This is a genomic window from Arthrobacter sp. Alg241-R88, assembly GCF_900537115.1.
GTDB lineage: Bacteria > Actinomycetota > Actinomycetes > Actinomycetales > Micrococcaceae > Arthrobacter.
Genome location: NZ_UNRG01000001.1, coordinates 680,170 through 1,046,163, shown reverse-complemented (window position 1 = coordinate 1,046,163; position 365,994 = coordinate 680,170). Strand labels below are relative to the sequence as shown.

At 65.0% G+C, this 365,994-nt stretch carries 318 protein-coding genes, 9 tRNA genes, 2 other RNA genes, 1 pseudogene and 2 riboswitches (1 of these 332 only partly in view); of the genes and pseudogenes, 112 read left to right on the top strand and 218 right to left on the bottom strand.

Annotation, left to right across the window (positions count from 1 at the left end):
* Both G6R19_RS04820 and xylB read left to right on the top strand, forming a co-directional pair.
* Positions 1 to 747, top strand: a 747-nt coding sequence (locus G6R19_RS04820; RefSeq protein ID WP_163162769.1) for a TIM barrel protein, incomplete at its 5' end; no start/stop codon positions are given.
* A 2-nt stretch (positions 748 to 749) separates the two neighbouring features.
* Positions 750 to 2,168: a xylulokinase gene (gene xylB, locus G6R19_RS04815; RefSeq protein ID WP_163162767.1), complete on the top strand. Its 1,419-nt coding sequence runs from the start codon at positions 750 to 752 to the stop codon at positions 2,166 to 2,168.
* Between the two features lie 122 nt (positions 2,169 to 2,290).
* Here xylB and G6R19_RS04810 read toward each other — a convergent pair whose 3' ends face one another.
* Genes G6R19_RS04810 through G6R19_RS04800 form a run of 3 tightly spaced genes read right to left on the bottom strand, consistent with a single transcriptional unit; the run spans position 2,291 to position 5,510 of the window.
* Entirely contained in the window at positions 2,291 to 3,130 is an 840-nt protein-coding gene (locus G6R19_RS04810) for a sugar phosphate isomerase/epimerase family protein (RefSeq protein WP_163162765.1), read from the bottom strand.
* The gene (locus G6R19_RS04805) at positions 3,127 to 4,341 is read right to left on the bottom strand and encodes a dihydrodipicolinate synthase family protein (RefSeq protein ID WP_163162764.1); all 1,215 of its coding nucleotides are present in this window, start codon (positions 4,339 to 4,341) and stop codon (positions 3,127 to 3,129) included. The genes G6R19_RS04810 and G6R19_RS04805 overlap by 4 nt, the downstream gene beginning before the upstream one ends.
* Positions 4,341 to 5,510, bottom strand: a complete 1,170-nt coding sequence (locus tag G6R19_RS04800; RefSeq protein WP_163162762.1) for a Gfo/Idh/MocA family oxidoreductase — start codon at positions 5,508 to 5,510, stop codon at positions 4,341 to 4,343. The genes G6R19_RS04805 and G6R19_RS04800 overlap by 1 nt, the downstream gene beginning before the upstream one ends.
* A gap of 171 nt (positions 5,511 to 5,681) precedes the next feature.
* On the opposite strand from G6R19_RS04800, the gene G6R19_RS04795 reads away from it, so the two are divergent.
* The 3 genes from G6R19_RS04795 to G6R19_RS04785 are packed head-to-tail and all read left to right on the top strand — an operon-like array spanning position 5,682 to position 8,258.
* On the top strand, positions 5,682 to 6,827 hold the full coding sequence (locus G6R19_RS04795) for a LacI family DNA-binding transcriptional regulator (protein ID WP_163162760.1): 1,146 nt from the start codon (positions 5,682 to 5,684) through the stop codon (positions 6,825 to 6,827).
* Between the two features lie 2 nt (positions 6,828 to 6,829).
* Complete coding sequence (locus G6R19_RS04790; RefSeq protein ID WP_163162943.1) at positions 6,830 to 7,567, top strand: alpha/beta hydrolase; 738 nt, start codon at positions 6,830 to 6,832, stop codon at positions 7,565 to 7,567.
* Between the two features lie 7 nt (positions 7,568 to 7,574).
* A complete protein-coding gene (locus G6R19_RS04785) occupies positions 7,575 to 8,258 on the top strand; it encodes a DNA alkylation repair protein (RefSeq protein WP_163162758.1) in 684 nt (227 codons plus the stop codon).
* Here G6R19_RS04785 and mptB read toward each other — a convergent pair.
* Positions 8,251 to 9,804 (bottom strand): polyprenol phosphomannose-dependent alpha 1,6 mannosyltransferase MptB, encoded by a 1,554-nt coding sequence (gene mptB, locus G6R19_RS04780; RefSeq protein ID WP_163162756.1) that lies wholly within the window; start codon positions 9,802 to 9,804, stop codon positions 8,251 to 8,253. The two genes, G6R19_RS04785 and mptB, sit on opposite strands and share 8 nt — an antisense overlap.
* A gap of 168 nt (positions 9,805 to 9,972) precedes the next feature.
* Here mptB and orn point away from each other — a divergent pair, with 168 nt between their 5' ends.
* From orn to def, 3 genes are all read left to right on the top strand, one after another.
* A complete protein-coding gene (orn, locus tag G6R19_RS04775) occupies positions 9,973 to 10,602 on the top strand; it encodes an oligoribonuclease (RefSeq protein WP_163162754.1) in 630 nt (209 codons plus the stop codon).
* Between the two features lie 129 nt (positions 10,603 to 10,731).
* Positions 10,732 to 10,804: transfer RNA gene (locus G6R19_RS04770), tRNA-His, on the top strand.
* Positions 10,805 to 10,903: 99 nt separating this feature from the next.
* The gene (gene def / locus G6R19_RS04765) at positions 10,904 to 11,476 is read left to right on the top strand and encodes a peptide deformylase (protein ID WP_163162752.1); all 573 of its coding nucleotides are present in this window, start codon (positions 10,904 to 10,906) and stop codon (positions 11,474 to 11,476) included.
* Between the two features lie 49 nt (positions 11,477 to 11,525).
* Here def and G6R19_RS04760 read toward each other — a convergent pair whose 3' ends face one another.
* From G6R19_RS04760 to rnpB, 5 genes are all read right to left on the bottom strand, one after another.
* Positions 11,526 to 12,323: an HNH endonuclease family protein gene (locus tag G6R19_RS04760; RefSeq protein WP_163162750.1), complete on the bottom strand. Its 798-nt coding sequence runs from the start codon at positions 12,321 to 12,323 to the stop codon at positions 11,526 to 11,528.
* A 113-nt stretch (positions 12,324 to 12,436) separates the two neighbouring features.
* Positions 12,437 to 12,646: a hypothetical protein gene (locus tag G6R19_RS04755; RefSeq protein WP_163162748.1), complete on the bottom strand. Its 210-nt coding sequence runs from the start codon at positions 12,644 to 12,646 to the stop codon at positions 12,437 to 12,439.
* 75 nt (positions 12,647 to 12,721) lie between these two features.
* Positions 12,722 to 14,200 carry a glyceraldehyde-3-phosphate dehydrogenase gene (locus G6R19_RS04750; RefSeq protein WP_163162746.1) on the bottom strand — a complete coding sequence of 493 codons (1,479 nt, stop codon included), beginning with the start codon at positions 14,198 to 14,200 and terminating at the stop codon, positions 12,722 to 12,724.
* 260 nt (positions 14,201 to 14,460) lie between these two features.
* Positions 14,461 to 14,886 (bottom strand): TspO/MBR family protein, encoded by a 426-nt coding sequence (locus G6R19_RS04745; RefSeq protein WP_240341748.1) that lies wholly within the window; start codon positions 14,884 to 14,886, stop codon positions 14,461 to 14,463.
* Positions 14,887 to 15,047: 161 nt separating this feature from the next.
* Positions 15,048 to 15,439, bottom strand: an RNA gene (rnpB, locus tag G6R19_RS04740) — RNase P RNA component class A.
* A 56-nt stretch (positions 15,440 to 15,495) separates the two neighbouring features.
* On the opposite strand from rnpB, the gene G6R19_RS04735 reads away from it, so the two are divergent.
* On the top strand, positions 15,496 to 16,260 hold the full coding sequence (locus G6R19_RS04735) for a peroxide stress protein YaaA (protein WP_163162742.1): 765 nt from the start codon (positions 15,496 to 15,498) through the stop codon (positions 16,258 to 16,260).
* Between the two features lie 81 nt (positions 16,261 to 16,341).
* On the opposite strand, the gene G6R19_RS04730 is transcribed toward G6R19_RS04735, so the two are convergent.
* Together G6R19_RS04730 and G6R19_RS04725 are read right to left on the bottom strand one after the other, a co-directional pair.
* Positions 16,342 to 17,079, bottom strand: a complete 738-nt coding sequence (locus G6R19_RS04730) for a C4-type zinc ribbon domain-containing protein (RefSeq protein WP_163162740.1) — start codon at positions 17,077 to 17,079, stop codon at positions 16,342 to 16,344.
* Between the two features lie 110 nt (positions 17,080 to 17,189).
* Positions 17,190 to 18,113: a Nif3-like dinuclear metal center hexameric protein gene (locus tag G6R19_RS04725; RefSeq protein ID WP_205484229.1), complete on the bottom strand. Its 924-nt coding sequence runs from the start codon at positions 18,111 to 18,113 to the stop codon at positions 17,190 to 17,192.
* Positions 18,114 to 18,214: 101 nt separating this feature from the next.
* Between G6R19_RS04725 and msrA the strand changes: the two genes are divergently transcribed.
* The 3 genes from msrA (at position 18,215) to epsC (ending at position 20,365) form a co-directional block, all read left to right on the top strand.
* Positions 18,215 to 18,739: a peptide-methionine (S)-S-oxide reductase MsrA gene (gene msrA / locus G6R19_RS04720; RefSeq protein ID WP_163162738.1), complete on the top strand. Its 525-nt coding sequence runs from the start codon at positions 18,215 to 18,217 to the stop codon at positions 18,737 to 18,739.
* Between the two features lie 65 nt (positions 18,740 to 18,804).
* Positions 18,805 to 19,740 carry a cysteine synthase A gene (gene cysK / locus G6R19_RS04715; RefSeq protein WP_163162736.1) on the top strand — a complete coding sequence of 312 codons (936 nt, stop codon included), beginning with the start codon at positions 18,805 to 18,807 and terminating at the stop codon, positions 19,738 to 19,740.
* A gap of 40 nt (positions 19,741 to 19,780) precedes the next feature.
* The gene (epsC, locus tag G6R19_RS04710) at positions 19,781 to 20,365 is read left to right on the top strand and encodes a serine O-acetyltransferase EpsC (RefSeq protein WP_163162734.1); all 585 of its coding nucleotides are present in this window, start codon (positions 19,781 to 19,783) and stop codon (positions 20,363 to 20,365) included.
* 95 nt (positions 20,366 to 20,460) lie between these two features.
* Here epsC and gndA read toward each other — a convergent pair whose 3' ends face one another.
* Complete coding sequence (gene gndA, locus G6R19_RS04705; protein ID WP_163162732.1) at positions 20,461 to 21,897, bottom strand: NADP-dependent phosphogluconate dehydrogenase; 1,437 nt, start codon at positions 21,895 to 21,897, stop codon at positions 20,461 to 20,463.
* Between the two features lie 200 nt (positions 21,898 to 22,097).
* Here gndA and G6R19_RS04700 point away from each other — a divergent pair, with 200 nt between their 5' ends.
* The gene (locus G6R19_RS04700) at positions 22,098 to 22,823 is read left to right on the top strand and encodes an FCD domain-containing protein (protein WP_163162730.1); all 726 of its coding nucleotides are present in this window, start codon (positions 22,098 to 22,100) and stop codon (positions 22,821 to 22,823) included.
* 15 nt (positions 22,824 to 22,838) lie between these two features.
* On the opposite strand, the gene G6R19_RS04695 is transcribed toward G6R19_RS04700, so the two are convergent.
* From G6R19_RS04695 to G6R19_RS04685, 3 genes are read right to left on the bottom strand one after another with little or no spacing between them, the layout of a single operon-like run.
* Positions 22,839 to 23,909 (bottom strand): L-idonate 5-dehydrogenase, encoded by a 1,071-nt coding sequence (locus tag G6R19_RS04695; protein ID WP_163162728.1) that lies wholly within the window; start codon positions 23,907 to 23,909, stop codon positions 22,839 to 22,841.
* Entirely contained in the window at positions 23,909 to 24,679 is a 771-nt protein-coding gene (locus G6R19_RS04690) for an SDR family oxidoreductase (RefSeq protein ID WP_163162726.1), read from the bottom strand. Before G6R19_RS04690 ends, G6R19_RS04695 begins: the two co-directional genes overlap by 1 nt.
* Positions 24,676 to 25,605: an NAD(P)-dependent oxidoreductase gene (locus G6R19_RS04685; RefSeq protein ID WP_163162725.1), complete on the bottom strand. Its 930-nt coding sequence runs from the start codon at positions 25,603 to 25,605 to the stop codon at positions 24,676 to 24,678. Before G6R19_RS04685 ends, G6R19_RS04690 begins: the two co-directional genes overlap by 4 nt.
* 59 nt (positions 25,606 to 25,664) lie before the next feature.
* On the opposite strand from G6R19_RS04685, the gene G6R19_RS04680 reads away from it, so the two are divergent.
* Complete coding sequence (locus tag G6R19_RS04680) at positions 25,665 to 26,729, top strand: D-2-hydroxyacid dehydrogenase (RefSeq protein ID WP_163162723.1); 1,065 nt, start codon at positions 25,665 to 25,667, stop codon at positions 26,727 to 26,729.
* Between the two features lie 305 nt (positions 26,730 to 27,034).
* On the opposite strand, the gene G6R19_RS04675 is transcribed toward G6R19_RS04680, so the two are convergent.
* The 7 genes and pseudogenes from G6R19_RS04675 to G6R19_RS04645 all read right to left on the bottom strand — a co-directional run bounded on the left by G6R19_RS04675 (position 27,035) and on the right by G6R19_RS04645 (position 31,982).
* Positions 27,035 to 28,381, bottom strand: coding sequence for an MFS transporter (locus tag G6R19_RS04675; protein ID WP_163162721.1), 1,347 nt, complete (start codon positions 28,379 to 28,381; stop codon positions 27,035 to 27,037).
* Positions 28,382 to 28,539: 158 nt separating this feature from the next.
* Complete coding sequence (locus G6R19_RS04670) at positions 28,540 to 29,337, bottom strand: IclR family transcriptional regulator (RefSeq protein ID WP_163162719.1); 798 nt, start codon at positions 29,335 to 29,337, stop codon at positions 28,540 to 28,542.
* A 246-nt stretch (positions 29,338 to 29,583) separates the two neighbouring features.
* Positions 29,584 to 29,873, bottom strand: a pseudogene (locus G6R19_RS04665) (hypothetical protein).
* A gap of 93 nt (positions 29,874 to 29,966) precedes the next feature.
* Positions 29,967 to 30,039, bottom strand: a tRNA-Val gene (locus G6R19_RS04660).
* Positions 30,040 to 30,144: 105 nt separating this feature from the next.
* Positions 30,145 to 31,065: an NAD-dependent protein deacetylase gene (locus G6R19_RS04655; protein ID WP_163162717.1), complete on the bottom strand. Its 921-nt coding sequence runs from the start codon at positions 31,063 to 31,065 to the stop codon at positions 30,145 to 30,147.
* Positions 31,066 to 31,071: 6 nt separating this feature from the next.
* Complete coding sequence (locus G6R19_RS04650) at positions 31,072 to 31,566, bottom strand: peroxiredoxin (protein ID WP_163162715.1); 495 nt, start codon at positions 31,564 to 31,566, stop codon at positions 31,072 to 31,074.
* Positions 31,563 to 31,982, bottom strand: coding sequence for a DUF3052 domain-containing protein (locus G6R19_RS04645; RefSeq protein ID WP_163162713.1), 420 nt, complete (start codon positions 31,980 to 31,982; stop codon positions 31,563 to 31,565). Before G6R19_RS04645 ends, G6R19_RS04650 begins: the two co-directional genes overlap by 4 nt.
* Before the next feature lie 424 nt (positions 31,983 to 32,406).
* On the opposite strand from G6R19_RS04645, the gene aceE reads away from it, so the two are divergent.
* The 6 genes from aceE to G6R19_RS04615 all read left to right on the top strand — a co-directional run bounded on the left by aceE (position 32,407) and on the right by G6R19_RS04615 (position 40,373).
* Entirely contained in the window at positions 32,407 to 35,148 is a 2,742-nt protein-coding gene (gene aceE, locus G6R19_RS04640; protein WP_163162711.1) for a pyruvate dehydrogenase (acetyl-transferring), homodimeric type, read from the top strand.
* A gap of 174 nt (positions 35,149 to 35,322) precedes the next feature.
* Positions 35,323 to 36,567, top strand: coding sequence for a PucR family transcriptional regulator (locus G6R19_RS04635; RefSeq protein ID WP_163162709.1), 1,245 nt, complete (start codon positions 35,323 to 35,325; stop codon positions 36,565 to 36,567).
* 88 nt (positions 36,568 to 36,655) lie between these two features.
* Positions 36,656 to 37,585, top strand: coding sequence for an ACP S-malonyltransferase (locus G6R19_RS04630; protein WP_205484227.1), 930 nt, complete (start codon positions 36,656 to 36,658; stop codon positions 37,583 to 37,585).
* A complete protein-coding gene (locus tag G6R19_RS04625; protein ID WP_163162707.1) occupies positions 37,582 to 38,643 on the top strand; it encodes a beta-ketoacyl-ACP synthase III in 1,062 nt (353 codons plus the stop codon). Before G6R19_RS04630 ends, G6R19_RS04625 begins: the two co-directional genes overlap by 4 nt.
* A 79-nt stretch (positions 38,644 to 38,722) precedes the next feature.
* Positions 38,723 to 38,968 carry an acyl carrier protein gene (locus G6R19_RS04620; RefSeq protein WP_009359314.1) on the top strand — a complete coding sequence of 82 codons (246 nt, stop codon included), beginning with the start codon at positions 38,723 to 38,725 and terminating at the stop codon, positions 38,966 to 38,968.
* A gap of 169 nt (positions 38,969 to 39,137) precedes the next feature.
* The gene (locus tag G6R19_RS04615; protein WP_163162705.1) at positions 39,138 to 40,373 is read left to right on the top strand and encodes a beta-ketoacyl-[acyl-carrier-protein] synthase II; all 1,236 of its coding nucleotides are present in this window, start codon (positions 39,138 to 39,140) and stop codon (positions 40,371 to 40,373) included.
* Positions 40,374 to 40,509: 136 nt separating this feature from the next.
* On the opposite strand, the gene G6R19_RS04610 is transcribed toward G6R19_RS04615, so the two are convergent.
* The 17 genes from G6R19_RS04610 to G6R19_RS04530 form a co-directional block, all read right to left on the bottom strand.
* Positions 40,510 to 41,013 (bottom strand): DUF3145 domain-containing protein, encoded by a 504-nt coding sequence (locus tag G6R19_RS04610; RefSeq protein WP_163162703.1) that lies wholly within the window; start codon positions 41,011 to 41,013, stop codon positions 40,510 to 40,512.
* A 260-nt stretch (positions 41,014 to 41,273) separates the two neighbouring features.
* A complete protein-coding gene (locus tag G6R19_RS04605; protein WP_163162701.1) occupies positions 41,274 to 42,200 on the bottom strand; it encodes a tyrosine recombinase XerC in 927 nt (308 codons plus the stop codon).
* A gap of 95 nt (positions 42,201 to 42,295) precedes the next feature.
* Positions 42,296 to 43,495, bottom strand: a complete 1,200-nt coding sequence (gene dprA / locus G6R19_RS04600; protein WP_163162699.1) for a DNA-processing protein DprA — start codon at positions 43,493 to 43,495, stop codon at positions 42,296 to 42,298.
* Positions 43,492 to 45,036, bottom strand: coding sequence for a YifB family Mg chelatase-like AAA ATPase (locus tag G6R19_RS04595; protein WP_163162697.1), 1,545 nt, complete (start codon positions 45,034 to 45,036; stop codon positions 43,492 to 43,494). The genes dprA and G6R19_RS04595 overlap by 4 nt, the downstream gene beginning before the upstream one ends.
* The gene (locus G6R19_RS04590; RefSeq protein ID WP_163162695.1) at positions 45,037 to 45,393 is read right to left on the bottom strand and encodes a YraN family protein; all 357 of its coding nucleotides are present in this window, start codon (positions 45,391 to 45,393) and stop codon (positions 45,037 to 45,039) included.
* 141 nt (positions 45,394 to 45,534) lie between these two features.
* Positions 45,535 to 45,861, bottom strand: a complete 327-nt coding sequence (locus G6R19_RS04585; RefSeq protein WP_163162693.1) for a DUF2469 domain-containing protein — start codon at positions 45,859 to 45,861, stop codon at positions 45,535 to 45,537.
* Positions 45,862 to 45,913: 52 nt separating this feature from the next.
* On the bottom strand, positions 45,914 to 46,792 hold the full coding sequence (locus tag G6R19_RS04580) for a ribonuclease HII (RefSeq protein WP_163162691.1): 879 nt from the start codon (positions 46,790 to 46,792) through the stop codon (positions 45,914 to 45,916).
* A gap of 2 nt (positions 46,793 to 46,794) precedes the next feature.
* Entirely contained in the window at positions 46,795 to 47,604 is an 810-nt protein-coding gene (lepB, locus tag G6R19_RS04575) for a signal peptidase I (RefSeq protein WP_163162689.1), read from the bottom strand.
* Positions 47,605 to 48,282, bottom strand: coding sequence for a signal peptidase I (gene lepB, locus G6R19_RS04570; RefSeq protein WP_163162687.1), 678 nt, complete (start codon positions 48,280 to 48,282; stop codon positions 47,605 to 47,607).
* A gap of 84 nt (positions 48,283 to 48,366) precedes the next feature.
* On the bottom strand, positions 48,367 to 48,726 hold the full coding sequence (rplS, locus tag G6R19_RS04565; RefSeq protein WP_163162685.1) for a 50S ribosomal protein L19: 360 nt from the start codon (positions 48,724 to 48,726) through the stop codon (positions 48,367 to 48,369).
* Between the two features lie 258 nt (positions 48,727 to 48,984).
* On the bottom strand, positions 48,985 to 49,797 hold the full coding sequence (gene trmD / locus G6R19_RS04560) for a tRNA (guanosine(37)-N1)-methyltransferase TrmD (protein WP_163162683.1): 813 nt from the start codon (positions 49,795 to 49,797) through the stop codon (positions 48,985 to 48,987).
* A complete protein-coding gene (rimM, locus tag G6R19_RS04555; protein ID WP_163162681.1) occupies positions 49,798 to 50,343 on the bottom strand; it encodes a ribosome maturation factor RimM in 546 nt (181 codons plus the stop codon).
* Between the two features lie 104 nt (positions 50,344 to 50,447).
* Positions 50,448 to 50,690: an RNA-binding protein gene (locus G6R19_RS04550; protein ID WP_013601399.1), complete on the bottom strand. Its 243-nt coding sequence runs from the start codon at positions 50,688 to 50,690 to the stop codon at positions 50,448 to 50,450.
* 1 nt (position 50,691) lies between these two features.
* Positions 50,692 to 51,108 (bottom strand): 30S ribosomal protein S16, encoded by a 417-nt coding sequence (gene rpsP, locus G6R19_RS04545; protein ID WP_163162679.1) that lies wholly within the window; start codon positions 51,106 to 51,108, stop codon positions 50,692 to 50,694.
* Positions 51,109 to 51,309: 201 nt separating this feature from the next.
* The gene (locus G6R19_RS04540) at positions 51,310 to 51,750 is read right to left on the bottom strand and encodes a hypothetical protein (RefSeq protein WP_163162677.1); all 441 of its coding nucleotides are present in this window, start codon (positions 51,748 to 51,750) and stop codon (positions 51,310 to 51,312) included.
* 94 nt (positions 51,751 to 51,844) lie between these two features.
* A complete protein-coding gene (locus G6R19_RS04535; RefSeq protein WP_163162675.1) occupies positions 51,845 to 52,720 on the bottom strand; it encodes a VOC family protein in 876 nt (291 codons plus the stop codon).
* Between the two features lie 106 nt (positions 52,721 to 52,826).
* On the bottom strand, positions 52,827 to 53,909 hold the full coding sequence (locus G6R19_RS04530; RefSeq protein ID WP_163162673.1) for an amidohydrolase family protein: 1,083 nt from the start codon (positions 53,907 to 53,909) through the stop codon (positions 52,827 to 52,829).
* A gap of 76 nt (positions 53,910 to 53,985) precedes the next feature.
* Positions 53,986 to 54,093: riboswitch (TPP riboswitch) on the top strand.
* Between the two features lie 15 nt (positions 54,094 to 54,108).
* Between G6R19_RS04530 and thiC the strand changes: the two genes are divergently transcribed.
* On the top strand, positions 54,109 to 55,920 hold the full coding sequence (gene thiC, locus G6R19_RS04525; protein ID WP_163162931.1) for a phosphomethylpyrimidine synthase ThiC: 1,812 nt from the start codon (positions 54,109 to 54,111) through the stop codon (positions 55,918 to 55,920).
* Between the two features lie 69 nt (positions 55,921 to 55,989).
* Here thiC and G6R19_RS04520 read toward each other — a convergent pair whose 3' ends face one another.
* On the bottom strand, positions 55,990 to 56,724 hold the full coding sequence (locus G6R19_RS04520) for an alpha/beta hydrolase (protein ID WP_163162671.1): 735 nt from the start codon (positions 56,722 to 56,724) through the stop codon (positions 55,990 to 55,992).
* A 102-nt stretch (positions 56,725 to 56,826) separates the two neighbouring features.
* Complete coding sequence (gene ffh, locus G6R19_RS04515; protein ID WP_163162669.1) at positions 56,827 to 58,410, bottom strand: signal recognition particle protein; 1,584 nt, start codon at positions 58,408 to 58,410, stop codon at positions 56,827 to 56,829.
* Positions 58,411 to 58,494: 84 nt separating this feature from the next.
* Between ffh and G6R19_RS04510 the strand changes: the two genes are divergently transcribed.
* Positions 58,495 to 59,898: a glucose-6-phosphate dehydrogenase gene (locus tag G6R19_RS04510; RefSeq protein ID WP_163162667.1), complete on the top strand. Its 1,404-nt coding sequence runs from the start codon at positions 58,495 to 58,497 to the stop codon at positions 59,896 to 59,898.
* Positions 59,899 to 60,025: 127 nt separating this feature from the next.
* On the opposite strand, the gene G6R19_RS04505 is transcribed toward G6R19_RS04510, so the two are convergent.
* Both G6R19_RS04505 and G6R19_RS04500 read right to left on the bottom strand, forming a co-directional pair.
* Positions 60,026 to 60,364: a P-II family nitrogen regulator gene (locus tag G6R19_RS04505; RefSeq protein ID WP_015937412.1), complete on the bottom strand. Its 339-nt coding sequence runs from the start codon at positions 60,362 to 60,364 to the stop codon at positions 60,026 to 60,028.
* Positions 60,361 to 61,713 carry an ammonium transporter gene (locus tag G6R19_RS04500; RefSeq protein WP_163162665.1) on the bottom strand — a complete coding sequence of 451 codons (1,353 nt, stop codon included), beginning with the start codon at positions 61,711 to 61,713 and terminating at the stop codon, positions 60,361 to 60,363. The genes G6R19_RS04505 and G6R19_RS04500 overlap by 4 nt, the downstream gene beginning before the upstream one ends.
* Positions 61,714 to 61,938: 225 nt before the next feature.
* Here G6R19_RS04500 and G6R19_RS04495 point away from each other — a divergent pair, with 225 nt between their 5' ends.
* Positions 61,939 to 63,201, top strand: a complete 1,263-nt coding sequence (locus G6R19_RS04495; protein WP_163162663.1) for an MFS transporter — start codon at positions 61,939 to 61,941, stop codon at positions 63,199 to 63,201.
* Here the strand turns inward: G6R19_RS04495 and ftsY are convergent.
* The 7 genes from ftsY to coaD all read right to left on the bottom strand — a co-directional run bounded on the left by ftsY (position 63,198) and on the right by coaD (position 71,318).
* Positions 63,198 to 64,406, bottom strand: a complete 1,209-nt coding sequence (gene ftsY / locus G6R19_RS04490; RefSeq protein WP_163162661.1) for a signal recognition particle-docking protein FtsY — start codon at positions 64,404 to 64,406, stop codon at positions 63,198 to 63,200. The two genes, G6R19_RS04495 and ftsY, sit on opposite strands and share 4 nt — an antisense overlap.
* 74 nt (positions 64,407 to 64,480) lie before the next feature.
* Positions 64,481 to 68,068, bottom strand: a complete 3,588-nt coding sequence (smc, locus tag G6R19_RS04485) for a chromosome segregation protein SMC (RefSeq protein ID WP_205484225.1) — start codon at positions 68,066 to 68,068, stop codon at positions 64,481 to 64,483.
* Between the two features lie 132 nt (positions 68,069 to 68,200).
* The gene (gene mutM / locus G6R19_RS04480; protein ID WP_163162659.1) at positions 68,201 to 69,175 is read right to left on the bottom strand and encodes a bifunctional DNA-formamidopyrimidine glycosylase/DNA-(apurinic or apyrimidinic site) lyase; all 975 of its coding nucleotides are present in this window, start codon (positions 69,173 to 69,175) and stop codon (positions 68,201 to 68,203) included.
* 4 nt (positions 69,176 to 69,179) lie between these two features.
* Positions 69,180 to 69,908 carry a ribonuclease III gene (gene rnc, locus G6R19_RS04475; protein ID WP_163162657.1) on the bottom strand — a complete coding sequence of 243 codons (729 nt, stop codon included), beginning with the start codon at positions 69,906 to 69,908 and terminating at the stop codon, positions 69,180 to 69,182.
* A 21-nt stretch (positions 69,909 to 69,929) separates the two neighbouring features.
* Positions 69,930 to 70,133, bottom strand: a complete 204-nt coding sequence (gene rpmF / locus G6R19_RS04470; protein WP_009356569.1) for a 50S ribosomal protein L32 — start codon at positions 70,131 to 70,133, stop codon at positions 69,930 to 69,932.
* A 36-nt stretch (positions 70,134 to 70,169) separates the two neighbouring features.
* A complete protein-coding gene (locus G6R19_RS04465; RefSeq protein ID WP_163162927.1) occupies positions 70,170 to 70,694 on the bottom strand; it encodes a DUF177 domain-containing protein in 525 nt (174 codons plus the stop codon).
* A gap of 123 nt (positions 70,695 to 70,817) precedes the next feature.
* Positions 70,818 to 71,318: a pantetheine-phosphate adenylyltransferase gene (gene coaD / locus G6R19_RS04460; RefSeq protein WP_163162655.1), complete on the bottom strand. Its 501-nt coding sequence runs from the start codon at positions 71,316 to 71,318 to the stop codon at positions 70,818 to 70,820.
* A 43-nt stretch (positions 71,319 to 71,361) separates the two neighbouring features.
* Here coaD and G6R19_RS04455 point away from each other — a divergent pair, with 43 nt between their 5' ends.
* Positions 71,362 to 72,591, top strand: coding sequence for an aminotransferase class I/II-fold pyridoxal phosphate-dependent enzyme (locus G6R19_RS04455; protein WP_240341747.1), 1,230 nt, complete (start codon positions 71,362 to 71,364; stop codon positions 72,589 to 72,591).
* Positions 72,591 to 73,385, top strand: coding sequence for a fused MFS/spermidine synthase (locus G6R19_RS04450; RefSeq protein WP_205484223.1), 795 nt, complete (start codon positions 72,591 to 72,593; stop codon positions 73,383 to 73,385). The genes G6R19_RS04455 and G6R19_RS04450 overlap by 1 nt, the downstream gene beginning before the upstream one ends.
* Before the next feature lie 37 nt (positions 73,386 to 73,422).
* Here G6R19_RS04450 and rsmD read toward each other — a convergent pair whose 3' ends face one another.
* From rsmD to thiL, 4 genes are read right to left on the bottom strand one after another with little or no spacing between them, the layout of a single operon-like run.
* The gene (gene rsmD / locus G6R19_RS04445) at positions 73,423 to 74,058 is read right to left on the bottom strand and encodes a 16S rRNA (guanine(966)-N(2))-methyltransferase RsmD (RefSeq protein ID WP_163162652.1); all 636 of its coding nucleotides are present in this window, start codon (positions 74,056 to 74,058) and stop codon (positions 73,423 to 73,425) included.
* Between the two features lie 45 nt (positions 74,059 to 74,103).
* On the bottom strand, positions 74,104 to 76,368 hold the full coding sequence (locus G6R19_RS04440; protein ID WP_163162650.1) for an ATP-dependent DNA helicase RecG: 2,265 nt from the start codon (positions 76,366 to 76,368) through the stop codon (positions 74,104 to 74,106).
* Complete coding sequence (locus tag G6R19_RS04435) at positions 76,358 to 77,344, bottom strand: DAK2 domain-containing protein (protein WP_163162648.1); 987 nt, start codon at positions 77,342 to 77,344, stop codon at positions 76,358 to 76,360. The genes G6R19_RS04440 and G6R19_RS04435 overlap by 11 nt, the downstream gene beginning before the upstream one ends.
* A gap of 22 nt (positions 77,345 to 77,366) precedes the next feature.
* On the bottom strand, positions 77,367 to 78,317 hold the full coding sequence (gene thiL, locus G6R19_RS04430) for a thiamine-phosphate kinase (protein ID WP_240341766.1): 951 nt from the start codon (positions 78,315 to 78,317) through the stop codon (positions 77,367 to 77,369).
* Positions 78,318 to 78,504: 187 nt separating this feature from the next.
* Here thiL and G6R19_RS04425 point away from each other — a divergent pair, with 187 nt between their 5' ends.
* Entirely contained in the window at positions 78,505 to 79,008 is a 504-nt protein-coding gene (locus G6R19_RS04425; protein WP_163162644.1) for a DUF3515 domain-containing protein, read from the top strand.
* 28 nt (positions 79,009 to 79,036) lie between these two features.
* Here the strand turns inward: G6R19_RS04425 and G6R19_RS04420 are convergent, their stop codons facing one another.
* From G6R19_RS04420 to leuC, 6 genes are all read right to left on the bottom strand, one after another.
* Entirely contained in the window at positions 79,037 to 80,185 is a 1,149-nt protein-coding gene (locus tag G6R19_RS04420) for a D-alanine--D-alanine ligase family protein (RefSeq protein ID WP_163162642.1), read from the bottom strand.
* Between the two features lie 2 nt (positions 80,186 to 80,187).
* Positions 80,188 to 81,240 (bottom strand): NAD(P)H-dependent glycerol-3-phosphate dehydrogenase, encoded by a 1,053-nt coding sequence (locus tag G6R19_RS04415; protein WP_163162640.1) that lies wholly within the window; start codon positions 81,238 to 81,240, stop codon positions 80,188 to 80,190.
* Positions 81,230 to 82,006: a lysophospholipid acyltransferase family protein gene (locus G6R19_RS04410; protein ID WP_163162639.1), complete on the bottom strand. Its 777-nt coding sequence runs from the start codon at positions 82,004 to 82,006 to the stop codon at positions 81,230 to 81,232. Before G6R19_RS04410 ends, G6R19_RS04415 begins: the two co-directional genes overlap by 11 nt.
* Before the next feature lie 10 nt (positions 82,007 to 82,016).
* Complete coding sequence (gene murA / locus G6R19_RS04405; RefSeq protein WP_163162637.1) at positions 82,017 to 83,342, bottom strand: UDP-N-acetylglucosamine 1-carboxyvinyltransferase; 1,326 nt, start codon at positions 83,340 to 83,342, stop codon at positions 82,017 to 82,019.
* Between the two features lie 161 nt (positions 83,343 to 83,503).
* The gene (gene leuD, locus G6R19_RS04400; protein WP_163162635.1) at positions 83,504 to 84,106 is read right to left on the bottom strand and encodes a 3-isopropylmalate dehydratase small subunit; all 603 of its coding nucleotides are present in this window, start codon (positions 84,104 to 84,106) and stop codon (positions 83,504 to 83,506) included.
* An 8-nt stretch (positions 84,107 to 84,114) separates the two neighbouring features.
* Positions 84,115 to 85,581 (bottom strand): 3-isopropylmalate dehydratase large subunit, encoded by a 1,467-nt coding sequence (leuC, locus tag G6R19_RS04395; protein WP_163162633.1) that lies wholly within the window; start codon positions 85,579 to 85,581, stop codon positions 84,115 to 84,117.
* Positions 85,582 to 85,693: 112 nt separating this feature from the next.
* Here leuC and G6R19_RS04390 point away from each other — a divergent pair, with 112 nt between their 5' ends.
* Positions 85,694 to 86,413: an IclR family transcriptional regulator gene (locus G6R19_RS04390; RefSeq protein ID WP_009356552.1), complete on the top strand. Its 720-nt coding sequence runs from the start codon at positions 85,694 to 85,696 to the stop codon at positions 86,411 to 86,413.
* A gap of 54 nt (positions 86,414 to 86,467) precedes the next feature.
* Complete coding sequence (locus G6R19_RS04385; RefSeq protein WP_163162631.1) at positions 86,468 to 87,019, top strand: DUF1697 domain-containing protein; 552 nt, start codon at positions 86,468 to 86,470, stop codon at positions 87,017 to 87,019.
* Positions 87,020 to 87,076: 57 nt separating this feature from the next.
* Here G6R19_RS04385 and G6R19_RS04380 read toward each other — a convergent pair whose 3' ends face one another.
* The 8 genes from G6R19_RS04380 to G6R19_RS04345 all read right to left on the bottom strand — a co-directional run bounded on the left by G6R19_RS04380 (position 87,077) and on the right by G6R19_RS04345 (position 94,952).
* The gene (locus G6R19_RS04380; protein WP_163162629.1) at positions 87,077 to 88,693 is read right to left on the bottom strand and encodes a GTPase; all 1,617 of its coding nucleotides are present in this window, start codon (positions 88,691 to 88,693) and stop codon (positions 87,077 to 87,079) included.
* Positions 88,690 to 90,387 carry a dynamin family protein gene (locus G6R19_RS04375; protein ID WP_240341765.1) on the bottom strand — a complete coding sequence of 566 codons (1,698 nt, stop codon included), beginning with the start codon at positions 90,385 to 90,387 and terminating at the stop codon, positions 88,690 to 88,692. The genes G6R19_RS04380 and G6R19_RS04375 overlap by 4 nt, the downstream gene beginning before the upstream one ends.
* 250 nt (positions 90,388 to 90,637) lie before the next feature.
* Positions 90,638 to 90,713: transfer RNA gene (locus G6R19_RS04370), tRNA-Glu, on the bottom strand.
* Between the two features lie 135 nt (positions 90,714 to 90,848).
* A tRNA-Gln gene (locus tag G6R19_RS04365) sits at positions 90,849 to 90,920 on the bottom strand.
* Between the two features lie 109 nt (positions 90,921 to 91,029).
* Positions 91,030 to 91,767: an HAD family hydrolase gene (locus G6R19_RS04360; RefSeq protein WP_163162625.1), complete on the bottom strand. Its 738-nt coding sequence runs from the start codon at positions 91,765 to 91,767 to the stop codon at positions 91,030 to 91,032.
* On the bottom strand, positions 91,767 to 93,281 hold the full coding sequence (gene gltX, locus G6R19_RS04355; RefSeq protein WP_163162623.1) for a glutamate--tRNA ligase: 1,515 nt from the start codon (positions 93,279 to 93,281) through the stop codon (positions 91,767 to 91,769). The genes G6R19_RS04360 and gltX overlap by 1 nt, the downstream gene beginning before the upstream one ends.
* Before the next feature lie 52 nt (positions 93,282 to 93,333).
* Entirely contained in the window at positions 93,334 to 94,110 is a 777-nt protein-coding gene (locus G6R19_RS04350; protein WP_163162621.1) for a fumarylacetoacetate hydrolase family protein, read from the bottom strand.
* A gap of 41 nt (positions 94,111 to 94,151) precedes the next feature.
* Positions 94,152 to 94,952, bottom strand: a complete 801-nt coding sequence (locus tag G6R19_RS04345) for an MBL fold metallo-hydrolase (RefSeq protein ID WP_240341746.1) — start codon at positions 94,950 to 94,952, stop codon at positions 94,152 to 94,154.
* A gap of 135 nt (positions 94,953 to 95,087) precedes the next feature.
* Between G6R19_RS04345 and G6R19_RS04340 the strand changes: the two genes are divergently transcribed.
* Complete coding sequence (locus G6R19_RS04340; RefSeq protein ID WP_163162619.1) at positions 95,088 to 95,681, top strand: hypothetical protein; 594 nt, start codon at positions 95,088 to 95,090, stop codon at positions 95,679 to 95,681.
* Positions 95,682 to 95,766: 85 nt separating this feature from the next.
* Here G6R19_RS04340 and G6R19_RS04335 read toward each other — a convergent pair whose 3' ends face one another.
* The 10 genes from G6R19_RS04335 to ilvD form a co-directional block, all read right to left on the bottom strand.
* Positions 95,767 to 96,879: a branched-chain amino acid aminotransferase gene (locus G6R19_RS04335; protein WP_163162617.1), complete on the bottom strand. Its 1,113-nt coding sequence runs from the start codon at positions 96,877 to 96,879 to the stop codon at positions 95,767 to 95,769.
* Positions 96,880 to 96,993: 114 nt separating this feature from the next.
* Positions 96,994 to 98,046, bottom strand: a complete 1,053-nt coding sequence (locus tag G6R19_RS04330; protein ID WP_163162615.1) for a 3-isopropylmalate dehydrogenase — start codon at positions 98,044 to 98,046, stop codon at positions 96,994 to 96,996.
* A 166-nt stretch (positions 98,047 to 98,212) separates the two neighbouring features.
* Positions 98,213 to 99,772 carry a methionine--tRNA ligase gene (gene metG / locus G6R19_RS04325; RefSeq protein WP_163162613.1) on the bottom strand — a complete coding sequence of 520 codons (1,560 nt, stop codon included), beginning with the start codon at positions 99,770 to 99,772 and terminating at the stop codon, positions 98,213 to 98,215.
* Positions 99,773 to 99,805: 33 nt separating this feature from the next.
* Positions 99,806 to 100,561: an ATP-binding cassette domain-containing protein gene (locus G6R19_RS04320; RefSeq protein WP_163162611.1), complete on the bottom strand. Its 756-nt coding sequence runs from the start codon at positions 100,559 to 100,561 to the stop codon at positions 99,806 to 99,808.
* The gene (locus G6R19_RS04315; RefSeq protein WP_163162609.1) at positions 100,558 to 103,356 is read right to left on the bottom strand and encodes an FtsX-like permease family protein; all 2,799 of its coding nucleotides are present in this window, start codon (positions 103,354 to 103,356) and stop codon (positions 100,558 to 100,560) included. The genes G6R19_RS04320 and G6R19_RS04315 overlap by 4 nt, the downstream gene beginning before the upstream one ends.
* A gap of 215 nt (positions 103,357 to 103,571) precedes the next feature.
* Entirely contained in the window at positions 103,572 to 105,161 is a 1,590-nt protein-coding gene (serA, locus tag G6R19_RS04310) for a phosphoglycerate dehydrogenase (protein WP_163162607.1), read from the bottom strand.
* A gap of 126 nt (positions 105,162 to 105,287) precedes the next feature.
* Complete coding sequence (ilvC, locus tag G6R19_RS04305) at positions 105,288 to 106,313, bottom strand: ketol-acid reductoisomerase (RefSeq protein WP_163162605.1); 1,026 nt, start codon at positions 106,311 to 106,313, stop codon at positions 105,288 to 105,290.
* Positions 106,314 to 106,405: 92 nt separating this feature from the next.
* Positions 106,406 to 106,918 (bottom strand): acetolactate synthase small subunit, encoded by a 513-nt coding sequence (gene ilvN, locus G6R19_RS04300; protein ID WP_050054685.1) that lies wholly within the window; start codon positions 106,916 to 106,918, stop codon positions 106,406 to 106,408.
* 2 nt (positions 106,919 to 106,920) lie between these two features.
* The gene (locus G6R19_RS04295) at positions 106,921 to 108,828 is read right to left on the bottom strand and encodes an acetolactate synthase large subunit (RefSeq protein ID WP_163162603.1); all 1,908 of its coding nucleotides are present in this window, start codon (positions 108,826 to 108,828) and stop codon (positions 106,921 to 106,923) included.
* 343 nt (positions 108,829 to 109,171) lie between these two features.
* On the bottom strand, positions 109,172 to 110,893 hold the full coding sequence (gene ilvD, locus G6R19_RS04290) for a dihydroxy-acid dehydratase (RefSeq protein ID WP_163162601.1): 1,722 nt from the start codon (positions 110,891 to 110,893) through the stop codon (positions 109,172 to 109,174).
* A 322-nt stretch (positions 110,894 to 111,215) separates the two neighbouring features.
* Between ilvD and G6R19_RS04285 the strand changes: the two genes are divergently transcribed.
* Both G6R19_RS04285 and G6R19_RS04280 read left to right on the top strand, forming a co-directional pair.
* Positions 111,216 to 112,298 (top strand): hypothetical protein, encoded by a 1,083-nt coding sequence (locus G6R19_RS04285; RefSeq protein WP_163162599.1) that lies wholly within the window; start codon positions 111,216 to 111,218, stop codon positions 112,296 to 112,298.
* 319 nt (positions 112,299 to 112,617) lie between these two features.
* Positions 112,618 to 112,693, top strand: a tRNA-Lys gene (locus G6R19_RS04280).
* Between the two features lie 202 nt (positions 112,694 to 112,895).
* Here the strand turns inward: G6R19_RS04280 and G6R19_RS04275 are convergent.
* The gene (locus G6R19_RS04275; protein ID WP_163162921.1) at positions 112,896 to 113,354 is read right to left on the bottom strand and encodes a MarR family transcriptional regulator; all 459 of its coding nucleotides are present in this window, start codon (positions 113,352 to 113,354) and stop codon (positions 112,896 to 112,898) included.
* Between the two features lie 96 nt (positions 113,355 to 113,450).
* Here G6R19_RS04275 and bcp point away from each other — a divergent pair, with 96 nt between their 5' ends.
* The 8 genes from bcp (at position 113,451) to G6R19_RS04235 (ending at position 123,472) form a co-directional block, all read left to right on the top strand.
* Entirely contained in the window at positions 113,451 to 113,924 is a 474-nt protein-coding gene (gene bcp / locus G6R19_RS04270) for a thioredoxin-dependent thiol peroxidase (protein WP_163162597.1), read from the top strand.
* Between the two features lie 115 nt (positions 113,925 to 114,039).
* Positions 114,040 to 114,121 (top strand) — tRNA-Leu (locus tag G6R19_RS04265).
* Between the two features lie 273 nt (positions 114,122 to 114,394).
* The gene (locus G6R19_RS04260) at positions 114,395 to 115,069 is read left to right on the top strand and encodes a fasciclin domain-containing protein (protein WP_163162595.1); all 675 of its coding nucleotides are present in this window, start codon (positions 114,395 to 114,397) and stop codon (positions 115,067 to 115,069) included.
* A gap of 165 nt (positions 115,070 to 115,234) precedes the next feature.
* Entirely contained in the window at positions 115,235 to 116,905 is a 1,671-nt protein-coding gene (locus G6R19_RS04255) for an ABC transporter substrate-binding protein (protein WP_205484221.1), read from the top strand.
* A 79-nt stretch (positions 116,906 to 116,984) separates the two neighbouring features.
* Complete coding sequence (locus tag G6R19_RS04250; protein ID WP_163162593.1) at positions 116,985 to 118,487, top strand: malate:quinone oxidoreductase; 1,503 nt, start codon at positions 116,985 to 116,987, stop codon at positions 118,485 to 118,487.
* Between the two features lie 70 nt (positions 118,488 to 118,557).
* Positions 118,558 to 121,776 carry an efflux RND transporter permease subunit gene (locus tag G6R19_RS04245; RefSeq protein WP_163162591.1) on the top strand — a complete coding sequence of 1,073 codons (3,219 nt, stop codon included), beginning with the start codon at positions 118,558 to 118,560 and terminating at the stop codon, positions 121,774 to 121,776.
* Between the two features lie 116 nt (positions 121,777 to 121,892).
* Positions 121,893 to 123,002 carry an LLM class flavin-dependent oxidoreductase gene (locus tag G6R19_RS04240; protein ID WP_163162589.1) on the top strand — a complete coding sequence of 370 codons (1,110 nt, stop codon included), beginning with the start codon at positions 121,893 to 121,895 and terminating at the stop codon, positions 123,000 to 123,002.
* On the top strand, positions 123,002 to 123,472 hold the full coding sequence (locus G6R19_RS04235; protein ID WP_163162917.1) for a MarR family transcriptional regulator: 471 nt from the start codon (positions 123,002 to 123,004) through the stop codon (positions 123,470 to 123,472). Before G6R19_RS04240 ends, G6R19_RS04235 begins: the two co-directional genes overlap by 1 nt.
* 131 nt (positions 123,473 to 123,603) lie before the next feature.
* Here the strand turns inward: G6R19_RS04235 and G6R19_RS04230 are convergent, their stop codons facing one another.
* Entirely contained in the window at positions 123,604 to 124,410 is an 807-nt protein-coding gene (locus G6R19_RS04230; RefSeq protein ID WP_163162587.1) for a transglutaminase family protein, read from the bottom strand.
* Positions 124,411 to 124,485: 75 nt separating this feature from the next.
* Positions 124,486 to 125,295: a hypothetical protein gene (locus G6R19_RS04225; RefSeq protein WP_163162585.1), complete on the bottom strand. Its 810-nt coding sequence runs from the start codon at positions 125,293 to 125,295 to the stop codon at positions 124,486 to 124,488.
* Between the two features lie 131 nt (positions 125,296 to 125,426).
* Between G6R19_RS04225 and G6R19_RS04220 the strand changes: the two genes are divergently transcribed.
* Both G6R19_RS04220 and G6R19_RS04215 read left to right on the top strand, forming a co-directional pair.
* Positions 125,427 to 126,086, top strand: a complete 660-nt coding sequence (locus G6R19_RS04220) for a DUF1684 domain-containing protein (protein ID WP_163162583.1) — start codon at positions 125,427 to 125,429, stop codon at positions 126,084 to 126,086.
* Between the two features lie 70 nt (positions 126,087 to 126,156).
* Positions 126,157 to 127,017, top strand: a complete 861-nt coding sequence (locus G6R19_RS04215) for a fumarylacetoacetate hydrolase family protein (protein ID WP_163162581.1) — start codon at positions 126,157 to 126,159, stop codon at positions 127,015 to 127,017.
* Positions 127,018 to 127,037: 20 nt separating this feature from the next.
* Here G6R19_RS04215 and G6R19_RS04210 read toward each other — a convergent pair whose 3' ends face one another.
* From G6R19_RS04210 to G6R19_RS04190, 5 genes are read right to left on the bottom strand one after another with little or no spacing between them, the layout of a single operon-like run.
* Positions 127,038 to 128,192 carry a cysteine desulfurase family protein gene (locus tag G6R19_RS04210; protein ID WP_163162579.1) on the bottom strand — a complete coding sequence of 385 codons (1,155 nt, stop codon included), beginning with the start codon at positions 128,190 to 128,192 and terminating at the stop codon, positions 127,038 to 127,040.
* Positions 128,193 to 128,198: 6 nt separating this feature from the next.
* A complete protein-coding gene (gene nadC, locus G6R19_RS04205) occupies positions 128,199 to 129,116 on the bottom strand; it encodes a carboxylating nicotinate-nucleotide diphosphorylase (RefSeq protein ID WP_163162577.1) in 918 nt (305 codons plus the stop codon).
* Positions 129,109 to 130,932 (bottom strand): FAD-binding protein, encoded by a 1,824-nt coding sequence (locus G6R19_RS04200; protein ID WP_163162575.1) that lies wholly within the window; start codon positions 130,930 to 130,932, stop codon positions 129,109 to 129,111. The genes nadC and G6R19_RS04200 overlap by 8 nt, the downstream gene beginning before the upstream one ends.
* Positions 130,933 to 130,949: 17 nt before the next feature.
* Positions 130,950 to 132,254: a quinolinate synthase NadA gene (nadA, locus tag G6R19_RS04195; protein ID WP_163162573.1), complete on the bottom strand. Its 1,305-nt coding sequence runs from the start codon at positions 132,252 to 132,254 to the stop codon at positions 130,950 to 130,952.
* The gene (locus G6R19_RS04190) at positions 132,251 to 132,961 is read right to left on the bottom strand and encodes an NUDIX domain-containing protein (protein ID WP_163162571.1); all 711 of its coding nucleotides are present in this window, start codon (positions 132,959 to 132,961) and stop codon (positions 132,251 to 132,253) included. Before G6R19_RS04190 ends, nadA begins: the two co-directional genes overlap by 4 nt.
* Positions 132,962 to 133,202: 241 nt before the next feature.
* Between G6R19_RS04190 and G6R19_RS04185 the strand changes: the two genes are divergently transcribed.
* The 3 genes from G6R19_RS04185 (at position 133,203) to G6R19_RS04175 (ending at position 136,340) form a co-directional block, all read left to right on the top strand.
* Positions 133,203 to 134,582, top strand: a complete 1,380-nt coding sequence (locus G6R19_RS04185; RefSeq protein ID WP_163162569.1) for an amino acid permease — start codon at positions 133,203 to 133,205, stop codon at positions 134,580 to 134,582.
* A gap of 180 nt (positions 134,583 to 134,762) precedes the next feature.
* On the top strand, positions 134,763 to 135,590 hold the full coding sequence (locus G6R19_RS04180; protein ID WP_163162567.1) for an alpha/beta fold hydrolase: 828 nt from the start codon (positions 134,763 to 134,765) through the stop codon (positions 135,588 to 135,590).
* 102 nt (positions 135,591 to 135,692) lie between these two features.
* On the top strand, positions 135,693 to 136,340 hold the full coding sequence (locus G6R19_RS04175; protein WP_163162565.1) for a phosphoribosyltransferase family protein: 648 nt from the start codon (positions 135,693 to 135,695) through the stop codon (positions 136,338 to 136,340).
* Positions 136,341 to 136,598: 258 nt separating this feature from the next.
* Here G6R19_RS04175 and G6R19_RS04170 read toward each other — a convergent pair whose 3' ends face one another.
* On the bottom strand, positions 136,599 to 137,930 hold the full coding sequence (locus G6R19_RS04170; protein ID WP_163162563.1) for an MFS transporter: 1,332 nt from the start codon (positions 137,928 to 137,930) through the stop codon (positions 136,599 to 136,601).
* 249 nt (positions 137,931 to 138,179) lie between these two features.
* Here G6R19_RS04170 and G6R19_RS04165 point away from each other — a divergent pair, with 249 nt between their 5' ends.
* On the top strand, positions 138,180 to 138,914 hold the full coding sequence (locus G6R19_RS04165; RefSeq protein WP_163162561.1) for an IclR family transcriptional regulator: 735 nt from the start codon (positions 138,180 to 138,182) through the stop codon (positions 138,912 to 138,914).
* An 8-nt stretch (positions 138,915 to 138,922) separates the two neighbouring features.
* Here G6R19_RS04165 and G6R19_RS04160 read toward each other — a convergent pair whose 3' ends face one another.
* The 4 genes from G6R19_RS04160 to G6R19_RS04145 all read right to left on the bottom strand — a co-directional run bounded on the left by G6R19_RS04160 (position 138,923) and on the right by G6R19_RS04145 (position 145,567).
* Positions 138,923 to 140,248 carry an MFS transporter gene (locus G6R19_RS04160; protein WP_163162558.1) on the bottom strand — a complete coding sequence of 442 codons (1,326 nt, stop codon included), beginning with the start codon at positions 140,246 to 140,248 and terminating at the stop codon, positions 138,923 to 138,925.
* An 88-nt stretch (positions 140,249 to 140,336) separates the two neighbouring features.
* Entirely contained in the window at positions 140,337 to 143,411 is a 3,075-nt protein-coding gene (locus G6R19_RS04155) for an SMC family ATPase (RefSeq protein WP_163162556.1), read from the bottom strand.
* Positions 143,408 to 144,598 (bottom strand): exonuclease SbcCD subunit D, encoded by a 1,191-nt coding sequence (locus tag G6R19_RS04150; RefSeq protein WP_163162554.1) that lies wholly within the window; start codon positions 144,596 to 144,598, stop codon positions 143,408 to 143,410. Before G6R19_RS04150 ends, G6R19_RS04155 begins: the two co-directional genes overlap by 4 nt.
* Before the next feature lie 57 nt (positions 144,599 to 144,655).
* The gene (locus G6R19_RS04145; protein ID WP_163162552.1) at positions 144,656 to 145,567 is read right to left on the bottom strand and encodes an aquaporin; all 912 of its coding nucleotides are present in this window, start codon (positions 145,565 to 145,567) and stop codon (positions 144,656 to 144,658) included.
* Between the two features lie 158 nt (positions 145,568 to 145,725).
* On the opposite strand from G6R19_RS04145, the gene G6R19_RS04140 reads away from it, so the two are divergent.
* Positions 145,726 to 146,814 (top strand): ADP-ribosylglycohydrolase family protein, encoded by a 1,089-nt coding sequence (locus G6R19_RS04140; RefSeq protein WP_163162550.1) that lies wholly within the window; start codon positions 145,726 to 145,728, stop codon positions 146,812 to 146,814.
* Here the strand turns inward: G6R19_RS04140 and G6R19_RS04135 are convergent.
* Both G6R19_RS04135 and G6R19_RS04130 read right to left on the bottom strand, forming a co-directional pair.
* Positions 146,795 to 147,274: a DUF4395 domain-containing protein gene (locus tag G6R19_RS04135; RefSeq protein ID WP_163162548.1), complete on the bottom strand. Its 480-nt coding sequence runs from the start codon at positions 147,272 to 147,274 to the stop codon at positions 146,795 to 146,797. The two genes, G6R19_RS04140 and G6R19_RS04135, sit on opposite strands and share 20 nt — an antisense overlap.
* A gap of 72 nt (positions 147,275 to 147,346) precedes the next feature.
* Entirely contained in the window at positions 147,347 to 148,357 is a 1,011-nt protein-coding gene (locus G6R19_RS04130; RefSeq protein ID WP_163162546.1) for an exonuclease domain-containing protein, read from the bottom strand.
* Positions 148,358 to 148,505: 148 nt separating this feature from the next.
* Between G6R19_RS04130 and G6R19_RS04125 the strand changes: the two genes are divergently transcribed.
* Positions 148,506 to 149,366 (top strand): VTT domain-containing protein, encoded by an 861-nt coding sequence (locus tag G6R19_RS04125; protein ID WP_240341764.1) that lies wholly within the window; start codon positions 148,506 to 148,508, stop codon positions 149,364 to 149,366.
* A gap of 104 nt (positions 149,367 to 149,470) precedes the next feature.
* On the opposite strand, the gene rdgB is transcribed toward G6R19_RS04125, so the two are convergent.
* The 6 genes from rdgB to clpS all read right to left on the bottom strand — a co-directional run bounded on the left by rdgB (position 149,471) and on the right by clpS (position 153,807).
* Positions 149,471 to 150,121, bottom strand: coding sequence for an RdgB/HAM1 family non-canonical purine NTP pyrophosphatase (gene rdgB / locus G6R19_RS04120; protein ID WP_163162544.1), 651 nt, complete (start codon positions 150,119 to 150,121; stop codon positions 149,471 to 149,473).
* Positions 150,118 to 150,876 (bottom strand): ribonuclease PH, encoded by a 759-nt coding sequence (gene rph / locus G6R19_RS04115; RefSeq protein WP_163162542.1) that lies wholly within the window; start codon positions 150,874 to 150,876, stop codon positions 150,118 to 150,120. Before rph ends, rdgB begins: the two co-directional genes overlap by 4 nt.
* A gap of 75 nt (positions 150,877 to 150,951) precedes the next feature.
* The gene (locus G6R19_RS04110; protein ID WP_163162540.1) at positions 150,952 to 151,749 is read right to left on the bottom strand and encodes an MBL fold metallo-hydrolase; all 798 of its coding nucleotides are present in this window, start codon (positions 151,747 to 151,749) and stop codon (positions 150,952 to 150,954) included.
* Positions 151,746 to 152,744, bottom strand: coding sequence for a glutamate racemase (gene murI, locus G6R19_RS04105; protein WP_163162915.1), 999 nt, complete (start codon positions 152,742 to 152,744; stop codon positions 151,746 to 151,748). Before murI ends, G6R19_RS04110 begins: the two co-directional genes overlap by 4 nt.
* Before the next feature lie 120 nt (positions 152,745 to 152,864).
* Positions 152,865 to 153,431 (bottom strand): DUF2017 domain-containing protein, encoded by a 567-nt coding sequence (locus tag G6R19_RS04100; protein ID WP_163162538.1) that lies wholly within the window; start codon positions 153,429 to 153,431, stop codon positions 152,865 to 152,867.
* Positions 153,424 to 153,807 (bottom strand): ATP-dependent Clp protease adapter ClpS, encoded by a 384-nt coding sequence (gene clpS, locus G6R19_RS04095; RefSeq protein WP_163162536.1) that lies wholly within the window; start codon positions 153,805 to 153,807, stop codon positions 153,424 to 153,426. The genes G6R19_RS04100 and clpS overlap by 8 nt, the downstream gene beginning before the upstream one ends.
* Before the next feature lie 627 nt (positions 153,808 to 154,434).
* Between clpS and G6R19_RS04090 the strand changes: the two genes are divergently transcribed.
* Together G6R19_RS04090 and G6R19_RS04085 are read left to right on the top strand one after the other, a co-directional pair.
* Positions 154,435 to 155,763, top strand: a complete 1,329-nt coding sequence (locus G6R19_RS04090) for a nicotinate phosphoribosyltransferase (RefSeq protein ID WP_163162534.1) — start codon at positions 154,435 to 154,437, stop codon at positions 155,761 to 155,763.
* Between the two features lie 9 nt (positions 155,764 to 155,772).
* The gene (locus G6R19_RS04085; RefSeq protein WP_163162532.1) at positions 155,773 to 156,411 is read left to right on the top strand and encodes an isochorismatase family protein; all 639 of its coding nucleotides are present in this window, start codon (positions 155,773 to 155,775) and stop codon (positions 156,409 to 156,411) included.
* A 66-nt stretch (positions 156,412 to 156,477) separates the two neighbouring features.
* On the opposite strand, the gene G6R19_RS04080 is transcribed toward G6R19_RS04085, so the two are convergent.
* The 9 genes from G6R19_RS04080 to G6R19_RS04040 all read right to left on the bottom strand — a co-directional run bounded on the left by G6R19_RS04080 (position 156,478) and on the right by G6R19_RS04040 (position 166,212).
* Entirely contained in the window at positions 156,478 to 158,268 is a 1,791-nt protein-coding gene (locus tag G6R19_RS04080; RefSeq protein WP_163162530.1) for a DEAD/DEAH box helicase, read from the bottom strand.
* Positions 158,268 to 158,609, bottom strand: coding sequence for a DUF3039 domain-containing protein (locus tag G6R19_RS04075; protein ID WP_163162528.1), 342 nt, complete (start codon positions 158,607 to 158,609; stop codon positions 158,268 to 158,270). Before G6R19_RS04075 ends, G6R19_RS04080 begins: the two co-directional genes overlap by 1 nt.
* Positions 158,610 to 158,730: 121 nt before the next feature.
* Positions 158,731 to 159,513, bottom strand: a complete 783-nt coding sequence (gene nagB / locus G6R19_RS04070; RefSeq protein WP_163162526.1) for a glucosamine-6-phosphate deaminase — start codon at positions 159,511 to 159,513, stop codon at positions 158,731 to 158,733.
* Between the two features lie 63 nt (positions 159,514 to 159,576).
* Positions 159,577 to 161,148: a transporter gene (locus tag G6R19_RS04065; RefSeq protein WP_163162524.1), complete on the bottom strand. Its 1,572-nt coding sequence runs from the start codon at positions 161,146 to 161,148 to the stop codon at positions 159,577 to 159,579.
* A complete protein-coding gene (locus G6R19_RS04060; RefSeq protein ID WP_163162522.1) occupies positions 161,130 to 161,924 on the bottom strand; it encodes an ABC transporter ATP-binding protein in 795 nt (264 codons plus the stop codon). Before G6R19_RS04060 ends, G6R19_RS04065 begins: the two co-directional genes overlap by 19 nt.
* Before the next feature lie 136 nt (positions 161,925 to 162,060).
* Positions 162,061 to 162,360 carry a DUF3253 domain-containing protein gene (locus G6R19_RS04055; RefSeq protein ID WP_163162520.1) on the bottom strand — a complete coding sequence of 100 codons (300 nt, stop codon included), beginning with the start codon at positions 162,358 to 162,360 and terminating at the stop codon, positions 162,061 to 162,063.
* A gap of 14 nt (positions 162,361 to 162,374) precedes the next feature.
* Positions 162,375 to 163,472 (bottom strand): NADH:flavin oxidoreductase/NADH oxidase, encoded by a 1,098-nt coding sequence (locus G6R19_RS04050; RefSeq protein ID WP_163162518.1) that lies wholly within the window; start codon positions 163,470 to 163,472, stop codon positions 162,375 to 162,377.
* Positions 163,472 to 164,452 carry a tetratricopeptide repeat protein gene (locus tag G6R19_RS04045; protein ID WP_163162516.1) on the bottom strand — a complete coding sequence of 327 codons (981 nt, stop codon included), beginning with the start codon at positions 164,450 to 164,452 and terminating at the stop codon, positions 163,472 to 163,474. The genes G6R19_RS04050 and G6R19_RS04045 overlap by 1 nt, the downstream gene beginning before the upstream one ends.
* A gap of 53 nt (positions 164,453 to 164,505) precedes the next feature.
* The gene (locus G6R19_RS04040) at positions 164,506 to 166,212 is read right to left on the bottom strand and encodes a hypothetical protein (protein ID WP_205484219.1); all 1,707 of its coding nucleotides are present in this window, start codon (positions 166,210 to 166,212) and stop codon (positions 164,506 to 164,508) included.
* 191 nt (positions 166,213 to 166,403) lie between these two features.
* Between G6R19_RS04040 and G6R19_RS04035 the strand changes: the two genes are divergently transcribed.
* Positions 166,404 to 167,714 carry an AI-2E family transporter gene (locus tag G6R19_RS04035; protein ID WP_163162514.1) on the top strand — a complete coding sequence of 437 codons (1,311 nt, stop codon included), beginning with the start codon at positions 166,404 to 166,406 and terminating at the stop codon, positions 167,712 to 167,714.
* Positions 167,715 to 167,751: 37 nt separating this feature from the next.
* Here G6R19_RS04035 and G6R19_RS04030 read toward each other — a convergent pair whose 3' ends face one another.
* Both G6R19_RS04030 and G6R19_RS04025 read right to left on the bottom strand, forming a co-directional pair.
* The gene (locus tag G6R19_RS04030) at positions 167,752 to 168,552 is read right to left on the bottom strand and encodes an alpha/beta fold hydrolase (RefSeq protein WP_163162512.1); all 801 of its coding nucleotides are present in this window, start codon (positions 168,550 to 168,552) and stop codon (positions 167,752 to 167,754) included.
* 34 nt (positions 168,553 to 168,586) lie between these two features.
* A complete protein-coding gene (locus tag G6R19_RS04025; protein ID WP_163162510.1) occupies positions 168,587 to 168,943 on the bottom strand; it encodes an ATP/GTP-binding protein in 357 nt (118 codons plus the stop codon).
* 114 nt (positions 168,944 to 169,057) lie between these two features.
* On the opposite strand from G6R19_RS04025, the gene nucS reads away from it, so the two are divergent.
* Together nucS and G6R19_RS04015 are read left to right on the top strand one after the other, a co-directional pair.
* Positions 169,058 to 169,753, top strand: coding sequence for an endonuclease NucS (gene nucS, locus G6R19_RS04020; protein ID WP_163162508.1), 696 nt, complete (start codon positions 169,058 to 169,060; stop codon positions 169,751 to 169,753).
* Between the two features lie 325 nt (positions 169,754 to 170,078).
* A complete protein-coding gene (locus G6R19_RS04015) occupies positions 170,079 to 170,282 on the top strand; it encodes a cold-shock protein (protein WP_011692441.1) in 204 nt (67 codons plus the stop codon).
* A 160-nt stretch (positions 170,283 to 170,442) separates the two neighbouring features.
* Here G6R19_RS04015 and G6R19_RS04010 read toward each other — a convergent pair whose 3' ends face one another.
* From G6R19_RS04010 to G6R19_RS03945, 14 genes are all read right to left on the bottom strand, one after another.
* On the bottom strand, positions 170,443 to 172,986 hold the full coding sequence (locus tag G6R19_RS04010; protein ID WP_240341745.1) for a DUF2156 domain-containing protein: 2,544 nt from the start codon (positions 172,984 to 172,986) through the stop codon (positions 170,443 to 170,445).
* Positions 172,983 to 174,293 (bottom strand): alpha/beta hydrolase-fold protein, encoded by a 1,311-nt coding sequence (locus G6R19_RS04005; RefSeq protein WP_163162504.1) that lies wholly within the window; start codon positions 174,291 to 174,293, stop codon positions 172,983 to 172,985. The genes G6R19_RS04010 and G6R19_RS04005 overlap by 4 nt, the downstream gene beginning before the upstream one ends.
* A 5-nt stretch (positions 174,294 to 174,298) precedes the next feature.
* Positions 174,299 to 174,730, bottom strand: coding sequence for a DUF2550 domain-containing protein (locus G6R19_RS04000; protein WP_163162502.1), 432 nt, complete (start codon positions 174,728 to 174,730; stop codon positions 174,299 to 174,301).
* 10 nt (positions 174,731 to 174,740) lie between these two features.
* Positions 174,741 to 175,025, bottom strand: a complete 285-nt coding sequence (locus G6R19_RS03995) for a F0F1 ATP synthase subunit epsilon (protein WP_013601509.1) — start codon at positions 175,023 to 175,025, stop codon at positions 174,741 to 174,743.
* Position 175,026: 1 nt separating this feature from the next.
* A complete protein-coding gene (atpD, locus tag G6R19_RS03990) occupies positions 175,027 to 176,481 on the bottom strand; it encodes a F0F1 ATP synthase subunit beta (protein ID WP_163162500.1) in 1,455 nt (484 codons plus the stop codon).
* Between the two features lie 83 nt (positions 176,482 to 176,564).
* Positions 176,565 to 177,455, bottom strand: coding sequence for a F0F1 ATP synthase subunit gamma (locus tag G6R19_RS03985; protein WP_163162498.1), 891 nt, complete (start codon positions 177,453 to 177,455; stop codon positions 176,565 to 176,567).
* Between the two features lie 73 nt (positions 177,456 to 177,528).
* Positions 177,529 to 179,166: a F0F1 ATP synthase subunit alpha gene (gene atpA / locus G6R19_RS03980; protein ID WP_163162911.1), complete on the bottom strand. Its 1,638-nt coding sequence runs from the start codon at positions 179,164 to 179,166 to the stop codon at positions 177,529 to 177,531.
* Between the two features lie 82 nt (positions 179,167 to 179,248).
* Positions 179,249 to 180,076, bottom strand: coding sequence for a F0F1 ATP synthase subunit delta (locus G6R19_RS03975; RefSeq protein WP_163162496.1), 828 nt, complete (start codon positions 180,074 to 180,076; stop codon positions 179,249 to 179,251).
* Positions 180,076 to 180,627, bottom strand: coding sequence for a F0F1 ATP synthase subunit B (locus G6R19_RS03970; RefSeq protein ID WP_050054630.1), 552 nt, complete (start codon positions 180,625 to 180,627; stop codon positions 180,076 to 180,078). Before G6R19_RS03970 ends, G6R19_RS03975 begins: the two co-directional genes overlap by 1 nt.
* 53 nt (positions 180,628 to 180,680) lie before the next feature.
* Positions 180,681 to 180,899, bottom strand: a complete 219-nt coding sequence (gene atpE, locus G6R19_RS03965; protein ID WP_011775261.1) for an ATP synthase F0 subunit C — start codon at positions 180,897 to 180,899, stop codon at positions 180,681 to 180,683.
* 80 nt (positions 180,900 to 180,979) lie between these two features.
* Positions 180,980 to 181,780, bottom strand: a complete 801-nt coding sequence (gene atpB, locus G6R19_RS03960) for a F0F1 ATP synthase subunit A (protein ID WP_163162494.1) — start codon at positions 181,778 to 181,780, stop codon at positions 180,980 to 180,982.
* Between the two features lie 81 nt (positions 181,781 to 181,861).
* A complete protein-coding gene (locus tag G6R19_RS03955) occupies positions 181,862 to 182,200 on the bottom strand; it encodes a hypothetical protein (protein WP_163162492.1) in 339 nt (112 codons plus the stop codon).
* Positions 182,193 to 182,675 (bottom strand): hypothetical protein, encoded by a 483-nt coding sequence (locus tag G6R19_RS03950; protein WP_163162491.1) that lies wholly within the window; start codon positions 182,673 to 182,675, stop codon positions 182,193 to 182,195. Before G6R19_RS03950 ends, G6R19_RS03955 begins: the two co-directional genes overlap by 8 nt.
* Positions 182,676 to 182,784: 109 nt before the next feature.
* The gene (locus tag G6R19_RS03945; protein WP_163162489.1) at positions 182,785 to 183,897 is read right to left on the bottom strand and encodes an MraY family glycosyltransferase; all 1,113 of its coding nucleotides are present in this window, start codon (positions 183,895 to 183,897) and stop codon (positions 182,785 to 182,787) included.
* A 287-nt stretch (positions 183,898 to 184,184) separates the two neighbouring features.
* Between G6R19_RS03945 and G6R19_RS03940 the strand changes: the two genes are divergently transcribed.
* Entirely contained in the window at positions 184,185 to 185,081 is an 897-nt protein-coding gene (locus tag G6R19_RS03940; protein ID WP_163162487.1) for a glycosyltransferase, read from the top strand.
* A 40-nt stretch (positions 185,082 to 185,121) separates the two neighbouring features.
* Here the strand turns inward: G6R19_RS03940 and G6R19_RS03935 are convergent, their stop codons facing one another.
* The 10 genes from G6R19_RS03935 to argS form a co-directional block, all read right to left on the bottom strand.
* Positions 185,122 to 185,895 (bottom strand): WecB/TagA/CpsF family glycosyltransferase, encoded by a 774-nt coding sequence (locus G6R19_RS03935; protein WP_163162909.1) that lies wholly within the window; start codon positions 185,893 to 185,895, stop codon positions 185,122 to 185,124.
* Positions 185,895 to 186,755 (bottom strand): L-threonylcarbamoyladenylate synthase, encoded by an 861-nt coding sequence (locus G6R19_RS03930; RefSeq protein WP_163162485.1) that lies wholly within the window; start codon positions 186,753 to 186,755, stop codon positions 185,895 to 185,897. Before G6R19_RS03930 ends, G6R19_RS03935 begins: the two co-directional genes overlap by 1 nt.
* Positions 186,752 to 187,639 (bottom strand): peptide chain release factor N(5)-glutamine methyltransferase, encoded by an 888-nt coding sequence (gene prmC, locus G6R19_RS03925; RefSeq protein ID WP_163162483.1) that lies wholly within the window; start codon positions 187,637 to 187,639, stop codon positions 186,752 to 186,754. The genes G6R19_RS03930 and prmC overlap by 4 nt, the downstream gene beginning before the upstream one ends.
* A 12-nt stretch (positions 187,640 to 187,651) precedes the next feature.
* Positions 187,652 to 188,725, bottom strand: a complete 1,074-nt coding sequence (prfA, locus tag G6R19_RS03920; protein ID WP_163162481.1) for a peptide chain release factor 1 — start codon at positions 188,723 to 188,725, stop codon at positions 187,652 to 187,654.
* Between the two features lie 259 nt (positions 188,726 to 188,984).
* Positions 188,985 to 191,150: a transcription termination factor Rho gene (rho, locus tag G6R19_RS03915; protein WP_163162479.1), complete on the bottom strand. Its 2,166-nt coding sequence runs from the start codon at positions 191,148 to 191,150 to the stop codon at positions 188,985 to 188,987.
* A 295-nt stretch (positions 191,151 to 191,445) separates the two neighbouring features.
* The gene (gene thrB / locus G6R19_RS03910) at positions 191,446 to 192,420 is read right to left on the bottom strand and encodes a homoserine kinase (RefSeq protein WP_163162477.1); all 975 of its coding nucleotides are present in this window, start codon (positions 192,418 to 192,420) and stop codon (positions 191,446 to 191,448) included.
* 2 nt (positions 192,421 to 192,422) lie between these two features.
* Positions 192,423 to 193,529: a threonine synthase gene (thrC, locus tag G6R19_RS03905; protein WP_163162475.1), complete on the bottom strand. Its 1,107-nt coding sequence runs from the start codon at positions 193,527 to 193,529 to the stop codon at positions 192,423 to 192,425.
* The gene (locus tag G6R19_RS03900; protein WP_163162473.1) at positions 193,530 to 194,870 is read right to left on the bottom strand and encodes a homoserine dehydrogenase; all 1,341 of its coding nucleotides are present in this window, start codon (positions 194,868 to 194,870) and stop codon (positions 193,530 to 193,532) included.
* Positions 194,871 to 196,346, bottom strand: a complete 1,476-nt coding sequence (gene lysA / locus G6R19_RS03895) for a diaminopimelate decarboxylase (protein ID WP_163162471.1) — start codon at positions 196,344 to 196,346, stop codon at positions 194,871 to 194,873.
* Positions 196,347 to 196,351: 5 nt separating this feature from the next.
* On the bottom strand, positions 196,352 to 198,001 hold the full coding sequence (argS, locus tag G6R19_RS03890; protein WP_163162469.1) for an arginine--tRNA ligase: 1,650 nt from the start codon (positions 197,999 to 198,001) through the stop codon (positions 196,352 to 196,354).
* A 174-nt stretch (positions 198,002 to 198,175) separates the two neighbouring features.
* Here argS and G6R19_RS03885 point away from each other — a divergent pair, with 174 nt between their 5' ends.
* From G6R19_RS03885 to G6R19_RS03860, 6 genes are all read left to right on the top strand, one after another.
* A complete protein-coding gene (locus G6R19_RS03885) occupies positions 198,176 to 198,649 on the top strand; it encodes an FMN-binding protein (RefSeq protein ID WP_163162467.1) in 474 nt (157 codons plus the stop codon).
* Positions 198,650 to 198,652: 3 nt separating this feature from the next.
* Positions 198,653 to 199,525, top strand: coding sequence for an FAD:protein FMN transferase (locus G6R19_RS03880; protein WP_163162465.1), 873 nt, complete (start codon positions 198,653 to 198,655; stop codon positions 199,523 to 199,525).
* Positions 199,522 to 201,066 carry an oxidoreductase gene (locus G6R19_RS03875; RefSeq protein ID WP_163162463.1) on the top strand — a complete coding sequence of 515 codons (1,545 nt, stop codon included), beginning with the start codon at positions 199,522 to 199,524 and terminating at the stop codon, positions 201,064 to 201,066. Before G6R19_RS03880 ends, G6R19_RS03875 begins: the two co-directional genes overlap by 4 nt.
* A 113-nt stretch (positions 201,067 to 201,179) precedes the next feature.
* Positions 201,180 to 201,255: transfer RNA gene (locus G6R19_RS03870), tRNA-Arg, on the top strand.
* A gap of 171 nt (positions 201,256 to 201,426) precedes the next feature.
* Positions 201,427 to 202,479, top strand: a complete 1,053-nt coding sequence (locus tag G6R19_RS03865) for a M4 family metallopeptidase (RefSeq protein ID WP_163162461.1) — start codon at positions 201,427 to 201,429, stop codon at positions 202,477 to 202,479.
* Between the two features lie 59 nt (positions 202,480 to 202,538).
* A complete protein-coding gene (locus tag G6R19_RS03860) occupies positions 202,539 to 202,859 on the top strand; it encodes a protealysin inhibitor emfourin (RefSeq protein ID WP_163162459.1) in 321 nt (106 codons plus the stop codon).
* A 9-nt stretch (positions 202,860 to 202,868) separates the two neighbouring features.
* Here G6R19_RS03860 and G6R19_RS03855 read toward each other — a convergent pair whose 3' ends face one another.
* A complete protein-coding gene (locus G6R19_RS03855; RefSeq protein WP_163162456.1) occupies positions 202,869 to 203,837 on the bottom strand; it encodes a helix-turn-helix domain-containing protein in 969 nt (322 codons plus the stop codon).
* An 81-nt stretch (positions 203,838 to 203,918) separates the two neighbouring features.
* On the opposite strand from G6R19_RS03855, the gene G6R19_RS20190 reads away from it, so the two are divergent.
* Together G6R19_RS20190 and hrpA are read left to right on the top strand one after the other, a co-directional pair.
* A complete protein-coding gene (locus G6R19_RS20190; RefSeq protein WP_205484217.1) occupies positions 203,919 to 204,086 on the top strand; it encodes a hypothetical protein in 168 nt (55 codons plus the stop codon).
* Between the two features lie 95 nt (positions 204,087 to 204,181).
* Positions 204,182 to 208,147 carry an ATP-dependent RNA helicase HrpA gene (hrpA, locus tag G6R19_RS03850; RefSeq protein ID WP_163162454.1) on the top strand — a complete coding sequence of 1,322 codons (3,966 nt, stop codon included), beginning with the start codon at positions 204,182 to 204,184 and terminating at the stop codon, positions 208,145 to 208,147.
* Positions 208,148 to 208,199: 52 nt separating this feature from the next.
* On the opposite strand, the gene G6R19_RS03845 is transcribed toward hrpA, so the two are convergent.
* Genes G6R19_RS03845 through G6R19_RS03835 form a run of 3 tightly spaced genes read right to left on the bottom strand, consistent with a single transcriptional unit; the run spans position 208,200 to position 210,721 of the window.
* Entirely contained in the window at positions 208,200 to 208,625 is a 426-nt protein-coding gene (locus G6R19_RS03845) for an HIT family protein (protein WP_163162452.1), read from the bottom strand.
* Positions 208,622 to 209,800 (bottom strand): NAD(P)-dependent alcohol dehydrogenase, encoded by a 1,179-nt coding sequence (locus tag G6R19_RS03840; protein ID WP_163162450.1) that lies wholly within the window; start codon positions 209,798 to 209,800, stop codon positions 208,622 to 208,624. The genes G6R19_RS03845 and G6R19_RS03840 overlap by 4 nt, the downstream gene beginning before the upstream one ends.
* Positions 209,801 to 209,809: 9 nt before the next feature.
* Positions 209,810 to 210,721, bottom strand: a complete 912-nt coding sequence (locus G6R19_RS03835; protein WP_163162448.1) for a sulfurtransferase — start codon at positions 210,719 to 210,721, stop codon at positions 209,810 to 209,812.
* 73 nt (positions 210,722 to 210,794) lie between these two features.
* Here G6R19_RS03835 and G6R19_RS03830 point away from each other — a divergent pair, with 73 nt between their 5' ends.
* Positions 210,795 to 211,886 (top strand): PLP-dependent cysteine synthase family protein, encoded by a 1,092-nt coding sequence (locus G6R19_RS03830; RefSeq protein WP_163162446.1) that lies wholly within the window; start codon positions 210,795 to 210,797, stop codon positions 211,884 to 211,886.
* On the opposite strand, the gene G6R19_RS03825 is transcribed toward G6R19_RS03830, so the two are convergent.
* Complete coding sequence (locus G6R19_RS03825; RefSeq protein ID WP_163162444.1) at positions 211,883 to 212,539, bottom strand: MBL fold metallo-hydrolase; 657 nt, start codon at positions 212,537 to 212,539, stop codon at positions 211,883 to 211,885. The two genes, G6R19_RS03830 and G6R19_RS03825, sit on opposite strands and share 4 nt — an antisense overlap.
* A gap of 95 nt (positions 212,540 to 212,634) precedes the next feature.
* Between G6R19_RS03825 and G6R19_RS03820 the strand changes: the two genes are divergently transcribed.
* Complete coding sequence (locus tag G6R19_RS03820) at positions 212,635 to 213,153, top strand: Fur family transcriptional regulator (RefSeq protein WP_163162907.1); 519 nt, start codon at positions 212,635 to 212,637, stop codon at positions 213,151 to 213,153.
* A gap of 69 nt (positions 213,154 to 213,222) precedes the next feature.
* On the opposite strand, the gene G6R19_RS03815 is transcribed toward G6R19_RS03820, so the two are convergent.
* The 5 genes from G6R19_RS03815 to G6R19_RS03795 form a co-directional block, all read right to left on the bottom strand.
* Positions 213,223 to 214,098, bottom strand: coding sequence for a metal ABC transporter permease (locus G6R19_RS03815; protein ID WP_163162442.1), 876 nt, complete (start codon positions 214,096 to 214,098; stop codon positions 213,223 to 213,225).
* Positions 214,098 to 214,913: a metal ABC transporter ATP-binding protein gene (locus tag G6R19_RS03810; RefSeq protein WP_163162440.1), complete on the bottom strand. Its 816-nt coding sequence runs from the start codon at positions 214,911 to 214,913 to the stop codon at positions 214,098 to 214,100. Before G6R19_RS03810 ends, G6R19_RS03815 begins: the two co-directional genes overlap by 1 nt.
* On the bottom strand, positions 214,910 to 215,896 hold the full coding sequence (locus G6R19_RS03805; RefSeq protein WP_163162438.1) for a zinc ABC transporter substrate-binding protein: 987 nt from the start codon (positions 215,894 to 215,896) through the stop codon (positions 214,910 to 214,912). Before G6R19_RS03805 ends, G6R19_RS03810 begins: the two co-directional genes overlap by 4 nt.
* A gap of 121 nt (positions 215,897 to 216,017) precedes the next feature.
* A complete protein-coding gene (locus G6R19_RS03800; RefSeq protein ID WP_163162436.1) occupies positions 216,018 to 217,088 on the bottom strand; it encodes a hemolysin family protein in 1,071 nt (356 codons plus the stop codon).
* Positions 217,085 to 218,422 carry a hemolysin family protein gene (locus G6R19_RS03795; protein WP_163162434.1) on the bottom strand — a complete coding sequence of 446 codons (1,338 nt, stop codon included), beginning with the start codon at positions 218,420 to 218,422 and terminating at the stop codon, positions 217,085 to 217,087. The genes G6R19_RS03800 and G6R19_RS03795 overlap by 4 nt, the downstream gene beginning before the upstream one ends.
* A gap of 536 nt (positions 218,423 to 218,958) precedes the next feature.
* Between G6R19_RS03795 and G6R19_RS03790 the strand changes: the two genes are divergently transcribed.
* The 4 genes from G6R19_RS03790 to G6R19_RS03775 all read left to right on the top strand — a co-directional run bounded on the left by G6R19_RS03790 (position 218,959) and on the right by G6R19_RS03775 (position 225,043).
* Positions 218,959 to 222,774, top strand: a complete 3,816-nt coding sequence (locus G6R19_RS03790) for a multifunctional oxoglutarate decarboxylase/oxoglutarate dehydrogenase thiamine pyrophosphate-binding subunit/dihydrolipoyllysine-residue succinyltransferase subunit (protein WP_163162433.1) — start codon at positions 218,959 to 218,961, stop codon at positions 222,772 to 222,774.
* Between the two features lie 141 nt (positions 222,775 to 222,915).
* The gene (locus G6R19_RS03785; RefSeq protein ID WP_163162431.1) at positions 222,916 to 223,515 is read left to right on the top strand and encodes a GDSL-type esterase/lipase family protein; all 600 of its coding nucleotides are present in this window, start codon (positions 222,916 to 222,918) and stop codon (positions 223,513 to 223,515) included.
* Positions 223,516 to 223,598: 83 nt separating this feature from the next.
* Positions 223,599 to 224,426 carry a DUF4097 family beta strand repeat-containing protein gene (locus G6R19_RS03780; RefSeq protein ID WP_163162429.1) on the top strand — a complete coding sequence of 276 codons (828 nt, stop codon included), beginning with the start codon at positions 223,599 to 223,601 and terminating at the stop codon, positions 224,424 to 224,426.
* Complete coding sequence (locus tag G6R19_RS03775) at positions 224,426 to 225,043, top strand: PadR family transcriptional regulator (RefSeq protein ID WP_163162427.1); 618 nt, start codon at positions 224,426 to 224,428, stop codon at positions 225,041 to 225,043. Before G6R19_RS03780 ends, G6R19_RS03775 begins: the two co-directional genes overlap by 1 nt.
* Before the next feature lie 315 nt (positions 225,044 to 225,358).
* Here G6R19_RS03775 and rsrA read toward each other — a convergent pair whose 3' ends face one another.
* Together rsrA and G6R19_RS03765 are read right to left on the bottom strand one after the other, a co-directional pair.
* Positions 225,359 to 225,619: a mycothiol system anti-sigma-R factor gene (gene rsrA, locus G6R19_RS03770; protein ID WP_163162425.1), complete on the bottom strand. Its 261-nt coding sequence runs from the start codon at positions 225,617 to 225,619 to the stop codon at positions 225,359 to 225,361.
* Complete coding sequence (locus G6R19_RS03765; protein ID WP_205484215.1) at positions 225,616 to 226,386, bottom strand: sigma-70 family RNA polymerase sigma factor; 771 nt, start codon at positions 226,384 to 226,386, stop codon at positions 225,616 to 225,618. Before G6R19_RS03765 ends, rsrA begins: the two co-directional genes overlap by 4 nt.
* 282 nt (positions 226,387 to 226,668) lie before the next feature.
* Here G6R19_RS03765 and G6R19_RS03760 point away from each other — a divergent pair, with 282 nt between their 5' ends.
* From G6R19_RS03760 to G6R19_RS03715, 10 genes are all read left to right on the top strand, one after another.
* Entirely contained in the window at positions 226,669 to 227,217 is a 549-nt protein-coding gene (locus G6R19_RS03760; protein WP_163162423.1) for a DoxX family membrane protein, read from the top strand.
* 7 nt (positions 227,218 to 227,224) lie between these two features.
* Complete coding sequence (gene aroA / locus G6R19_RS03755; protein WP_163162421.1) at positions 227,225 to 228,616, top strand: 3-phosphoshikimate 1-carboxyvinyltransferase; 1,392 nt, start codon at positions 227,225 to 227,227, stop codon at positions 228,614 to 228,616.
* Positions 228,600 to 229,715 (top strand): ribosome small subunit-dependent GTPase A, encoded by a 1,116-nt coding sequence (locus G6R19_RS03750; RefSeq protein WP_163162419.1) that lies wholly within the window; start codon positions 228,600 to 228,602, stop codon positions 229,713 to 229,715. The genes aroA and G6R19_RS03750 overlap by 17 nt, the downstream gene beginning before the upstream one ends.
* Positions 229,716 to 229,763: 48 nt before the next feature.
* A complete protein-coding gene (gene hisN / locus G6R19_RS03745) occupies positions 229,764 to 230,576 on the top strand; it encodes a histidinol-phosphatase (protein WP_163162417.1) in 813 nt (270 codons plus the stop codon).
* A gap of 156 nt (positions 230,577 to 230,732) precedes the next feature.
* A riboswitch (SAM riboswitch) is annotated at positions 230,733 to 230,846 on the top strand.
* Between the two features lie 84 nt (positions 230,847 to 230,930).
* Positions 230,931 to 232,322: an aminotransferase class V-fold PLP-dependent enzyme gene (locus tag G6R19_RS03740; protein ID WP_240341763.1), complete on the top strand. Its 1,392-nt coding sequence runs from the start codon at positions 230,931 to 230,933 to the stop codon at positions 232,320 to 232,322.
* A gap of 109 nt (positions 232,323 to 232,431) precedes the next feature.
* Positions 232,432 to 233,190 carry a class I SAM-dependent methyltransferase gene (locus tag G6R19_RS03735; protein WP_163162413.1) on the top strand — a complete coding sequence of 253 codons (759 nt, stop codon included), beginning with the start codon at positions 232,432 to 232,434 and terminating at the stop codon, positions 233,188 to 233,190.
* Positions 233,191 to 233,221: 31 nt separating this feature from the next.
* Complete coding sequence (locus G6R19_RS03730; RefSeq protein ID WP_163162411.1) at positions 233,222 to 233,935, top strand: metal-dependent transcriptional regulator; 714 nt, start codon at positions 233,222 to 233,224, stop codon at positions 233,933 to 233,935.
* Positions 233,936 to 234,367: a CrcB family protein gene (locus tag G6R19_RS03725; protein WP_163162409.1), complete on the top strand. Its 432-nt coding sequence runs from the start codon at positions 233,936 to 233,938 to the stop codon at positions 234,365 to 234,367.
* Positions 234,367 to 234,786 carry a CrcB family protein gene (locus G6R19_RS03720; RefSeq protein ID WP_205484213.1) on the top strand — a complete coding sequence of 140 codons (420 nt, stop codon included), beginning with the start codon at positions 234,367 to 234,369 and terminating at the stop codon, positions 234,784 to 234,786. The genes G6R19_RS03725 and G6R19_RS03720 overlap by 1 nt, the downstream gene beginning before the upstream one ends.
* Positions 234,787 to 234,830: 44 nt before the next feature.
* Positions 234,831 to 235,199 (top strand): hypothetical protein, encoded by a 369-nt coding sequence (locus G6R19_RS03715; RefSeq protein WP_163162405.1) that lies wholly within the window; start codon positions 234,831 to 234,833, stop codon positions 235,197 to 235,199.
* Between the two features lie 38 nt (positions 235,200 to 235,237).
* On the opposite strand, the gene G6R19_RS03710 is transcribed toward G6R19_RS03715, so the two are convergent.
* The 14 genes from G6R19_RS03710 to G6R19_RS03645 form a co-directional block, all read right to left on the bottom strand.
* On the bottom strand, positions 235,238 to 236,221 hold the full coding sequence (locus G6R19_RS03710; protein ID WP_163162403.1) for a trypsin-like peptidase domain-containing protein: 984 nt from the start codon (positions 236,219 to 236,221) through the stop codon (positions 235,238 to 235,240).
* 297 nt (positions 236,222 to 236,518) lie between these two features.
* Positions 236,519 to 236,887, bottom strand: a transfer-messenger RNA (tmRNA) gene (gene ssrA / locus G6R19_RS03705).
* Positions 236,888 to 236,964: 77 nt separating this feature from the next.
* Positions 236,965 to 237,438 carry an SsrA-binding protein SmpB gene (gene smpB / locus G6R19_RS03700; protein ID WP_163162401.1) on the bottom strand — a complete coding sequence of 158 codons (474 nt, stop codon included), beginning with the start codon at positions 237,436 to 237,438 and terminating at the stop codon, positions 236,965 to 236,967.
* Positions 237,439 to 237,523: 85 nt separating this feature from the next.
* A complete protein-coding gene (locus G6R19_RS03695) occupies positions 237,524 to 238,972 on the bottom strand; it encodes a M23 family metallopeptidase (protein ID WP_205484211.1) in 1,449 nt (482 codons plus the stop codon).
* A 26-nt stretch (positions 238,973 to 238,998) separates the two neighbouring features.
* The gene (gene ftsX, locus G6R19_RS03690; protein WP_163162392.1) at positions 238,999 to 239,913 is read right to left on the bottom strand and encodes a permease-like cell division protein FtsX; all 915 of its coding nucleotides are present in this window, start codon (positions 239,911 to 239,913) and stop codon (positions 238,999 to 239,001) included.
* The gene (ftsE, locus tag G6R19_RS03685) at positions 239,910 to 240,689 is read right to left on the bottom strand and encodes a cell division ATP-binding protein FtsE (RefSeq protein WP_163162390.1); all 780 of its coding nucleotides are present in this window, start codon (positions 240,687 to 240,689) and stop codon (positions 239,910 to 239,912) included. Before ftsE ends, ftsX begins: the two co-directional genes overlap by 4 nt.
* Before the next feature lie 194 nt (positions 240,690 to 240,883).
* Positions 240,884 to 241,999, bottom strand: a complete 1,116-nt coding sequence (prfB, locus tag G6R19_RS03680) for a peptide chain release factor 2 (RefSeq protein WP_163162388.1) — start codon at positions 241,997 to 241,999, stop codon at positions 240,884 to 240,886.
* Between the two features lie 157 nt (positions 242,000 to 242,156).
* The gene (locus G6R19_RS03675) at positions 242,157 to 242,567 is read right to left on the bottom strand and encodes a pilus assembly protein TadG-related protein (protein WP_163162386.1); all 411 of its coding nucleotides are present in this window, start codon (positions 242,565 to 242,567) and stop codon (positions 242,157 to 242,159) included.
* A gap of 32 nt (positions 242,568 to 242,599) precedes the next feature.
* Positions 242,600 to 243,205, bottom strand: a complete 606-nt coding sequence (locus G6R19_RS03670) for a hypothetical protein (protein WP_163162384.1) — start codon at positions 243,203 to 243,205, stop codon at positions 242,600 to 242,602.
* Entirely contained in the window at positions 243,186 to 243,653 is a 468-nt protein-coding gene (locus G6R19_RS03665; RefSeq protein ID WP_163162383.1) for a TadE family protein, read from the bottom strand. The genes G6R19_RS03670 and G6R19_RS03665 overlap by 20 nt, the downstream gene beginning before the upstream one ends.
* A gap of 3 nt (positions 243,654 to 243,656) precedes the next feature.
* Positions 243,657 to 243,905: a hypothetical protein gene (locus G6R19_RS03660; RefSeq protein ID WP_163162381.1), complete on the bottom strand. Its 249-nt coding sequence runs from the start codon at positions 243,903 to 243,905 to the stop codon at positions 243,657 to 243,659.
* 61 nt (positions 243,906 to 243,966) lie between these two features.
* Positions 243,967 to 244,908, bottom strand: coding sequence for a type II secretion system F family protein (locus G6R19_RS03655; protein ID WP_163162379.1), 942 nt, complete (start codon positions 244,906 to 244,908; stop codon positions 243,967 to 243,969).
* Positions 244,905 to 245,762 (bottom strand): type II secretion system F family protein, encoded by an 858-nt coding sequence (locus tag G6R19_RS03650; RefSeq protein WP_205484209.1) that lies wholly within the window; start codon positions 245,760 to 245,762, stop codon positions 244,905 to 244,907. The genes G6R19_RS03655 and G6R19_RS03650 overlap by 4 nt, the downstream gene beginning before the upstream one ends.
* On the bottom strand, positions 245,759 to 246,982 hold the full coding sequence (locus G6R19_RS03645) for an ATPase, T2SS/T4P/T4SS family (protein ID WP_163162377.1): 1,224 nt from the start codon (positions 246,980 to 246,982) through the stop codon (positions 245,759 to 245,761). Before G6R19_RS03645 ends, G6R19_RS03650 begins: the two co-directional genes overlap by 4 nt.
* 325 nt (positions 246,983 to 247,307) lie before the next feature.
* On the opposite strand from G6R19_RS03645, the gene G6R19_RS03640 reads away from it, so the two are divergent.
* Positions 247,308 to 248,027, top strand: coding sequence for a hypothetical protein (locus G6R19_RS03640; RefSeq protein ID WP_163162375.1), 720 nt, complete (start codon positions 247,308 to 247,310; stop codon positions 248,025 to 248,027).
* A 394-nt stretch (positions 248,028 to 248,421) separates the two neighbouring features.
* The gene (locus tag G6R19_RS20350) at positions 248,422 to 250,323 is read left to right on the top strand and encodes a GH25 family lysozyme (RefSeq protein ID WP_163162373.1); all 1,902 of its coding nucleotides are present in this window, start codon (positions 248,422 to 248,424) and stop codon (positions 250,321 to 250,323) included.
* A 360-nt stretch (positions 250,324 to 250,683) separates the two neighbouring features.
* On the opposite strand, the gene G6R19_RS03630 is transcribed toward G6R19_RS20350, so the two are convergent.
* The 4 genes from G6R19_RS03630 to G6R19_RS03615 all read right to left on the bottom strand — a co-directional run bounded on the left by G6R19_RS03630 (position 250,684) and on the right by G6R19_RS03615 (position 256,636).
* Positions 250,684 to 252,222 (bottom strand): hypothetical protein, encoded by a 1,539-nt coding sequence (locus tag G6R19_RS03630; RefSeq protein WP_163162371.1) that lies wholly within the window; start codon positions 252,220 to 252,222, stop codon positions 250,684 to 250,686.
* Between the two features lie 608 nt (positions 252,223 to 252,830).
* Positions 252,831 to 254,261 (bottom strand): bifunctional dTDP-4-dehydrorhamnose 3,5-epimerase family protein/NAD(P)-dependent oxidoreductase, encoded by a 1,431-nt coding sequence (locus G6R19_RS03625; RefSeq protein WP_163162369.1) that lies wholly within the window; start codon positions 254,259 to 254,261, stop codon positions 252,831 to 252,833.
* Between the two features lie 3 nt (positions 254,262 to 254,264).
* Positions 254,265 to 255,263: a dTDP-glucose 4,6-dehydratase gene (rfbB, locus tag G6R19_RS03620; protein ID WP_163162367.1), complete on the bottom strand. Its 999-nt coding sequence runs from the start codon at positions 255,261 to 255,263 to the stop codon at positions 254,265 to 254,267.
* Positions 255,264 to 255,334: 71 nt separating this feature from the next.
* Positions 255,335 to 256,636, bottom strand: a complete 1,302-nt coding sequence (locus G6R19_RS03615) for a D-alanyl-D-alanine carboxypeptidase family protein (protein WP_240341760.1) — start codon at positions 256,634 to 256,636, stop codon at positions 255,335 to 255,337.
* A gap of 227 nt (positions 256,637 to 256,863) precedes the next feature.
* Here G6R19_RS03615 and G6R19_RS03610 point away from each other — a divergent pair, with 227 nt between their 5' ends.
* From G6R19_RS03610 to G6R19_RS03585, 6 genes are read left to right on the top strand one after another with little or no spacing between them, the layout of a single operon-like run.
* Positions 256,864 to 258,180 (top strand): hypothetical protein, encoded by a 1,317-nt coding sequence (locus G6R19_RS03610; RefSeq protein WP_163162363.1) that lies wholly within the window; start codon positions 256,864 to 256,866, stop codon positions 258,178 to 258,180.
* Between the two features lie 46 nt (positions 258,181 to 258,226).
* Positions 258,227 to 259,300 carry a glycosyltransferase family 2 protein gene (locus G6R19_RS03605; protein WP_163162361.1) on the top strand — a complete coding sequence of 358 codons (1,074 nt, stop codon included), beginning with the start codon at positions 258,227 to 258,229 and terminating at the stop codon, positions 259,298 to 259,300.
* A 5-nt stretch (positions 259,301 to 259,305) separates the two neighbouring features.
* The gene (locus G6R19_RS03600; protein WP_240341744.1) at positions 259,306 to 260,055 is read left to right on the top strand and encodes a glycosyltransferase family 2 protein; all 750 of its coding nucleotides are present in this window, start codon (positions 259,306 to 259,308) and stop codon (positions 260,053 to 260,055) included.
* A complete protein-coding gene (locus tag G6R19_RS03595; protein ID WP_205484205.1) occupies positions 260,052 to 260,468 on the top strand; it encodes a DUF2304 domain-containing protein in 417 nt (138 codons plus the stop codon). Before G6R19_RS03600 ends, G6R19_RS03595 begins: the two co-directional genes overlap by 4 nt.
* A gap of 32 nt (positions 260,469 to 260,500) precedes the next feature.
* Positions 260,501 to 261,388 carry a glycosyltransferase gene (locus G6R19_RS03590; protein ID WP_163162359.1) on the top strand — a complete coding sequence of 296 codons (888 nt, stop codon included), beginning with the start codon at positions 260,501 to 260,503 and terminating at the stop codon, positions 261,386 to 261,388.
* A gap of 24 nt (positions 261,389 to 261,412) precedes the next feature.
* Complete coding sequence (locus G6R19_RS03585; protein WP_163162351.1) at positions 261,413 to 262,507, top strand: NAD-dependent epimerase/dehydratase family protein; 1,095 nt, start codon at positions 261,413 to 261,415, stop codon at positions 262,505 to 262,507.
* Positions 262,508 to 262,613: 106 nt separating this feature from the next.
* On the opposite strand, the gene G6R19_RS03580 is transcribed toward G6R19_RS03585, so the two are convergent.
* Together G6R19_RS03580 and G6R19_RS03575 are read right to left on the bottom strand one after the other, a co-directional pair.
* A complete protein-coding gene (locus tag G6R19_RS03580; protein ID WP_163162349.1) occupies positions 262,614 to 264,626 on the bottom strand; it encodes a hypothetical protein in 2,013 nt (670 codons plus the stop codon).
* A 50-nt stretch (positions 264,627 to 264,676) separates the two neighbouring features.
* A complete protein-coding gene (locus G6R19_RS03575; RefSeq protein ID WP_275898053.1) occupies positions 264,677 to 265,840 on the bottom strand; it encodes an acyltransferase in 1,164 nt (387 codons plus the stop codon).
* 108 nt (positions 265,841 to 265,948) lie between these two features.
* On the opposite strand from G6R19_RS03575, the gene rfbA reads away from it, so the two are divergent.
* Positions 265,949 to 266,812, top strand: a complete 864-nt coding sequence (gene rfbA / locus G6R19_RS03570; protein WP_163162345.1) for a glucose-1-phosphate thymidylyltransferase RfbA — start codon at positions 265,949 to 265,951, stop codon at positions 266,810 to 266,812.
* Positions 266,813 to 267,148: 336 nt separating this feature from the next.
* Positions 267,149 to 267,466: a hypothetical protein gene (locus tag G6R19_RS03565; RefSeq protein ID WP_163162343.1), complete on the top strand. Its 318-nt coding sequence runs from the start codon at positions 267,149 to 267,151 to the stop codon at positions 267,464 to 267,466.
* Positions 267,467 to 267,578: 112 nt separating this feature from the next.
* On the opposite strand, the gene G6R19_RS03560 is transcribed toward G6R19_RS03565, so the two are convergent.
* The 5 genes from G6R19_RS03560 to glf all read right to left on the bottom strand — a co-directional run bounded on the left by G6R19_RS03560 (position 267,579) and on the right by glf (position 274,454).
* Complete coding sequence (locus tag G6R19_RS03560; RefSeq protein ID WP_346010073.1) at positions 267,579 to 269,522, bottom strand: DUF6541 family protein; 1,944 nt, start codon at positions 269,520 to 269,522, stop codon at positions 267,579 to 267,581.
* Positions 269,523 to 269,651: 129 nt separating this feature from the next.
* The gene (locus tag G6R19_RS03555; RefSeq protein WP_163162339.1) at positions 269,652 to 270,407 is read right to left on the bottom strand and encodes an ABC transporter ATP-binding protein; all 756 of its coding nucleotides are present in this window, start codon (positions 270,405 to 270,407) and stop codon (positions 269,652 to 269,654) included.
* A 1-nt stretch (position 270,408) separates the two neighbouring features.
* Positions 270,409 to 271,278, bottom strand: coding sequence for an ABC transporter permease (locus tag G6R19_RS03550; protein WP_163162331.1), 870 nt, complete (start codon positions 271,276 to 271,278; stop codon positions 270,409 to 270,411).
* Positions 271,279 to 273,270, bottom strand: coding sequence for a glycosyltransferase (locus G6R19_RS03545; protein ID WP_163162329.1), 1,992 nt, complete (start codon positions 273,268 to 273,270; stop codon positions 271,279 to 271,281).
* A complete protein-coding gene (glf, locus tag G6R19_RS03540; protein WP_163162327.1) occupies positions 273,267 to 274,454 on the bottom strand; it encodes a UDP-galactopyranose mutase in 1,188 nt (395 codons plus the stop codon). Before glf ends, G6R19_RS03545 begins: the two co-directional genes overlap by 4 nt.
* Before the next feature lie 262 nt (positions 274,455 to 274,716).
* On the opposite strand from glf, the gene G6R19_RS03535 reads away from it, so the two are divergent.
* The gene (locus G6R19_RS03535) at positions 274,717 to 278,838 is read left to right on the top strand and encodes an FtsK/SpoIIIE domain-containing protein (RefSeq protein ID WP_163162325.1); all 4,122 of its coding nucleotides are present in this window, start codon (positions 274,717 to 274,719) and stop codon (positions 278,836 to 278,838) included.
* A 98-nt stretch (positions 278,839 to 278,936) separates the two neighbouring features.
* On the opposite strand, the gene G6R19_RS03530 is transcribed toward G6R19_RS03535, so the two are convergent.
* On the bottom strand, positions 278,937 to 279,311 hold the full coding sequence (locus G6R19_RS03530) for a hypothetical protein (RefSeq protein WP_240341759.1): 375 nt from the start codon (positions 279,309 to 279,311) through the stop codon (positions 278,937 to 278,939).
* 338 nt (positions 279,312 to 279,649) lie between these two features.
* Between G6R19_RS03530 and G6R19_RS03525 the strand changes: the two genes are divergently transcribed.
* Entirely contained in the window at positions 279,650 to 279,898 is a 249-nt protein-coding gene (locus tag G6R19_RS03525; protein WP_015937605.1) for a WhiB family transcriptional regulator, read from the top strand.
* Positions 279,899 to 279,985: 87 nt separating this feature from the next.
* Here G6R19_RS03525 and G6R19_RS03520 read toward each other — a convergent pair whose 3' ends face one another.
* The 4 genes from G6R19_RS03520 to G6R19_RS03505 are packed head-to-tail and all read right to left on the bottom strand — an operon-like array spanning position 279,986 to position 288,340.
* Positions 279,986 to 281,452, bottom strand: coding sequence for a PAS domain-containing sensor histidine kinase (locus G6R19_RS03520; protein WP_163162323.1), 1,467 nt, complete (start codon positions 281,450 to 281,452; stop codon positions 279,986 to 279,988).
* A gap of 28 nt (positions 281,453 to 281,480) precedes the next feature.
* Complete coding sequence (locus G6R19_RS03515) at positions 281,481 to 286,334, bottom strand: NAD-glutamate dehydrogenase (protein ID WP_163162321.1); 4,854 nt, start codon at positions 286,332 to 286,334, stop codon at positions 281,481 to 281,483.
* A gap of 57 nt (positions 286,335 to 286,391) precedes the next feature.
* Positions 286,392 to 287,699 carry a P-loop NTPase gene (locus G6R19_RS03510; protein WP_163162319.1) on the bottom strand — a complete coding sequence of 436 codons (1,308 nt, stop codon included), beginning with the start codon at positions 287,697 to 287,699 and terminating at the stop codon, positions 286,392 to 286,394.
* On the bottom strand, positions 287,696 to 288,340 hold the full coding sequence (locus G6R19_RS03505; RefSeq protein ID WP_163162317.1) for a hypothetical protein: 645 nt from the start codon (positions 288,338 to 288,340) through the stop codon (positions 287,696 to 287,698). The genes G6R19_RS03510 and G6R19_RS03505 overlap by 4 nt, the downstream gene beginning before the upstream one ends.
* Before the next feature lie 157 nt (positions 288,341 to 288,497).
* Here G6R19_RS03505 and G6R19_RS03500 point away from each other — a divergent pair, with 157 nt between their 5' ends.
* Positions 288,498 to 288,713: a helix-turn-helix domain-containing protein gene (locus tag G6R19_RS03500; protein ID WP_163162315.1), complete on the top strand. Its 216-nt coding sequence runs from the start codon at positions 288,498 to 288,500 to the stop codon at positions 288,711 to 288,713.
* A gap of 55 nt (positions 288,714 to 288,768) precedes the next feature.
* Here G6R19_RS03500 and G6R19_RS03495 read toward each other — a convergent pair whose 3' ends face one another.
* Positions 288,769 to 289,338, bottom strand: coding sequence for a hypothetical protein (locus G6R19_RS03495; protein WP_163162313.1), 570 nt, complete (start codon positions 289,336 to 289,338; stop codon positions 288,769 to 288,771).
* Positions 289,339 to 289,476: 138 nt separating this feature from the next.
* On the opposite strand from G6R19_RS03495, the gene G6R19_RS03490 reads away from it, so the two are divergent.
* Entirely contained in the window at positions 289,477 to 290,244 is a 768-nt protein-coding gene (locus G6R19_RS03490; protein WP_163162311.1) for a hypothetical protein, read from the top strand.
* 210 nt (positions 290,245 to 290,454) lie between these two features.
* Entirely contained in the window at positions 290,455 to 290,793 is a 339-nt protein-coding gene (locus G6R19_RS03485; protein ID WP_240341743.1) for an Rv3235 family protein, read from the top strand.
* A 130-nt stretch (positions 290,794 to 290,923) separates the two neighbouring features.
* On the opposite strand, the gene secA is transcribed toward G6R19_RS03485, so the two are convergent.
* From secA to mtrA, 7 genes are all read right to left on the bottom strand, one after another.
* On the bottom strand, positions 290,924 to 293,662 hold the full coding sequence (gene secA, locus G6R19_RS03480) for a preprotein translocase subunit SecA (RefSeq protein WP_163162307.1): 2,739 nt from the start codon (positions 293,660 to 293,662) through the stop codon (positions 290,924 to 290,926).
* Positions 293,663 to 293,762: 100 nt separating this feature from the next.
* Entirely contained in the window at positions 293,763 to 294,977 is a 1,215-nt protein-coding gene (locus G6R19_RS03475) for a crosslink repair DNA glycosylase YcaQ family protein (RefSeq protein ID WP_163162305.1), read from the bottom strand.
* 32 nt (positions 294,978 to 295,009) lie between these two features.
* Complete coding sequence (raiA, locus tag G6R19_RS03470; RefSeq protein WP_163162303.1) at positions 295,010 to 295,735, bottom strand: ribosome-associated translation inhibitor RaiA; 726 nt, start codon at positions 295,733 to 295,735, stop codon at positions 295,010 to 295,012.
* A 144-nt stretch (positions 295,736 to 295,879) separates the two neighbouring features.
* A complete protein-coding gene (locus G6R19_RS03465) occupies positions 295,880 to 296,803 on the bottom strand; it encodes a phosphoribosyltransferase family protein (protein ID WP_163162301.1) in 924 nt (307 codons plus the stop codon).
* Positions 296,804 to 296,900: 97 nt separating this feature from the next.
* Positions 296,901 to 298,619, bottom strand: coding sequence for an LpqB family beta-propeller domain-containing protein (locus tag G6R19_RS03460; protein ID WP_163162299.1), 1,719 nt, complete (start codon positions 298,617 to 298,619; stop codon positions 296,901 to 296,903).
* On the bottom strand, positions 298,616 to 300,367 hold the full coding sequence (mtrB, locus tag G6R19_RS03455; protein WP_163162898.1) for an MtrAB system histidine kinase MtrB: 1,752 nt from the start codon (positions 300,365 to 300,367) through the stop codon (positions 298,616 to 298,618). Before mtrB ends, G6R19_RS03460 begins: the two co-directional genes overlap by 4 nt.
* Before the next feature lie 136 nt (positions 300,368 to 300,503).
* Positions 300,504 to 301,178 carry an MtrAB system response regulator MtrA gene (mtrA, locus tag G6R19_RS03450; RefSeq protein ID WP_163162297.1) on the bottom strand — a complete coding sequence of 225 codons (675 nt, stop codon included), beginning with the start codon at positions 301,176 to 301,178 and terminating at the stop codon, positions 300,504 to 300,506.
* 181 nt (positions 301,179 to 301,359) lie between these two features.
* On the opposite strand from mtrA, the gene G6R19_RS03445 reads away from it, so the two are divergent.
* From G6R19_RS03445 to G6R19_RS03420, 6 genes are read left to right on the top strand one after another with little or no spacing between them, the layout of a single operon-like run.
* Positions 301,360 to 302,832, top strand: coding sequence for a hypothetical protein (locus tag G6R19_RS03445; RefSeq protein WP_240341742.1), 1,473 nt, complete (start codon positions 301,360 to 301,362; stop codon positions 302,830 to 302,832).
* Positions 302,822 to 303,487, top strand: a complete 666-nt coding sequence (locus G6R19_RS03440) for a DUF4129 domain-containing protein (protein ID WP_163162295.1) — start codon at positions 302,822 to 302,824, stop codon at positions 303,485 to 303,487. The genes G6R19_RS03445 and G6R19_RS03440 overlap by 11 nt, the downstream gene beginning before the upstream one ends.
* Positions 303,484 to 304,683: a DUF4350 domain-containing protein gene (locus tag G6R19_RS03435; protein ID WP_163162293.1), complete on the top strand. Its 1,200-nt coding sequence runs from the start codon at positions 303,484 to 303,486 to the stop codon at positions 304,681 to 304,683. Before G6R19_RS03440 ends, G6R19_RS03435 begins: the two co-directional genes overlap by 4 nt.
* Positions 304,680 to 305,672: a MoxR family ATPase gene (locus G6R19_RS03430; RefSeq protein ID WP_163162291.1), complete on the top strand. Its 993-nt coding sequence runs from the start codon at positions 304,680 to 304,682 to the stop codon at positions 305,670 to 305,672. Before G6R19_RS03435 ends, G6R19_RS03430 begins: the two co-directional genes overlap by 4 nt.
* Positions 305,672 to 306,964: a DUF58 domain-containing protein gene (locus G6R19_RS03425; protein ID WP_163162289.1), complete on the top strand. Its 1,293-nt coding sequence runs from the start codon at positions 305,672 to 305,674 to the stop codon at positions 306,962 to 306,964. Before G6R19_RS03430 ends, G6R19_RS03425 begins: the two co-directional genes overlap by 1 nt.
* A gap of 35 nt (positions 306,965 to 306,999) precedes the next feature.
* Positions 307,000 to 307,713, top strand: a complete 714-nt coding sequence (locus G6R19_RS03420; protein ID WP_163162287.1) for a DUF4166 domain-containing protein — start codon at positions 307,000 to 307,002, stop codon at positions 307,711 to 307,713.
* Between the two features lie 5 nt (positions 307,714 to 307,718).
* Here G6R19_RS03420 and G6R19_RS03415 read toward each other — a convergent pair whose 3' ends face one another.
* From G6R19_RS03415 to G6R19_RS03375, 9 genes are all read right to left on the bottom strand, one after another.
* Positions 307,719 to 308,681, bottom strand: a complete 963-nt coding sequence (locus G6R19_RS03415) for a hypothetical protein (protein WP_240341758.1) — start codon at positions 308,679 to 308,681, stop codon at positions 307,719 to 307,721.
* 107 nt (positions 308,682 to 308,788) lie between these two features.
* Entirely contained in the window at positions 308,789 to 309,196 is a 408-nt protein-coding gene (locus tag G6R19_RS03410) for a chorismate mutase (RefSeq protein WP_163162283.1), read from the bottom strand.
* 91 nt (positions 309,197 to 309,287) lie between these two features.
* Positions 309,288 to 311,000 carry an ABC transporter ATP-binding protein gene (locus G6R19_RS03405; protein ID WP_163162281.1) on the bottom strand — a complete coding sequence of 571 codons (1,713 nt, stop codon included), beginning with the start codon at positions 310,998 to 311,000 and terminating at the stop codon, positions 309,288 to 309,290.
* A complete protein-coding gene (locus G6R19_RS03400) occupies positions 310,997 to 312,010 on the bottom strand; it encodes an ABC transporter permease (RefSeq protein ID WP_163162279.1) in 1,014 nt (337 codons plus the stop codon). Before G6R19_RS03400 ends, G6R19_RS03405 begins: the two co-directional genes overlap by 4 nt.
* Position 312,011: 1 nt before the next feature.
* Positions 312,012 to 313,103 (bottom strand): ABC transporter permease, encoded by a 1,092-nt coding sequence (locus tag G6R19_RS03395; protein ID WP_163162277.1) that lies wholly within the window; start codon positions 313,101 to 313,103, stop codon positions 312,012 to 312,014.
* A gap of 146 nt (positions 313,104 to 313,249) precedes the next feature.
* Positions 313,250 to 314,881 (bottom strand): ABC transporter substrate-binding protein, encoded by a 1,632-nt coding sequence (locus tag G6R19_RS03390; protein WP_163162275.1) that lies wholly within the window; start codon positions 314,879 to 314,881, stop codon positions 313,250 to 313,252.
* A 240-nt stretch (positions 314,882 to 315,121) separates the two neighbouring features.
* Positions 315,122 to 316,252, bottom strand: a complete 1,131-nt coding sequence (gene mnmA / locus G6R19_RS03385) for a tRNA 2-thiouridine(34) synthase MnmA (protein WP_163162273.1) — start codon at positions 316,250 to 316,252, stop codon at positions 315,122 to 315,124.
* Positions 316,253 to 316,395: 143 nt separating this feature from the next.
* Complete coding sequence (locus G6R19_RS03380) at positions 316,396 to 317,625, bottom strand: cysteine desulfurase family protein (RefSeq protein ID WP_163162271.1); 1,230 nt, start codon at positions 317,623 to 317,625, stop codon at positions 316,396 to 316,398.
* A 55-nt stretch (positions 317,626 to 317,680) separates the two neighbouring features.
* Positions 317,681 to 318,346 carry a helix-turn-helix domain-containing protein gene (locus G6R19_RS03375; RefSeq protein ID WP_163162269.1) on the bottom strand — a complete coding sequence of 222 codons (666 nt, stop codon included), beginning with the start codon at positions 318,344 to 318,346 and terminating at the stop codon, positions 317,681 to 317,683.
* A gap of 87 nt (positions 318,347 to 318,433) precedes the next feature.
* Between G6R19_RS03375 and G6R19_RS03370 the strand changes: the two genes are divergently transcribed.
* A complete protein-coding gene (locus tag G6R19_RS03370; RefSeq protein WP_163162267.1) occupies positions 318,434 to 318,856 on the top strand; it encodes a hypothetical protein in 423 nt (140 codons plus the stop codon).
* Here the strand turns inward: G6R19_RS03370 and G6R19_RS03365 are convergent.
* Entirely contained in the window at positions 318,853 to 319,500 is a 648-nt protein-coding gene (locus tag G6R19_RS03365; RefSeq protein ID WP_240341741.1) for a hypothetical protein, read from the bottom strand. The genes G6R19_RS03370 and G6R19_RS03365 overlap by 4 nt on opposite strands.
* 255 nt (positions 319,501 to 319,755) lie before the next feature.
* On the opposite strand from G6R19_RS03365, the gene G6R19_RS03360 reads away from it, so the two are divergent.
* From G6R19_RS03360 to G6R19_RS03345, 4 genes are all read left to right on the top strand, one after another.
* Positions 319,756 to 320,700: a J domain-containing protein gene (locus tag G6R19_RS03360; protein ID WP_163162263.1), complete on the top strand. Its 945-nt coding sequence runs from the start codon at positions 319,756 to 319,758 to the stop codon at positions 320,698 to 320,700.
* Positions 320,701 to 320,722: 22 nt separating this feature from the next.
* Entirely contained in the window at positions 320,723 to 321,190 is a 468-nt protein-coding gene (locus G6R19_RS03355; RefSeq protein ID WP_163162896.1) for a tRNA (cytidine(34)-2'-O)-methyltransferase, read from the top strand.
* A 241-nt stretch (positions 321,191 to 321,431) separates the two neighbouring features.
* Positions 321,432 to 322,040 (top strand): ECF RNA polymerase sigma factor SigK, encoded by a 609-nt coding sequence (gene sigK, locus G6R19_RS03350; protein ID WP_163162261.1) that lies wholly within the window; start codon positions 321,432 to 321,434, stop codon positions 322,038 to 322,040.
* Between the two features lies 1 nt (position 322,041).
* On the top strand, positions 322,042 to 322,929 hold the full coding sequence (locus G6R19_RS03345; RefSeq protein WP_163162259.1) for an anti-sigma factor: 888 nt from the start codon (positions 322,042 to 322,044) through the stop codon (positions 322,927 to 322,929).
* Between the two features lie 90 nt (positions 322,930 to 323,019).
* On the opposite strand, the gene G6R19_RS03340 is transcribed toward G6R19_RS03345, so the two are convergent.
* The 4 genes from G6R19_RS03340 to G6R19_RS03325 all read right to left on the bottom strand — a co-directional run bounded on the left by G6R19_RS03340 (position 323,020) and on the right by G6R19_RS03325 (position 327,499).
* The gene (locus tag G6R19_RS03340) at positions 323,020 to 323,799 is read right to left on the bottom strand and encodes a PIG-L deacetylase family protein (protein ID WP_163162257.1); all 780 of its coding nucleotides are present in this window, start codon (positions 323,797 to 323,799) and stop codon (positions 323,020 to 323,022) included.
* Positions 323,800 to 323,802: 3 nt separating this feature from the next.
* Positions 323,803 to 324,756 carry an electron transfer flavoprotein subunit alpha/FixB family protein gene (locus tag G6R19_RS03335; protein WP_163162255.1) on the bottom strand — a complete coding sequence of 318 codons (954 nt, stop codon included), beginning with the start codon at positions 324,754 to 324,756 and terminating at the stop codon, positions 323,803 to 323,805.
* Between the two features lie 14 nt (positions 324,757 to 324,770).
* Positions 324,771 to 325,571: an electron transfer flavoprotein subunit beta/FixA family protein gene (locus G6R19_RS03330; RefSeq protein WP_163162895.1), complete on the bottom strand. Its 801-nt coding sequence runs from the start codon at positions 325,569 to 325,571 to the stop codon at positions 324,771 to 324,773.
* A 275-nt stretch (positions 325,572 to 325,846) separates the two neighbouring features.
* The gene (locus G6R19_RS03325; RefSeq protein WP_163162253.1) at positions 325,847 to 327,499 is read right to left on the bottom strand and encodes a trypsin-like peptidase domain-containing protein; all 1,653 of its coding nucleotides are present in this window, start codon (positions 327,497 to 327,499) and stop codon (positions 325,847 to 325,849) included.
* Between the two features lie 286 nt (positions 327,500 to 327,785).
* Here G6R19_RS03325 and G6R19_RS03320 point away from each other — a divergent pair, with 286 nt between their 5' ends.
* The 3 genes from G6R19_RS03320 to G6R19_RS03310 all read left to right on the top strand — a co-directional run bounded on the left by G6R19_RS03320 (position 327,786) and on the right by G6R19_RS03310 (position 332,271).
* Positions 327,786 to 329,828, top strand: coding sequence for a TPM domain-containing protein (locus tag G6R19_RS03320; protein WP_163162251.1), 2,043 nt, complete (start codon positions 327,786 to 327,788; stop codon positions 329,826 to 329,828).
* 122 nt (positions 329,829 to 329,950) lie between these two features.
* Positions 329,951 to 330,745: a PspA/IM30 family protein gene (locus G6R19_RS03315; RefSeq protein WP_163162249.1), complete on the top strand. Its 795-nt coding sequence runs from the start codon at positions 329,951 to 329,953 to the stop codon at positions 330,743 to 330,745.
* Positions 330,746 to 330,840: 95 nt separating this feature from the next.
* Positions 330,841 to 332,271 (top strand): deoxyribodipyrimidine photo-lyase, encoded by a 1,431-nt coding sequence (locus tag G6R19_RS03310; RefSeq protein ID WP_163162247.1) that lies wholly within the window; start codon positions 330,841 to 330,843, stop codon positions 332,269 to 332,271.
* Positions 332,272 to 332,315: 44 nt separating this feature from the next.
* Here G6R19_RS03310 and G6R19_RS03305 read toward each other — a convergent pair whose 3' ends face one another.
* The 5 genes from G6R19_RS03305 to G6R19_RS03285 form a co-directional block, all read right to left on the bottom strand.
* Positions 332,316 to 333,248, bottom strand: coding sequence for a cytochrome b/b6 domain-containing protein (locus G6R19_RS03305; RefSeq protein ID WP_163162245.1), 933 nt, complete (start codon positions 333,246 to 333,248; stop codon positions 332,316 to 332,318).
* A gap of 139 nt (positions 333,249 to 333,387) precedes the next feature.
* A tRNA-Met gene (locus G6R19_RS03300) sits at positions 333,388 to 333,464 on the bottom strand.
* 139 nt (positions 333,465 to 333,603) lie between these two features.
* A tRNA-Met gene (locus tag G6R19_RS03295) sits at positions 333,604 to 333,677 on the bottom strand.
* 133 nt (positions 333,678 to 333,810) lie between these two features.
* Positions 333,811 to 336,786: a UPF0182 family protein gene (locus tag G6R19_RS03290; RefSeq protein WP_205484243.1), complete on the bottom strand. Its 2,976-nt coding sequence runs from the start codon at positions 336,784 to 336,786 to the stop codon at positions 333,811 to 333,813.
* A gap of 150 nt (positions 336,787 to 336,936) precedes the next feature.
* Positions 336,937 to 337,965 carry a S16 family serine protease gene (locus tag G6R19_RS03285; RefSeq protein WP_163162893.1) on the bottom strand — a complete coding sequence of 343 codons (1,029 nt, stop codon included), beginning with the start codon at positions 337,963 to 337,965 and terminating at the stop codon, positions 336,937 to 336,939.
* A 321-nt stretch (positions 337,966 to 338,286) separates the two neighbouring features.
* On the opposite strand from G6R19_RS03285, the gene G6R19_RS03280 reads away from it, so the two are divergent.
* Positions 338,287 to 339,738 carry a zinc-dependent metalloprotease gene (locus G6R19_RS03280; RefSeq protein WP_163162241.1) on the top strand — a complete coding sequence of 484 codons (1,452 nt, stop codon included), beginning with the start codon at positions 338,287 to 338,289 and terminating at the stop codon, positions 339,736 to 339,738.
* Between the two features lie 6 nt (positions 339,739 to 339,744).
* Here the strand turns inward: G6R19_RS03280 and G6R19_RS03275 are convergent, their stop codons facing one another.
* The 3 genes from G6R19_RS03275 to nudC are packed head-to-tail and all read right to left on the bottom strand — an operon-like array spanning position 339,745 to position 343,565.
* Positions 339,745 to 340,356: a M48 family metallopeptidase gene (locus G6R19_RS03275; RefSeq protein ID WP_163162239.1), complete on the bottom strand. Its 612-nt coding sequence runs from the start codon at positions 340,354 to 340,356 to the stop codon at positions 339,745 to 339,747.
* Complete coding sequence (locus G6R19_RS03270; RefSeq protein ID WP_163162237.1) at positions 340,353 to 342,485, bottom strand: ATP-dependent DNA helicase UvrD2; 2,133 nt, start codon at positions 342,483 to 342,485, stop codon at positions 340,353 to 340,355. Before G6R19_RS03270 ends, G6R19_RS03275 begins: the two co-directional genes overlap by 4 nt.
* A gap of 57 nt (positions 342,486 to 342,542) precedes the next feature.
* Positions 342,543 to 343,565, bottom strand: a complete 1,023-nt coding sequence (gene nudC / locus G6R19_RS03265; RefSeq protein WP_163162235.1) for an NAD(+) diphosphatase — start codon at positions 343,563 to 343,565, stop codon at positions 342,543 to 342,545.
* Between the two features lie 151 nt (positions 343,566 to 343,716).
* On the opposite strand from nudC, the gene G6R19_RS03260 reads away from it, so the two are divergent.
* Positions 343,717 to 345,015 (top strand): macrolide 2'-phosphotransferase, encoded by a 1,299-nt coding sequence (locus G6R19_RS03260; RefSeq protein ID WP_163162233.1) that lies wholly within the window; start codon positions 343,717 to 343,719, stop codon positions 345,013 to 345,015.
* On the opposite strand, the gene G6R19_RS03255 is transcribed toward G6R19_RS03260, so the two are convergent.
* The 3 genes from G6R19_RS03255 to G6R19_RS03245 all read right to left on the bottom strand — a co-directional run bounded on the left by G6R19_RS03255 (position 345,002) and on the right by G6R19_RS03245 (position 352,262).
* Positions 345,002 to 348,499, bottom strand: a complete 3,498-nt coding sequence (locus tag G6R19_RS03255) for an ATP-dependent DNA helicase (RefSeq protein ID WP_163162231.1) — start codon at positions 348,497 to 348,499, stop codon at positions 345,002 to 345,004. The two genes, G6R19_RS03260 and G6R19_RS03255, sit on opposite strands and share 14 nt — an antisense overlap.
* On the bottom strand, positions 348,496 to 351,753 hold the full coding sequence (locus G6R19_RS03250) for an ATP-dependent DNA helicase (protein WP_240341757.1): 3,258 nt from the start codon (positions 351,751 to 351,753) through the stop codon (positions 348,496 to 348,498). The genes G6R19_RS03255 and G6R19_RS03250 overlap by 4 nt, the downstream gene beginning before the upstream one ends.
* Before the next feature lie 92 nt (positions 351,754 to 351,845).
* Positions 351,846 to 352,262, bottom strand: coding sequence for an MGMT family protein (locus G6R19_RS03245; RefSeq protein WP_163162227.1), 417 nt, complete (start codon positions 352,260 to 352,262; stop codon positions 351,846 to 351,848).
* A gap of 63 nt (positions 352,263 to 352,325) precedes the next feature.
* Here G6R19_RS03245 and G6R19_RS03240 point away from each other — a divergent pair, with 63 nt between their 5' ends.
* From G6R19_RS03240 to G6R19_RS03225, 4 genes are all read left to right on the top strand, one after another.
* Entirely contained in the window at positions 352,326 to 353,036 is a 711-nt protein-coding gene (locus G6R19_RS03240) for a 3'-5' exonuclease (protein ID WP_163162225.1), read from the top strand.
* Positions 353,037 to 353,366: 330 nt separating this feature from the next.
* Positions 353,367 to 354,302, top strand: a complete 936-nt coding sequence (locus G6R19_RS03235; RefSeq protein WP_163162223.1) for an ABC transporter substrate-binding protein — start codon at positions 353,367 to 353,369, stop codon at positions 354,300 to 354,302.
* A 16-nt stretch (positions 354,303 to 354,318) separates the two neighbouring features.
* Positions 354,319 to 355,083 (top strand): amino acid ABC transporter permease, encoded by a 765-nt coding sequence (locus tag G6R19_RS03230; protein ID WP_163162221.1) that lies wholly within the window; start codon positions 354,319 to 354,321, stop codon positions 355,081 to 355,083.
* Positions 355,080 to 355,817, top strand: a complete 738-nt coding sequence (locus G6R19_RS03225; RefSeq protein WP_163162219.1) for an amino acid ABC transporter ATP-binding protein — start codon at positions 355,080 to 355,082, stop codon at positions 355,815 to 355,817. The genes G6R19_RS03230 and G6R19_RS03225 overlap by 4 nt, the downstream gene beginning before the upstream one ends.
* A gap of 113 nt (positions 355,818 to 355,930) precedes the next feature.
* Here the strand turns inward: G6R19_RS03225 and hemL are convergent, their stop codons facing one another.
* From hemL to hemG, 9 genes are all read right to left on the bottom strand, one after another.
* Positions 355,931 to 357,262, bottom strand: coding sequence for a glutamate-1-semialdehyde 2,1-aminomutase (gene hemL, locus G6R19_RS03220; RefSeq protein ID WP_163162217.1), 1,332 nt, complete (start codon positions 357,260 to 357,262; stop codon positions 355,931 to 355,933).
* 13 nt (positions 357,263 to 357,275) lie between these two features.
* A complete protein-coding gene (locus G6R19_RS03215; protein ID WP_163162215.1) occupies positions 357,276 to 358,364 on the bottom strand; it encodes an LLM class flavin-dependent oxidoreductase in 1,089 nt (362 codons plus the stop codon).
* Entirely contained in the window at positions 358,361 to 359,344 is a 984-nt protein-coding gene (hemB, locus tag G6R19_RS03210; RefSeq protein ID WP_163162214.1) for a porphobilinogen synthase, read from the bottom strand. The genes G6R19_RS03215 and hemB overlap by 4 nt, the downstream gene beginning before the upstream one ends.
* Positions 359,345 to 359,408: 64 nt before the next feature.
* Positions 359,409 to 360,314 (bottom strand): uroporphyrinogen-III synthase, encoded by a 906-nt coding sequence (locus tag G6R19_RS03205; protein WP_240341740.1) that lies wholly within the window; start codon positions 360,312 to 360,314, stop codon positions 359,409 to 359,411.
* 60 nt (positions 360,315 to 360,374) lie between these two features.
* The gene (gene hemC / locus G6R19_RS03200; RefSeq protein ID WP_163162212.1) at positions 360,375 to 361,373 is read right to left on the bottom strand and encodes a hydroxymethylbilane synthase; all 999 of its coding nucleotides are present in this window, start codon (positions 361,371 to 361,373) and stop codon (positions 360,375 to 360,377) included.
* On the bottom strand, positions 361,370 to 362,647 hold the full coding sequence (locus G6R19_RS03195; RefSeq protein WP_163162210.1) for a ferrochelatase: 1,278 nt from the start codon (positions 362,645 to 362,647) through the stop codon (positions 361,370 to 361,372). Before G6R19_RS03195 ends, hemC begins: the two co-directional genes overlap by 4 nt.
* Positions 362,644 to 363,345 (bottom strand): hydrogen peroxide-dependent heme synthase, encoded by a 702-nt coding sequence (gene hemQ, locus G6R19_RS03190; protein ID WP_163162208.1) that lies wholly within the window; start codon positions 363,343 to 363,345, stop codon positions 362,644 to 362,646. The genes G6R19_RS03195 and hemQ overlap by 4 nt, the downstream gene beginning before the upstream one ends.
* A 115-nt stretch (positions 363,346 to 363,460) precedes the next feature.
* Positions 363,461 to 364,474 (bottom strand): hypothetical protein, encoded by a 1,014-nt coding sequence (locus G6R19_RS20185; RefSeq protein WP_205484203.1) that lies wholly within the window; start codon positions 364,472 to 364,474, stop codon positions 363,461 to 363,463.
* Between the two features lie 106 nt (positions 364,475 to 364,580).
* Positions 364,581 to 365,994: the 3' portion of a protoporphyrinogen oxidase gene (gene hemG, locus G6R19_RS03180; protein WP_163162206.1), read on the bottom strand. It continues 8 nt past the right edge of the window; 1,414 of the gene's 1,422 nt are visible here — the last part of the coding sequence; the start codon falls outside the window, past its right edge; its stop codon occupies positions 364,581 to 364,583.

The window sequence follows — 365,994 nt, the reverse complement described above, 5'->3', positions numbered from 1 at the left end:
TCCAAGGACCTCTCCGCGGCCCTGGACCGGATGCGTGAGGGCGTGGACACCGYCGCCGCGTACATYAAGGACAAGGGCTACAACCTGCGGATCGCCCTGGAGCCCAAGCCCAACGAACCCCGCGGCGATATTTTCCTGCCCACCGTCGGGCACGGCCTGGCGTTCATCGCCCAGCTCGAACACGGCGACATCGTGGGCCTGAACCCCGAAACCGGGCACGAGCAGATGGCCGGGCTGAACTTCACCCACGGGATCGCCCAGGCCCTGTGGGCCGGCAAGCTGTTCCACATCGACCTCAACGGCCAGCGCGGCATCAAGTACGACCAGGACCTCGTCTTCGGCCACGGCGACCTCACCAGCGCGTTCTTCACCGTGGACCTGCTCGAAAACGGCATCCCCAACCGCGGCAGCCGCTACGAGGGCCCGCGGCACTTCGACCACAAGCCTTCCCGCACCGACGGCTACGACGGCGTCTGGGAATCGGCCAAAGCCAACATGGCCATGTACCTGCTCCTGAAAGAACGCGCCACCGCGTTCCGCGCCGACCCCCAGGTCCAGGAAGCCCTCGCCGCCTCCGGCGTCTTCGAACTCGGCGAAACCACCCTCACCGCCGGCGAAACCGCCACCGACCTGCTCAACGACACCACCGCGTTCGAAGACTTCGACGCCGACAAAGCAGCCGAACGCTCCTTCGCCTTCGTCCGCCTCAACCAGCTCGCCATCGAACACCTCCTCAACGCACGCTGACCATGGCACTCGTAGCAGGTATCGACAGCTCCACGCAGTCCTGCAAAGTGGTGATCCGTGATGCGGACACCGGAGCACTTGTCCGCGAAGGCAGGGCCAGCCACCCGGAGGGCACCGAAGTCCACCCGGACCACTGGTGGGCAGCCCTGCAGGAGGCGATCACGAAGGCCGGCGGACTGGACGACGTCGCAGCGGTTTCGGTCGGGGGCCAGCAGCACGGCATGGTGTGCCTGGACAGCGACGGCCGGGTGATCCGGCCTGCGCTCCTGTGGAACGACACGCGCAGTGCCGGTGCGGCGCTGGAGCTGATCCGCACCGCGGGTGACGGCGACCCTGCCGCTGGCGCCAGCTACTGGGCGGGTGCCACGGGTACTGTCCCGGTAGCGTCGCTGACGCTCACGAAGCTGCACTGGCTGGCCGAAAATGAGCCGGAGAACGCGGCGAAGGTTGCGGCGGTCTGCCTGCCGCACGACTGGCTGACCTGGCGGCTGCTGGGCTACGGCGAAGGCAGCGGACCGGGAAGCCTTGAGGCCTTGACCACGGACCGGTCCGACGCCTCCGGTACGGGCTATTATTCGACGGCGTCGGGCCGGTACCTTCCGGACGTCCTGGATTCGTCACTGGGGCACGTCCCGCTGCTGCCCGAAGTGCTGGGCCCGCTGGACGTCGCAGGCAAGACTCCCGCCGGCGCCCTCGTGGCCGCCGGCGCCGGGGACAACGCGGCAGCGGCGCTGGGTGTTGGTGCCGGCGTCGGCGATGTAGTGATGTCGCTGGGCACGTCCGGAACGGTCTTTGCCGTGTCCGGTACAGCCGCCGCCGACCCGTCCGGGCTGGTGGCAGGGTTTGCGGACGCGGCCGGGAATTACCTGCCGCTGGTGTGCACGCTCAACGCCACCCGGGTTTTTGATGCCACCGCAGCCCTGCTGGACGTCAGCCTGCCGGAGTTCACCGAGCTGGCGCTCTCCGCCGAAAGCGGTGCCGGGGGCTTGACCCTCGTGCCCTATTTCGACGGTGAGCGGACGCCAAACCTGCCCGACGCCACAGGATCCCTGCATGGGATTACCCGGCGCAACTACACCCCCGCCAATCTGGCACGCGCCGCCGTCGAAGGCGTGGTGTGTTCGCTGGCGGACGGGCTGGCGGCCCTCCAGCAGCAGGGAGTCGAGGCCGGGCGGATCATCCTGGTGGGCGGCGGGGCACAGTCCGCTGCCGTGCAGGAGGCGGCAGCGCAGCTGCTGGGAGTCGAGGTCACCGTGCCGCGTCCCGGGGAATACGTAGCCGACGGCGCCGCGCGCCAGGCCGCCGCGGCACTCACGGGGCAGTTTCCGCAGTGGGCGCTCGACGCCGTCGACGTCCCCGCAGGGCAGGACGACGGCGGGGTGCTGGCCCGCTACCGCAGGTGCGCCTCGCTGTACGCCTAGGTATTCTCACCAACAAAAGGACCCGGACCGCCGATGGCGGGCCGGGTCTTTTGAGGTGGGGCGCAGGCTCCTGCCGTGACGTAGCAGGAGCCCGCGGTCTGGATCAGGACATCCAGAGTGGGTCAGGCGTACGGGAGAACGAGCTCCGCGTAGCGCTCCTTCACTGTGGCCAGGACGGTGTTGCCGTCCGTGTCCCAGATGTCCTGATTGAAGATTTCCACTTCGATGTCACCGGTGTAGCCGGCATCCCGCACCCAAGTGCCGATGGTGGCAAAGTCCACTACGCCGTCGCCCATGTAACCACGGGACAGCAGCGGATCGGCGGCGATGGGCACGTTGAAATCGCACACCTGGTAGGAGGCAATGCGGTTCTCCCGGCCGGCACGTTCGATCTGGGCCTTGAGCTCGGGATCCCACCAGACATGGAAGGTATCAACCGCAACGCCCACCGTTGAGGCATCGAACGGCGCTGCAAGGTCCAGGGCCTGCCCCAGCGTGGAGATCAGGGCACGGTCCGCCGCATACATCGGGTGCAGCGGCTCGAGGACCAGGCGGACGCCGTTTTCCTCCGCAAAAGGAGCGAGGTCGGCGAGGCGGTCGGCTACGCGCCGGCGCGCCGCCACTACGTCCTTCTCCCCCGGCGCCAGTCCGCCGACAACAAGGAACAGTTCCTTGGTGCCCAGGGCCACAGCTTCCAGGATGGCGGCGCGGTTGTCGGCCAGCGCGGTGGCCTGCCCCTCGGGGTCGGCAGCGGTGAGGAATCCGCCACGGCACAGGGAGGAGACGCGCAGGCCGGCGTCCTTGATCAGGCGCGCCGCCTTGTCCAGGCCGGCTTCCTCAACCCGGTCCCGCCAGGGCCCGATGGACGGGATCCCGGCGTTGACGCAGCCCTCGACAACCTGGGCGAGGGTCCACTTCTTGGTGGTGGCGCTGTTGATGGCGAGGCGGGAGAAGTCGCTCATACCCCTACCCCGTTGATCCGCAGGTAGTCAGACATCCGGAAGGCGGCGAGTGCCGGATCCCGGAGCAGTCCGGCCTGGTCTGCCAGTTCAAACGTCTTGGCGAGGTGGCACACGGAGCGGCCGGAGTGCAGGCCGCCCACCATCTGGAAGCCCTGCTGTTTGCCGTTGAGCCACGACATAAACGCGATGCCGGTCTTGTAGTAGAACGTGGGGGCGCTGAAGATGTGCTTGCCCAGTTCCCGGGTGGAGTCCAGGATCTCCCGGGCCTTCACGGCGTTGCCGGCTTCGTAGTTCTGCAGGGCCACCGAAGCCGCCGGGTAGATGGCGGCGAAGATGCCCAACAGTGCGTCTGAGTGGTGGCTGCCGTCGCCGTCGATCAGCTCGGGGTAGTTGAAGTCGTCGCCGGTGTAGAGGCGGACGCCTTCGGGAAGCGCAGCGCGGAGGGCCACCTCGTGGCTGGCGTCGAGCAGGGAGACCTTGACCCCGTCCACCTTTGCCGCGTTGTCCTTGATGAGCCCGAGGAACGTGTCGGTGGCTGTCGCGACGTCGTCCGAACCCCAGTAGCCGGCGAGGGCGGGATCGAACATGGTGCCGAGCCAGTGCAGGATGACCGGCTGGTCCACTTCCTGCAGCAGGGTGGAGTACACCTTCAGGTAGTCCTCGGGACCGCTGGCCACCTTAGCGAGGGCCCGCGAGGCCATGATGATGACCTTGGGACCGGCCTCGGTGATGACGGCGATCTGCTCGCGGTACGCCTCGAGGACGGCCTTGAGTCCCGCTTCGCCGACCGGCAGGGAGTCGATGTCGAGCTGGTCCGTACCGGCGCCGCAGGAGACGAGGTCCCGGACCGACTTGCCGGCCGTGGCCGCGTTGCCGGACGAGACCACCGAGGCGGCCTCGACTCCGGTGCGCTTGATGAGCTGCTGCGTGGCGGCCCAGTCCAGGCCCATGCCGCGCTGGGCGGTATCCATGGCATCGGCAACGCCCAGGCCGTAGGACCACAGCTCGTGCCGGTATGCCATGGTGGCTTCCCAGTCGAGCCGGGCCGGGGCGCCGGGGGTGTTGTCTGCCAGTACCTCGGGGATGACGTGTGCTGCGGCGTAGGCACGGCGGGCTGTCAGCGGGGCAGCGGGACGGGCCCAGGACGTAGCGCCCTGCAGCCGGTATTCCCTGGTGCCGCCGTCGTGGGAGGGAAGGATGAGTGAGGTCATTAGAGCGTGATCTCCGGGATGTCGAGGGTGCGGCGTTCGTCGTTGGACTGCAGGCCGAGCTCTGCAAGCTGGACACCGCGGGCGGCGGACAGCAGGCCGAAGCGGTGTTCGCGGCCGGCAACGACGTCGCGGAGGAACTCTTCCCACTGCAGCTTGAAGCCGTTGTCCAGCTCAGCGTTGGCAGGCACTTCCTGCCACTGGTCGCGGAAGGATTCCGTGACGGGCAGGTCCGGGTTCCAGACCGGCTTCGGAGTGTGCGCACGCTGCTGGGCAACGCACTTGTTCAGGCCTGCCACGGCGGAACCATGGGTGCCGTCGATCTGGAATTCCACGAGCTCGTCCCGGTAGACGCGGACCGCCCAGGAGGAGTTGATCTGGCCGATGACCGGGTCGCCGGCCGGGGTCTCGAGTTCGAAGATGCCGTAGGATGCGTCGTCGGCGGTGGCCTTGTACTCCTTGCCGGCTTCGTCCCAGCGGGCGGGGATGTGGGTGGCGGTCTTGGCGTTGACGCTCTTGACCTTGCCGATGATGCCTTCGAGGACGTAGTTCCAGTGGCAGAACATGTCCGTGGTCATTCCGCCGCCGTCTTCCTTGCGGTAGTTCCAGGACGGGCGCTGCGCAGCCTGGACGTCGCCTTCGAAGACCCAGTAGCCGAATTCGCCGCGGATGGAAAGGATGCGGCCGAAGAAGCCTTCGTCCACCAGGCGGCGGAGCTTGACCAGGCCGGGCAGGTACAGCTTGTCGTGGACAACGCCCGCGGTCACGCCGGCTTCCTTGCCGATGCGGGCCAGTTCGATGGCTTCTTCGAGGGTCTCGGCCGTGGGCTTTTCCGTGAAGATGTGCTTGCCGGCGAGCATGGCCTTCTTCAGGGTGGCAGCACGAAGGCTGGTCATGGAGGCGTCAAAAACAATGTCGACGGTGGGATCGTTGATGACGGCGTCGAGGTCGGTGCTCCATTCGGAGACCTTGTGCTTTTCCGCGAGTTCGCGGATCTTGGCTTCGTTGCGGCCCACCAGGATGGGCTCAACCTGGATGCGGGTACCGTCCTCCAGGGTAAAGCCGCCGGCATCCCGGATGGGGAGGATGGAGCGCAGCAGGTGCTGGCGATAGCCCATCCGGCCGGTGATGCCGTTCATGGCGATGCGGATCGTCTTAGTTTCGAAGCCCATGTGTCCTCCACGGTGAGTGAGCAGTAGTACTCAAGCTGTTTGGGAAAGCGCATTCCCACTACATCCATGATGCACCGGGGCACACGTATTGGCAAGCGCTTTCCGGAAAAGGGTTGAAACTGCCATAATGTGAGCACGCTTACTGTCCCTTTAAAGCCTCCAGGAGTTGCTGTGGCTGCAAGTACCCTTACCGAGGTGGCGCGACTCGCCGGCGTGTCGCCGGCCACCGCCTCGCGTGTCCTCAACGGTTCCGCGCGCAAGCCCGGCCCGGACATCGCGGACCGGGTCCGGCAGGCCGCTGACTCCCTTGGCTACATTCCCAATGCGCAGGCACAGGGCCTGGCGAAGTCCAGCTCCGGCTTGATAGGCCTGATTGTCCACGACATCGCCGACCCCTACTTCGCCGCCATTGCCCGGGGCGTGCAGGAAGCAGCACGTGAGCAGCGCAAAATGGTCCTGCTGGCCACCACCGGCGGAGCTCCGGCAGAAGAGAAGGAAGCGGTAGCAGCGTTCGCAGCCCGCCGCGCCGACTCCATCGTGATCGCAGGCTCCCGCTCGTCCCGGCCGGAAAACCTGGAGGACAATGCGGAACTGGCTGCTGAACTGGACAGGTATTGCCGCAACGGCGGCCGGGTAGCGGTTGTGGGCCACCCGGTCGTTGGTGCGACGGCGGAGGAGGGCTACCACGTGGTGGCCGTGCCGAACCAGGAACTGGCCGCAGCGCTGGCGGGCAAACTTGCCTCCGGCTGGGACGGCGACTTTGTGATCATCGGCGGCCCGGAGGGGCTCTTCACCTCAGACGACCGGGTGCGCGGTTTCCAGGAGGGCCTCGCCGCGGCCGGGCGTCAACCTGCGGACATTCTGCGGACCGCCTTCAACCGGGCGGGCGGCTATGAAGCCGGCCTCAAGCTTGCCGGGCTGATCAAGGAACGCCAGGCGGAATCCGGAGATGCGGCCGGCGGCACGAGGTTGTGCATCTTCGCCGTCAATGACGTGATGGCCATCGGCGCCACGGCTGCACTCCGTTCACAGGGGCTCCGCATTCCGCGCGACGCCATCATCGCCGGCTTCGACGACATCGAGACACTCCGCGATTTCCGCCCTGCACTCTCCACGGTCCGCCTCCCGCTCGAAGAGATCGGGCGCCTTGCCACCCGTGCCACAGCTCCGGGAGCTCTTGCTGCCGGCGGAGGGCCGGAAGGGGAATCCAGGGACGCAGGAACCGGCGGTACAGAAAAGGGAGGCGCCGCCGTCGTGCAGCCGCATCCGATCACCGGCGAAGTGACGCTCCGCCGCAGCACCGAGACGGCGGCGTGACCGTGGCGCCCCGCCTGACAGCCGTCCCGTCCCGCAGCGGCGCGGCCGGTGACCGGCCCGCAGTCCTGGTCCTCCCGGGGGGCGGCTACGCCCGCCAGGCCGACCATGAAGCGGAGCCTGTTGCCGACTGGCTCGCCGGCCTGGGCATTCACGCTTTTGTCCTGCGGTACCGGGTTGCCCCTGACCGGCACCCGGCGCCGCTTGAGGATGCAAAGCAGGCAATGCTTCACATCCGCGGCGGAGCGCACGGCCTCGCTGTTGACCGGGAACGCGTGGGGGTACTCGGGTTTTCCGCCGGTGGACACCTCGCGGCGACGCTTTCCACAGCGGTGGCCACCGGCAGCGCTGACCTCGACGTTCCCGGGGCTGTCCCCGACCTCACCGTCCTGTGCTACCCGGTGGTGTCCTACACCCGGGAAGTGCACCAGGGTTCGGTGGACAACCTCCTTGGCGGGGCGCCGCCGTCGAACGTCCTGGCGGAGCTGTCAGCAGAACAGCAGGTAACTAGCGAAACGCCGCCCGCGTTCCTTTGGCACACGGCCGACGACGCCGCCGTACCGGTAAGCCACAGCCTCGGCTACGCAGGCGCGCTGCTGAGCGCCGGCGTGCCCGCTGAGCTGCACGTCTTTCCGCACGGACGCCATGGGTTGGGCCTCGCCGACGGCGAACCCGGGCCTGATCAATGGAGCTCGCTGTGTGCGGGCTGGCTGGGCCGGGCGGGCTGGACCGACCCCTCCTGATCCCCACATGGTCAACCGGGAAGTGCTCGAGGCCATCCGCGTCCGGCTCCAGCAAGCGGCGGATCCGGTGCGTGCTGCCGGTGCGCAGGCGTACATGAAATCTCCCATGCCGTTCCTGGGTGTACGGGTACCGGATGTGCGCCGGCTGACCGCGGCTGCTGTTGCCCGGTTTCCCTTCGAGTCAGCGGGCGGGCAGCGGGCCACCGTGCTGGAACTGTGGCGCAATGCGGAGTTCCGGGAGGAGCGGTATGCGGCCATCGACCTGACCCTCGGCAAGCTGGTGGCCAAGGACCTGACGATGCTTCCGGTCTACGAGGAGATCATCCGCCAGGGTGGCTGGTGGGACTTCGCCGACGGTGTGGCTGGCCGGATCTGCTTGCTTCTGCAGGCACACCGCACCGAGGTGTCGGCGGTGATTCTGGAGTGGAGCACCGACCCGGACCTCTGGATCAGGCGTGCATCGATCACCGCGCAATTGAAGGCCAAAGGGGACACCGATCCCCATCTCCTGCGCCGTGTTATCGAGGCGAACCTTTCCGATCCCGAGTTCTTCATCAGGAAAGCGATCGGCTGGGCCCTGCGGGAGTACGCCAAGACCGCGCCGGGCTGGGTGTCGGATTTCGTGGCTGAACACGGGGACAGGATGAGCCCGCTGTCACGCCGGGAAGCGTTGAAGCACCTGCCTAAATGACGGGGCGTTCAACCACAGGTTCGGGACTCTTCCGGAAGAGGCTTCGGGTGCGCGGATCCCAGAAGATCAGGTAGAGGCCGAACAGCAGGCCGGTCACGGCAGCGGCTACACGGGCCAAGGCCAGCGCCAGCCCAAGGTCCGCGGTCTGAAGGTAAGGGAAAACCTCCAGCTGGTCCGAAATGGCGTAAATCATAAAGAACGAGACCACAAAGTAGAGGGCCTTGACCTGCCAGTCGTTGCGGATGCCGGTCACGGCAAACAACGGAATCAGCCACACCACGTACCAGGACTGGATCATCGGTGCCAGCAGGACAATCGCCGCAAACGCAAGGGTCAGCCGGCGGATCAGGCGGTCGTGCTCACCCCTGAAGATCAGCCAGGCAACGATGCCCACCGCCAGCAGCTTCCCGGCGTCGAACACCCAGTCTGCTAGGAGCCATCCATCCATGCCGAATGAGTTGCCCAGTGAGGCGACCACCATGCCGATCAGCCCAACCGGCGCGTACCAGATGTAGATGCTGCCCGGAGCGGAAAGCCCGTTGATCCAGCCAAAGCCGAACCCGTTCACCAGGCTCATCAGCACCAGGATCCCCAGGCTCAATCCCGCGGTCAGCCCCCAGAAGGCAAACTTCCGGAGCCAGCCTGCGTTTTTCCCTGCCCACAGCAGACCGATGAAGGGCAGGAAAACGATGGTGATGGGTTTGACGGCGATCGAGAGTGTCACCAGGACGATGCCCCTGACCACGCGGCGGGTTGCCGAGTAGTAAAGGCCTGCCAGTGCCAGTCCGATCATGAGGGCGTCATTGTGGACACTGGCGATGAAGTTGGTGAGGAAGAGCGGGTTGGCGGCCGTGAGCCAGAGGGCCCGGTGGGGATTAACTCCATGGAGCTCGGCAAGCTTCGGCACATAGACCACGCAGAGGACGACGCCGGCCACGGCCACCAGCCGGAACAGCATCACGCTGGTTTCCGGCTGGACGTTTGTCACCCACACAATGAACTGCTCGATCCACAGGAACAACTGCCCGTAGGGAACCGGCGCCTCGGTCCACATCTTGTCCGCGCCCAGCTGGAAGTAGTTGGAGAGCGCCGAGATGCCGTTCTCGTACGGGTTGAAGCCCTCCACCATCAGGCGGCCCTGGCCGATATAGGCGTACACGTCGCGGCTGAACAGCGGCACGCTGAACATCATGGGCAGCCCCCAGGCAACCACTGCCATCAATGTCGACTTCCGGGCTTCTTCTCCCCAGACATGGACGCGCTGGCCCAACCGGAGCCAGGCGCGCACCAGAAGCATCCCGCCTACCGCCAGCAGAACGATGGACAGGGCCACGCCGCCCGCTTCTGCCCGCATCCAGATGAACAGGGGCATCCGGCGGAGTTCCGAGACGGGAGCCAGCCAGCCCACTCCCAGGGATCCGATCAGCATAAACATCGAGCCCACGAATCCGGCCAGAAGCGGTGAGCTGGGATTATCGACGTCGGCCACAGTTGCGGCAGTGTCAACGGCCGCAAGCTCCCCCGCTGCAGGCAAAGGCGCCGTCATCTCAGGATCGTCCAATCTCTTGCGTTTGCGCTCTTGGCTTGGCGCGGTTCTGCCCGGCGGGCTGCACGGCCGGCCGAGGCGGGTTACAACGACAGCAAGTGGTCCCGCCGCGTACCCGAAATCCTAGCACCGGCAGGCAGCCGGGAGGTGTAACGGTAGGCTGGTCCGGTGCCTATATCTAACGAACGAATCGTCTGGATCGACTGCGAAATGACCGGTCTGGACATCAAGAACGACGCCTTGATCGAGGTGGCAGCCCTGGTCACGGACTCCGAACTGAACATCCTCGGTGACGGGGTGGACGTAGTGATTAAACCTGATGATGCGGCCCTTGCCCAGATGAACGACTTCGTCCGGGACATGCACACCAAGTCCGGGCTGCTCAAGGAACTCCCCCACGGCACCACCATGGCTGCGGCGGAGGCGGCCGTTATGGAGTACATCGAAAAGTGGGTGCCTGACCCGCGCAAGGCGCCCCTGGGGGGCAACTCGGTAGGCACTGACCGCGTCTTCCTCTCCCGGGACATGCCCTCCGTGGTGGAGCACCTGCATTACCGCGTCATCGACGTCAGCACCATCAAGGAGCTCTCCCGCCGCTGGTTCGCCAGGGCCTACTTCCAGTCGCCGGCAAAGAAGGGCGGCCACCGCGCACTGGGGGACATCAAGGATTCGATCGATGAACTCCGCTACTACCGGGAAGCCGTGTTTGTGCCGCCGCCCGGACCCGACAGCGCTACGGCGCAGCAGATCGCGAAGCGCATCACGGCCGCCGGCGATTCCCAGCAGCCGGAAGCGTAATCTGCACCACGTTTGCGGGAAATTTCGCTGAAATCGGCAAAAGTGGACAAAGCACCCTTGAAGAGCAGGTAAGCTATTTGAGTTGCCTTTCAAGAGAGCCGGTTCTCCGGTAAATCTACAGGGCGCATGGTGGGCTTAGCTCAGTTGGCAGAGCGCCTGGTTGTGGTCCAGGAGGTCGCGGGTTCAACCCCCGTAGCTCACCCTCACGGGATGGTATTACAGCCGTCCACAAAGGAGGCTGCACCGGATATCCGGTGCGGCCTCCTTTCTTTTGCACAAGATACCGCCGAAGGACCGAGGGATGACTGTTCTGCCAATCACCATTTGGGGAGAGCCCGTGCTGCACCGCAGGGCAACCGAAGTGGAAGTTTTCGACGACGAACTGCGGTCCCTCATCGCGGACATGTTCGAAACGAACGATGCAGCCAACGGCGTGGGCCTTGCGGCCCCGCAGGTCGGGGTGGGCAAAAGGATCTTCGTCTACAAATTCGCCAATGACGACGGCGCTCCCCCCACCGGCGTGCTGGTCAATCCGGTCCTCACCCTGTCAAAAATTTCCGGGGCTGTCCCCGACCCCGACGAGGAAGAGGAAGGCTGCCTGTCCTTCCCCAGCGGCCAGTACCCGCTAAAGCGCGCCGAGTGGGCGCGCGTGGAGGGCCTTGACGGCTTTGGGCAGCCGGTCACGTTCGAGGCGACCGGCTGGTTCGCCCGCGTGATGCAGCATGAGTACGACCACCTTGACGGCAAGCTCTACGTCAACCGCCTGATGGACCGCTACGCCCGCAAGGCAATGAAGCAGGCCAAGAAAAACGGGTGGGGCGTTCCCGGACTGACCTGGATGCCGGGCGTGGACCCGGACCCCTTCGGCCATTAGGCCCGACGGCGGGCTGCCTCCGCGCGCCAGGAGCGCCCGGGCTCGGGGATCAGCGGGCTGAAACGGTCCGCTGGTCCGGGCAGGACCCGAGAACCCGCTTCATGGCGTCCTTTTCGGCCTCGGTGACCCAGAGGCGGTAAGCAGCCTTGACGGAGATCTGGCGGGCCACGTAGTGGCAGCGGATCGACTTGTTCCTGGGAAGCCAGGTGGCGGCATCGCCGGCACTCTTCTGCTGGTTGGCCGGTCCGTCGGCAGCGATAAGGTTCAGGGGATCGTTGGCGAGGCGTTGGCGTTCCCCTGCCGTCAGCCCTTGGGCGCCCTTCTGCCACGCGTCCCCCAGGGCAACGACATGGTCTATTTGGACTGCCCGGCTGCTTTCGGAGCCCCGGCGGAAGTCCACAAACTGTCCGAGGTAGGGTTCATGGAAGGTCCCGGCTGCCACGCGGCACGTGGACCCTTCCGTAAAGACCACGTCCGTAAGGTCCCGCCGCAGGATGTCGTTGCGGGTATCGCAGCCGTTGCGGTCAACATCCTGCCAGGCCTGGCCGAACGCCTCCCTGCTGTAGTTGTCCTTCCCCGCGCGTCCCTTCACGGCAAGTGTGTCCAGTGCCGAGAGGGCCGTTACCGGGGGCACCGGATGGACCGGCACAACCGGCTTCATCCAGTCGGGGTCGAAGACGGGAGCTTCTGTAGGCCCGGAAGCGGCGGGCTCCGCTACGGCAAACTGGCCGGCGGTGAAGAACCAGAACAAGGCCCCCAGCGCCGAGACGGCAGCAACTGCGAGCACTCCCCACGCCTGCCGTGAGCGGCGCCGGGCACGGCGGTAGGCGGACCAGCTCACGGTCATGGGGTTCCTGCCCTGCCGGTATGTTCCTGCACCAGAAGAGCCTAGGACAGCCGAACACCATCCCCGCCGATATCCACACTGTGGAGGGCGGGTGAAAGGTCAAGCCGGTGGAGCTACTGCTCCCGCATCACCCGTCGAAGGTCCTCCTCGGCGATGGCCAGGAGTCCCTCAAGCTGCCGCACCCGGTCCTCGCCGACGTCGCCCGCTGCGTGGCCGGCGCGGGCGCCTTCAAGCAGGCGGACGGCCTCTTTGTGATTGGCCTTTGCCACATCGAGTGCGTGTTCCAGGGTAGTTTCATGCTGGAGCGTTGAATCTTTATCCATGGCACAAGTGTGGTCCCGTTTCCCGGCTGATTCCAGCGAATCAGCCGGGAAATCGAGATTGGCCTGAGGGCTGGATTAGACGGAAATTGCGGCCAGGGCTGCGGCCGATTCCTTGGCGGGGAAGGATGGCGGGTTCACACCGGCCATCTCCTCCATCACGCGGACAACCTGGCAGCTGTAACCGAACTCGTTGTCGTACCAGACGTAGAGCACCAGGTTCTTTTCGTTCGAGATCGTGGCGAGGCCGTCAACGATTCCCGCACGGCGGGAACCTACGAAGTCCGTGGAAACCACCTCGGGTGAGTCGATGTAGTCGATCTGCTTGCGCAGGTCCGAGTGCAGGGACATCTCCCGCAGGTATTCGTTGACCTCATCCTTGGTGGTCCCGGTTTCCAGGCTCAGGTTCAGGATGGCCAGGGAAACGTCCGGGGTGGGGACGCGGATGGAGCTGCCGGTGAGCTTGCCCAGCAGTTCGGGCAGGGCCTTGGCCACTGCCTTGGCCGCTCCGGTTTCGGTGATGACCATGTTCAGTGCTGCCGAACGGCCACGGCGGTCGCCCTTGTGGAAGTTGTCAATCAGGTTCTGGTCGTTCGTGAACGAGTGGACCGTCTCGACATGGCCGTGGACTACCCCGAACTTGTCGTTGATGGCCTTCAGGACCGGCGTAATGGCATTGGTGGTGCAGGAAGCCGCGGACACGATCTGGTCGGTGTCCTCGATGCTGCGGTGGTTGATGCCATGGACGATGTTCTTCAGCTCGCCCTTGCCTGGGGCGGTCAGCAGCACCCTTGCCACGCCCTTGCTCTGCAGGTGCTGGGACAGGCCTTCGGCGTCGCGCCAGCGGCCGGTGTTGTCCACCACCAGCGCATTGTTGATGCCGTAGGCGGTGTAGTCAATGGTGGCGGGGTTGTCGGAGTAGATAACCTGCACCTGGACGCCGTTGGCGGTGATGGTGTTGGCTGCCTCGTCAACGCGGATGGTGCCCTCGAAGGAGCCGTGCACCGAGTCGCGGCGCAGCAGGCTGGCGCGCTTGGACAGGTCGTTATCGGAGCCCCTGCGGACAACGATGGCGCGCAGCCGCAGGCCGTGGCCGCCGCCTGCCTTTTCGATCAGGAGGCGGGCCAGGAGCCGTCCGATGCGGCCAAACCCGTACAGCACGACGTCGGTGCTGGTGCGGTCGTCGCCGCCGCGCTTGCCCACGATCTCGGCGAGTTCCTCGCGGAGGAACTCCTCCAGGGTGGCGTCGCCGCCCTCTTCCTTGAACTTCTGGTTCAGCCGGGCGATGTCGATCGCGGCCGCACCGAGCTCCAGCCCCGCCAGGGTGTTCAGGAGCGGAGCGGTCTCCTCCAGCAGCAGCTCATCCTTGCTCATCCTGCGCGCGAAGCGGTGCGCCTTGAGGATGTTCATGGTGGACTTGTTGATCAGGCTCCGGCCGTGGATGCTGGTCACCACGTTGTTTTCGCGGTACAGCCGGCCGATCACCGGAATCATGGCCTCGGCGAGGGCCTCCCGGCCCATCCACGTATCAAGACAAGAATCAGACGTCTGGCTCACAGAAATACCTTCCTCGGTTCAGCCGCGTACGTCCTCGTACACGGATGTCGGCCACCTGATGATGTCCAGGGGCACCGGCACCGCGGGGTTTGTCCCCCAGGTGCCTGGATCGGGTGCAAAAGAAAACCGCCGGGTGCGAACGCAATTCCGGCGGAAGAACTCCTGCGTCCGGTATCCATTCTAATTTGGCGGACTGCCCCGGGGTGGCCCGAGCCGCGTGAAATCACTCACACCAGGTTCCCCGCGGCCCTGGTACGGCCTTAGTTGTGGATGGCGGAGTAGAGGTTGAGGCTCGCGGAGAAAACCACCCAGGAGAAGTAGGGCAAAACCAGCAGCCCGGCCGCCGTGCTGACGGGCCCGAACCGCAGGATGAGGAGGACCAGGACAAAAGCCAATGCGCCGATCACCGCGAGGGCGATCCATAAAGCGGCGGCGCCGAGCATGGGGTACATGCCAAAGAACGTGATGGGCCAGGCCAGGTTGAGCAGCAGCTGCAGACCATACATGCGCGCAACCGGCCGGACCAGGGCTCCCCTCCGCCAGACCAGCCAGGCGGCCACGGCGATTCCGGCGTACAGCGAAAGCCAGGCGGCGCGGAACATCCATCCTGCCGGCATCCAGGGGGCCTTGACCGAGCCGGCGAACCAGCCGTTGGAATTAAGGATGATGGGGATGGAGGCGAGCATGCAGACTGCATACGAAAGGGCAAGGAGACCAAGCAGCGCAACAACTTGCCTGCCCGGGGAACGGACCGGCGGCGGGGCCGTTCCCGGCCCGGGTTGTCCATCAGTATTAGAGGGCACGGTTCAGCATCCCCAACAGAGCTTCCAAGGTCAAACCGGTTAGGTGGATGGGTTGACCGATACGCCGGGTTCTGTGCTCCCGCCCCGTTGCCGGTGCGGGAGTAGCGGCCATCCATCTACGAACGCCGTTGCCGGCGCCCTCCAGCGGCCTACCCGGACACTCGGGCGAGCAGCCCTCAAACGTGCCCTGTCTGGCCTTGCTCCGGGTGGGGTTTACCTAGCCTTCCCGGTCACCCGGGAAGCTGGTGGTCTCTTACACCACCGTTTCACCCTTACCTGTTTCGTGCCGCTTTCAAAACGGCGCGACCCAGGCGGTCTGTTTTCTGTGGCACTGGCCTGCGGGTTACCCCGAGTGGGCGTTACCCACCACCCTGCTCTGCGGAGCCCGGACGTTCCTCGAGCCACTTGCGTGACGCGCGGCCGCCTGGTCAACCCATCCGGATCCAGTCTACCGGCGCCGTGCCGCTTTGCCGCCGCCGGTAGGATCGGACGGTGCTGATTCTGCTTCCCCCCTCTGAAGGCAAGACACCCGCGGTCCGTGGATCCGCCGTCGACTGGCCAGCGCTGAGTTTCCCGCAGCTGAACTCCTACCGTGCCAAGGTGCTGGACGCGCTGGGTACGGTCAGCGCGCACGAGGACGCCCTCGCCTTGCTGGGGGTCGGGGCATCGCTGAAGGACGACGTCGAACGCAACACCCGGCTCCATGCTGAACCGGCGGCTCCGGCGCACCAAATATATTCAGGGGTGCTTTACGACGCCCTGGGCTACAAGACACTGACTGCCGGCCAACGCCGCAAGGCAGACGAGTCGGTCCTCGTCATTTCGGCGCTCTGGGGCGCCATCCGGTTCGGTGACAATGTGCCTGCCTACCGGCTGTCCATGGGAACGGCGCTGCCCGACGTCGGACGCCTGGCCTCTTTCTGGAAACCGCAGCTCGCCGATGCGCTGGCCGAAGCCGTTTCAGGCCACCTGCTGGTGGACTGCCGGTCCAGCACCTACGCGGCAGCGTGGGCTCCGCCGGCCACCCAAACAGTTACCGTCAACGTCTTTACCGAAGTCAACGGCGTCCGGAAGGTCGTCAGCCACTTTGCAAAGCACACCCGCGGTGAGCTGGCGCGGCATCTCCTGGCCCGGCGGGGCAAGGCACCGGAGTCGCCCGAGCAGCTGCTGAAGGCCAGCCGCGAAAAGTGGGAGGCTGAACTCGTGAAAGGGTTGGCACGGAAGCCACACGCGCTGAACATCATCCTGCCGGGCTGATTCGCCCCGCGCCTCCCCAACTAAGTAGCGCTAAGTGTCGTTATGACGCTCCAAAAAGACACTTAGCGCTACCTAGTTGGGTCAGGCCCACTCGTCCGAGCGGACCAGGATGGCGCCGGAGTCCGGGCAAAACACGATGTCGTCGGCGGCCGCAGCCTTGATCTCGGCGAGATCGCCGGGGCTCAACTTCATACCCGAGGCCTCGGACGTTCCGTGGAACAGCCTTGCGGCGCCCACCCCGCGCTTCGCCAGGGTCTTTTCGTACACGGCCAGCATTCCAGCGTCGAGGGCGGAGGCAAACTCTGAACGCTGGCTCCGGAGCCCACTGGCTTCTGCCTCAACTTCGGCGAGGGCTGCGTCCAGCTCGGCCCGTATGCTGCCGAAGGATCCCTGGATGTCGTCCACGATCCCCTGCTGCTTGGCCTGCCTGGCCCGGAGCGAATCGAGCCGTTCCATGACCTCGAGCTCCACGTCTTCCAGGTCCGAGCGCCGTTTGTTCAGGGAGGCGATGTCCTTCTGCAACGCGACCAGGTCCTTGGACAGCCCGGTTCCGCTGTTGAGCCTTGCCTCATCCCGTTCGATCCGGGAGGCAACCTGCTCCACGTCCGCCTCGGCGCGCTTCAACTCGGCCTCGGCATCGTGGACGGCCACCTTCGCGGCGCCCAGCTCACCGTTGGCGACGGACAGGGCGGCTTCTAGATCCTTGATCCTGGGATCGTTCTCCAGCGAGCGGCGGCGGTTGGCGAGCGACTTCAGCCTGGCGTCCAGCCCCTGCAGCTCAAGCAACTTCAACTGTTCCGCCGGTGCTGCCTTCGCCACTGTTACCTCCGCTTAATTACTTCCGGCCCGGGCCGGGCACCTGAACGGCGCTTCCTAGACTCTAGCGCCTGCCCTGCTCCCCTGCCTCGCAACAGAGTCGCACGCCAGGCTTAGCCCGGAGTCAGGATGAAGTCCCAGGGGTCGCTGTTGGTGGTGCTGACCTGGATTTCGACGTCGTGGCCCTGGTCGGCGAGGACGTTGCCCAACGCTGCGGCGGCTGCCGGCAGCCACAGCCACTCGCTGGCGAAGTGCGATACGTCCACCAGGTAAGGCCGGCCGTTCAGCGCCGCTTCCCGGGCCTCGGACGCCGGGTGGTGGCGAAGGTCGGCGGTGACATACACGTCCGCGTTGCTGGCGCGCACCTCATTAAACAGCGAATCCCCCGCGCCGCCGCAGACTGCAATCCGCCGCACCAGGCCGTCCTTGTCCCCTGAGACGCGCACTCCCCCCGCCACGGAGGGCAGTATGCCAAAGACACGTGCTGCGAAGTCACCCAGGGTCATGGCGTCCGCCAGGTCACCGACGCGCCCGATTCCCTCTTCCGGGAGGCCATTCGCCGCCACAGTGAGCGGCGCGACGTCCTGCAGGCCCAGGGCGTCGGCGAGTACGTCGGACACACCCCCGACGGCGGAATCACCGTTGGTGTGCACGGTCAGGAGCGCAGTGCCCGACTCGATGAGCCGGTGGACAGCCCGGCCCTTGGCGGTGGTGGCAGCGACTGTGGTGACGCCTTTGAGCAGCAGCGGATGATGGGTGATCAGGAGCTCCGCGCCCCATTCCACCGCCTCCTCAATCACCTCAAGCGTGGGGTCGACGGCAAACATCACCCGGGTCACCGCGGCCGAGGGATGCCCCGCCACCAGCCCAACCTCGTCCCAGTGCTCCGCCAAGGACTCAGGCCACAGCTCCTCCACAGCCAGGAGCAGCTCACCCAGGGTGGGAGCCTGGGGCTGGCCGTCCGCTTCCTCCGCGCCGGAGGGGGCGTCGGCGTCGTGATTCTCCTGGCCGGTAACGTCAGTGTCCACAGGTTCCATAGTCTTAGTTTTACCCCATCGCCCCGCCCGTACCGCATGTTTGAAGCGGCGCCGCACAAGGGCCAGGGAATCATCCGGTGCCGCGAACCATTGAAGAGGTCATGAAAACTTTTGTTTTAGGCGGAGGCTGCTTCTGGTGCCTCGACGCCGTCTACCAGAAGACCAAGGGCGTCACCTCAGTGGTGTCCGGCTACACGGGGGGCCACGATCCCCACCCGGACTACTACTCGGTCTGCAACGGCACCACCGGTCATGCCGAAGTGGTGGCCGTGACCTTCGACGAGGACGTGATTCCGGCGGAGGTCATCCTGGACATGTTTTTCGCCCTGCACGATCCCACAACGCTCAACCGGCAGGGGTACGACGTCGGCACCCAGTACCGCTCGTCCATGTTCTACGAGACCACCGAAGAGAAGATCCTCTTCGAGGAAGCCATCGAACGGAACCAGGCCCTGTGGGCGCACCCCATCGTCACGGAGGTCAGCAGGCTCCCCCGGTTCTACGTTGCCGAAGAGTTCCACCAGAACTACTACGCCAAGCATCCGGAGCAGGGGTACTGCCAGGTGAACATCAACCCCAAGCTCGCCAAGGCCAGGAAATATTACTCTGCATGGCTTAACGCTTAGCGGGTGTTACGCGGCCTCGTTAGGCTGACCTCAGTATTCACCCCTCACAAGATAGGCGTATCTACATGGCACGGATCTATGACGATGTAACACAGCTGGTCGGCGGCACGCCGCTGGTCAAGCTCAACCGCCTCAGCGAGGGGCTGGAAGCCACGGTCGCCGTCAAGCTCGAGTTCTACAACCCTGCCAACAGCGTCAAGGACCGCATTGGCGTGGCCATCGTTGACGCCGCGGAGAAGTCCGGGGCCCTGAAGCCCGGCGGAACCATCGTTGAAGGCACCTCCGGCAACACCGGCATCGCCCTGGCCATGGTGGGCGCGGCCCGCGGCTACAAAGTCATCCTGACCATGCCGGAGACCATGTCCACCGAGCGCCGCGTCATGCTGCGCGCCTTCGGTGCCGAGATTGTGCTGACGCCGGGCTCCGAGGGCATGCGCGGTGCCGTGGAAAAGGCCCAGGAAATTGTCGCCAACACCGAGAACTCCATCTGGGCCCAGCAGTTCGCCAACGAGGCGAATCCCGAAATCCACCGCAACACCACCGCTGAGGAAATCTGGGCTGACACTGACGGCGCCGTGGACATCTTCGTCGCGGGCGTGGGCACCGGCGGTACGGTCACCGGCGTCGGCCAGGTCCTGAAGGAACGCAAGCCCGGCGTCCAGATCGTGGCCGTGGAGCCCAAGGACTCGGCGATCCTAAATGGCGGCGCGCCCGGCCCGCACAAGATCCAGGGCATCGGCGCAAACTTTGTCCCCGAAATCCTGGACACCAACGTCTATGACGAAGTCCTGGACGCCACGCTCGAGGACTCTGTCCGCGTAGCCCGCGAGCTCGGCGTCAAGGAAGGCATCCTCGGCGGCATCTCCTCCGGTGCCATCGTGTGGGGCGCCCTGGAACTGGCCAAGCGCCCGGAGAACGCGGGCAAACTGATCGTGGCCGTGGTGTGCGACTTCGGTGAGCGTTACATCTCCACCGTGCTCTATGACGACATCCGCGGCTGATTAGAACCGCCATCCGCCCGTTTCCTGTAGAAAGAACTTTGTGGGCTTTTTCGCAAGACTAAAGGAAGACCTCGACGCCGCCCGGTCCCACGACCCGGCGGCTCGAGGTTCTTTCGAGAACTTTTTCGCCTATTCCGGCCTGCACGCCATCTGGATCCACCGTCTGACGCACCGTCTGTGGCAGAACCCGGCCCTGCGTTTCCCTGCGCGGCTGATCTCCCAGCTGGGCAGGTTCGTCACCGGCATCGAGATCCATCCCGGCGCCACGATCGGCCGCCGGTTCTTTATTGACCACGGCATGGGTGTGGTGATCGGTGAAACGGCGGAGATCGGCGAGGACGTGATGATGTACCACGGCGTCACGCTGGGCGGCCGCTCGCTGGCGAGGATTAAGCGGCACCCCACCATCGGTGACCGCGTAACCATTGGCGCCGGCGCGAAGATCCTGGGACCGATCACCATCGGCGAGGACAGTGCCGTGGGCGCCAACGCGGTGGTTGTAAAGGACGCGCCGCCGGAATCGATCGTTACCGGCGTTCCCGCAAAGTGGCGCCACCGGGATGCGCAGCGGGAGACCAAGCCGGCCGTGGACCCGGCTGAGTACGAGATCGAATACCACCTCTGACGCTCAGTGCGCGTTGACGCCCTGCTGACCTGAACAAATGGCCCGCAGCTCTTGTATTTCTCCAGGAGCTGCGGGCCATTCGGCGTTCTGCGGAACTAGTGGGTGTCCACTGCCTCGATTTCGGACTTGTCCTCGCCCCAGAGGGTGTGGAACGTGCCTTCTGCATCCACACGGCCGTAGGTGTGGGCACCGAAGAGGTCCCGCTGGCCCTGGATCAGGGCGGCAGCAACGCGCTTGCGGCGAAGGCCGTCGTAGTAGGCCAGCGAGGAGGAGAACACGGGAACCGGAATACCCAGCTGGACAGCCGTGGCAACAACGCGGCGCCAGGCCGGAACAGCCTCGGCGATGGCCTTCGTGAAGGCCGGAGCGAACAGCAAGTTGGCAGGCTTCTCGTCAGCTGCGTAAGCCTTGGTGATGTCCTTCAGCAGCTCGGCGCGGATGATGCAGCCGGCCCGCCACAGCGAAGCAATCTCGTCCAGCTTCAGGTCCCAGCCGTATTCCTTTGCTGCGGACGTGAGCATGTCCAGGCCCTGGGCGTAGGACACCAGCTTGGAGGCGTACAGGGCCTGGCGGACGTCCTCGACGAACGTCTCCGGAATTTCCACCGAAGCCTCGTTGCCGGCCAGGAGCTCCTGCCCCAGCTTGCGCTGGCCCGCCTGCGAAGACAGGGCGCGGGCGAACACGGATTCGGCGATGCCGGAGACCGGGGAGCCCAGCTCCAATGCGGAGATGACGGTCCAGCGGCCGGTGCCCTTCTGGCCGGCGGCATCCACAACAACGTCAACGAACGGCTTGCCGGTCTTGGCGTCCACGTGGCCCAGGACCTCTGCCGAGATTTCGATCAGGAAGGAGGAGAGCTCGCCCTTGTTCCACTCGGAGAAGATCTTGGCCTGCTCAGCCGGCTCGATGCCAGCACCGGAGCGCAGCAGGTCGAACGCTTCGCCAATGACCTGCATGTCGGCGTATTCGATGCCGTTGTGGACCATCTTGACGAAGTGGCCGGCGCCGTCGGTTCCCACCCAGGCGCAGCACGGTTCGCCGTCGACCTTGGCGGATATCTTTTCCAGGAGCGGACCGAGGGCCTTGTAGGACTCCTTGGAACCGCCGGGCATGATGGAGGGGCCGTTGAGGGCACCTTCTTCACCGCCCGAGACGCCTACGCCCACGAAGTGCAGGTCCTTCTTGGCCAGCGCGGCTTCGCGGCGGCGGGTGTCCTCGTAGTGGGAGTTGCCGGCGTCGATGATGATATCGCCGGCCTCCAGCAGCGGTTCGAGCTGCTCGATGACGGAGTCAACGGGCTTGCCGGCCTTCACCATGATCAGGACGCGGCGGGGCTTCTCCAGGGAGTCCACCAGCTCCTGCAGGGTTTCGGTGCGGATAAAGTCGCCGTCCGAGCCGTGCTTCTCCAGCAGGGCGTCAGTCTTTTCCACTGAACGGTTGTGCAGTGCGACCGTGAAGCCGTTCCGCGCGAGGTTGCGGGCCAGGTTGGCGCCCATCACCGCTAGGCCGGTGACACCGATGTGTGCAGACATCAAAACTCCAATTCATACGTGCGTTGGATGTGCAGTGGCTCCCTTTGCGCGGAAGCACGGTTGCAGACCATGGGTCTGAATAAAGCATATATATTCACCGGGTCACAGGAAAGTAACGCCCACCTATTGGAACCTTTTGTGTCGTTTGCCGTCCAGGGCCAAAGGCAGGCGGTGCAGTGGCTGCCACTAGGCTTAGCAGCATGACCACCAGCCTCCACCACCGTGCCATCGAGAATCTGGGCACCCGAATCGTCTCGGGCAACCTGCCCGCCGGCCACGTGATACTGGCGGAGCAGCTGGAGGACGAGCTCAAGGTGTCCCGGTCGGTCATCCGCGAGGCGGTCCGCGTACTGCAGTCCCTGGGCCTGGTGGAAACCACCAAGCGGGTGGGCATCCGGGTCCTGCCGCCGAGCCGCTGGAACCCGTTCGATCCCCAGGTCATCCGCTGGCGCCTGGCCAGTGACGCGCGGGGCGCCCAGCTGCGCTCCCTCGCCGAGCTGCGCGCCGCCGTCGAACCGGCCGCGGCGGAACTGGCCGCCGGAAACGCCCCGGCGCCGCTGCGCCTGGAACTCGTGGACGTCGCCTACGCCATGCGCGAGGCCGGACACAACGGTGACGTGCCCCGCTTCCTGGAGCTGGACATCCAGTTCCATTCCCTGCTGCTCTCCGGCTCGGGCAATGAGATGTTTGCCAACCTGATGGGGCAGGTGGCCGAGACCCTGACGGGGCGCACCGTCCATGGCCTTATGCCCGACCATCCGCACGAGGCCGCCCTGCAGTGGCACGTTGACGTTGCCGAGGCCATCGCCCGGGGCGATGCCGAGGCGGCCCGTGACGCCTCGGACCGGATCATGCGCCGGACCATGTCCCAAATGTCGGATACCTGGACCGAACAGCCGCGCGTTTTCATCCCCGTTCGCCGCTAGCCCCCACCCGTCCTGTCAGGAAGCAAAACTCAGCAGTACTTTGCCTGATTCGGCGGAGTTTCGTGCGACGTCGAAGGCTTCGAGTGCTTGCTCGACGGGGTATTCGTGTGTGATGACGGGGTCGATGTGCAGGGTGCCGTCGGCGAGGGCGGCGATGACGTCGTCGATCTCGTCGTTGAACCGGAAGGACCCCTTCAGCTCCAGTTCGCGGGTGATGGCCAGGGAGATCAGGACCGGCTGCGGGCCGGTGGGCAGCAAACCGACCATCACCACGGTGCCGCCGCGGGTTGCGCCCTGGATGGCGGAGGCGAGGCCGTGATGGTTGCCGGAGGATTCGATGACGACGTCGGCCTCGACGGCGGCGATCGCCGCAGCGTCCCCGGCCTGCAGCACCTGGTCCGCTCCCACGGCTGTCGCGATTTCCAGGGGCTTTTGGTGCATGTCGACGGCGGTGATCCGGGCCGCGCCGGCCCGCTTCAGGACCGCGACGGCCAGGGCGCCGATGGGGCCGCTGCCGATCACCAGCGCTGATTTACCTGCTACCTCCCCCGCCCGGGCCACTGCGTGCCAGGCCACGGAGGCCGGTTCGATCAGGGCCGCGGTGCGCAGGTTGATGCTGCCCGGCAGGGCCCGGAGCATCCGGGCCGGGAGGTTCACGTACCGGCTGAACGCGCCGTCCTTGTGCGGGAAACGGGCCGCGCTGCCCAGGTAGGTGCAGCCCGGGGACAGGTTGGGCCGGCCCGCCGGGTACCGGGCAGCGCCCGGACCGGGGGTGGCCGGATGGACCGCCACCGGAGTGCCGGCTACAGGCCCGGTTCCATCGGCAGCGGCGCGGACCACGGTTCCGGAGATCTCGTGGCCGAGCACCAGGGGGGCCTTCAGGATGGACTCGCCCGCGGCTCCGTGGAGCCAGTAGTGCAGGTCCGAACCGCAGATCCCGCCGTAGTGCACCTCGACCACCGCCTCATCCGGGGCCGGAGCGGCCAGGGTCAGTTCGTCGATCCGGAGGTCCCCGGCGGCGTGGGCCACCACGGCCGGACCGGTGGCGGGAAGGACCGGGGTGGAGAGCGCTGTATCCAGTGTCATCAGACCACCACCGTCATTCCGCCGTCGATAAAAATTGTCTGCCCGTTCACGAAGTCCGAACCGCTGGACGCCAGCCACACCGCCGGGCCGGCCAGGTCCTGCACGGTCCCCCACCGGTTCGCGGGGGTCCGGCTCAGGATCCAGGAGTTGAAGGCCTCATCGTCCACCAGATTCTGGGTCATCTCGGTGTGGATGTAGCCCGGCGCGATCCCGTTGATCTGCAGCCCGGACGCTGCCCACTCGGCCGTCATGGCCCGGGTCAGGTTCCGCAGCCCGCCTTTCGCCGCGACGTACGGGGCGATGGTGGGCCGGGCCAGGTCGGTCTGGACCGAGCAAATGTTGATGATCTTGCCGTGCCCGCGTGGAATCATAAAGCGGGCCGCTTCCCGCCCCACCAGGAAGGCGCTGGTCAGGTCAGTGGAGATGACCCGTTCCCAGTCCTTCACGTCCAGCTCCAGCATCGGCACCCGGTGCTGGATGCCCGCGTTGTTCACCAGGATCTCCAGCGGTCCCACGTGTTCTTCCACCCAGGCAATGCCGCGCGCGGCCTCGGCGTCGGACGTGACATCAAAGGCAACGCTGTGCACCCGGCCCGGCGCGAAGTCGGCAGCCATGGCGGCAGCGGCATCCTTGAGCCGCTCCCCGTTGATACCGTTCAGCACCACTGTTGCACCGGCGTCCGCCAATGCCCGGGCGAGAGCGTTGCCGATCCCCCGGCTCGAACCCGTCACCAGGGCAACCCGCCCCGTCAGGTCAAAAAGAGAGCTCATGACTTTACTGTTCCTTCCGCCACGGTTTCCGTGGCTCGTCCGCTGAGGTGTGAAATAGCCTGGCGCACCACGGCGAGGTCCTGGTCGCCGAGGCCCTGGCGCTTCAATTCCGCATAAAGTTCGACGCCGGCTGCCGCCATGGGCACTGCCGTTCCGGAAGCCCGCGCTGCCTCCACAACAAAGGAGAGGTCCTTGTGCATGAATTTAGCGGGCCCGGTGGGGGCATAGTCCCTACTGACCAGCCGCGGACCCACGATGTCCAGTACCTTGCTGCGGGCCAACCCTCCCGACAGCACCTCGAACAGCGCCGCGGGGTCCAGCCCGGAACGCTCGGCAAGCTCGGCAGCCTCGGCGAGCGCCGCCGTCGTGGTTCCCACAACCAGCTGATTGCATGCCTTCGCGAGGGATCCAGCCCCCAGCGGGCCCAGATGCCGCACCGTGGTACCCATGGACTGCAGCAGGGGCTCAACACTCCTAAAAGCCGCAGCATCGCCGCCGGCCATAATGGCGAGCGTTCCCTCCGCAGCGCCCTTTGTTCCTCCGCTGACCGGAGCGTCCACTACCTGCACGTGGCCGCGGCTTAGTGCCGCAACGCGTTCGCCAAAGGCCCTTACCGCAGCGGGCGAGACGCTGCTCATGACCAGCACGATAGTGCCCGGCGCCGGTGGCTGATTTTCCCAGCTCCCAAGCAGCCCGGCGGCCGCCTCCTCGATATGGGCAAGGTCCGGCAGCATAAACACGATCACCGGGAGCTCGCGCAGGTCCTCGATCCTCGCTGCGTTTGCGCCGCCGACCTTCTGCAGCTCGACGGCGGGACCGGGCGACCTGTTCCATCCCGTGATCTGCCACCCGTTACGGATGGCATTGGCAGCCATCGGGAAGCCCATCAGACCCAAGCCCACGAAGCCCGCTCTTCTACCTTGCATACGTCAGCCTCACGTCGTTGTGCTTCAAGATTTGTTCAGTATTCTAGCCGCTATTCAGTATGATGGACACCATGACCTCTCCCATTACCGTGGCCATTGCCGTCCCCCTCGAAGAGGAGCTCGTCGAGCGCATACGCGCTGTCGACCCGTCCGTCACCGTTCTTTACGACCCCCAGCTACTCCCTCCGGAGCGGTACCCGGCCGACCATGCCGGCGACCCCGCCTTCAAACGCTCCCCCCAGCAGGAGGAACGGTACTGGGACATGCTCAACAAAGCCCAGGTCCTGTACGGCATCCCCAACGAAGGCCCGGCCGGCCTCGCCCGCATCGCGGCAGACAACCCGCACCTCCAGTGGGTCCACGCCATGGCAGCCGGAGCCGGCGGAGCCGTAAAAGCCTCCGGGCTGGACCAGGAAACGCTGCAGAAGTTCAAGGTAACAACTTCCGCAGGAGTCCATGCCCTTCCCCTGGCCGAGTTCGCCACCCTGGGGATCCTTAACGGCTTCAAACGAACCGCCGAGCTCGTGAGGGACCAGGAGGCCAAAGTCTGGCCCGAGCTAAGGACCCCCACGCGGCTGGTCAGCGGTTCCCAACTGGTCATTTCCGGGCTGGGCGAAATCGGACTTGAGACGGCCCGCCTGGCCCGGGCCCTCGGCATGAAGGTCAGCGGGACCAAGCGCACGGTGGCACCGCTGGAGGGGATTGAACAGGTTTCGGACAATGACGGCCTCGCGGCCCTCCTTGCCACCGCAGACGCCGTGGTCAACACCTTGCCCGGCACCCCTTACACGGAACGGCTCTTCAACCGGGACGTCTTTTCGGCCATGAAGCCCGGCACTGTTTTCGTCAACGTGGGAAGGGGAACAGTGGTGGACGAGGAAGCGCTGCTCGAGGCCCTGGACAATGGCCAGGTCTCTTACGCCTGCCTTGACGTCTTTGCGGTCGAACCGCTCCCGCAGGACAGCCCGCTCTGGAGCCACCCCAAGGTGTTGGTGTCGCCGCACACCTCCGCCTTGAGTGCAGCAGAGAACCGCCTGATCACGGAACGGTTCTGCAGCAACCTCCGCATCTTCCTTGACGGCGGCGAGCTGCCCCACCTCGTGGACACCGTCCACTTCTACTAAACAGCCGCTCCCGCCCCGACAGCCTCCCCCGTTGGCGTCGGACACACAACGCAAGGCCCCGGCTGGCTCCTCTCCAGGAGGAACCAGCCGGGGCCTTTCGCATGCAGCACCAGGTTCGGGCCGCGCACCCACGGTATGCCCGGGTCTGCTGCTCTCTGCTGTTCGCAGCCCCTGCCGCTGCCCACTACACGATGCCCGCCGCCCTTTCGCCACCCTTTTCGCCGCCCCAGTGCATAGCCGCCCCAGTGCATAAGGGAGGGCCGCTTCCCCATCAGGGAAAGCGGCCCTCGCCTGGAGCTGTCGGGCTACCTTGCGTCCTCCACCAGGACCAGGTCCCTGCCCCGGGTTTCGGGAGTGAAGAAGGTGGTGAAGAAGGAGATGGATGCCAGGACCAGCGAATAGATGGCCGGAACGAGCCAGGAGTGGTTGGTGGCGGCGAGAAGGGCGACGCCGATCATCGGGGCAAAGCCACCGGCGAGGACTGCCGAGAGTTCGCGGCTCAGTGCAACGCCCGTGAACCGGTGCTGGGATCCGAAAAGTTCGGGCAGCATCGCGCACTGGGGGCCAAGCATCGACTGCACACCAAGGGCGATGCCCACCACCATGACCACCCACACCAGCGTGACGTTGCCAAGGGTCACCAGGTAGAACGCCGGAAGGGCGATGACAGCCTGGAACAGCGCGCCGTACCGGTAGACCGGGACGCGGCCAAACCGGTCAGACAGTGCACCGAAGGTGACCACCATGACTGCTGCGAATGCGGCGGCAATCAGCAGGCCGGTGGGGCCGATGAACTTGTCGCCGGCGAAGACGCCTGCAGGCATGCTGATGAAGGACACCAAAAGGGCTGAGTAGATGGAGGAATTGCCGTTTTCGCCCATCCGCAGGCCGATTCCCACCAGCACACTCTTTTTGGAGTGCTTCCAGATCTGGCCTACCGGGTTCTTCACGACAGCCTTGTGCTTCTCGAGCTCCTGGAAGACCGGAGTCTCTTTCAGCCGGAGCCGGATAAAGACGGCAACAACGATCAGGATAAAGCTGGCCAGGAACGGCACCCGCCACAGCCAGCCCTGCAGGACGGACTTATCGGCCAGCGCCATCAGCGCGAAGGTGCCGGCGCCGAGGAGGGTACCGAGCTGGATGCCGACGAACGGCAGGGAAGCAAAGAATCCACGACGGCGGCGCGGCGCGACTTCCGAGATGAGGGTGGTTGCACCCGCCTGCTCTGCACCGGCGCCCAGCCCCTGGATGATGCGCAGGGCCACCAGGAGGACGGCACCCAGCATACCGGCCTGCTCAAACGTGGGCAGCAGCCCGATCGCGAAGCTGGCCATGCCCATCAAGCCGATGGTGAGGATGAGGACCATCTTGCGTCCAAACCTGTCCCCGATGTAGCCGAAAACCACCCCGCCGAAGGGACGGGCGGCAAAGCCGACTCCGTACGTGGCAAAGGAAGCGATGACGGCACCGCTCTCACCCAGCGGGGCAAAGAACAGCGGCCCGAAGATCAGCGCTGAGGCGAGGCCATAAATGTAGAAGTCGTAGTATTCCAAGGCGGAACCTACGGAACTGGCAAGAGTTGCCCTTCGCAGCTGGTCCGGTTCAACGACGGCGCCGTCCTCGGCCTGCGGTGCATTAGTACGAGTTGTCACAAGAACTCCCTCATCACACGCCAGGCCCCCGTTGGCCTGGTGGGTCAGTGGCGGCACGAGCCGTGCTGGTCACTGTATTGAACAGCGTACAGCAAGTTGAACAGCCGGCAAGGGTGCCGAACATTTATTTTGTTGAGCCGGCCGCGGTTCCTGCCCTTTCACCCCATGGGGTTGCCAAGGGAACGCGCGAGCTCACGGAGTTCCTTGACCATCTGCGAACCCTGCTCCTCCGTGTAGGTGGCCTTCAGTGCAGTCACCGAAAGTCCCAGGCTGGGGCCGTGCGCACCCCGGGTAGGAACGGACACGGCAAGGCACACCACGCCGGTAGTGGATTCTTCGTCCTCGAACGCGTAGCCCTGCTCCCGGATCGTGTGGAGCTGGGCTTTCAGCTCTGCACCGGTGCGCAGCGACTTCGGCGTCAGGACGGGCAATTGCGCGTCGTCGGGGAACATGTCGTCGATGTCATGATCGTGCAGCCGGGCGATCAGCGCCTTTCCTACCGCGCACAGGGAAACCGGCATCTTGTCACCGATGTTGGAGGTCAGGCGGACGGCGGGATGCCCCTCATACCGCGCGAGGTAGATGACGTTGGTTCCATCCAGCATGGCGATCCGGACCGTCTCCCCGGACAGCGTGGGAGCCTGCTCGCAGTACCGGTAAAACTCCTGCACTTCGTCCAGGCGGCTGAGATAGGCGGCGCCGAGTTCCACCAGTTTGCGGCCGAGGGTGAATTCAGCTCCTTGCCTGCTGATGAGGCGTGCCTCTTCCAGCGCCAAAAGCAGGTTGGACGTGGATGACTTGGGAATGCCGAGTTCGCGGGCCAGGTCGCTTAGGGTCAGCCTTCCGGCTGCCGAGGCGGCAAGGGCATCCAATACAGCGGCTGCCCGGGTGACGGCGGGCGCCGGCGAAGCGCTTCCCAGGCCGTCGGCGGTTCGGGGGGTGCGGGAATCGGCCATGATTCTCCTTATGTAGGCGCCTGCGCTGGATTGTGCTGTTCATCCAGCTGAACACCAACCATTCTAATGGCTGGGGCCTCATTGAGTTCGGCACTGGAAAGCAACCCGAGTGAGCCGACACACAGTGCGGACAACTTCTTGTTTCGGGAAGTTCACGGTATATTCGTCACAGGCCCTCCACCGCGGCATCCCCCAATAGTCGCGGTGGAGGGTTTTCCAATGCCCTGATACACCCAAGAGCGCGCATCAGGCCGCGTCCGCGACTGCTTCGCGCAGGCGCCATCCACCGCCCATGCCGTCCCTCTCCAGCAGCATGGTGGTCAGCGCGGAGCCGCTGTTCCTCCGAGCCTCACCTGGACCTGCAGGACCTCGACGTCCACCCGGCTGAGGCCTTTGGGCATCCTGCGGTTGACTTCCCACCAGTTGACCCGCTCAAACCACCGGACTGGTTCCGCACCCACAGTCCATTCCCTGCCGTTGGTCACTACCGCCGTCGGCATTCCGTTGCTTCCCGTCCGCACCATCACGTGTTCCATGCCTGCAAACTACGGCGGGGCACTGACATTGGGCCGCAAACGAAAAAACCCTGCAGTTTCCGCCAATACGGCGAAAACTACAGGGTTTCCTTGTGGGTCCTACCGGGATCGAACCGATGACATCCACGGTGTAAACGTGGCGCTCTACCAGCTGAGCTAAAGACCCATGGTGCTGAATCCGGCGCTTCAGCGCCGCAACCAACGAACATAGACTCTACCCGACGCAGGCCGCGAAACGCGAATCGGTGCGGCCCGCGCCCCTGAACGCCCCCTACAGGGGCGGGAGCTCGGCGGCGAGCCAGGTCAGCGATTCGCTGACGCCCGCGTCCAGCTTTATGGTTGCCTTGTCATCGCCGCGGGTCTCCCCCCGGTTGATGATGATCACCGGCTTCCCGTCCTTGGCGGCGTGCCTTACGAAGCGCAAGCCACTCATCACTGTCAGTGATGATCCGGCCACTACCAGCGCACCGGCATCGTCAACCATCCGGTAGGAGCGTTCAACGCGCTCTTTGGGCACATTCTCGCCGAAGTACACAAAGTCGGGCTTCAGCGTTCCGCCGCATGCAGGGCAGACCGCCACCACGAAGCTGCTGATCAGCGCCTGGTCCTCGACGGTGGCGTCTGCATCCGGCGCTATCTCCACAAGACCCGATTCCGCGGCGCGTGACAGGAAGTCCGGATTCAGCTCCTCAAGCACTCCCGCAAGCAGGCGCCGGGAGTAGGTACGGCGGCACTGGAGGCAAACCACCTGGTCATACCTGCCATGCAGGTCAACCACATTGGTACTTCCGGCGTCTTCGTGGAGCCGGTCAACGTTTTGGGTAATCAAGCCGGTGAGGTAGCCGCGCCGCTCGAGTTCGGCGGCCGCGTGGTGGCCCTGGTTGGGATCAGCGTGCCGAAGATGTGACCAGCCGATATGGTTTCGTGCCCAGTAGCGCTGACGGTTGGCCTCGTCCTTGATGAACTCCTGGTATGTCATGGGGGAACGCGGCGGCGAACCCGGTCCGCGGTAGTCCGGAATGCCCGAATCGGTACTCAGCCCGGCGCCAGTCAGCAGGGCAAAGGGGTTGCCTGCGAGAACCGCGCGAATCCGCAGCAGGACCTCGAGCTCCTCAGCGGAAGGACGCGTTGCCTTGACGGGCGGCATGCTGGCGAAGCCTGTCAGGCCTACACCCGCCCCCCGCTGTTCCATGGCCGGTCAGGCCTGCCCCAGGCCGGCCAATGCGGCGCGGTATTCCTGAAGGTCCCGGGCCTGGCCGCGCGGGTTCACCACCGAATAGCGGACAGTTCCGGCGGCGTCGATGATGAATGTGCCGCGCTTCGCCATGCCGCTGTCCGCATCGAAGACGCCGTAGGCGCTGGCCACGCCACCGTGGGGCCAGAAGTCGGCCAGAAGGTCGAAGCTGTAGCCTTCCTGCGCGGCGTAGGCGCGCAGGCTGAACTTGCTGTCGACGGAGATCGCCAGGACCGTGGCATTCGCATCCTCGAACATCGCAAGGTTGTCGCGTATCTCGCAGAGTTCCCCGGTGCAAATGCCGGAAAAAGCGAACGGATAAAACACCAGGACTACGTTCTGGCCTCGAAGGGCTGACAACTGGACGGGTTCGCCGAACTGGTTGCTGAGTTCGAAGTCAGGTGCCGGCCCGCCAATCGCGGGCACAACTACGGAAGCAGCGTCAAGCGCTGCCGTCACTTGTTTTTCCTCATCACCAGGCGGGCTGCACTCCAGTCCTTGGACACGCCTGCCGAGGTTGTGACGTGCAGGCCGGCGGTCGGTGCAGCTTCCTGGATGTCAGCCGGCGAAACATATCCGGCCCTGCCGGACTTCGGAGTGAGGACCCAGACAACTCCGTTTTCGCTGAGGGTGGTCAACGAATCCATGAGGCTGTCCACCAGGTCGCCGTCGCCGTCGCGCCACCAGAAGATGACGGCATCCGCCACTTCGTGGTCGTCCTCATCCAACAGCTCAGAGCCCGTGAGGTCTTCAATATCGTCACGTAAGTCGAAATCGACGTCGTCGTCGTAACCGAACTCCTGAATCAGATCCCCGTTCTTGAAACCCAATTTTTCCGCCACATTTACCGAAGTGGCGGCGTCGGCCTCGCTCACGTGTTCCTCCAATGCCTCATATATGCAGTGCGCATAGTGATTTCCATTACTCCCAAGCCAACACCCTTTGTGCCTGCGCTTCAAGCTGGCGCCCCGGGATGGCGCATATTCTGCGTCACACCAGTGTGGCCAGCCCGCCCGCAGCGGCTTTTCGTCACACAACCAGTATGACGGCGAAATACAACAGAGCCGTCCAAGCCGCGGCTACGCATCGTGTTGCGGACAGAGTTAGAGTGGCAGGTGACAACTATGCCTGCGGGGCAACAACCCTGTAACTCCAATGCAGACGTAGGAATGCTAGGACCCTGCCCGGCACACATGACCGGGCTGTTGTAACCGATACGTCGCACACGGCGTATATACGCCGGGCGGTCACCCTGCCCGGCCTGAGTGCGCCATCAATGCGCGCAAAGAGAGGTTGGACGTGGCTGCAGGAGAAGATACCTCCCATATCCTCAGCGGGTTGACTAACCAGCTGCCTGATCGTGATCCGGAAGAGACCGCCGAGTGGGTTGAGTCCCTGGATTCTTTGATCAGGGAACAGGGTACCGAGCGTGCCCAATACATCATGCGGAGCCTGCTGCAGCGTGCCGGTGCGCAGAGCGTCGGGGTGCCGATGGTGACCACCACCGATTACGTGAACACCATCCCGGTGGACCAGGAAGCGCAGTTCCCGGGCAACGAGGAGTTCGAGCGCCGGTACCGGGCGTACATGCGGTGGAACGCCGCGGTGATGGTGCACCGGTCCCAGCGGCCCAACATCGGCGTGGGCGGGCACATCTCCACCTACGCCGGGGCTGCGACCCTGTACGAGGTGGGCTTCAACCACTTCTTCCGCGGCAAGGACCACCSCGGCGGCGGTGACCAGGTCTTCTTCCAGGGCCACGCCTCCCCCGGCATGTACGCGAGGGCGTTTATGGAAGGCCGGCTCTCCGAGGAGGACCTGGACGGGTTCCGGCAGGAAAAGTCCCGCGAGGGCCACGCCCTGTCTTCCTACCCGCACCCGCGGCTGATGCCGTCGTTCTGGGAATTCCCCACGGTCTCGATGGGCATCGGGCCGATGAACGCGATCTACCAGGCCCAGTCCAACCGCTACCTGCACAACCGGGGCCTGAAAGACACCTCGGACCAGCAGGTCTGGGCGTTCCTGGGCGACGGCGAAATGGACGAGCCGGAATCCCGCGGCCTGCTCCAGCTCGCCGCGAACGAGAACCTGGACAACCTGAACTTCGTGATCAACTGCAACCTCCAGCGCCTGGACGGCCCGGTCCGCGGCAACGGCAAGATCATGCAGGAACTCGAAGCGTTCTTCCGCGGCGCGGGCTGGAACGTGATCAAGGTCGTCTGGGGCCGGGAATGGGATGACCTGCTCACCCGCGACACCGACGGGTCGCTGGTGAAGATCATGAATGAAACCCCCGACGGGGACTACCAGACCTACAAGGCAGAATCCGGCGGGTTCGTCCGCGAACACTTCTTCGGCAAGGACCCCCGGACCAAGGACCTCGTCGCGGACCTGACCGATGACCAGATCTGGAACCTCAAACGCGGCGGCCACGATTACCGCAAGGTTTACGCCGCGTACAAGGCAGCCACCGAATTCAAGGGCAAACCCACCGTCATCCTCGCCAAAACCGTCAAGGGCTACGGACTCGGACCCCACTTCGAGGGCCGCAACGCGACCCACCAAATGAAGAAACTCACCCTTGACGACCTGAAGAAGTTCCGCGACCACCTGCGGATCCCCATCACGGACGAACAGCTCGAAAAAGACCCGTACCAGCCGCCGTACTACCACCCCGGCACGGACGCCCCGGAAATCCAGTACATGATGGAGCGCCGCGCTGCCCTGGGTGGTTCGGTTCCGGAACGCCGGTCCAAGCACGCCGAGATCACCTTGCCGGACGCGAAGTCCTACGAGGTGGCCAAGCGCGGTTCGGGCAAGCAGCAGGCCGCCACCACCATGGCCTTCGTGCGTTTGCTCAAGGACCTGATGCGGGACAAGGAGTTCGGCAAGCACATCGCCCCGATCATCCCGGATGAGGCGCGTACGTTCGGCATGGATGCGTTCTTCCCGACGGCGAAGATCTACAACCCCAAGGGCCAGAACTACCTGTCCGTGGACCGGGACCTGGTCCTGGCCTACAAGGAGTCCCCCGCAGGGCAGCTGATCCACCCCGGGATCAACGAAGCCGGCGCCGTGGCAGCGTTCACCGCCGCCGGAACCGCGTACGCCACCCACGGCGTGCCCCTGGTCCCGGTCTACGTGTTCTACTCCATGTTCGGCTTCCAGCGCACCGGCGACGCCTTCTGGGCCGCAGCAGACCAAATGACCCGCGGCTTCATCATCGGCGCCACCGCAGGACGGACCACCCTCACCGGCGAAGGCCTCCAGCACGCCGACGGCCACTCCCCSCTGCTCGCCTCCACCAACCCCGCAGTGGTCACCTACGACCCCGCCTACGGCTACGAAATGGGCCACATCATCCGCGACGGCCTCGAACGCATGTACGGGCCCAACTCGGAAGACCGGAACCTCATGTACTACCTCACGGTGTACAACGAGCCCATCACCCAGCCGGCCGAGCCGGAGGAACTGGACGTCGAGGGTGTCATCAAGGGCATCTACCTGCTCGCCCCGGCAAAGATCGACGGTCCCCGGACCCAGATCCTCGCCTCCGGCGTGTCGGTGCCGTGGGCGCTGGAGGCCCAGCAGCTCCTGGCCGATGACTGGGGCGTCTCCGCAGACGTCTGGTCCGTCACCTCCTGGAACGAACTGCGCCGTGACGGCCTCGCCGCCGAAGAGGAAGCCTTCCTCAACCCCGGCGAACCCGCCCGCGTCCCCTTCGTCACCCGGCAGCTCGAAGGAGCCACCGGCCCCGTCGTCGCAGTGTCCGACTACATGAAGGCCGTCCCGGACCAGATCCGCCAGTTCGTCCCGAACGAATTCGCCACCCTCGGCGCCGACGGCTTCGGCTTCTCCGACACCCGCGCAGCAGCCCGCCGCTTCTTCAAGATCGACGTCCACTCCATCGTGGTCCGGTCACTGGAGATGCTGGCCCGCCGCGGCGAGGTTGACCAGCAGGCGCCAGCCAAGGCAATCGACAAGTACCGGCTGCACAACGTCAACGCAGGCTCCACCGGCAACGCCGGAGGCGAGTCCTAGGACAGACAGGTAACCTGCGGCGATCCCGCGAAGTGCTGACGACGGCGGCTCCCACCGAAAGGCGGGGGCCGCCGTCCTCTGTTGTGCGGCGGGAGCCCCGTGTGACGCACAACCGACGGGATTGTAGCCTTTGCACAAATGGAGCTTGCCGGGCAGTGGCCGTATGCTCGAAGAATGCCAGCACCAGCCGCCCCGTCCGCGAAGCGCAAACCATCCACGCCGAGGGTCACGCCGGAGAAGTCCGAAACGCTCAAAAAGCTGCGGGCGAATGTGGGCCAGCTGTCCACCACCACAATGCGGGAGCTGGAAAAATCCCTGCCCTGGTACAGCCGGCTCAGCTCGGATGAACGCTCAGCCCTCGGCATGGTGGCGCAGAACGGCATCGCAGCGTTCGTGACTTGGTATGAACGCCCGAGCTCCCCGTCCTGGATCCTCACCGACGTCTTCGGGACAGCCCCTACGGAACTCACCCGGTCCATCAGCCTGCAAAAAGCGCTGCAGCTGATCCGGATCGTGGTGGAGGTGGTGGAGGACCAGGTACCGGTCATCGCCCCGGAGGCTGACCAGCCGTCCCTTCGCGAGGCCGTCCTACGCTACTCCCGCGAGGTGGCGTTCGCCGCCGCCGACGTCTATGCGCGGGCCGCCGAATCCCGGGGCTCCTGGGACACCCGCCTGGAGGCGTTGATCGTCGATGCCATCCTTCGCGGCGAAAACACTGACGCTTTGCGCTCCAGGATCGCAGCCCTGGGCTGGAAGGCGCAGGAACGGTTCACCGTGATGGTGGGCAACTCCCCCTCCGAACCCAGCGCCAGCTACGTCAGCGAACTCCGGCGGATGGCAGGCCGCTACGCGGAGGACGCCCTCGTGGGCATCCAGGGCGATCGCCTGATCCTGATCCTGGGCGGCGTTTCGGACCGGGAAACCGCCTACGTGAAGCTCAGCGACATGTTCGCTCCGGGCCCCGTGGTGTACGGGGCCGAAGCAGGCTCGCTGCTGGAGGCCAGCAGTTCGGCGCAATCCGCCTTCGCCGGCCTGACGGCGGCCAGGGCCTGGCCGTCCGCGCCCCGGCCTGTTGCCGCGGATGACCTGCTGCCTGAGCGCGTAATCTCGGGCGATGACGCCGCCCGCCGCTCGCTGATCAAGAACATTTACCGCCCGCTCCTCGCGGCGTCCAACGGGCTGGTGGAAACCCTTGGAACGTACCTGGAACTCGGCCATTCCCTTGAGGCAACGGCCCGCGAACTCTTTGTCCACGCCAACACCGTCAGGTATCGGCTAAAGCGGGTCTGCGACGTGACGGGCTGGGATCCGCTCCTCCCCAGAGAGGCTTTTGTCCTCCAGGCAGCGCTTGTGGTGGGCCGCCTTTCCGCCCCGCCCAAAGCCGCCGTCGAGCGTCACCCGGCGCGGAACCAGCCCTGAGGCGTTGTAGACTTCCTACAACCTGACCCCGTGAGCTTGGTGCGGACAAACACCGCTGGATCACACAGTAATTTGGAAAGCTGGTTACGTGCTTGCAATAGTCTGCCCTGGACAGGGCTCACAAACCCCGGGTTTTCTGGCCCCCTGGCTTGAACTGCCCCCGGTGGCAGGCCAACTGGCCTCCCTGAGCGACATCGCAGGCATTGACCTGATCGCCCATGGGACCACCTCCGACGAAGAAACCATCAAGGACACTGCCGTGGCGCAGCCCCTGATTGTTGCAGCCGGGCTGGTAGCCGCGGCTTCCCTCTTCGACGTCGAGCTCAGCTCCCTGCCGGTACTTCTCGCCGGCCATTCCGTAGGGGAAATCACTGCTTCCGCCCTTGCCGGCGTCCTGACGGAGCAGGAAGCCATGACCTTCGTCCGCGAGCGTGCCAACAGCATGGCTGCGGCCGCGTCCGTCACGCCTACCGGCATGAGCGCCGTCGTGGGCGGCGATCCGGCCGAGGTGCTGGCCGCCATCGAAGCAGCCGGCGCCACCCCTGCAAACGTCAACGGTGCAGGCCAGACCGTGGCTGCAGGAACCTTTGAACAGCTGAAGGCCCTTGCCGACAACCCGCCCGCGAAGGCGCGCGTCATCCCGCTGAAGGTGGCCGGCGCGTTCCACACCAGCCACATGTCACCCGCGGTCAGCGCCCTGAAGACGCTGGAGCCGGCGTTGAAGCCGCAGGCACCGAAGGTGCCCCTGCTGTCCAATTACGACGGCGGGGAAGTCACCGACGGCCCTGCCGCCGTCGACAGCCTGATCGCCCAGGTCTCGCGCCCGGTCCGCTGGGATCTGTGCATGGAAAACATGGTCCAGCGCGGTGTCACCGGCGTCATCGAACTTGCTCCTGCCGGGACCCTTGCAGGCCTCGCCAAGCGCGGCATGCCCGGCGTCAAGACCGTTGCGGTCAAGACCCCCGATGACCTTTCCGCCGCCCTGGCGCTCTTCGCAGAACTGGAGGGCAACGCATGAGCGTTCCCACGCTGAAACAGGCACCCATTCAGGAACACACGCGGATCCTCGGAATCGGCGCATACCGGCCGGACGTCATCGTCACCAACGAGGACGTCTGCCAGTGGATCGATTCCTCGGATGAATGGATCCGCCAGCGGACCGGAATCGTGACCCGCCACCGCGCCGCAGCTGATGTCAGCGTGATCGATATGGCCGAGGGTGCTGCCCGCGAAGCCATGGAAAAGGCCGGGATTGAAGCGTCGGACCTCGGTGCTGTCATTGTCTCCACGGTCACGCACCCCTACGCGACGCCGTCGGCCGCCGCCAGCCTGGCTGACCGCATCGGCGCCACGCCTGCACCTGCCTTTGACATCTCCGCAGCCTGCGCCGGCTACTGCTACGGGATCGCCCAGGGCGACGCCCTCGTCCGTTCAGGTACCGCTAAGTACGTCCTGGTGGTTGGCGCAGAGAAGCTCTCCGACGTCATCGACAACCGGGAACGCACCATCTCCTTCCTGCTCGGGGACGGCGCCGGCGCCGTCGTCATCGGCCCCTCCGAAACTCCCGGAATCGCACCCTCAGTCTGGGGATCCGACGGCAGCAAGTGGGATGCCATCGGGATGACCCGCTCCATGCTCGATGTCCGCGACCTTGGCATGGCCGCCCGGCAGTCAGACTCCACCGGGGACCTTGCCTTGCTCGAAGAAGCCCAGGAGCTCTACCCCACCCTGCGGCAGGACGGCCAGACAGTATTCCGCTGGGCCGTATGGGAAATGGCGAAGGTGGCCCAGCAGGCCCTCGAAGCCGCCGGCGTACAGGCCGAAGACCTCGTGGCTTTTATCCCCCACCAGGCAAACATGCGCATCATCGACGAGATGGTCAAGAAGCTCAAGCTGCCCGAGACGGTTACAGTGGCACGGGACATCGCCGATGCAGGGAACACCTCTGCAGCGTCCATCCCGTTGGCCACCCACCGCCTGCTGTCGGAAAAGCCGGAGCTCAGCGGCGGGCTGGCCCTCCAGATCGGCTTCGGCGCCGGGCTGGTCTTCGGCGCCCAGGTAGTTGTCCTTCCCTAGAAACGCCCCCAACAGGCCGCAACCGCGTCCTGAACCATTTCCGGCAGCCCTGCCGGCAATTCAAGAAAAGGAGCCATCAATGGCTAGCAACGAAGAGATCCTGGCCGGACTGGCTGAAATCGTCAACGAAGAAACCGGCCTGGCCCCCGAGGCCGTCGAGCTGGACAAGTCCTTCACCGAGGACCTGGACATCGACTCCATCTCCATGATGACCATCGTGGTCAACGCCGAAGAAAAGTTCGGCGTGCGCATCCCGGACGAAGAGGTCAAGAACCTCAAGACTGTCGGTGACGCCGTCAGCTTCATTGCCGGAGCACAGGCCTAGTCAACGCTTCGCCGTTTATCGGCATGGCGGGCTGCCGGTCCGGGACGACCGGACCGGCAGCCCGCCGCATTTTTCCGGCACCTTTCTCCTGATGAAGGATGCCGACCATCAATACGCGGGACCCTCCGGAAAAGCCGGGGCCGGATTCCCACCGACAGAGAGTGATCCCATGACACGCAAAGTAGTCATTACCGGTCTGGGTGCCACCACGCCCATTGGCGGCGATGTACCCACGATGTGGAACAACGCGCTCAAGGGGGTCTCCGGTGCCCGCACTTTGGAGGACGACTGGGTTGCCAAGTACGAGCTTCCCGTCCACTTCGCTGCCCGGTGCAGCACCCCCGCCGCTGACGTGCTCAGCCGCGTAGAGGCCAAGCGGATGGACCCTTCCACACAGTTCGGCGTCATCGCCGCCCGTGAGGCCTGGGCCGACTCCGGCATCACCGAGTTCGACAAGGACCGGCTGGCTGTTGCCTTCGCCACCGGCATCGGCGGAGTCTGGACCCTGCTGGATGCGTGGGACACGCTGAAGGAAAAGGGCCCACGCCGTGTCCTCCCCATGACCGTTCCCATGCTGATGCCCAACGGGGTTGCCGCGGCCGTGAGCCTGGACCTCGGCGCGCGCGCCGGTGCCCACACTCCGGTTTCCGCCTGCGCCTCCGGCACCGAAGCCCTGCACCTGGGCCTGGACCTGATCCGCTCGGGCAAGGCAGACGTTGTGATGTGCGGCGGCGCCGAAGCAGCCATCCACCCCATGCCCCTGGCGGCGTTCGCCTCCATGCAGGCCCTGTCGCGCCGCAATGACGACCCGCAGGGCGCCTCCCGCCCGTACGATCTCGGCCGCGACGGCTTTGTGATGGGTGAAGGAGCCGGTGCGCTGGTCCTCGAAGCCGAGGAACACGCCCTGGCCCGCGGTGCCCGGATTTACGGTGAACTGGCCGGCACCTCCGTGACGGCGGACGCCTACCACATCACTGCCCCGGACCCGGAAGGCCTGGGCGCTACCCGCGCACTGAAGGCGGCCATGTTCGACGGCCGCATCCAGGCCGAGGACGTGGTCCACGTCAACGCCCACGCCACGTCCACCCCCGTCGGAGACAAGCCTGAGTACACCGCACTCCGCGCCGCACTCGGCAACCACATCGACAACGTTGCGGTTTCCGCCACGAAGTCCCAGATGGGCCACCTCCTGGGCGCCTCCGGGGCCGTCGAGGCTGTGCTCACGGTGCTGGCCGTGTACGACCGGAAGGCGCCGGTCACGATCAACCTCGAGAACCAGGATCCGGAGATCCCGCTCGACGTGGTCACCTCCGCCCGGGACCTGCCGGCCGGCAACATCGTGGCCCTGAGCAACTCGTTCGGCTTCGGCGGACACAACGCCGTGGTGGCTGTGCGCAGCGTTTAGTTGTTTCCCGGGTTTTGCCACCCGCATACAAGAGGAGGCCCCGCCGGCTGGCGGGGCCTCCTCTTTTGCTATGGAGATTGGTTCCTGTGTCGCCCCTCCCCTGCAGGACGGACGACGACGGCAGTGGGCTAAGCGGTCAGCCCACCTGGTGCAGCCAGCGGACGGGAGCGCCCTCGGCAGCGTGACGGAAAGGTTCAAGCTCCTCGTCCCAGGCCTCGCCGAGCGCCAGGGACAACTCGTGGTACACGGCGGCGGGGTCGCCTGCGCCCGACTCGTACGCGTAACGGATTCTGTCTTCAGAGACCATGATGTTGCCGTGGACATCGGTGACGGCATGGAAGATCCCCAGTTCGGGCGTGTGCGACCAGCGACCGCCGTCAACACCCTGGCTGGGTTCCTCGGTGACCTCATAGCGGAGGTGGGCCCAGCCGCGCAGCGCGGACGCCAACTGGGCGCCCGTTCCAGGCGCACCCGTCCACGAAAGCTCGGCCCGGAACATTCCGGGTGCAGCAGGCTGAGGGGTCCACTCAAGATCCGTCCGCTTATCCACGACGGAGCCGATGGCCCACTCAACGTGAGGGCACAAAGCAGTTGGGGCTGAGTGAACAAACAGCACACCGCGGGTCATTGCAACAGACATTCCATCCTCCATAGCTCTAGGTACGTCTTCCCCAACGACCTCTGCCTGGATGGAACTGCTGTGCGCTGTTCTGCGGTGCAACTCCTTGCCACATATTCAGTTGTTCAGATTAAGCAGCGTCCGGACTTGCTGGTCCGCAGGAAGCAAGGAGCTTCAAGCGGGACTTGAAAGTTGCCGGACGTGACTCTTATTGTGCCGTACGCCGCGTAATTACGCCAGTGCGATTAGCGGTTGCGTTCGCGCCCTGCGGCTATTCGCGGTCACGCCCTGGGATGTGCCTGCTGGTAGCTTTTCCGCAGCCGGTCCACCGAGACATGCGTGTAGATCTGGGTGGTTGCGAGGCTGCTGTGGCCAAGGATTTCCTGTACGGCACGCAGATCTGCCCCGCCGTCCAAGAGATGTGTTGCTGCCGAGTGGCGGAGGGCGTGCGGGCCCGACGCGGAGGTGTCCCCCAGGGCCTCGAGGAGTCCGCTGACCACCTCCCGGACCCGCCGCTGGTCCACTCGGCCGCCCCGGGAGCCCAGAAAAAGGGCCGGACCGCTGTTGTCCCTGGCGAGCAGCGGCCGGCCGCGCCGCAGCCAGTCGTCCAGTGCCACGGCCGCCGGAACGCCGTAGGGGACCGTGCGTTCCTTATTGCCTTTTCCGATGACGCGCAGCGTGCGCCGGTCGGGATCAAGGTCATCGATGTCAAGCCCTGCCAGCTCGCCGACGCGGATTCCGGTGGCGTAGAGCAGTTCGACGACGGCCCGGTTCCGGACAGGCAGCGGTTCGCCGCCAGCAGCGGCTTCTTCGAGGCCGGCCAGCAGCCGCGTCAGTTGTTGTGCCTGCAGGACCCCCGGCAGGTGGCGTTCACGCTTGGGAGCCTTGAGCCGCAACGCCGGGTCCGAGGTGGTGCGCTCTTCCCTCAGGGCCCATGCAGTGAAGGCACGGACGGTGGCGGCCCGCCGGGCAAGGGTGGAGCGCGCGACACCGGCCTGGCTTTGCGTTCCCAACCAGCGCCGGAGGGTTCCCAGCTCAAGGTCCTCCAACCGGGCCGCACCTTCGGAAGCGGCGTGGGCCAGGAAGCTGCGCAAGTCCCCAAGGTATGCACGCAGAGTGTGCGCCGATACGGCGCGCTCCCCCGCCAGGTAGCCCGAGAAGGCCACTAATGCCTGGCTCAGCTGCTGCGGCAAATCCTTGTTTTCCACCCTCCTACTGTCTCAGGTGAGGCCGCTGTTCAACGGACTGACACGGCACGGCACACCTGCCAGTGTGAGTCCTGCTTCCGGTTATGCATCCCCTGTCAGGCGGTTGCCTTTCCCCTTTTCCAGCCGCCTCTTTCGGATACCGCCAGCCCGAGCAAGCCGAGCCGGCCGAGTCCCGCGCGGACGGATTCCTGGCTCAGGCCGGCGACGGAGCATAGTTTCTCGACCGAGGTGGTGGAGCGCAGCGGCAGTGCATCGAGGAGGATGAGGTCTTCGAGGGTCAGCCCGTCCTGGACTTCGGCTCCGGCCTGGCGGGGCTGCGGCAGCCCGGCTCCACTTGGTGCTGCGAGCTCCACAATCTCCGCGGCGTCGGTAACGCAGACAGCACCGCCGTCCCGGAGCAGGCGGTGGCATCCGGCCGAGTTGGCACTGTGCACGGAACCGGGAACAGCCCCGACAGCACGGCCGAGCGTTTCGGCGTGGTGGGCAGTGTTCAGCGCCCCGGACCGCCACCTGGCCTCCACCACCACCGTCACAGCGGACAGGGCTGCGATAAGGCGGTTTCGTTGAAGGAAGCGGTAACGGGTAGGTGCCGACCCGGGTGGAACCTCAGCGATCACCGCTCCCTGGTTACAGACAGCGCGGAGGAGATCCTCATTGCCGGATGGGTAGAAGCGGTCTACTCCGCCGGCCATCACAGCAATGGTGGGCACGGCGCTGGTCCCACCCGCCAGCGCGGCGCGGTGGGCGTGCGCGTCGATGCCGTAGGCACCGCCGGAGACAACGGTCAGGCCGCGCTGCGCCAACGAATATGCAATATCCCCGGTCACCGAGGCGCCATAGCTCGTGCTGTCCCGGGACCCGACCAGTGCGATGCATTTGTCTGCGCCGGGAAGTGGTTGCTCCTGTCCCCGCCACCACAGGCAGATCGGTTCCTGGATACCAAGGTCGGCCAGTTGCGCAGGCCACAGCTCGTCCGACGGGATAATCAGCCTGCCGCCGAGCCGCGCCATCGTGGCGAGGTCCCGCTCAGGAGCGAGGTCTGGAATACGGGGCTGCCACCGTTGTAGGGATGCCGTCATTCCGGCCCAGCTGGTGGCGGAACCATTGTCCGCGAGCAGTGCGGTGACCTCCTGCTCCAGCGCAGGCCCGGCAGCGGCCCGGCCGGTGGCTATCCGAAGGGCGTCCACTGCGCCACACACCTGCACGAGGGCCAGGCCTGCAGCATCCTGGGGCTCCATGAGCCGGGCAAGGGCGGCACGGGAAAGCCTTTCTTCGTCCACTGCCTTCCCATTCATGCCGCGACCGCCGCTGCCTGCCGCAGGCCCAATGCCTGCCCAATATCGTTCATGTCGGGTTTTTCCCGGTGCCCGAGGTCTGCCAACGTCCACGCCAAGCGCAGGACGCGGTCGTAGCCACGGGCCGTAAGGACACCCCGCTCCAGGGAATGGTCGAGGATGCGGGTGGCGACAGGAGGCAGCCGAAGCTCTCCGCGCAGCACGCGGCCCGGTACCTGCGAGTTCGTTTCCAGGCCCAAGGGCGCCAACCGTTCAAGCTGCCGCCCGCGTGCATTCCGGACCCGGGCGGCGACGGAAGCGGTGTCCTCCTCCGCACCCCCCTGACCAAACTCGGCCAGCGAAACCCGTTCCACCTGCAACTGGATATCCACGCGGTCCAGGAGCGGCCCGGACATTCTCGCCAGATAGCGTCTGCGCATCATGGGCGTGCAAGTACAGTCCAGCCCTTTGCCGGACGCCTTGCCGCACGGGCACGGGTTGGCCGCAAGGACGAGCTGGAAACGGGCAGGATAGGCAGCTGTCCCTGCAGAGCGGTGGATCACCAGCTCGCCGCTCTCCAACGGCTGGCGCAGGGCATCAAGCACCCGGCGCTCGTACTCCGGCGCCTCGTCCAGGAACAGGACGCCCCGGTGGGCACGGGACGCGGCGCCGGGCCGGGGAAGGCCCGAGCCGCCTCCGATGATGGCTGCCGCCGTCGCGGAGTGGTGCGGGCTTTCAAAGGGCGGCCGCCGCAGCAGTTGGACCGAAGACGAAGGCAGCCCGCAGAGCGAGTGGATGGCGGTGACTTCCATGGCCTCGTGGTCCGCGAGGTCCGGCAACAGCCCGGGAAGGCGCTCTGCGAGCATTGTTTTGCCTGCGCCCGGTGGACCCGTGAGGAGCAGGTGGTGGGCTCCGGCGGCGGCCACTTCGAGGGCCCGCCGGGCATCGCCCTGACCGGAGACATCCGCCATGTCCGGGTAGACCCCTGCGTCCTCCGGGCCATCGCACGGGTGTTCAGAGTCTTCCGGTTCGAAGTCCAGTGCCAGTTCCTGCGGGTCCGCCCCCGAGTCCAAAGCGAGCCGGGCAAGGGTGCGGTATCCCCTGACGTTCGCGCCGGGCACCAGCGCAGCTTCCGCCAGGTTCGCCTGCGCCACGACGATGTCCGGATAGCCGGCTTGTACAGACGCCATAACGGCCGGAAGAATGCCGCGGACCGGGCGCAGCCTGCCGTCCAGCCCCAGTTCGGCGATGAAGACCGTATTGCCGGTGGGTTTGATGTCGTTTGCGGCGCGGAGGACGGCCATGGTGACTGCCAGGTCGAAGCCTGACCCGCGCTTGGGGAGTGAGGCAGGAATGAGGTTTGCTGTGATCTTCCGGCGGCTGAGTGGGATTCCGGAATTCTTCGCGGCAGACCGGATGCGCTCCTTGGCTTCGTTCAAGGAGGCGTCCGGCAGTCCGAGGAGCACAAATGCGGGCAGGGTCTGGCCGATGTCGGCCTCAACCTCCACGATGTAGCCGTTCAGGCCCACCAAAGCGATGGAGTACGTTCTTCCGAGGGCCACTCATCCCACCCCCTTGAGGTGCTCCACCAGGGGTTCGCCGCCGCCGTCGTCCACGACGGCGATCACGTCCACCCGCCGCAGCGGCATCCGCAACTCCCGGTCGCGGCACCACGCGGAGCCCAGCCGGTGCAGGCGGGCGAGTTTCTCCGGGCCCACCGCTTCAAAAGGGTGGCCGTAATCGAGGGAACGGCGGGTCTTTACTTCGGCAATAACCAGGGCGTCGCCGTCGAGGGCCACAATGTCGATTTCGCCTTCGGCGCAGCGCCAGTTGCGCTCGACAACAAGCATGCCCAGGGACTCAAGAAAACCGACGGCGACGTCCTCACCGTGCCGGCCCAACAGGTCTTTTGATTTCATTTTCTACCTCCGCAACCAGCCTGTGGCAGCGTGGTTGCGGAGGTAAGGGAGCTCATCGCGTATGTGTACCAATGGCCCCTGTGGAGGAGAAGTCGGTTGTGCAGGAAGAGTCTGCCGGTGAATCCGGCGGCCTGCCAGGAGCTACTGGCCCAGGTCAACGTCCTTGGGCATGGCCAGTTCCTCGCTGCGCGGCAGTTCTTCCACGTTGACGTCCTTAAAGGTCAGGACACGGACGCTCTTAACGAACCGCGCGGAACGGTACACATCCCAGACCCAGGCGTCCTGCAGCGTCAGGTCGAAGTAGACCTCGCCGTCAGCGCTGCGGGCCTGCAGGTCTACGTGGTTGGCCAGGTAGAAGCGCCGTTCGGTCTCGACAACGTAGCTGAACAGTCCGACGACGTCGCGGTATTCACGATAAAGCTGCAGCTCCATGTCGGTCTCATAGTTTTCAAGATCCTCAGCACTCATGATTCCATCTTGCACCATGTCCGGCGCCGCTGGCGCCCGCGCCCGGCCCGAGTCAGTCTTCGATGCCGGCTTCGTCCTCGGCGGTTTCGTCCCCGCCGGACAGCCCGCCGTCCAGCAGGTCCCCGCCGAGGAGACGCCAGCTGACGCGGTGGTAGGGCGTAGGCCCTGCCGCGCGGAGCACATCACGGTGCAGCGCGGTGGCGTAGCCCTTGTTGATGTCCCATCCAAAGTCGGGGTACTCGCCATGCAGCTGCCGCATCATCTTGTCCCGCTCCACCTTGGCGATGACGCTGGCGGCGGCAACGCTCAGGCACTGCATGTCTGCCTTGATCTTGGTGTGCACCGGGGCGTCGCAACCCGCTTCGAGCACCGGCTCGTCGAAAAGCGACAGCTGGCCTGCGGGTGAAAGCCAGTTGTGGCTGCCGTCCAGGAGCACCAGGTCGGGAATGACTCCCGCGGCGAGAATGTCCTGCCAGGCCCGGGTTCCGGCAAGGCGCAGTGCAGCGATGATGCCGAGCGAATCAATTTCCTGCGCTGATGCGTGGCCCACCGCGGACGCTACGCTCCACCTACGGACCAGTGGATCAAGCCGTTCCCGTTCCGCAGGGCTCAGCAGCTTACTGTCCTTCACCCCGGCAAGGGGCTTCTGGCGCTCCAGGTCCACAACGGCGATGCCGACGCTCACAGGACCGGCAAGGGCGCCACGTCCCACCTCGTCGACGCCGGCCACCAGGCGCGCGCCCTGGGCCTTGAAGGTGCGTTCGTGCCTCAACGTGGGCGCCTTCGCCGGGCGGGCCGGCACCTTCGTGGAACCGGCGCGTCCCTTTGCGGCGCCCGCCTTCGCCGGGCCGGCTTTTCCGGTGCCGGTCTTCGCCGGGTTCGCCTTCCCAGTGCCGGCCTTTGCCGGGCTGGCATGAACTGCGGATGACATGGTCAGGGAGCCGCCGGTACGCTCCGGAACACGTCCGGATAGTTGCCAAGGGTCGTGATGCGGCTCAGCGGCCAGGCGATGACCGCGGCCTTGCCTTCGAGGTCGGCGATGTCGATGAACCCGCCGTCGGAATCCATGTGCGCCCTGGAGTCGGCGGAATGGTTCCGGTTATCGCCCATCACCCACACCTTGCCTTCGGGGACGGTTACATCGAAGTTGCGTATCTGCGGGGTCTCAGCCGGGTTGACGTAGCTTTCGTTGATGGCCTTCCCGTTAATGGTCAGTTTACCGCCGTCGTCACAGCAGACCACGTGGTCCCCCGGCAGCCCGATGACCCTCTTGACCAGGTGCTGCTCCGAGTTGTCCGGCAGAAGGCCAACAAAAGTCAGGCCGTCCTGGACCCAGCTGAATGGTCCTTCGGGTTTTTCCTCGGCAGGCGGCAGCCAACCCTTGGTGTCGCGGAAGACCACCACGTCGCCGCGGCTCAGCGAGAAGGGTTCGGGCACCAGGAGATTAACAAAGATCCTGTCATCGATGTCCAGGGTGCTGACCATGGACTCGGAGGGAATGAAGAACGCGCGGAACAGGAAGGTCTTGATGAGGAAGGAAAGCACGACGGCGATCACCACCACCGTGGCGATCTCCTTCAGCCAGGAGAGCAGTTGGCTCCCGCCGGAGCTCTGGCTGGCCTTTGCAGCGGCACGGCTGCCCGCGGATGCGGGAGCAGGTGCTGCCGAACCCGCGGCGTCGGCCCGGGAGTCCGAAGCGCCGTCGGGACGCGGTTCGGGTGTCCGCGCGTGGTTCTCGGGCATTTACTGTCCGTTCTCTGTTAAGGGCCCTGCCGCTGGCGGCCGAGGTACTTCAGCAAATCTATCAAGCGGCCAGATGATGTGGACCGGCCTGCCGATAACACGGTCCACCGGCACCATTCCCCCGCCGGGCGCACCCAGCAGGCTCCGGGAATCGGCAGACAACGACCGGTGGTCACCCAGCAGCCACAACCGCCCCTCCGGCACCTCTGCGGTGAACTTCTGGGTACTGGGGGCATCACCGGGAAAAACGTATGGCTCGTCCAGTGGCTGGCCGTTAACGGTGATCCTGCCGTCGGCGCCGCAGCAGGCCACGGTGTCCCCCGGTAAGCCGATGACGCGTTTTACATACGTGGTGTCGCTGCCGGTGAGGCCAAGCCATTGGGTTAGGGCAGACGCTGCGTCCACCACGGGGCCCTTGCCGCTGTTCAGCGGCGCGAAGGTTCCCCGGCCGTCGAAGACCACGATGTCGCCCCGCCGGATGGGTTCGGTCCGGAAATCCGTCCGGGACACCAGGATGCGGTCCCCGCCCTCGAGGACCGGTTCCATCGACTCGGACGGAATGAAGTAGACATCGAGCCACAGTGAGCGGACCAACCCGCTGACTGCAATGGCGAGGACGAGGGCAAGGAACACAAAACGCCAGCCCGTTTTTCCGGGCTGGCGTTTTGTCTGGTCCATAAGTCCGTATCCTGGGCGCTGGTGCATGGCTCCGGCGCTGGCCGGATACGGCTGCGGCCCTGCCTTTGTAGGTCTGTAAAGGACTTACTTGGCGGTGCTGAAGTCGCGCTTTTCCTTGATCTTGGCAGCCTTACCGCGCAGTGCACGCATGTAGTAAAGCTTGGCGCGGCGCACGTCACCCTTGGTGACGAGCTCGATCTTTTCGATGATCGGGGAGTGCACCGGGAAGGTACGCTCCACGCCGACGCCGAAGGAGACCTTGCGGACCGTGAAGGTCTCGCGGATGCCGTCACCCTGCCGGCCCAGGACGAATCCCTGGAAAACCTGGACACGGGTGTTCTTGCCTTCAATGATGTTCACGTGAACCTTGAGGGTGTCACCCGCGCGGAACTCGGGAACATCGGTGCGCAGCGAAGCTGCATCTACGGAATCGAGAATATGCATGATTGCACTCCTGGTGAACGCCACAGGTCATTCACTTTGGGTCACGGCAGCCAAGCCCGGACGCTTGCAGCGCTACCGGAAATTTCTGCCGAAAGGTAAGTGTCCGTCCTCTTTCACTGATTGAAGAGGCCGGTTGTCTTGGCTGTTGGTGGCGCTCCCCCTGTGGCAGGTGCGGACCCAGCAGACACAAGGACTAATTTTGCCATAGTCCGCCACGTACAGCCAATTAGCCACGATTACCACGGCGGAAGCGGCCGGTCAGTGCGGCTGTTCCCCCGGCGCGTCCGGGCGGCGCAGCAGCCGGCCATCAACGACGTCGTAGCCCAGCTCCTGCAGGGCGGCGCGCTCGGCACGGGGCAGCTTCCCGGCGTCGAACGTTGCGAGCAGGTCCGGGCGGCGCTCCGCCGTCCGGCGGAACTGTTCGCTGCGGCGCCACTGCGCAATTTTTCCGTGGTTGCCGCTGAGCAGCACGGCCGGCACTTCACGCTCCCGCCAGACGGAAGGCTTGGTGTAGACGGGGTACTCCAGCAGCCCGTCGGAATGGGACTCCTCCACCAGCGACTCGGGGTTGCCCACGACGCCGGGCAGGAGCCGGCCGATGGCCTCGACCATGGCCAGGACGGCGACTTCCCCGCCGTTCAGGACGTAGTCGCCCAGGCTCACGGGGCGGACGATGAAGTGCTCGCGGGACCACTCGATGACCCGCTCATCGATGCCCTCGTAACGTCCGCAGGCGAACGCGAGGTGCTCCTGTTCCGCCAACTCGTAGGCGAGGGCCTGGGTGAAGCGCTCCCCTGCCGGCGATGGAACGATCAGGACCGGCTTGCCCGCATCTTCCGGACGGTCGGCAGCGATGGATGAGAGCGCCTGCGCCCACGGCTCAGGCTTCATCACCATTCCGGCGCCGCCGCCGTAGGGCGTGTCATCCACTGTGCGGTGCTTGTCTGTGGTGAAGGTGCGGAGGTCGTGGATGCGCAGGTCCATTATCCCGTCCTGGCGGGCCTTGCCGATCAGCGACAGTTCCAGCGGCGCCAGGTACTCCGGGAAGATGCTGACGACGTCGATCCGCATTTACGCTTTGCCTTCAGTTTCCGGGGCGGCGTCCTGGTCCAAGTTGAGCTCGAACAGACCGTCCGGCGGGGTGAGGAGGATGAAGCCTTCCTCGACGTTGACCTCGGGCACGATCTGCTCGACGAAGGGAATGAGGATCTCTTCCCCCTCCGGGGTCTTGACCAGCAGCAGGTCCTGCACGGGCATGGTGTTAAGCGCGGCGACCTTTCCGACTACGCGGGAACCGACCCGTGCTTCCAGGCCAACCAGCTCGTGCTCGTACCAGCCTTCGTCGTCGTCCTCGTCCAGCTCTTCGGTTTCGATGAAGAGCTTGGCGCCGCGGAGGGTTTCCGCGTCATTGCGGGTGTCAATCCCGTCGAAGCCCAGCAGGAGGATGTCCTTGTTCCAGCGGGCGCTGTTGACAGTCAGCGGGCCGGCAGATGCCGGTTCAACCACAAATTCGGTGCCCGGCACAAACCGGTCCTCAGGGGCGTCGGTCAGGACCTGGACCGTAACTTCCCCGCGGATGCCGTGGGGTTTGCCGATTCGTGCCACCTGGAGCTGCATGTGTTCCTCTGTCTTGGATGTGGTTGGCGGTGTTCTGCTGAAAGCACTCCGGCCCCTCCACCATTGGTGGAGGGGCCGGAGCAAAAACTGATGTTGCTGAGCGCTCAGCGGCGGCGGTCGGTGTCGACGACGTCGACCCTTACCGGTTCGCCGCCGGCCAGGGCTGCCACAACGGTGCGCAGCGCGCGTGCCGTGCGGCCCTGGCGGCCGATCACCCGTCCGAGGTCGTCCTGGTGGACCCGCACCTCGAGGGTGTCCCCGCGGCGGTTGCTCTTCGAGCTGACCTTGACGTCATCCGGGGAATCGACGATTCCCCGGACCAGGTGTTCCAGCGCTTCTGCCAGCAATTTACTCAGCCTCGGTGGTCTCTGCTTCGGCCGGTGCCTCGGCTGCGTCAGACTTGGATGCCTTCTTGGTGATGGCTTCCGGGATGATCACGGAACCCTTTTCCGGGGCAACGAAGGCTTCCTTCTGGGTCTTGGTCCGCAGGGTGCCTTCCTGGCCCGGGAGGCCCTTGAACTTCTGCCAGTCGCCAGTGATCTTCAGGATCGCGGCAACCTGCTCGGACGGCTGGGCGCCGACGGACAGCCAGTACTGGGCACGCTCGGAGTTGACCTCGATGTATGAGGGCTCTTCGGTGGGGTGGTACTTGCCGATCTCCTCGATGGCGCGGCCGTCACGCTTGGTGCGTGAGTCTGCAACGACGATGCGGTAGTACGGTGCGCGCATTTTGCCAAAGCGCTTAAGGCGAATCTTTACGGCCACTTTTGTGGTCACTCCTGTTTCAGAAAAGGGGTGAACCCGGCGTTCTGCACCCGTGGGGCGGGCCGTACTTGCGGGTTCGAAGGACAGGATCCGGACGCGGAGAGAGGGGCCACGCAGATCGAGTACCTGTTTATTGTGCCAGATCGGCGCCGGGATTTCGACTTGACACAGCGGCGGCCGGAAGATGGCCGGCGCGGCCGCTCAGGCGGACCAGACGTAGAGCCCCGTCCGTTCCGAATCGTCGACGCTATTGGCCAGTTCAGCCAACTGCTGCACATAGGTCCGCGCGCGGACGGCATCGAAGGGCATGTCGTCCTGGGCTGCCCACTGCCCGGCAACGTCGTCCAGGATGTTGCCTTCGCCTTCGGTTTCGTACGAGAGCAGGTCCGCCAGGGCACGGACCATGGCCGGCGGGACGGCCAGCAGCGAATCGCTGGATACGTCCACCATGGTCAGTTCATAGTCGGCGCCGCCGGCGTGCACGGCAGTTCCGGCGAGGTCCCCGAGTTGTTCAACTTCGAAATCACTGATTCCCGCGATCCGGACAGCCTGGCCGGCGGGTGCACTGCCGCCTTCGTCCAGAAGGCCGGCACGCTTGAGTGCGGCGTCGTGGGTGGCAACAAAGATCTCGGTGAAGCCCATGGGAAGTACCCTTCTTCCGTTGATGGTGGTGCCGGCCGGGAGCAATGCCTGCCGCCCGGCCGTTCGGGTTCAGCCTAGTACGGGAACGCCCGGGTCAGCGGACCGCTACGCGGATCCGGTTGCGCCACGGATCCTCAAACCGCAGTTCCGCCCCGGTGTGGTGCGCCGGCAGGCCGGCGACCCTCAGCCGGTCCGCGAGCGCCCCGACGTCGTCTCCGGACGGCACCTCGATGAGCACCTCGCCGAGGCCGAGCGTGTCCTTGCGCGGACCGGCGCCGCGGCTGTTCCATACATTCATGGCCATGTGGTGGTGGTAGCCGCCGGCGGAGACAAACAAGGCCTGCCCGTGCCAGCCTGCGGTCTTTTCAAACCCGAGGATTCCCACATAGAAGTCGCGGGCCGACTGGACGTCGCCCACCTGGAGGTGGACGTGGCCCACTCCTGCCACGCTCCCGCGCTGGCGCTGAAGGGACTCTTCGGTGAGGTGCTGCTCAAGGTACCGCTGGGGCGGCAGGGCCAGGCTGTCCATCACCACGTCGGTGCCGTTCCAGGACCAGTTGCTGCGGGGCCGGTCCCAATAGAGCTCGATACCGTTGCCTTCAGGATCAGTGAAGTAGAAGGCCTCGCTGACGAGGTGGTCCGCGCTCCCTGTGAAGGAGCGGGGTTCAAACTGGGCTGCGGTGGCGATGGTGGCGGCGAGGTCCGCCTGGTTCTCGAACAGCAGCGCCGTGTGGAAGAGGCCGGCTTCTCCCCTGCCCGGGAGGTTCAGCCCCGGAGCGGGCGCGAGGTGCACGAGCGGTTTCTGCAGCCGGCCGAGGTAGAGCCCGCCGTCCTGCTCGGCGACAACCTCAAGACCGAGGGCACGCTGGTAGTAATCCGTCATCACCTTCATATCGCCCACCTTGAGCATCACGGTGCCCATGGCGAGATCGGCAGGAAGAAGATCCTGGCCGGCGGCTTCTGCAGTCATTAAAAACTCCCGATGCTTGGGCCCTTCGGGTTATGGGCCTATGACTATTAAAATTACTTGAAGCTTCAATTTATTCCAAGTGTCTTCAAAGTCAAGCCAGCCCGGTTCAACGAATGACGCGGCCTCCCAGCACAACGTGTGCCAGTTCGCCGACAGTTGCCGGAGCCTGCCGCGGGTCCTCCCGGCACAGCACGACGTCGGCGCGGGCACCCTCCTGAAGTCCGTCGGCTCCCAGCCACCTCCGGGCGCCCCAACAGGCAGCGTCGAGGGCAGCGGCCATTGGCAGGCCTGCGTGGTGAAGGGCAAGGATCTCATCGGCGATCCTGCCGTGCCTGATGACGCTCCCGGCATCGGTGCCTGCGTAGATCTGCACCCCTGCTTCATATGCCTCCAGCACCCGTTCCGCGCGGCGCTCCCACAGTGCCCGCATGTGTGCCGCGTACCGGGGGAACTTCGGCTCTGCCTGGGCGGCGATGTCCGGAAACGTGGCGATATTGATGAGGGTGGGCACGATGGGAACGCCCTGCTCGACGAACCTGGGGAGGTGCCGTGGCAGGAGCCCGGTGGCATGCTCGATGCAGTCGATCCCCGCGTCCAGCATCTGGTCGAGGGTCTCTTCGCCAAAGCAATGTGCGGTGATCCGGGCGCCTTCGTCGTGCACCGCCTCTACCGCGTCCCGGACGACGGCGGCGGGAAACGACGGCGCCAGGTCACCGGCGCCGCGGTCAATCCAGTCCCCGACGAGCTTGACCCAGCCGTCGCCGTCGCGGGCCTGTTTCCGGACAGCTTCCACCAGGCCGTCCGGTTCAACTTCCTCGGCGAAACCGCGAAGGTACCGGCGGGTCCGGGCAACGTGCCTGCCGGCGCGGATGAGTACAGGGGCGTTCCGACTGCCCTGAAGGAACCGCGTATCTGCAGGGGAACCTGCGTCCCGCACCAGCAGTGTTCCAGCATTGAGGTCGGTTCTGGCCTGTTCCTCCGCAACTGCTGCGTCCACTGGGCCGCCGGATCCAAGCCCGATGTGGCAGTGGGCATCCACGAACCCCGGCAGGACCCAGCCTTCCAGCACCTGGTCCGGCACCTGCTGCGGGCGCGTAAAGGTCAACACCCCGTCGACGGACCACAGGCCCCGCCGCTCGCTGTCCGGCCCGGCAAGCACGGGGCCGCTGAATTCGATGATCTCCGGCATTGGACTCCTTTTCCCGCCAGTCAGGCTAGCACCGGCCATGTGACAAGCCCCTCGCGAAAGGCTGTGGTAGCTTTCTTCCTGACCACACGGGTGCCCCTGCAGGGGCTGAGATCGGGCTGACGCAGCCTGCGACCGTTGAACCTGTCCGGGTAATGCCGGCGAAGGAAGTGAGTAATCCTTGAGTACACCTATTGCACCGTTGAACCCTGCCCACATTCCGTCAGGTGGGGCCGAAGGCGGCCAGGACCAGGCTCCTGTTACGCAGTCGCTGAAGTCCCATTCCCTGGCCTTTGTCCACGATGAAGCAGCCGGGATACAGGTGCCCGTTACGGAGATAGCCCTGGCACCGTCACCCAACGGCGACTCCAATGGTCCGTTCCGGATCTACCGAACTGCCGGCCCGGGGAGCGACCCCGTCCGCGGCCTGAACCCTTTCCGCTCGGCATGGATAGAAGCGCGCGGCGACACGGAAACCTATGGCGGCCGCGGACGGAACCTGCTCGACGACGGCCGCTCGGCTGTCCGCCGCGGTGCCGCCAGCGCGGAGTGGAAGGGCGCCCGCCCCGTGCCCCGCCGCGCCGTCGAAGGCCGGGCAGTGACACAAATGCACTACGCGCGGCAGGGCGTCATCACCCCCGAAATGCGCTTCGTGGCGCTGCGGGAGAACTGCGACGTGGAACTGGTCCGCAGCGAAGTGGCAGCCGGCCGGGCGATCATTCCGAACAACATCAATCATCCCGAGTCGGAACCCATGATCATCGGCAAGGCCTTCCTGGTGAAGATCAACGCCAACATCGGCAACTCGGCGGTCACCAGTTCCATCGCCGAAGAAGTGGACAAGCTGCAGTGGGCCACCCAGTGGGGCGCAGACACAGTGATGGACCTTTCCACCGGCGATGACATCCACACCACCAGGGAATGGATCATCCGCAACTCGCCCGTTCCGATCGGCACCGTCCCCATCTACCAGGCCCTGGAAAAGGTCAACGGCGAAGCAAACGCGCTGACCTGGGAGATCTTCCGCGACACCGTCATTGAACAGTGCGAACAGGGCGTGGACTACATGACCATCCACGCCGGCGTCCTGCTCCGGTACGTTCCCCTGACCGCCAACCGCGTGACCGGCATCGTGTCCCGCGGCGGATCAATCATGGCCGGCTGGTGCCTTGCCCATCACCAGGAAAACTTCCTCTACACGCACTTCGACGAGCTCTGCGAAATCTTCGCAAGGTACGACGTCGCGTTTTCATTGGGCGACGGGCTGCGGCCTGGAGCGACGGCCGATGCCAACGATGCCGCGCAATTCGCCGAACTGGACACCCTCGCTGAACTGACGCAGCGCGCCTGGGAATACGACGTGCAGGTGATGGTGGAGGGCCCCGGCCATATTCCGTTCCACCTGGTCCGGGAAAACGTCGAACGCCAGCAGGAGCTGTGCAAGGGTGCGCCCTTCTACACGCTGGGCCCGCTTGTTACCGACGTGGCACCCGGGTACGACCACATCACCTCGGCCATCGGCGCCACGGAAATCGCCCGGTACGGCACCGCAATGCTGTGCTACGTCACCCCGAAGGAACACCTGGGCCTGCCCAACAAGGATGACGTCAAAACAGGGGTGATCACGTACAAGATCGCAGCGCACGCCGCAGACCTCGCCAAGGGCCACCCGGGGGCGCAGGAACGTGATGACGCGCTGTCCAAGGCACGCTTCGAGTTCCGCTGGCGGGACCAGTTCGCGCTGTCCCTGGACCCGGTGACCGCCGAGGCATTCCACGACGAAACCCTCCCCGCGGAACCTGCCAAAACAGCGCATTTCTGTTCCATGTGCGGTCCCAAGTTCTGTTCCATGCGGATCAGCCAGGACATCCGGGACGAATACGGGTCAGCGGAGTCGCAGGCGGCGGTGGCGGACATGGCAGCGGGAATGCGCGCGAAAAGCGAGGAATTCCTTTCAACGGGCGGCAAGGTCTATCTCCCGGAACTGGCCGTTCCGGTCAACGGCCGCCCGTAACTGCTCCACATTTTCCGTCCGGCAGGCTATTGGGGGCCTGCCGGACGGAGAGGCTGCCCTCGGCAGGGTTCAGGAAGCCCTGGCAGGCTGGCTCCTGCTGACCTCGCTGATGAACGAGCGGATGATGCGGTCACCTTCCGGGGAGTCATGGGGCCGGTGCCCTCCCGCCGCCGTGCGGTGCAGGGCGCCGGTCTCACGCAGGTAGCGGGCAATCTCCTCGTAGAGCGGTTCCCATCCCCCAGTGAGGACCAGGGTGGGAACACCGGGAACAATGTGCAGCGGCGCCTCCCAGGAGGGGGCCTGCAGCCGCAGCCTCCTGGCGGACCGCTTCTCCTCCGCTGTGGCCGGCTGCTGCAGGTCCGTGGCATAGACCCGCCGGACAAACTCGCGCTGGAAGTCCTCGTCGTTCATCTGGTGCCGGACATCGAACAAGGGCTGCATCAGCCCGATATGGGCCGCCGTGGCCGGCAGTTCCGCGGTAAGCGACAAGCAGGCCGGCTCCACCAGCGTCAACGAAAAGACAAGGTCGGGACGCTCGACGGCGGCCATCATCGCTGCGATGGCTCCCTGGGAGTGCGCCACAACGTGTCCGCCCGCGGCACCCCTGCCGTCGTCGGCAAGGGACCGCAACACAATGGCGGCGTCCTCGTCGAAGGAGGATTCAACGGGTTCAGCCACAGGATGGTACCCGTGGCGGCGCAAGAACAGAGCGTCATAGGACAGCGCCATACCGTGCTGGCGCGGCCATGCAGCGGAGCCGAAGCTGCCGGCGCCGTGCACGAACACTACCCTCTGCTTGAACATGACCCAACCCTATTCGACGGCGCCGACATCCCAAGTGAGTAGCGCCAAGTGTCGTTTTGACGGGTCAAAACGACACTTGGCGCTACCTGGTTGCAGATGTGGCTACTGGCCGAGGAACTTGTCGAAGCCCTTGGGCAGGTTCAGCTGCGAGGGATCAAAGTCGCCCTGCTGCTGGCCGAAGGCGGCCCCGGTGGGCAAAGCCTTGGCGGCATTCGCACGGCGTGCCTCGGCCTCCTTGCGCTCCTGCGCGGCTTTGGCCGGGTTACCTGACTTGGCCTTTTTCTTGGGGGCGTTCTTGGCGTTCTTCCGCGCACCGCCGCCCGCACCGGGCATGCCGGGCATCCCAGGCATTCCGGGCATGCCGCCCTGGGCCATCTTCTTCATCATCTTCTGGGCCTGCGCGAAACGCTCCAGGAGGCCGTTGACCTCGGAGACGTGCACGCCGGAACCGCGGGCGATGCGGGCGCGGCGGGAGCCATTGATGATCTTGGGCGCCACACGCTCATGCGGTGTCATGGAGCGGACGATTGCTTCAACGCGGTCAATCTCGCGCTCGTCAAACTGCTCAAGCTGCTGGCGGATGTTCTGAGCGCCCGGCATCATCATGAGCATCTTCTTCATGGAGCCCATGTTGCGGATCTGCTGCATCTGCGCCAGGAAGTCATCCAGGGTGAAGTCTTCCTGGTCGGCGAACTTCTTCGCCATCCGGGCAGCTTCGTCCTTGTCCCAGGACTTCTCGGCCTGCTCGATGAGCGTGAGGACATCGCCCATATCCAGGATGCGGGACGCCATCCGGTCCGGGTGGAAGAGCTCGAAGTCGTCAAGACCTTCACCCGTCGAGGCGAACATCACCGGCTTGCCGGTGACGGACGCAACGGAAAGTGCGGCACCGCCGCGGGCGTCGCCGTCGAGTTTCGACAGGACGATGCCGGTGAAGTTGACGCCCTCATCGAAGGCATGCGCCGTGTTGACGGCGTCCTGGCCGATCATGGCGTCAAGGACGAACAGCACTTCGTTCGGCACAATGGCACGGCGGATCTGCCGTGCCTGCTCCATCATGTCGGCATCAACGCCGAGGCGGCCGGCGGTGTCCACGATGACAACGTCGTGGAGTTTCTGGCGGGCTTCCTCAACACCGGCGCGGGCAACCTCTACGGGGTCCCCGGCAGGGTGCTCAAGCTCGGTGGAGGTGGCGCCGGGGTGCGGCGCGAACACCGGCACCTTGGCGCGCTGGCCAACCACCTGCAGCTGGGTGACGGCGTTGGGGCGCTGCAGGTCACAGGCCACCAGCATCGGGCTGTGGCCCTGGGCCTTCAGCCATTTGGACAGCTTGCCGGCGAGGGTGGTCTTACCGGCACCCTGCAGGCCGGCCAGCATGATGATGGTGGGCCCGTTCTTGGCCAGGCGGATGCGGCGGGTTTCGCCGCCGAGGATCTCCACCAGCTCCTCATTAACGATCTTGACGATCTGCTGGCTTGGATTCAGGGCCCCGGAGACCTCGGCACCCAGGGCGCGTTCGCGCACCCGGCCGGTGAATTCACGGACAACGGGAACGGCAACGTCCGCGTCCAGGAGGGCGCGGCGGATCTCCCGGACTGTGGCGTCAACGTCCGCCTCCGTCAGGCGGCCTTTGCCGCGGAGATTCTTGAAGGTTGCTGTCAACCGGTCAGAGAGTGAATTGAACACGCGCCGTGCACTTCTTTCAGTGGATGATCGGGACTCGACTATCTAGGGTACCAAGTCGGGCCCGCAAGGTGGCATGCTGGCAAAATGACGAGCCAGACAACAGTGAAAACCCTGCTCATCCTCGGCGCTTCCGGCGACCTCACCGGGCGGCTGCTCCTGCCCGGCCTGGCGCGGCTTGTTGCTACGGGCCGCGCGGCAGGCCTCCGCCTGGTGGGCGCAGGCTCCGATCCCTGGACCCCGGAACAATGGCGGGACAGGGTCCGTACGTCCTTCGCGGCGTCCGCGGAGTCGGCTTCCCCGGGTGGCCTGCGGGCACTGGAGGACCTGGAAAAGGAGACCGTCTACCACCAGCTGGATGTCACGGCCGGCGGTGCGCTTGCGTCGCTGCTGACCAACCTTGAGGGGCCCACCGCCGTCTACTTTGCCCTGCCGCCCCGGATCAGCCAACTGGCCTGTGAAGCCCTCCGGCCGGACCAGGTACCGGCCGGCACGAGGCTGGTGATGGAAAAGCCCTTCGGTTCCAGCGAGGAGTCCGCCCGTTCGCTCAACCAGACCCTGGTGCGCCTGGTGCCGGAGGACCATATCCACAGAGTCGACCACTTCCTGGGCAAAGCCACGGTGCTGAATATCCTGGGCCTGCGCTTCGCCAACAACTTCCTGGAGCCCGTATGGAACCGCGAGCACGTGGAGAAGGTGGAGATCATCTTCGACGAGGACCTCGCGCTCGAGGGCAGGGCCCGCTACTACGACGGCGCCGGTGCACTCCGGGACATGATCCAAAGCCACCTGCTCCAAATCATGGCCCTGATGGCGATGGAGCCGCCGTCGAGCATCAGCGAACGGGACCTGCGCGACGCCGTTTCCACGGTCCTGCGGGCAAGCAGCGTCCCCGCTCCCTATGCAGCTTCCACCCGCAGGGCGCGATACACGTCCGGGACGGTGGCCGGGAAGGAAGTGCCCGACTACGCGAAGGAGGACGGCGTGGACGCTTCCCGGGGAACTGAAACGCTGGCGCAGATCCAGGTGGGGATTGATAACTGGCGCTGGAAGGGTGTCCCGTTCATCCTGCGCTCCGGGAAAGCCATGGGCGTGAAGCGCAAGGAGGCCGTGGTGACGTTCAGGCCGGTCCCCCACCTTCCCAAGGGATTTACGGGGGTGGACTCGCCGAACCAGCTCAGGATCGGCTTCGGGCCCGACACCCTCGAATTCGACGTCGATGTGAACGGGCCCGGCGAGATCCTCAGCCTCAGCCGGGTCACGCTAGAAGCTGAACTGAGCGCATCCGAACTCCTGCCCTACGGGGAAGTGCTGGAGGGCGTTCTCACCGGCGATCCGCTGCTCTCCGTCCGGGGTGATACGGCAGAAGACTGCTGGCGGATTGTGGAGCCGGTCCTGAAGGCCTGGCAACAGGACAGGGTCCCGCTGGAGGATTACGACGCCGGATCCTCGGGGCCGGGGGAACTGTCCAGGAGCGTGCGTGCTGAGTAAACCGCGAGGCGTCCCAGCGGACGCGGGCAAGGCGCAGGAAATATAGACGGGCACAACAGAAGAGCGGGCAGGAAACCTTCCAATTTCCTGCCCGCTCTTCTGGACTGTTTTCCTGGTTGCCGACCGCCTAGATGGCGGCGACTCCCCGTTCCCCGGTCCGGACCCGAACTGCCTCGAAGACGTCCATGGTCCAGACTTTGCCGTCCCCGGCCCGGCCGGTGTTGGAGCTGGCGATGATGACGTCCAGGATGTCGTCAGCCTGCTCATCGGTTGCCAGGACTTCCACCCGGATCTTGGGCAGGAGGTCCACGTTGTACTCGGCTCCGCGGTACACCTCGGTGTAGCCGCGCTGCCGGCCGTAGCCGCTTGCCGCGCTGACCGTCAGACCCTGTACGCCGTAGGCTTCCAGTCCTTCCCGGATGGCTTCGAGCTTTTCCGGCCTGACGATTGCGGTAATCAGTTTCATGCCCCCACGCTTTCCTTGCCTGTTGCTGAATCGGTCTTCCGGGCATCCGCCGTGGCCCCGGAGGCCTCCGGCTGGGTCTTGCCCGTAATCATGTCGTGCAGCGGCTGGAAGCTTCCGCCGTGTCCGCCAACACCGAACTCGTAGGCGGTTTCGGCGTGCAGGCTGAGGTCCACACCCACCGATTCCTGTTCCTGCGAAACCCGGAAGCCCATCGTCTTGTGGATGGCCAGGGCAATGATGGCCGTGAGGATCGCCGAGTAGGCGATGGCGATGCCGGCAGCTGCGAGCTGGGCCCACATCTGGGTCATGCCGCCGCCGTAGAAGAGGCCGCCGCCCACGCCGTCGGCGGGAAGTGCGATGAAGCCCAGGGCCACGGTGCCGATGATGCCGGAGACGAGGTGGACGCCCACGACGTCGAGTGAGTCATCGAAGCCCCAGCGGAACTTCAGTCCAACAGCGAGGGCTGAGGCCACACCGGCCACAACGCCGAGGCCGAGGGCACCGACGGGGCTGACGTTGGCGCAAGCGGGGGTGATGGCGACCAGGCCGGCAACCACGCCGGACGCTGCACCGAGGGAGGTGGGGTGGCCGTCGCGGATGCGTTCGGTGACAAGCCAGCCGAGCATGGCGGCAGCAGGAGCGGCGAGCGTGTTGACCCAGATGAGGCCGCCCTGTTCAGCAGTGGTGGCCGCGCCGCCATTGAAGCCGAACCAACCGAACCACAGGATGGCTGCGCCAAGCATCACGAACGGGATGTTGTGCGGGCGGTGGTTGGGATCCTTGCCGAAGCCCTTGCGGTTGCCGATGATGAGGACGAGTACCAGTGCGGCCACGCCTGCGTTGATGTGGACCACCGTGCCGCCGGCGAAGTCGATGGCCGGGCCGAGCGCCTGGCCCACAGCACCTTCGGGGCCGAAGAGGCCGCCGCCCCAGACCATGTAGGCCAGGGGGCAGTACACCAGTGTGACCCAGACGGGGACAAAGACGCTCCAGGCGCCGAACTTTGCCCGGTCTGCGATGGCGCCGCTGATCAGCGCGACGGTGATGATGGCGAAGGTGGCAGCGTAGCCCACCTTGATCAGCCCGTCAGGAGTGTCGATGCCCTCGAGTCCGAAGGTGGCGAACGGGTTGCCCACAATCTGCAGGAACCCTTCACCGGAACTCATGGAGGCGCCCCAGAGGACCCAGACCACGCCCACCATGCCGATGGAGATGAAGCTCATCATCATCATGTTCAGTGCGGCCTTGGCACGCGTCATGCCGCCGTAGAAAAATGCCAGACCCGGCGTCATCAGCAGCACGAGGGCTGCCGACACCATGATCCATACGTGACCTGCGGTAAGTTCCATGGTGCACGTCCTCTCTGGTCGAATATTGCGGAGTCCTCCGCCTGCCAACGCCTTTTGCGTCCTGTAACGAGTTTGTCCGCGCCGTGTTTCGCCCACGGAGGATTTAGATTGCCGGCCTGTTACAACAACCTCTAGGAAGTAAATGGTGCATATCGCGCTTGTTACGGTTGTGTTTCACCGTTTCCGCCGGCACCCGGCCCTCCAGACTGCAAGGATTTGTGCACCATGACGGCAGCACCCCGCGGAAGCGGCGCCACTTCAAGGATCCTGGCCCGCCTGCGGCCGCAACGGGACCGGCTTCCCCGCGATATTAAGGTGATGCTCGCGGCAGCGTTCCTGATTGCGTTGGGATTCGGGCTTGTTGCGCCCGTATTGCCGCAATTTGCGACCACGTTCGGGGTGGGAAACACCGAGGCGTCCGTGATTGTTGCCATCTTCGCTTTTATGCGGCTCGTGTTCGCCCCGGCGGGCGGCAGCCTGATCGGCCGGTTGGGTGAACGGCCCGTCTATGTGGCGGGGCTGCTGATTGTGGCTGTCTCCACGGCGGCCTGCGCGTTCGCCCAGGACTACTGGCAGTTGCTGCTCTTCCGCGGTCTCGGCGGCGCAGGTTCCGTGATGTTCACCGTGGCGTCCATGGCCCTGGTGATCCGGCTCGCGCCTCCGGAGAGCCGGGGCAGGGTGTCCGGCGCGTACGCGACGGCGTTCCTTATCGGCAATGTCTGCGGCCCGATTGTGGGCGGGCTGCTGGCCGGATTCGGCCTCCGGATACCGTTCCTGGCGTATGCCGCAGCCCTGATAGCCGCCGCCCTGGTGGTCCAGACACAACTCAGCCACGAGCGCCGCGGTTCTGCGGAGGCACAACAGCGGTCACCGGAGATGAAGCTCGGCGAGGCGCTGGCAACAGGACCGTACAGGGCTGCGCTGATGTCCAGCTTCGCCAACGGGTGGGCCACCTTTGGCGTACGCATGGCTACCGTTCCCCTGTTTGCCGCTGCTGCCTTCGGCGCCGGGCCCGAGGCGGCAGGGCTGGCTTTGGCGGTGTTCGCCGCGGGCAATGCCGTGGCGCTGACGTTCTCCGGTCGACTGGCGGACAGCATGGGGCGCAAGCCCATGATGATCGCGGGCCTGCTGGTGGCCGGTGCTGCAACGGCCGGGATCGGCGTCGCCGGTGACCTGGTGTGGTTCCTGGCAGCCTCGGCGTTGGCCGGCGTCGGCTCCGGGCTGTTCGGACCGGCCCAGCAGGCCGCCGTCGCCGATGTGATCGGCAACGGGCGGTCCGGCGGCAAGGTCCTGGCGGTGTACCAGATGACGTCCGACGTCGGCGCGATCGCCGGGCCCGTGCTGGCCGGCGTGCTGGCAGACCGCCTGGGCTATGGCTGGGCTTTCGGCGTCACGGGCGGCATCATGCTGGTTGCCGCCTGCAGCTGGATTACCACCCGTGAAACCCTTCGGGCCGCCAAAAGCGCGGGCAGTGCGGACGGCCGCTAGTTCAGCAGCGCGTCCACAAACGCTTCAGCCTCGAACGGGGCAAGGTCGTCAGCACCTTCGCCCAATCCAATGAGCTTGACCGGTACGCCAAGGGTCTTTTGGATGGCGACGACAATGCCGCCCTTGGCCGTGCCGTCCAGCTTCGTCAGGACGATGCCCGTGATGTTAACGACTTCGGAGAACACGCGCGCCTGGTTCAGGCCGTTCTGGCCCGTGGTTGCATCCAGCACCAGGAGGACCTCGTCCACCTCCGCAAGCTTCTCCACCACACGCTTGACCTTCCCCAGCTCGTCCATCAGGCCCACCTTGTTCTGAAGGCGGCCGGCCGTGTCAATCATCACCACGTCGACTTCCTGGTCGATGCCGGCCTTCACTGCTTCGTAGGCAACGGACGCCGGATCGGCACCCTCGATGTCCGACTTCACGGTGGGGACGCCTACGCGCTGGCCCCACGTGGCCAGCTGCTCCGCAGCCGCAGCACGGAACGTGTCCGCGGCGCCAAGGATGACGTCCTTGTCCTCGGCCACCAGCACGCGGGCAAGCTTGCCCACGGTGGTGGTCTTGCCCACGCCGTTTACGCCCACCACCATCATGACGGCCGGCTTGTCAGCGTGGCGCTGCACGTTCAGGGTGCGGTCCATGGTGGGGTCCACAATCTTGATGAGCTCCTCCCGGAGCAGCATCTTGACCTGCTCGGGGGTCCGGGTGCCCAACACCTTGACGCGCTCACGCAGGGCGTCCACAAGCTGCATGGTTGGTTCGGTGCCAAGGTCGGCCAGAAGGAGGGTTTCCTCGACTTCGTCCCAAACGTTCTCATCGATCTTGTCGCTGGACAGCAGTGCCAGCAGGCCCTTGCCCATGATGTTGTTGGAGCGGACCAGTCGTTCGCGAAGGCGCATGAGGCGGCCGGCCACGGGCAGCGGGGTCTCGACCTGGATGACTTCCAGGCCCGCTGCATCGTCCGGGACGGTGGTGGTGTCCAGCCCCTCCAGGTCCACGCCGTCGGGGGCCTTGCGGTCCGTCGCCGCGGCCGGACTGTCCTCGACGGCCGTGCTCCCGCTCCGTGGCAGGACGGGGTCGTTGGCATCCCGGGTGCCGGGGTACTGGGTGATGTTCTTCCGCGTCTTGAGCAGGACCGGAATCAGCCCGCCAATAACCGCCAAGGCAGCAACAATGGACAAAATTATGGGGAGGATGTCATTCACTCCCCTAGCTTCTCATAACGCAGCGGGCGTTACGGGCGGCGAGGGGGCTGCCCGTAACGCCCGCCACAGCCCGCCTACACCTCGGCGCCCAGGCGCTGGCTGATGACGGTGGAGACGCCGTCGCCCCTCATGGTCACGCCGTAGAGAGCATCGGCTACTTCCATGGTCCGCTTCTGGTGGGTGATGACGATGAGCTGGCTGGACTCCCGGAGTTCCTCGAAGATGGTGATGAGGCGGCCCAGGTTTGTGTCGTCCAGGGCGGCTTCCACCTCATCCATCACGTAGAACGGCGAAGGCCGTGCCTTGAAGATCGCAACCAGCAGGGCCACTGCCGTCAGGGAGCGTTCACCGCCGGACAGGAGCGAAAGGCGCTTGATCTTCTTTCCCGCAGGGCGGGCCTCCACTTCGATGCCGGTGGTGAGCATATCCGCGGGGTCAGTGAGTACCAGCCGTCCCTCTCCGCCCGGAAACAACCGGGCGAAGACCCTGACAAACTGCGCCTGGGTGTCCTCGAAGGCTTCCGTAAAAACCCGCTGGACGCGGTCATCGACCTCCTTGATAATGTCCAGCAGGTCCTTCCGGCTGGCCTTCAGGTCCTCCAGCTGCGTGCTGAGGAACTGGTGGCGCTCCTCAAGCGCGGCGAATTCCTCCAGCGCCAGGGGGTTGACCCTGCCCAGGCTGGCGAGGTCGCGTTCTGCCTTCCGGAGCCGCTTCTCCTGCTCCTCGCGGATATAGGGCTTGCCCTCGATGATTTCGGCTCCGGCGGCATCCACCGGGGCGCGCAGTGCCGCCCATTTGTCGCCGCTTTCTTCGGCAGGGACCGGGACGGGCACCTCAGGCCCGTAGTCCGACACCAAGGCATCGGGCGTGATCCCGAGCTCATCGATGGAGCGGCTTTCCAGGGCTTCGATGCGGGCACGTTGCTGGGTGCGGGCCAGTTCATCGCGGTGGACGTTGTCCGTGAGCTCGGCGAGTTCCCGCGCGAACAGGTCATTGGCTGTCCGGATCTGCAGCAGTTCCTTGTCCCGCTGTTCCCGGTTCTCTTCAGCAAGGTCGCGTTCGTGCCTGGCCAGGTCCACAGACACATCCATGTACCGCAGGGCCAGTTCAACAGCGGCCGCTACGGCGGCAGCCCGTTTCGCCTGGGCCCGGCGGCGGCGGGCGCGTTCGGCTGCTTCCTCCCGGGCGCGGCGTTCGGTGGCAGCGGCACGTTCCAGCGAATCCACCCGGTTCCGGGTTGCGGTTAACTGCTCTTCGGCGCTGCGCAGTGACAGCCGGGCCTCCACCTCGGCAGCCCGGGCTGTGGAGGCAGCCTGGGCGAGGGCATCCCGGTGTTCGGTGGAGGGCTCCTGTTCCAGGGGCGCCTCCTGAGCGGCGGCAAGCCGCGCCGTCACGGCGGCGAGCGCTTCCTGCCCGGCCACAACGTTCGCTTCGGCTTGAGCCAGGGACGCCGCCAGCCGGTCGCTTTCGCCCACTGCGCTGCGAAGTACGGAGTTGAGGTGGCCGAGGCGTTCCGCCACGGCCGCCAGCCTGGCATCTGATTCGTGCAGCCGGTCGAGGGCAGCGTCGGCACGTTCCTGCGCCTCAGCCCGCCGCGCCTCTGCCGCGGCCAGGGCGAACCTGTTCCGCTCCAGCCCGGCAGTGACGGACGAAAGCCGGCTTTCGGCCTCGTCCACGGCGGCCTGGACTTCAAGGAGGGACGGCGCCTTCGCCGAGCCGCCCGTGGCTGAAACCGCGGTGAAGACATCCCCGCCCATGGTCACCGCCGTGATACCGGGACGCGCGGACACCAGCGCGGCGGCCGCCTGGACGTCGGGGACGACGGCGATGCCGGCCAGCAGGTGCCTCACTGCCGGGGCTGCGGGTCCGGCGTCCTGCACAAGTCCCCCTGCCCAGCGGGCCCCTTCCGGCAGGGGCGCGGCTTCACCCGCCACCGCCACCTGGGCGGCACCCCCAGCGTGGAGCAGGAACGACGCCCGCCCGGCGTCGTCGTCCTTGAGCAGTTGGACCATACCGGCTGCAGCCTCGTGGTCCCGTACGAGGACCGCGTCCGAGGCTTCCCCCAGGGCAGCGGCTATCGCCGTTTCGTAACCCGGTTCCACCGCCAGTTCCCCGGCGAGGGTTCCCAGGACACCTGCCAGTCCGGCGTCAAGGACGTGCCCTGCCCCGTCTTTCCTGTTGAGCCCCAGTTGAAGGGCGTCCCGGCGCGCCACCAACGCATCACGCTTGCGGATTCCCTCACTGACGGCCGCCTTGAAGCCGGAGATGTCCTGCAGAACTGCATCGAGTGCTTCGCTGGCGGCCTCATATTCGGCGTCAAGGGATTCCTCTCCTTCTTCCACGCCTGCCACCTGGTTTTCCAGCGCGGTGAACTCGGACTGGGCGCGGGCACGCCGTTCCGCCCCGGCAGCCTGGGATTCCCGGAGCCTGCCCAGCTCGGCCTGCGCGGATTCCACCCGTGACCTCGCCGCAGCAACCTGGCCGGCGAGCCGGGCCAGTCCTTCACGCCGGTCCGCGGCTGCCCGCAGCACCGCCGTGAGCCGCTTGTCCTCGGCCAGGGCGGCGGCCTCTGCCTCCGCTTTGGCTGCGCTGGCGGCCTCAAGTCCACTGCGCCTATCCAGGATGTGGCGCTCGAGCTTGGCAAGCTCCCCGCGCACGCGCCCGGCCTGCCGCTCAAGCTGTTCAGGATCACGGCCAGCTGCCGGGGGCTCCGTGGACCCGAGCAGGCGGGTGCGTTCCTGGGCCAACGTTCCGAGGGAACGGAGCCGCTCACGGGAGGCAGTCAGCCGGTACCAGGTGTCCCGTGCCGCGTTCAGCTTTGGCGTTGCTTCCGCGGCCAGCTGCTCCAGGGCAGCCTGCTGCCGGCGCCCGGCTTCCAGCTCCTGCTCGACGGCGGCCCGCCGGGATTTGAGCGCAGCTTCGTCTGCGACGTCCTGCTCCAGTGCTTCCTGCAGCTGGACGAGGTCGTCAGCGAGTAGCCGCGCCCTGGCATCGCGGACGTCGAACTGGACGCGCTGGGCACGCCGGGCCACCTCAGCCTGTTTCCCCAGCGGGGTCAGCTGGCGCCTGATTTCGCCGGTCAGGTCGGTGAGCCGCTGCAGGTTGGCCTGCATGGCCTCGAGTTTGCGGACCGTCCGCTCCTTGCGGCGCCGGTGCTTGAGGATGCCTGCGGCTTCCTCAATGAAGCCCCGGCGGTCCTCGGGGGTGGCATGGAGGACCCGGTCCAGCTGGCCCTGGCCCACAATGACGTGCATCTCACGGCCCAGGCCTGAGTCGGACAGCAGTTCCTGGATGTCGAGCAGCCGGCAGCCCGCGCCGTTGATGGCGTATTCGGAACCGCCGGCCCGGAAAAGCGTCCGGGATATGGTCACTTCGCTGTACTCGATGGGCAGGGCACCGTCAGTGTTGTCAATCGTCAGCGACACGTGTGCGCGCCCCAGCGGGGGCCGGCCGGACGTTCCGGCGAAGATGACGTCTTCCATCTTGCCGCCGCGCAGGGTCTTGGCCCCCTGCTCCCCCATGACCCAGGCCAAGGCGTCCACCACATTGGACTTGCCGGAGCCGTTGGGGCCCACTACGGCGGTGACACCGGGCTCGAAATTGAAGGTGGTGGCGGACGCAAACGACTTGAACCCCCGGACGGTCAGGCTTTTGAGGTGCAAGGCTTTTAGGTCTCCTGGATGGCTGGGACGGATGCTTCCCTGCACCAAATCTACTGCTTACCGGCGAAATGGCCCGGATTGACGGGCCCGTACCCCTGCACTCGGGGGCACCGGGACCGGCCGGCGTTTGTACTACCAGCGGCCGTTGCGGGGACGCGGCTGGCACACGGGACAGGTGTGTGAGGAGCGGTTCATGAACTGCTCCCGGCGGATGGTTGCGTGGATTCCCGCAGCAGCACACCGCTTGCACGGCTGCCCCTCCCGCCCATAGGCGTTGAGGGACCGGTCGAAGTATCCCGAGGCGCCGTTGACGTTCACATACAAGGAGTCGAAACTGGTTCCGCCCGCGGCCAGCGCATCCAGCATGACTTCGCGCGCGCTGCCCACTACCCTTTCCGCTTCAGCGCGGCGCAGGGTGTCGGTGGGCCGGGCGAAGTGGAGGCGGGCGCGCCACAGCGCCTCGTCGGCGTAGATGTTTCCGATGCCGGACACTAGGCCCTGGTCCAGCAGGGCACGTTTCAGGCCTGTTTTGCGTTTGCGGAGGCGGCGGTAGAAAAGGTCAAAGGAAAAAGCCGGATCCAGGGGGTCCCTTGCGATGTGCGCCGCTTCTTCTGCGATCAGCGGAAGGGGCGATTCAGCGAGGCCGCCCGGACCGCCGTCGTCCGTTGGAACCAAAGCGGTCACGAACAGGCCACCGAAGATCCGCTGGTCCACGAACCGCAGCTCTTCGGGCATGCCGTCGCGCGGGCCCAGCCGGATCCGTACTTTGAGGTGTTTTTCATCCGCGGCGCCGCCATCCTGCATCAGCAGCTGCCCGCTCATGCCCAGATGCGCCATCAGCGCCACCTTTTGGGTGCCGGCAGGCCCGTCCGGAAGTGGCCCGTCAGCCCCGGCGGACGTATCGAGCAGCGGCATCCAGAGGAACTTGCCCCGCCGCACGACGTCCGCGACCGTTGCGCCTTCGAGGTTGCCGATGAAGTCTTCGGTACCCAGTGCATGGCGCCGGATCGAGCGCTGGTCCAGGACGTCAACGCGCTCGATGGTCCTGCCGCGGACCCAGCTCACCAGGCCGCGGCGGACCACCTCAACCTCGGGAAGTTCGGGCACGACGCTACTTGGCGGCTACGGAACCGGGGGACTTGCCCGCCGGCGCGGAGCCGGCGTTGCCGGTGAGGGCACGCCAGGCGTCGGCGGCAGCTTCCTGTTCCGCTTCCTTTTTGGAGTGGCCGGTGCCCTTGCCGTAGGCCGTGCCGCCAATGTGCAGGGTAGCCGCGAAAATCCGCGCGTGGTCCGGGCCGGAGCCCTCCACTGCATAATGGATGGTTCCGAGCTGGCGGCTGGCCGCGAGTTCCTGGATGCTGGTCTTCCAGTCGGTTCCCGCACCCAAAGCGCCGGCATCCTTGAGCAGGGGCCCAATCAGCCGCATCACGAGCTGGCGGGCGGTCTCGATGTCGTTGGACACGTAGGTGGCGCCGATCAGCGCCTCCATGGTGTCCGCCAGGATTGAGGCCTTGTTTTTGCCCTCGGTGAGCTTTTCGCCCTGCCCCAGGTAGATGTAGTCGCCAATGCCGAGGCTGCGTCCGATGCCGGCGAGGGCACGGGTGCTGACCACGGCCGAGCGTCGCTTGGCAAGATCGCCTTCGGGCAGGTCTGGATTGTCCCGATACAGGGCGTCCGTCACGGAGAAGCCAAGGATGGAGTCCCCCAGGAATTCGAGCCGCTCATTCGTGGGTATGCCGCCGTTTTCGTAGGCGTAGGAACGGTGTGTGAGCGCAAGACGAAGCGTCCCGGCGTCAATAGAGACACCGAGACGCTTCAAAAGCTCTTCAGTTGAAGACATCATGTCAGCCGGAGGGGCCGATTAGACGTCCGCGACCTTGCGGCCCTTGTACTCAAGGAACAGCGCGGTGCCGGCCGAGTCGGTGACAACCTTTGCCTGGTGCGGCAGGCTGTAAGTAACCTGGCCGTTCTCCACGGTCTTCACCAGGTGGGGGGCGGTCGCCTTCCACTGCGAGCGGCGGGCGCGGGTATTCGAGCGAGACATTTTCCGCTTGGGAACAGCCACGGCTAACTCATTTCTCTCTAGACAAACACGTACAAATCAATTTTGCCGGTCAGGCTTAGCCATATCAGCTAGGGCAGCCCAGCGAGGATCCAAGACCTCGTGGTGGTGCCCCGGCTCGTCTTCCAGGCGAACTCCGCATTCGGAGCAAAGGCCCTGGCAGTCTTCCCGGCACACCGGCTGGAACGGCAGATTGGTGACAACCGCGTCCCGCAACACCGGTTCAAGATCGATTACATCGTGCTCGACTCGACGTTGCTCTTCATCTTCTTCTTCGTCCGAAAGCTCCACGCCTTCATAGAAGAAAAGTTCTTGCACATTGACCTCAAGGTCATACGCAAGGGGATCCAGGCATCGCCCGCATTCACCGGTTACTTCGGCAAGCGCGGTTCCTGATACCAGAATTCCTTCGTGTACGGCCTCAAGCCTCAGATCCAGCTCGATATCCGAGCCTTCCTGAACACCAATAAGCGCCACACCAAGGTCACTTGGTGCGGGTACATGTTCCGTCAGTGTCCGCATGCTTCCCGGACTGCGTCCGAGGTCCTTGACGTCGAACGCCAGGGGCGAACCAGCATCTCGTTTAATGAGAACTCCTGTTGAACATATGACCGACGTACCATCTTAGCCTGAAGAGCCGCAGGGACTCAAACCAGGTAACCGGCGGCGCCGAAGTACCGGACTAGCCTACCCTCTCGGCTGCTGTTCAGGCGCCGACTCGCCCGCAAGCATCCTCCGGTGCACTGACCTGGGAACGTAGTCCGAAACGCTGCCGCCCAGGCTTGCAACCTCTTTGATCAGGGTGGAGGACAAATGGATGTAGTGGGCCTCGGCGGGCAGGAACACCGTTTCCACGCCGCTGAGCTGGCGGTTCATCGTGGCCATGGGGAGCTCGTAGTCGAAATCCGAGGAGGACCGAAGGCCCTTGACGATCGCTGAAACGCCGCGCTGCCTGCAATATTCGGCCAGGAGGCCTTCCCCAACGGGTTCCACCACAATGCCCTTCAGTAACGCAAGGGTTTCCCGCGCCATGTCCAGGCGCTCTCCCAACGTGAACATGTACTTCTTGGCCGGGTTGGTGGAGACCGCAACGATGACCTCGTCAAAGAGGCCCGCAGCCCGGGCAATAACCTCGAGATGGCCGTTGTGGATGGGGTCAAAGGATCCGGGGCAGACAGCTCGTCTCATGCTCCGAACCTACCCCATGAAAAGGCCGGGATACCATGACTGGATGCATCCACAACGGGAAGTTTCCACCCCTTTGGCGCCCGCCCCATGGCAGCGGACCGCGCTCGGAGCCAACCTCCTGGGGCGTGACGGCGGGCTGGGAGTCACGATCTTCGAGGAAATGACCACCCTGGCGGTGCAGACCGGTGCGATCAACCTGGGCCAGGGCTTCCCGGACGAGGACGGGCCGCTGGAGATACGCGAAGCGGCCCGTGCAGCCATCGCCTCCGGGCATAACCAGTACGCGCCGGGGAGGGGCGTTCCGGAACTGCGGGAAGCAGTGGCTGCCCACCAGGAAAGGTTTTACGGCCTTTCCCCCGATCCGCAGACCGAGGTGATTGTTACAACCGGCGCCACCGAGGGAATTGCCGCCTCCCTGCTGGCTTTTGCAGGACCGGGTGATGAGGTACTGACCTTTGAGCCGTTCTACGATTCCTACGGCGCCGTTATCGGCCTGTCCGGCGCAACGCACGTAACGGCTCCCCTGCTGGCGCCGGACTTCATGCCGGACCTGGCTGCGCTGGAGGCTGCCTTCAGCGAGCGGACGCGGATCGTCCTGCTGAACAACCCGCACAACCCCACCGGCGCTGTCTTTCCGCGCCCGGTGCTGCAGCGCGTCGTGGACCTGGCCCGGAAGCACGACTGCCTGATCGTCACTGACGAGGTGTACGAACATCTCACGTTCGGCGACCGCCACGTCCCGGTGGCATCCCTTCCGGGAGCCGCTGACCGGACCATTACCCTTTCCTCGGCCGGCAAGACGTTCTCCCTGACCGGCTGGAAGATTGGCTGGCTTACAGGCCCCGAGGAGCTCGTGTCCGCTGTACGCACGGTCAAGCAGTTCCTCACCTATAGTTCGGGCACGCCGTTCCAGTCGGCCATTGCCAGCGGGCTCGGCCTGCCGGACGCCTTCTACGCCAACATCGCGGCCACGCTGAAGCACAAGCGCGACATCCTCAGCGAAGGCCTTCGGGCAGCCGGTTTCGACGTTTTCACGCCGCAGGGAACATACTTCGTCAACGTGGACACCGCGCCGCTGGGCATCCATGACTCGGTGGACCTGGCCCGCAGGCTCCCCGGCCTGGTGGGCGTGGCCGCCATCCCGGTTCCCGTTTTCTGCCATCCCGAAGGTGCGGAGAGGACGCGCAGCCTCCTTCGGTTTGCATTCTGCAAAAAGACCGAAGTCCTGGAGGAAGCCGCTGCCCGGCTGGCCACCCTCAGCGGTCGGCTCTGATGACGGCCGGGAACGGCAGGCGGGCGGAACGGTTCCTCCGGACCACCGGACAGCACGCGACCATCGCACCGGACGCCTTCACCGACGGCAGCTACGTGCTCAGCATCGGCGGGGCGGAGCAATCACATGTGAACCTGGCCCAGCCGGACGAGATTTTCTACGAGTACCTGCGGCGGATCGGCCACCTGGTGGATCTGGCCGCACCTCCCAGAAAGCCTGTGGCAGCACTGCACCTGGGAGCCGGGGCACTGACACTGGCCCGCTACATCCAGGCGACCAGGCCGGGATCGGTCCAGTACGCGGTGGAACTGGAACGCGAACTGCTGGACTTCGTCCTGCGCCAGTTGCCCCTCCCGGAGGGGACGGACCTGCACACCGTTATCGGGGACGCCCGCGGGGCACTCACGGAACTCGAACCCGGGCTCCTGTTCGACGTCGTGATCCTCGACATCTTCTCGGGTCCGGTTGCCCCGGGACACCTTGCCTGCACCGAGTTCTACAGCGAGGTGCGGGAACGGCTCACCCCGTGCGGGCTGCTGATCGTCAACGTGGGCGACGAACCGGGGCTCACCCTGGTCCGCAGCCAGGTTGCGGCAATGCGGCGGGCGATGGGTGACGTAGCGGCGTTTGCCGAAGCAGGCATGTTCGAGGGCCGCTACCCGGGCAACATTGTCCTGGCCGGCACCCAGGCGCCCTGGCCGGAAGGTTGGTCCGAAGCATTAGTATCCCGCGGCCCGCATCCCGCCAAAGTCCTGGCCGGCGTGGACCTGGACACCCTCGCACCCCAGTCCTGATTAAAACCCAGTCCTGATAAACCTAGTCCTGATAAACCTAGTCCTGGTCAACCACGTCCTGAGCAGCCAGGTCCTGGTCAACCACATCCGGGTCAATGGCGTCCGGCACAAAAGGCTCTGCGTACCACAGCCGGGTCTCACCGTATTTTTTCTCCGCGAACCGTGCCAGGCCGCCGGGCCAGCCCGGCTCCGGGGAGCGGGACGACCGTTCCACCACCACCACAGCCGCCGGCGAAAGGTGGGGAGCGAGCTTTTCGAGCGCCGCAGACAGCGCCACCTCCTCCAGCGGATAGGGCGGGTCCAGGAACACGAGGTCCCAGGTTGCCGTGGCGGCGGCGCGTTCCAGGAAAGGCTCCACCTTGGAGCGGTGGACCGTCACGGCTTTCCGGCCCAGAACCCCATTGATGAGGTCCGCGTTGCGCTGGCAGACGGCACTGGCCTTGGCATCGGATTCCACCAGGTCCACCGTCTGCGCGCCCCTGCTGCAGCTCTCGACCCCCAAGGAACCTGAGCCGGCGTACAGGTCCAGCACCCGCGCGCCGCTGATGACGTCAAAGGCGTCCAGCCGCGAGAACAACGCCTCCTTGACGCGGTCCGTGGTGGGCCTTGTCAGGGAACCCGGAACAGTCTGCAGGGGCGTGCCGCCGGCGGCCCCGGCGATAATGCGGCTCATTCGGCGCCCCCGCTTCGGCCGCCGTGGATATCAGATACAACCGTGTTAACCGCGTTCAAGGAACGCCTCCTTTTCGGGGTTCAAGTACTTCTCGATTGCCTCGGCCAGATCCGGGTGTGCCCCCAGCGACGGGTCCTGCGCCACAATCTGCTGGGCATCGTCCCGTGCGCGGCTGATGATGGCTTCATGCTCAAGCACCCGCAGAAGTTTCAAGGTGGAGCGTCCGCCGGACTGGGAAGCACCCAGGATGTCACCCTCGCGGCGCAGCTTGAGGTCCTCCTGGGAAAGTTCGAAACCATCCGTGGTGGCGGCGACGGCGTCCAGCCTCCGCCGGCTGGGGTGTTCAGGCTCCAGGGCGGTGACCAGCAGGCAGGTCCCGGGCAGGCCGCCCCGGCCCACCCTGCCGCGCAGCTGGTGCAGCTGGGAGATGCCGAACCTGTCGGCGTCGAGAATGACCATAAGGGTGGCGTTGGGAACGTCCACGCCCACTTCAATCACAGTGGTGGAGACCAGCAGCTTAACGCTGTTTGCCGTAAAACCGGCCATGGCGGCGGTCTTAGCTTCGGGCGGCTGGCGGCCGTGCAGCGGTGCCAACGGAACCCCGGACAGGGCGGGCTCATCCAGAAGCTGTTCGACGACGGCGTTCACTGATGCCAGTTCCCGTCCGCCTTCCCCGTCAATGCCGTCGTCCAGGTCGGCTTCCCCGGGGCTGAAATCGCCGTCGTCGTCGGTCCCGATCTTCGGGCAAACGACGTAGACCTGGTGTCCGGCATCGATTTCCTCGCGGGAGCGGGCCCAGATCCGGCCGGCCCAGGCAGGATTCTCCGCAAGTCCCACCAGGTGGGTGGTGATGGGTGCCCGGCCCTCGGGGAGCTCGTCGAGGACCGACGTCTCGAGGTCCCCGAACACGGTCATGGCAACGGTCCGCGGGATGGGGGTGGCGGTCATGACCAGCAGGTGGGGCGGCTTCCTTGCTTTGGCCCGGAGCGCATCGCGTTGCTCCACGCCGAAGCGGTGCTGCTCATCCACCACGATCAGGCCGAGATCGTAGAACGTGACGTTTCCGCTGAGGAGGGCATGGGTGCCAATGATGATTCCGGCTGTTCCGGAGGCGGCGTCGAGCAGGGCCTGTTTTCGTGCCGCGGCAGGCATGGAGCCGGTCAGCAGCGTGACCTGGACGGAGGCGTCGCCGAGCCCACCCAGCAGGCCGTCCCTGGAGAGCGGCCCAAGTGCGCGGCGGATCGACTCGAAGTGCTGCGCCGCGAGGACTTCGGTGGGTGCCAGCAGTGCCGCCTGTCCCCCGGCGTCCACTACCTGCAGCATGGCACGCAGCGCCACGATGGTCTTGCCGGACCCCACTTCGCCCTGCAGCAGGCGGTTCATGGGAGTGTCACGGGCCAGTTCCGCTGCGAAGGTCTTCCCGACGGCGGCCTGCCCGGCTGTGAGGGTGAACGGGAGGTTCGCGTCGAACGCGGTAAGAAGGCCTTCCGCGACGGGCCGGCGTGCCGTGGCTTCCTCGGAGGCCAGCTGTGCCCGGCGTCTGGCCAGCGCGGACTGCAGCACCAGGGCCTCGTGGTACCGGAACCGGTCCCGCGCCCGGCACCAGTCCTCAGCGGAGTCAGGAGCGTGGATGAGCCGGTACGCCCGGGCAAGCGGCAGGAATCCTTCACGGGCAGCGATGGCCGGCGGGACGGGATCCGGCAATGCGTCCAGGTCCAGGGTTTCCAGCAGGGTTCCGATGGTCTTCTGGATTTTCCAGCTGGGAAGTTTGGCCGTTGCCGGGTATACCGGGATGGGCATGGCTGCGAGTTTTTCCGGGTCTTGGGTTCCCTCGCTGAACGGGTCTTCGTCCAAGAGCTGGAAGTCGGGGTTGGTAAGGCCGAGTGCTCCCTTGAAGCTGGTGACTTTTCCCGAGAACAGTGCCCGCCGTCCCTGCAGCAGTTCGGCTTTCGCTTTGTAGCCGTTGAAGAAGCTGATTTTGAGGGTTCCGGGCACTTTGCCCCGGTAGTCCCGCCCGCCTACCAGCCGAAGCCCCTGCTGCCCGTCGTCGTCGGAAACTATGACGTCGGTGATGGTCCCGCGCCGTGCCTGCATGTTCCGGGTGCTGCTGGACAGCACTCTGGCAATGAGGGTGACTTCCTCATCGAGCGGAAGCTCGCTGATGGGCGTCAGCTCGCCGCGGGACATGTAGCGGCGCGGAAAGTAATGCAGCAGGCCTTCCACTGTGGTGATGCCAAGGTGTTTTTCGATGACCGCCGCGGAACGTTTTCCTATCCTGCGCTCCAGCGCAAGGTCCAACTCAGCGTTCATGCCCACTGGAGTTCACTGCGTCCGGGTGCGGTTCCCGCGGCAGGGCGAGTTCGCTGATACTGATCTGGGCGGGTTCGCCGAGGGATCGGATGAGGGCAACAGCCGCCTCGGGGGCAGGAACGTGGACGTGGACCCGCCAGCGGTAGTTTCCGTCAGCATCGGGGTTGCCCCCCACCTGGCTCATGATGACCGACTCGCCGATCTCATCGAGCTGCTGCCGGAGGGTGGCGGCATTCAGGGGGGAAAGGCTGATGGTGCACATGACTTCGACGCCGTCGTCATCCGGCATGGCAGTGTGGATGTGGGGATCGGACACGTCATAGCCGTGCAGCCCGTCCAGGAGCTCGCTTTGGAGTTCCTCGCCCAGGACGGCGGACCGGAGGCAGTCCAGGATCAGGAGCATCCCCACTCCGCCTGCATCCACCACGCGTGCGGATGTCAGGGCGTCCAGCTGGTCCTCGGTGCGGATGACGGCGGCAAGGGCCGCTTCGACGGCGGCATCCAGGGCCAGGCCCAGGGCATGGTTGCTGTCATCATGGTTTTGGCCGGCATCAACGGCTGCTGCGGCCCGTGCAGCAGCTTCCATCACGGAAAGCATCGTTCCCGGGACGGGGTCACTCAGGGCCGACCACGCTCGGATTTGGGCGCGGTTCAGGGCCGCTGCCAGCAGTGTGGAGGTCAGGCGCGTGTGCCCTGCCAGTGGTTCAGCCGCCGCGCAAAGGAATACGGAGAACAGGGTCCCGGAATTTCCCCTCGCTTCTTCCATCGCCGCCTGGCCGGCACTGGCCAGCACAGCGCCAACGTCCAGTTGCGCAGGCTGGTCGCCGGCTGCCGCCGCAGACTGGGCGGCTGCCCGGACAGTCAGGTAAAGGTTGGTGCCTGTGTCGCCGTCCGCCACCGGAAAGATATTGATGGCGTTGAGGCGGTCGCTGTGGTTGCCAAGGACGGTCTCAGCCTTGCCCAACCACCTCTTCATCGCTTGCGCGTTGGCGGCAACCTTAGTGTGCAAAGTGATCCCATCCCCCGGTGTCTGCGGACCGGCCCGCTATTGTGACGCTCGGGCTTTCGTTGCTTCCCAATGCTTGTATTGAGCCTATCGCAGTGAATCCGGGAGGCAGCTGAACATTTAGGGGGAATGTGGCCAGCAGCCCATGGTCCTCCCCGCCGCCCAGCACCCACGCCATGGGCTCCGTCCCCAGCAGCTCCGAGGCGGGCCGCAGTACCTCCGCCAGTGCCCGTAACGGCGCCGGATCCAGATCAATGCCCACAGCGCTGGCAGCCGCGAGCCGCAGGCCATCGCGCAGCAGGCCATCGGAAATATCCAGCATGGCAGTGGCGCCGGCGGCGCGGGCGGCGGGCCCGGCGGCCAGAGGGGGCCGTGGCCGGCACTGGAGGTCCAGGAAGATGCGCTGTTCAGGTTGAAGGGCATCAACGTTTACGGCGGATTCGAGGACTGCCAGGCCGGCGGCAGCATGCCCGGCGGTTCCGGCAATCGCCAGGACATCCCCCGGCTGGGCGCCCGACCGGAGCACGGCGTGGCTGCCGCCTAGGGTCCCCAGGACGGCCACTGTCACGGAGATTTCCCGGCCGCGGCCCAGATCTCCTCCGGCCACCGAACACTTGGCAGCGCCCAGTTCCGTGATTCCCGCTGTCAAGCCGTCCGCCAGGTCCTCCACCCAGGCGACGGGTGTCTCCGGGGGAAGCGTGAGGCTCACCACGAGGGACGTTGCTGTGCCTCCCATCGCGTTGATGTCGCTGAGGTTCTGCGCCGCGGCTTTCCAGCCGACATCGAAACCGGTGGTCCGGTAGCCGTTGGGCCATTCCAGCCGGAAATCCTGGTCCTGGACCTGGGTGTCAATGCTGACGACGGTCTTTCCGTCGGGCGCCGCCACAACGGCGGCGTCATCGCCCGGACCGAGCAGGGTGGCTGCGGCATGGTCCCCGCCCATGGAAAGGCGTGGAAATATCCGCGCCAGCAGCTCAGCTTCGGAGAGGGCGGCGACGGCGGGCGGCTGCTCTTGGACGGTCAAACGCTTTTCAGGCACGCCACTACGCTACAGCGGGCCTGGCGACATTGCGGCCCTTGCCGCCAGTACCGTGTCCGGACCAGCGGGGGCGCGACGATAGTCTTGAAGTATGCACCGTCCACAGCTTTCCCTGCCCGCCCGCGCTGCCAGGATGGCGTTGATCGGGATTGTTGCTTCCCTCGCCTTGGCCGCATGCTCCCCCGCCGTGGACGTCCCCGCAGCCCGGGACGCCGCCAACCCCGCCTGTGCTCCCATGATGGTGGCCTTGCCCGAAGCCATCGGTGACTCGGCGCTGCGCAAGACGAACAGCCAGGCCACTGCGGTGTGGGGTGATCCCTCTCTGGTGGTCCTTCGCTGCGGCGTGAACGTGCCTGGACCCACCACGGACCGCTGCGTGACCGTTAACGGGATCGACTGGGTGATCAAGGAAGGCGACCCCGTCTGGACGCTGACCACCTACGGCCGCGAGCCCGCCACCGAAATACTGATGGATCCGGACAAGATCAGCTCTGCGACTGTCCTGGCCGATCTTGCCCCTGCCGCCGGTGAGATCCCGCCTCTCAGGAACTGTGTGGGCCAGGAAGAGCTGCAGAACCTGCCGAAGAGCCAGTAGTTGGGCCCACGTCGGCAGGTGGCACCGGTTAGCGCAGGCCCGTCTTCCGGTTCAAGGCCAGGTAGATGAGTTCGTCAATCAGCTCGGCGTAGTCCAGCCCTGACGCGGCCCACATCTGCGGGTACATGCTTTTGGGGGTGAACCCGGGCATGGTGTTGATCTCGTTGATGATCAGCTGTCCGTCCGGCGTGTAGAAGAAGTCCACCCGGCTCAGGCCCTCTGCGCCTACCGCGTCAAAGGCGGCCGCGGAGAGCTCCCGCACCCTGGCGATTGCTTCCTCCGGCAGGTCCGCCGGGCAGCTCAGTGATGCGGCATCGTCCTCGACATACTTCGCGTTGAAGTCGTAGAACTCGTGGGTACCGCCGGCCACGGAGATCTCGCCCGGCATGGAGGTGCGGGGAGCGTCGGTGCCCCTGCCTTCCAGCACGGCGCACTCGATTTCCCGGCCGGTGATTCCGGCCTCAATCACCAGTTTGAGGTCGTGCCGGCGGGCTTCTTCGATGGCGGCGTCCAGCTCCTCGAGTGAATCTACTTTGGAGATTCCCATGGATGACCCAGCCCGGGCGGGCTTGACGAAAACGGGGAAGCCAAGCAGGTCCACCTGTTTCCGGACGGACTCCGCATCCTTGCGCCATTGCCTGTCGGTCACGGCGATGTAGGGGCCAACCTGCAGGCCTGCGGCTTCAAAAACCACTTTCATGAAGTGTTTGTCCATGCCCACTGCCGAGGCCAGGACGCCGGCTCCGACATACCGGGTGTCGGAGAGTTCCAGCAGCCCCTGGATGGTGCCGTCCTCGCCGAAGGGGCCGTGAAGCAGCGGAAACACCACGTCCACGGCACCGAGTTCCTGCGGGACCTCGTTCGGTGCGGCCACGATCAGCTGGTGTTCGCCGCCAATCTGGGCCAGCGTCACGGTTTGCGTCGAGGGAACCACTTCCGGCAGCGAGGAGGCTGCCAGGGACCACTGCGCCGTATCGCCGGCGGCCAGCACCCATTGTCCCGACTTGGCGATCCCGATGGGGATGACCTCGTACTTATCCTTATTGATCGCACCGAGAACGCCGGCGGCAGTCACGCAGCTGACGGCGTGCTCGCTGGAACGGCCGCCGAAAAGTACCGCAACCCGGGGTTTTGCCCCGCCGGCCGGCTCTGGTGCGGTCAGTTTGTCTTGGGACATGGTCAGTAATCGCCTTCAGGTTTCAGTTCCCGGGCCAGCAGGACGGGCCCCAGTTGGTCAACGGACAGCTTGCCTGCCAGCACGGCGACGACGGCTGCCGTGATGGGCATGTCGACGCCCAGTTTTGCTGCCAGTTCGTGGACCGCCTGGCCGGACTTGATGCCTTCGGCGGTCTGGGTCATTTTCTGGCCCACTTCCTCCAGCGTGAGGCCCTGGCCGAGCAGGCGTCCTGCAGTATGGTTCCTCGACAGCGGCGAGGAACAGGTTGCCACCAGATCACCCAGGCCGGCAAGCCCGGCCATGGTTTTCGCATCCCCGCCCAAAGCGAGGGCAAGGCGGGACGTCTCGGCGAGGCCACGGGTAATCACGGACGCTTTGGTGTTGTCGCCCATTTGCCTGCCCTCGCAGATGCCGACTGCAAGTGCGATGACATTCTTGACGATGCCGCCGATTTCCACCCCAACGATGTCCGAGGTGGTGTAGGGCCGGAAATAGGGTGCGGTGCAGCTGCGTGCGATCCAGCCTGCAGTAGCCGGGTCGGTACAGGCAACCACGGAGGCCGTTGGCTCTTCGCGGGCAATCTCCATAGCGAGGTTGGGCCCTGAGACGATGGCAATGCGCTCTGTGGGCAGGCCAAGTTCCTCGCTGATGACCTCGCTCATCCGGGCGTCGGTGCCCAGTTCAAGGCCCTTCATCAGGGAAACCACCGTGGCCCCGGGAGCGATCAAGTCCTTCCAGCCGCGCAACTGCGGGCGCAGGGACTGTGCCGGCACGGCCAGGACCACCAGGTCGGCGCCTTCGAATACTTCGCGTACGTCCGTGGAGGCTGTGATGCTGTCAGGAAGGGCAATGTCCTTCAGGTACTGCGAGTTGCGGTGGTACGTGTTAATTTCCTCCACCACTTCGCTACGCCGGCCCCAAAGGCGGATGTCGCGCGGCTCACCTGCCGCCGTGGCAGCATCGGCCAGGATCTTGGCGAACGTCGTCCCCCATGAACCCGCCCCAAGCACCGCTACGGAACGGGCAGAACCAAGCTGGTTGCCCTCAGAGGTCACCGGGCATCCGTTCCCCGGTCTGCTGCTGCCCGCGCTCCACGAAGCGCCCGTGTTTCGCCTGCTGCTGCTTGGCCGGATCCCAGCGCTCCGCCGGAGGCTGTTCGCCCCGGATCTCTGCCAGGAGTTGGGTGATCGCATCCATAATGGCGTCGGTGGCCCCGGTCAGCGTGGCCTTGTCCAGGGGACGGCCGGTGAAGGCGCTCAAGTCGACCGGCTCGCCCACAACCACCCTGGACTTCTTGCGCGGAAACAGGTGGAACCGCTTGCCGTAGCGCGGGAAAACCTCGTGGGCTCCCCAGTGGGCAATCGGCACCACCGGAATGCCGCCCTCAAGCGCAAGCCGCGCAGCACCGGTGTGGCCCTTCATGGGCCACAGGTCCGGATCCCTGGTGAGGGTGCCTTCGGGGTAGATGATGATGGCTCCGCCCTCGGCCACGATCTCCTGCGCGAGCTGAAGGGACCGGTTGGCGCCCGCCGTCGAACGCTCCACGGGAATCTGCTTGGTTGCGTGCAGGACCCAGCCCAGGACCGGAACCTTGAAAAGTCCGGATTTCGCCAGGAAGTGCGGCGCGCGCTTGTGGTTATAGAGGAGGTGGCCGATGATCAGGGGGTCGATCTCGGTGCAGTGGTTGGGCGCTGCGATGAAACCGCCGGCAGGCAGCTTTTCGGTGCCCTCCCACTTCTTATCCATCATGAGGTTGAACAGGGGACGTACTATTCCTGCGACCACCGCAAGGGTCGCGCGGCTCTTGGCCGATTCCTTCACGTCGGTACCGCTACTTCGTCGTGGTGATGTCGAAGTCGGCACCAAGTCCCGCGAGCTTTTCGGTGAAGCGCTCGTAACCCCGGTTGATGATGTCGATTCCGGTCACGCGTGAGGTTCCGGTGGCGGCCAGGGCCGCGATCAGGTGGCTGAAGCCTCCGCGCAGGTCCGGCACGTCGATGTCGGTTCCCTTGAGCTGGGTCGGCCCTGAAATAACGGCGGAGTGCAGGAAGTTGCGCTGGCCGAACCTGCAGGGCACGCTGCCGAGGCATTCACGGTGAACCTGGATGCTCGCGCCCATCCGGATGAGGGCATCGGTGAAGCCGAAGCGGTTCTCGTAGACCGTCTCGTGCACGATCGAGACGCCTTCGGCCTGGGTCAGCGCCACCACCAGCGGCTGCTGCCAGTCGGTCATGAAACCGGGGTGCACGTCTGTTTCCAGGACCAGGGGGTTGAGCTTTCCGCCCTTATGGTAGAAACGGATGCCGTCCTCGCCGATGTCCATGCCGCCGCCCACCTTGCGGTAGGTGTTCAGGAACGTCATCATGTCGCGCTGGGAGGCGCCTTCGACAAAGATGTCACCCTTGGTCACCAGTGCAGCAGAAGCCCACGACGCCGACTCGTTGCGGTCCGAAAGCGCGCGGTGGTTGTAGCCGCCGAGGTCGCGGACGCCTTCGATACGGATGGTGCGGTCGGTCTGGACGCTGATGATCGCGCCCATCTTTTGCAGCACAGCGATGAGGTCGATGATCTCCGGCTCCGTTGCTGCCCCGGAAAGTTCCGTGATGCCCTCCGCGCGGGTGGCGCTCAGCAGCACCTGCTCGGTGGCACCGACAGAAGGGTAGGGAAGGGAAATCTTTGCGCCGTGCAGTCCCTTGGGAGCGGAGATGTGGATGCCGCCGGGACGCTTTTCCACCACGGCACCGAACTGGCGCAGCACGTCCAGGTGGTAGTCAATGGGACGGTCACCGATCTTGCAGCCGCCAAGGTCCGGGATGAACGCCTCGCCGATGGCGTGGATCAGGGGGCCGCACAGCAGGATGGGAATCCTGGAGTCGCCGGCATGCGCGTCGATGGCGGTGCTCGGCGCAGTCTTGGCTGCCTTCGGGTCCAGCGTCAGGTCCCCGTTCACGGGGTCCTTCACTACAGTCACTCCGTGCAGCTGCAGGAGGGAGGTGACTACCTCCACGTCCTTGATCTCCGGCACGTTCCGCAACACCGACGGCTCGTTGCCCAGCAAGGCAGCCACCATGGCCTTGGGAACGAGATTCTTCGCTCCCCGGACGGTGACGCGGCCTGTCAGCGGGACTCCGCCGCGGATGGTCAGAACACTACTCATATACCGGTTTCCTAACGATGACTAGCCCCCAAATCCTTGCAAAGGCTCCAACCAAGCATAGGAGGTCGCGTTACCGAACCGAAATACGCGTGCGACGGCGGCAGGGCGTGGCGCGCCGCCGTCGGCCTTTTTTTAGAACAGGCAACTCTGCTTCGGCCGGCTCAGGAAAGGCGCGCCGGCAGGGTTTTGGGCTTGAAGGCAGGCCGGGTGGCTTCGTAGGCAGTGATGTCCGCCTCATGCTGCAGGGTCAGCCCGATGTCGTCCAGTCCTTCGAGCAGGCGCCACCGGGTGTAATCGTCGATGTCGAAGGGTGCCACGATGTTGCCGCACATCACCGTTTTGGAGACGAGGTCCACGGTGACCTCGGTCCCGGGAGCGTTCTCCAGTTCCTTCCAGATCAGTTCGATGTCGTCCTGGGCCACCTCGGCTGCGAGCAGTCCCTGCTTGCCCGAGTTGCCACGGAAGATGTCAGCGAACCGGGAGGAGAGCACGGTCTTGAAACCGTAGTCCTTCAGTGCCCACACCGCATGCTCCCGGGACGAGCCGGTGCCGAAGTCCGGGCCGGCCACCAGCACGGATCCGCTGTTGAAAGGCGCCTGGTTCAGGATGAAGGACGGGTCCTTGCGCCACGCCGAGAACAGCGCGTCCTCGAACCCCGTGCGGGTGATGCGCTTGAGGTAGACAGCAGGGATGATCTGGTCCGTGTCCACATTGCTCTGGCGCAGCGGGACGCCGATTCCGGTGTGGGTGGTGAACTTTTCCATGGCGTGTCCTAGGCTGCGTCGGTGCGGATGGGGGTCTGGACAGGCTCAACCACCGGATCGGGATCCAGGTCCGACGGCGAGCTGAGCGTGCCGCGGATGGCAGTGGCTGCGGCAACCACCGGGGAGACCAGGTGCGTGCGGCCGCCCTTGCCCTGGCGCCCTTCGAAGTTGCGGTTGGAGGTGGAGGCGCAGCGCTCCCCCACTTCCAGCTGGTCCGGGTTCATGCCCAGGCACATGGAGCAGCCGGCGAAGCGCCATTCCGCGCCGAAGTCCTTGAAGACCTTGTCCAGGCCCTCGGCCTCCGCTTCCAGGCGGACCCGCGCCGATCCGGGCACCACCAGCATCCGGATGTTCGGGTCCTTTTGGCGCCCGCGGATAATGTCCGCAGCGGCCCGCAGGTCTTCCATGCGGGAGTTGGTGCAGGAGCCGAGGAACACGGTGTCCACCCGGATGTCTTTCATGGGCGTGCCGGCTTCCAGTCCCATGTACTGCAGGGCGCGTTCGGCTGCTGCCTTGGCGTTTTCGTCGCCGAAGTCCTCGGGCGACGGTACAGACTCGGACAGCGAGACGCCCTGGCCGGGGTTGGTGCCCCAGGTGACGAACGGCTCCAGCGTGTCGGCGTCCAGGTCCACCTGGGCGTCAAAGGTGGCGTCGTCGTCGGTACGCAGCGTGTTCCAGTACTCGACGGCGGCGTCCCAGTCAGCGCCCTGGGGGGCGTGGGGACGGCCCTTCATGTAGTTGTAGGTGGTCTCGTCCGGCGCCACCAGGCCGGCACGGGCACCGGCTTCGATGGACATGTTGCAGATGGTCATGCGGGCGTCCATGGACAGCGCACGGATAGCGGAACCGCGGTATTCCAGGACGTAGCCCTGGCCGCCGCCGGTGCCGATCTTGGCGATGACGGCGAGGATGATGTCCTTGGCCGTGACACCGGGACGCAGTGTCCCCTCGACATTGATGGCCATCGTTTTGAACGGCTTCAAGGACAGCGTCTGGGTGGCCATGACATGCTCCACCTCGGAGGTTCCGATGCCCATGGCCAGTGCGCCGAACGCACCGTGCGTGGAGGTGTGCGAGTCACCGCAGACCACCGTCATGCCGGGCTGCGTCAGCCCCAACTGCGGCCCCACCACGTGGACGATGCCTTGTTCGGCGTCACCGAGGGAATGCAGGCGTACCCCGAACTCGGCGCAGTTGTTGCGGAGGGTCTGGATCTGCGTCCGGCTGGTCAGGTCGGCGATAGGCTTGTCTATGTCCAGCGTGGGAGTGTTGTGGTCCTCCGTGGCGATGGTCAGGTCCGGCCGGCGCAGTTTCCTGCCGGCCAGCCGCAGGCCCTCGAAGGCTTGCGGGGATGTGACCTCGTGGACAAGGTGGAGGTCGATGAAGAGAAGGTCGGGCTGGGCATTGGCTCCGTCGCCATCGCCTTTGCGCACCACGTGTGCGTCCCAGACTTTCTCGGCCAATGTCTTTGCCATGGCCATCTCCCTTCACTGCTGTTTGGCTGATGTATTCCACTGAACCAGTACGCCTTGCACTGCGCCAGCCGAAAGATTTGCATCTCAGATAATGAGACGGCAATATCATTACATGGACAATTCTAGTGGAGTCGGTGTCATTGATAAAGCGGCCCAGGTGCTTGATGCACTGGAGGCCGGCCCCACCACTCTGGCGCAGCTGGTAGCGGCTACCGGCCTGGCCCGGCCCACTGTCCATCGCCTCGCCCTTGCACTGGTGCACCACCGGCTGGTGAGCCGCGACATCCAGGGCCGCTTTGTGCTGGGAAGCCGTCTGGTCGAGCTGGCCTCGGCTGCAGGCGAGGACCGTCTCATCGCTTCTGCCGGTCCCGTGCTGATGCAGCTGCGCGACGCCACGGGCGAAAGTGCCCAAATTTTCCGCCGCCAAGGCGACTGGCGCGTGTGCGTGGCCTCCGCCGAGCGCCCCATCGGCTTGCGCGACACCATCCCGGTAGGCACGCAGTTGTCCATGAAGGCAGGATCCGCGGCCCAGGTGCTGCTCGCCTGGGAGGACCACGACCGCCTGCTGGAAGGACTGCAGTCGGCCCGCTTCACGCCGACCGTCCTGGCAGGCGTACGACGGCGGGGCTGGGGACAGAGCCTTGGCGAACGCGAGCCGGGGGTCGCTTCAGTTTCCGCACCAGTGCGGGGACCTTCCGGCCGGGTCATCGCGGCCGTTTCAATTTCCGGCCCGATCGAGCGCCTCACCCGCCAGCCCGGCCGGCTGCATGCAGAAGTGGTCTGCAACGCAGGCCGCATCCTCACCGAGGCCCTGCGCAAGAACAACGACTGACTTAAGAACAGAGCCTGCCAGCCCGGGCCGACTGCTGGCGCTAGGATTCTCGCCATGGGCAGCTATGCAGTGTTTCTCCGGGGCATCAACGTGGGCGGCATCAACATCAAAATGGCCCAGCTCCGGGAGGCGCTGAAGGACGCGGGCTTTTCCGATGCCCGAACCCTGCTTGCCAGCGGAAATGTTGTGCTGGCCAGCCGGCTGGATGCGTCAGCGGTGAAGCGGGAGTGCGAAAAATGCCTCCGTGATGAGTTTGGCTATGACGCCTGGGTGGTGGTGCTCGACGCAGCCCGGGTGTCCGAACTGGTGGCAGCCTGCCCCTACCCGGACGATGACAAAAGCACCCACACCTACATCACGCTTTCCTCCGACCCGGCAATGCTTGACGAACTCGATGCAGCGGGGACTGCGCTGGAGGGGGCGGAGCAGACGAGGTTAGGGCCGGAGGCTCTGGCATGGCTGGCACCGGCCGGCGGAACGCTGGACAGCCCCTTCAGCAAGATCTCGGCCAAACCCAGGTTCAAGGCCTCCACCACAACACGCAACCTGCGGACCCTGATAAAGGTCCGGGACGCCGCTGCCGAACTCGCGGCCGCCGGCATTTAGTTGCTGCAGCCCAGCGGGCTTATTGCCGTGCTGGTTGCCGCCGCTGGTTCTTCCGTTCTATCCTGCCCCGGCCGTCTTCAATGCCGCATTAAAAGCGGCGAGGCGGCTGACTTCCACCTCCACCGGCTCCACCACCAACTCCTGGGCGACGGACGAAACTGCGGCATTGAGCCGCTTCCGCGCCCTGGCGGCCCTGGCATTCGCCGCGGCAGCGGCAATAAAGCGTCCGGTGATTGCCAGGAAGATCCCCAACACCACCCCGGCTGCGATCATCAGCGTAGGCAGGGGCCAGCCTTCAACCCTCGGCACCTCGGGAACGGGCATCTGGAAGTACCCGAGGGCGGCCAGTACGCCGAGCCAGCCGAGGCCTCCCAACACCGTGAGCAGGGCCAGCCATTGCACCACGTTGAATACTCCCCACCACCAGGACCTGCGGTTGGCGGCCAGGTCTGTTCCGGCGATGGCCTGGTCAAGGGCGTCAGGCAACTGCTCCCGGCCCTCCCGTGCGGCGCCGCGGATGGCCGCCCGCCAAGGGCCGGGGGCGCCAGCACTGGCGGCGTCAGCGAAGTCGCGGACCGCTGCGTCCGTCCGCGCGCGTTCCGGCGCCCCTGCCGGCGGCAGCGAGGTCCGGTTCAGCTCCGACGGGGCAGCGCTGCGCAGATTAAGCCGGCGCAGCGGATCGGGCCGGAACCTGGACAGCCATCGGGTGACCGGCCAACCGGTGCGCTTGACTGACTCAAGCCGGTAGGACTGGCCAACCGCCCGGACTACGGTGGGTACGTTGGCTGCCACGGCCAGTTCGTCGCCCAGGCGTGTCTTTGCCGCCGCGCGGACCCCGGCCGCCTCTCCCCCGCCGGAAACTGCACCCAGTTCCGCGGTGGCCCGGGTAATGTCGGCAGCGAGCCGCTGCGACTGGGCTTTGCGCTTTACGGCAACGCTCCGGATAGCTGCCCGGACCTTGTCCACACCAGTACCCGTCAGGGCGGAGGCCGCCAGCACCTGGACCTTGCCCAGTCCGTCGCGGGCGAGGATGGACCGCAGCGATTCCAGGACGGGCTGGACATCATGCTCCGGGAGCCGGTCCACCTGGTTAAGGACCACCAGCGTTACGGCGCCGTGCGACGCCAGGCGCGACAGGTAATCATTATGTACGGCCGCGTCTGCATACTTTTGGGGGTCAAGAACCCACACCAGGACGTCCACGAGGCCCACCATCCGCTGGACCACTTCGCGGTTGGACGCGCGGGTGGAATCGAAGTCTGGGAGGTCCAGCAGGATCAGGCCGGTTTCCTCGTCAGCGAAGCCTTCCACAGCCGCCGCGTGGTGCCGGTTGCGAACCTCGAGCCAGTCGAGCAGCGGCTCGCTGCCTTCCGCTCCCCACACGCCCGCCAAGGGTTCCGACGTCGTAGGCCGGCGCGCGGCCGCCGTCGCGATTTCAGCTCCGCTGACCGCATTGAACAGGGAGGATTTGCCGCTTCCGGTGGCACCGAAGAAGCCCACCACTGTGTGGTCGGCCGACAGCGAGCGGCGCGAACTGGCCCGCTCCAGGACGGTCAATACTTCCTGGAGCGACGCATCGGGCAGGACGCCTTCGCCAAGCTCGCGGGCGTCGTTGAGGGCCGCAAGCCGGCGGTCAAGCCGGGACTCCTCGCGAGTGTCGCTGTGGCGGCTCATGCGGCATCCGCCAGGCGGACCAGGGCGTCCGCGTGGGCGGCAAGAGTCTGCGGGGCGCGTTCATCGCGCTCCGGAAGCCGGGTAAGGAACTTTTGCCGCTCTTCCGCTAACAGCCGCTGGCAGCGGGCGTGCAGGTCCTCCCGCGCTTTTTCGGCCATGCGCCGCACTGCGTCCTCACCAAAGACCGCTTCGAGAAGCCGCTGGCCCACGACGGCCGTTCCGCCTGCCACACCAACCTCAAGTCCTGTCAGTCCAGCGGTCATCGAGAACACCACGATCATCAGGGCGGCCCCCAGCCCGTTGATCCCGAAAGACAGCCAGCGGGCCTGGGTCCGCTTTCCCTGGCCCTCGGTGCGGATGAGTTCCATCAGGGCTTCCTGCCAGGCCCTGATTTCGGCGGCGGCCCGGTCCTCGAAGCCCGGCGTGGTCCCGGAAAGGTCGGCCGTCCCCAGCAGCTGGCGCCCTGCGGGGTCGGTACGCCACCGCTGGTCGGTGTCCTCCGCCGCATTTGCGGCTTCGTCGATGATTACGGCCTGCAGCCCCGTCTCGATGGCTGCCTCAACGCGCACCGCGGGCGGCGGCTCACCCCGGAAGAAGGCGCCCAACCGGTCGCGGAACCGGCCCACGTTCTGTTCCAGGGCGCGGAAGAACTCGCCGGTGCCCACGAAGTCCTGCCAGCGGGCGAGCACTTCACCCCGCAGCAGTGCCCCGTCCCTGGTAGCGTCGAGAATCCGGCCGGCAGCATCATGGTAGGCCGAGACCGCGGCAGCCTCGAGGTTATCTGCGGCGGCCTCCTGCTCCCGGGCCGCCTGGGCCACGGCTGCAACACGGCCGGCCAGTGCCCGGACGGTCCCGTTGAGCGTGCGGCGGGCGATCTCCGAACGGCCGGCGGCATCTGCGGCCAGCTCTCCGAGCCACGTCCTTATGGGAAGGACGGTGCCGGCCGGGAGCATGCCCAGCGGATTCAAAGTGGTCTCCGGGATCATGAACAGCTGTGCCGCGTCCAGGCCCTCGCGGTCCAGGAGGCTGCGGAGGTCCTCGCTGACTTCCCTTTCCGCCCCCGGCGGTACACGGTCCAGCACCACAGCCACCATGATGTCCCGCGAAGCTGCGTCCAGGAGCAGTTTCCATGGGACGGCGTCGGCGTAGCGGTTGGCCGTTGTGACGAAGATCCACAAATCGGCGGCAGCAAGGAGCTGCGCTGCCAACTTGCGGTTGTCGTCCGAGATGGAGTCGACGTCGGGAGCATCCAGCACTGCGATTCCCGCGGGGACAGCGGGGTCGGCCACAAGCACCAGGGAAGACATGGCGCCCGCGTCCGGAACGGCACCTGCGCGGCTGGCTGGCACCGGGCTGCTGGCGACGTATCCGCGGATTCTGCTCAGGCTTGGCAGGACGCGCTGGCCTTCAAACCAGGCCGCCTCCGACGGATGGTGCAGGAGGATGGGCTGGCGGGTGGTGGGGCGGATGGCGCCCGAACGGGTGACGGGGTGGCCAACAAGGGCGTTGACGAGTGTGGACTTGCCCGCACCGGTGGAACCTCCGACGACGGCCAGCAGCGGGGCATCGAGGCTTCGGTACCGCGGGAGGATGTAGTCGTCGAGTTGGGCGACGGCGCCGGCGGCGTCACGCCGTGCCTGCTCCACGTCCGGCAGTGCCAGCGGCAGCGCCGCGGCGGCAAGATCACCGCGCACCTCTTCCAGGAGCGCTACGGCTGCAAGGGCACCGGCACTGCTGGAAGGCGGACGCTGCTCATCGTGCGGTTCGTCTTGCTCGTTCCGGGAGGTCACAGCAACATCATGCCAGTTGACGGCGGGTATGGGGTGCCGTTTCCTGCCCAACGCCCCACCACCTCCCGCACCCTCCCCGGAAAGTGATGGCGCGTTCCACGACTTGTTGCGGAAACAAAAAATGGTCCCGGGCGTTTGCCCGGGACCATTCCGTTGGTGACCCCAGCGGGATTCGAACCCGCGTTACCGCCGTGAGAGGGCGGCGTACTAGGCCGCTATACGATGGGGCCGTGTACTTTACCGTACTTCTTTCAGCGTTTCCGCTGGTCAGCTCAGTGATTGTTTCACACACTTCGCTGTGGTTTCAAATCGGCGAACCGGCTGAAACCTTCTGCTTTTGGCCCGCAACGGGCCTCTGAGCAGAGCTGGGATACCAGGACTCGAACCTAGAATGACGGTACCAGAAACCGTAGTGTTGCCAATTACACCATATCCCAATGATACTTTCGGGCCGGTTTTCAGGGCCTTTGCCCCGCTCCGTGCGCCTCAGCACGAGAAATTACTTTACCCGAGACTTCCGGCCCGCACAAATCGGCACAGTGTGACTTAGCTGACCAACTGGTCCAGCGAGGTCACCATGCCGCCGTCGAATCCGGCAGCCGCCTCCCCCGCCCGGTTGAGCCAGACGCCCAGGAGGCCGGCCGCCGTCGAGCCCTCGGCATCCAGGAGGCGGTTGTCTCCCACATACAGCGTGTCGGCAGGGGCGGTGCCGAGAAGCCGGACCCCCTCGAGGTAGATGGCCGGATCCGGTTTGGCCACACCGAGGGTGTCCGTTCCCACCAGCCGCCTGACCCGGGCGAGTCCAGCCCCATCCAGCTTGGCGCGCTGGTAGTCATGCACGTTGTTGCTGACCGCCCCGTAGGGGACGCCGGCTTCGTCCAGGACATCCAGCAGCGGCATCACGTCCGGAAACGGCTTTACGTACGCGGGCTGTTTTTCCATGTACGCGCTAAGCCACTGGTGCGATTGCTCGCCCTCCGCAAGTTCAATCCCAAAATGCCCCAAGGCCGCGCGGCCGCGCAGCAGCCGCTGTTCGTTGAACGTGAGCTCACCTGCCAGGTACCGGTCGTAGTAGTGCGTGGTCTCATGGGTGAAGATGCGTCCGAACCGCTCCCACCCGGCCTGGTCAAGGCCGGGCAGGAGGTGTTCGCTGACTTCCCGCAAGGCAGTGGTCATCGAGAATTCGAGGTCAACCAGGGTGTCATCGATGTCGAAAAGCACCCCGCGGACAGAACCGAAAGGCGTGTCCAGGACCGCGCCGCCTACCTGCATGGGAGCCGTCATCAGCCGCGGAATGCGCGAAGGCGGCGGAGGGAGGACTCCTTGCCCAGGATCACCATGGACTCGAACAGCGGCGGCGAGATCCGCCGGCCCGAAACGGCCGTTCGCACCGGTCCGAAAGCGAGGCGGGGTTTGATGCCAAGGTCCTCAACGAGTGCCTGCTTGAGCGCGGTCTGGATGTTGTCCGGCGTCCAGTCCTCAACAGGTTCGAGCGCTGCGATGGCTGCATCCAGTACTTCCGTCAGGTTTTCCGGGAGCCCCTTCCGGGCATCAGCGGCAACGTCGATGGCGTCGTCCGCTTTGAAGAGGAACGCCAGCATTTCGGGCGCCTCGCCCAGCAGCGTGATGCGCTCCTGGACCAGCGGCGCGGCCTCGGTGAGGATTTCCTCTTCCCGGTCGGTCAGGATCTCCCCCACCAGGTCCGCTGCGCGCAGGTACGGAACGAGGCGTTCCCGGAAGACCTCAGGCGGGAGCATCCGGACGTGCGTGCCGTTGATCGCTTCAGCCTTCTTGAGGTCGAAGCGTGCGGGGTTGCCCAGGACGTCATGGATGTCGAAGTGCTCCACCAGCTGTTCAACAGTGAAGATGTCTTCGTCCGCGCTCAGGGACCAGCCCAGGAGCGAGAGGTAGTTCAGCAGGCCTTCGGGAATGAAGCCGCGTTCCCGGTGCAGGAACAGGCTCGATTCGGGATCGCGCTTGGAGAGCTTCTTGTTGCCCTGGCCCATGACATAGGGCAGGTGGCCAAACTCCGGCATGTACTGCGCAACGCCCACGGCGTACAGGGCGCGGTAGAGGGCAATCTGGCGCGGAGTGGAGCTGAGCAGGTCCTCGCCGCGGAGGATATGGGTGATGCCCATCAGGGCATCGTCCACCGGGTTCACCAGCGTGTACAGGGGCGCTCCATTGGCACGGACCACTGCGAAGTCCGGGACGGAACCGGCACGGAAGGTGATCTCGCCGCGCACGAGGTCATTGAAGGTGATGTCTTCGTCGGGCATCCGCAGCCGCAGGACGGCCTCGCGGCCTTCTGCCTTGAACTGGGCAAGCTGCTCCTCCGTCAGGTGGCGGTCAAAGCCGTCATACCCAAGCTTCGGGTCGCGTCCCGCGGCACGGTGGCGCGCTTCGATTTCCTCCGGCGTGGAGTACGACTCGTAGACAAAGCCACCCTCCCGGAGACGGGCAATGACGTCCTGGTAGATTCCGCTCCGCTGCGACTGCCGGTACGGCTCATGCGGGCCGCCCACTTCCACGCCCTCGTCCCAGTCGATGCCCAGCCACTTCAGCGCGTCCAGCAGCTGGTGGTAGCTTTCCTCACTGTCCCGCGCCGAGTCCGTGTCCTCGATCCGGAACACCATGGTGCCCTTGGTATGGCGGGCGTAGGCCCAGTTGAACAGTGCCGTTCGGATCAGCCCGACGTGGGGAGTGCCGGTGGGCGACGGGCAGAAGCGGACCCGAACGGGCGTGTCAGCGGTGACGGGCGGGATGGAGGCAGCATTTGACGCAGAAGCAGTAGTCATAGTGGCTCCAACTTTACCGTCTGGCGCAAAACCCCCAGCGCGGAGCCAGGCGTCAGCGGCGGACGATGGGGTTGGACAGGCGGCCGATCCCCTCGATCTCCACCTCAAAGCGGTCCCCGGCGGTGACCAGGCCCACTCCGGCCGGCGTTCCGGTCATGATCACGTCGCCGGGAAGGAGGGTAAACGCCTGGGAGACAACGGACACGAGTTCCCGTACTCCCCTGATCATCTGGCTGGTGCTGCCGTCCTGCCGCAGCTCCCCGTTCAGGCGGCCCTGGATCTGCAGGTCCTCCGTATCAAGGTCCGTCTCGATCCACGGGCCCAGGGGCGCCGAGGTGTCAAAGCCCTTGGCCCGGGTCCACTGCAGGTCTGTCTTCTGGACATCCCTGGCCGTGAGGTCGTTGCCGCATGTGTAGCCGAAGATAACATCATCCACGCGTTCCTCGGGCACGTCCTTGCAGATCCGTCCGATCACGACGCACAGCTCCGCCTCGAAGGAGACTTCCTCGGAAAACTCGGGCAGCACCACGGGATCGTTGGGGCCAACGACGGCGGTGTTGGGCTTCAGGAAAAGGAGCGGCTGGGCGGGAACTTCGTTTCCGAGTTCATGCGCGTGTTCCACGAAGTTGCGTCCCACACCGATCACTTTGCTGCGGGGAATGATGGGGGCAAGCAGCCGGACGTCTTCCAGCTTGTGGCGGACGGATGTACGTTCCACCCCGTTGAAGAAAGGGTCCCCGTGGATGACAGTGATTTCCTCACTGCCCGTGTCACCTTCAACAACGCCGTAGAGGGGATCTGAATCGACGACAAACCTGGCAATACGCATGGCTCCTACCCTACCGTCTCGCCACACCGGCACCCGCCGTCTTACGGCCTGTCGGCCCAGCCCCGCAGGTAGTGAAGCTGGGCGGCAACGGACGTAACAGCTGCCCGCCGCACGGAAGGGTCGACGTCGGAATAGACGGCGTCAGCAACGTCACCGATGGTGGCATCCCGGCCGAGCCGTTCCAAGGCCGCGCGGATCTGCGCCAGCCGTTCGAGGCGATGGGCGCGGTAGTTCCCGACGACGTCCGTCAAGGATTGCAGGACAGGGCCGTGGGCGGGCAGGACGGTGGCCGGCCCCAGCGATTCCAGCCTGTCGAGGGAGGTCAGGTACTCCCCGAGGGTCCCGTCCGGATAGTCAAGCATCGTGGTGCCGCTGCCCAGGATGGTGTCCCCGGTCAGCACCGAACCGTGGGGGCCGTCGTCGGGCAGGTGGAAGCACACTGAATCGGAGGTGTGGCCCGGCGTTGCCACCACCCTGACGTCAAGGCCCGCAGATTGGAGTACCTCTCCGTCGAGCAGCGGCGTGCCGTTGCCGTGGCAGTGTGCAGGGTCCGAAGCGCGTACCGGGGCGCCGGTCAGTTGATGCAGCCGCGCGGAGCCGGCGGTATGGTCGCCGTGGCGGTGAGTGATGAGGATAAGTTCAACGGGGCCGGCACCGGCGAGTGCCTGGAGGTGGGCCTCGTCCAGGGGACCAGGATCAACCACGACGGCCCCCGGATGGCCGGGGTGCCGCAGCAGGTAGGAGTTGGTGCCTGCGAGGCTCATGGGCCCGGGGTTGGGGGCCAGGACGAACTGCGTCAGGGCTGAGCTGCGCTGCAGGAGGGGGCCGGAAGGTGGGGTCACCGTCCCATCTTTGCATCCGACTCTGGAGCGCCGCGGCCGTTGCGCGGAGAACAGGCCGGAATAGAACAGCGGGGTGCCCGGGTTGACCACCAGTGAATCCCCTCGTTGTCTCCCAGGAAGCCGGAACCACATCACATGAGCACCACCACGCTTGCAGACCTCCTCGCCGAAGCCGATTCAGCCGGTCACGACCATGCCGCAACGGAGAAGAACAGCGGGCTTCTGCACATCCACAACCACGCCACGGGCAGCATTGTCTGGTTTCCCACCTGGAAGAAGTTCCGCGAGACCGCCGACTGGAGTGCGGCGGTGGACGGTCTCACCGAGGATCTCAAGCGGGGTGCGGCGCCCGTGGAGGAAGCGGCCTCCGGGCTCCTGGCGGAAGAACTGGCCGAGCTCCTGAAACGGGCCGCTGCCTCCGGCGATGCCGCCCTGTTTGTCCAGGAGAACCTCACGCCCCACCTGACGAGGACTTGGGCCATCGCAGACGCCGTCTCGAAAGCAACAGGGCAGGAGCTGCCCTCCGGCAGCACTACGCCGCCTATATTCGCCGACTACCCCTACGATGTGTACGCGCAGGACGGCGGCGTCTTCGCGACGACGCTGTGGAACGACATTATCGACGCCCGCCGCAACCGTGCCCTGGAGGAAGAAGCGGCCAGGAAGGCCCTGAAGCCGGTTTCCCGCAAGGCACTGAAGAATGCCGCCCGGAAGGCCGGGCGGCGCTAATCCCCCTGTTGCATAACGAACGGCGCCTGCCGGGGATGAGCCCGGCAGGCGCCGTCGTAATTTTTTCAGTCAGGGAAAAGTGGGACTATGCCAGCCTGGTCAGCCAGCCGTGCGTGTCGGGGACTGCGCCGGTCTGGATGCCCAACAGCTTTTCGCGGATGGCCATGGTGGTTTCCCCGGCCTTGGCGTCCTCGGAACCGATGAACTCCGTGATGTCCTTGAGGACCCCGATCGGGGTGATGACGGCGGCAGTACCGCAGGCGAAGACTTCGGCAATCTCACCGGAGGCAACGCCGTCGCGCCATTCATCGAGGGTGATCTTCCGCTCGGTGACTTCGCGTCCCATGTCCTTGGCCACCTGGATAACGGACATCCGGGTGATGCCTTCAAGGATGGTGCCGGTCAGCGCAGGGGTGACCAGTGAGCCGTCCTTCATCACGAAGAAGACGTTCATGCCGCCCAGTTCCTCGACTGCGTTGTCGTTGAACTGGTCGAGGAAGAGGACCTGCTTGCAGCCGTTGGCTTCAGCCTCCTGCTGGGCAATAAGCGACGCTGCGTAGTTGCCGCCGCACTTCGCATCGCCGGTACCGCCACGGCCTGCTCGGGCGTATTCCCGGGAGATCCAAATGGACACGGGCTTGAGTTCGCCGCCGAAGTAGTTGCCGGCCGGTGAGGCGATCACCCGGAAGGAAACCTCGCGTGCGGCGCGGACGCCCAGGAAGGCCTCGGTCGCAATCATGAACGGCCGGAGATACAGCGCTTCACCGTCGCCGCTGGGAACCCAGTCCTTGTCGGCGGCAACCAGTTCACGGATTGCTCCGAGGAAGTACTCGGCAGGCAGTTCCGGAAGGGCGAGCCGGCGGGCGGACTTGTTAAGGCGCGCTGCGTTCGCCTCCGGGCGGAAGGACCAGATGGACCCGTCCACGTGGCGGTACGCCTTGAGCCCTTCGAAGATCTCCTGACCGTAGTGCAGCACTGCAGCTGACGGGTCCAGGGAGATCGGTCCGTAAGCTTCCACCCGGGCATTGCGCCAGCCCCCGTTGCCGTTCTCGTCCACGCTGTAGTCGACGATGGCGGTGTGGTCGGTGAAGTGATTGCCGAATCCCGGGTTGGCCAGGATGGCTGCACGCTCTTCAGCAGACTTCGGGTTGTCCGAGAGCTGCTGCGAAAATTCGACGCCGTGGGCAGTCTGAGTCATGGTTCCTCCACGATCGGCCGCCTTGGCCTCAGCGTTGAGCGTCAAGGCGGCATTTGGTGATTCGAGACAAGCTTACGCCCGTTGCCGCCAGGCCCAGGCCCGCTAAAGGCGCGGCTACAGGCCGGCGGCGATGGCGTCGCCCACCGCGCTGGTGGTGCGTGCACCGCCGTCGCGCTTTTCGACGTCGGCACTCACTGCCGCCTCGATCCTGCGGGCTGCCCGGGTGTAGCCGAGGTGGTCCAGCAGGAGCGCTGCGGACAGGATGGCGGCGGTGGGGTCGGCCTTGCCCTGGCCGGCGATGTCGGGGGCAGAGCCGTGGACCGGCTCGAACATCGACGGCGCGGTGCGGTCCATGTTGATGTTGCCGGAAGCTGCCAGCCCAATGCCGCCGGTGATGGCTGCAGCAAGATCGGTGAGGATATCGCCGAAGAGGTTGTCGGTGACGATTACGTCGAAGCGGGACGGATCGGTGACCATAAAGATGGTTGCGGCGTCCACGTGCAGGTAGTCGTGGGTGACCTCCGGGAACTCCTGTGCCACGGCCTCGACCGTACGCTTCCAGAGGTGCCCGGCGAAGACCAGGACGTTGTGCTTGTGGACAAGGGTGACGTGCTTGCGCTCCCTAGCGCTGGCCCGGCGGAAGGCATCCCGGACAACGCGCTCAACCCCGTGGGCGGTGTTCAGCGAGACTTCCGTAGCCACCTCATGGGGAGTTCCGGCGCGGAGGGTGCCGCCGTTGCCGACATAGGGGCCCTCGGTACCTTCGCGGACCACGATGAAGTCGATGACGCCGGGATTTGCCAACGGGCTGCCCACGGTTCCATAGAGCCGGGAGGGCCGCAGGTTGACGTAGTGGTCCAGGCTGAAGCGGAGCTTGAGCAGCATCTCGCGCTCAATGATGCCGGACGGAATGCGGGTATCGCCCGGGGCTGCACCTACTGCCCCGAACAGGATGGCATCCCGGGTCCGAAGATCCGCCAGGACGTCGTCCGGCAAGGTTTCGCCCGTGGCCAGCCAGTGCTCCGCGCCAAGCTTGTAGTGCGTCTGCTTAAGCTCGACACCCTCCGAGGCGACAGCCTTTTCCAGCACCTTAAGTGCTTCTGCAATGACCTCAGGGCCAATGCCGTCGCCGGGAATAACTGCAAGATCGATGAAGGATGCGCTCATGCTTTCAGCGTAGCCAAGACATCCATATGCTGGTCAAGCTGTCTCAGTATCCGAACAGCCCGCAGTGGCTGCCTTCACTTTTGGGAGGAAACGGCGACGGCCTTTCACCATCCGTCCTGAAAGGTGAGAGAGCGTTCGCGGAAAACGTGCAGAAAGTGAGAGAGCGTCAGCCCTCAGCGGGCTCCTCGTACTTGGGGAACACCGGCGACGGAGCCGGCAGTTCAGTACCGGCAGCAATCGGCGTTCCGATGGCGGAGAACTGGCGGGCCTCCCCTTCCGGCTGGCCGAGGGTGCCAAGGAGCGCTGCTGTTGCGGTCGGCATAACGGGCTGGGCAAGGATGGCCACGATCCGCAGGACTTCCAGCGTCACGTACAGCACGGTATTCATGCGTTCGACGTCGGTCTTCCGCAGCACCCAGGGCGCCTGCTCGGCGAAGTAGGCGTTGGTGTCGCCCAGGACGCCCCAGATGGCTTCGAGGGCACGGCTGAATTCCTGCTTCTCGAATGCCGCCCGTGCAGCGTCGAGGAGCCCTGCGGCCTGCGCCAGGATGGCGTTGTCCTCCGCGGTGAACTCCCCCGGGACCGGCACCTTGCCATCACAGTTCTTGGCCACCATGGACAGGGACCGCTGGGCGAGGTTTCCGAAGTTGTTGGCGAGGTCCGCGTTCATCCGGCCAACAATCGCCTCATGGTTGTAGCTGCCGTCCGCACCGAAGGGCACTTCGCGGAGGAAGAAGAAGCGCACCTGGTCAAGGCCGTACTGCTCCACGAAGTCGGCCGGGGCCACAACGTTGCCCAGCGACTTGGACATTTTCACGCCGTTGTTGTGCAGGAATCCGTGGATCATGACGCGCTTGGGCAGTTCAAGGCCGGCGCTCATCAGGAAGGCCGGCCAGTAGATGGCGTGGAACCGCGAGATGTCCTTGCCGATCACGTGGACATCCGCCGGCCAGAACCTCCGGAACTTCTCCGACTCGACGTCCGGGTAGCCCACGCCGGTGAGGTAGTTGGTCAGCGCGTCCACCCACACGTACATCACGTGCTTGTCGTTGCCCGGGACCGGAACGCCCCAGTCGAACGTGGTCCGGCTGATGGACAGGTCCTCCAGGCCGCGCTTCACGAAGCTGATGACTTCATTGAACCGGTACTGCGGGGCACCGAACTCGGGCTGGGCCTCGTACAGGGCCAGCAACTTGTCCTGGTAGGCCGACAGCCGGAAGAAGTAGCTCTCCTCCGCCGTCCAGGTCACCTCGGTGTCCGTCTCCTTGGAGTAGCGCACGCCGTCGTCCTTCACCACGGTGTCGTCTTCGACGTAGAACGCCTCGTCCCGGACGGAGTACCAGCCCTCGTACTTGGAGAGGTAGATGTCGCCGTTGGCCTCCATCTTTTTCCAGATGGCCTGCGAAGCGGCGTAGTGGTCCTGGTCAGTGGTCCGGATGAAACGGTCGTACGTGATGCCCAGGGCCGAATGTGCCGCCTTGTAGACCTCTGCGTTCCGGTCCACCAGTTCCTTGGGCGTGATGCCTTCCTTTTCGGCGGTCTGGGCGATCTTCATCCCGTGCTCGTCCGTGCCCGTCAGGAACATCACGTCATAGCCGTCCAGCCGCTTGAACCGCGCCATGGCGTCGGTGGCAATGTACTCGTAGGCGTGGCCGATGTGCGGCACACCGTTGGGGTAGGTGATGGCCGTGGTGATGTAGAACGGCGTTTTCTCTGAAGCAGTCACGTGCGGACGGTACCTTCGGTGCGGAGGGACAGGCTAGATCAGTTCGGTCAGGGAGTCGCTGAGCCGGACGAGTTCGTGGTCGTGCGAAGCCACGAGGACCGCGATGCCATCGGACGTGGTGTCCTTGAGGATGCTGATGATGCGGTTTGCGGAGGCACGGTCCAGGCTCGCGGTGGGTTCGTCAACCACCAGGACCCTGGTGCCCAGGATCAGGGCGCGGGCGATGGCGACGCGCTGGCGTTCACCGCCGGACAGCTGCGCGGGGCGGTGGCGCATGCGGCGGCCCAGGCCCACGAGGTCCAGCAGGTCCTTGGCCATGTCCCGGCGCTGGTCCACCTCCCCGTCCGGAACAGCCGGCAGGAGGACGTTCTCCAACGCGCTCATTCCATCAATGAGGGCGCCGCCCTGGTCCACGTACCCGATGAGGGCACGACGGCGGTCGGCGATTTCGTCGTCGCCCATGCTCTCAAGGGAATCGCCTTCCCAGAAGACACGGCCCGACGTCGGCAGCGTGAGCCCCGCGCCGACCGTCAGGATGCTGGTCTTGCCGGAGCCGCTTCGGCCGGCGACGCAGTGCATCTCGCCCGCGTGCAGCGCGAGGTCGAAGCCTTCCACCACGCTGACTGCCTCCGCACCGCCCTTGCCGCCGCCGTAGCGGATGGTGATGTCGCTCAGTTCCAGCGGGGTCCCGTGGTCAGCGGCCTTGACGATGGTATTGGCGCGCGTCTGCAGGGGGACGTCGCCGGAGCCGCTCCTGCGGCTCCGCTGGACATTGGTCTGGTTTGTCATTGGACCACTTTCGTTGCAATCGGTATCCAGCAAAGTACAGCCACGAGGCCGGCCACGCCCGCCCACAGTGCGGCATAAGGTGCCAGCAGCAGGCCGATGCCCAGGGCGCCCAGCACGCCCAGGGGCAGCGCCACGGTTCCCACCAGCGCGTTCTCGAACAGCCGGACCTGGCGGAGCATGTCCGGGTTCCAGCCCATGGCCTCGAGGATGCCCAGGTACTGCCGCTTGGCGTTGAGCTCAAAGCGGCCGGTGACCAGGGTCAATACCAGGCCCACGACGACGCCCGCTAGAGCCAGGAGAATGCTCGGCAGCGCCACGCTGGCAGCGGCGAGCCCGCTCAGGGCACTGGCGCCGGCCGCGCGGGGAATGTCGATCAGCAGCGCGATGAGCCCGCCCACGGCTGCCCCAAAGACGCCGACGGCAACAGCCAAGGCAAGGGTGTTGAACTTGTTGGTGCCCAGCTGGCGGTTCGCGAAGGTCAGGGGTGAATCCACCGGAATGAGGCGCTCGTCATGCTGCGGTTCCTGGTCGATGACGTCGCGGTGGCGCAGCTGTTGGGCTGCGAAGAACGCAGCGCCGGCGTACAGGACCAGGACGGAAACGCACACGAGGGCTGTGGTGAGGCTCCAGCTGACCAGGCTCAAAACGATGCCGGCCACGGCAAGCAGCACTGCGCCCACACCGAATTCCTCCAGCACCCAGCTGCGGATCCGGCGCTGGGTCCAGCCCATGGCGCGCAGCGTTCCTGCCTCGCTCCGCCGCTTGCGGATGTAGCTGACGGTGGAAGCACCGGTGAGAAGGGCGGCGCCGCAAAGCGTGAGGAAGAGCAGCGTGGTGTTGGTCCCGGACAGGGAACCAGTCACGGCGTCGGCTGCATTCTGCCGGACCCATGACTGCTGGACCGTGCCCAGGGGGGATTCCTTGCCGGCGTCGTCCTTGGAATAGCCGGGGACGAAGATGCTGGCGTCCTCGCGGGCAGAACCGGCCACAATCGTGGCCTCCAGACCCATGTCGCGGATCTCCCCGGCGAGCTTTTCAACGTCCGGCTGTGCCTCTTTCCAGCTGCCGGGCGCTTCGGCACGGACACGGACGGCGTCGATGACTGCCGCGTTGTCCTTGTAGCCGCGGGCAGCCGCGAGTCCGTAGTAGTCGGTGATGGCGCCGGCGGACTGGCTGGCGAGCCCGGTGGCGCTCAGTGAAGGCTCAAGCTCGGCTGCGGGAACGTCCTTGCCCTCGGCGTCCTTGACCAGGGTGAAGGGAGTGGGGTCGTAGCCGCCCAACGGAAGCTTGTTGACGTCCCCGGCGGCCTCTGCCACAGCGGAAGGATCGAATGTTCCGTAAACCATGGCAAGGGGGGCTGCTGCCTTTTGCTCCCCGGTCTCCAGGTTTTCACGGTAGGAGCGTTCGTCCACGGGCTCGCGCTGGGTCTGGTCAACGGGGGTGCCATTGGCGCTCTTTTCGGGCAGCCGGTTGATTGTGACCCATTCGCCGGGTACCGCGTTCTTGCCGACGGCGCCGTTGGCCGCAGCCTCGCCGTCGGTGTATTTCGGGGCCGCTGCGAAGTCCGTGCTCCATTCAGCAGGCGTGTAGAGACCCTGGTTGAAGTTGCCGGTGGCTCCGAGGAGGGAGGAGTGGTCCGTGGATCCGGGCCACGAGAGAACGAAGGGGTCCTTGGAGACAAACGGGAGATAGTCCTTCCCCAATGACTGGGAGGCTGTTCCGACGTCTCTGACCACCTTGCCGGAGTCGTCGATTTCCTCAATCTTGACGTTGTACTTCAGGTCAAGGGACGTGCCCGAACGCACGATGAGGGGAATGGCCTGGGAATCGGCGGTCAACTGGCCATTGCGCTTTGCCTGCTGGTACTGCGTCATCAGGGGTGCCCAGTGCTTGAGCTTCACGCCCAGGAAGTCAGGGCCTTCTTCCAGCTCGTCCAGGCCGATGCCGTTGGTGAAAAGGCCTTCGAAGTAGCGGCCGATCGCTCCGGCATCACGCGCGTCGGCGGGCGGAGCCTTTTCCAGCGGGGCCAGGAAGTCGCCGGCGGTACCCAGCAGTGCGCGCTCGGCGGCGGGATCGACGGCGACCACGGATTCCGTGACCTCCGGGGCGAGGGGCAGCGACACTGACAGGTTGAACAGGTTGTGTTCGGATCCGCCGGCCGGGGCAGGGAACTTGATGCCCGTTTCACCTTCGGGGGCGGCGATGCGGATGCTGCTCCCCCCGGCTGCCCGCTCCTCAACGAGCTTGGCTTTGCCCAGGGTGCCTTCGGCAGTGGACTTGAAGAGCGTCTGCTCTGAAACGCCGTCGGAGCTGACTGCGCTGGCGGTGAGGCGGTACTTCTTGGCCTCATCGCTCAGCACGGACTCGGCCGCGGGCCACTCAGCAGGAGCGGTGGCCCCGGCGGCCTGGTCCGCCGTCGCGGTGCCTGCGAGGCCGGCGTTGTAGCCCAGGTAGTCCATGGCGTCCAGCCGCGGCGCTTCAAGGTTCTGCGTCACCCGCGATACAAGGCTGATGGGCGCTGCCACCGCGGTACCCGACAGCTTCCGGATGGCCTCCAGCTGTTCAAAACTGATGCCGCCGGTGCCGTTGGCGATCTCCGGCTGCAGCAGCGCGCCCGAGGGCGCCTTTGCCTGGACCAGGACATCGTAGAGCCCCCGTGAATTTTCATCCACGGTCCGGCTGAGCGCCGCCTGCGACTGGCTTTGGACGAGGACCGACAAGCACATGGCTGCGATCAAGATGGCCGCGGTCAACAGCAGCACTTTGCTTCTGATGAACCTCTGGACGGCGTTCATTGAACTCCCTGAAACCTGGATTGCGTGCGCACATTCGAAACCGCTCGGGGCGGACGTGGACGATCACGGACGGATGTGCAAAAGGTATTGGCCGGCCTGCCGGCCCGGTCCGGTAAGGGGACCCAGCCATTGTAAGCAGACCGGCCAATCATACGTGGCCCCGCCGGGACGCGCCGAGCGGAGGATGGTGGTACGGCGTTTCGGCGGACCGCCGATTAGTCCTCCAGGTCCACTTCCCGGACCATCTCGGCCCCGATGCCGGCCTTGATGGCGTCGAGGACCTGCTGCGGCACGGAGCTGTCGATGGTGAGCAGCGCGAGCACCTGGCCGCCCTGGTCGTGGCGTGCCACCTGCATGCCTGCGATGTTGATGTTGTTCATGCCCAGGATGTGGCCGATGGTTCCGATCACGCCGGGACGGTCGGTGTAGGCAACCACCACCAGGTGCTCGCTGATGGGAATTTCAACTTCGAACCCGTTGATGCCCACCAGCTTCTCGATCTGCTTGGGCCCGGTCAGGGTGCCGGCCACGGAGATCTGGGTGCCGTCGCTGAGTGCACCGCGCAGGGTGAGGACGTTGCGGTAGGACTCGGTTTCCGGGGTGGTGATGAGGCGGACGTTGATGCCGCGCTGCTCGGCGATCACCGGGGCATTGACGTAGGAGACCTGCTCGGTCACCACGTCAGCGAAGATCCCCTTGAGTGCCGCAAGCTCCAGGACCTTGACGTCCAGGGACGAGATCTCGCCGGCCACCTCGACGTCGAACTGGGTCAGGGACGCATGCGTCAGGGCCGTGAAGATCCGGCCCAGCTTCTCAATCAGCGGGATGCCCGGGCGGACGTCGGGGGCAATGACACCGCCGGCGACGTTGACTGCGTCCGGGACGAGCTCGCCGGCCAGTGCCAGGCGGACGGACTTGGCCACCGAGACGCCGGCCTTTTCCTGGGCTTCGTCAGTTGATGCACCGAGGTGGGGGGTGACCACTACGTTGTCCAGCTTGAAGAACGGCAGGTCGGTGCTGGGCTCCTTGGAGAATACGTCCACGCCGGCACCGGCAATCGTGCCGTCCTGCAGGGCGGTGAACAGGGCCTCCTCATCCACCAGGCCGCCGCGGGCTACGTTGACCACGTAGGCCGTGTTCTTCATCTTCTTGAAGGCATCCGCACCGAGCATGCCCACCGTCTCGGGGGTCTTGGGCATGTGGATGGTGATGAAGTCGGACTGGGCCAGGAGCTCGTCCAGGGTCACCAGCTGCACACCGAGCTGCGCTGCCCGGGCGGAGGTGATGTAGGGGTCGTATGCCAGGATCTTGGTGTCGAAGCCCTTCAGGCGGGCCGCGACGAGGGCACCGATCCGGCCCAGGCCAATGATGCCGACCTTCTTTTCGAACAGTTCGATGCCCGTGTACTTGGAGCGCTTCCACTCGCCGTCCTTGAGGGCGGCACTTGCCTGCGGGATGTGGCGGGCAAGGCTGAGGATGTGGCCCACGGTGAGCTCGGCCGCGGAGACGATGTTGGACGTGGGGGCGTTGACCACCATCACGCCGGCCTGGGTGGCGGCCTTGATGTCCACGTTGTCCAGGCCGACTCCTGCACGCGCAATGACCTTGAGGTTCTTCGCGGCGGCGATCGCCTCGGCGTCCACCTGGGTGGCTGAACGGACCAGGATAGCATCGACGTCGCCGATGGCAGAGAGCAGCTGGGAACGGTCAGCGCCGTCGGTCTGGCGGATCTCGAAGTCCGGGCCGAGGGCCTCGACAGTGGCGGGGGAAAGTTCTTCGGCGAGCAGTACTACGGGTTTTGACACGGCTGATCCTCTGCGTTGCAGTCCTGGGGATGGAAACAAGTCTAGGCGGACGGAAAGGCCGGGCTCACATTGTTAAGTGTGAACCCGGCCTCACTGCTGCCTTTATGCGGCGCCCAACGGGCAGCCTTAGCGGGCGGCGGAACCTTCTACGTAGTCCACGTCCTGCTGCTGCCAGGAGAACAGGGAACGCAGCTCGCGGCCAACAGCCTCGATGGGGTGCTGCTCAGCCTTGGCACGCAATTCCTTGAACTCCACGCCGCCGTTGTCCTGGTCTTCGATGAAGCGCTTGGCGAAGGCACCGGACTGGATGTCGGCGAGGACAGCCTGCATGTTTTCCTTGACCGCAGGGGTGATGACGCGCGGGCCGGAGACGTAGTCGCCGTATTCAGCGGTGTCGGAAACGCTCCAGCGCTGCTTGGCGATGCCGCCTTCCCACATGAGGTCAACAATGAGCTTGAGCTCGTGGAGCACCTCGAAGTAGGCGATCTGCGGCTGGTAGCCGGCTTCGGTCAGGGTCTCGAAGCCGTACTGGACCAACTGGGACACGCCGCCGCAGAGGACAGCCTGCTCGCCGAAGAGGTCCGTTTCGGTCTCTTCGGTGAAGGTGGTCTTGATGACGCCGGCGCGGGTACCGCCGATTGCCTTGGCGTAGGACTTGGCCAGGTCCCAGGCGGAGCCGGAAGCATCCTGCTCGACGGCGATGATGTCGGGGATGCCGCGGCCGGCCTCGAACTCGCGGCGGACGGTGTGGCCCGGAGCCTTGGGGGCAACCAGGATGACGTCAACGCCTTCCGGGGCCTGGATGTAGCCGAAGCGGATGTTGAAGCCGTGGGCGAAGGCAAGGGCCTTGCCGGGCGTCAGCTTGTCCTTGATGGAGTCGTTGTAGATCGAGCGCTGGTGCTGGTCCGGCGCCAGGATCATGATGACGTCGGCCCATTCGGCGGCGTCGGCGACGTTCCTGACCGTGAAGCCGGCGTCCTCGGCCTTGGCGATCGAGCTGGAGCCTTCCTTCAGCGCGATGGTGACCTCGACGCCGGAATCGCGCAGGTTGAGCGCGTGGGCGTGGCCCTGCGAGCCGTAGCCAACAATGGCAACCTTGCGGCCCTGGATGATGGTCAGGTCGGCGTCGTCGTCGTAGAACATTTCAGTCACTTGCGTAACTCCTCTTGAGTGGATGTGTAGATAGGTGTTTGGTGGTGCGGTTACGGGCGTTGCGTCATGCCGGGCGGAACCTTGGCAGTGTCCTAGGCGGAACGCAGCGCCCTGTCACTCATGGAGCGGGATCCCCGTCCAACGGCGAGGGTGCCGGACTGCACAATTTCGCGGATGCCGAAGGGCTCAAGCACTGAGAGCAGTGCGGTGAGCTTTTCGGGGTGGCCGGTTGCTTCAATGACGACGGAATCGGTGGAGACGTCGACCACTGAGGCTCGGAACAGGTCTGCAGCCTGGGTCACCTGCAGACGTGTTGCGGCATCCGCACGTACTTTGACCAGGATGTGGTCGCGCTGTACGGAAGATTCGGAGGTCAGCTCAACGATCTTGATGACGTTGATCAGTTTGTTGAGCTGCTTGGTGACCTGTTCGATGAGGTCGCCGTCGGCGTCGACCACCACGGTCATCCGGGAGATGCCCGGGACCTCGGTGGGGCCAACGGCCAGGGAGTTGATGTTGAAGGCGCGGCGGGCGAAGAGGCTTGCGACGCGGGTCAGCACGCCGGGTTTGTCTTCAACCAGGACGGAGAGTGTGTGGCGGCTCATGGTCAGTCCTCTTCTTCCCATTCCGGGGTCATGTTGCGGGCAACCTGGATCTGGTCGTTGCTCACGCCGGCGGGCACCATCGGCCACACCATGGAGTTGGGGCTCACCACGAAGTCGATGACCACGGGGCGGTCGTTGATTTCGAGGGCTTTCTGGATGGTGGCGTCGATGTCCTCGTCGCGTTCGCAGCGGAACGAAGCACAGCCGTAGGCCTCCCCCAGCTTGACGAAGTCCGGGATGCGGACGGTGTCGTGGCCGGTGTTGAGATCGGTGTTCGAGTATCGGCCCTCGTAGAAGAGGGTCTGCCACTGCCGGACCATTCCCAGCGAGGAGTTGTTGATGACCGCAACCTTGATGGGGATGTTGTTGATGGCGCAGGTGGCCAGTTCCTGGTTGGTCATCTGGAAGCAGCCGTCGCCGTCGATCGCCCAGACCACACGGTCCGGCTCGCCCACCTTCGCACCCATGGCAGCCGGGACGGCATAGCCCATGGTGCCGGCGCCGCCCGAGTTCAGCCAGGCGTGCGGGCGCTCGTACTTGATGAACTGTGCTGCCCACATCTGGTGCTGGCCGACGCCCGCCACGTAGATGCCTTCCGGCCCGGTCAGCGCACCGATGCGCTCAATGACTTTCTGCGGTGCGGTCAGTCCGTCGTCGGGCTCGGTCCAGCCCAGCGGGTAGGTTTCCTTGAGGTTGTTCAGGAATGCCCACCAGGTGGTGAGGTCCGGCGTGCCTGCAGCCTCGAACTGGGTGCGTACGGCTTCGGTGAGCTCCGGAATGATTTCCTTGACGGACCCAACGATGGGGACGTCGGCGGTGCGGTTCTTGGAGATCTCTGCCGGGTCGATGTCGGCGTGGATTACCTTCGCCATGGGCGCGAAGGTCTTCAGCACGCCGGTAACGCGGTCATCGAAACGGGCACCGAGGGTGATCAGGAGGTCTGACTGCTGCAGGGCGGTCACGGCTGAGACGGTGCCGTGCATGCCGGGCATCCCCATGTGCTGGGGATGGGAGTCCGGGAAGACACCCTTGGCCATCAGCGTGGTCACAACCGGGGCTCCGGTGGCCTCGGCGAGTGCGAGCAGCTCGGCGGAGGCATGCGCCTTGACCACACCGCCACCCACGTACAGCACGGGCTTGCGGGCTGCGGCGATCAGCTTTGCGGCCTCGCGTACCTGCTTGTTGTGTCCGCGGGTGACCGGACGGTAGCCCGGCAGGTCGATTCGAGGCGGCCAGGAGAAGGTCATCTGGCCTACCTGGGCGTCCTTGGCCACGTCCACGAGGACAGGTCCCGGACGGCCGGTGGAGGCGAGGTGGAACGCCTCAGCCATTACGTGCGGAATGTCATTGGGGTCGGTCACCAGGAAGGAGTGCTTGGTGATGGGCATGGTGATGCCCACGATGTCAGCTTCCTGGAAGGCGTCGGTGCCGATGACCCCGCTGGACACCTGGCCGGTGATGGCCACCAGCGGCACGGAGTCCATGTGGGCATCCATGATGGCGGTAACGAGGTTGGTGGCCCCCGGACCCGAGGTGGCGATACAAACGCCCACCCGCCCGGTAACCATGGCGTAGCCTTGCGCGGCGTGGCCGGCTCCCTGTTCGTGACGGACCAGGACGTGGTTCATGCTGGAGGCCATCAAGGGGTCATAGGTGGGCAGGATCGCGCCACCGGGCAAACCGAAAATATCGTCGACGCCGAGTTCTTCGAGCGAGCGGACAATAGCTTGCGAGCCGGTCATCACCGTTGGGGGTACAACGTTGTTCGGCCCAAGGACAGGAGAGGCAGCAGCAAGGTCGGCGACGACGACGGCATGGTCGGCCGTCCGGTCGGCGCGTTCCGGAGCCTTGGCGGCTCCAGCGGACTTAGTAGCCATCAGCGAGGGGCTGATCGGCGATCCTTTGCTCATCGGACTCTTCCTTGTGGATCATCTGTGGTTCGTGGAAACTGCGGGAAATAAAAAAACCCCTCAGCCTGGCGGCTCTTCGAGGGGTTGCGCGTGACGGTTCGTTACCTGGCTAATGTGCCACGCGCTGGGTAAGGACGACGACGGTGCCGGTAACGAAGGTCATGCGTTCAGTTTTCCCTCTGTGCGAGATACGTGTCAATGTGACCTGACTGCATCTCACCATGTGGACTGCATTGTCCACTCCTTGGCGGACTCCCCCAACTAAGTAGCAGTAAGTGTCGTTTTGGGCGTTCAAAACGACACTTAGCGCTACCTAGTTGGGTCAACCACCAACATGCAGGTGCTACCCGCAGTATGCGCCGGTGCTGGCGCTGTGCACCAGCTTGGCGTACTTTGCCAGGACGCCCTTGGTGTACCGGGCCGGGAGCGGCTCCCAGCCCACCTTGCGGGCTTCGAGCTCTGCCTCGTCCACCAGGAGGTCGAAGCTGCGGGCTGCGATGTCCACGCGGATCCGGTCCCCGTCCTTGACGAAGGCGATGGGGCCGCCGTCGACCGCTTCCGGAGCGACGTGACCGATGCACAGGCCGGTGGTACCTCCCGAGAAGCGCCCGTCGGTGAGCAGCAGGACGTCCTTGCCCAGCCCCGCACCCTTGATGGCACCGGTAATGGCGAGCATTTCGCGCATGCCCGGCCCGCCCTTGGGTCCTTCGTAGCGGATGACCACGACGTCGCCAGCGTGGATCTGCCCGTTGTCCAACGCGTCAAGGGCACCCTGTTCGCGTTCGAAAACGCGGGCGGTGCCTTCGAAAACGTCGGCGTCGAAGCCGGCGCTCTTCACCACGGCACCCTCGGGGGCCATGGATCCGTGCAGGATGGTGATGCCGCCGGTCTTGTGGATCGGGTTATCCAGCGCGCGCAGGATCTTGCCGTCGAGATCCGGCGGGTTGATGACCTCAAGGTTTTCGGCAACAGTCTTGCCGGTGACGGTGAGGCAGTCGCCGTGCAGCAGGCCGGCGTCGAGCAGTGCGCGCATGATGACGGGCACGCCGCCGATTTTGTCGACGTCCGTCATTACATACCGGCCGAACGGCTTCAGGTCACCGAGGTGCGGAATCCGGTCGCCGATGCGGTTGAAGTCATCGAGGGTCAGCTCCACCCCGGCCTCGCGGGCAATGGCCAGCAGGTGCAGCACGGCGTTGGTGGAGCCGCCGAAAGCCATGGTGACGGCGATGGCGTTTTCGAAAGCTTTCTTGGTCATGATGTCGCGGGCAGTGATGCCCAGGCGCAGCAGGTTCACCACCGCTTCGCCGGACTTGCGGGCGAATTCATCACGACGGCGGTCTGCCGAGGGCGGGGCGGCGGAGCCGGGCAGGGACATGCCCAGGGCCTCGCCGATGCAGGCCATGGTGTTGGCCGTGTACATGCCGCCGCAGGCACCTTCGCCCGGGCAGATGGCCTTTTCGATGCGCGTCAGGTCTTCCATGCTCATCTTGCCGGCTGCGCAGGCACCGACGGCCTCGAAGGCGTCAATAAGGGTGACTTCCTTTTCGGAGCCGTCCTCAAGCTTCACCCAGCCGGGCATGATGGAGCCGGCGTAGAGGAAGACACTGGACAGGTCCAGGCGGGCAGCCGCCATCAGCATGCCCGGGAGGGACTTGTCGCAGCCGGCCAGCAGGACCGACCCGTCGATGCGCTCGGCCTGCATCACGGTTTCCACGGAGTCGGCAATGACTTCGCGGGAAACCAGGGAGAAGTGCATGCCTTCGTGGCCCATGGAGATGCCGTCCGAGACGGAGATGGTACCGAACTGCATGGGGAACCCGCCGCCGGCATGCACGCCTTCCTTGGCGCCCTGCGCGAGCCGGTTCAGCGAGAGGTTGCAGGGAGTGATTTCGTTCCAGGAACTGGCGACACCGACCTGGGGCTTGGCGAAGTCATCATCGCCCATGCCAACGGCACGGAACATACCGCGTGCAGGGGCAGCGTGGATGCCGTCAGTTACTACCCGGCTGCGGGGCTTGATGTCAGGCTTGTTGTCGGTCGTGATCTGGGTGTCCTCACTCATAGGGGAAATTCTATGGCTCCACGCGGGGGCTCAACGACCGCAAAGCCCCGGTTAAGCGCAAAATCAGGATTATTTCGATCAGATAGTGGACTGTCATCTCGAATATTGAGATGGGCATCGTCGGGTTCGATCGTTGTTGTGGTCCAGCTCACTGAGTCGCACGCCTTGAAGCCGACCGATCCGTCCCTGGTTCCCCGCCAGGGACGCCACCGCCGGCGGGACGCCCAAGGGGACGTCCGGGCCGGTCAAAGTGCTGGACAGCGCTGTGGACCCGACGTAGCGTCAGGGCAAGGGACCTTGCCAACTGACCGAAGGGCTTGCCATGGAAGCTGTCTTCTTGATCATTCTGCTCGCTGTACTGGTAGGTGTTGTGTGGTGGAGGCTGAACGCCAAGAAATCGCCCGCCGCCCGAGGTGATGCCGGCCAGGCCGAAAAGGGCCGCAGCGAGGGGGGAAACCGCGCGGATGGAGCACTCTCCGGTGGCAGCGCCGCGGCCTCTGCCGAAGCAGCCGGCACTACCGGAATTGCCACCGCCGCCGGTTTCGGCGCCCCCGCCGAGCCCACAGCGCCCACCACCGCAGATGAACCAGCGGAGACAAAGGCGCCGGCCGGAAGCACTCCGGCCGCGCCGCAGGGCCATAGCGGGGCCGGCGCGTCTGCTGTCGCTACCGGAGCCGGGACGGACCGCGGAGAAGCAACTGCCCCCGATGAAGGCAGGGCCCAGGACGAGACGGAATGGGAAACCCAGTGGTCGGAGGCGTCCGGACCCGCCCCTGCCCGTGAGGGATCAGGCCACCGGGAAGGTGCCGCACCGGCATCGCCCGCACAGGCACAGGACGGCGCGCCGTCCGCAACTGCCGGTGCTGGCGCCGGGGCCTCGCAGCCGGTTCATCACCCCGAGTACACCGAACCCCACGCCCCCACCCTTCCGGGCGCCGAGACCGCGGCCGTGGAAGACGCGGACGACGCCGGCACTGCAGTCTCCGCCCCTGTCCCCCCGGGCAGCACGTCCGGTCCCCATGACAGCGAAGGGACTGCCGCTGCTGCCGGCCTTCACCTCCCCAGTGATGCCGGAGTAACAGAAACGCGGGAGCGCGCGCAGTCCTCGGCGCTGGTGGAAACCGGGGCGAACCACGTCCAGGACCCAACGGGCAGCGCTGCCCCGGGAAGGCAGGAGCCGGCAGGACATCTGGCGGCGGAAGAGCCGTACGGCGCGGGCTCGGCGTCCGCCGCGGCGGACGGCAGCGGGCCGGCGGACTACACCGTCAAGGGGGATGCCGGTGGGATGGTCTACTACGAGGAGGGACACCCCGACTATGGCCAGATCCGCGCTGAAGTGTGGTTTGAATCCGCGGCCCACGCTGAGGCCGCAGGATTTCGGGCGCCAAGGCGGAGGCGGGTCTAGCTGTCCATCCAGCAAAGCAGGTCCGGCGCCGGCCGCCGGATGTGGACGGTACCTCCGCGAAGAGACATCGGCGGCCGTGTGGGCCATCTCACACGTAAGTGCGGGCTGATCCGGGACGTAGCGCGCACGCCCGATGGCGGTTTTTGGCTGCCGACCAGCAACGAAAACCCCGACTTTGTGCTGGTTTTACCGCCATCCGGACAAGCCGGACGTGCTGGCGGGCCTCGATTTCACATGCACCAAAAGTTCGTGTAGAGTTTCATGTCGTTGCGGAGATCAACGGGGAAATAAAAAGCCCCAAACGATCGAAACAAAAGATGCACCTCTAGCTCAATTGGCAGAGCAATTGACTCTTAATCAATGGGTTCCGGGTTCAAGTCCCGGGGGGTGCACCATTGGGAAAACAGCCTCCGGCTTGCGGAAACGTGGGCCGGGGGCTGTTTTGTTTTATCCGGTATCTGTGGCGTTCATTCCGCAATAGCCGGGTTAGCAGCCATCGCCGGCGCCCGGGTAAAAAGAAAGGCGTGATTCCAACCTCACCAGGAAGCTGGAATCACGCCTTTATGCCGGCAGCACCGGCGGTACTGGCAGCGACGCTTAGGGGGTCATGGAGGGGTTGTCCAGAAGCGCTCCGGTTGTGGACGATCCGAACTGGCTTGCCAGCTCCCGCACGACTGCCTTGAGTTCCTGCCGAAGGACGTCGGGATCGATGGTGGCCGCTGCCAGGACCGTACGTTCCATTTCGACGGCGGCGGCGACGGCCTCCTTGCCCCGTTCCGTGAGGGACACCACATGGCTGCGTCGGTCAGAGGTGCTGCGGACCCGCGCGATGTGGCCGTGGGACTCCAGCCTGCTGAGGGTTTTGCCCATGGTCTGCGCCTGAACCCGCACGTACTGGGCAAGCTGCGCCTGTGTCATAGGTCCTTGCGCGTTGAGAACCTCAATAGCAATAACACCGGCATGGGTAAGGCCTATAGCCCCGAGTTTTTCATTCCATGAGTGTTCGACGAGGCGCGCAGCAGTGGACAAGAGGCGCCCTGTGGGCCAGTGATCCATATCAGGCATAGCAGCAAGTATAGCCAAGTGTCGATTAGCACTCCTCCAGACTGATTACTAGGCTGGTGTGTCCCGCCTGCGACAAGGAGAAAAACATTGGCTGACAAACTCGTAACCGGTGACGACGCACCCGCGTTCACGCTCAAGGATTCAGCCGGTAAGGACGTCAGCCTGGCACCGCGCCCGGGCCGCCACACCATCGTCTACTTCTACCCCGCAGCATCAACACCCGGCTGCACCAAGGAGGCCTGCGATTTCCGCGACAGCCTGGCCTCCCTGCAGTCATCGGGATACGACGTGCTTGGCATCTCCCCTGACCCGGTGGAGAAACTGGCCAAATTTGCCGCCCAGGAATCCCTCAGCTTCCCGTTGCTCTCGGACGAAGACCATGCCGTGGCCGAGGCCTACGGAGCATGGGGCGAAAAGAAGAACTACGGCAAGACCTACCAGGGGCTGATCCGTTCCACCATCGTGGTTGATCCGGATGGCAAAGTGGCGCTCGCCCAGTACAACGTCCGCGCCACAGGACATGTGGCCAAGCTGCGCCGGGACCTGAAGCTGGACGCCTGACCGGACTGCCGCTGACGCAGGCCCCGCCTGCGCGACGCTACAATAAAAACTGGCATCCGGCGTCGTACGTTCAACAGCCCCGTTATTACGGGTCTGAAACGCGCTGCCGGGCCAAGCGCGAGTGGTGAAATTGGCAGACACGCAGGATTTAGGTTCCTGTGCCTTCGGGCGTGGGGGTTCAAGTCCCCCCTTGCGCACACTGAAGAAAAAGAGATCCTTCGGCTCCAGCCGGGGGATCTCTTTTCGTTAATGCCCGCCCCACGCCCACAGTTCCGGGGCCGGAAACCCACCACACTTGGGCCCCGCCGAAAACTCCTTGACGTTTGACCCATCCGGATTCGCGCAACTGCCGAATACCCATTGAGACACCAGCCCAGGGCAGGTGCCCACCAGCCGGACGCAAATACAAACACCGCCCCGGACATCCGGTCCGCGGCCAGGCGAAACGCCAAACCTCAAGGAGAACCGAAATGCAGACAATCAAGCGCACAACTTTCACCGTCGCAGGCGTTGCAGCTGCAGCTCTGCTGAGCCTCACGGCCTGCGGTGGCTCGGCCAGCACCTCAAGTTCGTCCGCCCCGGCCGCCGAGCCCTCCGCTTCCAGCATGGCTCCTTCACCGTCAGCCAGCTCCTCCGCCGGCACCATGGACCCGGCCGCAAACCTGGTTGGGCCCGGCTGTGCAGGCTACGCCGAGCAGGTCCCCACCGGCGCGGGCTCAGTAGAAGGCATGGCACTGGATCCGGTGGCTGTCGCAGCATCGAACAATCCGATCCTTACCACCCTGACCGCCGCGGTTTCCGGCAAGTTGAACCCGAAGGTGGACCTGGTTGACACCCTCAACGGCGGAGAGTTCACAGTCTTCGCACCGGTAGATGACGCCTTCGCTAAGATTGATGCAGCCACCATCGAAACCCTCAAGACGGACGATGCCCTCCTGAGCAAGATCCTGACCTACCACGTGGTTCCGGGCCAGATCACTCCCGACAAGATCGCCGGCACCCACGCCACCGTCCAGGGCGGTTCCGTGACGGTTACCGGCAGCGGCGACGCCCTCAAGGTAGATGACGCCAGTGTTATCTGCGGCGGCGTCCAGACAAAGAACGCCACGGTCTACCTGATCGACTCGGTGCTGATGCCGAAGTAGTCCCACAGGAATGGCCGGGGCGCGATCCAACAGGACCGGGCCCCGGCCCTTCGCACGTGACGGGCACCCTGCCGAAGGCCGCCGGTAAACGGGAGTAGGGGGTCAACTAGACTGGGTTCCGGCCCGCACTTGGCGGGGGCGGCAAGATCCAGAGGTGATAAACGAGTGCCCAGCAGTCCATCACGGCGGACGGTCATCACGACCGGCGCCGTCCTCCTGGCGTTGAGCGTCACCTCATGCACCGGCGTTCCGGCCCCCTCGCCGTCGTCAACCTCGCCGGCCCCCACCGCCAGTGCCGAGCCCACTGCCACGTTCAACTTCGGCACCGCAGTGCAGCCGCTGGGCCTGGACCCCGCACTCTCCAGCGACGTTGAGTCCCAGCGCATCACCCGGCAGATCCTCGAGGGATTGGTGGGCGTGGACCAGACCACCGGGAAGCCAACCCCGTTGCTCGCCACCGAGTGGAGCGAGTCCAATGAGGGCCGGTCCTACACCTTCAAGCTGCGCAGCGGCGTCACATTCTCGGACGGCACCCCATTTAACGCCGACGCGGTCTGCACCAATTTCAACCGGTGGTTTGCCTTCTCCGAGGACTTGCGCCGGCAGGCTCCCGGCAGCTCTTTCAAGGGCGTTTTCAAGGCGCACTCCGACGAACCGCAGCTGTCCATCTTCAAGAGCTGTACTGCCTTGTCCCAGGACACCGTGCAGATCGACCTCACCCAGCGCTTTACCGCTTTCCTGCAGGCTCTGACCCTGCCGGCCTTCGCCATCGCCTCCCCCGCAGCACTGGCCGCAGGCAACGCCGATGTCCTAAACCAAAACCGCGGCGGCCAGGCCGTATCCGCCTTCGGCATGAATCCGGTGGGAACAGGGCCCTTCAACCTGAAGTCCTGGGATGAAGGAAGCGTCACCCTCACCAGCAACGCGACCTACTGGGGAGACCGTGGACAGATCGGCACCATCAACTTCGTGGCCTACAACCATCCCCAGGCGCGTCTCCAGGCACTGTTGGACGGCAAGATCGACGGGTACGACGCCGTCACGGTGGGCAACTTCGACCAGCTGGTGAAGCGCGGAAAACAGATTGTGCAGCGCGATCCGTTCTCGGTGATGTACTTAGGGCTCAACCAGGAGATTCCGGTCCTGCAGAACCAGAAAATCCGGCAGGCCATCGAGATGGCTATCGACAAAGAGACCCTGATCCGCAGGTTCTTCATCGACAACACCGCCGAAGCCACCCAGTTCGTCCCGCCCAAAATCAGCGGGTTCAATAACGACGCCCCCGCACTGGGCCATGACCCCGCGAAGGCCAGGGAGTACCTCAAGGAGGGCGGCTACGCCGGCGAAGCGCTCAGGTTCTACTATCCGATGAACGTCACCCGGCCCTACCTTCCAACACCGGAGAAGGTCTACGCCGAAATCAGCCGCCAGCTCACGGCAGTAGGGCTCAACATCCAGCCGGTGCCCATCGACTGGTCTGACGGCTACCTCCAAAGGGTCCAGTCCCCGGGGGACCACGCGCTGCACCTGCTGGGGTGGAACGGCTCATACTCCGACGCCGACAACTTCGTTGGCCCCCTCTTCGGGGAGAAAAACGGCGAGTTCGGTTACCAGGACCCGCAGGTCTTTTCCAAAATCAACCGCGCACGCGGGCTGCCGGAGGGAGAGGAACGCGATGAGCAATATCACACCATCAACGCCCAGATCGCGGCGTCCGTCCCCGCGGTGCCCATTGCCTTCCCCATCTCGGCACTGGCCCTGTCAGACCGGGTGCTGAGCTATCCGGCGTCGCCTGTCTTAAATGAAGTTTTCACCAAAGTGCAATTGAAGCCTTGACGGGCCCGTCCAATTTCAGTAGTAGGGCTGCCCGGGGATATTCTGTGACAGCCAGAGCCGCTGCAATCGGAGACTGATCGTGACCTTCATTTCCAAGACCCCACATGCCGACGTCGTCCTGATTGGCGGCGGCATCATGAGCGCCACGCTGGGGGCATTCATCAAGCAGTTGGAACCGGACTGGACCATCTCCATGTTCGAGCGGCTGGACGAGCCCGGGCTGGAAAGCTCGGGCCCGTGGAACAACGCCGGAACCGGCCACGCCGCCCTCTGTGAACTCAACTACTCCCCCGCAGCCAAAGACGGCTCGGTGGACCCCACCAAAGCACTGCTCATCAACGAGCAGTTCCAGCTTTCCCGCCAGTTCTGGTCCCACCTCGTTGACCAGTCCCTGATCGGTTCGCCCAAGGGCTTCATCAACACCGTGCCGCACATGAGTTTCGTGATCGGCGAGGAGAACACCAGGTTCCTGAAGACCCGCTACGAGGCCCTTAAGCCGCACGCCCTCTTCCGCAGCATGGAGTACTCGGAAGACCACGGCCAGATCGGCAAGTGGGCTCCGCTGATCGTGAAGGGCCGTGACCCCAAGCAACGGATCGCGGCCACCCGCGCCGCCGAGGGCACCGACGTGGACTTCGGGGCACTCACCCGGGAGCTGACCACTTACCTGGGGAACAACGGCGTCGAGATCAACTACGGCCACGACGTCACCGGTATCTCCAGGGCGTCCGACGGCGGCTGGAACCTTTCCTTGAAGTACCCCAAGTCCGGGGAGCACGGCAAGATCCACGCCAAGTTCGTCTTTGTTGGCGCCGGCGGCGGCGCGCTCCACCTGCTGCAGGCCTCCGGCATCCCGGAAAGCAAGGGCTACGGCGGATTCCCGGTCTCCGGGCAGTTCTTCCGCTGCACCGACGAGACCCTGGCGGCGCAGCACAGCGCCAAGGTGTACGGCCAGGCGTCAGTGGGGGCTCCCCCCATGTCCGTGCCGCACCTGGACACCCGGTACGTCAACGGCAAGCGTTCCCTGCTCTTCGGCCCCTACGCCGGCTTCTCCACCAACTTCCTGAAAAGCGGCTCCTACCTGGACCTTCCCCTGTCCATCCGGCCCAGCAACATCATCCCGATGCTGGCTGTCGCCAAGGACAACATGGACCTCACGGCGTACCTGGTCAAGGAAGTGGCCAAGAAGCACGCCGACAAGGTGGAGGCGCTTCGCGAGTACTACCCGGAAGCCAAAGCAGGCGACTGGGAACTGATCACGGCCGGCCAGCGTGTACAGATCATCAAGAAAGACCCGCAGAAGGGCGGTGTCCTGCAGTTCGGCACTGAAGTGATCGCCGGCCGTGACGGCTCCATCGGGGCCCTCCTCGGTGCTTCGCCCGGAGCCTCCACCGCGGTGCCCATCATGATCGAACTGCTGAGGAAGGCCTTCCCGAAGAATTTCAAGGGCTGGCAGTCCAAGCTGAAGGACATGATGCCCGGCTACGGCGTCAAGCTTGACGACAACCCGGACCTTGCGATGGAGCTCGAAAGGGCAACGGCCAGGTCCCTCCAGCTGGAGAGCGTTTCCGCCAACCACTGACCCCTGCCGGGGTAGGTGGCCGGCTTCCGGTACCGCAACAGTAAGTTAAACCCCACAGGAGACCGATTCAATGTTCCGGCTGGCACAACTCTCACTGGCAAACCGGGCATTGATCGCTCTTATCACCGTTTTCGCTTCTGTCTTCGGCGTGATCACCATGTCGTCGCTGAAGCAGGAGCTCATTCCTTCGATCGAGTTCCCCCAGATCACGGTGCTTACTGCCATGCCAGGGGCCTCCCCGGAAGTGGTGGACAAACAGGTCAGCGGGCCGCTGGAGACCGCGCTGAACGGCGTGGAGGGGCTGGAATCCACCTCCTCCACGTCGCGCAACGGCGTCTCGCAGATCACCATGGTCTTCACGTACGGGTCCAACCTGGACCGGGCCCGGAACCAGATCGACCGCGCCATCTCCAACGCCAAGCGGTCCCTGCCCGAGGACGTCCAGCCGCAGGCCTTCGCCGGCAGCATCAATGATTTCCCCATCGTGTTCCTGGCGGTGTCCTCGGACAAGACCCTGAGCGAACTCAACGCCGACCTGCAGCGGCTGAGTGTGCCCCGGCTGCAGAAGATCGACGGCGTCCGGGGCGCCGACGTGACCGGCGGGGCCACCCAGCACATCGAGATCCTTCCCCGTCCGGACGCCATGGCTTCGGCCGGCGCCACTATCACGGCGATCCGCGATGCACTGGGCAACAACGGCACCCTGGTTCCGGCCGGGACCCTTGAAGAGCAGGGCAAAACACTGTCCCTTCAGATCGGCAGCCCGGTTGATTCACTGGACGCGATCAAGGCACTCCCCCTCGCCGGGGCAAAGAACGCCGCCACCATCGGCACGGTTGCCGACGTCTCCCTGAAAGACGACGAACGAACTTCCATTACGCGGACCAACGGCGAGGAGACGCTCGCCGTCTCCGTCACCAAAAAACCCGAAGGCGACACCGTTGGCATCTCGCATGCCGTGCGGGACACGCTTGCCGAACTTGAAGCCGAACTGGGTTCAAACGCGAAGTTCACGCCGGTATTCGACCAGGCCCCTTTCATCGAAAAATCCATCAAGGACCTCACCACCGAGGGCCTGCTGGGACTGGGCTTCGCCGTGGCGGTCATCCTGGTGTTCCTGATGTCTGCCCGGTCCACGCTCGTGACGGCCGTATCCATCCCGCTCTCGCTCCTGATCACCTTCATCGGGCTGTCAGCCACCGGCTACTCGCTGAACATCCTCACGCTTGGCGCCCTCACCATAGCCATCGGCCGGGTGGTTGACGACTCGATCGTGGTCATCGAAAACATCAAGCGGCACCTCAGCTACGGGGAAGATAAAGTCACCGCCATCCTGACGGCCATCAGGGAAGTGGCAGGCGCCATCACAGCATCCACCCTCACCACTGTTGCCGTTTTCCTCCCCATCGCCTTCGTAGGTGAACTGGCCGGCGAACTGTTCAGGCCGTTCGCACTCACAGTCACCATGGCGCTGCTGGCCTCCCTGCTGGTCTCGCTGACAATTGTTCCCGTACTGGCATACTGGTTCCTGCGGAATCCCGGCAGCTCCCGTGGCAGCGACGCGGCCCGGCAGAACGCAGCCGACGCCCGTGCCAAGGCCCAGGAAGCGGAACAGCGCAGCAGGCTGCAGCGGGGGTACCTGCCCATCCTGTCCCGGACCCAGAAGCATCCCGTGATCACCCTTGTGGCCGCCGGCCTGGTCCTCGGCGCGACCGCCGCCATGACCCCGTTGCTGGCAACCAACCTGCTGGGCAATTCCGGCCAGAACAGCCTGACCGTCCGCCAGGTGCTCCCTGCGGGCACCAGCCTGGCGGACACGAGCGCCGCGGCTATCCGCCTCGAGGAGGTCCTGCGCGGGATCGACGGCGTCCGGGACGTCCAGGTGACATCGGGCAACGCCCAGGCCGGCTTCGCGGCGCTCACCTCCACCGGCTCCTCCAACTCAACGTTCACCGTGGTGACGGATGAAAAGGCAGACCAGGAGCGACTGCAGGAGACGGTGCGGAACGAACTGACAAAGGTGCCCGACTCCGGGAAGGTTTCTGTGGGCACCCAACAGGGCGGCTTCGGGACCTCGTCCACCGTGGACATCACCATCAAGGCCGCCACCACGGCAGACCTGCAGGCAGCAAGCGACACCATGGTCCAGGCCATGACCGGCGTTCCGGGCACCACCGAGGTTGCCACCAACCTTGCAGCCAGCCAGCCGGTGGTGCAGGTGAAAGTGGACCGGGCGAAGGCTGTGGCTGCCGGGCTTGATGAAGAGCAGGTGGCCGGCGTCCTCGCGTCGACCATCAGCCCCATCCCCGCCGGAACAGTACGGATCGACACCGACGATTTCCCGGTACAGATCGGCGAGGGCACCAGGTTCACGGGCATTGACGCTGTCCGCCGCATCCCCCTGCCTGCCGCCGGCGGGCCCGTCCCGCTGGCCAGCATCGCATCGGTGGAACAGGTGGACGTGCCGGTATCCATTACCGCCAGCAACGGCCAGCGCACAGCGCGCGTCTCTGTGACGCCGTCGGAATCCAACCTCGGTGCGGTCAACGCAGAGGTCCAGAAACGCCTTGCGGAGGTGCAGCTCCCGGCCGGAGTCACCGCTGAACTCGGCGGTGCCACCACCCAGCAACAGGAGTCATTCCAGCAACTCGGGCTCGCCCTGCTCGCCGCCATCGCCATCGTCTACGTGATTATGGTGGCCACCTTCAAGTCACTGATCCAGCCGCTGATCCTGCTGGTCTCGGTACCGTTCGCAGCCACCGGTGCCGTGGCCCTGCTCCTGGTGACCGGGGTCCCGCTGGGACTGCCCTCGCTGATCGGCATGCTGATGCTGGTGGGAATCGTGGTCACCAACGCCATTGTGCTCATCGACCTCATCAACCAATACCGGCAACCACGCGATGGCCGGCCGGGGATGAACGTGGCTGATGCCATCACCCATGGTGCCCGCCAGCGGCTCCGCCCGATCCTCATGACCGCCCTGGCAACAGTCTTTGCTCTCACCCCTATGGCGCTGGGCCTCACGGGCGGCGGCGGCTTCATCTCGCAGCCGCTGGCCGTTGTGGTGATTGGCGGGCTCATATCCTCCACCGCCCTGACCCTGGTACTGGTGCCTGTGCTCTACCGCCTGGTGGAGGGCCGCCGCGAAAGGAAGGCGCTGCTCCGGGAACTGCAGGAACGCCCGGAGTTTGGCCCCGGAGCGGACATGGACGAAGAGTTCCGCGACTGGACCACCGGTATGGTCCCCAAGGTCAGCGGGCGCCGCGCCGCACCCGGAAGCCCCGAATAGCGAAAGCGGAATATTTTCCGGCCGGCAGCGTTGTACCCGACGATAGATGCAAATGCATCTAGATTGGCCTATACTGGAACCAAGGCCAGCAAGTCCAAGCAACGGAAAGGCACACCATGCAGATCGGTGTTTTCAGCGTCAGCGACATCACCACGGACCCCACCACGGGCCGGACCCCCACCGAGAACGAACGCATCAAGGCCTCCGTCGCCATCGCCAAAAAGGTCGAGGAAATCGGCATGGATGTCTACGCCCTGGGCGAGCACCACAACCGGCCCTTCTTCTCCTCCTCCCCCACCACCACCCTTGCCTACATCGCTGCGCAGACCGAACGCATCACCCTGTCCACGGCCACCACGCTGATCACCACCAATGATCCAGTCAAGATCGCAGAAGACTTCGCGATGCTCCAGCACCTCGCCGACGGCCGGGTTGACCTGGTACTGGGGCGGGGCAATACGGCTCCCGTCTATCCGTGGTTCGGAAAGAACATCCAGGACGGCGTCGAACTCGCGATCGAAAACTACAGCCTACTGCGCAAGCTGTGGGACGAGGACACCGTGAACTGGTCCGGAAAGTTCCGCACGCCGCTGCAGAACTTCACGTCCACCCCCCGCCCGCTCGACGGCGTCGCCCCCTTCGTGTGGCACGGCTCCATCCGCACGCCGCAGATTGCCGAAGTGGCTGCATACTTTGGCGACGGCTTCTTCGCCAACAACATCTTCTGGCCCAAGGAGCACTACCAGCAGCTGATCGGCCTGTACCGTGAGCGCTACGAGCACTACGGCCACGGCAAGGCAGACCAGGCGATCGTGGGCCTGGGCGGCCAGTTCTTTATGCGGAAGAACTCGCAGGATGCCGTCAAGGAGTTCCGCCCGTACTTCGACAACGCTCCGGTGTACGGTCACGGACCGTCCCTGGAGGACTTCACTTCGCAGACGCCGCTGACCGTCGGCAGCCCGCAGGAGGTCATCGAGAAGACCCTGACGTTCCGCGAGTACTTCGGCGATTACCAGCGGCAACTGTTCCTCATCGACCACGCGGGCCTGCCGCTGAAAACCGTCCTGGAGCAGCTGGACCTGTTCGGCGAGGAAGTCCTGCCTGTCCTGCGCAAGGAATACGCGGCCCGCAAGCCGGCCCACGTTCCCGAACCGCCTACCCACGCCGGCCGGGTGGCTGCACTGCTGGCAGCCCAGGACGCCGAAAAGTCCGCTGCGGAGGCATGATGGCCGCCAGGGATGCAGAGTCACCGGTCCGCCTCGCCGCGGAGACCTGGGAGTCGCTGTTCCGGGCCCAGGTGGCCGTGATGCGCAAGCTGCAGTCCGGCCCTGCGTTCCGGAAGCTCGCGGTGAACGAGTATGACGTCCTGTTCACGCTCTCACGCTGTCCCACCGGATGGCTCCGCCTCAACGAGCTCAACGACAACGTCTTGCTAAGCCAGTCCAGCCTCAGCCGGCTGGTTGAGCGGCTGGAGAAGCGCGGGCTCGTGGCCAGGATGCCTGCCCCGGAGGACGGCCGGGGCGTGCTCCTGCAACTGACGGATGCCGGCCGGGAACTGCAGAAGGAGATCGGGCGCGAGCACGTGCGGGACATTTCCACCCTGATGGGCCCCGCCCTGACCCCCGCCGAGCAGAAGGAGTTGCGAAGGCTGACCGAGAAGCTGAGGAGTTCGCTGGGTCCCCGCCCGCTGCGCTAGAAAACGCTGAGCTAGAAAACGCGCTGCGCTGGAAGACCCGCTGCACCGGGACACCGGCTGCGTCAGAGAAACCGGCACAGGCCGGCGCCGGATCTGGCGCGGGCCTGCCGAACCCGCCGGGCAGTATCCGCTTAGCCCAGTTGCATAAGCCGGGCAGGATCCTCTACCGGCAGGGCGCCGTTGACAACTGCAGTGACCTGCAGCTGGTTGAGGATGAGGCTTCCCCCGACTGTGGAGAGGAAAGCGGTATCGGCGGAGTCGCGGCCTGCCGTGATGCGCAGCATCGATTCCCGCGGGGCCAGGCCCGTGGGATCGATGACGTGCCAGGCCCCTTCCACGTAAGCCTCTGCCACGGCGTGGAAATCCATTGGGCTCAGGCCCGGAGCGTAGACTGCGGCGAGCCTCGCCGGGATGTCCTTGGACCTCAGCAGTGCGATGGCCAAATGGGCAAAGTCCCGGCAGACCCCACGGCGGCTGAGGAGCGTTTCCACAGCACCGTCCGTGCCCCGGGAGGACCCGCTGAGGTACCGCAGTTCCCCGTTCACCCAGTTCCGGACGGCGTGCAGCAGCTCGCCGCCATGGACTCCTTCGAACTCTGCATAAGCCGTAGGCAGGAGCCGGTCGGATTCGGCGTAGCGGCTGGGACGGACGTAGCGGATCCTGTCGGCAAGCTCCGCGTCCTCGGGCTCGGCCTTACCGGCCACCGTGGCCGAGTATTCCACCGTTACCTCCGCGGGCTCGGCGAACTCCATGTAGTGGAACCTGCCCCCGTGGTGATCCGATACCTCGGTGAGGGGAACGTCGTCTCCCCCGGTTGTCACGGACAGTGACTCCTCGAACGAGGAGTAGCCGTTGTTCCGCGCTGCGGCGATGGCCATGGCCACCTTGGTGTTGGCTACGGTCTTGAAGACCAGTCGTGCGGAAACACTGCGTTCCATGGCTCTCCGGGGGGTGTTCGGCGGTGGAAGACAAGTCCCCGCTCTGCCCGGCGCATGGTGGGGCCGGAAACGGGACTAGTTTTTGATCTCCAGAGACATTAGCATCCGCTGGACGTTGGCGAATTCAGTGCCTTCCGAGGCGTACCGGGCAGCCTGGTCCAAGGTGTCGAAGGCCTTTGCCGGCGCCACTTTTTCATCCGGGGCATAAGCCTTGACGGAGACCACATCACCAAAGGAGTAGTCCCCTTTCCCGGCCGGTCCACGGACGATGTTGCGGAGCTCGCACGCCTGTCCGCCGGCGCCGGCCACCACGTTGGTGATGCCGTACGAGCCGAAGAAGCGGTACCCCTGGATCACCCGGAAAACCACCCTTGGCGGTATGGTTCCCTCCCCGCCTGCGGCCGAAACTTCCACCGGAACGCTGCTGATTACGGTGTAGGGCCGCCGCGAGGCGTCGGCACAATCACCGGACGACGGCGGCAGGCCGGTCCGCAGCGCTGCCAGGAAAGTGCCGTCCGGCTTCTTCACCTCGACCTTCAGCGCGCCGGGCAGGGTGCCTTCCTCCGGCGTGACGGACTGCGCTATCCAGTCCTCCGGAAGGTCGAAGCTGACGGACTTGCCGGGATCCGAGAAAGTCTTCCAGACCGGCGCAGTAGCAACCGCCTGCGGGTCCGTGGGCGGCGTGGCACTGGCCCCGGGGCCGTCCGTCGGCGGTGACGTTGCCGGGGCGCCAGCTGAAGCCGGCGCGGTGGTTCCGGCGCCGGCAGAGCCTGGCTGCGCTGTCCAGGCCGGCGCGCCGGGCCCCGCTGTTGAGCAGCCTGCAAGAAGGACGCCAGCCATCAGCAGCGCACCGGACAGGACCGTCGTTGTTGCCTTGCCTCTCATGCAGCCAGCCTAGCTGGGGCCGGCGGCCGGCCGGCGTGACCGGAAGGGCGTTTCCTCTCCCGGAAGGGCAGCATCCGGGTGCGTGTCGCCGTCGGGCGGTATAGCCGGCTCCTGGGACTAGGCTGGGGGCTATGGAAGAGCACCTGGAAACAGCTGAAGAAGACCGGACGGACATCTCCGCCGTCGACATCGCTGACTGGCGGCTGAAGACCTTTGCGTTGTACCACAACGTCCGGAAACTTTCGCTGGAAAGCCCGGCCGAGGCGCACTCCTATTGGCGCCACCAGCGGGACCTGATGTTCGCCACGCACCCGGCCTCTGCCCTGGACGCGGAGGACAAGGCGCGTTTCTCCGGGCTGAAGACTGCCGACTATGATCCCATCTACCGTTTCCATGTGCCGCTGACCAAAGAGGGCGCCGGGCGCGAAATGAGCGTGGAAACCGGCACGGACGGCGTTGTCCGGTTTGTCCGGCTGGGAACGTTCGACCTGCCGGAAATGGGCCAGCTGGCGGTGTGGAAGCTGCAGGGGTACGGCGGCGGTATTTTTGTACCCTTCCGGGACGCCACGGCCGGCCAGTCCGGCGGCAGCTATGGGGCCGGACGGTACCTGCTGGATACCATTAAGGGCGCGTTCCACGGCGTCAACGGGACCGGCCCTGATGCAGAGTTCGTCCTGGACTTCAATTTCGCGTACAACCCGTCATGCGCCTACAACGAGGCCTGGGCCTGCCCGCTGCCAGGACCGTCCAACCGGTTGGCCGTCGAAATCCCGGTGGGCGAGCTTTACTGACGGAGCCCCGCCCACGCGGGTTGCTGGGGCTAAGTTCGGGCCCTTTCCCGCGCACCCGTAGGATTCCCTCATGACTGCCCTCCCCCGCCGCATCGCCCGCGTCCGCCCCCTGTCCGCTGCCCAAACGGCGGAGCAGTTCTTCGCCGCCAGTGACGCAGCGGACTTTGGCAGCGCCGCCGGCAGGACCTGGACGGTCATCGAAACCCCCTTCCCGCAGTCGCCGGCCAACGCCTCCAGCGCACACAGGGAAGGGTGGCAGCCGGGCGACCGGGTCCAGCAGGACTCCTTCACGTTCCTCGCTCCCAGCGTGCCGGCCAATGTGCTGGGAATGGCGCACAACACCGGCCAGCCCGGACGCGACCTGCCGCCACAGGCGTTCCACAAGGCGGCCACGAGCATCATCGGACCGGGCGATGCGATAGAGCTCGCTCCCGGGATGCGCCGGGTGGACCCGGAGGCGGAGCTGGCTGTTGTGATTGGCACCAAAGCCCGCGGCCTGACGCCTGCTAACGCCCGCGCCGCGGTGCTGGGATTCACCGTCGGCAACGACGTCACCTGCCGGGACCTGCAGGAAACCGACGAACTATGGATCAGCGCCAAAAGCCAGGACACCTTCACGCCGGCAGGGCCGTGGATCGTCACGGGCCTGGACGAGTCCGGCCTGGCCATTGACGTGGTGCTCAACGGCACCCCGTTACGGGCCGCCAGCACCGCTGACCTCGGCTGGAAAGTCGACGAGATCCTGGTGTACCTGACGTCCTTTATGACCCTCCACCCGGGCGACCTGGTGCTGACCGGCTTTCCGGCCGAGTGCGCACCGCTGAGCCCCGGGGACACGGTGGTGTGCAGGGTTCAGGGCGTGGGTGAGCTTGTGAACCCGGTCAGGACCTCCCCGTGGCCGGGTCCCACCAGCTCAAGCGCCACCAGCTGATCACTCTGGATTCCGCTGGGCTAACCGCCCAGCGCCCTGACCCGGCCGACTGCGTCGAGCACTGAAGTTGCCGCCGCTTCCAGGTCCGCCCCGGTTACGGCTGAGTCGAAGCTGAACCGGATGGCCGTCTGGGCTTCTTCCGGAGCGATTCCCATTGCCGTGAGCACCGGCGACGGCGCGTCCGAACCAGCCGCACAGGCTGACCCGCTCGAGCACACCACGCCCTGGCGTTCCAGCTCAAGGAGCACGGATTCGCCGCTCGTTCCCGGGAAGCAGAACGAGGCAACGGAAGGCAGCCGGTCAACGGGATGCCCCGTCAGCAAGGCGCCCGGCACACCGGTGAGCACGGCGCCGATAAACGTGTCCCGCAATGCCGCCACCCGGCGTCGTTCCTCCGCCTGCCGCGCCTGGGCCAGCGTGAGCGCAGTGGCGAGGCCCACGGCTCCCGCCACGTTCTCTGTCCCTGACCGGCGGCCGCGCTCCTGCCCGCCGCCGTGGACCAGCGGCTCCAACCTGGTGCGGCCGCGGACGAACAGCAGGCCGCAGCCCTTGGGTGCCCCTATCTTGTGCCCCGAAATGCTCATGGCATCCACGCCCAATGCCTTGGTGTCCAGCGGCAGCCAGCCGGCCGCCTGGACGGCGTCCGTGTGGAACGGAATGCCGAGTCCGCGCGCCAGGGCGGCCAGTTCGGCAATGGGCTGAACGGTCCCCACTTCGTTGTTGGCGTACATGACGCTGGCCACCGCGGTTTCCGGCCGAAGCGCGGCCCGGAACGCCTCCGGCCTCACGAGCCCTTCCCCGTCGACGGGAACCACGTCAACCGCGAGCCCATGGAAGCGCTCCAGGTACCGGGCAGACTCCTCCACTGCGGGATGTTCGACGGCGCTGATCACCACCCGATTAAGTTGCGGATTCGCCGCCTGCCGGGCCAGGGCGATCCCTTTGACGGCCAGGTTGTCCGCTTCCGTCCCCCCGGACGTGAAGGTAATTTCACCGGCCCGGCAACCAAGGACGGCTGCGACGGAGGATCGGGCACCGGCGAGCGCATCGGCAGCAGCCTCGCCCAGGCTGTGATGGCTGGAGGGGTTGCCGAATTCACCCGTGAGGTACGGCCACATCGCATCCAGCACTTCACGGCGGACCGGCGTGGTGGCGGCTGCGTCAAGGAAGATCATGGAAAGTCACTCGGCAGTCAGTTCGACGTCCAGCCCGAGGTCCAGGGCCGCCACGGTGTGGGTAAGGGCGCCAACGGAAATGACGTCGACCCCCGTGGCTGCTATCGCCGCCACCGTCCCGAGGTTCACGTTTCCACTGGCCTCCACCCGCGCGCGCCCGGCTACCAGGGCTACGCCGGCTTTCAGCTCCTCAGGCGTGAAGTTGTCCAGCATAATGGTGTCCACACCGGCCGCCAGGACGGGCTCGATCTGGTCCATCCGGTCCACCTCCACCTCAAAGTGCGTGGTGTGGCCCAGCTGTGCTTTGGCTGCTGCGAGAAGCGCGGTAAGCCTGGCCGGATCCCCGCCCGTCATCACGGCGAGGTGGTTGTCCTTGGCCAGGACGGCGTCGGAGAGGCTGTACCGGTGGTTGGCGCCGCCGCCGCAGCGCACCGCGAACCGCTCCAGGACCCGCAGCCCGGGCGTGGTCTTGCGGGTATCGGTGATTCTGGCGGGCGTGCCTTCAGTCAGCCGGACAAACTCTGCGGTCCTTGTGGCGATGGCGGACATCCGCTGCACCAGGTTCAGGGCCACGCGTTCGGCAAGCAGCACAGACCTTGCCCGGCCGCTGACCCGCGCGAGGTGGGTGCCGGCGTCGAACTTTTCTCCGTCCCCCAGCAACAGCTCCACGTGGGTGTCCGGGTCCACCAGCAGCATGGCGTCCCGGAACACCGTGGCGCCGCTGAGGACCCCAGGCACCCGCGCATTCAGTACGGCCGTGGCACGTGCATCAGCGGGAATCAGCAGCTGGGAGGTTATGTCCCCGGCAGGAGCGTCCTCCGCGAAGGCCCGCTCCAGGATCTCCCGTACCGGCGCCGCAGGCAGGGTAAGTGCGGGCGCCGCCTGTTTGCGGGTGGCCTGTTCCATCACGGAGTGTTCAGTCATTGAGGAGGCTCGCTTTCGGGCGGAGGGAATTCGTATCCGGTTCTTCGGGATCGTCGCTGCGGTAATGCGCCCCCAGCGAGTCGCGGCGGGCAAGCGCGGCAGCGACCAGCAACTGGGCAGCCAGCAGCAGGTTGCGGTCCTCGTGGTCCCGGGCGTGCCCGCCAGCGGGAACAGCACCAGGACGTACGACGGCGTCCCACCGGCCAAGAGTCTCCGCCGCCTCCCCAAGCAACACCCCATTGCGAAGCACCCCGGCCTTGGCAGTCATCAACCGCCGAAGGGCTTCGCGGGAGAACGGGGTGTCATCCCCCCCACCGAAGCTAGCTGGCAGGCTCTCGGACAAGGACGATTGGGCCGGCTCGCCTTTTAAAGCAGCAGGGAAGGTGACGTCGCTCTCAGCGTCGCGGGGCAGCGGTGCGGAAGCGTGCGTCAAGGGGAGGCCGGCCGCGGCCGAGACAGCACGCGGAGCATCGGTGCCTCGGGGCGCGTCCCAACCACGGTCACCAGACAAAAAGTCTTCAACAGCGCGGCGGCCGAAAACGAGTCCTTCCAGGAGGGAGTTGCTGGCCAGCCGGTTTGCGCCCTGGACCCCTGTGCAGGCCACTTCCCCGGCTGCATACAGCCCGGGAACCGTGGTCCTGGCGTGCAGGTCGGTACGCACTCCACCCATCCAGTAGTGGGCGGCGGGAGCAACGGGGACCAATTCGCGGGTCCAGTCAATGCCCGCCGCAAGCGTCCTTTCCGTGAGGGTGGGGAAGCGCGTCGCCAGGAAACCTTGCCCCTTGGCCGCCTCAATGGCGCGGGCGTCGAGGTAGACGTGGCCGTTGGAGTCGCCGAGCTTGGCCAGGTGCAGGGCGATGCTGCGCGACACGACGTCGCGTGGCGCCAGTTCAGCGTCCGGATGGTAGGCCCGCATGAACCGTTTCCCGTTGCCGTCGACGAGGAGTGCGCCTTCGCCGCGGACAGCTTCGGAAATGAGCAGCGGATCCCGGTCCAGGCACGGAGCCGTGGCCGCGTTCGCGGCACCGGCCCCGGAAACCAGGCAGGTGGGGTGGAACTGGAAGAACTCAAGGTCTGCTACCTCAGCTCCGGCGCGGACTGCGAGCGAAAGGCCGTCGGCGGTTGCCACTGCCGGGTTGGTGGTCTGGGCAAACAGCTGCCCCGCTCCTCCGGTTGCCAGCAGGACGGCGTCCCCGTGCACAGCGGCCCTGATGCCGTGGTGGAGGAATTCCACTCCAACAACTTTCCCGTCCTGCTGCAGCAAGGATGTTGCGTGGGCTGAGGTTCGGACCGTCAGTGTCCCCTCCGCCTGCCGCGCGAACACTGCCCGGATCAGGGCCCCGGCCACCTTTGCCCCGGTGGCGTCGCCGCCGGCATGGAGGATGCGCGGGGCAGAATGGGCCGCTTCCAACCCGAGCGCAGGGCCGCCGTCGGAGCCGCAATCGAACTGCACACCAAACCGTTGCAGCCCTGCGATGTCGCGGCGCGCCTCCGCGCACATCAGCCGGACGGCAGCTTCGTGGCAATGCCCCGCGCCAGCCTGGAGCGTGTCCGCGATGTGGGCAGCCACCGTGTCACCCGGAGCAGGCCCGTCCAGCACCGCAGAAATCCCGCCCTGGGCGTACCAGGTGTTGCTGTCGCGAAGCTTTCCTTTGCTCAGGAGCACCACGTCGGCACCGGCATCCGTGGCCAGCAGGGCAGCGTACAGGCCGGCGATGCCAGTGCCGACGACGATCAGCCGCGGCCGGCCCGCAGCGTTGCGGCCGCAGGGCGGCCCGCCGGGTCCTGGCGTACCGCCACCCTCAACACGATGCATAAAAGCCGGCCCTGTCATTACGGCCTGGCCGCGAGCATGCGCTCGAGTGCTGTCCGTGCGTGGTCCTGCACTGAATCCGCGACCGTGATCCGGTTGACCACGCGCCCGGCCACCAGTTCTTCGAGGACCCAGGCAAGGTAGCCGGGGTGGATGCGGTACATGGTGGAGCAGGGGCAGATGACGGGATCAAGGCAGAAGATGGTGTGCTGCGGGTACTCTGCCGCGAGGCGGTTCACCATGTTGATTTCGGTGCCGATAGCGAACGTGGTTGGTTCGGTGGCCGCGGCGATCGCTTTCTTGATGAAGTCGGTTGAGCCGGCAGAATCGGCTGCGTCCACCACCTCCATAGGGCACTCCGGGTGCACGATCACCTGGACGCCGGGAAAGTCGGCCCGGGCCTTGTCGATCTGGGCTACGTTGAACCGCTTGTGCACCGAGCAGAACCCGTGCCACAGGATGACCCTGGAATCCAGCAGTGCCTGTTCGTCATTGCCGCCCAGGTCCTTCCGCGGGTTCCACATGGGCATCTCTTCCAGAGGCACGCCCAGAGCCTTGGCGGTGTTGCGGCCCAGGTGCTGGTCCGGGAAGAACAGCACCCGCCGGGCCCGCTGGAACGCCCACTCGAGGACAGTTTTGGCGTTTGAGGAGGTGCAGACAATACCGCCATGCTCACCGCAGAAAGCCTTCAGGGCTGCGGAGGAATTCATGTAGGTGACAGGAATGACCGGAACCCGCCCGTCGGCGTCGGGCTCGGTGCCGTAGATCTCCTCGAGCTGCTCCCAGCACTCAGCCACGGAGTCGGCGTCAGCCATGTCCGCCATGGAGCAGCCGGCCGCCAGGTTGGGCAGGATAACGGCCTGGTCGGGCGCCGAAAGGATGTCGGCGGTTTCGGCCATGAAGTGGACGCCGCAGAACACGATGGCCTCAGCATCCGGCCGGGTCAGCGCGGCGTTGGCCAGCTGGAAGGAGTCACCCACGAAGTCGGCGTACTGGATGACTTCATCGCGCTGGTAGAAGTGCCCCAGGATGACGGCCCTATCCCCCAGGGCAGCCTTCGCGGACAGGATCCTCTCGCCCAGCTCGGCGTCGCTGGCCAGTTTGTACTCTTCCGGCAACTGCCCCTGGCGGGGGGTGGCCGGAGGTGCGACGTCCGCGCTGGAAGCACCCGGGCCGTAGGCCGGGATGCCGGCGAGCGCCTCTGCAAGGTCGTAGTCCCACGGACCCTTGGCCAGCGCGGGGCTGCAGGTGCTGCCCTTTGCGGTTGCGCCTTTTTCGGCCTGTTCGCGCGTGATCAGCTGGATTGCTGTGTTGACGCTGCTCATGGTGTGCTCCTGTTGTCTGGGTCAAGGCCGGGCCGGCCGGTGAAGCGGTAGAGGCGGGGAGGGCGGTGCTTGCCGCCCTGGAGGTATTCGCCGGTTTCCTCGATGTCCGGGGTGGATTTGAGTTGCCGGCGGAAGTTGGCGGGGTCCAGCTGCCTGTCCAGAACTGCCTCGTAGACCTCCCGGACCTGGGCGAGGGTGAAGTATTCGCCCAGCAGGTGGTAGGCCACGGAGCCGTAGGCCAGCTTGTTGCGCAACCGCCAGAGCGCGTAGTCCACGATCGCGTTGTGATCGAAGGCCAAGTCCCCCAGCCGGTCCGCCCGGAACCACCGGACGTTCTCCGACTCATCTGCGAGCGCGGCTTCAGTGGGCTGGACCAGCGCCCAGTACACAATCGAGACCACCCGCTGGGTGGGTGAGCGGTGGAGACCGCCGAAGGCATACAGCTGCTCCAGGTAGCTGGGAGCGAGGCCGGTGGTCTCCCCCAGGTTCCGCGCTGCCGCGTCCTGCAGGGATTCGGTGTGGCTGAGGGGGCCTCCGGGCAGCGCCCAGAGGCCCTTGTACGGCTCCCGGATCCGGCGCACCAGGGGCAACCACAGTGTTGGCCGGCCGGAGCTTTCGCTGGGGCGCAGCGCAAAGATGACAGTGGAGATGGCCAGCGAAGGCGGGGCCGCCTGGCGCTCCGAGACGTTTGCCGAGCTCGAGTACATGGTCCACCGCCTTCGGCCTGCGGGACCCTTTTGCTGGCGCCCCGATTAGTTATGGTCACCTTGACCAAAACTAATTCTACGGGCAGCACCCGCTGAATTGCCAAATATTTCAGCCCACGCTTCCAGGGCTCGTCCCGGCGTGGATCATGAGCCGAGTACCTGCAGCAGGTTTGGAGACGGTAAATTCAAGAGGTCCCACGAGGAGCCACCGCACACAACCCCAAGAAGGTCCAGTAGCAAAATGACGATGAAGTCCACCGAACTGCGTCCGCAGGGCCACCTGGGCCACAGCATGAAACCCCGCCAGCTCACCATGATGGGCCTGGGTAGCGCCATCGGCGCCGGGCTGTTCCTGGGATCCGGGGCCGGGGTCCAGGCAGCCGGCCCGGCAGTGCTCATCTCCTACCTGGTGGCCGGCACCCTGATCATCCTGGTGATGTGGGCGCTGGGCGAGATGGCTGCCGCCAACCCGAACAGCGGCGCCTTCTCGGTGTATGCCGAACGTGCGCTCGGAAAAACAGCCGGTGCCACCATCGGGTGGCTGTGGTGGCTGCAGCTGGTGGTGGTGATCGCCGCCGAGGCGCTGGGAGCGGCCGGGCTTCTCTTTACGATCTGGCCGGTGATTCCGGTCTGGGCGCTTGCTCTTGTTTTTATGGTCGTCTTCACCGCCATCAACCTCACGGGGGTCCGGAACTTCGGTGAGTTCGAGTTCTGGTTCGCCATTCTCAAGGTCGCCGCGATCGTCCTGTTCCTGGTGGTGGGCGCTGCCCTGCTGCTGGGCCTGTTGCCTGACGTTGCGTCCCCCGGCCTGGCCAACCTGACGTCGGACTTTGCCCCCGCAGGCCTTGGCGGGATAGCCTCCGCGCTCTTTGTGGTGATCTTCGCCTTTGGCGGCACGGAGATCGTCTCGGTGGCGGCGGCAGAGACGGAAGATCCGGAACACAGCGTGGGCAAAGCCATCAGGACTGTTGTGTGGCGCATCCTGGTTTTCTACATCGGCTCCGTTTTTGTGATCGCCGCCGTCCTTCCCGCAACATCGGAAAGCCTCGCGTCACCGTTCGCCGGCGTTCTGGATGCCGCCCGCATCCCCGGCGCCGCCACGGCCATCACCCTGGTGGCCGTCGTCGCGCTCCTTTCGGCGTTGAACGCCAACCTCTACGGGGCCTCCCGCATGGTCTATTCCCTTGCCGAGCGGGCCGAAGCACCGCGGTTCCTCACCCGGCTGAGCGGCGCCAGCGTGCCGATGCTGGCTGTTGGGGTGTCCGTGGCCTTCGGCTTTATCGCCACTGTCCTGGAGCTGCTGTTTCCCGAGCGCATCCTTCCTGCCCTGTTCCAGCTGGTGGGGTCCACCTGCCTGGTGGTGTGGGGCAGCGCGCTGGTCTCGCAGCTGATCCTGCGGCGCCGGGCAGACCGGGAGGGCACGCCGCTGCCCCTGCGGATGAAGGGCTTCCCCGTTTTGACCATTGTGGGGCTCGTCCTGCTGGGCCTGATTTTCGCGGTGGGCTTCAGCGCTGAGAGCAGCCGCATCCAGCTCTTCAGCACCATCGGACTGATTGCCGGGATCGCGGTGGCCTGCGCCCTGGCCGGTCGGTTTAACGCCAGGACGCACCGGTCCACCTAGGCCGCGTTGTGTCCAGGTCTGACCGCCGAAAACGGCTTATAGTGCCACCTGGTGGGGCGTGGCGGCAAGGCGGAATCCGAGGTGGAATTGCCGGCACTTCCGGCAGGTAGAGTAGTCCCGAAGGACGAGCTTCCACGCGCCGGGTCCGCCTGTGCGCCGTAGTTGATGAGGACTGGCACTATGAGCGGCAGGCACACCGGCGAGCAGCATTCGCACACTGTAGAGGGAACAGATCCCCAGTTATATGTGGGGGTTCATGATCCTGCGGCGGACGCCAGGCTCCGGCCTGTTCTGCTGCTGCACGGCTTCTCGTCCTCCAGCAAACTGAATTGGGAAGACACCGGTTGGGTGGGTGCGTTGCTTGACGCCGGCCGCCGCGTTATCACTGTTGACCTGCCCGGGCACGGCCGCAGCGGGGCGCCGGAGGACATGGACTCCTACTCCCCCAGCAGGATCCGGGCGGACCTGCTCCAGGTGGCGTTCGACGCCGGTGTGCGCCCTTTGCAGGACGGTGACCCTTCCAGCGGGCTGGACATAGTGGGTTATTCCCTGGGTTCCCGGCTCGCCTGGGAGTTCGGCGCCACGCAGCCCGAGATCGTGCACCGGCTGGTGCTGGGCGGGCCGAACGTCGCGGATCCGCTCGCGGCCTTCGATCTCGTTGCAGCGCAGGATTACCTCGCGGACGGGACCCCGATCGCTGACGAGTCCACCGCCCGGCTGCTCAAGATGGCCCTTCTGCTGCCCAGCAACAACATTTTTGCGCTGCTCTCCCTGGTGGAAGCCATCAAGGCCGAACCCTATGATCCTGCCGAGGCGGTACCTCACGTACCCATGCTCCTGGTGGCCGGCGACAAGGATGAACGCGCCGCCAGCCTGCCGCAACTCGCCGGGCTCGCACGCAATGCCGGGGCGATGGTCGAAGAGGTCATGCTGCCGGGCCGCAACCACACCAACGCGGTCACCAGCCGGGCCTTCAAGCAGGCGGCCATCACGTTCCTCGCCGTGTAAATACTTCCCGCTAAATACTTCCTCGTCCCTGCCGCTTGCCTCCTGCTGTCCCTTCCCCGGCGGTAGGCTGAAGTGAGGGCTGGAGAGAGCCGGGAGGGAGCCATGGTGACGCGCTTCGAAGACCGCACGGAGGCCGGTGAGAGGCTGGCCGCGGTACTCGCACAGTTCCGCGGGCGGCCCGGCACCGTGGTCCTTGGCCTTGCCCGGGGCGGCATCCCGGTAGCGGCTTCCGCCGCCAAAGCCCTCTACCTCCCGCTGGGAACTGTCCTGGTGCGCAAACTCGGCATCCCGGGACACCAGGAAACGGCGTTTGGAGCCCTGGCGTGGGCGCGTGGCCGGACGGTCCGACTGCTCAACAAGCCGCTGGTGGACAGGGTACTTGAGCACGGAGTGCGGCAGGAACTGCTGGACGAGGTGGAGAAGCGCGAACGCTCCGAACTGCTCCGCCGGGTGAACCTCTATCCGGGAACAGACCAGGATGTTTCCGGCAAGACGGTCTTGCTGATCGACGACGGCCTTGCCACCGGCGCCACCATGCGGGCCGCTATCGAAGCCGTCCGCGGGGGTGGGGCGAAAACCGTGGTGGCCGCCGCCCCGGTGGGGTCGATAGAGGCGGTGTCATCCGTGGAGCGGGCATGCGACGCCGTGCTATGCCTGCATCTTCCGGGCAAGTTCCGCGCCGTGGGCAGCTTCTACCGGCATTTCGAACAGCTCACGGACGATGACGCCATCAGCTTCCTGAAGCAGTAGGCATCGTCAAGCAGTCCCAAAGCCCCCCGAATACGAGGCCGGGCCCGGACGACTGTGGTCCGGGCCCGCCATTTTGGAATGGGCCCACGCCGTTAGGGTTCCCTAGCCGAAGCGAAGCGGCGGCCAGGGGGACGGCGGTGGGCCCACGCCGTTAGGGTTCCCTAGCCGAAGCGAAGCGGCGGCCAGGGGGACGGCGGTGGGCCCACGCCGTTAGGGTTCCCTAGCCGAAGCGAAGCAAGGTTAGGGAAACGGCGGGGATTAGTGGTGGCTGACGCCCAGCGGCCGGCCCTTGGTCTCCTTGGCGAGCAGCACGCCGATGGCCGAGATGACACAAAGGACCATGATGTAGATACCGATGGACCCGGCCCACTTGGTGGTCTGCAGCAGGAATTCGGCGATGGTCGCAGCGAAGGCTCCGCCGAGGATGGCGCCGAAAGCGTACCCGATGGAGATGCCGGAGTACCGGACATTGGCCGGGAACATTTCGGCGTACATCGCGGACATGGGCCCGTAGGACAGGCCGAGGCCGACGGTGAGGACAAACAATGCAACGCCGTACAGCCAGATGTTCCTGGTGTCGATCAGGGCAAACATGGGAATCATCCACAAGAAGATGATCGCGTAGCCGGTGAGGAACGTCTTGACCCGCCCGATGCGGTCTGACAGCCAGCCGCCCGCGAGGGTGAAGATCAGCCAGCCGAAGGAGGCCAGGGTGGTGGCCAGCAGGACCTGCGGGGTGGGCATCTGCAGGGTTCTCGTGGCATAGGCGATGAAGAAGGCGATCAGCAGGTAACCGGCTGCGTTGTTGCCGATGAAGATCATGGTGGAGTACAGGACAGGCCTCTTGTGGCTGCGGACAAGCACACCCAAGGGCGCCTTGCTTTCCTGCTTCCGCGCGGCCATTTCCTGGAAGACCGGACTTTCAGCGACAGCTCGGCGGATCAGGTAGCCCACCACGATAAGGACGATGGAGAGCAGGAACGGAACCCGCCAGCCCCAGGCCGCAAAGTCTTCCCTGGACATGCTGGTGTTCAGGAAGAAGAGGAGCCCGGTTGCCAGGATCATGCCGATCGGCACGCCGATCTGGGGGTAGGCACCGAACAGGCCGCGCTTGTTCAGGGGTGCGTGCTCCACTGCCATCAGCGCTGCACCGCCCCACTCGCCTCCGGCGGAGAAGCCCTGGATGATGCGCAGGGTGATGAGGAGGATAGGCGCCCAGGCACCGATCTGCGCGTAGGTGGGCAGCATGCCGATCAAGGCAGTGGCGGCACCCATCATCACCAGGGTGAAGACCAGCATTGCCTTGCGCCCCAGGCGGTCGCCAAGGTGTCCGGCAACCACTGCGCCCAGGGGGCGGAACAGGAAACTGATGCCGATCAGGGCAAAGGAGAGGATTTGCGCCAGGCCCGGGTTGGATTCGTTCAGCGGCGCCAGGAACAGGGGCGACAGCAGCGTTGCGGTCAACTGGGCAAAGATGAAGAAGTCGTACCACTCAATGGTGGTACCGACCAGGGTGCCGGCAAGGACTTTGCGCTCCTCACGCCGGGTGCTCGGACCGGCGAGTGTATCCACCTTCGAAGGTGTGGTCATTGAAACTCCATTGTTTATTCGGCAGGCTGGCTGCCGGGCGCCTTCAGGATTACCGACAGAACGGTCAGTTAGTTGAAAGAGTACTACGAAACTGTGAGGCAGGACACGCCCTGGCTGAATTTGCGCGCGGAAGGCTCTCATCGGCCCCTCTATATTTGAACCGCCGTTTCTCATTGCGGAATCACGGCCTGAACGTCAGGCAACATGAGAACCGTAGAACCCTGCCGAGAGCAACCTAGGATGGACAGCATGACTCCCACCGCCGCAGCCCCGGCCGGAGCAGCGCCGGCGCAGGCTTCCCCCTCCCAGACGCTTTCCCGCGGCATCCGCGCCCTCGAGATCCTGGCGGCTGCGCCGGAACCGATGACCATCGCCGAGCTCGCCGATGCCATGGGCGTCCACCGCTCCGTGGCATACCGCATCCTGCGCACACTCGAGGACCACTCGCTGCTGGTGCGGGACGACGGCGGACGGGTCCAGCCCGGACCCGGGCTCGCCGTCCTGGCCCGAAGCGTTTCCCGGAACCTCCAGAGTGCTGCGCTTCCCGAACTGACGCATCTGGCCAACACGCTGGACATGACGGCTTTTGTGGCGTTGTGGGACCACCATGACTGCATCACCCTGGTGACTGTAGAACCCCGGCATTCGGGCGCGACGGTAGCCCAGCATCCCGGCACCAGGCACCCCATCAACGCGGGCGCACCAGGCATCGCCATCCAGTCCGCGCTGACTGAAGCTGAGTGGGACCGGCTGGAGACCGGCGTCCCGTACCGTCCCGAAGCCGCCGAGGCCCGGCGAACCGGGTACTCAGCCAGCCACGACGAGGTCATCGCCGGGGTTTCCTCACTTGCCGCGCCCGTCCGGGTGCCGGGCGGCCGCCCGGCAGCACTCGCCGTCGTCTATATCCGCTCCACGCATGAACCCTCAGCGGTGGGCGCGGCGTTGGCCGAGAGCGCGGCAAGAATCGAACGCCAACTGGCCTGAGGCCGGTGTCAGCGGGCGGCCCGGCGGCGAAGCACAACGACGGCCGCGGCCCCGAGGAGTGCCAGCGCGGAGGCGGCGCAGGCGGGAACGAGGAAAGCCGCAGCGTAGCCGTGATCCTGCGCCAGCCCGCCGCCCAGTGATGAGCCGATCGCGGTGCCCGCGACGATGCCGCTGGCCAGGGCGGTCATAACGGTGCCCAGCCGTCCCTCCGGTGCCACCACTCCGCCCACGGCGAAGACGGTAACCATAACCGGGCCCACGGGGACACCCAGGATCAGCAGCACGGCCACCATCGCGCCAAGTGATGACGGTACCAGCAGGAGGACAGCCAGTAATGCCATCAGCGCAGCGGACACCAGCCAGCGCCAGGAAAGGCTGAAACGCTGCGGCCAATAGGCAACCGAGAGGGCGGCAGCGGCGGAACTGAGCCCCATGACTGCATACAGCAGTCCGGCGAGTTCCGAGGTGGCGTAGCTGGCGGAGAAGGAGCTCAACGCCGCCTGCGTTGAGCCGAAGAACGTGCCCATGCACACCATGGCCACCACTGGCAGAAGGACGGCTGCCGGTATCCCGCCACGCCCTCGGCGTCCCGCTGGTGAAGGTCTGCGGCGTGCCGCCGGAACTGCCCGATGGGTCCGGTGGGTGGCGAACGCGGGAACAAGCGTGATGGTCATCGCTGCGGCCAGCGCGAGCGGAAGCCAGGGTGCCAGGAGGCTGGCCAGAATGCCAACGAGTGCCGGTCCCAGCACAAAGGTGACTTCGTCCGCTGTGCTCTCGTAGGAGAGTGCCGTGTCCAGGTCCCGCCGGTTGTCCGGTGCATTGCCTTGCGCCGTCAGCGCCATCCACCGGACGCGGGCCAACGGGCCCACCTGCGGGCAGCTTGCCCCCGCGAGGAACGCAGCGGCCAGCACGGTGGCCGGGAAGCCAGCCGGCGCCCCCATGGCAGAGGCTGTAAGGATCAATCCGACGACGGCCAGAGTATTAAGGGCTGCAGCCAGCAACAGGACAGGACGTTGGCCCCGCCTGTCCGCGAGGGACCCCAGGACGGGAGCTCCGAGCGCGGACCCGATGCCCACCGCACCTGCGGCGGTTCCGCCCAGTGCATAGGAACCGCTGTTGGATGTGACGAGGGTCAGGGTGCCTACCGTTAGCATGGCCAGGGGCAGCCGGGCAAGAAGACCCAGGGGAAGGAAGCCGCGGCCAGCAAGTTGTGGAAGCCTGGCGAACCGGCCACCGGAGGCAGGGTGCGGTTTGGCAGGAGCCTGGGCGGCGGGAGGAACGGATTGCCCTGAAGTGAAGGGCTGGCCAGGTGAAAGGGAAGTGGAGGATTTCAATTCGGGCTCGTTCAGTTATGCGCATCGTCCCTCCTCCCGATGCGCCGAACCCGGTAACCGTCCAAGTATATCCGGCCTTTCCGCTCCCTCAGCTTTGGACGTCCAGGGCTTCGGCTATCCGCAGGGTTGAACCGTTTCGTGTCTTCAGCACCTGAAGCTGCGTTCCGATCCGCTGCTTCATTTCCCCTACGTGGCTGACCAGTCCCACTACCCTGCCACCGTCCCGCAGCCCTTCCAGGGCGTCCATCACCTGTTCGAGGGACTGCTCGTCAAGGCTCCCAAAGCCCTCGTCCACAAAAAGCGTTTCGATCTCGACCCCGCCCGACTCCTGTTGGACAACGTCTGCCAATCCGAGAGCCAGGGAGAGCGACGCCATAAAGGATTCGCCGCCTGACAAGGTGGACGTGTCCCGGCGGTGCCCGGTCCATTGATCCACCACTTCAAGCCCCAGCCCGGACTTCGCACCGCGCGCCGCCTTCGCGTCCGTGTGCTGCAGGAGGTACCGGCCGTCGCTCATGGCCACCAGGCGTTCAGATGCCGCCAGGGCCACCTGCTCCAGCCGCGCTGCCAGTACGTAGCTGTTCAGGCTCATGCGGTACGTGTTGTCTCCCCTGCCGGCCGCCGCGTCCGCCAGGCCGGAAAGCATGCGGGCACGCTCGGCGGGCCCGCGGGCGGACCCGGCCAACTCCTCATAGCCGGTACGGATGGAGGTCAGCGACTCCAGGCAGCGCCTGGCCAGGCCTGCTGCCAAATCCGCATCACGGGCTTCCTTCAGGGCCGCTGCAGCCTCGGCCTGCAGGGCGGCGAGCTGCTGCTCATCCAGTGCAAGCCCGGCAGCCGCCTCCTCAAGGGCAAGCACAATGTCCTCTGATGCGAACAGCTCCGCCACCCTTGCGGCTTCGTCCTGGGCGGACCGCATGTCGGCTTCCAGGGCAGCAGCTTCACTGGCGGCCAGCAAGTGTTTCCGCGCCTCCTCAGCAGTGGCGAACCCGGCTTCCGGCAACGCCTGCTCCAGCTGTTCCAGTGCCTCCACGGCCTGGGCTTTGGCAGAGCCCAGCTCAGCCTGGGCGTCTACGGCTTTGCCCAGCATCGCTGCAGCGTTCTCCAAGGCACGCAACCGGTGGGCCAAACTGCGGTGGCCTGCCCTCAGCCCTGCCAATGCGTGATCCAAAGAGGACGACTGTTCAGCCACGTCTGCAAGGGTGGACGCGGCCAGGGCCAACTCGGCCTCGGTGGCGGAGCGGGAAGCCTGTGCCGCCGCAATATCGGCTTCAAGTGCTTCAAGCCTCGACCGTGCCGCCGCGAGATCCCTAACTGCCTGTTCTGCGTCGGCCGCGGCGCGGCGCGCTTCCCGGGCCGCGCCGGCGGCCTCCTCCTTGGCTGTTTCTCCACCTTGGCCGGCAAGGACGGCGACCAGCTGGTTGGCCTCGGCCAGCTTGCGGCTGGCCGCTGCATATTCGGCTTCGGCGGCTTCGTGGAGCTGGTGGGCTGTTTCCTCCTCCTGGACAAGTCCTGCGCCGCCCTCCTCCGGCGCCGCCGGCAAGGGGTGGTCGGGGCTTCCGCACACCGGGCACTGTTCTCCCTCCACCAGCGTGGCAGCAAGCTCGGCAGCGGCATTGGCCAGCCGCTGCTCCCTCACGTCAAGCCAGCGCTGTTTGGTTTCCAGCTGGTTCTCCCGGGCGGCGTCGTGTTCCAGCTTCGCCGCGTCGCGGACGGTCGAGGCCGCAGCGTAGCGCCGGACCACGTCCAGCAACTCCTCGGCCGCCGTTGCTTCCTTCACGCGCAGGGCCGCCACTCCGGCCCGCTCTTCCAATGGCCCCAGCCCGTTGGTGAGGCCGGACCGTTCGTCGGCAAGGCTCTCCACACGTGCGGCCAGTGCGGCACCGGCTCGGGTAAGGTCCTCCTGTTTGGCCACCAGCTGCTGGTGTTTCGACCGGAGCGCCTTGAACCGGTCTTCGTCCGGAAGCCTTGCTTCGACCACCGCCAGCAGGGACCGGATCCGGTTCAATTCGTCAGCTGCGCCGGGAACCGCCGCGGGCCCGGAGGGGTCCAGTGCATCGTCTGCCGGGAAGCCGAGGTCCAACTGGGCGAGCTCAGGGTCTTCGTCCGCGGCCAGGCGAAGCAACGTAAAAGCCGACTCCATGGCGTCGGCTGCGCGCCGGACTTTGACCGCTCCCGCGTCCACGCTGCGGAGTTGACCGGCGAGTACCTCTGCCTGCCGGTGCCGGCCAAGCCGGAGTTTCAGGCTCTCCAGCCGCGGCACGGCGTCCTGCACGGCTGCCTGCCGGGCCGTCGCTTCCTCCAGCCTGCGGTGCCGGTCCCGGCGTGCGGTCTCGGCGGCAACCTTCCTGGCACGTTCCTGGCTGGCCGATTCCGCTGTTTGCGCCTGGTCAGCCAGTTCGCGCAACCGTTGCGCGGCGGCATCCTTCAGCCAGTCAAGTCTTGCAGCGGGGTTGTCCGTGGCCTGGCCATCGGCCTCGTCAAGCCGCAAGGTTGCCGCTTCAGATTCTGCCCGGGCCGCCAGGAGCTCAAGCCGGCCGGCGAGGACAGACACTTCCTCCTTTGCCGCCTGCGCCTGGCGGGACAGCTCCTGTTCAACCGCTTCGAACCGTTCAGTGCCAAAGAGCTTCTGCAAAAGCTCGAGCCGGTCAGTGGCCTTCGATCGCAGGAAAGCCGCAAAATCACCTTGCGGCAACATCACCACCCGGGTAAATTGCTCACGGTCCATTCCCAGCAGGGCGAGTATCTCGGCCCCTGCCTCGTCATTCCGTGCCGATTTTTCGATCCACGTGCCGTCCACGCGTTCCCGCAGGAGGGTTTTGGCCTGCTGGGTGGTGAACCCGTTCCTGCCCCTGGCGCTCGGCTTTTCCCAGGCAGGCGAACGCGTTACCTCGAAGCGGCGGCCCTGCGCGGAAAATTCGCAGCTGACGGCGGGTTCCTGGCCGGGCTCTGCGTGATCGCTGCGCAGGCGTTTGCCGTCCTGGCGTGCTCCCGGCACCGACCCGTACAAGGCGAAGCAGATGGCGTCCAGCACGCTTGTTTTTCCCGCACCGGTGGGGCCATTGAGCAGGAAAAGTCCGTGCGCGCTCAGCCTGTCGAAGTCGACCTCCTCGGTGCCGGCAAAGGGACCGAAGCCGGAGATGCGGAGGCGATGGATCCTCAACGCGAAACCTCCTGGAGCCGGACGTTCTCCAGGGCGCCCGCGAGCGCGGCCTTTTCGGCGTCGTCCGGGACGCGTCCGCGCACGTGCTCCAGGAAGCCGCAGCATACACCGAGGTCATCGGGGGCTGCCGCGAGCCTGCTGCTGTACGTTGCGGGGGCGGCGCCAGGTCCGCCCTCAGGATCAAACCCCAGCACCAGGGTGTCGGGGAAGCGTGAACGAAGACGTTCCATGGCGCGGGCAGGACGCTGGGCGTCCGTCAGGGTCACCTGGCAGTAGGCGGTTTCGGCCCACGAGTATTCGGACGACTCGAGCAGTTCGGCCAAGGGGCCACGCAACACTGCAAGCGTTCGCGGGGCATCCCACAGGACTTCCTGGACACCGGCCATGCCGTCGGCATCGATGTCGATGAGCCATGCCCCCTTCTGGTGGGAGGCTTCGGAGAAGGAGTATGCGAGCGGGGATCCGGAGTACCTGACGTGGGGCGACAGGGACTGCCGCCCGTGCAGGTGGCCCAGGGCGGTGTAGCTGAAGCCGTCAAAGAGGTCCAGCGGGACGGCGCCCACCCCGCCGATGCTGAGGTCGCGTTCGCTGTCTGAGCTGATGCCGCCGCTGGCAAACGTATGGGCGAGCACTACGGAGTGGACTGTTTGCGACGCGGAGCGGCGCTCGATGTCCTCGCGGATGCGTTCCGTAGCCGCGCGGGTTACCTCGAAGTGGCTGGCGGCCTGCACCCCCAACTGTTCCGCGACGAGCCGTGGTTCGAGCCAGGGTACGCCGTAGATGGCTACGACCGCTTCACCTGCCGATGTTCCCCCGGCAGACGCTGCGCCCGCCGGCAGCAGCAGGGGCTGGTCAAGGCTCTCCAGCCTGGTCCGCAGATGCACTCCCCCGCGCTCCAGCAAGCGCGAAGCGAAGCCCAGGCGGATGGCGGAATCGTGATTGCCGCTGGTGAGCACCACCTGGGCTCCCGCCGACGTCAGCCGGACCAGGGCGTCGTCAAGCAGGTGGACCACATCCACACCGGGCAGGGCGCGGTCGTAGACGTCCCCGGCGATCAGCACAACGTCCACCGCATGCCGGGTGACGGCGTCCACCAGCTGGTCGACGAAGGCCCGCTGGGCATCCAGCATGCCGACGCCGTGGAAGGACCGCCCCAAATGCCAGTCCGATGTGTGAAGTATCCTCATGTTTCTAAGCTATCGGCTGCCACTGACACTTCCGGAAATGGCTCACAGGTGCCGCGATCATCCACGCTTGCCCTCGAAGAACTCCTGCGCTTCGCTGGCTTCGCCCGCCGTGTCCTTTCCCGTACTCGCGTCCTCTCCGGCTTCAGGCTCATGGGCTGCGCTGCCGGTTTCTTCCGCGGCGGTCACTCCGGCTTCCCCGGCCCCCGCGGAGGGGGAACTATTGCCAAAAGTCCTGAACACGAGTCCGGCCACGGCCGCGCCCACCAGCGGAGCGGCCACAAACACCCAGACCTGTTCAAGCGCCCACCCCGAGCTGAATAGCGCAGAGGCAACGGCCCGGGCGGGGTTGAAGGGCAGGTTCCCAACGGACTGGCCGAGCTGCAGGAGAACAGCAAAGGACAGACCCACCGAGAGTGCGGCGGCGGAGCGGCTGGTGTTGTCCCTGCCGGCCGTACCCAGGAAAACGGCCACAATGATTGCGGCTCCCAGCATTTCCAGGAGGAGCACCGCCGCCAGCGGCGCCTGGATGATGGAGTGTTCGCCAAAACCGGCCGTTACCGTGTCGTACGCCGTCCGGCTGTCCGCAATGCCCGGCAGCGTGCGCAGGATCCCGTAGAGGGCCAGTGCCCCCGCCAGACCGCCGGCCAATTGGGCCCCGGCATAGGCGGCGGCCGCGCCCGGACGGATCCGGCCGGCGAGGAGATGGCCGGCAGTGACGGCAGGGTTGAAATGGCCGCCCGAAACGTGTCCAAAAGCGAGCATGGCGGCGGTAACCGCGAGGCCTGCGGCAAGGGCGGCAGGCAACGGGCTGGACTGTGGAATGCTGAACAGCGGCACGCCGAGACCGGCCACTGCAAGGAAGAAGCTGCCGAACGCCTCGGCGGTCAACCGGGGCAGGAGCCCTGGCCGGGCTGCTTCAGATCCGGACGGCTGCAGTGCGTCGTGACGGGCCGGGGCGGGCGTGCTCATGGTGGCGACCTTCAGGTAGGCGGACGGGGATTGCTCTCGGGCAACCCGGGCATTATTCCAGCGCAGGCTGTGGGTTCGCTGGACAGGAAGTTTCAGAGGGTGGCGGCTCGGGCCGGCAGGCGTCAAAAGGCCCCTGCACACCACGGTAAATTTACTGCATGAGCATCGAGCCGGACACTTCCACACCCTCCCTCAAGTCCCGCATCCATGGCTGCCTCCTGGGCGGCGCACTTGGCGACTCCCTGGGCTACGCAGTGGAGTTCGACTCGATCGACCGGATCCGTGCCCGCTTCGGTGCAGCCGGTGTGACCGGCTTCGAGGCCCTGGCAGGAACGAGCCACTTCTCCGACGACACCCAGATGACGCTCTACACCGTGGACGGCCTCGTGGAGGCACTGGAATGGGCGAACTCGGGGGTGGGCGCGGACGTCAACGCCTGCCTGTGGCTCGCATACCTGCGCTGGCTCGCAACGCAGGGCGAAGCGGCCCCGGCATCGGCCCCGGCGCCCCAGCCCCGCTGGATCGATGCGCAGCCGGTCCTGCATCAGCGGCGGCATCCCGGCAAGGCCTGCATTTCCGGCCTGGCGACGGGCGAAATGGGCACCTCGGTCCGGCCGGTGAACCCTGAGTCGAAGGGGTGCGGGACAGTGATGCGGTCCGCCCCGTTCGGGCTGATCCCGCACATTACGCCCGACGCCGTCTATAAGTTGAGTTCCGACGCCGCCTCCCTGACGCATGGCCATCCGTCAGCGCGCCAGAGCGCCGGAACCTTCAGCCTGCTGATCCATCGGCTCGTGGCCGGTGACGGGTTGCGCGAAGCGGCCGCCGAAGCCCTCGCCCACGCCACCGGCTTCGAAGGGGTGGCTCCAGAACTGCCCGACCGGCTGGAGGGCGCACTCCGGCTGGCCGGCAAGGGCATCGTGACGCCGGAGGAACTCGTCCAGGCACTTGGCGAGGGATGGGTGGCTGAGGAAGCACTCGCCGTCGCGCTTTATGCTGCCCTGGCTACCCTTCCCGACGCCGGCGCAACCGATCCCGACCCGGCGCAACACTTCCGCAAAGCCGTGGCCCTGGCCGTCAACCACAGCGGCGACAGTGATTCCACTGGCGCACTGACAGGGAACATCCTCGGGGCCTTCTACGGCGAGGACTGCCTGCCCGGCGAATGGCTTGCGGCCCTGGAGGCACCGGAAGTCATCCGCGGCATGGCCAACCAGCTCGTGGCGGTTACGTCCGCCGAAGGCTGACGTTGTTGCAGGCCTCGCAGACATCCTCCGGTATCAGGCCGCGCCGCTGCAGGAATCCGAAGATCACACAGCCAAGGCAAAAGCCGGCGAACGCTTCCAGTGACGCCGCAACGATGAGGATTCCCAGCACGCTCCAGGCGGCCGGAGCCGCGCCCGCAACGAACAGGACGAGGGCCACAGTGGAAACCACGGCTCCCATGCCCTGCGCAAAGCGTTTGGGCGGCCCCGGAACCAGCCTGACCCGGCCCAGCCGGGGCGTGATCACTTTGACGGAGAGCAGGGCCAGCGGCGAGATCCGGGGGCCGAAGAGCAGCCTGAGCCAAAACCCGACGGCGATGGCCAGCAGTCCCCATCCCGACCCGACGGCTGCGGTAACCAGGGCCAGCAGCACAACGAGCCCTGCCGTCACCCGGGCGGCATACTCGTTGACGGGGTTGGGGAAGGCAAACAGCGAGCGCATGAGCCAAGGCTAGGGGTAAGCGACGCCGGGAGGCAGCATTATTGCGCCGCGTGAACCTGGACGGCGCAGGCCTTAGGCGCTGACAGCGGCAGCGGCGAAGCTGCCCACCATCTGCAGGAACTCCCCCTCCGACAGGACCTCGATGGCCTGGCCGCGCTCGTGGAGCTCCAGCACGCGCCGAGCTTTTCCCGTGAGCCTGCCGGAGCGGAGGTCGGAGGCCACAAAGCCGTCGCCCACCACCAGGACGGTGGTGCGTCCGGTGACCCTGCTTTCGGGCCGGGCACCGACCTCCGCCGACCGCAGCTTCGCTTCCGGCCGGGCCATGGAGAGCTGTCCCGTAAAAACAACCGTCTGGCCGTACAGCGGGTGGCCGGGGTGGGCATCGGGGTTGGGGTCCGGGTTAACCCCCTCCTCCGGCCAGCCTGACTGGAACGGCCTGACCAGCGCCGCTCCGCCCGCGGCACTGGTGACCGCAGCCAGGCTCGGCTTCGACAACCCGTCCCGTGCCGGATCGAAGGCCTCCTGGCGCGGCATCACGAGCCCCAGGGAAAGATAGAGCTCAGCGATGCTGTTGGCTCCGTTGCGGCGGGCGATGTCGATCAGGATGCCTGCGCAGGCACGCGCGTCTTCGGCGGCGTCGTGGTGCTTGACCAGGGGCACGCCGGCTTCCTCGGCAGCAAACGGCAGGGAGTTCGACACCAGCGAATAGCACCGGCGGGAAAGCATGACCGTGCAGACGTACTCGTAGGCCGGGCCGGCCAGCCCTGAGACCTCGAGTCCGGAGCGGATGACGCCCAGGTCAAAGGCGGCATTGTGCGCGGCGAGGATGTCATCGCCGATGAAGGCGCCTATCTCGGGGAAAAGCTCCCCGAAGCGCGGCCTTCCGGCAACATCCCGGGCAGTGATGCCGTGAATACGTACGTTGTGGTAATCAAAGTGGTCGTGGTTGGCCGGCGGCCGCATCAGCCACGAAGCTTCCTCGACAACCCTTCCGCCCCGGACCTTCGTCAGTCCTACGGCACAGGGCGAGCCCCGGAATCCGTTCGCTGTTTCGAAGTCGATCGCCGTAAAGTCCAAACCCACGGGCCAACCTTACCTCCGGGGACCATCCTTCCCGTGTCAGCCGTGCGGCCCTGTCGTGGATATCACCCCTGCGGGATGGGGCGGGAAACCCCGCAGCGGCCGGGGCCTGAGGTGCGTCAAGTACCCTTGAGTGGTGAACTTTCCTGTGATGAACGACTTCGCTGTGTCCATGCTGGGTGGTGCGGGACCGGTGCAGCCACAGCTGGCATCCTTCCTGCCCGACTGGCTGAACCCCCAGGTCTTCCTGGCCGATCCTGCCCTGGCACCCTGGGTGGTCCTGCTGGTGTGCGGCATCGTCTTCGCGGAAACCGGCCTGCTGGTGGGCTTCTTCCTGCCGGGAGACTCCATGCTTTTCACCGCAGGGCTTCTGGTGGCCACGGGCACCATCAAGTTCAACGTGTGGCTTTTTGCGCTGTTGATCATGGTGTCGGCCATTATCGGCAACCAGACCGGTTACCTGATTGGTTCCAAAGCCGGCCCGGCCATTTTCAACAAGCCCAACTCCCGCCTCTTCAAGCGTGAGAACGTTGAGAACGCCCACGCGTTCTTCGAAAAGCATGGCGGCAAGGCGCTGATCCTGGCCCGCTTCGTCCCGATCATCAGGACCTTCGTCCCGGTCATCGTCGGCGTCGCCCAGATGAACAAAAAGAAGTTCTTCCTCTTCAATGTGATCGGCGCTGTGCTCTGGGGCGGCGGCGTGACGCTCCTGGGTTACCTGCTGGGTGACCGTATCCCCTGGGTCCGCGAAAACCTGGACATCATCTTCATTGCCATCGTCCTGGTTTCGGTCCTGCCCATCGGCGTCGAAGTCCTCCGCGGCGTGTCGGCAAAGCGCCAGGCGAAAGCCTACGGCACCGACCCGGTGGACGAGTTCATCGAGGAACATGCCCCCGAGAACGAGCACAAGACACCGCGCGATATCCACGAGGGCGCCCGCGTCGAGGAACATGCCCCCGAGAACGGGCACAAGGCACCGCGCGATATTGCTGAGGGAACCCGCTCAGACTAGGTTGCCTGGCGCTGTCCGTGCCGGCGGCAAGATCCCTTCACCGTTAAACAGCTGTGCTCCCCGTTCCGGCGGGGAGCACAGCTGTTTAAGAACGGCCAGGGCGGTTACCGGTCCCGCAGGGCCTCGACGACGGCCGGCAGGAGCGCCCGAAAGGCCTTGCCGCGGTGGCTGATGGCATTCTTCTCGTCGGCGGTCAGCTCCGCACAGCTGCGCTTTTCCCCCGCTGGCTGCAGGACGGGGTCGTAACCGAACCCGCCGTCGCCACGCGGTTCGCGCAGCAGAACGCCCTCCAGCTGGCCGTATTCCACCACTTCGCGCCCGGGTCCGCTGTCCGATCCGGGTACTGCCAGCGCGGCCGCACAAACGAAAGCCGCGCCCCGGTGGGCGTCCGGTACGTCGGAAAGCTGGTTGAGCAGGAGCTGCAGGTTCGCTTCGTCGTCGCCGTGGCTGCCGGCCCACCGCGCCGAAAAGATTCCCGGCGCCCCGCCCATCACGTCCACGGCAAGGCCGGAGTCATCGGCAATGGCCACCAGGCCCGTTGCTTCGGCGACAGCGCGCGCCTTCAGCAGCGAATTCTCGGCGAACGTAACGCCGGTTTCCACGACGTCGGGGGCCCCTGCCGACGCAGCATCCACTACCTGCGTGTCGACGTCGAGCCCCGGCACCTGCCCCCGCAGCAGTTCGCGCAGCTCCCGGAGTTTGCCTTTGTTATGGGTGGCAAGAACCAGGCGCGGGGCGGCGGGCGCCGCGCTCACAGGGTATCTGCCAGGGTTTCGCGCTGGATTGCGGCGAGCTGGGTGGTGCCCAGCAGGGCAAGGTCCAGGAGCTGGTCCAGTTCGGCGCGGTCGAAGGGGGCACCTTCGGCGGTACCCTGCACTTCGACGAACTTGCCGGAGCCCGTGACCACCACGTTCATGTCGGTCTCCGCGCGGACGTCCTCAACGTACGGCAGGTCCAGCATGGGAACGCCGTCGATGATGCCCACCGACACCGCAGCAATGGTGTCGATGAGGGGCTGGGCGTTCTTCGCGATCAGCTTGTTGTCACGGGCAAACCTGATGGAGTCAGCGAGCGCAACATAGGCGCCCGTGATCGCTGCGGTCCGGGTTCCGCCGTCTGCCTGGAGGACGTCGCAGTCCAGCACGATGGTGTTTTCGCCCAGGGCCTTGGTGTCGATGATGGAACGCAGGGAACGGCCGATGAGCCGGGAGATCTCGTGGGTGCGGCCGCCGATTTTGCCCTTGACCGATTCGCGGTCGGAACGGGTGTTCGTGGCCCTGGGCAGCATGGCGTACTCGGCCGTCACCCAGCCGCGGCCCTCACCCTTCAGCCAGCGCGGGACTCCCGGGGTGAGGGAAGCGGTGCACAGGACCCGGGTGTTGCCGAACTCGATCAGGGCCGATCCTTCAGCCTGGTTGGACCATCCGCGCGTAATGCTGATGGGCCGGAGCTGGTCCGGGGCGCGGCCGTCGGCGCGCACAATGGGCACTGCAGTTGCTTCAGAAGTCATGCCTTTAGCTTATCCACTGCGGGCCGCTGCCGGATTCCAGGCGCCGCTGAACGGGCGCCGTCGAACCAGTGCCGCTTAGATGGTGTAGTGGACGCCGGCCACTGCCACGGCGACGTCGCCGCCAAAGGCCGGACGGGCCTCAGCCATCACGGTGGTCTGCGAGGTCCACACCGGAATGTGCGTCAGCAGGAGCCGGCGCGCGCCGGCAGCGGCCGCGGCCTCCCCCGCACGCTTGCCGGTCAGGTGGACATCCTTGATGCCGTCGTCACGGCCTTCCTCGAACGCCGCCTCGCAGAGGAACAGGTCGGCATCCTTGGCGGCCTCCTCCAGCCCCGCGCAGGAGTCGGTGTCACCGGAGTAGGTCAGGGTCCGGGAGATGTTGTTGCCGTCCTTGTCCGGCTCCACCACTTCCACGCGCAGGGCGTAGCACTCCTCGATGGGGTGGTTGACGGCGAAGGGAGTCACGGTAAACGGGCCAACGGTCACCGCAACACGCTCGGCCCAGTTGGTGAAGTCGAACTCCTCATGCATCCCCGGGTCCAGCTCCAGGCCGTAAGCGGTGGCCATACGGTCTGCTGTGGCGGCCGGTCCCCAGACCGGGATCCGCCCGCGGCCCCAGCCGCCCGGCTTCCACCGGACAGCCACGTGCAGGCCACAAAGGTCCATGCAGTGGTCCGGGTGGAGGTGGGTGAGGAAGATCGCGTCGATGTCCTCAAGGTCGGTGTAGCGCTGGATGGCACCCAGCGCACCGCTGCCCAGGTCCATCACCACTTTCCAGGTCCGCTCGCCGTCGTTCGCCGTCAGGAGGTAGCACGACGCCGGGGAGCCGGGGCCGGGGAAGGATCCGGTACAGCCTACGATGGTGAGCTTCACTGGCCGGTGCCTCCGGTTACGGAGCTGCCCACGAAGTTGGATGTCCGGGGGCGGCTGCGGGCGCCTTGCGCGGCCGCAATCATCTCCGGGGTGATGCGGGCCAGGCTGCCGGTGGGGTACTGGGCGGACACGTGGTCAACGTGCCGGACTGAAAGCACTTCGGGTCCCAGGAACCTGCGCGCCAGTGCCTCGAACTGGCCTGCGTCCCCGGTTGCCACGAAGTGGTGTTCCGGCGGCGCGGCGTCGGTGCGCTGCAGGTTGTGGGTGGCCAGGGCGCGGTACACATCCTTGGCGGTTTCCTCCGCACTGGACACCAGGGTTACGTCCGCTCCCATCACGTAGGAGATGACGCCGGTGAGCAGCGGGTAGTGCGTGCAGCCCAGGACCACGGTGTCCACGCCGGCGGCCTTAAGCGGGGCGAGATACTCCTCTGCGACAGCCAGCAGGGCCGGGCCGGTAGTGATTCCGGCTTCCACATAGCTGACGAACTCCGGGCAGGCCACTGACGTGATGTCCAGGTCCGGGGCTGCCGCGAAGGTGTCCTCGTAGGCCCGGGAGCCTACCGTGGCGGACGTGCCAATCACGCCCACCCTTCCGCTGCGGGTGGCGGCAACGGCACGGCGCACCGCTGGCTGGATGACCTCGATGACGGGGATGCCGTACCTGGCGGTGTACCGTTCCCTGGCATCGCGCAGCACAGCGGCCGACGCCGAGTTGCAGGCTATGGTGAGCAGCTTGACGCCGGAGTCCACCAGTTCGTCCATCACGCCCAGGGCGTTGGCCCGGACTTCCGCGATGGGCAGGGGGCCGTAGGGTCCGTGTGCGGTGTCCCCTACGTAGAGGATGGACTCGTTGGGAAGCTGGTCGATGATGGAGCGTGCCACCGTCAAACCGCCTACGCCGGAATCGAAGACACCGATGGGCCGTGATTCCACGGCGGCGGCCGGGAGGTCGCTGGCTTCGGATTCCGCTGCAGTGCCTGCTGGCGGATCCATGCTCGAGGCTGTTGTCATGATTATTCGAGGATAGGTCTTCCCTGTGGCGTCAGGCACCATCTTGTGGCCTGTGACTCGTGTCTAATGTGTCACAGGGCCGCGACGGGAACACCCGGCCGTTCAACGGTGCGTGTCCAGGCGCTGCAGCATGGCCTGGACCAGCGACTCCTGCAGCCAGGTGGCGAAGTTGTAGACCAGGGCCAGGTAGCTTTCGACGTCCTCGGCCTGGGACCAGTCCTGCATCAGGTGGACGTGCTCGGCGTCCTCCTCATCCTGGATGTCCAGCCGTTCGGCCAGGACAAGCCGGACGTCGTTCAGGGCCATTGACCAGTGCCGGGCGCCGTCAGGGCTGAGCACGATCTCGTCCTTGTCCAGGTCAAGGGCCGCCGCACGGAGCGCGCCGATCTTTGTTTCGCGGAGCGATCGCTCGGTGAGCTGGCGGAACTCAAGGGACGCGGCGCCGTCGTCCTTCATCACGTTGGGCAGCAGCCGCTTCACGGCCCGGTCCGAAGGCTCGGCAACGTCCATGTCCAGGCCGATCAGTGCAGCCAGCGGATCCTGGCCCTTACGCTCTTCCGGCTGGAGCATGGAAATGACGTCGTCGATGAGGCTCCGCAGCAGTTCCCGTTCGGCCGGCTCCAGGTAGCCGGTGATGCCTTTAAGTCCGTATTTGAACGCCTTAGCCACGTTTCCCCTTACCCTGGCCCGGCCCGCCGGACTTGCCTGAATTGCCGCCTGACCCGCCGCTGGCCTTCTCCACCGTGGCCCACAGCCCAAAGCCGTGCATGGCGACGGCATGGCGCTCCACCTGTTCCTTGCTACCCGAGGCGACGATGGAGCGGCCCTTTTTGTGGACCTCCATCATGAGCTTGTTGGCTTTGCTTTCCGGATAGCCAAAGTAGCTCTGGAACACGTAGCTGACATAGCTCATCAGATTAACGGGGTCATTCCAGATCACAAGGTTCCAGGGGATGTCCGGTGCGGCAAGGAAGTCGGTTGACTCCGCTGTGCCGGTCCGGGTGCCCTCTTGCGTATCAGGGCCGAGCGCAACGCTTAAGGTCATCTGTCCATTCTATGGGGAGGACGGGCCCACGCCGGCGAGGGACCCGCGCCGAAGCGAAGCGAGACGTGGGAGCCGGTGGACGGGCCCACGCCGGCGAGGGACCCGCGCCGAAGCGAAGCGAGACGTGGGAGCCGGTGGATGGGGCCACGCCGGCGAGGGACCCGCGCCGAAGCGAAGCGAGACGTGGGAGCCGGTGGATGGGGCCGCGCCGGCGAGGGACCCGCGCCGAAGCGAAGCGAGACGTGGGAGCCGGTGGATGGGGCCRCGCCGGCGAGGGACCCGCGCCGAAGCGAAGCGAGACGTGGGAGCCGGTGGATGGGGCCACGCCGGCGAGGGACCCGCGCCGAAGCGAAGCGAGACGTGGGAGCCGGTGGATGGGGCCACGCCGGCGAGGGACCCGCGCCGAAGCGAAGCGAGACGTGGGAGCCGGTGGATGGGGCCACGCCGGCGAGGGACCCGCGCCGAAGCGAAGCGAGACGTGGGAGCCGGTGGATGGGGCCACGCCGGCGAGGGACCCGCGCCGAAGCGAAGCGAGACGTGGGAGCCGGTGGATGGGGCCACGCCGGCGAGGGACCCGCGCCGAAGCGAAGCGAGACGTGGGAGCCGGTGGGGACTAGAGTGACTTTCGTGAGCACCTCAGCCGGCTGGGACCATCCCCGCACGTCCTTTTACACTGACCACTATGAGCTGACCATGCTGCAGGCGTCCCTTCATTCAGGCGCCGCGCACCGCAAGTCCGTCTTCGAGGCCTTCGCCCGGCGGCTGCCGGACGGCCGGCGTTACGGCATTGTGGCAGGCACGGGCCGGCTGCTGGAAGGCATCGCGAATTTCCGCTTCGGAGACGCCGAGCTCGACTTCCTGGCCCGCACCAAGGTGGTCAACGAACAAACGCTGGAGTACCTGGCGTCCTACCGTTTCTCCGGTGACATCTGGGGCTATCCGGAGGGTGAAGCGTACTTCCCGAACTCCCCCATCCTGATTGTCGAGGCCACTTTCGCCGAAGCATGCATGCTGGAGACGTACCTGCTGTCCGTGCTGAACCACGACAGCGCCATCGCCTCAGCCGCGTCCCGGATGGTCAGCGCCGCCGGCGGCCGCCCGTGCATTGAGATGGGCTCCCGGCGCACCCATGAGGAAGCGGCGACCGCCTCCGCCAGGGCAGCCATCATTGCCGGGTTCGACAGCACATCGAACCTGGAGGCGGGCATCCGCTACGGAATCAAGACAGTGGGCACCGCCGCCCACTCCTTCACCCTCCTGCATGACACGGAGCGGGAGGCCTTCGAGGCCCAGATTGCGTCCCTGGGCGAGGGCACGTCCCTGCTCGTGGACACGTACGACGTCGAAACGGCCGTGCGCACGGCTGTGGACCTTGCGGGCCCGCGGCTTGGGGCGGTCCGGCTGGATTCCGGCGACCTCGTGGCCCAGGCCCAATGGGTCCGCCAGCTCCTGGACAACCTCGGCAACGAAAGCACCAAGATCGTGGTCACGTCCGACCTGGACGAGTTCGCCATCGCCGCCCTGCAGTCCGCCCCCGTGGATTCGTACGGAGTGGGCACCTCGCTCGTCACCGGGTCCGGTGCCCCGACTGCCAGCATGGTCTACAAGCTAGTGAGCCGTATGGACGACGACGGGGACTTCGTCTCCGTAGCCAAAGCCGCCAAGAACAAGGGCAGTGTGGGCGGGCGCAAGTACGCTCTGCGGAAACTGGACGAACGCGGCATTGCCACTGCCGAGGTGGTAGGTGTGGGCCACCGGCCGGACGACGACGGCAATGACCGTCCGCTGCTGCAGCAGTTTATGAAGAACGGTGAACTGATGCCTGGGTGGACCGGCCATGAGGGCGTGCTCCGGGCACGCCGGCGCCATGCCGAGTCCATGGCTGAGCTGCCGGCCGTAGTCAACCGCCTCCAGCGCGGCGAAGCAGCCATCCCTACTCTCTATGAAGAAAACTGAGGAGAACTGATGTCCCGCGCCCTGATCATCGTTGACGTGCAGAACGATTTTTGCGAAGGCGGTTCGCTCGCCGTGGCCGGCGGAGCAGCGGTGGCGGGTGCCATCAGCGAATACGTGGATGCACACCACAGCGAGTTCGACCACATTGTGGCCACCCAGGACTGGCATATCAACCCCGGCGACCACTTCTCCGAGACCCCTGATTTCATCGACAGCTGGCCGCCGCACTGCGTGGCGGGAACCCGCGGCGCGGAGCTCCATCCGGACCTGGACACCGAGTACATCGACGCCTATTTCCAGAAGGGGCAGTTTGCTGCCGCCTACTCCGGCTTCGAAGGACTGCAGGCGCCGGAAGACGCCGTGCCCACCGGCGAACGGCAACCCGGCGCGCTGCCCGGTGCCGGCGACGCGGACAGGTATGCCGCCGCCGAAGATGCCATCGGCCTGGACGACTGGCTGCAGAGCAACGACGTCGAGGACGTGGTGGTGGTGGGCATCGCCACCGACTACTGCGTCAAGGCAACGTCCCTTGACGCAGTGCAGGCGGGCTACTCCGTGACGGTCATCCGGTCCCTCACGGCAGGCATCGCGGAGGACCTCGAGGAAGCAGTCACCGAGATGGAGCTCGGCGGGGTCGACGTCGCCTGATTGCGGGTAACTGCGAAAGCGGCCCGGTGCACTTGAACTGTACCGGGCCGCTTTCGCGCATCACTGCTATTTCCTGCCGATGAACCAGTCCTGAAGCTTCCGCAGGCGGGACTGCAGCTGTTCCTCGTTGGCCTGGGCCACTGGCGGACCGCCGCAGACAGTCCGCAGCTTGGTGTGGACCACGCCGTGGGGCGTGCCTGTCCGCGCCGACCAGGCAGCCACGTTCTTGGCCAGCTCGTTTCGTAGATCCATGAGCAGCCGGTGGTCCGGGACGGCCGGAGCCGCGGGTTCCGTTCCGACCGCTGACGCGGACGACTTCCGGTTCTTCCGGTTGAGCTGCTCGTGCTGGCGCTGGCGAAGCAGCGTGCCCACCTGTTCGGCGTCCAGCAATCCGGGAATGCCCAGGAAGTCCATCTCATCGTCGGAGCCCACCTCGCCGCCGGTGCCGAACTCGCCGCCGTCGAACAGGACCCGGTCAAAGGACGCCTGGGAGTCCAGGGCCTCAAACTTGCCCTTCGTCAGGCTGTCCGAGGCCTTGTCCTCGCGGTTGGCTTCGGCCATCAGCGAGTCTTCGGGGTTGAAAAGGCCGTCCCCGTCCTCCTTTTCCGGCCGGTCCAGGGCGTGGTCCCGTTCGGCCTCCATGGAGTTGGCCAGGGCCATCAGCTGGGGAACGGACGGCAGGAAGACCGACGCCGTTTCCCCCCGCTTGCGGGCACGGACGAAGCGCCCCACCGCCTGGGCGAAAAACAGCGGGGTTGAGGTTGACGTGGCGTACACGCCGACGGAAAGCCGGGGCACGTCCACGCCTTCGGACACCATGCGGACCGCCACCATCCAGCGCCTGTCGCTTGCGGTGAACTCTTCGATCTTGCTGGACGCCTTCGCGTCATCGGAAAGGATGACAGTGGGCGACTCCCCCGTAATCCTCTTGAGCTGTCCTGCGTACGCCCGGGCGTCCTCATGGTCCGTGGCGATCACCAGTCCGCCGGCGTCGGGGACCGTGCGGCGCACCTCGCTCAGCCGCTTGTCCGCCCCGGCCAGCACGGCCGGAATCCATTCGCCCGCCGGGTTCAGAGCCGTGCGCCAGGCATGCGAGGTTATGTCCTTGGTCACCGCGGCCTCACCAAGTGAAGCGGCCATTTCCTCGCCCGCGCTGGTCCGCCAGCGCATCTGACCGGAATAGGCCATAAACATCACCGGCCGGACCACGTGGTCCCGCAGTGCGTTGCCGTAGCCATAGGTGTAGTCCGCCTTGGACCGCCGGATCCCGTCCCGGTCCTCGGCATACTCCACGAACGGAATGGGTGAGGTGTCCGAGCGGAAGGGAGTACCGGTCAGGGAAAGCCGGCGGGCGGCGGGGTCGAAGGCTTCACGCAGCCCGTCGCCCCAGGAGAGCGCCTCGCCGCCGTGGTGGATCTCATCCAGGATCACCAGCGTCCGCGCGGCCTCGGTTTTGGCCCGGTGCAGCATGGGTTTGCTGGCCACCTGCGCGTACGTGACGGCGACTCCGATGAAGCCTCGGCCGTGCTGGCCGTCGGAGTTCTTGAAGTTGGGGTCGATGGCAATACCCACCCTGGCCGCCGCATCAGCCCACTGGCGCTTCAGGTGGTCCGTGGGCGCCACGATGGTCACGCGGTTGACGGTGCCGGACTCGATGAGCATGGACGCCACGCGGAGCGCGAAGGTGGTTTTACCGGCGCCAGGCGTAGCCACGGCCAGGAAGTCCCGGGGACTTGTCCTCAGGTAGAGGTCCAGGGCTTCCTGCTGCCAGGCACGGAGTTTCGGGGCGGTTCCCCAGGCTGCACGTTCCGGATAAGCCGGAGGCAGGGTGGGGCCGCCAAAGAGCGTCTCCGTCACTACTTGTTGTTGCCTGAGTCCCCTCCGGGACCCTTGCCGCCGTCGTTGCCCGGGCGGAGGCCGTCATAGACCTCTTTGCACATCGGGCACACCGGGAACTTCTGCGGATCCCGGCCGGGCGTCCAGACCTTGCCGCACAGGGCGATGACGGGGTCCCCCGTCAGCGCCGACTCCATGATCTTTTCCTTGCGCACGTAGTGCGAAAAGCGCTCCCGGTCTCCGGGCTCCACCTCCTGGCGCAGTTCCTCGCGCTCAATGGTGGCCGTGGACGATCCAGCCCCGGAAAGCTCACGCATCGGGTCGTTGTCGAGAGGGTCCGTCATGCTAGTCATGCGATCCATCTTAGCCGTTCCGGCCGTGCGGCGTTCGACGGCGGCGCGTCCTCGGGAGGTGGGAAAACAGCCGCCCGCGGCCTGCCGGCGTCGTACTTTTCCGCTGCCGGACCCGCCGGAAACCCTCCGGCTAGAGACCTTGCCAGGCGGGTTTGTTGTCATAGGTGTGCCGGTAGAAATCAGCCAGTTTCAATGCCGAGGCGGCAGCTTCGTCCAGCAGGACGGTGGCATGGGGATGGAACTGCAGCACGGACGCGGGACAGATCGCGGACACCGGACCTTCAACGAACTCGCGGACAGCCTGCGCCTTCTGTGCGCCGGTTGCCACGAGGATCACATGCCGGGCATCCATAATGGTCCCCAGCCCCTGGGTCAGGACGTGGTGCGGGACCTCCGCCAGGCTGCCAAAAAACCGCGCGTTGTCCCGGCGTGTCTGTTCGATGAGGCTCTTGATCCGGGTGCGGGAGGCGAACGAGGAGCCGGGCTCGTTGAACCCAATGTGGCCGTCGGTGCCCACGCCGAGGAGTTGCAGGTCGATGCCGCCCGCTGCCGTGATGGATTCCTCGTAGGCGCGGCAGGCCGCCAGGATGTCCGTTGCCGTACCGTCCGGTCCGTGGACGTTCTCCGGAGCGATGTTGACCCTGTTGGTGAACTCCCGCCGGATCACTTCCCGGTAGGACTCGGGGTGGCCGGCCGGCAGGCCCACGTACTCGTCGAGGGCAAAACCGGAGGCACGGCTGAAGTCCAGGCCGTCCCGCTCGTGGCGGGCAGCGAGTTCATCGTAGACCGGCAGCGGCGACGATCCGGTGGCGAGCCCCAGGACGGCGTCCGGCTTGCGCCGGAGGAGTTCTCCGATGGCGTCCGCGGCAAGTTTTCCGATCTGCTTGCTGCCGTTGAGGATGACTACTTCCATGCTGTTCCTTCCGGGGCCGTTTCAGCGGTTACGGGTGCGGTCTAGAAGCCGGCGGTTCACGCGTCAGCGGTTCACGGTGACCTGGGCCAGCAGCTCAGGGCCGCGGCCGTCCAGCCATTTTCCGCCCAGCCTGACACCGGCCACAAACAGGCCCACCCCCAACAGGAGCCCAACGGCCAGGTTCAGCCAGCCGAACAGGGGGTTTCCGGTCACCAGCTGTGCGATCAGGAGGGCGGCCTCCGGCAAAACCAGGACCAGCAGGACTCCCAGCCCGGCGAACTGGACTGCAAGGGTCTGGCCCACGTTTCCCGGGGGTTTCTTGAACGGGCTGTCACCCGGCAGGGGAACCGCCACCGTGTACCGGGCCGAGACCACGGAGGACAACCCGAGTCCCGTGAAGAGGATCCCCAGGCTCAGTCCCAACTGGCCGGGCAACGGGCCCCAGTCGCCCGTGAAGGCGGCTGACCCGGCGGCAAACACGAGTACCACCGGCAGTGCGAAGGCCAGGCAGGCCAGGGCGCGGCCCAGCCTGTCGTCAACACCCCGGACCCCGCTGGCCAGGTGCAGCGCGAAGGCGGTGTTGTCATAGGACACATCGGCAGAGATGGACCAGGCAAGGATGAACGCCGACAGCGGAGCCAGGAATGCCAGGGTGCTGAAGTCGCCGGCCTGGCTGCCCTGGAAGACAAGCACCACTGGAAGGAGCGGTATCACGATGAGCGAGCCGGAGTACCGGGGGTCACGGAACCAGTAGGTGAGCGCCCTCGCCATCACAGCGCCGGCCGGGACAGCGGGCAACAACCCGAGCAGCCCCAGCTTTCCGCCCTTGCGCTTCCCGCTTCCTGAATAGGGCGGGGTGACCAGGGCACGTTCCAAAAGCAGCTTCCAGCACCAGGCAAGGCCGGCCAGCACCGCAGCGGAAAGGAGCAGCTTCAACGCCGCTTCGCCGGGCCGGCCGGCCGCGATGTCGCCGGCCAGGGACCAGGGAGCTCCAAGTGGAGTCCATGACAACGTCCGGGCGAAGTCCGGCAGGAAGCCGGTGGAGGCGGTGATTCCCCGTCCCACCCCCGCCACGATCGGGCCCAAAAGGACGAGGGGCACCATAAACGCGACGGCACTGACATCCTTGAAGCGGCGGGACGACGCGAGGCTCACCGTTGCCGTGGTCACCACTTTGGACAGCACGATGCAGGTCAGGACACCCAGGGCCGCACCCACTAACGCTGCAAGCGCCGGCAGGACGCCCCGGGACCACGTCACCACCGTGGACAGTGCCACCAGTGCCGTGGCCAAACCCGGAATACCGATCAGTCCGCCCAGCGCCAGCCCGGCCAGCATCTGCTTCATGGGGACGGCGAAAGTGGTGAAGCGGGCTGGATCAAGGGTCATGTCCGTGGCTGAGGCAACCACCGGAATGATTCCCCAGCCCAGGACGGCCACGGAGCCGCCCAGCACCACGGCTGTGTACACCAGCTCGTGTTCCGCCTGGCGAAGCAGGACGAGGACAACCACCAGCGTGGCGACGACGCTGAGGGCATAAAGCCCCGCGAAGGCCATGCCCACCAGTTGCCACGGGCTGCGCCGCAGGCCATTGCGCAGCAGGGTCAGTTTGAGCCTTAGAAGGTGCGCAACCATTCCAACCCTTCCGTGTGGCTGCGGCCGCCCACCAGCTGGACGAACCGGTCTTCCAGGGAAACTCCACCGCGCACCTCGTCCACGGTTCCTGCGGCCAGCAGCCTGCCGCCGGCCACTACTGCCACGTGGTCGCACATGCGCTGCACCAGGTCCATCACGTGGCTGGAGACGATCACCGTTCCGCCGGAGGCCACGTAGCTGTCCAGGATGGAGCGGATGTTGGAGGCGGAGACAGGGTCGACGGCTTCGAAGGGCTCGTCCAGTACCAGCAGCCTCGGCGCGTGGATCAGGGCAGACGCCAGGGCGATCTTCTTGGTCATGCCTGCGGAGTAGTCAACCACCAGCGTGCCGGCGTCCTGTGACAGGTCCAGGGCTGCCAGCAGCTCGCCCACGCGGCTGGCCACCACGTCCTTGTCCATTCCGCGCAGCAACCCGGCGTAGGTGATGAGCTGTTCGCCGGTCAGCCGGTCAAAGAGCCGTACGCCGTCCGGCAGGATCCCCATCAGCCGCTTGGCCTCCAACGGCCGGGCCCAGACATCCACGCCGTGGACGACGGCGGTGCCGAAGTCCGGCCGCAGCAGCCCGGTAGCCATCGACAGCGTGGTGGTCTTGCCGGCGCCGTTGGGGCCTACAATCCCAAAGAAGGAGCCCGCGGGGACGTCCAGGCTGATGCCGTCCACTGCGATCTTTTCGCCGAAGCGCTTAGCGAGTCCCCGGATGGACAGTGCGGCTACGGGACCGGCGGGCCGCGCCGGATCTGGTTGCTGAGCAGTCATGAAGCCAGACTAGCCCTCAGGGTGCGGCAGCGGGGTCCTCCTGCAGGAGTAGCGTCAAAGGAGTAGGGAGGCGCTCTGCCGGCGCGGCAGGACCGGCAAAAGCAACTGCAGGAACCGGCGGAGCGGATGCCGGTTGCTACCGCACCTTCCGGATCCGGATGGGCCCTTTTGCCGTGGCGGGATCAACCACCGAACCGCCCTGGGTGATCTCCACCTCGCCGGCTTCAACCAGCCGCCGGGCGGCCCTGCGGGCAGGCTCCATCAGGCGCCGCCAATTCTCATCACCAACAGCGCGGGCAGCATCCGACGGGCAAATGGTGGACGTTGCAGCCCGGGCGGCCAGAAGGTCCACGATGGCGGCTTCCAGCCGCCGGTCAATTCCGTCACCAGGAGCCTGCCCCTTGTTATCGTGGTGGTCGCGCTGCCCATGAGCCATTATGTGCGCGGCTTTCAGAAGGTCCGCCGGGGGACGGCGCGCTCGTACTGCGGCGCCCACTTAATGTCATGGCCCAGCTCGAAGGCCGCCCGCAGCCACCAGTGCGGATCCCGCAGCGCCGCCCGGGCGATAAAGACGCCGTCGGCCTGCCCGGTGGCAATGGCATGTTCGGCCTGGCCGGCGGAGGTCAGGAGGCCTACCGTTCCGGTGGGCACCCCTGCGTCCCTTCGGATGGCAGCGGAGAAGCCCGTCTGGTAGCCGGGCCCCGCCTTGATCTGCTGATGGGCAACGGCTCCCCCGCTGGAAACATCCACGAGGTCCACGCCGTGCTGCGCTGCCTCGCGTGCCAGCCGCACCGAGGCCGCGAGGTCCACCCCGCCGTCGGCCCAGTCACAGGCGGAGATCCTCAGGAGCAGGGGCATTGAGTCCGGAATAACAGCCCGCACGGCGTCCACCACGGCAAGCATCAGGCGGTTCCGTCCCGCCTCATCCCCGCCCCAGGCGTCGGTCCGCGTGTTGATCAGCGGGCTCTGGAACTGGTGCAGGAGGTAGCCGTGCGCCCCGTGGATTTCCACTGTGTCGAAACCGGCATCAACGGCGCGGACAGCGGCGGCCGCGAAATCGCTGACCACTCCGTCGATCTGCTCCCCGCTCATCACGGCGGGTTCGGCGTAGCCGTCAAACGCCGACGGCGAGGGCCCCGCCGTGGTCCACCCGCCGTCGGACTCCGGGACACTGCCGTGCTTTCCGGAGAAGGGCCAGTAGGTGGAGGCCTTCCGGCCCGCGTGGGCCAACTGGACGCCGATTTTTGCCTCCGCCGCCCCGTGCCGGTGCACGAAGGACGTAATTCGCTGCCAGGCTTCGGCCTGGGCATCGTTGTAGAGGCCGGCGTCACGGGGGCTGATCATGCCTTCGTGGTTGACGGCGGCAGCCTCAGTGAGGATCAATGCCGCGCCGCCGGCGGCGAAGGAGCCCAGGTGCATCAGGTGCCAGTCGTTCGGAACGCCGGGCGCGGCGTCGGCCTCGCAACTGTACTGGCACATGGGCGATACCCAGCCACGGTGCTGGAGCTCCAGTGAGCGGAGCTTCAGCGGCTCGAACAGGGCAGGCACTAGAAGAGCACCCTGGCGAGTGCCTGGCGGGCCTTGGCCACCCGCTCATCAGCGGCGCCCACCACATCGAAGAGCTCGAGCAGGCGGACCCGGGCGGCCTCACGCTCCGGTCCGAAGTTCCTGCCAATGAAGCTGACCAGGCGGTTCAACGCATCCTCCACATGACCGCCGGCAACGTCCAGGTCAGCGACGGCAAACTGTGCCTCCAGGTTGTCCGGCTCATTGGCCGCCTGCGCGCGCAGTGCTCCACTGTCCTGGGCCGTGAGCGGCTGGAGGCGCGCCATCAGCTCCACCTGGGCCAGCCCCGCCTTCGCCTCGTGGTCGGCGGGCATCTCGTTCAGCGCCTGCCGGTAGGCTTCTGCAGCCGCTGCATAATCGCCGGCTTCGATGGCGTCAAAAGCGGCCTGGTGCAGAGGCGGCAGCGGTGCAGGCTCCCCGTCCTGGGCAGCGCCGCCGCCAAGGCTTCCGGTCACGCCGTTTGCCGCCGCTACCTTTAGCAGTTCATCAAAAAGGCTCCGGACCTGCTGTTCGTCCGCGCCGCCCTGGAACAGCGGCACCGGCTGGCCCTTGAGTACCGCAACGGCGGTAGGAACGGCCTGCACCTGGAACGCCTGGGCCAGCTGCGGGAACGCTTCGATGTCGGCGGCGCCGAGAACCAGCCTGCCGCCATAGCTGTTCACCACGCGTTCCAGGACGGCCAGCATGGTTGATGACTCGGGTGAGTAGGAAGCCCAAAGAGCGAAAACCACAGGCACCTGCGCGGACAACTCCACCAGTTGCTGGAAGTTGCCGTCGGTCACGTTGACCATCAGCTCAGGAGCGCCGGGCTGCGCTCCAGCGGGTGCTTCCGTTCCCGGCGGCGGCGAGGCGGGGGCCGGGGCGGCCGGGCGCTGCTTCAGGGAGGAAAGGTCGACGGCGCCGCGCAGGTTAAGCAGGTTGGCAGCGGCAGGAGGGACTGGGCGGGAAGCTGGCGAACTCATGCTTTCCACTCTAGCCACTCCGGCCGCTGCCGGGGGTAATGCAGGTATGGGGGCTACTTGAAGCTGGCGCCCACCAGGCCGCGGGTGGCAGCCACAAGCTTCATGGGGTCGGTGGAGCCTGCCGGCGGAACGTATACCGCGACGGACTCGGCGAAGTTCAGGACCATGCCGGTGGTGGTTTCCTTGCCGCCGGCCAGGGCCGCGGCATCGTCACCGATGGTGAGCTTGTCACCGGCAGCCTTCGGCGTTCCCTCGAAGCCGAAGTTGATCCGGCCCAGGACCAGCGCACCGCCGTCGGCAGTCCGGAACACCACAGTGCTTTCGGGAACCACCTTGTGGGTGAAGGAGAAGTTTCCGTTCTCGCCTGCCTTGACCACCTCGGCCTGGTAGGACAGGGTGTCCGCGATGTACGGCGAGGACTCACCCTCCACCAGTTTGTCCTTGAAAGCCGACTCGGCGGAGGTGAGGCGGTCGGCGAGGCCGGACATGGCCTCTTCGCCGCTGTACAGCAGCCCGGTCTTGTCAGCGGCAGCAAGCGTTTCCGTACCGTCACGGTTGATGGTGGGGAAGGTGGTGCCCGGCTGCAGCGGATTCGTTTCCACCAGCTTGTAATTCTCCCGCGGAGAAGCCTGGACGAGCGTCAGCAGCTGCGGCACAACGTTGCCCTCGCCCTGGGTCACGGCAAGGACGGACCGGGGCCACTCGCGGTTGCTTGTGACCACGGTGGTGAGGAGCTTGGTGGAACGCACGGGCATCCGTGCCTCGTAGGATCCAACCTGCGAGCGGATTTTGTAGTTCTGGGTCCGGACTTCAAGTTCCGTCCCGCCCACGCGGTCGGCCAGCTTTGCCCCATCCTTTGCTGCGTCGCCGGCGTCCGCGGCGCTGGAGACCTGCTCCAGGATGCGGCGGAACTGGGCGTCCAGCAACACCGGCGCACCGGACGGCTCCTGCGCTGCAGGCGAGGCCGTCGATGACGAACCCGGGGAAGGCGCCGGCGAAGTGGCGTTTGCGGCGGCGCCGGTTCCGGCCACTACGGCTGCAGCCACCACGCCCGCGGCAACCATGGTTACCCGCGAGGATGAGCGTGCCTCAGTCCTGGCGCGGGCGCGCTGGGCAAAGCCGCTGCCCTGGCCGTCGCCGTCACCGTTGCGCTTGCGGACGGAAAGCAGGGCCAGGACGATCCCGCCGAGGATCAGGAGCGAGCCCAGCACCATCAGCGGGATGGCCCACGGGGTGGAAGTATCGTTCGGGAACGTCATGGAGATGGAGGCCGGAGCGGGCTTGGTCCCGTCTGAGGCCAGCAGGAGCGTCCAGTCGCCATCGGCGGGCGGCGTCCAGGAGTACTCCAGCTGGCCGCTGGCGTTCTCGGTGGAAACCCAAAGATCGGAGCCGGCGGGGCTGGGTGTGGTGGCTTCGCCGTCGGCGTGTTCCACCTGAAGCGCCTTACCGTCCTCCGATACCCCCGTGACGGTGTTGTGGGCCGTCTGGCCTACCCAGGCGTCCACATCGTCGGGACGCCCCGCCGCGAGCAGGAAGTTGCCGTCGCCCTCAATGTTGATCTTGACGGTTCCGCCGTGCAGGGTGCGCAGGTTTCCGTCTATGACGGTCAGCGGCGCCGCCTCGGAATCGGCGGGCGCAGAGGCCGTGAAAGTCTCGGACGGGGCCCAGATGGTTTTCTGGCCGATGCCGGCCAGCAGTGTCAGGAGGCCGAGCAGCACGAGTGCGACTGCAGTCTTTAAACGCAAGGGAACACCTATCATCAGCGGGGGTTTACCTTCAATAGTAACGGTTTGGTTACCGGAGCCCTGGTTCCGGAGCCGGATACACTCCTTCCGCCGCCTCCGTGAGCGTCCCCTCCGCGGGTGTTGACAAGGCTGCTGATAGTGTTTGCGATGATCATCACACCGGCGCGCACCAGCGGCGCCACGCACCGAACAGGCCCTAAATTCCAGTGACTGACAAGACCGACGAGTCCTCCGCGGCACACGAGAATCCGGCGGGTGCTGAGCCTTCGGCAAACGCTCCGCAGGACCCTGTACCGGTGCGCCGAAAGGGGGCGGCGGCGGCAGCCCTCGGTCTGGTGGTCCGCCGCCTCCGCCAGCCGCTGCCGGGGGCCCAGCCGAGGCTGCGCTTTGAAATGCCGCCGGAGTACTCGCACCAGGACAACCAGGTTGACCGCCAGCCCGGTGAGGTAGAGCCCCAGTTCGGTGATCCGGGGCCCAGGATGTCACCGCAGCATCCCCTCTATATGGGTTTTATGGGCACCGTCGGCGTGGGGCTGGCCCTGCTCGTCTATTGGATCGGATCCAACACCACGCAACTGCTGTTGTGGATTGTTGCGGCATTGTTCATTGCCCTTGGGCTCGAGCCCGTTGTTGGCTGGCTGGAGAGCCGGAAGATCCCCCGCCCCGCAGGAATCCTGGTGTCCGTTACCGTGCTGGTGAGTGCCGTCGTCGGATTTTTCGCCACCCTGATCCCCACGATCGTTGAGCAGGTAACCGAGATTGTCCAGCAGGCGCCCATCTGGGTGCGGGACTTCATTGATTCCGAGTTCTTCCGCAGCCTTGATGACCAGTTCGGCGTCCGTGACCGGCTGACGGAGGAGCTGGACAAGTTCGTTAATGATCCCGCTGCTGTGGGCGGAATCTTCGGCGGCGTGGTGAGCTTCGGGTCAACCGTGGCCAATGGCCTGTTCGGCACCCTGATTGTCCTGGTGCTGAGCCTGTATTTCCTGGCCGCCCTGCCGGCAATGAAAAAGTGGGGCTACCGGCTGGCGCCGCGTTCCCGCCGGGCTCGGGTGGAGGCTTTGTCCGACGAGATCACCCGTTCCGTGGGCAATTATGTGATTGGGCAGGCCTGCGTGGCCCTGCTTAATGCCACCTTTGCCTTTATCGTGATGTCCATCGTGGGGATCCCCTTCGCCCTTTTGCTGGCGTTTGTGGTGGCGCTGCTCGCCTTTATCCCCCTGGTCGGCGGGCTGATCGCCGGAGTGCTGGTAGTCCTCATCGCGCTGACCGAAGGCTGGCAGACCGCCGCTGTTTACGCCGTATGCTACTTCGCCTACCTGCAGTTCGAGGCCTACTTCATCTCCCCGCGCATCATGCAGAAGGCCGTGGCGGTGCCGGGGGCGGTGGCAGTCATTTCCGTCATCGCCGGCGGCAGCCTGCTGGGTGTCCTCGGCGCACTGATCGCCATTCCCACGGCGGCCGCTGTCCTGCTGCTGATCCGGGAAATCTACATCGTGCGGCAGGACAAGCACTGAGCCGCAGGCCTGTCGTTCGGCACTTGGTCATTCCCGCCTAAGCCGGCGCCGTGGCCACCGGGCCGTCCCATTCCTGCGGCAGGCCGGTACCCCCGGTGCCTGCTTCGGTGACTTCTTCCACAATCTCGTTCAGCACGCGCCCCGCGTACTTCTCCCCCACCCACAGGTGCTTCGCGCCCTTGACGCCCACCACGCGTGCCTGGGGCACCAGGCTGAAGCGCCCTGCAGCGGCCTCCGGCTGCAGATAGTCATCGTGCTCAGGCACCAGCACCTTGAGCGGTTTTCCGGATTGCGCCCACTGCAGCAGGTGCGCATCCTTGGCCCGGTGCAGTGGAGGGGACAGCAGCACGGCGCCTTCGATCTGCGAGGCGACAGGCTCCGTTGCCCCGTACATCAGGGCAAGTTCGGTGCCGAAGGACCAGCCCACCAGCCAACGGTTGGGCAGGCCGCGTTCGACGGTGAAGCGGACCGCAGCCTCCACGTCGTGCCGCTCACCAACACCCTCCTCGAACGCCCCCGTACTGGTACCCCTCGGGGATTCAGTGCCGCGGGTGTTGAACCGCAGCACCGCGATGCCGGCGAGCGCGGGCAGCCGGTAGGAGGCCTTGCGGTAGACGTGGGAATCCATAAAGCCGCCGTGGGTCGGCAGCGGGTGAAGGGTAATCAGCGTGGCCTTCACGTGCCCGGACTCCGGCAGTGCCAGTTCGCCCACCAGGGTGTGGCCGTCCTCCGTCTGCAGCTCCACGTTTTCGCGTCGGGCCGGCAGGACAGTGGCGGCACGGATGGGAGCGGGACCGGTGGACTGGCTGAATTCGTACGACGCCGGATCAAAAGTCATGCCTGCCAGCTTAGCGACAGCTGCGGCGGGCCCCCTACCGGTAGCGGTAACTGCGGGTCATCCAGCAATTGGTGTGCCAGTGCCGCCGTTCCGCCAGCCCCGCGGCAGCGCCGAAGAGGTGGTCGTCCTTCCAGACCACAAGGTGCGCAACCCCTGGCAGCACCGCAGTGGAACACTCCGGGCAGATGTACGTCTTTTCGGCGTTCCTGGCCGTCATGGTGCGGACCATCCACTCGCCGTCGGGAGCGCTTTCCCGTCGGGCGATGCCTGCCCGCGCACGTTCCAGGTCAAGCTCGGGGACCTCGCCGGTTCCCTTCTTTCCGGCCGCCCTGCCCGAACCGGCCCCGGCTTTTCCGGACACGGGACGGCGGGGACGGTTGGAACGCGGCATGCATCCATTCTGCCCCAGCACCAGCCTCGGCCGGTGCTGCCGGGCGGGAACCACTCCGCCTGCCGGCCCTGCCCGGGGCAAAGGCGAGCGGCACCAGGCGGTAGTCTGTACGGCGTGCGACTTGTCATAGCCCGATGCTCTGTTGATTACGTTGGCCGGCTCAAAGCCCATCTTCCCCTTGCCACCAGGCTCCTGCTGGTCAAGGCGGACGGCTCCGTCCTGGTCCACTCCGACGGCGGCTCCTACAAGCCGCTCAACTGGATGAGTCCGCCGGCAACGTTGCGGGTCTCTTCCCCGGAGGACGTGGACCTGGAACTCGGCGTCATCGAGCAGTGGACAGTGCAATCGGCCAAGACGGACGACCGGCTCATCATCAACATCCACGAGAAACTCAGTGACTCCTCCCATGACCTCGGCGTGGATCCCGGCCTGATCAAGGACGGTGTGGAGGCGGACCTGCAGCGGCTCCTCGCGGAGCAGATTGAAACGCTCGGTGAAGGCTACTCCCTCATCCGCCGCGAGTACTTCACCGCCATCGGACCGGTGGACATCCTGGCCCGCGACGCGGGCGGCGCCACCGTAGCCATCGAGCTCAAGCGCCGTGGCGACATCGACGGCGTGGAGCAGCTCACCCGGTACCTTGAATTGCTGAACCGCGATCCACTGCTGGCCCCCGTCCGGGGCATCTTCGCCGCGCAGCAGATCAAGCCGCAGGCCAAGGTCCTGGCGAACGACCGCGGGATCGATTGCGTCACCCTTGACTACGACGCGATGCGGGGCGTGGACGACAGCGAGTCCCGGCTCTTCTGACGGAGGCTGTCCCGGCCGCTCCCGAACCGTGCCGCTGAGCCTTGAATCTTCCCCAATTCGGCTCTGACAAGGCATTTAACCGTCTTTTTACCCAAAATTTAGCCGTTTCTCCACACAAACCGTTGACCTCCGCGGGGCAGCGTGAAATTCTTATCTCAGTCTTTGTGTAGGTGTTTTTCATGCTCGCAAGACATGTTGCGAGCGCGAAGCTCCTGCAGCGCCGGTCCCTTTCCGGGACGGGCAATCCAGGATTCTTCTCGCGGAGTGACCAAGGCCGGCACGAGGTGTGCCGATCTTAAACAAGTTCCACAATGAGGAGAAATAAATGGCACAGGGAACCGTCAAGTGGTTCAACGCTGAAAAGGGCTTCGGCTTCATTACCCCGGATGACTCCGATGGTGATGTCTTCGTGCACTACTCGGAGATCCAGACCGGTGGCTTCAAGACCCTCGACGAGAACCAGCGTGTTCAGTTCGAAATCGGTCAGGGCGCCAAGGGCCCGCAGGCCACCGGTGTGACGCTGGTCTAGTCCCCGCTGCCCGGCCGCTTTAATGCGGCCGGCAGCGAAAAAATGGTCCCCGGCAATTATGCCGGGGACCATTTTTGTTGAATTCCAGCTTCCGTCCTCGGGCATCACCACGCCGCCTTGTTCGGCCGGCCCGCGCATTGTTGGTGCTAATTGGAAGAGTTCACTTCACCAATTTGCGCACAAGGCGTGCGCCTTGCGGAAGGGAAAGCCCGGGCAGGTAGGCACGTGTTAATGCGCGGCCAATAGCGGGCAAGTGCAGCGGGTCCTGGTAATACAGGTAAAGGGCGCGATACTCCGGCTTGAAGCGCGACTTGAATGCCGCCAGGGACCGGAATCCGTACACCGGTTCCAGGGCATGCCCCACGAGGTCGAGGATGCGGACCAGGTTATCCGCCCGGTCCTCCCCGCTGGAACCACCGCCGGTTCCGGGCACGCTCGCCAGTGGAGAGCCGGAGAGGGAGATAACCTCCACGGAAGTACGCAGCTCGAGTACCGCTGAGGCGATGAGGAACTCCATCACCCCCGGGAATCCCTCGGCACCCCGGCGCATGACGTCAAGGGTCCGGCTGACCAGGGTCCCGCCGTCGTACACGGGCAGCCAGCTGGTCACTCCGTGGACGGTGCCGTGCTCGTCAACGGCGAGGCAGCACAGGACCTCCGGGTCATCGAGCTCATCGATGCCGCCGAGGGTGAAGCCCATTTCGGGGACCGTTTTTCCTGCCGCCCATTCCTCGGAGACTTCACTCAGCCGGGAGCGCAGCGCCGCGGGCAGCGTCTCGTAAGATCCCCAGACGGCCCTGACGCCAAGCTTTGCAGCACGGTTCAAAGCCGTGCGGACGTTCTGCCATTCCTTGCCCTTGAATTCGAGTTCGCGAATTGCCAGCCGTGTCTCCTGCGCCACCGCCACGCGGGAAAATCCGCGCTCCTCGAGCATGGGCCAGAGCGTGTCGTCGCAGGAGTAGAGTGCCGGAATCAGCGCGTGGCGGCTACAGTGGGCCAAAAACCCGGCGGTAACGTCCTTCTGGCACTGTGCTGGACCGAAGGCTCCGCCCAGTGTCAGCGCCACGCTGCCGTGCCGCTGGAAAGCCACCGCACCCTTGCCGTCCGGACTGAACCAGTAGCTGTTGGGTTCCCAGAGCGCCATCCAGGACAGGGGTCCGCCGCCCTGGTGAAGCAGCTTGCGTGCCTGGATCCTGTCCTGCCGTCCGGAATCGTTGCCATGGTGTCCGCCCAGCAGCGCCCACCATACGGCCGCCAGCGCAACCACCCAGAACACCGGTCCTGAGTAGGCAAAAAGGACAGCCTCCACACTGTTTCTGTCGGCGAAGACGCGGTGGTAGTGCTGCGGGATGGGAACCGGCACGTACTGCCGGGCCAGCTCCGCGAACAGGCCCAGCAGGCCGCCGTCGCGCCTCAATCCGCCGGACCAGAACCAGGCGGCCGCGTAAGTTCCGGCAAGGACAAGCCATGTTCCTCCCACCAGCAGAGCCAGCGTCCGCCGTGCGGAAGGAAGCGTCTGCACGCGGAACTGCCGCCGGTTGAACCACAGGAGCGCCCCCAGCAGCAGGGGTACGCCAACCAGCGGAAGCACGTGGGCAAAGGCGGTTCCCATCGGCGGGGCGGACGGGCCCTGCAGCCGGGACGGCACCAGGGCGAACAGTGCCAGGTAGACGGCGGCCAGCGCCGTGACGGCGAGCTGGATGGCGAGCGCGATGTTCAACGCAAGCCGCCGGCCGCGGCGCATTCCGTCCGCACAGATCAGCAGCAGGACTACTGGAACCACAGCAAGCGCAAGTCCGAATGGCCCCGCAAACCCTGCCCTGCCGGCTTCGAGGCAGGACGCTTCCACCGTGGCACCGCAGTTGAAAGCCAGTTGGCTGAGCGTGGGCATGGGGTTCAGGACAACGTCGCGCAAAAGAGCCAGCGGGCCGGTGGGCGCCCGCGCTATTCCCGTGAGGATCGGACCCACGGCGAAGACGGCGACGGTGAGTGCAAGGAGGTTCCGGGTCTCCCGGCCGGTGGACCGGTGCCGGTGCAGGTGGCCGTGGTCGCCCTGGATCCACCACCCCGCCAGGAGTCCCAGGACGGCACCGAGCAGTCCGATCACCGTCTCCGCATGCCCAATGTAGAGAACCAGCAGGAGCGAGATGGACAGCACGCCTGTCCGCAACCGTCGCTGCCACAGGACCGGCAACCTGCCGCTGGCCCCGAGGGCCGCCGTCAGGATTGCCGGGTAGGGGCCGATCAGGATGTCGTCGGCCATGCGGTCCAGCCACCCGTCACCCGCGTAGTCTGCGAGCTGGGTCAGCAGCAGGAAAAGCGTGACGGCAGCAAACTGGCCGCCAAAGAAGAACCCCACCGCTGCTGGTGTTCCCATCCTGCGCTCGGCAAGGCCCAGCAGCAGGAGGATCATCAGGGAGGCGGCAAGATAGGCCAACGGGTTGGTGGCGAAGAAAAGGCTGGTGAACAGGGACCACCAGTTGCCGGCACGCAGGCCCGGTCCGCTCACTCCTGCCACGTGCAGCAACTGCTCTGGCGGCCCTGCCAGGTAGCTGCCGCTGATTGCCCCGATTGTAAGAAACACCGCAAGCACAGCGACGGAGAACGGCATCGATTTCAGGGCGGCGATGACCCGGTCCCGTGCCGGTCGTCCCACTGTTGTCCAGGCCAGGGACGTTGTGCGGACCTGCTTCACGGAGGTCACTGTTGAAGTCCCCACCTGTCGGCAAGGAACTGCAGCGCATCGGCGATCCGCTTCGAGGACGTGTCCCATGAGTGTCCGGTGTGTTCCACCTCGTGCGCCCGCACGGTGAAGCCGGCCTCCCGTGCGGCTGCGGCCAGGGTGTGCAGGTACGCCACGAATTCCGGGTCGTCCTGTCCTGCCGTCAGGTACACCGCGCTGGACTCGAAGCGGCGCTCTTTCATGATGGCAAGGGGCGTTTGCCGCTCAAACGCGTCCGGGTCCCCGGGGAAGGCGGCGTCGATGGTCTTCTGCCGCTCCTTGGCGATGGCCGGCTCGGCTTCCCCGGAAAAGGAGAGGACGGAGGGAAACAGGCCGGGGTGCCGCGTTCCCATTTGCAGGGCGCAGGTGCCGCCGAAGGAAAATCCGCCGATGGCCCATTGCTTGTGGTTCGTGTCAACGGCAAGGGTGGAGGTGATCCACTGGGGCACATCGCGCGACAGGTAAGTATCGGCCTTGGCTATCCGGCTGTCCATGCACATCGTGTTCGCGGACTGCGAGCCGTTCGGGTCCGGCACCACCACCACCGGGGCAATGCCGCCATGGGAAGCGGCGAAGGAGTCCATGTGGGCTTGCAGGGTGCCCCCGGTGAGCCAGTCGGCAGGCCCGCCCGGCTGGCCGGCCACCAGGACCAGCACGGGAAGGGCGGGGCGGTTTTCCGCGAAGTAGGCCGGCGGAAGATAGATATATGCTTCGCGGGCGTCCATTCCGGACAGGACGGCGGGGATGGCAGCCTTCCGGAGCACTCCCCCATCCGGCATGTCACCTTGCGGCGCCCACCCTGGGAGGGGAACGCCGTCGGCCTCCCCCGGCTGCCGCGTGAGGTCCGCCTCGAGGGCCGGGATCCGGGCCAGCGCCGTGCCCAAGAGGTCGCTTACCGTGCGGTTGAGCCCGAAGTACGCATTGATCTGGACGGATGAAAGGGCTGCCACCAGAAGCACGGCCACCAGGCCGGCTGCACGGCGGTTCCAACTGCTCCGGGGCAGCCGGAGCAAGAACAGGATCAGGGCTGCGACGCCGGGCACCACCCACAGCAGGACCGGATCCGGAATGTTCTCCGGGAATACGGAAAAAACGTTGATAAGTGCCCAGTGGACGGTGGCCACCAGCGCGTAGGCCATGGCGGCAGCGGCGAGGGCGCGGACCAACCAGCGGCGGGCGCGGATATGAGGGGGCGGGGCCAGGAGATACACGGCACCGGCAACACCCAGGGCAAAGGAAAGCCAGAACACCGGGCCGTCGGTGATCCGGAGGTCGTAGAGCCAGTCCACGCGGGCTAGCGCCAGGTACCCACGCCGATGACCGGCCCGGCTTCAAGCCAGGACGAGAGGCCGGCATAGGCGTCAAACTTCATGGCAAGGCGAAGGTCCTGCCCCTCGTACCGCAATTCGACAATCACGACGTCGGGCTGGACCTTGACTGCCTCGGCTTCGGTGGGCTTGCGGCGGCCCAGCAGTTCCAGCGAGTGCCGCTTGAACTTGTGTTTGGGCCTGACGCTCAACGAGAGCAGCCGGAACCACTCAAGGTCGTTGTCCTGATAACGACAAACCCCCATCTGCCAGCTGTTTCCAGCCATGCAAATGGAGGCGTCCACCGTGCCGAGGGCACGCCGCAGATTGAAGCGGCGCACCCCCGAAAGGCACAGTGCAAAGATCAGCAATCCAAAAGCGATTGCCATGGCGATGAACGGAAGACTCGGTGCGTCCATCAAATTGGTGCTAGCGGATCCCAGCGGTAGCCGAGCCGCCCAGGTGGGCGTTGTCAGCAACAATAACCACGCGGTTGTTGTCCACGGAGAAGAATCCGCCGTCAACATCTACGGCAATACGGTCACCGGACACCGGCTGGATGGCCAGTTCACCCTCGGCCAGGATCGCCAGCAGGGGCGAGTGGCCGGGCAGGATTCCGATTTCACCATCGCTGGTGCGGGCCTTGACCATCTTGGCCGCTCCGGACCACACGAAGTGGTCCGCTGCGACAATCTCAACCTCAAGCTCAGCCATATTACTTGGTCTGTTCCTGGATCTTGGCCCACTGGCGCTCAACGTCATCGAGGCCGCCGACGTTGAAGAACGCCTGCTCCGCGATGTGGTCAAGGTCGCCGTCGCAGATGGCGGTGAAGCCCTCGACGGTGTCCTTGATGGAAACCGTGGAGCCCTCGACGCCCGTGAACTGCTTGGCGGTGTAGGTGTTCTGCGAGAGGAACTGCTGGATGCGGCGCGCACGCGACACAACAATCTTGTCCTCTTCAGACAGTTCGTCAACACCAAGGATGGCGATGATGTCCTGGAGTTCCTTGTTCTTCTGCAGGATCTGCTTCACACGGACAGCCGTGTTGTAGTGGTCCTTGCCGATGTACTGGGGATCCAGGATGCGCGAGGTCGACGTCAGCGGGTCAACAGCCGGGTACAGACCACGGGAGGCGATTTCACGGGACAGTTCCGTGGTCGCGTCGAGGTGTGCGAAGGTGGTTGCCGGTGCCGGGTCGGTGTAGTCATCTGCGGGAACGTAGATGGCCTGCATCGAGGTGATGGAGTGGCCCTTGGTGGAGGTAATGCGCTCCTGCAGGAGACCCATCTCATCTGCCAGGTTGGGCTGGTAGCCCACGGCCGAAGGCATGCGGCCGAGGAGGGTGGAAACCTCGGAACCTGCCTGCGTGAAGCGGAAGATGTTGTCGATGAAGAGCAGCACGTCCTGGTTCTGCACATCGCGGAAGTACTCCGCCATGGTCAGTGCGGACAGCGCCACGCGCAGGCGCGTTCCCGGCGGCTCGTCCATCTGGCCGAATACAAGGGCGGTGTCCTTGAGGACGCCTGCCTCTTCCATTTCAACCCAGAGGTCGTTACCTTCACGGGTACGCTCGCCCACACCGGCGAACACGGAAGTACCACCGAAGTTGCGGGCAACACGGGTGATCATTTCCTGGATCAGAACGGTCTTGCCCACGCCGGCGCCGCCGAACAGGCCGATCTTTCCACCCTTGATGTACGGGGTGAGGAGGTCGATGACCTTGATGCCGGTTTCCAGCATCTCGGTGGAGCCTTCAAGGGACGCGAAGCTCGGGGCCTTGCGGTGGATAGGCCAGCGTTCGCTGATCTGCAGTTCCGCCTCGGTAACGTCCAGGGGCTGGCCCAGGACGTTGAAGATGTGGCCCTTGACGCCGTCGCCAACGGGTACGGAAATGGGGGCACCGCTGTCCACCACGGACGTTCCGCGGACAAGTCCGTCGGTGGCCTGGAGGGAGATGGCGCGCACGAGGTTGTCGCCCAGGTGCTGGGAGGTCTCGAACGTGATGGTCTTGGTGACTCCGTTGAGGGTGATCTCGGTAGTCAGGGCGTTGTAGATGGACGGGATTGCGTCAGCCGGGAATTCGACGTCGACAACCGGGCCGATTACGCGCGCAATGCGGCCGGTAGCACCGGACGTTGCGGCTACGTGTTCGGTAGCAGTGGCAGTCATCTCTCTCACTTCACTCAGTAGATGGCGTGGGTTTAAGTTTATCTGTGGTGGTGCAGGTCCAGCGGAAACCGGGGTGGTGCAGGCTAGGACGCAAGGGCGTCGGCGCCGGCAACAATCTCGGAAAGCTCCTGCGTAATTTCAGCCTGGCGGGCCGTGTTGCGCAGACGCGTGTACTTCTTGATGAGGTCCGTGGCATTGTCGCCTGCGGACTTCATGGCCCGCTGGCGCGCAGCAAGCTCGGAAGCCGCTGCCTGCAGCATGGCCGCGAAGATGCGTGACTCGATGTAGCGCGGCAGCAGAGCGTCAAGAACGCGCTCGGTTTCCGGCTCGAACTCGTACAGCGGCAACAGTTCCGACTCAGAAGCAGCCTGCTCCTCCACTACTTCCAGCGGAAGCAGGCGGATGACCGTGGGCTCCTGGGTGACCATGGACTTGAAGCGGGTGTACACCACGTGGATTTCGTCCACGCCGCCCTCTTCAAAGTCGGTTGCGAAATCGGCCAGCAGTGCTTCGCCGATCTCGCGCGCGGTTGTGAACTCGGGTGCGTCGGTCCCACCGGTCCAGACCCGTGAGTACTCACGGTTCCGGAACTCGAAGTAGGCCTGCGCCTTGCGTCCGACGAGGTACGTCTTGACTTCCTTGCCTTCAGCGTGGAGCAGCTCGTTGAGACCCTCCACCTGCTTGAGCACGCTTGCCGAGTAGGATCCGGCCAGGCCACGGTCCGAGGTGATTACCAGGACGGCGGCGCGGCGGATCTGCTCCGGCTCAGTGGTCAGCGGGTGATCGATTTCGCTTTGGCTGGCGACAGCAGAAACGGCGCGCGTGATCGCGTTCGCGTAAGGCAGTGAAGCTGCTACGCGCGCACGGGCCTTGCCAATGCGCGAGGTAGCGATCAGTTCCATCGCCTTGAAGATCTTGCGCATCGACGTGGTCGAGCTGATCTTCTGGCGGTAGACCCGAATCTGGGCTCCCATACTTATCCTTTCCTAACATTCCGTAGACCGGGTGTGCCGGACCCTGTGGGCCCGGCACACCCGGTCGGTGGAATTAGCGCTTCTGCTTGACGATTTTTTCCTGGTCGACGTCGCCCTCGGAGATAGCGCTGTGCTCCTCGTGGCCGGCGCCTACCAAGTGGTTGTCACCCTCACCGAAGAAGCCCTTTTTGAAGTCCACGATGGCGGACTTCAGCGCTGCTGCGGTGTCATCGTCCAGCACGTTGGTCTGGGCCAGCGTGGTGAGGATCGAGGACTTGTGCGTGAGGTGCTCCAGGAACTCCGACTCGAAGCGGCTGATGTCCTCAACCGGCACGTCGTCGAGGTAGCCGTTGGTGCCTGCCCAGATGGACACGACCTGGTTCTCCACCGGGAACGGGGAGTACTGGCCCTGCTTGAGCAGTTCCATCAGGCGTGCGCCGCGGGTCAGCTGCTGGCGGGAAGCGGCGTCCAGGTCCGAGGCGAACATGGCGAATGCCTGCATGTCGCGGTACTGGGCGAGGTCCAGCTTCAACGTACCGGAGACCTTCTTCATGGACTTCACCTGCGCGGCGCCGCCTACGCGGGACACCGACACACCAACGTCAACAGCAGGACGCTGGTTGGCGTTGAAGAGGTCCGACTGGAGGAAGATCTGGCCATCGGTGATGGAGATCACGTTGGTCGGGATGTAGGCCGAAACGTCATTGGCCTTGGTCTCGATCAGCGGCAGGCCCGTCATGGAACCGGCACCCAGTTCGTCGGACAGCTTTGCACAACGCTCCAGAAGGCGGGAGTGCAAGTAGAAGACGTCGCCCGGGTAGGCCTCGCGGCCCGGCGGACGGCGGAGCAGCAGCGACACTGCACGGTAGGCCTCAGCCTGCTTGGACAGGTCATCAAACACGATGAGGACGTGCTTGCCGCCGTACATCCAGTGCTGGCCAATGGCGGAACCGGCGTACGGTGCCAGGTACTTGAAGCCGGCGGGGTCGGAAGCCGGAGACGCCACGATGGTGGTGTACTCCAGTGCGCCGTTGTCCTCAAGGGTCTGGCGGATGGCGGCAATGGTTGACGCCTTCTGGCCGATCGCCACGTAGATGCAGCGGACCTGCTTGGTCACATCGCCCGAAGCCCAGTTGGCCTTCTGGTTGATGATGGTGTCGATCGCGATAGCGGACTTGCCGGTCTGGCGGTCACCAATGATGAGCTGGCGCTGGCCGCGGCCGATCGGGATCATGGCGTCGATGGCCTTGAGACCGGTCTGCATCGGCTCGTGCACCGACTTGCGCTGGGTCACGCCGGGAGCCTGGAGCTCCAGTGCGCGGGTGGTCTCGGCCTTGATTTCGCCGAGGTCATCGATGGGCACGCCCAGCGGGTCAACAACGCGGCCGAGGAAGGCGTCGCCCACGGGTACGGACAGAACCTGTCCGGTGCGGTGTACTTCCTGGCCTTCTTCGATGCCGGTGAAGTCGCCGAGGATGATGACGCCGATTTCGCGGACGTCGAGGTTCTGGGCCAGGCCCAGGGTGCCGTCCTCGAAACGCAGCAGCTCGTTCGCCATGACCGAGGGAAGGCCCTCAACACGGGCGATGCCGTCACTAGCGGTGGTTACGCGGCCGACCTCTACGCGTTCTGCGTTTCCGGGTTCGTAGGACGCCGCGAACTCGTTCAGCGCATTACGGACGTCGTCGGCGTTGATGGTCAATTCGGCCATCTGCAGTCCCTGCTCTCCTGTTTTGTGATCACCGTTGTTCACGATGACCGGGGTTTCTATCAGTTTTGTTGTGCTTGTCCGGCTAGCCGGCCAGCTGGCGCTGAAGCTCGCCCAGGCGGGTGATGACCGAAGCGTCGAGCACTTCGTCACCGACCTGGACGCGGATGCCGCCAATGAGTGCCGGGTCAACATTGACGTTGACCTTCAGTTCCCGCCCGTACATTGCATTCAGGCCCGCCTGGAGGCGTGCAAGCTGCGTCGGTGTCAGGGGACGGGTCACGCTGACCGTCGCAATCCAACGCTGCTGCCGCTTGGCCGCCAGTTCGGCGAACCGTTCCACCAGCCGGGTGGGCTTGATGCCGCGGGGCTGGGTGACCGCCTGCGTGATGAGGACCTTTGCTTCCTCGCTCACGCCGGGCACCAGCTTCTCGGCCAGGGTTGCCTTGGCTGCAGCGCTGGCCTGCGGTTCGGACAGAGCACGTTGTACCTCGTGGTTGGAGGCAACGGCCTGGTTGAAGGAGAACAGATCGTTCTCCAGCTCCTCCAGGCCAGAGATTCCGGAGGCAGAAACGGCCGACTTGTTTTCAGCAACGGAAATGACCACCGTTGCGGCAAGAGTCTCGAGTGCATCGCCGATATCCCGTGCGGTTGCCCAGCGTGAGCTGGCCAGTCCGCCCGCGATCTCTGCAGCATCAGCGGAGACTTTTCCGCCAACCAGCTGCCTGACCAGCGCCGACTTTTCGTCACCATTGCGGGACGGGTCAGTCAGGGCGCGGCGCAAGCCAGCCGAGCTGTCCACCATTCCCAGAATTCCGAAGAGTTCCTTTGCCAGCTGCAGTGACGCCGTCGGAAGCTTGGCTTCCAACTCGGCCAGCCCTGTTGCCAGCGATTCGCTCGATACGCCTGCCATTACTTAGCTGCACCTGCGTTCTGGGTCTCCAGATCTGCCAGGAAGCGGTCCACTACCCGTGCTGCACGCTCGTCATCGTTCAGTGATTCCCCAACGATGCGGCCGGCAAGGGTGGTGGCCAGGGTGCCGACCTCCGAACGCAGGGACACAACGGCCGCCTGACGCTCGGATTCGATCTGGGCATGGGCCTGGGCCGTGATGCGGGCAGACTCTGCAGCTGCCTTTTCCTTGAGATCCGCGAGGATCTGGGCACCTTCGGCGCGGGCTTCCTCACGGATGCGGTTGGCTTCGGCGCGGGCGTCGGTCAGCTGCTGCTTGTACTCTTCGAGTGCAGCAGACGCCTCAGCCTGGGCCTTTTCAGCCTTTGCAATGCCGCCTTCGATTGCCTCGGCACGCTCGGCGAAGGTTTTTTCGAACATCGGGACAACGAACTTGACCACGATGAACATGAGGATGGCAAAGCCCACGAGGACAACGCCCATTTCCCAGACATTGGGAACCAGGGGGTTGACTTCGCCCTCAGTGGCGGCTGAGATGATCAGCTGATTCATATTTCACCCGTCCTTATCTACTCGGTTCTGAATGTTCGCTAAGTTCCGAAGGACTAGCTAAGAACGAAGGCGAAGACGAGACCCAGGATGGCGAGGGCTTCGGTCAGCGCAAGGCCGAGGAATGCGATCGGCTGCAGCACGCGCTGTGCTTCCGGCTGGCGGGCAACGCCGTTGATGTAAGCGGCGAACACGAGACCCACACCGATACCACCGCCGATGGCCGAGAGGCCATAGCCGATGAGGTTGAGGGAGCCGTTAATGGTGCCTTCCATTTTTCTTCCTTTCAAGATGCCACCCATGTGGCAGGTTGTTTGGGTTGCTATCATCCCCGCGAGGGGAAGCTTAGGGGTGCCTAGTGGCTGTCGGCGTGAAGTGCGCCTTCGATGTAGATCGCTGTCAGCAGGGTAAAGACGTAGGCCTGCAGGACCATGATCAGGGCTTCAAGCATGTACATGGCGATGGCGCCTGCCAGGACCAGGAGCGAGGTTCCCTTGAGCAGGATGTTCTCCTGCATGATAAGGAACTCGATGCCATAGCCGGCGATCATCACGATGAGGTGTCCTGCGAGCATGGTTGCGAACAGACGGAGGCTGTGCGTAACCGGACGGACGATGAAGTTGGAAATGATCTCGATCGGGATAACGATCGGGAGGATGTACCAGGGGACACCGGAGGGCACGGTGGCCAGCTTGAAGTAACGGAGTCCGTTCTTCTTGACGCCGATGGCGATCCAGGTGAAGTAGACGATGCCCGCCAGCACATACGCGCCGCCGACGTGTGAGAACGTGGGGAGCTGGAAGAACGGGATGGCGCCGTAGATGTTGTTCACCAGGATGAAGAAGAAGAGGCTGAACAACAGCGGGACGTACTTGATGAAGTCCCTGCCGCCGATGATGTCCTTGGCGATTCCGTTGCGGACGAAGCCGTAGGCGGCTTCGCCGGCGAACTGGAGCTTGCCGGGTACCAGCTGCTGCTTGCGTGCGGCGAGCACGAAGAAGACGGCGATAAAGACAACAGAGAGGAGGACCAGCAGCATCTGCTTGGAGAATCCTTCTGCGGCACCCCACGGCAGGATTGCCGGCAAATGCATTTCGTTAATACCAGGAGGAGTAAACTCTCCTGAATCTTGGGCCGGGAGCGCAAGCGCGATCAACGCGTTTCCTCTCTGCAGTGTCCATCATTGGGCGTTGGGCGGGGACCGGCAGCCTGACGGCCTGCTGTTCCCCCTGTGAAATTATTTGGCATTAGTGTCGCCGTCCTGGGACGGCCCGCTGGCAGCATGGCGCTCCCCAGCATTTTTGCGAGAACTGGTAAGGCCATGCATGTGGGAAAGGTAGAAACCTCCGACGGCTCCAAGCAGAGCGCCTGCGAGCACAATCCAGCGCGTTCCCCACACGTAATCCAGTCCCCACCCTATCAAACTCCAGACGATGATTCCGCCAATGATGTAGCTGAACACGGCCATGCCGGCGTTGTATCCGCCGCTGGTTCCGTCGCGTGATACACCGGGGGCAGAGCCGGATGACCGGCCCGTGCCGTTGGTGCCTTCGCTTGGCTTGCCTGGATCACGCATCGCGGTTTTCCTTGGTTTCTGGATCGTTGTAGATCTGGAGGCGGGCTTTGCTGAAACCGCAAATTTCGGCAGCCTGCCACAGGACAACAGCGCTGACGGCGCCGATCAGGAACCAGCGTTCGTGCAGCCACTCCGGGGTGCCCATGACAAACAGGACCGCCGCGAAACCCACGACCTTAATGAAATAGGTGGCGACGAACACGCCGATAGCACCGGACGGATTGTTCCGGCCGACGTAGTGGCCTACCAGGAGGCTGATGCCAAAGAACAGCATCACCAGCACTCCCCCGAAGGCGCTGGACAGAGCCCCTTTAGCGCCGTTAAGCGGAAGGGCGATCACGGAACAGACAACTAACGCTGCCGCGCCGGCGAGGGCACTGACCCGCAAGAGATGCAGCCAGAGCGATTTGGTGGGTCCGGAAGCACCAACGGGTGAGTTGCCGGACGCAGGTCCGGACTCGGCGTTGGAGGTCATTCGATCCCAATCGTCGGCACCAAGAGGCGGTTAGCCAGAAGGCAGGTTGGAGGGGCAGCTTTGGCTGCCCCTAAATTCTACATGAGATAGAAATATTTCTGCACAGGGGTTACGCCCGGGTTTCCTCGCCCCGCCGGGAAAGATACGGCCAGGCGGTGATGAGGCCCATCACCAGCGTGGCGAAGATGTCGACGGACAGCACGATCTGCCAGGGGAAGATCGCGAAGGCCAGTCCCCCGAAGGACAGGATGCCGGTCCAGAGGTACATCAGGATGACGGCGGTGCGGTGCGAGTAGCCGATGTCCAGCAGCTTGTGGTGCAGGTGGCCCCGGTCTGCGGACCAGGGCGAACGGCCCCGGGCAGTGCGCCGGACCACCGCTAAGCCAAGGTCCAGCAGCGGCAGGAAGAGCACTGCGAACGGAAGCAGGATGGGTATCACCGTGGAGATACCGTTGGCCCGGTCGTAAAGGCCCGAGGTGATCTGGCCTGTGGACACCACGCCGGCCGAGGCCATCAGCAAACCGATCAGCATTGCCCCGGAGTCACCCATAAAGATCTTGGACGGAAACCAGTTGTGGGGCAGGAAGCCCAGGCAGCTGCCCACCAGGACAGCGGTAATCAAGGTGGCGAGATCCGAGTAGTCCAGCAGCACGGCGTTGCGGTGGACCCAATACGCCGTGAAGAAGAAGGCCGTACCACCGATGACCGCCACTCCGGCCGCCAGCCCGTCCAGGCCATCAATGAAGTTAAAGGCGTTCATGGTGGTGACGATGAGGCCGGCGGTCAGCACTACCCGGAGGGTCTCGTTTTCCAGGTAGATGGGCTCAGGAACCCACGGGACAATGGTCATCTGGACTCCCCAGATGGCCACTGTGAGGCCCGCGGCGCTTTGGCCAATCAGCTTCACCCACCAGCGGATGTCCAGCAGGTCATCCGCAACGCCCACCAGGACGATGACGGCCGCACCGGCGAGCACGCCCCAGGGCGAGAAGTTGTTCCGGTAGATGTCCTTAACAAAGAAGGACTGGCTGGCCACGATGAGCGCCACCAGGATTCCAAGGAAGATGGCCACGCCCCCCAGCCGCGACACGGGAATGGAATGCATGTCCCGGCTGCGGATGGGCAGGTGCAGCTCGAGCCGGTGGCCGACGATCCGGGCACCCCAGGTGGCAAAATAGGACACCACCGCAGCGGTGAGCCCCATCAACAGGTACATGATCATGGGGCGATGGCCGTTTCAAAGGTGTTGCTGAAGCCGGACAACCGTGTGTGTGGATGGTCCGTGGTCGATGGGCTCACTGGCCGGGAATCTGTTCTTCGATAAATGAAACTTCTCCGTCGCCGAGCGCGCAGCAGGCAGTGCGTTTTTTCTTGTACGCGGTGCCTTACAGGGCTGTATTACAGTGGACTCTAGTCAAAGATACTAGCGCCAACAGCATCATGGCTTCGCGCCACACTGGCGCATCGCGAGCGGGGAAATCCCTGTCAGCCATGCTGAAAGGACCCCCCATGACCCCCCGCATAGCAGTTGCCGCCGTGACGTTTGACCGGCCGAAAGAACTTGCTGTCCTGCTGGATTCGATCAACAACCAGACGGCAGCGGTGGACACGATCTGCCTGGTGGACAGCGGCAAAACCCCGGCACTGGACGTGGCCGCGAAGCATCCGAACGTTGACTACGTCCGTTCCGAAGCAAACCTCGGCGGCGCGGGCGGCTTCTCCCTGGCTGCGCTCAAGGCGGTTGCCAGCGGCGCCAAATGGATCTGGATGATGGACGACGACGCCGAGCCGGCCGATCCTGAATGCCTCGCGACGCTGCTCCTGGAGGCTGAGGCGCGCGACCTGGAGGCGGTAGTCCCCTTGGTGACAGCGCCCGGCCAGCCGGACCGGCTTTCCTTTTTCTTCCGCCTGGACGGCAAGGTCACGCACAGCCGTGCCGAGGTGGAGAAGATCGGCTTCCTTCCGAACGACGGACACTTCTTTAACGGCGCCCTGATCCGTTCTGACGTCTTCTTCAAGGTGGGCCTGCCGGACATGCGCCTGTTCATCCGGGGCGACGAGGTGGATTTCACCATCCGACTCCGCAAGGCGGGCGTCCGCTTCGGCACGGTGACCACAACCGCAATCACGCATCCGCACGCTTTTTCCGAGACACAGCACGTATTCGGGGCCCGCTGGCACGTCATTGTTCCGGAGTCCGCCTTCAAGCGGTATTACTACTACCGGAACCGCGGCTACCTGATCCGCCGCTATTTCCGCGTCCGGTCCTTTGTGGCCGACGTCGGCGGCTACCTGGGCTATTTTGCCCAGCGTCGGGACCTTCCCGGGTTCCTGGGCTGGGCCAGGTCCTTTACCACCGGCCTCCGCGGCAAAGGCTTCGCGCCACTGGAGGATCAGAGGTTCTAGGCTGCAGCCCGCTGTTCCGGCACCGCCAGTTTCGGCGCTTCTACTTCCGGCGCTTGAGCATCTGCCGCTTCAACCGGCGGCTGGCCAGGAGCCACAGCAGGACCCAGGGCTCGCCGAGCACCCGGTAGGCAACGCGGCGTGGATGAAGCAGCAGTCGCCAGGCCCACTCAAGTCCCATTCGGCCCAGCCAACGCGGTGCGAGCTTCTGGAATCCGGCCAACTGTTCGATGGCTCCGCCCACCGCGCAGTAGATGGCCGGCGGCATGTCGCCAAGGCGCCGCTCCAGGACCTTTTCCTGCAGCGGCATGCCCAGCCCAAGGAGAACCAGCTGCGGCTGCTGCAGGTGAAGCCATGCCACTGCCTTGTCTTCGAGCTCCCCATTCCAGCCCTCGCCGGGGAAGCCCGAGACACGGGCACCAGGAACGATGGATTGGAGTTTCCGGACGGCTCCGGCGTTCGCCTCGGCCCCGGCACCCAGCACGGCGATCCGTTCGAGCCCCTGCACCTGGTCCAGGGCGGGCAGCCAGTCAGTGGAGCCCAGCCGGTAGTCCATCACCGGGCCTTCGGCCTTGCCGGTTCTCCCCCACAACCAGAGCACGGGGGCACCGTCCAGCAGGACCACGTCGCTCCGCTGGTATAACTTGCTGAAGCCGTCATCCGAGAGGGTCAGCGTGACGCTGTGCAGGTTGTGGCCCAGGATCGTCCGCTTTGACCCCTCCTGAACGAATCGGTCGAGTTCCTCTACGAGTTCAGGAACCCGCAGCGGTGTGGCGTCAACCTCCAGGACGGGAATCCGCTGCCGGTCCAGCGTCATCAAGGGCGGGAGTCCCGGTCTGGTGCCGGGGCGGCGGTGGCGTCTGCTGTTCCCGGGGCTTCGGGCTCTACCACCGATGAACCCGAGGGTGTCTCTGCAACCGGCGCTGCTTCGACCGGTGTCTCTGCCACCGGCGCTGCTTCCACCGGTGTCTCCGCAACCGGTGTCTCCGCCACCGGTTCCTCTTCCGCCATGGGAATCTCGCCGAGTCCCAAGACACCCGGCACATGCTCGCGGAGCTGGTCGAGGCTCACTGCGCCGTTACGGACGACGCGCAAGCGTGGTCCGGTGGCGTCAACAATGGTGGAAGGTACTGCTGCCTCACCTTCGAGCGGCCGGAAGCCACCCTCCAGGTAGACCTCCACGGAGTCCGCCAGCTGCTCGCGGGCGGCGGCTGCTGTCTGTCCAGGAGCATGGCCCGTGCGATTGGCGGATGAAACAGCCAGCGGCCCGGTGAGTGTGAGCAGTTCCTGGGCGATTTCGTCGTCGGGCATCCGCAGCGCCACAGTGCCCTTGGTCTCGCCAAGATCCCAGTCCAGGGACGGCTGGGCGTGCAGGATGAGGGTCAGGCCGCCCGGCCAGAAAGTCTCGGCAAGCTTTCGTGCGTCTGCAGACACGTCGGTGGCCAGCCCGTCGAGGGCGTTCACGCGTGGAATCAGCACGGGGGGCGGCATGGTGCGGCTGCGTCCCTTTGACACCAGGAGCATAGTGACGGCCTGCGGCGAGAAGGCGTCTGCGGCAATGCCGTACACGGTATCCGTGGGAAAAACCACGCACTTCTTTTCGCTGATGGCCCGTTGCGCGTGTTCAAGCCCCTGGGCGCGCTCGTCGTCGCTGGTGCAGTTATAGGTTGTGGTCACTCGCTTATTCTTTCATTCCCTGGGTCAGGATCCGCGAGCAGGGCGCTGGTGGCGCGTTGCTTGCCGTTGAGGTCCAGATGCGTCCTGATAGTGGTCCAGTTTCCGGTCCTGGCCAGCATGGCCGAGATCCAGCCTGCCTGGACTTCTGCATGTTCCATCACGAAGTAGCCGCCGGGCCGCAGCAGGCGGGCAGCCGAGGCCGCTGCCGCCGCCGGAAGTTCCATGCCGTCCGCTCCCCCGCCGTACAGCGCTTCGGGGGGATCGTGCAGGGCCACTTCCGGCTCGTTGGGAACGGCCTCGGCCGGGATGTACGGCGGGTTGGAAACCACGACGTCGAAGGTTCCGTTGAGTTCCGGCAGCGCGTCGCGCAGGTCCCCGAGGACGAGATGGACGCCCAACGGGGCCAGGTTTTTTGCTGCCCAGGCGTGCGCGAACGGGCTGAACTCGACGGCGTGCACCTCGGCGCCCGGCACTTCGTGGGCGATGGAGCCCGCGATGGCGCCAGAACCGGTCCCGAGGTCGACGATCCGCGGGTGCGGCATGTCCTTGACGTGGTCGATCACCAGCTGCGCCACGGATTCGGTCTCGGGGCGGGGCACGAAAACGCCCGGGCCCACGGCCAGCTCCAGGTAACGGAAATGCGCCACTCCGGTGATGTGCTGCAGCGGAATCCGGCTGGCCCGCTCTGCGACCAGGGCCTCATAGCCCTCCGGCGCAGGAGTGTCCCCCAGCATCATTGCCCGCAGGCGGCCCAGCCCAACGTTCAGCAGATGGTCGGCGAGCATCTCGGCGTCCACCCGCGGACTGGGTACGCCGGCATCACGCAGGATGTCCGTTGCCGCGCTGACGGCATCCGCGAGCGACTGGCCTGGCCCGAGTGTCATACGGCGAAACGGCTAGTCGCCGATGGCGTCCAGGCGGGCCTGTTCGTCCATCTCGATTGCGGACTGGATAACAGGCTCCAGGTCACCGTTCATTACCTGGTCCAGGTTGTATGCCTTGTAGCCGGTGCGGTGGTCCGCGATCCGGTTTTCGGGGTAGTTGTAGGTGCGGATGCGCTCCGAACGGTCCATGGTGCGGATCTGCGACTTCCGCTGGGCGGAGTTTTCGGCCTCGATCTGCTCCTGCTGGTGCGCGAGGATGCGTGCCCGGAGCACCCGCATGCCCGCTTCACGGTTCTGCAGCTGGGATTTCTCATTCTGCATGGCCACGACGATGCCGGTGGGAAGGTGGGTGATGCGCACGGCAGAGTCGGTGGTATTCACGGACTGGCCGCCGGGACCGGACGAACGGTAAACGTCGATCTTGAGGTCGTTCTGGTTGATCTCAAGCTCTTCAGGCTCATCCACTTCGGGCAGGACCAGCACGCCGGCAGCAGAGGTATGGATGCGGCCCTGCGACTCGGTCACGGGAACGCGCTGCACCCGGTGCACGCCGCCTTCAAACTTCAGCCTGGCGTAAACGCCCTCGGCCGGGTCATTCGAGCTGCCCTTCACCGCGACCTGGACGTCCTTGTAACCGCCAAGGTCGGATTCGGTGGCGGAGATGATTTCAGTCTTCCAGCCGCGCGATTCCGCGTACCGGGTGTACATCCGCAGCAGGTCACCGGCAAAGAGCGCAGCCTCGTCGCCACCTTCACCGCCCTTGACTTCAAGGATCACGTTGCGGGCATCGTCAGGGTCGCGGGGAATGAGCAGCCGGCGCAGCTTCGCAGCAGCAACCTCAAGCGAAGCCTCCAGCTCAGGCACCTCAGCCGCAAACTCAGGATCCTCTGAAGCCATCTCCTGGGCAGCAGCAAGGTCGTCACGGATGGCTTCCCACTTGTGATACGCCTCGACGATGCCGTTGAGCTGAGCCGAACGCCGCCCAAGCTTCCGGGCAAGCCGCTGATCAGCATAAACAGCAGGATCACCCAGCTGCGCCTGGATAGCATCATGCTCATCAAGCAGGCCCTGTACGGACTCAAACATCTATAAACCTCTTTCGACTTGTACAAGTCTAGTAATGCGGCGACAAAGGTGGGGAACCGGGAAGGTGACCCTACTGAGAGGCGTTCGGTTTTGCCGCCCCGGGAGTGGCATCGGGCCTGCCGGAGCTGGGCGGCAAACGATCGAAGATCGGAAGCCGCCCAGCGTAGGGGCGGGGGCGGCAAAACCGAACGACGAAGGCGGGGGCGGAAAACCCGCGCGGCGAACCACGCGAGGCATCCGCACCCCGCCCCGAACTCAGCTACTTGTCGTTATCCGACTTCGCGCCAAGCGTCGTCTTCTGAACCTGCATGAGGAACTCAACGTTGCTCTGGGTTTCCCGGATCTTGTTGGTCAGGAGTTCAAGGCTCTGCTGGGTCTCGAGTCCGGAGAGGACACGGCGCAGCTTCCACATGATCTTGACTTCCTCCGGCGAGAGCAGGTTCTCCTCGCGGCGGGTGCCGGACGCGTTGACGTCCACGGCCGGGAAGATGCGCTTGTCTGCCAGCTGGCGGGACAGGCGGAGCTCCATGTTGCCGGTGCCCTTGAACTCTTCGAAGATGACTTCGTCCATCTTGGAACCGGTCTCCACGAGGGCGGTGGCCAGGATGGTGAGCGAGCCGCCGTTTTCGATGTTGCGGGCTGCACCGAAGAAGCGCTTGGGCGGGTACAGTGCTGCGGAATCCACACCACCGGACAGGATACGGCCGGAGGCCGGTGCTGCCAGGTTGTAGGCGCGGCCCAGGCGGGTCATGGAGTCCAGCAGGACCACCACGTCCATGCCCATTTCCACGAGCCGCTTGGCGCGTTCGATGGAGAGCTCGGCCACGGTGGTGTGGTCGTCGGCGGGACGGTCGAAGGTGGAGGCGATGACCTCACCCTTGACCGTGCGCTGCATGTCCGTCACTTCTTCGGGGCGTTCGTCAACCAGCACCATCATGAGGTGGACCTCAGGGTTGTTGGTGGTGATCGCGTTGGCGATGGACTGCAGGATGAGCGTCTTGCCGGCCTTCGGCGGGGAGACGATCAGGCCGCGCTGGCCCTTGCCGATCGGGGCAACCAGGTCGATGACGCGGGGGCCGATCTTCTTGGGGTCGGTCTCGAGGCGCAGGCGCTCCGACGGGTACAGGGGTACCAGCTTGGCGAACTCAACACGGTCCTTGAGTTCCTCGGAGGTCTTGCCGTTGACGGAAGTGACGCGGACCAGGGCGTTGAACTTCTGGCGGGCCGACTGCTGGCTGCGGTCTTCGCCGTCACGCGGAGCGCGGATGGCGCCAACCACTGCGTCGCCCTTGCGCAGGTTGTACTTCTTGACCTGGGCGAGGGAGACGTAAACGTCATTCGGGCCCGGGAGGTAGCCGGAAGTACGGATGAACGCGTAGTTCTCCAGGACGTCCAGGATGCCGGCAACCGGCAGCAGGACGTCGTCCTCGGTGACCTCAACGTCGTCGACGTCCGGCCCCTGGGCGCGTCCCCGACGGCGGTCGTTGCGGTCGCGGAAGCGGTCGTTGCGTGAGCTGCTGTCACGGTCCTGGCCGCCGGAGCGGTCATTGCGGTCGTTGCGGTCGCGGCGGTTGCGCCGGTTGCGGCGGCTGCCGCCATCGGTGTCGTCGCCGTCGCGGTTGTCATCGCGGCGGGCGCCTTCACGCTGGCCGGCCTCGCGGCTGCCTGCGTTGTCCCGGCCGCTGTCGGCGTTCTCGCGTGCTGCGTTGTCACGGCCGCGGGTGCGTCCGCCTTCGCGGCGGTCGGTGCGCTGCCCGGCTTCGCCGGCTTCAGCTTCCGTCCGCTCGGTGCGTTCTGCCGTGCGCGGTTCTGCGGCTGCCTGCGCTCCGGCGCGCTGCTCGCCGTCGGCCTGTTCTGCCGGGGCCTCCACACCTTCGGCGCCCTGCGGCGCGGTTGCGGCTGCTTCGCCGCGGCGGCGGTTACGGGTGCGCGGCTGGCGACGCTCGGCTGAGCCTTCGGCTTCGGGGACCTCGACGGCGGCCGGAGCCTCAGCCGCGGCGGCGGTGCTGGTTTCCGCGGCAGCCGGCTCGGCGGCTGCGGGTGCTACCACTCCATCGCTGACGGCACGGCGGCTGCGGCCACGGCCACGGGCCCGCGTTCCTTCCGCGGGAGCTTCGGTTGCCTCAGCAGCCGGAGCCGACACTGCCGGAACAATTGCCGGCGCGGACACGTTCTCGACCGCTTTTTCAGCGGCCTTGGCCGGAGCCTTGGTCATGGGTGTACCGGCGCGGTGGGCGGAAATGGCTGAAACCAGGTCCCCCTTGCGCATCCGGGAACCGCCCGAAATGCCGAGCTGGCTGGCAAGAGCCTGCAGCTGGGCGAGCTTGAGGCCGGCAAGGCCGCTGCTCTTGGCGGGTGCGGCCGGTGATTCGGCAGCAGAAGATGATAGTTCCACAGCTGGCGACAGCTCAGTGGTTTCGGTCACGAAGGATCCTTCCCCCTCGACGGCGTCCAGACTGGGAGCTGGACGCGATGATTTGATCTGGGCTGCAGTTCAGATCTGCAGCCGGATTGTTCGGCCTTGCCGGTTGGATATCGGCCAGCAGGGCCGGATACTAATTCACCTTGCGCTCCGCAATGGTGGAACGCCGGACTGACGCTTCAGGGGCAGTTTGAGTGCTGCAGATTCCTGCGACAGACCAAGCAGGTGGCACCGGAATACATTGCGCAGTAAGAGACCAAGCGGCAACTAAGTGCAATAGCAGATCAGATAGGCGGAATTACCGCCGGTGCAACTCCACCTTAGCACCTTCAACGTCCACTGCCAGCTTCAGAACACGCCACCCGATGTCCGGCGTGTTTGCTGCAGTGAACTCCTCGATAAAACCAACGACGGCGGCCGCTTGAGCCTGTCCGTCTGCCAGTACCAGCACGGTGGGCCCGGCGCCGGACACCACTGCTGCATGCCCGGCCGCACGAAGCGCCGAAATCAATGCAGCGCTGGGACGCATGGCCTCTGCGCGGTAGCTCTGGTGGAGGTAGTCCTCGGTGCCGGCCAGCAGGAATTGGGGCTTGCTGGTCAATGCATGGATCAGGAGGGCCGCCCGTCCGGCATTCATGGCAGCGGCGTGGTGCCCTACCGAGGCCGGCAGCAACGCACGCGCAGCTTCCGTCGACAGCTCGAAATCGGGAACGGCCACCACCGGAACCACCGTTTCGGACACTGTCGCGCTGGTGCTGCTGTACTGGTCACTGTCCTGCCAGGAGAGCGCCAGACCGCCGAAAATGGCCGGTGCCACGTTGTCCGGGTGCCCTTCCAGCTCGCTGGTGAGCTGAAGGATCCAGTCCTTCCCGCGGCGGCTTGCCTCAGGCACCAGCGCGTTCGCTGCGGAAACGGCTGCCACCACGGCCGATGCGGACGAGCCCAGCCCCCGTCCGTGGGGATTGACGTTGTCCGCCGTCACCTTCAGACCGCCGTGCCGGAAGCCCAGCCGTTCGAAAGCCGCTTCCATGGCGCGGATGACCAGGTGGCTGGCGTCCCGCGGAAGGGTGTCTGCGCCTTCGCCGCGAAGATCGAACAGGAGCTCCTCGGATTCAAGGCTCTCCACCGTCAGCGTGTCATGCAGCGCCAGGGCCAGGCCCAGGCTGTCGTAACCGGGACCAAGGTTGGCTGTGGTGCCGGGAACCCGGACGGTAACCCGTTGTCCGGGCTCAATAAGCTGCAGTCCGACGGCGGTCTGCGAGGTGGTGTCCAAGGTTATTTTTCTTCCAGTCCCAGTTCAGCAGCAACGGTAACCACGTCGTTGGAAACCTTGACCGGCTGCACGTCGCTGCCGTCCTCGGTACGCAGGGCCCACTGGGGGTCCTTGAGGCCGTGGCCGGTGACGGTGATGACGATCGTCTTCCCGGACGGAACCTCGCCCGCGACATGCTTCTTCAGCAGGCCAGCAACGCCGGCGGCGGAACCAGGTTCAACGAAGACGCCTTCGCGGGAGGACAACCAGCGGTGGGCGTTGAGGATTTCCTCGTCGGTTACGGCATCGATGAGCCCGCCGGATTCGTCCCGGGCGCCAATGGCGCCGTCCCAGGATGCAGGGTTGCCGATCCGGATGGCAGTGGCGATGGTGTCAGGCTCGGTGATGGGGTGGCCCGCTACGAAAGGTGCTGCCCCTGCTGCCTGGAAGCCCCACATGGCAGGCGTTTTGGTGGACACAGCGGGAAGCGTGCCGGCGGTTTCGGACTCGAACGGAGCGGAGTACTCCTTGTAACCCTTCCAGTAGGCCGTGATGTTTCCGGCGTTGCCAACCGGCAGGACATGGATGTCCGGAGCGTCGCCCAGTGCGTCAACGATCTCGAACGCACCGGTCTTTTGTCCCTGGATACGGGCAGGGTTGACGGAGTTGACCAGGAAGACCGGGTAGGACTCCCCCAACTTGCGTGCGATATCAAGGCAGTTGTCGAAGTTGCCGTCCACCTGGAGCAGGGTTGCACCGTGGGCGATGGCCTGGCTGAGCTTGCCCATGGAGATCTTGCCCTCGGGTACCAGGACGGCACACTTCAGGCCTGCGGCCGTGGCGTAGGCAGCGGCAGAAGCGGACGTGTTGCCGGTGGAGGCGCATACAACGGCCTGGGCTCCGGCAGCAACGGCGGCCGTCATGGCCATGGTCATGCCGCGGTCCTTGAACGAGCCGGTGGGGTTCATGCCCTCCACCTTGAGGTACACCTTGGAGCCGGTGAGCTCCGAGAGCTTCTGCGCGTGCACCAGCGGGGTGCCGCCCTCGCCCAGGGTGATCACCCTGGTGGATTCCGTCACGGGCAGACGGTCAGCGTATTCGCGGATAACGCCGCGCCATTGGTGAGCCACTTAGACTCCTTCTACCCGCAGAACGGATGTAACTGAATTGATGACGTCCAGGCCCTTCACGGCCTCGACGGTGGCTGCAAGGGCAGCCTCTGACGCGCGGTGGGTGACAATCCGCAGTTCGGCGGACTCCACGTTGGACTCAGCGTCGCGGTGGATGGTCTGCCGCATGATTTCGATGGAGACGCCGTGCTCGGCAAAGAGCTGGGCGATCCTGGCCAGGACGCCGGGCTGGTCAGCGACGTCCAGCCCGATGTAGTAACTGGTGACGGCAGCGTCGATCGGCAGCGCCGGAACGTGTCCGGTGGTGGTTTCCGTTCGGCCGGGGCCGCCGAGGACCAGGCTGCGCGCGGCGGAGACCAGATCACCCAGGACGGCGGAGGCTGTGGGGGTACCGCCGGCTCCCTGGCCGTAGAACATCAGTTCGCCGGCATTCTCGGCTTCAATGAATACGGCGTTGAACGCGCCGTGAACGGCAGCCAGCGGGTGCTCGCGGGGAAGCAGGGTTGGGTGCACGCGGACGGAGACGCCGTCGCCGCCGTCTGCTTCCGTACCTGTGTCCGTGCCTGCGGCGGGAAGCTTTTCCGCAATGGCCAGCAGCTTGATGACAAAGCCGGCGTCCTTGGCGGCAGCAATGTCCGCCGCGGTGACGGAGCTGATCCCCTCGCAGTGGACGTTCTCCAGGGCGAACCGGGTGTGGAACGACAACGAGGCAAGGATGGCAGCCTTCGCGGCAGCATCGTGGCCTTCGACGTCGGCAGTGGGGTCCGCCTCCGCGTAACCGAGCCGCTGCGCTTCAGCGAGGGCGTCTGCAAACTGGGCGCCAGTGGTGTCCATCTGGTCAAGGATGAAATTGGTGGTGCCGTTGACGATGCCTAGAACCCGGGTGATCCGGTCACCGGCGAGGCTGTCGCGGATGGGCCGCAGGATGGGGATGGCTCCGGCGACGGCGGCCTCATAAGAGAGCTGCACGCCCGCCTTGTCAGCCTCTTCATGAAGGATAGGGCCGTCCTGTGCCAGGAGCGCCTTGTTCCCCGTGACAACGCAGGCACCATTGCGAAGGGCGGACAGGATCAGTGTGCGGGCAGGTTCAATGCCGCCCATCAGCTCGATCACGAGGTCCGCGTCCTTGACGAGGGTGTCGGCGTCGGTGGTCAAGAGTTCCTGCGGAAGGTCCACATCGCGCTTCGTGTGGACGTTGCGCACGGCGATGCCGCTCAGCTCCAGCTTCGCGCCCGTCCGCGCGGCAAGGGTGTCGGCGTCCTCAATGAGAATCCGCGCAACCTGGGCCCCAACGTTGCCACAGCCCAGCAGGGCCACTTTCAGGGTTCGCAATTCAGTCATTCAGACTCCCATGTCGCGGTTCAGCAGATCTTCTTCGGTTTCCCCGCGGACAATCAGCCGGGCAGATCCGTCGCGCACCGCGACAACGCCCGGCCGGGCCAGATAGTTGTAGTTGCTTGACAGGGCCCAGCAGTAGGCGCCGGTCCCCGGTACAGCAAGCAGATCACCGGCTGCCACGTCCTCGGGCAGATATACATCTCTAACAACTATGTCGCCGCTCTCGCAATGTTTGCCCACCACGCGGGACAGCTGCGGTGCGGCGGCAGATGCGCGGGAAGCCACGACAGCCGAATAATCCGCGTCGTAGAGCACCGGGCGGGCGTTGTCGCTCATGCCGCCGTCCACCGACACATAGCGCCGCGGATACGTAACGTTGTCGTCGGCGTCACCAGCGTCGGCCGGGGCCGGCGTGTCCACACGAACGGTCTTGAGCGTCCCCACCTCGTACAGGGTGAAGGTGGTGCTGCCAACGATGGCGCGCCCCGGCTCGATCGAGATGCGGGGCGAGTCGATGCCGAGTTTTGCGCAGGTGGAGCGCACGACGGCGGCCATCGCCTGGGCGATCTCGGCCGGCGGGCGCGGGGTGTCCACAGGGGTGTAGGCAATGCCGTAGCCCCCGCCGAGGTCCAGCTCCGGAAGGACAATGGAGTATTTGCGCTGCATGGCGTCTAGGAAGGTCAGGAGCTTTTCCGCGGCCAGCGCGAAGCCGTCCGGTTCGAAGATCTGCGAGCCAATGTGGCAGTGCAGCCCAAGCAGCTCAATGCTGTGGTAGGCCGTCGCAGCGGCAACTGCCTCTTCAGCAGCTGAAAGGCCTGCTTCATCCGTGGTGTCCCCGGCCATGGAGAGCCCGAACTTCTGGTCCTCGTGCGCAGTGGCAATGAATTCATGGGTGTGCGCATGGACGCCCGGCGTCAGCCGGAGCATGACCTTTGCGGTTTCGCCCCGCCCGGAGGCAATCTTGGCAACGCGGTCCAGCTCGTCGAGGCTATCCACCACAATGCGGCCCACCTGCATGTCGAGGGCACGGCGGATTTCGGCGTCCGACTTATTGTTGCCGTGCAGGCCCAGGTGGGCGCCGGCAATGCCCGCCCGGGCAGCTACGGCGAGTTCGCCGCCGGAGCAGGTGTCGAGCCGGAGGCCTTCCTCAGCCACCCAGGTTGCCACTGCCGTGCAGAGGAAGGACTTACCGGCGTAGTAGACGTCGACTCCCCCGCAGATGTCCGCGAACGCGTCGTCGAACGCGTCTTTGAACCCCCGCGCACGGGTGCGGAAGTCCGCCTCGCTCATCACGAACAGGGGCGTGCCGAACTGTTCCTTCAGCTCGGCGACCGAAATGCCGTCGATGGTCAGCTGGCCCGCGCTGGTCCGGAAAACGTCCTCTGCCCACATGGAAGGGGTCAGCGCGTTGAGATCCTCCGGAACGGCGAGCCATTCCGGGGCGAGCGGCGAGGCTGCGCCTTTGTGCGAATCGTTCATCCCGATCACATCCGTTCCGGCGCGGAAACGCCGAGCAGGTCAAGGCCGTTGGCCAGCACCTGGCTCGTGGCGTCGTTGAGCCAGAGGCGGGTGCGGTTGACGTCGGTCACCGCCTCGTCGCCCATGGGGGCGATGCGGCAGGCGTCGTACCAGCGGTGGTAGGCCCCGGCGATGGTTTCGAGGTGCCGTGCCACCCGGTGCGGTTCCCGCAGTTCCGCGGCCTTCGCGACGATCGACGGGTAGCTGCCCAGGTACGAGAGAAGTTCGTTCTCCGTGGCGTGGTCCAAAAGGGAGGCGTCAAAAGCGGACCGCTCCACGCCGGCGTCGACGGCGTTGCGGGCCGCACCGCGGGACCGGGCGTGGGCGTACTGCACGTAGAACACCGGGTTCTCGTTGCTGTGCTTCTTCAGCAGCTCCGGGTCCAGCGTCAGGGGGGAATCTGCCGGGAACCGGGCCAGGGAGTAGCGGACTGCATCCTTGCCGAGCCAGTCGATCAGGTCCTTCAGCTCGATGATGTTGCCTGCGCGCTTGGACAGCTTGGCGCCGTTCACTGATACCAGCTGGCCGATCAGCACCTCGATGTTCACCTCGGGGTCATCCCCGGCGCAGGCGGCGATGGCCTTGAGCCGGTTAATGTAGCCGTGATGGTCGGCGCCGAGCAGGTAGATCTTTTCGGTGAAGCCGCGGTCCTTCTTTGAGAGGTAGTAGGCGGCATCCGCTGCGAAGTAGGTGGGCTCGCCGTTGGCGCGGATCATCACCCGGTCCTTGTCGTCGCCAAAGTCGGTGGTCCGCAGCCAGACGGCACCGCCGTCGTCGAACACGTGGCCCTGCTCGCGAAGGCGGGCAACGGCACTCTCAATCGCGCCGGCGTCGTGCAGTTCCTGCTCTGAGAAGAACACGTCGAACTCGACACCAAAGTCCGCGAGGGTGGCCTTGATGTCCTTCATCTGCGCCTTGTAGGCGGCTGCGCGGATGACCGGGAGGGCAGCAACTTCGGTCAGTTCGCGGATGTCGGGGTGTTCGGTGAGGACCTCGTGGCCCAGGTCTGCGATGTACTGTCCCGGGTAGCCGCCGTCAGGAACGGGCAGGCCGTGCAGCCGGGAGTACACCGAGTTGGCGAAGACATTCATCTGCGAGCCGGCGTCGTTGATGTAGTACTCAGCGGTGACGTCGGCACCGGAGGCGCGCAGCACGCGGGCGATGGAATCGCCCAGGGCGGCCCACCGGGTGTGCCCAATGTGAAGGGGTCCGGTGGGGTTGGCCGAGACGAATTCCATGTTGACTGTGTGGCCGGCGAGCGCGTTGTTGGTTCCGTACTGGTGCCCGGCTTCGACGATCACCCTGGCCAGGGCGCCGGCCGTTGCTGCATCCACGGTGATGTTCAGGAACCCGGGCCCCGCGATGTCCACGGCAGAGACGCCGTCGATCGACTTCAGCCGTGCGCTCAGCACGGTGGCAAATTCGCGGGGGTTGGTGCCGGCCTGCTTGGCAAGCTGCAGGGCGATGTTGGTGGCCCAGTCGCCGTGGTCCCGGTTCTTGGGCCGCTCCACGCGTACCTCGTCTGGCACTGCTGATGACGAAAGGGCAATCTCACCGGCGTCGACGGCGTCCTTCAGGCAGGCGGATATGGCGAGGGAGAGTTCTTCGGGAGTCACCCCTCTAGCCTACCGGGGGCCAGTGACAGCAAAAGAATTGGGAGCGTTTCCTGCGCCACAGCGGTTCCACAGGAAATCCACAAGCCAGCTACAAGTTGAACCAATACGCTGGGTTCATCGTTGACACCACCGTAAGCACCGTCCCAAACACTTAACCGAAATGAGAGCCTTCCTATGAGACCGTCAGTCCGTAAAAGTGTTTTCGCCGGAATCGCCGGCCTTTCCCTCGCCGGAACGGTGGCCGGTTGCGCGCCGTCCGCCACCGAGAGCACGCCTGCAGCCTCGGGCAACGGTGCGGAAACGTCCGCCGCCGCGCCCTCCGCAGGAGCCTCGTCCCTGGCCACCAGTGGCTCCACGTACAAAGATGGCACGTACAGCGCCGACGGAAATTACGTCTCCCCGAACGGCACCGAGACGGTTGGGGTTGAACTTACCCTCGCAGGGGGTACGGTCACGGCTGTCGACATCACCCAGCATCCCTCGAACCCCAACACCCGCAAGTTCCAGGGTGAGTTCGCCGGCGGGATCGCCGATCAGGTAGTGGGCAAGAGCATCGACGAACTCAACGTCTCGAAGGTCGCCGGTTCCTCGCTGACCAGCGGCGGATTCAACCAGGCCGTGGAGCAGATTAAGTCGGAGGCGCAGTAGACGGTGCCGGACGCGGACTGGGAGGACTTTGCGTTCGAGGGAATCGGCACGCACTGGGAAATCTCCACGCCTCTTCCGCTTGACGGGCCACTGCGGAAACGGCTCCTTGGCCGGGTGGAAAAGTTCGACGCCGACTGGTCCCGTTTCCGATCCGATTCCCGCGTCAGCATCATGGCACGGGAGCCCGGGCGGTATGGGTTTCCGGAGGAGGCCGAGAGGCTTGGCCCGCTGTACAGGGCGCTTTATGGACTGACCGACGGGGCCATGACCCCGCTGATCGGCGCCTCCCTCGAGCGGCTGGGGTACGACGCCGGATACTCCCTCACGCCCTCAGGCTCCCCGTTGCCGGCACCCCGCTGGAACGGGGTCCTTGAGTGGACGGGCACCACCATCACCACCACTTCGCCTGTGCTCCTGGATATCGGGGCGGCAGGCAAGGGCCTGCTGGTGGATCTGCTGGCCGATGAACTGGGCGCTGAAGGGATTGATTCCTTCGTCATTGACGGCAGCGGGGACCTGCTTGCAAGGGGCCCCCGATCCACCCAGGTGGCTTTGGAGCATCCTTACAATCCGGCCCAGGCCATCGGAGTCATTCCCCTCGCGGGACGGGCGCTTTGTGCCTCGGCGTCCAACCGACGAGCCTGGGGGGACGGCCTGCATCATGTGCTGGACGGAACAACCGGGCAGCCGGTGAGGACCGCCGTCGCCACCTGGGCCCTCGCGGACAGCGCCATGCTGGCCGACGCCCTGGCTACTGCGCTTTTCTTCGCCCCAGGCGCCCGATTGGAGCAAGAGTTCGATTTCTCCTGGCTGACCGTATTCTCCGACGGGAGCGCGGCCCACTCCGGGGAGTTTGAAGGGAGACTGTTCACATGAGCCCTGTGGAAACACCGAAAGCCCGGCCCGCCCCCTCCGTGGCTGCACGGCTGGATACCATGCTTGGCCGGTTCACCATGTACCGGCTCATCCTCCTGGTCCTTGCAGGCCTGGCCCTTTACAGTCTCTTGCTCGATGCCCTGGGCTGGCTGACATTTGGCATTCCCGAAATGCTGGCGCACCTGGTGCTGTGCCTTGGCCTGACCTATGCCTCCAACAGGGCTTTGGCAGCAATATTCCACGTGCGGCCCCACTCGGAGTCCTCGCTCATCACCGGCCTGCTGTTGTACTTCCTGTTCTGGCCTTCGTTCGCGCCGATGGATCTGGCCGGCGTGGCGTTGGCCTGCGTCCTGGCATCGGCATCAAAGTATGCGCTCGCGTGGCGCGGCCGCCACGTCTTCAACCCCGCCGCTGCGGGAGCCTTCGTGGTGGGGCTCACCGGGCTCAACATTGCCACCTGGTGGGCAGCTACCCCTGCCATGCTGTGGCTGCTGGTGCCCGGCGTTCTCCTGGTCCTGTACCGCACGCGCAAATTCCAGATGGCCTCGATCTTCCTCATCGTGGCCTGCGCCATCATCACGGCGGAACTCCTTCAGTCGGGCATGTCCGTTGGGATGGCGTTGTGGCAGTCACTGGCGCAGCGGCCGCTGCTGTTCTTTGTGGGGTTCATGCTCACCGAGCCGCTGACACTGCCCCCGCGCAGGTGGCAGCAACTGGCACTCGCGGCTGTGGTCGGCGTGGTGTTTGCGGCCCCCTACAACTTCGGTTTCCTCGCGAATTCTCCTGAGGCCGCGCTGCTGCTGGGCAATCTTCTCGCCTTTATGGTGGGCCAGCGGGGCGGCGTGAAGCTGAAATTCAACGGAACCAGGCCGCTGACGCCCAGCACCACGGAATTTTCCTTCGAGCCCTCCCGGCCCGTCCGCTTTGTGCCGGGACAATTCATGGAACTGGACCTTCCGCATGCGAAATCGGACGGAAAAGGACGACGCCGGGTGTTCAGTTTGACGGGCACCCCGGCTGACCGCCTGGTTAAGTTCGGCGTGCGGACTGCTGAGCCTGTGTCCGCGGCCAAGAGGGTACTTCTTTCGCTGAAGCCTGGCGACGAACTGGCAGCCACTGCCGTTGGAGGGGACTTCGTCCTCCCCCGCGACCCCCGCAAGCCGGTCCTGCTGATCGCTGCAGGAATCGGCATCACGCCTTTCCTTTCACATATCTCCTCCGGCGGCTTACGGGATCGCGACGCGGTCCTCCTGCTGCTGGCCAGAAGTGCGGACGAGATTGCCTATGCGGAAGAACTGAAGGATGCCGGGGCTCGTGTGGTGGCCCGGATTGCCGACGGCTCCCAACCGCCGTCGCATATAAGTGCTTTCCCGGCCGATGCTGCCAGGGTGGACGGCGAAGCTCTCAGTGCGGTGATTCCCGACATCGCCGAGCGCGAGGTTTTTATCTCGGGCTCACCTGCGAGTGTCGCTTCGCTGCGCCGCGCGGCAAAGGAAGCCGGGGCGAGGCGGGTTCACGTGGACTCGTTTTCGGGCTACTGACCTGGGCGTTCACTACCGTTCAGGTGGGCGTGGGAGTGGCGATTTTCCCTTGCAGGCCACCTTACTGCTAAGCTCTAGGACGTCCCGCCAGCAACGGCAGGATTCCCCGGATTGCCCTCGTAGCTCAGGGGATAGAGCGTCTGCCTCCGGAGCAGAAGGTCGTAGGTTCGAATCCTATCGAGGGCACCATCACCAGAAGCACCCCGGTCCACTGACCGGGGTGCTTTTCATTGCCCGGGCAATTTCCCATAGGGCTGCAGCTCCCGGTGATCATGCAGCAAATGCAGCCACAACGGCCGCCTCCGCCGCTTTGTCAGTGCCCCCTCGTAGTCTGTAGTCACCAAGTTGAGGGGGTACGCCATGCACGTTCCGTTCTGTTCCATCATTCCGCCCTACCTGTTGAGGCGGCTGGCCAGGCAGGACGCTCCGGAGTTTTCTGCGGCAGCAAGGGCCGCCAAAGAAGCCTTGGGACACGTCCGCTCGGTCCACGCGGCCCGCACGCAAGCAGCCCCCGATGTCCCGGCGGGAGTGCGCCAGGCCAAACCAGGACCCTCAAACCGCTCGGTTTTCGACGCCGGCGGTTCAGAAGTCCTTCCAGGCAAACTCGTGCGAAAGGAGGGCGAGTCCGCCACGGGGGATCCTGCAACGGATGAGGCCTATGACGGGCTGGGCCACACGCATCGCCTCTACGCCGACGTCTTCGGCAGGAACTCGATCGACGGCCGGGGGCTGCCTTTGAACGCCACGGTGCACTTCGGCAAACTCTACGACAACGCGTTTTGGGACGGGACGCAGATGGTCTTTGGCGACGGCGACGGGGAGGTCTTCGAGCGGTTCACCAGGTCCATCAGCGTCATCGGGCACGAGCTTGCCCACGGGGTTACCCAGTACTCGGCCGCGCTGGTCTACCGGAACCAGGCCGGAGCCATCAATGAGTCGATGTCGGATGTTTTCGGTGCCCTCGTGGAGCAGTACGTCAAGAACCAATCAGCGGCAGAGGCCAGTTGGCTCATAGGCGAGGGCCTGTTCACGCCCCAGGTGGAGGGGCGCGCCCTGCGCTCCATGAAAGCCCCGGGAACCGCGTACGACGACGACGTGCTGGGCAAGGATCCCCAGCCGGATTCCATGGACTCTTACGTGAGAACCAGCGCCGACAATGGTGGTGTCCACATCAACTCGGGCATTCCGAACCGGGCGTTCTACCTGGTGGCGGAAACGCTGGGCGGGAACGCCTGGGACTCCCCCGGGCGCATTTGGTACGAGACGCTCACCAGCGGCGATTTGCCCACCGGCGCGACCTTCACCGTATTCGCGCGCGCCACGGCGGCTACGGCCGCGGAGCTTTTCGGTTCTGACTCAAAAGAGCATGACGCCGTGCGGAACGCGTGGGAAACTGTGAAGGTCAAGCTTTAACGGGTCGCCTGGCTGCCGTACTTTGGGCCACCAGGCTCGAACCAGCCAGGAACCAGGCCATGAAGATCAGTGTGGAGCGCACCGGCGGCATCGCGGCGATGACTAGGGTTTGGACGGTAAACGCCGAGTCCGAAAAGGCCAGAAATCAATGGCAGCCCATCGTCGAAGCATGCCCTTGGGACGCCGTACCCAGGACACCGCGAGCCGCCGCGGCGGAATACTCAGGGTCCCAGCCGGATCGGTTCATCTACTCCATCCGTGCGGGCCAGCACCGGGCAGCCCTGCCGGAGCAGGCAGTCACCGGTCCCTGGCGGGTGCTGGTGGACACCACGCGGGCAGCCGCTGAGGAGTCACGCGCGGCACAGCGGCCGGATACGTAAAGCCCGGAGCTAACCAACCTCTGCCAGCTGTCCGCGGAAGGCTCGCCGGTAGGACTGCGGGCTGGTGTCCAGGACTTTCGCAAAATGGTGCCGCAGCAGCACCGGCTGCCCAAATCCGGACTCGCGCGCGATCTCGTCAATGTTCAGGTCGGTGGACTCCAGAAGTTCCTGGGCGCGAAGCACCCGCTGGGAATTGAGCCAGGCCGCCGGCGTTGCACCGGTTTCCGACCGGAACTTCCGTGCGAAAGTCCTCGCGGACATGTGCACGCGGGCAGCCAGTTCGCCCACAGTGTGTTCACGGTCCAGGTGCTCCACCATCCAGCGAAGGAGTTCCTCCATCGGCGCCGAGCCGCACGTGGGCATGGGCCGGTCAATGAACTGTGCCTGGCCGCCGTCACGGTGCGGGGGAACCACCATGTCGCGGGCAATCGCGGCGGCCACATGCGCTCCCAGTTCCACGCGCACCAGGTGCAGGCAGGCATCTATCCCGGCGGCCGTGCCGGCGGAGGAGATGATGTTCCCGTCCTGCACGTACAGGACATTTTCGTCCACGTGCACGCGGGGGTATTCGGCAGCCAGTTGGCCCGAATAGTGCCAGTGCGTGGTGCAGCGGCGGTCATCCAGGAGGCCGGCCCGGGCAAGGGCGAAAGCTCCTGAGCAGATGGACATGACCCACGCTCCCCTTGCATCCGCCGCCCGAAGCGCCTGGAGGGCGGACTCCGGCAAGTCATCGTCCCGGCCGTACGGAGCCATAATCACCAGGTCCGCATCGGCGGTGGCCTCCAGCCCCAGGCTCACATTCATGGAAAGCCCGGACTTGAGGGGCACGTCCCCCGGGACCGGTGTGCAGACACGGAAGTCAAAGGCCGGCACACCACTCCCCCGCCCGGACCTGTCGATGCCAAACACTTCGCAGGCAGTGCCAAATTCGAACATGGAGAAGTTGGGAACCACGATGACGGCTACTGTTTTCAGCATGCTTCCATTGTGGCAGGAATTATCCCTTTTTGGGCATTTCTGCCACTTTTTCTGGATGGCAAAGAGGAGAAGCATGGAGGCATGGAAATCCTCACAACCGCCCTCATCGTCCTGCTGCTCCTCGTATTTGCCGCCACTGTGTCGGCCCTCCTGCGTGACGGGCGGGGGCACACGCCTCCCGTCGAATCGCATGAAGCCTGGTCCGCCCTGGACCTTCCCAGCACCAACTACACGCTCCGCATTTTCTAGCCCCAACCACCCAACCCAACCACCCAAGCACCGGGTAGGGCTGCAACCAGTCGAAGGCGGGAAGCCCGGGCTCCCGCAGTAGACTGTCAGCAGCCATGACACTTCACATTTCCTATCCTGCCGAGCTCCCGGTCTCCGAGCGCCGCGAAGACCTGATGGCCGCCATCGCAGCGAACCAGGTGACCATCATCGCCGGCGAGACCGGCTCCGGTAAGACCACCCAGATTCCCAAGATGTGCCTCGAGCTTGGCCTGGGCGAAAACGGCCTGATCGGCCACACCCAACCGCGCCGGCTTGCAGCCCGCACGGTTGCGGAGCGCATCGCCGAGGAACTAGGCGTGGATATCGGCCAGGAAGTCGGCTTCCAGGTCCGCTTCACCGGCGAAGTCAGCCGGAACACCAAGGTTAAGCTGATGACCGATGGCATCCTGCTGGCGGAAATCCAGCGCGACAAACTGCTGCGCAAGTACAACGCAATCATCATTGACGAAGCCCACGAGCGCAGCCTCAACATCGACTTCATTCTCGGCTACCTCAAGCGGATCCTGCCGCAGCGGCCCGACCTCAAGGTGATCATCACCTCCGCCACCATCGATCCGGAACGGTTCGCCAACCATTTCGGCACTCCGGACGTCCCTGCCCCCATCATCGAGGTCTCCGGGCGGACGTACCCGGTGGAGATCCGGTACCGCCCACTGTCTCAGGCACCGGCCGGGACAGATGAAGAGAACGCTTCCGACGACGAGCTCGAGGAAGACCGCGACCCGCTCGACGCCGTCTGTGACGCGGTGGATGAACTCGCTGCGGAAGCACCCGGCGACATCCTCGTATTCTTTTCCGGCGAGCGCGAGATCCGGGATGCCGCCGACGCCCTCCAGTCCCGGATCCAGTCCAATAGAAGGCTGGCCGGAACTGAAATCCTCCCCCTGTTCGCACGCCTGAGCCTGCAGGAACAGCACAAGGTGTTCCATCCCGGCAACAAACGCCGGATCGTGCTCGCCACCAACGTGGCTGAGACGTCGCTGACAGTGCCTGGTATCAAGTACGTGATCGACACAGGCACCGCGCGCATCTCGCGGTACTCACACCGCACCAAGGTCCAGCGGCTCCCCATCGAGCGCGTCTCGCAGGCATCGGCCAACCAGCGTTCCGGCCGGTGCGGCCGCGTGTCCGACGGCATCGCCATCCGCCTTTACTCGGAGGAGGACTTCGAGTCCCGGCCCCGCTTCACCGATCCCGAAATCCTGCGCACGAACCTGGCGGCCGTCATCCTCCAGATGACAGCCATGGGAGTGGCGCGGGGACCGAAGGACGTCGAAAACTTCCCTTTCGTGGAACCTCCCGAAACGAGGGCAATCAACGACGGCGTCACACTGCTCCGCGAGCTCGGCGCACTGGCTGCCGCACAGCCCCAGAACGGCACGGGCGGCGCGAAAAGCGGCGGCGGGCTCACCGCCGTCGGGCAAAAGCTCGCCCAGCTCCCGGTGGATCCCCGGCTGGGCCGGATGATCGTGGAAGCGGGAAAACGCGGCTGTGTCCGTGAGGTCATGATTTTGGCAGCAGCCCTCACCATCCAGGACCCCCGCGAGCGCCCTACGGACAAGCAGCAGCTCGCGGCGGAAAAGCACAACCGGTTCAAGGACGAGAACTCGGACTTCACCGGCTTCCTGAACCTGTGGAACTACATCCAGGAGAAGCAGCAGGAGCTGTCGTCGTCGGCCTTCCGCCGCCTGTGCCGGGCCGAATTCATCAACTACCTTCGGGTGCGTGAGTGGCAGGATCTGTTTGCCCAACTGCGCCAGCTTGCCCGGCCCCTGGGCATCAGCCTGGACAACAAACGCCTGGCCGATCCGGTAGGCAACCACGACGGCATCCACATCAGCCTCCTGTCCGGGCTCCTGAGCCACATCGGCATCCTGGATGAGCGCAAGCGTGAGTACGCCGGGGCCAGGGGCAGCCGCTTCGCAATCTTCCCCGGTTCTGCATTGTTCAAGAAGTCGCCCACCTTCGTGATGGCGGCGGAGCTGGTGGAAACGAGCCGGCTCTGGGCCAGGGTTGCAGCGAAATTCGATCCCGCCTGGGCAGAACAGGTGGCCCCGGACCTCGTCAAGCGCAGCTACAGCGAACCCCACTGGTCCACCCGCCAGGGCGCGGTCATGGCCTACGAAAAGGTCACGCTGTACGGTGTTCCCATCATCGCCCAGCGCAGGATCAACTACGGCAGGGTGGACCCGGTGGTCGCCCGGGAACTCTTCATCAGGCACGCCCTGGTGGAGGGCGACTGGAAAACCCACCACAAGTTCTTCCACCGCAACCGGGCCCTCCTGCAGGAGGTTGAGGAACTCGAAGCCAGGATGCGGCGCCGGGACCTCCTGGTGGACGACGAGACGCTGTTTGAGTTCTACGACGCCCGGGTGGGGCAGGACGTTGTGTCCGAACGGCACTTTGATAAATGGTGGAAGGACGCCCGGCACCAGAACCCGGACCTCCTGGACTATGACAAGTCGCTCCTCCTCAACAATGACGCCGACGAGCTCGACGAATCCGCCTACCCGAAGACCTGGCTGCACAAGGGCTTTGAACTCCCGCTGACCTACGAGTTCCACCCGGTCGCCCCCGGCTCGCCGCCCAACCCGAACGACGGCGTCACTGCCGAGGTGCCGGTCCTTTTCCTGAATCAGCTGGACGACAAGGCATTCCGGTGGCTGATCCCCGGCCAGCGCGTGGAACTGGTGACGGCCCTGATCAAGTCCCTGCCGAAGCAGATCCGCAAGAACTTTGTTCCTGCCCCGGACGTAGCCCGGCAGGCAGTGGCGGTACTTGAGTCCGATTTCGACCCGGCCTCGGATGAACTGGAACCGTCCCTCGAACTTGCGCTCCGCCGCATCCGCGGAAGCATCATCCCGCCCGGTTCGTGGAACTGGGACGCGGTGGCCCCGCACCTTCGCGTGACCTTCAAGGTAGTGGACAGCAAGGGCAAGGTCCTGGACGAGGGCAAGGACCTCGCGGCCCTGCAGGAACAGCTTGCACCCGCCACCCGGCGGGCCATTGCCGAATCCCTCGGTGCCACGCCTGCCTCTACCGGGCCGCGCAGCAAGGCAGCGCGTACGGGGGGCGCATCGGACGACGGCGGGAATCGCCGGGTGCAGGCGCCCGCCAACGTCCCGGCCGGCTCCGGCCCCGCCGGATTCCGGGAGCAGGAAGGCCTGACCGAGTGGAGCTTTGGCACCGTCCAACGCCAGGTCAGCAGCATGGTCAAGGGCCACACTGTCACCGGTTATCCGGCGTTGGTTGACCAGGGCAAGTCGGTGGCACTCCGGGTTTTCCAGACCCCGGACGAGCAGCAGGACGCCATGCGCGGCGGTGTGATCAGGCTGCTGGCGCTGCGCGTTCCCGCTCCCGACCGGTACGTGCTGGAGCACCTGAGCAACACCGAGAAGCTGACATTCAGCCAGAACCCGCACGGCTCGGTCGCAGCGCTGATTGCCGACTGCGCGCTGGCAGCCATCGACAAACTCACCCCGGCAGAATTGCCCTGGGACCGGCAGTCCTTCGATGCGCTCTATGAAGTGGTCCGGGCCGAGCTGATCGATACCGTGTTCAGCGTGACCGCCGTGGTGGAGCGCATCCTTGCCGCTACCCGGCGAATTGAAAAGCAGCTCAAGGGCACTACCAGCCTCGCACTCATCAGCGCGCTCAATGACATCAAGAGCCAGCTGGAGCACTTGGTGTACCCGGGGTTTGTGGCACGCACCGGCTATGCCCAGCTCAGCCAGCTCCCCAGGTACCTCGCCGCCATTGAAAAGCGGCTGGAGCGCCTCCCGGGCAACGTCCAGCGCGATGCCCTCAGCATGGCGGTAGTGCAGCGGCTCGAGGACGACTACGACGACGCCGTTTCCGCCCTGCTTCCGGGACGGCGGGCGGGCGGCGAACTGGCCCAGGTCCGCTGGATGATCGAAGAGCTCCGGGTGAGCCTCTTCGCCGTCGAACTCGGAACGGCCTATTCGGTATCCGAGAAGCGGATCCGCGCCGTGCTCAACAAGGCGCTGGCCCCGGCCTAGGCAGTATGCCTAGGCCGGGAACAGAAGGCCGGGAACGGCCAGCCGCAAACCGTCAGGCCGGGACGAACGCGCCGTACCCGGCGGCCCGGAGGCCTTCCCGCAGTTTCTCGGCATTGGCATCCAGGACCTTCGGATCCGGATTCTGGTCTGCCGAGGCGAAGTTGAAGTCCGCCATGCTCCTCGAAGGCCACACGTGCACGTGGAGGTGGTTGATTTCATAACCTGCCACGATCAGCCCGGCCCGCGCCGCGCCGAAGGTGTCCACCTGGACGGCTCCGATCCGCCGGGCCACCTCCATGACCCTCGCCAGGGTCTCCGGGGAAGCGTCGGTCCAGCGGTCCACTTCCTCCGTGGGGACCACCAGGGTGTGTCCGTCGGCCAACGGTCCCGTGGTGAGGAATGCCGCCACGTCGTCTTCCCGCCAGACAAAGCGGCCGGGGATTTCGCCGTTCAGGATCCTGGTGAAGAGCGTGCTCATGCGTCTGCCTCCTTGGCGGGCACCTGCAGGGTACTGGTGTCCAGCACAAACCGGTATTTCACATCGCCCGCGACCATTCGGTCGTAGGCCTCGTTCAGCTGGTCTGCCCGGACCACTTCAACGTCCGCAACAACGCCGTGCTCTGCGCAGAAGTCCAGCATTTCCTGGGTTTCGGCAATGCCTCCGATCAAGGAGCCGGCATAGGCTATCCGGCGCCGGATCAGCGCCCGAGGGTTCACGGGCGGCATAGCTTCGGACGGAAGGCCGAGCTGGAAGAGTGCACCGTCCACGCGCAGGGTGCGGAACAGCGGGTTCAGGTCGTGCGGGGCTGCGACGGTGTCGATGATCAGGTCGATGGTGCGGTTGGCGGCGTCCATCGCTGCCTCATCACGGGACAAAACTACCTCGTCGGCGCCCAGTTCAAGGGCGGCCGGCACCTTGGATTCGGACGTGGTGAACACCACCACCTTGGCTCCCATGGCTTTGGCGAGCTTGACGCCCATGTGGCCGAGTCCGCCCAGCCCCACCACACCCACCACATCGCCTTCTTCGACGTCGAAATGCCGCAGGGGCGAAAACGTCGTGACCCCTGCACACAGCAACGGTGCGACGGCGGCGGGATCCAGGGATTCAGGCACCCGAAGGACATAGCGGCGGTCCACCACCACGGAGGAGGAATAGCCGCCCTGCGTCAGGGAACCGCCGTTCCGCCGGTCCACTGCACCGTACGTGGCGGTCATCCCGTTTTCGCAGTACTGTTCCAGCCCGTCCAGGCAGCTTTCGCACTCGCGGCAGGAATCCACCATGCAGCCCACGCCCACGCGGTCCCCGGGCACGAAGTCGGTGACCGCTGACCCGACCCGGCTGACAGTACCCACGATTTCGTGGCCGGGCACAAGCGGCCAGCTCTGGCCGCCCCACTCACCACGCACAGCGTGGACATCGGAATGGCACAGCCCGCAAAACTCAATGGCGATTTCGACGTCGTCCGCCCCGGGAGTGCGCCGGGCAAGGGTCAGCGGCACCAGCCCGCTGTCCGGAGACGTTGCACCGTAAGCGGCGGCCAGGACGCCGTCGTTGGAGGCAATAACGCCAGAGCCGGCTGGTGCAGGAGCGGCAGGTTTGGGGGTGACAGGTTTTGCGAGGGGCGGCGGCACGGGACGTCCAGGAGTCATAGTGCGACGCTACCCTTCAGCCTCGCCATGTTTCCACTCAGCCGGCCCGCCGCCGCCGGGTTCCGGTCCCGTCACCACAGGCAAATTGGCATTACTGGACCACTCTGAGAAGGACCCGGGATAGAGGGCAGCACGGAATCCGGCGAGCTCAAGGGCTGCCACCTGGTGGGCTGCCGTGACCCCGGAACCGCAGTAGACGCCCACCCGGCTGTCGTCGGTGATGCCCAGCGATTCGAAGCGCCGGCGCAACTCGGCGGGAGGCAGGAAGCGGCCCGCACCGTCCACGTTCCCGGTGGTTGGAGCGCTGACTGCACCAGGGATATGGCCTGCGCGGGGATCAACAGGCTCAATGTCGCCGCGGTACCGTTCTCCGGCCCTCGCGTCGAGCAGAATTCTCTCCGAAGCTGGACCAGACGTAAGGATCCCGGCCTCCAACCAGCCGGTTACATCGGCTGCCCCAAGGACCGGCATCTGTCCGTCTGCCAGGGTGACGTTACCGGGACTGGCCCTGACCTCGCCCTGGTCGATCGGCAAGCCGGCCGCACGCCACGCTGCCAGGCCGCCGTCGAGCAGGTAGACCTCGCGAACGCCGGCGTTCCGCAGCATCCACCACGCCCGTGCGGCCGCCATATTGGCGCTGTCATCGTAGGCCACCACAACATCGCCCCGGGTGATGCCCCAGCGCCTCGCCGCTTCCTGCAAGGCGCCGGGAGTTGGCAGCGGGTGCCTGCCCCGCTCGGAAGCTGCAGGGTCTGCAAGTTCGGCGGCCAGGTCAACGAAGACGGCGCCCGGCAGGTGCCCCTGCAGGTAGTGGTCGTGGCCGTGCGGGTCCCCCAGCGCCCAGCGCACGTCCAGCAGCACCGTGCGCATGCCGGCAGCCAGGCGCTTTTCCAGCGCCGAAACATCCATGAGGGGATTCATCGTGCTCCTTCCGGTGGGCAGCCAACGCTCCCACTCTAACGGCAGCTCCGGCGGCCGCGGGTAGGCTGGTGCGGTGAAGATCGAGCGCACCGCGGGCCGGGACTGGGCCGATGAAGCCATCCGGAAAATCACGGCAGAAAACAACCGCTCCGCAGATACACACCTCTACTCGGTGCCCCTCCCGGAGCACTGGGGTGTACAGCTCTATTTGAAGGATGAGTCCACGCACCGTACCGGCTCCCTCAAACACCGGCTGGCGCGCTCCCTGTTCCTGTTCGGGCTGGTCAACGGCTGGATCAGGGAAGACACCACCATTGTTGAGGCCTCCAGCGGCAGCACCGCCGTGTCCGAAGCGTATTTTGCCCAGCTCCTGGGGCTGCCGTTCATCGCCGTCATGGCGCGCACCACCAGCGCCGAAAAAATTGCCCTGATCGAGCAGTTCGGCGGCGCATGCCTCCTGGTGGACCACGCCTCCGAGGTCTATGCGACGGCGGAGGAAGTCGCCGCCACCTGCGGCGGGCACTACATGGACCAGTTCACCTACGCGGAGCGGGCAACGGACTGGCGCGGAAACAACAACATCGCGGAGTCCATCTTCGGCCAGCTCGAACTGGAGGAACATCCCATCCCGGACTGGATTGTAGTGGGCGCAGGGACGGGCGGCACCAGCGCAACGATCGGGAGGTACCTCCGTTACCACAGCCATCCCACGCGGCTTCTGGTGGTGGACCCGGAGAACTCAGCCTTCTACCCGGGCTGGCGCGGTAACACCTCCGGCCCGGCCACCGGCCTGCCATCCAGGATCGAGGGCATCGGCCGGCCGAGGATGGAGCCCAGCTTCGTGCCATCCGTGATCGACCACATGATCCAGGTTCCGGACGCAGCATCGGTCGCCGCCATGCGCCACCTGCACGCGCTCGCCGGACTCCACGCCGGCCCCTCTACCGGCACCAACCTCTGGGGCGTGTGGCAGGTCATTGCCGGAATGATCGCGGAGGGCCGGAAGGGCAGCATCGTCTCGCTCATGTGCGACGGCGGCGAGCGCTACGCAGGCAACTACTACCACCCGGACTGGTTGGCTTCGCATGGCTTGGACCCTGCGCCGTATGAAGCGGTGATCCGGCGGTTCTTCGACACCGGCAGCTGGGACGGCGCAGAGGTCTAGATTTCCACGGACTCCCGTGCGGCCAGGTGCTGATACTCCGTACCGTATTTGGCGCCGAGCCTCTTGACATGGCCCTCCACAATTTTCAGGCCAGCGTCATTGAGCAGTCCGTCATGGATCTGGAAGGCGCGGGGTGCGCGGACGCCGATCACGAAGTCCACCACCTCGGCGGCCTTGCTCCATGGCGCATGAAGGGGAACGAGGAGTGTTTGCACGCTGATGCCGTCAGGAATAACAAACGAATCGCCCGGGTGGTACACGTTTCCGTCCAGGAGGTAGCCGACGTTGGCCACAACGGGGATCTGCGGGTGGATCAAGGCGTGCTGTCCGCCAAAGCTGCGGACCTCGAAGCCGGCCACTTCGAAGGATGACCCGGGGTCGACCGTATTGATACGGGCCGCGGCTTCGGGAGCTTCCTTGCGCAGGTTGTCGGCAACGCCGGCAGGGGCAAAAACGGCCAGGTCCGTGTTGCCCTTTAAGGCAGCCACCACTACGGGAACGTCGATATGGTCGCCATGTTCGTGCGTGACCATCACTGCTTCGGCACCTGCCAGGGCCTCAGCCGATTCCGAAAATGTCCCGGGATCCAGCACGATGATCCGGCTGTCCTTCTCGAGCCGGACACAGGCATGGGTGTATTTGGTCAGCTTCATAGCGCCAGCCTAGGGTCCGGCACGAACCCCTGTCCACGAAGCTCCGGCTGGTAATCTTGATCTTTGCCACCATCCTGAGGGAAGCGAGTTCATCCATGCCGTTCGGCACCAAGGCTGATTCCACCAAGCCCGCTTCTGCCCCGGCTTCGGGCGGCACCACACGGGCGGTTGCCGGTTCTGCCGGAGCGTCCGGTCCTGCTGCCGGCAAGGAACAGCGCGTCACCAAGCAGAGGCTGGCGGTGAGCGCAGCCCTTGATGAACTGGACGATTTTGTCAGCACGCAGGAGCTCTACCGCATCCTGCAGAACCAGGGCGTATCGGTGTCCCTCGCCACGGCCTACCGGATCCTCCAATCCCTTGCCGACGAGGGGCTGGTGGACGTACTGCGCAATGGCGAAGGCGAAGCGGTATACCGCCGCTGTGCCGTCACCGGCCACCACCACCACCTCCTGTGCCGGAACTGCGGCAAAGCCGTCGAGGTGGAAGCTCCGGCCGTGGAAACGTGGGCAGCCCGCACAGCCAGCGAACACGGGTACACCGAGGTAGCGCACACGGTCGAGATCTTTGGGTTGTGCCCGGACTGCTCGGCACTCAGGGCCGCCGGCAAGCTTTAGGAGGGCCCGGCGTCGGGAGCTCTCCCTGCTGCTGGCCCCGTGCGGATGGAGGGCAAGTGCTTAGCAGGATCAGTGCGCCTGTAGTACCCTGCCGTTGATGCCCCGGGAGGACCGGACGGACCCGATCACGCGGCATACCACATAGATCAGGAACGACAACGTGGTGACGTAGGGGCTGATAGGGATGCGGCCGCCAAGGGCCAGCAGGATTCCGCCGACGGTCGCCGTCATGGCGAACGCCACGCTGAGCACGACCACCGCTACCGGAGAGGAAGTCACCCGCAGGGCGGCGGCAGCCGGTGTGATCAGGAGTGCGAGCACGAGCAGGGCTCCCACCACCTGGATGGAAAGAGCCACACTGATTCCCAGCAGGACCATAAAAACGATGGCGAGCGTCCGGACAGGAACGCCCCGGGCCTCGGCCAGTTCCGGATCCACACTGGCAAAGTTCAGTGGCCGCCAGATGGCCCCGAGGACCACCATCACCACCACCGCGGTTCCGGCCAGGGCCTGAAGCTGCACGGTGTCAACCGAAACGATCTGCCCGGTCAAAAGTCCAAACTTGTTCGCCGCGCGGCCCTCATACAGGGACAGGAACAGGATCCCGAGGCCGAGCCCGAACGGCATAATCACGCCGATGATTGAGTTCTTGTCCCTGGCCCTTACCCCCATCAGGCCCAGCAGCAGCGCTGCGGCCACAGAGCCGATCAGGGAACCAAAAACGATGTCAGCCCCGATCAGCAGGGCAAAGGCGGCGCCGGCGAAGGACAGTTCGGAAATTCCGTGCACGGCAAACGCCAGGTCGCGCTTCATAACGAACGTCCCCACCAGCCCGCCGAGCAGGCCCAGGACTGCTCCTGCCCAAATCGAGTTCTGGACCAGGACCAGCAACTCGCCGTAGTTCTCGAAGCTGAAGATCGCACCAATAATGCTGTCGGCGTCCATCAGGCAACCTCTCCGGCAAGGGCATGGGCTTCCGCGTGATGATGCGTGGTGGCATCCGGCAGGCCCACCACCACGATGCGCCCGTTGGCGTGGATCACCTCAACGTGGCTGCCATAGAGATCCGAAAGTACTTCCGTGGTCATCACTTCCTCCGGGGTGCCCACCCTAAAGCGCCCGCCGGCCAGGTAGAGCACCCGGTCCACGTAGTCGATCACGGGGTTGATCTCGTGGGTGACAAACACCACGGCGCTGTTTTGCTCGTGGCATTGTTTGTTAATCAGTGCGCTGACTGCCTGCTGGTGGTGCAGGTCAAGGGAGAGCAGTGGTTCGTCGCACAGGAGGACTTTGGGGTGGGTGGCGAGTGCCTGGGCCACACGGAGCCGCTGCTGCTCGCCGCCGGAGAGCTGGCCCACCGGAACCTTGGCGTACTCCGTTGCCCCCACCAGTTCAAGGAGCTCGTCAATCCTGCGGTTCGCCTTGGCCGAGGACAGGCGGAGCCCCCAGCGGTGGCCGTCAACCCCCAGGCCCACCAGGTCCCGGGCACGCATGGGCGTATCCCGGGCGAAAGACTTTTGCTGGGGGATGTAGCCAATCAGGCTGCTGCCGCGCTCAACGGGGTGCCCGCCAAGGCTGGCTTTGCCCCGGTGCAGGTCCTGGAGACCCAGCAGGACCTTCAAAAAACTTGTCTTGCCGCTGCCGTTGGGGCCGAGCACGGCAAAGAACTCGCCGGGCCTGATTTCCAGGTCCAGATCCTCCCAGAGCGTCCGCTTTCCGAATGCAAGGGACGCCCCGGTGAGGCTGACCACGGGTTTCAACTATTCTTCTCCAGAACTTTGCTGACGTTGTTCACATTGTCCGTCATCCACTGCACGTAGGTCTTGCCCTCCGGCAGCGTTTCACTGAAATCGACCACCGGAACCCCTGCCACTTCGGCGGCCTGCTTCAGCGCTTCGGTCTGCGGACCTTCGGTCTGCCCGTTGTAGGCCAGGAACCGGACAGACTTGGAGGTCACCAGGTCGGTTGCGGCCTTGAGGACGGCCGGCGGAACGTCGGAGCCTTCCTCAATCGCAGCAGTGTAGTCCTCAGGCGTAGCGTTCTCCAGGCCTGCAGCTTCGAGCAGGTACACGGGCACCGGCTCGGTGACAGCCACCTGGTCCCCGGCCGCTCCGGCCTTCAGCCCTTCAAGTTTTCCGGCCAGTTCCTCCAGCCCGGACTTGAAGGCAGCAGCGTTCGCTTCGAAGGTTGTGGCGGATGCAGGCTCCAGCTCACCAAGCTTGGCGGCAACGCTATCGGCCAGCTCTCCCATGGCTGCGAAGTTGTACCAGACATGCTCGTTCAACCCGCCGTGATCGTGCGCGTGGTCATCCCCTGCCGGCGATTCAGCGGGTGTGGCCCCGCCCGAGGCCTCTTCCTCCGGGTGAGCCAGGCCGGAGAGTTCGACGGCGTTCAGCACCTTGCCTGCGTCAAGGTTGCTGTCCTCCGCCAGGGTATGGAGGAAATCGTCGTAACCGCCGCCATTTTCGATGACGAGGTCCGCCTTGGACACAGCCAACCGGTCCTGCGCAGTGGCTTCGTAGGAATGCGGGTCCTGGCTTGTCTTGGTGATGATGGCCGTAACGCTGACTTTGTCTCCGCCGATTGTTGTGGCGATGTCCCCGTAGACGTTGGTGGATGCCACCACGTTGATTCCGGCCGCAGCTTCGGACGGCACCTCGGGCTGCGGGCTGCAGGCGGTGAGCATCAGGCCCAGCCCGGCAAGGGCGGCTAAAGACGTTCGGGCAGCGGCGAAACGGCGCACGGAAACCTCAGTTCAGGTGGAACGGAAAGAACCACTCAAGCTTATACCTAAATAGGAATGATTCCTATTTAGGTATAAGCCAGGCCGGGTGCCCTGTCCGTACGTTGGGGCACCCGGCCTGTCAGGCGCCGTTTGGCTGCCCCAGCCTGCGGACGCCCGTGGCCTGGGTGGCATCGCGGATCTCCCCCACTAGCTGCTCAATCACGTCTTCCAGGAACAGGACGCCCTTTGTTTTGCCGTCGGGGCCGATGACCCGCGCCAGGTGCGAACCGGTGCGCTGCATCACTGACATCGCCTTTTCGATCTCGTCGTCCAGGGCCAGGTTCGCGAGGGACCTGATCCGGCTTTCGGCGATGGGGTGCTCGTAGGCCGCCTCCGGGATGGACAGGACGTCCTTCACGTGGAGGTAGCCGTATAGCAGGTCGTCATCGTCAAGCATGGGGAAGCGTGAGAATCCGGTGCGGCTCACGGCCTTCTCAAATTCCACCGGCGTGGTGGCTGCCTTCAGCATGACCAGCTTTTCCAGCGGAACCATGATGTCCGCCGCACTGTACTCCGAAAATTCGAGCGCGCCGGTGATGAGCCCGGCATCGTCGTCCACCAGTCCGTGGCGTGTGGACTCCTGCACGATCGACTGCACCTCTTCAAGGGTGAAGGAGGAGTTCACCTCATCCTTGGGCTCAATGCGGAGCAGCTTGAGGATGTGGTTCGCGGACCAGTTAAGAACGGAGATGACGGGGTGGACCAGCCGGGCAACGAACATCAGCGGCGGGGCGAGCAAGAGTGCTGCCTTGTCGGCCACGCTCACCGAGATGTTCTTCGGCACCATCTCGCCGAAGGTTACGTGCAGGAACGTCACCAGCATCAGCGCCACGGCGAAGGCAGCCACATCGGCAACTTCCATCGGCAGGCCCAACGTCTCCAGCGGCACAGCCAGCAGGTGGTGAATGGCCGGCTCTGCCACCAGCAAGATCAGGAGGGAACAGACCGTGATGCCCAGCTGGGCGCACGCGAGCATCAGCGAAACGTTCTCCATGGCCCGGAGGGTGGTTTGCGCCCGCTTGGAGCCGGCTTCGGCCAGCGGTTCAATCTGGCTGCGCCGCGCTGACATCACCGCAAACTCGGCGGCAACAAAAAACGCGTTGCCGAACAGGAGGACAACCAGCCACAGTATTCCGGCCCAGTCGCTCATCGTTCAGTCCCGTCGTCGTTGTTCCCGGACTCCGGTTCGGGTGCCGCCGGCCGGAAACAGATCCGGTCGATCCGCCGGCCGTCCATCCTGGTGACGCTCAGGGTTCCGCCGCCCACGGGGACGGCGTCGCCCACCATGGCGATCCGGCCGAGCTTGCTCATCACGTAGCCGCCCACTGTTTCGTAGGCCGCCTCATCGGGAACGGTCAGGCCGGAAATTTGTTCTGACAGTTCATCCGGGCGGAGCAGTCCGGGGAAGTACCAGTCGCCCGATGCGCTCTGCAGCAGCCCGGGACGGACCTTGTCGTGCTCGTCCGACACCTCGCCCACGATTTCCTCCACGAGGTCCTCGAGGGTGGCGATGCCGGCGGTTCCACCGTACTCGTCCAGGACAATCGCGAGCTGCAGGTTGCCCTCGCGGAGTTCCGCCAGCAGGGCGTCGAGGTGGATGGTCTCCGGAACCCGCAGGACGTCCGTCATGATGGCCCCGGCTTCCAGGTTTTGCCGGCGGTCCCAGGGAACGGCCACCGCCTTTTTGACGTGGACCAGCCCCCTGATGTCGTCTGCGGATTCACCGATGATCGGGAAACGTGAGTACCCGGTCCGGCGTGCGGCAGCAAGGATGTCGGAGACCGGCTGGTCCGCCTCGATGGTTTCCACCCGGATGCGCGGCGTCATAACATCGGCCGCCGTCCGCGTCGAGAAGTTCAAGGTGCGTGCCACGAAGTTGGCCGTGCCGGCGTCGAGCGTACCCATCTCCGCGGACCGCCGCACCAGCGACGAGAGTTCTGCAGGTGTCCTGGCGCCGGAAATCTCTTCCTTAGCCTCCAGCCCAAAGACGTTCAGGACCTTATTGGAAAAACCGTTAAGCACCACGATGGCGGGTTTGAACACGGCGGTGAACATCAGCTGTGGCCGTGCCAGGGCGCGGCCCACGGGGAAGGAAAGAGCGATGGCCATATTCTTGGGGACCAGTTCGCCCAGGAGCATCGACAGCAGGGTGGCGATTACCATCGCCAGGACCAGCGAGATGGAGGCCACGGCTACGTCGGGAAGTCCGACGGCGGCCAGCGGGGCTTCCAGAAGCCGGCCCACTGATGGCTCCATCACGTAACCGGTCAGCAAGGTGGTCAACGTGATGCCCAGCTGGCAGCTGGAGAGTTGGGTTGAGAGGGACTTCAGGCACGCAAGCAAAGGAACGGCGCCGGCGTCGCCGTCGTCGATGGCCCTTTGGACGGTGGCCTGGTCAAGGGCAATAAGGGAAAATTCGACGGCGACAAAAAAGCCCGTGCCGGCGATCAGCAGCAAACCAGCTGCGAGGAGAAGCCATTCCATTCAGCATCCCGTCCCGACAGCGGTGGCTGCAAGGCAGGGCGTTGGAGACGGGAAGCGGCGCCAGGAATATCGGTCCGGCGGAGGGTGGTCGGCCGACGCCGACGCAGTTTCCTTTGCAGCTGCCGCCGGTTGTGCCAGCGAATGGTGATGGGCGCGTGTTCGGGGTTTGCCGGCTCTGCGGGTGGACTGTGCGGCGCTCTTTGCGCTCCGCTGACAGCCCCCAGGCCGGCACCTAGATTTACTGTCCATAAGAATTTCAGTCTACAGGAGCCGGACTGTCCCGCCGCGACTCCCGCCGCAGCCCCCCGGGCGGCCGGCAGGCGCCGTAAAACCCTTATTTCCCCTCACGCCAGGCGCCATATTCGGGCCTTTTCGCGTCACTTCATGATTTGGGTCACCCTTATTGGCAGTTACCACACGATGCTTACTAGACTGGCATTGGTCTGGGTTCAGAGGACGCAGAGACCGGTTGAAACGTAGTGCTGAAGCACCGTGGGCCGGAGAGAAATCAAACTCATGGAAGAGGCGTATTTCAAGTGCCAGAGCAGCCTAGCCACCGTCTACCAGAGGAATTTGGCGGAAACGAGTGGCTCGTTGACGAACTGTACGAGCAGTACCAAAAGGACAAGAACGCTGTCGACGCCAAATGGTGGCCGCTGTTTGAATCCTTCGGCTCGGCCGGCAGTTCTTCTTCCAACGGAAACTCGGGGCATGCCGCTGCCCACCCTGCAACGAGGGAGATGCCGGTTGTGAATACAGCTCCTGCGGCACCGGCAGCGCCGCCGGCAGCAGCCCCTCCCGCTCCGGCGGCACCGCCTGCCTCTGCGGCATCCGCTGCTCCTGCGCCTGCACCGGTGAAGAAGGCTCCTGCCACCGTGGCCCGCGACGGTTCGAAGAAGACCGAGTCCGGCACGGGCTCGCAGCCCATCCCGGCGCAGCTGCCCAAGAACGTCAAGGCCCCTACGGCGCCTGAAGAGGACGTTGTTTCCGTCCTTCGCGGACCGGCTAAGGCCATTGCCACCAACATGGTCACCAGCCTCCAGGTACCCACCGCCACCAGCGTCCGGGCCATCCCTGCCAAGCTGCTGATCGACAACCGCGTGGTCATCAACTCCAACCTCGCCCGCGCACGCGGCGGCAAGGTCTCCTTCACGCACCTCATCGGCTACGCCGTCATCCGCGCGCTCTCCCAGTTCCCTTCCATGAACGTGTACTACGACGAAGTGGACGGCAAGCCCGTCGCCGTCCAGCCGGCACACGTCAACTTCGGCATCGCCATCGACATGCCGAAGCCCGACGGAACCCGCCTGCTGATGGTGCCGAACATCAAGAAGGCAGAGACCCTCAACTTCTCCGAGTTCTGGCACACCTACGAGGACCTCATCAAGCGCGCCCGTAACGGCAAGCTGACCGCTGAGGACCACCAGGGCACCACCGTCTCCCTGACCAACCCGGGCGGCATCGGCACTGTGCACTCCGTGCCGCGCCTTTCCAAGGGCCAGGCAGCCATCATCGGCGTCGGTGCACTCGACTACCCCGCCGAGTTCCAGGGTGCCAGCGAGAAGATCATCGCCCAGAACGCCATCAGCAAGGTCCTCACGCTGACCTCCACCTACGATCACCGCGTGATCCAGGGCGCCGGCAGTGGCGAGTTCCTGAAGCTGGTCCACCAGCTCCTGCTCGGTGCACAGAACTTCTACGACGAGATCTTCGAGTCCCTGCGCATCCCGTACGAGCCCGTGCGCTGGAGCGCCGACAAGCAGGTGGACCCGGCAGACGAAATCAACAAGGTTGCCCGGATCCAGCAGCTGATCCACTCCTACCGCGTCCGCGGACACCTGATGGCGGACACCGATCCCCTCGAATACGTCCAGCGCAAGCACCCGGACCTCGACGTCCTCACGTACGGCCTGACCCTCTGGGACCTGGACCGCGAGTGGCCCACCGGCGGCTTCGGCGGCAAGCCGATGCTCAAGTTCCGCGACATCCTGGGCGTCCTGCGTGACGCCTACTGCCGCACCACGGGCATCGAGTACATGCACATCCAGGAGCCTGCCGAGCGCAAGTGGTTCCAGGACCAGCTGGAGCACCCGTACTCAAAGCCCAGCCGTGAAGAGCAGCTGCGCATCGTCTCCAAGCTGAACGCAGCGGAGGCGTTTGAGACCTTCCTGCAGACCAAGTTCGTAGGCCAGAAGCGCTTCTCCCTCGAAGGCGGCGAGTCCCTGATTCCGCTGCTTGACGCCATCATGTCCGACGCCGCCGATGACGGCCTGGACGAGGTAGCCATTGGCATGGCCCACCGCGGCCGCCTGAATGTGCTCACCAACATCGCCGGCAAGACCTACGCACAGGTTTTCCGCGAATTCGAGGGCACCCAGGATCCCCGCTCCGTCCAGGGCTCCGGTGACGTCAAGTACCACCTCGGCACTGAGGGAACGTTCACCTCGGACAACGGCAAGGAGACCAAGGTTTACCTGGCCGCCAACCCGTCCCACCTGGAAGCAGTCGACCCGGTCCTCGAGGGCATCGTCCGCGCCAAGCAGGACCGCCTGGACCAGGGCGAGTCGTTCCCGGTCCTGCCCATCGTCGTCCACGGCGACGCCGCGTTCGCGGGCCAGGGCGTGGTTGCCGAAACACTCAACCTGTCCCAGCTCCGCGGCTACCGCACCGGTGGAACCATCCACATCGTGGTCAACAACCAGGTGGGCTTCACCACTGCCCCCTCATCGTCCCGGTCCTCCACGTACTCCACCGACGTCGCCAAGATGATCCAGGCACCGGTGTTCCATGTGAATGGCGACGATCCGGAGGCTGTGGTCCGCATTGGCCAGCTCGCCTACGAGTTCCGCCAGCGGTTCCACAAGGACGTTGTGATCGACATGGTTTGCTACCGCCGGCGCGGGCACAACGAGGGCGACGACCCCTCGATGACCCAGCCGCTGATGTACAACCTGATCGAAGCCAAGCGTTCAGTCCGCAAGCTCTACACTGAATCGCTCATCGGCCGTGGTGACATCACCGAGGAAGAAGCCGAGCAGCTGCTCCGCGACTACCAGGAGCGGCTGGAGCGGGTCTTCGCCGAGACCCATGCAGCGCAGACCTCCCCGATTCCGATCATCACCGCGGATTCGGCAGCTGTGTCGGACATTGAGCGGCCCATCGCCCAGCAGTCCGATTCCAGCACGAACTCCCCCGTGTCCACCGCCATCTCCGCGGACACCCTGGCCCGGATCGGCAAGGCCCACCTGGAGGCTCCGGAGGGCTTCACCATCCACGCGAAGCTGAAGCAGCTGCTGGAGAAGCGCGAACAGATGTCCCGCGAAGGCGGCATCGACTGGGGCTTCGGCGAGATCGCAGCCTTTGGCTCCCTCATCATGGAAGGCGTGCCGGTTCGCCTGGCGGGCCAGGACTCGCGCCGCGGCACGTTCGTACAGCGCCACGCCGTCTTCCACGACCGCGCCAACGGCAAGGAATGGCTGCCGCTGGGCAACCTCTCCGATGACCAGGCCAAGCTGTGGATCTACGATTCGCTGCTGTCCGAATACGCGGCCATGGGCTTCGAGTACGGCTACTCGGTGGAACGCCCCGATGCCCTCGTCCTGTGGGAAGCCCAGTTCGGCGACTTCGTCAACGGTGCGCAGACCATCATCGACGAGTTCATCTCCTCTGCCGAGCAGAAGTGGGGCCAGCGCTCCTCACTGGTGCTGATGCTTCCGCACGGCTACGAGGGCCAGGGCCCGGACCACTCATCCGCAAGGATCGAGCGCTTCCTGCAGCTGTGTGCCGAAGAGAACATGATCGTGGCCAACCCCACCACGGCGGCCTCGCACTTCCACCTGCTGCGCCGCCAGGCGTACAGCCGCCCGCGGAAGCCGCTGATCATCTTCACGCCCAAGCAGCTGCTCCGCCTCAAGGCCGCCGCATCTTCCGTGGAGGACTTCACCAACGGCGGGTTCCAGCCTGTCATCGGTGACCATGAGCAGCTGGCCGCAGACGCCGTCGAACGCGTTCTGCTGGTCTCCGGCCGTCTGTACTACGATCTCCTGTCCACCCGGCAGAAGACTGACGACAAGACGACCGCGATTGTCCGGGTGGAGCAGCTGTACCCGCTCCCCTCCGCCGAGATCGCAGCCGAGCTGGCCAAGTACCCCAACGCCGAGGTTGTCTGGGCGCAGGACGAACCCGCCAACCAGGGACCGTGGCCGTTCATTGGCCTGAACCTCCCGGACGCCCTGGATCGCAGGGTCCGCCTGGTGTCGCGTCCGGCCTCGGCCTCCACGGCCGCCGGCTCCATGAAGCGCCACGCCGCGGAGCAGGATGCCCTGCTGAAGCAGGCATTTGCGCGGAAGTAACCAATAAGGCTGCCCGGCCGGACGTCGAAATACCAGACTCCGGCCGGGCAGTTCTGTTTAATGGGATGGACAGCGCCGGCCCGATCCCCCTAAGTGGTCCGGGTGGCGACGGGCAGCCAGCACCGAAGTTAAGAGGAACGTGTGGAAGACAGGAAGCTGCGTATCGCAGCTGTAGGAGATGAACTGCTGGCCGGACTCGGTGATCCCCGGGCACTCGGCTGGCTCGGCCGCGTGTTGGCCCGCACTCCCCAGGATGGCATGCTCCTGGAAAGCTATGCCCTCCCCTGTCCGCAGGAAGGAACGGAAGGCCTGGCCGCGCGCTGGATGGACGAGGCCGGCCGGCGGTTCAGCGACCAGGCCGAGAACCGCCTGGTGATAGGCCTGTCCGGCCGGGATATCGAGTTCGGACTTTCCACCGCCCGCAGCCGGCTCAATCTGGCCAATATCCTGGACTCTGCGTCCCAAAACCGCCTGGGGGTCTTTGTAGTGGGACCGCCACCCACCCTGGACCCTGCGCAGAACCGCCGGCTCGACGAGCTGAACACGGCTTTCGCCGACGTCACCACGCGCCGCAAGCATCTTTATGTTGACACTTTTTCTCCCCTTCTGAACCACGAACAGTGGCGCCAGGACCTGGCCGCAAACGGCGGCACGCCCGGACAGGCCGGATACGGGCTCATGGCCTGGCTGGTACTGCACCGCGGCTGGTTCCAGTGGCTGGGGATGGCCGTACCTGAATAGGCGCGATTCGCGATATATCTTGACCTCTGCCTGCGCCGGCAGTAGGTTGGTTCCATCACGCGATATATCGTCTTGGAGGACCAATGGTTGAGCAAAACTGGGATGTCACGAGCGCGCAGACCATCGACGTCCACTCTGTAACGTCCCTGAAGCTGGGCATGGTGCGGGGCCGCTTCGACGTGGTGGCGCATCACGAGCCCGTCACCCGGATAGAAATTTCCGAGGTCCAGGGCGACCCCGTGGCGGTTTCGCTGGAGGACGGCCGGCTTGAGGTCCGTCACCAGCTGCACGGGCCGCAGGGCTGGTTCAAGAACCTCATGGGAACGGTCAGCCACAACAGCGAGAATTACGCGGTCATCAGCATTGCGGTTCCGGCGACCGTTGAGGTTGAGGCAGGCACCGTCAGCGGTGACGGCCTCGTCTCAGGGATGGCGGGCCGCACGCGCCTGAACACTGTTTCCGGCTCTGTGATGTCCGACGGCACGGACGGCGAACTGCACGTCAACACCGTCAGTGGCGAGGTGAGCGCCCGCGACCACAGCGGTGTCCTTACTGCCAAGACCGTCTCCGGCGAGGTGACTGCGTCCGGCAACTTCAGCCATATCCGGGCCAACACGGTCAGCGGCGGCATGAGTTTCGACCTGCTGGGCTACACCCAGGATTTCGGGGCAAATTCAGTATCGGGAGACCTCACCATCCGGATCCCCCACGACGTCGGCGTGGATATCGTGGCCAAATCGGCCAGCGGAACAGTGGTGATCGACCAGCAGAAGTACCACGTGCCCGGCGGCAAGGTGGAAACGATCGCCGGTCCGGACGCCAAACTCATGCTCGTCAGGACCAACTCCGTGTCAGGCACAACATCCATCTTCCACAGCGGACCGTCCGGGAACGCGGAAGAACGGCCCTGATGCCGGCCGTCTTTGCCCACGGTGCCCTGCGGCTCTACCTTTTGTCCCTGCTGGAGTCCGGCCCGAAGCATGGCTACGAGCTCATCAAGGCGCTCAAGGAACGGTTCGGCGGCACCTACTCCCCCAGTGCCGGCACCATCTACCCGCGGTTGGGCAAACTCGAGGAGGAGGGGTTGGTCGCCACGGAATCGGCCGGGCGCCGCACCAACTACCGCATCACGCCTGCCGGACTGGCGGAGCTGAACCTGCGCCGCGAAGAACTGGCAGCAGTCGAAAAAGAGATTTCCGCCTCCGTACGGCGGCTGGCAGACAACCTCCGCGAGGACATCCGCAGCAATATGCGGGGGCTGCGGGCTGACCTTGCAGCGACGGCGGAGGCCGCCCGTGCCGCCGCCGGTTCGGTCGATTTCACGGCCTCCACTGGCAGGCCTGCCCCCGAGGGCAAACGCTCCCTGAAAGACGCCGAGATGATGCTCCAGTCCTTCCGTGATGACCTCCGGACCGAGCTGCGCCTTCAGGCCGGCAAGGAGCCACTCAATCCCGTGGTCCTGGAAACGCTCAGGACGGTGCTGGAGCAGGCCCGCATTGCCGTCCGGAATTCCCTCCTCGAAAAGTAGCCCGGCGCCAAAGCCGCAGATCGAACCGCAGGTCACACGGTGGCTGCCGGTTCGCGGGGCGCCGCATCATGTGGGAGACTTGAGGGCAGCTCTTTTGAGTACCAACAGTAAGGAGGCCAGCTATGAGCAAGCGTGCACGCAAGCGTCGTGACCGTAAGCGTGGCGGCGCGAACCACGGGAAGCGCCCCAACACCTAGGCACAAGGCCAGGTACTACGGTTCACAGCACAGGACCCCGGAAGCCACTCGGCTTCCGGGGTCCTTTGTACTTATTGACGGGCTCGTCGCCCTGCCGGCTGCTGTCAGCCGACGTGGGCTAGGCGTCCACCGGGCGGATCGAATGGATCCGGTCCAGGATGGCGTTCTTGAGGTTCTCGGGAGCAGCCTCAGTGCAGGAACGCTTGACCATGTTGCGGATGACGCACTCAAGGTCGTACTGCTCCGTGCATTCGGGGCAGTCATCAAGGTGGGTCTTTATTTCCGTGATGTCCTCACGGGTCAAGGCTCCGTCCAGATACTCATAGATGCGTTGCATCCGGGTGTCGTCGCAGTCGCCCAATCCCTGGCAGTCGCTCATTTCCTGTTCTCCTGTTGTGTGCTTTCCGCCGCGTCCTGCGGACCTGCGGCCGTTTTGAATCCCCGCTCGGCGGCGTACTCCCCGAGCATGTCCCGCAACATTCTCCGGCCGCGGTGGAGCCGGGACATCACAGTACCGATGGGCGTGTTCATGATGTCTGAAATTTCCTTGTACGCGAAGCCCTCAACGTCCGCGAAGTAGACTGCGAGGCGGAACTCTTCGGGGATGTCCTGGAGCGCGCGCTTGACGTCCGAATCGGGCAGGTGATCCAGCGCCTCTGCCTCAGCGGAGCGGAGCCCGCTGGACGTGTGTGACTCAGCCCGCGCCAACTGCCAGTCCTCGATGGTGTCCGAGTTGGACTGGAGCGGCTCGCGCTGCCGTTTGCGGTACAGATTGATATAGGTGTTCGTCAGGATCCGGTAGAGCCAGGCCTTGAGGTTTGTGCCGGGCTTGTACTGGTGAAACGCGGAAAAGGCCTTGGTGTAGGCCTCCTGGACGAGGTCCTCCGCGTCAGCAGGGTTCCGGGCCATGCGCATCGCAGCCGAGTAAAGCTGATCAACGTACTGCATCGCGTCGCGCTCAAAGCGGACCCGGCGCTCCTCGGCGGATTCCGTGGAAAGCTCAACCACCTCTTCGGTGGTTTCCGCGTTGGGCTGCAGGGATTCTGCCGCTGGCTCCGAAGGCTCGGGCCGTGCGTCAGCGCTGCTCTTGGCTTCGCTTTGGGAAGCCTCATACATGGCCGAAACGGCCGGATCCAAGGTGCTCATTGCCTTCAAGTCTACTGTCAGGCTCCGCGCACGCGGCGAGCCGTACTCGGGGGGTTCGTCCTCCAACGAGTCCATTGCCACCGGGCCTGCCGCTTCAATTCCGTCCAACACCCGCCTCAAGGGCCAACTCCGCTCTGTTGTCCGGTGCTTTTGTGGTTCGGGCCCGACTCTCGCGGACCCAGCATCAATAACCCCTGGCCTTGGGCAAATATTCCCCAAAAGTGCAAGACTAGAACGGACTTCGCCGCACCCGACGCGGTTCGTCCATCCAGGAGGAAATCCATGTCCTTTGTCCGCACACTCGCACGGCCCATGCTGGCTTCCAGTTTTGTTCTTGCCGGAATGGATAAGCTCAAGAACGCCGATGACACCGCCCAACAGTTGTCGCCCCTGCTGAGCAAGGCAACGGCGGCGCTGCCGTTCCGTACTGACGAGAAGACGCTGGCACGGGTTATCGGTGGCACGCAGGTGGGCGCGGGCGTCCTCTTTGGGCTCGGGAAGTTTTCCCGGCTTTCAGCCACAGTGCTGACCGTCATCTCCCTTCTCAACACCTTTGTCGAGTGGCGCAGCGCGGACATCAGCAGCAAGGAAGGCCGCGGGAACCGCCGCAACCAGCTGCTCAAGAACCTTTCATTGAGCGGCGGCGCCCTGCTGGCTTCCGTTGACACGGCAGGCAAACCGGGACTGGCGTGGCGCGCAGAGCACTTTGCTGCCGACGCGCGGAAGGGTGCCGCCCACCTTGCCGCGGATGCCAGGAAGACCACCAACAAGAAGCTCTCCAAGGCCGATAAGGTGGTCCGCCGCGCCGTTGAACAGGCCACGGGGGCATAAGCAGGACATGACCGCCGCGCCCTCCACCGCCCAGGACAACTCCGGAACGTCCCTCCCCCACTGGCCCGCACCCTTCGCGTCCCGCCCGGTGGATGCCACCATCACGGTGCCCGGTTCAAAGTCGCTGACCAACCGGTACCTGGTCCTTGCCGCCCTGGCCAACGGCCCGTCGCGCCTGCGCGCGCCGCTGCACTCCAGGGATTCCGCACTGATGATTGACGCGCTCCGGCAGTTGGGCGCCACCATCACCGAGGTGCCCGGGGACGGGGCGTTCGGGCCGGACCTGGAGGTCCTGCCGCTGCCGGCCGATGCCGCATCGGCTGCCACCAGGATCGACTGCGGCCTTGCCGGCACCGTGATGCGGTTCGTTCCACCGCTGGCGGCGCTGCGGAACGGTGCCAGCCTGTTCGACGGCGACCCGCACGCCCGGAAGCGGCCCATGGGAACCATCATCGAAGCGCTCCAGGCGCTGGGAGTGGCCGTTTCCGCTGAAGGCGGCGGCACGCCGTCGTCGCTGCCGTTTGCAGTGGAGGGCACCGGAGAAGTTCGCGGCGGCCACCTGGTCATCGATGCCAGCGCCTCCTCACAGTTCGTTTCGGCCCTTCTCCTCGTGGGGGCACGGTTCACCGAAGGCCTGCACCTCGAGCACGTAGGGAAACCTGTACCGAGCCTGGACCACATCAATATGACCGTCGCCGTCCTGCGGGGCGCCGGGGTTGCTGTTGACGATTCGGTTCCCAACCACTGGGTTGTTGCCCCTGGACCCATCCAGGCCTTCGACCAGCGGATTGAGCAGGACCTGTCCAATGCCGGTCCGTTCCTTGCCGCTGCCCTGGCTTCCGGCGGGACGGTGCGGATTCCCGGCTGGCCCGAACAGACACAGCAGGTGGGCGATCTCTGGCGGAGCATTCTTGCCGAGATGGGCGCAGAGGTTACCCTGCGCGACGGCGTCCTGACCGTAACCGGGGGAGCGGAGATCAAGGGCGGGGATTTCGCGGACACGAGTGAGTTGGCGCCGACAGTCGCCGCGTTGTGTGCGCTGGCCAGCGGTCCCTCCCGGCTCAGCGGTATTGCGCACCTGCGCGGGCACGAAACCGACAGGCTGGCTGCACTGGTCACCGAGATCAACCGCCTTGGCGGTGATGCCGAGGAAACCAGCGACGGCCTGGTGATCCGGCCCGCCAAGCTGCACGCCGGCGTCGTCCGCAGTTACGCCGACCACCGCATGGCCACGGCCGGAGCCATCCTGGGCCTGGCAGTGGAGGGCGTGCAGGTGGAGGACATCGCCACGACCGCCAAAACCATGCCCGACTTTCCCCGGCTGTGGGCAGGCATGCTTGCCCAGGCAGGCCCGTCCAATACCGGTACGGAAGGTTCAACCGGTGGCGCGGAGCACTGATTCCTGGGACGAATCGGATGTCCGCATCCGGCCCAGCAAAAAGGGCTCGCGTCCCCGCACCAAGGACCGGCCCAGCCATGATGATGCCGTCACGGGACGCATTATCACCGTTGACCGCGGCAGGTACACGGCCGTGGTGGGTGAGGACTCCGGCAACGAACGCGTAGTCATTGCAGCGAGGGCACGGGAGCTGCGCCGTAACCCGGTGGTGGCGGGCGATTTCGTCTCCCTCGTGGGCGATGTGTCCGGCGAACCGGACACCCTGGCCCGGCTGGTCAAGATCCAGGACCGCAGGACCCTCCTGCGCCGCAGCGCGGACGACACCGATCCCGTGGAACGCGCCGTGGTGGCCAACGCGGACCAGCTCGTCATTGTGGTGGCGGCTGCCAATCCCGAGCCGCGCACCGGCTTCATCGACCGCGCCCTGGTGGCTGCGTACGACGCCGGGATCGAGCCGATCCTGTTGGTCACCAAGGCGGATGTCAAGGATCCAGCGGAGCTGTTGTCCAACTACACCCACCTCGACTTCCCCGTGATCATCAGCCGGACGGCCGACTCCATGGCATCGGGGATCGATGCGCGCTCGGACGACGGACTGTCCGCACGCCTGGACAGCAGGGCCGTCGCGGAACTCCGCGGATACCTGGACGGAAAAGTGACAGTCATGCTGGGGCATTCAGGCGTCGGCAAGTCGACCATGGTCAACGCACTGACCGGGGCCGAACGTGCCACCGGCGGGGTCAATGCGGTGACGGGGCGTGGCCGCCACACGTCGTCGTCGGCGCTGGCGCTGAGGCTGGCCGACGCACCCGCCGGCAGTTGGATCATCGACACCCCGGGCATCCGCTCCTTCGGCCTGGCCCACGTGGACCCGGACCGGATCCTGCGCTCCTTCCCGGACCTCTCCCCCGGGATCGAGGACTGCGAACGCGGGTGCAAGCACACCGCCACCGCCGTGAACTGCGGCCTGGACGCCTGGGTGGGCGGCGGCCACGCCGGTGCCACCGGAGAAGCCCGGCTGGCATCCCTGCGGCGCCTCCTGGGCACGGACCCACGGCTGGAGGCGCAGGAGGCGAAGGAACTGGGCAGCGTCAACTGACGGCGCCCGGTTCCCAGCAGAACCGTCCGCAGACGGTAGTTTGGAACCATGATCCAACCCGCTTCAAGCTATAACGATGACCTGCGCCTGGCGCACGTCCTGGCAGATTCCGTGGATGACCAGACGATGAGCCGCTTCAAGGCCCAGGACCTCCAGGTGGAGACCAAGCCCGACCTGACGCCGGTCACCGACGCGGACAAGGCGGCAGAAGAAGCCATCCGCGGCCAGTTGTCCCGCTCCCGTCCGCGTGATGCGGTGCTCGGTGAAGAGTTCGGCAGCACCGGCCACGGGTCCCGCCGCTGGATCATCGACCCCATTGACGGCACCAAGAACTTCGTCCGCGGCGTCCCCGTCTGGGCCACCCTGATCGCCCTGGTGGATGAAGGCGAGCCTGTTGTTGGAGTGGTGAGCGCTCCCGCCCTGGGCAAGCGCTGGTGGGCGGCCAAGGGCATGGGCGCCTACATGGGACGGTCGCTGGCTGCTGCCACCCGGCTCCGCGTCTCGAATGTCGCCAATCTTTCGGACGCTTCGCTGTCCTACTCCAGCCTGGGCGGCTGGAAGGAACGCGGGAACCTGGACAACTTCCTGGGACTCACCGAAGACGTCTGGCGGACCCGGGCGTTTGGCGATTTCTGGTCCTACTGCATGGTGGCCGAAGGCGCGGTGGACATCGCCTGCGAACCCGAACTGAACCTTTACGACATGGCCGCCCTGGTGCCGATCGTGGTCGAAGCGGGTGGCCGGTTCACGTCATTGGAAGGGGAAGACGGGCCGTTCGGCGGCAACGCGCTTGCCACCAACTCCATCCTGCACTCCGAGGTACTCCGCAGGCTGAACCCTGACCTGGACGATCTTCTCTAAGCACTTCCACCGAAGAATCAGCGGCGGGCGCCTCCGAAAGGAAGCGCCCGCCGTCGTTTCTTCGGCTAAAGCAGCACTTTTCAGCCAGCGTAACAAAGTGCTTAACATTTGAGCCGGCTTCAAACCTTCCTGCCCCATGTCCTACGCTCTTAACCAGGTCACGAGTGCCAGCGCGAAACCCCGGTTTGCTGGCCGGCAACCCTCCAACCGCGGTGGGGTGCCCCGGGTGACGACCAGGCCGGTCCGGAACGGATGCGGCAAGCGCGGATTCCCGGAGCAGGGAGTCCTTTTCGAAGTGAGGTCTCTGTGACAACTGCCACCGTCTCCCCCAACGCCGCCGCCCAGCCTGACAGCATCGAGGCAGAAGCCGCTGCCCTTTTTGATGCCCGCCGCGATGCTGCCGGCCGTCCCCTTGCTGCCGTCACCGGCGCGGAAATCCAGGCGCCCCTGATTTCCGGCGGCCACGTCCGGTACGCAAACCTCGACTATGGCGCCTCGGCTCCTGCCCTCTCCGTGGTCTCGGCCTACCTCAACGAGATCCTGCCCTTCTACGCGAGCGTCCACCGCGGCGCCGGTTACGCGTCCCAGATCAGCACGTCCGTTTACGAGAACGCCCGCAGCATTGTTCGGGACTTTGTGGGCGGCCGCCCTGACGACTCGGTGATATTCACCCGCAACACCACGGATTCCCTCAACCTGCTGGCAGGCTGCCTGCCCGCGACGGACGGACGTCCGGACGGCGACGTCCTGTACCTGGACATCGAACACCACGCGAACCTGCTGCCGTGGCAGGGTGTCCCCCACCGGAGCATCGTTGCCGCTGACACCATCGCCGGGACCATTGAGTCCGTCCGCGCTGAGCTGGAGCAGGGCGGCGTGAGCCTGCTCGCCGTCACCGGCGCTTCCAACGTCACCGGTGAGATTCTTCCCATCCGTGCCCTCGCCACGCTCGCCCACGAACACGGCGCAAGGATTGTGGTTGACGCGGCCCAGCTCGCGCCGCACCGCCGCGTGAACATCGCCGCGGACGGCGTCGACTACCTCGCCTTCTCCGGCCACAAGCTCTACGCGCCGTTTGGTACCGGTGTACTGGTGGGACGCGCCGACTGGCTCGACGCCGGAACGCCCCACCTCGCAGGCGGCGGCGCCGTCAAGGAAGCCAGGCTCGACGGCGTCAGCTGGGCCACCGGCCCCGCCCGCCATGAGGGCGGCTCGCCCAACGTCCTGGGCGCAGCAACGCTGGCCCGCGCCACCCAGGTGATCGCCGGCCTGGACCAGGAACAGTGGCACGCCCACGAATCGGCCATCCGCTCCTTTCTGGTGGAAGGCCTGCAGAAGATTGATGGCGTGACCGTGCACCAGATCTTCAAGGACACCAACCCGGATACGGACACCATCGGCGTGGTCAACTTCTCCGTGGAAGGCTACGACGCCGGCCTGGTGGCCGCCTACCTGTCCGCGGAACACGGCGTAGGCCTGCGGGACGGCCGCTTCTGCGCGCACCCGCTGCTGAAGCGGCTCGGGCTTCCTTCCGGTTCCCTCCGTGCAAGTTTCGGCGTCGGTTCACGCCTTGAGGATGCAGAACGGCTCCTTGCCGGCATCGACTCGCTCCGCCGCAACGGCCTGGGGTGGGACTACGTCGTGGACGCGGGGCGCTGGGTTCCCGCCAACGACACGCGCACGTACCCGCACTGGGCACCGAACACTCCGGGGACCGCCGGGGCCGCCCCCTGCATCGACGACTGAGGCCGGTGCGGTCCGCTGTTGGCACCGACTCTACTTACTGATCTTGCCTCAGCGGCGGGTGCGGTAAATTCGAAGGATACCCAAGGGCATCGGACGAAGGAGGCCACGCGTGGTACGGGGTGGCCCCAGGCTTGATCACGGACGGCGGCGGGAGCTCGGCGAGAGCTTCCAGGACGGCGGCCGGCACTACCAGCAGGTCCGTCCGGGCTACCCGGAAGAGTCAGCCCGCTGGCTGGTTCCCCCGGGTGCCCGCGAGGCGCTCGATGCCGGTGCCGGCACCGGCAAGTTCACCGAACTGCTGCTGGACATGGGCCTGGCCGTCACGGCCGTGGACCCCTCTGCCGACATGCTCGAGCAGTTACGGGCGCACTATCCCGCCGCCACGGCGGTCCAGGCCACCGCGGAGGCAACGGGCCTGCCCGACGCAGCCTTCGACGTCGTCAGCGTTGCCCAGGCATGGCACTGGTGCGACGCCCTGGCCGCAAGCACCGAACTGGCGCGCGTCCTCCGCCCGCATGGAACGCTTGGCCTGATCTGGAACCAGCTGGACACCTCTGTCCCCTGGGTCCACCGGCTCTCCCGGATCATGCACGCAGGAGATGTGTACAAGCCGGACTTCCGGCCGGTCGTGGGGCCCGAGTTCCGCGGGCTTGAGGGACACGTCACCCACTGGCAGGACCGCGTCAGCACCACGGACCTGGTGGAGCTCACGAAGTCGAGAAGCTACTACCTGCGCGCAGGCGAAACCACCCGCGCCAAGGTCTTGGCAAACCTGGACTGGTATCTCCACGACCACCTGGGCCACAGCCTGGAAGAAGAGCTCGAACTGCCGTACCTGACGCTGACCTGGCGGGCCTTCAAGGCATGACGGAGAACGGGCAACGGGTAGGCTTGGAGCTGTGAAGACCAGCGCGCCCTCCTCCTCCATTGAGGATTACGTCAAGGTCATCTACTCCTTCACGGAATGGCAGGACAAGGCCATCACGTCCTCCCAGCTTGCGCAGCGCCTTGGCGTCGCCAACTCCTCGGTCTCGGAAATGGTCCGCAAGCTGAAGGACCAGGGCCTCGTCGACCATAAGCCCTACAGTGCCATCACATTGACGGACGCCGGCGTCCGGCTGGCCCTTTCCATGGTGCGGCGCCACCGCCTGATCGAGACCTACCTTGTCCAGCAGCTGGGCTACAGCTGGGACGAGGTCCACGACGAAGCCGAACTGCTGGAGCACGCCGTCTCGGACACGTTCATTGAGCGGGTTGCGGCCAAACTCGGGAACCCGCAGCGGGATCCGCACGGCGACCCCATTCCCACCGCCGACGGGAACGTGCTGATGCCGCGCGCCCACCTAATGGGTGAGCTGGACCAGGGGCACACCGGCAGGATCACCCGGATCAGCGATGAGAACCCGGATTTGCTCCGCTATCTTTCCGCCGAGGAAATAGACCTCGACGCCGAGGTGGAGGTTGTGGGCCGCAAGCCGTTCGGCGGCGCCCTGGTGGTGCGGATCAGGAACTCGGGCAGGACCAGGGACTACGACCTCGCCGACGAAATCACGTCCGCCCTGTGGGTGCACAGCGACCATCCCCACCCGGGCTGCCTGCTGGGAGACAGCTGAATGAAGCCTGCCGGCAGGCCGGCGGCGCGCGCCTGGATCGCCGTCGCGGCCGGAGGCCTCATCGGCGCTGAACTGCGCTACGGACTGGGGCTGGCTTTTCCGGATGTTCCCGGTGGGGTTCCCTGGGCCACACTGGTGATCAACGTTGGCGGCAGCTTCGTCCTGGCAGCGTTGACCACCATGTGGATGGCCCGTCCGCGGACCCCGTTCTGGTTACGGGCCGGGCTGGGACCGGGTTTGCTGGGGTCCTTCACCACCTTCTCGGCCGTGGTGTTTTCCGTGGACCAGTTGGCCCGCGCCGGCGAACATTCGGCGTGGGCAGCGTACCTGGCGCTCTCAGTGCTGCTGGGCCTGGCGGCGGCGGGTCTGGGTTGGCGGTTCGGCACGTTGGTGGCTGTGCGCCAGGACGCCGGCGCGGGCCGCAGGGCGTGATGGCTGCTGCCCTGGTGGGCCTGTTCGGCGTCGCCGGCGCGCTTCTTCGCTTCGGTGTGGACAGCTGGTTCGCGCAGCACGCGTCCAATCGGGCGCCCGGCTCCCGTGGCAGTTCGCTGCGCGGCCGCGGGCACAAGGCACGGCTGCACTGGCCCTGGGCCACCTTGCTGGTGAACGTGGCGGGGTGCTTCATCATTGGCGCCTCCCACGCCGCGACCATGAAGCTGGGGCTGGCCCCGGAATGGCAGACCGCACTGGCCACGGGGCTGGCGGGGGGCCTCACCACCTTCAGTTCATGGACCACGGCAACGGTGCGGTTGTTGACTGAAGAAAGGTTCGGCTCCGCCGTGTTGAATGTAGCGGCCAACCTCGTCCTCGGCTTTGCAGCTGCTGCGGCCGGGATTGCCCTCGCTTCCTAGCGCTGCAGCAGGCGATTTGGCCGGCTCGCGTATCGTGGATGGTGATGATTAGCAGACGCGACGCGGCCATTGCCCTTGATGTACCGATGGAAATGGCCCAGCGCCACGGCCTACCAAAATGGATGACCGAAGCTGAACTGGGTGAAATCCTGGACAACCCGCCGCCCTGGCTGGTCCAGTCCCGCGCCAACCGCACCGGAAAGCGGCCTGTTTGGGTCCACCTTGAGTGCGCCGTCTGCGGCTACGAGGAAGCAGCGCGCCCCAAAAAGTGGTGGCCCGACTTTACCTACGTGGTGTGCGGCCACCACGGCCCCGAGGACGTTCCGCGCGTTCGCGAAGGCTACGTCCGCAGCGAGTTCGACGGCGTCGGCACGCGTTTCGTAGGCATCGCAGACGTGCCGGGGCAGGGCTAGGCCTCCTTCTGCTTTTGGGGTTAGGGCGGCAGTCCTGCCTACTTACCGTTGCTGACCATCTCTTCGGGGACAGCCGTGAGGTGGATTTCCGTACCGTCCCGCAGCACAGCGAGGTGGAGCGGTTCGCCGATGGCGTCCGAGAAGAGCAGGCGCTGGAGGCTTTCGGCGTCACTGACGGGACGGCCGCCCGCGGCGAGGAGGATGTCCCCCGCTGCCAGGCCGGCCTTGTCTGCCGGTGAGCCGGTCAGTACCTCCACCACGCGCAGCGCGTCCCGCTGCCCGGTTCTAATGACGGCGCTGGGGCTGAGCCGGGTCGGCGTGCTGACCAGGCCAAGGTAGGCGCGCCGTACGCGTCCGTCCGCCAGCAGGGCGGAGATGATCCGCTGGGTGGTGGCGTTGATGGGGATCGCCAGGCCGAGCCCGGCACCTGCCACGGCGGTGTTGATTCCGACGATCCGGCTGTGTGTATCCGCCAGCGCTCCGCCGGAATTGCCCGGGTTGAGGGCGGCGTCCGTCTGGATGACATCCTCGATGACCCGCCGGTTGCCTCCTGACCAGACCGGGATGGCCCGTCCCAGGCCGCTGACCACGCCCGCCGTTACCGAGCCGGCCAGGCCCAAGGGGTTCCCGACGGCGACCACCAGTTGGCCCACCCGCAAGGACTCCGCGGCACCGAACTGCGCCGGCGCCACCCGGGGCGGCCTGCCGTGGACCACGGCAAGGTCGGACAGCGGGTCCGCCCCTACAAGTTCCAGCTCCATCCGGTTGCCGTCGGCGAACACTGCATGCCCCCGCTGGGTTCCGGCCACGACGTGGGCGTTCGTCAGGAGGTACCCGTCTTCGGTGAAGAGCACAGCCGAACCTGCACCGACCCGGACCCGGCCGTTGCGGCGGGCCGCGGACATTTCCAGCGCGGCAACATGCGGCGTGACTGTGGCGGCCACGCGCATTACTGTCTGTGAATACGAGTCCAGGGCGTCGACGTCGGACGACTGTGAAGCTGGTTCGCTTCCCTGGTTCATGGGGCACCTCCTGGTAAGCGGATCCCGGCGGCGACGGCGGTGCGGGCTCCTACCGGAGACAACGACCGGGGGCGGGCCGCTAGTCCCGGCTGCGCTACGCCGTGGGTGAACGAAAGCCCACGGGCATGGTCAGGCCGGTGGACCGGGGCGGGCTGCTTCGTGGCCCGGGCCGGCTGCCTCATTGCCCGTGGCCGGGTCCTTTATGGCCGGACAAAGAAAAACACCCCGGTCCGAGGACCGGGGTGCTATCTGTGATGATGCGGCCCTTCCAATTAAGGAAGGGCCGGATCATCGTAAATGTGGAGATGGGGGGAATTGAACCCCCGTCCGATGTCGTGTTGTCAGGGCTTCTCCGGGCGCAGTTTGCGTCGGATTTTCTCGGCCCCAGCCATGCTGCAAACAGCTGGCTGATCCCGGCCCAGTCATCTAAGAGTCCCGTTCACCCCGATGACGGAGGTGAACAGCAGTGGCTATCTAAATGACGCCAGGATCCGGGGCGATAGCAACCTCGGGCTGACGGACTGTCTTACTGGTTAAGCAGCAAGAGCGAAGTCAGTGCGCTTAGATTCGGCACTTATTGGTTTGCAGAAAGCGTTTACGAGATAATTCTGCATCCTCGGCCCGCTTCACCTGTCGCGACTAACATCGTCGAAACCGATCATCCCCATATTTTTTTATCAAACCGGCAGGCAAGCCCACCGGACTACCCATCATAACGCATCAATCAGGGAATTCATTCCATCCTAGCGGCGGCGGTTGCGCTCCCGCATTTCCCGCTGGGCTTCGCGGTTGTCCTGCTGTTCGCGGAGGGTCTGGCGCTTGTCGTACTCACGCTTACCCCGGGCCACGCCGATTTCAACCTTGGCCCGGCCGTCAACGAAGTACAGCTGCAGCGGAACAATGGTGAAGCCCGATTCCCGCACCTTGTGCGAAATCTTGATCAGTTCTTCGCGATGCAGCAGCAGCTTGCGGCGGCGCCTGGCCGCGTGGTTGGTCCAGCTGCCCTGGTTGTACTCAGGGATGTGGATGGCTTCCATCCACAGCTCGTCGTTGTAGAAGGTGCAGAATCCGTCCACCATGGAGGCATGGCCCTCGCGCAGGGACTTGACTTCGGTGCCCATAAGCGCGATTCCAGCCTCGTAGGTATCCAGCACATGATAGTCGTGCCGGGCCTTCCGGTTGGTGGCCACCACTTTACGGCCACTTTCTTTAGGCAAGGGAAAGCTCCTCAGTTCAAGAATCGGATGTCCTCCGGGCCAGCCGGCGCGGAGTCATACCAGTGTACGGCAGCGCTGAGCGCCCCTACAGCAGGTTCATCGGGTCCATCGGCTTGCCGTTGAGCCAGGTTTCGAAGTGGGCGTGGCAGCCGGTGGAGTTGCCGGTGTTGCCGGAGTAGGCGATCAGCTGGCCCTGCGAGACGCGCTGGCCGTTCGACACCACAATGCTCGCGTTGTGATAGTAGATGGTGTTCAGTGTGTTGCCCTGCATCAGGCCGTGTGAGATCTTGACGCGCCAGCCGCCTCCGTCCGCAGAGTTCCAGCCGGAGCTGAAGACCTCCCCTGCTGCTGCAGCGTAGACAGGTGTGCCGCAGGCTGCTCCGAAGTCCAGCCCCGTGTGCATGTAGCCACCCTGCCCGTAGAAGTCGATGGTGCCTGGCGGGGTGGCCCGCCAACCGAACCCGGACGTGATCGGCACGCTTCCGTCAAAGGGATGGCGCAGGCCAAAGGCCGACGGCGATCCGACGGGCGGCATAAAAGACTGCACCGGCGGCGGTGGGGGGGGCGCCTGGCCCTTTGCCGCCGCTGCCGCGGCAGCAGCGGCAGCAGCAGCAGCGGCAGCTGCTTCTGCCTGCCTCCGCTGCTCGGCTTCCCAGGCCTCGCGCAGCTTCCGGTCACGTTCCTCAATCTCGGCTGCCACCGCGTTCTGGCTCGCCTGGACGCTGGCGAGCTGCGACTGGATACCAGGCTTGGCTGCCTGCAACTCCGCATCAAGCCGGGTGGTGTCTGCGATCAGCTGGTCGACCTGTTCCTTTTTGGCGGCTGCTTCGTCACGGGCGGCCTTCTCCCGCTCCAAGGCGGCATCAGCTTTGGCCTTAAGGTCCTTGATTTCAGCTTCCACTGCCTGCAGTCGGGCCTCGGAATTGACGTTGGTGGCGTTCTGCTGGGAGAGCTTGTCCATTGCCGCGTTCTGGCTCCGCATGGCCTGGTCCGCCAGGTCCATGGTCTCGGTCAGGCTTCCGCCGTTGTTCGAGCCAAAGAACAGGGACAGGTTGGAGGGCACTCCCCCGGATTTGTAAGCCTGGGTGGCAATTTGGCCGATCAGCTTCTTTGTATCGGCGATCTTCTGCTTGTCCGTCTCAAGCTGCTGTGTGATTTTTGCCTTGTTCTGCTGGGCCATGTCCACCCGGGCGGAGAGCGCTTCAACTTCCTTGACAGCACCCGCCACGCGGCCCTGGGCCTCCAGGAGCGCCTGCTGGGCGCCGGGCAGTTGGCCCTGGTAGATGACCAGGTCGCTGGCCGCCTTGGCAATCCGGGAGTCGACGAATTCCAAGGACTGCTGGACCCTGGCTGCCTCTGCTTCAAGAGCTTTCTGCTTGTCTTCAAGCTCGCCGGCGAAAGCCACCGGAGTGGAGGAAGCCAGCCCGGCGGCGAGGACGACTGCGAGCACAGCGCTGATGACGCCGGTGCGCTGGGGCACCCTGCCCCGGCTGTTCTGCCGGTGCCGCGGGGAATTTTGATCCGTTAACTTCATGAGCATTCCTTGTTCGGTTTGCATACCTAGACGCGAAGGTATCTGCGCAAGGTCAAGAGAGACGAAATTCCGGCCAAGGATCCGCCAAGGATTATCAGTGCGGGTGCGAGGATCAGCGTCTGGCCGGACGAGATAAAGGCGGTATCCGGGTACTGCTGGGACATGAACTCGCCGAGGAAGAAATGCGCAACAGCCCACAGTGTGGCGGAGGCCAGAGCGGCACCGATGACCGCAGCGATGACGCCTTCAAGGATGAAGGGCAGCTGGATCACGGTCTTCGAGGCGCCCACCAGGCGCATGATGCCGGTTTCGCGGCGGCGGCTGAAGGCGGAGAGCCTGATGGTGGTTGCGATCAGCAGGATGGCGCATACGATCATGACGCCGGCGATGCTGACCGCCACCAGGGAGGCACCGTTCATCACGGAGAAGAGGCGCTCAAGCAGCTGGCGCTGGTCGATGACCGTTTCCACTCCTGGCTGCGAGGAGAACGTCTCGCTGATGATCTGGTACTTTTCGGGATCCTTCATGTTGATCCGGAAGGAGGCCGGCAGCTGGTCCGGCGTCACCGAGTCCACGATGGGCGAATTCGAGAACTGGTCCTTGAAGTGGTTGTACGCCTCTTCCCTGGACTCAAACTGGAAGTCGTTGATGTACTGCGCAACGGCGGGAGATTCCAGCAGTCCGGTGAGGCTCTCCTGCTGCTCGGCGGTGACTGGCCCGCCGGCGCAACCAGCCGCCGTCGACCCTTCACTGCACAGGAAGATGGCCACCTGGACTTTGTCGTACCAGTAGCCCTTCATCTGGTTAATCTGCATCTGCAGCATTCCTGCTGCGCCCACGAAGGTGAGCGAGACAAACGTGACCAGGATGACCGAAACCACCATGGAGAGGTTGCGGCGAAGGCCGCTGCCGATCTCGCTGAGAATGAAGGCGAGCCTCATCGCTGTCCCTCCTCTTCCCGCGGCTGTCCGGTTTCCAGGTTTTCCCTGCCGCTGGCGTCTTTCAGCCTGCGCGATTGCCCCACGACCGGAATCATGGACGTGTACAGTGCCTTTGCCTCGTCGCGGATAACGACACCGTTCTTCAGTTCCACGACGCGTTTGCGCATCTCATTAACGATGTCGTCGTCGTGGGTGGCCATCACCACGGTGGTTCCGTTTTGGTTGATTTTGTCCAGGATGCCCATGATGCCCATCGAGGTGGTGGGATCCAGGTTTCCAGTGGGCTCGTCCGCGAGGAGGATGCCGGGCCGGTTGACGACGGCACGGGCAATGGCGACGCGCTGCTGCTCACCGCCGGAGAGCTCATGCGGCATGCGGTGTTCCTTGCCCTCCAGGCCGACGGTCTTAAGGACCTCGGGAACGGTGTCGCGGATGACGCTGCGGCTCTTGCCAATGACCTGCATGGCGAACGCTACGTTCGCGAAGACGTTTTTTTGGGGCAGGAGCCGGAAGTCCTGGAAGACGACGCCGATGCCGCGGCGCAGCCGTGGGACGCGCCAGCTGGAGATCTTGGCGACGTTCTGGCCCGCTACGTAGACAGCACCGGACGTTGCCCGGTCCTCTTTGAGGACCAGCCGGAGGAAGGTTGATTTGCCGGAGCCGGACGCACCGACGAGGAAGGCGAATTCGCCGCGGTCAATCTCAAGGTTGACGGAGTCCAGCGCAGGCCGGGCTTTCTGGTCATACACCTTGGTGACATTTTCGAATCGGATCATGGCCCTAAGTACCCTGCAGGGCATGGCTGATTCTGATGCAGCCCAGTTCTGCAGCCGGCGCACGGGTTTCGTTTGGGGGAAGTAGGGCCCCGGCCCCTCGACTATACGCAGGAACTCCGGCGTATCAGGCTGGTTTCAGGGGGCGTGTCGCCGGATCCTGTTTTGCCCTTCAGCCCCGGCGCCGCTCCTGCGTCCTATTTTTCGGCGTTGCGGTTGTCCGTGCGCCACCGGATGCCGGCGTCGATGAAGTCGTCGATTTCGCCGTCGAACACTGCCGACGTGTTCCCGACTTCGTGCTCGGTCCGCAGGTCTTTGACCATTTGGTAAGGGTTCAGGACGTAGGAGCGCATCTGGTCTCCCCAGGACGCCTTCACATCACCGGCGAATGCCTTCTTCTCGGCGTCCTCCTGCTCCTTCTTAAGGAGCAGGAGCCTGGATTGCAGAACGCGCATGGCCGCCGCCCGGTTTTGCAGCTGCGACTTTTCGTTCTGCATGGAGACCACGGTTCCGGTGGGGATATGGGTCAGGCGGACGGCAGAGTCAGTGGTGTTAACTGACTGCCCGCCCGGGCCTGAGGAGCGGAAGACATCGACCCGGATCTCGTTGTCCGGGATCTCGATGGAGTCCGTTTGCTCGATCAGGGGGATGACCTCGACGGCCGCGAAGGAAGTCTGGCGCCGGCCCTGGTTGTCGAAGGGGCTGATCCGCACGAGCCGATGGGTGCCGGCTTCGACGCTGAGAGTCCCGAAGGCATAAGGGGCCTTCACCTCGAAGGTCGCGGACTTCAAGCCCGCTTCCTCAGCATAGGAGGTGTCCATAACAGTGGTGGGGTAACCGTGCCGCTCGGCCCAGCGGAGGTACATGCGCATCAGCATCTCGGCGAAGTCGGCAGCGTCCACGCCGCCGGCTCCCGCGCGAATGGAGACCACCGCTTCACGCTCGTCGTACTCTCCAGACAGCAGGGTGACAACTTCGAGTTCCTTCAGGGCCTTCTTGATGGACTCCAGTTCAGCGGCAGCCTCACCCATGGAAGCGGCGTCGTCCTCGTCCTGCCCGAGCTCCACCAGGACCTCGAGGTCATCGATCCTTGAGGCCAGGTTGTTCAGGCGCTCCAGCTCCGACTGGCGGTGGGAAAGCCTTGAAGTGATTTTCTGAGCCGCTGCCGGGTCATCCCACAGGTCCGGTTCGCCGGCCCGCTCGCTGAGTTCGGCGATGTCTTCCTTCAGTGCTTCTACGTCGGAGACTCGCTCAATTGACTCGTAGGTGGCGCGAAGGGCGCGGATTTCAGCGGAAAAATCAATATTGGCCATGGTTGTTTAAGCCTACGCTATCCCGCTGAAGGCCCGGACCCTGCGGCCCTATGGGGCAGTTGCGGCGCCGGTAGGCCGGGGGCTGTCGGCGCCGGTACGGCGGGGGGCTGTCGGCGCGCCGGTAGTGCCGGGGGCATTTGCGGCGCGCTGAGCGGCGTCAGCGGGTAAGACGCGAGCGAGCAGTTGAAGAGGCCTCGATCTTTATGCCATCAGGCATCAGGAAGTTCACCACCGGCGGGTGTACCGCAGCAGTCAGAACTACGACAGCGGTAGAACCGTCAGGGCTGCCGGTTGCCTCCGTGACGGCGAGCGCATCAAAACGCTGTGACGCGGGGCTCCTGGAGACGAAATCTGCTGCCACGTTCCTTACCCTCGCAGGGCTCAAGACCGCAGAGGGGCTGCCTCCTTGGGTATCCACCTCGCCGAGGGTGTAGCTGCCTGCGGCAGCAAGGGAGGCGCCGTCGGCCAGGGAAAGCAGCCGTTTGTGTTCGAGGTAGACGGACGAAATGCCGATGACCACAGTTGTGACCAACAGGGCTAAAACGACGTAGCCCAAGATCATCACCATGATCTGACCGTCTTCATCCCGCGGCACTTCTCTCACCGGAACCTGCCCACCAGTTGTGTGGACGACGCCTCGACTTCACTGGCGCTGAGGCGAAAATCATCGTTGAACGGCAGGAACGGGAGTGGCACTGTCAGGCTAACGGTTACCGTGACTGTGCTGCCGGCCGCCTGGCAATCTGCGGGATTGCAGGACGTTGCCACCTGCGCCCCTTCCGGCTGGTGGCCGAAGTCGGCGAGCGCGATCGCGACTGCCTGTTCGGCTGCTGCCTGGGCCGTCGCTGCGTCGGGCTGCGCTATGTAGACCTTGGCAGCCTGGTCAGCCGCCCCGACGACAGCAAAGGAGCCGGCCTGGATCTGGCTCATGGTGATGATGAAGTACACAAGCGGCACCATCAGCAGGAGGGCCAGGAAGGTGAACTCAACCACCGCGCTCCCCCGTTCATGCTGGCCGTCGCGCGACGGCCGCTGCATGGATTCCGGCAGGTGAACACCTTCCCGGCGGTGCCTGCTTACTTCGCGGCGCGGTAACCCGGGCAGGGCCGAGGGCTCTTGCTCTGCAGTGTCCGGCGCGAGGCAGAGGGCTACCATCAGCCGGGTGCGGAGAGACCCGCGGCTTGGGTCACGGCTGGACAGCGGCATGACCTTTCACCTCCAAAAGGTCCCGGGGTCCAATGAGACCTATTACGGGCATCGGAGCCCGTACGGTCACTTCCAGGGTCCGCAGGCCCTGGTACGTCACTTCGCGGGTGCTGACCTGTTGGGCAAAGCCCGCGTTCAAGGCGGAATGGATGAGGCTGCGTGTCCTTTCCTCCGCGTCCGCAGCACTCCGGTCGGCGAGGGTTCCGTACCGGGCACCCGATGCCGCTGCGTCAATCAACGTGTTCCTAATGTGCAGGACCAGTGCCAGCTGAATGATCGCAAGGAAGAACAGTGTGAGGAGGCTGCCGACCAGGACGAATTCGACGACAGCAGACCCCTGCTCCCGGGATTCGGTTGCCCGATGCGGGATTGACTTACCCGGGCGCGGCGCTTTGCGTCGCGTGTCCAGAGCGCGGTTTGTGTTCCTACCGCGGGTGGACGCTGTCATCTGTTAGCTTCCGACCTTGTCCATCGCCTGGTTGAACATGGCTTCGAGTGCCGGGCCGGCGAGCGCAAGCAGCGCTGCCACGAGGACGGCGGACATGAGTGTGATCATCACCCAGCCAGGGACATCACCCCGCTCAGGGTGGTCCTTCGCTGGGCCCCTCCCTGGCTGTGCCGTTCCGCCCACCGCCCCTGCCAGCAGTGTTGCGGCAATCGACAGGAACAGCATCATCGAGCGGATCCCCAATTTTTTCATTTTCCGTCCTATTCCTTTTTCCAGCTTCGAATTGGTCAATGCGTACGATCGCGTTTGGCGTTCAAAATCCGAGATTTATTGCGGCAATGCCCGGGAAGACAGCAAAAACAACAGTCAAGGGCAGCACCCCAAATACGAGCGGCACCATCATGGCAATTTCCTTCTTGCCTGCGGTTTCCATCAGGTCACGCTTTGCCGTATCACGTACGTCCTGCGCCTGGGCACGGAGCACATCGGCCAAGGGAGTGCCCCTTTCTACTGCAACGACAATTCCGTCGACGAAACGGACGAGGGGTGCCAGGTCTGTCCGCGCCGAGAACTCCTGCAGTGCCTGGATCAAGGGCTTTCCCGCTCTCGTCTCGGTAAGGACCTTTGCGAACTCCTTCGTGAGCTCACCTTCGGCGCTACGGCAGACCCTGTCCAGGGCGCCAGTAGCGCTCTCCCCCGCGCTGACTGCCAACGCCATCAGTTCTGCCAGGCCGGGGAATTCCGCCATCATCTTCGACTCCCTTCGGCGGATCTGCGCACCGAGCCAGTAGTCGCGGAAGATAAACCCTCCGACGCCACTCCCCAAGACAGCAACGGCAGCCAATACCGGGTTGAACCTGCCCGAGGCCGCACCGAAAACGATGAAGATGATGGACACCGCGAACCCGGCGGCCGCCCACAATAGTTGTTCCGCACGAAAATCAACCGGTGACTTATCAATTCCGGCCTGGGCCAGTCGTCGGGCCGTAGCTTTCGACGCCGGGTTAAGCCGCGCGAGGGTTGCCAGGCCGTCCTGAAGTACGGGTCGAAGAATCCTTCCCAGCGGCCCAAAGGGTGTCGGGCTGTGTTCCCCGGCGCGCAGCAGCCTGGACTCAAGGATCTGTGATTTCAGCTGCGGCTCTATGCGCTGGGACAGGGTGACGGCACGCATAAAAGGAGACCGGAAAATAACGAGCCACAGGCCGATGCCCATCAGCATTCCGCAGACAACAGCAGGAGGTGAAATTTCCATCATCTGAGCACCCGCTCGTCCTGGGGAAGTGCACCAATCCGAAGCATTATGGAGTAGCAGACCAAGGAGACCACCAGGCCGCCAAGCAGGACTGCGGCGCCCATTGGTGTGTTGTAGGCCTGTACCGCCTCCGGTCTTGTCGCAAGGAGCATCATGACGATCCAGGGCGCGGCAACGGCGAGCCGTGCTGCGTTGACGGTCCAGGACTGCCGCGCCTCCAACTCACTGCGTGTCCGGGCGTTTTCCCGCAGAAACTCAGCCAGTGTTCCGAGGAGCTTGCCTAGGTCGGAGCCGCCCACTTCCCTCGTCAGGCGCAACGCTTCGACAATCCGATCTGCAACAGGATCGGCAAGCCGGTGCTTGAGCTGGTTGAGTGAGGCTTCAAAGTTGCCGCCCGCGCGGTAGTCTGCTCCGAAGTCCCGGAAGACGTGCCGAAGTTCTTCGGGTCCTTTGTCGCCGAGTTGGATGAGTGCCTCCGGCAGAGGCAGTCCCGCACGGATGGCAGAACGTAGGTGGTCGACAACATCGGGCCAGAGCGTGCGCAGCAAGGCGCTCCTCTTCTTTGCCTTCCAGCGAAGGACCGTTATCGGCAGCCAGACCCCGAAGAGGCCGAAACAGATGGAGATCGGCCACGAGCGGGTTATGGCGAAAAAGACCAGAGCCACTGAAAGCCCGAGTCCGATGCAGGTTCCCACCAGTCCGGACGCAGACACTTTCTCGATTCCCGCCCCGGCAAGGAGGTCCGCAAGACGGCTGGTCCTTTCCTTTTGGCACGCCGACTTCGGCGACTCCCAAAAGGACCACCAGATCAGGAAGAACCCGGCCCCTGCGGTTACTCCCAAAAGCGCCGATATCATCGCGGGTCCAGCAGCGCGGCGACGTCATATCCGGCCCTGGAGAATTTCTCCTGCGCCGGCATGGAGGTGGGCCGTGGTTGCAGCAGGCCGTCCACCATAGAGAACACCGGTGATGATTCGATAATGCCGTTCTCCACCCGGCTGCCGAGGGCCAGGATTTCGGTCACTTCCCGGCGCCCATCCGCGCGACGGCTGCAGTGCACCACGAGGTCGATGCAGGACGCGACCGTGGGCACGACGAACTGGCTGGAGATATTTTCTCCAGCCAGCAAGGGGAGTGTGCAGATTTTGGTGACGGCATCATGCGCGGAATTTGCGTGGACAGTGCACATCCCCGGCAGTCCTGAATTTAGGGCGATCAGCATGTCCAGGCTTTCTGCTTCCCGCACTTCACCGACGACGAGTCGGTCGGGACGCATCCGGAGCGCTTCCTTCACCAGCCGGCGCATCGGTATCTCACCCTCCCCTTCAAGGTTCGGCTGACGGCATTGCAACCCAACAACGTCCCGAAGAGGGAATTGCAGCTCGAAGATTTCTTCAACGGTTATGACACGTTCCCGGCTCCCAATACTGGCTGCAAGGCAGTTGAGCATTGTGGTTTTGCCTGCCTGCGTTGCTCCAGAGACGAGGATGTTGAGCCCGCTGGAAACTGCGGCACCGAGGAAACGGGCCGATTGCGGTGTCAGCGTGCCCAGCTCAACTAAGTGCTCAAGCCGGCTCGCCTTAACGACGAACTTCCTGATGTTGACGGCCCAGTGCCTCCGTGTGACGTCGGGGATCACGACGTGGAGCCTGGACCCGTCAGGGAGTGCTGCATCGACGAAGGGCGATGACATATCCAGGCGGCGGCCGGAACTCTTGAGCATCCGCTCCACCAAGTCCCGCACCTGCTGATCCGTCAGGCTGAGCGAGGTCAGCTCGGACTCACCATTCCTGGCGACGTAGATTTCGTTGGGCGCGTTGATCCAAACCTCTTCGATGGTCGGATCGTCCAGGAGTGGCTGAAGTACGCCGAATCCGGCGACAGCATCAAAAAGGAACTTGCGTGCCGCATCCAAAGGCCCAATGGGAGGGAGCGGACCCATAAGTGCCCGCTCGTCGTAGTCGCTGACTGCTGCCTCTACAAGGCGCCGGACTTCTCCCACTTGGTGGAGCGGATCAAGCCCTCGACGACGGATAAGCTCGCGGACTTCGTCCTCGACAATTCCCAGCGCGTCCATATGTTCCCCAATACAACTGCCGCCCCCGGCGGAGGCAGTGCAACTGGGTAAAGCCTAAGGAGCCTACGACAGGCTGCCAAGTCATATCTCGGGCGCTGTGGATAATTATTCGGGGTGTGCTGAGCACCTGCTCAACGCGCCACAGGCGAACTCTGCAACTGACTTTAGATTCCAGAAGTCTTTTCATCTCTGACACGGTGCGGCGACGCGTGTGGCGTTACTCGATCATTTCGTGGACGAGGTTAGTTCGGCCATTGAAACTTCCCGCATAATGAGTCGTCAGCCCCACCGGGCTGCCGATTCACGAATTGCAATGGGGAGAATAATGAAGAAGTTAAAGGCTAAATTAGCGATTGCAGCTGCGGCTGCGATTGTTCTTTCAGGCCTCGGTCCCGCAGCGGGAGCCTACGCGCCGGCAGTGGTTGGCGCAATCGGCGCAAAATATTCGTCCATTGGCGGACCCTCATCACCGTTAGGGCTGCCGCTCTGGGACGAGTACCCAGTAACCGGAGGAGCCCAGCAGGATTTTCAAGGCGGAATTATATTCTGGTCACCGGTGGGTGGGGCGCATCCGCTTTGGGGTGCAATCGAAAATAAGTGGTACGCCGGGCATGAAGCGGGCTGGCCCATTCGAGACGAGGAACCGTTAGGCGGCGGTGCCATCGCACAGCACTTCACGAACGGAACGATGTATTACACGCCTCAGATTGGCCTGCACTACATTGGAGCCGGCATCCGGGAGGCATGGTGGAACAAGGGCGGCCAGACCGGGGTAGCCGGCTATCCGGTATCGGATGAGACCTATTGGTACGCAGGGGGCGCCGTTCAAGCTTTCCAGGGTGGAACGTTCTACTTCACTCCTCAATACGGAACCCGGCTGTTGCAGGGAGCCATCCGATGGGAATACGAGCGTGGCGGTGGCTACTTCTACATGGGCCGTCCTGTAACCGACGAATATTCGGTGAATGCGTCAACGCGTGCTCAGCACTTTGAAGACGGCATCATTTATTGGTCCAACGGAAGAATCTGGACTGACCGGTACTAGTCGCAGTCGGCGTCTGCAGCATCGATTGGCCGCTTGACGGCGGCCAATCGTGCCAGCCGGGAACCATTCACGCTCCCAGCCCGCACGCGCCGTTGTATCGGGCAAGGCCAAGCGAAGGTAGACATCGCTGGGGCAACTGAAAAAGTGCTTTCATGGCCACTGCTTTCGAGCAATCAGTAACGTTTCGCCGGGAACCTGCACGTATCCCGCCCCATCGCGCCAACTGCAATCACACCAGCAACATCTGAACCACTAGTTGCAGATGTAACTCCAGTGCTATGGTGGGCGCGTTAATTGTCGAAATACCACCTGCTTGGTGCATCCCTGGGGGGAAACGTCCGAGCAGCAACCAAATGAGCGCTCGGCGGAGCGCCACATTGTCTCCGGAGCAAAAATGAAGCGGAACCCGTCTCAGTCCCGTCGCCCCGCAATGATGTCGTTGGGGATAGCGCTTCTGGCTGCCAGTCTGGCAGCGGGTCCAGGACTGGCGGGCCTTGCGACCGCCGCCGAACCTGCCCCTACGCCCACCGCAGCCGCTGGCGCAAGTACCAGCTCCGCGACTGGTTCACCCTCCCCGGCAACATCGTCGGCGGCCCCACCCCCCGAGAAGATAGCACCAACGGCGACACCGTCCGCCCCGCCCACGGCAGAGGCTGCGCAGTCGATGGCGGAAGCGGTTGGAGTCGGCGGAGCGGAAATGGGACAGCGGTCCGCCCGCGTCACGGCATCGACTCCCTCCAATTCCGCTGGGCGGCTTAGTGCCGAGTCGTTGTCAACCGAAGGCACCTGGATGCCGACGTTTGGGGTCCAGGGTCTGGACGTCAGTGGACATCAGCCCAGTGTGGACTGGCAGCAGCAGTGGAACATGGGTTCAAGGTTCGCTTATGTAAAGGCCACGGAAGGCAATTACTACACCAACCCGTCGTACGGCTCGCAATACCAGGGCTCACGCAATGTCGGGATGATCCGCGGTGCGTACCACTTCGCTATTCCGAACTGGTCCTCCGGAGCGGATCAGGCCCGTTACTTTGTCCGCAACGGAGGGGGCTGGTCTGCGGACGGATATACCATGCCACCCGTCCTGGACTTCGAGTTCAACCCCTACGAAGGCCGGACCATCAACGGTTTCTACTTTGGCAACACTTGCTACAACATGTCGCCGGCCCAACTCCAATCGTGGGTGAGGGACTTCGGCAACACCATGCAGTCGCTTACGGGTCGGCTTCCGGTCATCTACACCAACACGAGTTGGTGGAATCAATGCCTTGGTAATCCTGCCGGTTTTGGCGACTATCCCCTCTGGGTTGCTGCCTATCCAAGCTCCCCCACTAACAATGCAGGACCGGTTCCCACAGCCAGCTGGAGCACCTACAGCATCTGGCAGTACAGCAGCACGGGTCCTTTCGCCGGTGACTCGAACGTATGGAACGGAGATTACGCATCGCTCCAACGCTTTGCGCGATCCGGGGAAAACATCGAAGCCGCCTTCAGCCAGGAATACCAAGCCTCCAAGTCCTGGATTGGGAATCCTTGGGGGCCGATAGCGTGCGGATTGGTCAACAATGGTTGTTACCAGATTTTCCAAGGCGGATCGATCCAGTGGTCTCCGGCCACTGGCGCCCACGCAATACGCGACGGAGCGATCCGTGGCACTTATCAGCGGTCCGGTTCCGAGAACGGGCCTTTGGGCTATCCAGTCTTGGGACCTGAAATCTGCGGACTAAAAGGCGGCGGTTGCTACCAGATGTTTCAGGGAGGCGCCATCATCTGGACCGGCACAGGCATCCAGATCAGCCCTGCGGGTCCAATCCGGGACCGCTACGCCGCGATGGGCTTCGAAAACGGAGTTTTGGGTTACCCGACCTCGGGCCAAGTGTGCGGATATGCCGCTTCAGGATGCGTGCAGACGTTCCAAGGAGGTGACATCTATTGGTCTCCCTCATCCGGAGCCTACGCTGTCGCTGCAGGTGCAATCCGTTCAAGCTTCCAGCGGCTTGGTTCCGAGAATGGCCAGACCGGATATCCCGTCAGCAACGAAGTATGTGGCCTGAAGAACGGCGGCTGCTACCAGTTCTTCCAGGGCGGCTCGATGATCTGGTCATCGACAACTGGAGCCCACTTCAGCCCCTTCGGATCGATCCGGTACGTTTGGGCGAGTCAAAACTTCGAAAACGGCTGGCTCGGGTATCCCTACACTGACGAGTACTGCAACTCTTCGCGTGAATGTCGGCAGGACTTCCAGGGAGGGTCACTGATCTGGACTCCGACCACTGGAGTGAGCGTCTACCGTCGCTGACACTGCCCAAGATGGGCGTCCGCGCAGAGGTGTCGCAAGGAAGAGGCACGCGAGTGCGATTCACAGTACTTCTGATTGGCTGCTGTCTGCCGCTATGCAAGACCGTTGGGTGAGCTTACTGGCCCAACATCCTGGCTCAGGGTGCCTGGTGCTCGACGCTGCGTGGTGTCCCTCCATCTTTGAGATGGACACCTGGAGCGTGCAACTCTTCTTGACCCAACAGTAGCTTTCGGCGCTGACAGATTGCGTGGAAATGCCCCGCCACCCTTTCCGGGTAGCGGGGCATTCCTTGGCTCCTCGCTTACGTAAGCAGTACCTCGGAGCCGCCGAAATTGCTACGAGGAAGCCTTGATGCAGGCCTTACTTCGCCCACTCGACCGTGAGATTACCGGGGCGCCACGTGATGCGGCCGCCTTGGTAATCCTGCGCGTAGCCTCCCCCACCGATTGCATACTCGTTGGTGGTCGGGTAGCCCAAGCGCCCGCCTTCGGAGCCTTGGCCAACCCAGGCGGCCCTGATGCCACCGGTAACAACGCGGGCACCTGCTGCCGGAGACCAGATAACTTCCCCGCCCTGGAAGTACTGTTTTGCACCGCCCTGTACGAGTCCGCCGACTTCGTCAGAGGTCGGGTATCCAAGTGGGCTCTGCGGGCCGCCGATATTGATCCACGTTGCACCGATTCCGCCCTTGATGAAGCGGGAGCCCGTGGCAGGAGACCAGACGATTTGCCCGAACTGGAAGGCTTGAGTGACGCCTCCGTTGGCCGTGGCGTATTCGTCTGTTGTGGGGTATCCGAGCCCGCTGAGCGGGCCACCAACCTTGTCCCAGGTGACGCCGATGCCGCCCTTAGTGATTCTGGATCCCGTGACGGGGTTCCAGGAGATTTTGCCAAACTGGAAGTCCTGCATAACGCCACCGGCCATCGGTGAGTACTCGTCCGACGTCGGGTAGCCGAGGTCACTGTTCTGGGCACCGACGCTGTTCCAGACCGTGTTGATTCCACCGACGACGGCAAAAGCTTCCAAACCAGGAAGGTAGGCGATGGTTCCACGTTCAAACTTTTGGTAACCACCACCAAACCGTTGGGCTGTGATTTCATCCGCTATCGGGTTGCCAACCAGGGAGGCTACGGTGGCGTGTTTGGCCGCGATGGAACCTTGGACAGCAAGGGGCTCTTGGCCGGCGTCGATTTTGCCCTGAATGGCGAAACGGTCTGTCCGCAGAGTGCCTATACCTGGCCCTTCCACCTGGAAGAAGTTGTTCCCCGTAGGGCTTCCGACCACCGCATGCTCCACATCAGGGTCACCGACATAGCCCTCCGGTGCTCCCGAGGTCCAGCGCAGGAACGGGCCGACGGTGCCGTTTGCTGCCCGCGCAAATCCTTGTTGACCACACGGGGTATCAAAGCAGCCTTGATCAAGGGTGTAGTTGATGGTGCCGGTGGAGTCCGCGGACAGGGTGACGGTTCCGTATGGGTGCGTGATCGTGTAACTCGAATTCGCAGTTAGGCCGTCGATGCGAATACGGATTCGGCTAAAGGCCACTTGGTCACCCGCGACAACTGCTTCGTTTGCAAAAGCAGCTTCTTGCGCCATCACCAGCAAGGCACTTGTATTCCCAGACTCGATGGACGCCTCTCCTGCCCACCAAAACGCCTCATCCGGGAAGTTGTCGGGGTAGGACAACGGTTGGTCTGGGTCGGGGCGAAAATCAGTCGCCAGGCACAGCGGCCCGTCCAGGCACAGCTCGAGTTGCAGCGGACCCAGCCCCGCTGCAACGTTGCCTGCATCGGAATACCAAGCCGGAAAGCCATGGCTCGGGTCAATTGGCCCCGTGTCACTCAGTGCGGCTTCGGCGGGAACTGCCACGGTGGCGACCAGCATTGCCCCCGCCGCCATCCCGGCAGCCGTTTTGCCCAGCCATCGCCGGGGAAGCCAGTGCCCATGACCTCCGTGATGGGACGCACTGCTCAATTTAGTCGGATACATCTGAAACCATCTCCTAATACGCAATCGGGAGCGCTTCCACCCGCGGCTTCCCGTGCCGCCAAGTATCCGGGGATGAGCTTGAGGAAACCCTTGGGTTAGTTAGGACCGGAGGTTGTGCTCGAGCCAGGGACTTAGTCGATATGGCCGTGCCGGCGCTGACGCGAAGAAAACCCTTAACAGGACAGCCAATCAGGACCGAATGTGCGCCCTGCCGCTGCCGGCCACCTGCGTTCTCAATTCCTGCCGAATGACGATGCTAAAAAGGCCACCGGGCAGTGAGCGTCGGTCCCCGCACGGACTCGTCCCCTGTCGCAGCCGAGGGCGCCGCCTCCCGCCGCCGACCCACTGATCAGGATCCCGGTGGGTCCAGCACGCCACCTAGAAGCGTGCGTTGAAATTAACACCTGCACCGTAGGGTGCCTGGCCTCGCACAGGGCTAGCCAAAACGGCTTTCCGGAGCGCACGTGGTGCGTACGAGGGGGCAGTGGTAAGCGCGGAACCGCTGGTCCTTGGGCAAGCTATCGTTCGCCAGGAAGTCCCAGCCCATGAAGGTATTCTTCCAAAGCTTTCTTCGCATCCCGCGGTGAGAAGCCCTGCGAAGCCAGTTTGCTGAGGTCAAGTGTGCTGTTAAGAGGTCTCGGAGCAGCCGATTTATCTTTGAAATACTCGGCTGTGCTGACTCCCGTTACGGCTTGCCCGCCGACGCCGACCAGCTCATAGACCTCAGCGGCGATGTCAGCCCAAGTCTGCGGCACACCGTCGTTAGTCAAGTTGTAGGTTCCGTAAGCAGCGCCGGTTTCGAGGAGGTGGCGAATTCCCGAAGCTATGTCTTCAGTGAAACTCAATCGGCCGGTTTGATCATTGACAACGGATGGTTTGACGCCGCGCAAGGCCAGGTTCGCCATGGTCCGTACGAAGTTGTTACCGTCGCCGATTACCCAACTGGTCCGCACGATGTAATGCCGTGGCACCACGCTGACAATAGCGTCTCCGGCGGCCTTCGTCTGTCCGTATACACCTAACGGAGTGAAGGGCTCGCTTTCGTCGTGAACATTGCGGCCGCCGTCGAACACATAGTCGGAAGAAATGTGTACCAGCGTAAGGTCATGGGCAGCGGCGGTCTTCGCCAAGTATGACACCGCCGCAACATTTACGGTCCAGGCCGCCGCGCGGCCTTCTGCGGTCTCGGCGGTGTCAACTGCTGTATAGGCGGCAGCGTTGATGATCGTGGAGTAGTTCTTCCAGTTCCGGCTCGTGTAGGCGTCCTCGCTGGCGAGATCAAACTCGCGGCGGCCGGCAAATTCTACGGACTCGTCACCGTCGTAAAGCTCCTGCAATGCCTTGCCGAGCTGTCCATCGGCGCCTACCACCAGGATCTTCTTCCCGGGCATGGGGACTACGTCCGCCAAGCGTGGGTGCGCTTTGTCCTTGTCGGAAAGTTCGGCCCGCTCCAAGGCGATGGGCCACTGGATGGCCGCCGTCTCATCCGCGAGGTTCAGGAACGTGTACTGGCCCTGGGCGTCCGCAGACCAGTGGTCGTTGACCAGGTAGGTGTAGGCCGTATTGTCTTCCAGGGTCTGGAAAGCGTTGCCGACGCCGCGCGGGATGAAGATTGCCTGGCTTGCGTCCATCTCCGTGGTAAATACTGCGCCAAAGGACGGGCCTTCACGCAGGTCAACCCAAGCGCCAAAAATGCGTCCCGTGGCCACCGAGATGAACTTGTCCCACGGCTCGGCGTGGATACCGCGGGTGGTGCCGGCCTTCTCGTTGAAAGAGATGTTGTTCTGGACTGGACGGAAGTCCGGCAACCCGAGGGCCACCATTTTTTCCCGCTGCCAGTTTTCCTTGAACCACCCACGATTGTCGCCGTGGACCGGAAGGTCATACAGGACGACGCCGGGGATCGGCGTCTCGTGTGCGGTCAGCTTTTTCGAGAACTCGATCGACATCGTCTACTGGCCCTGTTCCTTGTACTTGGCTTCGGTCTGAGCTTTCTGCGGGCGCCACCAGTTTTCGTTGTCCCGGTACCAGGCGATGGTGTCCTCGATGCCTTCGTCGAAGTTGGAGAACTGGGGTTCCCAGCCGAGCTCGTCGCGGAGCTTGGTGGAGTCGATGGCGTAGCGCAGGTCGTGACCCGGGCGGTCCACCACATGGTCGTACGCATCCGGGGCCTGGCCCATGTGCTTCAGGATCAGCTCAACAACATCCTTGTTGTTCTTCTCCCCGTCGGCTCCGATCAGGTACGTCTCGCCGATCCTGCCCTTGGCAATGATGGCCAGCACGGCCGAGGAGTGGTCGTTGGCGTGGATCCAGTCCCGGACGTTCTCGCCCTTGCCGTAGAGCTTGGGCCGGATCCCGTCGATCACGTTGGTGATCTGGCGCGGGATGAACTTCTCCACGTGCTGGTAGGGCCCGTAGTTGTTGGAGCAGTTGCTGATGGTCGCCTGCAGTCCAAAGGAGCGGACCCAGGCCCGGACCAGCAGGTCAGAGCCGGCCTTCGTGGAGGAATACGGGCTTGAGGGGTTGTAAGGGGTCTGCTCGGTGAACCGCTCCGGGGCATCCAGTTCGAGGTCGCCGTAGACCTCGTCGGTGGAAATGTGGTGGAAACGCTTGCCGTGCTTCCGCGCAGCCTCGATCAGCGTGTAGGTACCAATGATGTTGGTGTCCAGGAAGGGGCGCGGATCATGCAGTGAGTTGTCATTGTGTGACTCCGCCGCGTAATGAACAACAACGTCCGTCTCCGCCACCAGGCGGTCCACCAGCTCCGCATCAGCGATATCGCCGTGGACGAACTCAAAACGGCCTTCCGGCAGTCCCCGCAGCGACTCCAGGTTCCCTGCGTATGTCAGCTTGTCCAGCACGGTGACCTGGTCATCCGTATTTTCCAGAACGTAGTGGACAAAGTTTGAGCCTATGAACCCGGCACCGCCGGTTACGAGGAGTCGCGACATATTCATAGGTTACCGGCTTGCTGTTGGTCCCTTGTCATCCATCCGGGCATCCAGGCCCTATCGGCCTTGGCTCAATAACTGGGCGCCGGCGGGTATCCGTAGTACTGCTCAAGGGTGGCGATGCCACGGCGGTGCATATCCATGGCGATGTCCTTGCCGACGTACCTTAGGTGCCATGGTTCGTAGGCATACCCTGTCCAGTAGCTGATTCCTGCGGGGTACCGGATGATGAAGCCGAACTCATGGGCACGATTTGCCGCGAATTTCCCGGCGGCCGTTTGGGCAAAACAGTCCTGGAGCCCGCAGGCTCCACCAGGGTTCCCGATATCGACGGCCAGCCCGCTTTGGTGCTCGGAAAAACCGGGGCGAGCCGAGATCGTGTCAGCGCGTTCCTGCCCGTACATAGCCACGTAGCTGTTGTAGAGCGTCGCCTGGGTGGCGTAGCTCCGGAAACCGCTGATAACGGTCATCGGCACGCCTGAGGCATTTGCAGCATCGGCAAACTGCCAGAAGCCCAGGGCTGCCTGATAACGCAAGGGGTGCCCGCCGACATTGACCATGTCGGAAGGCGCATAGTCAATGGGCGAGAGTGGATTGCGCTTATTGATGACCCGCTGGTACTCCCCCGGCTGGTAGTACGTGACGGTAACGCCTGTGGATGGGTGCCAGGTCAAGGTGCCGCCCTGGAAATTCTGGGTGCAGCCCGCAGCACCGCAGACCTCCTCGGTCAAGGGGTAGCCCAAACGCCCGTTCTCCCATCCGAGGGTTCCCCAGACGTAATCAATGGAACCTCCGGTGGCATAGGCGCCGATGCCCGGCGCCCAATGGACCTGTCCTCCCTGGAAGGCCTGATAGCAGCCACCTGCCCTAAGACCGCATCCTTCGGCAGCCACCGGATAGCCCAGCGGACCGGATTCGAAGCCTCCGGCCGCCCATCTGTTTCTGATGGCTCCCCAAAGCGTCTGCTGTGCACCGCTGGCAGGCGACCAATAAATTTGCCCGCCCTGAAAACTCTGATAGCAGCCCGACCCGACAAGCCCGCAGACTTCATCCGTAACCGCGTACCCAAGCCGGCCTTGCTCCCACCCCTGCTGCTGCCAGAGCGCGCCGACCGCACCCCAGGTGGCACGGGCTCCAGTCGCGGGCGTCCAGTGGATTTGGCCGCGTTGGTAGTCTTGGTAGCAGCCTCCGCCGGCGAGCCCGCACTTTTCTCCGCCGATGACGGCGCCAAGATTGCCAGCCGGTCCACCCAGCGCCTGATATTTGTCCTGGATCGGTGACGCTGCCCAAACCGGAGTGCCGACCAGGAGTCCGGCCAGTAGGCACAGGACGGTTAGGACCGTTGATAGAGCAGGAACCCGAATGTACTTCATGTTCACCTGACTACTTGGTGGAAGTGAAAATTTCCAGATGAACCCAACGCCGGGCAAGGGATATCACTGGCTCGTGCAGGTGATTCTATAGGCCCGAAGCAGTACCTGACCGTGGACGCTTGCAACCTCTTCGCAAGAACGGGGGCTAAGGCCGGAGCAGGAGCCTTACCGTAAGATCGAAAGGCGCCTGGGGAAGCCAGGTATCGCGCCGCCACCGAAAGCCCTTAATGAATTTGCCTTGGAAAAAGCCCGCCTCTGCGCAGCCAGAGGAGGAGTCCGACGCTGCAAGCGACCGGACAATCAGCTCCAGAAGTGCGTCAGGCGTCGGCGCTGCCTCCATCGCCTCCGCGGCTGCAGGTTTCATCATCCTCGTGATTGCCGGAAACCACCTTCGCTCCGAAGAATATGCACAGTTCAGCGTGTTTTGGGGCGCTCTGTTTGGCATCTTCGGCGTGCTGTCCGGCATCCAGAGCGAGACCACCCGCGCTGTTCGGTCGGCGGAAACCCTGGGCGGAGCCCCCGGCGCCGCACAACAGCACCCCTCGGTATTGGCGAACGGCGTTCTGGTGGGAGCAATCCTGGCCGTCCTTGTCCTGGCATCCTCATGGCTGTGGGCGCCGTCCGTCCTCGGCACTAACACCCCCTGGCTTTTGCCCACCCTGGCTGCCGCCGCAATCGCCTATTCCGGCCATTCCGCCCTGGCAGGCGCCTCAGCAGGAACCCAGGATTGGAATCTGTACTCCAAATTAATGAGCGCTGAGGCAACGTTCCGCCTGGCGACCGTAGGCGCCGTGGCGCTGCTCGGCGTCGGACTCCTGGGTCTCGAACTCGCCTGCGCACTGGCTGCGATCCTTTGGCTGGTTTTCCTCCTAATTTCACCAGCTGCACGCCGCGCCGCAATTGCCCGCGCCGATGTGCCCCGCACGGCGTACATGAAGCAGACCGGCCACGCCATGCTCTCCTCAAGCGCCACCGCTGCCCTCATCGTAGGCTTCCCTGTGATTCTGAGTTTCACCAGCAGCGCGCAGGAACTGGCCGCGGCCGGCGGGCTCCTCCTCGCCATCCAACTCACGAGGGCACCCATCATGGTTCCGCTCCAGGCGTTTCAGGGTGTGGCCATCGCCGCGTTCGTGAACCAGCGCGATCGCGGCGTCCACGCGCTGATCAAACCCGCGGCCCTCTTCCTCGCGGTGGGTGTCGCAGGCGGGATCGCAGCTGCTCTGCTGGGTCCCTGGCTCATGGAACTGCTGTTCCCCGGCAAATACGATGTACCGGCCTGGCTCTTGGCCGCGCTGACATTCGACGCCGCGCTCATGGCTGTCCTGACGCTTACCGGGACAGCAGCCCTGGCGGTGGGCATGCACCGCGGCTATTCCGCAGGCTGGGTCAGTGGCACGGTGGTCAGCGTGCTCTGCCTCCTGTTGCCGCTGCCGCTGCCCATCCGGACAGCTGTGGCCCTTGCGGCAGGACCCGTCGCAGGCGCGGCTATCCACGTTGCTTCGATCGTGCGTCTCGGCAGATCAGCCGCTGCTGCGACCACCTGATCTGACGCCACTCTCCCCCGCCGACCCCACCAACGAAGGAAGACCTGTGACGAACAATTCCGACAGTCCGCGGACCACGGTGATTCTGCCCGCATACAACGCCGCCGGCTTCCTGGAACGGGCGGTGCGCAGTGTCATGGCCCAGACGGACCCAGACTTCGAACTGGTCATAGTGGACGACCACTCCACAGACGGAACGCTGGATCTGGCTAGGAGGCTCGAGGAGGAGTTCGGAAATCTGACAGTTATCGCTTTGCCCTCCAATGCGGGAGTGTCGGCCGCGCGGAACGCTGGCCTGGATGCGGCCCGGGGATCCTGGATCAGCTTCATTGACAGCGATGACCAGTACCTGCCCGCATTCCTCGAAACCATGCACGCAGCCACCGCACCCGATGTGGACCTTGTGGTCGGCGGCCGGATCGTGGTCCAGCCCGACGGCACGGAAATGCGCAATGGCTCGCGCGCGCTCGGCGAATTCGACGGCGCAGAAGCCTGCCGGTTGGCCATGTGCGACCAGCTCACTCCGTTCCCGTGGGACAAGCTGTATCGGCGGGAACTGTTCAGCAAGGTCCGGTTCGCCGAAGGTGCCGCGCGGTTCGAGGACATGGCTGTCAACGTCATTCTGCACTCGCTGTCCCGCAGGGTTCGATCCATCGATACGCCGGTTTACCGGTACTACATCATGGATGCTTCCCTTACCTGGGGCAGGGTTCCCACGGTAGCGGACACCACGGTGGCCATGAACCACCTGAACGAACACCTGGACCAGCGGTTCAAGGAGGGCAAGTACGGCGCCGCCTATGACTGCATGCGCTCGCTGGTAATCCTGCTGGTGGCCCAAAGCGCAATCGCCCGGGGCACCGGCTCACCCGCCGCTGCCGCCACGGTGTCCGAGTGCCGCAAAGACCTTGGCTGGCGGATGCTTTACCGGACCCTCGCTGTACACAAAGTCATCGGCGCCGGCGCCGTGTTGCTCAAGCTGACGCCTTCCCTGTACGCCTATCTCTACCTCCGTCACATCCGCGCCGCATATGGCGTGGGAAAGCCCCAAACGGCCTCGTCGGAGATGCCCGCAGCCGCGCCACCCGCCACCCCCGCCAGCGGTTCTGGTATAGATTAGTAGCTATGTCAATCCCCCCCTACACCCGCGCCCTCGTCATTATGCCGGCGTGGAACGAAGCGGAGTCCGTTGGCAATACAGTCCGCGAAGTGCTGGCGTTGCGTGAGACATATGACGTTCTGGTTGTGAATGACGGTTCCCAGGACAGCACGGCTGCCGTAGCCCGAGAGGCAGGAGCCGTAGTCCTTGACCTCCCCTTCAACCTTGGCGTAGGCGGGGCCATGCGTGCCGGCTTCAAGTACGCAAAGCGGAACGGATACGACGCCGTCATCCAGGTGGACGCGGACGGCCAGCATGATCCCAAGGAAATTTCCCGGGTGCTGGCTGCCTTGGCGGAGGCGGACATTGCCATCGGCGCCCGCTTCGCGGACCGCGGCACCTACAAGGTCACGGGACCACGGCGTTGGGCCATGGTCCTGCTCGCCAAGGTCATCTCCGGCCTGGCCCATACCCGCCTGACGGACGTCACCTCTGGCTTCAAGGCAGCCAACCGGCGTGGCATCGATCAGTTTATCGACCACTACCCCGCTGAGTACCTGGGCGACACCATCGATTCGCTGGTTGTGGCCATCAGGTCCGGCTGCGTGATCACCCAGGTTCCCGTGGAGATGCGGGCACGCCAAGGCGGAACGCCCAGCCACAACCCGCTGAAATCTGCCATCTACCTAGGCCGGTCGGTGTTTGCCCTGCTCTTCGCCCTGACACGGCGACGCTCGCAGATCCAAACAACTTCCCCACAACTCGAAAGTGCATGATCTTGCCCGTTCTGGCTGCTTTCATACTTGCCCTCGTCATCGTCGTCCTCGTTGTCGAGATGCTCCGCCGGAAGAAGCTCCGCGAGAAGTATGCGGCGCTCTGGCTGGTGGTCGGCCTGGCCACACTGGTCCTTGCGGCGTTCCCGCAGCTTTTGGCTCAGACAGCGCGGCTACTCGGCGTCCAGGTCCCTTCCAACCTCCTGTTCTCTATGACCATATTGTTGGCGCTGGGCGTCTGCCTGCACCTCTCGTGGGAAATCTCTGTGGTGGAAGATGAGACCCGTACCCTGGCCGAGGAAGCAGCAATCCTGCGAACCCACATCGAACGGCTGGAAGCCAGGCTGGACGCCGAATTGGCTGAGCCTTCCCGGACCCCACCAGCAAACGAGCCCGCTCCCCTTGACCGCGGCTAAAGCCGCACTGCCCCAAACGCATTGGATCCCTTATGCCACTTGATATTTTCATTCCCTACTGGGGCGACCCGGACTACATGAAGCAGACGGTCCGCAGCGTCCTCGAACAGGACTCTGACGACTGGCTCCTAACCGTGGTTGACGACGCTTACCCTGACCACGAGATTCAGCGGTACATGGCCGGGATCGACGACCCCCGCGTCAAATACATCCGCAAGGAACACAACGCCGGAATTACTGAGAACTACAAGACCTGCGTCGCCCTCGCTACCGAGGAGGTCATGGTCATCCTGGGCTGCGACGATGTCCTGTTGCCCAACTACGTGAGGGTTATCAACGCCGCCCATGAGCGGTTCCCCGAGGCCGCCATCATCCAACCCGGCGTCCGTGTCATCGACGGGGACGGCACCGTCGTGCGAACCCTGGTGGACATAACCAAGCAGCACCTTGTCCGGCCCCGGACCCAGGGGCCGCGTCTCCTTTCCGGCGAGTCTCTTGCCGTCAACCTGATGCACGGCGACTGGCTCTACTGGCCTTCACTCGCCTTCCGCACTGACAAGATTCGTGCCGTCGAATTCCGCTCCGGCTTCCCCATCATTCAGGACCTCGCTCTAGTGATGGACATGGTCTACCGGGGAGACCAGCTGCTTCTCGAGCCCACAGTGTGTTTTTCGTACCGCCGGCACTCGGAAAGTGCCTCTTCCACCAAGTTGGTTGACGGATCACGCTTTGCCGGTGAACGCGAGTACTTTGCGGTATCGGCAGAACAGGCCAGGCTCAACGGCTGGACCAAGGCCTCACGCGCGGCAAATCTGCGCCTGACGTCCCGCGCCCACGCACTCGCCCTCTTGCCGAAGGCCGTGGGCAGGAGGAACTTCCTGGCCGCGAAGGTCCTCCTTAGCCACACATTCGGTAACTAGATGTCAGCTTCAGAAAGGCCCATCATGACAACAACGAACCCCGAAGCCGAGTCCCAGGGAACGGTCCTGGTGACCGGCGGCGCCGGCTTCATCGGGTGCGCAATCTCAAGCGACCTCGTGGCCAACTTCAACCGCGTAGTGGTGGTGGACAACCTGCACCCGCAGATCCATGCCTCCGGTGAACGGCCCGGCGGGCTTCACGAAGGTGCCGAATTGGTGGTTGCTGACATCACCGAGGCACAGACCTGGGATCAGGTCCTCGCAGACGTCGCTCCCGACGTCGTCATCCACCTCGCCGCAGAAACCGGGACGGGGCAGTCCCTGGAGGAATCCACTCGGCATGCGCACGTCAACGTGGTGGGTACCTCCCAGATGCTTGACGGACTGAACCGCCACGGCAAGCTCCCCCGGCGAATTGTCCTGTCCTCCAGCCGCGCGGTCTATGGCGAAGGCCCCTGGGACGATGCTGAGGGCCGCAGGTTTTACCCAGGACAGCGCACCAGCGCCACTCTGGACAAGGCCCAGTGGGACTTCCCCAACGCCACGCCCGCAGCCATGAAGGCCTCCGAGACCTTCCCCGCTCCGGTCAGCGTCTACGGCGCGACAAAGCTTGCCCAGGAAAACATCCTTCAGGCTTGGGCAAAGTCCTACGGCGTTGAGACGGTTATCCTGCGCCTGCAGAACGTCTACGGACCAGGTCAGTCCCTCATCAATCCCTATACCGGGATTATGAGTTTGTTCTGCCGCATGGCCATGGGCGGCAAATCCATTCCGCTGTACGAGGACGGCGAGGTCCGCCGTGACTTCGTCCTTATCGACGACGTAGCCTCGGCTATTGTGGCTGGCGCACTTTCCCCCACCGTTCAGGGAGAGCCTATGGACATTGGCTCCGGGGAATTCCAAACCATCGGTACCGCCGCCAGGATCATCGCGGCCCGCTATGGCGCACCCGATCCGCACGTCACCGGCCAGTACCGTCAGGGCGATGTGCGGCATGCCTGGGCCGACGTCGAAGCTGCGAAGGCAACGCTTGGCTGGAAGCCCCAGTACAACCTGGAACAGGGCATTGAACGGCTCAGCACATGGATCGACGCGCAGCCGGACGTTCAGCCTTATTAACCCGTTGCCGGCAGAACAGCAGGCGACGGCGGTACCGGAAGGTGCCGCCGTCGTTCGCGTTTAAGGCCTTGCCCGAAACCCGGGCTGACGAAGGTCTACGCTTTGCCTACCCGTCCAGGGTCGCCAGGATGTGGTTGAGCGCTGCCTGATTTTCGGGATCTACGATGATCAGGGCTGACGGGTCCGCCTTCATGATCTTGTTAACCACAAGACGCAGGTTGTCCACGCCCCCGCTGAGTTCGAACATGTTTAGCGAAAGCTCCCAGCCTCTTTCGGTGTAGGTCGCGGTGAGGCCGTCATACCACTGCTTGGCCAGGATGGCATCAATGTCGGCGGGCCTTGTGGTGACGTATACTGCTGGCTGGCCCTGGCGGCCCATGGTGGCCGCCATCAGCATATCCACGGGGCGCGGCACTTCTTCGAGTACCTTCAACTCCTTGGCTATGGCCACAGCCGAGGGGGACGAAGGCGGCAGGCCTTCCTTTGACAGTGGGAAAATAAAGCCGAAGGCCTGCGTTGCTGCAACAGTCGCCAGCGCCGAAGCCGCCAGGAGTCCTGTTCCACTGAACCGCCTGGAGTCCAGTGGGGAGGCAGCAGCCGCTCCGTTTCCCCCAGCTCCATCCACGGCTGCCCGGGGACGGGTACGGACGGTCTCCAGAAAGGCGGCCAGCATCAGTGCGAGCGTCACGAGCCCAGCGAGGAACAGGGCAATCCCCAGCTTGTGGGAGTAGTAGGTCAGCGTCCCGCCCTTGATCAGCTGGGCGACTGCCATGCAGATCGCCAGTACCACCGCTGCCGCAAGGCCTGTAAAGGACCAACGCAGTCGTTGCAAGGTGGCGCTTGAGCGCTGGGCAGACCTTGAGAATACAAGAACCGCCAAGGCTGCGGTGCCAGTGATGATTACGGCCAACTGGCCCAAGTCCGGTATAGGCACGCCGCCCACACCGTACAGGACGGCATCCGTGGAAACCCCTGCCAGCTGGCCGAGCGCCAGCCCAATGCCGGTAACGCCCACCAGCGCAATCCCAACCGCGAAAACGTAACCCCCGCGGGTGGCACGCCACCGCCTCAAGTCCCACGGCAGCAGCACCATTACTGCCGCACTCAGCACCAGCACCTCAAGGAGTACCCAGTTGTGGGCCACGCCCACCACACACGCCACGAGGGACAGCAGTACTGGCGAGCGCAGTGGCCGGCCTGTGTCGGCTGCGAGTACGATCGCCACAGCTGCGAGCCCTACTGCCAGGAAAAAATTCGGGAAGCCGTGGAGCGAGGCCGAGGATCCGGGACCGAAGATCCAGCCTGCTGCCACCACCATCAAAGCAGGAAAGCCAATGAGCGGCTGGCGGCGGAACGCAGGGACCGACGCGAGCGCGGCAAGAACCATCGCTGCCACCAACACGGAGACAAGTGCACTCCCGTTGGCGTAATTCACCAATTCCTCTGCAGGTGTCCCCGCTGGCTTGGCAAACTTAAGTTCCGCAAAGATGGCTACCACACCGTGAAAACCCTGCGGGTAATCCTTGAAGGACCAGTCACTGCCATCAGGAGAGGCGCCCAAAAGGGGTACAACCCGACCATAGAGCCGCTGCATGTGGAAGATGTCGAAGTGGGAAGCGTTGTCCCAATTCAAGGTGAGCAGGCTCAGCGCCTTCTCGTAGGCACGTACCGAGAGCAGGTTGAAGTGGACCCAGACGGACAGCGCTGCGGCGGTGACAGGCAAGCAATCGAGCCATGAAAACCGGGGCACCAGATGGCGTACTCCCGCCTTGACGCCGCCATGGACCACAACGAAGGCCACAGCGCCCACCGCTCCGGCCAGCACAAGCGTTCCCCGCCCCAACGGGCCCAATCCTGAAGGAACCCACCAAAGCAGAGGAACCAGCCCCAGCAGCAGGCTGAGCGATAGGGCAATGCGCGCAGAAAATGTCCGGGCTGTAGGGAGTGCCAACAGGCAGGCCAGCAACAGGCCGATGGTCCAGCCACCGGTCAGGAAATCTGTAAGGCGCAGGGCAATCACGACTGCGGCCGCAGCGACAAATGCGACGGTTCCCCTCAGCAGGGCGCCTGGTTTGGCTCCCCGCGGAGCCTGGAGGAACCAGCCGCTCCGGCCAGGCACGGCACGGTGAGTATCGCGACGCTGGGTTTTGCGACGGGTCTGCCCAGCGGTCACGAGGAAGTACGTACGGAGTCGGCCCTTGTGGCCGCTTGTTCAATAGGCGCGGCAGCCATCGTTCTCTCCACCGGTATGGCTTTGGGCCGGTGATCCTTGCTGCGGACTCTGCGCATCACTGGCCGCTCGATCCAAACCCAGCTCGCGATCGCCGTAGGGATGGTGAGGGCCGCGGCAGCCAAGGAAAACAGGACAAGGCCCCACTCGTGGCCCCCGAAGACTGCCAGCAGTTGCTGGAACGCAAAGGCATAGATGTAAACGCCGTAGGAGACGTCATTCTTTGCGATGAGGCTGGGCTGCGGAAGCCAGGTTGAAATCCACAGGGTGCCATAAGCAATTAGAACCCCGGACGCCTGACCGCCCCACAGCGGAAAAGCGGAAACCATGAGCAGCGACACGATGAGGCTGGCGACGGCCGGAACCCAATGGATTCCGATCCGGGACTTCCAAACGAAGAGGACAGCACCGCCAAGGAAGAACGGCAGGAGCTTCAACAACAGCACTACATCAAAGTTCCCATTGGTGTACCGGTTGATGACGTCAATATTTGCCTGCGCTACGACTGAAGCGGCAAAAACCAAGGTAAGGAACCACGGAGACTTCCGGAAAATCGCGAAGCACCCGAGCGCGGCCACTACGAGATAGCACAGAAACTCATAGTAGAGACTCCACAGCGAGCCGTTCCACGCCCCTGCGTAGGGGACATTGAGCGGCGTTCCAGCGATGTCGTAATGGTTCATTTTCAAGGTCAGGTTGGAAATGAGGAAATTCAACGGTGACGTGGCCGTGCTGAAATAACCCGACAGGCTTCCCCGAGCGACGAAGTAACCGATAGGTGCGAAGAAGGCCACCATTGTCAGCAGACAGACAATGAACGCCGGCATGATCCGGGCGACGCGGTGTACCAGATAGTCACCTAGTCCGTGGCTGAACCTGCTTCCGGTGATGAGGTAGCCGCTGATTACAAAGAAGCCAGAAACCGCCCATCCGCCCAGCGTCTCCCCGGCGAAGATCGGCTCGTTAGCGGAACCAGTCAGCGGCCAGCTGTGATGAACCAACACGGCCAGGGCCAGGATCAGCCGGATGAGGTTGAGGCTGTTGTTCCGGGGATCGAGTGGCTTGCCCAGGAGGAGTCCTGCAGGGGCTTTTTTTGATGACACGCGGGCTCCGGGTTCGGCTCATGGGAATTGACACTGACATGCAATTCTACCGTGCCGCGCTTAGCCCCCCGGTTTGCCCCGCGCGAAAGCTAAGGCAATGATGGACTAATGCGCGGAATCATCCTTGCCGGAGGCACCGGATCCAGGCTCCATCCCATCACTCTTGGCATCAGCAAGCAACTGGTCCCGGTGTACGACAAGCCAATGATCTACTACCCCTTGTCCACGTTGATTCTTGCGGGCATCCGGGACATTCTCATCATCACCACGCCCCAGGACTCGGACCAGTTTCAGCGCCTCCTGGGTGACGGTTCGCAGTTTGGCGTGAACCTTTCCTACGTTCAGCAGCCCAGCCCGGATGGCTTGGCGCAGGCATTTATCCTTGGGGCCGATCACATAGGCGACGACACCGTTGCTCTGGTTCTGGGAGACAACATTTTTTACGGCCAAGGCATGGGCACCCAACTGCGCCGGCACGCGAATATCAAGGGTGGCGCCGTCTTCGGCTACTGGGTCAAGGATCCGTCAGCCTACGGCGTGGTGGAATTCGACGGGGAAGGCAAGGCACTGTCCCTTGAGGAGAAACCAACCACCCCGCGTAGCCACTATGCCGTTCCCGGCCTCTATTTCTACGACAACGACGTCATCGACATCGCAAAGGGCCTCAAGCCGTCGGCCCGTGGGGAGTTGGAAATCACCGACGTCAACAAGGTGTATCTGGAGCGCGGCGATCTGCAAGTAGAAATTCTGCCTCGTGGAACCGCTTGGCTGGATACCGGGACCTTTAACGACCTTAGCGACGCATCGAACTTCATTCGAACAGTGGAAAATCGCCAGGGCCAGAAGATTGGCGCACCGGAGGAAATAGCGTGGCGTTTGGGCTTCCTCACCGACGACGACCTGCGCCGCCGCGCGGAGCCGCTGGTGAAGAGCGGTTACGGCGCCTACCTTCTGGAACTCCTGGAGGAGTGACGCTTCGTCCTCCCCCTAATACGGCCTGCCTGCAGGGGTCGGACCGCAAGGAGCCGCGGCTGGCCGGGAAACCTTGGAAACTGTAGTAACGAAGATTGCCACAGGCACTATCAGCAGATCAGATCCACTATCGCGAAGGCTGCACTTCAGCCAAGGAGCATCATGCGAACCCCACTCAAAGTAATTCTCTCGATAGTTGCTGCCGGTACAGCGCTCAGCTCATGCAGTATTGCCGATGCACCCCCCAAGAGCTCGCCCACACCCACGCTTCAACCGACCCAGACCACCAGCCCTACGTATCCTCCGTCAGCCGGGGAACCAAACGTGCGGCTGACGGTGACCACCCTGAGCGGAAATGCCGGGCAACAGTCGACACACCGTCTTGTTTGTGTTGGAACTTCCGCCGTGGAAGGAACAGATCTTCCGGACGCGGACGATGCCTGCAGGGTTTTGGACCGGCAACCGAACCTCCTGGAGTACGAGCCCGCCGAAACCAGTGAAGATTGCGAAGGTGTTGGCCAGCCGAACATTGCGGACGTTTTCGGCGAGATCAATGGCACGTCGGTCAGGACAAGCTTCCGCCGCGACAACGAATGCAATGTTAAGACTTGGAAGAAGCTGGAACCGCTGCTCGGTACCGTTCAGGAGAAGTAGGCCGCCCGGTCCTGGAAATAAACTGGATATTTTCGGCCGTACGCCAGCCCTATCTGTCAGGTAGGCGAGATGTAGGTGTCACTGCCGGTCCAGCATGCCTGTGCCTTTATCCCTACCAGCACGCAGCCACTTTGAACAGCCGGGCATCTGATCCTTCCGAATCGACGAGCTCCAGGCTTGCATTCTCCTCAAGATCCATCACACCGCCATAGCCGGCAAGGGTTCCCGTGACGGTTCTGGTGCCGAAGTCCAAAACATATCGAACGTTCAAGCGCCGAACAGACTCACAGACCGCCGGGAACTCAGCAGCGTCCTTCAGGCCAGCATTTACAACGTCGATATCAGACCCGTGGGTGGTCAGGATGTGGGGCTGTATAACAGTACGGCCGGACAACGCGTAGGCCAGAGCCGTCCCGCTGCTTGGCAGACCCGCAATATTGGCACCTGGCTCAGTTGTTTCAGGAAGGCGCTCCAACAGTCTCCTTTCCTCCGGGGACAGCAGCGCGGAATTGGCATCGCTGCGGTATTGCCAGTGTGCTTGGTAAGCCGCCCAATTAACCGGCATCAGTTGAGGTGCTATGGGCACAAGGGCAACGGCGTAGACCGCTGAAGCCAGAACTGCTTGCCGTGTGGGACCGGGTTTACCCGGAAGCCTGGTCTTCCCAAGGACGGACCCGTCAGCCGCCCTGATCTTTTCCCTCACAAGATCTATAAGGAACAGGGCGCCAATCACCGCTGGTCCCAAAACGACAACCGGCAGCAATGCTGCCAAGCGGTAGCTGTCGAAGTACCAGACACCGGTAATAAATTGCCTAATCGGCGCATTGTATCCTGCGGCGAAGAAAAAGAGGGCGGCTCCGATGAGATAGGTTCCGATTAACCACCGTCGGGACTTTGTGGTCCAGAGGTGAATTATGCCTGCAAGAAGGCAAACACTCAGTATTTCTTGGGACGGACGCCCCAACGGAGCGTTAAACAGGAGTTCGCCTATGGCCTGGGGAGGGGTCTCAACAACCCTCCAGTTCGCTGCATCCGACGGTGGCCGGAGGAAATACCAAACGACTGTCAGCAGAGCCAGTCCACCGAGCAGCGCAGCGGTCAGAACCCACGCCTGGCGGCTGGAGTCCTTCGTTCGTAGCGGCCAAAGAAGCCGGATCCGGAAGTAGTAGACCGCCAATGCACCTGGAAGAGCGAACGCCAAAAACGCCATCAGCGTACTGGGGTGCGCGAGTGCGACTCCTGCGACGGCAACACTCAGGCTCAGCCAGGCGATCAGCGCCGGCGGACGGTCATGGTAACCCAGCCCAAGCGCAGTAAAGGCAAGCCCCAGCGCAGCAGGCAGGACAGAGATCGAAAGCAGGTTTGGATACAGCACGCCCCAATCGATCATCAGTATCGGAAATGTCGCAAAACCGGCGGAGAAAACGAAGGTTGCAATCGCCGTCGCCTTGCGATATCCGGCGACCGCGAAGGTGAGGAAGAGAGCGCTAAGCGGCCAGGCTACTGCACCGATGGCAATGCTCGTGGAATTCACGAGGACAGGTATTCCAGCACCGGTGAGCTCCCCCACGATTGCCACTATTGCGTGCCAACCTGCGGGATAAGCACTGATCCCCGTAAAGGCTCCCAGGTTCAGAGGCGACGAATTTCTTGACTCCATGGCCCAACGGACTGCATTCAAATGGAAAACATTGTCGTAGGTCTGCGAGATGGAGTCGGGGTGGATCATTGCAGTCGCCATTTGCAGACCGACGACCAAAGCCGTGACGACGCTTCCCACGCCCACTACCAGGGACAAATGGACCGTACTTGGACGCCGGGCTGGACGAGTCCAGCCCGAGCCCCAAGTCCGGGACACAAAGAACGCCACAGCGGAGACAACTGCGCAACCAACGAGTACCGGCACTGGCGCCCACGGGATTCCGGCAAATGGAAATATCAGAGCGAGGAAACCAATGGTTCCCACGCTAAAGGCTGGTGCAATCAGCACAGCAGGAATTCCACGCATGCGTACAGCCAACGAAGTGGCCAAGCCAGGCAGCAGTAGCAGCAACACTGCTGTGAGGATTATTGGCAATGATTGCCACCAGGACACGGAACACCACTCTCGGGAGATTTGGGACAGATACTGATACTGAGGTGCCGGCCAGGAAACCTGGTAACGCTAATTCACCGGCTTCTGTTGCTAGGTCTCGGTGAGTGACCGGCGGCGCAGTTCCGAAACCACGTCGTGCACATCTCCGTCCATGATGACTTGGCCGTGCTCCAGGAGGACGCCTCGCTCACAGACAGTTGCGACCAGGTCCAGATCATGGCTGACCACAAACAGGGTCTTGCCCAAATCGGCCAGTTCCTTGATTTTTGCGATGCACTTCCGTTGGAAGGGTTCGTCGCCGACAGCAAGAATTTCGTCGATCAGGAACACTTCCGGATCGGTATGTACTGCAATGGAGAAAGCGAGCCGGAGATACATTCCAGACGAATAGAACTTGACTTCCGTGTCGATGAACTCGCCAATCTCCGAGAATTCGACGATGGAATCAAACATGTTATCGATCTGTTTCTCAGTCATCCCGAGAATGGCGCCATTGAGGTACACGTTGTCCCGCCCACTGAGGTCATGGTGGAACCCTGCACCCACTTCAATCAGTCCGGCCACCCGGCCCCGCGTCCGGACTGTCCCGCCGTCGGGCTGCAAGACTCCGGAAATGAGCTTCAGCAGGGTCGACTTTCCAGAGCCGTTCAGGCCCATCAGCGCCACAGTCTCCCCCTGTTTCACTTCAAGGGAGACGTCTTTAAGGGCCAGGAATTTCTTGGACAGATCCCCCTTGCGGCCCTTAACGAGCCAGACAAGGGCTTCCTTCAACGACCGCGTATGGCGAAGGACAAACTGCTTCCTGAGGCCCACACAACTGATGGCCACGTTGCCGTGGGAAGTCATCTCAAAGCTCCTGTGCAAAATGGATGGCAAGGCGGCGGAACGTCAGCTGGCCCAGGAACAGCACTGCCAATGTCACCAGCATTGCTACGGGCAACCAGACCGTCAGCAGATCGGGCGGCATTGTGTCGGCGACCAGCTGATCTGCTTTCAAGGTCGGTTCCCAAAACGCCCAGTGGAAGACTTCGACGGCTACTGTCATGGGGTTCAGCTGATAGACCCAGAACCACGGTCCCATCACCCGTTCGACCATCGACCAGACGTACAGTACGGGAGAGGCCCAGGTCACGACCATCACGATCATATCCACAATGTTTTCGGAATCGCGGAAATATACGTTGACAGCACCGAACATCAGGCCCAGGCCGGTGGCAAGAACTGCGACCATGCCGAAAATCAGGACCACGGCCGCCAGTTGCAGGATCGACGGCGTCCAGCCCACAACAAGACAGGCGCCAATCAGCACCAGAAGTTGCGGCAGGAAATGAGCAGCCGAAACCCACACAGTGGACACGGGAAACAGTTCCCGAGGGAGATAGATCTTCCGAATCAGATCACGATTGTCCACGATTGAACGGGTTGCGTTGGACAGCGACTCTGTGAAGAAGTTCACCAGAACAATCCCGGCAAACAAATAGATAGCGTAGTTGGGAGTGCCACGCTGAAGGTTCAGGAAAATGCCCAGTGCAACGAAATAGATGAGGAACTGCACCAACGGCTTGACGTAGGACCACAACAGGCCCAGTACCGAGCCGCGGTAGCGCACCTTGATTTCCTTGCGCACCAGCAGCTTGAGCAGGAACCTATCCCCGTAGACGTCGAGAAGTCCTCGTCCGCTTCCAGGTTTTACCAGCTGGTCGGATTGACCGGCCATCTAGGCGTCGTCCTTCGCGTTCGCTTCGAACGTTTTTTTCCAGGCGTCGAAGGAGCTAATTTCCGGTACAGCCCGCCGATACTGGTCGGCGAGCTTGTCCCACTCGCGCAGTAGCTTGGCATGCAGCAGTGTCGCCTCGGCAAGCATTGATTTGAGCTTCTTCGGGTCCCGCTGGTACCAGGAAGCACCCGTTCCTTCGGCGTTGGACACCACAACGCTGTCGTAGTGGGCCACCCGGAACCATCGGTTATCCCGGTGGGCCAAATATCCTTGAGGGCGCTCGGCGCTCTCCGGCCCGGGAGCTTTGATCAGCTGCCGGGCAACCGTCTTTATCCCCCAGGGAATCAGTTCCTTCTTGCTGGGCATCCCCACGACGGTGCCGCCCATTGGTCCTCGGCCGATCTTCGGCGCAGGGAAGTCGTCCACGTCGTCCTTCAACTGAGCGTCCGGATACTCGGACTTCAACATGTTGATCTCCGGCAGTTTTGTGGCAAGGACTTTGTGAAGGCCTTCGGGCCCCTTGAGGAGGTCCCGGAGCGCTTCGATCCGCCCGTGCTCGGTGAAGTACTGCATGGACACAAGATGCTTCACATCGGCCTGCACTGACTCCCGCAAAACACGGCCACCCTTTGGATACGGACTATGGATCAGCGTGGTGATCAGCCGGTTCCTCGCGTGGAAGTAGGCCTGCCAGCCCACCAGGTCATCCTTGTCAATCCAGGAAACGTGCCAAACGGCAGCACCGGGGAGTGACACGGTAGCGAACCCGGCCTCCCTCGCGCGAAGTCCATACTCGGCGTCGTCCCATTTAATGAAGAGTGGAAGGGATAGGCCGATTTCCTTAATCACGGTTGTTGGGATCAGACACATCCACCATCCGTTGTAGTCCACATCCACGCGGCGGTGCAGCCAAGGGGTCTGGCGAAGATTCGTGACGCTGAAGTCGTGTCTGGTTTCCATATCCGCGTGCGGAAGCGCCGGCACGATTCGGAACGGATCCACAACCTCTCCGAAGGTATGCAGGACACTGCGGTTGTAGAGGTCGAACATATGGCCGCCGACGATGGTCGGTTTACGGCAGTGGTCAGCGAAGGTCAGCAGCCGGACAATGCTCTCGGGCTCCACGACGATGTCGTCATCGAGCAGAAGTACGTAGTCGCTGCCGTTTTCCACCGACTCATACATCCCCCGCGCGAATCCGCCTGATCCCCCGAGGTTGGCCTGGTTTATCACCCTTAGCTTGCCGCCCAGTGATTCCCTAACAGCTTCGAAGTGCTCCTGGTGTTCGACCTTCGACGTTCCCTGGTCCACAATCAGGATCTCTTTGACGTTGTCCAACACGTCAAGGTTTTCCGCGAGGATTCGGGCGTTATTAAGGCAGAATTCAGGTTTATTCATGGTGGTGATCTGCAGGGTCACTTGGCCCTTCGGCCGGGAGCGGTCCAAAGCTTCCCAATGCCCATTTTCCATAACGAGATCGCCGGAGCTTGCCGCCAAGTCAAACCAGTACCAGCCGCCGTCCCCGAACGGCTTCAGCGTCAGTTCGAAAATTGAGGTGGCTGTGCCGTCGACGTGTTTGCCATCGACGCGCTGCACAGAGCCGCGGGCGTTGGACTTGTAGACAGTAACGGTCCCGGTTCCTGTTGTCTGAATTACGAGGCGCACGTCGCGCACGGAGGTCCAGCGCCGCCAGTAACTTGCCGGGAACGCGTTGAAGTAGGTGCCAAAGGAGATCTGTTCACCTGAACGGACACGCATCGAGTGACGGGACAAAAGATCTTCGAAGTGCGCCTCGCGGCTCTCCGAGCTGGACATGTGCAGCTTGTCTTCAAGCAACTTGGGTGTACGGGCAAATTCATCATTTTCGCGAAGCCGGATTCCACTGGCGGATCCGGCATCCACATAGAGGGACACAGTGTCCGGCTGGTCCGGCGAGGGCAGGATGATGCGCTGAATTGGTGCCCAGCTGGTGCTTTCCCTTTGCTCGCTCATGCGTCCACTCCTCCACTTTCAAGTTTTTCGCCGGTTTCGAAGTGCGGCCTGATTTTGTTGTCGAACATGCTTAGTGCAGAACCGATGGCCATATGCATATCCAGGTATTTGTACGTGCCCAGACGGCCGCCGAAGAGGACGTTCTTCTCGGTAGCAGCCAGATCGCGGTACTTGAGCAGACGTTCCCGGTCGGCTGACGTGTTGACCGGATAGTAGGGCTCGTCGCCCTTCTCTGCGAAGCGTGAGAATTCACGCATGATGACGGTCTTCTCCGTCTGGTAGTCGCGCTCCGGGTGGAAGTGGCGGGGTTCAATGACGCGGGTGTAGGGGACGTCGTCGTCGTTGTAATTCACAACTGACGTGCCCTGGAAGTCCTCGATATCGAGCACTTCTTCCTCGAAGTCAATGGTGCGCCACGAGAGGTCGCCCTCTGCGTAGTCGAAGTAGCGGTCAACCGCACCGGTGTACACGACAGGGATAGTGCCCACAACCTTGTTCTTGCTGAACTCGTGCGACTCGTCAAAGAAATCGGTATTCAGCCGCACTTCAATATTCGGGTGTTCTGCCATCTTTTCGATCCACGCTGTGTAACCGTTGGTCGGCAGGCCCTCGTACTTGTCATTGAAGTACCGGTTGTCGTAGTTGTAGCGCACAGGGAGCCGGGAGATGATGCCAGCGGGCAGGTCCTTGGGATCCGTCTGCCACTGCTTGCCCGTGTAGTGCTTGATGAAAGCTTCGTACAGCGGGCGGCCAATCAGTTGGATGCCCTTGTCGTTGAGGTTCTGCGGGTCGGTTCCGGCAAGCTCGCCAGCCTGCTCCTGGATGAGATCGCGGGCCTGGCCTGGCGTGAGGTTGGCCCGGAAAAACTGGTTGATGGTGGCCAGATTAATCGGCAGGGAGTAGACCTCGCCCTTGTGCACGCCGTATACCTTGTGAACGTAGTTGGTGAAGGTAGTGAACCGGTTGACGTACTCCCACACACGCTCGTTGGACGTGTGGAACAGGTGGGCACCATAGCGGTGTACCTCGATACCTGTCTGTTCTTCCTTTTCGCTGTAAGCATTGCCGCCGATGTGGTGGCGGCGGTCGATGACGACGACCTTCAAGCCGAGCTCGGTAGCGGCCTGTTCTGCGATTGTCAGGCCAAAAAAGCCGGACCCTACGATGACGAGGTCAGCGGTCACAAAATCTCCAGTGTCGTATGCGGGCAGCACATTGTCGTCCAAAGTCTGCTGCTCTAGCCTACCCGAGGCACTGCGGCGCCCGTCGAATCAAGCGCTCATCCAGCCCGCCAGGAGATTGCCCAGGACCGCAAACTCGGGTCGCAGTTTGTAGCGTTCCTCACCGCGGGGGCGCGCACGGAGTTGTCCACATACGGAAACTCGGTGAACCCGCGCGGCGTTCCGCTCACTAGCGTGGGTTGAAAGGCCGTGAGGATCCGTACCGATGAAACTCCATTGCACGCTCGTCCGCAGCCCGGGGTCCGGGCTGCAGGAATCACCACTCGAACTCACTATCGATGCGCCCGAAGGGACCACCGGCGAGGACATCCGTGTCCGACTGATCCAAAGGTTCGGAACTGGTCCGATCTCCATCCAGGGCAAAGACATCGATTCCATGAGCGTGGGAACGGCCCCACTGGTGAACGGTGCCATCCTTGTGGATGGGGCTTGCCACCGCAACGCTCTGAAGGCACGACGACGGATGCCTGGTGAAGACGCCCCGCTCGCCCTGGCAGTGCACACCGGCGTCGGGGCGGGCACCGTGGTGCCCCTGCGGCGAGGCTCCTACACCATCGGGCGGAGCGGAACCCGCATCGTGATCCCCGACCCCGAACTTTCCCGCGAACACGCCCGCCTCGTTGTCGCCGAGACGGACATCATGATCATTGACCTGGACAGCGCCAACGGCATCCACGTCGACGGCAAACGGATCCGCAACGCCGTCGTCTCCACCGAGTCGAGCATCCGGTGCGGCAACACAACGATGTCGCTGGTTTTTGTGGACCTGGCTGCCAAGACGCTGGCCGACGCCGGGACTTCCACCCAGCGGCCCCTCACTGTCCCGGGACGTGCGGACACGGCCAACAGGGCTTTGCTCCTGTTGACGGCAGTTCTTCCCCTGCTGATCGGAATAGGACTCGCCGTGCTCACCGGATTGTGGATGTTCCTCGCCTTTGCCGCCGTCTCGGCAGTGTCCGTCCTTGTCCCCCTCGCCTCAGAACGGCGCCAGCGCCGCGAGCTGAGAAAAGCCATTGCAGCCGCCGTGGAAGAAGACCGGCAACGACGACGACGGTCCGGCCCGTCCCTGGCACTCCTGGCCCTGGCTGTCAGCCAGAACCAGGGCATCACCGCTGTTTCCTCCGGCGAGGACAGGGTTTGGCTGCGGCTGGGGGAGGCTCCGCAGCCAGCCAATGTGAAAGTAGAGCCCGCCGCTACGTCGGTGGGCCTTCCCTGCCTGGACGCGGTTCCCGTGACCTTGGACCCGGCGAGGCCCACAACATTCCGCGGGTCAGACCACGTGGCTGACGGCATCATCCGATCCCTCCTGATGCAGTTGGCGGGTTACCCCAGGGGCCATGGCACACGAATCGTCATTTGCGGCCAAGCAGGCCGCTTGCCCTTGGCTGCCCGATACCTGCCAAGCGTCACTCTCACCGCTTCCGCGGCCGACATCCTCCCCATTCTTAGCGCGGGCTTCGGGCGTGGCTACCAACACGGCGTAGTCCTGCTGCTGGCATCTTCCAACGCGGAGGATGACCGCGGCACTATTGCCGAAAGTGCGGCGGCACTCGGCTGGCAGGTCCTCCAGTTTTCGACTGCAGAAAGTGCCGGCACCTGGGATGTGGAACTTACCGAGCGGAAATCCCTCCTGCGGCTCGCGGCCGGTGACATTGCATTCGTCCCGGATCTGGCACGCGAAGACGTATTCCTGAGTTTCTGCAGACAGCTGGCCGTCCATCAGGAGCGGCGGGATGCCGAGGAGCCGGCTGTCCCCGAAGTGTGCTCACTCCCGGAGGTGCTGTCGCTCTCTCCGCACCACACTGCTGCACGATGGAAAGCCAGCACCCGCAACCACGGCCTGCACGTTCCGCTGGGGCTCAGCGCCACGGGAGTGCGTATCCTGGACCTCCAGGCCGACGGCCCCCACCTCCTGGTCGCGGGCACAACCGGCTCCGGCAAGTCTGAATTGCTCCGGACCCTTACCTTGGCTTTGGCCCTCAGCCATCCACCCGACCGGGTCAATTTCCTCTTCGTCGATTTCAAAGGCGGCGCCGGGCTCGGTCCCCTCACGGAACTGGTCCACTGCGTCGGGCTGCTAACCGACTTGTCCGCGCACGAACTCGAACGCACCCTCATCTCTCTCCGCGCGGAAATCCGGCTGCGCGAGGAAGCGCTGGCTGCAGCCCGAGTGCCGGACCTCGCTGCCTACCGGTCCTCCGGCGCTTCGGAGAACTTCCCCCTCCCCCATTTGGTCGTCGTCATTGATGAGTTCCGCATGCTCGTGGATGATGCCCCGGAAGTACTCCGCGAACTGCTGCGGATCGCGGCAATCGGGCGCTCGCTTGGAATTCATCTGGTCATGGCCACCCAACGGCCGCAGGGGGCCCTCACAGCAGACATCCGGGCGAACGTCACCTCAAGCATTGCCCTGAGGGTGCAATCGGAGATGGAGTCCACAGACATCATCAGTTCCAAAGCGGCCGCCGGCATCAGCATTGACGCGCCGGGACGCGCCTTCCTGGCTCGCGGTACGGAGGCTCCCCAGGAATTCCAGACTGCTTCCCTAGCTCCAATCCATAATGGTGGTTCCCGCCCTGCGGGTGCCGTTAAGGTGGAGCTCGCCGCGGACTGCCTTGCATCAGCCGAGAGGGGCGGGCCTGAAGGTCGCCTCCCGGCCGGGCAAACACCTGCCCAGGCAGCAGCCCCGCTGGTAAATCTGGTGCGGAACCTGTGGTGTGAGCGGAAGGGACGGGCCCCGAGGCTACCGGTCGCCCCTCCCCTCCCTTCGAACCTGCCAGCCCCTCCCGAGACCACTTCGGCATCTCCACCAGGTAGCCACGGGAACCAGGATTGGGCGATTGAGCTCGGACTGTTGGACCTGCCGGACCAGCAGAGACTGGTGCCCCTTGTGTGGAATCCGGCCGCAGACGGTCACTTGGCCCTTATCGGTGCGCCGTCTTCCGGTGCCACCGAAGCGCTCGAACTGGCTGTAATGCAGTTGCTCCTCAACCCGGTCGAAGCACACTGCTACATCCTTGATGCGGGTGGTACTTTCCTGACCTTGGCCACGCACCCCGCCATTGGCGCACATGCGGGCCTGCATGAGCTGCGGCGGGCCGTCCGCGTGCTCGAGCGCCTCAAACAGGAGCTGGCACGCCGGTTGGGCCAAGGTGGCGGCCATGGCGAAGTGCCCTTGGTACTCGTCATCTCCGGATGGGGATCCTGGGTTTCGGCCTTCCGGGCCGGGCCTTTGGCCTGGGCTGAAGATCTCGTCCAGGACCTTGCCCGTGATGGCGGGCAGGCAGGAATTGTCGTGACTGCCGCCGGCGATCGCGAACTCGTCAATTCCCGGGCACTGTCGGCATTTCCCAACCGGGTCTACTTCCCCACCGGTTCCAACGCGGACAGCCGCATTGCATGGCCACGAATGCCGGCCACTGCGGAGCTTAAGGGGCGCGCCGTGGTGTTCGGTCCGATGTCCGGAGAAGTGCCTGCCGTTTGCCAGCTGTACAACCAGCCGCGCTTGGATTCAAGGGCGGCGGCCGGCGGCCACGAGGGGGTTAAGGGGGTGAACGGCCAAGAAGGCATTGAGAGGGTGACCGGCCCGGAGAGCGTGGGGAGCTCGGAGAGCCGGCTTTCCAAACGGCCCTTCCGCATCGATCGACTTCCCGCGTTGGTGCCAGCCTTGAAAATACGGGACATGACACGTTCCGGTCTAGGCGCACAGGACCTGACGGAGCCGGGCGAACCACCACGCGCTCCGGGTAGCACCACACTGCAGGACATCCTCATTGGCATTGGCGGTGATGAACTAGAGCCAACCTCCTGCCGGCTTCAGGCGGCAGGGGTGTTTACTGTCCTGGGCGGTCCGGGCGCCGGGAAAAGCAACTTCATAAGCGCCCTGCCGCTCATGAATTCCGAAGGCCGCCAGTGGCTGTATCCCAAAGAAGGCACGGATCTCCGCGACTTCTGGGAGCAATCGCTTGCCACTGCGGCAGCAGGAGAAACATCAAAGGGTACGGTGGCGCTGGTCGATGACGCCGACCTTCTCCCCGCCGAAGCCATCCGGGACTTGTCGGCTTTCAATGCCTTGGGGCACCCAGTGGTCCTCACGGCGACCTACAGTCCAATGCTCCTGCAACGCGTGCCGCTGATCATGTGCTCCCGTTCGGCGGGCACCGGCCTCCTGCTGGCACCACGTTCCCTGTCTGACGGCGATCTCTTCGGCGTCCGGTTCGAGGTGGAGGCCAGTGCACCACCGGGCAGGGGGATCTTCATCTCGCAAGGCCTCGCGCGGTCCATCCAGGTGGGCTGGGCTGCGCCCGGATCCGAGGGCGAGGCCTGATGCGCCGGATCAGCGGTCAACCACAACTGCGGCGAACCGAGGTCAGAAGGAATGTGGGGCAGCGGCTAGACCAGAAAAAGGTAACCCGGTGCGGGCACTCAGAGGGCCGGCGTCGAGCTTCCGGTGCGGGAGGCGAAACTGATGACTTTGTTGTGGAACAGCAGCACGATGGCCGTGGCCGCAGGAATCAGCATCACCATGCCAGCCAAAGGAAGACCACCAGTCAACGTGGGGAATCCGATGGTCAGAACGAACAACTGGGCCACCAGCGCGGCAGCCCTGGTCCACCGGTATCCCCGGTAAAGAAACACCGCCACTGAATAGAGCCAGGCCGAAAAAGCCAGGAGCAGCGCAAGGGTGAAAACTGCGCCCCAAAAAGAAAGAACCGGGCTGCCCGCTGCCAACTGGTAGCCGTACCACGCAGCAGCCGCCAGCAGGGCCGTCGCTTCCGTCGCCACTATCAGCGCCACCACGAAGACAGCAGCCGGTCGTGCCGGGCGGGTGCCGCCCGCCGGCTGCTCCGCGTCTGGGCCTTCTGACGGGTTCGGCGGGTCAGTGGGGTATACAGGGGGTCTTGACACACTGGCACCCTACCGGACATAGTCGGACAGTGGTGAGGGCAAGTACCGCCACTGTGACGTATCGCTCAGCGTTCCCGGGATTTCAAGCCTTATTACCCCTTGTTTACACAGCGTTAACATGACAGGCTTGACTCAGATGACCAACGGGGCCCTGCCGGGCCCCTTTCCTTTGTAGCTACTAGTGAATAATTTCACAAGGGCTTTTCCCAGAAATGGAGCAACTGATCAGCATGGATTGGCGTAACCGCGCAGCGTGCCTCGAAAAGGACCCGGAACTGTTCTTCCCCGTAGGGAACACAGGCCCGGCGCTCCTGCAGATTGAGGAAGCGAAAAGCGTCTGCCGTCGGTGCCCGGTAGTGGACACCTGCCTGCAGTGGGCCCTCGAGTCGGGCCAGGATGCCGGTGTCTGGGGCGGCATGAGCGAAGACGAGCGCCGCGCCCTGAAGCGCCGGGCAGCGCGCGCCCGCCGGGCTTCCTGATTCCATCGGGTACTTAGGCGCAAGCTAAAACACTTAAAAGGCCCTGGCCGCAACCTGCGAGGTTGCCGCCAGGGCCTTTTTGATGTCCTACTTCGCGGCCAGGCTGAGCCGGATCTGAACGGCGGTACCGCCGCCCTCACGCGGCTGCCACTGGATAGTGCCGCCGAGTTCGCTGGTCACCAGGGTGCGCACGATCTGCAGCCCCAGGCCCTCAACGTGGGGTGTGTCGGGCAGGCCCACACCGTCGTCGGCAATGGTGACGGTCAGCTCCTCGCCGTCGTCCCCCTCGGACCGGTCAGCCAGCAGCCATACGGTGCCGGTACGCCCCTCAAGGCCATGCTCAACGGCGTTGGTGACCAGTTCATTGATGACCAGCGCCAGCGGAGTGGCGAAGTCACTGGGCAGTTCGCCGAACAAACCGGAGCGCTCGGTCCTGACCTGCTGCGATGGCGAGGCTACTTCTGCGGACAGCCGGAACTGCCGCCCGATCAGCTCGTCGAAGTCCACGCTCTGCGTCAGGCCCTGGGACAGGGTTTCGTGGACCAGCGCGATGGTGGCCACCCGGCGCATCGCCTGCTCGAGTCCCTGTTTCGCCTCGTCGCTGACCATGCGGCGGGACTGCATGCGCAGCAGCGCTGCAACGGTCTGCAAATTGTTTTTAACCCGATGGTGGATTTCGCGGATGGTGGCGTCCTTGGTCACGAGCTCCATCTCGCGCCGCCGCAGTTCGGACACATCGCGGCAAAGGACCAGCGCACCGAAGCGCTGCTGCTCATCACGCAGCGGGATCGCCCGCAGGGACAGGCTCACCCCACGGGATTCAATTTCGCTGCGCCAGGGCATCCGGCCCGTAACCACCAGGGGCAAGGTCTCGTCCACCATGCGGCGGTCCTTGAGCAGGCTCGCAGTAACCTCGGCCAGCGAGCGGCCCTCCAGGGATTCACCGTCGCCGAGGCGCCGGAAAGCCGAGACACCGTTGGGGCTGGCATACTGGACGATGCCCTCGGCGTCGAGCCTGATCAACCCGTCCCCCACACGGGGGGCTCCGCGGCGGGAACCAGTGGGAGAGGCGAAGTCAGGCCACAACCCAAGGGTGCCCATCCGCAGAAGGTCATAAGCGCACTGCCGGTACGTCAGCTCCAGCCGGGACGGCATCCGCGAGCTCGACAGGTCCATGTGGGTGGTGACAACGGCAAGGGTGCGGCCGTTCCGGACCATAGGTACCGCCTCGACCCGCAACGCCATGTCACTGCTCCAGTTGGTTTCACTGGAGCGTTCAATGGAGCGGCTGTTCCAGGCCTTGTCCACGAGGGGTTGGAGATCCGAGCGGATGGGTTCCCCCACGAAGTCGCCGTGGAACACCGTATGCGTGGTGGAGGGCCGGACGTGCGCCAGCGCCACGTACCCATGGTCCGGGTGGGGGAACCAGAGCGCCAGGTCTGCGAACGCCAGGTCCGCGACCATTTGCCAGTCCCCCACCAGGAGGTGCAGCCATTCGGCATCCCCCGGCCCGAAATCAGCATGTTCCCTGATAGGGTCCGTAAAGATTGCCACTGCACCTCCATTTGCGACGCCGGACTTGCTAGCGTCGAACGATTGACCTCAAGAGCCTCAATGCTACCGACAGTGAAGCCATGTCGTCGGCTTCGAGGGCATTGACCTCATCAAACATGCTCTTCGCCCTGCCCAACTGCTCCGCGTTCCGGGCCTCCCAATCCTTCAGCCGCTCCTCCGGCGAGTCCGCAGCATCGGTGGCGTCCAGCACCGCCGTCGTCATGTCCGAGATGGTGGAATACAAGTCATCGCGCAGGGCCGCCCTGGCAAGCGCCTGCCACCTGTCCTGCCGCGGCAGGCTGCTGATGCGCTCCAGCAGGGAGTCCGCGTGGAACCGGTTGAAGACGGTGTAGTAGACGGCCGCAATCTCCTCTACGGGATCCTTCCGGACGCGGGCGATCTTTGCGATGTCCAGCAGGACAAAGCTCTCGAAGAGCTCCGCCCACCTCAAGGCCAGTCCTTCCGGCAGCTCCCATTCGCGCGCTTTCTCCAGCCAGCCCGCTACCCTGTCCCGGTCATCGCCGCGCAGGTAGTCGAGCAGGCGGGCACGCATGGGATCCATGAGGGGCTTGAATTCACCCACGACGTCGGCAATCGGCCGTGAGACGCTGCCCTGCCCCAGCAGCCAGCGGACAGCCCGGTCCAGCAGCCGCCGGATGTCAAGGTGGACAGTGCTCCAGTGCTCGGTGGGGAACGACGCCGGCAGGCTGTTCAGTTCCTCGACCATCACGTCGAGCTCGTAAACCTCCCTCAGGGCAACGAACGCTTTGGCGACAGCCACTTCCGAGGCCGAGGTTTCTTCCATGGTCCGGAAAGCGAACGTAATGCCGCCCATGTTGATCATGTCGTTAGCCACAATGGTTGCGATGATTTCGCGCCGCAGCGGATGGGTGTCCAGCTCCGCGTCAAACCGTTCACGCAGCTGCTCCGGGAAGTATGCCCGCAGCGTCTTCCTGAACCAGGGGTCGTCAGCAAGGTCGCTGTCGCGCAATGCGGAGGTCAGCTCGATCTTGGCGTAGGCCGCCAGGACGGACAGCTCCGGGGAAGTCAGGCCCTGGCCCTGCTGCAGCCGCTCCCTCAGCACCTCCGTGGTGGGAAGCGCCTCCAGATCACGGTTTAGGTCAGCCTTCTTTTCCAGCCAGTCCATCAGCCGTTCGTAGCTCGGGCTCCACTCGGCCACGCGGGTGCGGTCGTTCAGCAGCAGGATGTTCTGGTCGATGTTGTCTTCGAGTACCAGCCGGCCCACCTCATCGGTCATCGACGCAAGGAAGCCTGCACGCTCTTCGGCACTCAACTTCCCGGCGGCGACCATCCGGTCCACAAAAATCTTGATGTTGACCTCGTGGTCGGAGCAGTCAACTCCGGCAGAGTTGTCGATGGCATCGGTGTTGAGGATGACCCCCTGCAAGGCGGCTTCGATGCGGCCGCGCTGCGTCATGCCCAGGTTTCCGCCCTCGCCCACCACCTTGACGCGCAGGTCCCTGCCGTCAACGCGGATGGCGTCGTTGGCTTTGTCCCCCACGGAAGCATTGGACTCGGTGCTCGCCTTGACGTAGGTTCCGATGCCGCCGTTGTAGAGGAGGTCAGCCGGAGCCAACAGGATGGCGCGCAGGAGTTCCGGCGGGCTGAGTTCCGTTGTTTCCGCGGGCAGCCCCAGGGCGGCGCGTACCTGGGCGGACACGGGAATCGACTTTGCCTGGCGGGGGAACACTCCGCCGCCTTCGCTGATGAGGGACTTGTTGTAGTCGTCCCACGATGACCTCGGCAGCTCGAACAACCGCTGCCGCTCCACAAAGGAGGTTTCTTCGTCCGGGTTGGGGTCCAGGAAGATATGGCGGTGATCGAAGGCCGCGAGCAGCCGGATGTGGCGCGAGAGGAGCATGCCGTTGCCGAACACGTCGCCGGACATATCACCCACTCCCACCACGGTGAACGGCTCGGTCTGCGTGTCCAGGTCAAGCTCGCTGAAGTGACGCTTCACGGATTCCCAGGCACCCCGGGCCGTAATGCCCATTGCCTTGTGGTCGTAGCCCACGGACCCACCGGAAGCGAACGCGTCGCCGAGCCAGAACCCGTATTCCTTGGCCAGCCCGTTCGCGATGTCGGAGAAGGTCGCGGTTCCCTTGTCAGCCGCCACCACGAGGTAGGAATCGTCGTCGTCGTGCCTTATAACGTCCGACGGCGGCACCAGCCTTTCGCCGTCACCCTCCGTAACGAGGTTGTCAGTGATGTCGAGAAGGCCGCGGATAAAGGTTTTGTAGCTTTCAACGCCTTCGGCCATCCAGGCAGACCGGTCAACTGTGGGGTCGGGAAGCTGTTTGGCGAAGAAACCGCCCTTGGCCCCGGTGGGCACGATGACGGCGTTTTTTACAGTCTGTGCCTTGACCAGGCCCAGGACTTCGGTGCGGAAATCCTCGCGGCGGTCGGACCAGCGCAGCCCGCCGCGGGCAACCTTGCCGAAGCGGAGGTGGACACCCTCGACGCGGGGTGCATAGACCCAGATTTCGAACATGGGACGGGGGAAGGGCAGCCCCTCAATCCGGGCCGGATCGAGTTTGAAGCTGAGGTGCGGCTTGTACTGGTAAAAGTTGGTCCGGAGCGTGGACTCGATCAGGTTCAGGAAGGTCCGCAGTACCCTGTCGGCGTCGAGCGTGGCCACCTTTTCGATGGCCGCTGCCAATTCTTCGCGCACGGAAGTTTGCGCTTCCAGGCGTGCTTCATCGTTGAGGGAAGGATCGAAGCGGGCGGCGAAGAGCGCGCTCAGTCCCTTGGTCACTTCCGGATTCGCCAGCAGGGTGTCCGCCATAAAACCGAAGGAGTTGGCATTGCCCATCTGGCGCATATAGCGGGCGTATGCGCGCAGCACCGTGATCTGGCGCCACTGCAGTCCCTCGCGCAGGACCAGCCGGTCAAAGGCATCCGATTCAGCGGCGCCGGTAACGGCAGCGGAGAAGGAATCAGCCAGCAGCTGGCCCGTCGACACAGGATCAACTCCCGCCGGGTACTTCAACCCCAGGTCGTAGAGGAAGAAATCCCTTCGGTCGGCAGTTTCGATCTCGAACGGCCGCTCGTCCAGCACCTCGAGGCCAAGATTATGGAAGAAGGGCAGGATCTGGCTCAGGCTCTTGGGCTCCAGCATGTAGAGCTTGACGCGGGCGTCTTCCTCCAGCGTTGCCCCCGCCCCCTCCGGGAGGTAGACATGCACGCCCGGCCGTTCCTGCTTGGCACCGGCAGTCCGCTCCGCCGCCGCGCCGTATTTCTCGAAGCGGGCGATGTCTTCAAGCGCATCCTCAACTTCGTAATCCACGCGGTAGCTTGCAGGGAAGGCCTCCGACCAGATGGCTGCCAGCTCCTTGGCCTCTGCAACATCCCGCCCTTCGCGCAGGACTTCTGCGATGCCTTCGCTCCACGAGCGGGCGGCACGCACCAGCCGTTTTTCCAATTCCTCGGCGTTGACGTTGCTGACGTCGGCACCCTTGGGCAGGCGGATACGGAAGAACAGCCGGGCGAGCGCCGACTCGGTCATGCGCGCCTCATAGTCGATGGACACAGCCTGGAACGTCTCGCGCAGTTCCTGCTCGATGCGGAGCCGGACGTTGGTGGTGTACCTGTCCCTGGGAAGGTAGACGACGGCGGACATAAACCGGCCGTAGATGTCTGGCCGCAGGAAAAGCCGGGTGCGCCTGCGCTCCTGCAGCTTTTGGATGCCGAGTGCGGTGGATGCGAGGTCCGGAACCTCAATTTGGAAGAGTTCATCCCTCGGATAGGTCTCCAGGATTCCCAGCAGGTCCTTTCCGGAGTGGGAATCCGGCGGAAAGCCCGCGCTCCTCAGGACCGCGTCGACCTTTTCCCGGACGATGGGGATGTTACGAACAGAGCCGGTGTAGGCGCTGGTGGCAAAGAGACCGATGAAGCGCCGTTCCCCATTGACGTTGCCTGCAGAGTCAAAACTCTTGACGCCAATGTAGTCGAGGTATGCCGCCCGGTGGACCGTGGAGCGGGAATTGGCCTTGGTGATGACGAGGGCGCGCTTTTCGCGCGCCTTTTTCCGGCCTGTATCCGTGAGGTGCTGGATGTGCGGGGAGTCAGCGGCTGCGCGCAGCAGTCCCAGACCGCTGTCTTCCCGCAGTTCCAGGACATCTTCCCCGCCCACGTTGACCAGGTCGTATTCGCGGTAGCCGAGGAAGGTGAAGTTTCCGTCGTCAAGCCAGTGCAGGAGGTCCTGAGCCTGCCTGAGCTCAGCGATCTGCGCCGGGTTTGCGACCTTGTCCAGGCTCTCGGCGATCTGCAGCGCCTTTTGGCGCATATGGGGCCAGTCTTCAACCGCCGCCCGGACGTCGCTCAGTACCCGCTGCAGGCCTTCCAGCAGTGCTGCTTTTGCTTCGTCGGATACGCGGTTTATTTCGACGGCGATCCATGACTCCATATGCGAGGAGTTTTCGCCCTGGGCAATGAGGTGGGACAGGTTGGGCATGGCAGCGGTGTCGCCGCTGGAGATGCCGAGGTGGGAGGGAACCTTGTTGACCTTGACCAGGGCCCCGGTTTCCTTGTTGCGGGTGGCCACAAAAAGCGGGTGGACCACCAGCCTGATGGCTGCGTGCTGCCGGACCAGTTCAGCGTTGACCGAGTCAACGAGGAAGGGCATGTCGTCGGTAACCACGAAGACCACGCTGCTGTCTTCCTCATCAACGATGGAAATGTTTGCATGGCCCGGTTTCCGCACCGACGCAGCGTCCCGGTGCGCTTCCGCACGTGCGGTCAGTACGTCTCCCGGATAACTCCGCGCGTCCTCTTCGGCTAGGTGCTGATAGTAGTCCCCGATAAAGCCCTCATGGCCTTCGATCGAAAGGGGCTGATCCTCCACGCTGGATCCAGACGACATCGACACACGCCTCCATCACAAGATTCTCGCTGCTTCCTTGCAGCTCTTACGGCGAGCCTAGTCTTTTAGTTTGCGCCCTGCTGTGGAAGAAAACACAGAGGTTTTGGATTTTTGCTGGACGGGTGCACAAACAAGTTCTGCAATGGCTCGGCGAAGGGGCGAATCAGGTGCCACTTCCAACAGGAGTGACCCTCCCAGTAGTGCTGCGTCTGCCGCCGCGTTGTCCTCCGGAAGGAAAGCCTTAAGTTCCGACGCCGGACCGAACCTTTCCCATGCGTCCCGTAACTGCCGCTCGGGGCCCCTGCCCACCGAGGAGGCCCGGACCCTGTTCATCACGACAATGGGTGCTGCCTGTGGAACGGCGGTCTCAAGCTCGGCCAAACCCCGTACGAGCCTTGGCACTCCGACAGGATCCGCGGCACCGACAGCGTAAACAGTGTCAGCGAGTTCCAGGGAGCGCAGCGTAGCCGCGTTTCTGCGGGGAGCCATGGTGTCAAAGCTCAGCTCCTCGTCAGCCTCAAGGCAGAATCCGGTGTCCACGACAATCACTTCGGCAATCTGTTTCGCTCGTTCCAGGACGATGGCAAGGGCGGATGCCCGGAGCTCCGTCCACCGGTCCGCGCGGGTGATTCCGGTGAGGACCCGGAAAGAACCGAGTTTCGTGGCAACCGGCGTGGCCACCCTCCTTAGCGCGTCCGCGTCCAGCAGCCCCTGGTCAGCGAGCCTGCACGCTTGTGCCAGGCCGGCAGACTCATCCATCAGGCCCAGCACAGCGGCTATGCTCGCACCATAACTGTCGGCGTCGACGAGGATAACGGACTTTCCTTCGGCGGCCAGTTCGCCGGCGATGTTCGCCGCAACGACTGTTCGTCCCGGCGCTCCGGCAGGGCCCCATACCGCGATGATCCGCCCCAACCCTGGCTCTTCTTGGCTGTTCAGTGGTTCCGCCGGTACAGGGCTAAGGGCAGCGCCTGTGTCAGCGGCACTGCTCGAGTGGGTTACCCGGGGTCTGCCACCGGTCACTTGGGCTACTGCCTCCGCAATCCTGTCTGACAGAACCGCAGATTCGACGCCGGTCAGGGCGGAAGCCACTCCTATCCCCCGCAGTCTTGCGGCTTCATCAGCCGAATCGGTCAACGCAATGACGGCCACACCGACCGCTCCAAGCCGGTCCACCAGGGAAGCGGTCAGGCCCTCGGAACCCTCGGCAACAACCGCTGCCCTCGCCAGTCCACTTTGGCACGCGGCCAGCAATTCTGGCAGTTCCGCGCATCTTCGGACCACTGTGACAGGTCCGTGCAGGCGCTCCAGCCCGCCGACCAGATCCTCACGGCTCTGCCCGACCGTGACGACGGGAATGCTCATCGGGCACCGCCACCGGGATTCCAGACCACCGAGATCTTTGCTTCATTCGCCTGTGCCCCAAGCAGGCCGGGCATCTGGCTATCTTCCACCAGCACCATCAACACCGTGTTCCGGGACGACCCCAGGGCTGTGGAACCGGCCGTTACTTCCGCAATTTCTGCGCCAGGGAGGAGAAGCTTCGGTTCGCTGAAGCCGTTGCGGGCATCTGGCTGGGCCACCCAGACATCGACCCTGGCGCCTGCCACGGCCTGCGCTGGAAGGGGCTCCCCGATAGTCAAGGCAACTGGCTTGCGGTCCAGTTCGTCCACTGCTCCGAGGCTTGCCCTGGGAACGAGTTGGTCCTTGCCAATCCTTTGCACCGCAACTACGTTGTCCGGCAGGCCTGACTTGGCGGTAATGTAGTGCGCTTCCGTCTCGCCCAGCCTGACCTTGGCCCGAACGACGTTCTCCGGTGTCAGCTTTTCACCCACCGCTATGCCGTCGCGGGCCGCGTAGACCTCCGTGGTCCGGTCGGCGCTTCCCACCAGGAAGACGACGCCTGCCACGGATGCCAGTACAAGGAGAACACCTACCAGCAAGCGTGGGTCCTTCCATGAAGGCCGTTTCAGCCTTGCCGCCGTGGCAGATGACTCAGGAACCATTACCGTTTCTCCCCCTATATGCACCGGGACTGCCCGCTGTGTCCCGACTCCTCCTCATTGTTGCGGCACTGACGCTGGAACAAAAGTCAAAAGTGCAAACAGGATCAAATTGTGGATAACAGCAGCAAACTACGCGTCCCAATGGCAAAATGGTTGTATGCCCAGGTTTCTTACACTTGCAGACGTCGCCGAGCAGCTTCAGATTAATTCTCCGGCTGCCTACGCGCTGGTCCGGAGCGGTGAGCTCAAGGCTATCCAGGTTGGCGGCCGGGGCCAGTGGCGGGTCGAAGAAAGGATGCTTGAGCAGTACATCGAGGAACGGTACGCCGAAGCAAGCCGCATGATCCAGGAATCCAAGTCGAAGTCAGTCTGACCCCCCTCACCGGACGCTCCGGCTTCACGTGCCGGTGCAGTCCGGGGCCCAGCATCTAGAGCTCACTGGTCCGCCGTGACCTGATCGCAGCCAGGGCGGTGAAGGGAATGGTTGCGATCTGATTGACGTGGTTGCCGCGGCGCACCTCGCCGGGAGTGAGGACAGCAAGGTCGACATAGTCCTTTCCCACCCGGTCGATGACTCCTGCAAGCCGGCCCACTCCGCCGGCGTTCCCGATGATGACCGACAGTTCGGCGCGGTCCCGGGCCAGCCCGCGGAGGGCACTAGCCAGCCCGATCCCCCGGCGCACAGAGGACGTTTCAGCCAGTGACAGCCGGCCCAGGCCCACATAGCGCACCGCCGCCGCGTAGGGAATGAGTAGCTGGTGCTGTCCTTCATCCAGCACCAATGCCTCCCCGCCGGCGTGTGAGAGCGTGCCGGAAAAAGACTCCCCCGCAGCCAGGTGGACCGTTAGCCTGCAGCCCAGAACCGCCCGCAACCGGTCGGCCAGTTCCAGACCCACCATCTCCGCCCGCGCCCGTTCATTGACTTCGGCATCAAGGGCCAGCCGTTCCGCCTCTGCAAATTGGCTTTCGAGGTCAGTAAAGAGTGCATCCCAGCGCATCCGGCCAGCGTAGGGCCCACACCTCGCCAGGTCAATGAACGAGGATTTTTCTCTCCAACGTCTGGACAAAGGAAGACAACGACCGCAAACTGGCTCTATCAATGTCAAACAGCATCAAAGTGCATCAAAAGGAAACCGATGACCCAACCAGCAGAGTCCGGGCGAACCACCGACGCCATCACCGCGGCAGCCATACTGCTGCTGGGTGTCCTTCTTTATGCTGCGGGTTCCGGGATTCTGGACCAATGGCAGCAGTCCTCCGCCCGGCAGCAGGGGCTGCACCCGGAGCACCTGCTTGGCGCAGGCGCGGCGGCCGGCGGGGCCGTCCTGGTTGGCTGGTGGTGCCTTGCCTTTGTCTTCTCGGGAGCCACCGCTCTTCTGGAGCGCAACGGCAGGATCCGGGCGGCGGCAGTGACCCGGAAGCTGTCGCCGGCACTAATGCAGCGGCTCGTTCTTGCTGCGCTTTCGGTTCAGCTGATGTCCGGTCCGGCTGCGCATGCAGGCGTGATGCTGCCCGGACCGGAGTGGACTCCCACGCAGGACCGTGTTGCAGCGGCTGCAAGCGCCGGGCCGCTATCAGTGAAGCAACGTTCGGAGCACCCCGCACCTCCCCCATCAGACATGGACCCGGGCTGGCGGCCGGCTGCCCCGGTGGCCGGCCCTGGGCTGCTGGCTGCTCCTGCAGTACGCGCAGTTGAGGAGGCAAAAACCGAAGCGGGCGCCGTGGCTGTCCTGGCGGGAGACACACTGTGGGACATCGCCGCGCAGGCGATGGGACCGGGGGCCTCGGACGTAGATATCGCCATGCAATGGCCCCGGTGGTACGAGGCCAACCGCGCCATCATCGGGCAGAATCCCGACGTGCTGCTCCCGGGACAAATACTTCAGCCGCCCTCCGCGGCATAGCGCCGGACAGCCTTCAAGCAATCCATAATTCCAGCCACCAGCAAGGGGAAAGCAATGACCGCAGCAATACCTATTCGAGCCGTCGAAGCACCAGGAAGGGCGGGCAGTCCGACAATCCGGCAAATTCCACCACAGGCTCCGGCCAGGATTCTCCCACCCGGCCAGGCCGGGACGTCTCCAGTCTTGCGTCCGGCTGATGAGTTATCAGAGGTGCGTGCGGTCACCCGCGGCACAGTCCAGGCTGCCATGGAAGTGCTTGCGGGTATCCGCCCTGTCCACCAGCTGGCCCGGCGGCTTGATCCCCGCTGCCTCGCAGCCTTGCAGCACCGTGCCTGCCTGATCCGGCGCGAAATCACCCGTACGGGCAACCCCGCCCTGGCGCGGCTGCATCGGAATTCCGTCGTCCGCTCGGTCCGTGTTTGCGAAGTGGCGGAAGGCATTTATGAAGCCAGCGCCGTTGTGGTGGACGATGTCCGCGCGCGGGCTGTGGCCATCCGGCTGGAGCGGGGCAAGCAGGTGTGGCGGGTGACTGAGCTTGTCATCGGCTGACGGGCTTACAGCAGCGAAATCAGGGCGGTTACGAGCTCATGCAGATTGAAGGCCAGACGGGAGCAGGGCCGGGGAACGATGCCCCGGCCCTGCCCGTCATTCGACTATCAGTTTTTTCGCAACGAGCGTGTCAGCGCTTTTTCTTCTTTGCAGATCGCCTGGCCGCATCCTGGGCCGCAGCCTTGGCGGGATTTCCTGAGCGGCCGGAGGACCGGGTTTCCACCCGGGTCTGGGTGCCGCCATCCTCGCGGGGAGCAGTGTACTGCAGCTGGGCAGGCTGGGCTGGCGCTTCCAGTCCGGCGGCCCGCACCTGCGGCTCAACGTGCTCGGTGTGTCCTCCTTCATCGTCAGCCACTACGACGTCCTGGGCAGGAGTGACTTCCACTTCGAGGTTGTAGAGGAAGCCTACGCTTTCCTCCCGGATGGCCTCCATCATGCTTTGGAACAGGGTGAAGCCCTCACGCTGGTACTCAACAAGAGGGTCACGCTGTGCCATTGCGCGCAGGCCGATACCCTCCTTGAGGTAGTCCATCTCGTAAAGGTGTTCCTGCCATTTGCGTCCGATCACTGACAGGACCACGCGGCGTTCCAGCTCGCGCATGCTTTCGGAACCGATGGCCTCTTCCCGCGCCTGGTAGACCAGCCGCGCGTCGGACAGCAACTCCTCTTTCAGGAACTCAACCGTAAGCCGAGACTTGCCGCCGGCTTCCTCGATGATCTCGTCGGCCGTGACGCTGACCGGGTACAGCGTCTTGAGGTTGGTCCAGAGCTGGTTGAAGTCCCAGTCGTCGCCGTTGCCCTCCGCTGTGGCGGCATCGATGAGGGCTGTGATGGTGTCCTCAATAAAGAACTGCACCTTTTCGTGCAGGTCATCGCCTTCAAGGATCCGGCGCCGGTCACCATAGATGGCCTCGCGCTGGCGGTTGAGGACGTCGTCGTACTTCAGGACGTTCTTGCGCTGTTCGGCGTTGCGGCCCTCCACCTGGCCCTGGGCCGAGGCGATGGCACGGGAGACGAGCTTTGATTCCAGCGCGACGTCGTCCGGCACTGAACTATTCATCAGGCGCTCCGCGGCGCCTGAGTTGAAGAGCCGCATGAGGTCGTCGGTCAGCGAAAGGTAGAAACGGGACTCGCCGGGGTCGCCCTGCCGGCCGGAACGGCCACGCAGCTGGTTGTCGATGCGGCGCGATTCGTGCCGTTCGGTACCCAGCACGTACAGGCCGCCCAGGTTCAGAACTTCCTCGTGCTCGTCCTTGACGGACTGCTTGGCAGCTTCAAGCGCGGCCGGCCAGGCGGATTCGTATTCCTCGGAGTTCTCTTCCGGATCAAGACCACGCTTCGCCAGCTCCGCCACGGCAGTGAATTCAGCATTGCCGCCGAGCATGATGTCAGTACCGCGGCCGGCCATGTTGGTTGCCACGGTGACGGCACCCTTCCGGCCTGCCTGCGCCACGATGGCTGCTTCCCGTGCGTGGTTCTTCGCGTTCAGGACTTCGTGGCGGATTCCTTCCTTGGCAAGGAGCCGGGACAGGTATTCGCTCTTTTCCACGCTTGTGGTGCCCACCAGGACCGGCTGGCCCTTTTCGTGCCGTTCGGCAATATCCTTCACGACGGCGTCGAACTTGACGGCCTCGTTCTTGAAGACCAGGTCCGACTGGTCGATCCGCTGCATGTCGCGGTTGGTGGGAATGGCAACCACACCAAGCTTGTACGTGCCCATGAATTCCGCTGCTTCGGTCTCGGCAGTACCGGTCATGCCCGAGAGTTTGCTGTACATACGGAAGTAGTTCTGCAGCGTTACGGTAGCCAGAGTCTGGTTCTCCGCCTTGATCTCCACGCCTTCTTTGGCCTCGATGGCCTGGTGCATCCCCTCGTTGTAGCGGCGGCCGGCAAGGATACGGCCGGTGTGCTCATCGACGATCAGGACCTCGCCGTCGAGGATGACGTAATCCTTGTCCCGCTTGAACAGTTCCTTGGCCTTGATGGCGTTGTTGAGGAACCCGATGAGGGGCGTGTTGGCGGATTCGTAGAGGTTCTGGATGCCGAGGTAGTCCTCAACCTTTTCGATGCCGCTTTCCAGGACACCGACGGTGCGCTTCTTTTCGTCGACTTCGTAGTCCTTTTCCGGCTGGAGCCGCAGGACCACCTTGGCGAATTCGCTGTACCAGCGGTTGGTGTCGCCCTGGGCGGGACCGGAAATGATGAGCGGGGTACGGGCTTCATCGATGAGGATGGAGTCGACTTCATCGACGATGGCGAAGTTGTGCCCGCGCTGGACCAGTTCGGATTTGTCCCAGGCCATGTTGTCGCGGAGGTAGTCAAAGCCGAACTCATTGTTGGTGCCGTAGGTGATGTCCGAGGCGTACTGGTGGCGCCGCACGGCCGGATCCTGGTTGGCAAGGATGCAGCCGCTGGTCAGGCCGAGGAAACGGTAAACGCGGCCCATGAGGTCGGACTGGTACTCGGCCAGGTAGTCATTGACGGTGATGACGTGGACGCCTTTGCCGGTGAGGGCATTGAGGTAGGCAGGAGCAGTTGCCACCAGTGTCTTGCCTTCACCGGTCTTCATTTCCGCGATGTTGCCCAGGTGCAGGGCTGCGCCACCCATCAGCTGAACGTCGAAATGGCGCATGCCCAAGGTCCGTGAGGCCGCTTCCCGGACCGCGGCAAAGGCCTCGGGAAGCAGGTCATCAAGCTTCTCCCCGTCCTGGTGGCGTTCGCGCAGCCGGTCCGTTTCCTCGCGGAGTTCGGCATCCGTGAAGGTCTTGAACGAATCTTCCAGGGCATTGATGGAGTCGGCATAGTTCCGCAGCTGCCGGAGGGTTTTTTTGTCACCGGTGCGGAGAAGTTTTTCGATAAGTGATGCCACGTGAAGATGCTCCCAGTCTTATGCCGCCGATTCTGGCGTTTTTAGTCTACGGGAGAGTCACCGCCCCGGGGCCCGTTTGTTCCCTCAGAGCGGATACGGGCTACAAGCCGGCAACGGCCCTGGCGAGCGCCCCCGCCAAATCGCCGCGGCAACCCACCTCCACATCAGGAAGTCCCAGCCAGTCCGCCATCAACCGGAGCTCGGCGGCGAGTTCGACGGCGGTGTCCTCCGGGGCGCCGGGCTCGGCGAACGCGGACTTGGCCAAGAGTTTCCCGCCTGTGCGGTCAGCTTTGAGGTCCACCCGCGCGACAATCCGGTCCCTGAGGAGGAAGGGAAGCACGTAATACCCATAACGCCTCTTGTGCTCCGGTGTGTAGATCTCGATCCGGTAGTGGAAGCCGAACAGTTCTTCCAGCCGGCGGCGTTCAAAAACCAGGGAGTCGAACGGACTCAGCAGTGCCCGGCCGGCCGCCTTGCGTGGAAGGGTGGCCTCCACGTGCCGGAACACGTCGCGGTTCCAGCCGGCGACAGTCACCCGCTCCAGCCTTCCGGAATCCACCAAATGTTCCACGGACGCCGCCGCGGCCTTGACCGGGGTGCGGAAGTAGTCCGCAAAACACCGCACGGTTCCGATGCCGTGGGCCTGGGCCGCGGCATCGATGAGGCGGTGCAACGCAGGCGTGCAATCGAGTTCCCGCTGCCCTGCTATGGGCACCCCCGGCAGCACCCTGCTGGTCAGGGTGTACTTGCGCTCAAACTGTTCAGTCCTGGAAGCCGCCGAAACCAGGCCCTCCTCAAACAGGTGTTCCAGTACCCGCTTGACGGCACTCCAGTTCCAACCCCAATTGACCGCCTGTTTTTCCTCGACGTGACCGATCCTCGCCGCGATCTCGGCAGCAGTCATCGGGCGTGCGGACGCGAGCGTTTCCAGGATCCTGGCGGCGATGGTGGACCGCGCAGCCGGGTCCATCCCGGCGGCGCCCACCCATGCCCTTTTCTGCCAGAGGCGTAGGTCGGGAAAGTGCTCGGGGCGGATATAGCTGGCTTCATGGGCCCAGTACTCCACCATGCGCCGCGGATGGGTGCCTGACATCCGCTGGAGGATGCTGCGGTCGTAGTTTCCCAGCCGGGAGAAGAAGGGGAGGAAGTGGCTCCGGGCGAGAACATTGACGGAATCTATCTGGACGAGCTGGAGCCGGGCAAAGGTGCGGCCCACCGTCCGTGATGTCACGGGGCCGGTGGGCCGTCCTTTGTCGAGTCCCTGTGCTGCCAGAGCGATCCGCCGGGCCTGGTCCAGGCTCAGCGTCGCTGGCACATCAGTCCTCTCTGTGGATGGTGTTCACCACCCTAGGCGTTTGCTGCTGCATCGTCCGAACGGTACGCAATGATTTTTTCTTCAACCACGGTGTCACCAGGTTCGCATTCGTGGTCCAGGGTGATGACCCCATAGGTCCAGCCCCGGCGCCGGTACACGACGGACGGCGTATTCGTAGCCTTGTCCACGAAAAGGTAGAAGTCATGCCCGACGAGTTCCATGTTGTCCACGGCGTCGTCGAGGGAAAGCGAGGCGGCCGGGAAGACCTTGCGCCGGATCAGGACCGGGGAATCGCCGGCGGGGATGTCGTTGTCGACATCATAGGGAGACTTCTCTGCGGGGGCCGGCGCGGTTTCGTTCCGGTGGCTCGCCTCGACGTAGATCGGTTCGTGGGCGCTGGCGGGCTCCAGGGTGGCAGTTGCTTCGCGGACAGCCTTGGGTGTGTGCCGTCCGTGATGGACCTTCTTGCGGTCCTTGGCCCGGCGGAGCCGCTCAAGCAGCTTGTTGTATGCGAGGTCGAATGCCGCAAACTTGTCAGCGGCGCTTGCTTCGGCACGGATCACCGGTCCCCTGCCCAGAACTGTCACCTCAACGGTCAGCTGGTCGCCGGTCTGCCGGGAACTGGTCTCCTTGGAAACCTTCGCATCAACCCGCTGGACTTTGTCCCCCAGCGACTCGATCTTTGAGATCTTCTCCCCGGCATATTCGCGGAACCGGTCTGAAACTGTCAGATTTCGTCCGCTGATCATAAACTCCATGGTGCCCTCCAAATGACTTCGGTGACACGACGGCAGCACTTCCCTGGGCCGATCTGTTTGACAGTCAAGCCCCTCTCCGAGCCGCCATCGACAGGTACATTCTGTTCTTGGTACCCACCACCGACGTTAGTTCATAGCCATCCTTTATTCATCCTTTCCTGGTTTATTTTTTTCTAAGTCATGCTCCCTTCCGCGGCCTTCAGGGGATGCGGCGCCGGAGCCTGAAGAGTCGGGCGGGCGTGTCGCAGCCAGCACGATTGCGCCGGTCACTACTGCACCGGACACGTGCAGCGCCCGGGCTGCTTCCGCGAGTGTCGCGCCTGTAGTGAGGACGTCGTCGACGATGATACAGCGCTGCCCGGCTACCTGGTTCCGGCCACGTGGGCGGACCTGCATGGAGCCCCGTACGCGCTTTGCGCGGCCGCCACGATCGAGGCCTTTTTGCCCGCCTGGCAGTTGCAGGCTGCCCGATCCGGTCTTTCCCAGCACGTCCTGCACCGCGAGCCCCGGCACTTGGCGTGACACCTCCTGCAGGAGCAGGTGGACGGGGCTGAAGCCGCGTTTTAGGAAGGCCGCGTTACTGCTCGGCACCGGGACAAGGCAGCTCACCTCCGTTCCGGGTGATGCCGAACGGACAGCACCGGCGAGCGCCCGCCCCAGACTGCTCCTGAGCTGATACTGGCCGTGGCGTTTGAAGGACAACAGTGCCTGGGCGAGCTCCTCCCGGTAGACACCGGCAGCCACCACGGGCAGCAGCACCCTCCCGCCAACATCCATCAGGGCAGGCGCTCCGCTTTCGGCACGGAAGGGGTTGCACGTGAGGCGCCGGATACGGCGGTCGCACTGACCGCAGAGGGCCCGGTCCTCAGCTCCGCAGCAGACGCAGTCCACCGGAACAGCAAGCGCAAGGAGGTCGGCCGCAGCCCCCGCTGCCTGGTCCAGCAGGCGCAGGAGTGCACTCTGATATTGGGAGCGGTGGCTGGCGGACCGTTGGGGTGCGGGTACAAGGTCCGGGTCCAGCCGAACCCTCCTCCCCGCCCCGGCCTCAGTAGTGCGTTTGTTGCTCACCGCATAAGGATGCGTCCGCACGTACTCCGAGGACAGGACGCTCCCCGCCTATGTGGACAACGCCCGCCGGAGGCAACAGCAGCCCGGGGCAACGGCATCAGCCGGGGAACGACGGCTCGATGGGTCCCTTGATCTGGGGGGACCAGCCATTTCCGAGCCGCTGGAAGACGCCTTCGGCGGACTGCGCGTAGATTTCCTCAGCCCCGTTTCCGGCGCTGAGTGCCACCAGGCCGGGCCACGGGGCCAGTTGTTGCGGCTGCCCCGACGTGAGGGAGAGCAGCTCAGGCGTGACGTTCGACGCGGCGGCACCCTTCATCACGGCAACGGTGGTGTCATTGACCCAGACGCCCTGGTCCGGTTCGCTGTTGGTGGCCAGGGAAACCGGCGGCGTCAGCTCCCGCGGTGTTCCGTCCGCGCCGCGGATAATGCCGGTTACCTGCACTCGGGTCTTCCCGTTTTGTTCGGAGATCACCAGCGCACGGACTCCTTCCCGCGAGATCCGGAAGTCCTTGACGGTTCGACCCGCCAGCCAGGCGGGCGCCAGGGTTACCGACGGTACGTTGGCTCCCTCGGCCACGCCGGTGGGGCGGTACGCAACAACTTCGGTTCCCCCCGAAGCTCCCGGCCCTGCCGACCACACCCATTCATTCAGGCCAAAGGACGGCCGGGTCAGTGTGCTCCGTGTAGTCAGTGCCCTCGCCGGCTGGCCGGGATTGATGCTGTAGAGGGTGGTGCGGCTGTCATTAAGGAAGGCCGCGGTCTGCGACACCGGGGACTCTGCGGGAAACCGCGGGTTGAGGGAAGATACCGGCTGCATATCCGGCAGCGGTGACACCCTGTTGTTTTCGTAGCGCACCAGATCATTGCCGCTGACGGCAATCTGGCGTGAGGGCACGCTTTTGTCCAGCACCGGCGGGAGGACCGAGCCGTTGTCCTCGACGCGAACCAGGTCCTGGTTCGCGCGCAGCTCGACGTTGACCACATCCGGCTGGCTGCGGAAGGTCAGGGTCAGCTGCATCTGCATCCGCAGTCGATCTTCGGGCGAGGTTTCAGTGAGTTCCTTGGCTGTCAGGTCCACCTGAGCCGCGCCTGAGACAACCGGCACCGATTCCCGGGCCAGCTTGATGCCCGAGGGGAAGGCACTCGCCACGGCACCGCGCAGGTACGGGGCAGGCCCGGCCAGCAGCGCACTGGTCATCGCCTTGACGGTCTTGTTCTTGATGAACCAGCGCACATCAGGCACTGCGTACGTGAAGCTGGGGTCATAGAAGTAGATGGGGTATGCGCCGTAGATGACCTTGAAGGTTTCTTCGGCGATGGCTGTGCCATCCGGAAGGGCGGAAATCCGCCATTCCCCATCCACTTGGGTAACCGTCACCGGGATTTTCTCAACGGTTCCCTCTGGTGACTGGGTGGCTATGCCATCGGCGTCGACTGTGTAGGCGACGTCGAGCTCATAGTTGTAAACATTCTCAGCCTCGCCCGGCACAACCCGTGCTTCACGGTAAACAAGGGCACGCTGGTCCGGCTTCCAGGAGACAGATGAGGCCTGGGTCAGATACTGGCGTGCCACCGCGTAGTCGTCCTCATAGCCGCTGCCCGCCCGGTAGAAGTAGTCGATGATCGTTTCGGGCGTAGCGCCGTCCTGCGGCGCCGCCGGCAGGAACACGGGTGCGCTGAGGTTGCCGGCGCTTCCCTCACTGCTTTTGCCCACCGGTCCGGACGTGGGAATGCGGGCGCAGCCAGCCAGCAGGACGGCCAGCAGGACCAGCAGTAGAGCCACGGGTTTTGCCCGGCCTGGGGTGTAGCCCGTCATGTGGTCTCCTTCGACGTGGACGCCGGAACAAACGGCGCTCCGCCGGCTTCCAGCACGAGCATGTTTTTGTTGTCCGCCTCATCAGGGAGCGTGATGTCACTGGGTTCCAGCTGAACCGGCGACTTGTCGATCTCCTCACCTTGACGCAGAGGCAGTGTCAGCCGGAAGTTTGCCCCGTGGCCCTTCTTCCCCCACGCCTGGAGCCAGCCGTTGTGGAGTTTGGTGTCCTCCATCGCTATGGACAGGCCAAGGCCGCTGCCCCCGGTGGTGCGGGCACGGGCAGGGTCTGCCCGCCAGAACCTGTCAAAGACGCGGGCGGCTTCCGCCGGTGCCATGCCAATGCCGTGGTCACGGACTGCTATCCCGACGGCGGTCCCGCTGGCTGCCACGGTGACCCTTACCGGCTTTCCTTCGCCGTGTTCCACGGCGTTGAGGATGAGGTTCCGAAGGATCCTGTCGATCCTGCGGGCATCCATTTCCGCAATGATGGCGCCGCCGGGGGCGCTGAGGATGATTTCGGAGCCGTACTCGGCTGCTACCGGCGCCGCCCCTTCAATGACGTGGGCCACCACCTGCAGGATGTCCTCCGGCTCAGCGTCCAGCACGGCCACGCCGGCGTCGAAGCGAGAGATCTCCAGCAGGTCCGACAGGAGGGACTGGAAACGCTCCACCTGGTTGTACAGGAGCTCGGCAGAGCGCTTGTTGATGGGATCGAATTCTTCCCGCGCGTCGTACAGCACTTCCGCTGCCATCCGGACGGTGGTCAACGGTGTCCGCAGTTCGTGGGAGACGTCGGACACGAAGCGCTGCTGCATCTGGGACAGCGTGGCCAGTTGCGTGATCTGCTCCTGGAGGCTTGCTGCCATGTGGTTGAAGGAGGCGCCAAGGCGGGCAACCTCGTCCTCGCCCCGGACCACCATCCGCTCCTGCAACTGGCCGGCCGCCAGCTTTTCGGACACCATCGCCGCGTGGCTGACCGGGCTGACGACGTTGCGGGTGACGTACCAGGCAATGGCACCGATCATCAGGACCAGCACGGCGCCGCCCGCCCACAGCACGCTTTGGATCTCGTCGAGGGTCTGCTGCGCGGTGTTCAGATCGTAAATAAGGTACAGCTCATAAACGGTGCCATTGAAGGTCACCTTGTTGCCCACGGCAATGCCGGGACGGTCCTCAGTGCCAACCGGGATCACGGTGGACGCCCAGTACTGGTCCTTGCCCGACTCCTGCACGGCCTTACGCAGCTCAGGCGGGATAACGCTGACTGTCAGCTGGTCCGAAGCCCGTGACTCCACCCACCGGTTGCGGGGTTTGGTCTGTTCCGGCACGGCCTCGAAGACATACCTCCGCTGGATCACCGAGCCCCGGCCCTCCACCGCGTTGAGGGTGTCGTACACCAGGGTGATCACGCTGGACTGGTCGGTGACCTGGGCGCCGTCGAAGGTGTCCTGGACCTGCTTGACGTTGTAGCGGGTCTCCGACTCGGCCTGGGTCAGCCGCTCCTGGAACAGGTTGTTGGCGATCTGGTTGGACAGGTACGCGCCAACCACCGCAAACGAGGTGACCGCGAGCATCAGGGTGGTGAGGACGGTACGGAACTGCAGGGACCGGCGCCACCGCCGGTGCAGGGCACGCCCTATATACCGGAGCGCCGGCAGGAACCGCCGGAACCCGGTTCGAACCAGCCGGGCAACGCGCAGGGTGACGATCAGGGTGCGCCGCCGCCAGATCCGGGCGCGGAAGGACAGCCTCTGGAAGCCGGCTGTTACGGCATCGGTATGCTCCGGGGCCTTGCGGGGCTCAGGCCGGTCAGGCCCGACGTGGGATTCGGGAGAATCTCCCGCGGCGGGCGCGTTGGCAGGTCCCCCCTTGGGAACTGCGGGGTCAGGCCCCTGCTTTGTAGCCGACACCACGCACCGTTAATACAACTTCCGGGGCTTCCGGGTCCTGCTCGATTTTTGACCGGAGGCGCTGGACATGGACATTGACCAGCCGCGTGTCGGCGGCGTGGCGGTACCCCCAGACCTGCTCGAGCAGCAGTTCGCGGGTAAACACCTGCCACGGCTTGCGGGCAAGGGCAACCAGGAGATCGAACTCCAGCGGCGTGAGGGAGATCCGCTCATTGCCCCTGCTCACGGTGTGCCCCGCGACGTCGATGGTGATGTCCGCAATCTTCAGGGTTTCCGGCGCCTTCTGGTCACCGGGCCGAAGCCGGGCGCGGACACGGGCCACGAGCTCGGCCGGCTTGAACGGCTTGGGCACGTAGTCATCGGCGCCGGACTCCAGGCCGCGGACGACGTCGGAGGTGTCGGCCTTGGCAGTGAGCATCACGATGGGCACGTCAGACTCGGCACGGATCTGCCGACAGACCTCAATGCCGTCCACGCCGGGAAGCATAAGGTCCAACAGGACAAGGTCCGGCCGGGATGAACGGAATACGTCAAGCGCCTTGGCGCCGTCGGCGCAGAAGACCGGCTCGAAGCCGTCATTGCGAAGAACAATTCCGATCATTTCGGCCAGCGCTTCGTCATCGTCTACCACCAGAATGCGTGCCTTCATAGTTATATATTCCCTTATCAGGCAGGCTTTGTCCTGTTCAGGGCGCTGCGGCATGGCGGAACGCTAGGTGGCCCGCCTGCGGAACTATAGGCTGGGACGAAGCCGGACGTTCCCGGTGCCCACCGTTTGCTGCGGCCCGGGCACCGACAGCCGGTGCACAGCTACGGGGGAAGGAACAAGGGTGTCACAAGAGGATCCGGGCGCGCAACAGCCCCAGGGCTGGGACCGGTCCGCCAAAGGCGGTGGCGCCAGCAACCAAGGCCCTGGCGCTAACGACGGCGGCGCCCAAGGCCCCGGCGCTGACGGCGGCCCGGGCGCCGGCAGCCGAGGCAGCGACGACGGCGTAGCGGGCTTCGGCGCAAATGTGCAGCCCGCGCCTCCCACTTATGGCCAGGCGGGCTGGGGTGCGGCGCCCGCGTGGGGCAAACAGCCTGAATCAGGCGGCCAGCCCGAGTGGAACATACAGCCCGAGTGGAACAAACAGCCTGAATGGGGCGGCCAGCCTGTTTGGGGACCCGGGCCGGGGCAGCAGCAGTGGGGCGCACCGCAATCCCCGTACCAGTACCCGGGTTACGGCCAGCAACCCTACGGCCAGCCCCGTTACGTGGCCCCGCCCAAACCCGGCATTGTTCCGCTGCGCCCCCTGATGTTCGGTGAGATCCTGGACGGCTCCTTCCAGACGATCCGGCGCAACGCAAAAGCCATGCTGGGCGCCGCCGTCCTCGCGCAATCGCTCGCAGCCATCCTCGCCGCCGTGATCACGGCCGTGACGGCCACCTCCCTGGTCTCCTTTGAAACCTGGGCGGAGAGCGCCAGTCCTGCCGACCTTGCCTCCCTCGGCCTGGGCTTTCTGGCCACCATCCTGCTGGTAGGTGTCCTGACGCTTTTTATCTCGGCCGTGCTCCAGGGCGCAATGGTGGTGCCCGTAGCGAGGTCCATCCTCAACCGCCCTACCGGCTTCCGGCAGATGTGGGGCCTGGCACGTTCGCGGACCTGGACGCTGATCCGCCTGGCCGCGCTGATGATGGTGGCGGGCCTGCTCGGGTTTCTGGTCACTGCAGCGGTCGCCGTGGGGCTGGTCGCCGGCCTGGAAGGCACGGGAGCCCTGCTGCTCATTCCCCTGGTGCCGGCTTTTATTGCCGTGTTTGTGTGGATCTATATCAAGCTGATGGTGGCCCCTGCCACCGTCGTCATTGAAGAACTTAGCGCCCTTGATGGCCTGCGCCGCTCCTGGGCACTCACCCGCGCCAACTGGTGGCGCATCTTCGGGATCACCTTGGTGGTGAGCATCATGGTGGGCATCATCGGGCAGGTGGTGGCGATCCCGGTGAGCCTGCTGCCCACCTTCCTTGGCGGTTTCATCTCGCCGCACGGCGGCACTGAGCAGGAGGTCACCATCGCCGTTGCAGTCGGCGCGGCCACTGCCGTCCTGGGTGCACTGATCGGCGCAGTGGGCTATGCCTTCCAAACGTCGGTGATGGCGTTGCTCTACATGGATCTTCGGATGCGGAAGGACGGGCTGGACATCGCGCTGCTCCGCCTGCTGGAAACCGGCGCCGATCCGGAAGGAATCCCCGGACGCGGGATGACTGCATCGGGGCCGGGCCCTCGTCCCGGGACAAGCCCCGGCGGAGCCTGGCCGAATGTCCGCTGAACCTCCTGTGCTCCCGGGGGCTGAGGAAGCCCGGCGGTGGGCAACTGAGGAACTCGCTAAATCCGAATACCGGGACGCCGAACCGGGTTGGCTGGACTCGCTGTGGCGAAGTTTCCTGGACTGGCTGCTGTCCCTGGACGGGCCTGCCGGCGAAGCGGGCCCGGTGCCGAGCCCGGTCATCGGAATCGTCATCGCGGTAGTCATCGCCGTCGCCGTGATCCTGGCCCGGCCCCGCCTGAACCCGAAGACCCGGCAACGCAAGGAAGTCTTCGAGCCGGACACTGAACTGACAGCTTCCGACTACCGGCTGCGCGCGGAAGCCTCGGCCGCAGCAGGCAAGTGGGGGGACGCCGTCGTCGACCGGTTCCGCGCGCTGGTCCGTTCCGCGGAAGACCGTACGGTCGTTGATCCGCAGCCGGGCCGGACCGCTGACGAAGTGGTCCTCGTCCTGTCCGTTCCGTTCCCGGTTGAAGCGGCACGCCTCCACCAGGCCGCCAGGACTTTCGACGCAGTGCGCTACGGAAACTGGACGGCGGGCAGCTCTGACTACCGGGCGATTGCCGGCCTGGACCAACATCTCGAGTCGATGAAGCCTGCCAAGAACGTGGACCAGCAAAATGACGCCCAGCAGCAGGATCGGGCGGCGCTGCCATGACCGGAGTGGTTTCCGACGCTGCGGACACGGAGCGCCACAGCGCCGAAACCGGGGTTGCCGGCAGGAATCCGCTTCGGTGGCTCCGCCGGCACCGCGCCCTTGCTGCCGTGGCAGCAGTCGTGGCCGTGGCCTTGGGGCTGGTCATCTGGGGACAGCTCGCCCCCAAGGGCGACGGCGTTGCCTTATCCGTCCATAACCCGGGACCAGAGGGGGCACGGGCTGTCACCCAAATATTGGGCCGCCACGGGGTTGACGTCCGGGACGCCGCCACGTTCGAAGACGCGATGGCCGCCCTTGCCGCCGGCGACTCCCCCACGCTCCTGCTGTACGACCGGGACGGGTTCCTGGATGACTCCCGGCTGCGTGAACTGTCCGGCGCCGCGAAGACCGTGGTGGTTGTATCGCCCCGGCTGCAGACGCTCGCCGCGCTGGACAGCGGGATCAGCCAGGCCGGTGTGGTGCCGGAGGCATCAACAGTCCTCGAGCCCGGCTGCGCGCTCCCGGATGCGGAAGCCGCCGGTGCCGTCTCCGGCGAGGCCGGCTTCGTGTACGACGGCGGGACGTCCTGCTACCGGCCCACGGGCTCCGCCGCCGGTCTGCTGACCGTAAGCGGCGACGGGCACCTCTCGGTCCTGGGCAGCACGGCCATCCTCAGCAACGAACGGCTCGACGAACTGGGCAACGCCGCCCTCGCGATCCGGACCCTTGGCCGTTCAGCGGACCTGGTCTGGTACCTGCCGTCCGTGGCTGACCTGGAGGCGTCCGGTTCGCCGCAGACGCTCGATGAGCTGGCACCGGACTGGGCCCGTTTCCTTGGCCTCTGGCTCGCCCTGGTGGCCCTGGCGGCCATCCTTTGGCGGGGCCGGCGCCACGGGCCGCTGGTTTTCGAGCCGCTGCCCGTGGTGGTCAAGGCTGTGGAGACGGCAGAGGGAAGGGCCCGGCTCTACCATGACTCGCATGCGATCGGCCAGGCACGGGACAACCTGCGGGCCGGGACGCTGGTGCGGCTGGCCCGGAAGCTTCGGCTGGGGCCGGGTGCCACCGCGGACGACACTGCGGAAGCCACGGCGCGGTTCCTGGACCGGCCCTCCCAGGAGATCAAACAACTGCTCAACGAACGTCCCCGCAGCGAGGCACGGCTTATGGCCTGGTCGCAGGAACTGGACACCCTAGAGAAAGAGGTCAGTAGCCGATGAGCGAACAAGGCAGCGGCCCCCGGGTCCTTGACAATACCCATGATGCCGCCCGTCAGGCGCTGCTGGACGTGCGCCATGAGGTGGCGAAGGCCGTGGTGGGGCAGGACGCCACCGTCACGGGGCTGCTGATTGCCCTGCTGTCACAGGGGCATGTGCTGCTGGAAGGTGTGCCGGGCGTGGCCAAGACCCTGTTGGTGCGGGCGTTGTCCGCGGCCCTGAGCCTTGACACCAAACGGGTGCAGTTCACCCCGGACCTGATGCCGGGTGACGTCACCGGTTCCCTGGTGTACGACTCCCACAGCTCCGAGTTCTCGTTCCGGGAGGGGCCCGTGTTCACTAACCTCCTGCTCGCCGACGAAATCAACCGGACCCCGCCCAAGACCCAGGCGTCGCTGCTCGAGGCCATGGAGGAGCGGCAGGTCTCGGTGGACGGCGTATCGCGGCCGCTGCCCTCACCATTCCTTGTTGCCGCCACCCAAAACCCGGTGGAGTACGAGGGCACTTATCCACTCCCCGAGGCACAGCTGGACCGCTTCCTGCTGAAGCTCACCATGCCCTTGCCCGAGCGCCGGGACGAGATGGAAGTGATCCGCCGCCACGCCGCCGGTTTCGATCCGCGTGACCTTGCAGCCGCTGGCGTCCGGCCGGTGGCAGGTGCGGCGGACCTTGAGCGGGCCCGGGAGGCGGTGGCCACCGTTGCCGTCGAGCCCGAGATTATTGGCTACATCGTGGACCTGGCCCGGGCCACGCGGTCGGCACCATCCTTCCAGTTGGGCGTCTCGCCCCGCGGCGCCACGGCATTGCTGAACACATCGCGGTCCTGGGCCTGGCTGTCGGGACGGGGTTTCGTCACACCCGATGACGTCAAGGCGCTGGCCCTGCCCTGCCTGCGGCACCGGGTGACTCTCCAGCCTGAAGCGCAGATGGACGGGGTGCGGGTGGACGATGTCCTCGCCAGCATCCTCGCTTCCGTACCTGTTCCGCGCTAATGGCCATTTCCGGGCGTTTTGTGGTGCTGGTGCTGCTGGGCCTGGTGCCGGTCCTGCTGGTGCCCGGATGGGGCACGGTCTTCCTCGTGGCCGGCTGCCTGCTGGCCCTGGCAGCCGTGGACCTTGTCCTGGCCGGCTCGCTGCGCCGCGTCCGGGTGGTGCGCCGGGAGCCCGGCAACGTGACGCTGCATGGAACCGCGAACTCTGTGCTTACCGTCCGGAACGATGGACGGCGCCGGTTGCGCGGGACCGTCCGTGATGCGTGGCAGCCCTCCGCCGGCGCACAAAATCCTGTCCAGGACATCAACGTGCCGGCTGGCGAAGGCCGGCGGACCAGTGTGCGGCTGCAGCCTGCCAGGCGCGGAGACCTCAAGGCCCCCCACGTCACCGTCCGCTCCTACGGTCCGTTGCTGCTGGCAGCCCGTCAGCGGACCGTCGACTGCCCCGGGGTACTGCGGGTCCTGCCTCCTTTTCATTCCCGGCGGCACCTGCCGTCCAAACTGCGTAAGCTCCGCGAGCTCGACGGCAAGGCCGCCGTCCAGATCAGGGGTGCCGGCACCGAGTTTGATTCGCTGCGTGACTACGTCCGCGGCGACGACGTCCGGTCCATTGACTGGCGGGCTACGGCCCGCCGGTCTGCCGTAGTGGTGCGCACCTGGCGGCCGGAGCGCGACCGGCGCGTCGTGATGGTTCTGGACACGTCCAGGACCTCGGCAGCAAGGATCGACGACGAGCCCCGCCTGGATACCGGAATGGAAGCGGCCCTCCTGCTGGGAGTCCTTGCGGAAAGGGGCGGAGACCGGGTGGACTTCCTGGCCTTTGACCGCCGGACGCGGGCCAGGGCGGGATCGGCCGGGCAGGGTAATCTCCTGGGCCAGCTGGTCCAGGCGATGGCCCCACTGGAAGCCGAACTCATCGAACTGGACTGGTCGGCGATCCCGGGGCAGGTCCGCGCCGTGTCCGCCCACCGGTCCCTGGTGGTGCTGCTGACCTCCCTGGAGGGCGGCGCGCCCGAGGAGGGCCTCATCCCCACTGCGGTCCAACTGGCCCGCCAGCACGTGGTGGTGGTGGCGGCCGTCCGGGACCCCCAGCTCGGGATGATGCTGCGGGAACGTGACAGCGCCGCCGGTGTCTTCCGCGCCGCCGCCGCCGAACGCGCGCTTTTGCAGCGCGCAGCGGTCACCGCCGAACTCCGGCACCATGGCGTGGAAGTTGTGGACGCCGAGCCGCAGGAGCTCCCGCCACAGCTGGCGGATATGTACATCAGGCTCAAGGCTGCAGGTAGATTGTGAAGTCCCTATCGCTGTCCGTGCCCGAGGAGGTCCCAATGAACTTACCGATCTACCAGCAGGCCCTGGGTTCGGACTTCAGCCGGCTGCAGCCCGAACTGCAGGAGTACTTTGCCCTGGTGCCGGGCAGCGGCCAGTACGGCGTGGGCGAGGGCACGTTCGACGTCGTGGGCTGCCGCCAGGACTGGCTGCGTCCGCTGCTGCGGCTGGCCGGCGGGGAGGAAGCGTTTTTTCCGGAGTACGGGGAGAACATTCCGTTCCGGATCGAAAACCACGCGCACCAGGATCCTTTTGGCCGTTCCAGCCTTACGGCGCGGCGGGAAATCCGCTTTCCGGGGCGTACCCGCATCTTCCAGGACACCACCAGTGTGGCCCGCCACAACGGGGCGTCCCGGCTGGTTGACTACGTGGGGAGGTACCGGCGGCTGGTGACGGACCTGAACCTGAGCGTGACAGCGCAGGGACGGCTCCGCGGCGTTTCCGAAGCTTCGAGGCTTTTTCTTGGCCCCCTCCGCATCCCCCTTCCTGCCGCCCTGGACGCCAAAGCCTACGCTGAACAGTGGTGGGACCCGGCTGAAGGCGGAAAGGGGAAGCACCACATCCAGGTCAAGGTGATTCAGCCCCAGATCGGCCTGGTGCTGGTCTATGCCGGTAGTTTCGACTACAGGCTGCGTGCATACACTGGCCGGAGCGCCGCCCAGAGCTTCCTGCCGCGGTACGCGCAGCCGGACCGCTGGGAAAACCGGGTCTGAGGCTCCTAGCCCTGTGCCAGCTGGTTCAGCCCATCGGCGAGCTGCGTGATCCGGCCCAGGACGGCCGTAGCCTCAGCCGGGCTGCGGCCGGCAAGTCCTGCAGAGGGCGTGACGCGTACAGTGCTGAGGGCAGTCGCGGGCAGGCCGAGCTGCCGCCACGGGCGCCATACCGCCTCGACGCTGTCAGCCACCCTGGGCAGGGAGTTCCCCGCTACGTCCAACGCCCCGATCCACAGGCGTTTATCCGCTTCCACGGCCCCGGCCAGCTGCTCCCATTGCCGGGCAGTCAGCGCCTTCAGTGGAACAGCGATGCCGTCGGCTCCGGCCGCGAGGATCTGTTCGAAAGGCGCTTCAATTTCGGGAACGGCGATAACGATCTCGGCGGCGCCGGCGGCCCGCAAAGCGTCCAGGACAATACGCCAGGACTCCCGCGCCTCGGAGGCCGCAACCGCACGCAGCGTGCGGTAACCGCTGGAGGTGGGAATGGTGCCAGCCAGGACGGCTGTGACGTCGGGCTCATCCATCTGCACTACCAGCCGCGCACCGGGAGCAGCGGCCGAGACCCGGGAAAGATAAGCGCCGACACCGGCAGCCAGGGAAGCTGCGAGGTCCCGCCGGGCGCCGTAGTCGATGAGGGCGCGCTCGCCGTTGTGCAGGTGGAGGCCGGCCGCAAGGCTTAGCGGACCTACTAACTGGACCTTGACCTCCGCAGCAGGCTTCTCCTCGGCACCGGCCACATCCGCCAGGACGTTGATGTCAGTGGCAAGGGCCGAGGCAGCGCGGCGGAAGTCCTTGCCGGGACGGTCCACGAGCCGCCAACCATAGGGCTGGACGTCCACGGCCAACTCTTCAAGGAGGCAAGCGGTGCGGCCCAGGGCATCCGACCCCACGCCCCGGTCCGGCAGTTCGGCAAGGAATGGAAGATGGGGGCTGCCCAGCTCTCCCCGGATGATCTTTGCCGCCTCCACCGGGTCTTCGCCGGGCCAGGGTCCAAGCCCGGTGGCCGTTACCTCCCGCGGCGGTGCCTCGTTCCCGCGTGTCGCGCCGGACCCGGCTTCGTGCCGTTCTCCGGTCCTCACGCGAGTGCTGATGCCTGCGGGTGCTGCCCCGAGGCGGCCTCATGGTCTTCGGCGATCGCTTCGTGATGCCGGATGACCTCGCCGATGATGAAATTCAGGAACTTTTCCGCGAAGGCAGGATCCAGATGGGCGTCTTCGGCCAGCCTGCGCAGCCGGGCAATTTGGGCGGCCTCACGCCCCGGGTCGCCTGCGGGCAGCCGATGGGTGGCCTTGAGGAATCCGACTTTCTGGGTTGCCTTGAAGCGCTCAGCCAGGAGATAGACCAGCGTGGCATCGATGTTGTCGATGCTGGAGCGGATGGACAGCAGCTCAGCCATAACCGAGTTATCCACCTGGCCGGCCAGGGAACTGGCGGAGGGGTCGTAGTCATCGGAGTCAGGAGCGTGGAGGTTGTGCTGCATCATGGTTCAAGTCTATGGGAGGGCTCCTGTTTCGACCGGGTGTTAAGCGCCGGTGCCGGTATCCGGCACCGGCGCTTAACCAAGGCTCAGGGCTTCAGATCCCGAGCAGTGCCCGGTTTTCTTCCCGCCGCCTGGCCTGTTCCTGCGGATCCGGCACGGGAAGGGATGCGATGAGCCGCCGCGTGTAGTCATGCTGCGGGTTTCCCATCACCTGGCTTCCGATCCCCTGCTCCACCAGCCTGCCCTTATAGAGGACGCCCACCCAGGAGGACAGGATGTCCACAACTGCGAGGTCGTGGCTGATGAAGAGGCAGGCGAAGCCGAACTCCTGCTGGATGTCCTTGAACAGCTCCAGGACCTTGGCCTGCACTGAAACGTCCAGGGCCGACGTCGGCTCGTCAGCTATCAGCAGCCGCGGGTTAAGGCTAAGGGCCCGGGCCAGGGAAGCTCGCTGGCGCTGCCCACCGGACAGCTCATGCGGGTATCGTCCTGCGTACGACGCCGGCAGCTGGACTGATTCGAGCAGCTCGCCGACGCGTTTGCGCGCCTGCGCCGGGCTTGGCTTCGTGTGAATGACCATGGGTTCGGCGATGCAGTCCCCGATGGTCAGTTGCGGGTTGAAGGAAGCGGCAGGGTCCTGGAACACAAAGCCGATGTCCTTCCGGAGCGGTTTGAAGGTTCGCTCCCGAAGGTTCAGCATCTCGTATCCCAGCACGCGGAGGCTGCCTCCGGTGGTCCTGTTCAGGCCCGCAATGGCCCGTCCGATGGTGGTCTTGCCGGAACCAGACTCCCCCACCAGTCCGAACACTTCGCCCCGGGACAGGGTGAAGCTGACCCGGTCCACGGCCTTGAATGCCGGTGTCCCGAGCCTGCCCGGGTACTCGATGGTCAAGTTGTTGGCTTCCACCACGACTTCCTCATCCTGGTGTGCCCGGTCGGTAAGTCCTTGCGACGCGGAGTTGTGCCCGAGGTGCGGTACCGCAGCGAGCAGCTTCCGGGTGTAGTCCTGCCGCGGTTCCGCAAACAGGGTGCGTGCGGGCGCCTCCTCGACGACGTCCCCCTGGTACATCACCACCACACGGTCGGCGAGGTCCGCCACCACGCCCATGTTGTGCGTGATGAGCACAATGGACGTGCCGTATTTGTCCCGCAGGTCCCGGAGCAGTTCCAGGATCTCTGCCTGGACCGTGACGTCCAGCGCGGTGGTGGGTTCGTCGGCAACAATCAGGCCGGGATTCAGTGCCAGGGCCGCGGCGATCACCACCCGCTGCTTTTGTCCGCCGGAGAACTGGTGTGGGTAGTAGTTGACGCGGTGTTCCGGATCGGGGATGCCCACCTTGCGCAGCGCATCAACGGCCCGGGACCTGGCTTCCTTGGCAGAAACCCGCTTTCCTGCGCTGCCGGTGTGTGCCCGGATGCCTTCGGCGATCTGCCAGCCCACGGTGAATACGGGGTTCAGCGCCGTGGAGGGTTCCTGGAAAACCATGGCTACGTCGCGGCCGCGGATCTGGCGGAGGCGGGCGGCACTGACACTGATCACGTCAGCCCCGTTGATCACCACCGCACCTGAGCTGCTGGCCGTTTCCGGGAGCAGGCCCAGGATGGTCCTGGCGGTAACTGTCTTGCCGGACCCGGACTCCCCCACGATGGCGAGCACTTCGCCTTTTCGCACCTCCAGGCTGACGTCCTTGACGGCATGGACGGGACCGCCGTCGGTGGCGAAAGTGACCTGGAGGTGGTCGATGTCAAGAACCGGGCGGTCGCCGTCGGGATCCCGCCCGGACAGCGGGTCGATGTTGACGGTCATGATGCCCTCACTTCTGTTGCGATGGCGGCGGTGTCCACCTGCGCCGGGGAGCTGCCCCCTGTGCTCTTACGGCCGCGCAGGCGCGGATCATTCAGGTCGTTGATGCTCTCGCCCACCAGGGTCAGGCCCACTACGGTCAGCACGATGGCCAGGCCGGGGAACATGCCGGTCCACCAGATCCCGGAGGTGGTGTCGGCGAGCGCCTTGTTGAGGTCGAAGCCCCATTCGGCGGCCGAGCTGGGTTCGATGCCGAAACCAAGGAACCCCAGTCCGGCCAGGATGAGGATGGCTTCGGACGCGTTGAGGGTGAAGATCAGCGGAAGGGTGCGCGTGGCATTGCGGTAGATGTGGCGGCTCATGATGCGGATGTTGGAGGCTCCCACCACTTTTGCGGACTCCACGAACGGCTCGGCCTTCAACCTGACAGTCTCGGCCCGAATGACGCGGAAATACTGCGGAATGAATACCAGCGTGATGGCAGTGCCGGCGGCGAAGATGCCGCCGATGAGGCTGGACTGGCCCCCGCTGATAACGATGGCCATCACGATGGCCACCAGCAGCGACGGAAAGGCGTAGACGGCGTCGGCGATGACCACCAGGATCCGGTCGAGCCACCCGCCCAGGTATCCGCTGACCAAGCCCAGGACGACGCCGACGACGATCGACATAACAACGGCGACGACGATCACCAGGATGGCGGTCTGTGCACCCCAGATCACCCGCGACAGGACGTCGTAGCCTCCCACTGTTGTACCCAAAAGGTGCTTGCCGCCCGGGGCTTGCTGGGTGGGGAAGTTGCCGTCGGCGTCGGACAACTGGGAGAAGCCGTAGGGCGCCAACAGCGGGGCAAAGAGCGCCGTCAGGACAAAAGCGCCAGTCAGGATCAGGCCTGCCACCAGCATGCCGCGCTGGAGGCCAACGCTTTTGTTGAAATGCGAGACGACCGGCAGGCGCCGGTACCAGGGCGCCCGCGGACTTTCCATCGGGACGGGAACGGCTGGAATGCTCATGTCAGTACCTCACGCGGGGATCGATCAGCGCGGCGATAATGTCCACGATGAAGTTGGTCAAGGCGACGATGATGGCGAGTAGCACCACGATGCCCTGGACCGCCACGAAGTCGCGTGCTGTGAGGTAGTTGGCCAGCTGGAATCCCAGGCCCTTCCACTCAAACGTAATTTCGGTCAGTACCGCGCCGCCAAGCATCACGGCGATCTGCAGCCCCATCACGGTGATGATCGGGATCAGGGCGGGCTTGTAGGCATGCTTGGTGACCAGGCGGTATTCGCTCACTCCCCTGGACCGGCCGGCCTCCACGTAATCCCTGCCCAAGGTGCCGATGACGTTGGTCCGGACAAGGCGCAGGAAGATTCCTGCCGTCAGGAGCCCCAGCGCCACCGCGGGCAGGACAGAATGGGCCATGACGTCGCCGAGCGCTGCCATGTTTCCGCTTCGGAGCGCGTCCAGCCAGTAGATCCCGGTGGGGGCTTCCAGGGATGTCAGGGCGAGTTCGCTGGAGGTTTTGGCCCTGCCGGCAACCGGCAGCCAGCCCAGCCACACTGAGAAGGTCAGTTTCAGCAGCATGCCCGCGAAGAACACGGGGGTGGCGTAGCAAAGAATGGCGAAGACCCGGAGGACGGCGTCGGGCGCCTTGTCCCGGCGGTGCGCCGCGACCATGCCGAGCGGGATGCCCACCAGGAGGGCAACGAGCAGTGCGTTGATGGTCAGCTCCAGTGTTGCTGAGCCATAGGTTGAGAGCATTTCGACGACGGCCCGGTTGTCCGTGAGGGTGCGGCCGAAGTTGCCCGTGGCCAGCTGGCCGAGGTATTCGAAGTACTGGACCAGGAGGGGCCGGTCGTAGCCGGCCGCCTGGATGCGCTCTTGAAGCTGGTCGGCAGGCAGCCGGCCGCCCATGGCCGCAGTAATAGGGTCACCGGTAATCCTCATCAGGAAGAAGACCATGGTCACCAGGATGAAGATCGTGGGGAAGATCAGCAGGAAGCGGATCAGGATGTACTGGCCCAGCCCCCCGCCGGAAGATTTTTTGGTGGCCGGGAGGAGGCCGTCCGCGTCGCTCGGGGGCGCGTCAATGAGTGTTGTCATGGGTACCTAAAGTTGTCGTTGCCGGCGCTGCGGCTCCAGCAGGAGTGCAGCAACCGTGACCAGCAGACGGGGCGGGACATGTGCACCTGGCTGAAGGCGCATCACGTCCCGCCCCGTGTGCGGTCAGAACCGGATGGTCGATGGACCTACTTGGACATCACGCCAAGACGGGTCTTGAACGAGGCGTCCAGGGTCTTTTCGACTCCCTGGACATCCGTTCCGGCCACCATCACCTGGGCACCCTGCAGCAGCGGCAGCGTGGAGAGATCCTTGGCGATTGCTTCCTGGGCCTGGCCGAGCAGTTCGCTCCGCTCCGCCTTGTCCGTGGTTACCAGCTGCTTCTTGACGATGTCCGTTACGGCAGCGTTCTCGTAGTGGTTGCCGAGGAAGTTGCCGGGGATGAAGAAGGGGGTCAGGTAGTTGTCCGCGTCCGAGTAGTCCGGGAACCAGCCAAGCTGGTACACCGGGTAGGCATCCGCGCGGCGCTCCTTGGTGTAGGTGGTCCACTCCGTGGACTTGAGGTCCACGGTAAAGAGGCCGGACTTCTCCAGCTGTTCCTTCACGAGGGCGTACTCATCTGCGGCAGACGTGCCGTACCGGTCGGTGTACTGCAGCTTGAGGTCGACCGGGGAGGTGATGCCGGCGTCGGCCAGGACCTTCTTTGCCTTGTCCAGGCTGGGCTTTCCGCTGCCGTCACCGTAAAGGCTCTTCAGCGGCTCCGCGGCTCCCTCGAATTCCTTGGGGACGTAGGAATAGACGGGAGTGTAGGTGTTTTTGAAGACCTGGGAGGCGATGACGTCGCGGTCAACGAGGTGCGCGATGGCCTGGCGCACGGCCAGCGACTTCGCGGGATCGGCCTCGGGAGTCTTCGCGCCGAACGGCATGGTGTCGAAGTTGAAGACCATGTAGCGCAGTTCCCCGCCGGGGCCCTTGTGGACCTTGACCTTGGAGTCCTTTTCCAGGTCGGCCACGTCGGTTGCCGTGAGGATGCGGCCTGCGACATCGATGTTGCCCTGCTGGACGTCGAGTTTCAGGTTGTTCGGGTCCGCGTAGTGCTTGAGCGTGGCGCCGTCGTTGGCCGCTGCGCCCAGCATCCCCTGGTAGTCCGGGTTGGGCTTGAAGCTGACCAGCTCGTTCTTCTTGTAGCTTTCAATCGTGTACTGGCCGGCAAAGGGCTTCGCGGCGATGATGGCGTCATCGTCCATGATCTTGTCCGCGGGGAAGACTTCCTCGTCCACAATGGGTCCCGGGTTGGAGGCGAGGACGCCAGGAAACACCTGGTCGTTCCCGGCAACGAGGGTGAACACCACAGTGTTGGGGTCCGTCGCTTCAATTTTCTCCATATTGGCCAGGAGCGAAGCCGGGCCGTTGGGATCGTCAATGGCCTTCACGCGGTTGAACGAGAAAACGACGTCGGAGGAGTCAAGGGTGTGGCCGTTGGCGAACTTCAGGTCCGGTTTAAGCTTCACCGTGAATTCGGTGGGGCTGGTGAAGGAAGCCGACTCAGCGATGTCCGGGGTTGCATCCGCGGTGCCGGGCTTGTAGTTGAGCAGGAAGGGATAGATCTGGTTCATCACCATAAACGAGCCGCCATCGTAGGAGCCGGCGGGATCCAGCGTGACGACTTTGTCAGTGGTTCCGTAGGTGATTGCCCCGCCGCCGGCATCACCGGTGGAGGTTCCGCCGCCGCCTGAGGGGCCCGTGCAGGCAGTCAATGCGAGTGCGGAAATGCCTGCCAGCGCGATCGCGCCGTGCAGTGCCTTGATGCTCTTCGTCATCTGTGAACTTTCTGTTCGATGAGTACGCGCCCCGCCGGTCGCTGCAGGATGCCTTTGCATGGGCAGGAGCGCGCTGTGCTGATGCGTAGATTCAATCAGAGAGTCAACCCCCAACACGGGCGATTTTGTGAGTTGAGACACAAAATTTACCTGAATGATGCGGTGCTCTCGTTTGCAGACGGCACAACGAAGAACGCCGCCCCGGGCTGACCCCGGGACGGCGTATGGAAAGTGATGGTTCTAGAGGGCAGCGCGCTGGAGTGAGCGTGCGGCGTCGATGGTGGCCTGGCCCAGTACCCGGCTGCCCTGGTAAAGGACCACCGTCTGCCCGGGCGCGACGCCGCGCAGCGGCGTGGTCAGCCGAACTACCAGTTGAGCGCCGGCACCCTCTTGGTGAGCTTCCATCCGGGCCGTCGCAGGGACGGGGTCGCCGTGCGCCCGGACCTGGGCGTAGCAGTCGAAGTCCTGGCCCGTTTCCACTTCCGTAATGGGCAGGCCGGCCCAGGACACCTTGATGCCCCTGATTTCGTCAATGGCCAGCAGGGCTTCGGGGCCCACCACCACCTTGTTTTCCTTGGGCCGGATCTCAAGGACAAACCGGGGCTTGCCGTCGGCGGCGGGTGTGCCCAGTTTCAGGCCGCGGCGCTGGCCCACTGTGAAGGCGTTGGCGCCGGGGTGCTCCCCCACTTTGGTGCCGGTTTCGTCCACGATGTCGCCGGTGGTCATATCGATCTTTTCGGCGAGCCAGCCGGCGGTGTCGCCGTCGGGGATGAAGCAGATGTCGTGGCTGTCGGGCTTGTTGGCCACGGAGAGTCCGCGGCGTTCAGCTTCCGCACGCACTTCAGCCTTGGAGGGCGTGTCGGCCAGCGGGAACATGGAGTGCTTGAGCTGCTCGTGCGTCAGGACGCCCAGGACGTAGCTCTGGTCCTTTGCCCAGTCAGCGGCGCGGTGCAGTTCGCGGTTGCCGTCGGCGTCCTCGATGACCTTGGCATAGTGTCCGGTGCAGACGGCATCGAACCCCAGGGCGATCGCCTTTTCCAGCAGCGCAGCGAACTTGATCCGCTCATTGCAGCGCATGCACGGGTTGGGGGTGCGGCCTGCGGCGTATTCGTCGATGAAGTCCTGGACAACGTCCTCCTTGAAGCGTTCGGAGAAGTCCCACACGTAGTAGGGAATGCCCAGGACGTCGCAGGCGCGCCAGGCGTCCCGGGAGTCCTCGATGGTGCAGCAGCCGCGGCTTCCGGTCCGCAGTGTGCCGGGCATGCGGGAGAGCGCCAGGTGGACCCCGACGACGTCGTGCCCCGCCTCGACGGCGCGGGCGGCGGCGACGGCGGAATCAACTCCGCCGCTCATGGCTGCTAGGACTCGCATACTGGCTTTCTGTTGGGGGGTGTTTCCGGCTCTTGGCCGTGTGGTGCCGGACGGTGCTGGCTGGACGTGCTGCCGAAAACGCAGGCAGGGTTCCGGGAAACGATCTTGGCCTATCTATTCTAAGGCCTCTGGCAAATGCACCGTCAGCGAGCGCCGGAACCCTGCCGGGCAACCGTACCGGCCGTCTGGATGGAGGACTCGTGGCCGGCCATTCCGGCCTGCCGCGCCCGCGCGCAGGCATTGGGAAGGGCTGCCAGCAGCGCATCGACGTCCTCTGCCTTCGAGGAGTGCCCCAAGGTGAAGCGCTGCGCGCCGCGCGCTGTTTCCTCGTCCAGTCCCATCGCGAGCAGCACGTGCGAGGGCCGCGGCACGCCCGCGGTGCAGGCTGACCCGGTGGACGATTCCACTCCGGCCAGGTCCAGGAGGAACAGCAGGGAGTCCCCTTCGCAGCCGGGAAAGGTGAAGTGGGCGTTGCCGGGGAGCCTGCCGCCGGCGGGTGCACCGCGCAGGACTGCTTCCGGAACCTGCCCGCGGACGCCGTCGATGAGACGATCGCGGAGTGCGGTGATGCGCTCCGATTCAGTGCCGAGGTTTGCGACGGCGGTTTCGGCCGCTGCGGCGAAGGCTGCGATCGAGGCGGTGTCCAGGGTGCCCGAGCGGACGTCCCGCTCCTGGCCTCCGCCGTGCTGGACCGGGGTGAGTTTCACTGACCTTCCCAGCAGCAGGGCGCCCACCCCTACAGGTCCGCCAATCTTGTGCCCGGAGACGGACATGGCATCCAGGCCTGATGCCTTGAAATCAACCTGCAGCGATCCGAACGCCTGGACCGCATCGGAGTGGACGGGAACACCCACCGCATGCGCCAGTTCCACCACGCGCTCGACGGGCTGGATGGTACCTACCTCATTGTTCGCCCACATCACGGTCACCAGGGCGATTGTGTCCGGGTCACGGGAAAGCTCAGCCTCCAGGAACGCCAGGTCCACCAACCCGTCGCCGTCCACCGGAAGCCAGGTGACCTCGGCGCCCTCGTGCCGCTCCAGCCACTCCACCGTGTCCATGACTGCATGGTGCTCGACGGCGGAGCACAGGATGCGCCGCCGCGCGGGGTTTTCGCCGAGCCGGGACCAGTACAGGCCCTTGACGGCAAGGTTGTCCGATTCGGTGCCGCCGGACGTGAAGATCACCTCGGAGGGATGGGCGCCTGCCGCTGCGGCGAGGGCTTCCCGTGCATCTTCCACGGTGCGGCGTGCCCTGCGGCCGGAGCCGTGAAGGGAGGACGGATTTCCGGTGCGGGCAAGTTCACGCGTCAGGGCAGCCAACGCCTCGGGAGAAAGAGGGGTGGTGGCTGCATGGTCGAGGTAAACGGGCACCCTGTAATTCTAGCCGCCCTGCCCCCACAGGTCCGGGGCGCAGCATTTGGCTGAATCAGGCGGGCGGCATGATCCTGGCACAGCAGTGGCCGGGCAGGTCGGCAGGTGCGACGCGATCCGAGGAGGCGTCGAAACGGCTTGCGGCGCCCCTCAGGAAAGCACCGTTCATGGTGCACACCACCCCCGGATGCCCGTCGGAAAGGCGGTGGAAAGGGCAGTTTGGCAGGAGGAAACCGCCGTCGCCATCCGGCTCCGGGCGGTAGCCGGACTGCACGAGGAAGTCCTCCAGGGTCTCCGACGTTTCGGCCAGGGAGCAGCCCTTCCGGAATGACTCGGCGGGCAGGGACTCTCCGACTGACTCACCTCCGGTGGTGGACCGCTCGATCGCTGCTGCCATCAGTTCGCCGGCGAGGTCGTAGTTCCGGTCCGGCACTGATGCCCCGATTTCACCTGCAACCGGCCGGTACATTTTGGCCGGGCGGCCCGAGCCCGGTCCCGACTTCCCCGGCGGCTTGTGGAACTCAACCGCCAGCAGGCCGTCCTGGACCAGCCGGTCCAGGTGAAAGGAGACCGTGCTGCGGGGAATTCCGGTGGCACCAGCCACCTCGTCCCGGCCTACGGCCCCCGGGGAAGCCGCAACGAGCTCAAAAAGCTGGCGGCGCTTTTCATCACCAAGGGAGGCGAGGGCCGCCATCCGGCCCGCCCAGGGAAGTCTGCTCATTGCCCACCAATCCAAAGTCAAGATGTCTTGATTATAGACCCTCCTGGATTCTAAAATAGCAGGACCTACTTTTAGAAGGAGTCAGCTGTGAAAACCACATCAGCACTGCGCGCCAATGCCACCACGACCAGGGCCCCCGCCCGGCAGGCCTTCCTGTTGCTGCGGACCGTTTTTACCGTCGCACCCATCGTCTTCGGACTGGATAAGTTCACGAATATCCTCGCTGACTGGACCATGTACCTCGCGCCGCAAGCCACGGCCCTGGTGCCACTGCCCGCCCAAACGCTGATGTACATCGTCGGGGTGGTGGAAATTCTTGCCGGCATCGCCGTAGCGGTCCGTCCGCAGTTCGGTTCGCTCCTCGTGGCCGCCTGGCTGGGCGGAATCATCCTCAACCTGCTGCTGCTCGGAGCCTTCTTCGACGTGGCACTTCGTGACTTTGGGCTGCTCGTCGGCGCCCTGGCCCTCAACCGGCTGTCCCGGTGGACCGACAAGCCCTCCGGCAGCTAGGCCGAAGGCGGCAGCACCGGCAGGAACCTGGCCACGTCACCGCGTGCCGCGGCCAGGGATGCTGGGTCCGGGCATGACACGGAAACGTAGACCGATGATTCCGCAGTTCCAAAAAGCCTGGCCAACACCGCTGTAGCCCTGCCTCCGGCCGCCGCAGCCTGTTCCAGGACCAGCACTTCAACCGTGCGGTCCGGGGAGGAGCCATCCCCTCCCCACCGCAGCGTCCCGGCTTTGAGGTAGTCCGGCAGGATCGTGGGATCCAGGTACTCGAACAGAGCCACAGTGGACTCGTGGTCCCCGCCCCTGGCCAGCACGGATTGGTTGGTCCGGACCTTTGCGGCCACCAGGCAGCCATCCGCCTTTAGATATTGGCTTTCGCCGGCAACAGCGTCCTTCACCATCGTCCAGCCGGGCGCGTCCTTCAGGCCGTCCGAGATCCCCACCGGTACTCCAGGGGCCAGGATGCCACCGGCGGAGAAGGGCAGGTCCTGCGCCGCCACTGCCTCGGCGTCATGGCCCGGAGTGATGGTGGGCGTGGCAACTACCGGGACGCTTTCCACGGGTTCCGGCACCGCCGGGTCAGGAACGCCAACACTGCAGCCCCCGGTCAACGCTGCGCCGAGCACGGCAGCGGCCAGCGGCACTCTTCCCGCACGAACCCTGTGGGCCCGGCCCGCCGTCGTCGGCTTTTGCATTTCGCACCCCACTACATTTCCTGCCCGGCCCCCGCGGCCGCCATCCCCAAGAGTCTAAACGCCGTCCCCGCCTGTCCGAATGGGCAACAGGCGGGCGACCGGGAACCCTGAACGCCGGCACGATCGTTGTCAGGGCAAGGCCCGATATGCTGGGCCGACAGCGCTGCCCCCGCGGACTGGCCATACCGACAGAAGGATGAGTGCTTGACCGAGAGCAGCTCGCATTATCAGGTGCTTCGTGTGGCAGTCACCGCCACCGAGAAGGAAATTAAGGTGGCCTATCGGCGCGCCGCCCGCGTTGCCCACCCTGACCACGGCGGGGACGCTGCCGCTTTCCGCCGGGTAACCAGCGCCTACGAAACCCTGATTGATCCACAACGCCGGAAAGCCTACGACCGCTCCTACGCAGCCGGCACCGCCGGGGAAAACCAGGATTCGGAGCCGCACTTTGATGCACCGCCAGCGGGCAGCCGGGCTTCGGCCACCGTGCACAGGACCGGCGGCAGCCGCAACACTGCCGGAGACCCTCCGGTCTACGTTCCGCCCTACGGTCCAGCGGACGGTGACATAGTTCCCCTGATCCCGCTGGCTGAGGCACGTCAGCAGATTCACGGCATGCCGCGGAAGCGCGGGATTTTCGGGGCCGAAGCGCGGATCCAGCGCGAGATGCGCACCGTCCAGCTCCTGACCCGCCAGGTACTCCCCGCCATCCCGGCGGCGCGGCTCATCAACGGGCTCCAGTCTCCGGCGGACAACAGCCACATCGACCACGCCGTGCTCTCCGGCTACCGGCTGGCGCTGATCGGCTCCATGCTTTTGCCCAAGGGTGCCTATGCGTGGGACGGCAGGACCCTGAACCACGGCGGACGCTCTGTTGCCCCACCGCAGCTGGCGCACATAGTCCGTGCCATGCAGGACATTTTTCCGGAACTGAACGTCACCGGCTGGACGGTGGTGCACAGCCCGGGCGGGAATCTGCACGAGCCGGTGATCGACCAGCACCGCCGTTCGGCCGGCGCGCTGGAGACCGTCCGGATTGTGAATGCCGCGGGCATGGTCCGGGGCCTGAAGGAGTTCCTCGCGTCCGGTCCGGCTCCCAACACTGTCAACGTTCCTGTACTGGCCAGGTTGCTGCGCGGTATGCACTGACGGCGTTGACTAGGATGGGATGGTGTTCCGCATCCTCTTCCACGCCCCCGAAATCCCCGGCAATACCGGCAACGCCATCCGCCTGGCAGCCATTACCGGCGCTGAACTGCATCTGGTGGAGCCCTTGGGATTCGACTTCTCGGACGCGAAACTCCGCCGGGCCGGCCTCGATTACCACGACCTCGCCGTCGTCACCGTGCACCGGAGCATTGATGACGCCTGGCAGCACCTCCAACCGGAACGCGTTTATGCCTTTACGTCGGACGGAACCGCCAGCTACGCGGACATCGCTTACCAGCCGGGCGATGTCCTGATGTTTGGCCGGGAATCCGTAGGCCTGCCACCGGAACTGAAAACGGATTCCCACGTCACTGCCACCGTTCGGCTGCCCATGCTGCCCGCCCTGCGCTCGCTCAACCTCGCCAACGCCGCTTCCATCGCGGTCTACGAAGCCTGGCGCCAGCAGGGATTCGCCGGCGCACGGATCTAAGGCCGCGGGTCTGCTTTGGCCTGCTTCACCCGGCCCGGCAGGATGCTGCCGGAATGCACGGCTAAACAATATTGGCCCCGGCCCATCCACCTCCGCAACTGCACCGAATAACTCCTGAGAACATTGCACAGCGATTAAGGAGCGGCAGGTGACACTTCTCCGGGAAGGTTCCAGGTCAGGCCACCGCATCCCCGGCGGCACTGCTAAGGATTCATCTCCTGGAGACTTATGCTTGGTAGTGATGGAAACTCCCAACGCGCCTCATTCCGAGGCTCCGGCCACGGTGGCGGAAACGCCGGCCGACGTCAACCAGCGACTTGTTGCCCTGCTGCAGCAGACAGCCGACGGCGACCGCACGGCATTCGCGGAGTTTTACCAACTCACGTCCCGGCGCGTCTACGGTATGGCGCGCAGGGTTCTCGTGGACGCTGAGCTCAGCGAGGACACGACACAGGAGGTATTCCTGCAGGTCTGGCAGAACGCGGCCAAGTTCGATCCGGCCGCCGGCAGCCCGCTGGCGTGGCTCATGACCATCTCGCACCGGCGTGCTGTGGACAAGGTCCGGTCGGCCCAGTCGGCCACCGACCGTGAAGCCCGCTACGGTGCCAGCACCCAGGACATCGACCACGACAGTGTGTCTGACGAAGTGGGAAGCAGGCTCGAAGCAGAGGCCGTAGTCCGGTGTCTTGGCACGCTGACGGAGACGCAACAGGAATCGGTTCGCCTCGCCTACTACGGCGGGCTCACCTACCGCGAAGTCGCAGAACGCCTGAACGCCGCAGTTCCCACCATCAAGTCCCGCATCCGTGACGGACTAATCCGCTTGAAGACCTGCCTGGGGGTGAGTTGATATGACCGAAATGAATAACGGACGCGGCGGCCGCTCTGGCGCCTTCGGCGATACCGTCTCTGCTGACCTCGCCTCCGGCCGCGCGGTTGACCTGGCCGAACTGTACGCGCTGGATGCAGTGACGGATGAGGAACGCCATACCATCGAGCAGTACATTTCAACGGCACCGGCGGCGGAACGGGACTCCTTCTACGAACGCGTCCGCCAATCCAGGGAAACTTTGACGCGCACGTTCAAGGCGGAGGAAGAACCTCCGGCTGACCTTTTCGACCGGATCGCCGCCCAGTTGCCGGCCCAATTGCCCGCCCAGGACGCGCGCCGGGATACCGGCGTCGCTCCTTCCGCCGACTCCGCCTCCTTCCCCGGTGTCGGGGAGGATTCCAATGACGAACTGGCCCGTGCCCGGCAGCGCCGGGAGGAACGGCGCAGTGAGGAACGACGCCCGCCGGCCGGCGCCCGCCGCTGGCTCGCTGGAATCGCAGCGGCAGCAGCGATAGCCCTGGGCGGAGTTGGCGTCGGGTCCTACATTGCGGACCAGAACGACCCCCTGAACCAGGTGGTCCGGGCAGGCGACCTGCGGGAGGCCTCAGTGGAGGTTGCGGGCGGCGGTACTGCCACCGTCCAGATTTCCTCGTCCGAGGACGCAGCAGTGGTCAGGATGAAAGACGTTCCTGCCCCGCCCGAGGGCAAGGTCTACCAGATGTGGCTGATTCCCAAGGACGGGTCAGCACCTGTCTCACAGGGGCTGATGGACGCGGAAGCGCTCTCCAAGCCTGCAGTAGTGGAGGGCATCTCCTCTGCCGCAGCGCTCGGGATCACCGTCGAGCCGGTCGGCGGGTCCGAGTCCCCCACCCTGCCCACCGTCGCCGCTGCCGCCTTGGACGCCTAGCACCGGCCCGGCGAAGCATCACAAAGGCGCCCAGCGGCATCCGGAAGGATAGCCGCGGGGCGCGCTTTTGTGCATTGGAACGCCAGGTCCCTAGAAACCAGCTATGGTTCCGGGCCCGTTGACCGCCACTACATGGAACGCTTCAGCGCTGTGACCAGCGGGAAGTCCGGCACGGGCAGCATTGGCGTGCATGCCCCGGCGTACTGCTGATTCCATGGCCTCGACGTCCGGGTGCTGGCTGACGTGTACATGGATGGCGTCGAGTTTGGCGTCCACGTGCGCGGTGACATCAACGAAGTGGTTTTCCCGTTCGTCCGGCCCCGCGTACAGCCACAGCCACGGAAGCTTGTACGCCTCCAGCCCTGCCTCGGCGAGTTCAGGGTAGGCAAACGGATTCTCCAGCGCCGGATAAACCGCGCGTGTCACGGCCTCCCCCACGGCGAGGTGGTCCGGATGGCTTTTTTGGATCCGCCGCCAGTTCCGTTCCGGATGCATGGCAAGTACGACGTCGGGACGAATTTCGCGGATGAGCTTCACCACTCCACGCATCACCTCGTGCGAGGGTTCGAGGTAACCGTCACGCTGATGGAGGTAGTGGATGTCGGACACCCCGACCAGTTCGGCAGCGCGGCGCTGTTCAGCGTCGCGCATGGCAATGATGTCCGCACGGTGCGCCGGGTCGAAGCCGCCCGCATCGCCGTCGGTCATGATGCAGTAGCTGACCTGCACCCCTGCCGCCGTCCAGGCCGCGATGGTGCCGGCAGCACCGAAATCAATGTCGTCCGGGTGGGCCGCAAAACAGAGCACCCGTCCAATCCGGTCCGTAGCCGGATTGAACGGGCTCTCCGCCTGTGCAGTGAAGGCAGTCAATAATCAGCCCTTGCGCTTCTTGATCTCTGCAGTGGCCTGCGGGAGGACATCGAAGAGGTCACCGACAATGCCGAAGTCCGCGATCTCGAACACTGGGGATTCGGCGTCCTTGTTCACCGCGACGATGACCTTTGCGGTCTGCATGCCGGCCTTCTGCTGGATGGCACCGGAGATACCTGCCGAGATGTACAGCTGCGGGGAAACGGTTTTGCCGGTCTGTCCCACCTGGGCGTCGTGGCTGATCCAGCCGGCGTCGGTGGCCGCGCGTGAGGCTCCCACGGCCGCTCCCAGTGCGTCTGCGAGTTCCTCCACGGGTCCGAAGTCGCCGTCGAGGCCGCGTCCGCCTGCCACCACGATCCGGGCGTCGGTCAGGTCCGGGCGGCCGCTGGCAACCTTCTGCTCGCGGGCGGTAATCCGTGCCGCAGCTTCAGTGCTGCCCACCGGCACGTCAACCGTGACGGTTTCCGGCGTGCTCGGTGCGGCAGCCGGCTCCGGGACCACGTTGTTAGCCTTGAGGGTCAGCACGGACACGGGTGTGGTGGTTTTGCACGCGGTGTTATAGGAACCGGCGAGGACTGACTTGTGTGCCGTGCCGTCCGCTTCCACGCCCACAACGTCGGTGATAACACCGGCGTTGAGGCGGATTCCCAGGCGGGCGGCAATTTCCTTGCCCTCCGGAGAGTTGTCGAGCAGCACGGTGGTGGCCCCGGTGCTCTGCGCTGCGGCAGCAAGGTAAGCCGCCTTGGGTGCCACGAGGTAGTCGTCCAGGTCCTGCGCGGAGGGGCGAAGGACAGCGCTGACGCCGTACTCGCCGAAAGCAGCTGCTACGTCGTTGTGCAGTTCCCCGTTCAGGGCAACAACGCTTTCCCCAAGGGAACGTGCCAGCGTCAGCAGCTCAAGGCTGCTCTTCTTGAGCGAGTTGCCGGGGTTGTCAATGAAAACAAGTACTTTTGCCATGTCGATGTTCCCTCTTAGAGCAGCTTCTGGGCGGCCAGGAAGTCAACCAGCTTGATGCCGGCGTCGCCTTCGTCGGTGATGATGGTGCCGGCGGTGCGCGGCGGCCGTTCCTCGGCATTTGTCACAGTGGTCCAGGAACCTGCATGACCGACCTGGGCGGGATCCACTCCAATGTCGGCGAGGGACAAGGTGGTGATGGACTTGCGCTTGGCGGCGATGATGCCCTTGAAGTTGGGGTACCGCGGCTCGTTGATCTGATCCGTCACTGACACCAGCGCCGGGAGGGCTGCCTCGACGGTTTCCGAGCTCGTGTCCGCGTCGCGGCGTGCCACGAGCCGGCCGCCGTCCACCTCCAGGGACGAAGCGAACGTGACCTGGGGAAGGCCAAGGCGTTCCGCCAGCTGCGCGGGGACCAGGGAGGTCTCGCCGTCGGTGGAGGCCATACCGGTAATGATCAGGTCCACGGGCGCATCCTGGCCCAGGTACCGGACAGCTGCCGAAAGTGCCAGTGACGTGGCTGCCGCGTCGGAGCCTGCCAGGGCATCGTCCGTCAGGTGCACGCCCTCCGTGGCGCCCATCTGAAGGGACTTCTTGACCGAGTTGACCGCACCGGCGGGGCCCATGCTCAGTGCGATGACCTGGTTGCCCGCCTTGCTGCCGCCGCGCGCCTCTGCCAGCTGCAGTGCCGCCTCGAGTGCGTATTCGTCCAGCTCGGACAGGATGCTTTCATCACGGTCCGTCGTGTAGCCCTCCCCGTTGAGGTGACGGTCGAACTGGGCGTCCGGTACATGCTTGACCAGGACGATGATCTTCAATGTCTTTTCCACTGTATCGACAGCAGCCTTCCATGCTTGTGGACAGCCAGCCGGGTAGGGTCATGGCCGCGGAATGCCCGGCGTACGGGTAGCTCCTAGCTAACCATATAGGCGCACCTGTGCGCCGTCTTCCGTTAACGCCTGTGTCAGCACTCCCTTGACGCCGGTGCCGGCCCTCCTCCACGGGGCGGAAAACAACGACGGCGACGCCCCCTCCCAATGGTGGGGACGCCGCCGTCGTACTGCTGCTGCGCGGTTGGCGCCGCGTACGGCCCTTAGCTCGCTGCGGTGCCCAGCGTGACGTCGAACGTCTGTTCCTGGCCGTTGCGCAATACGGTGATCTTCACTTTGGAACCGCCGGGCTGCTCACGGACAGCCGCGGTCAGTTGCTCGGGTTCACCAACTGCAAGGTCGTTAAACCTTGTGATCACGTCACCCACCCTGATTCCTGCCTTAGAGGCTGCCGAGTCCGGTTCCACGGTGGCGACGTCTGCGCCCACAGAGAACTCTGAGGACGCGCTTGTGCCCTTCGGCTTGACGCTGACACCCAACTGTCCGTGCGAGGCCTTGCCTGTCTCGATGATCTCGTTGGCCACCCGCTTGGCGTGGTTGATGGGGATGCTGAAGCCAACTCCGATGTTGCCGCTCGAGGAGGACAGCGAGCCGGATCCGGCCGACGCGATGGCCACGTTGACGCCAATGATCTCGCCGCTGCTGTTCACCAGGGCGCCACCCGAATTGCCGGGGTTGATGGCGGCGTCAGTCTGGATCACGTTGATGGAGATCTGGCCCTGTGCCGCCGATTGCTGGCTCTGGCCGCCGTCCGGAGGCGCAAACTGGAACCCGCCCTCGTCGTCGCCCTCCGCGTTGTCGCCCTCTTCAGGGGCTGCGGCTGAGGCGACGCTGATGGTCCTGTTGAGCGTGGAGACGATGCCATCCGTCACCGTTCCGGTCAGGCCCAGCGGCGAGCCGATCGCAATGGCGGTGTCCCCGACGTTGAGCTTGCCGGAGTCGCCCAGGGTGGCAGGCGTCAGGCCAGAGGCGTTGTCCACCTTGATGACCGCAAGGTCTGACAGCGGGTCGGTGCCAACCAGCTTGGCGGTAACCACCCTGCCATCGCTGGTGCGGACTTCGAGGGCGGCGTTGGCCGTCTGTCCGTCCAGCGTGACCACGTGCGTGTTGGTAAGGATATGGCCCTGGTCGTCCAGGACGATGCCTGACCCTGTACCGCCGGCGCCGTTGCTTGAAGCGCTGATGGTCACCACGCTCGGTGATGCCTTCAGGGCGGCAGCCGTTATGGCATTTACAGCATCCTGGTTGTTGACGATGACCGTTCCAGGCTGGCTGTTGCTGCTGGTAATGGCAGCGGAGCCCGGGCTGTCAAAAGCCTCGCCGCCCGCAACGGTCGCTACGCCGCCGCCCACCAGCCCGGCCGCGAGGATGCTGGCCACCAGGGTCCCGACGCCAAATGACGCCTTCTTGCGGGGGGCGTCCTTCGGATTCGGAGCCAGTCCCGGGTGACCGCCGGGGGCATTGAGCTGGCTCTGGCCCTGGTAGCCGTCGTGGGGCTGGGAGCCGTGGGGTTCAGTGTGTGCAGGCTGGCCTGGGTGCTGGCTATGAGCAGCCTGCCCGTAGAACGGCTGGCGCTGCGGATAGGGCTGGCGCTGCGGGTACGCCGGCCGCGCTCCCGGAAGTTCCTGGGTGGGGTTGTCCCCCGGGTTCGTCTGGTCCAGCTCTTCAGTTTGATACTGGCCCTGACCGGGAGCCTCATTGGGTGCATGCCCCGTGGAACGCGGGGCGGCCGTGCCATCCGCATCCTGAACCTCGCCAGGATTGTTCCCCGGCTGGGTTGGGTGCTGCTGCCAGGAATCCTGCCGCCCCGGGCCGCGGCTCTCCGGAGCGGCACCGGGGGTTTGGTTCTCAGTCATGGGACTTCCTTTCATCCTCGTCTGAATTAACTATGGACTCCCTCCCTGTAACAAGCTCGGATGTTTGCTGAGAGCTTGCTGTGCACTTCTCCGGAGACTGTTTTCGCCCTTACCGCGGCGTTTCGCTGGTGGCATATTCGACTCGATGGACGGCCTGTGGGGTGCACCATAGAATCAAGATGATTGCCACAGCGACCTGCGGCTACACACATGCGTGGGGGCGCTGCTGCATTCTGAGACGACCGGTTCGTCCCGAATCGGTGTCAGGCGTGCTGAAGGGTTGCACATGCGGTCAAAGTTCAAACGTATTCTCGCCGTGATCGGCCTTACCGGCCTGCTGGCGGTTCCCGCCGCGGCCGCGTGGGCAGAAGATCCGGTTACCTTGGATCCGGCATCAAAGATAGTCGATTCCGCCGGCGTCCTGGGTTCCCAAAAGGGCGAAGTACAGGAAGCCATCAAGAAGCTCGGCACTGACCACGCGACCGTGCTCCACGTCGTTACGGTCAAGAGGTTCGAGAACCCGGCTGATCGGGAAGCATGGACGGACGCCGTAGCCGAAAAGGCGAGCCTCGGACCGAACGCCTTGATCTTCGCGGTCGCCACAGATACCCGGCAGTACGTCCTGAATAAGGGCGGCAGCAAGATCACCGCGGCCCAACTCGAGAACGTCAAGAGCAAGGCCATTGGTCCGCAGCTGGCTAATGACAACTACGCCCAGGCAGCAATTAACGCTGCTGCGGCAATCGGCGATGCTGCCGGAGGCGGCAGTGGCAACGTCCCTTCCGGTGACGGTGCCGGGGCAGCCGTACTGGTGGGAACCGGCGTGGTTGCCGCAGGCGGTGCGGGTGCCTACCTGTACTTCCGTAACAAGCGCAAGAAGGCTGCTGCCCAGGCATCCAGCGCGAGCTACGGCCCCCAGGGTGCCGAAGTTGATCCACTGGTGTCCCTGAGCGTAGAGGAGCTGCGCCGCAAGAGCGGATCCCTCCTTATCGAGGCCGATGACGCGATCAAGTCCAGCGAGCAGGAACTGATGTTCGCCCAGGCACAGTACGGTGATTCCGCGGTCGGCAACTTCACCAAGGCGCTGGAAGAAGCCAAAGGCCACATGACGGAATCGTTCAAGCTGCAGCAGCAGCTGGACGACCACATCCCCGACACCGAAGAACAGCAGCGTACGTGGCTGGGCGAAATTATCCGCCGTTCGGAGGCCGCCCTCGCCTCGCTCCAGGAGCAAAAGGCAGACTTCGATTCCCTCCGCGAACTTGAGAAGAACGCCCCACGGGCACTGGCAGCCGTCAACGTCGGGGCCCGTGAAGCGGATTCGAAGATCTCCAGCGCCGAGCAGTCCCTCACCGCGCTCAGGGCCAAGTACGCGGAGAGCGCACTGGCACAGGTTTCAGACAATATCCTGCAGGCCAAGGAACGGCTCGCCTTCGTCCAGAACGCCTCCGCCACTGCGGAGCAGAAGCTGGCTGAGGGCGAAGGAAGCCTGGCCGCCGTTGCTGTCCGCGCCGCAGAAGAGAGCCTGCACCAGACGAACGTCCTCATCGATGCAATCGCCAAAGTTTCGTCCAGCCTGGATGAGGCCAGGAGCGGACTTGAAGCGGCGGTAGTTGACACGTCCCAGGATCTTGCCCAGGCACGGGCCATGATCCAATCCGGCGCCCATCCCGAGCTTGCCGGACCGGTGGCGGCCGTTGAAGCTGCACTGGCACAGGTCAAGTCAGAGATCCAGGGCGGGAAGATTGACCCCATCGCCACCTTGCAGCGCGTCGAAACGGCACACCAGTCGCTCGACCAATCACTCAGCGGCATCAGGGACCAGCAGGAACAGGCGCGCCGTGCCCAGGCATCACTTCAGCAGACCATCATGTCCGCCCAGGCCCAGATCAGTGCCACCTCCGACTACATCACCGCCCGCCGCGGCGGCGTGGGAACAGAAGCACGCACCCGCCTGGCGGAGTCGCAGCGCAACCTGGATTACGCCTTGTCCATCGCACGCACTGATCCGGTGACAGCCCTTACCTACGCCCAGCAGGCGCACGCACTGGCGGCGCAGGCAGCCCAGCTGGCACAGGCCGATGTTGACCATTTTGACGGCTATGCCAACCAGGGCTACGGCCGCGGCGGCATGTTCGGCGGAGGCGGCGGCGGACTGGGAGGCGCCATCCTCGGCGGCATCCTGATTAACTCCATCCTCAACGGAGGCGGTGGCGGTGGCTGGGGCGGCGGCCACAGCGACGGTGGTGGATGGGGCGGCGGCGATTTCGGCGGCGGAGGAGACGTGGGCGGCTGGGGCGGAGACTCCGGCGGCGGTGGAGACTTCTAACCCGTTAGCCACCATCCCTGGCCCGGAACGGCACTTGAGCCTGTTGGCCTAGCGCGCCAGCGCAGTACATAAACGTTCACTGATTTCAGTGGTCAACACAGAGCAGGACGAAAGGTAACACCATGGTTAAACAGTCCATTTTCGGTCGAGTCGCGCAGCTGGCAAAGGCTAACATCAACTCCTTGCTGGATAACGCTGAGGATCCGCAGAAGATGCTGGACCAGATGGTCCGGGACTACACCAACAACATCGCTGAGGCAGAGTCGGCCGTCGCGCAGACCATCGGCAACCTCCGGATGCTCGAGGACGACTACAACGAGGACGTCAAGAACTCTCGCGACTGGGGAAACAAGGCCCTTGCCGCATCCCGCAAGGCTGATGAATACCGCGCCAGCGGCAACGTGTCGGACGCCGAAAAGTTCGACAACCTCGCCAAGGTAGCCTTGCAGCGCCAAATGGCCGCTGAGAACGAGGCCAAGGGTGCGGAGCCGAGCATCATGTCGCAGCGCGAAGTGGTGGACAAGCTGAAGACCGGCCTGGACCAGATGAAGGGCAAGCTCAACCAGCTGACCAGCAAGCGCAACGAACTGGTTGCCCGTTCCAAGACCGCAGCTGCCCAGGCACAGGTCCACGACGCCATCAAGAGCATCGACATCATGGACCCCACCAGTGAAGTGGGCCGTTTTGAAGAGAAGATCCGCCGGGAAGAAGCCAAGGTCCGCGGGCAGCAGGAACTCGCCTCGTCGAGCCTTGACGCGCAGTTCAACCAGCTTGAAGACCTCGGTGAGCAGGTTGAAATTGAGGCACGCCTGGCTGCCCTAAAGGCGGGTGGCACCTCGAAGCCTGCCATCGGCGCCGCCGGCTCTGCCAGCTCCGACGAGTCCACCGCGACCGAAATCGACTACGACAAGCTCTGACAAGTGGGCAGGGAGCAGCCTCCCCAGTAGCACAGCAGGAAGGCCGGGGCCGATGCCCCGGCCTTCCTAATGCCGGGGGTGTGTAGCGTGGTGGCATGGCTTCCTCTGACGCAACGTCCCTCGTCTGGCTGCGCGACGACCTCCGGCTGGACGATAACCCTGCGTTGACCGGGGCCGCAGCGCTGGGCCTGCCCCTGACCGTCGTTTTTATTCTGGACGAGGAGTCGGCGGGGATCCGGCCGCTGGGTGGAGCAACCCGGTGGTGGCTTCACCATTCCCTGGCAGCGCTGGCCGCCTCCTTGGAAAACAAAGGTTCACGCCTCCTGCTTCGTCGCGGGCCGGCGGCAGCTGTGATCAAGGAAGTGGCCGCCGAAACGGCTGTTACGCACCTCTTCTGGAACCGGCGTTACGGGCTGCCGGAGCGTACCGTCGATGCCGAGGTGAAGGCCTGGGCCGATGGCAGCGGCGTTCACGTATCCAGCCACCAGGCAAACCTCCTGTTCGAGCCCTGGACCATTCGCACCGGCGCCGGCGGACCCTACAAGGTGTTCACGCCCTTCTGGCGTGCGTGCCTTGCCCACGGCGAAGTGCGGGATCCGCACGAGGTACCGCTCCAGCTTCCCTCCCCCGCACTGAAAGGAGGAGGAGCACTTCCTGCCGGTGAAGACCTGGACAGCTGGAACCTGCTGCCCCGGTCCCCCGACTGGAGCGGCGGCCTTGCAGACACCTGGGAGCCGGGCGAAAAGGGCGCCCTGCGCCGCTTGGCTGATTTTCTGGACGGACCGGCAGAAGACTACGGAACCGGCCGCAACGTACCGGGGGTGGAAGGTACCAGCCGCCTGTCCCCGCACCTGCGCTTCGGCGAGGTCAGCCCGTTCAGGGTGTGGCGCGAGATCCGGGAACGGTTCCCGCGCAAGATACCGGCCGACGTCGGAATTTTCCGTTCAGAGCTCGGCTGGCGGGAATTCTGCTGGCACCTTCTGTACAACAACCCCGAACTCGCCACCCGCAACTACCGCCCGGAGTTTGACCGCTTTGAGTGGCAGCAGCTCAGCAGTGGCGAGCTGCAGGCCTGGCAACAGGGCCGCACGGGTTATCCCCTCGTTGACGCCGGGATGCGGCAGCTGTGGCAGACAGGCTGGATGCATAACCGCGTGCGGATGGCGGCCGCTTCATTCCTGGTCAAGAATCTCCTGGCGGACTGGCGCATCGGCGAGCAGTGGTTCTGGGACACCCTCGTGGACGCGGATGCCGCCAGCAACCCCGCCAACTGGCAATGGGTGGCCGGCTCCGGAGCCGACGCGTCCCCCTACTTCCGCATCTTCAACCCGGTAACGCAGAGCAGGAAATTCGATTCCGCCGGCGGCTACCTTCGCCAGTACATCCCGGAACTTGCCGGCCTTGACGGTAAAGCCATCCACGAGCCGTGGAAAGCCGCCAACGTCCCCGGGTACCCGGCGCCGCTTGTTGGGTTGCCGGAGACCCGGGAGAGGGCCTTGGACACCTACAGCAGGCTCAAGGACTAAAGGGCTGCTGGGCCGCCCTGCGGGGTATTGGCCCCTGCGGCGTATTACCGGCTGACCTTGCCCATCAGGGACGCTATCGGCCGCAGGAAGATGGGGCGGGCCAGGAACCAGGCCGCCACCATGACCACAACCGAGGCGAGGAAAACCCAGAACCCGAACCAGCCGTCGTCGTCCCGTACCCCGTACATGTGGTTGAGGTTGCGCAGCGCTCCTGTGGCGAGCACCAGGAAGACGTGCACCACGATGAAGGCAACAAAGTAGATCATCACCGGGAAGTGGACCGCCCGGGCCCATTCAATCGGGTAGGCCTTGTTGAGGCCGGTGGCCTTCTTCGGCCACGCAGACGACATCCGGAGACCCGTGATGAAGGCCAGTGGCGCCGCGATGAAGACCGTCACGAAGTAGGAGAGCAGCTGAAGCGCGTTGTAGTTCACCCAGCCGTTCTCGGTGGGCCAGTTCAGGGAGGCGTACTGAAGGGCGGCGGACAACGCATTGGGGAAGACGTCCCAGCTGGTGGGCACAATCCGCATCCACTGCCCGGTGGCAAACAGCAGGACCGCGAAGACCAGGCCGTTGAGGATCCACAAGGCGTCCAGCGTGAGGTGGAACCAGAGCTCAAGGCTGATCTTGGTGGGCGGGTTCTTCGTCTTGATCATGCCCTTGTTGTTGCGGGTCCAGTGCCCGCTGGGGCGCGTGGTAGTCCGCACCTGCCATCCAGTCCGGATGATCAACAGGAGGAAGAAAGCGTTCAGGAAGTGTTGCCAGGCGAGCCAGGCAGGGAAACCCACAGGCGCCCCAGCCGGCAGCTCCGAATGCCCCGGATAGTCCGCCACGAAGGAGGCGAGGGCGGGCAAACCCATCAGCCACTTGGCGATCAACACCACGAGGACCAGCGCCGCAAGGACCGCGGGCAAACCCCAATAGCGTCGGGACCGCTTGCCCGCGGCAGTGCCGGGCTTCTTCGTGGGTGTGGACATCGAGCAACATTCCTCTCGAGAATGACTGGCGAAGTGCTCACAATCTGTGAGGCTCTGCGAAAGAGAATACTAGGAACTACCGGCATTCAAGGAAAAAAGAAGGCCCCGCCCGGCTTGTCTGCCGGTCGGGGCCTTCTCATGGTTGCGGGGACAGGATTTGAACCTGTGACCTCTGGGTTATGAGCCCAGCGAGCTACCGAACTGCTCCACCCCGCGTCGCAGAATCAACACTACCCTATTTCGGCGGCGGGTTTTTACACGACCTCTTCAGTGCCCTTTCCGTCCCGAAACCCGGGCTTAAGGCTTAAAGCAAAAAGTCCCGGACACTGTTTCCAGTGTCCGGGACTTCCGTCAGTTGCGGGGACAGGATTTGAACCTGTGACCTCTGGGTTATGAGCCCAGCGAGCTACCGAACTGCTCCACCCCGCGTCGCAAGAACTACTTTACCGGCCGGTGAACAGCAGGCCAAATCGGGAAGGCGTGATCTCCGTCTCGCCGGTCCGGCACCCGCTCCAGATGGAACGGGTGCCGGGTGCCGCCGTCGTGATCAGCTGTTGGATGATCAGCTACTGGGCGACGGCGAAGGCGTGGCCTCAGTTGTCGCCGTAGAGGCCGGAGCCGGAGTTGCCTCGGGAATGGCAACGGGGATCTTGTTCTCCGCATCCAGGGCCCGCTGGAGGGCCGCCGAGATACGCTTCTGCGCCTCACCGTAGGCTGCGAAGTCACCGGCGGCCAGTGCCGCCTGTCCCGCCTGGATGGCGGCGTTTGCCTCATCCAGGGCCGCCCGCAGTTCAGCCTTGGCATCCGCTCCGCCCGGAGCGGCCGGCGCAGCAGGGTCTGTGGGCGTCTTGCCGTTGTTGCCGGAGTCGCCCGCAGCGGCCCCCGAGTCGCCGCCGAAAAGCTGCTTAAGGGCTTCGTCAAGGGTTGGGGCGAACCCAACCTTGTCGCCGAAGGCCACCAGGACGCGCTGCAGCGTGGGGTAGGACGTCTCACCGGTCGACTTGAGGTACACCGGCTGGACGTAGAGGATGCCTCCGCCTACCGGGAGCGTGAGCAGGTTGCCGTTCAGGACGTCAGAGGCACCCTGGCGGAGCAGGTTAAGGGCCTGCGAAACCGTGGGATCCGAGTTGAACTTGTTCTGGGCCTGACCCGGACCGGGGACCTGGATCTCCGGTGGAATCTGCAGCAGCCGCAGCTTGCCGTAGCTCTCCGCCTTCACACCCGCCTGGTTCCCGGCGTCGGAGTCGGCGGCCAGGAAGCCATAGAGGACGTTACGCGCGTTCCCATTGACGATCTGCGGAATAAACGATGACGTCAGCTGGAAGGCAGGCTTATCCTGGTCCGGCATCTGCAGCGACATGTAGAACGGCGGCTGCTTGACGTCGTTCGTCGAATCAACCGTGGGGTCGTTCGGCACACTCCAGGCGTCCTTCGTCTGGTAGAAGCTGGACGGGTCCGTCACGTGGTACTCGCCCAGCAGCTGGCGCTGGACCTTAAAGAGGTCCTCGGGGTACCGGACGTGGCTCATGACATCGCCGGACATTTCCGAAAAGGGCTTCAGCGACGTGGGGAACACTTTCTGCCAGGACTTCAGCAGCGGGTCCTGGTCGTCCCAGGCGTACAGGGTGACCGAGCCGTCGTAGGCATCGACCGTGGCCTTCACAGAGTTCCGGATGTAGTTGACGGTGCTGTTGGGCAGGGCGACTGCACGGCCGGAAGTGGTCTGGGAATCGGCCGTGGCGTCCGAGAGCTGCTCCTGCTGGGAGTACGGGTAGTACTGGCTGGTGGTGTAGCCGTCCACGATCCACTTCACCCGGCCGTCAACTACCGCGGGGTAGGCATTGCCGTCCACGGTTAGGTAGGGGGCCACCTTCTCTACGCGCTCACGGGGATTGCGTTCGTACAGGATCTGCGATTCCGGGTTGACGCCGTCCGAGAGCAGCAGGTCCGATGACTGGAACTTGATGGAGTACAGCACCCTGTTGAAGAAGGTGCCGACGTTGGGTCCGCCGTTGCCTTCGAAGGTGTACTGGGTCTCCCCCTCGCCTGACGGCCTGTCCTGCTCGCGGGCAGGCGCGCCGTCCGGTGCGCCCACGATTGAGTAGTCCGGCGAGTATTCACCAAAGTAGATCCGCGGCTCATAGCTGGAGTCATCCCCCAGCACACCCGTGGACGGAATGCCTGACTGCAGGAACTCCGGCTTGCCGTCAACGGTGAACTTGTTGCCCTTGGCTGCCACCACGCCGTAGCCGTGGGTGTACACAACGTGCTGGTTGAGCCAGCCCTGCTGGTTTGTCTGCACGTTGGTGGGGTTCAGCTCGCGGACAGCGATGACGGTGTCCTGGATCTGGCCGTCCACTTCATAGCGGTCAACGTTGAGGGACTCCGGGAACCGGTAGTACGGGCGGTACTGTTCAAGCTGCGAGAACGCATCCGAGATCAGGTTCGGGTCCAGCAGCCTGATGTTTGCCGTGGTCTGGGCATCCGGCGCCAGCGCGCCGGTGCTGGCGGTGTTGGTGGCGTCGTAACGGTCCACCTGGATGGCATCCAGTCCGTAGGCGGCACGCGTGTTATCGATGTTGCGCTGGATGAACTCCTTCTCCAGCGTCTCTTCCGAGGGGCGTACCTGGAACTGCTGGATCACCCAGGGGTAAACACCGCCGGCCAGGATGGACGTGATGACGAGCATCGCCGTGCCGATCACAGGGAGGCGCCAGCGGCCGATAACGGCGGCCACGATGAACAGGATGGCGACGAGTGCTGCGGCCACGGCCAGGATGGACTTGGTGGGAATGACGGCGTTCACGTCCGTGTACAGGGCGCCGGCCCAGCGTCCGCTGTTGCTCTGGACGGCCGAATAGCGGTCCAGCCAGAAGTTGATGCCCAGGAGGACCAGGAAGGCGGCACCCGTCACGGCGATGTGGATCTGGGCTGCACGGCTGGTGAAGACGCCCCGTTCCATCAGCCGGATACTTCCGTAGAGGTAATGGGTCAGGATGCCTGCGATACCGGCAATGACCACCACGCTGATCAGGAACCCGGTCACGAAGCCGAGGAACGGCAGCGTCATCAGGTAGAAGCTGATGTCCAGATTGAACTCGGGATCTGTTTTTCCGAAGGGTTCCTGGTTGAAGAAAAGAAGGACCTTCTGCCACTGGCTGGATGCGGCGCTTCCGGCGAAGAGGCCGAAGAGGACCGGCAGGCCCACCATAACCACCCGGCGGACAGGTTCCAGCTGTGCCTGGTAGCGGTTGAGGTTGTCGCGGATTTCCGAGTCCGGGGCGTAGACCGGCCGGGACTGGTAGGCGATTCGGATAGCGTAGAAGACCGCAAGGAACATGATGGCGAACCCGGCAGCGAAGATCCCGATCCGCGCCAGGTTCTCGGTGATGAACACTTCGATGAAGCCGAGCTGCCGGTACCAGAGGACATCGGTCCAGACGTTGGCGAAGAAAATGAAGCCCACAACTACCAGGGCAACAACGATCAGGGTGGGCGTCAGCGCGCCGCGTCTTGAAGGGGGTTTACCTGTGGACATGGTGCTGGCGGGACGGGACAAACTCGGTACCTCATAGCTGGTCGTCAGAATATTCGAAGCGTGCGTGCGAGCGACGTACTTACCGGTCAAACGCTGGTTTCGTCCGTCTTAATTGCCACGAGTGGCAGTAATGCTTAGTTCCTGCCCAGTCTAGTTGCTTGTGCACGCCGGCAGGCCGGATGTGTCCCCGCCGGAACCGGCAAGCTCGACGGCGCGGCGGGCCTCCGCGAGGTTCTCGACCTTGACCACTTGGAGACCGTCGGGAATATTGCCCACCACTTCCCCGCAGTTGGCAGCGGGAGCGAGGAAGAGCGTGGCTCCCCCGGACCTTGCACCCTGCATCTTCTGCCCGATGCCGCCTATGGGCCCCACCAGACCGTCCGGGGTTATGGTTCCGGTGCCGGCCACGTGTTTTCCTCCGGTGAGGTCCCCCGGAGTGACTGTGTCGATAATGCCGAGCGAGAACATCAGTCCCGCGCTGGGCCCCCCGACTTTTTCGAGCGAAATCTCCACGTCGAAGGGGAACGTGAACAGGTACTTGAGCATGACACCCAGGATGAAGCGTCCCGCACCGTTGTCTTTAGGGGTGATGACCTGCGTGACCTGTTGGCCCTCGCGTTCCACCATCACCGTGGCAGCCGCGCCCTTGCCTGCTGCCAGTTCCTCCTGGATGACGGCCAGGGAGGTAATCTCCTTGCCGTTGATCGTCTTGAGGACATCCCCCGGCTCGATTTTTCCGGCGGCGGCAGAATCCCCGGAGAGGTCTGCTGCCTGAAGCTGCTGCCCAAAGGGAATATCCAGCTCGTTGAGGGCCGAGGCCACAGCATTCTCCTGGGACGTGGTCATGGCCACTGAGCTCTGTTCTGCGGCCTCCTCCTTGGTTGTGCCGGTGGGGTAGATCAATTCCTCGGGGTACACGGCCTTTGATGGGTCGAGCCAGGCGGAGAAAGCGCCCAGGACGCTCACCGGGCTGTTCGGGCCGCCGCTCACGTAGACGGTGGTCAGGTCGAGGTGGCCCGCGGCCGGATAGGTTTCCCGGCCGGTGACTTTGATGACCGGGCTTCCCTGGCTCTGGCCCAGCGTGTTGTAGGTGGGGCCGGGTGTTTCGACGACGTAGGGGACCGGCAGGGTGCCCACCGCGATTCCGAGTCCCAGGGCCGTTATTCCGGCCATCATCATGGCCGAGACTTTCCTGTCCCGGCGCGGCGGGCCACCGGGGAACAGGGCGGTGCCGGCCGTTGGCAAAGAGCCTGCGGCACCTGTTGGCGCGCCGGCTTCAGGGCCGCCTGATTCCCCGTGCCAGGGACCGGAAGGGAGCTCGGCAGCGTGATCCTCGGATGGGTGGCCGCCACGGGTTGTAGTCACTGAACCAACACTACGCGGTGCCGGCAGGCCCAGTTCTTTGCCTACAGCGAACGGTAACGCACTCCGGCAGACAGCCGTCCACCACCGGGGTACCGTGAAGGTTGATCAACAGTCACACCGACGATCGGCGGGATCATGACCTCCAACCCACTTAATCCGTCCAACGGCGACGACACCCCCAAGGACCCGTTGACAGAGATGCTGCAAAACTTGATGGGCGGCAAGGGGATGGAGAATTTCGACCCTGCCGAGCTCGCAAAGGCTGCCGGCCTTCCCGACGACCCCAACCTCCTGGCCCAGATGTTCTCCCAGGTCCAGGCCATGATGAGCGCGCCGTCCGAGGGCCCGGTGAACTGGAAGCTGGCCCACGAGAATGCGCGGCGGGTCGCGGCGGGCAGCGCGGATCCATCGGTCACCTCACAGCAGTCCCGCGAAGTGGACGAGGCCCTGCGGCTCGCCGAACTGTGGCTGGACCCCGTCACGGATCTTCCCGCCACGGGCCTGATCGGCCGGGCGTGGTCCCGGGCGGAGTGGGTGGAGGCAACCCTTGGCACCTGGAAGAGGCTGACCGAGCCGGTCGCCAACAGCATCGCCAATGCGCTCTCCTCCGCAATGACCGAGCAGATGCCGGAGGAGATGAAGTCCATGATGGGCGGAGCCTCGTCCATGCTCCAAAACATGGGCGGCGCCATTTTCGGGATGCAGCTGGGGCAGGCCATCGGCGCCCTCTCCACGGATGTGGTCAGCTCCACCGACATCGGAGTGCCCCTCGCGGATCTTGAGATGGCCCTGCTGCCCCTCAACGTCGCCGCTTTTGGAGAAGGGCTCTCCCTGCCCGAGAACGACATCCGGCTTTTCCTCGCTGTTCGGGAAGCTGCCCACGCCCGGCTCTTTGTCCAGGTTCCATGGCTGCGGGGCCACCTGCTTGGCGCCATCGAGGCCTACGCACGGGGCATCCATATCGATACCTCCCGCATTGAGGAACTGGCGCGGGATCTTGATCCCGGCAATCCCGAGGGCATCCAGGAAGCCCTGTCGCAGGGCGTATTTATGCCTCAGCGGACGCCCGCCCAGGACCAGGCGCTCGAGAAACTGGAAACGGCGCTCGCCCTGGTGGAGGGGTGGGTGGATGAACTCACTGCTGCGGCCACGGAAAAGGTCCTTCCGTCAGCGGGCGCTCTTCGCGAAACCGTTCGCCGCCGCCGCGCCACCGGCGGCCCGGCGGAGCACGCCTTCGCTTCGCTGGTTGGTTTGGAGTTGCGCCCCCGCCGGCTGCGGGATGCTGCCACACTGTGGGCCACGCTGAAAGAAGAACGCGGCATTGAAGGCCGTGACGCAATCTGGCACCACCCCGACCTGCTGCCCACCGCAGAGGACCTGGACGATCCCCGCGGGTTCAGCGGACGCCGGAAACTGGCGGAAGCCAGCGACACCGAGGTGGACGACGCCCTGCAGAAGTTGCTGAGCGGCGGGTTTGACGACTCCCCCTCCCCCTCCAGCGGAAACGAAGACGCTGACGGCGGACAGGACGGGAAGCGGGCCGAGGATCCGGATGCTGATGGGCAGGACGGCGGGCCTAAAAGCTAAGCCGGCCTAGTCGGCGTCGTCCGTCCAGCGGTCCCCGCCGGGGCGGACGGCACCGGTTCCGTCCCCCGTTTCGCTGTCCGGAAGGCCGCGGGCCATGGCGAAGGAAACCCCTTCCAGGAATGCCTTCGCCCGCGCGGTCTCCGGGTAGGCCGCCAGCAGCTTCCAGAACGCCGCATTGTGGCTGGCCACCAGGAGGTGGGCGAGTTCATGGAGCAGTACATAATCGATGACCCACTGGGGCATGGGGCGGAGCTTGTCCGAGAGACGGATAGTGCCGTCCGCCGGGGTGGCCGAACCCCACCGTGAGTTCTGGTTGCTGACCCAGCGAACCGACGCCGGCACGGCCTTTCCGCTGAGGTACCGTTCGGAGAGCCGGACCGCATGGGCAGCCAGGGCGGCGTCCGAGGCAGGGCGCTTCCGGCCGGAAGCCGAGCGCCGTTCCCCCTGCCGGTGCAGCTTGGCCAGCATCCGCTGGACCCATTCCTTTTCCTGGGCTGCTGTGAACCGCGCCGGGATGGCTACCACGGCGGTCCCGTTCTCCCAGAAGGCGGCGACAGTCCGGGTCCGGCGGGCGGAGCGCCGCACCTCGACCGGGGCGCCGCCCTCGGTGGTGATCACAGTGAGGTGCTTTCCACCAGGACCCGCAGAACGTCTTCGCCGTAGCGTTCCAGCTTCGACGGTCCCACTCCGGCAAGCGCCGCAAGTTCTTCCAGGGAGGCCGGCCGGGCTTCGGCAATGGCCGTGAGCGTTGCGTCGGTGAACACCACGAAGGCGGGAACGTCGGCGGCGAGGGCCACTTCGCGCCGCCAGGTCCGCAGGGCGTCAAAGGTTTGTTCCTCGTAGCTCGGCGGGCAGGCGTTGCACCGCCCCACCTTGCGTTCCGCACCGGTGGCCAGCATGCTGCCGCAGACCCTGCAGACAGCCGGCGCGGCTGCCTTGCGGCGGGGCGCGGGCCCCTTGCCCCTGATATTTGAGCCGGCAACGGAATCCGGGCGCAGGCCGTCAAGGAACCTGGATGGTTTGCGGTTGGCCCGGCCGCCGGGAGTCCTGGCCGTGGACCAGGACAGTGAGAGGTGTTCGCGGGCGCGGGTGATCCCCACGTAGAGGAGCCGCCGCTCCTCGTCCACGGATTCCGGCGAGTCGGCAAAGGAAATGGGCATCAAGCCTTCGCTGAGTCCCACCAGGAACACCGCGTCCCATTCCAGGCCCTTGGCCGCGTGCAGCGAGGCGAGGGTGACGCCCTGCACTGTGGGTGCATGCTGGGCCAGCGAACGCTCCTGGAGTTCGTTCACAAAGTCGGCCAACCCAAACTCCGGTCCACGGGTCTGGACGAGTTCGTCCGCGAGGGCCACGAGCGCCGCGAGGGACTCCCAGCGTTCACGGAGCGCACCGCCGTTGTGGGGTGCTGCCTCGGTATAGCCGAGGGAAGCGACGATGTCCCGGACCAACTGGCCCAGCGGTTCCGGCGACTCCGCCGAGACAGCCCGGGTGGCTGCCCGCAGCTGGAGGATGGCATCGCGTACTTCCTTTCGGGCAAAGAAGCGCTCGCCGCCACGCAGCTGGTAGCCGATGCCGGCGGCAGCAAGAGCCTGTTCATAGGCCTCGGACTGCCCGTTGGTGCGGAACAGGACAGCCACCTCGCTGGCCGGAGTCCCGGCGTCGAGCAATGCCTTGATCTTTTGCGCCACTGTGGCGGCTTCCGCTTCATCGTCCGAGCACTCGGTGAACTGGGGGGCGGGCCCGGCCGGCCGCTGGGCCACGAGCTGGAGCGGAGCGGCCCAGGCGGCGTCAGCGGCGGCTCCGCTGCTCCGCCTGCCGGCGAGGAGATCGTTGGCGAGCTTTACCACCTGGGGCGTGGAGCGGTAGTCCCTGACCAGTTTCACCACGTTGGCTTGCGGATAGCGGGCCTTGAATTCCAGGAGGTGCTTCGGGGAGGCCCCGGTGAACGAATAGATGGTCTGGCTGGCATCCCCCACGACGCACAGTTCGTCCCTGCCTCCCAGCCATAGTTCAAGGAGCCTTTGCTGCAGCGGGGAAACGTCCTGGTACTCGTCCACCACAAAGTGCCGGTACTGCTCACGGACGGTGGCGGCAACCTTTTCGTCCTCCTGCAGGATGCCCACCGTGATCAGGAGGACGTCCTCGAAGTCGATGACATTGCGGTCCGTCTTAACATCCTCGTAGGACTGGAAGACCCGGGCGACGGCGGTGAGGTCGAAACCACCCGGGGCTCCGCGGTCCTGGGCGTTTTCCAGGTAGTTGGCGGGCGTCAGCATGGACACTTTGGCCCACTCAATTTCCGAAGCAAGGTCGCGGATCGAGGCCCTGTCCGTGCTCAATCGCAGCCGGCGGGCTGCCTCGGCGAGCATCTGGGCCTTGTGGTCCAGCAGGTTGGGCAGGGTCCCGCCGACAGCCTGCGGCCAGAAAAACTGCAGCTGGCGCAGTGCTGCTGCATGGAAGGTCCGGGCCTGGACGTTGCCTGCGCCCAGGTCCCGCAGCCGGCTGCGCATCTCCGCGGCCGCGCGGGCAGTGAAGGTCACGGCCAGGAGCCGCTGGGGGGTGTAAACACCTGAGTGCACGCCGTAGGCGATGCGGTGGGTGATGGCCCGCGTCTTTCCCGTGCCGGCGCCGGCGAGAACGCACAACGGGCCGTTCAGCGTGCTGGCAACCTCGCGCTGCTCGGCGTCCAGGCCGCCCAGGATCCGGTCCTCCAGGGACGCTGCGCCGTCAAAATTTTCTGTAGTCACTTTGCTGCTTTTTCGTCTCGACTACCGCGTGCTGGAGTCTGGTGGATAAGTAGGGCTTCAGGCGCCAACCCGGTCCTGAATACGTCCGCCGTACCAGTGCTCTATCAGGGAGCGGGCAATCGACAGCCGGCTGGAGATGGTGATCTCGCCGCTGAGCACAGCTTCCTGGAGTTCCTCCCGGCTGAACCAGCGCGCCCTGGTGACCTCCACGCCGTCGGGTGTTGCCTCGGCGTCTTCGGTGACGGCGGTAAATCCAAGCATAAGGGAGGCAGGGAAGGGCCAGGACTGCGAGCCAAGGTACTGGCAGGCAGCAACCCTCACTCCAACTTCCTCGTGGATTTCCCGTACCACTGCCTGCTCCAGGGATTCCCCCGGTTCCACGAACCCCGCCAGGGTTGAGTAGTTCCTGGCATCACGGGCCCCGCCGCCGCCCAGGAGGAGGCGGCCGTCCGGGCCCACGACGGTAACGATGATGGCGGGATCGGTCCGCGGGTAGTGTTCGGACGAATCAGCCGGGCAGCGCCGCACCCATCCCCCGGCTTCCACTTCCGTGGGAGAACCGCAGCGCGGACAATGCGTGTGCGTGGCATGCCAGTTGGCAATGGCACTGGCTTCAACAAAAAGGGCTGTATGTGTTGGACTGAGCCCGGCGGCAACGTCCCGGAATCCTGCCCATGAAGCATCCGAGGGAATCCCGGCAGTTCCAGGCTCCACCGCCTCCGCCAGGACGAAAAGCAACAATTGGGTACCCGGCGCAAGGTCCGAATCGGGCAGGGCGGAACCAAGGTAAACCGTTAGCTGCGGCGCCGTACCTGCTGCGGCCAGTTCCTTAAGGAGTGGCCGGGCCGCCGACATGAACAGCCCGCCGGCATGGATCAGCCCCTGCCTGCCGGAGAGGACAACCGCCACGGTGTCTGGTGTGGCGAGGAGTTCCTCCACCATTCCCGGTTGTGCCCGGGCGACGGATCCGCGGTCCACCAGCGCGGGGGGCACCGGGAGTACCGTGTCCATGAGGTGGTTCGCCGGCAGCCGGGCCGCCTTGCCCAGGTGGACTGGTGTTGCAGACTCCGTATGGCTCATGTGTCCACCGTACTGACTGGGACCGACAATTGATATTTGGGGGCCACGCCCCCGTGGCCGTGCTCCCCTGCCTACCCTGATTTGGACTATATCTGAAGACTCGCCGTCCTTGGACCGGTGTCTTGGACTGCACGCAATCTACCGTGGAACGGTGAGAAGAAAACCGATTGAACTGGCAGCCGTTGCAACCGCGGCAGTCCCCGGACTGACCCCGACGGCCGTTAGCTCTGCCCCGGATGACCCTGCGGACTTCGACTCCGCCCTGCTGCTCGATTCCGAGGGCAAGCGGTGGCGCGTGCGCTCACCGCGGCACGCCGAGGCAAGCGCCCGGCTTGAGACGGAATTCCTCGTGCTGCGTGCCTTCGCCCCGGCCATCAGGGCCGAACTGCCCTTCCTGATGCCCACCGTTGCCGGCAGCGTGCGCCTGGGTACCTTAAGCACGTTTGTCTACTCCCATCTGGCCGGCAGCACGCGCAGCGTCGAGGAACTGACCGCAGGCCCGGATGCCCTCGCCCGGGAGATCGGCGTCGCCCTTGCCGCCATCCACGACTTGCCCCATTCGCTGGTCAGCAATGCCGACCTGCCCAGCTACACCCCCAACGAGTTCCGGCAGCGGCGGCTGAATGAACTTGACCAGGCTGCCACCACGGGAAAAATCCCGCCCGCCCTGCTGCTCCGCTGGGAGCATGCCATGGAAGACGTATCCCTGTGGCGCTTCAACCCGAGCGTAGTGCACGGCGACCTTCACGAGGACAACCTCCTGCTGGAAGGCCAGCGCGTGACGGCGGTCACCGGCTGGACCGACTTGAGGATCGGCGATCCCGCCGACGACTTCGCCTGGCTTGTTGCCTCCAACGAGCAGGACTTCGTGGACGCGGTATTGGGCGCCTACACGGCCAGCCGCAGGGACACCCCGGACAACCACCTCCTGCGCCGGGCAGCACTTTCCGCCGAATTCGCCCTGGCCCAGTACCTGGTGAAGGGGATCGCCTCGGATGACCCGGGCATGATTTCAGAAGCAGAAGAGATGCTCGGAACCCTTGCCCGGGACATCGAGGAGCACGGCGGGCAGCCGATCAGCGTGGAGCCGCAGCCGGCGGCGGGCGCTCCGGCGACCGGTTTGTCCGCTGCCGGTGGCACGGGTGCCCACGCAGCCACCGGGAAGGTGTCAGCGGTCGTGGCGGCCGACGCCGGTCCTTCAGGTTCGGGGCCGGCCGTTACGGTAGTCCCGCTGCCGGTTCCGGCCCCGGTCCAGCCGGCGGTCCACGTCACTCCCATCCCGGTGGAGCCCCCGGCTGAGGCTGGCGTAAAGGACCCTGCGGGGGACAGTGGGCAGGCAGTGGACCGTGGAACGGCGGTGGACAGTGGGCCGGCCAAGGCGGAGGAGAAGAAGGAACTGGACGACACGTCCACGGCCGCCATCTCCATCGTGGACGTCACGAAGAACTGAGGGCAGCCGCCACAATCTCCTCCAGCTCGCCGGCTGTACCGAGGTCGTGGGGACGCACAACCTCGTTGTCCCCGACGTAGAAAAAGGCCGCCCGCACTTCCTCGAGAGGTACCTCCTTCAGCCGCGCCCAGGCAAGGCGGTACACGGCAAGCTGCACGGATTTGGTCCTGAGCTGGGCCGCGGACGGCCGCCGTCCGGTCTTCCAGTCCACCAGGTCCCACCGGCCGTCGGCGTCCCGGAAGACCGCGTCAATGCGCCCACGCACCACGACGTCGCCCACGCGGGTCTCTACCGGAACCTCCACGAACGCCGGCGACCGTTCGGCCCAGGGAGACGCCTTGAAAGTTGCCACCATGGCGTCGAGGTCGTAAGCAGCATCAATGTGGTCATCCGAGCCCGGAGCTTCACCGAGGTCGAGCATGCCGGCGGCACCGAAGTACTCCTCCACCCATTCGTGAAACGCGGTTCCCTTCCGGGCTGACATGCCCGGTTCCCGTGGCACGGGCCTGCGGAGCCTGCCAAGCACCGCGGCGGGGTCCTCCCGCAGTTCCACCAGGGTGGACGCGGAGATGTGGCCGGGCAGGTGCACTTCCCGGCCGGCGCTCCTCCTGGTGCGCCGTTCCAGCAGCAGCGCCGCTTCCCGGGCCCATCCCCGTGCCACCCCGGTCAGTTCCCTGCCCGGCCCAGCCTGCCCTGGAGGGGCTTCCGGTGGATGCAGGACCGGAGCGGCGTCCCTGTCCTGGTTTCCCAGGGCTGCAAGAACCCGGGCAGCGGCTGTTTCCATTGCCTGCCGCCGTCCGCCCGAAAGGCGCAGGCGGTTCCCGGTGCGCGGATCCACGGGCCCCTCAAGCGGGTCGTACGGCCAGTTGGCAACTTCTGCTTCAAGGGTGAGCGGGCTCTTTTCGGGTAGAGCGGCTTCCTCCAGTGACCCCGGGTGGACTCTAGCAGCCGGCCGCTGCCCGCCCTCGGACACCCTGGTGAGTGCCTCCAGCCCGGAAAGGAACGGTGACATCTCGGCACGCCCTGCCCGGGATCCCACCCACGCAGGACTGGACGCCCAGAGGACGTGCTTGGCCCTGGTGTAGGCCACGTAGGCGAGGCGGCGTTCCTCGGACTCCCCGTGGGCCTGGACGGCCGACTTGAAGTCCTTTTCGGCGTCCAGCCAGCCCTTCTGGTCCGGCTGGTCGAGGTCCCACTGGGGAAGGTCGGCACGGTCGCCCCGGAGCGGCCAGGGCAGGGCGGCCGAGCCGCTGCTCCACCGGGAGTCCCTGTCGCTGGGGAAGGCCCCCGCATTGAGCCCGGGGACAAAAACCACATCCCATTCCAGGCCCTTCGACGCATGGACTGTCAGCAGTTGCACAGCCTCCCGGTTCACGTCACTGGCCGGCGCTTCCAACCCGTTTTCCTCAGCGGCGGCGGCTTCCAACCAGGACAGGAACGCAAGGATGTCCACACGCTGGGAGGTGCGCAGGAACCCCGCGGCGGCGTCCTGGAAGGCGTCAAGGTTGCGGCGGGCCTGGTGGATGCTGATGCCTGGCCGCGCGGCCACTTCAATATCCAGCAGCATGGCCCGCTCAACCTCGCCCAGCAAGGTGGTGAGGTCATCCCCGAGGTAGCTCCGGAGTTGACGCAGTTCAGAGGACAGCCGGGCAAGCCGGCTGCGGGCACCGGGGGTGAGCGCCCTGCCGTTGGCGGACGTCCAGCCCTCCCGGGGCAGCCAGTCCAGGGCTTCCACCAGGCTGGCACCGTCAGTCAGGTCGCTCTCAAGGACCGTTTCACTGATGTCGTCGTCCGGTTGCCCGTCAACGGACCGTTCGGCGACGTGTCCCCGCCGGCGCGCCAGCTGGCTGGACCAGTCGCGCAGCGCCATCAGGTCGGCCGGCCCGATGCGCCAGCGGGCACCCGCGAGGAGGCGCATCAGCGAGTCGGAGCGTCCTGGGTCGGCAAGCACACGCAGCGTCGCCACGAGGTCCACGATCTCGGGGGTATCCAGGAGCCCGCCAAGTCCGACGATCTCATACGGGATTCCCCTGGCTTCAAACTGGCGCCGGATGGTCTCCATCTGCGCGCGGCGGCGGCAGAGGACGGCAAGGGCAGGCGGTACAGGCGTCCCGTCGGGTTTAAGCTCAAAGTCCGTCACCCGGTACTTCAGAACGTCCTCTGCGATTGCGCACGCTTCATCGACATCTGTCCCGAACCGCCCCAGCACCACCGTTCCCTCAACTGCGCCCGGGCTGGGCTGCAACGGAGGCACGTCCGCTGGTGCCGCCCCTCCCCCGCCGGCCGGTCCCCGCTGGGCTGCTGCCTTGCCCAGGGACTCGGACATAACGTTGGCTGCCGAGAGGATGGACCGGCCGTTCCGCCAGGCCGATGTCAGGTAGGACGTGGGGGCAGGAGCCCATTGTCCGTCCCCGGCGGGACCAGTGGTCACGGGGAATTCCCGGACAAAGTGGAAAAGCTGCCCGGCCGAGGCGCCGCGGAAACCGTAGATCGACTGGTTGGGGTCACCCACTGCGGTCACCGCATGCCCGCCCCCGAAGAGCCTCGAGAACAGCACCAGCTGGGCATAGGAGGTGTCCTGGAATTCGTCGAGCAGCACCACTTTGTACCGCTGCCGTTCCATGTGTGCGGCCAACGGAACTTCCTGCGCCACCTTGGCGGCGAGCGCCACAAGGTCGCCGAAGTCAAGGGCACCCCGCGCCCGCTTCCCTGCCGCGTACCGGCCAACCATGTCCGCCACGCTGGCCCTTGTCCGCAGCATCGCAGCAAGCTCGGCCGCCGCCTGGGGCGGGTTTTTCTTTTTGCCCGCCTGGTACGGCAGCGATTCGAATTCGGACAGCCGTGCCATCAGCCAGGCTTCCACGTCCTCGGGCTCCTGGAGGTGCTCGGCGCATTCCCCGGCCAGCTGGATGACCGCCTTCACCAGGGTGGACTTTGCAGAACGGAAGTGTGCGTACTCGCCGTCGTAGGCCTCCACCACTTCACTGGCCAGCTGCCACGCCTGCGCTCCGCCGAGGAGGACCACGTCCCGCTCCACGCCCAGCCGCAGTCCATAGTCGGACACGATGCCGCTGGCAAAGGAGTGGTAGGTGGATACCTTGGGCTCGAGGGAATCGCTGCTGACCAGCTGTGCCGGGAACAGCCGGTGCGCAGTGTCCTGGCTGGCCAGCCGTTGCAGGGCGGCCAGCTTCGCCCGGATCCGGGACGCGAGCTCACCGGCGGCCTTGCGGGTGAAGGTCACCCCGAGGACTTCCTCCGGCCGGACCCAGCCGTTGGCCACCAGCCAGACGACGCGGTCGGCCATGGTGGCAGTCTTGCCCGATCCGGCGCCTGCGATGACCAGCCGCGGAGTCAGCGGCGAACTGATGATTTCCGACTGCTCCCGCGTGGGCACGTTCTTTTCGCCCAGCAGCAGGGAGAGCTCTTCCGGCGTGAACCGGGCTTCAGGGACGTTGGGTGCGGCCACGGCTGCTTCCACGCTCATTCGGTGACCTGCCTTCCCCGTACGCACAACGGACACACTTCCGGGAGCCGGCAGCCGTGTCCGCCGTGGCTTCCCTTCGCTGGATCGTGCCGTGCCAGGAATTCGCTGCCGGCCATCACAGTGGCGGCCTCCTTCACCATGTCCAAAGCCCAGTTCTCCTGGGGGTCAAGCGGATCCTGCTGCTGGATGCCTGGATTTTTTGTTCCCGTTCCAAGTTGCGCAAGTACTGCACCGCCGGGAACTGCAGCGGTGCTCCCGCCGGGACTTTCGCTGAAGCCCCCGGCGAGCACTGCGGCCTGGTAGGCCCCGAGCTGCGGATGCGTGGAGAGTTCCGCTTTACCCGGCTGGCGTTTTCCTGTCTTGAGATCCACGATGACCAGCCTGCCCTCGCTGTCGATTTCCAGGCGGTCCACCTGGCCGCGGAGGACTGCCGCGCGGGCCGTGCCGTCGTCCACAGCCACGTCCGGAAGCGCCACCTCGAAGTCCTGCTCGACCCCCAGCAGGCTCCGGCCTTCGCTCCTCATAACCAGCACATACTGGGCTAGCTTGCGGACCATGGCCTCCGCACGCTGGAAATCCAGTCTTCCCTCCCAGTTGTCCTTCATCCCCAGCGCGGGCCACCGGCGCACCAGTTCCGCGATGTACTCCGCTCCGGACGCATCCGGCAGTTCCTGTGCGATGGCGTGGACCAGCGTGCCCAGGCTCCTCGCGAAATCGGTGGCCGCTTCGCCGCCTGCTGCCTGCACGAACCAGTCGAGCGGCGACTTCTGGACCGTCTCAACTTTCGACGGCGACACAAACACTGTTCCGCCGGGGGGAACCACGGGATCGGACGAGGTCAGCTGTGGCAGCCCCCACCAGCTTCCGGGATGCGCGCCGGCCACGGGCGGCTCGGCAGCCGCGAGCCGGGCGAGAACCCTGACCGCTTCCTCCGCCTCAGCCGCATGCTTTCCGTCGAGCTGCGAATACTGCCGCAGTTCGGCAACCAGCGCACGCAGGGTCATGGGGCGCTCCACCGGGGTGAATTCCCGGCCCGCCTGGTCCGGGCTGGGGGGTGAGACGTAATCCAGGAAGGAGGACGGCTGATCGTCCTCTGAGGAGACGGCAGTGCAGATCAGGAGCTCCTGCGCCCTTGACACCGCCGTGGAGAAGCTCCGCAGTTCGTCATACCGGATGTCCCGCAATCGGCTCAGCGGATCCCGCTGCAGGGCGTAAGGTGCTCCGTGCTCAACTGCGTCGGCGTAGAGGGTGCTGCCCAGGAGTTCACCGCGTAGCCGTGTGTTCGGCCATACGCCTTCCTGGAGCCCGGCCACCAGGACCACAGGCCATTCCCGCCCTGCTGCGCTGGCGGGAGTCATCAGTTCCACGGCGTCGTCCAACTGGGCGCGGGCGGCCAGCGTGTCCATGGGGAGCTCCTGGTTCAGCAGGTACTCAAGGAACTGCTCCGGACCGGCACCGGGCATCTGGTCTACGTACCGTTCGGCAGTGTGGAAAAGCGCCATCATGGCGTCAAGGTCGCGGTCCGCCCGGGCACCGTGCGGCCCGCCGGACAAAGCCGTCTCCGTCCAGGCAGCGGAAAGACCGGTGGAATTCCAAAGGGCCCACAGCACGGACTCGGCGTTGGCACCCGGCTCGAAGGCAGCTTTGCGTCCTGCCTGGATCATGCCTGCCGTGCGCCGCGCCGCACGGCCTTCCATGCCGAGGGAGGACAGTGCCCCGGGTTCGAGCAGGGCTTCGACGAGCAAGGCATCACTGGTGCGGCCTCCGCCGCCCAGGAGTTCTTCGCGCCGCAGCGACTGCCGCAGCCGGCGCAGCTCGATGGACGTGGCACCGCCGATGCGGGAGGTCAAAAGGGATACAGCTGTTTCAGGTGTCAGCAGGGTGGGGTCAAGGGCGACGGCAAATGCGTCGAGCAGGGGCCGTACCGCCACTTCGTCCCGGACAGCCGACTCGGCCACAGGCACGCGAACCGGGACCCCCTGGCCGGACAGGTAACGCTGCAGCTCGCTGACCTGCCCGCCATTACGCACAATCACCGCGATGTCGGCCAGGTCCCGCCCGTGGTTGATGTGCTGGTCCAGGATGCGCTGGGCCACATACCGGAGTTCATGCACTGCTGACGGCACGAGATGGGCTTCCACAACTCCCTGCGCCCGGTCCCCCGCCGGCTGCTCGAGTTGCCTTGCCAACTGCCCGCCGGCACGCTGCGAAATACGTGCGGCAACCCCCAACCACGCGTCTGCCAGCGCCTGGGTGTGCCGGTGTGCGTACCGCAGGGGCCGCTCCAGGGCGGGGGCGTGCGGCGACAGCAGGCGCGGCAGTTCGGCCACCAGATCCGGGCGGGCTCCCCGGAAGCCCTGGACGACGGTGTCCGGGGAGAAGGCAATGAAGCAGTCCATCCCGCGGGCGATATCCGCCAGAAGCTCAAAGACGGCAGGGTTTGCCTCCTGCACGTCATCAACGACAATCACCTGCAGGCGCTCGCGTTCGGCAGCCAGAAATTCCGGGACGTCCTGGAAGATCTGGCGTGCCGCGGTGATGATCCCAGCGGGATCAAAGGCCTCTGGCATTCTGAGGTCCAGGACGTCACGGTACTCCGCGTACAACCCGGCGGCGGCAACCCAGTCAGGCCGGTCGCACTGGCGGCCCAGATGGGCGAGGTCCGCGGCGGTCAGGCCGGACTCGATAACGCGGTCGAACAGCTGCCGTACTTCCTGCCGGAAGCCGCGCGTCTCCAGGGCTCCCGCAAGATCGTCAGGCCACGGCAGCTCCAGCCCTGGCAGGCGGTGGCCTTCGAGGAGTTCCTTGATGATGAGGTCCTGCTCCGGACCGGACAGCAGGCGCGGTGGCCTTGAGAGGGGCAGCACTCCTTCGGCCTTGGCGCGCCGAAGGACATCAAAGGCGTAGGACGCCCAGGTGCGGGCCGGCGTCGTGCTGAGGCTTCTGTCCAGCCTGGCCGTGAAACGGTCGCGGAGGGAATCGGCGGCGAGCCTGGCCGGGGCCAGGATAAGCATCCGCTCGGGGTCAACCCCGTCCCGCAGCACCCGCGTGACGGCGGCTTCGATCAGGACAGTGGATTTGCCCGTGCCCGGTGCCCCCGGTACCAGGACAGGACCGGATCCTTGTGCCACGTCCACAACTGCCTGCTGATCGGAGGTCAGCGACGGGGCTTCGGCGTTGAGCCGCCGCGGCGGCAGCAGTTTGAGGCCCGGAGAACCGGTCTGGCCAGGGCGCCCGGTCCCGCCGTCGTCCAATGCGCCGGCTGCTGTATCGAATTCGGCTTCAAAACCGGCTGCTGGTACGTGCCGGTACTCGTCGCGGGGACCTGTGAAGGGAACTGTTACTGTCACGCCGACATTCCATCATCAGCCACCGACAATTTATGGAGCCGACGCTCCAACTCCCCGGAGACCGCGTCGATCTGCTCAAAATCTTCAGCTGTCGGCGCCCAGCGTGCCGCGGAAAGGTCCACCCGCCAGGATCCCTCCCCCGTCCGCAGGTAGGTTTCATGGTCGCCTGTGAGGGGGGTTTCCTCCTCGAGGTAGTGGCGCAGGGCTTTCACTTCGTGTCCCTCCGGAGCGTGTCCGCTTGCCTTGAGGATCCGCCACCAGGGAACCCCGCTGCCGTAGTGGCTCATGACGGAACCGACCTGCCTCGGTCCGCCAGATCCCAGCAGCTCGGCGACGTCCCCGTATGACACTGCGGCCCCGGCCGGAACCAGCCTCACGATGGCCAGTACCGCCTCCACATACTCAATCCGCATTGATCCAATGTAGCTGCAGTGGCGCTCCCGGGAATTGTCGGTGGCCGCCGTTAGCGTGGACGTATGAGCACCTGGAACACCCTTCCCCGAGCAGCCTTCGACCTCGAAACCACCGGCCGCAACTCGCGTGCGGCCCGGATAGTGACGGCGTCAGTCACTGTGGTGGACCACAAGGGTGAGGTCATCAGGGAACATGAGTGGCTGGCCGATCCAGGGATTGAAATACCCACCGAAGCCAGTGATGTGCACGGCATTACCACTGAACAGGCCAGGCGCGAGGGCAGGCCCGCCCACGAGGTGACGAAGGAGCTTGCGGCAGTGCTGCAGGGGCTTTTCGACGACGGTACGCCGGTCATCGCGTTCAACGCCAGCTACGATTTCACAGTGCTCGCAGCCGAGTCGGCCCGCTATGGGGTCCCGCAACTGACCCGGTTCCCGGTCCTGGACCCCTACATCATGAACAAGCAGGTGGACCGATACCGCAAGGGCAAACGAACCCTGACTGCATTGTGCGAAGAGTACGGCGTGGTCCTGGACAATGCCCATACGTCCGCCGCTGACGCCCTGGCCACCCTGAAGGTCCTGGATGCCATGGCTGGGAAGTTTCCGAAATTGAGCATGCCTGCCAGCCAGCTGCACCAGCTTCAGGTGGACTGGGCCGTGAGCCAGGCGGCGGATTTCCAGGGCTACCTCCGCAAGACGAAGCCGACAGCCGTGATCGAAGGCGACTGGCCCGTGCTCCCGCCGCAGGACGCCAGTGCCGGCGGCTTCTAGCCCTCGGGCCGGCCTGCCGCTGCGAGATATATTTCACAGTCATATCGCTTCATAAGGCAGCTTGCTTTCAGGCTGCGGGGATTCGCTGCGACGGCCCTGCCGGGCACCAGCTGGGCAGGCGAAACTGTCCCGGGCCGAATTTTGTTCGCCAAAGGTCACGTCCCATCCGCGCTTCTTCACCATCAGGACCGGAAACGCCGAAGTGAGACAATAAAGTTTTGCGGTCACCCCTGCCCTGGCCTTGCTTGACCAGCACCGGGCAGGTGCCAGGCGCCACCAGCGCAGCCTTGCGGCCCGGTTGACTTATGACTCAATGAAAGTGACAACCTGATGAAAATCAAAGCGATGAAGTGGCTCACAACCGCTCCCGTGGCACTCGCCCTCGCGGTTTCCCTCGCAGCATGCGGCTCAGGATCTGCCGAGCCCACCGGAACGCCCACGGATGCCCTCGCCGGCAGTGACCAGCAGACGCTGGACAAGTACACCACCGCCGACGTCACCCCGATCGATCAGATCGACAAGACCAAGCTCGGCCTCAACACTGAAGGCAAGCTCGAGGTGGGCACCCTCTCGGACGCTCCGCCGAACATCTTCATTGACCCCTCCGGCAAGTTCACCGGCTACGACAACGAACTGCTGCGCGCCATCGCCGGCAAGCTCGGCCTTGAGGTCGAGTTCGTTGCCACGGACTTCTCGGCACTCCTTTCCCAGGTGCAGACCAAACAGTTCGACGTCGGCTCCTCCTCCATCTCCACCACGGACGCCCGCCGCCAGAATGTCGGTTTCACCAACGGCTACGACTTCGGCTTCATGGCCGTCGTTGCCAAGACCGACAGTGACGTCAAGGGCTTCGCCGACCTCACCGGCGACCTCCGTATCGGCGTCGTACAGGGCACCGTCCAGGACGACTATGTCACCAACACCTTGAAGCTTGAGCCGATCCGTTTCCCGGATTACGCCACCGTGTACGCCAACGTGCGCAACGGCCAGGTTGACGCGTGGGTCGCCCCGTCCCAGCAGGCCACCGGCCAGGTGAAGGAAGGCGACGGCACCGTCATCGCCGAGTCCGTCGTCAACACCCAGAACTTCACTGCCTACGCGGTGGCCAAGGACAACCAGCCGCTGATCGACGCGCTGAATTCCGGCTTGGACGCCGTTATCGCTGACGGAACCTGGTCCAAGCTGACCAAGGAGTGGTACCCGGACCGCGAGATGCCGAGCGACTGGAAGCCGGGCAGCAAGGCCGCCACGGTTCCCCAGAGCTGATTGAGCCGCAACGTCCATGGATCTCTTGGATCAACTGGCTGACACCTTCTTCAACTGGGAGGAAATGGCAAAAGTCATTCCCGCCCTGCTTATGGTTGGTTTGCCCAACACCCTGATATTGGCTGTGGCCTCCGGCGTCTTGGGTTCCCTGCTGGGCCTGGCGCTGGCCATGATGGGGATTTCCCGCAACGCCGGGGCCCGCTGGGTGGCGCGCATCTACACCGATATCTTCCGTGGGCTCCCTGCCATCCTGGTGATCCTGGTCATCGGCATCGGGCTCAGTCCCATCGCGCGGGAAATCACCGGGTCCCGGAACCCTTACCCCCTGGGCATCCTGGCCTTGACGCTCATCGCGGCAGCCTACATCGGTGAAATCTTCCGATCGGGCATCCAGAGCGTGGAGAAGGGCCAGTTGGAGGCATCCCGGGCGCTGGGCTTCAGTTACGGCAGTTCCATGCGCCTGGTGGTGGTGCCGCAGGGCATCCGCCGGGTCCTTCCCGCACTGGTGAACCAGTTCATCTCGCTGTTGAAGGATTCCTCGCTGGTGTTCATGCTTGGCCTGGCTGCCTCGGACCGGGAGATCTTCCGGATCGGAAATGACGCCATGGCCAACACCGGCAACCTCTCTCCGCTGGTGGCCGCAGGTGTGCTGTATCTGATCCTGACCGTTCCGCTGACCCACTTCGTGAACTTCATCGACAACCGGCTCCGTACCGGCAAGCCGGAAAAGAAGGAACCGGATGAGCTGGCAGCACCTATCGGCAAGGGGGCACAGGCATGACGGAATTCGCATCCGGAACCCTGACCGGCAAGAACCTGCACCTATCGTTTGGGCACAACCACGTTCTCCGCGGCATTGACCTGCACGTGGAGAAGGGAACCACTGCCTCGGTCATCGGCCCTTCGGGATCCGGTAAGTCCACACTGCTGCGCGTGATGAACCGGCTGATCGAACCCGATCAGGGCGATATCCTCCTGGATGGCCGTTCGGTCCTGAAGGACAACCCTGACGAGCTCCGGCAGCGGATCGGCATGGTGTTCCAGCAGTTCAACCTGTTCCCGCACAAAACGGTGGTGGACAATGTGTCCCTGGCCCTGAGGAAGCTGCGTAAGCTGCCGCAGGAACAGGCCCGCGCCGAGGCCCTGGAGCAGCTGGACCTGGTGGGCCTGAAGCACAAGGCCGACGCCCGCCCGGCAAACCTCTCCGGAGGCCAGCAGCAGCGCGTGGCGATAGCGCGGGCACTTGCCATGAAGCCGGAAGTCATGTTCTTTGACGAGGCTACGTCCGCTCTGGATCCCGAGCTCGTCAAGGGCGTCCTGGCGCTCATGACGGACCTCGCGAAGGGCGGCATGACCATGGTGGTGGTGACCCACGAGATGGGCTTCTCCCGCAACGTCTCGGACACGGTGACGTTTATGGACGCCGGCGTTGTGGTGGAATCCGGTCCTCCCCAGCAGATCTTCAGCGACCCCGCTACGGACCGCCTGAAGAACTTCCTCTCGGACGTTCTGTAGCTCCTGGCCCAGGCACACAAAGAAATCCCCGGCTGCATAATGCGGCCGGGGATTTCTTTGATGTCAGGCTGCCGGGATGTCCCTCAAGAGAGACAACACGCCCGACGGCGGAACTAGCCTTGTGCGGCCGCTGCCGCCTTTGCTGCAGCCGGAAGCGCGTCGAAGATGCGGTTCATGGCTGTGTCGTCGTGCGCGGCGGACAGGAACCAGGCCTCGAAGACCGACGGCGGCAGGTAGACGCCCGACTCCAGCATGGAGTGGAAGAACGGCGCGTAGCGGAAGCTCTCCTGCGCCTGGGCGTCGGCGTAGTTGTGCACCCCGTTGGCCGAGGTGCCAAAGGCCACCGAGAAAAGGTTTCCGGCGAACTGGATTGAGTGGTCCACCCCGGCGTCGTCCAGTGCAGTGGACAGGGCGGAGGAGAGCTCCAGCGAGCGGACGTCAATGAAGGAGTAGACGTCCCGGGTGGCGTGCGTCAGGGTGGCGACACCCGCAGCCATCGCCACCGGATTCCCGGAGAGCGTCCCGGCCTGGTACACCGGACCGGTGGGGGCAAGATGATCCATGATGTCGGCACGTCCGCCGAGGGCCGCCGTCGGCATTCCCCCGCCGATGACCTTGCCGAAGGTGAGCAGGTCCGGCGTCCACGGTTCAGCGGCGTCCGGCGCGCCGCCGGTGAGGCCCCAGTACCCGGAGTAGCCGGTGCGGAACCCGGTGAGCACCTCATCCACGATGAGCAGTGCCCCGTGTTCGCGGGTGATGCGGGACAGGCCAAGGTTGAAGCCGTCCTCCGGTGTTACCACGCCCATGTTGGCCGGCGCCGCTTCAGTGATGACGGCGGCGATGTTGGGTCCGTGGGTGGCGAAGGCTTCCTTCACGGCGGTGAGGTCGTTGTACGGCAGCACCAGGGTTTCGGCCGTGGTGGCCTCGGTGACGCCGGCCGAGCCTGGCAGGGCGAGCGTGGCAACGCCCGAACCCGCCGACGCGAGGAGGCTGTCCAGATGCCCGTGGTAGCAGCCTGCGAACTTGATGATCAGGTTCCGGCCGGTGAAGCCGCGGGCCAGGCGGACGGCCGTCATGGTTGCTTCGGTGCCGGTGGAGACCATCCGGAGCCGCTCCACCGCCGGCACGCGTTCCTGGACGATCGCCGCCAGGTTCGCCTCGTCAGGGGTGGAGGCGCCAAAGGAAAGGCCGCGGTCCACGGCAGCGTGAACGGCCTCCAGCACGGCCGGGTGTGCGTGGCCAAGCAACGCCGGGCCCCAGGAGCAGACCAGGTCCACGTATTCCTTGCCATCGGCGTCCGTCAGATACGGGCCTTTGGCGGAAACCATAAAGCGGGGAGTCCCGCCCACGGACCCGAAGGCCCTCACGGGAGAGTTGACTCCGCCCGGCATCAGCTGGCGGGCGCGGTCGAATAGTGCCTCGTTGCGAGGATTGCTGGAAGTCATGGTTCCCATTCTCTCAGTTAGCCCGTGCTTCGGATGCGAGCAGTTCCGCCACCCGGGGCGCCACTGCCATTCCCAGGAGCTCGATGGAGCGCATCATGGCGGCGTGCGGCAAGGGGCCGTTGCTGTACTTGAGGTCGAAGCGGTCCACGCCCAGGTTCTGCTTGAGCCGGACAATCTTCCGTGCCACCGTTTCCGGCGATCCCACATACAGGGCTCCCTCGGGAGCGCACAAGGCGTCGAACTCCCCCCTTCCGGCAGGTCCCCAGCCGCGCTCGGCCCCAAGTTTGTTCCGCAGTTTCAGCCAGTGCGGGAAGAGTTCCTCCCGGGCCTGTTCGTCGGTATCTGCCACATGGCCGGGCGAATGCGTGGCAACCTGCTGCATCGGGTGGCCGTACTTGGACATGGCTTCCCGGTACAGGTCCACCAGCGGCCGGAACGAGCGCGGCTGCCCGCCGATAATCGCGAAGATGATGGGATAGCCGTACTGGGCGCAGCGGAGGACCGACTCGGGTGTTCCCCCGACACCGATCCAGGTGGGCAGCAGGTGGCGTTCCAGGGGCGGGTAGACGCTCAGGCCGGAAAGGGCCGGCCTGGTGCGGCCTTCCCAGTGCACCGGCTTCTGCGCCCGTACCTTGTCAAACAGCTCCAGCTTCTCTTCAAACAGGACCTCATAGTCTGCGAGGTCCAGCCCGAACAGCGGGAAGGACTCAATAAAGGAGCCCCGGCCCAGCATCACTTCGGCGCGGCCGTTCGAGAGGGCGTCAACGGTGGAGAACCGCTGGAAAACCCGGATGGGATCATCCGAACTCAGGACCGTGACCGCGGAGCCGAGGCGGATCCTGGTGGTGCGGGCGGCAGCGGCCGCGAGGAAAACCTCGGGCGCGGATACCGCGTAGTCCTTGCGGTGGTGCTCGCCAACACCAAAGGCGTGAAGTCCGACGGCGTCCGCCAGCTCAGCCTGTTCGAGCAGCTGGCGCAGCACCTGGGCATGCGGCTGCGGGCTGCCGTCCGGGTTCTCGCCGACGTCGCCGAAGGTGTTCAGCCCGATCAGGATCCGGTCCGCGGCCACCGGAGCCGTGGGAAGGGGCGGGATTTCGCTCATCGGGACTCCTTCAGCCAGCCGGCCAGTTCCGCTGCCCAGTAGGTCAGCACCATATGGGCGCCGGCGCGGCGGATGCCGAGCACGGATTCGGTGATGGCCGCACGCCTGTCAATCCACCCGTTCCCGGCGGCAGCCTCGATCATGGCGTACTCCCCCGAGATCTGGTAGGCCGCAACGGGGACCGGGCTCATAGCCGCCACGTCGGCCACGATGTCCAGGTAGCTCATGGCCGGCTTCACCATCACCACGTCTGCCCCTTCGGCGAGGTCCAGTTCAACCTCGCGAAGGGCTTCGGTGCGGTTGCCGGCGTCCATCTGGTACGTGCGCCGGTCCCCCTTGAGCTGGGAGTCGACGGCTTCCCGGAACGGACCATAGAAGGCCGACGCGTACTTCGCCGCGTAGGCAATAACGGAGGTATTCGTGTGCCCTGCCTGGTCCAGGGCGGCGCGGATGGCGGCAACCTGGCCGTCCATCATGCCCGACGGGCCCAGCATGTGGGCACCGGCGTCGGCCTGTGCCACGGCCATCCGGGCGTAGATCTCAACGGTGCGGTCGTTGTCCACATAACCCTCGGCGTCCAGTACGCCGCAGTGCCCGTGGTCGGTGAACTCATCCAGGCAAACATCGCTCATGACCACCAGGTCGTCGCCGACCTCCGAGCGGACATCCCGGATGGCCTTGTTCAGGACGCCGTCGGGGTCAACGGAGGCGGTGCCCTCGGCGTCCCGGGTCTCCGGGATGCCGAACAGCATGATGCCGCCAAGGCCGAGCTCAACAGCTTCTGCCGCGGCCCGCTTGAGAGTCTCCGTGGTGTGCTGGACAACTCCGGGCATCGACGTGATCGGGTTCGGCTCGGTGAGGCCTTCCCGGATGAAGGCCGGGAGGATCAGCTCGGCCGGCGCGAGCCGGGTTTCAGCGGTCAGCCGGCGCATGGCCGGTGTGGTGCGGAGGCGGCGGGGGCGGTCGCTCGGAAAAGTCATGGTCCTGTCCTTGGGAATGGTTCGAGGGGTGGGCGGAAGTTCCGGTTGGCGGTTTTCCGGCAGGTCAGGGTGGTTGCCGGCAGGAATTTCCACCGGCTCCAAGTGCCGTTTCGACGGCGGCCACCAGCCCTTGTGGCGTGGGCTCGCCGGCGATTGCAGCCACAGGCATGCCGAGGGCGGCGGCCTGTTCCGCCGTCGACCTTCCGATCGCCACCAGGCGGCAGCCGTGCAGCGGCGAGAGCCCATGGATTCGCCGGACGGCGCTGGGCGAGGCGGCGACTACTGCCTGGATCTGCCCGGCCGCAATTTCGGCGGCGGCTGCTTCCGGTGCCAGCAGGGAGTACGACGGCGTGCCCCGCCCCGGCCCCGCATCCTCCGGCGGTGAGACCAGCCTGCGCTCCGCTGCCGCGGGATAATCGACGGTGCGGTAGGCGGTCACTGCGGTGACCGTGCTGCCTGCCGCCGTCAGCCCTTCGGCGAGTCGTCCAGGCGCGATGTCCGCTTGGGGAAGAAGTACTTTGCCGGTATTGGCGGGCCATACCTCGAGCAGTCCCGAAGCGGACTGCTCGTCCCTGGGCATCAGATCCACCGGCAAGCCGGCGGCTTCGAGGAGACGCCGGCAGGCCGGTCCGATCGCAGCGATCCGGGTGGCGGCGGGTATCCACTGGCGCAGCGTGAGGCCCCGTTCGGTTGCCTTGGCGGTGAGCACATGGACCGTGGTGGCGCTGCTGATGATCAACCAGTCAAACGCGCCGGCACCGAGCGCATCGCAGGCCACGTCTAGGGAGTGCTGGTCCGCGGCACGTTCGAAGTCGATCAGCGGCAGCAGGAGCGCTTCGGCGCCGGCCTCCTCAAGTGCCGCTACCAGGGGCAGTGAGCGTTCCGGGCTGCGGGTGATCAGTACCCGGGCCCCCCTAAGCAGCTTCCCGCTCCCGAACCCGGTTGCTCCGTTGGCGGTGTGGTCCGCCACGCCTACCCCTCCCCAAGAGGGCGGTCCTGGACACGGCGGGAAGGCAGTCCCATGGCCGGCTCAGGAAGCCTGCAGGTCTGCAATATCGGCGGCACCTGCAGCGAGGAGGACTTCGGCGAGTTCGATGCCCAGCAGGGTGGCCCCAACTTCCGTGAGTCCGTCGGTTGCCCGCTTGTCCCGGACTGAAGCGGTGCCGTCCACGGCACAAACCACGGCTTCCAGGTGGAGCATGCTGCCCTTCCGGAAGGCGTACGCGCCCACCGGCGCTGCGCAGCCGGCTTCGAGCCGTGCCAGCAGGGCCCGCTCAGCCGTGACAGCGAGCCGGGTGTCCGGATCGTCCAGCGCGGCCAGTGCCTGCGCAAGGACATCCTTGGAACCCTCTGTGGAGCCCGGCCTGGGCGGCGCGTCGGCAGTGCGGCATTCGATGGCGAGGGATCCCTGGCCGGCAGCGGGCAGCATGACGTCCGTTTCCAGGAACTCGCTGACGGCATCCAGCCGGCCGATGCGTTCCAGGCCTGCCGCCGCGAGAACTACGGCATCAAGGTCGCAGGACTTGCCCGCAACCACCTGGTCCGTTGCGTTTCCTGGAAGTCCGGGCACCCTGCCCAGGCGGGTGTCCACGTTGCCGCGGATATCCACGATGTCGAGGTCGGGCCGGGCGGTGCGCAGTTGGGCTGCGCGGCGGGGCGAGCCGGTCCCCACAGTGGCGCCGGAGGGGAGGTCGGCAAGTTTGAGCCCGTCCCGGGCGCAGAGGACATCGCGGACGTCTACCCGCCGGGGCGTAGCGGCCAGGCTCAGGCCTACTGCCGCGCCGGTGGGCAGGTCCTTGAGCGAATGGATGGCCACGTCGCACTCATCGCGCAGCAGCGCATCGCGCAGCGCGGCGACAAAGACACCGGTGCCGCCCATTTGTGACAACGAGCCCGTGAGGACGTCGCCGTCGGTCCTGATGTGGACGAGCTCCACCGGGAAACCTCCGACGGCGGCCAGCTGGTCAGCGGTTTGCCGCGTCTGGGTGAGTGCCAGCTTGCTGGCGCGGGTTCCGATGCGGACTGTCACTGCTGCGGCGCTCCCCCGGCCGTGCCTGGCTGGTTGGCCGCCGCGTCCGCCGGATAAGGATCATGGCCGGTGCCCACGGTGGTGTCCGCGCCTGCAATCGTAGGCTTCTCGCCGCGGAAGTTCGCGCAGCATCCCGGGCGGCAGACGTCGTACCAGGGGCCAAGAGCGGTCACCGCCGGGCGGTCGCTGATGTTGTTGGCCACGGTCCGCTCGGAAATCAGGTCCACCAGGCCGTTGACGAATGTGCGGTGGGTGCCCGGAGTGGGGACGCGGGTGGCTGCGAGTCCCAGGTTGGCGCAGGTTTCCAGGGCTTCCGTGTCCAGATCCCAAACAACTTCCATGTGGTCGCTCACGAAGCCCAGGGGCACAATAACGATTCCCTTGACGCCCTGGCCCGCAAGCTCTTCAATGGCGTCGTTGATGTCCGGTTCGAGCCACGGCACGTGCGGGGCCCCGGAACGGGACTGGTAGACCAGCGACCAGGGGGCGGTAAGGCCTGATTCCTCTTCCACCCGCTGGATGACGGCGGCCGCGGTGGCCAGGTGCTGGGCAACGTACGCGGAACCCTCTTCGAATTCGCGGGGTTCGCCCTCGGAGCGGCCAGCCGCGTCTGCGTCACGGGTCGGGATGGAGTGCGTGGCAAACAGGATCTGGACGGGCGCGTCGGGTGTGCCAGCTGCTGCCAGTTTTTCCCTGACCTCCGCGAGGCCCGCGGCGGTGCCCTCGATGAAGGGCTCCACAAAGCCGGGGTGGTCGAAGTACTGGCGCACCTTGTCCACTTCCAGCCGGCCGTCCAGGCCGGTCTCAGTCAGCGCCATGCCAATGTCTTCGCGGTACTGGCGGCAGCTGGAGTAACAGGAGTAGGCACTCGTGGTGAGCATCAGCAGGCGGCGGTGCCCGGCGTCGTACGCGTCCTGCAGGGTCTGCGGGATGTACGGGGCCCAGTTGCGGTTGCCCCACAGCACGGGAAGGTCAATGCCCCGGGCGCCGAGCTCGGCCTCGAGCGCTGCCTTCAGCTCGCGGTTCTGCTGGTTGATGGGGCTGATGCCGCCGTTTGCACGGTAGTGGTGGGAAACTTCCTCAAGCCGCTCGTCCGGGATCCCGCGCCCGCGGGTCACGTTGCGGAGGAACGGAATGACGTCCTCCTGGCCTTCCGGCCCGCCAAAGGAGGCGAGGAGGACGGCGTCGTAATTTTTGGGGGCCATGCGGCCGGCCTCCGTCACGGGGTTAATGGCCGCCACGCTGCCGGGATCGCGCGCTTCGAGGGGGCTCATGCCAGCACCTCTGCAACTTCTTCCGCGGAGATGCGGCGACCGGTATAGAACGGAATCTCTTCCCGGACGTGGTTGCGTGCTTCGGTGGCGCGAAGGTGGCGCATGAGGTCCACCAGGTCCACCAGCTCAGGCGCCTCCAGGCCCAGGATCCATTCCCAGTCACCGAGGGCGAAGGAGGAGACAGTATTGGAAATGACCTGCGGGAAGTCCCGGCCCAGCAGGCCGTGGTCGCGGAGCATCTTGCCGCGCTCGGCCTCGGGCAGGATGTACCACTCGTAGGAGCGGACAAACGGGTAGACGCACAGCCACTCTGCCGGTGCAACGCCGCGGGAGTAGGCAGGGGTGTGGTTCTTGGCGAACTCAGCCTCGCGGTGCACACCCATGGCGGACCAGACAATCTCGGTCCCGGCGAAGAGGGTGCTGCGGCGGATGTCCCGGATTGCCTGCTGCAGGGCTTCGGGCTTGGGCCCGTGGAGCCACACCATCACGTCCGCATCCGCCCGCATGGCGGAAACGTCGTAACTGCCGCGGTGAGTCACGCCGGCCTGGGCGAGCCGTTCCAGCAGGGCCTCGAAGTCCGTGGCAGCAGCGGCGCTGCGGACCAGCGCCTCTGACCGCTTGAAGACCGTCCAGAGGGTGAAAAACTGCTCGGCTGATTCTTCGGTTTTAGTGACAGATTCGGCAGAAGTGTGGCTCATGGTTACAAGTTTGCCCCTTCGTACCCGCCAAGTCGAAACCAGCTAGTTCTACAGCCCGTAGAAGTGTTCAATGTCACAGCAGCATCCGTTTTCCCGGATCCCCGGAAGTCCGCGCCTAGGGATTTCGCAGGCGGAAGAAGACCAGTCCGGCGGCACCGGCCATGCCTACCAGCCCTGAGCCAAGCCACACCAGGGCACTCTTCGGCTCCGGCTGCGCAGCCAGCACCGCGCTGGTCCGGACGCTGTTGCCGTTCGGGACTGAAGAATACGGCGACCACCCCGCCTGGGTACGTGGCACGGCGTAAAGAGGTACATATCCGCCCTGTCCGGCCACTGCACCCGTCGCAGTTGCGGTAGCAGTTTCGCCTGCGGCGGCGACGGCGGTGGGCTCGCCTGCCGCCGTCGTGGCAGGATCCACTGCCACGGTGGATGCGGGCGGGGCAGGCTGGGCCGGTGTGGTCCCGCCTGCCGCTGCTGGTGCAGGGGCAGCAGGGGTGCCGGTTCCCGGGGCTTCCGGCACGGCGCCGGGAGCCGAAGGCGCAGCACCCGGCGCCGTCCGGGTGGCCGTCGGAGTGCCGGCTGCAGGGGCGGAGCCGACGGGAGCAGACGACGCGGCGCGGGTAGCTGTCGGAGTGCTGGCTGTCGGAGTGCTGGCTGCGGGCGCGCTGCTTGTCGGAACCGGGGACGCCGTAGCAGTGGCCGAAGGTGAAGGTGCGGCTGGCTTTTGGGTGGCCTTCGCTGCGGGACGGAGGGCAGACGGGATTGCGGAGGCGGAAGGAGTAGGAGCCGGGCTGGGGCTGGCGGTCTGCTTGGCATCAGCACCCTTGCCGTTGTCCGCAGGAGCGTTGCCATTGCTGCTCTTCCCCCCGCGGTCCTGGCCGGGCGCATTCTCCTGCGCGACAGCTGACTGGCCCTTCAGCGGGGCCACTACGGGGAGGGTTTGGGTGTCAACCGCCGGGGCTCCGGGGTCACCAGGGCCGGGCGCTCCCTCTTTTGCTTGGGACGCCGGGACGCCCGTGGTGAGAACCAGTACCGCCCCGACTGCCGCAGCTGCTGCGCCGCGTCGGAGTCCCCCATGGATACCGGTCCGGGGCATGGAAAAATCGGACCTGTTGTGAACCATAGTCATCGACACTAACCATGTCGGACGGCGAAGTGAAAACCAGCAAAGCATCCAACGGCGGTCCAGGAGAGCCCTGTTTCCGGGCCTCCACGGGCCTGACCAGCGAGGACGTTCAGCCGGCCAGGTTCCGGATTTGGTTCTTCGTGTCGGACACCACTGCGGCGAGTCCGTTCCCGGCCACCCAGCCGCCCACCACGGCCAGGCCGCCCACCGCGTTGCAGGCTTCCCGGATTGCGGTAACCCGGGCGCGGTGTCCGACGGCCGCAAAAGGCAGGGCACCGCGCCACCTCACAACGTCCCACTCCACAACGTCCTGCCGGCCGATGCCAACCCCGAGCAAGGCCGATGCGTCGTGAAGCGACGCCGCCAGGAGCCCGTCGTCGGTATCCGGTCCGCCGGGCTGGTTGCCGGTGCTGTCAACACGTCCATAGGAGAGCCGGATGACATGCCTGCCGGCGCCGGCGGCGGCGGCCAGCCAGTCCCATTTGCCGGTGGCATGCGTCAGGGCCTTTGCCTGGACGCCGGGAGTCTGGGGCGCCACGAGGATGCCGGTACCGCGGGGACGGCGGTCCAGTTCAGGCTTGTCCAGGACCAGGGTGACGAGCTGCACGTCAGGCCCGGAACCGGGTTGCTGTCCAGCAATTGCCGGCACTGCCTTTTCCAGCAGTCCGGCGGCGGCCGGGCCGTCTACTGCGACGACCAGCAGGCCGGCGTCGAACGTCTCCCCCGCGGCGTCAACGCGCCACCCATCGGATGTCCGGGACACCGCTGTTGCGAGCGTTCGGGACAGGAGCGTAACGCCCCGGTCCTGCAGATCCGTGACCAGCGCGGTGACCATGGTGTGCATTCCGCCTTCCAGCCCGGCGACGGCGGATCCTGCCTTGGCGGGTCCGGTGCTGTTTCGCCGCTGGGACGCCACGGCGGCGGCCAGGGAGCCGTGCTGCCGAAGTCCTGCGCGAAGTCCAGGAGCCACCATGTCGACATCCAGGAGTCCCGGGTCGGCCGAGTGGACGCCACCCACAACGGGCGCTACCAGCCGCTCCAGGACCCGGCGTCCCATGCGCGCCCGGACGAGGGCGGACACGCTGACAACGTCCGCTGCCGTGCCGATGGACGCGGGCAGGACCCTGTCGAGGGAGGCGCGGAGCGAGCCGAGCAGGCCCAGGGACCTGCGGACCTCGGGATCCCAGGGGTTGGCGGGAATTCCCAAAACGCCGGTCTTGGGAAGTTCTCGGGCACCGTCCGGGAGCTGCACCCAGGCGCCGCCGGGCCGCGGCGCAACAATCCTCTCCGAAAGGCCCAGTTCCCCGGCAAGGCCGGCAACGGCGTCGGACCGAGTAGCGAAGGACTCTGCCCCGCTATCCAGGGTGAGGCCCGCTACAACATGGCTGCCCACGCAGCCGCCCCACTCCTTGCCGGCTTCCAGGACTGTCACCGGATGCCCGGCAACGGCCAGCTCCCGGGCGGAAAGGAGGCCTGAGATCCCACCGCCCAGCACCAGCGCGGACGGGGCGCCAGCCGGGTGA

Bases quoted from the DNA above. Each gene is read 5' to 3' on its own strand.
- xylB (WP_163162767.1), top strand. From the start codon at position 750: ATGGCACTCGTAGCAGGTATCGACAGCTCCACGCAGTCCTGCAAAGTG.
- G6R19_RS04810 (WP_163162765.1), bottom strand. From the start codon at position 3,130: ATGAGCGACTTCTCCCGCCTCGCCATCAACAGCGCCACCACCAAGAAG.
- G6R19_RS04805 (WP_163162764.1), bottom strand. From the start codon at position 4,341: ATGACCTCACTCATCCTTCCCTCCCACGACGGCGGCACCAGGGAATAC.
- G6R19_RS04800 (WP_163162762.1), bottom strand. From the start codon at position 5,510: ATGGGCTTCGAAACTAAGACGATCCGCATCGCCATGAACGGCATCACC.
- G6R19_RS04785 (WP_163162758.1), top strand. From the start codon at position 7,575: ATGGTCAACCGGGAAGTGCTCGAGGCCATCCGCGTCCGGCTCCAGCAA.
- mptB (WP_163162756.1), bottom strand. From the start codon at position 9,804: ATGACGGCGCCTTTGCCTGCAGCGGGGGAGCTTGCGGCCGTTGACACT.
- def (WP_163162752.1), top strand. From the start codon at position 10,904: ATGACTGTTCTGCCAATCACCATTTGGGGAGAGCCCGTGCTGCACCGC.
- G6R19_RS04760 (WP_163162750.1), bottom strand. From the start codon at position 12,323: ATGACCGTGAGCTGGTCCGCCTACCGCCGTGCCCGGCGCCGCTCACGG.
- G6R19_RS04755 (WP_163162748.1), bottom strand. From the start codon at position 12,646: ATGGATAAAGATTCAACGCTCCAGCATGAAACTACCCTGGAACACGCA.
- G6R19_RS04745 (WP_240341748.1), bottom strand. From the start codon at position 14,886: ATGCTCGCCTCCATCCCCATCATCCTTAATTCCAACGGCTGGTTCGCC.
- G6R19_RS04725 (WP_205484229.1), bottom strand. From the start codon at position 18,113: ATGGAACCTGTGGACACTGACGTTACCGGCCAGGAGAATCACGACGCC.
- msrA (WP_163162738.1), top strand. From the start codon at position 18,215: ATGAAAACTTTTGTTTTAGGCGGAGGCTGCTTCTGGTGCCTCGACGCC.
- cysK (WP_163162736.1), top strand. From the start codon at position 18,805: ATGGCACGGATCTATGACGATGTAACACAGCTGGTCGGCGGCACGCCG.
- gndA (WP_163162732.1), bottom strand. From the start codon at position 21,897: ATGTCTGCACACATCGGTGTCACCGGCCTAGCGGTGATGGGCGCCAAC.
- G6R19_RS04700 (WP_163162730.1), top strand. From the start codon at position 22,098: ATGACCACCAGCCTCCACCACCGTGCCATCGAGAATCTGGGCACCCGA.
- G6R19_RS04695 (WP_163162728.1), bottom strand. From the start codon at position 23,909: ATGACACTGGATACAGCGCTCTCCACCCCGGTCCTTCCCGCCACCGGT.
- G6R19_RS04690 (WP_163162726.1), bottom strand. From the start codon at position 24,679: ATGAGCTCTCTTTTTGACCTGACGGGGCGGGTTGCCCTGGTGACGGGT.
- G6R19_RS04685 (WP_163162725.1), bottom strand. From the start codon at position 25,605: ATGCAAGGTAGAAGAGCGGGCTTCGTGGGCTTGGGTCTGATGGGCTTC.
- G6R19_RS04680 (WP_163162723.1), top strand. From the start codon at position 25,665: ATGATGGACACCATGACCTCTCCCATTACCGTGGCCATTGCCGTCCCC.
- G6R19_RS04670 (WP_163162719.1), bottom strand. From the start codon at position 29,337: ATGGCCGATTCCCGCACCCCCCGAACCGCCGACGGCCTGGGAAGCGCT.
- G6R19_RS04655 (WP_163162717.1), bottom strand. From the start codon at position 31,065: ATGGAACAGCGGGGGGCGGGTGTAGGCCTGACAGGCTTCGCCAGCATG.
- G6R19_RS04635 (WP_163162709.1), top strand. From the start codon at position 35,323: ATGCCAGCACCAGCCGCCCCGTCCGCGAAGCGCAAACCATCCACGCCG.
- G6R19_RS04625 (WP_163162707.1), top strand. From the start codon at position 37,582: ATGAGCGTTCCCACGCTGAAACAGGCACCCATTCAGGAACACACGCGG.
- G6R19_RS04620 (WP_009359314.1), top strand. From the start codon at position 38,723: ATGGCTAGCAACGAAGAGATCCTGGCCGGACTGGCTGAAATCGTCAAC.
- G6R19_RS04615 (WP_163162705.1), top strand. From the start codon at position 39,138: ATGACACGCAAAGTAGTCATTACCGGTCTGGGTGCCACCACGCCCATT.
- G6R19_RS04610 (WP_163162703.1), bottom strand. From the start codon at position 41,013: ATGTCTGTTGCAATGACCCGCGGTGTGCTGTTTGTTCACTCAGCCCCA.
- dprA (WP_163162699.1), bottom strand. From the start codon at position 43,495: ATGAATGGGAAGGCAGTGGACGAAGAAAGGCTTTCCCGTGCCGCCCTT.
- G6R19_RS04590 (WP_163162695.1), bottom strand. From the start codon at position 45,393: ATGAAATCAAAAGACCTGTTGGGCCGGCACGGTGAGGACGTCGCCGTC.
- G6R19_RS04585 (WP_163162693.1), bottom strand. From the start codon at position 45,861: ATGAGTGCTGAGGATCTTGAAAACTATGAGACCGACATGGAGCTGCAG.
- G6R19_RS04580 (WP_163162691.1), bottom strand. From the start codon at position 46,792: ATGTCATCCGCAGTTCATGCCAGCCCGGCAAAGGCCGGCACTGGGAAG.
- lepB (WP_163162689.1), bottom strand. From the start codon at position 47,604: ATGCCCGAGAACCACGCGCGGACACCCGAACCGCGTCCCGACGGCGCT.
- lepB (WP_163162687.1), bottom strand. From the start codon at position 48,282: ATGGACCAGACAAAACGCCAGCCCGGAAAAACGGGCTGGCGTTTTGTG.
- rplS (WP_163162685.1), bottom strand. From the start codon at position 48,726: ATGCATATTCTCGATTCCGTAGATGCAGCTTCGCTGCGCACCGATGTT.
- trmD (WP_163162683.1), bottom strand. From the start codon at position 49,797: ATGCGGATCGACGTCGTCAGCATCTTCCCGGAGTACCTGGCGCCGCTG.
- rimM (WP_163162681.1), bottom strand. From the start codon at position 50,343: ATGCAGCTCCAGGTGGCACGAATCGGCAAACCCCACGGCATCCGCGGG.
- G6R19_RS04540 (WP_163162677.1), bottom strand. From the start codon at position 51,750: ATGGGCTTCACCGAGATCTTTGTTGCCACCCACGACGCCGCACTCAAG.
- G6R19_RS04535 (WP_163162675.1), bottom strand. From the start codon at position 52,720: ATGACTGCAGAAGCCGCCGGCCAGGATCTTCTTCCTGCCGATCTCGCC.
- G6R19_RS04530 (WP_163162673.1), bottom strand. From the start codon at position 53,909: ATGCCGGAGATCATCGAATTCAGCGGCCCCGTGCTTGCCGGGCCGGAC.
- G6R19_RS04520 (WP_163162671.1), bottom strand. From the start codon at position 56,724: ATGTTCAAGCAGAGGGTAGTGTTCGTGCACGGCGCCGGCAGCTTCGGC.
- G6R19_RS04510 (WP_163162667.1), top strand. From the start codon at position 58,495: ATGACGAGCCAGACAACAGTGAAAACCCTGCTCATCCTCGGCGCTTCC.
- G6R19_RS04505 (WP_015937412.1), bottom strand. From the start codon at position 60,364: ATGAAACTGATTACCGCAATCGTCAGGCCGGAAAAGCTCGAAGCCATC.
- G6R19_RS04500 (WP_163162665.1), bottom strand. From the start codon at position 61,713: ATGGAACTTACCGCAGGTCACGTATGGATCATGGTGTCGGCAGCCCTC.
- G6R19_RS04495 (WP_163162663.1), top strand. From the start codon at position 61,939: ATGACGGCAGCACCCCGCGGAAGCGGCGCCACTTCAAGGATCCTGGCC.
- rnc (WP_163162657.1), bottom strand. From the start codon at position 69,908: ATGTCTTCAACTGAAGAGCTTTTGAAGCGTCTCGGTGTCTCTATTGAC.
- coaD (WP_163162655.1), bottom strand. From the start codon at position 71,318: ATGAGACGAGCTGTCTGCCCCGGATCCTTTGACCCCATCCACAACGGC.
- G6R19_RS04455 (WP_240341747.1), top strand. From the start codon at position 71,362: ATGCATCCACAACGGGAAGTTTCCACCCCTTTGGCGCCCGCCCCATGG.
- G6R19_RS04450 (WP_205484223.1), top strand. From the start codon at position 72,591: ATGACGGCCGGGAACGGCAGGCGGGCGGAACGGTTCCTCCGGACCACC.
- rsmD (WP_163162652.1), bottom strand. From the start codon at position 74,058: ATGAGCCGCATTATCGCCGGGGCCGCCGGCGGCACGCCCCTGCAGACT.
- G6R19_RS04440 (WP_163162650.1), bottom strand. From the start codon at position 76,368: ATGAACGCTGAGTTGGACCTTGCGCTGGAGCGCAGGATAGGAAAACGT.
- G6R19_RS04435 (WP_163162648.1), bottom strand. From the start codon at position 77,344: ATGAAGAGGTGGTTGGGCAAGGCTGAGACCGTCCTTGGCAACCACAGC.
- thiL (WP_240341766.1), bottom strand. From the start codon at position 78,317: ATGGGCGGGGACCATGCCGCAGCCACCCTGCTCGGTCCGGGCGATGAC.
- G6R19_RS04425 (WP_163162644.1), top strand. From the start codon at position 78,505: ATGCACCGTCCACAGCTTTCCCTGCCCGCCCGCGCTGCCAGGATGGCG.
- G6R19_RS04420 (WP_163162642.1), bottom strand. From the start codon at position 80,185: ATGTCCCAAGACAAACTGACCGCACCAGAGCCGGCCGGCGGGGCAAAA.
- murA (WP_163162637.1), bottom strand. From the start codon at position 83,342: ATGAGTAGTGTTCTGACCATCCGCGGCGGAGTCCCGCTGACAGGCCGC.
- leuD (WP_163162635.1), bottom strand. From the start codon at position 84,106: ATGGAAAAGTTCACCACCCACACCGGAATCGGCGTCCCGCTGCGCCAG.
- leuC (WP_163162633.1), bottom strand. From the start codon at position 85,581: ATGGCAAAGACATTGGCCGAGAAAGTCTGGGACGCACACGTGGTGCGC.
- G6R19_RS04390 (WP_009356552.1), top strand. From the start codon at position 85,694: ATGGACAATTCTAGTGGAGTCGGTGTCATTGATAAAGCGGCCCAGGTG.
- G6R19_RS04385 (WP_163162631.1), top strand. From the start codon at position 86,468: ATGGGCAGCTATGCAGTGTTTCTCCGGGGCATCAACGTGGGCGGCATC.
- G6R19_RS04380 (WP_163162629.1), bottom strand. From the start codon at position 88,693: ATGAGCCGCCACAGCGACACTCGCGAGGAGTCCCGGCTTGACCGCCGG.
- G6R19_RS04360 (WP_163162625.1), bottom strand. From the start codon at position 91,767: ATGACGGCTCCCATGCAGGTAGGCGGCGCGGTCCTGGACACGCCTTTC.
- gltX (WP_163162623.1), bottom strand. From the start codon at position 93,281: ATGACTACTGCTTCTGCGTCAAATGCTGCCTCCATCCCGCCCGTCACC.
- G6R19_RS04350 (WP_163162621.1), bottom strand. From the start codon at position 94,110: ATGCGTATTGCCAGGTTTGTCGTCGATTCAGATCCCCTCTACGGCGTT.
- G6R19_RS04340 (WP_163162619.1), top strand. From the start codon at position 95,088: ATGAGCACCACCACGCTTGCAGACCTCCTCGCCGAAGCCGATTCAGCC.
- G6R19_RS04335 (WP_163162617.1), bottom strand. From the start codon at position 96,879: ATGACTCAGACTGCCCACGGCGTCGAATTTTCGCAGCAGCTCTCGGAC.
- G6R19_RS04330 (WP_163162615.1), bottom strand. From the start codon at position 98,046: ATGAGCGCATCCTTCATCGATCTTGCAGTTATTCCCGGCGACGGCATT.
- G6R19_RS04320 (WP_163162611.1), bottom strand. From the start codon at position 100,561: ATGACAAACCAGACCAATGTCCAGCGGAGCCGCAGGAGCGGCTCCGGC.
- G6R19_RS04315 (WP_163162609.1), bottom strand. From the start codon at position 103,356: ATGAACGCCGTCCAGAGGTTCATCAGAAGCAAAGTGCTGCTGTTGACC.
- ilvN (WP_050054685.1), bottom strand. From the start codon at position 106,918: ATGAGCCGCCACACACTCTCCGTCCTGGTTGAAGACAAACCCGGCGTG.
- G6R19_RS04295 (WP_163162603.1), bottom strand. From the start codon at position 108,828: ATGAGCAAAGGATCGCCGATCAGCCCCTCGCTGATGGCTACTAAGTCC.
- ilvD (WP_163162601.1), bottom strand. From the start codon at position 110,893: ATGAGTGAGGACACCCAGATCACGACCGACAACAAGCCTGACATCAAG.
- G6R19_RS04285 (WP_163162599.1), top strand. From the start codon at position 111,216: ATGGAAGCTGTCTTCTTGATCATTCTGCTCGCTGTACTGGTAGGTGTT.
- G6R19_RS04275 (WP_163162921.1), bottom strand. From the start codon at position 113,354: ATGGATCACTGGCCCACAGGGCGCCTCTTGTCCACTGCTGCGCGCCTC.
- G6R19_RS04260 (WP_163162595.1), top strand. From the start codon at position 114,395: ATGCAGACAATCAAGCGCACAACTTTCACCGTCGCAGGCGTTGCAGCT.
- G6R19_RS04245 (WP_163162591.1), top strand. From the start codon at position 118,558: ATGTTCCGGCTGGCACAACTCTCACTGGCAAACCGGGCATTGATCGCT.
- G6R19_RS04240 (WP_163162589.1), top strand. From the start codon at position 121,893: ATGCAGATCGGTGTTTTCAGCGTCAGCGACATCACCACGGACCCCACC.
- G6R19_RS04235 (WP_163162917.1), top strand. From the start codon at position 123,002: ATGGCCGCCAGGGATGCAGAGTCACCGGTCCGCCTCGCCGCGGAGACC.
- G6R19_RS04230 (WP_163162587.1), bottom strand. From the start codon at position 124,410: ATGGAACGCAGTGTTTCCGCACGACTGGTCTTCAAGACCGTAGCCAAC.
- G6R19_RS04225 (WP_163162585.1), bottom strand. From the start codon at position 125,295: ATGAGAGGCAAGGCAACAACGACGGTCCTGTCCGGTGCGCTGCTGATG.
- G6R19_RS04220 (WP_163162583.1), top strand. From the start codon at position 125,427: ATGGAAGAGCACCTGGAAACAGCTGAAGAAGACCGGACGGACATCTCC.
- G6R19_RS04215 (WP_163162581.1), top strand. From the start codon at position 126,157: ATGACTGCCCTCCCCCGCCGCATCGCCCGCGTCCGCCCCCTGTCCGCT.
- G6R19_RS04210 (WP_163162579.1), bottom strand. From the start codon at position 128,192: ATGATCTTCCTTGACGCAGCCGCCACCACGCCGGTCCGCCGTGAAGTG.
- nadC (WP_163162577.1), bottom strand. From the start codon at position 129,116: ATGACTGAACACTCCGTGATGGAACAGGCCACCCGCAAACAGGCGGCG.
- G6R19_RS04200 (WP_163162575.1), bottom strand. From the start codon at position 130,932: ATGCATCGTGTTGAGGGTGGCGGTACGCCAGGACCCGGCGGGCCGCCC.
- nadA (WP_163162573.1), bottom strand. From the start codon at position 132,254: ATGAGCAGCGTCAACACAGCAATCCAGCTGATCACGCGCGAACAGGCC.
- G6R19_RS04190 (WP_163162571.1), bottom strand. From the start codon at position 132,961: ATGTACTCGAGCTCGGCAAACGTCTCGGAGCGCCAGGCGGCCCCGCCT.
- G6R19_RS04185 (WP_163162569.1), top strand. From the start codon at position 133,203: ATGACGATGAAGTCCACCGAACTGCGTCCGCAGGGCCACCTGGGCCAC.
- G6R19_RS04180 (WP_163162567.1), top strand. From the start codon at position 134,763: ATGAGCGGCAGGCACACCGGCGAGCAGCATTCGCACACTGTAGAGGGA.
- G6R19_RS04175 (WP_163162565.1), top strand. From the start codon at position 135,693: ATGGTGACGCGCTTCGAAGACCGCACGGAGGCCGGTGAGAGGCTGGCC.
- G6R19_RS04170 (WP_163162563.1), bottom strand. From the start codon at position 137,930: ATGACCACACCTTCGAAGGTGGATACACTCGCCGGTCCGAGCACCCGG.
- G6R19_RS04165 (WP_163162561.1), top strand. From the start codon at position 138,180: ATGACTCCCACCGCCGCAGCCCCGGCCGGAGCAGCGCCGGCGCAGGCT.
- G6R19_RS04150 (WP_163162554.1), bottom strand. From the start codon at position 144,598: ATGAGGATACTTCACACATCGGACTGGCATTTGGGGCGGTCCTTCCAC.
- G6R19_RS04145 (WP_163162552.1), bottom strand. From the start codon at position 145,567: ATGAGCACGCCCGCCCCGGCCCGTCACGACGCACTGCAGCCGTCCGGA.
- G6R19_RS04140 (WP_163162550.1), top strand. From the start codon at position 145,726: ATGAGCATCGAGCCGGACACTTCCACACCCTCCCTCAAGTCCCGCATC.
- G6R19_RS04135 (WP_163162548.1), bottom strand. From the start codon at position 147,274: ATGCGCTCGCTGTTTGCCTTCCCCAACCCCGTCAACGAGTATGCCGCC.
- G6R19_RS04125 (WP_240341764.1), top strand. From the start codon at position 148,506: ATGAACGACTTCGCTGTGTCCATGCTGGGTGGTGCGGGACCGGTGCAG.
- rph (WP_163162542.1), bottom strand. From the start codon at position 150,876: ATGACTTCTGAAGCAACTGCAGTGCCCATTGTGCGCGCCGACGGCCGC.
- murI (WP_163162915.1), bottom strand. From the start codon at position 152,744: ATGGATCCGCCAGCAGGCACTGCAGCGGAATCCGAAGCCAGCGACCTC.
- clpS (WP_163162536.1), bottom strand. From the start codon at position 153,807: ATGACCTTAAGCGTTGCGCTCGGCCCTGATACGCAAGAGGGCACCCGG.
- G6R19_RS04085 (WP_163162532.1), top strand. From the start codon at position 155,773: ATGTCCCGCGCCCTGATCATCGTTGACGTGCAGAACGATTTTTGCGAA.
- G6R19_RS04075 (WP_163162528.1), bottom strand. From the start codon at position 158,609: ATGGATCGCATGACTAGCATGACGGACCCTCTCGACAACGACCCGATG.
- nagB (WP_163162526.1), bottom strand. From the start codon at position 159,513: ATGGAAGTAGTCATCCTCAACGGCAGCAAGCAGATCGGAAAACTTGCC.
- G6R19_RS04065 (WP_163162524.1), bottom strand. From the start codon at position 161,148: ATGGTTGCGCACCTTCTAAGGCTCAAACTGACCCTGCTGCGCAATGGC.
- G6R19_RS04060 (WP_163162522.1), bottom strand. From the start codon at position 161,924: ATGACTGCTCAGCAACCAGATCCGGCGCGGCCCGCCGGTCCCGTAGCC.
- G6R19_RS04055 (WP_163162520.1), bottom strand. From the start codon at position 162,360: ATGGCTCATGGGCAGCGCGACCACCACGATAACAAGGGGCAGGCTCCT.
- G6R19_RS04045 (WP_163162516.1), bottom strand. From the start codon at position 164,452: ATGAGTTCGCCAGCTTCCCGCCCAGTCCCTCCTGCCGCTGCCAACCTG.
- G6R19_RS04040 (WP_205484219.1), bottom strand. From the start codon at position 166,212: ATGATAGGTGTTCCCTTGCGTTTAAAGACTGCAGTCGCACTCGTGCTG.
- G6R19_RS04030 (WP_163162512.1), bottom strand. From the start codon at position 168,552: ATGACTTTTGATCCGGCGTCGTACGAATTCAGCCAGTCCACCGGTCCC.
- G6R19_RS04025 (WP_163162510.1), bottom strand. From the start codon at position 168,943: ATGCCGCGTTCCAACCGTCCCCGCCGTCCCGTGTCCGGAAAAGCCGGG.
- G6R19_RS04015 (WP_011692441.1), top strand. From the start codon at position 170,079: ATGGCACAGGGAACCGTCAAGTGGTTCAACGCTGAAAAGGGCTTCGGC.
- G6R19_RS04000 (WP_163162502.1), bottom strand. From the start codon at position 174,730: ATGGACGCACCGAGTCTTCCGTTCATCGCCATGGCAATCGCTTTTGGA.
- G6R19_RS03995 (WP_013601509.1), bottom strand. From the start codon at position 175,025: ATGGCTGAGCTTGAGGTTGAGATTGTCGCAGCGGACCACTTCGTGTGG.
- atpD (WP_163162500.1), bottom strand. From the start codon at position 176,481: ATGACTGCCACTGCTACCGAACACGTAGCCGCAACGTCCGGTGCTACC.
- G6R19_RS03985 (WP_163162498.1), bottom strand. From the start codon at position 177,455: ATGGGAGCCCAGATTCGGGTCTACCGCCAGAAGATCAGCTCGACCACG.
- atpA (WP_163162911.1), bottom strand. From the start codon at position 179,166: ATGGCCGAATTGACCATCAACGCCGACGACGTCCGTAATGCGCTGAAC.
- G6R19_RS03975 (WP_163162496.1), bottom strand. From the start codon at position 180,076: ATGGCAGGCGTATCGAGCGAATCGCTGGCAACAGGGCTGGCCGAGTTG.
- G6R19_RS03970 (WP_050054630.1), bottom strand. From the start codon at position 180,627: ATGAATCAGCTGATCATCTCAGCCGCCACTGAGGGCGAAGTCAACCCC.
- atpE (WP_011775261.1), bottom strand. From the start codon at position 180,899: ATGGAAGGCACCATTAACGGCTCCCTCAACCTCATCGGCTATGGCCTC.
- G6R19_RS03955 (WP_163162492.1), bottom strand. From the start codon at position 182,200: ATGCGTGATCCAGGCAAGCCAAGCGAAGGCACCAACGGCACGGGCCGG.
- G6R19_RS03950 (WP_163162491.1), bottom strand. From the start codon at position 182,675: ATGACCTCCAACGCCGAGTCCGGACCTGCGTCCGGCAACTCACCCGTT.
- G6R19_RS03945 (WP_163162489.1), bottom strand. From the start codon at position 183,897: ATGATCATGTACCTGTTGATGGGGCTCACCGCTGCGGTGGTGTCCTAT.
- G6R19_RS03940 (WP_163162487.1), top strand. From the start codon at position 184,185: ATGACCCCCCGCATAGCAGTTGCCGCCGTGACGTTTGACCGGCCGAAA.
- G6R19_RS03935 (WP_163162909.1), bottom strand. From the start codon at position 185,895: ATGACGCTGGACCGGCAGCGGATTCCCGTCCTGGAGGTTGACGCCACA.
- prmC (WP_163162483.1), bottom strand. From the start codon at position 187,639: ATGACACTCGGGCCAGGCCAGTCGCTCGCGGATGCCGTCAGCGCGGCA.
- prfA (WP_163162481.1), bottom strand. From the start codon at position 188,725: ATGTTTGAGTCCGTACAGGGCCTGCTTGATGAGCATGATGCTATCCAG.
- G6R19_RS03900 (WP_163162473.1), bottom strand. From the start codon at position 194,870: ATGACTGAATTGCGAACCCTGAAAGTGGCCCTGCTGGGCTGTGGCAAC.
- lysA (WP_163162471.1), bottom strand. From the start codon at position 196,346: ATGAACGATTCGCACAAAGGCGCAGCCTCGCCGCTCGCCCCGGAATGG.
- G6R19_RS03885 (WP_163162467.1), top strand. From the start codon at position 198,176: ATGAGACCGTCAGTCCGTAAAAGTGTTTTCGCCGGAATCGCCGGCCTT.
- G6R19_RS03875 (WP_163162463.1), top strand. From the start codon at position 199,522: ATGAGCCCTGTGGAAACACCGAAAGCCCGGCCCGCCCCCTCCGTGGCT.
- G6R19_RS03865 (WP_163162461.1), top strand. From the start codon at position 201,427: ATGCACGTTCCGTTCTGTTCCATCATTCCGCCCTACCTGTTGAGGCGG.
- G6R19_RS03860 (WP_163162459.1), top strand. From the start codon at position 202,539: ATGAAGATCAGTGTGGAGCGCACCGGCGGCATCGCGGCGATGACTAGG.
- G6R19_RS03855 (WP_163162456.1), bottom strand. From the start codon at position 203,837: ATGCTGAAAACAGTAGCCGTCATCGTGGTTCCCAACTTCTCCATGTTC.
- G6R19_RS20190 (WP_205484217.1), top strand. From the start codon at position 203,919: ATGGAAATCCTCACAACCGCCCTCATCGTCCTGCTGCTCCTCGTATTT.
- hrpA (WP_163162454.1), top strand. From the start codon at position 204,182: ATGACACTTCACATTTCCTATCCTGCCGAGCTCCCGGTCTCCGAGCGC.
- G6R19_RS03845 (WP_163162452.1), bottom strand. From the start codon at position 208,625: ATGAGCACGCTCTTCACCAGGATCCTGAACGGCGAAATCCCCGGCCGC.
- G6R19_RS03840 (WP_163162450.1), bottom strand. From the start codon at position 209,800: ATGACTCCTGGACGTCCCGTGCCGCCGCCCCTCGCAAAACCTGTCACC.
- G6R19_RS03835 (WP_163162448.1), bottom strand. From the start codon at position 210,721: ATGAATCCCCTCATGGATGTTTCGGCGCTGGAAAAGCGCCTGGCTGCC.
- G6R19_RS03825 (WP_163162444.1), bottom strand. From the start codon at position 212,539: ATGAAGCTGACCAAATACACCCATGCCTGTGTCCGGCTCGAGAAGGAC.
- G6R19_RS03820 (WP_163162907.1), top strand. From the start codon at position 212,635: ATGCCGTTCGGCACCAAGGCTGATTCCACCAAGCCCGCTTCTGCCCCG.
- G6R19_RS03815 (WP_163162442.1), bottom strand. From the start codon at position 214,098: ATGGACGCCGACAGCATTATTGGTGCGATCTTCAGCTTCGAGAACTAC.
- G6R19_RS03800 (WP_163162436.1), bottom strand. From the start codon at position 217,088: ATGAGCGACTGGGCCGGAATACTGTGGCTGGTTGTCCTCCTGTTCGGC.
- G6R19_RS03795 (WP_163162434.1), bottom strand. From the start codon at position 218,422: ATGGAATGGCTTCTCCTCGCAGCTGGTTTGCTGCTGATCGCCGGCACG.
- G6R19_RS03780 (WP_163162429.1), top strand. From the start codon at position 223,599: ATGGTTGAGCAAAACTGGGATGTCACGAGCGCGCAGACCATCGACGTC.
- G6R19_RS03775 (WP_163162427.1), top strand. From the start codon at position 224,426: ATGCCGGCCGTCTTTGCCCACGGTGCCCTGCGGCTCTACCTTTTGTCC.
- rsrA (WP_163162425.1), bottom strand. From the start codon at position 225,619: ATGAGCGACTGCCAGGGATTGGGCGACTGCGACGACACCCGGATGCAA.
- G6R19_RS03765 (WP_205484215.1), bottom strand. From the start codon at position 226,386: ATGAGCACCTTGGATCCGGCCGTTTCGGCCATGTATGAGGCTTCCCAA.
- G6R19_RS03760 (WP_163162423.1), top strand. From the start codon at position 226,669: ATGTCCTTTGTCCGCACACTCGCACGGCCCATGCTGGCTTCCAGTTTT.
- aroA (WP_163162421.1), top strand. From the start codon at position 227,225: ATGACCGCCGCGCCCTCCACCGCCCAGGACAACTCCGGAACGTCCCTC.
- hisN (WP_163162417.1), top strand. From the start codon at position 229,764: ATGATCCAACCCGCTTCAAGCTATAACGATGACCTGCGCCTGGCGCAC.
- G6R19_RS03725 (WP_163162409.1), top strand. From the start codon at position 233,936: ATGAAGCCTGCCGGCAGGCCGGCGGCGCGCGCCTGGATCGCCGTCGCG.
- G6R19_RS03720 (WP_205484213.1), top strand. From the start codon at position 234,367: ATGGCTGCTGCCCTGGTGGGCCTGTTCGGCGTCGCCGGCGCGCTTCTT.
- G6R19_RS03715 (WP_163162405.1), top strand. From the start codon at position 234,831: ATGATTAGCAGACGCGACGCGGCCATTGCCCTTGATGTACCGATGGAA.
- G6R19_RS03710 (WP_163162403.1), bottom strand. From the start codon at position 236,221: ATGAACCAGGGAAGCGAACCAGCTTCACAGTCGTCCGACGTCGACGCC.
- G6R19_RS03695 (WP_205484211.1), bottom strand. From the start codon at position 238,972: ATGAAGTTAACGGATCAAAATTCCCCGCGGCACCGGCAGAACAGCCGG.
- ftsX (WP_163162392.1), bottom strand. From the start codon at position 239,913: ATGAGGCTCGCCTTCATTCTCAGCGAGATCGGCAGCGGCCTTCGCCGC.
- ftsE (WP_163162390.1), bottom strand. From the start codon at position 240,689: ATGATCCGATTCGAAAATGTCACCAAGGTGTATGACCAGAAAGCCCGG.
- prfB (WP_163162388.1), bottom strand. From the start codon at position 241,999: ATGGCCAATATTGATTTTTCCGCTGAAATCCGCGCCCTTCGCGCCACC.
- G6R19_RS03675 (WP_163162386.1), bottom strand. From the start codon at position 242,567: ATGGTGATGATCTTGGGCTACGTCGTTTTAGCCCTGTTGGTCACAACT.
- G6R19_RS03670 (WP_163162384.1), bottom strand. From the start codon at position 243,205: ATGCCGCTGTCCAGCCGTGACCCAAGCCGCGGGTCTCTCCGCACCCGG.
- G6R19_RS03665 (WP_163162383.1), bottom strand. From the start codon at position 243,653: ATGACAGCGTCCACCCGCGGTAGGAACACAAACCGCGCTCTGGACACG.
- G6R19_RS03660 (WP_163162381.1), bottom strand. From the start codon at position 243,905: ATGAAAAAATTGGGGATCCGCTCGATGATGCTGTTCCTGTCGATTGCC.
- G6R19_RS03655 (WP_163162379.1), bottom strand. From the start codon at position 244,908: ATGATGGAAATTTCACCTCCTGCTGTTGTCTGCGGAATGCTGATGGGC.
- G6R19_RS03650 (WP_205484209.1), bottom strand. From the start codon at position 245,762: ATGATATCGGCGCTTTTGGGAGTAACCGCAGGGGCCGGGTTCTTCCTG.
- G6R19_RS03645 (WP_163162377.1), bottom strand. From the start codon at position 246,982: ATGGACGCGCTGGGAATTGTCGAGGACGAAGTCCGCGAGCTTATCCGT.
- G6R19_RS03640 (WP_163162375.1), top strand. From the start codon at position 247,308: ATGAAGAAGTTAAAGGCTAAATTAGCGATTGCAGCTGCGGCTGCGATT.
- G6R19_RS20350 (WP_163162373.1), top strand. From the start codon at position 248,422: ATGAAGCGGAACCCGTCTCAGTCCCGTCGCCCCGCAATGATGTCGTTG.
- G6R19_RS03630 (WP_163162371.1), bottom strand. From the start codon at position 252,222: ATGGCGGCGGGGGCAATGCTGGTCGCCACCGTGGCAGTTCCCGCCGAA.
- G6R19_RS03625 (WP_163162369.1), bottom strand. From the start codon at position 254,261: ATGTCGATCGAGTTCTCGAAAAAGCTGACCGCACACGAGACGCCGATC.
- rfbB (WP_163162367.1), bottom strand. From the start codon at position 255,263: ATGTCGCGACTCCTCGTAACCGGCGGTGCCGGGTTCATAGGCTCAAAC.
- G6R19_RS03615 (WP_240341760.1), bottom strand. From the start codon at position 256,636: ATGAAGTACATTCGGGTTCCTGCTCTATCAACGGTCCTAACCGTCCTG.
- G6R19_RS03610 (WP_163162363.1), top strand. From the start codon at position 256,864: ATGAATTTGCCTTGGAAAAAGCCCGCCTCTGCGCAGCCAGAGGAGGAG.
- G6R19_RS03600 (WP_240341744.1), top strand. From the start codon at position 259,306: ATGTCAATCCCCCCCTACACCCGCGCCCTCGTCATTATGCCGGCGTGG.
- G6R19_RS03595 (WP_205484205.1), top strand. From the start codon at position 260,052: ATGATCTTGCCCGTTCTGGCTGCTTTCATACTTGCCCTCGTCATCGTC.
- G6R19_RS03590 (WP_163162359.1), top strand. From the start codon at position 260,501: ATGCCACTTGATATTTTCATTCCCTACTGGGGCGACCCGGACTACATG.
- G6R19_RS03585 (WP_163162351.1), top strand. From the start codon at position 261,413: ATGACAACAACGAACCCCGAAGCCGAGTCCCAGGGAACGGTCCTGGTG.
- rfbA (WP_163162345.1), top strand. From the start codon at position 265,949: ATGCGCGGAATCATCCTTGCCGGAGGCACCGGATCCAGGCTCCATCCC.
- G6R19_RS03555 (WP_163162339.1), bottom strand. From the start codon at position 270,407: ATGACTTCCCACGGCAACGTGGCCATCAGTTGTGTGGGCCTCAGGAAG.
- G6R19_RS03550 (WP_163162331.1), bottom strand. From the start codon at position 271,278: ATGGCCGGTCAATCCGACCAGCTGGTAAAACCTGGAAGCGGACGAGGA.
- G6R19_RS03545 (WP_163162329.1), bottom strand. From the start codon at position 273,270: ATGAGCGAGCAAAGGGAAAGCACCAGCTGGGCACCAATTCAGCGCATC.
- G6R19_RS03535 (WP_163162325.1), top strand. From the start codon at position 274,717: ATGAAACTCCATTGCACGCTCGTCCGCAGCCCGGGGTCCGGGCTGCAG.
- G6R19_RS03525 (WP_015937605.1), top strand. From the start codon at position 279,650: ATGGATTGGCGTAACCGCGCAGCGTGCCTCGAAAAGGACCCGGAACTG.
- G6R19_RS03515 (WP_163162321.1), bottom strand. From the start codon at position 286,334: ATGTCGTCTGGATCCAGCGTGGAGGATCAGCCCCTTTCGATCGAAGGC.
- G6R19_RS03510 (WP_163162319.1), bottom strand. From the start codon at position 287,699: ATGAGCATTCCCGTCGTCACGGTCGGGCAGAGCCGTGAGGATCTGGTC.
- G6R19_RS03505 (WP_163162317.1), bottom strand. From the start codon at position 288,340: ATGGTTCCTGAGTCATCTGCCACGGCGGCAAGGCTGAAACGGCCTTCA.
- G6R19_RS03500 (WP_163162315.1), top strand. From the start codon at position 288,498: ATGCCCAGGTTTCTTACACTTGCAGACGTCGCCGAGCAGCTTCAGATT.
- G6R19_RS03495 (WP_163162313.1), bottom strand. From the start codon at position 289,338: ATGCGCTGGGATGCACTCTTTACTGACCTCGAAAGCCAATTTGCAGAG.
- G6R19_RS03490 (WP_163162311.1), top strand. From the start codon at position 289,477: ATGACCCAACCAGCAGAGTCCGGGCGAACCACCGACGCCATCACCGCG.
- raiA (WP_163162303.1), bottom strand. From the start codon at position 295,735: ATGGAGTTTATGATCAGCGGACGAAATCTGACAGTTTCAGACCGGTTC.
- G6R19_RS03460 (WP_163162299.1), bottom strand. From the start codon at position 298,619: ATGACGGGCTACACCCCAGGCCGGGCAAAACCCGTGGCTCTACTGCTG.
- mtrA (WP_163162297.1), bottom strand. From the start codon at position 301,178: ATGAAGGCACGCATTCTGGTGGTAGACGATGACGAAGCGCTGGCCGAA.
- G6R19_RS03440 (WP_163162295.1), top strand. From the start codon at position 302,822: ATGTCCGCTGAACCTCCTGTGCTCCCGGGGGCTGAGGAAGCCCGGCGG.
- G6R19_RS03435 (WP_163162293.1), top strand. From the start codon at position 303,484: ATGACCGGAGTGGTTTCCGACGCTGCGGACACGGAGCGCCACAGCGCC.
- G6R19_RS03430 (WP_163162291.1), top strand. From the start codon at position 304,680: ATGAGCGAACAAGGCAGCGGCCCCCGGGTCCTTGACAATACCCATGAT.
- G6R19_RS03425 (WP_163162289.1), top strand. From the start codon at position 305,672: ATGGCCATTTCCGGGCGTTTTGTGGTGCTGGTGCTGCTGGGCCTGGTG.
- G6R19_RS03420 (WP_163162287.1), top strand. From the start codon at position 307,000: ATGAACTTACCGATCTACCAGCAGGCCCTGGGTTCGGACTTCAGCCGG.
- G6R19_RS03410 (WP_163162283.1), bottom strand. From the start codon at position 309,196: ATGATGCAGCACAACCTCCACGCTCCTGACTCCGATGACTACGACCCC.
- G6R19_RS03405 (WP_163162281.1), bottom strand. From the start codon at position 311,000: ATGACCGTCAACATCGACCCGCTGTCCGGGCGGGATCCCGACGGCGAC.
- G6R19_RS03400 (WP_163162279.1), bottom strand. From the start codon at position 312,010: ATGAGCATTCCAGCCGTTCCCGTCCCGATGGAAAGTCCGCGGGCGCCC.
- G6R19_RS03395 (WP_163162277.1), bottom strand. From the start codon at position 313,103: ATGACAACACTCATTGACGCGCCCCCGAGCGACGCGGACGGCCTCCTC.
- G6R19_RS03390 (WP_163162275.1), bottom strand. From the start codon at position 314,881: ATGACGAAGAGCATCAAGGCACTGCACGGCGCGATCGCGCTGGCAGGC.
- mnmA (WP_163162273.1), bottom strand. From the start codon at position 316,252: ATGCGAGTCCTAGCAGCCATGAGCGGCGGAGTTGATTCCGCCGTCGCC.
- G6R19_RS03375 (WP_163162269.1), bottom strand. From the start codon at position 318,346: ATGAGCAGACTTCCCTGGGCGGGCCGGATGGCGGCCCTCGCCTCCCTT.
- sigK (WP_163162261.1), top strand. From the start codon at position 321,432: ATGGAAACTCCCAACGCGCCTCATTCCGAGGCTCCGGCCACGGTGGCG.
- G6R19_RS03345 (WP_163162259.1), top strand. From the start codon at position 322,042: ATGACCGAAATGAATAACGGACGCGGCGGCCGCTCTGGCGCCTTCGGC.
- G6R19_RS03335 (WP_163162255.1), bottom strand. From the start codon at position 324,756: ATGGCAAAAGTACTTGTTTTCATTGACAACCCCGGCAACTCGCTCAAG.
- G6R19_RS03325 (WP_163162253.1), bottom strand. From the start codon at position 327,499: ATGACTGAGAACCAAACCCCCGGTGCCGCTCCGGAGAGCCGCGGCCCG.
- G6R19_RS03320 (WP_163162251.1), top strand. From the start codon at position 327,786: ATGCGGTCAAAGTTCAAACGTATTCTCGCCGTGATCGGCCTTACCGGC.
- G6R19_RS03315 (WP_163162249.1), top strand. From the start codon at position 329,951: ATGGTTAAACAGTCCATTTTCGGTCGAGTCGCGCAGCTGGCAAAGGCT.
- G6R19_RS03310 (WP_163162247.1), top strand. From the start codon at position 330,841: ATGGCTTCCTCTGACGCAACGTCCCTCGTCTGGCTGCGCGACGACCTC.
- G6R19_RS03305 (WP_163162245.1), bottom strand. From the start codon at position 333,248: ATGTCCACACCCACGAAGAAGCCCGGCACTGCCGCGGGCAAGCGGTCC.
- G6R19_RS03290 (WP_205484243.1), bottom strand. From the start codon at position 336,786: ATGTCCACAGGTAAACCCCCTTCAAGACGCGGCGCGCTGACGCCCACC.
- G6R19_RS03285 (WP_163162893.1), bottom strand. From the start codon at position 337,965: ATGATGATGGCCGGAATAACGGCCCTGGGACTCGGAATCGCGGTGGGC.
- G6R19_RS03280 (WP_163162241.1), top strand. From the start codon at position 338,287: ATGACCTCCAACCCACTTAATCCGTCCAACGGCGACGACACCCCCAAG.
- nudC (WP_163162235.1), bottom strand. From the start codon at position 343,565: ATGAGCCATACGGAGTCTGCAACACCAGTCCACCTGGGCAAGGCGGCC.
- G6R19_RS03255 (WP_163162231.1), bottom strand. From the start codon at position 348,499: ATGAGCGTGGAAGCAGCCGTGGCCGCACCCAACGTCCCTGAAGCCCGG.
- G6R19_RS03245 (WP_163162227.1), bottom strand. From the start codon at position 352,262: ATGCGGATTGAGTATGTGGAGGCGGTACTGGCCATCGTGAGGCTGGTT.
- G6R19_RS03240 (WP_163162225.1), top strand. From the start codon at position 352,326: ATGAGCACCTGGAACACCCTTCCCCGAGCAGCCTTCGACCTCGAAACC.
- G6R19_RS03235 (WP_163162223.1), top strand. From the start codon at position 353,367: ATGAAAATCAAAGCGATGAAGTGGCTCACAACCGCTCCCGTGGCACTC.
- G6R19_RS03230 (WP_163162221.1), top strand. From the start codon at position 354,319: ATGGATCTCTTGGATCAACTGGCTGACACCTTCTTCAACTGGGAGGAA.
- G6R19_RS03225 (WP_163162219.1), top strand. From the start codon at position 355,080: ATGACGGAATTCGCATCCGGAACCCTGACCGGCAAGAACCTGCACCTA.
- hemL (WP_163162217.1), bottom strand. From the start codon at position 357,262: ATGACTTCCAGCAATCCTCGCAACGAGGCACTATTCGACCGCGCCCGC.
- G6R19_RS03215 (WP_163162215.1), bottom strand. From the start codon at position 358,364: ATGAGCGAAATCCCGCCCCTTCCCACGGCTCCGGTGGCCGCGGACCGG.
- hemB (WP_163162214.1), bottom strand. From the start codon at position 359,344: ATGACTTTTCCGAGCGACCGCCCCCGCCGCCTCCGCACCACACCGGCC.
- G6R19_RS03195 (WP_163162210.1), bottom strand. From the start codon at position 362,647: ATGAGCCCCCTCGAAGCGCGCGATCCCGGCAGCGTGGCGGCCATTAAC.
- hemQ (WP_163162208.1), bottom strand. From the start codon at position 363,345: ATGAGCCACACTTCTGCCGAATCTGTCACTAAAACCGAAGAATCAGCC.
- G6R19_RS20185 (WP_205484203.1), bottom strand. From the start codon at position 364,474: ATGACTATGGTTCACAACAGGTCCGATTTTTCCATGCCCCGGACCGGT.